315 protein-coding genes, 5 tRNA genes, 2 rRNA genes, 1 other RNA gene, 6 pseudogenes and 1 riboswitch (1 of these 330 cut by a window edge) are annotated in these 331,930 nt (G+C 56.9%); of the genes and pseudogenes, 164 read left to right on the top strand and 165 right to left on the bottom strand.

The features are described 5' to 3' along the window. The 3 genes from rrf (NWP14_RS19975) to rrf (NWP14_RS19965) all read left to right on the top strand — a co-directional run. Positions 1 to 112 (top strand): 5S ribosomal RNA (rrf, locus tag NWP14_RS19975); the annotation flags it as partial. A 132-nt stretch (positions 113 to 244) separates the two neighbouring features. Continuing rightward, positions 245 to 320: transfer RNA gene (locus NWP14_RS19970), tRNA-Thr, on the top strand. Between the two features lie 36 nt (positions 321 to 356). Continuing rightward, positions 357 to 472 (top strand): 5S ribosomal RNA (gene rrf, locus NWP14_RS19965). A 196-nt stretch (positions 473 to 668) separates the two neighbouring features. Here the strand turns inward: rrf (NWP14_RS19965) and NWP14_RS19960 are convergent. The 13 genes and pseudogenes from NWP14_RS19960 to NWP14_RS19900 all read right to left on the bottom strand — a co-directional run bounded on the left by NWP14_RS19960 (position 669) and on the right by NWP14_RS19900 (position 11,851). Continuing rightward, entirely contained in the window at positions 669 to 890 is a 222-nt protein-coding gene (locus tag NWP14_RS19960; RefSeq protein ID WP_041147475.1) for a lipoprotein, read from the bottom strand. 235 nt (positions 891 to 1,125) lie between these two features. Further along, positions 1,126 to 2,099 (bottom strand): annotated as a pseudogene (locus NWP14_RS19955) (efflux RND transporter permease subunit); the annotation flags it as partial. A 233-nt stretch (positions 2,100 to 2,332) separates the two neighbouring features. Then, positions 2,333 to 2,629 (bottom strand): DNA-binding transcriptional regulator Fis, encoded by a 297-nt coding sequence (gene fis, locus NWP14_RS19950; RefSeq protein WP_003855228.1) that lies wholly within the window; start codon positions 2,627 to 2,629, stop codon positions 2,333 to 2,335. Between the two features lie 25 nt (positions 2,630 to 2,654). Next, positions 2,655 to 3,620, bottom strand: coding sequence for a tRNA dihydrouridine synthase DusB (gene dusB / locus NWP14_RS19945; RefSeq protein ID WP_041147471.1), 966 nt, complete (start codon positions 3,618 to 3,620; stop codon positions 2,655 to 2,657). Between the two features lie 358 nt (positions 3,621 to 3,978). Next, complete coding sequence (gene prmA, locus NWP14_RS19940) at positions 3,979 to 4,860, bottom strand: 50S ribosomal protein L11 methyltransferase (RefSeq protein ID WP_095100050.1); 882 nt, start codon at positions 4,858 to 4,860, stop codon at positions 3,979 to 3,981. Between the two features lie 11 nt (positions 4,861 to 4,871). Then, entirely contained in the window at positions 4,872 to 6,323 is a 1,452-nt protein-coding gene (gene panF / locus NWP14_RS19935) for a sodium/pantothenate symporter (RefSeq protein WP_095100047.1), read from the bottom strand. Further along, positions 6,313 to 6,555: a YhdT family protein gene (locus NWP14_RS19930; protein ID WP_159237021.1), complete on the bottom strand. Its 243-nt coding sequence runs from the start codon at positions 6,553 to 6,555 to the stop codon at positions 6,313 to 6,315. Before NWP14_RS19930 ends, panF begins: the two co-directional genes overlap by 11 nt. Before the next feature lie 110 nt (positions 6,556 to 6,665). Beyond that, a complete protein-coding gene (gene accC, locus NWP14_RS19925) occupies positions 6,666 to 8,015 on the bottom strand; it encodes an acetyl-CoA carboxylase biotin carboxylase subunit (RefSeq protein WP_041147467.1) in 1,350 nt (449 codons plus the stop codon). Between the two features lie 10 nt (positions 8,016 to 8,025). Continuing rightward, positions 8,026 to 8,490, bottom strand: a complete 465-nt coding sequence (gene accB, locus NWP14_RS19920; RefSeq protein WP_041147466.1) for an acetyl-CoA carboxylase biotin carboxyl carrier protein — start codon at positions 8,488 to 8,490, stop codon at positions 8,026 to 8,028. 22 nt (positions 8,491 to 8,512) lie between these two features. Next, positions 8,513 to 8,965 (bottom strand): type II 3-dehydroquinate dehydratase, encoded by a 453-nt coding sequence (aroQ, locus tag NWP14_RS19915; protein ID WP_095100041.1) that lies wholly within the window; start codon positions 8,963 to 8,965, stop codon positions 8,513 to 8,515. Between the two features lie 233 nt (positions 8,966 to 9,198). After that, on the bottom strand, positions 9,199 to 9,798 hold the full coding sequence (gene msrQ / locus NWP14_RS19910) for a protein-methionine-sulfoxide reductase heme-binding subunit MsrQ (protein ID WP_095100034.1): 600 nt from the start codon (positions 9,796 to 9,798) through the stop codon (positions 9,199 to 9,201). Further along, entirely contained in the window at positions 9,798 to 10,799 is a 1,002-nt protein-coding gene (msrP, locus tag NWP14_RS19905; RefSeq protein ID WP_375215856.1) for a protein-methionine-sulfoxide reductase catalytic subunit MsrP, read from the bottom strand. Before msrP ends, msrQ begins: the two co-directional genes overlap by 1 nt. A gap of 77 nt (positions 10,800 to 10,876) precedes the next feature. Then, positions 10,877 to 11,851: an MDR family oxidoreductase gene (locus tag NWP14_RS19900; protein ID WP_095100026.1), complete on the bottom strand. Its 975-nt coding sequence runs from the start codon at positions 11,849 to 11,851 to the stop codon at positions 10,877 to 10,879. Between the two features lie 222 nt (positions 11,852 to 12,073). On the opposite strand from NWP14_RS19900, the gene csrD reads away from it, so the two are divergent. The 8 genes from csrD to tldD all read left to right on the top strand — a co-directional run bounded on the left by csrD (position 12,074) and on the right by tldD (position 24,555). After that, the gene (gene csrD, locus NWP14_RS19895; RefSeq protein ID WP_095100022.1) at positions 12,074 to 14,014 is read left to right on the top strand and encodes an RNase E specificity factor CsrD; all 1,941 of its coding nucleotides are present in this window, start codon (positions 12,074 to 12,076) and stop codon (positions 14,012 to 14,014) included. Positions 14,015 to 14,318: 304 nt separating this feature from the next. After that, positions 14,319 to 15,362 (top strand): rod shape-determining protein MreB, encoded by a 1,044-nt coding sequence (gene mreB / locus NWP14_RS19890; RefSeq protein WP_002918653.1) that lies wholly within the window; start codon positions 14,319 to 14,321, stop codon positions 15,360 to 15,362. 69 nt (positions 15,363 to 15,431) lie between these two features. Then, positions 15,432 to 16,424, top strand: coding sequence for a rod shape-determining protein MreC (gene mreC, locus NWP14_RS19885; RefSeq protein WP_095100019.1), 993 nt, complete (start codon positions 15,432 to 15,434; stop codon positions 16,422 to 16,424). Further along, positions 16,424 to 16,912, top strand: a complete 489-nt coding sequence (mreD, locus tag NWP14_RS19880; protein ID WP_095100016.1) for a rod shape-determining protein MreD — start codon at positions 16,424 to 16,426, stop codon at positions 16,910 to 16,912. The genes mreC and mreD overlap by 1 nt, the downstream gene beginning before the upstream one ends. Positions 16,913 to 16,919: 7 nt before the next feature. Next, entirely contained in the window at positions 16,920 to 17,501 is a 582-nt protein-coding gene (locus NWP14_RS19875) for a Maf family protein (protein ID WP_375215855.1), read from the top strand. 2 nt (positions 17,502 to 17,503) lie between these two features. Continuing rightward, positions 17,504 to 18,973, top strand: coding sequence for a ribonuclease G (gene rng, locus NWP14_RS19870; protein WP_041147457.1), 1,470 nt, complete (start codon positions 17,504 to 17,506; stop codon positions 18,971 to 18,973). A gap of 123 nt (positions 18,974 to 19,096) precedes the next feature. After that, positions 19,097 to 22,897, top strand: a complete 3,801-nt coding sequence (gene yhdP, locus NWP14_RS19865; protein WP_375215854.1) for an AsmA2 domain-containing protein YhdP — start codon at positions 19,097 to 19,099, stop codon at positions 22,895 to 22,897. Between the two features lie 212 nt (positions 22,898 to 23,109). Next, the gene (gene tldD, locus NWP14_RS19860) at positions 23,110 to 24,555 is read left to right on the top strand and encodes a metalloprotease TldD (protein ID WP_095100006.1); all 1,446 of its coding nucleotides are present in this window, start codon (positions 23,110 to 23,112) and stop codon (positions 24,553 to 24,555) included. An 85-nt stretch (positions 24,556 to 24,640) separates the two neighbouring features. On the opposite strand, the gene aaeR is transcribed toward tldD, so the two are convergent. Beyond that, on the bottom strand, positions 24,641 to 25,570 hold the full coding sequence (aaeR, locus tag NWP14_RS19855) for an HTH-type transcriptional activator AaeR (RefSeq protein ID WP_346430602.1): 930 nt from the start codon (positions 25,568 to 25,570) through the stop codon (positions 24,641 to 24,643). 131 nt (positions 25,571 to 25,701) lie between these two features. Here aaeR and aaeX point away from each other — a divergent pair, with 131 nt between their 5' ends. From aaeX to NWP14_RS19835, 4 genes are all read left to right on the top strand, one after another. After that, positions 25,702 to 25,905, top strand: coding sequence for a p-hydroxybenzoic acid efflux pump operon protein AaeX (gene aaeX / locus NWP14_RS19850; protein ID WP_004868260.1), 204 nt, complete (start codon positions 25,702 to 25,704; stop codon positions 25,903 to 25,905). 7 nt (positions 25,906 to 25,912) lie between these two features. Next, positions 25,913 to 26,845 carry a p-hydroxybenzoic acid efflux pump subunit AaeA gene (aaeA, locus tag NWP14_RS19845; protein WP_095100000.1) on the top strand — a complete coding sequence of 311 codons (933 nt, stop codon included), beginning with the start codon at positions 25,913 to 25,915 and terminating at the stop codon, positions 26,843 to 26,845. Between the two features lie 5 nt (positions 26,846 to 26,850). Continuing rightward, the gene (gene aaeB / locus NWP14_RS19840) at positions 26,851 to 28,818 is read left to right on the top strand and encodes a p-hydroxybenzoic acid efflux pump subunit AaeB (RefSeq protein ID WP_095099997.1); all 1,968 of its coding nucleotides are present in this window, start codon (positions 26,851 to 26,853) and stop codon (positions 28,816 to 28,818) included. A gap of 155 nt (positions 28,819 to 28,973) precedes the next feature. Then, complete coding sequence (locus NWP14_RS19835) at positions 28,974 to 29,249, top strand: barstar family protein (RefSeq protein ID WP_095099994.1); 276 nt, start codon at positions 28,974 to 28,976, stop codon at positions 29,247 to 29,249. A gap of 49 nt (positions 29,250 to 29,298) precedes the next feature. On the opposite strand, the gene yhcN-B is transcribed toward NWP14_RS19835, so the two are convergent. From yhcN-B to argR, 3 genes are all read right to left on the bottom strand, one after another. Next, a complete protein-coding gene (gene yhcN-B, locus NWP14_RS19830; protein WP_095100131.1) occupies positions 29,299 to 29,565 on the bottom strand; it encodes a DUF1471 family stress response protein YhcN-B in 267 nt (88 codons plus the stop codon). A gap of 104 nt (positions 29,566 to 29,669) precedes the next feature. Next, entirely contained in the window at positions 29,670 to 29,933 is a 264-nt protein-coding gene (gene yhcN / locus NWP14_RS19825; protein WP_095099991.1) for a peroxide/acid stress response protein YhcN, read from the bottom strand. A gap of 353 nt (positions 29,934 to 30,286) precedes the next feature. Beyond that, positions 30,287 to 30,757: a transcriptional regulator ArgR gene (gene argR, locus NWP14_RS19820; protein ID WP_041147448.1), complete on the bottom strand. Its 471-nt coding sequence runs from the start codon at positions 30,755 to 30,757 to the stop codon at positions 30,287 to 30,289. A gap of 415 nt (positions 30,758 to 31,172) precedes the next feature. On the opposite strand from argR, the gene mdh reads away from it, so the two are divergent. The 6 genes from mdh (at position 31,173) to NWP14_RS19790 (ending at position 38,758) form a co-directional block, all read left to right on the top strand. Continuing rightward, on the top strand, positions 31,173 to 32,111 hold the full coding sequence (gene mdh / locus NWP14_RS19815) for a malate dehydrogenase (protein WP_095099988.1): 939 nt from the start codon (positions 31,173 to 31,175) through the stop codon (positions 32,109 to 32,111). Between the two features lie 247 nt (positions 32,112 to 32,358). Beyond that, positions 32,359 to 33,258 (top strand): helix-turn-helix domain-containing protein, encoded by a 900-nt coding sequence (locus tag NWP14_RS19810; RefSeq protein WP_065907145.1) that lies wholly within the window; start codon positions 32,359 to 32,361, stop codon positions 33,256 to 33,258. Beyond that, entirely contained in the window at positions 33,255 to 34,688 is a 1,434-nt protein-coding gene (locus tag NWP14_RS19805; RefSeq protein ID WP_375215853.1) for an arabinose isomerase, read from the top strand. Before NWP14_RS19810 ends, NWP14_RS19805 begins: the two co-directional genes overlap by 4 nt. Positions 34,689 to 34,706: 18 nt before the next feature. Next, positions 34,707 to 36,107: a sugar isomerase gene (locus NWP14_RS19800; protein ID WP_095099981.1), complete on the top strand. Its 1,401-nt coding sequence runs from the start codon at positions 34,707 to 34,709 to the stop codon at positions 36,105 to 36,107. Between the two features lie 170 nt (positions 36,108 to 36,277). Then, entirely contained in the window at positions 36,278 to 37,726 is a 1,449-nt protein-coding gene (locus NWP14_RS19795; protein ID WP_095099978.1) for a sugar porter family MFS transporter, read from the top strand. A 9-nt stretch (positions 37,727 to 37,735) separates the two neighbouring features. Beyond that, positions 37,736 to 38,758 carry an alcohol dehydrogenase catalytic domain-containing protein gene (locus NWP14_RS19790; RefSeq protein ID WP_375215852.1) on the top strand — a complete coding sequence of 341 codons (1,023 nt, stop codon included), beginning with the start codon at positions 37,736 to 37,738 and terminating at the stop codon, positions 38,756 to 38,758. A 47-nt stretch (positions 38,759 to 38,805) separates the two neighbouring features. Here the strand turns inward: NWP14_RS19790 and degS are convergent, their stop codons facing one another. The 3 genes from degS to zapG form a co-directional block, all read right to left on the bottom strand. Continuing rightward, positions 38,806 to 39,864 (bottom strand): outer membrane-stress sensor serine endopeptidase DegS, encoded by a 1,059-nt coding sequence (degS, locus tag NWP14_RS19785; RefSeq protein WP_095099972.1) that lies wholly within the window; start codon positions 39,862 to 39,864, stop codon positions 38,806 to 38,808. Positions 39,865 to 40,005: 141 nt separating this feature from the next. After that, on the bottom strand, positions 40,006 to 41,373 hold the full coding sequence (degQ, locus tag NWP14_RS19780; RefSeq protein WP_095099969.1) for a serine endoprotease DegQ: 1,368 nt from the start codon (positions 41,371 to 41,373) through the stop codon (positions 40,006 to 40,008). Between the two features lie 175 nt (positions 41,374 to 41,548). Next, on the bottom strand, positions 41,549 to 41,947 hold the full coding sequence (gene zapG, locus NWP14_RS19775) for a Z-ring associated protein ZapG (protein ID WP_095099966.1): 399 nt from the start codon (positions 41,945 to 41,947) through the stop codon (positions 41,549 to 41,551). A 190-nt stretch (positions 41,948 to 42,137) separates the two neighbouring features. On the opposite strand from zapG, the gene zapE reads away from it, so the two are divergent. From zapE to sspB, 5 genes are all read left to right on the top strand, one after another. Beyond that, positions 42,138 to 43,265: a cell division protein ZapE gene (zapE, locus tag NWP14_RS19770; RefSeq protein ID WP_375215851.1), complete on the top strand. Its 1,128-nt coding sequence runs from the start codon at positions 42,138 to 42,140 to the stop codon at positions 43,263 to 43,265. A 288-nt stretch (positions 43,266 to 43,553) separates the two neighbouring features. Continuing rightward, on the top strand, positions 43,554 to 43,982 hold the full coding sequence (rplM, locus tag NWP14_RS19765; RefSeq protein WP_004868222.1) for a 50S ribosomal protein L13: 429 nt from the start codon (positions 43,554 to 43,556) through the stop codon (positions 43,980 to 43,982). Positions 43,983 to 43,997: 15 nt separating this feature from the next. Continuing rightward, positions 43,998 to 44,390: a 30S ribosomal protein S9 gene (gene rpsI / locus NWP14_RS19760; RefSeq protein WP_000829815.1), complete on the top strand. Its 393-nt coding sequence runs from the start codon at positions 43,998 to 44,000 to the stop codon at positions 44,388 to 44,390. A gap of 311 nt (positions 44,391 to 44,701) precedes the next feature. Continuing rightward, positions 44,702 to 45,340: a stringent starvation protein SspA gene (gene sspA / locus NWP14_RS19755; protein WP_041147437.1), complete on the top strand. Its 639-nt coding sequence runs from the start codon at positions 44,702 to 44,704 to the stop codon at positions 45,338 to 45,340. 3 nt (positions 45,341 to 45,343) lie between these two features. After that, complete coding sequence (gene sspB / locus NWP14_RS19750; RefSeq protein ID WP_095099960.1) at positions 45,344 to 45,838, top strand: ClpXP protease specificity-enhancing factor; 495 nt, start codon at positions 45,344 to 45,346, stop codon at positions 45,836 to 45,838. A gap of 164 nt (positions 45,839 to 46,002) precedes the next feature. Here sspB and NWP14_RS19745 read toward each other — a convergent pair whose 3' ends face one another. Continuing rightward, positions 46,003 to 47,421: a glutamate synthase small subunit gene (locus NWP14_RS19745; RefSeq protein WP_375215850.1), complete on the bottom strand. Its 1,419-nt coding sequence runs from the start codon at positions 47,419 to 47,421 to the stop codon at positions 46,003 to 46,005. A gap of 9 nt (positions 47,422 to 47,430) precedes the next feature. Next, a complete protein-coding gene (gene gltB / locus NWP14_RS19740; RefSeq protein WP_095099955.1) occupies positions 47,431 to 51,891 on the bottom strand; it encodes a glutamate synthase large subunit in 4,461 nt (1,486 codons plus the stop codon). Positions 51,892 to 52,563: 672 nt separating this feature from the next. On the opposite strand from gltB, the gene NWP14_RS19735 reads away from it, so the two are divergent. From NWP14_RS19735 to mtgA, 4 genes are all read left to right on the top strand, one after another. Beyond that, positions 52,564 to 53,493, top strand: coding sequence for a TIGR01212 family radical SAM protein (locus tag NWP14_RS19735; RefSeq protein ID WP_143350163.1), 930 nt, complete (start codon positions 52,564 to 52,566; stop codon positions 53,491 to 53,493). Positions 53,494 to 53,646: 153 nt separating this feature from the next. Further along, positions 53,647 to 55,986, top strand: coding sequence for an aerobic respiration two-component sensor histidine kinase ArcB (gene arcB, locus NWP14_RS19730; protein ID WP_095099946.1), 2,340 nt, complete (start codon positions 53,647 to 53,649; stop codon positions 55,984 to 55,986). Between the two features lie 234 nt (positions 55,987 to 56,220). After that, the gene (gene elbB / locus NWP14_RS19725; RefSeq protein WP_095099943.1) at positions 56,221 to 56,874 is read left to right on the top strand and encodes an isoprenoid biosynthesis glyoxalase ElbB; all 654 of its coding nucleotides are present in this window, start codon (positions 56,221 to 56,223) and stop codon (positions 56,872 to 56,874) included. After that, a complete protein-coding gene (gene mtgA, locus NWP14_RS19720; protein WP_095099940.1) occupies positions 56,871 to 57,596 on the top strand; it encodes a monofunctional biosynthetic peptidoglycan transglycosylase in 726 nt (241 codons plus the stop codon). The genes elbB and mtgA overlap by 4 nt, the downstream gene beginning before the upstream one ends. A 60-nt stretch (positions 57,597 to 57,656) precedes the next feature. Here the strand turns inward: mtgA and npr are convergent, their stop codons facing one another. The 11 genes from npr to NWP14_RS19665 form a co-directional block, all read right to left on the bottom strand. Beyond that, a complete protein-coding gene (gene npr / locus NWP14_RS19715) occupies positions 57,657 to 57,929 on the bottom strand; it encodes a PTS phosphocarrier protein NPr (protein WP_095099937.1) in 273 nt (90 codons plus the stop codon). Then, entirely contained in the window at positions 57,926 to 58,780 is an 855-nt protein-coding gene (gene rapZ, locus NWP14_RS19710; protein ID WP_004868172.1) for an RNase adapter RapZ, read from the bottom strand. Before rapZ ends, npr begins: the two co-directional genes overlap by 4 nt. A 45-nt stretch (positions 58,781 to 58,825) precedes the next feature. Then, positions 58,826 to 59,314 carry a PTS IIA-like nitrogen regulatory protein PtsN gene (gene ptsN / locus NWP14_RS19705; protein ID WP_041147421.1) on the bottom strand — a complete coding sequence of 163 codons (489 nt, stop codon included), beginning with the start codon at positions 59,312 to 59,314 and terminating at the stop codon, positions 58,826 to 58,828. Between the two features lie 73 nt (positions 59,315 to 59,387). Further along, positions 59,388 to 59,675, bottom strand: a complete 288-nt coding sequence (gene hpf, locus NWP14_RS19700; RefSeq protein ID WP_004868168.1) for a ribosome hibernation promoting factor — start codon at positions 59,673 to 59,675, stop codon at positions 59,388 to 59,390. A gap of 22 nt (positions 59,676 to 59,697) precedes the next feature. Beyond that, the gene (gene rpoN / locus NWP14_RS19695; protein WP_095099934.1) at positions 59,698 to 61,131 is read right to left on the bottom strand and encodes an RNA polymerase factor sigma-54; all 1,434 of its coding nucleotides are present in this window, start codon (positions 61,129 to 61,131) and stop codon (positions 59,698 to 59,700) included. Positions 61,132 to 61,178: 47 nt separating this feature from the next. After that, positions 61,179 to 61,904 carry an LPS export ABC transporter ATP-binding protein gene (lptB, locus tag NWP14_RS19690; RefSeq protein WP_045856575.1) on the bottom strand — a complete coding sequence of 242 codons (726 nt, stop codon included), beginning with the start codon at positions 61,902 to 61,904 and terminating at the stop codon, positions 61,179 to 61,181. Positions 61,905 to 61,910: 6 nt separating this feature from the next. Beyond that, positions 61,911 to 62,456: a lipopolysaccharide ABC transporter substrate-binding protein LptA gene (lptA, locus tag NWP14_RS19685; RefSeq protein WP_095099931.1), complete on the bottom strand. Its 546-nt coding sequence runs from the start codon at positions 62,454 to 62,456 to the stop codon at positions 61,911 to 61,913. Further along, positions 62,425 to 63,000: an LPS export ABC transporter periplasmic protein LptC gene (lptC, locus tag NWP14_RS19680; RefSeq protein WP_095099928.1), complete on the bottom strand. Its 576-nt coding sequence runs from the start codon at positions 62,998 to 63,000 to the stop codon at positions 62,425 to 62,427. The genes lptA and lptC overlap by 32 nt, the downstream gene beginning before the upstream one ends. Further along, a complete protein-coding gene (kdsC, locus tag NWP14_RS19675; RefSeq protein ID WP_095099925.1) occupies positions 62,997 to 63,563 on the bottom strand; it encodes a 3-deoxy-manno-octulosonate-8-phosphatase KdsC in 567 nt (188 codons plus the stop codon). Before kdsC ends, lptC begins: the two co-directional genes overlap by 4 nt. A 14-nt stretch (positions 63,564 to 63,577) precedes the next feature. Next, entirely contained in the window at positions 63,578 to 64,582 is a 1,005-nt protein-coding gene (gene kdsD, locus NWP14_RS19670; RefSeq protein WP_375215849.1) for an arabinose-5-phosphate isomerase KdsD, read from the bottom strand. Beyond that, positions 64,579 to 65,556 (bottom strand): calcium/sodium antiporter, encoded by a 978-nt coding sequence (locus NWP14_RS19665; RefSeq protein WP_346430609.1) that lies wholly within the window; start codon positions 65,554 to 65,556, stop codon positions 64,579 to 64,581. The genes kdsD and NWP14_RS19665 overlap by 4 nt, the downstream gene beginning before the upstream one ends. Before the next feature lie 209 nt (positions 65,557 to 65,765). Here NWP14_RS19665 and mlaF point away from each other — a divergent pair, with 209 nt between their 5' ends. From mlaF to murA, 7 genes are all read left to right on the top strand, one after another. Further along, positions 65,766 to 66,578, top strand: coding sequence for a phospholipid ABC transporter ATP-binding protein MlaF (gene mlaF, locus NWP14_RS19660; protein ID WP_095099923.1), 813 nt, complete (start codon positions 65,766 to 65,768; stop codon positions 66,576 to 66,578). Positions 66,579 to 66,585: 7 nt separating this feature from the next. Further along, entirely contained in the window at positions 66,586 to 67,368 is a 783-nt protein-coding gene (gene mlaE, locus NWP14_RS19655; protein WP_041147414.1) for a lipid asymmetry maintenance ABC transporter permease subunit MlaE, read from the top strand. A 4-nt stretch (positions 67,369 to 67,372) separates the two neighbouring features. After that, positions 67,373 to 67,924 carry an outer membrane lipid asymmetry maintenance protein MlaD gene (mlaD, locus tag NWP14_RS19650; protein WP_346430610.1) on the top strand — a complete coding sequence of 184 codons (552 nt, stop codon included), beginning with the start codon at positions 67,373 to 67,375 and terminating at the stop codon, positions 67,922 to 67,924. 18 nt (positions 67,925 to 67,942) lie between these two features. Next, on the top strand, positions 67,943 to 68,578 hold the full coding sequence (gene mlaC, locus NWP14_RS19645) for a phospholipid-binding protein MlaC (RefSeq protein ID WP_095099920.1): 636 nt from the start codon (positions 67,943 to 67,945) through the stop codon (positions 68,576 to 68,578). Beyond that, a complete protein-coding gene (mlaB, locus tag NWP14_RS19640) occupies positions 68,578 to 68,868 on the top strand; it encodes a lipid asymmetry maintenance protein MlaB (protein WP_095099918.1) in 291 nt (96 codons plus the stop codon). The genes mlaC and mlaB overlap by 1 nt, the downstream gene beginning before the upstream one ends. Before the next feature lie 136 nt (positions 68,869 to 69,004). After that, complete coding sequence (gene ibaG, locus NWP14_RS19635) at positions 69,005 to 69,259, top strand: BolA family iron metabolism protein IbaG (RefSeq protein ID WP_041147411.1); 255 nt, start codon at positions 69,005 to 69,007, stop codon at positions 69,257 to 69,259. A gap of 54 nt (positions 69,260 to 69,313) precedes the next feature. After that, the gene (murA, locus tag NWP14_RS19630; RefSeq protein ID WP_095099915.1) at positions 69,314 to 70,573 is read left to right on the top strand and encodes a UDP-N-acetylglucosamine 1-carboxyvinyltransferase; all 1,260 of its coding nucleotides are present in this window, start codon (positions 69,314 to 69,316) and stop codon (positions 70,571 to 70,573) included. A 61-nt stretch (positions 70,574 to 70,634) separates the two neighbouring features. Here the strand turns inward: murA and sfsB are convergent, their stop codons facing one another. Together sfsB and ispB are read right to left on the bottom strand one after the other, a co-directional pair. Then, the gene (sfsB, locus tag NWP14_RS19625; protein WP_095099912.1) at positions 70,635 to 70,907 is read right to left on the bottom strand and encodes a DNA-binding transcriptional regulator SfsB; all 273 of its coding nucleotides are present in this window, start codon (positions 70,905 to 70,907) and stop codon (positions 70,635 to 70,637) included. Positions 70,908 to 71,105: 198 nt separating this feature from the next. Further along, positions 71,106 to 72,077: an octaprenyl diphosphate synthase gene (gene ispB / locus NWP14_RS19620; RefSeq protein WP_041147408.1), complete on the bottom strand. Its 972-nt coding sequence runs from the start codon at positions 72,075 to 72,077 to the stop codon at positions 71,106 to 71,108. Positions 72,078 to 72,337: 260 nt separating this feature from the next. Here ispB and rplU point away from each other — a divergent pair, with 260 nt between their 5' ends. The 4 genes from rplU to cgtA all read left to right on the top strand — a co-directional run bounded on the left by rplU (position 72,338) and on the right by cgtA (position 75,304). After that, complete coding sequence (gene rplU, locus NWP14_RS19615; RefSeq protein ID WP_041147407.1) at positions 72,338 to 72,649, top strand: 50S ribosomal protein L21; 312 nt, start codon at positions 72,338 to 72,340, stop codon at positions 72,647 to 72,649. 19 nt (positions 72,650 to 72,668) lie between these two features. Beyond that, a complete protein-coding gene (rpmA, locus tag NWP14_RS19610) occupies positions 72,669 to 72,926 on the top strand; it encodes a 50S ribosomal protein L27 (protein ID WP_007673187.1) in 258 nt (85 codons plus the stop codon). Positions 72,927 to 73,021: 95 nt separating this feature from the next. Next, on the top strand, positions 73,022 to 73,975 hold the full coding sequence (locus tag NWP14_RS19605; protein WP_331834978.1) for a DMT family transporter: 954 nt from the start codon (positions 73,022 to 73,024) through the stop codon (positions 73,973 to 73,975). Between the two features lie 150 nt (positions 73,976 to 74,125). Further along, positions 74,126 to 75,304, top strand: coding sequence for an Obg family GTPase CgtA (gene cgtA, locus NWP14_RS19600; RefSeq protein ID WP_095099906.1), 1,179 nt, complete (start codon positions 74,126 to 74,128; stop codon positions 75,302 to 75,304). 94 nt (positions 75,305 to 75,398) lie between these two features. On the opposite strand, the gene dacB is transcribed toward cgtA, so the two are convergent. Then, the gene (gene dacB, locus NWP14_RS19595) at positions 75,399 to 76,832 is read right to left on the bottom strand and encodes a serine-type D-Ala-D-Ala carboxypeptidase (RefSeq protein ID WP_095099903.1); all 1,434 of its coding nucleotides are present in this window, start codon (positions 76,830 to 76,832) and stop codon (positions 75,399 to 75,401) included. Between the two features lie 235 nt (positions 76,833 to 77,067). Between dacB and greA the strand changes: the two genes are divergently transcribed. After that, entirely contained in the window at positions 77,068 to 77,544 is a 477-nt protein-coding gene (gene greA, locus NWP14_RS19590; protein WP_095099900.1) for a transcription elongation factor GreA, read from the top strand. 152 nt (positions 77,545 to 77,696) lie between these two features. Here the strand turns inward: greA and yhbY are convergent, their stop codons facing one another. Continuing rightward, positions 77,697 to 77,990 carry a ribosome assembly RNA-binding protein YhbY gene (gene yhbY, locus NWP14_RS19585; RefSeq protein WP_095099897.1) on the bottom strand — a complete coding sequence of 98 codons (294 nt, stop codon included), beginning with the start codon at positions 77,988 to 77,990 and terminating at the stop codon, positions 77,697 to 77,699. 124 nt (positions 77,991 to 78,114) lie between these two features. On the opposite strand from yhbY, the gene rlmE reads away from it, so the two are divergent. The 6 genes from rlmE (at position 78,115) to NWP14_RS19555 (ending at position 83,712) form a co-directional block, all read left to right on the top strand. Next, entirely contained in the window at positions 78,115 to 78,744 is a 630-nt protein-coding gene (rlmE, locus tag NWP14_RS19580) for a 23S rRNA (uridine(2552)-2'-O)-methyltransferase RlmE (RefSeq protein WP_095099894.1), read from the top strand. Positions 78,745 to 78,843: 99 nt separating this feature from the next. Next, positions 78,844 to 80,775 carry an ATP-dependent zinc metalloprotease FtsH gene (gene ftsH / locus NWP14_RS19575; RefSeq protein WP_041147400.1) on the top strand — a complete coding sequence of 644 codons (1,932 nt, stop codon included), beginning with the start codon at positions 78,844 to 78,846 and terminating at the stop codon, positions 80,773 to 80,775. A gap of 98 nt (positions 80,776 to 80,873) precedes the next feature. Beyond that, complete coding sequence (gene folP / locus NWP14_RS19570) at positions 80,874 to 81,722, top strand: dihydropteroate synthase (RefSeq protein ID WP_095099891.1); 849 nt, start codon at positions 80,874 to 80,876, stop codon at positions 81,720 to 81,722. Continuing rightward, the gene (gene glmM, locus NWP14_RS19565) at positions 81,715 to 83,052 is read left to right on the top strand and encodes a phosphoglucosamine mutase (RefSeq protein ID WP_095099889.1); all 1,338 of its coding nucleotides are present in this window, start codon (positions 81,715 to 81,717) and stop codon (positions 83,050 to 83,052) included. The genes folP and glmM overlap by 8 nt, the downstream gene beginning before the upstream one ends. A gap of 229 nt (positions 83,053 to 83,281) precedes the next feature. Continuing rightward, a complete protein-coding gene (secG, locus tag NWP14_RS19560; RefSeq protein WP_041147397.1) occupies positions 83,282 to 83,611 on the top strand; it encodes a preprotein translocase subunit SecG in 330 nt (109 codons plus the stop codon). Between the two features lie 14 nt (positions 83,612 to 83,625). Continuing rightward, positions 83,626 to 83,712 (top strand) — tRNA-Leu (locus tag NWP14_RS19555). A gap of 398 nt (positions 83,713 to 84,110) precedes the next feature. Here the strand turns inward: NWP14_RS19555 and argG are convergent. Continuing rightward, positions 84,111 to 85,454: an argininosuccinate synthase gene (gene argG, locus NWP14_RS19550; protein ID WP_095099886.1), complete on the bottom strand. Its 1,344-nt coding sequence runs from the start codon at positions 85,452 to 85,454 to the stop codon at positions 84,111 to 84,113. Positions 85,455 to 85,905: 451 nt separating this feature from the next. On the opposite strand from argG, the gene NWP14_RS19545 reads away from it, so the two are divergent. The 12 genes from NWP14_RS19545 (at position 85,906) to mtr (ending at position 99,727) form a co-directional block, all read left to right on the top strand. Then, positions 85,906 to 85,982 (top strand) — tRNA-Met (locus NWP14_RS19545). A gap of 205 nt (positions 85,983 to 86,187) precedes the next feature. Next, entirely contained in the window at positions 86,188 to 86,640 is a 453-nt protein-coding gene (rimP, locus tag NWP14_RS19540; protein ID WP_143350162.1) for a ribosome maturation factor RimP, read from the top strand. Positions 86,641 to 86,667: 27 nt separating this feature from the next. Continuing rightward, positions 86,668 to 88,155, top strand: a complete 1,488-nt coding sequence (gene nusA / locus NWP14_RS19535) for a transcription termination factor NusA (RefSeq protein ID WP_331834977.1) — start codon at positions 86,668 to 86,670, stop codon at positions 88,153 to 88,155. A gap of 24 nt (positions 88,156 to 88,179) precedes the next feature. Beyond that, complete coding sequence (gene infB / locus NWP14_RS19530) at positions 88,180 to 90,870, top strand: translation initiation factor IF-2 (protein ID WP_095099877.1); 2,691 nt, start codon at positions 88,180 to 88,182, stop codon at positions 90,868 to 90,870. Positions 90,871 to 91,024: 154 nt separating this feature from the next. Then, complete coding sequence (gene rbfA, locus NWP14_RS19525) at positions 91,025 to 91,426, top strand: 30S ribosome-binding factor RbfA (protein ID WP_041147389.1); 402 nt, start codon at positions 91,025 to 91,027, stop codon at positions 91,424 to 91,426. Next, complete coding sequence (gene truB, locus NWP14_RS19520; RefSeq protein WP_346430612.1) at positions 91,426 to 92,370, top strand: tRNA pseudouridine(55) synthase TruB; 945 nt, start codon at positions 91,426 to 91,428, stop codon at positions 92,368 to 92,370. The genes rbfA and truB overlap by 1 nt, the downstream gene beginning before the upstream one ends. Before the next feature lie 148 nt (positions 92,371 to 92,518). Continuing rightward, positions 92,519 to 92,788, top strand: coding sequence for a 30S ribosomal protein S15 (rpsO, locus tag NWP14_RS19515; RefSeq protein ID WP_004868066.1), 270 nt, complete (start codon positions 92,519 to 92,521; stop codon positions 92,786 to 92,788). 241 nt (positions 92,789 to 93,029) lie between these two features. Beyond that, a complete protein-coding gene (pnp, locus tag NWP14_RS19510) occupies positions 93,030 to 95,165 on the top strand; it encodes a polyribonucleotide nucleotidyltransferase (RefSeq protein WP_331834975.1) in 2,136 nt (711 codons plus the stop codon). Between the two features lie 108 nt (positions 95,166 to 95,273). Further along, complete coding sequence (nlpI, locus tag NWP14_RS19505; RefSeq protein WP_095099867.1) at positions 95,274 to 96,158, top strand: lipoprotein NlpI; 885 nt, start codon at positions 95,274 to 95,276, stop codon at positions 96,156 to 96,158. Between the two features lie 103 nt (positions 96,159 to 96,261). Beyond that, on the top strand, positions 96,262 to 96,342 hold the full coding sequence (gene yrbN, locus NWP14_RS19500; RefSeq protein ID WP_115191791.1) for a protein YrbN: 81 nt from the start codon (positions 96,262 to 96,264) through the stop codon (positions 96,340 to 96,342). Further along, on the top strand, positions 96,335 to 98,341 hold the full coding sequence (locus tag NWP14_RS19495; protein ID WP_095099864.1) for a DEAD/DEAH family ATP-dependent RNA helicase: 2,007 nt from the start codon (positions 96,335 to 96,337) through the stop codon (positions 98,339 to 98,341). Before yrbN ends, NWP14_RS19495 begins: the two co-directional genes overlap by 8 nt. A gap of 141 nt (positions 98,342 to 98,482) precedes the next feature. Beyond that, positions 98,483 to 99,727: a tryptophan permease gene (gene mtr / locus NWP14_RS19490; protein WP_331834974.1), complete on the top strand. Its 1,245-nt coding sequence runs from the start codon at positions 98,483 to 98,485 to the stop codon at positions 99,725 to 99,727. A gap of 53 nt (positions 99,728 to 99,780) precedes the next feature. On the opposite strand, the gene NWP14_RS19485 is transcribed toward mtr, so the two are convergent. The 3 genes from NWP14_RS19485 to NWP14_RS19475 form a co-directional block, all read right to left on the bottom strand. Next, positions 99,781 to 100,788, bottom strand: a complete 1,008-nt coding sequence (locus NWP14_RS19485) for a luciferase-like monooxygenase (protein ID WP_331834973.1) — start codon at positions 100,786 to 100,788, stop codon at positions 99,781 to 99,783. A gap of 143 nt (positions 100,789 to 100,931) precedes the next feature. Next, entirely contained in the window at positions 100,932 to 101,810 is an 879-nt protein-coding gene (locus tag NWP14_RS19480) for a U32 family peptidase (RefSeq protein ID WP_331834972.1), read from the bottom strand. 8 nt (positions 101,811 to 101,818) lie between these two features. Next, positions 101,819 to 102,814 (bottom strand): peptidase U32 family protein, encoded by a 996-nt coding sequence (locus tag NWP14_RS19475; protein WP_375215848.1) that lies wholly within the window; start codon positions 102,812 to 102,814, stop codon positions 101,819 to 101,821. Positions 102,815 to 103,035: 221 nt separating this feature from the next. Between NWP14_RS19475 and NWP14_RS19470 the strand changes: the two genes are divergently transcribed. Together NWP14_RS19470 and NWP14_RS19465 are read left to right on the top strand one after the other, a co-directional pair. Continuing rightward, complete coding sequence (locus NWP14_RS19470) at positions 103,036 to 103,560, top strand: SCP2 domain-containing protein (protein WP_095099851.1); 525 nt, start codon at positions 103,036 to 103,038, stop codon at positions 103,558 to 103,560. Further along, positions 103,554 to 104,057, top strand: coding sequence for a GNAT family N-acetyltransferase (locus NWP14_RS19465; RefSeq protein WP_095099848.1), 504 nt, complete (start codon positions 103,554 to 103,556; stop codon positions 104,055 to 104,057). Before NWP14_RS19470 ends, NWP14_RS19465 begins: the two co-directional genes overlap by 7 nt. On the opposite strand, the gene NWP14_RS19460 is transcribed toward NWP14_RS19465, so the two are convergent. Then, positions 104,044 to 104,328 (bottom strand): GIY-YIG nuclease family protein, encoded by a 285-nt coding sequence (locus NWP14_RS19460; protein WP_095099845.1) that lies wholly within the window; start codon positions 104,326 to 104,328, stop codon positions 104,044 to 104,046. The two genes, NWP14_RS19465 and NWP14_RS19460, sit on opposite strands and share 14 nt — an antisense overlap. A gap of 55 nt (positions 104,329 to 104,383) precedes the next feature. On the opposite strand from NWP14_RS19460, the gene NWP14_RS19455 reads away from it, so the two are divergent. The 3 genes from NWP14_RS19455 (at position 104,384) to NWP14_RS19445 (ending at position 106,644) form a co-directional block, all read left to right on the top strand. Continuing rightward, entirely contained in the window at positions 104,384 to 104,821 is a 438-nt protein-coding gene (locus NWP14_RS19455; RefSeq protein ID WP_375215847.1) for a YhbP family protein, read from the top strand. Between the two features lie 91 nt (positions 104,822 to 104,912). Beyond that, positions 104,913 to 105,557 carry an NAD(P)H-binding protein gene (locus NWP14_RS19450; protein ID WP_331834970.1) on the top strand — a complete coding sequence of 215 codons (645 nt, stop codon included), beginning with the start codon at positions 104,913 to 104,915 and terminating at the stop codon, positions 105,555 to 105,557. A gap of 46 nt (positions 105,558 to 105,603) precedes the next feature. Then, a complete protein-coding gene (locus NWP14_RS19445) occupies positions 105,604 to 106,644 on the top strand; it encodes a permease (protein WP_095099836.1) in 1,041 nt (346 codons plus the stop codon). Between the two features lie 50 nt (positions 106,645 to 106,694). Here the strand turns inward: NWP14_RS19445 and dolP are convergent, their stop codons facing one another. From dolP to NWP14_RS19425, 4 genes are read right to left on the bottom strand one after another with little or no spacing between them, the layout of a single operon-like run. Next, on the bottom strand, positions 106,695 to 107,270 hold the full coding sequence (dolP, locus tag NWP14_RS19440) for a division/outer membrane stress-associated lipid-binding lipoprotein (RefSeq protein ID WP_045856646.1): 576 nt from the start codon (positions 107,268 to 107,270) through the stop codon (positions 106,695 to 106,697). Positions 107,271 to 107,279: 9 nt separating this feature from the next. Next, positions 107,280 to 107,870 (bottom strand): DnaA initiator-associating protein DiaA, encoded by a 591-nt coding sequence (gene diaA / locus NWP14_RS19435; RefSeq protein WP_041147373.1) that lies wholly within the window; start codon positions 107,868 to 107,870, stop codon positions 107,280 to 107,282. 23 nt (positions 107,871 to 107,893) lie between these two features. Continuing rightward, positions 107,894 to 108,280, bottom strand: coding sequence for a YraN family protein (locus NWP14_RS19430; protein ID WP_095099833.1), 387 nt, complete (start codon positions 108,278 to 108,280; stop codon positions 107,894 to 107,896). Beyond that, positions 108,238 to 110,361, bottom strand: coding sequence for a penicillin-binding protein activator (locus tag NWP14_RS19425; protein ID WP_375215846.1), 2,124 nt, complete (start codon positions 110,359 to 110,361; stop codon positions 108,238 to 108,240). Before NWP14_RS19425 ends, NWP14_RS19430 begins: the two co-directional genes overlap by 43 nt. Positions 110,362 to 110,424: 63 nt before the next feature. Between NWP14_RS19425 and rsmI the strand changes: the two genes are divergently transcribed. Continuing rightward, entirely contained in the window at positions 110,425 to 111,288 is an 864-nt protein-coding gene (gene rsmI / locus NWP14_RS19420; RefSeq protein ID WP_095099828.1) for a 16S rRNA (cytidine(1402)-2'-O)-methyltransferase, read from the top strand. A gap of 50 nt (positions 111,289 to 111,338) precedes the next feature. Here rsmI and NWP14_RS19415 read toward each other — a convergent pair whose 3' ends face one another. The 12 genes from NWP14_RS19415 to kbaZ form a co-directional block, all read right to left on the bottom strand. Further along, positions 111,339 to 112,049, bottom strand: coding sequence for a galactosamine-6-phosphate isomerase (locus tag NWP14_RS19415; RefSeq protein ID WP_346430615.1), 711 nt, complete (start codon positions 112,047 to 112,049; stop codon positions 111,339 to 111,341). Next, positions 112,050 to 112,841, bottom strand: coding sequence for a PTS galactosamine transporter subunit IID (gene agaD, locus NWP14_RS19410; protein WP_095099821.1), 792 nt, complete (start codon positions 112,839 to 112,841; stop codon positions 112,050 to 112,052). It abuts the gene before it with no gap. Continuing rightward, positions 112,831 to 113,634 carry a PTS galactosamine transporter subunit IIC gene (agaC, locus tag NWP14_RS19405; protein ID WP_375215845.1) on the bottom strand — a complete coding sequence of 268 codons (804 nt, stop codon included), beginning with the start codon at positions 113,632 to 113,634 and terminating at the stop codon, positions 112,831 to 112,833. Before agaC ends, agaD begins: the two co-directional genes overlap by 11 nt. A 52-nt stretch (positions 113,635 to 113,686) precedes the next feature. After that, positions 113,687 to 114,163, bottom strand: coding sequence for a PTS galactosamine transporter subunit IIB (gene agaB, locus NWP14_RS19400; RefSeq protein WP_095099814.1), 477 nt, complete (start codon positions 114,161 to 114,163; stop codon positions 113,687 to 113,689). 66 nt (positions 114,164 to 114,229) lie between these two features. Continuing rightward, a complete protein-coding gene (kbaY, locus tag NWP14_RS19395; protein WP_095099812.1) occupies positions 114,230 to 115,108 on the bottom strand; it encodes a tagatose-bisphosphate aldolase subunit KbaY in 879 nt (292 codons plus the stop codon). Between the two features lie 12 nt (positions 115,109 to 115,120). Continuing rightward, positions 115,121 to 116,275 (bottom strand): SIS domain-containing protein, encoded by a 1,155-nt coding sequence (locus tag NWP14_RS19390; RefSeq protein ID WP_095099809.1) that lies wholly within the window; start codon positions 116,273 to 116,275, stop codon positions 115,121 to 115,123. A gap of 301 nt (positions 116,276 to 116,576) precedes the next feature. Next, entirely contained in the window at positions 116,577 to 117,710 is a 1,134-nt protein-coding gene (gene nagA, locus NWP14_RS19385; protein ID WP_375215844.1) for an N-acetylglucosamine-6-phosphate deacetylase, read from the bottom strand. Then, entirely contained in the window at positions 117,707 to 118,141 is a 435-nt protein-coding gene (gene agaF, locus NWP14_RS19380) for a PTS galactosamine/N-acetylgalactosamine transporter subunit IIA (protein WP_375215843.1), read from the bottom strand. The genes nagA and agaF overlap by 4 nt, the downstream gene beginning before the upstream one ends. 17 nt (positions 118,142 to 118,158) lie before the next feature. After that, positions 118,159 to 119,037 carry a PTS N-acetylgalactosamine transporter subunit IID gene (agaE, locus tag NWP14_RS19375; RefSeq protein WP_375215842.1) on the bottom strand — a complete coding sequence of 293 codons (879 nt, stop codon included), beginning with the start codon at positions 119,035 to 119,037 and terminating at the stop codon, positions 118,159 to 118,161. Beyond that, the gene (agaW, locus tag NWP14_RS19370) at positions 119,027 to 119,806 is read right to left on the bottom strand and encodes a PTS N-acetylgalactosamine transporter subunit IIC (protein WP_095099797.1); all 780 of its coding nucleotides are present in this window, start codon (positions 119,804 to 119,806) and stop codon (positions 119,027 to 119,029) included. Before agaW ends, agaE begins: the two co-directional genes overlap by 11 nt. Positions 119,807 to 119,816: 10 nt before the next feature. After that, on the bottom strand, positions 119,817 to 120,290 hold the full coding sequence (agaV, locus tag NWP14_RS19365; RefSeq protein WP_095099794.1) for a PTS N-acetylgalactosamine transporter subunit IIB: 474 nt from the start codon (positions 120,288 to 120,290) through the stop codon (positions 119,817 to 119,819). Between the two features lie 19 nt (positions 120,291 to 120,309). Then, positions 120,310 to 121,617 carry a tagatose-bisphosphate aldolase subunit KbaZ gene (gene kbaZ / locus NWP14_RS19360; RefSeq protein WP_095099791.1) on the bottom strand — a complete coding sequence of 436 codons (1,308 nt, stop codon included), beginning with the start codon at positions 121,615 to 121,617 and terminating at the stop codon, positions 120,310 to 120,312. A 238-nt stretch (positions 121,618 to 121,855) separates the two neighbouring features. Here kbaZ and NWP14_RS19355 point away from each other — a divergent pair, with 238 nt between their 5' ends. Beyond that, the gene (locus NWP14_RS19355; RefSeq protein ID WP_095099788.1) at positions 121,856 to 122,665 is read left to right on the top strand and encodes a DeoR family transcriptional regulator; all 810 of its coding nucleotides are present in this window, start codon (positions 121,856 to 121,858) and stop codon (positions 122,663 to 122,665) included. Between the two features lie 56 nt (positions 122,666 to 122,721). On the opposite strand, the gene garD is transcribed toward NWP14_RS19355, so the two are convergent. After that, positions 122,722 to 124,293: a galactarate dehydratase gene (garD, locus tag NWP14_RS19350; RefSeq protein ID WP_331834954.1), complete on the bottom strand. Its 1,572-nt coding sequence runs from the start codon at positions 124,291 to 124,293 to the stop codon at positions 122,722 to 122,724. Positions 124,294 to 124,699: 406 nt separating this feature from the next. On the opposite strand from garD, the gene garP reads away from it, so the two are divergent. The 5 genes from garP to rnpB all read left to right on the top strand — a co-directional run bounded on the left by garP (position 124,700) and on the right by rnpB (position 129,372). Further along, complete coding sequence (garP, locus tag NWP14_RS19345; protein ID WP_095099783.1) at positions 124,700 to 126,034, top strand: galactarate/glucarate/glycerate transporter GarP; 1,335 nt, start codon at positions 124,700 to 124,702, stop codon at positions 126,032 to 126,034. Between the two features lie 28 nt (positions 126,035 to 126,062). Next, positions 126,063 to 126,833, top strand: coding sequence for a 2-dehydro-3-deoxyglucarate aldolase (gene garL / locus NWP14_RS19340; RefSeq protein WP_095099781.1), 771 nt, complete (start codon positions 126,063 to 126,065; stop codon positions 126,831 to 126,833). Positions 126,834 to 126,861: 28 nt separating this feature from the next. Next, positions 126,862 to 127,752, top strand: a complete 891-nt coding sequence (gene garR, locus NWP14_RS19335) for a 2-hydroxy-3-oxopropionate reductase (protein ID WP_095099778.1) — start codon at positions 126,862 to 126,864, stop codon at positions 127,750 to 127,752. A gap of 64 nt (positions 127,753 to 127,816) precedes the next feature. Beyond that, entirely contained in the window at positions 127,817 to 128,962 is a 1,146-nt protein-coding gene (gene garK / locus NWP14_RS19330) for a glycerate 2-kinase (RefSeq protein WP_375215841.1), read from the top strand. Between the two features lie 32 nt (positions 128,963 to 128,994). Next, positions 128,995 to 129,372: RNase P RNA component class A (gene rnpB, locus NWP14_RS19325), an RNA gene on the top strand. Positions 129,373 to 129,856: 484 nt separating this feature from the next. Here rnpB and NWP14_RS19320 read toward each other — a convergent pair. Together NWP14_RS19320 and NWP14_RS19315 are read right to left on the bottom strand one after the other, a co-directional pair. After that, positions 129,857 to 130,018, bottom strand: coding sequence for a hypothetical protein (locus NWP14_RS19320; RefSeq protein WP_375215840.1), 162 nt, complete (start codon positions 130,016 to 130,018; stop codon positions 129,857 to 129,859). 24 nt (positions 130,019 to 130,042) lie between these two features. After that, positions 130,043 to 130,744 carry a pirin family protein gene (locus NWP14_RS19315; protein WP_095099770.1) on the bottom strand — a complete coding sequence of 234 codons (702 nt, stop codon included), beginning with the start codon at positions 130,742 to 130,744 and terminating at the stop codon, positions 130,043 to 130,045. A gap of 104 nt (positions 130,745 to 130,848) precedes the next feature. Here NWP14_RS19315 and NWP14_RS19310 point away from each other — a divergent pair, with 104 nt between their 5' ends. Next, entirely contained in the window at positions 130,849 to 131,745 is an 897-nt protein-coding gene (locus NWP14_RS19310; protein WP_095099767.1) for a LysR family transcriptional regulator, read from the top strand. 38 nt (positions 131,746 to 131,783) lie between these two features. Here NWP14_RS19310 and NWP14_RS19305 read toward each other — a convergent pair whose 3' ends face one another. From NWP14_RS19305 to NWP14_RS19255, 11 genes are all read right to left on the bottom strand, one after another. Beyond that, positions 131,784 to 132,152 carry a DUF805 domain-containing protein gene (locus tag NWP14_RS19305; protein ID WP_095099764.1) on the bottom strand — a complete coding sequence of 123 codons (369 nt, stop codon included), beginning with the start codon at positions 132,150 to 132,152 and terminating at the stop codon, positions 131,784 to 131,786. Between the two features lie 126 nt (positions 132,153 to 132,278). After that, complete coding sequence (locus NWP14_RS19300) at positions 132,279 to 133,265, bottom strand: glutathione S-transferase family protein (protein ID WP_095099760.1); 987 nt, start codon at positions 133,263 to 133,265, stop codon at positions 132,279 to 132,281. A 73-nt stretch (positions 133,266 to 133,338) separates the two neighbouring features. After that, complete coding sequence (locus NWP14_RS19295) at positions 133,339 to 133,731, bottom strand: DoxX family protein (protein WP_095099755.1); 393 nt, start codon at positions 133,729 to 133,731, stop codon at positions 133,339 to 133,341. Positions 133,732 to 133,951: 220 nt separating this feature from the next. Beyond that, positions 133,952 to 134,248 carry a YqjK-like family protein gene (locus NWP14_RS19290; RefSeq protein ID WP_331834944.1) on the bottom strand — a complete coding sequence of 99 codons (297 nt, stop codon included), beginning with the start codon at positions 134,246 to 134,248 and terminating at the stop codon, positions 133,952 to 133,954. Beyond that, a complete protein-coding gene (locus NWP14_RS19285) occupies positions 134,245 to 134,643 on the bottom strand; it encodes a phage holin family protein (protein ID WP_095099749.1) in 399 nt (132 codons plus the stop codon). The genes NWP14_RS19290 and NWP14_RS19285 overlap by 4 nt, the downstream gene beginning before the upstream one ends. 2 nt (positions 134,644 to 134,645) lie before the next feature. Continuing rightward, positions 134,646 to 134,951 carry a YqjD family protein gene (locus NWP14_RS19280; RefSeq protein WP_041147347.1) on the bottom strand — a complete coding sequence of 102 codons (306 nt, stop codon included), beginning with the start codon at positions 134,949 to 134,951 and terminating at the stop codon, positions 134,646 to 134,648. 32 nt (positions 134,952 to 134,983) lie between these two features. After that, positions 134,984 to 135,352, bottom strand: a complete 369-nt coding sequence (locus tag NWP14_RS19275; protein ID WP_095099746.1) for a DUF1090 domain-containing protein — start codon at positions 135,350 to 135,352, stop codon at positions 134,984 to 134,986. 149 nt (positions 135,353 to 135,501) lie between these two features. Continuing rightward, entirely contained in the window at positions 135,502 to 135,888 is a 387-nt protein-coding gene (gene mzrA / locus NWP14_RS19270; RefSeq protein ID WP_189339851.1) for an EnvZ/OmpR regulon moderator MzrA, read from the bottom strand. Continuing rightward, complete coding sequence (yqjA, locus tag NWP14_RS19265) at positions 135,888 to 136,550, bottom strand: DedA family general envelope maintenance protein YqjA (RefSeq protein ID WP_045856710.1); 663 nt, start codon at positions 136,548 to 136,550, stop codon at positions 135,888 to 135,890. Before yqjA ends, mzrA begins: the two co-directional genes overlap by 1 nt. A gap of 451 nt (positions 136,551 to 137,001) precedes the next feature. Beyond that, on the bottom strand, positions 137,002 to 137,778 hold the full coding sequence (gene exuR / locus NWP14_RS19260; protein ID WP_095099744.1) for a transcriptional regulator ExuR: 777 nt from the start codon (positions 137,776 to 137,778) through the stop codon (positions 137,002 to 137,004). A 130-nt stretch (positions 137,779 to 137,908) separates the two neighbouring features. Next, a complete protein-coding gene (locus tag NWP14_RS19255) occupies positions 137,909 to 139,213 on the bottom strand; it encodes an MFS transporter (protein WP_375215839.1) in 1,305 nt (434 codons plus the stop codon). A gap of 480 nt (positions 139,214 to 139,693) precedes the next feature. Here NWP14_RS19255 and uxaC point away from each other — a divergent pair, with 480 nt between their 5' ends. The 3 genes from uxaC (at position 139,694) to NWP14_RS19240 (ending at position 143,352) form a co-directional block, all read left to right on the top strand. Then, positions 139,694 to 141,106: a glucuronate isomerase gene (uxaC, locus tag NWP14_RS19250; protein WP_095099738.1), complete on the top strand. Its 1,413-nt coding sequence runs from the start codon at positions 139,694 to 139,696 to the stop codon at positions 141,104 to 141,106. 18 nt (positions 141,107 to 141,124) lie between these two features. Beyond that, entirely contained in the window at positions 141,125 to 142,612 is a 1,488-nt protein-coding gene (locus NWP14_RS19245; RefSeq protein ID WP_375215838.1) for a UxaA family hydrolase, read from the top strand. Positions 142,613 to 142,797: 185 nt separating this feature from the next. Then, entirely contained in the window at positions 142,798 to 143,352 is a 555-nt protein-coding gene (locus tag NWP14_RS19240) for a YgjV family protein (RefSeq protein ID WP_095099733.1), read from the top strand. Positions 143,353 to 143,366: 14 nt separating this feature from the next. Here NWP14_RS19240 and sstT read toward each other — a convergent pair whose 3' ends face one another. The 4 genes from sstT to NWP14_RS19220 form a co-directional block, all read right to left on the bottom strand. Continuing rightward, on the bottom strand, positions 143,367 to 144,614 hold the full coding sequence (gene sstT, locus NWP14_RS19235; protein WP_095099730.1) for a serine/threonine transporter SstT: 1,248 nt from the start codon (positions 144,612 to 144,614) through the stop codon (positions 143,367 to 143,369). Positions 144,615 to 144,867: 253 nt separating this feature from the next. Further along, positions 144,868 to 145,836 (bottom strand): TerC family protein, encoded by a 969-nt coding sequence (locus NWP14_RS19230; RefSeq protein ID WP_095099727.1) that lies wholly within the window; start codon positions 145,834 to 145,836, stop codon positions 144,868 to 144,870. A 280-nt stretch (positions 145,837 to 146,116) separates the two neighbouring features. Then, a complete protein-coding gene (locus NWP14_RS19225; RefSeq protein ID WP_331834942.1) occupies positions 146,117 to 147,106 on the bottom strand; it encodes a Gfo/Idh/MocA family oxidoreductase in 990 nt (329 codons plus the stop codon). A 70-nt stretch (positions 147,107 to 147,176) separates the two neighbouring features. Beyond that, positions 147,177 to 147,680, bottom strand: coding sequence for a M48 family metallopeptidase (locus NWP14_RS19220; RefSeq protein WP_041147337.1), 504 nt, complete (start codon positions 147,678 to 147,680; stop codon positions 147,177 to 147,179). A gap of 85 nt (positions 147,681 to 147,765) precedes the next feature. Between NWP14_RS19220 and rlmG the strand changes: the two genes are divergently transcribed. Continuing rightward, positions 147,766 to 148,902, top strand: coding sequence for a 23S rRNA (guanine(1835)-N(2))-methyltransferase RlmG (gene rlmG / locus NWP14_RS19215; protein ID WP_375215837.1), 1,137 nt, complete (start codon positions 147,766 to 147,768; stop codon positions 148,900 to 148,902). Positions 148,903 to 148,961: 59 nt separating this feature from the next. On the opposite strand, the gene NWP14_RS19210 is transcribed toward rlmG, so the two are convergent. From NWP14_RS19210 to lsrR, 3 genes are all read right to left on the bottom strand, one after another. Further along, positions 148,962 to 150,983: an FAD-dependent oxidoreductase gene (locus tag NWP14_RS19210; RefSeq protein ID WP_375215836.1), complete on the bottom strand. Its 2,022-nt coding sequence runs from the start codon at positions 150,981 to 150,983 to the stop codon at positions 148,962 to 148,964. Positions 150,984 to 151,156: 173 nt separating this feature from the next. After that, complete coding sequence (gene lsrK, locus NWP14_RS19205; RefSeq protein WP_375215835.1) at positions 151,157 to 152,746, bottom strand: autoinducer-2 kinase; 1,590 nt, start codon at positions 152,744 to 152,746, stop codon at positions 151,157 to 151,159. Positions 152,747 to 152,783: 37 nt separating this feature from the next. Then, positions 152,784 to 153,755, bottom strand: a complete 972-nt coding sequence (gene lsrR, locus NWP14_RS19200; protein ID WP_375215834.1) for a transcriptional regulator LsrR — start codon at positions 153,753 to 153,755, stop codon at positions 152,784 to 152,786. A 219-nt stretch (positions 153,756 to 153,974) separates the two neighbouring features. Here lsrR and lsrA point away from each other — a divergent pair, with 219 nt between their 5' ends. From lsrA to NWP14_RS19160, 8 genes and pseudogenes are all read left to right on the top strand, one after another. Then, positions 153,975 to 155,462 carry an autoinducer 2 ABC transporter ATP-binding protein LsrA gene (gene lsrA, locus NWP14_RS19195; protein ID WP_375215833.1) on the top strand — a complete coding sequence of 496 codons (1,488 nt, stop codon included), beginning with the start codon at positions 153,975 to 153,977 and terminating at the stop codon, positions 155,460 to 155,462. Beyond that, complete coding sequence (lsrC, locus tag NWP14_RS19190; protein ID WP_375215832.1) at positions 155,459 to 156,493, top strand: autoinducer 2 ABC transporter permease LsrC; 1,035 nt, start codon at positions 155,459 to 155,461, stop codon at positions 156,491 to 156,493. The genes lsrA and lsrC overlap by 4 nt, the downstream gene beginning before the upstream one ends. Then, positions 156,493 to 157,495: pseudogene (gene lsrD / locus NWP14_RS19185) on the top strand (autoinducer 2 ABC transporter permease LsrD). Before lsrC ends, lsrD begins: the two are co-directional and overlap by 1 nt. After that, the gene (gene lsrB, locus NWP14_RS19180) at positions 157,492 to 158,505 is read left to right on the top strand and encodes an autoinducer 2 ABC transporter substrate-binding protein LsrB (protein WP_095099703.1); all 1,014 of its coding nucleotides are present in this window, start codon (positions 157,492 to 157,494) and stop codon (positions 158,503 to 158,505) included. The pseudogene lsrD and the gene lsrB overlap by 4 nt, the downstream one beginning before the upstream one ends. An 11-nt stretch (positions 158,506 to 158,516) precedes the next feature. Continuing rightward, positions 158,517 to 159,404 (top strand): 3-hydroxy-5-phosphonooxypentane-2,4-dione thiolase, encoded by an 888-nt coding sequence (lsrF, locus tag NWP14_RS19175; protein WP_331834937.1) that lies wholly within the window; start codon positions 158,517 to 158,519, stop codon positions 159,402 to 159,404. Beyond that, positions 159,401 to 159,694: a (4S)-4-hydroxy-5-phosphonooxypentane-2,3-dione isomerase gene (lsrG, locus tag NWP14_RS19170; protein WP_331834936.1), complete on the top strand. Its 294-nt coding sequence runs from the start codon at positions 159,401 to 159,403 to the stop codon at positions 159,692 to 159,694. Before lsrF ends, lsrG begins: the two co-directional genes overlap by 4 nt. A gap of 622 nt (positions 159,695 to 160,316) precedes the next feature. Beyond that, positions 160,317 to 161,030 carry a hypothetical protein gene (locus NWP14_RS19165; RefSeq protein WP_375215831.1) on the top strand — a complete coding sequence of 238 codons (714 nt, stop codon included), beginning with the start codon at positions 160,317 to 160,319 and terminating at the stop codon, positions 161,028 to 161,030. Positions 161,031 to 161,229: 199 nt separating this feature from the next. Next, positions 161,230 to 161,709: an Hcp family type VI secretion system effector gene (locus NWP14_RS19160; RefSeq protein WP_375215830.1), complete on the top strand. Its 480-nt coding sequence runs from the start codon at positions 161,230 to 161,232 to the stop codon at positions 161,707 to 161,709. 134 nt (positions 161,710 to 161,843) lie between these two features. On the opposite strand, the gene ygjG is transcribed toward NWP14_RS19160, so the two are convergent. Next, positions 161,844 to 163,223 carry a putrescine aminotransferase gene (ygjG, locus tag NWP14_RS19155; protein ID WP_045856750.1) on the bottom strand — a complete coding sequence of 460 codons (1,380 nt, stop codon included), beginning with the start codon at positions 163,221 to 163,223 and terminating at the stop codon, positions 161,844 to 161,846. A 273-nt stretch (positions 163,224 to 163,496) separates the two neighbouring features. Continuing rightward, the gene (locus NWP14_RS19150; RefSeq protein ID WP_095099681.1) at positions 163,497 to 164,042 is read right to left on the bottom strand and encodes a PadR family transcriptional regulator; all 546 of its coding nucleotides are present in this window, start codon (positions 164,040 to 164,042) and stop codon (positions 163,497 to 163,499) included. Between the two features lie 236 nt (positions 164,043 to 164,278). On the opposite strand from NWP14_RS19150, the gene NWP14_RS19145 reads away from it, so the two are divergent. Continuing rightward, entirely contained in the window at positions 164,279 to 165,055 is a 777-nt protein-coding gene (locus NWP14_RS19145; RefSeq protein WP_189339850.1) for a siderophore-interacting protein, read from the top strand. A 104-nt stretch (positions 165,056 to 165,159) separates the two neighbouring features. Here NWP14_RS19145 and NWP14_RS19140 read toward each other — a convergent pair whose 3' ends face one another. The 4 genes from NWP14_RS19140 to dhaK all read right to left on the bottom strand — a co-directional run bounded on the left by NWP14_RS19140 (position 165,160) and on the right by dhaK (position 170,041). Beyond that, positions 165,160 to 166,815 carry a glycerone kinase gene (locus NWP14_RS19140; RefSeq protein WP_346430626.1) on the bottom strand — a complete coding sequence of 552 codons (1,656 nt, stop codon included), beginning with the start codon at positions 166,813 to 166,815 and terminating at the stop codon, positions 165,160 to 165,162. A gap of 80 nt (positions 166,816 to 166,895) precedes the next feature. Beyond that, positions 166,896 to 168,317 (bottom strand): dihydroxyacetone kinase phosphoryl donor subunit DhaM, encoded by a 1,422-nt coding sequence (gene dhaM / locus NWP14_RS19135; RefSeq protein ID WP_375215829.1) that lies wholly within the window; start codon positions 168,315 to 168,317, stop codon positions 166,896 to 166,898. A gap of 10 nt (positions 168,318 to 168,327) precedes the next feature. Next, entirely contained in the window at positions 168,328 to 168,960 is a 633-nt protein-coding gene (gene dhaL, locus NWP14_RS19130; protein WP_095099674.1) for a dihydroxyacetone kinase subunit DhaL, read from the bottom strand. Between the two features lie 10 nt (positions 168,961 to 168,970). Further along, the gene (gene dhaK, locus NWP14_RS19125; RefSeq protein WP_375215828.1) at positions 168,971 to 170,041 is read right to left on the bottom strand and encodes a dihydroxyacetone kinase subunit DhaK; all 1,071 of its coding nucleotides are present in this window, start codon (positions 170,039 to 170,041) and stop codon (positions 168,971 to 168,973) included. Between the two features lie 743 nt (positions 170,042 to 170,784). Between dhaK and NWP14_RS19120 the strand changes: the two genes are divergently transcribed. Further along, positions 170,785 to 171,882, top strand: coding sequence for a glycerol dehydrogenase (locus NWP14_RS19120; protein WP_095099669.1), 1,098 nt, complete (start codon positions 170,785 to 170,787; stop codon positions 171,880 to 171,882). Positions 171,883 to 171,985: 103 nt separating this feature from the next. Then, positions 171,986 to 173,899: a dihydroxyacetone kinase operon transcriptional regulator DhaR gene (gene dhaR, locus NWP14_RS19115; protein WP_375215827.1), complete on the top strand. Its 1,914-nt coding sequence runs from the start codon at positions 171,986 to 171,988 to the stop codon at positions 173,897 to 173,899. A 4-nt stretch (positions 173,900 to 173,903) separates the two neighbouring features. On the opposite strand, the gene NWP14_RS19110 is transcribed toward dhaR, so the two are convergent. Beyond that, complete coding sequence (locus NWP14_RS19110; protein WP_375215826.1) at positions 173,904 to 174,692, bottom strand: DeoR/GlpR family DNA-binding transcription regulator; 789 nt, start codon at positions 174,690 to 174,692, stop codon at positions 173,904 to 173,906. A 130-nt stretch (positions 174,693 to 174,822) separates the two neighbouring features. On the opposite strand from NWP14_RS19110, the gene NWP14_RS19105 reads away from it, so the two are divergent. The 11 genes from NWP14_RS19105 to NWP14_RS19055 all read left to right on the top strand — a co-directional run bounded on the left by NWP14_RS19105 (position 174,823) and on the right by NWP14_RS19055 (position 188,601). Next, on the top strand, positions 174,823 to 175,803 hold the full coding sequence (locus NWP14_RS19105) for an ABC transporter substrate-binding protein (protein ID WP_375215825.1): 981 nt from the start codon (positions 174,823 to 174,825) through the stop codon (positions 175,801 to 175,803). 3 nt (positions 175,804 to 175,806) lie between these two features. After that, positions 175,807 to 177,519 carry an ABC transporter permease gene (locus tag NWP14_RS19100; RefSeq protein WP_375215824.1) on the top strand — a complete coding sequence of 571 codons (1,713 nt, stop codon included), beginning with the start codon at positions 175,807 to 175,809 and terminating at the stop codon, positions 177,517 to 177,519. Further along, complete coding sequence (locus NWP14_RS19095) at positions 177,507 to 178,535, top strand: ABC transporter ATP-binding protein (protein WP_095099663.1); 1,029 nt, start codon at positions 177,507 to 177,509, stop codon at positions 178,533 to 178,535. Before NWP14_RS19100 ends, NWP14_RS19095 begins: the two co-directional genes overlap by 13 nt. Next, positions 178,532 to 179,599: an MBL fold metallo-hydrolase gene (locus NWP14_RS19090; protein WP_375215823.1), complete on the top strand. Its 1,068-nt coding sequence runs from the start codon at positions 178,532 to 178,534 to the stop codon at positions 179,597 to 179,599. Before NWP14_RS19095 ends, NWP14_RS19090 begins: the two co-directional genes overlap by 4 nt. After that, positions 179,590 to 180,147, top strand: a complete 558-nt coding sequence (locus NWP14_RS19085; RefSeq protein WP_095099658.1) for a histidine phosphatase family protein — start codon at positions 179,590 to 179,592, stop codon at positions 180,145 to 180,147. The genes NWP14_RS19090 and NWP14_RS19085 overlap by 10 nt, the downstream gene beginning before the upstream one ends. Before the next feature lie 277 nt (positions 180,148 to 180,424). Continuing rightward, positions 180,425 to 180,922 carry an RNA polymerase sigma factor gene (locus tag NWP14_RS19080; protein WP_331834923.1) on the top strand — a complete coding sequence of 166 codons (498 nt, stop codon included), beginning with the start codon at positions 180,425 to 180,427 and terminating at the stop codon, positions 180,920 to 180,922. Positions 180,923 to 180,995: 73 nt separating this feature from the next. Continuing rightward, positions 180,996 to 181,976, top strand: a complete 981-nt coding sequence (locus tag NWP14_RS19075; RefSeq protein ID WP_331834922.1) for a FecR domain-containing protein — start codon at positions 180,996 to 180,998, stop codon at positions 181,974 to 181,976. A gap of 135 nt (positions 181,977 to 182,111) precedes the next feature. After that, positions 182,112 to 184,781: a TonB-dependent receptor gene (locus NWP14_RS19070; RefSeq protein WP_241782845.1), complete on the top strand. Its 2,670-nt coding sequence runs from the start codon at positions 182,112 to 182,114 to the stop codon at positions 184,779 to 184,781. A gap of 78 nt (positions 184,782 to 184,859) precedes the next feature. After that, a complete protein-coding gene (locus NWP14_RS19065) occupies positions 184,860 to 185,423 on the top strand; it encodes a heme acquisition protein HasA (protein WP_159237080.1) in 564 nt (187 codons plus the stop codon). Positions 185,424 to 185,473: 50 nt separating this feature from the next. Further along, the gene (locus NWP14_RS19060; protein WP_095099648.1) at positions 185,474 to 187,276 is read left to right on the top strand and encodes a type I secretion system permease/ATPase; all 1,803 of its coding nucleotides are present in this window, start codon (positions 185,474 to 185,476) and stop codon (positions 187,274 to 187,276) included. Continuing rightward, positions 187,273 to 188,601: an HlyD family type I secretion periplasmic adaptor subunit gene (locus NWP14_RS19055; protein ID WP_375215822.1), complete on the top strand. Its 1,329-nt coding sequence runs from the start codon at positions 187,273 to 187,275 to the stop codon at positions 188,599 to 188,601. The genes NWP14_RS19060 and NWP14_RS19055 overlap by 4 nt, the downstream gene beginning before the upstream one ends. Before the next feature lie 139 nt (positions 188,602 to 188,740). On the opposite strand, the gene NWP14_RS19050 is transcribed toward NWP14_RS19055, so the two are convergent. From NWP14_RS19050 to NWP14_RS19005, 10 genes are all read right to left on the bottom strand, one after another. Continuing rightward, complete coding sequence (locus NWP14_RS19050; RefSeq protein ID WP_375215821.1) at positions 188,741 to 189,379, bottom strand: cysteine hydrolase family protein; 639 nt, start codon at positions 189,377 to 189,379, stop codon at positions 188,741 to 188,743. Further along, positions 189,379 to 190,719: a solute carrier family 23 protein gene (locus NWP14_RS19045; RefSeq protein ID WP_346430634.1), complete on the bottom strand. Its 1,341-nt coding sequence runs from the start codon at positions 190,717 to 190,719 to the stop codon at positions 189,379 to 189,381. Before NWP14_RS19045 ends, NWP14_RS19050 begins: the two co-directional genes overlap by 1 nt. 214 nt (positions 190,720 to 190,933) lie before the next feature. After that, positions 190,934 to 192,100 carry an FAD-dependent oxidoreductase gene (locus tag NWP14_RS19040; RefSeq protein WP_375215820.1) on the bottom strand — a complete coding sequence of 389 codons (1,167 nt, stop codon included), beginning with the start codon at positions 192,098 to 192,100 and terminating at the stop codon, positions 190,934 to 190,936. An 11-nt stretch (positions 192,101 to 192,111) separates the two neighbouring features. After that, positions 192,112 to 193,110: an extradiol dioxygenase gene (locus tag NWP14_RS19035; RefSeq protein ID WP_346430635.1), complete on the bottom strand. Its 999-nt coding sequence runs from the start codon at positions 193,108 to 193,110 to the stop codon at positions 192,112 to 192,114. A 19-nt stretch (positions 193,111 to 193,129) separates the two neighbouring features. Next, a complete protein-coding gene (locus NWP14_RS19030; protein WP_331834914.1) occupies positions 193,130 to 194,014 on the bottom strand; it encodes a fumarylacetoacetate hydrolase family protein in 885 nt (294 codons plus the stop codon). Between the two features lie 26 nt (positions 194,015 to 194,040). Further along, positions 194,041 to 194,457: a RidA family protein gene (locus NWP14_RS19025; RefSeq protein WP_375215819.1), complete on the bottom strand. Its 417-nt coding sequence runs from the start codon at positions 194,455 to 194,457 to the stop codon at positions 194,041 to 194,043. 75 nt (positions 194,458 to 194,532) lie between these two features. Continuing rightward, positions 194,533 to 195,516 (bottom strand): ABC transporter permease, encoded by a 984-nt coding sequence (locus tag NWP14_RS19020; protein WP_331834912.1) that lies wholly within the window; start codon positions 195,514 to 195,516, stop codon positions 194,533 to 194,535. After that, on the bottom strand, positions 195,516 to 197,108 hold the full coding sequence (locus NWP14_RS19015) for a sugar ABC transporter ATP-binding protein (RefSeq protein ID WP_331834911.1): 1,593 nt from the start codon (positions 197,106 to 197,108) through the stop codon (positions 195,516 to 195,518). Before NWP14_RS19015 ends, NWP14_RS19020 begins: the two co-directional genes overlap by 1 nt. Before the next feature lie 21 nt (positions 197,109 to 197,129). After that, positions 197,130 to 198,134, bottom strand: coding sequence for a substrate-binding domain-containing protein (locus tag NWP14_RS19010; RefSeq protein WP_223261776.1), 1,005 nt, complete (start codon positions 198,132 to 198,134; stop codon positions 197,130 to 197,132). Positions 198,135 to 198,368: 234 nt separating this feature from the next. Then, the gene (locus tag NWP14_RS19005; RefSeq protein ID WP_375215818.1) at positions 198,369 to 199,184 is read right to left on the bottom strand and encodes an alpha/beta fold hydrolase; all 816 of its coding nucleotides are present in this window, start codon (positions 199,182 to 199,184) and stop codon (positions 198,369 to 198,371) included. A 189-nt stretch (positions 199,185 to 199,373) separates the two neighbouring features. Here NWP14_RS19005 and NWP14_RS19000 point away from each other — a divergent pair, with 189 nt between their 5' ends. Together NWP14_RS19000 and NWP14_RS18995 are read left to right on the top strand one after the other, a co-directional pair. Continuing rightward, positions 199,374 to 200,078 carry a GntR family transcriptional regulator gene (locus tag NWP14_RS19000; RefSeq protein WP_375215817.1) on the top strand — a complete coding sequence of 235 codons (705 nt, stop codon included), beginning with the start codon at positions 199,374 to 199,376 and terminating at the stop codon, positions 200,076 to 200,078. A gap of 18 nt (positions 200,079 to 200,096) precedes the next feature. Next, the gene (locus NWP14_RS18995; RefSeq protein WP_375215816.1) at positions 200,097 to 200,798 is read left to right on the top strand and encodes a siderophore-interacting protein; all 702 of its coding nucleotides are present in this window, start codon (positions 200,097 to 200,099) and stop codon (positions 200,796 to 200,798) included. Between the two features lie 257 nt (positions 200,799 to 201,055). Here NWP14_RS18995 and NWP14_RS18990 read toward each other — a convergent pair. After that, a tRNA-Ile gene (locus NWP14_RS18990) sits at positions 201,056 to 201,131 on the bottom strand. A 124-nt stretch (positions 201,132 to 201,255) separates the two neighbouring features. Between NWP14_RS18990 and mug the strand changes: the two genes are divergently transcribed. Continuing rightward, positions 201,256 to 201,762, top strand: a complete 507-nt coding sequence (gene mug, locus NWP14_RS18985; protein WP_095099618.1) for a G/U mismatch-specific DNA glycosylase — start codon at positions 201,256 to 201,258, stop codon at positions 201,760 to 201,762. A 74-nt stretch (positions 201,763 to 201,836) separates the two neighbouring features. On the opposite strand, the gene rpoD is transcribed toward mug, so the two are convergent. From rpoD to rpsU, 3 genes are all read right to left on the bottom strand, one after another. Then, positions 201,837 to 203,681: an RNA polymerase sigma factor RpoD gene (rpoD, locus tag NWP14_RS18980; protein ID WP_041147303.1), complete on the bottom strand. Its 1,845-nt coding sequence runs from the start codon at positions 203,679 to 203,681 to the stop codon at positions 201,837 to 201,839. 150 nt (positions 203,682 to 203,831) lie between these two features. Continuing rightward, positions 203,832 to 205,577, bottom strand: a complete 1,746-nt coding sequence (gene dnaG / locus NWP14_RS18975) for a DNA primase (RefSeq protein ID WP_095099616.1) — start codon at positions 205,575 to 205,577, stop codon at positions 203,832 to 203,834. A gap of 229 nt (positions 205,578 to 205,806) precedes the next feature. Then, positions 205,807 to 206,022 carry a 30S ribosomal protein S21 gene (rpsU, locus tag NWP14_RS18970; protein WP_001144069.1) on the bottom strand — a complete coding sequence of 72 codons (216 nt, stop codon included), beginning with the start codon at positions 206,020 to 206,022 and terminating at the stop codon, positions 205,807 to 205,809. Positions 206,023 to 206,371: 349 nt separating this feature from the next. On the opposite strand from rpsU, the gene tsaD reads away from it, so the two are divergent. Next, positions 206,372 to 207,385, top strand: a complete 1,014-nt coding sequence (gene tsaD / locus NWP14_RS18965; RefSeq protein WP_095099614.1) for a tRNA (adenosine(37)-N6)-threonylcarbamoyltransferase complex transferase subunit TsaD — start codon at positions 206,372 to 206,374, stop codon at positions 207,383 to 207,385. Positions 207,386 to 207,427: 42 nt separating this feature from the next. On the opposite strand, the gene NWP14_RS18960 is transcribed toward tsaD, so the two are convergent. The 8 genes from NWP14_RS18960 to NWP14_RS18925 all read right to left on the bottom strand — a co-directional run bounded on the left by NWP14_RS18960 (position 207,428) and on the right by NWP14_RS18925 (position 214,156). Further along, a complete protein-coding gene (locus NWP14_RS18960) occupies positions 207,428 to 209,035 on the bottom strand; it encodes a cytosine permease (protein ID WP_095099609.1) in 1,608 nt (535 codons plus the stop codon). 153 nt (positions 209,036 to 209,188) lie between these two features. Next, a complete protein-coding gene (gene ureG, locus NWP14_RS18955) occupies positions 209,189 to 209,806 on the bottom strand; it encodes an urease accessory protein UreG (RefSeq protein WP_375215815.1) in 618 nt (205 codons plus the stop codon). Between the two features lie 8 nt (positions 209,807 to 209,814). Then, on the bottom strand, positions 209,815 to 210,489 hold the full coding sequence (locus tag NWP14_RS18950) for an urease accessory protein UreF (protein ID WP_095099603.1): 675 nt from the start codon (positions 210,487 to 210,489) through the stop codon (positions 209,815 to 209,817). Next, positions 210,490 to 210,984 (bottom strand): urease accessory protein UreE, encoded by a 495-nt coding sequence (gene ureE / locus NWP14_RS18945; protein ID WP_095099600.1) that lies wholly within the window; start codon positions 210,982 to 210,984, stop codon positions 210,490 to 210,492. Between the two features lie 9 nt (positions 210,985 to 210,993). Continuing rightward, positions 210,994 to 212,697 carry an urease subunit alpha gene (gene ureC, locus NWP14_RS18940; protein WP_346430641.1) on the bottom strand — a complete coding sequence of 568 codons (1,704 nt, stop codon included), beginning with the start codon at positions 212,695 to 212,697 and terminating at the stop codon, positions 210,994 to 210,996. Next, entirely contained in the window at positions 212,690 to 213,010 is a 321-nt protein-coding gene (locus NWP14_RS18935; protein WP_375215814.1) for an urease subunit beta, read from the bottom strand. The genes ureC and NWP14_RS18935 overlap by 8 nt, the downstream gene beginning before the upstream one ends. Positions 213,011 to 213,019: 9 nt before the next feature. Further along, positions 213,020 to 213,322, bottom strand: coding sequence for an urease subunit gamma (locus NWP14_RS18930; protein ID WP_375215813.1), 303 nt, complete (start codon positions 213,320 to 213,322; stop codon positions 213,020 to 213,022). Positions 213,323 to 213,331: 9 nt separating this feature from the next. Next, the gene (locus tag NWP14_RS18925; RefSeq protein ID WP_375215812.1) at positions 213,332 to 214,156 is read right to left on the bottom strand and encodes an urease accessory protein UreD; all 825 of its coding nucleotides are present in this window, start codon (positions 214,154 to 214,156) and stop codon (positions 213,332 to 213,334) included. Between NWP14_RS18925 and NWP14_RS18920 the strand changes: the two are divergent. After that, a pseudogene (locus NWP14_RS18920) lies at positions 214,146 to 214,229 on the top strand (short-chain dehydrogenase); the annotation flags it as partial. The gene NWP14_RS18925 and the pseudogene NWP14_RS18920 sit on opposite strands and share 11 nt — an antisense overlap. Positions 214,230 to 214,377: 148 nt before the next feature. Here NWP14_RS18920 and NWP14_RS18915 read toward each other — a convergent pair. Both NWP14_RS18915 and plsY read right to left on the bottom strand, forming a co-directional pair. Continuing rightward, positions 214,378 to 215,847, bottom strand: coding sequence for an MFS transporter (locus NWP14_RS18915; protein WP_095099588.1), 1,470 nt, complete (start codon positions 215,845 to 215,847; stop codon positions 214,378 to 214,380). Positions 215,848 to 216,057: 210 nt separating this feature from the next. Beyond that, positions 216,058 to 216,678, bottom strand: coding sequence for a glycerol-3-phosphate 1-O-acyltransferase PlsY (plsY, locus tag NWP14_RS18910; RefSeq protein ID WP_095100107.1), 621 nt, complete (start codon positions 216,676 to 216,678; stop codon positions 216,058 to 216,060). Between the two features lie 230 nt (positions 216,679 to 216,908). Between plsY and folB the strand changes: the two genes are divergently transcribed. Together folB and bacA are read left to right on the top strand one after the other, a co-directional pair. After that, positions 216,909 to 217,277, top strand: coding sequence for a bifunctional dihydroneopterin aldolase/7,8-dihydroneopterin epimerase (gene folB, locus NWP14_RS18905; RefSeq protein ID WP_095099587.1), 369 nt, complete (start codon positions 216,909 to 216,911; stop codon positions 217,275 to 217,277). A 224-nt stretch (positions 217,278 to 217,501) separates the two neighbouring features. After that, positions 217,502 to 218,323: an undecaprenyl-diphosphate phosphatase gene (gene bacA / locus NWP14_RS18900; RefSeq protein WP_095099585.1), complete on the top strand. Its 822-nt coding sequence runs from the start codon at positions 217,502 to 217,504 to the stop codon at positions 218,321 to 218,323. Positions 218,324 to 218,334: 11 nt separating this feature from the next. On the opposite strand, the gene NWP14_RS18895 is transcribed toward bacA, so the two are convergent. Then, positions 218,335 to 219,576, bottom strand: a complete 1,242-nt coding sequence (locus NWP14_RS18895) for a multifunctional CCA addition/repair protein (protein ID WP_095099583.1) — start codon at positions 219,574 to 219,576, stop codon at positions 218,335 to 218,337. Positions 219,577 to 219,637: 61 nt separating this feature from the next. Then, the gene (locus NWP14_RS18890; protein ID WP_041147288.1) at positions 219,638 to 220,258 is read right to left on the bottom strand and encodes a TIGR04211 family SH3 domain-containing protein; all 621 of its coding nucleotides are present in this window, start codon (positions 220,256 to 220,258) and stop codon (positions 219,638 to 219,640) included. Positions 220,259 to 220,472: 214 nt separating this feature from the next. Between NWP14_RS18890 and NWP14_RS18885 the strand changes: the two genes are divergently transcribed. From NWP14_RS18885 to glgS, 4 genes are all read left to right on the top strand, one after another. Continuing rightward, positions 220,473 to 221,771, top strand: a complete 1,299-nt coding sequence (locus tag NWP14_RS18885; protein WP_375215811.1) for an inorganic triphosphatase — start codon at positions 220,473 to 220,475, stop codon at positions 221,769 to 221,771. A 21-nt stretch (positions 221,772 to 221,792) separates the two neighbouring features. Beyond that, positions 221,793 to 224,630 carry a bifunctional [glutamate--ammonia ligase]-adenylyl-L-tyrosine phosphorylase/[glutamate--ammonia-ligase] adenylyltransferase gene (glnE, locus tag NWP14_RS18880; protein ID WP_375215858.1) on the top strand — a complete coding sequence of 946 codons (2,838 nt, stop codon included), beginning with the start codon at positions 221,793 to 221,795 and terminating at the stop codon, positions 224,628 to 224,630. A 58-nt stretch (positions 224,631 to 224,688) separates the two neighbouring features. Beyond that, positions 224,689 to 226,122, top strand: a complete 1,434-nt coding sequence (hldE, locus tag NWP14_RS18875) for a bifunctional D-glycero-beta-D-manno-heptose-7-phosphate kinase/D-glycero-beta-D-manno-heptose 1-phosphate adenylyltransferase HldE (protein ID WP_095099576.1) — start codon at positions 224,689 to 224,691, stop codon at positions 226,120 to 226,122. 262 nt (positions 226,123 to 226,384) lie between these two features. Then, a complete protein-coding gene (gene glgS, locus NWP14_RS18870; protein WP_375215810.1) occupies positions 226,385 to 226,594 on the top strand; it encodes a cell surface composition regulator GlgS in 210 nt (69 codons plus the stop codon). 31 nt (positions 226,595 to 226,625) lie between these two features. Here glgS and NWP14_RS18865 read toward each other — a convergent pair whose 3' ends face one another. Further along, complete coding sequence (locus tag NWP14_RS18865) at positions 226,626 to 226,895, bottom strand: accessory factor UbiK family protein (protein ID WP_331834900.1); 270 nt, start codon at positions 226,893 to 226,895, stop codon at positions 226,626 to 226,628. A gap of 120 nt (positions 226,896 to 227,015) precedes the next feature. Beyond that, positions 227,016 to 227,167, top strand: a riboswitch (FMN riboswitch). Positions 227,168 to 227,271: 104 nt separating this feature from the next. Between NWP14_RS18865 and ribB the strand changes: the two genes are divergently transcribed. Next, positions 227,272 to 227,925, top strand: coding sequence for a 3,4-dihydroxy-2-butanone-4-phosphate synthase (gene ribB, locus NWP14_RS18860; protein ID WP_375215809.1), 654 nt, complete (start codon positions 227,272 to 227,274; stop codon positions 227,923 to 227,925). Between the two features lie 56 nt (positions 227,926 to 227,981). Here ribB and zupT read toward each other — a convergent pair whose 3' ends face one another. Further along, on the bottom strand, positions 227,982 to 228,752 hold the full coding sequence (zupT, locus tag NWP14_RS18855) for a zinc transporter ZupT (protein ID WP_095099566.1): 771 nt from the start codon (positions 228,750 to 228,752) through the stop codon (positions 227,982 to 227,984). A 193-nt stretch (positions 228,753 to 228,945) separates the two neighbouring features. Between zupT and ygiD the strand changes: the two genes are divergently transcribed. Further along, the gene (ygiD, locus tag NWP14_RS18850; protein WP_095099564.1) at positions 228,946 to 229,737 is read left to right on the top strand and encodes a 4,5-DOPA dioxygenase extradiol; all 792 of its coding nucleotides are present in this window, start codon (positions 228,946 to 228,948) and stop codon (positions 229,735 to 229,737) included. A gap of 49 nt (positions 229,738 to 229,786) precedes the next feature. Here the strand turns inward: ygiD and NWP14_RS18845 are convergent, their stop codons facing one another. The 3 genes from NWP14_RS18845 to tolC all read right to left on the bottom strand — a co-directional run bounded on the left by NWP14_RS18845 (position 229,787) and on the right by tolC (position 233,262). Beyond that, the gene (locus NWP14_RS18845) at positions 229,787 to 230,947 is read right to left on the bottom strand and encodes a glutathionylspermidine synthase family protein (RefSeq protein WP_095099561.1); all 1,161 of its coding nucleotides are present in this window, start codon (positions 230,945 to 230,947) and stop codon (positions 229,787 to 229,789) included. A 5-nt stretch (positions 230,948 to 230,952) separates the two neighbouring features. Next, entirely contained in the window at positions 230,953 to 231,624 is a 672-nt protein-coding gene (locus tag NWP14_RS18840) for a DUF1190 family protein (protein WP_095099559.1), read from the bottom strand. 171 nt (positions 231,625 to 231,795) lie between these two features. Further along, on the bottom strand, positions 231,796 to 233,262 hold the full coding sequence (gene tolC, locus NWP14_RS18835; RefSeq protein WP_331834897.1) for an outer membrane channel protein TolC: 1,467 nt from the start codon (positions 233,260 to 233,262) through the stop codon (positions 231,796 to 231,798). 195 nt (positions 233,263 to 233,457) lie between these two features. Here tolC and nudF point away from each other — a divergent pair, with 195 nt between their 5' ends. From nudF to parE, 5 genes are read left to right on the top strand one after another with little or no spacing between them, the layout of a single operon-like run. Further along, positions 233,458 to 234,090 (top strand): ADP-ribose diphosphatase, encoded by a 633-nt coding sequence (gene nudF / locus NWP14_RS18830; RefSeq protein WP_095099554.1) that lies wholly within the window; start codon positions 233,458 to 233,460, stop codon positions 234,088 to 234,090. Then, complete coding sequence (locus NWP14_RS18825) at positions 234,087 to 234,509, top strand: DUF1249 family protein (protein WP_041147275.1); 423 nt, start codon at positions 234,087 to 234,089, stop codon at positions 234,507 to 234,509. Before nudF ends, NWP14_RS18825 begins: the two co-directional genes overlap by 4 nt. Before the next feature lie 24 nt (positions 234,510 to 234,533). Beyond that, positions 234,534 to 235,361: a 3',5'-cyclic-AMP phosphodiesterase gene (gene cpdA, locus NWP14_RS18820; protein WP_095099552.1), complete on the top strand. Its 828-nt coding sequence runs from the start codon at positions 234,534 to 234,536 to the stop codon at positions 235,359 to 235,361. Beyond that, positions 235,361 to 235,936, top strand: a complete 576-nt coding sequence (gene yqiA / locus NWP14_RS18815; protein WP_045856855.1) for an esterase YqiA — start codon at positions 235,361 to 235,363, stop codon at positions 235,934 to 235,936. Before cpdA ends, yqiA begins: the two co-directional genes overlap by 1 nt. A 30-nt stretch (positions 235,937 to 235,966) precedes the next feature. Then, positions 235,967 to 237,862 (top strand): DNA topoisomerase IV subunit B, encoded by a 1,896-nt coding sequence (parE, locus tag NWP14_RS18810; protein WP_315299590.1) that lies wholly within the window; start codon positions 235,967 to 235,969, stop codon positions 237,860 to 237,862. 84 nt (positions 237,863 to 237,946) lie between these two features. Here parE and NWP14_RS18805 read toward each other — a convergent pair whose 3' ends face one another. From NWP14_RS18805 to qseB, 4 genes are all read right to left on the bottom strand, one after another. Next, on the bottom strand, positions 237,947 to 238,261 hold the full coding sequence (locus tag NWP14_RS18805) for a putative quinol monooxygenase (RefSeq protein WP_331834895.1): 315 nt from the start codon (positions 238,259 to 238,261) through the stop codon (positions 237,947 to 237,949). A gap of 35 nt (positions 238,262 to 238,296) precedes the next feature. Further along, on the bottom strand, positions 238,297 to 238,878 hold the full coding sequence (locus NWP14_RS18800) for an NAD(P)H-dependent oxidoreductase (protein WP_041147270.1): 582 nt from the start codon (positions 238,876 to 238,878) through the stop codon (positions 238,297 to 238,299). A 106-nt stretch (positions 238,879 to 238,984) separates the two neighbouring features. Then, positions 238,985 to 240,334 (bottom strand): quorum sensing histidine kinase QseC, encoded by a 1,350-nt coding sequence (gene qseC / locus NWP14_RS18795; protein WP_375215808.1) that lies wholly within the window; start codon positions 240,332 to 240,334, stop codon positions 238,985 to 238,987. Beyond that, complete coding sequence (gene qseB / locus NWP14_RS18790; protein ID WP_346430649.1) at positions 240,331 to 240,990, bottom strand: quorum sensing response regulator transcription factor QseB; 660 nt, start codon at positions 240,988 to 240,990, stop codon at positions 240,331 to 240,333. Before qseB ends, qseC begins: the two co-directional genes overlap by 4 nt. 151 nt (positions 240,991 to 241,141) lie before the next feature. Between qseB and NWP14_RS18785 the strand changes: the two genes are divergently transcribed. From NWP14_RS18785 to NWP14_RS18765, 5 genes and pseudogenes are all read left to right on the top strand, one after another. Beyond that, positions 241,142 to 241,549 (top strand): YgiW/YdeI family stress tolerance OB fold protein, encoded by a 408-nt coding sequence (locus NWP14_RS18785; protein ID WP_375215807.1) that lies wholly within the window; start codon positions 241,142 to 241,144, stop codon positions 241,547 to 241,549. Between the two features lie 147 nt (positions 241,550 to 241,696). After that, complete coding sequence (gene parC / locus NWP14_RS18780) at positions 241,697 to 243,955, top strand: DNA topoisomerase IV subunit A (RefSeq protein ID WP_331834891.1); 2,259 nt, start codon at positions 241,697 to 241,699, stop codon at positions 243,953 to 243,955. Positions 243,956 to 244,225: 270 nt separating this feature from the next. Beyond that, the gene (plsC, locus tag NWP14_RS18775; RefSeq protein WP_095099532.1) at positions 244,226 to 244,963 is read left to right on the top strand and encodes a 1-acylglycerol-3-phosphate O-acyltransferase; all 738 of its coding nucleotides are present in this window, start codon (positions 244,226 to 244,228) and stop codon (positions 244,961 to 244,963) included. Positions 244,964 to 245,047: 84 nt separating this feature from the next. Next, entirely contained in the window at positions 245,048 to 246,460 is a 1,413-nt protein-coding gene (ftsP, locus tag NWP14_RS18770; RefSeq protein WP_095099529.1) for a cell division protein FtsP, read from the top strand. Positions 246,461 to 246,511: 51 nt separating this feature from the next. Continuing rightward, a pseudogene (locus NWP14_RS18765) lies at positions 246,512 to 248,806 on the top strand (YgiQ family radical SAM protein). Between the two features lie 83 nt (positions 248,807 to 248,889). Here NWP14_RS18765 and dkgA read toward each other — a convergent pair. Further along, positions 248,890 to 249,717: a 2,5-didehydrogluconate reductase DkgA gene (gene dkgA / locus NWP14_RS18760; RefSeq protein ID WP_095099523.1), complete on the bottom strand. Its 828-nt coding sequence runs from the start codon at positions 249,715 to 249,717 to the stop codon at positions 248,890 to 248,892. A gap of 145 nt (positions 249,718 to 249,862) precedes the next feature. After that, the gene (gene yqhD / locus NWP14_RS18755) at positions 249,863 to 251,026 is read right to left on the bottom strand and encodes an alcohol dehydrogenase (RefSeq protein WP_095099521.1); all 1,164 of its coding nucleotides are present in this window, start codon (positions 251,024 to 251,026) and stop codon (positions 249,863 to 249,865) included. Positions 251,027 to 251,222: 196 nt separating this feature from the next. Here yqhD and NWP14_RS18750 point away from each other — a divergent pair, with 196 nt between their 5' ends. Further along, a complete protein-coding gene (locus tag NWP14_RS18750) occupies positions 251,223 to 252,122 on the top strand; it encodes an AraC family transcriptional regulator (protein WP_095099515.1) in 900 nt (299 codons plus the stop codon). 53 nt (positions 252,123 to 252,175) lie between these two features. Here the strand turns inward: NWP14_RS18750 and yghB are convergent, their stop codons facing one another. Together yghB and metC are read right to left on the bottom strand one after the other, a co-directional pair. Then, complete coding sequence (gene yghB, locus NWP14_RS18745) at positions 252,176 to 252,835, bottom strand: DedA family general envelope maintenance protein YghB (RefSeq protein ID WP_095099512.1); 660 nt, start codon at positions 252,833 to 252,835, stop codon at positions 252,176 to 252,178. A 130-nt stretch (positions 252,836 to 252,965) separates the two neighbouring features. After that, a complete protein-coding gene (metC, locus tag NWP14_RS18740) occupies positions 252,966 to 254,153 on the bottom strand; it encodes a cystathionine beta-lyase (RefSeq protein WP_095099509.1) in 1,188 nt (395 codons plus the stop codon). A 247-nt stretch (positions 254,154 to 254,400) separates the two neighbouring features. Here metC and exbB point away from each other — a divergent pair, with 247 nt between their 5' ends. The 3 genes from exbB (at position 254,401) to NWP14_RS18725 (ending at position 256,198) form a co-directional block, all read left to right on the top strand. After that, complete coding sequence (gene exbB, locus NWP14_RS18735; RefSeq protein ID WP_095099506.1) at positions 254,401 to 255,132, top strand: tol-pal system-associated acyl-CoA thioesterase; 732 nt, start codon at positions 254,401 to 254,403, stop codon at positions 255,130 to 255,132. Positions 255,133 to 255,138: 6 nt separating this feature from the next. After that, a complete protein-coding gene (gene exbD / locus NWP14_RS18730; protein ID WP_045856883.1) occupies positions 255,139 to 255,564 on the top strand; it encodes a TonB system transport protein ExbD in 426 nt (141 codons plus the stop codon). Between the two features lie 139 nt (positions 255,565 to 255,703). Next, a complete protein-coding gene (locus NWP14_RS18725) occupies positions 255,704 to 256,198 on the top strand; it encodes a TIGR00645 family protein (RefSeq protein WP_041147753.1) in 495 nt (164 codons plus the stop codon). A 41-nt stretch (positions 256,199 to 256,239) separates the two neighbouring features. Here the strand turns inward: NWP14_RS18725 and mgrA are convergent, their stop codons facing one another. Further along, positions 256,240 to 257,280: an L-glyceraldehyde 3-phosphate reductase gene (gene mgrA / locus NWP14_RS18720; RefSeq protein WP_095099502.1), complete on the bottom strand. Its 1,041-nt coding sequence runs from the start codon at positions 257,278 to 257,280 to the stop codon at positions 256,240 to 256,242. Between the two features lie 147 nt (positions 257,281 to 257,427). Here mgrA and yghX point away from each other — a divergent pair, with 147 nt between their 5' ends. Further along, on the top strand, positions 257,428 to 258,315 hold the full coding sequence (gene yghX, locus NWP14_RS18715) for a YghX family hydrolase (RefSeq protein WP_375215806.1): 888 nt from the start codon (positions 257,428 to 257,430) through the stop codon (positions 258,313 to 258,315). A 79-nt stretch (positions 258,316 to 258,394) separates the two neighbouring features. Next, a complete protein-coding gene (locus tag NWP14_RS18710; protein ID WP_095099496.1) occupies positions 258,395 to 258,682 on the top strand; it encodes a DUF2623 family protein in 288 nt (95 codons plus the stop codon). A 34-nt stretch (positions 258,683 to 258,716) separates the two neighbouring features. On the opposite strand, the gene yghU is transcribed toward NWP14_RS18710, so the two are convergent. After that, entirely contained in the window at positions 258,717 to 259,583 is an 867-nt protein-coding gene (gene yghU / locus NWP14_RS18705; RefSeq protein WP_095099493.1) for a glutathione-dependent disulfide-bond oxidoreductase, read from the bottom strand. 145 nt (positions 259,584 to 259,728) lie between these two features. Further along, the gene (locus NWP14_RS18700; RefSeq protein WP_095099490.1) at positions 259,729 to 260,289 is read right to left on the bottom strand and encodes a thioredoxin domain-containing protein; all 561 of its coding nucleotides are present in this window, start codon (positions 260,287 to 260,289) and stop codon (positions 259,729 to 259,731) included. 221 nt (positions 260,290 to 260,510) lie between these two features. Here NWP14_RS18700 and gss point away from each other — a divergent pair, with 221 nt between their 5' ends. After that, positions 260,511 to 262,382: a bifunctional glutathionylspermidine amidase/synthase gene (gss, locus tag NWP14_RS18695; protein WP_095099487.1), complete on the top strand. Its 1,872-nt coding sequence runs from the start codon at positions 260,511 to 260,513 to the stop codon at positions 262,380 to 262,382. A 132-nt stretch (positions 262,383 to 262,514) separates the two neighbouring features. Beyond that, entirely contained in the window at positions 262,515 to 263,696 is a 1,182-nt protein-coding gene (locus NWP14_RS18690) for a PLP-dependent aminotransferase family protein (protein WP_095099481.1), read from the top strand. A 271-nt stretch (positions 263,697 to 263,967) separates the two neighbouring features. On the opposite strand, the gene NWP14_RS18685 is transcribed toward NWP14_RS18690, so the two are convergent. The 3 genes from NWP14_RS18685 to NWP14_RS18675 all read right to left on the bottom strand — a co-directional run bounded on the left by NWP14_RS18685 (position 263,968) and on the right by NWP14_RS18675 (position 267,410). Beyond that, positions 263,968 to 264,156, bottom strand: a complete 189-nt coding sequence (locus tag NWP14_RS18685; protein ID WP_095099478.1) for a hypothetical protein — start codon at positions 264,154 to 264,156, stop codon at positions 263,968 to 263,970. 331 nt (positions 264,157 to 264,487) lie between these two features. Then, positions 264,488 to 265,870: an aspartate aminotransferase family protein gene (locus NWP14_RS18680; RefSeq protein WP_375215805.1), complete on the bottom strand. Its 1,383-nt coding sequence runs from the start codon at positions 265,868 to 265,870 to the stop codon at positions 264,488 to 264,490. A 49-nt stretch (positions 265,871 to 265,919) separates the two neighbouring features. Continuing rightward, a complete protein-coding gene (locus NWP14_RS18675) occupies positions 265,920 to 267,410 on the bottom strand; it encodes an aldehyde dehydrogenase (RefSeq protein ID WP_375215804.1) in 1,491 nt (496 codons plus the stop codon). A gap of 529 nt (positions 267,411 to 267,939) precedes the next feature. Between NWP14_RS18675 and NWP14_RS18670 the strand changes: the two genes are divergently transcribed. The 5 genes from NWP14_RS18670 (at position 267,940) to argE (ending at position 272,761) form a co-directional block, all read left to right on the top strand. Then, positions 267,940 to 268,869: a LysR family transcriptional regulator gene (locus NWP14_RS18670; RefSeq protein WP_375215803.1), complete on the top strand. Its 930-nt coding sequence runs from the start codon at positions 267,940 to 267,942 to the stop codon at positions 268,867 to 268,869. A gap of 347 nt (positions 268,870 to 269,216) precedes the next feature. Beyond that, complete coding sequence (locus NWP14_RS18665; RefSeq protein ID WP_375215802.1) at positions 269,217 to 270,482, top strand: flavin-containing monooxygenase; 1,266 nt, start codon at positions 269,217 to 269,219, stop codon at positions 270,480 to 270,482. A gap of 28 nt (positions 270,483 to 270,510) precedes the next feature. Further along, a complete protein-coding gene (locus NWP14_RS18660; RefSeq protein WP_095099463.1) occupies positions 270,511 to 270,933 on the top strand; it encodes a RidA family protein in 423 nt (140 codons plus the stop codon). 9 nt (positions 270,934 to 270,942) lie between these two features. Beyond that, complete coding sequence (locus NWP14_RS18655) at positions 270,943 to 271,617, top strand: DUF1028 domain-containing protein (protein ID WP_095099459.1); 675 nt, start codon at positions 270,943 to 270,945, stop codon at positions 271,615 to 271,617. Next, complete coding sequence (gene argE / locus NWP14_RS18650; protein ID WP_375215857.1) at positions 271,610 to 272,761, top strand: acetylornithine deacetylase; 1,152 nt, start codon at positions 271,610 to 271,612, stop codon at positions 272,759 to 272,761. Before NWP14_RS18655 ends, argE begins: the two co-directional genes overlap by 8 nt. A 215-nt stretch (positions 272,762 to 272,976) precedes the next feature. On the opposite strand, the gene NWP14_RS18645 is transcribed toward argE, so the two are convergent. Continuing rightward, positions 272,977 to 274,380, bottom strand: coding sequence for a purine-cytosine permease family protein (locus tag NWP14_RS18645; protein ID WP_375215801.1), 1,404 nt, complete (start codon positions 274,378 to 274,380; stop codon positions 272,977 to 272,979). Positions 274,381 to 275,117: 737 nt separating this feature from the next. Beyond that, a complete protein-coding gene (locus NWP14_RS18640) occupies positions 275,118 to 275,720 on the bottom strand; it encodes a short chain dehydrogenase (protein WP_331834880.1) in 603 nt (200 codons plus the stop codon). A gap of 99 nt (positions 275,721 to 275,819) precedes the next feature. On the opposite strand from NWP14_RS18640, the gene NWP14_RS18635 reads away from it, so the two are divergent. The 3 genes from NWP14_RS18635 (at position 275,820) to NWP14_RS18625 (ending at position 277,671) form a co-directional block, all read left to right on the top strand. Continuing rightward, positions 275,820 to 276,710, top strand: coding sequence for a LysR family transcriptional regulator (locus tag NWP14_RS18635; RefSeq protein WP_331834879.1), 891 nt, complete (start codon positions 275,820 to 275,822; stop codon positions 276,708 to 276,710). Positions 276,711 to 276,777: 67 nt separating this feature from the next. Further along, entirely contained in the window at positions 276,778 to 277,227 is a 450-nt protein-coding gene (gene lysM, locus NWP14_RS18630) for a peptidoglycan-binding protein LysM (protein WP_095099443.1), read from the top strand. A gap of 48 nt (positions 277,228 to 277,275) precedes the next feature. Next, entirely contained in the window at positions 277,276 to 277,671 is a 396-nt protein-coding gene (locus tag NWP14_RS18625; protein ID WP_375215800.1) for a YidB family protein, read from the top strand. A 60-nt stretch (positions 277,672 to 277,731) separates the two neighbouring features. On the opposite strand, the gene NWP14_RS18620 is transcribed toward NWP14_RS18625, so the two are convergent. Then, complete coding sequence (locus NWP14_RS18620; protein ID WP_346430656.1) at positions 277,732 to 278,877, bottom strand: PLP-dependent aspartate aminotransferase family protein; 1,146 nt, start codon at positions 278,875 to 278,877, stop codon at positions 277,732 to 277,734. 9 nt (positions 278,878 to 278,886) lie between these two features. Beyond that, positions 278,887 to 280,263: a cystathionine beta-synthase gene (locus tag NWP14_RS18615; RefSeq protein WP_331834997.1), complete on the bottom strand. Its 1,377-nt coding sequence runs from the start codon at positions 280,261 to 280,263 to the stop codon at positions 278,887 to 278,889. A gap of 489 nt (positions 280,264 to 280,752) precedes the next feature. Between NWP14_RS18615 and NWP14_RS18610 the strand changes: the two genes are divergently transcribed. Genes NWP14_RS18610 through NWP14_RS18600 form a run of 3 tightly spaced genes read left to right on the top strand, consistent with a single transcriptional unit; the run spans position 280,753 to position 282,964 of the window. Further along, positions 280,753 to 281,409: an amino acid ABC transporter permease gene (locus NWP14_RS18610; RefSeq protein WP_157349188.1), complete on the top strand. Its 657-nt coding sequence runs from the start codon at positions 280,753 to 280,755 to the stop codon at positions 281,407 to 281,409. Beyond that, entirely contained in the window at positions 281,387 to 282,154 is a 768-nt protein-coding gene (locus NWP14_RS18605; RefSeq protein ID WP_095099428.1) for an amino acid ABC transporter ATP-binding protein, read from the top strand. The genes NWP14_RS18610 and NWP14_RS18605 overlap by 23 nt, the downstream gene beginning before the upstream one ends. A 36-nt stretch (positions 282,155 to 282,190) precedes the next feature. Continuing rightward, positions 282,191 to 282,964: an amino acid ABC transporter substrate-binding protein gene (locus tag NWP14_RS18600; RefSeq protein WP_331834996.1), complete on the top strand. Its 774-nt coding sequence runs from the start codon at positions 282,191 to 282,193 to the stop codon at positions 282,962 to 282,964. A gap of 20 nt (positions 282,965 to 282,984) precedes the next feature. Here NWP14_RS18600 and NWP14_RS18595 read toward each other — a convergent pair whose 3' ends face one another. Genes NWP14_RS18595 through NWP14_RS18570 form a run of 6 tightly spaced genes read right to left on the bottom strand, consistent with a single transcriptional unit; the run spans position 282,985 to position 289,027 of the window. Beyond that, entirely contained in the window at positions 282,985 to 283,995 is a 1,011-nt protein-coding gene (locus NWP14_RS18595) for a fimbrial protein (RefSeq protein ID WP_346430657.1), read from the bottom strand. Beyond that, positions 283,995 to 284,513: a fimbrial protein gene (locus NWP14_RS18590; protein WP_331834876.1), complete on the bottom strand. Its 519-nt coding sequence runs from the start codon at positions 284,511 to 284,513 to the stop codon at positions 283,995 to 283,997. Before NWP14_RS18590 ends, NWP14_RS18595 begins: the two co-directional genes overlap by 1 nt. After that, positions 284,504 to 287,032 (bottom strand): fimbria/pilus outer membrane usher protein, encoded by a 2,529-nt coding sequence (locus NWP14_RS18585; protein WP_375215799.1) that lies wholly within the window; start codon positions 287,030 to 287,032, stop codon positions 284,504 to 284,506. Before NWP14_RS18585 ends, NWP14_RS18590 begins: the two co-directional genes overlap by 10 nt. A gap of 20 nt (positions 287,033 to 287,052) precedes the next feature. Continuing rightward, the gene (locus NWP14_RS18580; protein WP_346430659.1) at positions 287,053 to 287,733 is read right to left on the bottom strand and encodes a molecular chaperone; all 681 of its coding nucleotides are present in this window, start codon (positions 287,731 to 287,733) and stop codon (positions 287,053 to 287,055) included. Between the two features lie 53 nt (positions 287,734 to 287,786). After that, positions 287,787 to 288,371 carry a fimbrial protein gene (locus tag NWP14_RS18575; protein WP_095099410.1) on the bottom strand — a complete coding sequence of 195 codons (585 nt, stop codon included), beginning with the start codon at positions 288,369 to 288,371 and terminating at the stop codon, positions 287,787 to 287,789. Between the two features lie 53 nt (positions 288,372 to 288,424). Continuing rightward, positions 288,425 to 289,027 (bottom strand): LuxR C-terminal-related transcriptional regulator, encoded by a 603-nt coding sequence (locus NWP14_RS18570; protein ID WP_095100104.1) that lies wholly within the window; start codon positions 289,025 to 289,027, stop codon positions 288,425 to 288,427. Positions 289,028 to 289,752: 725 nt separating this feature from the next. Between NWP14_RS18570 and NWP14_RS18565 the strand changes: the two genes are divergently transcribed. The 6 genes from NWP14_RS18565 (at position 289,753) to msrA (ending at position 295,039) form a co-directional block, all read left to right on the top strand. Beyond that, a complete protein-coding gene (locus NWP14_RS18565; RefSeq protein WP_095099408.1) occupies positions 289,753 to 290,550 on the top strand; it encodes a winged helix-turn-helix domain-containing protein in 798 nt (265 codons plus the stop codon). A 1-nt stretch (position 290,551) separates the two neighbouring features. Continuing rightward, positions 290,552 to 291,043 (top strand): hypothetical protein, encoded by a 492-nt coding sequence (locus NWP14_RS18560; RefSeq protein ID WP_095099407.1) that lies wholly within the window; start codon positions 290,552 to 290,554, stop codon positions 291,041 to 291,043. Between the two features lie 383 nt (positions 291,044 to 291,426). After that, complete coding sequence (locus NWP14_RS18555; protein ID WP_095099406.1) at positions 291,427 to 291,726, top strand: hypothetical protein; 300 nt, start codon at positions 291,427 to 291,429, stop codon at positions 291,724 to 291,726. A 275-nt stretch (positions 291,727 to 292,001) separates the two neighbouring features. Further along, positions 292,002 to 292,520, top strand: a complete 519-nt coding sequence (gene msrB, locus NWP14_RS18550) for a peptide-methionine (R)-S-oxide reductase MsrB (RefSeq protein ID WP_375215798.1) — start codon at positions 292,002 to 292,004, stop codon at positions 292,518 to 292,520. Between the two features lie 30 nt (positions 292,521 to 292,550). Then, positions 292,551 to 294,317: a cytochrome c biogenesis protein DipZ gene (locus NWP14_RS18545; RefSeq protein WP_375215797.1), complete on the top strand. Its 1,767-nt coding sequence runs from the start codon at positions 292,551 to 292,553 to the stop codon at positions 294,315 to 294,317. Between the two features lie 17 nt (positions 294,318 to 294,334). Then, entirely contained in the window at positions 294,335 to 295,039 is a 705-nt protein-coding gene (msrA, locus tag NWP14_RS18540) for a peptide-methionine (S)-S-oxide reductase MsrA (RefSeq protein WP_375215796.1), read from the top strand. A gap of 111 nt (positions 295,040 to 295,150) precedes the next feature. Here msrA and NWP14_RS18535 read toward each other — a convergent pair whose 3' ends face one another. Further along, entirely contained in the window at positions 295,151 to 295,876 is a 726-nt protein-coding gene (locus tag NWP14_RS18535) for a response regulator transcription factor (RefSeq protein WP_375215795.1), read from the bottom strand. 166 nt (positions 295,877 to 296,042) lie between these two features. Here NWP14_RS18535 and NWP14_RS18530 point away from each other — a divergent pair, with 166 nt between their 5' ends. From NWP14_RS18530 to NWP14_RS18515, 4 genes and pseudogenes are all read left to right on the top strand, one after another. Continuing rightward, positions 296,043 to 296,312, top strand: coding sequence for a hypothetical protein (locus tag NWP14_RS18530; protein WP_331834867.1), 270 nt, complete (start codon positions 296,043 to 296,045; stop codon positions 296,310 to 296,312). Positions 296,313 to 296,466: 154 nt separating this feature from the next. After that, positions 296,467 to 297,240: a DUF3750 domain-containing protein gene (locus NWP14_RS18525; protein WP_375215794.1), complete on the top strand. Its 774-nt coding sequence runs from the start codon at positions 296,467 to 296,469 to the stop codon at positions 297,238 to 297,240. A 304-nt stretch (positions 297,241 to 297,544) separates the two neighbouring features. Further along, positions 297,545 to 298,250: pseudogene (locus NWP14_RS18520) on the top strand (ATP-binding cassette domain-containing protein); the annotation flags it as partial. Between the two features lie 196 nt (positions 298,251 to 298,446). Then, entirely contained in the window at positions 298,447 to 299,142 is a 696-nt protein-coding gene (locus tag NWP14_RS18515; protein ID WP_375215793.1) for a lysostaphin resistance A-like protein, read from the top strand. A gap of 589 nt (positions 299,143 to 299,731) precedes the next feature. Here NWP14_RS18515 and NWP14_RS18510 read toward each other — a convergent pair. Together NWP14_RS18510 and NWP14_RS18505 are read right to left on the bottom strand one after the other, a co-directional pair. Then, positions 299,732 to 299,807 (bottom strand) — tRNA-Phe (locus tag NWP14_RS18510). A 105-nt stretch (positions 299,808 to 299,912) separates the two neighbouring features. Next, the gene (locus NWP14_RS18505) at positions 299,913 to 300,626 is read right to left on the bottom strand and encodes a DUF554 domain-containing protein (protein WP_095099387.1); all 714 of its coding nucleotides are present in this window, start codon (positions 300,624 to 300,626) and stop codon (positions 299,913 to 299,915) included. Between the two features lie 431 nt (positions 300,627 to 301,057). Between NWP14_RS18505 and NWP14_RS18500 the strand changes: the two genes are divergently transcribed. Then, positions 301,058 to 303,196, top strand: coding sequence for an ornithine decarboxylase (locus tag NWP14_RS18500; protein WP_375215792.1), 2,139 nt, complete (start codon positions 301,058 to 301,060; stop codon positions 303,194 to 303,196). A gap of 66 nt (positions 303,197 to 303,262) precedes the next feature. On the opposite strand, the gene NWP14_RS18495 is transcribed toward NWP14_RS18500, so the two are convergent. The 4 genes from NWP14_RS18495 to mutY form a co-directional block, all read right to left on the bottom strand. Next, positions 303,263 to 304,516, bottom strand: coding sequence for a nucleoside permease (locus NWP14_RS18495; protein WP_095099383.1), 1,254 nt, complete (start codon positions 304,514 to 304,516; stop codon positions 303,263 to 303,265). A gap of 243 nt (positions 304,517 to 304,759) precedes the next feature. After that, positions 304,760 to 305,842, bottom strand: coding sequence for a membrane-bound lytic murein transglycosylase MltC (gene mltC, locus NWP14_RS18490; protein ID WP_095099379.1), 1,083 nt, complete (start codon positions 305,840 to 305,842; stop codon positions 304,760 to 304,762). Between the two features lie 48 nt (positions 305,843 to 305,890). Beyond that, positions 305,891 to 306,166, bottom strand: coding sequence for an oxidative damage protection protein (locus NWP14_RS18485; protein WP_095099376.1), 276 nt, complete (start codon positions 306,164 to 306,166; stop codon positions 305,891 to 305,893). Positions 306,167 to 306,194: 28 nt separating this feature from the next. Further along, positions 306,195 to 307,253: an A/G-specific adenine glycosylase gene (gene mutY / locus NWP14_RS18480; protein WP_331834863.1), complete on the bottom strand. Its 1,059-nt coding sequence runs from the start codon at positions 307,251 to 307,253 to the stop codon at positions 306,195 to 306,197. 136 nt (positions 307,254 to 307,389) lie between these two features. On the opposite strand from mutY, the gene trmB reads away from it, so the two are divergent. Genes trmB through NWP14_RS18465 form a run of 3 tightly spaced genes read left to right on the top strand, consistent with a single transcriptional unit; the run spans position 307,390 to position 309,205 of the window. Beyond that, the gene (gene trmB, locus NWP14_RS18475) at positions 307,390 to 308,109 is read left to right on the top strand and encodes a tRNA (guanosine(46)-N7)-methyltransferase TrmB (protein WP_095099370.1); all 720 of its coding nucleotides are present in this window, start codon (positions 307,390 to 307,392) and stop codon (positions 308,107 to 308,109) included. Continuing rightward, positions 308,109 to 308,435 carry a YggL family protein gene (locus tag NWP14_RS18470; protein WP_095099367.1) on the top strand — a complete coding sequence of 109 codons (327 nt, stop codon included), beginning with the start codon at positions 308,109 to 308,111 and terminating at the stop codon, positions 308,433 to 308,435. Before trmB ends, NWP14_RS18470 begins: the two co-directional genes overlap by 1 nt. A 50-nt stretch (positions 308,436 to 308,485) precedes the next feature. Continuing rightward, positions 308,486 to 309,205, top strand: coding sequence for a DUF2884 domain-containing protein (locus NWP14_RS18465; RefSeq protein ID WP_095099364.1), 720 nt, complete (start codon positions 308,486 to 308,488; stop codon positions 309,203 to 309,205). Between the two features lie 61 nt (positions 309,206 to 309,266). Here the strand turns inward: NWP14_RS18465 and NWP14_RS18460 are convergent, their stop codons facing one another. The 8 genes from NWP14_RS18460 to NWP14_RS18425 form a co-directional block, all read right to left on the bottom strand. Then, positions 309,267 to 310,514, bottom strand: a complete 1,248-nt coding sequence (locus tag NWP14_RS18460) for a sugar ABC transporter permease (protein WP_095099361.1) — start codon at positions 310,512 to 310,514, stop codon at positions 309,267 to 309,269. Positions 310,515 to 310,518: 4 nt separating this feature from the next. After that, positions 310,519 to 311,331: an ATP-binding cassette domain-containing protein gene (locus tag NWP14_RS18455; RefSeq protein WP_375215791.1), complete on the bottom strand. Its 813-nt coding sequence runs from the start codon at positions 311,329 to 311,331 to the stop codon at positions 310,519 to 310,521. Positions 311,332 to 311,393: 62 nt separating this feature from the next. Continuing rightward, entirely contained in the window at positions 311,394 to 312,440 is a 1,047-nt protein-coding gene (locus NWP14_RS18450; protein WP_095099355.1) for a substrate-binding domain-containing protein, read from the bottom strand. 313 nt (positions 312,441 to 312,753) lie between these two features. Then, entirely contained in the window at positions 312,754 to 313,893 is a 1,140-nt protein-coding gene (gene hemW, locus NWP14_RS18445; RefSeq protein WP_095099352.1) for a radical SAM family heme chaperone HemW, read from the bottom strand. Continuing rightward, positions 313,886 to 314,479: an XTP/dITP diphosphatase gene (locus NWP14_RS18440; RefSeq protein ID WP_095099349.1), complete on the bottom strand. Its 594-nt coding sequence runs from the start codon at positions 314,477 to 314,479 to the stop codon at positions 313,886 to 313,888. Before NWP14_RS18440 ends, hemW begins: the two co-directional genes overlap by 8 nt. Before the next feature lie 26 nt (positions 314,480 to 314,505). After that, on the bottom strand, positions 314,506 to 314,796 hold the full coding sequence (gene yggU, locus NWP14_RS18435) for a DUF167 family protein YggU (RefSeq protein WP_041147205.1): 291 nt from the start codon (positions 314,794 to 314,796) through the stop codon (positions 314,506 to 314,508). After that, positions 314,793 to 315,359 (bottom strand): YggT family protein, encoded by a 567-nt coding sequence (locus tag NWP14_RS18430; protein WP_041147204.1) that lies wholly within the window; start codon positions 315,357 to 315,359, stop codon positions 314,793 to 314,795. Before NWP14_RS18430 ends, yggU begins: the two co-directional genes overlap by 4 nt. Positions 315,360 to 315,376: 17 nt before the next feature. Continuing rightward, the gene (locus NWP14_RS18425; RefSeq protein WP_095099346.1) at positions 315,377 to 316,081 is read right to left on the bottom strand and encodes a YggS family pyridoxal phosphate-dependent enzyme; all 705 of its coding nucleotides are present in this window, start codon (positions 316,079 to 316,081) and stop codon (positions 315,377 to 315,379) included. A 16-nt stretch (positions 316,082 to 316,097) separates the two neighbouring features. On the opposite strand from NWP14_RS18425, the gene NWP14_RS18420 reads away from it, so the two are divergent. Beyond that, positions 316,098 to 317,078 (top strand): type IV pilus twitching motility protein PilT, encoded by a 981-nt coding sequence (locus tag NWP14_RS18420; protein ID WP_331834860.1) that lies wholly within the window; start codon positions 316,098 to 316,100, stop codon positions 317,076 to 317,078. Positions 317,079 to 317,424: 346 nt separating this feature from the next. Beyond that, positions 317,425 to 318,078, top strand: a complete 654-nt coding sequence (locus NWP14_RS18415) for a LuxR C-terminal-related transcriptional regulator (RefSeq protein WP_375215790.1) — start codon at positions 317,425 to 317,427, stop codon at positions 318,076 to 318,078. 47 nt (positions 318,079 to 318,125) lie between these two features. Here the strand turns inward: NWP14_RS18415 and ruvX are convergent, their stop codons facing one another. The 8 genes from ruvX to metK form a co-directional block, all read right to left on the bottom strand. Next, positions 318,126 to 318,542, bottom strand: coding sequence for a Holliday junction resolvase RuvX (ruvX, locus tag NWP14_RS18410; protein ID WP_095099338.1), 417 nt, complete (start codon positions 318,540 to 318,542; stop codon positions 318,126 to 318,128). Then, positions 318,542 to 319,105 (bottom strand): YqgE/AlgH family protein, encoded by a 564-nt coding sequence (locus NWP14_RS18405; protein WP_041147199.1) that lies wholly within the window; start codon positions 319,103 to 319,105, stop codon positions 318,542 to 318,544. The genes ruvX and NWP14_RS18405 overlap by 1 nt, the downstream gene beginning before the upstream one ends. Positions 319,106 to 319,515: 410 nt before the next feature. Further along, positions 319,516 to 320,463, bottom strand: coding sequence for a glutathione synthase (gene gshB / locus NWP14_RS18400; protein WP_076946673.1), 948 nt, complete (start codon positions 320,461 to 320,463; stop codon positions 319,516 to 319,518). A gap of 20 nt (positions 320,464 to 320,483) precedes the next feature. Further along, a complete protein-coding gene (gene rsmE / locus NWP14_RS18395) occupies positions 320,484 to 321,215 on the bottom strand; it encodes a 16S rRNA (uracil(1498)-N(3))-methyltransferase (protein ID WP_095099332.1) in 732 nt (243 codons plus the stop codon). A gap of 93 nt (positions 321,216 to 321,308) precedes the next feature. Continuing rightward, complete coding sequence (gene endA, locus NWP14_RS18390) at positions 321,309 to 322,016, bottom strand: deoxyribonuclease I (protein WP_375215789.1); 708 nt, start codon at positions 322,014 to 322,016, stop codon at positions 321,309 to 321,311. A gap of 94 nt (positions 322,017 to 322,110) precedes the next feature. Further along, on the bottom strand, positions 322,111 to 322,611 hold the full coding sequence (locus tag NWP14_RS18385) for a SprT family zinc-dependent metalloprotease (protein ID WP_095099327.1): 501 nt from the start codon (positions 322,609 to 322,611) through the stop codon (positions 322,111 to 322,113). Positions 322,612 to 322,689: 78 nt separating this feature from the next. Then, positions 322,690 to 324,084, bottom strand: coding sequence for a sugar porter family MFS transporter (locus NWP14_RS18380; RefSeq protein ID WP_095099325.1), 1,395 nt, complete (start codon positions 324,082 to 324,084; stop codon positions 322,690 to 322,692). 403 nt (positions 324,085 to 324,487) lie between these two features. Continuing rightward, the gene (metK, locus tag NWP14_RS18375; RefSeq protein ID WP_095099323.1) at positions 324,488 to 325,642 is read right to left on the bottom strand and encodes a methionine adenosyltransferase; all 1,155 of its coding nucleotides are present in this window, start codon (positions 325,640 to 325,642) and stop codon (positions 324,488 to 324,490) included. 517 nt (positions 325,643 to 326,159) lie between these two features. Between metK and NWP14_RS18370 the strand changes: the two are divergent. From NWP14_RS18370 to speB, 4 genes and pseudogenes are all read left to right on the top strand, one after another. Next, positions 326,160 to 326,255: pseudogene (locus NWP14_RS18370) on the top strand (hypothetical protein); the annotation flags it as partial. A gap of 89 nt (positions 326,256 to 326,344) precedes the next feature. Beyond that, entirely contained in the window at positions 326,345 to 326,476 is a 132-nt protein-coding gene (gene yqgB, locus NWP14_RS18365) for an acid stress response protein YqgB (RefSeq protein ID WP_115191897.1), read from the top strand. Positions 326,477 to 326,484: 8 nt separating this feature from the next. Further along, the gene (gene speA, locus NWP14_RS18360) at positions 326,485 to 328,461 is read left to right on the top strand and encodes a biosynthetic arginine decarboxylase (RefSeq protein ID WP_331834856.1); all 1,977 of its coding nucleotides are present in this window, start codon (positions 326,485 to 326,487) and stop codon (positions 328,459 to 328,461) included. 203 nt (positions 328,462 to 328,664) lie between these two features. Further along, complete coding sequence (speB, locus tag NWP14_RS18355) at positions 328,665 to 329,585, top strand: agmatinase (RefSeq protein ID WP_095099316.1); 921 nt, start codon at positions 328,665 to 328,667, stop codon at positions 329,583 to 329,585. Positions 329,586 to 329,588: 3 nt separating this feature from the next. Here speB and NWP14_RS18350 read toward each other — a convergent pair whose 3' ends face one another. Further along, on the bottom strand, positions 329,589 to 330,800 hold the full coding sequence (locus tag NWP14_RS18350) for an MFS transporter (RefSeq protein ID WP_331834855.1): 1,212 nt from the start codon (positions 330,798 to 330,800) through the stop codon (positions 329,589 to 329,591). A 428-nt stretch (positions 330,801 to 331,228) separates the two neighbouring features. Between NWP14_RS18350 and NWP14_RS18345 the strand changes: the two genes are divergently transcribed. The 3 genes in view from NWP14_RS18345 to NWP14_RS18335 are tightly spaced (at most 10 nt apart) and all read left to right on the top strand, a layout consistent with a single transcriptional unit that may run on beyond the window. Further along, positions 331,229 to 331,552, top strand: a complete 324-nt coding sequence (locus NWP14_RS18345) for a non-heme iron oxygenase ferredoxin subunit (RefSeq protein WP_095099312.1) — start codon at positions 331,229 to 331,231, stop codon at positions 331,550 to 331,552. After that, positions 331,549 to 331,857 carry a recombinase-like helix-turn-helix domain-containing protein gene (locus NWP14_RS18340; RefSeq protein ID WP_095099310.1) on the top strand — a complete coding sequence of 103 codons (309 nt, stop codon included), beginning with the start codon at positions 331,549 to 331,551 and terminating at the stop codon, positions 331,855 to 331,857. Before NWP14_RS18345 ends, NWP14_RS18340 begins: the two co-directional genes overlap by 4 nt. 10 nt (positions 331,858 to 331,867) lie before the next feature. Next, a protein-coding gene (locus NWP14_RS18335) for an aromatic ring-hydroxylating dioxygenase subunit alpha (protein WP_331834854.1) crosses the window boundary here: on the top strand, positions 331,868 to 331,930 show its 5' portion. The gene runs 960 nt beyond the window's last position; the window shows 63 of its 1,023 coding nt (coding positions 1–63); its start codon is at positions 331,868 to 331,870; its stop codon lies beyond the right edge, outside the window.

The following is a 331,930-nucleotide window of genomic DNA, read 5'->3' as shown; positions in this document are numbered from 1 at the left end:
GCGGCAACAGCGCGGTGGTCCCACCTGACCCCATGCCGAACTCAGAAGTGAAACGCCGTAGCGCCGATGGTAGTGTGGGGTCTCCCCATGTGAGAGTAGGGAACTGCCAGGCATCAAATTAGCAGTATGGCACTGACTTTCGAGGTAGTTTGCTATTCGAAAGAGTAGCAGAACAAAAGAAAATGCTTTTGAACGTTGCGAAGCAACGGCCCGAAAAGTTATTGCCCGGTACCAAATTAAGTGTGCTGATATGGCTCAGTTGGTAGAGCGCACCCTTGGTAAGGGTGAGGTCCCCAGTTCGACTCTGGGTATCAGCACCAGTTTTTAAGTTAGAACACAGTATTTTAAAGAATTTGCCTGGCGACGATAGCGCGGTGGTCCCACCTGACCCCATGCCGAACTCAGAAGTGAAACGCCGTAGCGCCGATGGTAGTGTGGGGTCTCCCCATGTGAGAGTAGGGAATTGCCAGGCATCAAATAAAGCAGAAGGCCCAGTCGAAAGACTGGGCCTTTTTGCTTGCCTGCTATAAACGGCTGCATCTCTGTGCTCGTAGAGCGGCCTTTATAACCTGCAGTCTACTAAAAAAGGCCCGGTCTCTCGACCAGGCCCTTTCTTTATATCCGTTCTCTCATTGGGGAATGAACCCTGTCCACCGGGAAGGCAAGGGTTAACGGGTCAGCGCTACAATCCCCAGAGTTAATCCCGCTACCGCCGCCGCGCCGCCGGCAATTGCTCCAGCCGTTTCCCAGTTATCCTGAGTCGTGCCTTTCATGCAGGTATTGGTATGAACTAACCTGCCTTCAGAATCGTATACCGGCACGCAGGGAGAGTCATGTGCGCAGCCGGCGAGTAAAGTCGCCAGCAGCGTCACTAAAATAAATTTCTTCATAATATTACCTCTGAATAGTCCGTTTTTCTGCATCGGATGAGATACACGACGGAATAGCTTATTTTAGCATCGCGAATACAGAGGCCGGATAGAGGAAATCATCTCAATTTATGAGCTACGTAAATATCATGGAGATAAGCGAAGGATTGCGTAGAAAATATGCAGAATAAAATGATGAAATAAAGCCAGGGACTGCTGATTTTATAATTATTGAATATAACGGATGGCATCCAACTCATTGATTCGCAGAGCACAGGATAAAAAAAGCGCCGGGGTGGCGCCTTTGATGGGATAAGCACTCCTCGCGCCGGGTAAAGCGGCCCCTTACAGCCACGAAGAACACCTCTACGAAGAGGATTGCCGGCAGCGTAGCGGTTAACATTCCGTCCATTAGGCCGGTGTCCACCGCATTTTTCGCCCCTGGTCCTGGCCTGTGGCTAATAATTAAAAGCAGCACCCCGAGAATAAAAGCCAATGATGTCATGAGGATCGGAGGCAGGCGCATACGCGATATCTCGAGCGTCGGCTCGATAATTCTTTTACCTTCTTTACCCATAAGTTCTTTAGCAGACCCGTCGATCGGAATGGTATTTTTTGCCGATAAGCTAATCGCGGTTAATAAGCCGACCTGGAAATCAACATCATTATTTAGCCCGAGAAACGATGCTGCCGGCAACGCTCCAGGAATCCCTAAGAATGACCAAGGTTACAGAGAGCGGGAGATACCCTCTTTCATAGCGCGCAGGCGCCTGGCTTCCGGAGAGCCGTTCCTGAGACGACATTCCAGTCCAGTCATAGCCAGTTCCGTTCGGCAGCCTGCCTCCATCAGGAGCATTGTATCCCCGGAACTTTTTACCCGGCGCGATGTGACGAACGAAGAGAGTGGCGCCATTTCACCGCTGGCGCTGCGCGCATACATATTGTTGATATTATCCGGCAGCGTACGGAAATACGCGCCAGCTGCTCCGGATGCAGCCGGGCAGTTGATTACGCGCCTGGGTTAGCGCGCTGTGGCCGAGGTTGCCCTGATCGATAAGGTCAAAGTCAAAACCCGCTGCGCTACCGAGTTCGACAATGGCCGGCAGATTGCACGGTAAGACCATAGCGTCCTTCTTGCTGAAGGCGCCGGTAGCCACGTTGTATAATCGCCTTAACGCCGTTCTCTGCGTCGCTGCGTTCCTGCCACGGCATGAGGCTGCGTAAGGCCATGAGCACCATCGCAGTGCCAACGAGGGCTGTCGTGGAAGGCTCTCTTCAACCATCACGCGCACGACGTTTTCCACCGCTACTGTCGATGCTCTGCGTACAGAATCGTCGGACGGCGAGTTAACTCAGATGAGAAGTCAGCTGTCTGCTGCAGGGAGGGAGTAAACGCGAGGCAGTAAAAAGGCGCTTCCCCATGCCGAAGAGCGCCTTTTATTCAAGCAATTAACTGACTAGTATCAGTTCATGCCGTATTTTTTCAATTTTTTACGCAGTGTACCGCGGTTGATGCCCATCATCAGGGCAGCACGGGTCTGGTTACCGCGGGTGTATTGCATCACCATGTCCAACAGGGGCTGTTCTACTTCAGCCAGTACCAGCTCATACAGGTCACTAACGTCTTGACCGTTCAGTTGAGCAAAATAGTTCTTCAGTGCCTGTTTAACCGAGTCACGCAGGGGTTTTTGAGTTACCTGATCCTGAGAGTTAACGGTAGAAACGGTCAGTACGTCAGAATTTACGCGTTGTTCGAACATAGTTCTGTCAGCTCTTTATTTCTGTTTACGCAAAATTTTCGAAGTATGCCTCCAACGCCTCCAGCTGATCGCTGGCATCCTCTATGGCGTTGAATGTGCGCCGAAACTGGTCATTTGGAGCGTGCTCCTGGAGATACCAGGAAACGTGTTTACGCGCAATTCGGTACCCTTTTGCCTGACCGTAAAAGTCATGCAATTCCCGAACGTGAGCGCAAAGCAAGCGCTTAACCTCTGCCAACGGCAGGGGGGGCAGCAGCTCTCCAGTGTCCAGATAATGCTGGATTTCCCGAAAGATCCAGGGTCTTCCCTGAGCTGCGCGGCCTATCATAAGGGCATCAGCCCCCGTATAGTCGAGCACAGCTCTGGCTTTAAGCGGGTCAGTAATGTCACCATTCGCGATAATCGGAATGGAAACTTTCTGCTTAACTGCCCGAATACTGTCGTATTCAGCGTCTCCGTTAAACAAACAGGCGCGCGTGCGTCCGTGAATAGTCAGAGCCTGAATGCCACACTCTTCAGCCAGTTGGGCAATTTCTACACAGTTACGGTGTTCCGGCTCCCAACCGGTGCGAATCTTGAGCGTCACGGGAACGTCCACTGCCTTGACGACCGCCGTCAGGATTAACTTCACCTGCTCGGGATGCTGCAAGAGGGCTGAACCTGCGAGCTTGCGATTCACCTTTTTCGCCGGGCACCCCATATTAATATCAATAATTTGGGCGCCGCTTTCCACGTTAATACGGGCGGCTGCGGCCATCTCTTCCGGTACGCTACCGGCGATTTGCACGGTACGAATACCGGGCTCATCAACGTGCACCATCCGTAAACGGGACTTGTCGCTCTCCCAAACCTGCGGGTTGGAGGACATCATCTCGGAAACGGTTAAACCTGCTCCCATCTCATAGCACAGCGTCCTGAATGGTCTGTCAGTAATGCCAGCCATAGGTGCTGCGATCAGGCGATTTCTAAGCTGGTAGTGTCCGATGCGCATGAGTTAAGAAATGACCATACTGTGACTGCAAGGCGGCGTATATTACGCATTTTTTGCACGAGATGAAAGGCCAAACTTTGAGCAATCCCCTGTCACAGATCAATGAATCCAGGGGTAACGAAAATGACATGAATAAATTACTATATTAATCATTGTGTTAATGATGAGTGGGTAATTTGTGTCCATTTATAAAATCGTAAAACTTCTCTATTTTTCTTAGAAAAAGGGGGGCATTAACGGCATAAAACGCTGTTTTTGTAGCCAAAAAAGCGCTTCGTAGTGCGATCTGGCTCTCATTTCTTGACGTCATTTGGCGGTTACTGGAAACAAAAATGCGGCCCGCAGGCCGCATTGGCGCTTACTTCCGCTGGCCGGTAATGCGGCACCACTCTTCTTTTTCTACCACCGGGTCGAGATTAAAACGATCGGCGTAGGCTTCGCAGACGCCGTCAGCCTGGCTGGCAAGGATGCCGGAGAGGCCCAGCAGGCCGCCTGCAACGGGCAGCACGCTGATTAACGGAGCCAGCTCGCGTAACGGGCCGGCCAGAATGTTGGCGACCACGACGTCGGCGCTGAGAGCTTCTGGCTGATCCTGGGGTAAATAGAGTTCCAGACGCTCTGAGACGCCATTGCGTTCGGCGTTATCGCGGCTGGCCTGAATCGCCTGCGGGTCGATATCGATACCGATAGCCTTCGCCGCACCGAGCTTCAGGGCGGCAATCGCCAGGATCCCGGAACCACAGCCGAAATCAATAATCGTTTTACCCGCCAGATCCAGCCCATCCAGCCACTGCAGGCACAGGGAGGTCGTCGGGTGCGTACCGGTACCGAAGGCGAGGCCCGGATCGAGCATCACGTTAACCGCGTTGGCATCCGGTACTTCACGCCAGCTTGGGCAAATCCACAGCCGCTCGCCGAAGCGCATCGGGTGGAAGTTATCCATCCATTCGCGCTCCCAGTCTTTGTCTTCCAGCTGCTCGATTTTATGCGCGAAGCCGACGCCCAGAAGAGGATGCTGCTCAAGGATGGCAACGACTTCGTCCATATCGCTCTCTGCGTCGAACAGGCCGATAACGTCGGTGTCTCCCCACAGGCGGGTTTCCCCCGGCAGCGGTTCGAATACCGGCGTATCGTGGGTATCCTGGAAGGTGATAGAGACGGCACCGGCCTCCATCAGCGCATCGCTTAAATCTTCAGCGTGTGCGCCGGTCGTGTTCAGTTTCAGTTGGATCCATGGCATGGCAAAACTCTTTATTTATCAGTAGTCATAATAGGGGCTGGAGGGACGGGCTGACCGAAACGGTTGCCAATCACAAAAGCCAGCAAGCTTAACAGCAGCGAGGGCACAATCGGATGAAAGCCCAGGTACTGGATATTGAATGTCGCCAGCACGGCGTAGAGCACGCCGCCAACGATCATCGCGCTCAGGGCACCGGTCGCGTTAGCGCGCTCCCAGTACAGGCCCATAACCAGCGGCCATAAGAACACCGCTTCCAGGCCGCCGAAGGCCAGCAGGTTGAGCCAGATGATCATTTCAGGCGGCCGCCAGGCTGCCAGCATCATCAGGATCCCGATAACCAGGGTGGTGGCGGTGGAGATCCTTTTCAGCTTTTGCTCATTATGCCTTTTGGCAGGGCGAGCGCTGAGCCAAAGATCTTTAACGATCGTAGCCGATGCCTGTAATAAATGGGCGTTAACGTTCGACATGATCGCCGCCATTGGCGCCGCTAAAAACAGGCCTGCGGCCCACGGCGGCAGCACCTGGACCATCAGGGTTGGGATCACCCGATCGGGAACGGTGAGATGCGGCAGCACCGCGCGGCCCAGAGCGCCCGCGAGGTGCATGCCAAACATCAGCAGAGCGATGACCACGGTACCGATGATGATCCCGCGGTGAACGGCTTTGCTGTCTTTATAGGAAATGCAGCGTACGGCGGTATGCGGCAGGCCGATCACGCCGAAGCAGACCAGCACCCAAAATGAGGTCATAAAGGTCGGGGTAAGGATGCCGTCGACGCCGTGCGGCGATACCAGCTGCGGATCGATCTTTTGTAAGGTATCAACGGCGTGATGCAGACCGCCCGCAGCGTGAACAACCCCAACCAGCAGCACGATAGTGCCAATCAGCATCACCAGGCCCTGCATGGTGTCATTGAGCACGCTGGCGCGAAAGCCGCCGAACGCGGTGTACAGGGCGATAGTGATGCCGAAGATCAGCAGGCCGTGTTCATATTTAATCCCAGCCGCGGTCTCCAGCAGGCGCGCGCCGCCGATAAACTGCACGGCGATCGCTCCGACGAAGGCAACCAGCAGGCTTATGCTGGCGATCCAGACGACGGCGCGGCTTTGGTAGCGAGCCTGCAGCATGTCGTTGAGGGTGATGGCGTTGTAGCGTCGCGCCAGAATGGCGAACTTCTTGCCGAGGATCCCCAGCGAAAGCCAGATCGTCGGCACCTGGATCATCGCCAGCAGCACCCAGCCGAGCCCGTACTTATAGGCGGCCCCAGGCCCGCCGATAAATGAACTGGCGCTGATATAGGTTGCGGTGAGGGTCATGGCCAGCACGAAGCCGCCCATAGAACGGCTGCCGAGGAAATATTCGCTGAGAAAACTGCCGCTGCTGCGTTTGCGCATGGCGTAAAGCGACAGGCCGAAGACCACGAACAGATAGGCAATCAGGATAACGATGATTTCAAGCTGCATCGCTATCCTCCAGCGGAATGTCGCGGAATACAAAACGCACCATCGCCCAGCACAGCAGGATAAATACCAGCGGCACCAGCAGGCAGGCCATTTCGAACCAGTGCGGCAGCCCGGTGATGCCGATTGCGCTGTCCGGGAGATAGGCCGCAGCCAGCCAGGCGGCAAGATAGAGAAGGGTCAGCCACAGCGCCCAGCGCGCTTCTTTGTGGGCCTGAACAAAACGATTGTCCATTTTTTAGTCCCAGGAGGATGAAGAAAGCGGGGATTGTACCGCATGGCAAAGATGAGGGGAGAGAAAAAGAAAAAAGGCCGGATTATCCGGCCTTTTGCAGCGATACAGGATTATTTTTCCTGCATACCGAGCTTTTTCTCCAGATAGTGGATATTGGTACCACCATGCTGGAAGTGCTCGTCGTTCATGATGCGAATCTGCAGATCGACGTTAGTTTTGATGCCGTCGATGATCAGCTCCTGCAGCGCATTTTTCATGCGTGAAATCGCCACATCACGGTTTTCGCCGTAGCAGATAAGCTTGCCGATCATTGAGTCATAGTACGGCGGCACGGTATAGCCGGCGTAGATATGAGACTCCCAGCGAACGCCGAAACCGCCCGGCGCGTGGAAGCGGGTAATTTTACCCGGGCTCGGCAGGAAGGTATTCGGGTCTTCGGCGTTAATACGGCATTCAACCGCATGGCCACGGACCTGAACTTCTTCCTGCTTGATAGACAGCGGTTGGCCTGCGGCAATGCGCAGCTGCTCTTTAATCAGATCCACGCCGGTGATCATTTCTGTTACCGGGTGTTCAACCTGAATACGGGTGTTCATTTCGATGAAGTAGAACTCGCCGTTTTCGAACAGGAACTCGAAGGTACCCGCCCCGCGATAGCCGATATCAACGCAGGCCTTGGAGCAGCGCTCGCCGATGTAGCGACGCAGTTCCGGAGTAATGCCCGGCGCCGGCGCTTCTTCGACAACTTTCTGGTGACGGCGCTGCATGGAGCAGTCGCGCTCGGCCAGATAGATAGCGTTACCCTGGCCGTCAGCCAGTACCTGGATCTCGATATGACGAGGATTTTCCAGGTATTTTTCCATATACACCATGTCGTTGCTGAAAGCGGCTTTTGCTTCAGCTTTGGTCATGGAGATGGACTGCGCCAGCTCGGCGTCGCTGCGCACAACGCGCATGCCGCGGCCGCCGCCGCCGCCGGAGGCTTTGATGATAACCGGGTAGCCGATGCGTTTCGCATGGGCGCGGTTAGCGTCCATGTCGTCGCCCAGCGGGCCATCGGAGCCAGGAACGGTCGGCACGCCGGCTTTCTTCATGGCGGTAATCGCCGACACTTTGTCGCCCATCAGACGAATAGTGTCGGCCTTCGGGCCGATAAAGATAAAGCCGGAACGTTCAACCTGCTCAGCAAAGTTGGCGTTTTCGGAGAGGAAGCCGTAGCCTGGGTGAATCGCTACCGCGCCGGTGATTTCAGCCGCGCTGATGATCGCCGGAATATTCAGGTAGCTTTTAATGGACGGAGCCGGGCCGATACAGACCGTCTCATCCGCTAACAATACGTGCTTTAAATCGCGATCCGCAGTGGAGTGCACAGCAACGGTCTTGATGCCCAGTTCTTTACAGGCACGCAGGATACGCAGTGCAATCTCGCCACGGTTGGCGATAACAATTTTATCCAGCATGTTCGCCTCGTTACTCGATGACTACCAGCGGCTCGTCAAATTCTACCGGTTGGCCGCTTTCGATCAGAATGGCTTTCACCACGCCAGCTTTGTCGGCTTCGATCTGGTTCATCATTTTCATTGCTTCGACGATGCACAGAGTGTCGCCCACGTTGACTTTCTGGCCGATTTCCACAAACGCTTTAGCGTCCGGGCTCGGGGTGCGGTAGAAAGTACCGACCATCGGGGAACGTACGATGTGACCACTGATTTCCGCTTTCGCCGGAGCTTCTGCCTGCGCGGCTGCCGGTGCTGCGGCAACAGGTGCCTGTGCCTGCATCATCGGAGCGGCATAAGCCTGCTGCATCACTGGATAGCCGGTGTTCGGAGCTGAGCGGCTGATGCGCACAGACTCTTCACCTTCAGAAATTTCCAGTTCGTTGATGCCAGACTCTTCGACCAGCTCGATCAGTTTTTTAATCTTACGAATATCCATGAGTGGGTTCCGTACTCTTTGTTTAGTGTGATTGTGACAGGCGTTTTACCGCCGTCTGTAAAGCGTATGAATAACCGTCCGCCCCGAATCCACAGATAACGCCTGCGGCGATATCCGACAGATAAGAGTGATGACGGAATGGTTCGCGGGCATGTACGTTGCTCAGGTGGATCTCGATAAACGGGATGCTCACCGCAAGTAGCGCGTCGCGGATTGCCACGCTGGTGTGCGTAAACGCGGCCGGATTAATCAGGATATAGTCTACAGCGTCTTTAGCCTGATGAATTCGGTCGATTAACGCGTACTCCGCGTTTGATTGCAGGTGATCCAGCGCCACGTTCAGAGCCGCAGCTTCTGATTCCAGACGGTTAACAATCTCAGAAAGCTTAAGGGTGCCATACTTCTCAGGCTCGCGTGTACCAAGCATGTTAAGGTTGGGTCCGTTCAAAAGCAAAATGCGAAACTTGTCAGCCATTGTGCGGCTATCTCCTGCCATTCTCGGGTAAAAAACAAAATATACCTTCGAAACGCGCTTGTCACCTTTTCAGGGTGTTAAAACCCCTCCAGGAAAACCAAAGTCGCACATTATAACGATTTCGTAGCATTTGGCAGCTAAATACTGGTCTTATCAGGGAAGATTATCAACCGCTATCGTTAAAAGAGTCGCGGCTGATAAAAGATCTGCGGGAAACTGCACATATCCGGGGCTTAGCGCCACCACTGGCGGAACTTCTTGTAACGCCATGCCAAAAGCACAACCGCCAGTCCGGCATATATCAACGGCTGTGGGGATAATATCTTCACGGACCATAGATAGTGGATGGGCGCAAGGATCGCCACCAGATAGACGAAGTTATGCAACGTTTGCCAGCGTCGGCCTAATTTTCGCTGCAGCGCCTGAGTTGACGTTACCGCCAGCGCCAGCAGGGTAAGCCAGCTGATAAACCCCAGCGTCAGATATGGCCGGCTAACCAGCTCAGAACCCAGCAGCGCCAGATTGTTAATCCCTAGCTCCAGCAGCGTGTAGCTGGTCAGGTGCAGCGTCGCCCAGGCAAAACACCATAATCCCAACAGGCGACGGGTACGAATCAGCAGCGGCTGTTTAGCGTAGCGCGCCAGCGGTGAGACAAGCAAGGTTGCCAGCAGAAATTTAAGAGCCATCCTACCGGTAAAGTGTTGGATATCCTTTGCCGGATCGGCGCTGAAATACCCCTGCTGTGCAGCCCAGAATAGCCAGATAAAGGGGAGAAGCCCGGCCAGATGAAGGATGACCTTCAGCCAGGTAATCTGTTTTATGCTCAGACGCACTAGTAGTTCTCCCGCAAATTCAGGCCCCGGTAGAGCGATGCCACCTCATCAGCATAGCCGTTGAACAGCAGCGTCGGCTGGCGCTTAACGTCCAGCACGCCTCCTGAACCGATAAAACGTTCCGTTGCCTGCGACCAGCGCGGATGATCGACGTGCGGATTGACGTTGGCGTAAAAGCCATACTCATTCGGCCCCGCCAGATTCCAGGTGGTCGGCGGCCGCTCGCGGGTGAGTTCGATACTGACAATCGACTTAATCCCTTTGAAGCCATACTTCCACGGGACCGTCAGCCGCACCGGCGCGCCGTTCTGCGGCGGCAGCGCCTTACCGTAGACGCCCACGCTCAGCAGGGTGAGGGGATGCATCGCCTCATCCAGACGCAGGCCTTCGACATAAGGATAGGCCAGGCCGCCGCCGATAAAGCGATCCTTCTGCCCCGGCATCTGGTCAGGAGCATAGATGGTTTTAAACGCCACGTAGCGGGCGCTGCTGGTGGGCTCAACCAGTGCCAGCAGCTTATGCAGCGGGAAGCCCACCCACGGCACCACCATCGACCAGGCTTCGACGCAGCGCATCCGGTAAATGCGCTCTTCGAGCGGAAAACGGGTGGTCAGATCGTGATGATCGAGCGTCAGCGGTTTGGCAACTTCTCCGCCGATGGTCAGCGTCCACGGATCGGTTCGCAGGCTGCCCGCGTTGGCCGCCGGATCGGCTTTATCCAGACCAAATTCATAGAAGTTGTTGTAGCCGGATACCTTATCCTCCGGCGTGAGCGTCAGCGCGTTTTGCCATTCGGCGGGTTTGTTGAACGTCAGCGCTTTGCCCGCCGGCGCGGGAGAGCGGTCGTGACCTTTGAACCAATCGAGAAGATCGGCTTTTGCCGTGGGGGAAAGAGAAAGGGCCGTAGCGGTAATCCCCAGGGTTTTCAGAACCTGACGACGCTGCAGCATAAACACGGATTCTGCCGTGACGTCGGCTTCCGTTAGCTTTTTGTGTTTCATGACATCCTCCGGCATGCTTTTTCCTAAGCATGACGGAGGCGGAGAGTTATCGCGAATATGTCACGAAAAATTGCATATTAGGCGATTTTCACCAGCGTCCGGCCCTGGATTTGGTTAGCCATAATCTTATCGGCAAAGGCCGGCGCTTCGGCGAGCGTAATTTCCGTGGCGCTTTGCGTGTAGAAGGATTCAGGCAGATCGCGAACCAGCCGCTGCCAGGCTTCAGCCCGCCGAGCGGGTGGGGTCATTACCGAATCAACGCCCTGCAGACGGACGTTACGTAGAATAAACGGCATCACCGTCGTCGGCAGAGCAAAGCCGCCGGCCAGGCCGCAGGCGGCCACGCAGCCGCCGTAGTTCATCTGCGCCAGCACTTTCGCCAGCACCTTATCGCCGACGGTATCGACCGCGCCGGCCCACAGCTGTTTCTCCAGCGGACGGGTTTCGGCAAACTCCTCGCGCCCAACGATACGCTGCGCCCCCAAAGCTTTCAGGTAGTCATGGGTGCTTTCGCGACCAGAAACGGCGACAACCTGGTAACCCAGGTGATGCAGCAGGGCGACCGCGGTGCTGCCGACGCCGCCGCTGGCGCCGGTGACGACAACCTCGCCGTCCTGTGGACGAATGCCGGCATCTTCCAGCGCCATGACGCACAGCATGGCGGTGAAACCGGCGGTGCCGATAGCCATCGCTTTTCGGCTGTCCAGCCCTTCAGGCATCGCAACCAGCCAGTCGCCTTTCACGCGCGCCTGCTCGGCCAGGCCGCCCCAATGATTTTCGCCAACGCCCCAGCCGGTGAGAAGCACCTGCTGGCCTGCGTGGAAACGCGGATCTTCGCTGGTATGGACGATACCGGCAAAATCGATGCCAGGAATCATCGGAAAGTTGCGGATGATTTTTCCGCTGCCGGTGATAGCCAGCGCATCTTTATAGTTGAGGCTGGACCACTGGATATCGACGGTGACATCGCCCTGCGGTAGCCGGCTGGCGTCGATGGTTTGCACCGAAGAGATTGTTTTGCCATCCTGCTGTTCTAATATTAAAGCCTGCATATGCGGGTCCTTCTTATTGGTACAAAGATTGGAAAAATTTTTCTGCAGACTATACTCGCTATCGGCATTATTACGCCGATACAGCGCAATAAATTGCCAGATACGTCAGCTTTGATAGTATGCCTCGCACTTTAGAAAGTTAGTGCTTACTTTGGGAAAAGCGCCAGTACCGGAGCCCGAATATCTATCGGGCAGTCATTCACACGCGGAGTTAACACAGGGATGCGATTAACGACGAAATTCTCAGCATTTTTCACGCTGCTAACCAGCCTGACTATCTTTGTCACGCTTATCGGCGCGTCGCTGAGTTTTTATAACGGTATTCAGCAAAAAATGGAGAACCGCGTCCAGGCCGTGGCGACCGTGCTGGATAACCGCCTGATCTCTTCATCCTTTGCCCGGCTCGAACCGCAGATGGATGAGCTGATGACGCCGGTAGATGTTGTGCAGGTTGATTTTCTGCTTAACGGCAAATCGGTGTACAGCCACTCGCGTAGCGACAGCTACCGTCCGCTGGGCAGCAATAACCAGTTTCGGGAAATCACGGTCCCGTCGCTAAAACACCCCGGCATGACGCTTCATCTGGTCTATCTGGACCCAATGGTCAACTACTTCCGCTCGCTGCACATAACCGCACCGCTTTCCGTTGCCATTGGCTTTATGGTGCTGATGATCTTTTTTTCCGTTCGCTGGATCCGCCGTCAGCTGTCAGGGCAGGAGCTGCTGGAGCTGCGGGCGACAAGGATCCTTAACGGCGAGCGCGGGCCTCAGGTGCGGGGATCGGTGCACGAGTGGCCGGTGAGCACCAGCAGCGCGCTGGATATGCTGCTATCAGAACTGCAGTTTGCCAGCGATCAGCGAAGCCGTATGGATACGCTTATTCGCTCCTATGCCGCTCAGGACACCAAAACCGGGCTCAATAACCGTCTGTTTTTCGATAACCAGCTCGCCACGCTGCTGGAAGATCAGGAAAAAGTCGGCTCATACGGCATTGTGATGATGATCCGCCTGCCGGAGTTCGATTTGCTGCGCGATAACTGGGGCCGCGCCGCAGCGGAGGAACATTACTTCACGCTTATCAACCTGCTTTCTACTTTTATTATGCGTTATCCCGGGGCGCTGCTGGCGCGCTATCACCGCAGCGATTTTGCCGTCCTGCTGCCGCACCGCACCCTGAAGGAGGCGGACAGCATCGCCGGGCTGCTGCTGAAGGCTATGGACGCGCTGCCGCCCACGCGCATCCTTGACCGCGATGACATGATGCATATCGGTATTTGCGCCTTCCGCAGCGGGCAGACGACGGCTCAGGTGATGGAGCGCGCGGAAGCCGCAACGCGCAACGCGGTCCTGCAGGGGAGCAATAGCTGGGCGGTTTATGACGATTCGCTGCCGGAGAAAGGGCGCGGCAACGTGCGCTGGCGTACCCTGATTGAACAGATGCTAAGCCGCGGCGGGCCGCGGTTATATCAGAAACCGGCGGTGAATCGCGACGGTCGCGTCCATCACCGTGAGCTGATGTCCCGCCTGTACGACGGCACGGAAGAGGTGATTGCGGCGGAATATATGCCGATGGTGCAGCAGTTTGGCCTGGCGGAAGAGTATGACCGCCTGCAGATCACGCGGCTGCTGCCGTTTTTAGGCTTCTGGCCGGACGAAAACCTCGCTTTACAGGTGACGGTGGAATCGCTGATCCGTCCTCGATTCCAGCGCTGGCTGCGCGATACTTTGATGCAATGTGAAAAATCGCAACGTCAGCGCATTATTTTTGAACTTGCAGAGGCAGATGTTTGTCAATATATCGGCCGCCTGCAGCCGGTTATGCGGCTGGTTAACGCTTTAGGTATACGAGTCGCCGTTGTTCAGGCCGGATTGACGCTGGTTGGAACCAGCTGGATCAAGCAGTTGGACGTCGAAGTTATCAAGCTACACCCGGGACTGTCGCGTAATATTGAAAAACGCAGTGAGAACCAGCTGCTGGTTCAGAGTCTGGTAGAGGCCTGCAAGGGTATGCCGGTCCAGGTTTTTGCAACCGGAGTACGCAGTCGTAGCGAGTGGCAGGTCCTGTCTCAATGCGGTGTTACCGGTGGCCAGGGGGAATTTTTTGCCGCCTCACAGCCACTTGACACAAATGTGAAAAAATATTCGCAAAGATACTCGGTTTGATCTGCCGTTTGGCGTTATTTCACGTAGAATAACGCGCGCCATAGTGAAGGGGGTGTGCTTGTCTACCTGCCGGATTATCGCAATGTAAATGCCAGTAAATGACCTTTGACAGGTTGCAAATTGAAGCGTGGAGCGCTGCTGAAGATTTCAGCACCGAACGGAGGCGGAAAATTTGTAACGAAGGAAATGAACTGCACTAATTTTCACCGTAGCAGATGATTCTTGCGCCTTGTCGCTGCTGCGTGTGGTTGGTAAAGTAAGCGGATTTTGTTTTCCGCCCCAGCTTTCAGGATTATCCCTTAGTATGTTAAAAAAATTTCGTGGCATGTTTTCCAATGACCTGTCCATTGACCTGGGTACCGCGAATACCCTTATCTATGTAAAAGGACAAGGCATCGTATTGAATGAGCCTTCCGTTGTGGCCATTCGTCAGGATCGTGCTGGATCGCCGAAAAGCGTCGCCGCTGTCGGTCATGAAGCGAAGCAGATGCTCGGGCGTACACCGGGCAACATCGCGGCGATTCGCCCGATGAAAGACGGCGTTATCGCCGACTTCTTTGTTACCGAAAAAATGCTGCAACACTTCATCAAACAGGTGCATAGCAACAGCTTCATGCGTCCGAGCCCGCGCGTTCTGGTATGTGTGCCGGTCGGGGCGACCCAGGTTGAACGCCGTGCAATCCGCGAATCCGCTCAGGGCGCTGGCGCCCGTGAAGTCTTCCTGATCGAAGAGCCGATGGCGGCTGCGATCGGCGCAGGCCTGCCGGTTTCTGAAGCAACCGGGTCGATGGTTGTGGATATTGGTGGCGGTACCACGGAAGTGGCGGTTATCTCCCTGAACGGCGTGGTTTACTCCTCTTCCGTACGTATCGGCGGTGACCGTTTCGATGAAGCCGTGATTAATTATGTGCGTCGTAACTACGGCTCCCTGATCGGTGAAGCGACCGCAGAACGTATCAAGCATGAAATCGGCTCCGCTTATCCGGGCGATGAAGTGCGTGAAATCGAAGTGCGCGGTCGTAACCTGGCTGAAGGCGTTCCACGCGGCTTCACCCTGAACTCGAATGAAATTCTCGAAGCGCTGCAGGAACCGCTGACCGGCATCGTTAGCGCGGTGATGGTGGCTCTTGAGCAGTGCCCGCCAGAGCTGGCTTCTGATATCTCCGAGCGCGGTATGGTCCTGACCGGCGGCGGCGCGCTGCTGCGTAACCTCGACCGCCTGCTGATGGAAGAGACAGGGATCCCTGTCGTAGTTGCAGAAGATCCACTGACTTGCGTCGCGCGTGGCGGCGGTAAAGCGCTGGAAATGATCGATATGCACGGCGGCGACTTGTTTAGCGAAGAGTAGTCAGCCGAAGGTCTGGGGCGGCTCAAGGGCTGCCCCCGGTCTTAACTGACACGAGAATACGCATAGCCTATGAAGCCAATTTTTAGCCGTGGCCCGTCGCTACAGATTCGCCTTATTCTGGCGGTTTTGGTGGCGCTTGGCGTGATTATCGCCGACAGCCGCCTGGGTACGTTCAGCCAAATTCGAACGTACATGGATACAGCCGTCAGTCCTTTCTACTTTATTTCTAATGGTCCTCGGGAATTGCTGGATAGCGTATCGCAAACGCTGGCCACCCGCGATCAGCTCGAACTGGAAAACCGCGCGCTGCGTCAGGAACTGTTGCTGAAGAACAGCGACCTGCTGATGCTGGGCCAGTACAAGCAGGAGAACGCGCGTCTGCGTGAACTGCTGGGCTCCCCGCTGCGCCAGGATGAGCAAAAGATGGTGACCCAGGTCATCTCAACGGTTAACGATCCTTACAGCGATCAGGTGGTTATCGATAAAGGCAGCATCAGCGGCGTTTATGAAGGCCAGCCGGTTATCAGCGATAAGGGCGTTGTCGGCCAGGTTGTTGCCGTCGCGAAAATGACCAGCCGCGTGCTGCTTATCTGTGACGCCACCCATGCGCTGCCGATTCAGGTGCTGCGCAACGATATCCGCGTGATTGCCGCCGGTAATGGCTGTACGGACGATCTGCAGCTGGAGCATCTGCCGGCGAATACCGATATTCGCGTCGGCGACGTGCTGGTGACTTCAGGTCTTGGCGGCCGTTTCCCGGAAGGGTATCCGGTGGGCGTAGTCTCTTCCGTCAAGCTGGATACGCAGCGGGCGTATACCGTTATTCAGGCTCGCCCGACCGCAGGCCTGCAGCGTTTGCGCTATCTGCTGCTGCTGTGGGGGGCCGATCGTAACGGCTCCAACCCGATGACCCCGGAAGAGGTTCATCGGGTAGCGAATGAACGTCTGATGCAGATGATGCCGCAGGTTCTGCCTGCGCCGGATTCCGTCGGGCCACAAATGCCGGCTCCAGCTACCGGCCTGACGCCACCCGCGAAACCTCTGCCTGCAGGGGGGCAATAGTGGCAAGCTACCGTAGCCAGGGACGCTGGGTTATCTGGCTCTCGTTTCTTATTGCACTATTGCTACAGATCATGCCCTGGCCGGCGGACATCAGCGTCTTCCGGCCAAACTGGGTATTACTTATCCTGCTGTACTGGATCCTCGCGTTACCGCATCGGGTGAACGTCGGCACGGGCTTCGTGATGGGCGCTATCCTCGATCTCATCAGCGGCTCGACGCTGGGCGTTCGCGCGCTATCGTTAAGTATCATCGCTTATCTGGTCGCTCTGAAATATCAGCTGTTCCGTAATCTGGCGCTCTGGCAGCAGGCGCTGGTGGTGATGATGCTCTCCCTCGCGGTGGACATCGTTGTTTTCTGGGCAGAGTTTTTAGTGATCAACGTCTCTTTCCGTCCGGAAGTGTTCTGGAGTAGTGTAGTAAACGGTGTGCTCTGGCCATGGCTATTCCTGCTGATGCGTAAAGTTCGTCAGCAATTTGCGGTGCAATAAGGTTGATATGACAACTCTGTATCTTGCTTCAGGTTCTCCACGTCGACAGGAGCTGTTGACTCAGATGGGGCTCTCTTTTGAGCGCGTGGTTCCTGGTATTGAGGAGCGACGCCAGCCGCAGGAGAGCGCTCAGCATTACGTGACTCGCCTGGCGCGGGAAAAAGCGCAGGCAGGCGTTGCGCTGGCATCACGCGATCTGCCGGTGCTGGGGGCGGACACCATTGTCATCCTTAACGGCGAAGTGCTGGAAAAACCGCGCGATTCCGGGCACGCCGCGGAGATGCTGCGGATGCTTTCCGGAAAAACGCATCAGGTTATGACGGCGGTTGCCCTGGCGGATAAGCAGCAGGCGCTGGACTGTCTGGTGATAACGGAGGTGACCTTCCGCCTGCTGAGCGAGCAGGATATCGCCGGCTACGTCGCCAGCGGCGAACCTTTAGATAAAGCAGGTGCATACGGTATTCAAGGGCTGGGTGGCTGTTTTGTCAGGAAGATTAATGGCAGCTATCACGCCGTAGTCGGCTTACCGCTGGTAGAAACGTATGAGTTGCTGAGTAACTTTAACTCACTGCGTGAAGAAAAGGGATAAAGATGACGGCTGAATTATTAGTTAACGTAACGCCATCGGAAACGCGCGTCGCGTACATTGATGGCGGTATTCTGCAGGAAATTCATATTGAGCGCGAAGCGCGGCGTGGGATCGTAGGCAATATCTACAAAGGTCGTGTCAGTCGGGTGCTGCCGGGGATGCAGGCGGCTTTTGTAGATATTGGTCTGGACAAGGCCGCATTTCTGCACGCTTCGGACATTATGCCGCATACCGAGTGCGTCGCCGGGGAAGAGCAAAAGCAGTTCACCGTGCGCGATATTTCCGAGCTGGTGCGTCAGGGCCAGGACCTGATGGTACAGGTGGTGAAAGATCCCCTTGGCACGAAGGGCGCCCGTCTGACGACCGATATCACCATCCCTTCCCGCTATCTGGTGTTTATGCCAGGGGCCTCGCACGTTGGGGTTTCCCAGCGTATAGAGAGCGAAGCGGAGCGCGAGCGGCTGAAGAAAGTTGTCGCCGACTACTGCGATGAGCAGGGCGGATTTATCATCCGTACGGCGGCTGAAGGCGTACACGAGCAGGAAATGGCCGCCGATGCCGCCTACCTCAAGCGCGTCTGGACGAAGGTGATGGAGCGTAAGAAACGCCAGCAGACCCGCTATCAGATGTACGGCGAACTGGCGCTGGCTCAGCGCGTGCTGCGTGATTTTGCCGATGCCCATCTTGACCGCATTCGCGTCGACTCTCGCCTGACCTACGAATCGCTGCTGGAGTTCACCGCCGAATATATGCCGGAGATGACCAGCAAGCTCGAGCATTACAGCGGCCGCCAGCCGATCTTCGATCTCTTTGACGTGGAGAACGAAATTCAGCGCGCGCTGGAGCGTAAAGTGGAGCTGAAGTCCGGCGGCTACCTGGTTATCGATCAGACCGAAGCGATGACCACCGTCGATATCAACACCGGGGCCTTCGTCGGCCACCGCAACCTTGACGATACTATCTTCAATACCAACATTGAGGCGACCCAGGCGATTGCCCGCCAGCTGCGGCTGCGTAACCTCGGCGGGATTATTATCATTGATTTCATTGATATGAATAATGAAGATCACCGCCGCCGGGTGCTGCATTCGCTGGAGCAGGCGCTGAATAAGGATCGGGTGAAAACCAGCATCAACGGCTTCTCCCAGCTTGGGCTGGTGGAGATGACCCGTAAGCGCACCCGCGAAAGCGTGGAGCACGTGCTGTGTAAAGACTGCCCGACCTGCCACGGTCGCGGCACGGTAAAATCGGTTGAAACGGTATGTTATGAAATCATGCGCGAGATCGTGCGCGTACATCATGCCTACGACTCGGATCGTTTCCTGGTCTATGCTTCTCCTGCCGTCGCGGAAACCCTGAAAGGGGAAGAGTCGCACGCGCTGGCGGAAGTCGAAATCTTTGTCGGTAAACAGGTCAAAGTGCAAATTGAACCGCTCTATAATCAAGAGCAGTTTGATGTGGTGATGATGTAATCATCTGGGTTGCCCTCGTTCAGCCTTTCGGGCGCGGTGATGCATTGGCCGGCCGGCACGAATGAACCCAGCGCTGAGGGGCAGCTGAAGGATGAGGTGTAATAGTTTGACAAGGAGAGATGCGTGAGGCGACTGCCCGGGATATTACTGCTCACCGTGGCAACATTGATTGTTGTCATCGCACTGCTGGTGAGCGGTCTGCGTCTCGTGTTGCCGCAGCTTGACGCATGGCGTCCCCAGCTGCTGGAGAAAATCTCCGCGATCTCCGGCTCTCCGGTCGATGCTTCACGGCTGAGCGCCAGCTGGCAGAATTTTGGCCCCACGCTGGACGTCCGCGATGTCAAAGCCGGCCTCAAAGATGGCGGCGAGCTGTCGGTTAAACGCGTCACCCTCGCGCTGGACGTATGGCAAAGCCTGCTTCACATGCGCTGGCAGTTTCGCGATCTCACCTTCTGGCAGTTAAAAATTCACACCAACACGCCGATCCAGACCAACGATGGCGGCGAGAGCCTGAAAACCGACCATATCGGCGATCTGTTCCTGCGCCAGTTCGATCACTTCATTCTCCGCGACAGCCACCTGAGCTTCGTGACCCTCTCCGGCCAGCGCGCCGAGCTGGCCATTCCGCAGCTTACCTGGCTGAACGGTAAAAATCGCCATCGCGCGGAAGGCGAGCTGAGCCTTTCCAGCCTGAACGGCCAGCACGGGGTGATGAAGGTGCGGATGGATCTGCGTGATGAAAACGGCCTGTTGAACCAGGGGCGCGTATGGCTGCAGGCGGATGATATTGACGTGAAGCCGTGGCTGGGCCGCTGGATGCAGGACAATATTGCCCTGCAAAGCGCGCGTTTTAGCCTTGAAGGCTGGATGAGTATCGACAAAGGCGATATCGCCGGCGGCGACGTGTGGCTGAAAAAAGGCGGCGCCAGCTGGCAGGGGGATACGCAGCCCCATCGGCTGGCGGTGGATAACCTGACGGCGCACATCTTCCGCGATAAGCAGAGCTGGGGCTTCCACATCCCCGATACGCGAATCTCTATTGATGGCAAGTCCTGGCCTCGCGGGGCGCTGGCGATGGCGTGGATCCCGGCGCAGGACGTTGGCGGGGACGGCCATTCCCGGAGCGACGAGCTGCGTATCCGCGCGAGCAACTTTGAGCTGAACGGTCTGACCGGGCTGCAGCCTTTTGCCGATAAGCTGGCGCCTGCGCTCGGCGAAATCTGGCGTACCACCCAGCCAAACGGCAAAATTAATCTTCTGGCGCTGGATATCCCGCTGCAGGCGGCGGAAGAATCCCGCTTCCAGGCCAGCTGGAGCGATTTCTCGTGGAAGCAGTGGAAGCTGCTGCCCGGCGTGGAGCATTTCTCCGGCAGCGTCGCCGGGAGCGTAGAGAACGGCTCCCTGCATGCCAGCATGACGCAGGCGAAAATGCCCTATGAAACGGTATTTCGCGCGCCGCTGGAAATCGCTCAGGGCGACGCGACCCTTAGCTGGGTGAAAAATGAAAAGGGCTTTATGCTCGACGGGCGCAATATTGACGTCCAGGCAACCGGCGTGCGTGCCCGGGGCGGTTTCCGCTATTTACAGCCGCAGGGTGATGAACCGTGGCTGGGCATTCTGGCAGGGATCAGCACCAATGACGGCGGTCAGGCGTGGCGCTATTTCCCGGAAAACCTGATGGGCAAAGAGCTGGTGGACTACCTCAGCGGCGCGATTCAAGGCGGCCAGTCCACCGATGCCACGCTGGTTTACGGCGGCAACCCGCACCTGTTCCCCTATCTGCACAACGAAGGCCAGTTCCAGGTTTCCGTACCGCTGACCAATGCCACCTTCGCTTTCCAGCCGGACTGGCCGGCGCTGACCGGTCTGGACATCAACCTCGACTTTATCAACAACGGGCTGTGGATGAAGGCCGATAAGGTCATGCTCGGCAAGGTGGCCGCCAGCAACCTTGATGCGGCGATCCCTGACTATTCGCGGGAAAAGCTGCTGATCGACGCGGATATCAACGGTGCGGGCAAAGAGGTTGGCCCTTATTTCAAAGAGACGCCGCTCAAGGAGACGCTGGGCGCCGCGCTGGATGAGCTGCAGCTGGATGGTGGTGTGAGTGCTCGCTTACATCTCGACATTCCGCTGGACGGTGAGCTGACGACCGCCAAAGGCGACGTGAATCTCAAGAATAACAGCCTGTTTATCAAGCCCATCGATGCGACGCTAAACAACCTGAGCGGTAAGTTCAGCTTTGTGAACGGCGATCTGAAAAGCGAGGAGATGAGCGCCAGCTGGTTTAATCAGCCGCTGAATCTTAATTTTTCCACCACCGAGGGGCCGAAAGCCTTCCTGGTTGATGTGGGAATGAACGCCAGCTGGCAGCCGTCGCGAACCGGCCTGCTGCCGAAAGCTATCGATGGAGCGCTGAGCGGCAGCTTGCCGTGGGACGGCAAGGTGGCGATTGAGCTGCCGTATCGCGGCAGCGCAAGCTATAAGGTCGATATCAACGGCGATCTGAAAAATGTGAGCAGTCACTTACCTACACCCGTAGACAAGCCGGCAGGCGAAGCGTTGCCGGTGAAAATCAACGTCGCGGGCGGGCTAAACAGCTTTGATTTGACCGGCTCCATCGGCGCCAAAAACCATATCAACAGCCGCTGGCTGCTGAACCGCAAGCTGACGCTGGATCGGGCGATTTTAACCTCCGACAGCAAGGCCGTTTCTCCGCTCCCCGAGCAGGCTGGCGTAGAGCTCAATATGCCGCCGATGGATGGGGCGCAGTGGCTGGCTCTGTTCCAGGGCGGTGCGGCCAATGAGGTCAGCAGCAATATCATCTTCCCCGAGCGAATTACCCTGCGAACGCCGTCGCTGACCTTTGCCGGGCAGAGCTGGAATAACGTTAGCCTGGTCTCGCGTCCGGAGGCCGGTGGTTCGAAGGTTGAAGCACAGGGGCGGGAAATTAACGCTTCCCTGACGATGCGTCAAAACGCCCCGTGGCTGGCGGCCATTCGCTACCTCTACTACAACCCGGCCGCCGCTCAGAAGAGCGATGCGGCGCCGGGCGGCAGCAATCCTTTAGCCGATAGCCGCATCGATTTTCGCGGCTGGCCGGATCTTCAGCTCCGCTGCGCGGAGTGCTGGCTGTGGGGGCAAAAATACGGGCGTATCGACGGCGACTTCGCGATTAGCGGCGATAAGCTAACCCTTGCAAACGGGCTGGTGGATACCGGCTTCGGCCGTCTGACCGCCGATGGCGTGTGGGTCAATGCGGCAAACGGCGTACGCACGTCGTTGAAAGGTAAGCTCCACGGCAATAAAACGGACTCTTTCGTCGGCTTCTTTGGCGTATCAACGCCGGTGAAAGGCTCGTCGTTTGATGTCGACTACGATCTGCACTGGCGCGCGCCGCCGTGGCAGCCGGATGTGGCCTCGCTTAACGGGGTTCTGAAAAGCCATCTTGGAAAAGGCGAGTTTACCGACATTAGCACCGGTCACGCCGGGCAGCTGCTGCGCCTGCTAAGCGTGGACGCGCTGCTGCGTAAACTGCGTTTCGACTTCAGCGATACCTTCAGCGAAGGGTTCTATTTCGATTCGATCCGCAGCACGGCATGGATTAAAGATGGCGTAATGAATACCGATGATACGCTGGTGGATGGCCTGGAGGCGGATATCGCGATGAAAGGCTCGGTGGACCTCGTGCGCCGCCAGCTGGATCTGCAGGCCGTTGTCGCGCCGGAAATCTCGGCGACCGTCGGCGTGGCGACGGCCTTTGTGATTAACCCGATCGTCGGCGCCGCCGTTTTTGCGGCCAGTAAGGTGCTGGGGCCGCTGTGGAACAAAGTGTCTATCCTGCGCTATCGCATCACTGGTCCTATCGATCAGCCGCAAATCAATGAAGTGCTGCGTCAGGCGCGTAGCGACAAAAAGCAATGATTTGACGATTGCGGGGAATTATCGCACTCTCAATATATAGCGTTCTATACCCGTTATATTTCAAGCTACAGATGCGTTGGCTACGCTTGTTCGCCCCGGTCGCATGGTTATTCTGTGCTGCCGGCGGACTCTCAGCTGGCGCCTTTCTGCAACCTGAACTATTTAGGGTACCTATTTCCGCCAGACAGGCGGCAACAAATGAGTAGCAAACGATGAGTCTGAACCTGGTAAGTGAACAATTACTGTCGGCAAACGGCCTGAACCATCAGGACCTTTTTGCCATTCTTGGCCAGCTGGCCGAGCGCCGTCTTGATTACGGCGATCTCTATTTTCAGTCGAGCTATCACGAATCCTGGGTTCTGGAAGACAGCATCATCAAAGATGGTTCGTATAATATCGATCAGGGCGTCGGCGTTCGCGCGGTAAGCGGCGAAAAGACCGGCTTCGCCTATGCTGACCAAATCAGCCTGCTGGCGCTGGAACAAAGCGCGCAGGCGGCGCGTACCATCGTACGCGACAGAGGCGACGGTAAGGTTCGCACTCTTGGGGCGGTGGAGTATAGCCCGCTGTATGCCAGCATCGATCCGCTGCAAAGCATGAGCCGTGAAGAGAAGCTGGACATTCTGCGTCGCGTAGACAAAGCGGCGCGGGCCGCCGATAAGCGCGTGCAGGAAGTTTCTGCCAGCCTCAGCGGCGTGTATGAACTGATCCTGGTTGCGGCGACCGACGGTACGCTGGCGGCGGACGTTCGACCGCTGGTACGCCTTTCCGTCAGCGTGCTGGTGGAAGATGATGGCAAACGCGAGCGCGGCTCCAGCGGCGGCGGCGGACGTTTTGGCTACGACTATTTTCTCGGCAGCGAAGAAGGCGAGGTTCGTGCCGACGCCTGGGCAAGAGAAGCCGTGCGCATGGCGCTGGTTAATCTGTCCGCCGTTGCGGCCCCGGCCGGCATGCTGCCGGTGGTATTAGGCGCGGGCTGGCCCGGGGTATTGCTGCATGAAGCGGTAGGCCACGGCCTGGAAGGCGACTTTAACCGTCGCGGGACCTCGGTATTCAGCGGCCATATGGGCGAACTGGTGGCATCAGAGCTCTGTACCGTGGTAGATGACGGCACCATTGCCGATCGCCGCGGTTCGCTGGCGGTTGACGATGAGGGAACGCCGGGTCAATACAACGTATTGATTGAGAACGGTATCCTCAAAGGCTATATGCAGGACAAGCTCAACGCCCGCCTGATGGGCGTTGCGCCTACCGGTAACGGCCGTCGCGAGTCCTACGCGCATCTGCCGATGCCGCGTATGACCAACACCTACATGCTGGCGGGTAAATCGACGCCGCAGGAGATTATCGAATCGGTTGATTACGGTATCTTTGCGCCAAACTTCGGCGGTGGTCAGGTTGATATCACCTCCGGTAAGTTTGTTTTCTCCACCTCTGAAGCCTATCTGATTGAAAAAGGTAAGGTGACCAGGGCGGTGAAAGGCGCGACGCTTATCGGCTCCGGGATTGAAGCCATGCAGCAGATTTCAATGGTGGGGAACGATCTGAAGCTGGATAGCGGCGTTGGCGTTTGCGGTAAAGAGGGCCAGAGCGTGCCGGTTGGCGTCGGCCAGCCGACGCTGAAGGTCGATAAGCTCACCGTCGGCGGCACTGCCTGAGTCTCTTCAATACGCCTTCGCATTCGTCGAAGGCGTAACCTTTCCTGTACTTACCCCGCAGCGCGTTATCTCCAGCGGCCACCGGCTAATGGTCGAGCCCGCGGCCGTGCATTCCCTGATAAATTTTCGCCACCTCGACAAAATATTCGGTCAGGTAGTTAATGCACACTTGTACCTTCAGCGGCAGCTTGTCCTTTTCGGTGTACAGCGCGTACACCGGGCGGGGATCCGACTGGTAGCTTGGCAGCAGGATCTCCAGCTCCCCGCGGTTGATCTCTTCGATCGCCCACATTAGCGGAACGTAAGCGACGCCGACGCCGGCGGTCAGCCAGCGCACCAGGGTCATCGGATCGTTAGTGACGAAGCGCCCCTGGGGGATCAGCTTCGTCGAGATCCCTTCCGGGGCGATGATTTCGAATTCGTTATCCGGACGCACGCTGTATTCAAGCCAGGAGTGGCTGGCGAGATCCGCCGGCTTTTCCGGGATCCCCGCCTGCTGAAGGTAGCTCTTTGCCGCACAGAGCAGCATCGGCATCGACCCCAGACGACGTGAGAAGAGGCTGGAATCCTGCAGCGCGCCGACGCGAATAACCACGTCCAGACCGTCGGCAATCAGGTCCGGCGCCGGGATCCCGGTGACCAGATTGACCGACAGTCCGGGGTACTCTTTGAGCATGCCTGCGGTAATATGGGCCAGGACATTCTGTGCCATAGTTGAAGAGCAGCCGACGCGCAGCGTGCCGATGGGCGTGTTGTTAAACGCGTAAAGCTGCTCATGCACGTCCTGGGCTTCAAGCAGCATTCGGCGGCAGCCCTGGTAATAAATTTTCCCGGCTTCCGTTAAGGCAAGGCTACGGGTGCTGCGGTTGAGCAGCTTTACCTGCAGCTCATCTTCCAGCCTGGATACGATCTGGCTGATTGAAGAAACGCTCATCTGGAGCTGGCGGGCCGCGGCGGTAAATGAACCCAGTTCTACCACTTTGGCAAAAACGGACATGCGTTTTAGTCGTTCCATTGTTCACTCTGACTTAAAAGTGATTTAGATCACATAATATAGATCATGCTGCAATTGTTACGTTACTATATTGTTAGCTACATAATAAATGCTTCACGCTTACCACCTGCACGCTTCTTATCAAGGTCATCATGAGTCTGTTTCCTGTCATCGTGATTTTCGGCTTGTCGTTTCCGCCGATCTTCTTTGAGCTGTTAATATCGCTGGCCATTTTCTGGCTGGTGCACCGATTGCTGGTTCCTACCGGTATCTATGACTTCGTCTGGCACCCTGCACTGTTTAATACCGCGTTATATTGCTGCCTTTTTTATCTGATATCGCGTTTGTTCGTTTGAGGTTGATGTGAAAACACTAACAAGAAATATCTTCCGTACCGCAATCACTGTGATACTGGTTATCCTGGCATTTGTCGCAATTTTTCGCGCGTGGGTATACTACACCGCATCGCCGTGGACGCGCGACGCGCGCTTTAGCGCCGACATCGTGGCCATCGCTCCCGACGTCTCGGGGCTGATTTCGCAGGTTAATATCAAGGATAACCAGCTGGTTAAGCAAGGTCAGGTTTTATTCGTGATTGACCAACCGCGTTACCAGAAGGCGCTTGAAGAGGCCGAGGCCGACGTCTCCTATTATCAAACTTTGGCCCAGGAAAAACGCGTTGAAGCCGGGCGTCGTAATCGGCTCGGCGTTCAGGCAATGTCCCGGGAAGAGATAGATCAGGCCAATAACGTCCTGCAAACGGTGGAACACCAGCTGGCGAAATCGGTAGCCAGTCGCGATCTGGCGAAGCTCGATCTTCAGCGGACGGTTATCCGCGCGCCGGCCGACGGCTGGGTGACCAACCTCAACGTCTACGGCGGTGAATTTATTACCCGCGGCTCTACGGCGGTGGCGCTGGTGAAACAGGATACCTTCTACGTGATGGCCTATCTCGAAGAGACCAAGCTGGAAGGCGTGCGTCCGGGCTTCCGGGCGGAGATTACCCCGCTGGGCAGCAGCCGCACGATCAAGGGAACGGTTGACAGTATTGCCGCCGGGGTGACCAACGCCAGCAGCAGCAGCGATGCAAAAGGCATGGCCTCCGTGGACTCGAACCTTGAGTGGGTGCGCCTGGCGCAGCGCGTACCGGTGCGAATTCGCCTCGATCGGCAGCAGGGGAATATCTGGCCGGCGGGGACCACCGCAACGGTGGTGATCACCGGCAAAGAGGACCGCGACGCCCGGCAGGCGAATTTCTTCCAGAAACTGGCCATGCGCCTGCGTGAGTTTGGTTAATCGTCATGGGGATCTTCACTATTGCCCCCCGGCATCTCCGCTTCGCCGTTAAGCTCGCCTGCGCGGTGGTGCTGGCGCTCTTTGTTGGCTTCCACTTTCAGCTGGAAACCCCGCGCTGGGCGGTGCTGACGGCGGCGATCGTTGCCGCGGGTCCGGCATTCGCGGCCGGGGGTGAGCCCTATTCGGGCGCCATCCGCTATCGTGGGATGCTGCGTATTGTCGGTACCTTTATCGGCTGTATTGCGGCGCTGGCCATTATCATCCTGATGATTCGCGCCCCGCTGCTGATGATGCTGGTGTGCTGCCTGTGGGCCGGATTCTGCACCTGGATCTCTTCTCTGGTGCGGGTTGAAAACTCCTACGCCTGGGGGCTGGCGGGCTATACCGCGCTGATCATTGTTATCACCATTCATACCGATCCGATGCTGGCGCCGCAGTTTGCCGTCGAGCGCTGCAGCGAGATTGTGGTCGGTATTGTCAGCGCCATTGTGGCGGACCTGCTGTTTTCGCCGCGGTCGATCAAAAAAGAGATCGACCTGGAGCTGGATAACCTGCTGGTTGAACACTATCGCCTGATGCAGCTCTGCGTGGCGCATGGCGACAGCGAAATCGTGGATAAAGCCTGGGGAGCATTGGTACGCCGGACCAGCGCGCTGGAAGGTATGCGCGGAAACCTGATTATGGAATCCTCGCGCTGGGCGAAGGTCAACCAGCGCCTGAAGGCGATTAATACCCTCTCCCTGACGCTGATTACCCAAGCCTGCGAGACCTACTTAATCCAGAATTCACGCCCGGAAATGGTGACGGATGATTACCGCGAGCTGTTCGCCGAGCCGGTTGAGAACGTGCAGGATGTACATCGACAGCTGAAGAGAATGCGCCGTTTTCTGACCTGGAAAGGGGAGCATAATACGCCGGTAACGATCTATAGCTGGGTCGGGGCCGCGACGCGCTATCTGTTGTTAAAAAGGGGCGTTGTCGGCAATACCAAAATTAGCCGTATTGAAGATGAAGTGCTGCAGGGCGAAGTGGTGATGAAAGCCGAGTCGGCCGAGCGCCATCATGCGATGGTGAACTTCTGGCGCACCTCCATTTCGTGCATTCTCGGCACGCTGTTCTGGCTCTGGACCGGCTGGACCTCCGGCAGCGGGGCAATGGTGATGATCGCGGTGGTCACGGCGCTGGCGATGCGTCTGCCGAACCCGCGCATGGTGGCACTGGATTTCCTCTACGGGATGCTGGCGGCTCTACCGCTGGGGGCGTTTTTCTTCCTCGTGATTATGCCCGCGACCCAGCAAAGCATGCTGCTGCTGTGTATTAGCCTGGCGGTGATGGCATTCTTCATTGGGATTGAAGTACAGAAGCGGCGGCTGGGATCGATGGGGGCGCTGGCCGGCACCATCAATATCCTGGTGCTGGATAACCCGATGCAGTTCCAGTTCAGCCAGTTCCTTGACAGCGCGTTAGGCCAGATAGTTGGCTGTTTCCTCGCGCTGATGGTTATCCTGCTGGTGCGAGATAATTCGCGGGCGCGCACCGGGCGCGTGCTGCTCAATCAGTTTGTCTCGGCAGCGGTCTCATCGCTGACCACCAATACCGCCAGGCGCAAAGAGAACCATCTGCCGGCCCTCTATCAACAGCTCTTCTTATTGTTGAACAAGTTCCCGGACGATATTGCCCGTTTCCGCTTAGCGCTGACGCTGATTATTGCCCATCAGCGCCTGCGGGATGCGCCGGTGCCGGTTAATGACGATCTGTCGGCATACCATCGCCAGCTGCGTCGTACTGCGGATCACGTAATCTCCGCAGGCAATGATGACAAGCGTCGGCGCTATTTCTCCCGCCTGCTCGATGAGCTGGATATTTATCAGGAGAAGCTGCGGCTCTGGGAAGCGTCGCCGCAGGTGACGGAGCCGGTCCGACGGCTGGTGGAGATGCTGCGCAAGTATCAGCATGTGCTGACGAATAGCTAAAGACCAAAACCGACGCCTGAAGCGTCGGTTTTTTTATCGCTATACTTACTCATCAACGGGACCCCTTCGATTCAGAAATATAAGGATGGCAAAGCGACCGTCCGGCGGTATGGTATTTAGCGGGGAATGGCGGCGGGTTTAAGCGGGGGCGGGCGATGACGGTCTACACGTTTGATTTCGATGATATAGCGGAACAGCAGGATTTCTATCGTGAGTTTTCCCGCGTCTTTGAGCTGAGCCGGGAGAGGGTAAACAACCTGGACTCGCTCTGGGAAGTGACCACCGGCGGCCTGCTGCCGCTGCCGTTGGAGATTGAGTTTATTCATTTGAGCGATAAGCAGCGTCGGCGCTTTGGCGCTTTGATTTTGCTGTTTGATGAAGCGGAAGAAGAGCTGGAAGGGGAATTACGTTTTAATGCCAGACAGGCATAAAAAAGCCCCCGACGGGCGGGGGCAAGTCGTCGGATAAGACGACGAGGGTTTATTTGTACAACTCAGCCGTAGCGTGCCAGGTATCGCCGGTACGGGCTTCAATAATACGGTAGCTGCTGGCGCCTTCTTTAGCAGCCTTAGCCGCCAGTTCCTGGCGCATATCCATCGGCGCGCTGCCTACCTGCGAGACAGAAACGGTGCCCATAGACTGTAGGTTTTGAGCCTGTTCGGCGTTGACCTGCTGTACGGCGGCGCTTGCGCCGAAAGAGAGTACGGAGGCCAGGCCCAGGGATGCGATGATCATTGCAGTTTTCATAATTTTTACTCCAACCATGTTGATTGCAGCGGCGGGAGGTTTGTTATGTACCTGGGCCGCTGGAGATATTCTGTATTCAGTGAATAACCGATAAGCGTTAAAACTTATTTATAAAGTTCTGCCGTCGCGTGCCAGTGGTCGCCGGTGCGCGCTTCGATGATGCGATAGGAAGAAGCCCCTTCCTCCTGCGCTTTTTTGTTCAGCATTTCATGCATATCCATCGGGGAAGCACTTACCGCGCCGACGGAAACGGTGCCGATTGGCTGACGGCTTTGAGCCTGATCGCTGTTGATTGAATCAGCGGCGAAAGCGCCAAAAGAGAGTACGGACAGGATACTGAGTGCAGCTACGGTTGTTTTGATTTTCATGATGTTCACCTCGTCGAATCTTATTACTGAGAGCTCTTTGTTTCGTGACCCTCATCACAAAATCAAGTATACACTAATCACCAAAAATATTAATACCGTGCTAATTGTTTTGTGTGTAAATAATTACATAGAAATGTCTTTTTTATAACGTATAAGAATTAGAAATGTCATTTATTAGCCACGGGTTCCCGCTATTTCTAATAAAATCATAAGGATGGATGTATTTGATATTTTGTGCGTTTTCGGCCCTTTCATTCAGTAAAGGAATGTATAGGAGTGAAAAACCACACTAAATGTTAAAGAAATGCTGCATTTTTTGAAGGGCCCTCCGGCGTCAGCCAGAGGGAGAGGGCTTAGAGTTCTTGTTCAAACAGGACCAGAATCGCGTCGTGCAGATCTTTGACGGTAAATCCTCTGGCCGGGGTGGTAAAGATGGTGTCATCACCCGCGATACTGCCAAGGATGCCTTCCGCTTTACCCAGGGAGTCGAGAAGACGCGCGATGAGCTGCGCTGCGCCTGGGCTGGTATGGATAACCACGACGGCATCGTTATAGTCGATGTCCAGGACCAGGTTTTTCAGCGGGCTGGAGGTTGTCGGAACGCCAAGCTCGGCAGGCAGACAGTAGACCATTTCCATTTTGGCATTACGGGTTCGTACCGCGCCAAATTTTGTGAGCATGCGAGAAACTTTCGATTGGTTGATATTATCGAAACCTTCTTCCTGCAGCGCCTGGACGATTTCACCTTGAGAGCTGAATTTTTCTTCTTTAAGCAGCAGTTTAAATGCTTTAACCAGTTCTTCTTGTTTTGCCGAACTTCGCATAAGTCACCCAGATTATGGTGGTAAAAACAACATCATTATGCATAATCATGAATTTTTATGCAAACAATCCGCAAGGGGATAAAGTAAATAATGTTATGAAGGGGGCATATTTTAGCAAATAACCCTGATAAGGAACATGCCTTCATCACAGCGCGTAAATAGCTGTAAAAGTAAATTAAATGTTATGAGATTGGTGTTGTTTTGCCGAACAGGCTGGGTGTATTGTAACCACTAGTCGGTCCGGTACTACGTTTTGCTGGATGGCCAGTCTCAGGGATGAAAATGCGAAGCGGATGCATCGCTGCGCACCAGAACGCATTCTTCAACCATACTTATTGTAATTGTTCATCTTGTGAATTAAGGTCCAGGCGACGGAGTAACGAAAGACGATATTAACCATAATAAGGAGTTTAGGATGAAAGTTGCAGTCCTCGGCGCCGCTGGTGGAATAGGCCAGGCGCTTGCCCTACTACTTAAGACCCAACTGCCTTCAGGTTCAGAACTCTCGTTGTACGACATCGCTCCGGTAACTCCGGGCGTGGCGGTTGATCTTAGCCATATCCCTACCGATGTAAAAATCAAAGGTTTCTCCGGTGAAGACGCGACCCCGGCGCTCGAGGGCGCTGATGTGGTGCTGATTTCCGCTGGCGTTGCGCGTAAGCCAGGCATGGATCGCTCCGATTTATTTAACGTTAACGCCGGTATCGTGAAAAATCTGGTTCAGCAGATTGCCAAAACCAGCCCGCAGGCCTGCATCGGTATTATTACCAACCCGGTGAACACAACGGTGGCTATTGCGGCGGAAGTGCTGAAAAAAGCCGGCGTTTACGATAAGAACAAGCTGTTTGGCGTGACCACGCTGGACATTATCCGCTCTAATACCTTTGTCGCTGAGCTGAAAGGTAAATCCTCATCCGATGTCGAAGTGCCGGTTATTGGCGGCCACTCGGGCGTCACTATCCTGCCATTACTGTCACAGATTGCTGGCGTAAGCTTCAGCGAACAAGAGGTGGCAGACCTCACTAAACGCATTCAAAACGCCGGCACTGAAGTCGTTGAAGCTAAAGCCGGTGGCGGATCGGCAACGCTCTCTATGGGTCAGGCGGCAGCCCGTTTTGGCCTCTCCCTGGTCCGCGCGATGCAGGGTGAGAAGGGCGTGGTGGAATGCGCCTATGTTGAAGGCGATGGTCAGTACGCTCGCTTCTTCTCACAGCCGCTGCTGTTAGGCAAAAATGGTGTGGAAGAGCGCCATTCGATAGGCACGCTCAGCGCCTTTGAACAGCAGGCGCTGGAAGGCATGCTTGATACGCTGAAGAAAGATATCGCCCTGGGCGAAGATTTCGTTAATAAGTGATCGTTCTGATTTGCGAATGATGTAAACGAGCGGGCAGCCTTGCCCGCTCGCTGTTTTTAAAGCCTCCGCCGTTTCGCCCCGCTGTTGATTGTTATCAAAATGTGATCGCCTCTGCAACTTCGGCAATCCCTTCCTGATTCTTGATTTTTTGGTCACGCCCCGCCCGAATTTCCACCCGGCTCTTAAGGCGGCCCGGCTTTTGGCTGGCTTATATTGATTCCATCTTGCCGCCATCACCGGGAAAAACATGACCTCCTTAATGCTCAAGCGCAGTGATTACTTCACTAGTGCCGCCCATCCGGTGGCGGTGGAGCACCGCTGCCCGCAGGATATCTTTCCTCTGCATCGCCATGATTTTGACGAAATCGTTATTGTCTGGCGCGGGAACGGATTACACATCTGGAACGGACTGCCGTACCGCATTACCTACGGTGATGTGCTGTATGTGACCCAGCAGGATAGCCATTACTATCAGTCGGTCGATAACCTCGAGCTGGGCAATATTCTGTTTTGCCGCGACCGCCTGCGCCTGGGCACCGACTGGCACAATCTGCTGCCCGGCACGGAAACCCACCAGCAAAGCCGTAGCTGGCGATTAACCCGGGAGTCGCTGGCGTTGATCCGCCAGCACGTCGAGCGTCTGGCCGGCGAGTGCGGCAGGCGGGACCCCGTTTCTTTACGCCTGAGCGAGTCGATATTTCTCGAACTGGTGCTTCTGCTGATGCGCCACCGCTACGCGCCGGACAAGCTGGCCTCTCACGCCCGCCAGGATATCGATCTGGTCATCGCCAGCCTCGGCTCGCGGCTGAATGAGAAATTTGAGCTGGAATCCCTCTGCGCGCAGCATCAGCTCTCTCCGCGTTCGGTGCGCGACGCCTTCAAACAGATAACCGGTATGACCATCAGCCGCTACCAGATGCAGCGCCGCCTGTGCCGCGCCATAACGCTGCTCGGCACCAGCGAACTCTCCATTGCAGAAGTGGCGGCGGTGAGCGGCTTTAGCGACAGCAACTACTTCTCGGTCATCTTTCAGAAAAGCTTTAACCAGTCCCCCAGCCACTGTCGACGAGCGCTTCAGGCGCGGGGGCTGGGACGCGGACATTTTCCTTTCTCAGACGATTTATCCTCATCAGGAGACAACCTATGAACGCACCCGCCACGCTTAATACCGCGCTGTTTGGTATCGGGCTCAACACCTACTGGCCGCAGTTCAGCGGCCTCGAACAGCGCCTGCTGGGCTATCTGCAGGAGATTGAAGAGCAGCTCTCTGCGCCGTCGCTGACTGTGCTGAACGGCGGGCTGGTGGATTCGCTGGAGAAAAGCGATGCGTTGGCCCTGCGCCTCAGGCAGTTTTCGCCGGACGTCATCGTGATCGCCATCAGCACCTATGCCCTGAGCTCCACGGTGCTGCCGCTGGTGCAGCAGTTCAGCGTGCCGGTGCTGATCCTTGCCCTCCAGCCGGAGTGCACGTTGCCGTACAGCGTGATTCGCGATCTGCCCGATCGCGGGGCGCGCACCGGCGAGTGGCTGGCGCATTGCCAGGCGTGCAGCGCGCCGGAGCTGGCGAACGTCTTTAATCGCGCCGGGATCCACTGGGAAATGATCGTCGGAGCATTGCACAACGATCCCCACGTCTGGCGGGAAACCCGCGCCTGGCTGACGGCGCTGACGCTGAAAAAGCAGCTGGCGCAGACGCAGATTGGCGTGCTCGGCCATTACTACAACGGCATGTACGACGTCTATTCCAACATGACGAACCTCTCGGCGAAGCTGGGCGTTCGCTTCCAGCCGCTGGAGATGTGCGAGCTGCTGAGCTGGCGCGAGCAGGTTTCCGACAGGCAAATAGAAGAGAAGCGGCGGGAAATAAGGGAAAAGCTGGTCATCGATGACGGCTGTGATGAGCAGGAACTGCTGCGGGCAACGCACACCGCCGTCGCCCTCGACGACCTGGTCCGGGAAAACAAACTGCACGCGCTGGCGTACTACTACGAAGGCTCGCCGGGCAGCGCCCATGAAAATATCGTCACCTCGCTGATTCTGGGCAATACGCTGCTTACCGGGCGGGATATTCCGGTCGCCGGAGAGTACGAAGTTAAAAACGTTATCGCGATGAAAATTCTCTCTTTACTCGGTGCCGGAGGCTCGTTTGCCGAGCCTTACGGCATTGATTTCGATGATGATGTCGTGCTGTGGGGGCATGACGGCCCGGCTCATCCGGCGATGGCCGAGGGTGAAGTGCGCCTGGTGCCTTTGCCGGTTTATCACGGTAAGCCCGGCAAAGGGATCTCGATCCAGATGAGCGTACGCAACGGGCCGGTCACCTTCCTGTCGGTGGTGGAGGACGTTAACAACCGGGTGATTTTGCAGTACGCCGAAGGAGAATCGCTGGCGGGAGAAGTGCTGGATATCGGCAATACCAACAGCCGCTACCGCTTTGCCTGCGGCGCCCGGGCCTTCACCGAAAGCTGGTCGCGCGGCGGGGCGGCTCATCACTGCGCCATCGGTATCGGGCACCACGGTGCGACGTTTGAAAAGCTCGCCAGCCTGCTCGGCGTGACGGCTACCCGGATTGTATAACCGCAAAGGAGAACCTTTATGAGTGCAAAAATTGGTATTTTCGCCATCGGCCTTGAAGCGTACTGGCCGCAGTTTTCGGGCATGAAAGAGCGGCTGATGGAGCATCATCAGCGGCTGCTGGAGAAATTCTCGCCGCGCGACGTCGTTGCCGCAGGCATGGTGGACAATCCGGCAAGGGCGCGGGAGGCGGGGCTGCGCTTTCAGGCGGAAGACGTGGATATTATTTTCTGCCACCTGACAACCTACGCCTCGTCCGAGTCCCTGCTGCCGGTAGTGCGCGCGCTGGGCAACGTGACGCTGGTGCTGCTGAACGTGCAGTCGGTTCCCGCGCTGGATCTGGACCAAACGCAGACGATAGACGACTGGCTGGGCAAAGGCTGTACCTGCGCCGGGCTGCCCGAAATGACCGCCGTGCTGCGCCGTTTCGAGCATCCTTTTGCGGTGGTTTCCGGCTACCTTGAAGGAGATACCATCCTTGATGAGAAGATTAGCCAGTGGTGCGACGCGGCCAACGCCTGCCGTCGCCTGAAGTCGGGGAACATCGGCATTCTTGGCCGTCCGTATCCGGGGATGATGGATCTCAACGTCGATGAGACGCAGATTTTCCGCACCTTCGGCAGCTACGTGAAGCATCTGAACTGGGAAGATATCGCAGCCAATATCGCCCACGGCTTTAACCAGGACGACATCGAGCGGGCGGGCCGGGAAGTGAAAGAGGTTTTCCGTCTGCCGGAGGATCTGGATGAGCAGCATCTGACCTCAATGATTGAGGTCTATCTGGCCACCCGCAGGCTGGTTGATGAGCACCGGCTGATTGCGCTGTCGAACCACTTCGAGGTGCAGCCCAGCGGCTATATGCACCAGATTATCTCCGCGTCGAATCCGGTCTTCTCCATGCTGACCCGGCAAGGGATCGCCTGCCCGGTTGAGGCCGACGTCAAAACGGCGATCGCGCTGACGCTGATGAAATCCCTGGCCGGCAGCGCAACGCTGACCGAGCTGTATTCGATGGATTTTAATCAGGATCTTTGCATCGTCGGGCACAGCGGGGCGGGCGATCCGGACATCGCCGATGAAAAATCCCTGCTCAAAATGAGCTCCGTCTTCCACGGCAAGCCGGGCAGCGGTTTTCTGACCCAGTTTACCCCGGCCACCGGGCCGGTAACCCTGGCTTCCGTTACTCAGGGGGCCGACGGTCAGTACATGCTGGTGCTGGCCGAGGGCGAGCTTGTGGAAGGCAAAACGCTGCAGCTTGGGGATACGAACGCCCTGTTCCGCTTCCGCAAAGGGCTGCGCGCTTTTGTGGATGACTGGTCCGCCTGCGGCCCGACCCATCACTGCGCGATGGGACGGGGATACCACGCCCAGGCGTTTCATAAACTTGGGCAACTGTTGAAGATCCCTGTCCACGAGGTGTGATCTTCAGGCGCACGATCGTCCTGATCCAATTGCTGTCGCGCGCCGTACGACCTGTGGGAAGCCCGCTTTCTCCCATTTAATCCTTACTTTTTTGTGATACCCGCTATCGCCTGGCCTCCCTTTGCCGAAATTTGGCCCGGGGAGCCTGACTATTCTCTTGTGAGGTTAATATGAACACGTTATCGACCCCTCCCACGGCCGTCGCCCACGGCAGACGCTACAGCTTTCTGGTCGCCATCGGGGCAAGCATCGGCGGCCTGCTGTACGGCTACGACACGGGCATTATTGCCAGCGCCTTGCTCTTTCTGCGCGAGGATTTCGCCATCGCGGACAACGCCTTTATGCAGTCGGTGGTCACCTCCGCCACGCTTCTCGGCGCGATATTTGGCGCGCTGCTGACCGGCCCGCTCTCGGATCGTCTGGGGCGGCGCAGAACCGTCATCGTCATCTCAATACTGTTTGCTTTATTCGCTCTGGGCTGCGCTTTAGCGACCTCCCTCAATATGCTGATTGTCATGCGTTTTTTGCTTGGTCTGGGCGTCGGAGGCTCCTCGCAAATTGTTCCGATGTATATCGCCGAGCTGGCGCCTGCCCATCGGCGGGGCGCTCAGGGCGTGCTGTTCCAGATGATGATCTGCGTCGGCACGCTGCTGGCCTACGCCGTGGGCTATCTGCTTGGTCCATCCGGGGCCTGGGAGTGGATGCTCGGGCTGGCGGTTATCCCGGCGGTGATTTTTATCGTGATGATGCTGTATCTGCCGGAAAGCCCGCGCTGGCTGGTGGGCAAGCAGCAGGCTAAACGGGCGGAGGAAATCCTCGTCCGCGTAGGGCGCACCGGGCACGAAGCCGCTCAGGAAGTAAAGGAGATAGAGCGGCTGCATCAGGACCAGCAGTCGAGCTGGAGAGAGCTGTTCCAGCCCTGGGTGCGGCCCGCGCTGGTCGCCGGTCTGGGCATCGCTATTTTCTCTCAGGCTACCGGCATCAGCGCCATCATCTATTACGCCCCTTCCTTGCTGGTGATGGCGCAGTTTGGCAAGTCGGTGGCGATCCTCGGCTCCGTCGGGATCGGCGTGGTGCTCACGGTATTCACCCTGTTAGGGATTTGGCTGCTGGACGTGCTCGGGCGGCGGCGCCTGATGCTGATTGGCCTGCCCGGCGCGGTGGTGGTGCTGGCGGTGATGTCGATGCTGCTGCCCTGGTCCGCCCACGCGCAGGAGCTGCTGAGCGACGGCCATAAAATTATCGTGCTGGCCTGCCTGCTGGGATATTTCGCCTTCAACGGCGGCAGCCTGTCGGTTGTGACCTGGCTGTACTGCGCCGAAATATTCCCCCTTGGCGTGCGGGGAAAAGGCACGGCTTTGTGCTCGTTTGCGCTGTGGGTCGTCAATTTCCTCGTCACCCTGCTGCTCTATTTCACGGCGGATGCGCTTGGCATCGGCCTGGTGTTCGGCGCGCTGGCGGTGGTCAATGCGCTCGCCTGGGTCTTCGTGTGGCGCTACGCCCCGGAGACGCGGGGGAGAACGCTGGAGGATATCGAACAGAGCCTGCTTAACGGGCAGTTCAATTCGCGCAATGCCGCTTCTTCGGGCGTTTTGCTCAATAAAATCAACTCAGACTGAGAGGTCGTTATGGAATTAAAAACGGATATTCCGGACAGCCAGCGCGCGCTGTTCCTGATGGCGAAAGAAACCCTTGAGCTACAGACTACCGCCGTGCCGCAGCCGCAGGCCGGGGAAGTGCTGCTGAAAATCGGCTCGGTCGGCGTGTGCGGTTCAGATAAGCATTTTTACTTCGACGGGCGCTGCGGCAGCGAAATGATTACCGCGCCGATGATTATGGGACACGAGTTTGGCGGTGCGATTGTGGCGGTGGGGCAGGGAATTTCGCCGCACCGCGTCGGGCAGCGCGTATCGGTGGATCCGCTGGTACCCTGCGGCCGCTGCCGGCACTGTGTGCAGGGCAATTATAATATCTGTCCGACGCAGAAGTTTTTCGGCGTGCCGGGCACCTACGGCGCCATGCAGCAGTATTTGTGCGTCCCTTCAGGCAACGCGCACGCTATCAGCGACGCCATTAGCGACGGCGCGGCGGCGATGGTCGAAACGATTTCAGTCGCTCTGGCAGGGGCGCAAAAAGGACGGATTGGCCTGGGTTCCCGGGTGTTAGTTACCGGCGGCGGCCCGGTGGGGTTATTCGCCGTTCAGGTCGCTAAAACGCTGGGCGCCACGGAAGTGGTGCTGGTTGAGCCTCAGGAGGGGCGGCGCAAAATTGCCCATGAGCTGGGGGCTGAAACGCTGAGCACTCTGGCCGATAACGACAGGCAGTACGACGTGCTGCTGGAATGCACGGGCGTACAGTCCGTGCGCCACGACGCCTGTCTGAGCGTACTTTCCGGCGGGCGGGCAATCATAATCGGCGTGGGTGAACAGGTGGGCGGCTTTCCCATGTCGGCAGTGATAGAACGTGAAGTCACCATTCATGGGGTTATGCGCTATAAATTCACCTGGCCTGCGGTTATCGCGGCGCTGGAGGAGCAGAGGCTGAACGCCGATATTTTGATAAGCAGACGTTTGCCGCTGGCGCGCGCCCAGGAAGCATGGACGCTCCCGATGACGAATGAAATTAAGACGATGATCGACGTTAACGCCTGATTGACGTTAACGTCAGTATCAAAAACTAAAGCCCGGCCTGTCGGGCTTTAGTTGGTTGCCGGGTATTCCTGCACGGCGATATGCAGCGTGATTTTCTTATCTTCGCGCATGATCACCACCGGAATTTCTGAACCCGGACGGATCTCAGCAACCTGATCCATAGTTTCGAGGGCGGAAACCGCGGGCTTGTCATTTACCGAGATGATCACGTCGTTGGCGCGGATCCCGGCCTGAGCCGCAGGACCGTCCGGCGCAACGTCGTTAACCACGATCCCCTGCAGCTGATCGATCCCGCCGCCCTGCGCGTGTAACGGCGCGATCTCACGGCCGCTAATGCCGATGTAGCCGCGGATCACGCGGCCATCGCGGATCAGCTTATCCATGATCTTCGTTGCCAGCTGGAAGGGGATCGCAAAACCGATCCCTTCCGGCGTTTCGCCATCGTTGCTTTTATCAAATGACAGCGTGTTAATGCCCATCAGTTCGCCCAGCGAATTGACCAGCGCGCCGCCGGAGTTACCGTGGTTGATAGAGGCATCGGTTTGCAGGAAGTTTTGTCGACCCGTCGGGTTAAGGCCGATACGACCGGTGGCGCTGATAATCCCCTGGGTAATGGTTTGCCCGAGGTTATAAGGGTTACCAATCGCCAGAACCACATCGCCAATATGCGGCACGCGTTTCGGATTAATCGGGATAACCGGCAGACCGCCGTTGGCGTTGATTTTTAATACCGCCAGATCGGTGAGGGTATCCGAACCGACCAGCAGGGCTTCAAAGACGCGGCCGTCCTGCAGCGCGATGATGATCTGGTCAGCGTCGTTAATGACGTGCTTATTGGTCAGAATATACCCGCGCTGGTCCATGATGACGCCGGAACCAAGAGTCAGCTGATTGTGGCTGGTGCCGTTGAGGGCGCGGTTATAGACGTTGACCACCGCAGGCGCAGCCCGGCGGACGGCAGGATTATAGCTGACGGGCGATTCATCCGCGCTATCGTACTGGGTCGTCGTCGTCAGATGCCATTGACGCAGCGAGGGCATCGCGGCCAGCAGCAGACCCCCGACGATCAAACCAATGAGTACTGAACGTAAAAGCTTTCCAGGCATGATGCAGGTATCGTTGATTAATGGACAGGCGCAGCATAGCACGACTTACAGGCGTCGTCTTTCACGTTACCGGTGCGCAGGCTGCGTCCCGTCGCCCGATATTCCGGACATCGCGGCGATCGCGATGTCCGGATCTGAGCATTAGCGCAGCAGAAGATAAATGCTTTCGTTACCGCGCATCACGTTAAGTGCGATGACCGCCGGTTTACTCTCCAGCACCTTGCGCAGCTCGGCGATAGAGCTAATGCGCTCGCGGTTAAGGCCGATGATAATATCGTCTTTATGCAGGCCGACCTGTGCCGCCGGGCTGGCTTTATCGACGTTATCAACAACCACGCCTTTGGTGCCGTCCTTCATCTGGCCATCGCTCAGCGATGCGCCCTGCAGGGCGGGGATGATCAGCTCGGCGCTGGCGCTGGAAGAGGTACTCTTATCCAGCGTGACGTCAACATTCAATGGCTTACCGTCGCGCAGAAGCCCCAGCTTCACTTTCGTTCCCGGCTCGGTGGTGGCGATACGCGACCGCAGTTCGGCAAAGCTGTTGAGCGGCTTGTCGTTCATGCTGACAATCACGTCCCCGGATTTAATCCCCGCTTTAGCTGAACCGGAGTTCGGCAACACCTCGCTGACGAAAGCGCCGCGCTGAACGTCGATATTCATCGCCTTGGCGATATCGGCGCTCATTTCAGTACCTTTAATCCCCAGCAGGCCGCGTTTGATTTCGCCAAACTGAATCAGCTGCTGAGCGAGTGTTTTCGCCATGTTGCTGGGAATGGCGAAGCCGATGCCGACGCTGCCGCCGCCCGGCGCCAGAATCGCCGTATTGATACCAATAAGTTCGCCATTCAGGTTCAGCAGCGCGCCGCCGGAGTTACCGCGGTTAATAGAGGCATCTGTCTGGATGAAGTTCTCCAGCCCTTCCAGGTTCAGGCCGCTGCGGCCGAGGGCGGAGATAATGCCTGAGGTGGCGGTCTGCCCGAGACCGAAGGGGTTGCCGACGGCGACGGCAAAATCACCCACGCGCAGCTTATCGGAATCGGCGATAGCGATTTGCGTCAGATGGGTCGGTTTTAGCAGCTGCAGCAGGGCGATATCGCTTTGATCGTCGCTGCCGACCAGCTTCGCATCAAACTCGCGGCCATCGTTTAGCTGAACGCTTATCTTTTGTGCCTGGCTGATGACGTGATTATTCGTCAGCACATAGCCTTTTTCCGCGTCGATGATAACGCCAGAGCCAAGACCCTCAAAAGGCTGAGCCTGCTCCTGCGGCGCATTGTCGCCAAAGTATTTTTTCAGCTCTTCCGGCATGTTTTGCGCAGGGGAGGCGGTGCCTTCAACCTGGACGCTTACCACCGCAGGCAGCACTTTTTCCAGCATCGGCGCAAGGCTCGGTAGCGCCCCCTGGCCCGGTACCTGCGTGGGGATCGACGCCGTAGCCGTAGGTAAAACGGACAACGATAACCCTATGCTTAACGCTAACGCACTCAACAGCAAAGTCTGTTTCTTCATTAGATGCTGGCTCTCGTAACCTGAGGTGTGTGGAAAATCGTCCCGAATGGCCTGATGTTATTGAATTTTCGACCAGGTAACAACGTGGTCAATGTTTTAAATTGTAGCTGGGATGTAGGGGGGAAGACGGGCGCAAAGAGTGCGCCCGGAAAATATTTTTACGCTAACCTTAGGATTAGTCGCGTTTTGCACCGCCGCGCAGCAGGCCGGATGCGCCTTCAGAATAGTCGCGCGGCATCTGGACCGGCGCCTGATCGTTACCGGCTTCTGATTCCGCCAGGCGGTTGCGGAATGGATTGGCCTCCGCCATGGTATCCGGCAGCAGGTTGCTGGAGCTTTTTGCCATATGCTGGTACAGCTGGCGATAGTCATCGGCCATGTTATCCAGCAGTTCAGCGCTGCGAGCAAAATGGCTGACCAGCTCTTCACGATACTCTTCAAGCTCTGTTTTATTCTTTTCGAGTTCGAACTGCAGCGCCTGTTGTTGACGTAATTTGCGGTTGCCAAAACGCATGGCGACGGCACCGATGATGATACCGACAACTAGCCCAATTAGCGCATATTCCCAGGTCATGTACATCTCCCGTTGTTTTGTGGTTCCGTAGGGTGGCTATGAGGCTCTCCGCCTGCGCCCGATAGTGCCACTATAACCGCTAATTCCACAGAAGTGGAATCCTGGCGTATCATCGCGTAGTGTAGAACGGCCTTTTTTTCGACAATCGTGAGCTTTGACGTTACGATTTTCAAGGAATAACAATTAGATCATGCAAAGCCTGTCCCCAACATCGCGTTACCTTTTAGCTCTTAAAGAGGGCTCTCATCAGCCCGACGACGTCCAGCAAGAAGCGGTAAGCCGCCTTGATACTATCTATCATGAACTGCAGGCAAAACCCGCGCCGACGCCGCAAAGCGGCGGCCTGCGGGCGAAATTCGGCAAACTGCTTGGCAAGCGTGAGCCTGCGCCTGAAACGGGCTCCGCCCGCGGCCTGTACATGTGGGGTGGCGTGGGGCGCGGTAAAACCTGGCTGATGGACCTCTTTTATCAGAGCCTGCCCGGCGAGCGTAAGCAGCGCCTGCACTTTCACCGCTTTATGCTGCGCGTTCATGAAGAGCTGATTGCGCTGCAGGGGCACAGCGACCCGCTGGAGATCCTTGCCGACCGCTTTAAGGCGGAAACCGATGTGCTGTGCTTTGATGAGTTTTTTGTTTCAGACATTACCGATGCCATGCTGTTGGGCGGGTTAATGAAGGCGCTGTTTGCGCGCGGCATCACGCTGGTGGCGACCTCGAATATTCCTCCGGACGATCTGTACCGTAACGGCCTGCAGCGCGCCCGTTTCCTGCCGGCTATCGAGGCGATCAAGCAGCATTGCGATATCATGAACGTCGATGCGGGCATTGATTACCGTTTACGTACGCTCACTCAGGCCCACCTCTGGCTATCGCCGCTCAACGCGCAGACCCAGCAACAGATGGATAAGCTGTGGCTGGCGCTGGCCGGCGCTAAGCGCGAGCAGATGCCTACGCTGGAGATTAACCACCGCTCCCTGCCCACGCTCGGCGTGGAGAACCAGACCCTGGCGGCGTCGTTCACTACGCTATGCGTAGATGCGAGGAGCCAGCATGACTACATTGCGCTGTCTCGCCTGTTTCATACCGTTATGCTCTTTGATGTTCCGGTTATGACGACGCAGCTGGAGAGCGAGGCGCGGCGTTTCATTGCGCTGGTTGATGAATTCTACGAGCGCCACGTTAAGCTGGCGGTCAGCGCGGCGGTGCCGCTGCACGAAATCTACCAGGGAGAACGCCTGAAATTTGAGTTCCAGCGCTGCCTGTCACGCCTGCAGGAAATGCAGAGCGAGGAGTATTTAAAGCGCCCTCATATGCCGTAACGCGCCTTTCTCCCTCTCCCGGCGGGAGAGGGTTGACGTGGATGCGCCAGGGCGCGCTCCGGTCGCGAAAAAACCAGGCCAAATCACATAAAGGGGTCGATCTTTACTCGTGACTTCTCTATAATCTTGCGACCCCACGTTACGAGAAGGTTTTTTTCCCAAAACTTTCTATGTGCCGGCATAGGCTATTCGAAGGGGTAGGTTTGCTGGACAATGTCGTGTGAACCTCAACTGACTAAACGTTTGGGTGTTCACCAACGTGTAACTTATTATTTGGGTAAGCTTTTAATGAAAACTTTTACAGCTAAACCAGAAACCGTAAAACGCGACTGGTATGTTGTTGACGCGACCGGTAAAACTCTGGGCCGTCTGGCTTCTGAACTGGCTCGTCGCCTGCGCGGTAAGCATAAAGCGGAATACACTCCGCACGTAGATACTGGTGATTACATCATCGTTCTGAACGCAGAAAAAGTTGCTGTAACCGGCAACAAGCGCGAAGACAAAATGTATTACCACCACACCGGCCACATCGGTGGTATCAAAGAAGCGACCTTTGAAGAGATGATTGCCCGCCGTCCTGAGCGTGTGATTGAAATCGCGGTTAAAGGCATGCTGCCAAAAGGCCCGCTGGGTCGTGCTATGTACCGTAAACTGAAAGTTTACGCGGGTAACGAGCACAACCACGCGGCACAGCAACCGCAAGTTCTTGACATCTAATCGGGATTATAGGCAATGGCTGAAAATCAATACTACGGCACTGGTCGCCGCAAAAGTTCCGCAGCTCGCGTTTTCATCAAACCGGGCAACGGCAAAATCGTTATCAACCAACGTTCTCTGGAACAGTACTTCGGTCGTGAAACTGCCCGCATGGTAGTTCGTCAGCCGCTGGAACTGGTCGACATGGTTGAGAAACTGGATCTGTACATCACCGTTAAAGGTGGTGGTATCTCTGGTCAGGCTGGTGCGATCCGTCACGGTATCACCCGCGCTCTGATGGAGTATGATGAGTCCCTGCGTGGCGAACTGCGTAAAGCTGGTTTCGTTACTCGTGATGCTCGTCAGGTTGAACGTAAGAAAGTCGGTCTGCGTAAAGCACGTCGTCGTCCTCAGTTCTCCAAACGTTAATTGTTTTCTGCTCACGCAGAACAATTTGCGAAAAAACCCGCTTCGGCGGGTTTTTTTATGGATAAAACGGTCGCTTTCCATGCCGAAGTCACCCATTCTTACCACTTTTTCAGCATTTCCAGAATCCCCTCACCACAACGTCGTCAAGATCTGGTAAACTATCATCCAATTTTCTGCCCAAATGCTGGTGATTGTTCGTTTTTTGTTTCTTTCATAAACGAGAATGTCTTCCCGCGAATGGGGTTTTTACATCTGGCTAGCCATGCGTGGCTGGTAGCAGTACAAAATTCTGAATATACCTGGAGGTTTTCATGGCTGTCGCTGCCAACAAACGTTCGGTAATGACGCTGTTTTCTGGTCCTACTGACATCTATAGCCACCAAGTCCGCATCGTGCTGGCAGAAAAAGGTGTTAGTTTTGAGATAGAACACGTGGAGAAGGATAACCCACCTCAGGATCTGATTGACCTCAACCCAAATCAAAGCGTACCGACGCTGGTGGATCGTGAGCTCACTCTGTGGGAATCCCGCATCATTATGGAATATCTGGATGAGCGTTTCCCACATCCGCCGTTAATGCCGGTTTATCCGGTGGCGCGTGGTGAAAGCCGTCTGTACATGCAACGTATCGAAAAAGACTGGTATTCGCTGATGAATACCATTCAGACCGGCACCGCCGCACAGGCTGATAACGCGCGTAAGCAGCTGCGTGAAGAGCTGCAGGCGATTGCGCCAGTCTTCACCCAGAAGCCATATTTCCTGAGCGACGAGTTCAGCCTGGTCGATTGCTACCTTGCACCGCTGCTGTGGCGTTTACCGGTACTCGGCGTAGAAGTGATTGGTGCCGGTGCGAAGGAGCTCAAGGGCTATATGACCCGCGTATTTGAACGTGACTCCTTCCTGGCTTCCTTAACTGAACCCGAGCGTGAAATGCGACTCGGTCGAGGCTAACCGATGGATGTATCGCAGCTAACGCCGCGTCGCCCGTACCTGCTACGGGCGTTCTATGAGTGGCTGCTGGATAACCAGCTGACTCCGCATCTGGTCGTCGATGTAACTCTGCCGAACGTTATGGTTCCGATGGAGTATGCACGCGACGGACAAATTGTTCTCAACATTGCTCCGCGCGCCGTCGGTAATCTGGAGCTGGCTAACGATGAAGTGCGCTTCAACGCCCGCTTTGGCGGCGTACCGCGCAATGTCTCCGTTCCGCTGGCTGCCGTACTGGCTATCTACGCGCGTGAAAACGGCGCGGGAACCATGTTCGAGCCGGAAGCGGCTTATGATGGGGACGCCATCAGCCTGAATGATGACGAAGCATCGTTAAGCAACGAGAACGAAACGGTAATGTCGGTGATTGACGGCGATAAGCCGGATAATCATGAGGACGACCCTGATGATACGCCGCCGCCTCGCGGTGGGCGACCGGCGCTACGCGTCGTGAAGTAATCCCATCTCGTCGATCGCAGATGACAGACCCTTCGGGGTCTGTTCTGTTTTTGACGCCGCTGCGGCGGTCATTGACTGCTCACGTAATAAAAAGCCCGCAGGCGAGAGCCAGCGGGCTTTGTCGTTTACTGAGCCCGGATGGATTGTTCATCCGGGCCCTGGCGTTACACTTCCAGGTAGTTCAGGATCCCGTCAGCCGCTTTGCGGCCTTCGGCAATCGCCGTAACCACCAGGTCAGAACCGCGCACGATATCGCCGCCGGCGAAGATCTTCGGGTTGCTGGTCTGGAACGCGTTTTCGTTACCTTCAGGGGCAATAATACGGCCCTGTGAGTCGAGCTCAACGCTGTGTTTCGCCAGCCATTCCATGCTGTGCGGACGGAAGCCAAACGCCATAACCACCGCATCTACCGGGATGACGTGCTCGGAACCGGCAATGATTTCGGCCCGACGGCGGCCCTTCGCATCCGGCTGGCCCATCTCGGTGCGCGCCATCTTCACGCCGCACACTTTACCGTTGGCATTCACTTCAACACCCAGCGGCTGAACGTTGAACTGGAACTCAACGCCCTCTTCACGCGCGTTTTTCACTTCGCGTTTGGAGCCCGGCATGTTCTCTTCGTCACGACGGTAGGCGCAGATAACGTGAGTTGCCCCCTGACGTATGGAGGTACGCACGCAGTCCATTGCGGTGTCGCCGCCGCCGAGAACCACGACGCGTTTGCCTTCCATGCTGACGTACGGCTCCTCCGGCGTTTCGCCAAAGCCCATCGTCTGCTTGGTGTTGGCAATCAGGAACGGCAGGGCATCATATACGCCGTTTGCATCTTCGTTTTCCAGTCCGCCGCGCATCGACTGGTAGGTACCTACGCCGAGGAACACGGCATCGTACTCTTTCAGCAGATCGTCGAGCTGTACGTCACGGCCCACTTCAACGTTGAGTTTGAATTCAATCCCCATGCCGGTGAAAATTTCCCGGCGACGGGTCATGACCTCTTTTTCCAGCTTAAATGCCGGAATGCCGAAGGTCAGCAGGCCGCCGATTTCCGGATGGCGGTCGAATACCACGGCCTTCACGCCGTTGCGGGTCAGGACGTCAGCACAGGCGAGGCCCGCCGGGCCCGCACCAATGATGGCGACCGTTTTGCCGACCGGCTTGACGCCGGAAAGGTCGGGACGCCAGCCCATCTCGAACGCTTTATCGTTGATATAGCGCTCGATGTTGCCGATGGTCACTGCGCCAAACTCATCGTTCAGCGTACAGGAACCTTCACACAGGCGATCCTGTGGGCACACGCGGCCGCACACTTCCGGAAGGGTGTTGGTCTGATGCGACAGCTCTGCCGCTTCAAAAATACGACCCTCATTGGCAAGCTTCAGCCAGTTAGGGATGTAGTTGTGAACCGGGCATTTCCATTCACAGTACGGGTTGCCGCAGGACAGGCAGCGGTCTGCCTGCGCCTTAGCCTGGCCCTCTGAAAACGGCTCGTAAATCTCGACAAATTCAATTTTACGGATCTTCAGCGGCTTTTTTGGCGGATCAACGCGCTGTAAGTCGATAAACTGGTATACGTTCTGGCTCATCTGAATTCCTTACTGCGCCTGCACACGCAGCTCTGCTGCGCTACGACTACGGTGACCCAACAGTGCTTTAACATCGCTGGACTTTGGTTTAACCAGCGCGAACTTCGCCGAGAAGGCCGGCCAGTTAGCCAGAATCTCTTCCCCGCGCGACGAGCCGGTCAGATGCACGTGTTCGGTAATCAAACCACGCAGATGCTCTTCGTGGATAGCAAGAGAGTCAACGTCCAGTACTTCCACCAGCTCCTGATTCACGCGTTTGCGGAAGTCGCCGGCTTCATCCAGCACGTAGGCGAAGCCGCCGGTCATCCCTGCGCCAAAGTTGACGCCGGTTTTACCGATCACGCAGACGATGCCGCCGGTCATGTATTCACAGCCGTTATCGCCGATGCCTTCAACGACGGTGATTGCGCCGGAGTTACGTACCGCAAAACGTTCACCTGCGCGCCCTGCTGCGTACAGGCGACCGCCGGTCGCGCCGTACAGGCAGGTATTGCCAATGATGCTCGCTTCATGGCTGCGGAAGGCTGAGCCTACCGGAGGACGAATGGCGAGCAGGCCGCCGGCCATACCTTTACCCACGTAGTCGTTCGCATCGCCGGTCAGGTGCAGCTCCACGCCGCCGGCGTTCCACACGCCGAAGCTCTGGCCCGCGGTACCGCTGAAGTGGGCGGTGATCGGGTCGGCAGCCAGCCCCTGGTCGCCGTGAGTCTGGGCAATGTAGCCAGACAGCGAAGCGCCAACGGAGCGGTCGGTATTGCGGATATCAAACCAGAACGTTTTGCTCTGCTTGCCGTCAACAAACGGTTTTGCCTGCTGCAGCAGCTGCGCGTTCAGCACGCCGTTATCAAACGGCGGGTTGTTCTCGGTGCAGTACAGCGCTTTGCCCGCATGCGGCTCGGCGGTCTCCAGCAGTTTTGACAGATCCAGCTTCTGCTGCTTCGCGGTAAAGCCGTCCAGCACCTTCAGCAGATCGGTACGACCGATCAGATCCACCAGACGCTTCACGCCCAGCTGTGCCATCAGCTCGCGGGTTTCGCGGGCGATGAATTCAAAGTAGTTGGTCACTTTGAACGGCAGGCCGTGGTAGTGGTTCTTACGCAGTTTGTCATCCTGGGTCGCTACGCCGGTTGCGCAGTTGTTCAGATGGCAAATACGCAGATATTTGCAGCCCAACGCCACCATCGGCCCGGTACCGAAGCCGAAGCTTTCCGCACCGAGAATCGCCGCTTTGATGATGTCGAGGCCGGTTTTCAGGCCGCCGTCCACCTGCAGGCGAATCTTATGCCGCAGGCCGTTGGCAACCAGCGCCTGCTGGGTTTCCACCAGGCCCAGCTCCCACGGACATCCCGCATACTTCACTGAAGAGAGCGGGCTGGCGCCGGTACCGCCGTCATAGCCGGCGATGGTGATAAGGTCGGCATAGGCTTTCGCCACGCCGGTCGCGATGGTGCCAACGCCCGGCTCGGAGACCAGCTTCACTGAAATCATCGCTTTCGGATTGACCTGTTTCAGGTCAAAAATCAGCTGCGCCAGATCTTCGATCGAGTAGATATCGTGATGCGGCGGCGGAGAAATCAGCGTGACGCCCGGTACCGAGTAGCGCAGTTTGGCAATGTACGGAGTGACTTTATCACCCGGCAACTGGCCACCTTCGCCCGGTTTTGCGCCCTGAGCGACTTTAATCTGAATAACGTCGGCGTTAACCAGGTAAGCCGGCGTGACGCCGAAGCGGCCGGAAGCAACCTGCTTGATGCGCGACACTTTGTTGGTGCCGTAGCGCGCCGGATCTTCACCGCCTTCGCCGGAGTTGGAGAAGCCGCCGATGCTGTTCATCGCTTCCGCCAGCGATTCATGCGCTTCCGGGCTTAATGCGCCGATAGACATGGCTGCGGTATCGAAGCGTTTGTACAGCTCTTTTGCCGACTCAACGTGCGCGATATCGATCGCTTCATCGCCAGGATTCAGCGCCAGCAGATCGCGCAGGGTTGCGGCCGGGCGCTCGTTGACCAGCTGCGAATACTGCAGGTAATCGTGGTATTCACCGCTCTGGACCGCCTGCTGCAGCGTGCGTACGACGTCCGGGTTATAGGCGTGGTATTCGCCGCCGTGAACGTATTTCAGCAGACCGCCCTGGCCCAGCGGTTTGCGTACCAGCCAGGCGCGTTTCGACAGATTCAGCAGGTCCTGCTGGAAGTCGTCGAAGCCTGCGCCGCCGATACGGCTGACTACGCCGAGGAAGCAGAGATCGGAAACTTCGCGATGCAGGCCAACGGCTTCAAACAGCTTCGAGCAGCGATAGGACGCGATGGTCGAAATACCCATCTTCGACATGATCTTGTACAGACCTTTGTTGATGCCGTTACGGTAGTTCAGCATCACCGTGCGGTAATCTTTATCGATGGCTTTGCTATCGACCAGTCTTGCCAGCGTTTCATAGGCCAGATACGGATAGATAGCCGTTGCGCCGAAGCCCAACAGTACCGCGAAGTGGTGCGGGTCGCGGGCGCTGGCGGTTTCAACAATGATGTTGGCATCGCAGCGCAGGCTCTTATCGACCAGACGAGTCTGGATGGCGCCGACCGCCATTGGCGCCGGTACCGGCAGGCGATCTTTGGCAATGTTACGATCCGAAAGCACCAGCAGTACGGTACCGTTGCGTACCATCTGTTCCGCTTTGTCGCACAGCGCCTTCACCGTCTCGGCCAGGGTGGTTTCCGCGGCGTTAAAGGTGATATCCAGGGTATCGGCGCGATAGTGCTCCTCTTTCATGGTCGTGAGCTGTTTGAAATCAGAGTACAGCAGGATTGGCGATTTGAAGCTCAGGCGGTGCGCCTGGCCTTCCGCTTCGCAGAAGACGTTCATTTCGCGGCCAATGCTGGTGGCCAGAGACATCACGTGCGCTTCACGCAGCGGGTCGATCGGCGGGTTAGTCACCTGCGCGAACTGCTGGCGGAAGTAGTCGTAAATAATACGCGGCTGGCTTGAGAGCACGGCGAACGGCGTGTCGTCGCCCATGGAGCCGACGGCTTCCTGGCCGTTCTCGCCCAGCACGCGCAGCACGGAATCCAGCTCTTCAGCGCTGTAGTTAAACTGTTTCTGATAGCTGGCGAGCGTATCGTCATCCAGCTGGCGGCTGCCAACGTCTTCGTCAGGCAGGTCTTCGAACGGCACGAGGCGACGAACGTTTTTCTCCATCCACTCTTTGTAAGGGTGGCGGCTTTTCAGGTCGTCGTCGGTTTCCGCCGAGTGCAGAATACGGCCACCGCGGGTATCGATAACCATCAGTTCGCCAGGGCCAACGCGGCCTTTCTCAACCACTTCGTCAGGCTGATAATCCCAGATGCCCACTTCGGAAGCGCAGGTGATCAGCTTATCTTTGGTGATGACGTAGCGCGCCGGGCGCAGACCGTTACGGTCGAGGTTACAGGCAGCGTAGCGCCCATCGGACATGACGATGCCCGCCGGGCCGTCCCACGGCTCCATATGCATGGAGTTAAAGTCGAAGAACGCGCGCAGTTCCGGATCCATATCCGGGTTGTTCTGCCAGGCCGGCGGAACGAGCAGGCGCATCGCGCGAACGATATCCATCCCGCCTGCCAGCAGCAGTTCCAGCATGTTATCCATCGAGCTGGAGTCCGAGCCCGTTTCGTTGACGAACGGTGCGGCATCGTGCAAATCGGGGATCAGCGGGGTCTGGAACTTATAGGTACGCGCGCGTGCCCACTGGCGGTTGCCGGTGATGGTGTTGATTTCGCCGTTGTGCGCCAGGTAGCGGAACGGCTGCGCCAGCGGCCAGCGCGGCACGGTGTTGGTGGAAAAGCGCTGGTGGAACAGGCAGATTGCCGATTCCAGACGCAGGTCCGCAAGGTCCAGATAGAAGCGCGGCAAATCCGCCGGCATACACAGACCTTTATAGATATTCACCAGGTTCGACAGGCTGCAAACGTAAAAATCTTTATCATCCTGCAGGCGTTTTTCAAGGCGACGACGCGCGATGAACAGGCGACGTTCCATATCACGCGGGCGCCAGCCTGCCGGTGCGTTAACAAAAATTTGTTCGATACGGGGCAGCGAGGAGAGGGCGATTTCACCGAGAACCCCTTCGTTGGTTGGCACTTCGCGCCAGCCGACGATAGACAGGGTTTCACGTTGCAGTTCTTCTTCTACGATGCGGCGCGAGGCAGCAGCCAGTTCAGGATCTTTATTAAGGAACAGCATCCCAACGGCGTAATTTTTGGCTAAACGCCAGCCGCGTTCTTCCGCAACGATACGGAAGAAACGATCGGGTTTTTGCAGCAGCAAGCCACAACCGTCGCCGGTTTTACCATCGGCAAGAATCGCGCCGCGGTGCTGCATTCGGGCCAGTGCGTGTATAGCGGTACGCACTACCTTGTGGCTAGGTTCGCCTTCTATGTGGGCGATCAGGCCGAAACCACAGTTATCCCTCTCAAGGGATTTATCGTACAACATATCAGTGAACCTCCCCAGGCTCTACGGGACACCCTCCGATACCGATTGCGCACGGGCACAGAAAGAGCATGGCGACGGGGTTTGCACCTCGCATTCGCCCTCTTTAAATCCTTTTCGCATCGGTACGCAAGTTTGAGGACTTGCTGTAAGAGGGAATCTCAATTACTGCATAAATATGATGAGCAGAGAGCTCATCCAGAAAGCTTCCAGCGGATTCCCAACTTATCGGGAATCCACACTTACGTCAAATGGCAATCTTATTTATACAAAAATGTGCTATGAGGTGTTTAATGATATGATTATTAAAGATATTAACGGGTTTTTAACGCTATTGAAACGTACCGGGAAGCGTAATCTAGTGTGATCTGTCTCACTATATCGATAGCGGAACATTGTCGATCTGTGCTGAAGTGTCTTTTTATTGCAGAATATTTATCTGCTTATTATCTCTGGAGCCAGAAATAACACTGTTTTTAACCCCGGCGAAGATAATGGCAAACCAGAGGTTAAGTATAAGCAAAAGTCATCATAGAAATCGTGAATGAAATTGCAGTTATATTGAGTGTTTATGCAATGAGGTGAGCGGCCACTCTGACGATTGATCCAGGTCATCGCCGTAGGTGACTAAAAATGGCAGGCTTGGCCCCTTTCTTCAGGCCGGTCTATCAGATTATGCAGTTACAAAAATTAGTCAATATGTTTGGTGGGGATCTTATGCGCCGCTATGGCGAAAAGGTTCATAAACTGACGCTGCATGGTGGATTTAGCTGCCCAAATCGCGATGGCACCATCGGCAGAGGGGGCTGTACGTTCTGCAATGTCGCCTCTTTTGCCGACGAAGAGCAGCAGCACCGCTCGATTGCCGAGCAGCTGGCGCTTCAGGCGCAGCGGGTTAACCGCGCGAAGCGCTATCTGGCTTATTTTCAGGCCTACACCAGCACCTTTGCTGAAGTGCAGGTGCTGCGCGGGATGTATCAGCAGGCGGTGAGCCAGGCCAATATTGTCGGGCTCTGCGTTGGCACCCGTCCGGATTGTGTCCCCGCAGCGGTGCTGGACCTGCTGACGGAGTACCGGGAGCAGGGCTACGAGGTATGGCTGGAGCTGGGCCTGCAAACGGCGCACGACAAAACGCTGCGGCGGATTAACCGCGGCCATGATTTTGCCTGCTATCAGCGCACGACCCGACTGGCGAGAGCGCGCGGGCTAAAGGTGTGTTCACATTTGATTGTCGGGCTTCCGGGCGAAGGGCAGAGCCACTGCCTGCAAACGCTGGAGCAGGTTGTCGGAACCGGCGTGGATGGCATCAAGCTGCATCCTCTGCATATTGTCACCGGCAGCATTATGGCGAAAGCCTGGCAAGCCGGGCGTCTTAACGGCATTGCGCTGGATGACTATACCGTGACCGCCGGAGAGATGATTCGCCATACGCCGCCGGAGGTGATTTATCACCGAATCTCCGCCAGCGCCCGCCGTCCAACCCTGCTGGCGCCGCTGTGGTGCGAAAACCGCTGGACCGGGATGGTCGAACTGGATCGCTATCTGAACCAACACGGCGTGCAGGGTTCGGCGCTGGGACGCGCGTGGAACCCGCCCGCGGTGTAAGCCAGAACATGGCGCGGCGCCGGGGATAATTCAGCCGGCAGCCCGCGCCGCTGCGGCCTGAAGTATGAAGAGGATCGGCATTTTTCGCACAACTTACGGCGCCTCGCTTAGAATTGGGTATTATTGTGCACAGTTGTGGCGAAGGAATCCCTTATGAAGCAAATCCGTATGCTGGCGCAGTACTATGTTGACCTGATGATGAAGCTAGGTCTGGTGCGTTTTTCCATGCTGTTAGCCCTGGCCCTGGTGGTGCTGGCGATTGTGGTACAGATGGCCGTTACGATGGTGCTGCACGGTCAGGTTGAAAGTATCGATGTGATCCGCTCTATCTTCTTTGGCCTGCTGATTACCCCGTGGGCGGTCTACTTTCTGTCGGTGGTGGTTGAGCAGCTGGAGGAGTCGCGACAGCGCCTCTCGAGGCTGGTGGAGAAGCTGGAGGAGATGCGCGAGCGGGATCTGAAGCTCACCGTGCAGCTCAAAGACAACATCGCGCAGCTCAATCAGGAGATTGGCGAGCGCGAGAAGGCGGAAGCGGAACGCGAAACGACGCTGGAACAGCTGAAGATCGAAATGAAAGAGCGTGAAGAGACGCAAATTCAGCTCGAACAGCAGTCCTCCTTCCTGCGCTCATTCCTCGACGCCTCGCCGGACCTTGTTTTCTATCGCAATGAAGATAAAGAATTTTCCGGATGTAACCGGGCGATGGAGCTGCTGACAGGTAAAAGCGAGAAGCAGCTTATTCACCTCAAGCCGCAGGATGTCTATAACGAGGAAGCGGCGGAGAAAGTGCTGGAAACGGATGAAAAGGTATTCCGACATAACGTCTCTCTGACCTATGAACAGTGGCTGGATTACCCGGACGGGCGCAAGGCCTGCTTCGAAATCCGCAAGGTTCCTTACTACGATCGCGTCGGCAAACGCCGTGGCCTGATGGGCTTCGGTCGCGATATTACCGAACGTAAGCGCTACCAGGACGCTCTGGAGCGCGCCAGCCGCGACAAGACGACCTTTATCTCAACCATCAGCCACGAGCTGCGTACGCCGCTTAACGGCATCGTGGGGCTCAGCCGCATCCTGCTGGATACCGAACTTACCGGCGAGCAGGAAAAATATCTGAAAACGATCCATGTATCGGCGGTGACGCTGGGCAATATCTTCAACGATATTATCGATATGGATAAGATGGAGCGGCGTAAGGTCCAGCTCGATAATCAGCCGGTCGACTTCACCAGCTTCCTCGCCGACCTCGAAAATCTCTCCGGCCTGCAGGCGCAGCAGAAAGGCCTGCGCTTTGTGATGGACCCGACGCTTCCGCTGCCGCATAAGGTGGTAACCGACGGTACCCGCCTGCGGCAGATCCTGTGGAACCTCATCAGTAACGCGGTCAAATTTACCCCTCAGGGCGGCAACGTGACCGTACGTATTCGCTACGATGAGGGCGATATTCTGCACTTTGAGGTTGAGGATTCCGGTATCGGCATCCCGCAAGCGGAGCAGGATAAAATCTTCGCGATGTACTACCAGGTTAAGGATAGCCACGGCGGGAAACCTGCCACCGGCACCGGGATTGGCCTGGCGGTGTCGCGCCGGCTGGCGCGCAATATGGGCGGCGACATCAACGTCACCAGCCAGCCGGGGCAGGGCGCAACCTTTACCTTAACCGTGCATGCGCCTGCGGTAGCGGAGGAAGTTGAAGACACGCTGGCGGACGATGAAATGCCGCTCCCGGCGCTGAACGTGCTGCTGGTTGAGGATATTGAGCTTAACGTGATTGTCGCCCGCTCGGTGCTGGAAAAGCTGGGCAACAGCGTCGATGTGGCGATGACCGGCAAAGCCGCGCTGGAGATGTTCGAACCCGGTGAATATGACCTGGTGCTGCTGGATATTCAGCTACCGGACATGACCGGCCTCGATATTTCGCGCCACCTGAAGCAGCGCTTTGCCGCCGACGAGCTGCCGCCGCTGGTGGCGCTCACGGCCAACGTCCTGAAGGACAAGAAAGAGTACCTGGATGCCGGCATGGATGATGTGCTGAGTAAACCGCTGTCGGTCCCGGCGCTAACCGCAATTATCAAAAAGTTCTGGGATTCGCCGGACGATGACCAGGATGAGGCGCCGGCCGCTGATATCGCGAAATCGGCGTCGGTGCTGGATATTCCGATGCTGGAGCAGTATATCGAGCTGGTGGGGCCGAAGCTTATCAACGACGGTCTGGCGGTTTTCGAGAAGATGATGCCGGGCTATCTGGCGGTGCTGGAGTCCAACCTCACCGCCCGCGACCAGAAAGGGATTGTCGATGAAGGCCATAAGATTAAGGGCGCCGCGGGCTCTATCGGCCTGCGCCACATTCAGCAGCTTGGACAGCAGATTCAGACGCCGGATCTGCCCGCGTGGTCAGATAACGTTGGTGAATGGGTTGAAGAGATGAAATCGGAGTGGCAGAACGATGTGGCCGTGCTGAAGGCGTGGGTTGCGGCGGCAGATAAAAAATGACCCCGGATAAACCGGGGTGCGCGAACACTGCGCCAACACCAGGGAACTGGTCGTTGCGCCACAATTTTTAGAGATATTTTTTACAGGGCGCAACCCGAGGATTTGGTTTGCTCGCTGATTAAGATAGCAAACCTTAAATTATTTGTTACATGAATCAGTCAAATATGTGAAGCAATGCGGGTAAATCAAAATTTTTGACTGGTTTCAGCAAGTTTGCACTAAGGAGCTGGGGTGATGAAAAAGATTGGTGTCGTATTAAGCGGCTGCGGTGTCTATGACGGCACGGAAATTCATGAGGCGGTTATTACCCTGCTGGCGATTGCTCGCGGCGGCGCCCAGGCGGTGTGCTTTGCTCCTGATAAAGCGCAAACGGATGTTATCAACCATCTGACCGGCGAGCTCCAGTCCGAAAGCCGCAACGTGCTGGTTGAAGCGGCGCGTATCGCCCGCGGTGAGATCCAGCCGCTGTCCGACGCCCGGGCCGATGATCTCGATGCGCTGATTGTTCCCGGCGGATTTGGCGCCGCGAAAAACCTCAGCAGCTTCGCCTCGCAGGGCGGTGAATGTACCGTGGACGACGAGCTGAAGGCGCTGACGCAGGCTATGCATCGGGCCGGTAAACCGCTGGGCTTTATCTGCATCGCGCCGGCGCTGCTGCCAAAAATCCTGCCCGCTCCGCTGCGGGTAACCATTGGCACCGATCTGGATACCGCCGAAGCGCTGGAAGATATGGGGGCCGAGCATGTGCCCTGTCCGGTAGATGACATTGTGGTTGATGAAGAGAATAAAGTCGTGACCACGCCGGCCTATATGCTGGCGCAGAATATAGCCGAAGCGGCGAGCGGGATTGAGAAACTGGTGGCGCGCGTGCTGGTTCTTACGGCATGAAGACCCGCTTTTCACCGCTGCGGATGGTAAAGCGTGGGCTGCTGCGCGTGCTGCTGGTTGCCGCCGCCTTTTGGGGCGGCGGTATAGCGCTGTTTAGCGTGCTGCCGGTGCCTTTCTCGGCGGTAATGCTGGAGCGGCAGGTCGGCGCCTGGCTGAGCGGTAATTTTCATTATGTCGCCCACTCCGATTGGGTGGGGATGGATGAGATATCGCCGTGGATGGGGCTGGCGGTGATGGCGGCTGAGGACCAAAAGTTCCCCGATCATTGGGGCTTTGATGTGCCGGCGATAGAAAAAGCGCTGGCGCATAATGAACGTAATGAAAACCGCGTTCGCGGCGCGTCGACCCTGTCGCAGCAGACGGCCAAAAACTTGTTTTTATGGGATGGTCGCAGCTGGCTGCGTAAGGGGCTGGAGGCCGGTCTGACGGTAGGGATAGAAACGGTATGGAGTAAAAAACGCATCCTCACCGTTTATCTGAATATCGCGGAGTTTGGCGAGGGGACGTTTGGCGTTGAAGCTGCGTCACAGCGCTACTTCCATAAGCCGGCAAGCAGGTTGACGCCTGCGGAAGCGGCGCTGCTGGCTGCCGTATTGCCTAATCCGATCCGCTTTCGCGCGGATGCGCCGTCGGGCTATGTTCGCAGTCGACAGGCGTGGATCTTACGTCAGATGCGTCAGCTCGGCGGAGAAGGGTTTATGCGGGAGAACAGGCTGTACTGATGCTGTCGGCAGTTGTTTTTCCCCGGTAAGCATCGCGCGACCGGGGGAATAACGCCAGCGTTAGTCTTCGTCAAAACCGGCGTTAAACAGCGCAATAACCGCGGCCAGCGCTTCGACTTCCTGCGGACCGTTGGCCTCAATCTCAATTTGCCGACCCTTCGCAGAGTCGAGCATCAGCAGAGCAATCACGCTATTGGCTTCCGCCTCCGTGCCCTCATCGTTGCGCAGCAGCACTTCAGCATCGAAATTTTGCATCAGCTCGAACAGCTTCATCGCCGGGCGAGCGTGCATGCCCAGCTTATTGGTGATCTCAACGCTCTGCTTTACGGTCATGATTTGCGTTTTTCCAGAGTCCGGTGACGCGACTGCACGTTTTTACCGCGCGAGCGGAAGTAGTCGGCCAGTTGTTCGGCGATATAGACCGAACGATGTTTACCGCCGGTACAACCGATAGCGACCGTCAGATAGCTGCGGTTATTGGTCTCCAGCATGGGTAACCATAGCTCAAGATAGCTGCGGGTCTGATAAATAAAGTTGTGAACTTCCGTGTGCCGGTCGAGGAAGGCGGCAACGGGCTTATCGAGGCCGGTCATCGGACGCAGCTTGGGGTCCCAGTGCGGGTTAGGCAGGAAGCGCACGTCGAAGACGTAATCGGCATCGATCGGAATACCGTGCTTAAAGCCAAAGGATTCAAAGACCATGGTGAGCTCGCGCTCGCGTTTGCCCAACAGGCGCGTGCGCAGCATTTCTGCCAGCTCATGTACCGACATTTCTGAGGTGTCGACGATCAGGTCGGCGCGGGAGCGCAGCGGCTCCAGCAGCGCGCTCTCTTCATCGATGGCGCTCTCAAGCGACAGGTTTTTACTCGAAAGCGGATGCAGGCGACGCGTGTCGCTGTAGCGACGAATCAGCGTGTTGCGATCGGCATCAAGGAACAGTAGCTGAGGAGAAAACGCCTCAGGCAGGTTTTTCATCGCCTGCTCAAAGATTTCTGGCGACTCCGGCATGTTGCGCACGTCAATGCTGACGGCGGCGGAAATGTTTCTGTCGGCCAGCGATCTCGCCAGTTCGGGCAGCAGCACTACCGGCAGGTTATCTACGCAGTAGAAGCCCATATCTTCCAGCGCCCGCAGGGCGACGGATTTCCCCGATCCTGAGCGGCCGCTGACGATCATCAGTACCATGTACCGTTTCTCCTCAGTACGATAAAGGGGAGGCTATGGCTCCCGTTATGCGTCATCGCTGCTTCCTGCTTCGGTGATAATCTCATACAGCTCTTCGTCGCTTTGCGCGGCGCGCAGGCGGCGGCAAATCGTTTTGTCCGCCAGCCGTTTTGCTACCAGCGACAGCGTATGCAAATGGGTTTTTGTCTGATCGGCCGGCACCAGAAGCGCAAACAGCAGATCGACGGGCTGATTGTCGATCGCATCAAAGGCGATCGGCGTTTCCAGCTGCACAAAAACGCCAACGGCGCGCAGCGTATCCTCTTCAAGCTTACCGTGCGGAATGGCGATGCCGTTGCCAATTCCGGTACTGCCCATTTTCTCGCGGGTGAGGATCGCTTCGAATACCACCTGGGACGGCAGACCTAGCTGCTTTGCCGCCAGCTCGCTGATGATCTCCAGCGCGCGTTTCTTGCTCTGGCAGTGCACCTGGCTACGGGTACATTCTTGGTTAAGGACATTGCTCAGTTGTAGAGCTGAATCGTTGTTCATCATAATTTCACCTGAGCTCGCTCCCTGCCAGCTGCCGACAATAGACGACGGCCGGCAGGGAGGATCGCCCGGACAATTAGTGTTGTTTTAGTTTATCTTTATGTTTTGTTAGCTGTCGTGCCAGCTTATCGATGAGACCATCGATAGCGGCATACATATCCTGCCCTTCCGCACTGGCATGGATTTCGCCACCGTTGACATGCAGATTGGCGTCCGCAATTTGCGTCACCTTCTCTACTTTTAACACAATATAGACCTGATTGATCCTGTCGAAAAACTGCTCCAGTTTGCTGAACTTCGCGTTGACGAACTCGCGCAGTGCCGGGGTTATTTCGACGTTGTGTCCTGTAATGTTGAGCTGCATAGTGTCTTCCTTATCGGTTGGGTCACACCAGCTGTTTACGCTGGTTAGACGGCGGAATGGATAAAGACTCTCGGTACTTAGCGACGGTGCGGCGCGCCACCATGATACCCTGTTCAGACAGAATGGTGGTGAGCTTACTGTCACTCAACGGCTTCGCGGGGTTCTCCGCGGCGATTAACTTCTTCACCAATGCGCGAATTGCGGTCGACGATGCCTCGCCTCCGCCTTCGGTGTTCACGTGGCTGGAGAAGAAATACTTCAGTTCAAAAATACCGCGCGGACTGTGCAGGTACTTTTGCGTGGTAACGCGTGAAATCGTCGATTCATGCATCTCGACGGCCTGAGCGATGTCCGCCAGCACCATCGGTTTCATAAACTCTTCGCCCTGTTCAAAGAAGGCCTGCTGCTGTTCGACGATGCAGCGGCTGACGCGCAGCAGCGTATCGTTGCGGCTTTCCAGGCTTTTTATCAGCCAGCGGGCTTCCTGCAGGTTGCTGCGGATAAACTGGCTATCGGCATCGTTGCGCGTGCTGTTACCCATTGCGGCGTAGTGCTGGTTGATTTTCAGGCGCGGGATGCTATCGGAATTCAGCTCTACCACCCAGCGATCGCTGACCTTGCGCACCAGCACATCGGGAATCACGTATTCCGGTTCGCTGGTTTGGATCGACTGACCCGGACGCGGATCTAACGACTGGATCAGATTAACCGCTTCTTTCAGAACGTCCTCTTTCAGCCGCGTGACGCGCATCAGGGAACGGAAGTCGTGGTTGGCGAGCAGATCGAGATGATCGCTGATGATGAGCCGGGCTTCTTCCAGCCACGGCGTCTCTTTGGCGTATTGTGATAGCTGAACCAGCAGGCAGTCGCGCAGATCTTTTGCCGCCACGCCAACCGGGTCGAAACGCTGGATGCGCTTGAGTACCGCTTCCACTTCTTCGAGGCCGATTTCGTCATCGTCGATGCTCTCGACAATATCTTCCAGGCGAATAGTGAGGTAACCGGTGTCATCAACGGCATCGACGATCGAGGTGGCGATCGCGCGGTCGGTATCGGTGAACGGCGTCAGCTCCACCTGCCACATCAGGTAATCCTGCAGGCTTTGGGTCGTTTCGCCTTGATAAATTGGCAGCTCGTCGTCCTGATAATCGACGCCGTTGCCCGACGGCGTGCCGGCGGTGTAGATTTCATCCCAGCTGGCGTCGAGCGGCAGCTCCTCCGGCATATCTTTTTGTTCAAGAGCGTCTACGCTATCCAGCGATTCGCGGTCCTCGACCTCTTTGGTTTCTACCTCATCGTGAAGATCGGTTTGCTCAAGCAACGGATTACTCTCCAGCGCCTGCTGGAGTTCCTGCTGGAGTTCTAACGTGGACAGCTGCAGCAAACGTATGGCCTGCTGCAGTTGTGGCGTCATGGCAAGCTGTTGGCTTAGCCTTAATTGCAAACCTTGCTTCATATTCAGGGCTAATATCTCCGGCTAAAACGTCTGTAACCTCTACCCTATCAGAGTCTGAAGTCTTCCCCAAGATACACGCGCTTAACCTGCTCGTCTTCAAGGATTTGCTGCGGTGTACCGTGGGCGATCAGGTGGCCCTGGCTGACGATATACGCGCGTTCGCAGACGGCCAGCGTTTCCCTGACGTTATGGTCGGTGATCAGCACGCCAAGACCGCTGTCGCGCAGGTGCTCGATGATGCGTTTGATATCGATAACCGAAATGGGGTCAACGCCGGCAAACGGTTCATCCAGAAGGATAAATTTAGGGTTCGCGGCCAGCGCGCGGGCAATTTCAACGCGGCGACGTTCGCCGCCGGAAAGCGCCTGACCGAGGCTATCGCGCAGATGCTCGATATGGAACTCTTCCATCAGTTCTTTCGCGCGATCGTCACGCTGTTCGCTGCTCAGATCGTCACGGATCTGCAGCACCGCCATCAGGTTGTCGTAGACGCTCAGGCGACGGAAAATCGAGGCTTCCTGCGGCAGGTAGCCAATGCCCCGGCGCGCGCGGGCGTGAAGCGGCAGCAGGCTGATATCTTCATCATCGATGATAATATTACCGGCGTCGCGCGGCACGATCCCGACGACCATGTAGAAGGTGGTGGTTTTGCCGGCGCCGTTCGGGCCGAGCAGGCCGACAATCTCACCGGAGTTGACGGTCAGACTGACGTCTTCCACCACGCGGCGGCCTTTATAAGCTTTGGCGAGATTCTTTGCAGTTAATGTTGCCATAACGAATTACTTACCTTTCTTTGGCTGATCGGTGCCTTTGTCCTGCAGCTGCGAAGGAACCAGAACCGTAGTCACGCGCCCGCCTTTGTTGCTGAACGCCTGCATTTTCTGCTCTTTCACCAGATAGGTGATTTTGTCGCCCTGGATATTGCTATCGATCTGTTCCAGATGCGCATTGCCGGTCAGGACGACGAAATCATTTTGCAGTTCATAATGCATTTTTGACGCGCGGCCTTTAACCGGCTTGCCGTTATCCTGCATCTGGAAGAAGGTTGCCGGATTACCGTATCCGTCGATCACCTCTTTACCCCTCTCGCCGCCGGGACGAGTGACCACGACCTTATCGGCATTGATCTTGATGGTGCCCTGGGTCACGACGACATTACCGGTAAAGGTGACAACATTGCCCTGCATATCCAGCGACTGCTGATCAGATTCGATATGAATCGGCTGATCGGTGTCGCCAGTCTTTGCCAGTGCCGGCAGGCTGACGGCCAGTATGGCGCTGGCGAGCGCAATCTTAAGGCTGAGTTTGTTTGTTCTGAATTTCATAAGAGGTTCTAACCTTTTCAATCAGCTCGGCATTTTTGCTGCGCAGGTTCCCGCGCATTTTTAGGCCACTGGAATTAAATGTTGTCCCGTACAACGTCACCATGTCATCGGAGGTAACATCCTGCGTCACCAGGTTTATCTGGGCGTTATCCGTCGTAATTTTGCGCAGTTGAGAGTCTGGGCTTAGCGCATTTACCTCAACGTGCCCATAAAGATACAGCATACGATCGTTGGTCAGCTTGGCTTTATCCGCTTTGATTGACCAGCTCGGGGCTTTGTTGGTATCAAAGGTGGTCATCACCGGCTGAGTGAACCACGACAGCTCCTGCGCAGAAAAATACGCGACATGCTCGGCGATAAGGCGATAGTTAAGCGCCCCTTCCGGACTGTAAACGACGGTATCGGTATGCTCGCTGGTATAGGTTGGGTCATCAGGATTGACCTCCGGCTGAGCGGTATCGTCGGTACCCGCCAGGTTAAGGCCGATCAGGATCAGCGCGACCAGCGACAGTAAAATGATAACCCAACGTCTGGTTTTACTCATATTGATTGCCCTTTGGCCTCATCCAGCTTGCCCTGCGCCAATAGTAACAAATCGCAGACTTCGCGTACCGCTCCGCGCCCGCCGTTGATGCGGGTAACATAGTCTGCGCGTGGAAGCAGCAGCGGGTGCGCATCCGCCACTGCAACGCTTAAGCCTGTTTCTGCCATTACCGGCCAGTCGATCAGGTCGTCGCCAATATAGGCCACCTCGTCCGGACGGACGGCCAGCTTGCTTAATAAGTCACGGAAGGCCAGCAGCTTATCGGACTGCCCTTGATACAGATGCGTAATGCCTAACGTCTTACAGCGATCTTCTACCAGTTTAGCGTTTCGCCCGGTAATAATCGCCACTTCAATGCCTGAAGTCAGCGCGCAGCGGATCCCGTAGCCATCGCGTACGTTGAACGCTTTCAGCTCTTCGCCGTTGTTGCCCATATAGATAAGACCGTCGGAAAGCACGCCGTCAACGTCGAGGATCAGTAAACGGATCTTCGCCGCGCGTTCGAGAAATTCGGGGCTTACCGGTCCGTAGCAGGTCGCTAGCGGAGCATCAGCATTATTCATTATTTTATCCTTACTTACACTACGCCTGCGCGCAGGAGATCGTGCATATGTACCACACCCAACAGACGGTCGCCATCGGCAACTAATACGCAGGTGATATGACGGGCTTGCATCAGGTTCAGCGCATCGACCGCCAGAATGCCGGGACGGATGCGAATTCCACCCGGCGTCATGACCTCGGCGATGCCGGCATTACGCATATCGACCCCGGAATCGAACACCCGACGCAGGTCGCCGTCGGTGAAAATACCGATGATGTTCATGTCATCATCGCAGATAGCGGTCATGCCTAAATTTTTACGCGTGATTTCCAGCAGCGCGTCGCGCAGCGTGGCCTGCAGAGTAACGTGCGGGATTTCATCTCCGGTGTGCATGATATCATTGACCCGCAGCAGCAGCTTACGGCCCAGCGCGCCGCCGGGGTGGGAGAGCGCGAAATCTTCGGCGGTAAAGCCGCGGGCTTCCAGCAGCGCGACCGCCAGAGCGTCGCCCATCACCAGCGCCGCGGTAGTGCTTGACGTCGGGGCCAGGCCTAGCGGACAGGCTTCTTTTAGCACCTTCACGCACAGGTGGATATCCGCCGCGCGCGCCATGCTGCTTTCCGCACGGCTGGTCATGCAGATAAGCGGCACCCGCTGTCGCTTAAGTACGGGGATCAGCGCTAAAATTTCGTTCGACTCGCCGGAGTTCGACAGGGCGATAACAACGTCCTGCGGCGTGACCATGCCTAAATCGCCGTGGGCCGCTTCGCCGGGATGTACGAAGAACGACGGCGTACCGGTGCTGGCGAAGGTGGCTGCCATTTTACGCGCGATGTGGCCGGACTTGCCCATCCCCATGACCACCACTTTGCCGGCGCAGCGGAAAATCGTTTCGCAGGCGCGCGTAAAATCTTCATTAATGTATTGATCGAGCTGAGCCAGACCTTCACGTTCAATTTCCAGGACCTTGCGGCCTGCCTGTTGAAAGTCAAAATCCGTTGGCAAATCTATTTGCGACATAATGGTATCCCGATTCATTCACCAAAGAGCGGTGCTGCCCAGTACAGCATCGCCAACCAAACCACAAAACCGCCGACCAGCAGCGCCCCGGCGAGCCGGCTGGGCTGCCGTTTTCGGCGCCAGCACAGCAGGGCGAAAATTACGCTGACCAGCATCATGACGGCATAGTCGCGCGTAAACGCTTCGGGGGCGAAGGAGCCCGGCGCGATCAGCGCCGGCAGCCCGAGAACCAGGACGATATTAAGGATATTGGCGCCAATGATATTCCCGATGGCAATATCATCTTCCCCTTTACGTGCGCCAGCAATCGCGGTCGCCAGTTCCGGCAGGCTGGTGCCGATGGCGACCACCGTGAGGCCGACGGTCAGTTCGCTGATGGCGAAGTAGTTCGCCAGCACGGTGGCATTATCCACCACCATGCGGGTCGCCATCGGCATGACAATCATCGCCACCCCCAGCCACAGCAGGGCTACGGGAAGCGAACCTTCTCGCGGCAGCTCCGCTATCTGTTCCCGGGTCAGGCTATCGTTACCCTGACGTTCGGCGATGCGCGCTATTTTTACCGTGAACAGCAGCCATAGTATGGCTAACGCCAGTAAAAAAAGACCGTCCATGCGGGAGAGCTGACCGTCATACAGGACAAAGCTCGCGAGCACGCTGACCAGCAACATTAGCGGCAGTTCGCGGCGCAGGATATCAGAATGTACGGTAAATGGATGAAGTAAGGCGGCGAGGCCAAGAATTAATAAGATATTGGTGATGTTCGATCCGATCGCCGTGCCGATGGCCAGATCGGTCTGTCCGTGCAGGGAGGCGGCCGCGGAGACGATGATCTCGGGCAGGCTGGTACCGATGCTCACCACCGTCATACCAATGATAAGCGGCGGGATCCCTATCATGCGGCACAATATTGAAGCGGCGTAGACCAGACGATCGGCGCTGTAGACCACCAGCAGTAAACCAATTATTAACAGAGCCGTCGCTAAGAGCATCTAAAGTCCTTTCTTCAGGTATAATCGTCGCCTCGCTGACCGTCCGTACGCAGCGTAACGAATTCTTAATTTTGACTTTATGTTTGTCAAAAGTAAAACAAATGCCAGCTTTCGCTAACCCGGGCAGGTAAGATTCTGTAAAAATGTTGGGTTTATGGTGGAAGAAAGCACCATGCTTAGCCTGAGGGATGTTTTGTAAGGATGATTTTATGAGCCAAACTCTGGCGAATTTAGTCGAAGTACGCGGTATCAGCTTCTCCCGAGGCGATCGCGCGATCTTTGATGATATCTCGCTGTCAGTGCCGCGCGGTAAGATCACGGCGATCATGGGGCCATCGGGAATCGGTAAAACGACCCTGCTGCGCCTGATCGGCGGTCAAATCCCGCCGGATAGCGGCGAGATCCTGTTTGATGGCGAAAACGTGCCGCAGATGTCGCGTTCGCGCCTGTATACCGTGCGTAAGCGCATGAGCATGCTGTTTCAGTCAGGCGCGCTGTTCACCGATATGAACGTCTTTAATAACGTGGCCTATCCGCTGCGTGAGCACACTCATCTGCCCGAAGCGCTGCTGCATACTACCGTGATGATGAAGCTTGAGGCCGTTGGCCTGCGCGGAGCGGCAATGCTGATGCCTTCTGAGCTATCCGGTGGCATGGCGCGCCGCGCGGCGCTGGCAAGAGCTATTGCGCTGGAGCCGGATCTCATCATGTTCGACGAACCGTTTGTCGGGCAGGACCCCATCACTATGGGCGTGCTGGTTAAGCTGATTTCCGAACTCAATAGCACCCTGGGCGTTACGTGTATCGTGGTATCGCACGACGTACCGGAAGTGCTCAGTATTGCGGATTACGCCTATATCGTGGCCGACAAGAAAATTGTCGCCCACGGCAGCGCCCGCTCGCTGCGGGAAAATGCCGACCCTCGGGTTCGCCAGTTTATTGATGGTATCGCCGACGGCCCGGTGCCGTTCCGCTATCCGGCAGGCGACTATCAGCATGATTTATTAGGCATAGGGAGTTAAACGACTGATGCTGCTAAATATGCTGGCATCGCTCGGGCATCGGGGGATTAAAACCACCGCGGCTTTTGGGCGTGCCGGATTAATGCTTTTCAACGCCGTAGTGGGCAAGCCGGAGTTTCGTAAGCACGCGCCGCTGCTGGTGCGCCAGTTGTACAACGTTGGCGTGCTGTCGATGCTGATCATCATCGTGTCGGGGCTGTTCATCGGCATGGTGCTGGGCCTGCAGGGCTATCTGGTGTTGACCACCTACAGCGCGGAAACCAGTCTTGGTATGCTGGTGGCGCTCTCTCTGCTGCGCGAGCTGGGGCCGGTGGTTGCCGCGCTGCTGTTCGCCGGGCGTGCCGGCTCGGCGCTGACCGCCGAAATAGGGCTGATGCGCGCGACCGAACAGCTCTCAAGCATGGAGATGATGGCCGTCGATCCGCTGCGTCGCGTAATATCGCCGCGCTTCTGGGCCGGGGTGATCTCACTGCCGCTGCTGACGGTTATTTTTGTCGCGGTGGGGATCTGGGGCGGTTCGCTGGTTGGCGTTAACTGGAAAGGTATCGACAGCGGGTTCTTCTGGACCGCGATGCAAAATGCCGTCGACTGGCGAATGGATCTGGTTAACTGCCTGATTAAGAGTCTGGTTTTCGCCATTACGGTGACATGGGTAGCGTTATTTAACGGTTATGATGCTATCCCCACTTCCGCAGGGATTAGCCGGGCAACGACGCGCACCGTGGTGCATTCGTCGCTGGCGGTTCTGGGGCTGGATTTTGTGCTGACTGCGCTGATGTTTGGGAATTGAGTTCATGCAAACGAAAAAAAGTGAAATCTGGGTAGGCGTATTTTTACTGGTGGCGCTGCTGGCGGCTCTGTTTGTATGCCTGAAAGCAGCGAACGTGACCTCTCTGCGGACCGAGCCGACGTATCGTCTTTACGCGACGTTCGACAATATCGGTGGCCTGAAGGCGCGGTCGCCGGTACGCATTGGCGGCGTGGTCGTGGGCCGGGTGGCGGATATCACGCTCGATACAAAAACCTATCTGCCGCGGGTGGCCATCGATATCGATGAGAGCTACAACCATATTCCTGACTCCAGTTCGCTGGCCATTCGTACTTCGGGCCTGCTGGGCGAGCAGTACCTGGCTCTGAACATGGGTTTTGAAGACCCGGAGCTGGGGACATCTATCCTTAAAGACGGCGGGACGATTCAGGACACGAAATCGGCCATGGTTCTGGAAGATCTGATTGGCCAGTTCCTTTACAACAGTAAAGGCAGCGACAATAAGAATTCTGGCGATGATCCGACGGCCCAGGAAAGTCATACTGACGCAGCGCAGCCTGCCGCCACGACGCACTAATTTCAGGAGAGACCCGATATGTTTAAACGCTTACTGATGATCGCCATGCTGGCGATTGCGCCATTGACTGCTGCGACCGCAGCGGATCAGTCCAATCCGTACAAGCTGATGGATGAAGCCGCGCAGAAAACCTTCGACCGCCTGAAAAACGAGCAGCCGAAGATTCAGGCTAACCCGAACTATCTGCGCGAGATCGTCGACCAGGAGCTGATGCCGTATGTGCAGGTGAAGTACGCTGGCGCGCTGGTGCTGGGCCGTTATTACAAAGATGCGACCCCGGCGCAGCGTGAGGCCTACTTTACCGCCTTCCGCGAATATCTGAAGCAGGCATACGGTCAGGCGCTGGCGATGTATCACGGTCAGACCTATCAAATCGCGCCGGAACAGGCGCTGGGCGATGCGACTATCGTCCCTATCCGCGTGACGATCCTCGATCCTAACGGCCGTCCGCCGGTGCGCCTGGACTTCCAGTGGCGTAAAAACACCCAGACCGGCAACTGGCAGGCTTACGACATGATTGCTGAAGGGGTGAGCATGATCACCACCAAGCAGAACGAGTGGAGCGATCTGCTGCGTACTAAAGGCGTTGACGGCCTGACCGCGCAGCTGAAATCGATCTCCGCGCAGCCGATTACGCTGGAACAGAAAAAATAATGACCGGGCAGCTGAGCTGGACTCGCCGCGGCGACTGCCTGGCGCTGCAGGGGGAGCTGGACCAGGATCTGCTGGTCCCGCTCTGGGACGACCGTGCGCAGGCGACTGAAGGCGTATCGGCTATCGACCTGAGCGCGGTAACCCGGGTCGATACCGCCGGCCTTGCGCTGCTGGTGCATTTCGTGGCGCTGATTCGTCGTCAGGGCAGGGAGGCGCGGCTGATCGGCAAGAGCGATAATTTGCAAACGCTGGTCGGTCTTTACAACCTTCCTGCCGATATGATCCCATAGTTTTTCAGAGTGTTACTGCTGACGCTATCCGCAAAGCCTCATCAATATTTTCGATGGGGCTTTTTGCTTGTTTAAGACCGCGTCACTTTCCTCTAAGATGTTGGGCTATTTTCACTACCAGATAAAATTTGAACCCATGGAAAATCATGAAATTCAGACCGTGCTGATGAACGCACTCTCCCTCCAGGAAGTCCACGTCTCTGGCGATGGCAGTCACTTTCAGGTTATTGCTGTGGGCGAGCTGTTCGACGGCATGAGCCGGGTGAAGAAGCAGCAGACTATCTACGCCCCGCTGATGGAATATATTGCCGACAACCGCATCCATGCTCTGTCGATCAAGGCGTATACCCCGCAGGAATGGGCCCGCGATCGCAAACTAAATGGCTTTTAAGCTGTAGGGATGCTCCCTGCAGCGTATATGAATTCTTAACAGAGAACAGAATCAATGGATAAATTCCGTGTTCAGGGTCCGACTCGTCTCCAGGGCGAAGTCACCATCTCCGGTGCGAAAAACGCAGCTCTGCCGATCCTCTTTGCCGCACTGCTGGCAGACGAGCCGATTGAAATCCAGAATGTACCGAAGCTGAAAGACATCGATACCACGATGAAACTGCTGAGCCAGCTAGGTGCCAAAGTTGAGCGTAACGGTTCCGTATGGATTGATGCGGGCCCGGTTGACGTCTTCTGTGCTCCGTACGATTTAGTCAAAACCATGCGTGCCTCTATCTGGGCGCTGGGGCCGCTGGTGGCGCGTTTTGGCCAAGGCCAGGTTTCGCTGCCGGGCGGCTGTGCGATCGGCGCCCGTCCGGTTGACCTGCATATTACCGGCCTGGAGCAGCTGGGTGCCGAGATCAAGCTGGAAGAGGGCTACGTCAAGGCATCGGTCAATGGACGTCTCAAGGGCGCGCATATCGTTATGGATAAGGTCAGCGTTGGCGCGACCGTCACCATTATGAGCGCCGCGACGCTGGCTGAAGGCACAACCATCATCGAAAACGCCGCGCGTGAGCCGGAAATCGTCGATACGGCCAACTTCCTCGTTGCGCTGGGTGCGAAAATTAAGGGCCAGGGTTCTGACCGTATTACCATTGAAGGCGTAGAGCGTCTGGGCGGCGGCGTATATCGCGTGCTGCCGGACCGTATCGAAACCGGGACCTTCCTGGTCGCTGCGGCAATCTCCGGCGGTAAAATCGTCTGCCGCAATGCGCAGCCTGATACCCTCGACGTCGTACTGGCCAAGCTGCGCGATGCGGGTGCCGATATTGAGACCGGCGAAGACTGGATTAGCCTTGATATGCACGGTAATCGTCCTAAAGCCGTCAACGTACGCACCGCGCCGCACCCGGGATTCCCGACCGACATGCAGGCGCAGTTTACGCTGCTAAACCTGGTGGCGGAAGGCACCGGCGTGATTACCGAAACCATTTTCGAAAACCGCTTTATGCACATTCCGGAGCTGATCCGTATGGGCGCGCACGCGGAAATCGAAAGCAATACGGCGATCTGCCACGGCGTGGCCCAGCTCTCCGGCGCTCAGGTCATGGCAACCGACCTGCGTGCATCGGCAAGCCTGGTGCTGGCGGGTTGTATTGCAGAAGGCACCACGATTGTCGATCGTATTTATCACATCGATCGTGGATACGAGCGTATTGAAGATAAGCTGCAGGCGCTGGGCGCGAATATCGAACGCGTAAAAGGCGAGTAAACCTGTTGTAGCAGCCCTCTGACGTCTGTCCGGGGGCTGTAGTACCCTCTATTACCTCGACTCACTTCTCACTTTTCTTTTGGCGTATCATCTGCGTTCTGTCGATAAACTGATGGGTAATCGGGTCGTGGTAGCGTGACGGCCAAATAGCCCAGGGTGTGGTTTCCAGCGCATTAGCAATAATCAGTTCGCCTTTGGGCCACGGCCGGGTTAGTGCATTGGCCAGGGTAGAGGAGCTCAATCCGTTGCGTCGTGATTCCGCCGCCAGCGACGTTCCTTTTTTGCGTAATCCGGCGATAATATCGGCCGGGTGCCAATCGATGAACTTATCCATAAATTCTCCTGCTGATAAGGTTCCAGATCGCCCCAAGCGGACGACTGAACAACTATACCCCTGGTTTATTAAAGTTCTAACAAGTTCCAGTAAATGGATCGAATATTCAGAATTCATCAAGGTTAAAGGCGGGGGTTTAGCGGGGAAGGTTTTTTTTGGAACTTTCCCGCGCCGGGCGCGGGAAGGGCGAAAGGGTCGTTAGCGATCGCGCTGCACGGCGATGTGCGCAAGGCCGATGAGCGCTTCGCGCCACGGCGAGTCGGGTAAAACCTGAAGCGCGACAATCGCCTTATCGGCTTCTTCCTCCGCGCGTTTTTGCGTCCATTCCAGCGAACCGCAGGCTGCCATTGCCTCGAGGACTGCCGCCAGCAGGTGACGTCCGTTACCCTGTTCGATTGCGCCTCGAATCATTGCGGACTGCTCTGGGGTGCCATGACGCATCGCATGCAGCAGCGGTAGCGTAGGTTTACCTTCGTTCAGGTCATCGCCCACGTTTTTACCAAGACGTTCGCCGTCGGAGCTATAGTCCAGCAAATCATCGATCAGCTGGAAAGCGGTGCCCAAATAGCGGCCGTAATCCTGTAATGCCCGCTCCTGTTCCTCGGTACAGCCGGCGAGAATCCCGGAACATTGTGCGGCCGCTTCGAACAGTCGGGCTGTTTTGCTGTAAATCACCCGCATGTAGTTTTCTTCCGTGATGTCCGGGTCGTTAACGTTCATCAGCTGCAGGACTTCACCTTCGGCAATCACGTTAACGGCTTTCGACATAACTTCCAGCACCTTCAGCGAACCGAGGCTGGTCATCATCTGGAAAGAGCGGGTATAGATAAAATCACCAACCAGCACGCTGGCTGCATTGCCAAAAGCCGCATTGGCCGTGGCTTTGCCACGACGCATATCCGACTCATCAACAACATCATCATGAAGCAGGGTCGCGGTATGGATAAATTCGATCAGCGCGGCAATGGTGACGTGCGCATTCCCCTGGTAACCGACGGCGCGCGCCGCGAGGACCGCAATCATCGGACGAATACGTTTACCGCCTCCGCTGACGATGTAATAGCCTAACTGATTGATAAGCTGAACATCTGAGTCGAGTTGCTCAAGGATTGTCGCATTGACACCCGCCATATCTTGCGCGGTTAACTCATTGATTTTTTCTAAATTCATCGCAAAAGCCGGGCCACATGTCCTGTAACCGCGAATCCAGGTGGGTTCACAGCAGGATTAAGATAGAATTAAAAGAAGATACGATTGTACTGAAAAAATGGCATAGATAAACGTTAGCGTGAAAGTTGTGTTTTTTTTCTGCGTTGAGCGACGATCGCTCTTGTCAAAGGCTCGCCTTTTGCGTAATATTCGCGCCCTATTGTGAATATTTATAGCGCACTCTAAATCACATTAAGAGGTGCGCGGAAGCGGAGTTTTATATGTACGCGGTTTTCCAAAGTGGTGGTAAACAACACCGAGTAAGCGAAGGTCAGACCATTCGCCTGGAAAAGCTGGACATCGCAACTGGCGAAGCTGTTGAGTTCGCTGAAGTGCTGATGGTCGCAAACGGTGAAGAAATCAAGATCGGCGTTCCTTTCGTTGAGGGCGGCGTAATCAAAGCTGAAGTTGTTGCTCACGGTCGTGGCGAGAAAGTTAAAATCGTTAAGTTTCGTCGTCGTAAACACTACCGTAAGCAGCAGGGCCATCGTCAGTGGTTCACTGATGTGAAAATTACTGGCATCAGCGCCTAAGACCTGAGGAGAGATTTAAATGGCACATAAAAAGGCTGGCGGCTCAACTCGTAACGGTCGCGACTCAGAAGCTAAACGCCTGGGCGTTAAGCGTTTCGGTGGCGAAACCGTTCTGGCGGGTAGCATCATCGTTCGTCAACGTGGCACTAAATTCCACGCTGGTAACAACGTAGGTTGCGGTCGTGACCACACTCTGTTTGCTAAAGCAGACGGTAAAGTGAAATTTGAAGTTAAAGGCCCGAACAACCGTAAATATATCAGCATCGTTGCTGAGTAAGGTTTTCGAGGTCCGGTAACGGATTAAAGCCCCGCAACGTGTTGCGGGGCTTTTTACATTAGAAGTCCGGAAAATTTTCCGCAGGTAAAACGGGCATGAAGCAGCAGGCCGGCATAGGTATTGTTTTGGCGCTCACCACCGCAATGTGCTGGGGTGCGCTGCCCATCGCAATGAAGCAGGTTCTGGAAGTGATGGAACCGCCAACGGTGGTGTTCTATCGCTTTTTAATGGCGAGTATTGGCCTCGGGTTGATCCTGGCGATTAAAGGTAAGCTGCCGCCGCTGCGTATTTTCCGTAAACCTCGCTGGCTAATTTTACTGGCTATCGCGACGGGCGGCCTGTTCGGTAACTTCATTCTGTTCAGCTCGTCCTTGCAATATTTAAGCCCGACGGCCTCGCAGGTGATTGGTCAGCTGTCCCCGGTTGGCATGATGGTCGCCAGCGTCTTTATCCTCAAGGAGAAGATGCGCGGGACGCAGGTTATCGGCGCGATAATGCTGCTCTGCGGGCTGGTGATGTTCTTCAACACCAGCCTGATCGAGATTTTTACCCGCCTGACGGATTACACCTGGGGTGTGATTTTTGGCGTGGCTGCAGCGACGGTGTGGGTGAGCTACGGCGTCGCGCAAAAGGTATTATTGCGTCGTCTGGCATCACAGCAAATCCTGTTTTTGCTGTACACTTTATGTACTATCGCATTATTGCCGCTGGCAAAGCCGGGCGTGATATCCCAGCTAAGCGACTGGCAGCTGGCGTGCCTGATCTTTTGTGGTTTGAACACGCTGGTAGGTTATGGCGCACTCGCGGAAGCGATGGCGCGTTGGCAGGCAGCGCAGGTGAGCGCATTAATTACGCTAACTCCGCTGTTTACGCTGTTATTTTCAGATTTATTATCAATGGCCTGGCCCGATTTCTTCGTCAAACCGATGTTAAACCTGTTGGGTTATCTCGGTGCGTTTGTCGTGGTTGCGGGCGCGATGTTTTCCGCCATTGGTCATCGTCTTTGGGGACGCTGGCGTAAAAATGAAGCGGTAGTATATCCAAAATAATTCGGGTTGCAGGAAGGCGGCAAGAGAGCGAATTCCCGGGAACATAGATAGCTATGTCTCTGGAGTGAGCGAGCTCCGCCAACGCGCGTGCAGCTTGAAGTATGAAGGATATTTGTCCCCCGCTCAGGCGAATGATTTACGGAGAGTAAAATGAAGTTTGTTGATGAAGCAACGATCCTGGTCGTAGCAGGTGATGGCGGCAATGGTTGCGTGAGCTTCCGCCGTGAAAAATATATCCCGAGAGGCGGCCCGGACGGCGGCGACGGCGGTGATGGCGGCGACGTTTGGCTGGAAGCGGACGAGAACCTCAACACCCTGATCGACTACCGTTTTGAGAAAGCTTTCCGCGCTGAACGTGGGCAGAACGGGCAAAGCCGTGACTGTACCGGTAAGCGTGGTAAAGACGTATCGGTTAAGGTGCCCGTAGGGACCCGTGTTATCGATCAGGGGACCGGCGAGACCATGGGCGATATGACCAAACACGGTCAGCGTCTGATGGTCGCTAAAGGCGGCTGGCACGGCCTGGGTAACACCCGCTTTAAATCGTCCGTCAACCGTACCCCGCGTCAGAAGACGATGGGTACGCCGGGCGATAAGCGCGACCTACAGCTTGAGCTGATGCTGCTGGCAGACGTTGGGATGCTGGGGATGCCGAATGCCGGTAAATCCACCTTCATTCGCGCCGTTTCTGCTGCGAAGCCGAAAGTCGCGGATTATCCGTTTACCACGCTGGTACCTAGTCTCGGCGTTGTGCGTATGGATAACGAGAAGAGCTTCGTCGTGGCGGATATCCCTGGGCTGATTGAGGGCGCTGCTGAAGGCGCAGGCCTTGGTATTCGCTTCCTCAAGCACCTTGAGCGCTGCCGCGTGCTGCTGCATCTCATCGATATTGAGCCGATCGACGGTTCCGATCCGGTAGAGAATGCGCGCATTATCATCGGTGAGCTGGAAAAATACAGCGAAGATCTGGCGTCAAAACCACGCTGGCTGGTCTTCAACAAGATCGACCTGATGGATAAAGCGGAAGCCGAAGCGAAGGCGAAAGCGATTGCCGAGGCGCTGGGTTGGGAAGAGAAGTTCTACCTGATTTCTGCGGCGAGCCAGCAGGGCGTGAAAGACCTGTGCTGGGATGTGATGACCTTTATCATCGAAAACCCAATCGTGCATGCGCAGGAAGATAAGCCGGCTGAAAAAGTCGAGTTTATGTGGGATGACTACCATCGCGAGCAGCTCGAAAGCGCTGAGATCGAAGTGGAAGATGACGAAGACTGGGATGACGACTGGGACGAAGACGACGAAGAAGGCGTTGAGTTCATCTACAAGCGTTAATTCTGGTTTGCATCCGTTCCCCGCGACGTAATGCTAAGCGGGAAACATCGCCGGATAGAACGAAAAGGGCCGCATCTGATGCGGCCCTTTTGTATTAGTTGTTTTGGTACAAATCCTTATACAGCCGGCTCTCGAAGCGCACCAGCGGAATTCGACGATTGCGCTGATCGGCTGGCGGTACCGCATAGCCTGACAGGTACTGCACGAAGGCGATTTTCTGCCCGCTGGCGCCGGTGATGAAGCCCGCCAGATTATAGACCCCCTGCAGGGAACCGGTCTTCGCGGAAACTTTACCATCAACGCCCGCCTGATGCAGGCCGGCACGGTACTGCAGCGACCCGTCATGACCGGCGAGCGGAAGCATCGAGATGAAGTTGAGTTCATTATCGTGCTGGGCAATATATTGCAGCACCTGCATCATCGTGGCGGGGGCAATCAGGTTATGGCGCGACAGGCCGGAACCGTCGGCAATAATCGTATTGCCCAAATCGACGCCGGCCTGCTGGCGCAGGATTTGGCGTACCGCATCGGAACCCGCGCGCCAGGTGCCCGGCACGCCGAGACGCGCGTGACCAATGGTGCGGAATACGGTATCGGCAATCATGTTGTCTGATTTTTTCAGCATGATGCGCAGGAGATCGTGCAGCGGAGCCGACTGGGTGGTCGCCAGCACGGTACCGGGATCGTTGGCCAGGGTTTGGCGTAGCAGGGTGCCGCTGTAGGTGATGCCGGCCTGGGTCAGTTCAGACTTAAGAATTACGCCGGCATAGCTGGCGCCGTCCTGAATGGCGAAGGCCAGCGGCAGCGGCTCGCTACGCTGCGGCAGACAGCCGGTCAGGGTGTAGCGGTTAAGATCGCCGGGAACCACGTCGAGCTCGCAGTACTGGGCTTCCGCAGAGCCGCGGGCCAGCGTGCGGACCTGGCTGAACATGGTGACCGGGTAATACGAGGCGACGCGAATAAATGCCAGGTCGCCGGGTTTCTGCGCGCTGTACAGCGAGATCGAGAAACAGTTGCGATCGACGATCGCGGCCGCCGGCGGGGCGCTAAAGCACTGCGTCATATCGTTCCACGGCCAGCCCGGCGCTTTGTCATGGCTGGCGAAGACCGAGGTATCGATCAGGACGTTCCCTTCGATCCGCTGGACGCCGGCCTTTTTGAGCGTGGCCACCATATTGCGAATATCCTGACGCCTGAGCGTAGGATCGCCGCCAAACCGGGCAATCAGGTCACCTTTCAGCACGCCGCCGTCGAGACTGCCTTTGGTTTCCAGGGTGGTGGTGAAACGGAAGTCTGGACCCAGCTGGAGAAGGGCAGCCAGGGCGGTGATCACCTTCTGAGTACTAGCCGGTAGCGCCATTTGCTGGCTGTGAAAGTCTATCTCCGGCGTCGGGGAGCCAACCTTTTGCGCCATAAAGGCGAGGTTAGCACCCGCAGGAAGCTGGTTGATGTACTCGTCAATGTTCGCCGCCTGAGCGCTAAACGCAATGCCGGCAGTCAATCCGATGATAAATCTGGAAAATCGCATAATCTCGCGCTAACAACCTGAAACCGAGCCGTCATACTACGGTGCAACACCCTGTAAAGTAAACGATGACCCATAGTGAACTTCAGGGTAAAATACGTATCAAATTGAAAATTGCTGCTGACCTGGGGAATGTTTCCCGGGTTGGTTTTCTTTTTGCTCCTGTCCTGCTTTTTGCCTGGCAGGTTGCGGAACGGGGATATCCGTTCCATGAAGGAATGATAAAGAGGTATAACAAATGCAAGCTATTCCGATGACCTTACGTGGCGCTGAAAAACTGCGCGAAGAGCTGGATTTTCTGAAATCCGTTCGTCGCCCTGAAATCATTGCAGCCATCGCCGATGCCCGCGAACATGGCGATCTCAAAGAGAACGCTGAGTACCATGCGGCCCGCGAACAGCAGGGTTTCTGTGAAGGACGTATCAAAGATATTGAGGCCAAGCTGTCCAATGCGCAGGTTATCGATATCACCAAAATGCCGAATAACGGCCGCGTGATTTTTGGTTCGACGGTGAACGTTCTGAACCTTGATACCGACGAAGAACAGATTTATCGCATCGTGGGCGACGACGAAGCTGATTTTAAGCAGAATCTTATCTCCGTGAACTCCCCGATCGCTCGCGGGCTGATCGGTAAAGAGCAGGATGATGTTGTGACAATCCGCACGCCAGGTGGCGAGGTCGAATACGAAATTATCAAGGTTGAGTACCTTTAATTCGCATTTCCCGCTACGCTGTTGATGGATTGTAAAGAAAGGAAAAAGGCCGCATAGCGGCCTTTTATCAACGTCCAGAGCATGGCATTTTGCTCGTCTACCTGCAGAAATCCCTCGTTTTACACAATGTTGTGTCGAGATTCAGGATATTCTTAGCGTGGCAGCGAGATTTTACGCTCTTTAGATGGGCGGTACAGGACCAGCGTTTTACCGATGACCTGTACGTTACAGGCGCCGGTTTCGCGTACGATAGCTTCCACGATCAGGGTTTTAGTCTCGCGGTCTTCCGAGGCAATTTTCACCTTGATGAGCTCATGGTGCTCTAACGCTTGTTCGATCTCGGCCAGTACCCCTTCGGTCAAACCATTATTGCCAAGCATAACTACCGGCTTGAGCGGATGTGCCAGACCTTTCAGGTGCTGTTTTTGTTTAGTACTCAGATTCATCGTATTTTTTTGCTTACGTTGGGATTGAAAACGGTTCATTCTACCGCCATCTCCCATATATCGCCAAACTACAGTGTCGATTTTTACGTCGCAAAGTATGATGAACCCGAAATGGGAATGTTAAATGACAGGTAAAAAGCGTTCTGCCAGTTCCAGCCGCTGGCTTCAGGAACACTTTAGCGATAAATATGTTCTCCAGGCACAGAAAAAGGGGTTACGTTCCCGAGCCTGGTTTAAACTTGATGAAATACAGCAGAGTGACAAGATTTTTAAGCCGGGGATGACGATTGTTGACCTCGGTGCTGCACCCGGAGGCTGGTCGCAATATGCGGTCACGCAGATCGGAAACAGCGGCCGCATCATCGCTTGCGATCTTTTACCGATGGATCCAATCGTTGGTGTGGACTTCCTTCAGGGCGACTTTCGTGATGAATTAGTCCTGAAAGCGTTACTTGAGCGCGTAGGTGACAGTAAAGTACAAGTTGTCATGTCCGATATGGCGCCAAACATGTGCGGAACACCGGCGGTGGATATCCCCCGGGCCATGTATTTGGTGGAACTGGCGCTTGGAATGGCTCGTGATGTATTAGCGCCAGGTGGTAGTTTTGTAGTTAAGGTGTTCCAGGGCGAAGGCTTCGATGAGTATCTAAGAGAAATTCGCTCCCTGTTTACGAAGGTCAAAGTTCGTAAGCCGGACTCTTCCCGTGCTCGTTCGCGTGAAGTGTACATTGTAGCGACCGGGCGAAAACCATAACCGGTAGATTTCAAACGAAAGTTTGAAAGAAACTGGATATAGAGTATCCTGACGCTGTTTTTAACACAGTTGTAATAAGAGGTTAATCCCTTGAGTGACATGGCGAAAAACCTAATACTCTGGCTGGTCATTGCCGTCGTGCTGATGTCAGTATTCCAGAGCTTTGGGCCCAGCGAGTCTAATGGCCGTAAGGTGGATTATTCAACCTTCCTGCAAGAGGTCAATCAGGACCAGGTTCGCGAAGCGCGTATCAACGGACGTGAGATCAACGTTACCAAGAAAGATAGTAACCGTTACACGACTTACATTCCGGTTAACGATCCGAAGCTGCTCGATAACCTGTTGACGAAAAACGTCAAAGTGGTTGGCGAACCGCCGGAAGAGCCGAGCCTGCTGGCTTCCATCTTTATTTCCTGGTTCCCGATGCTGTTGCTGATCGGCGTCTGGATCTTCTTTATGCGGCAAATGCAGGGCGGCGGCGGAAAGGGCGCGATGTCCTTCGGCAAAAGCAAAGCCCGTATGCTGACGGAAGACCAGATCAAAACCACTTTTGCTGATGTCGCGGGCTGCGATGAAGCGAAAGATGAAGTGGCCGAACTGGTGGAGTATCTGCGTGAGCCGAGCCGTTTCCAGAAGCTGGGCGGTAAAATCCCGAAAGGCGTCCTGATGGTCGGCCCTCCGGGTACGGGTAAAACGCTGCTGGCGAAAGCGATCGCCGGTGAAGCGAAAGTGCCGTTCTTTACAATTTCCGGTTCTGACTTCGTAGAAATGTTCGTCGGTGTTGGTGCATCTCGCGTGCGCGACATGTTTGAACAGGCTAAGAAAGCGGCTCCGTGCATTATCTTCATCGATGAAATCGACGCCGTCGGTCGCCAGCGTGGCGCTGGTCTGGGCGGTGGTCACGATGAGCGTGAGCAGACGCTGAACCAGATGCTGGTTGAGATGGATGGTTTCGAAGGTAACGAAGGTATTATCGTTATCGCCGCAACAAACCGTCCGGACGTTCTGGACCCTGCGCTGCTGCGTCCGGGCCGCTTCGACCGTCAGGTCGTCGTTGGTCTGCCGGATGTCCGCGGCCGTGAGCAGATCCTGAAAGTTCATATGCGTCGCGTTCCGCTGTCGCCTGATATCGATGCGGCAATCATCGCGCGTGGTACCCCGGGCTTCTCTGGTGCTGACCTGGCGAACCTGGTGAACGAAGCCGCTCTGTTTGCTGCCCGTGGCAACAAGCGTGTGGTATCGATGGTTGAGTTCGAAAAGGCAAAAGACAAAATCATGATGGGTGCGGAACGTCGCTCCATGGTGATGACGGAAGCACAGAAAGAGTCGACCGCTTACCACGAAGCAGGCCATGCGATTATCGGTCGCCTGGTGCCGGAACACGATCCGGTGCATAAGGTCACTATTATTCCGCGCGGCCGCGCGCTAGGCGTCACGTTCTTCCTGCCGGAAGGCGATGCAATCAGCGCCAGCCGTCAGAAGCTGGAAAGCCAGATTTCGACCCTGTACGGCGGCCGTCTGGCAGAAGAGATTATCTACGGCGTAGAGCATGTTTCTACCGGCGCGTCGAACGACATCAAAGTCGCGACCAACCTGGCACGTAACATGGTGACTCAGTGGGGCTTCTCCGACAAACTCGGTCCGCTGCTGTATGCGGAAGAAGAGGGTGAAGTATTCCTGGGACGTAGCGTAGCGAAAGCGAAGCATATGTCCGATGAGACAGCGCGTATCATCGACCAGGAAGTGAAATCACTGGTTGAGCGTAACTACAACCGTGCCCGTCAGATCCTCAATGACAATCTGGATATTCTGCATTCGATGAAAGATGCGCTCATGAAATATGAGACCATCGATGCACCGCAGATTGATGACCTGATGGCACGTCGTGACGTTCGTCCGCCGGCTGGTTGGGAAGATCCTGGCACCAACAATTCTGGCAATAACGGCACCCCGAGTGCGCCGCGTCCGGTCGACGAACCGCGTACGCCAAACCCGGGTAACACGATGTCAGAGCAGTTAGGCGACAAATAAGTTAGCCGCTGTTGATGTGGTTGTGCATATCTAAACCCTGGGGCGTCCGCTCTGGGGTTTTTCTTTTTATTAATCTCTCCTGATTCAGGGATCTCGTGATGAAACTTGTAGCCCAGGGCTCAACCCTCGATCTCACCCACCCGCACGTGATGGGTATCCTTAACGTTACGCCAGACTCCTTCTCCGACGGCGGGACGCACAATTCGCTGGTAGACGCGGTGAAGCACGCCAATCTGATGATTAATGCCGGCGCGACTATCATTGATATCGGCGGCGAATCGACGCGTCCGGGAGCTCTGGATGTCAGCGTTGAGGAAGAGCTGGCGCGAGTGATCCCGGTTGTGGAAGCCATTGCTCAGCGTTTTGAGGTGTGGATTTCGGTCGATACGTCGAAGCCTGAAGTGATCCGTGAGGCCGCACGGGTAGGGGCGCATATCATCAACGATATCCGTTCGTTAACGGAGCCAGGCGCGCTGGAGGCGGCGGCAGAGACCGGGCTACCGGTGTGTCTGATGCATATGCAGGGGCAGCCGAAAACCATGCAGGCTGCGCCGAAGTACGAAGACGTCTTCGCCGATGTGACGCGTTTTTTCACGGAGCATATCGTGCGCTGCGAGCGGGCTGGGATCGCAAAAGATAAATTGTTGCTCGACCCAGGATTCGGTTTCGGTAAAAATCTTTCCCATAATTATGAGCTGCTTGCTCGACTCGGTGAGTTCCATCATTTTGGTCTCCCGCTGTTGGTAGGCATGTCGCGTAAGTCGATGGTCGGCCAGTTACTGAACGTTGGGCCGACGGAGCGCCTCAGCGGTAGCCTGGCTTGCGCAGTAATTGCGGCGATGCAGGGCGCGCAGATAGTTCGCGTCCATGACGTCAAAGAAACGGTAGAAGCGCTGCGCGTGGTGGAAGCCACACTGGCCACAAAGGAAAATAAACGTTATGAGTAACCGTAAGTATTTTGGCACCGATGGTATCCGTGGCCGCGTTGGCGATGCGCCAATTACGCCGGAATTTGTGCTTAAACTGGGCTGGGCTGCAGGAAAAGTTCTCGCGCGTCACGGTTCGCGTAAAATCATTATCGGTAAAGATACCCGCATCTCTGGCTATATGCTGGAGTCGGCCCTCGAAGCAGGCCTGGCCGCTGCCGGTCTCTCCGCCTCATTTACTGGCCCAATGCCAACGCCGGCGGTGGCTTATCTGACCCGTGCTTTCCGCGCGGAGGCCGGGATCGTCATTTCAGCGTCGCATAACCCTTTCTACGATAACGGTATCAAGTTCTTTTCTATTGAAGGCACTAAGCTGCCGGATAACGTCGAAGAAGCGATTGAAGCCGAGATGGAGAAAGAGCTGACCTGCGTCGATTCCGCTGAACTAGGCAAAGCCAGCCGGATTGTCGATGCGGCCGGCCGCTACATCGAGTTCTGCAAAGGCACTTTCCCGAATGAGCTGAGCCTGAACGAGCTGAAGGTGGTTGTCGACTGCGCCCACGGCGCGACCTACCACATTGCGCCTAACGTCTTCCGTGAGCTCGGGGCACAGGTTATTGCCATGGGCTGTGAGCCCAACGGCCTTAATATCAACGAAGAGGTCGGAGCCACCGATGTTCGGGCCCTACAGGCTCGGGTGCTGGCGGAAAAGGCCGATTTGGGCATTGCCTACGACGGCGATGGCGACCGCGTCATTATGGTCGACCATGAAGGCAATAAGGTCGATGGCGACCAGATTCTCTACATCATTGCCCGCGAAGGCCTGCGTCAGGGCCAGCTGCGCGGCGGCGCCGTGGGCACGCTAATGAGTAATATGGGACTGGAGCTGGCGCTCAAACAGCTGGGCATCCCGTTTGCTCGCGCAAAAGTGGGCGACCGCTATGTGCTGGAGAAAATGCAGGAGAAAGGCTGGCGTATTGGCGCCGAAAACTCCGGCCACGTTATCCTGCTGGATAAGACGACGACCGGCGACGGCATTGTTGCAAGCCTGCAGGTCGTTGCCGCGATGGTACGTAACCATATGAGCCTGCACGATCTGTGTAGCGGCGTGAAGATGTTCCCGCAGATTCTGGTCAACGTGCGCTTTACCGATAGCAGCAGCAATCCGCTTGAGCATGAGAACGTAAAAGCGGTCACCGCAGAGGTTGAGGCGGCGTTGGGTAAACGCGGCCGGGTGCTGCTACGTAAATCCGGCACCGAGCCGTTGATTCGCGTGATGGTTGAAGGCGAGCACGAAGAGCAGGTGCACGAATTCGCTCACCGCATCGCTGATGCGGTTAAAAACGCATAGCTTGTGGCGCTAAGTGATTAAAAAGGCGGCGCTTGCCGCTTTTTTAATTGCCAATAAACGGTTTTTTGCTGTTTTTTTCTGCAGTTGATACAATGCGTCGAAATTGCCCTTGCGAAGGTCATTCGCTTTGGTTAGTATTCACACCCGCTTCAGTGGGAAACGTTAATGCGTCCCGCTTTATTGGTCGAAGCAATTGGTATGCGGCGAATCCGCAAGGAACAGGTTGATTATGCAAGAAGCTCTTTTAGTTGTTTTCCTTATTGTGGCGATTGGCCTTGTTGGTCTGATCATGCTGCAGCAAGGTAAAGGCGCTGATATGGGAGCCTCGTTCGGAGCAGGCGCTTCCGGCACGTTGTTCGGTTCCAGCGGTTCTGGTAACTTCATGACCCGCATGACCGGTATTCTGGCAGCGTTGTTCTTCATCATTAGTTTGGTGCTGGGCAATATCAACAGCAACAAGACCAGTAAAGGAAGTGAGTGGGATAATCTGAGCGCGCCGAAATCCGAGCAGACTCAGCCAGCAGCGCCGGCGCAGCCGAGCAGCGATATCCCGCACTGATAAGTAGTATCTGTACCGAGGTGGTGGAATTGGTAGACACGCTACCTTGAGGTGGTAGTGCCCTAACGGGCTTGTGGGTTCGAGTCCCATCCTCGGTACCAATATTCCAAAAAAAAGACGCTGAAAAGCGTCTTTTTTTTTGCCTTAAATCGACGGCTGTTTATTTATAAATAACTCTCCGCTGGCCTTGATCCCATCCAGGTCGCTAAAGTCGCGCTCATCTATTTATAAGAGGTGGGTAACGCCATGCAGCATTGCAGGCTGTTAACCGTTGCCGGGTTAATGAAGAGATCGATAAGGTACTGAAGGCCGTCCGTTTGGTAGCGTAAGGTTCAAGCGTCGCCAGCAGGCGATCAATCTCCCGCGGTGGTCTGACATAGGCAATGATTATTAGATACTGCGGCCGGTAAAATTATGGGCCCCAGGTTTTATGGCGCAATTCTGGGGAAAGAAAAAAGCCGACGGATTAGCGTCGGCTGAAAGAGGAGATGAAGATAGATTATTTGTCTCTATTTTCCAGATTCTCAACCTGCGGAAGACCGGTAGTTGAAGAGGCGCTGAGCAGGCCGGATTGCGCGTAACCGAACAGCTTATCGCGGGTATCGGTAATATCCAGATTGCGCATGGTCAGCTGGCCTATACGGTCCTCTGCGGAGAACATGGAGTCGCCTTTTTCCATCGTCAGACGTTCTGCTTTATAGGTCAGGTTGTCGGAGACGGTGTTCAGAATGGAGTAATCATTACCGCGACGCAGCTCCAGCGTGACCTCACCGGTAATCGCGCTCGCCACCCAACGTTGCAGCGCGTCACGCAGCATCAGCGCCTGAGAATCAAACCAGCGTCCCTGGTACAGCAGACGACCCAGCTGACGACCGTGGGCATGGTACTGCTCAATGGTATCTTCGTTATGGATACCGGTCAGCAGACGCTCATAGGCAATATGCAGCAGCGCCATCCCCGGTGCTTCATAGATGCCGCGGCTTTTTGCTTCGATAATGCGGTTTTCAATCTGGTCACTCATGCCCAGCCCGTGACGACCGCCGATGCGGTTTGCTTCCAGCATCAGTTCCACATCATCGCTGAAGGTTTGGCCGTTGAGCGCGACCGGATGCCCCTGCTCAAAGCGAATGGTCACTTCTTCCGCCGGGATCTTAACGCTCTCATCCCAGAACTTAACCCCCATGATCGGGTTGACGATTTTGACGCTGGAGTTAAGGAATTCCAGGTCCTTCGCTTCGTGGGTTGCGCCCAGCATGTTGGAGTCAGTAGAGTAGGCTTTCTCGACGGACATTTTGTAGTCAAAGCCGCAGGCAATCATAAACTCGGACATTTCCTGACGTCCGCCGAGCTCATCGATAAAGTCACTATCCAGCCACGGTTTGTAAATTTTCAGCTCAGCGTTGGTCAGCAGGCCGTAACGATAGAAGCGCTCGATATCGTTGCCTTTATAAGTGCTGCCGTCACCCCAGATGTTAACGCCATCTTCTTTCATCGCGGCAACCAGCATGGTGCCGGTAACGGCACGACCGAGCGGGGTGGTGTTAAAATAGGTCAGACCGCCGGTGGTGTTATGGAATGCGCCGCACTGGATCGCGGCAATGCCTTCAGCAACCAGCTGTTTGCGGCAGTCGATCAGACGAGCGCCCTCGGCACCGTACTCTTTGGCGCGGCGAGGAATAGCATCGTAATCCTCTTCGTCCGGCTGGCCCAGGTTAGCGGTATAGGCGTACGGCACCGCGCCTTTTTTACGCATCCACAGCAGGGCGGCGCTGGTATCCAGTCCACCAGAGAAAGCGATACCAATACGTTGACCAATCGGGAGATGCTTAAGAATCGTCGTCATAAAATAAAACCCTGCTAGATAGACTGTTGTGAGTTCGGTTTACCAGGTCCAGAACCTGTCCCATTTGACTATTCCGTTTGCCATTGAGGTTCAGGGTCATGCTTAAAAACCTTTATGTATAACCATACACGCCGGTCTTCTCGCGCTCTCCATGCCAAGGTGGCGTAAAAATTACGTCAAATGGGATATGTCCCTATTGCATGTTTATGCATTAATTATGAGTTTTCATTTAATCATCTTTTATGGATGACAGGAAGTGATTCATTACTTTTTTGCTAAAAAAGGGCGAAATGCCAGCACAAACGGGAAGCGGGCAATGTGAAATACATGTTGACAAAATATAGGGTTTATCAATACACTTTACCACGATTTTATGTCCCGTCCTCGGTACCAAATCCCAGCAGTATTTGCGTCTTTTGCTCAATAAGAGTAAAATATGCCACGTTTCAGGCGCGGGGTGGAGCAGCCTGGTAGCTCGTCGGGCTCATAACCCGAAGGTCGTCGGTTCAAATCCGGCCCCCGCAACCACTTTCCCTTTGAGTACTTTTTCAAATATACTGTGAGGACCTGGTCCTTCGTAGCCGAATTTGAAAGAATTCTCCTGGAAGTGTTCCAGATCGCAGTTGCGATCGCAGGGTTCAGTTATCTAAAACCCCGATTTATCGGGGTTTTTTGTTATCTGACTTCAGAATAACTGGGCTATACGCCCTTTTTTTATGTCTTGGGGGTGGGTTTGTCCACATTAGAGCAAAAATTAACAGAGATGCTCACTGCGCCGGTTGAAGCGCTTGGCTTTGAGCTGGTCGGCATCGAATTCGTTCGTGGTCGCACTTCCACACTGCGCATCTATATTGATAGTGATAATGGCATCAATGTTGATGATTGTGCTGATGTTAGCCACCAGGTCAGTGCTGTCATGGACGTCGAAGATCCGATCACCGTTGCTTATAACCTGGAAGTGTCTTCACCTGGTCTCGATCGCCCGATGTTTACCGCCGAACACTATGCGCGTTTTTCCGGTGAGGAAGTTTCGCTGGTACTGCGTATGGCGGTTCAAAATCGCCGCAAATGGCAGGGCATTATCAAAGCGGTAGATGGTGAAATGATCACGGTAACCGTCGAAGGCAAAGATGAAGTGTTCGCGCTGAGTAACATCCAGAAGGCGAACCTGGTTCCCCACTTTTAACAGTCTGGATTGAGGTGAAAGGCCCCGATGAACAAAGAAATTTTGGCTGTTGTTGAAGCCGTTTCCAACGAAAAGGCGCTGCCGCGCGAGAAGATTTTCGAAGCGCTGGAAAGCGCTCTGGCAACGGCTACAAAGAAAAAATACGAACAAGAGATCGACGTGCGTGTGAGCATCGATCGTCGTAGCGGTGATTTTGATACCTTCCGTCGCTGGTTGGTCGTTGAAGAAGTTACCCAGCCGACTCGCGAAATTACGCTTGAAGCGGCGCGTTACGAAGACGAAAGCATGAATCCTGGTGACTTTGTCGAAGACCAGATTGAATCCGTCACCTTCGACCGCATCACCACGCAAACGGCAAAACAGGTTATCGTACAGAAAGTACGTGAAGCCGAACGTGCAATGGTTGTCGATCAGTTCCGCGAGCACGAAGGTGAAATCATCACCGGCGTGGTGAAAAAAGTGAACCGCGATAACATCACTCTGGATCTGGGCAGCAATGCTGAAGCCGTGATCCTGCGTGAAGATATGCTGCCGCGTGAAAACTTCCGTCCAGGCGACCGTATTCGCGGCGTTCTGTACGCGGTACGTCCGGAAGCGCGCGGCGCTCAGCTGTTCGTTACCCGTTCTAAGCCGGAAATGCTGATCGAACTGTTCCGCATTGAGGTGCCGGAAATCGGTGAAGAAGTCCTCGAGATTAAAGCCGCCGCTCGCGATCCGGGTTCCCGTGCGAAAATCGCGGTGAAAACCAACGATAAGCGTATCGATCCGGTTGGCGCCTGCGTCGGCATGCGCGGTGCGCGCGTTCAGGCGGTTTCTACCGAACTGGGCGGCGAGCGTATCGATATCGTCCTGTGGGATGATAACCCGGCGCAGTTCGTGATTAACGCGATGGCTCCGGCTGACGTGGCGTCTATCGTGGTGGATGAAGACAAACACACCATGGATATCGCCGTTGAAGCGGGCAATCTGGCGCAGGCGATCGGCCGTAACGGTCAGAACGTGCGTCTGGCATCGCAGCTGAGCGGCTGGGAACTCAACGTGATGACCGTTGATGACCTGCAGGCTAAGCATCAGGCTGAAGCCCATGCGGCGATTGATACTTTCACCAAGTATCTCGATATTGATGAAGATTTCGCTACGATGTTGGTTGAAGAAGGTTTCGCCACTCTGGAAGAACTGGCCTATGTGCCGGTGAAAGAACTGCTGGAAATCGACGGTCTGGATGAAGCCACCGTTGAAGCACTTCGTGAGCGTGCGAAAAATGCGCTGACCACGTTGGCGCTGGCTCAGGAAGAAAGCCTGGGAGACACTAAACCTGCCGATGATTTACTGAATCTGGAAGGTCTGGAACGTCTGATGGCTTTCAAACTGGCTGCCCGTGGCGTTTGTACGCTGGAAGATCTCGCCGAGCAGGGCATTGATGATCTGGCTGATATCGAAGGGTTGACCGACGAAAAAGCCGGAGAGCTCATCATGGCCGCCCGTAATATTTGTTGGTTCGGCGACGAAGCGTAATAAACTGTAGCAGGAAGGAACAGCATGACAGATGTGACCATTAAAGCGCTGGCCTCAGAGATTCAGACCTCTGTGGATCGCCTGATACAGCAATTTGCTGATGCAGGGATCCGCAAATCGGTCGATGACTCTGTGACCGCGCAAGAGAAGCAAACCTTGTTGACGCACCTGAACCGTGAACACGGCTCGGCGCCCGACAAGCTGACGCTGCAGCGCAAAACGCGCAGCACGTTAAATATTCCAGGTACCGGTGGAAAGAGCAAATCGGTACAAATCGAAGTCCGCAAGAAACGCACCTTTGTGAAACGCGATCCGCAAGAGGCAGAACGCCTTGCCGCGGAAGAGCAGGCGCAGCGTGAAGCGGAAGAGCAGGCCCATCGTGAAGCTGAAGAAACGGCTAAGCGAGAGGCGCAATTAAAAGCTGAACGTGAGGCCGCAGAACAAGCTAAACGTGAAGTCGCTGATAAAGCGAAACGTGAAGCTGCGGAAAAAGACAAAGTGAGCAATCAACAAACCGACGACATGACTAAAACCGCCCAGGCTGAAAAGAGCCGCCGTGAAAACGAAGCTGCAGAGCTGAAGCGTAAATCGGAAGAAGAAGCACGTCGCAAGCTTGAAGAAGAAGCGCGCCGCGTGGCGGACGATGCACGCCGTATGGCTGCCGAAAATGAAAAGAACTGGACCGAAACGCCAGAAACGCCTCCTGAAGAAACCTCTGACTATCACGTGACCACGTCTCAGCATGCCCGTCAGGCAGAAGACGACAACGACCGTGAAGTTGAAGGCGGTCGCGGCCGTGGCCGTAACGCCAAAGCAGCACGCCCTCAGAAGAAAGGCAACAAGCACGCTGAATCCAAAGCCGATCGCGAAGAAGCCCGTGCGGCCGTACGCGGTGGTAAAGGCGGCAAGCGTAAAGGTTCTTCCCTGCAGCAGGGCTTCCAGAAGCCGGCTCAGGCCGTGAACCGTGACGTCATCATTGGCGAAACCATCACCGTTGGCGATCTGGCTAACAAGATGGCGGTCAAAGGCTCTCAGGTCATCAAAGCGATGATGAAGCTGGGCGCAATGGCGACCATCAACCAGGTCATCGACCAGGAAACCGCACAGCTGGTTGCCGAAGAGATGGGCCACAAGGTTATCCTGCGTCGTGAGAACGAGCTGGAAGAAGCGGTAATGAGCGACCGTGATACCGGCGCCGCGGCAGAAGCCCGTGCACCGGTTGTGACCATCATGGGTCACGTTGACCACGGTAAAACCTCTCTGCTCGACTATATCCGTTCAACGAAAGTTGCCTCCGGCGAAGCGGGTGGTATTACCCAGCACATCGGTGCGTACCACGTTGAAACTGAAAACGGCATGATCACCTTCCTGGATACCCCGGGCCACGCCGCGTTTACCTCGATGCGTGCTCGTGGTGCTCAGGCAACGGATATCGTTGTTCTGGTTGTTGCCGCGGACGATGGTGTGATGCCGCAGACTATCGAAGCTATCCAGCATGCGAAAGCAGCGCAGGTGCCGGTCGTCGTTGCGGTCAACAAAATCGATAAGCCAGAAGCTGATATGGACCGTGTTAAAACCGAACTGTCTCAGTACGGCGTTATGCCGGAAGAGTGGGGCGGCGAGTCTCAGTTCATCCCTGTTTCTGCGAAAGCCGGTACCGGTATTGACGATCTGCTGAACGCCATCCTGCTGCAGGCTGAAGTTCTGGAGCTGAAAGCCGTTCGCAACGGTATGGCAAGCGGCGCGGTCATCGAATCCTTCCTGGATAAAGGTCGTGGTCCGGTAGCTACCGTTCTGGTACGTGAAGGTACTCTGAACAAGGGCGATATCGTTCTGTGTGGCTTCGAATACGGCCGCGTTCGTGCAATGCGTAACGAACTGGGTCAGGAAGTGCTGGAAGCGGGTCCGTCCATTCCGGTTGAAATCCTCGGCCTGTCCGGCGTTCCGGCTGCGGGCGACGAAGTGACCGTTGTTCGTGACGAGAAAAAAGCGCGTGAAGTTGCGCTGTATCGTCAGGGCAAATTCCGCGAAGTCAAACTGGCGCGTCAGCAGAAGTCTAAGCTTGAGAACATGTTCGCTAACATGACCGAAGGCGAAGTTCACGAAGTGAACGTGGTACTGAAAGCGGACGTTCAGGGCTCTGTAGAAGCTATCTCTGACTCTTTACTGAAACTGTCCACCGACGAAGTTAAAGTGAAGATCATTGGTTCTGGCGTAGGTGGTATCACCGAAACCGACGCGACCCTGGCTGCGGCATCCAACGCTATCCTGGTTGGCTTCAACGTGCGTGCTGATGCATCTGCTCGCAAAGTGATTGAATCTGAAAGCCTGGATCTGCGCTACTACTCCGTCATCTATAACCTGATCGACGAAGTTAAAGCAGCAATGAGCGGCATGCTGTCTCCGGAACTGAAACAGCAGATCATTGGTCTGGCTGAAGTGCGTGATGTGTTCAAATCGCCGAAATTTGGCGCCATCGCGGGCTGTATGGTTACCGAAGGCACGATTAAGCGTCACAACCCAATCCGCGTACTGCGTGACAACGTGGTTATCTATGAAGGCGAGCTGGAATCCCTGCGCCGCTTCAAAGATGACGTTAACGAAGTCCGTAACGGTATGGAATGTGGTATCGGCGTTAAGAACTACAACGACGTTCGCGTTGGCGATATGATCGAAGTGTTCGAAATCATCGAAATCCAACGTACCATCGCGTAATCTTGGTCGACTATTGGGCCGCAGCGCCTTGTGCTGCAGCTCAAAATTGACGGAAGATCGCCGAGGGTAAGCCGGGTCAGCGAAGCGCCACCCGGCAATCATTTTAAAAAGGGGCTTATAGCCCCTTTTTTGTCTTTATTCTGGAGAATTTATTATGGCGAAAGAATTTGGTCGCCCGCAGCGCGTAGCTCAGGAGATGCAAAAAGAGATTGCTATCATCCTGCAGCGCGAAATTAAAGATCCGCGCCTGGGTATGATGACTACCGTCTCTGGTGTAGAAATGTCCCGCGATCTGGCCTATGCCAAAGTGTTTGTGACGTTCCTGAACGACAAAGATGAAGCCGCTGTTAAAGCGGGCATTAAAGCGCTGCAGGAAGCATCCGGATTTATCCGCTCGCTGCTGGGTAAAGCGATGCGTCTGCGTATCGTGCCGGAACTGACCTTCTTCTACGACAACTCGCTGGTCGAAGGGATGCGCATGTCTAACCTGGTGACCAGCGTGGTGAAGCATGACGATGAGCGTCGTGTGAATCCGGACGACGTCAAGGAGGACTAATGAGTCGTCCTCGTCGTCGCGGCCGCGATGTGCACGGCGTACTTTTGCTGGATAAACCCCAGGGGGCTTCCAGCAATGACGTACTGCAAAAAGTAAAACGTATTTATAACGCTAACCGGGCAGGACATACCGGTGCGCTGGATCCGCTGGCAACCGGCATGCTGCCGATTTGCCTCGGAGAAGCGACCAAGTTTTCCCAGTACCTGCTCGATTCTGACAAGCGTTACCGCGTAATTGCCAAACTGGGTCAACGCACCGATACCTCTGATGCCGATGGTCAGGTGGTGGAAGAGCGTCCGCTGGCCTTCAGCGACGCTCAGCTGGCCTCCGCGCTGGAAGGCTTTCGCGGCGAGACTCAGCAGGTGCCGTCAATGTATTCGGCGCTGAAGTACCAGGGTAAAAAGCTGTACGAATATGCCCGCCAGGGGATTGACGTCCCGCGCGAAGCCCGGCCGATTACCGTCTACGAGCTGCTGTTTATTCGCCACGAAGGCGATGAGCTCGAGCTGGAAATCCACTGTTCAAAAGGCACCTATATTCGGACGATTATCGACGATTTAGGCGAAAAACTGGGCTGCGGCGCCCACGTGATTTTCCTGCGCCGCCTGGCGGTCAGCAAATACCCCGTTGAACGTATGGTGACGCTCGAACAGCTGCAGGCGCTGGTTGAACAGGCGCAAGAGCAGGATATTCCTGCCGCGCAGCTGCTCGACCCACTGCTGATGCCGATGGACAGCCCGGCGTCGGATTATCCGCTGGTTAATATTCCAGAAACGTCGGCGGTATACTTTAAAAACGGTAATCCGGTCCGCACTTCGGGAGCGCCGAAGCAGGGGCTGGTACGCGTAACGGAAGGCGAAGACGAGAAGTTTCTCGGGATGGGTGAAATTGATGACGAGGGCCGCGTGGCGCCGCGTCGTCTGGTCGTTGAATACCCTGCCTGAGGGCTGTTCTTGCGATAAAAGCTGGCTGCGAGTAGAATATCGCCGCCTGACGTCCGCAAAAGTGTTTTAACATTTTCGGGCGTCGCATCAGGGGTCGCTGAATTAGAGATCGGCACCCTTTCTTTCTTTTAATTTTTGGAGTTTTAAAATGTCTCTAAGCGTTGAAGCTAAAGCAAAAATCGTTTCTGAGTTTGGTCGTGGCGAAAACGACAGCGGTTCTACCGAAGTTCAGGTTGCACTGCTGACTGCCCAGATTAACCATCTGCAGGGTCACTTCTCCGAGCATAAAAAAGATCACCACAGCCGTCGTGGTCTGCTGCGCATGGTTTCCCAGCGTCGTAAACTGCTCGACTACCTGAAACGTAAAGATGTTGCACGTTACTCTTCGCTGATCGAGCGTCTGGGTCTGCGTCGCTAATTCTGCGAGTTTCAGAAAAAGGGGCCTCAGGGCCCCTTTTTTCGACCAGGCGGCAGCAATTAGCTAAAAACTCATGTATTGTTGCTATTAATGATCTTCGTGCAGAGGTTCGCGCGGCTAATGAGAGGCTTCATCCGCAGGGGCGGGTAAAGGTTGTCATTAGTCGCGAGGATGCAGAAGATCGGGTCATCTGACGCTATATCCTCGATATAGCGTCACTTTTTGATAAAAGGATAGAATTTTGCTAAATCCGATCGTTCGTAAATTCCAGTACGGCCAACACACCGTCACTCTGGAAACCGGCATGATGGCACGTCAGGCCACTGCCGCCGTCATGGTAAGCATGGATGACACTGCGGTATTCGTTACCGTTGTCGGCCAGAAGAAAGCGAAGCCAGGCCAGGACTTCTTCCCGCTGACCGTAAACTATCAAGAACGTACCTACGCAGCAGGTAAAATCCCGGGTGGTTTCTTCCGTCGCGAAGGCCGTCCAAGCGAAGGCGAAACCCTGATTGCGCGTCTGATTGACCGCCCGGTTCGTCCGCTGTTCCCGGAAGGTTTCGTTAACGAAGTTCAGGTTATTGCCACCGTTGTTTCCGTTAACCCGCAGGTTAACCCGGACATCGTTGCGATGATCGGTGCTTCCGCTGCGCTGTCTCTGTCCGGTATTCCGTTTAACGGTCCTATCGGCTCCGCGCGCGTGGGCTACATTAACGACCAGTACGTACTGAACCCGACTCAGGATGAGCTGAAAGAAAGTAAGCTGGACCTGGTTGTTGCCGGTACCGAAGCTGCGGTCCTGATGGTTGAATCCGAAGCAGAACTGCTGAGCGAAGACCAGATGCTGGGCGCGGTGGTATTCGGCCACGAGCAGCAGCAGATTGTTATTCAGACCATCAATGACCTGGTGAAAGAAGCGGGTAAACCGCGCTGGGAATGGCAGCCGGAAGTCGTAGACGCCGCGCTGAATGCCCGCGTTGCAGCCCTGGCTGAAGCTCGCCTGAGCGATGCTTACCGCATCACTGACAAACAAGAGCGCTATGCTCAGATTGGTGTGATCAAAGCTGAAACAATCGCCACGCTGACTGCTGAAGATGAAGCCCTGGACGCTAACGAGCTGGGTGAAATTCTGCACGCTATCGAGAAAAATGCCGTTCGTAGCCGTGTACTGGCAGGCGAGCCGCGCATCGATGGTCGTGAAAAAGATATGATTCGTGGTCTGGACGTTCGTACCGGCGTACTGCCGCGTACCCACGGTTCCGCACTGTTCACCCGTGGTGAAACTCAGGCGCTGGTTACCGCGACCCTGGGCACCGCGCGTGACGCGCAGAACATCGATGAGCTGATGGGCGATCGTACCGACTCCTTCCTGTTCCACTACAACTTCCCTCCGTACTCCGTAGGCGAGACCGGAATGGTAGGTTCACCGAAGCGTCGTGAAATTGGTCACGGTCGTCTGGCTAAGCGCGGCGTACTGGCCGTAATGCCGACCACCGAAGAATTCCCGTACACCGTCCGCGTGGTTTCTGAAATCACCGAATCTAACGGTTCTTCTTCCATGGCTTCCGTTTGCGGTGCCTCTCTGGCGCTGATGGACGCTGGCGTGCCGATTAAAGCCTCCGTTGCGGGTATCGCAATGGGTCTGGTGAAAGAAGGCGACAACTATGTCGTTCTCTCCGATATTCTCGGCGACGAAGATCACCTGGGCGATATGGACTTCAAAGTTGCGGGTTCCCGCGACGGTATCTCTGCGCTGCAGATGGATATCAAAATTGAAGGTATCACCAAAGAGATCATGCAGGTTGCGCTGAACCAGGCTAAAGGTGCGCGTCTGCACATCCTGGGCGTAATGGAGCAGGCGATTAACGCGCCGCGCGGCGACATCTCCGAATTCGCACCGCGTATCCACACCATCAAGATCAGCCCGGACAAGATCAAAGACGTGATCGGTAAGGGTGGTTCCGTCATCCGTGCGCTGACTGAAGAAACCGGCACCACCATCGAAATCGAAGATGACGGTACCGTGAAAATCGCAGCGACCGACGGCGACAAAGCGTTGCACGCTATTCGTCGTATCGAAGAGATTACCGCTGAGATCGAAGTTGGTCGTATCTACAATGGTAAAGTGACCCGTATCGTTGACTTTGGCGCATTCGTTGCCATCGGCGGCGGTAAAGAAGGTCTGGTGCATATTTCTCAGATCGCCGACAAGCGCGTTGAGAAAGTGACCGATTACCTGCAGATGGGTCAGGAAGTGCCGGTTAAGGTTCTGGAAGTTGACCGTCAGGGCCGCGTCCGTCTGAGCATCAAAGAAGCAACTGAGCAGACTCAGCCTGTAAGCGCACCGGAAGCTCCGGTCGCTGAGCAGGGCGAGTAAGGTTGCCGTTTGCCCTCCGCGTTTGCGGAGGGTGTATTACGGGCAGGACGCCTTGTTTGCAGCCGGGGAACTGGACGTTCATCCAATCGTTGTCTTCGGGAGTGGGAAATGAAGCCTTTTTTGCGCTGGTGTTTCGTGGCGACAGCTCTCACGCTGGCAGGATGCAGCAACTCTGCCTGGCGTAAGGACGCAGTCCTCGCGGTGCCATTGCAACCGACTTTGCAGCAAGAAGTGATTCTGGCGCGCATGGAACAAATTCTTGCCAGTCGGGCTTTAACCGATGATGAACGCGCACAGCTTTTATATGAGCGCGGAGTGTTGTATGATAGTCTCGGTCTGAGGGCATTAGCGCGAAACGATTTTTCACAAGCGCTGGCAATCCGACCTGATATGCCCGAAGTATTCAACTACTTAGGCATATATTTAACGCAGGCAGGTAATTTTGATGCTGCCTATGAAGCGTTTGATTCTGTACTTGAGCTTGATCCAACTTATAACTACGCGCACTTAAATCGCGGCATCGCCCTGTATTACGGGGGTCGTGCTAAGTTAGCGCAAGATGATCTGCTGGCGTTTTATCAAGACGATCCCAATGATCCTTTCCGTAGCCTGTGGCTTTACCTCGCTGAGCGCAAACTCGACGAGAAGCAGGCGCTTGAAGCACTGAAACAGCGCTTCGAGAAATCGGACAAAGAGCAATGGGGATGGAACATTGTCGAGTTCTACCTTAACGATATTAGCGAAAAAACGCTGATGGATCGTTTGAAGGCAGACGCAACGGATAACACCTCGCTCGCTGAGCATCTCAGTGAAACCAACTTCTATTTAGGTAAGTACTACCTAAGTCTGGGGGACAAGGACAGCGCTACGGCACTGTTCAAACTGGCGGTCGCAAACAACGTTCACAACTACGTTGAGCACCGATACGCATTGTTGGAATTATCGCTCTTGGGCCAGGAGCAAGATGACCTGGCAGAATCGGACCAGCAATAGCTGACGAACAAACATCAGCCCATTTTTTTATTGCCATCACCTTCGCGGGTGAGGGCGTTGTTGTTCGTTAATACACCTACTTTGAGCCGGTTCACACTTTTCAATGAAAATTACTGTAAATTTTCACGTTGAGTTATGTAGACTGGCCGCCATTAATTTTGAGGCACACGTACTACATGGCTGAATTCGAAACCACTTTTGCAGATCTGGGCCTGAAGGCTCCTATCCTTGAAGCCCTTAACGATCTGGGTTACGAAAAACCATCTCCGATCCAGGCTGAGTGCATTCCGCACCTGCTGGGCGGCCGCGACGTTCTGGGTATGGCCCAGACGGGTAGCGGTAAAACCGCAGCGTTCTCTTTACCGCTGTTGAACAATCTTGATCCTGAGCTCAAAGCACCGCAAATTCTGGTGCTGGCGCCGACCCGCGAACTGGCGGTACAGGTTGCTGAAGCGATGACGGACTTCTCTAAACATATGCGCGGCGTAAACGTGGTAGCCCTTTACGGCGGCCAGCGTTATGACGTGCAGCTGCGTGCTCTGCGCCAGGGACCACAAATTGTTGTGGGTACCCCGGGTCGTCTGCTTGACCACCTGAAGCGCGGTACTCTGGATCTCTCTAAGCTGAGCGGTCTGGTGCTGGATGAAGCTGATGAAATGCTACGCATGGGCTTTATCGAAGACGTAGAAACGATTATGGCTCAGATCCCGGAAGGTCATCAGACCGCTCTGTTCTCTGCCACTATGCCGGAAGCGATCCGTCGTATTACCCGCCGCTTTATGAAAGAGCCGCAGGAAGTGCGCATCCAGTCCAGCGTAACCACTCGCCCGGACATCAGCCAGAGCTACTGGACTGCTTACGGTATGCGTAAAAACGAAGCGCTGGTGCGTTTCCTGGAAGCGGAAGATTTTGATGCGGCGATTATCTTCGTGCGTACCAAAAACGCGACCCTGGAAGTGGCCGAAGCGCTGGAGCGTAGCGGCTATAACAGTGCCGCGCTGAACGGTGATATGAACCAGTCCCTGCGTGAGCAGACTCTGGAACGTCTGAAAGACGGTCGTCTGGACATCCTGATTGCTACCGACGTTGCGGCCCGCGGCCTTGACGTAGAGCGTATCAGCCTGGTTGTTAACTACGACATCCCAATGGACTCCGAATCTTACGTTCACCGTATCGGCCGTACCGGTCGTGCAGGTCGTGCAGGTCGTGCGCTGCTGTTCGTTGAGAACCGCGAACGCCGTCTGCTGCGTAACATCGAACGCACCATGAAGCTGACCATTCCGGAAGTCGAGCTGCCGAACGCAGAGCTGCTGGGCAAACGCCGTCTGGAAAAATTCGCCGCTAAGGTTCAGCAGCAGCTGGAAAGCAGCGATCTGGATCAGTACCGTGCGCTGCTGGCGAACATCAAACCGTCCGCTGAAGGTGAAGAGCTGGATATCGAAACTCTGGCCGCAGCTCTGCTGAAAATGGCTCAGGGCGAACGTCCTCTGATCCTGCCGCCGGATGCGCCGATGCGTCCTAAACGCGAATTCCGCGATCGCGACGATCGTTTTGAACGTCGTAATGACCGTAACGATCGCAATGACCGTGGCCCGCGCGGCGACCGTCCTGAGCGTAGCGGTGAAGATCGTCCTAAACGCGAGCGTCGCGATGTTGGCGATATGGAACTGTATCGTATTGAAGTGGGCCGCGACGATGGTGTTGAAGTTCGTCACATTGTTGGCGCTATCGCTAACGAAGGCGACATCAGCAGCCGTTACATCGGTAACATCAAGCTGTTTGGCACCCACTCCACGATCGAGCTGCCGAAAGGCATGCCGGGCGAAGTGCTGCAGCACTTTACTCGTACCCGTATCCTGAACAAACCGATGAACATGCAGCTGATGGGCGATGCCCAGCCGCGCCCTGAGCGTAGCGGTGAACGTCGTGGCGGCGGTGAGCGTCGTGAAGGCGGCCGTGCCTTCGGTGGCGAACGTCGTGAAGGCGGTCGTGCTTTCGGCGGTGAACGTCGCGAAGGCGGTCGTGGTGATGGTCGTCGTTTCAGCGGCGAACGTCGTGAAGGCCATGCTCCTCGTCGTGAAGGTCATGCTCCGCGCCGTGATGATTCAGCGCCGCGTCGCGAAGATTCCGCCCCGCGTCGTGATGACTCATCAAGCCGTCGTCGTTTCGGTGGCGATGCGTAATTAGCGCTCGCTAGCGTAAAGTAAATGATACAGCCCCGATCTTAACGATTGGGGCTTTTTTTATTTCAATCGTACTCGTGTACTGGTACAGTGCTGCACGCTAACGATGAGCAAAGTATTATTGACTGGAGATTACGCTAAATGGCGACACTAACCACTACGGCATCGCGCCCGTCCTTATTCGGCGGCGTGGTGATTATCGGCGGAACCATTATTGGCGCGGGCATGTTCTCGCTGCCGGTAGTTATGTCCGGCGCGTGGTTCTTCTGGTCGCTGGCGGCTCTGGTTTTCACCTGGTTCTGCATGCTGCATTCCGGGCTGATGATTCTGGAAGCAAACCTGAATTACCGCATTGGGTCCAGCTTCGATACCATCACCAAAGATCTGCTCGGCAAGGGCTGGAACCTGATTAACGGCGTGTCGATTGCCTTTGTGCTCTATATTCTGACCTACGCCTACATCTCGGCCAGCGGCTCAATTCTGCATCATACCTTTTCCGAGATGTCGCTCAACGTTCCGGCGCGAGCGGCAGGATTTGGCTTTGCCCTGCTGGTGGCGTTTGTCGTGTGGCTGAGTACCAAAGCGGTAAGCCGAATGACGGCGATTGTTCTGGGGGCGAAGGTCATTACGTTCTTTCTGACCTTCGGGAGCCTGCTGGGGCACGTACAGCCGACGACGTTGTTCAACGTTGCCGAACAAAACGCATCCTATATGCCGTACCTGCTGATGACCCTGCCGTTCTGCCTGGCATCCTTCGGCTATCACGGCAACGTCCCAAGCCTGATGAAGTACTACGGCAAAGATCCCCGCACCATTACCCGCTGTCTGGTCTACGGCACGCTGCTGGCGCTGGGGCTGTACGTAATCTGGCTGCTGGTGACCATGGGCAATATCCCGCGCGCGGAGTTTATCGGCATCGCGCAGAAGGGCGGTAACATTGATGTGCTGGTACAGGCGCTGAGTGGCGTGCTGAACAGCCGCAGCCTGGATCTGCTGCTGGTGGTGTTCTCAAACTTTGCGGTGGCCAGCTCGTTCCTCGGAGTTACGCTGGGACTGTTTGACTATCTGGCTGACCTGTTCGGTTTTGATGACTCTGCGCTGGGGCGCTTTAAGACCGCGATCCTGACCTTCGTACCGCCGGTTATCGGCGGCCTGCTGTGGCCGAACGGCTTCCTGTATGCCATCGGCTATGCGGGACTGGCGGCAACGATCTGGGCGGCAATCGTCCCGGCTCTGCTGGCCCGCGCATCGCGTAACCGCTTCGGTAGCCCACAATTCCGCGTTTGGGGTGGAAAGCCGATGATTGCGCTGATCCTGTTATTCGGCGTCGGCAACGTTATCGTGCACTTCTTATCGAGCTTTAACCTACTGCCGGTTTATCAATAAATTCGTCAGCTTCCCGGCTGGGGCTACGCTCAGCCGGGAAGCTGCGACAGATGTTAACCCAATAATTCCTCTTTCACCTGCATCGCCAGCTCAAACGAGTGCAGGCGCGCCTGATGATCGAAAATCTGGCCGTTAACCATCAGCTCGTCGGCCTGCGTTTCGCGCAATATCGACTCCAGACCGTGACGTACCTTCGCTTTATCCCCAACCAGAGACATGCTCAGCGCCTGCTGTACGCCGTATTGCTCGGAGGCGGACCACAGCTGGTGCATATTCTCCACCGGCGGCGGCAGCTGGCCGGTTTCACCGCGGCGTAGCTTAGCGAAAGCCTGCTGCATTGAGGTGAACAGGAACTCCGCATCGCGGTTGCTGTCGGCGGCAATAATATTGATGCAGACCATCGCGTACGGTTTTTCCAGCCGCGCGGAGGGCTTGAAATGAGTACGGTAGAGGTGCAGGGCCTGGAACAGCATCTCCGGCGCAAAGTGCGAAGCGAAGGCAAACGGCAGGCCGAGCTGCGCTGCCAGCTGGGCGCCGTAGAGGCTGGAGCCAAGCAGCCACACCGGGATCTGCTCGCCATAGCCGGGCACCGGGCGCACGTGCGGATTCGGATCGCGGGCATCGAACCAGTCAACCAGCTCCGCAACATCGCGCGGGAAGTTATCGACGTCACCGCTCATATGGCGGCGCAGCGCGCGCATGGTGGGCTGATCGCTACCCGGGGCGCGCCCGAGACCGAGGTCGATACGGCCGGGGTAGAGGGTATTCAGCGTGCCAAACTGTTCGGCAATCACCAGCGGCGAGTGGTTGGGCAGCATCACGCCGCCGGAACCGAGGCGCAGGGTGCGGGTGTTGGCCGCCAGATAGCCGATAAGCACCGAGGTCGCGGCGCTGGCAATACCGACCATATTATGGTGCTCTGCCAGCCAGTAGCGGTGATAGCCGCGTTTTTCAGCCAGCTGCGCCAGGTCTAACGAGTGGGAGAAGGCTTCTTTTGCCGAAGAACCCTGCGGGATCGGCGCCAGATCGAGCACCGAGAACGGAACAGATTTGTCAGTCATAAAGGCTCACTTTGCTACAGCATAGTCATCAGATTGAAGGTCTTCTTCCAGCCTGGCGCATCCGGGACGCGCTGGCCAGAAAAGCTGCGACTTCAATAGTGCATTAAAAAGTGATGATAGCTATTAACAAAGTGAGCGGTTTATCAGCTCTGTAATTCCAGTCCTGCCAGCCGCTTCCAGTAACCATTGCACTCGCTGTTGGCGGTGAGCGGCAGCGGCGAGGCGCCGTTTTCGTTTGCCCGGAAGGCGTCAAGCATGGCAAAGACGTTGTTATCCAGCGCCGACAGGCGAACCATATCGACCAGGCCGCGCATCGACGCCAGCTCGTTACCAAGGTTATAGACGTATCCGCTCATGGTCTGAATGCCGTTGAGCACGAACACCTGCTGGTTTTCCTGCGAAAGCACGTCGCGGCCGTTGGGGTATTTGATGCAGCAGGTTTCACACTCATCCTTCGGTTTGTCTTCAGAGCGGGCGGTAAAGCAACGCGCAGAGTAGGCCAGCGGCAGGTGGCCATAGCTCAGCACTTCAACCTCGAACTGCTTGCGGATCCCCAGCTCTTCACACTGCGTCAGCAGGTTCATCAGCCAGTCGCGGGAAAGCTCGACCGGCATGCACCAGCGCACCATTCCCTGCCTGAGCAGCAGGCGCAGGGTCACGGCGTTATAGCAGTTGAGCGCATGGCCGGCGACAAACGGCAGCTTACGCTCGGCACACATATTGACGACGCCCAGATCGCTGGCCTCAATCAAAAACTCGCCGTTCTCGACGTAGCGTTTTAGCTCCCCCAGCTCAGAGGAGGCCTGAACCAGGGCGAGGGTCGAGAGGACCACCTGCTTCCCGCTGGCCGCCAGCATTTTCGCCATATCGATCCAGTCGCCGACCTTGGTCGCGCGGCGCTTGCTGCACACCGCTTCGCCGAGATAAATCGTGTCGGCGTTACAGCCTGCCGCCTGCTGATAAAAATCTTCCAGCGTCTCTTTCGGCCAGTAGTACAACACCGGCCCTAACGAATATTTCATCACGTTTCTCACTGCCATTTACGGTGATATGCGCCAAGGGTGGTTTGCGTCCCCTCGGACATTGAGCCGAGAGTCTCCATCCATGCGGATTGTGGGACAAAATCTTGTGGGGAGGCCTTGCAGCGATCGATTGCCTGACGCCAGACTTTCGCCACCTGGGTGACATAGGCCGGGCTGCGCTGTCGGCCCTCAATTTTCACCGAGGCAATATTCGCCGCCATCAGCTCCGGCAGCAGCTCAAGGGTATTCAGGCTGGTTGGCTCTTCCAGCGCGTGATAGCGCTCGCCGTCCACCAGATAGCGGCCTTTACACAGGGTGGGGTAGCCGGCATTTTCGCCGTCCTGATAACGGTCAATCAGGACTTCGTTAAGGCGTGACTCCAGGCCCTGCGGAGTCTGCTGCCAGCGAACGAAGCGCGCGGGCGAACAGGCGCCGACGGTATTCGGCGACTCGCCGGTCAGATACGAGGAGAGATAGCAGCGGCCTTCCGCCATAATGCACAGGCTGCCGAAGGCGAAGACCTCCAGCGGAACCGGGGTGACGCGCGCCAGCTGCTTGACCTGGTGGATGGAGAGCACGCGCGGCAGCACCACGCGGGCGACGTCGAAATTGCAGTGATAGAAGCGCACCGCCTCTTCGTTGGTCGCAGACGCCTGAACCGAAACGTGACGCTCAATATGCGGATAGCGCTCGGCGGCATATTCCAGCATGGCGATATCGGCGAGGATCAGGGCATCGGCTCCCAGCTGGGCGGCCATATCCACCGCGCGCTGCCAGCGGGCGTAGCCGTCCGGGTGGGCGAAGGTGTTGATCGCAATATGCAGCTTGCGGCGATGCTGATGGACGAAGCTGACGGCTTCCTGCAGCTTCTTTTCGGTGAAATTAAGACCGGCAAAGTGGCGGGCGTTGGTGTCATCTTTCAGCCCGATATACACGGCATCGGCACCGTTTTCGATGGCCGCCTTAAGCGCCGGGAGGTTACCGGCTGGGCAGAGCAGCTCCATAATTTTTCCTGAAAAACGCGGCCTGTCGGCGACGCTGAATGGTTAATGAGCAGGGATTTTAGTTAACCTTCTGGTGACAATTTTTGATTTGAGGCAGTTAAAAGCGTATTGGCGGCGCCAATAATAGGTACCCGTCATGGTGATTTTGTTGATTTACGCCGCTATGTTGTTTATTTGATATGGCACAATAGCGGAACTGTCGCTTTCATGGAGTAAAGCTTGTGTTGGATAAATTGCGTTCCCGGCTGGTCCACTTTGGCCCGTCTTTGATGAGCGTGCCGGTTAAGCTGGCGCCTTTTGCCCTCAAGCGTCAGGTGCTGGAACAGGTGCTCAGCTGGCAGTTTCGTCAGGCGCTGGCGGATGGAGAGCTGGATTTTCTCGAGGGTCGCTGGTTAAGTATAAATGTGCGCGATATTGGCCTGCTGTGGTATACCTCAGTAAACGAGGGTCGGCTGGTGGTTAGCCCAACGGCAGAGGCGGACGTCAGCTTTAGCGCTGATGCCAGCGATCTGCTGATGATTGCGGCGCGTAAGCAGGACCCGGATACGCTATTCTTCCAGCGTCGGCTGGTTATCGAAGGCGATACCGAGCTGGGGCTGTATGTAAAAAACCTGATGGATGCCATTGAGCTGGAGCAGATGCCGAAAGCGCTGCGCATAATGCTGCTGCAACTGGCGGATTTTGTTGAAGCAGGCTTAAACAGCCCGCGGAAACCTGAACAGACATCGGTAGGTGAGGCATGCTGATTCGAGTTGAAATTGGAATTGATGCACCGGGAATCGACGCTCTGCTGCGCCGAACCTTCGGCGGCGATGCCGAAGCGCAGCTGGTGCACGATTTACGGGAAGACGGCCTGATCACGCTAGGCGTGGTGGCAACGGACGATGAAGGTCAGGTTATTGGCTACGTGGCCTTCAGCCCGGTCTCCGTAGAAGGCGAAGAGCTGCAGTGGGTTGGCATGGCGCCGCTGGCGGTAGAAGAGAGCTACCGTGGTCAGGGGATCGGTCGCCAGCTGGTCTATGAAGGGCTGGATTCGCTGAATGAATTTAGCTACGCCGCGGTCGTTACGCTCGGCGAACCGGCGCTGTATGGCCGCCTGGGCTTTGAACCGGCCGCGCGTTTTGATCTGCGCTGCCGCTGGCCGGACACCGCTGAGGCGTTTCAGGTACATCCTCTAGCCGATGACGCGCTGGAAGGGGTACACGGACTGGTTGAGTACAGCGACCACTTCAATCGCTTCTAAGGCTCTCCAGCAGGGTTTCAAACGAACCATCTCCGGCAACGAGGCGCTCTTTCTGGCGCTTCGTTAGCTGCTTGATGCGATACTCCAGCCGTAGTGCTAGTGAGTGTTCACCAACCTCCTGGCTAAAGGCCAGCTGCAGCACGCCTTTCCCACGTAAAGCTTTCGCTCCTTTGCCATCCTGATGCTGGCAAAAGCGACGAGAGACGTCGGTGGTAATCCCGGTATAGAGGCGATTATCGGCGGTACGAATCAGATAGAGAAACCAGCGCACGGTCCAAAGGTCGGTATGTTAAGGTATGTGCACCATAGCATACTGGAGAAAAAAGATGGATACGCTTGCCGCGATCGGCCGCTGGCTGAGCAAACAGCACGTCATCACCTGGTGCGTCGCCAGCGAGGGCGATCTCTGGTGTGCCAATGCTTTCTATATTTATGATCCTGAAAACGTAGCATTTTATCTCCTTAGCGATGAAAAAACTCGCCACGGGCAAATGACCGGCGAGCGCGCTAAGGTTGCCGGGACGGTGAATGGTCAGCCGAAAACCGTGGCGCTGATCCGCGGAGTTCAGTTTAAAGGTGAAATCCGCCGGCTTCACGGAGAAGAGGAGGCAGAGATGCGTCAGCGCTACGTGAGGCGCTTTCCGGTTGCCCGCGCGCTACCGGCAGCGGTGTGGGAAATCCGCCCCGACGAGCTCAAGTTTACCGACAATACCCTCGGCTTCGGCAAGAAGCTGCACTGGCAGCGCGAGGCTGCGATAGAGTAATTCCCCCTGCAAACGTGCAAATCCTTCCTTTTCTTGCATACTTTTTCTCAGGCTATCCGCCGCCTGTCGCGGCGGGACTTCAGGAGACATCATGAGCCAGGTGCTGATAACAGGCGCGACCGGTTTGGTTGGTGGGCACTTACTTCGAATGCTGGTGAGCGAACCGACTATTTCGGCGATAACCGCGCCCACTCGCCGCCCGCTGGCGGATACGCAAGGCGTATTTAATCCCCATGACCCTCAGCTGAGCGACGCGCTGGCCCAGGTCGTTGACCCGATAGACACCGTCTTTTGCTGCCTGGGCACGACCCTGCGCGATGCGGGGAGCAAAGCGGCCTTTATCCATGCTGACTATACGCTGGTGGTGGATACGGCGCTGACCGGGCTACGGCTGGGGGCAAAGCATATGCTGGTCGTCAGCGCCATGGGCGCCGACCCGCATTCGCTGTTTTTCTACAACCGCGTCAAAGGGGAAATGGAGCAGGCGCTGCGCGCCCAGGCGTGGCGGAATCTGACGATCCTTCGCCCCTCTATGCTGCTGGGCGAGCGTGATAAAAAACGCGCGAATGAAGTGCTGATGGCGCCGCTGTTTCGCCTGCTGCCGGGGAACTGGAAGTCTATCGACGCCCGCGACGTCGCGCGGGGGATGCTCAGTGAAGCGCTCGCGCCCTCCCAGGAAGGCGTCACCGTTCTGCCATCGGCAAAATTGCGTGAAATCGCCGCCGGCGAGGCGTAGTATTCAGCGCTTCGCTTTATAACCATATTTCTTGCTGGGGAATGCTATGGCCGATCGGTCTTCATCTCAGGCGGCATCATCTTTTCAATGGTGGAAGCCCGCGCTCTTTTTCCTCGTTGTCATCGTCGGCCTGTGGTTTGTCAAATGGCAGCCATATTACGGTAAGGCCTTCACTGCCGCAGAAACGCACAGCATTGGAAAATCTATTCTGGCCCAGGCCGATAGCAATCCGCTAAAAGCCGCGTGGGATTACGCGCTGGTCTACTTCCTGGCGGTCTGGAAAGCGGCGGTGCTGGGCGTGCTGCTGGGCTCGCTGATTCAGGTGCTGATCCCGCGTAACTGGCTGCTGCGCACCCTCGGGCAATCGCGTTTTCGCGGTACGTTGCTGGGGGCGATTTTCTCTCTGCCCGGCATGATGTGCACCTGCTGCGCCGCGCCGGTGGCGGCAGGCATGCGTAAACAGCAGGTGTCGATGGGCGGCGCGCTGGCGTTCTGGATGGGTAATCCGCTGCTGAACCCGGCGACGCTGGTGTTTATGGGATTTGTGCTCGGCTGGCAGTTTGCCTTGATTCGCCTAGTGGCTGGCCTCGCGACCGTGCTGGTGGTGGCGACGCTGGTACAAAAATGGGTTCAGGAAGCCGCTACTCAGCCGGCAGTCGTGCCCGACCTTTCCCCACAAATTGCTGAGGGCGGTTTTTTCAGCCGCTGGCTGCGGGCGCTGTGGACGCTGTTCTGGAACACGATCCCGGTCTATATTCTGGCGGTGCTGGCGCTGGGGGCCGCGCGCGTCTGGCTGTTCCCGCACGCCGACGGCGTGGTCGGTAACACGCTGTTCTGGGTCATTGCGATGGCGATAGCCGGCTGCCTGTTCGTTATCCCGACGGCGGCGGAGATCCCTATCGTACAGACCATGATGCTGGCGGGAATGGGGTTTGCGCCAGCGCTGGCTCTGCTGATCACGCTGCCTGCGGTCAGCGTACCGTCGCTGATTATGCTGCATAAGGCGTTTCCGGCGAAGGCCCTTTGGCTGACCGGCGGGCTGGTGGCGCTGTGCGGCGCGGTTGTTGGCGGGCTGGCGTTAATCTGATGATTTTACCGGGCTACAAAGCACAAGGTTTGTAGCCCGGTAAGCGGTGCTTATTTGATATAGGTAAACGCGGTTGTTACGCGAGAAACGCCGCTTACCCGGCTGGCGATATCCGCCGCCGCGCGACCTTCGCGGTCGGTAACCAGCCCCATCAGGAACACTTCTCCGTTCTCGGTTGTCACCTTCACGTTTGATGATTTAACCTGGTCAGTGCCCAGCAGCTGAGAGCGCACCTTGGTGGTAATCCAGGTATCCGAAGAGGCGGTCCCTAAGCCTATCGGCTGACCCTGACGCACTTCATTAAAGACTTCCGTGGTTCCTTCGACGCCCATCGCAATTTGCTTCGCGCGCGCGGAGAGATCGGCCACCGGAGATTGACCGGTCAGCAGCACTTTGCCCTGGTAGGCGGTGACGTTAATGCGGGCCTGCTTCTTAATTTGTTCATCTTTCGACAACGCGCTGTTGACGCGTAGCTCAAGCGTACTGTCATCGACCTGTGTGCCGACCGTCCGCGGGTCCGTTGCGGCTTTGGTGCCGACTGCTGCCGTTCCGACTACTGCTGCGGCAACGCATCCCTGAAGCAGTAGCGCAGAAAGAAGGATGGCGAGGGGCGAGAGAGCCTTCATGTGTTCTCCTTATTCGTCCTGGTGTGGAAAAAGCGTGTTATCAATCAAATCACACAGACAGTTGACGGTAAGCATATGCATTTCCTGAATACGCGCGCTGCGATGTGAGGGAATGCGAATTTCGACGTCCTGCTGACCCAGCAGGCCAGCCAGCTCACCGCCGTCATAGCCGGTTAACGCAACGATGGTCATATCGCGAGTGACGGCCGCTTCAACGGCTTTCACGATATCCCGACTATTGCCGCGGGTGGAGATCGCCAGCAGTACGTCGCCGGCGTGCCCAAGCGCGCGCACCTGCTTGGCGTAAACCTCGTCATGCAGGCGATCGTTGGCTATTGCCGTTAAGACCACATTATCGGTATTTAGTGCAATGGCAGGTAAACCAGGGCGCTCCGTTTCGAAACGATTGATCATGCTGGCAGCAAAATGCTGTGCGTTGGCGGCAGAGGTGCCATTGCCACAACAGAGGATTTTGTTGCCGTTGAGAAGTGACTGCACGAGGGTCATCGCCGCGCGGGAGATGGCGTCCGGGAGTGCTTCCGCTGCTGCAATTTGGGTTTGAATGCTTTCAGTGAAGCAGGCTTTAATTCTATCGAGCACGGGATCCCTTAAATTCGTTTACGCTATTCGCCAAAGGCGTTTTTCAGCCATTGGATGTCGTTTCCGGTGAAGGCTACCACATCGAAACGGCAATCCACAGTATCAAAGCTCCCATTATGTCGGGAGAGCCACAGACGCGCGGCATGGAGGAGTCGTTGTTGCTTTTTCAGCGTGACGCTGGAGGCGGCATCACCGTAGCTTGCGCTACGACGATAGCGCACTTCAACAAATACGGTAACCGCGCCGTCGCGCATAATAAGGTCAATCTCGCCGCCCCGTTCGCGAACGTTGGCGGCGATAAAACGCAGTCCCTGACTTTCCAGCCAGCGGCGGGCCTGGGCTTCCCAGGCGTCGCCGGTTTGTTTGGTTAGTTGGCTGCGACGATCTGTCCGCGCTGGTACTTGAGCCATGACAGTTTCCTGTTGATCACGCAGTCCTGCGTGGCCGTCAGATCGCCGGTGTTACCGTTCAGCTCAAAGCCCGGTACCTGACGTATTTGCGAGAAATGGTTGGCCAGCGACCAGGCATCGGCGCCCATCGCATACAGGCGAGCCAGCGAGTAGTCGTTACGCACGGCGGACAGCGCCTGCTGCATCAGCGCCGGGTTGCTGCCTGCCAGCATTGGGATTTCGCTGTACTGCAAGCCGTCCATTTCCAGACGGAAATCCGGGCCTGCTGTGCCCTGAGCGCTGCGGGAGCTGGCGTACAGCGTCACGTTGCTTTGGCTACCGTTGCGCAGGGCGATCATCGGTTTGATGTAGCCAATTTGTTCCGGCGTCGCCAGGATCCATGCGGCATCGACGCTGCCGCCGCTGCTGACCGGCACGTCGCTCGGGCTACCTAGCGCGCTGTCCTGGGCGGAAGGCAGGGTCGACACCGGGCTACCGGTCAACGAGATGCCGCTGTTGACGCTGGACTTCAGCTCAGAGGTTGAGCCAAAACGCTGCTCTAAAACCGTGCCGCCGCCGATCTTAAGCCACTCGTTGGCAAAGGCGCTGACCACGCGATCGCCCAGCGATCCGCGTGGAACCAGCAGCAGCGGAGTCTGTTTGCCCTGATCGTGAATATGGTGTGCCGCATCGCGCGCTTCGTCCTCCGGAGAGAGGGCGAAATAGCAGATATTGGCGCGGTTCTCGACTTTTTCCGGCTGGTTCAGCGCAAGGACGTTCAGCGAGGTGTTGCTTTTAATGACCTCTTCCACGTTGTTTTTGAGCAACGGCCCAACGACGATGGTAGCGCCGTCCTGCTGCACCTGGGCCAGCAGCTGGCTCATCGGCTGGCTGGTTGTGTCATAGATTTTCAGTTCGGCAGCAGGGTTGGCCGGGGTTGAGGCAACCGTCTGGGCCTGCGGCGCCGTCACCGGCGGCTGAGCGGCGTCGGCAGGCGCATCGCTGGTGGCGGCTGGCGTTACCGCTGGCGTAGAGCCCTGTGCGGCCGCCGGAGCGGTGGCTGGCGCAGTCACCGGCGTTGTGACCCGATCCGCTGCCGGAGTCTGTACCGGCGCCTGAGCGGCGTTTGCGGATGTGAGATCGCTGATTTCCGCCTGCGACGGGCTGACTACTTCGCTACCGGCGGCGTTTGCCGCCTGTGCGACCTGCGCAGGCACCGCGCTTCCGGCAACCGCCGGGGCGCCGTTTTTCGCCGCTTCAAATCCCTGCTGGATCGTGCGGCCAAATACCGCGGCCTGGCCGTTTAGCGGCAGCAGCAGGGCGATTTTATTGGTTGATGCCGGCTTATAATTTTGCATATTCACCAGCGCCGTCGGCAGCATTTTAGCGCCCGGGTTCTGCGGGTAGCGGGTCTGCCAGTCTTTCACCCCGGCTTTGAGCAGGGTCGGATCGTTACGATTATCAAACCACATGCGCTGCAGATCCAGCCAGCCCTGCAGGACGTTCTCGTCGGCATTGATAACCAGCGCGTTGGCCTGATCCTGGGTCATCGAAGTCAGCGCTTTCCAGGTCTCGTCGATATTCTTCTGCTGCTGTTTCGGCTGGCTTAGCAGCGGGTGCTGGGCGATAAGTGCGCGCAGCAGGGTAATCGACGGGCGTCCCTGGCTGGCATCGATTTGCGCCTGCCAGTAGCGGGGCTGCTGATTCGTCTCGAAGCTTGCCGGATCGAGCTTGCTCAGCAGCGCCTGAGCGCCCGGGAAATCGTTCTGAGCCAGCTTAACTTCGACCGCCAGAAGCGACTGCTCGCGGGCCTGAGTTTTATCGAGGTTAGCCGGCAGCTGGTTGAACAGATCGATGGCCTGCTGCTTTTTGCCCTCCTGCAGCAGTGCACGAATGGCGAGTAATTGCCAGTTGGTCTTGCTATCATTCGAGCTTTGCTGCATTTGCTGCAGGTAGTAACTGGAGTTTGCCTGTGCCGTACCCTGTAAAAACGCCGTGCTTTGATCCGGGGTATGGGTGCCGCAGCCAGCGAAGATCAGAGCAGCCAGCAGTACGGGCAGACAACGCGCGGGTTTAGAACGAAGAAATGTTGACGGTACCATATGTATCCAGTGATATTTTTTTGGCTCAATGCTCAATATTAATTCGGCAATACGGACGAGACAATGAAACAACACGAATCAGCAGATAATTCTCAGGGGCAGCTCTATATTGTGCCCACGCCGATAGGTAATCTGTCTGATATCACGCAGCGTGCGCTGGAGGTGTTGCAAGCCGTTGATTTAATTGCTGCAGAAGATACCCGCCATACCGGTTTACTGCTCCAGCATTTTGGAATTAACGCCCGATTATTTGCCCTGCACGACCATAATGAACAGCAAAAAGCTGAAACACTTCTGGCAAAATTGCAGGACGGGCAAAACATCGCGCTGGTATCTGATGCCGGTACCCCGCTGATCAACGATCCCGGCTATCATCTGGTGCGCACCTGCCGCGAAGCCAATATCCGCGTGGTGCCGCTGCCGGGGCCGTGCGCAGCGATTGCCGCTCTGAGCGCGGCGGGCCTGCCGTCCGACCGCTTCTGCTATGAAGGCTTTCTGCCGGCAAAGTCGAAGGGGCGTCGCGATACGCTGAAGGCGCTGGAAGAAGAGCCGCGGACGATTATTTTCTATGAATCCACCCACCGCCTGCTGGAGAGCCTGGAAGATATCTGCACGGTGCTGGGAGAGTCCCGCTACGTGGTGCTGGCGCGCGAACTGACTAAAACCTGGGAATCTATCCACGGCGCGCCAATCGGCGAGCTGCTGGCGTGGGTGAAGGAAGATGAGAACCGTCGTAAAGGCGAAATGGTGCTGATCGTCGAAGGATTCAAAGCCCAGGAAGAGGCCCTGCCAGCGGACGCGCTGCGTACGCTGGCCCTGCTGCAGGCGGAGCTGCCGCTGAAAAAAGCCGCCGCGCTGGCCGCTGAAATTCACGGCGTGAAGAAAAACGCGCTGTACAAGCACGCGCTGGAGCAGCAGGGCGAGTAGATTACCCTGTATTCAATAAGCCGGGCGGGAGCAGCTCCGCCCGGCTGCTCCTACATTGCGTAGTACAAACAGGTTGCCTGCGAGTGTAGCCACAGGAACGATGCCGGAACGCGAGTTGATACTTTTCCTTCTCTGAACGCGGCGAACGCCTGCTGTTTTCCCTCACCTGCAACCAGCAATAACACCTCTTTTGCCGCCAGAATATCCCTAAGACCGAGGGTGATCCCCTGCTCGACGGGCGCTGACGCCTGTTTCAGCATATCGTGCAGGCGGGTACGCTCATCGAGATAGGTAATATGGCAGGCGGGTTCCAGGACGTCGTCCGGTTCGTTAAGCCCTAAATGGCCGTTCTTACCTATCCCCAACAGGCAAAGGTCTAAACCGCCACACCGTGCAATCTGTTCAACAACCCGTTGGCATTCCTGTTCGTCAGCCTTATCGGAAGCAAACGCAATATAGCGATCGGGCGTGACGGCGAGCGGCAGGATAATCTGCTGCTGCAAAAACGCTTCGCAGGTCGCCGGGTTATCGGCTGACAGGCCAACCCATTCGTCGAGCTTCACGAAGATGACCCGACTGGTATCCGCTTTTTGTGCCAGCGCCTTTTCAACAAACATTTGATAGGCCAGCAGCGGCGTCGCGCCCGTCGCCAGACAAATCACCGCGTCGGGCTTACGCTTAATGAGCGCCAGCAATCGCTCGCTGACCTCCTCGCTCAGCGCACGGTAATCGCTCAGTTCCTGAAACGTCATCCTGCTCATTTACAAAATCCCCAGCGCGGAACCCAGAATCGCCAGCACGAAGGTGACGGCAATCAGCAATACAGGGTGTGCTTTTTTCACCCGCAGCAGGTAATACATCAGCAGGGTATAGCCCATTGGTAAGATGTTTGGGAACACCTTGTCGAAAAAGTCCTGCTGCAGCGCAACGTTATGCGTGGCGTCGATGGCAAAGGTGGTGACGACGTTAATATGCACGTAGGACGCAATCAGGCCGCCAATTACCGTGATCCCAAGTATCGTCGCCGAACGGGCGATCATCTGCGAGTTTTCCCGTACCTTATCGATCGCTTTTATCCCCACCGAATAGCCGACATGCGTCCAGCCCACGCGCAGGAAGAAGATGGCAAGATAGACCGCGAAGAACAAAATAGGCCCCAGCAGGTTGCCCTGGCTGGCGAAGGAGGAGCAGATCCCGGCCATAATCGGCAACAGGGTGAACCAGAATATTGCGTCGCCGATGCCGGCGATAGGTCCGAAAAGCGCGACTTTCAGCCCTTTTATCGTGCTGCGGTCTTCGCCTTTTTCTTCCATTGAAATCAGCAGACCCATCAGGAAGCCTACCAGGTTCGGGTGCGTGTTAATGAATTCCAGATGATCCTTCATGGCGGCGCTGAGGCCCTCTTTGTCGCCTTTGTAGATCTTCTTCAGGATCGGCAGCATTGCCCACGTAAACCCACCGGCCTGCATACGCTCATAGTTAAAGCTGGCCTGAAGCAGAGAGGAGCGAAACCCCAGGCGAGTAATGTCTTTTTTACTAATTTCAGATCCCATTGCTGTAATCCTCTGCATCGTTTTTCTGGGTTGTCGCCTGCGCCTGGGCGGCATTTTTAGCTTTGGCATTAAAGAATTCATAGACCGCAAACCCGGCGCCTAATACCGCAACCGGCAGCAGGTTACTGACCTGGATATAGCATACGAACAGGAAGCCGGCGATGAGGTAAGGGATGTATTGGGCTTTGAACATGACGCGCAGCAGCAGGCCAAAACCTACCGCGGGCAGTATGCCGCCAGCGACTTCAAAACCATGCGTCAGCCAGGCCGGCATGGCTTTTACCAGCGCCTGCATCGCGCCCTGCGCAAGATAGGTACAGAGAAAGGCGATAACCGCATAGGAGCAGGCGACAATGAGCGTTGTGGTCCAGTTAAGACGGGAGAATGCCGCCGTATTAGCTTCTTTCGCGCACTTATCGGCTTTTGACATAAAGAGTGAAAATGCCGAGTAGAAAAACAGAATGACATACTGCATCAGCAGGCTAAACGGCAGACCTAAACCAATTGCGGTTTTCGCGTCCACCCCGGTTGTCCAGGCGATGACGGTCGTCATTACGCCTGCCATAATAGGGTTCGGCGGCTGCACGCCTCCGGCAGGCGTCAGGCCTGCAAAAGCCAGCTCGGTGAGGCCGCCGGTGATCAAACCAATATGGATATCGCCAAGAATCGCTCCGGTAAGGGTACAGACAATAATCGGACGAAAAAGGAACAGTGCTTCCAGCCAAAAATCTATCCCAAGAACAAAAACTAACGCGGCCAGGGATATTCCCTGAAGGAGTGTAATTTCGTGCATTTTGTTGCCTCGTAATGGTGACTTTAGCTATTAGAATACCGAGACTCTGCAATTAATCAGGAATGCCCTCTTTCGCATCACCAGGAACGTCCTGAATAAATAGATTAACGCCGCTGCGCTTGATAAATCGTAGATCGTCTAAATCACGATCATCGACATATACCTTGCTGCTGATCTGTTTTTTCCCCTCAGAGAAATGCATATTTCCTACGTTGACATCTTTTAACGACAGGCCGCCTTCGATCAGCTTTCTGACAATGGCCGGAGTGCGGCAGATTAGAAAAATCTTTTGATGAGGGGCTGCCTTTGAAATGATCGCGACTGTTTTCTCGATAGAGAAAAAACGAATGCCGAAGCCATAGGTATCAGCGGTAATGCCCATCAGCTTTTGCTGTATATCGTCATTTGCGACTTCATCATCCACGACAATCAGTAAGTTAGCGCCAATGGTTGATGTCCATGTGACGCCAACCTGTCCATGTACCAGGCGGTTATCAATACGGGTTAATAAAATATTTGGAGTACTCATATTAGTAATTCCTGCCGATATAGGCTGCGAGTTACGCGTTGTTGAAATAATATAATTATGTTTAATTTACGAAAGGGATGGCGAACAGGTCACTAATTTATTCGCTGAGCCGCAGACGTTGATTTTGCTTTTTACCACTTCTTTCATGGCGTCCATCCCGACACGCATGTAATAGCGCGGGTCATTGCCATCAGGATGTTCGCCAAACCATTGTTTTACGGCACCGGAAAACGCGATTTTCAGCTCGGTTGCCACATTGACTTTGCAGACCCCGAGTTCGATGGCGCGACGCACATACTCATCAGGCACATCGCTGGCACCGTGGAGTACCAGAGGAACGTCGACCACCTGACGAATTTCGCCTAAGCGCTGGAAGTCGATTTTTGGCCGTTTGGTATAGAGCCCATGTGCGGTACCGATAGCTACGGCGAGACTATCAACACCCGTCAGCTCAACAAAGCGTTTTGCCTCCTGCGGATCGGTCAAAAACGCGCTTTCAGCATCAACGCTCATATCATCTTCCACCCCGCCCAGGCGACCGAGTTCAGCCTCTACGCTGCAATCGCGCGCGTGGCAAAAATCCACGACCGATTTCACCAGCTTCACGTTCTCATCGAAAGGGAAGTGGCTACCGTCGATCATCGCGCTACGCACGCCGGCGTTAACCTTGCGGCGGATATCGTCCAGCGTTTCATGGTGATCGAGATGCAGCGCCAGAGGCATCTCATAGCTGGTGGAGTAAGCGCTGCACAGCGCGTAGATCTCCTCCAGCGCGATATGTTTGAAGGTACCCGGCGTACCGGCGAGGATCACCGGCGATCGCATCTCGCTGCAGACTTCGAGGATCGCCTGGATCGTCTCGGCGTTATGAATGTTAAATGCAGGTATCGCATAGCCTTTTGCCTGGGCATCCAGCAGAAGATATTTCGTAGAAATAATGCTCATGATGCGCTCCTCTCAAGCATTCCAGGGGTGAATGACGACGCCTTGCACCACGCGGTTAACCGTACCGCTGGCGGAAGGGGTATCCGGGGTATTGCCAACGCTGATGGACTGCGCGAGCGCGAACGCCTGGGCATACATCAGGAAGCAGAAAGCCTGCTCGACATCGATAAAAGCGCGGGAAGGCGGCAGCAGGATGTGCGGACCCGCAGTGACAGGGGCTGCGGCTTCGGCGGCAATCGCCACCACGCGCATTGCCTGTTTGTCGCGACGCAGTTCAGCCAGCAGGTCGAGGTCGTACTGGCGCGTGTACGGGTGGCTGGAGACAAACACCACCACCAGCGTTTCGTTATCCACCAGTGATTTCGGCCCGTGACGAAAGCCGGTTGGGGAGTCATAAAACGCCGCCAGTTTACCGGCGGTCAGCTCGAGGACCTTGAGGGCCGATTCGCGCGCCGCGCCCTGTAATCCGCCGCTGCCGAGATAGACGATCCGTCGCCACGGCTCATTGCCAAATACGCTGCCGCTAAATTCGCCGAGCGAGGTGAGGATCGTCTGACAACGATCCGCCACGTCGCGGAAGGTCCTGCTGTTGATCGCTTCGGGCGCGAACACCGCAAGGCAGCTCGCCATCATGGTGGTAATACTGCTGGTCATCGCGAAGCCGCGGTCGTGCGTTTCTGTCGGCATCAGTAGCGCAAAGGCGTTGTCGCTGTTTACCGCGTTTTGATACAGGCTGCCGGCTTCATTACAGGTAATCGACAGGTGGTAACAGTTCGGGACGAACTGATTGGCCAGCTCTACGGCGGCGACGCTCTCCGGGCTATTGCCGGAGCGGGCGAAGGAGACCAGCAGCAGAGGGTGCGCGGCGTTCAGGTAGTCCATAGGATTGGTTACCAGATCGGTCGTTGGCACCGCGCTGATGTTTTTTCCGGTGTGACGCGATAGCCAGGGCGAAACGATCTCACCGATAAAGGCGGAGGTTCCTGCCCCCGTCAGAACAATTCGCAAATCGTCTTTACGCAGCAATGGCGCGAGGAAGTCGTCGATCGCCGAACGGAGATTGTCGATGTTGGTCAGCGAGCGGAGCCAGCTGGCGGGCTGTTGACGGATTTCGGCTTCTGTCCAGGTGCCGGTCGCGGCGGAGGTTGCGGTATAGGTTTCAGGCATAACTCAGTCCTTAGTCGTGTGAATTCCACATCAGACGCTGGCAAAATTGTCGCTATCTTTCGTTTCGTTTCACTTATTCATGTAATCAGTTAAATAAAATTTATAGCAAAGAAATCGAAAGTTCAATCAAAGAAACAAGAAATAAAACGAAAACTGTGATCAAAAAGCAATGAATTTATATATCTATATGATAAATATATTTTTTTAATTAAATAATCGCGAGGATTGACGCTATTTTCGCAAGAAAAAGAAAGGCCTTGCGCGCAGAGGGCGAAGGCCAACATGACACATAATGAAAGGGCTAAAGGGGGAGAGCCTGGCCCTGAATCCAGATTTGCTGAAGGTGTAGCCTGTCGTTTAGCGCAATAACATTCGCGCATTTCCCCGTGCGTAACGATCCCAATCGGTCGTCGATACCCAGCAGGCGGGCGGGGTGCAGCGAAGCCATATGGATGGCATCTTCCGGCGCAGCACCCGCCAGCTCGACCATGTTGCGAACGGCCGCATCAAGCGAGAGCGTACTGCCTGCGAGGCTACCGGAGGCCGTTCGTACGATACCGCCGCGCATCTCCACCGCTTCGCCGCAGAGCGAATAGCGGCCATCGGGCATACCGGCTGCCTGCATCGCATCGGTGATCAGGACAATGCGTTGCCCGGCGCAGCAGCAACACAGACGCATGGCGGCGGGATGGACATGATGCCCGTCGGCAATAAGCTCCAGCCACGCCTGCGGCGTGGTGAACCCGGCGCCGACCATGCCCGGTTCCCGGTGATGTAATCCGCTCATCCCGTTGTAGCAGTGCACCAGCCCGTCGACGCCGGCAGCGAAGGCGGCACGGGTCTGGTCATAGGTGGCGGCGCTATGGCCCAGCATCACCCGCACGCCCTGCCGTTTAAGATGATGAATCGCCGCTATTGCCCCCGGCTTTTCCGGCGCCAGCGCCACCACCCGCAGGGTTCGTCGCGAGCAGGTAATCAAGGAGTCCAGCTCGGCGACGTCCAGCTCGCGGAACAGCTCAGGCGGATGGGCGCCTTTATTCTGCGGAGTGAAGTAGGGCCCTTCCAGATAGCTGCCCAGCACCTGCGCGCCGGGGCCACCGGAAAGCACTCGCCGGGCGATGCGTTCCAGCGCGCCGTGGATGGCCGGCAGCGGTGCGGTGACGGTGGTCGGCAGCCAGGCGCCGACCCCCTCGCGCGCTTTATATATTGCCAGCCTGTCGAGCGCGTCCGGCGTTTCGTCCATCACATCAATACCCGCGCCGCCGTGGACGTGAATATCGATGTAAGCCGGGCAAAGCAGATCGGCGTCGCGAGCGGTCACGCCGGCGGGAACCGGCTCGACTGCGGTGATGACGCCAGCTTCTATACGCAGCTGATGATCGGCAAGCCAGCCCTGCTCGGTCAGCAGGCGTCTGGCGCGCAGAATCTGCGTCATATCCCTTCCTCTACCGGTTTCTCTTCGCGACAGCGCGCGAGCTCGTCGACCAGGCTGGTTAACCCGCGGTGCCCGCACTCCAGCGCCTGCAGACGAAACGCCTCGCCGTTCAGGCCCTCACGTTCCAGCACCATTTCCAGCAGCAGCTGCAGATTGGTGCCGGTGATCACTTCCCTCCCTGGTTTTTGCATCGCCAGCGTTGAGGCCACGCGAAACGGCGTCCCGCCCAGCAGGTCCGTCAGAAAAACGATATCGTCTTCAGCGTCCAGCTGGCTCACCGCCTGCTCAAGCTGTGAGGTGAGCAGTGTGGTCGTTGAGGTTTCCGGAAAATCGATAGCGATAAACTGCGACTGCTCGCCCAGTATCTGTTTCATCGCCATTGCCATACCGCTGGCAAAGCCGCCATGACCCGTCAAAATAATACCTAACATCGCATACCTCTTTGTATTTACAGAAAGTGGCAGAATTTACCCACGACACCCAGTACGACGGTGAGCGCGATGAGTCGCAGCGGGCTCCAGCCGCGGCGCACCAGCCAGAACATGGTCAGGGTATAAACCAGCGGTAGAAACGCCGGCATCAGCTTATCGATAACATCCGTTTGCAGTTTCACCACCGCATCACCTGCGGTGATCTCCAGCGTGGTGCTGAGGCGAACATAGGTTGCCACCAGCGCGCCAATCACCGTCATCCCGACGATTGACGCCGCGTGCCCGACCTTTTTGGTATTGGCTTTAATTAACGGTATCGCCGCCACGCCCATACGATAAGCATAGTGCGCAAGGCCAAAGCGCAACCCGAGATGCACCACGTTAAACAGCACAATAAACACCACCGCGCCGAGGATAGAACCTTGCAGCGCGAGGCTGGCGCCAATGCCGCCGCAAATCGGCAGCAGCGTCAGCCAGAACATCGCATCGCCAATCCCGCCCAGCGGGGCGCCGACGGCGATTTTAGTGCTCTGGATGCTGTTGACGTCCTGCTTGGAGCGCTCCATCGCGAGGATGATGCCGATGACAAAGGTCACCAGGAACGGGTGGGTGTTGAAGAACCCCATATGACCTTTCATGGCGCGTGCCAGGTCGCGTTTGTTGGTGTGGATCTTTTTCAGCGCCGGCAGCAGGCCGTACAGCCAGCCGGACGCCTGCATACGTTCGTAGTTGAACGAGGCCTGCAGAAGCATAGAGCGCCAGGCGACGCGGTTAATATCTTTTTTCGTCAGCTCCGCACCGAGGGTCTGGTCTTCGTAGACGTTTTCATTCACGCCGGAAAGCAGCGTCTCTTCGGAGGTGGAGGCGCCTGGCAGAGTGGTTTGATTAGATGCCATCTTCGAATTCCTCTTTCTGTGCCGCCGGCGCAGCCGGTTCCGGAGATTTGCGCAGCAGGTCAATGAGCGCCATCGCCAGCGCCGCGGCGGCAATCGCCAGCACCGGTAGCTTCAGCCATGCTGCGGCGACAAAGCCGATGATAAAGTAGGGGATATAGACGTTTTTCATCATGATTTTCAGCAGCACGGCGAAGCCGATAGCCGGCATGATGCCGCCCGCCACGCCGAGGCCGTCAATCAGGCGCTCCGGTAGCACATCGATGGCGGTTTTCGCATGTTCCGCCCCGAAAAAGATAGGCAGGAAGGCGCAGAGAAAATAGAAGATCCCTAACGCCAGCAGGGCCAGATAGTTCACTCGCTCAATACCCCTGGTATCGGCGTTTGCCGCCATGCGGTCGCAGCGGGACATCACGCCGGACATCACCGAGAACAGGAAGGTGATCCCCATCTGTACCGCGACGGCGAAGGGGACGGCGACGCCGACGGCGACATCAGGCTTCACGCCTGTGGTAATGGCAAAGGTGGTACCGACGATAGTGCCGATAATCACGTTTGGCGGCTGGGCGCCCGCCAGCGGGGCCAGCCCCATCCAGACCAGCTCCAGCGTGCCGCCGGTTAAAATACCGGTATGCAGATCGCCCAGAATCAGGCCCACCAGCGGGCCGAGGACCACCGGACGGTGCATATGGGTTAACCCGTTGAACATATCCAGGCCGGCAATAAAGGCAAGAATACCTAATGCAAAAGCCTGCAACAGACTGATTTCCATTATGAATCCCTCAGAGTAGTTTAAAGAGATCCAAAGCGGGTTCTGTTGGAACGCCCTGAACGAAGCATTCCACCCCGGCGGCCTTGAGGCCGTTAAATGCGGCAATATCGTTCGCGTCTACAGAAACCGTTTTGGCAATATGCTGTTTGCCATTGGCGTAGTGCATATTTCCTACGTTGATACGCGTGACGGGAACTCCGCCCTCCACCAGCCTGAGGAAGTCAGCCGGTGTTTTACAGACCAGCAGAATTTTTTGCCTGTCGGCGGCGCGGTGGATATTTTCAATCACTTTTTGCAGCGACCAGAAGCGCACGGCGATCCCCTCCGCCAGCACCATCTCCATCAGATTTTGCTGTACCGAATCTTCAGCAACCTCATCGTTGGCCACCAGCACCAGGTTCGCTCCCGCAAACCCGACCCACTGGACGCCCACCTGACCGTGGATCAAACGTTCATCGATACGACTTAAGACAATGTTTGGCATCGCGTTTTCCTCTTCGTTGTTATGCGTTATGGGACGTAACGCCCTTACAGGCAGCGTGGTACTGCTGCAGTATGTCCTGAATGTGGTCGATGATGAGCTCCCGCGGTGCCGCCTTGAGATCGCCCTCGCGAACTTTGGTGTACTGCAACGGCATATACTGGCTGATGAGCGGCAGCGGAATCGTCCAGTCGGCAAGATTGCGCACCAGGCGTGCAAACGCCTCATCGATCTGGCTGTCCGGCCAGTAGTAGCGGACGCGGTCGGAGTAGCTGTATCCGCGCGCCAGGCGCCGCGCGTTGCCGTCGCCGTGATAGTGGTTTTGCCAATATTCCGGGCGATCGAGCATCACGTTTTCCAGCACCTGACGCAGGCCGGAGCACGCTTTCGCGGGCAGGAGTTCTTCCTCTATTGCCGCCAGCGAGAACAGCGCTTCACGCAGGGCGAAGGTGAGCGCCGGGCCGACCTTCAGAATGGCAAAATGATCTTTCACCAGCTGACGAAGCGCCTGCGGCGTCTGATAGTCCGTGGAGTGGGCTTCAAATATCAGCGTGTCATAAGCTTCCACCATTGCGCTCAGCGCTACGGCTTTCTGCGGCTGATAGTCGATAACGTTGATATGATCGAATTCGACGCCGGGCTGGACCACCAGCCCGATAATGCGCGGCCAGATATTGGTCAACCCGCGCTGCGCAAAGGCATGGCGATGCGCTTCCAGCGTCGCGCGCGCCGCGTCAGGAGTGGTGACCTGCAGTTCGGTAAGCGTTTCATGGGCGCCGCCTGGGACGGGCACTTCGGTGCCTATCACGTAGACCAGGTCGGATTCGCCAAAGTGCTTACGGCAGGTCTCTTCGGCTATCTTTGCCAGTCGGGCGGCGCGATCTGCAACGATCTCATCGGTTAACGGCAGCGGATCGCCCTCGCAGGACATGCTGCAATCGAGATGGATTTTCTTAAAGCCTGCTGCGACGTAGCTTTTAATGAGATCGTCGGCATTGGCCATCGCCTGGGCTGCGGGCAGATTTTGCCAGCGGTTAGGGCCGAGATGATCGCCGCCGAGGATCAGCTGCGACTGGGGAAAATCGAGCGAGCTGGCGAGCTGGCAGACAAAGCCGCGGAAATCAGTGGGCGTCATGCCGGTATAGCCACCGAACTGATCCACCTGATTGGAGGTGGCTTCGATCAGCAGCGGAGCCTGCTGGGCCCGGGCGTAACGAATGGCCGCTTCAAGTACCAGCGGATGCGCGGAACAGACGGCATAAATTCCGCTTGTACTCCCTCGTTTATGCTGTGCCACCATTTCTGTAAGATGTTTCACTTTCCTCTCCATTTCGGATGGTAATGACATTAATCTTTCGTTTTGTTTCATTTAATACTGCGTCATGGTGCTGTAAAAATAAAACGAAAGATAATAGTTTTCCGATCTATTTCACAAAAGAAACATAATGAAAGGTTTCAGCGTCAGGATGTGGACCGCCGTAGCGCGTTGCGGGGCTTGCATTCCGCTAAAAGAAAGGTGTTAATAGGCAAAACGAAATGAAACGAAAGATTTAGCTAAAGGAATACTTATGAGCAGTACCGACTCTTCTGCAGATAAGCGCATCAGCGGCACCAGTGAGAGGCGCGAGCAAATTATCCAGCGGCTGCGGCAGCAGGGAAGCGTGCAGGTGAACGACCTTGCTCTGCTATATGGCGTCTCGACGGTGACGATTCGCAACGATCTGGCCTTTCTTGAAAAGCAGGGCATCGCCGTTCGCGCCTATGGCGGGGCGCTGATCTGTGACGGTACAACGCCCGCTGCGGAGCCGTCAGTGGAAGATAAAAGCGCGCTCAATACCGCGGTGAAGCGCAGCATCGCGCAGGCGGCGGTAGAACTGATTCAACCGGGGCACCGGATTATTCTCGACTCCGGCACCACAACGTATGAAATTGCCCGTATGCTGCGTCAGCATACCGATCTGATAGTCATGACTAACGGGATGAACGTGGCGAATGCGCTGCTGGATGCCGAAGGGGTGGAGCTGCTGATGACCGGGGGACACCTGCGCCGCCAGTCGCAGTCGTTCTATGGCGACCAGGCGGAGCAGTCTCTACAGAATTACCACTTTGACATGCTTTTTCTTGGCGTCGATGCCATCGATCTCGATCGCGGCGTGAGTACCCATAATGAAGATGAAGCGCGTCTGAATCGCCGGATGTGCGAAGTGGCGGAGCGGATCGTTGTCGTGACCGATTCAACGAAATTTAATCGTTCGAGCCTGCATAAGATTATCGACACTCAGCGGATTGATATGATTATCGTTGATGAAGGCATCCCGACCGAAAGCCTTGAAGGGCTGCGCAAGAGCGGCATTGATGTGCGACTGGTGAAGGGCTAAACGTGGCCCCTCTCCTCGCAGGAGAGAGGCTCAACGCTGCGCCGTCCGGCGGTAAATCAGGTTACCGGCGCCGGGTTAAACACCGCCAGCTGGTTATGCAGCCCCCACTGATCTGAGAAGGTTTTCTTCCGGCCGCTGGCGACGTCAAGAATAAACTCAAACAGCTTCAGGCCAACCTCTTCGATACTCTCTTCGCCGGTGGCGATTGTGCCAGCGTTAATATCCATCAGGTCATACCAGCGGTTCGCAAGCTCGGTGCGGGTTGCCATTTTTATGACCGGCACCGCGACGAGGCCGTATGGCGTACCGCGGCCGGTGGTGAATACCTGAACCGTAATGCCTGACGCGACCTGCTGGGTTCCGCAAACAAAATCGCTGGCGGGCGTGGCGGCAAATATCAGCCCGCGTTTCGTCGGGCGCTGGCCCGGCGACAGCACCTCGACAATCGCACTTTTCCCCGATTTGGCGATAGAGCCCAGCGCCTTTTCCACCACGTTGGCGAGGCCGCCCTTTTTATTCCCCGGAGAGGGGTTAGCGCTGCGATCGGTTTGACCGAGGTCGAGATAGTTATCGTACCAGGCCATCTCTTCGAGCAGGCGTTTACCGACCTCCTCGTTCACCGCGCGTGGCGTTAGCAGATGAATGGCGTCACGGACTTCGGTGACCTCTGAGAACATCACCGTCGCGCCGCAGCGTACCAGCAGGTCGGAGGCATAGCCGACCGCCGGGTTGGCGGTGACGCCGGAAAACGCGTCGCTGCCGCCGCACTGCATACCGACCACCAGCTCGGAAGCCGGACAGGTTTCGCGCTGGCGCTGGTTGAGCTTCGCCAGGTGACGCTCCGCAACCTGCAGAATATCGTCGACCATTGATTTAAAGCCAACGTGATGTTCATCCTGCAGCCGCACGATGCTGGCGCTGTCCACGGCGACAGGCTGGACATCTTCTGTCCCCTGCAGCAGGCGCTCCGGCTGCAGCTTTTCGCAGCCCAGGCCAACAACCATCACCTCGCCGCCAAAATTCGGGTTCAACGAGATATTGTGGATGGTGCGGATAGGCACGACGGCCGCCGGCGCGTTGATGGCTACGCCGCAGCCGTAGAGGTGATTCAGGCCCACGACGCCATCGACGTTCGGATACTTCGGCAGCAGATCGCGTTCGATGATTTTGACCACGTAATCGACAACCCCAGCCACGCAGTGCACGCTGGTGGTGATGCCGAGCAGATTCTTGCTCCCGACGCTGCCGTCGGCATTGCGATAGCCTTCAAAGGTATACCCTTCCAGTGCGGGCAGCGCCTGCGGGACTTTGGTGGCCAGCGGCAGGGTATTCAGCGGCGGCGCGCTGGGCAGTTCTACCGTGGATTCGTCAATCCAGCTGCCGCGCGCGATATCGCGAACGGCGTAGCCGATGACTTCGCCATAGCGGATGATTTCGCCGTGAACGGGAATATCCACCAGCGCCACCTTATGGCCCTGAGGAATATGTTCAATCAGCTCCAGTCCGTCCGGGAAACGACTCCCGGCTTTCAGACCATTATCATTAACAATAATTGCCACATTATCGGTGTCATGTACTTTTATATAAAACGCGCTGGGCGATTCTTGTCTAATTTCGATGTCGGCCATTGTCCAGTATTCTCCAGCCAGGTGGGGATAATAAAATAATAAAATCTATATATTTTGAATCTAATTGAGGATGTTCTCAGTATTGTGGAATTAGAATGTCAGGAGTTCGCCATCAAGAATGTGACCGCGATCACTCATTATCGTGATAGCCGCGCCAGCAGCGGCATCAAAGCGTAAATATGTGCATCAGCGCCCATTATTATATGCATATGTTTAAAGTAATATTTATATTAACCTAATTAATTGTGCGTTTGCACAATGCGCGGTGGATGCCTGCTGTTTATACTGAATGACGATTTCATTACGCCAGATTTGCTATTTGATGTTTGTTTTTATTTGAAGGGCATCTTTAGTGTAACGCTCAAGTAATAATAAAATAACTTCTCGAGTACCTGAGGTAAATAAAATGATGCTTGATACGGTTGAAGCAACAAAAAAGGGATTCCCCACCCGATATTTAATTTTACTGATAATATTTATCGTCACCGCCGTTAACTATGCCGACCGCGCAACGCTCTCCATTGCCGGAACCGAAGTAGCAAAAGAGCTTCAGCTCAGCGCCGTGTCGATGGGATACATTTTCTCCGCCTTTGGCTGGGCCTATTTGCTGATGCAAATCCCCGGCGGCTGGCTGCTTGATAAGTTTGGCTCGAAGAAAGTCTACACCTACAGTCTGTTCTTCTGGTCGCTGTTTACCTTTCTGCAGGGCTTTGTTGACGTCTTTCCGCTTGCCTGGGCCGGGATCTCGATGTTCATTATGCGGTTTATGCTGGGCTTTTCGGAAGCGCCATCATTTCCGGCTAACGCCCGTATCGTCGCGGCCTGGTTCCCGACGAAAGAGCGCGGTACCGCCTCCGCTATCTTTAACTCTGCACAATATTTTTCACTGGCGCTGTTCTCGCCTCTGCTCGGCTGGTTAACCTTCGCCTGGGGCTGGGAGCACGTGTTTACCGTCATGGGGGTCATTGGTTTTATCCTCACCGGCCTGTGGGCAAAGCTGATTCATAACCCGACCGACCATCCGCGGATGTCAAAAGAAGAGCTGAAGTTTATCTCTGACAACGGCGCGGTAGTGGATATGGACCATAAAAAGCCCGGCGGCAATGCGGCCAGCGGGCCTAAACTCCACTATATCAAGCAGCTGTTAACCAACCGCATGATGCTGGGCGTATTCTTTGGCCAATATTTTATCAACACCATCACCTGGTTCTTCCTCACCTGGTTCCCGATTTACCTGGTGCAGGAAAAGGGGATGTCGATTCTGAAAGTGGGGCTGGTGGCATCCATCCCGGCGCTGTGCGGTTTCGCCGGCGGCGTACTGGGCGGCGTGTTCTCCGACTATCTGATTAAGCGCGGTTTTTCTATCACTCTGGCTCGTAAGCTGCCCATCGTTCTCGGCATGCTGCTGGCCTCAACCATTATTCTGTGTAACTACACCGATAACACCGCGCTGGTGGTGACCCTGATGGCGCTGGCGTTCTTCGGTAAAGGCTTTGGTGCCCTCGGTTGGCCGGTGATTTCCGATACCGCTCCGAAAGAGATTGTTGGTCTGTGCGGCGGGGTCTTCAACGTATTCGGTAACGTGGCGTCCATTGTTACTCCGCTGGTCATCGGCTATCTGGTCAGCGAACTGCATTCATTTAACGCAGCGCTGGTGTTTGTCGGTTGTTCAGCTCTGATGGCGATGGTTTGCTACCTCTTCATTGTTGGCGACATCAAACGTATGGAATTGCAAAAATAATTCACGGTTAAGTGACAAGGTATAAGCGATGAATAACGATATCTTCCCGAACAAATTCAAGGCGGCGCTGGCTGCTCATCAGGTTCAGATTGGCTGCTGGTCCGCGCTGGCCAGCCCCGTTAGCACCGAAGTATTAGGCCTGGCGGGCTTTGACTGGCTGGTGCTGGATGGCGAGCATGCGCCAAACGATATTACGACCTTTATTCCACAGCTGATGGCCCTGAAGGGCAGCTCCAGCGCTGCGGTTGTCCGGGTACCGACCAACGAGCCGGTTATCATTAAGCGCCTGCTGGATATCGGTTTTTATAACTTCCTGATCCCTTTTGTTGAAAGTAAAGAAGAGGCGGTTAACGCCGTGGCCTCCACCCGCTATCCGCCGGAAGGCATCCGCGGGGTGTCCGTTTCTCACCGCGCCAACATGTTTGGCACCGTGCCGGATTACTTCGCGCAATCAAACAAAAACATCACCATTCTTGTACAGATTGAAAGCCAGCAGGGCGTAGATAACGTCGATGCCATCGCGGCAACCGAAGGCGTTGACGGCATTTTTGTCGGCCCAAGCGACCTCGCCGCGGCGTTAGGCCATCTGGGCAATGCCTCGCACCCTGAGGTTCAGCGCGCTATTCAGCAAATTTTTGCGAGTGCGAAAAAGCACGGCAAGCCGAGCGGAATTCTGGCGCCGGTAGAGGCCGATGCACGTCGCTATCTGGAATGGGGCGCAACCTTTGTTGCCGTCGGCAGCGATTTGGGCGCATTCCGCTCCGCCACGCAGAAGCTTGCGGATTCTTTTAAAAAATAACCCTCGGGATCAAAAGAGAGAGAACGTTATGACGATGAAAGTTGGTTTTATTGGCCTGGGCATCATGGGCAAGCCTATGAGCAAAAACTTGCTGAAAGCCGGTTACTCGCTGGTGGTCTCCGACCGTAATCCTGAAGCGGTTGCCGAAGCGATTGCTGCCGGGGCAGAAACAGCGGCAACGGCGAAGGCTATTGCCGAACAGTGCGATGTGATTATCACGATGCTGCCGAACTCCCCGCATGTGAAAGAAGTGGCGCTGGGTGAAAACGGCATTATTGACGGCGCGAAGCCGGGTACCGTACTGATTGATATGAGCTCCATCGCGCCGCTGGCCAGCCGCGAAATCAGCGAAGCGCTGAAAGCGAAGGGCGTGGATATGCTCGACGCGCCGGTAAGCGGCGGCGAGCCGAAGGCGATCGACGGCACGCTGTCGGTGATGGTTGGCGGTGATAAGGCTATCTTCGATAAATACTACGACCTGATGAAGACGATGGCCGGTTCGGTCGTGCACACCGGAGAAGTAGGGGCAGGCAACGTGACGAAGCTGGCCAACCAGGTGATCGTCGCGCTGAATATTGCCGCGATGTCTGAAGCCCTGACCCTGGCCACCAAAGCGGGCGTCAATCCGGATCTGGTGTATCAGGCTATCCGCGGCGGCCTGGCGGGGAGCACCGTGCTGGATGCGAAAGCGCCGATGGTCATGGATCGTAACTTCAAGCCGGGTTTCCGCATCGACCTGCATATTAAGGATCTGGCCAATGCGCTGGATACGTCCCACGGCGTGGGCGCTCAGCTGCCGCTGACGGCGGCGGTGATGGAAATGATGCAGGCGCTGCGTGCCGACGGTCTGGGTACCGCCGACCACAGCGCGCTGGCATGCTATTACGAAAAACTGGCGAAAGTGGAAGTCACTCGCTAACAAGAAGGGCGCGAAACGCGCCCTGTAATTCTTGCCTTGCGCGGCACTGTCAGGCTACATAACTATGAAAATCGTAATCGCCCCAGACTCTTATAAAGAAAGCCTTTCTGCCATTGAGGTAGCTCAGGCGATAGAAAAAGGATTTCGGGAAATTTTCCCCGATGCAGAGTATGTTTCCGTTCCGGTTGCAGACGGTGGTGAAGGCACCGTTGAGGCCATGATTGCCGCCACGCAGGGTTCTGAATATACCGCTCTGGTTACGGGGCCGTTAGGTGAAAAGGTGAATGCCAGCTGGGGAATGTCCGGCGACGGTAAAACGGCGTTTATCGAGATGGCGGCCGCCAGCGGACTGGGTCTGGTTCCGCCGGCGCTGCGCAACCCGCTGCTGACGACATCGCGCGGGACCGGCGAGCTGATTCTCCAGGCGCTGGATCATGGGGCGAAAAATATCATTATCGGCATCGGCGGCAGCGCCACTAACGATGGCGGCGCTGGCATGGTGCAGGCGCTAGGAGCCAGCCTCCGCGATGCTAATGGCAGCGAGATTGGCAACGGCGGCGGGAGCCTCGCCAGCCTGAATGCTATCGATCTCCGCGGTCTGGACACCCGGCTTCAGGAGTGTGCGATCCGCGTAGCCTGCGACGTGACCAATCCGCTGACTGGTGATGTGGGCGCCTCGCGTATTTTTGGCCCGCAGAAGGGAGCGACCGAAGCGATGATCCTTGAGCTGGATCGCAATCTTGAACACTATGCCGATGTGATAAAAACGGATTTGCGCGTGGACGTGAAACAGGTGGCGGGAGCCGGCGCCGCCGGAGGTATGGGGGCCGCGCTGATGGCGTTCCTGAATGCCGAACTGCGCAGCGGAGTCGAGATTGTCACCCAGGCGCTGAATCTGGAAGAGCATATTCTCGACTGCTCGCTGGTGGTGACCGGCGAAGGGCGGCTTGATAGCCAAAGTATTCATGGCAAGGTGCCGGTCGGCGTGGCGAGCGTGGCGAAAAAATACCATAAGCCGGTGATTGGTATTGCCGGTAGCCTGACCCGCGACGTTGGCGTGGTGCATCAGTTTGGCATCGATGCGGTATTCAGCGTGCTGACCAACATTACAACGCTGGAAGAGGCGTTTCGCGGGGCATCGGACAATATTTATCGCGCGTCGCGCAATATCGCCGCGACATTGCGGGCCGGGATGGCGATGGAGGGATGACAACCGGCGGCAAACCCTCTATACTTCGCGCCGAAGCTGACCAGACAGTCGCCGCTTCGTCGTCGTCCTCCTTCGGGGGAGACGGGCGGAGGGGAGGAAAGTCCGGGCTCCATAGGGCAGGGTGCCAGGTAACGCCTGGGGGGGAAACCCACGACCAGTGCAACAGAGAGCAAACCGCCGATGGCCCGCGCAAGCGGGATCAGGTAAGGGTGAAAGGGTGCGGTAAGAGCGCACCGCGCGGCTGGTAACAGTTCGCGGCACGGTAAACTCCACCCGGAGCAAGGCCAAATAGGGGTTCATAAGGTACGGCCCGTACTGAACCCGGGTAGGCTGCTTGAGCCAGTGAGCGATTGCTGGCCTAGATGAATGACTGTCCACGACAGAACCCGGCTTATCGGTCAGCTTCAACTCATTCGACACCAAACCCGCTCCGGCGGGTTTTGTGCTTTCTGCGCGGATGAATGACTGTCCACGACGCTTTCCATGAAAAGAACGCGGCTTATCGGTCAGCTTCAACTTAATTCAGGAACCCCGCTTCGGCGGGGTTTTGTGCTTTCTGCACGGATGAATGACTGTCCACGACGCTTTCCATGAAAAGAACGCGGCTTATCGGTCAGCTTCAACTTTATTCAGGAACCCCGCTTCGGCGGGGTTTTGTGCTTTCTGCACGGATGAATGACTGTCCACGACGCTTTCCATGAAAAGAACGCGGCTTATCGGTCAGCTTCAACTCATTCGACACCAAACCCGCTCCGGCGGGTTTTGTGCTTTCCGCACGGATGAATGACTGTCCACGACGCTCTTTATGAAAACAAAGCCGCACGGCGGAGGTCAAAATGGCCTGGTCAGGCGGGATGAAGCAGCATCGGCCCCGGCAGGAGCCGATTTTGGGTATCAGGCGACTTTTTCTTCATCCTGAAGCCGTATCTCCGCATCGGCGACGATAGCCTCCAGCTCGCTTAGCATCTCTTCGTAGCCAAAGCTGACGACGTTTGTTGTTTCCGGCAAGGTCTGCTGAATCGGCGATGCGCTCTTCTTCGATTTCTTCTTACTCACTGATAAGCTCCATGACTCCCGTTTTTACACCGGTAAATCTATCAGTAAAGCGCGCAAAGGCGTATCGGCAACGAGGGTAATGTTAGCTTCATCACGAATAAATGCGCCGTCGCCGCAGGTCAGCGCCTGCTTTTCCTCTTCATGCGCCACGGCGTGCACGGTCCCGTGAATCGACTGCAGATAGGCGCGCGGTCCGTGAAGCTGCACGTTAATCCGATCGCCTTTAGCGAGATCGAGATGATGGATCCAGACCTGCTGGCGTAGCTGCAAACTATTCTGCGCGCCGTCGGGTGAAGCCAGCAGCTGCCGGGGACCTTCGGTGATACTCATCTTCTGTACCAGCGGATTTTCACGCTCCGGGCAGGCGTCCAGCCACAGCTGCATCCGCGTTAGCGAACGATCTTTACTCAGATTATGCTCGCTGTAGCTGACGCCCGGCTGGGTCGAAATCAGCAGCGCTTCGCCGGCTTTGGCGTGCATGTGGTTGCCGTCGCTATCGCGGTACTCCGCTTCACCTTCCAGGATCAGATTCAGGATATCGACTTTCGGATAGGTACGCGGCTGGAACGATGCGCCCGGTGCCAGAACTTCCTGGTTGAGCACGCGCAGGGAGGCGTAGCCTAACAGTTTAGGGTCGAAGTAGTGTCCAAAGGAAAAGGTGTAGCGGGCCTGCAGCCAGCCGAAATCTGCTTGTCCGCATTGTTTGGCTGTTCGGGTAGTAATCATTGTCTTGACCTCTCTTTACACTAAATCAATGGTAAAGGTATGGACGCTGTATTGTTAGCCAGATATTCTGCCCGGTATATTCAAATTTCCTGAATGAGAGCGCTATGGCTAAAGAGAGAGCATTAACGCTGGAGGCGTTGCGCGTAATGGATGCGATCGACAGGCGTGGGAGCTTTGCCGCCGCGGCTGACGAGCTCGGACGCGTCCCTTCGGCGCTTAGCTACACGATGCAAAAACTGGAAGAGGAGCTGGACGTGGTGCTGTTTGACCGCTCCGGTCATCGAACAAAATTCACCAACGTTGGCCGCATGCTGCTGGAGCGCGGACGCGTCCTGCTGGAGGCGGCGGATAAGCTCACTACCGATGCTGAAGCGCTGTCCCGCGGTTGGGAAACGCACCTGACTATCGTCACCGAAGCGCTGGTACCGACCACCGACTTTTTCCCGCTGATTGAAAAGCTGGCGACCAAATCGAACACGCAGCTCTCCGTCATTACGGAAGTGCTTGCCGGCGCATGGGAGCGCCTTGAGCAGGGCCGGGCGGATATCGTCGTCGCGCCGGATATGCATTTTCGCTCTTCGTCGGAAATTAACTCGCGTAAGCTCTACTCGGTGTTGAACGTCTATGTTGCGGCGCCGAATCACCCTATTCATCAGGAGCCGGAGCCGCTTTCCGAAGTCACGCGGGTGAAATATCGCGGCGTGGCGGTGGCGGATACCGCGCGTGAACGTCCGGTACTGACGGTGCAGCTGCTCGACAAGCAGCCGCGTTTAACGGTCAGTACGATTGAAGATAAGCGCCAGGCGCTGCTGGCAGGGCTGGGGGTGGCGACAATGCCTTACCCGCTGGTTGAGCAGGATATTGCCGAAGGGCGCTTACGGGTTGTCAGCCCGGAATATACCAATGAGATTGACATTATTATGGCCTGGCGCCGCGATAGCATGGGCGAGGCTAAATCCTGGTGCCTGCGGGAAATTCCGCGACTGTTTACCGGGAAGTAAATCAGCGCCGCGTGCCGCCCGAAGGCGGCGCGCGTTGTTCACGATGAAAGGGGTTTTGGATCGGGCCCGAAGCGGTTATTTCCGGGCGTTCCGCTTTGGCAATTGAACACCAGAATCACCAGCCAGCCAATCACCGGGATCAGCAGCAGCAGTAGCCACCACGCCGAGCGGTCCGTGTCATGCAAACGCCGAAACTGTACCGCCCACCACGGCAAAAAGATCAGCACGCCGTAAATCGTCGTCAGGATGCCTTCACCTCCCGCCCGCTGCCAGCCCAGCATTTTATCGATAATGCTGAGTACGCCGGTCAGGATGATATTGACCAGAATAAACATCCAGTACTCTTTACGGCGGGCGCGGCCGCCAAAGCCAATATAGTTTCTTATTACCCGTAGATACCAGTCCATTCTCATGCCTCGATTAGCCGTCAATCACTTGTTTTTAAAGAGATCGTAATAAGAATAGACGTGAATGAAAGGCGGGTAAATATCGCGGCTCTGAAATTTCAGGCGCCGCAAAGGGCGCCCGATACATCAGCGAAAAAGAAGATCGCGGCCGTGCGGCTCGTTGAGATCCTGCTGCGGACCGACGGAGATAATTCCGGTCGGGTTGATGGTTTTATGGCTGCGGTAGTAGTGGTTGCGAATATGGCCAAAATCAACGGTCTCCGCAATGCCCGGCATCTGGTAGATGTCGCGCAGGAAGCCGTACAAATTAGGATAATCGCTGATGCGCCGCTGGTCGCATTTAAAGTGGGTCACATACACCGGGTCGAAGCGCACGAGGGTCGTCCACAGACGAATGTCGGCTTCGGTCAGCTGGTCGCCCGTCAGGTAACGGTGCCGGGCAAGGATCTGTTCCAGGCGTTCCAGCGAAGCAAATACGCCATCAACGGCTTCATCATAAGCCTGCTGGCTGGTGGCGAACCCGGCTTTATAAACGCCGTTGTTCACGCTGTCGTAAATCCAGCCGTTCAGCTCATCGATGTTCTCGCGTAGCGCAGGCGGATAGTAATCTCCGGCCGTCGCCCCAAGCCCGTCGAAGGCGGTATTGAACATACGAATAATTTCAGCTGATTCGTTGCTGACGATAGTTTGCTGCTTTTTATCCCACAGTACCGGCACCGTCACTCTCCCGGTATATTGCGGGTCGGCATGCAGATAGAGCTGATAAAGGAACTGGTGCTGATACAGCGTATCGCCGGTAGCGTCAGGGAAGCTGCTATCGAACGTCCAGCCGTTCTCGAACATCAAGGGATTCACCACCGAGACGGAGATAAACGGCTCCAGGCCTTTTAGCTTGCGCAGAATAAGGGTGCGATGCGCCCAAGGGCAGGCGAGAGAAACGTACAGGTGATAGCGATCTTTTTCGGCAGCGAAGCCGCCATCGCCGCTCGGCCCCGGAGCGCCATCGGCGGTCAGCCAGTTACGGAAGGCCGAAACGGAACGCTTGAATCGTCCTCCGGTGGATTTGGTGTCATACCAGGTATCGTGCCAGACGCCGTCGACTAATTGGCCCATTTTTTCCTCCTTCAGACTGTAGATAGCAAAAGCGAGGAGATATCTCCTCGCTTTTCGATTCAGTATAGTGCGCTTACCACTTTTTATTCAGCACGCGGTCGATGCTGAATGCGCCCGGACCGGTGATAGCCAGCAGCAGGAAGCCGCCTGCGATGGTCAGGTTTTTCATGAACATCAGGGAGTTCATGCCTTCAGCAAAGTTGCTGTGGAACAGGAACGCGGTCAGCAGGGTAAAGCCGGCGGTGAACAGCGCGGTAGTACGGGTCAGGAAACCGAACAGGATTGCCAGGCCGCCGCCGAACTCAAGCAGAATGGTTAACGGCAGTAATGCACCCGGTACGCCCATGGCTTCCATGTATTGTTGAGTGCCGGCATATCCGGTGATTTTTCCCCAGCCTGCGGTGATAAACAGGATTGGCATCAGGATACGTGCTACCAGTACACCAACATCTTCTAATTTTTTCATTTCTTACTCCAGAAAACCCAAAGGGCGGCGATTTTGTTTTTTGGCGCAAACCTGCGTAATTACGCGGGGTTGCTGTCGATGGAGAGAATATTAGCGAGAGGTTGAAGTAATTGTTAGCAAGGAAAACTGTAGATCTTCTTCAAGAATTCTGAGTAATTGCTTATGCGACAGACAAATAAAAGGACCGGTTAAGGTCCTGAGAGCAGAGCGGGGGAAAAACTCAGCGCGATGATTGCTGGCGCAGCAGGCCTCTGACCATGCGCCAGGTACTCCAGGCGCCGACGCCGCGCCGGGTCCAGCGCAGAAGAAAGCGAGGATGGCGAACTGACCAGATTGCCATGATGCCGCTGCCGACCATCGCCCACGAGCGAAGGTTTTGCAGCGTCAGCCAGCCTCGGTCGAGCGGCGCGGTGGCCGCCAGCCAGTCGCGGCGGCCGGCGGTTAAATCCAGCCGCTGCTGCTGGATCTGCCGCAGCAGAAGGGCCTTACGCCGCTCACGTTCCTGTTGACTGCTCACGGTTGATCATCCTCCAGCAGCGCTCTGTCGTTAGCCAGCTCTGTGCGGGTGTGACGCAGGAATGTGGAACGCCGGGCCTTACGTAGCGTCCAGATACCGCCGATCAGCGAAGCGAGCAGCAGCACGACGGTGGTCGCTATCATGACGTTCAGGCGGTACTGCGGATCGACGGCCCAGATAATGAGCACCAGCAGGCTCATCAACCCGAACGCGGCGAACAGCAGGGTCAGCCCCAGCATCAGAAACAGCTGGAAGAGGTTAGACTTCTCTTCTTCCAGCTCCACGACCACCAGACGCAGACGCGTTTCCACCATTTCAACCAGCAGCGAGACGATGCGCTGGCCAATGCCGAAAACGCTCTGACCTGGTCCTTGCGTGCGTTGAGAGTCCGCCATAATTAGCGACGCGTCAGCAGGACACCCAGCACCAGCCCAACGGCTGCGCCAATACCTACGCCGGTCCACGGATTTTCGCGAACGTATTCGTCGGCGCGAGCGGCGCTTTCACGGGTCTGCCTGACGATGGCATCGCCGGTTTCACCCAGGCGCACGCGGCTTTCTTTCAGCGCGCTTTCCGCTTTGCTGCGCAGCTTGCCTATCTCTTCCTTCGATTTATCCGTGGAGGAGTTCAGTACTTCTTCCAGGGTATCAGCCAGAGTCTTCAGTTCTGCACGCAGGTCGTCTGCAACGTTATCTTTAGGCATCTTTCTCTCCTGTAAAGTGATCCATATACATACTAGTACTCACGTGACTCAAGCGCTTTCAGCTCTTGCTGCGCTTCATCAAGTTTACGCTGACGCTTGCTGATTTTCTCAGCATCGCCTTTCTGTTTGGCTTCGCGCAGATCGCGCTGACGTTCGCTAATTTCTTCCCGCTGTTTAGCGATTTTTTGCTGGTGATCGGCTTTAAGCTTGCTGTCGCTACAGTGGGCCTTAACTTCACTCAGCGCCTTGTTGAGGCCATCAATACGGTTCTGATTGTGATGTTTCTCGGCATAGCTAATCTCCCGCTGGATATCCTGCTCTTTTTCCTGACAGGGGGAGAGGGCAAAAGCGCTGGTGCTAAGCGAAGTTAAAACCAGGAGCAAAGCGATGCGGTGTTTCATGGATGCTACCTTCCATTGTGTGAGGGCATATTCATAAGATATACCCGATCCAGTTGATTAACGTCAGCCCGGTGGCTCCCGCAGTCTTAAGCATAGTAAGGAAAACAGGAAACCACCAAACTGCGTGAAAATATTCAGAATTTTGGCAATTATCCAAACCTGTGTGGCGTATCGCGCAGGCGGGAGAGCCATGCTGTCGGCGTGTTATCTTCCTCCAGCAAAGCAATAATATAGCCGTGCGGCAGGGCGCGTCCCAGCACTTCTTTCGCCGCTATTCCCTGGGCGCTGGAATCGAATTTGATCAGCAGGCCATCTTTTTGCGGCGTGATGCTTTTAAAACGAATGCCGTTGGCATCAAGATGGTGCCAGACGGAAAAGCCGTCCGGCATGCCAACATCCTGACTTACAGGGTGGATAGCGAGAGTGGCTTCGTGGTGTTGCGCCGCCAGCCAAAGCCAGAACAGGGCGCACAGCAAAAGAGAACCGCCCAGCATCCAGCCTGTCTGACGCAGAGAAGGGCGTTTTTTAACCATCATCAGCCCCGACTTCTGTGTTTTTTCTTCCACATCACAATGAGCGAGCCGATTAAGCCAAACACCAGCAGTACCACCGGCAGCAGCATCAGGCAGGACATGAGCTGATCTTCATATTTCAGGAATACTGGCGTTTTGCCCAGCAGGTAGCCCAGTGAAGTCAGAATCAGTACCCACAGCAGGCCGCTCATCCAGTTAAAGAACTGGAAGCGCGCATTATTCAGCCCCGAGATGCCGGCAATCGTCGGCAGCAGGGTGCGAACGAAAGCGATAAAGCGGCCAATCAGCAGCGCGGAAAGCCCGTGCTTATGGAAAAGATGGTGCGCGCGCTGGTGGTAGTGGGACGGCAGATGCGAAAGCCAGTTTTGCACAATTCGCGTATTGCCCAGCCAGCGGCCCTGAATATAGCTCAGCCAGCAGCCGAGGCTGGCGGCGGCGGTGAGCAGCAGCAGCGTTTCGGGAAAGCCCATTGCGCCCTTAGCAATCAGGACGCCAACCAGAACTAACAGGCTATCGCCCGGTAAAAAAGCGGCCGGAAGCAGGCCGTTTTCGAGAAATAAGATCATAAATAAGACGAAATAGAGCATGCCAATCATGGAGGGATTGGCGAGAGTTTCGTAATCCTGGCTCCACAGAGCATTTAACAATTGGGTTAATAGTTCCATTCACGATTCCTGGTACATCGGTTAACGGTACGTCTGAACGCAGTGTAAATATAGCGACATAGGTTGTTATAGGATTATGGTCGCTGCTGATGCGATCTGAACGGATCCCTGTCTGACATCATCTTCTTCAGGTCGTTCCAGGCTACTTTGCGCGGAAAAACCAGCCCCACGTTGCCGGGTTTTTCTTTCTTTGCCCTCTGAACGCACCCTGAACTGTTTTGTGCATCAGATAAACATAAGCAAATGCGGGCTACAGAACGACGAAATGCATCTAATTGTAACAAAACCGCTGACTTTACGGCAGATAAATTGCAGTTTGTTGCATGTTGATTTTGCTGATTGCGGCGGCGGGTGGCGAGTGTCTTTACACAGGCTGACACTATAGATGTTTGCTTACCTGGTCAGGACTGCGGGCAGACGCTGGGCGCCGGCCCGGAATGAGGATAATCGCTTATTTTACGCCGTTGGCGGCGGTATCAAGGTGAACAACCGGATTTTCCGCAAACAGGTAGCGATCGGCGTTGAATTCAAAATCATCGCTGGTTTCGTTGAACAGCATCAGCTTGGTATTTTCCAGATGCTGCCACATCGCCAGCTTCGCGGCGTGCGGATCTTTACGAATCAGCGCTTTAAGGATCTGGTCGTGATCGTCGCACCAGCTATCGACGGTGCGCATGTCGATATGGTCGTGCAGTTTTTTCCAGTAGGGGTTGTGTACGCGCTGGGTCCACATTTTTTCGACAATAGCCGCGAGCGCGGTGTTCTGGGTCGCCAGCGCAACCTGAACGTGAAACTGGAGGTCCCACTCGGAATCGCGGAAGCACTTCTCTTTCCGCGCCTTCTCCTGGATCTCCATAAGCTTCATGATGTCCTGCTTGGTCACCTGGGTGGCGGCAAACTCGGCGATATTGCTCTCAATCAGCTGGCGGGCCTGCAGCAGCTCAAACGGACCGTAGTTCGCGAACTCCAGGCTTTCGTCGATCGGCTGCTGGTGCTTTGGATGATTGGAGATAACGTGAATGCCTGAGCCTTTGCGCACTTCAACATAGCCTTCGACTTCCAGCATGATAATGGCTTCGCGAACCACGGTACGGCTAACGCTTTTCTCGTCGGCAATGAACCGCTCTGCGGGCAGCTTATCGCCCACCAGGTAGACACCTTGTTCAATACGTGCCTTCAACTCTGCGGCAAGCTGTTGATACAAACGACGTGGTTCTGTGATTTCCATATTCGCTCCCGGAAGATGGCGACAATATTGGATTTGTTATACCACTTTTACGCGCATCCCACCACTGCCAGGCATGAAAAAGCCGCCTTTATAGAGGCGGCTTTAGCGGGTCAATCGAGCGGGGCAGGCGCTAGCTTTGCGTCACCGGTTTACTCGCGCTGAGCGGAGTGGGGTCATCATCGTTCGCCGATTTGTTCTTCAGTACGGTCCAGATGACGACGGCGCCCAGCAGGTCGAAGACTGCCAGCACGGCGAACAGCGGGCTAAAGCCGATGGTATCCGCCAGCGCGCCGACCACCAGAGCAAACATGGTGCTCGCCATCCACGCCGCCATCCCGGTCAGGCCGTTGGCGGTCGCTACCTCATTACGGCCAAATACGTCGGAAGAGAGCGTAATCAGCGCACCGGACAGCGCCTGGTGAGCAAAGCCACCGATGCACAGCAGAGCGATAGCCACGAACGGGCTGGTGAACAGACCAATCATACCCGGGCCAATCATCAGTACGGCGCCCATGGTGACGACCATTTTACGCGAGACGATCAGGTTGACGCCAAACCAGCGCTGGAACAGCGGCGGCAGGTAGCCGCCAACGATACAGCCGAGGTCAGCGAACAGCATTGGCATCCATGCGAACATGGCGATCTCTTTCAGGTTAAAGCCATACACTTTAAACATGAACAGCGGGATCCACGCGTTGAAGGTCCCCCAGGCCGGCTCCGCAAGGAAGCGCGGCAGGGCGATACCCCAGAACTGACGGTTGCGCAGAATCTGCCATGGCGACATTTTCTTACCGTTGTTGGTCTGATGCTGAGACTCCTGGCCGCCGATGATGTAGTCGCGCTCTTCGGTGGTTAATTTTTTCTGGTCACGCGGATGTTTATAGAACACCAGCCACGCCATTGCCCATGCGAAGCTCAGAACGCCGGAAATAATGAACGCCATCTGCCAACTGTGCATCACAATCGCCCACACCACCAGCGGCGGCGCGATCATCGCCCCGATCGAGGAGCCAACGTTGAAGTAGCCAACGGCAATAGAGCGCTCCTTTGCCGGGAACCATTCAGAGCTGGCCTTCAGCCCTGCTGGGATCATGGCGGCCTCAGCGGCGCCGACGGCGCCACGAGCCAGCGCTAATCCGCCCCAGCTGCCTGCCAGCGCCGTTGAGCCACAAAAAATAGCCCAGGCGATAGCGAAGAAGGCGTAGCCGATTTTGGTACCCAGAATATCCAGCACGTAGCCTGCAACAGGCTGCATAACGGTATAAGCAGCCGAGTAGGCCGCGATGATATAGGAATACTGTTGGGTGGAGATGTGTAACTCTTCCATCAGAGTTGGCGCAGCCGCAGCCACAGTGTTACGCGTCAGGTACCCCAGCACGGTGCCCAATGTCACCAGCGCGATCATATACCAACGTAACCCTTTAATTTTACGCATGTAAAACCTCATCGTTTATTTTATATCCGCAGCGTGTGCGGCCATCTTCAGTTCTGTAACAGAGATGAAGAGGGAGAACGGAGGGCTCAGGGTGGGAAACCCGTATGGCCCGAACCTTGCCATCAATCGTTATGTTTAAGCCGGCATCCATACCGTTCAATCCGATGCGTGTTGTCATCGGTAATGCATTCCGTCGGTTCATATGTTTCGACGAAAGCAAGATAACTTGTCATACAACTTCAAAGGTTGAGTGCCGTCACAAAAGTGGGAAAGTTTATGGGGGTATTATTCTCTGCGAGCAAAGCCAGTGCTGGCGCGGCCTGGCGAAGCTTTTACTCCTTTGGCGGTAATTTTTTTGTCAGCGTTTATTGATCTAACTCACGAAAAAGATTTCAGCCTCTGGAAATTGGTGTGATAACTTTGTCAGCATTATAGTCAATCATCTGAAGGGCTCCCCAAAGGGGCGAAGAGGAAAAGAAAATGACACCGTTTATGACTGAAGATTTTCTGCTTGATACCGAGTTTTCCCGCCGTCTGTACCATGACTATGCCAAAGACCAGCCGATTTTCGACTATCACTGCCACCTGCCTCCGCAGCAGATTGCCGAAAATTATCGTTTTAAAAATCTGTATGACATCTGGCTGAAAGGCGATCATTACAAATGGCGCGCGATGCGCACTAACGGCGTTGCTGAACGCCTGTGTACCGGCGATGCGTCGGATCGCGAGAAGTTTGCCGCCTGGGCCGCCACCGTACCGCATACTATCGGCAACCCGTTATACCACTGGACGCATCTTGAGCTGCGTCGTCCTTTTGGTATTACAGGTACGGTGCTATCTCCGGCTACCGCCGATGAAATCTGGGATCGATGTAACGAGCTGCTGGCTCAGGAGCGTTTTTCTGCCCGCGGCATCATGCAGCAGATGAACGTGAAAATGGTCGGTACGACCGACGATCCGGTTGATTCGCTGGAACACCACGCGGCGGTGGCAAAAGACGGTAGCTTCACCACCAAAGTTCTGCCGAGCTGGCGTCCGGATAAGGCGTTTAATATCGAACAGGCGACCTTTGGTGACTACATGGCGACGCTTGGCGAAGTATCCGATACCGATATTCGTCGCTTTGCCGACCTGCAGTCTGCGTTAACGAAGCGTCTCGATCACTTCGCGGCTCACGGCTGTAAAGTCTCTGACCACGCGCTGGATGTGGTGCTGTTTGCCGAAGCCAGCGAGGCCGAGCTGGATAGCATCCTCGCACGCCGCCTGACCGGCGCCGTCCTGAGCGAGCGCGAGGTCGCGCAGTTCAAAACCGCCGTGCTGGTCTTCCTCGGCGCAGAGTACGCCCGCCGCGGCTGGGTACAGCAGTACCACATCGGCGCGCTGCGTAACAATAACCAGCGTCAGTTCAAGCTGTTAGGGCCAGACGTTGGCTTCGACTCCATCAACGATCGGCCGATGGCGGAAGAGCTGTCGAAGCTGCTGAGCAAGCAGAATGAAGAGAATCTGCTGCCGAAAACCATCCTCTACTGCCTGAACCCGCGCGACAACGAAGTGCTGGGGACCATGATCGGTAACTTCCAGGGCGAGGGGATGCCGGGCAAGATGCAGTTCGGCTCCGGCTGGTGGTTCAATGATCAGAAAGATGGCATGGAGCGCCAGATGACCCAGCTGGCTCAGCTTGGCCTGCTGAGCCGCTTCGTCGGCATGTTGACCGATAGCCGCAGCTTCCTGTCCTACACGCGTCATGAATATTTCCGCCGCATCCTGTGCCAGATGATCGGTCGCTGGGTCGAAGCGGGCGAAGCGCCGGCGGATATTCAGCTGCTGGGCGAGATGGTGCAAAACATCTGCTTTAACAATGCGCGTGATTACTTCGCCATTGAACTGAACTAAGACCAGAGGTCGGTTGATATGCAATACATTAAAATCCATTCGCGGGATAACGTCGCGGTTGCGTTGGCTGATATGGCTGCAGGTACTACGGTCACTATCGACGATGCGGTGGTGACGCTAAGCCAGGATATCGTCCGCGGGCACAAGTTCGCGCTATGCGGCATTGCGAAGGGAAAAAACGTCATTAAGTATGGTTTGCCTATTGGTCATGCGCTGGCGGATATCGCGCCAGGGGAGCATATTCACGCCCATAATACGCGGACCAACCTGAGCGACCTTGACGAGTATAGCTATCAACCGGATCTCGCCGAGCCGTCGGCGCAGCCCGCCGATCGCGAGGTACAGATTTATCGTCGGGCTAACGGCGACGTCGGGGTGCGCAACGAGCTGTGGATCCTGCCGACCGTTGGCTGCGTCAACGGCATCGCGCGTCAGATCCAGAATCGCTTCCTGAAAGAGACCCAGGACGCGGAAGGCACCGACGGCGTTTTTCTATTCAGCCATACCTACGGCTGTTCGCAGCTGGGGGATGACCATATCAACACCCGCACCATGCTGCAAAACATGGTGCGTCATCCAAACGCCGGCGCGGTGCTGGTGATTGGCCTCGGCTGTGAAAATAATCAGGTCGACGCCTTCCGGGAGACGCTGGGCGATTTCGATCCGCAACGCGTGCATTTTATGGTCTGCCAGTCTCAGGAAGATGAAGTGGAAGCGGGGATCGAACATCTCCACCAGCTTTATCACGTGATGCGCCAGGACAAGCGCGAGCCGGGTAAGCTCAGCGAGCTGAAGTTTGGCCTCGAATGCGGCGGCTCGGACGGGCTGTCAGGGATCACCGCCAACCCGATGCTGGGGCGTTTTTCTGACTACCTGATTGCTAACGGCGGCACAACCGTACTCACGGAGGTGCCGGAAATGTTCGGCGCCGAGCAGCTGCTGATGAGCCACTGCCGCGATGAAGCGACCTTCGACAAGCTGGTCACCATGGTGAATGACTTCAAACAGTATTTTATTGCGCACAACCAGCCGATTTACGAGAACCCGTCGCCGGGCAACAAAGCGGGCGGGATCACCACGTTGGAAGATAAGTCGCTGGGCTGCACGCAGAAAGCGGGCTCCAGCCAGGTGGTGGACGTCCTGCGCTACGGCGAGCGCCTGAAGGTGCACGGCCTGAACCTGCTGAGCGCGCCGGGCAATGATGCGGTCGCGACCAGCGCGCTGGCCGGCGCCGGTTGCCACATGGTGTTATTCAGCACCGGTCGCGGCACGCCTTACGGCGGCTTTGTGCCGACGGTAAAAATCTCCACCAACAGCGAGCTGGCGGCGAAAAAGAAACACTGGATTGATTTTGATGCCGGCCAGCTGATTCACGGTAAAGCCATGCCGCAGCTGCTGGAAGAGTTTGTGGATACTATCGCCGAGATTGCCAGCGGCAGGCAGACCTGTAACGAACGTAATGACTTCCGCGAGCTGGCGATCTTCAAAAGCGGCGTCACCCTCTGATTACCCGTTATCTTTCACGTCCCTGCCGCGTTTATTCGCCCCGGTCGCTGACTTCAGTAAGCTCCCGGGGATGTCTGAACTTGCCGCCTTGCCGTGGCGTGAAATCTTTTGAGTAATAAAGGGGAGGCGGTTCAAAATCGGCGTTGCAGATAATGCCGTGCCGTTTTGTTTTATAAGGATTTTTCATGACTGCGTATTGGCTGGCCCAGGGCGTAGGTGTCATTGCCTTTCTGATCGGTATTACCACTTTTTTCAACCGCGATGAGCGCCGGTTCAAGCTGCAGCTTGCCGTCTATAGCGCAACCATTGGCGTACATTTCTTTTTGATGGGGGCATACCCGGCGGGAATGAGCGCCGAGCTTAATACCGTTCGAACTCTTATCTCAATGCGCACCCGCAGGCTGTGGGTGATGGCCGTTTTCATTGTGCTTACGCTGGTGCTGGGATTGGCAAAACTTCAGCATGCGATGGAGCTATTGCCGATTATCGGCACGCTCGCCAGCACCTGGGCGCTGTTTCGCTGTACGGGGCTGACCGTTCGCGGCGTGATGTGGTGCGCGACCGCCTGCTGGGTGGTACATAATTTCTGGCTGGGGTCGATCGGTGGCACGTTGATTGAAGGCAGTTTTCTGGTGATGAATGGGCTGAATATCGTTCGTTTCCGACGGATGCAAAAGCGGGGTATCGATCCGTTCAAGGTGGCGACAGCGCAGGTGAAAGAGAGCCCCTCCGCGCGCTAGCGGAGGGGGGCGGATTAGCCACGCAGGGCGTTTTTCGCTAAACGCGCATCTTCCGCCTGGCATACCGCAGCGGTAAACATCACGTCGGTGGAGGAGTTAACGGCGGTTTCGCAGGAATCCTGCAGGACGCCGATGATAAAGCCGACGGCCACGACCTGCATGGCGATCTCGTTGGGAATACCGAACATGTTGCAGGCCAGAGGGATCAGCAGCAGCGAACCGCCCGCGACGCCGGACGCGCCGCAGGCGCACAGCGAGGCGACGACGCTCAGCAGCAGCGCCGTGGGCAGATCAACCGGAATGCCCAGCGTATGTACCGCCGCCAGCGTCAGCACGGTAATGGTGATGGCCGCCCCGGCCATGTTCACCGTTGCGCCCAGCGGAATAGAGACGGAGTAGGTGTCGCGGTCGAGATTCAGCTTTTCGCACAGCGACATATTCACCGGGATGTTGGCCGCCGAGCTGCGGGTGAAGAATGCCGTCACGCCGCTTTCGCGCAGGCACATCAGGACCAGCGGATAGGGATTCCTGCGGGTCTGCGCGAAAACCAGCAGCGGGTTAACCACCAGCGCGACGACCGCCATGCAGCCAATCAGCACCAGCAGCAGCTGGGCGTAACCCCACAGCGCGGAAAAACCGGTGGTCGCCAGCGTCGATGACACGAGCCCAAAAATGCCGATCGGCGCAAAGCGGATCACCAGCCTGACGATAAAGGTCACCGCATCGGAGACGTCATTGACAAGGTTTTTGGTGCTCTGGTTGCCGTGACGCAGGGCAAAGCCGAGGCCAACCGCCCAGACCAGAATCCCGATATAGTTGGCGTTGATAAGAGCATGAACCGGGTTCGCCACAATGCTCATCAGCAGGCCGTGGATAACCTCGACGATACCCGACGGCGGGGTAATATCCGTGGCCCCTGTCGTCAGCTGTAGCGTTGAAGGGAAGATAAAGCTGAACAGCACCGCGATCAGCGCGGCGCTGAAGGTGCCCAGCAGATAAAGGAATAAAATGGGGCGAATATTGGTCTTTTGTCCCTGCTGGTGGTTGGCGATAGAAGCCATAACCAGCATCAGAACCAGCACCGGAGCGACGGCTTTCAGCGCGCCGACAAACAGCGTGCCCAGCAGGCCAACGGCGATGGCGGCAGGTTTTGACACCAGCGCCAGCAGCACGCCGAGAACCAGACCCAGTAAAATTTGTTTGACCAGGCTACCCTGGGACAGGCGCTTTAGCAGGCCCGATGGGGGAGTATGAGTCGTCATTATTCATTCCTTCCTGTGATGTTGCGTCCGTTCCGGGGCGTATTCTTTGCTACGTTTATGTCCGGATGTAAGTAAATGTTTGCCCGGTTGAGTATACGGAAACAGCGGCGAGGAGAAAGCGTAAAATGCTGCTTATTGCGTCAGGATGTGATTTTTTAACTGTATTTTAACGGTTTTGTGACATTGGTAGGGATAACGCGCGGTAAACGCGAAGGACCGGGGGAAATGGCGCTCCACCCGGTCCGCAAAGGGCCTACTGCAGCCGTTTTTTCTTATCGTGCTGCTGATTGACCCAGGCGTTAATCAGCAGCGTCAGCGTCAGAATACCGCCTACCGCCCCGAGCGAAACGCCGATCGGGATATGATAGAAATCGACGATCAGCATCTTGATACCGATAAAGACCAGGATGACCGACAGGCCGTATTTCAGCATCGAGAAACGCTCCGCAACGCCCGCCAGCAGGAAGTACATGGCGCGCAGACCGAGGATCGCGAACAGGTTTGAGGTCAGGACGATAAACGGGTCGGTGGTGACGGCGAAAATAGCCGGAATGCTATCGACGGCGAAAATGACGTCGCTTATCTCCACGAGGATCAGCACCAGCAGCAGCGGCGTGGCGAACAGGACGCCGTTTTGCCGGGTAAAGAAGTGCTCACCCTCAATTTTGTCGGTCATCCGCAGGTGGCTGCGGATCCAGCGCACCAGCGGCTTATCGCCGATGCCGGAATCATCCTCTTTCGCCAGCGCCATCTTCACCCCGGTAAACAGCAGGAACGCGCCGAAGATGTAGAGCAGCCACTCAAACTGGGAGATAAGCCAGCTGCCGGCGAAAATCATCACCGTACGCAGCACGATCGCCCCAAGAACGCCGTATACCAGCACCCGACGCTGTAGCGCAGGCGGTACCGCGAAGTAGCTGAACAGCATCAGCCAGACAAAGACGTTATCGACGGCCAGCGCTTTCTCGATCAGGTAGCCGGTGAGGAAGGCCAGCGCCTGCGGATCGGCGACCGCGCGCCCTTCGGTTTGCACCAGATACCACCAGAAAGCGGCGTTAAAGAGAAGGGAGAGAGTGACCCACAGAATTGACCAGCCCGCGGCCTGCTTCATGGTCATGCTATGCGCACCGCGACGTCCCTGAAGCAGCAGGTCGATAGCCAGCATGATCGCTACGACCACAGCGAATCCGCCCCATAACAACGGTGTGCCGACACTATTCATTACGATATTCCTTACATAAAAACAAAACGGCTGACGTCGGAAGACGGCAGCCGCTGCGTGTTTATGCATAGACCTCGCCTTCCGGCAAGGTCTCACTTACAACGCTAAAAGTACCCGCCCACAGAACGCGGCCTTTTATCGTTGCCCGGCGACCGGATGCGCGTTTGACGCACATCGTAATGACGATCCACCGGCAAGGAAGTTACTCCCCTTTGCACGTAACAAAGTATTACAACTCATAAATGGCGTCAATGGTCGCTGACGGCCCCTTTACACTCTTTTACGCCGCCGGCAGGCTATCCGCCGGGAAAACGACTCCGGTCTGACGGCGGATCTCGCTCAGCAGCTGCGCCGTAATGCGGCTAACCTCCAGCCCCGGGTGAGTCACCTGATTGGCTTCAACCAGCCGGGCAAACTCTTCCGCTTCATACAGCATCGTATTGATATGCTGCGGCTGCGTCAGGTCCTGGGCTTTCCCGCCGCGCGGAATAAAGCACACCTTCTGGCATTCGGAGATTTTCTCGATCACCAGCGAGCCGGCTTCCCCCTGGATTTCACTCGGCAGCGTAGAGTCGCTCACTTTTGAATGGTGCAGGGTGACGTCGAAATCAGGATAGCTCAACACCACCGTGCCCTGGGCATCGACGCCGCTCTCCAGCAGGCTGGCGCTGGCGTGGACGGCTCGCGGCTCGCCCCACAGCGCGACCGCCGAGGCCAGGCAGTAAAAGCCGATATCCATGATCGAGCCGTTAGAGAAGGCCGGATTGAAGGTGTTCGGGTTCTCGCCGTCGAGATAGCGCTGATAGCGCGAAGAGTACTGGCAGTAGTTGATAAAGGCTTTGTGGAGGCGGCCAATTTTGCTAAGCGACTGCTGCAGCAGCTGGAAGTTTGGCAGGCTGGCGGTTTTAAAGGCTTCGAACAGCACCACCTGGTTTTCCCTGGCGGCGGCGATCGCGGCCTCGGCTTCGCGGATATTGGAGGCCAGCGGCTTTTCGCAAATTACGTGCTTTTTATGCGTCAAAAACAGATGCGTTTGCGGGAAGTGCAGGGAGTTCGGGCTGGCGATATACACCGCGTCAACGGCATCGCTCTGCGCCAGATCGTCCAGCGAGGTGAACAGGTGTTCCACCGGATAATCGTTAGCGAAAGCCTGCGCTTGTTCAAGGCTGCGGGAGTAGATGGCGGTGAGCTTATACTTGCCGGTTTCATGGGCGGCATCGACAAACTGGCGGGTTATCCAGTTTGTGCCAACAACTGCGAAACGTATCATAAACGTTGACGAACTCCGTGAAAGGGAACCTTTCGTCACTCTAGCATGCCATCATGACAAAACCAGTGCGCTACTGCGCAGAACGATTTAGCGAAAGGTGCGTTAGCCACAGGCGGGTATCGAACTCCAGCTGGTGATACTGCGGCTCCATATAGCAGCAGAGCTGATAGAACGCTTTGTTGTGGTCCTTTTCTTTCAGATGCGCCAGCTCGTGAACCACAATCATCCGCAGAAAGGCTTCCGGCGCGTCGCGGAACACCGTCGCGACGCGAATTTCAGCCTTCGCCTTCAGCTTGCCGCCCTGCACGCGTGAAATGGCGGTATGCAGGCCGAGCGCGTTGTTCAGCACGTGGATCTTGCTGTCATACATCACTTTATTCACCGGAGCCGCGCCGCGCAAAAAGCGGGTTTTCAGATCCTGGGTATATTGATACAACGCCTTATCGCTGTTGACGTCGTGGCTCTGTGGATAGCGTTTTTCCAGCACCGCGCCAAGGCGCTGCTCGGCAATTAATGTGCGCACCTGAGAGAGTAAACTCTCCGGATAGCCCTGCAGGTAAGTTAGTTGACTCATCAAAGCCCCAAATAAAAAATAAAAAGGGTATACTCACGCACCCTTTTCAGGGATAACGCCAAAATTTTACCACTCAGGAGGGCCGATGAGCCACTTAGACAACGGTTTCCGTTCACTGACACTGAAACGTTTCCCGGAAACGGACGACGTTAACCCGCTGCTGGCGTGGGAAGCGGCGGATGAATACCTGCTGCAGCAGTTGGACGATACGGAGATTAACGGCCCGGTCCTGATTCTGAACGACACCTTCGGCGCATTGAGCTGCGCGCTGGCCGCACATACGCCTTACAGCATCGGCGACTCTTACCTCACCGAGCTCGCCACCCGCGAGAACCTGCGCCATAACGATATTGCGGAATCCAGCGTCAAGTTTCTCGACAGCACCGCCGAATATCCGCAGGCGCCGGGCGTGGTGCTGATAAAAGTGCCGAAAACGATGGCGCTGCTGGAGCAGCAGCTGCGCGCGCTGCGCCTGGTGGTGACGCCGCAAACCCGCATTATTGCGGGGGCTAAGGCGCGGGATATCCATACCTCGACGCTGGAGCTGTTTGAAAAGGTGCTGGGCCCGACCACCACCACTCTGGCCTGGAAGAAAGCGCGCCTGATCAACTGCACCTTCAGCGCGCCCGCGCTGGCCGATGCGCCGGAGACCCTGAGCTGGAAGCTGGAAGGAACGGAGTGGACGATCCACAACCACGCGAACGTCTTCTCCCGTACCGGGCTGGATATTGGCGCGCGCTTCTTTATTGAACATCTTCCTGCAAACCTCGAAGGCGAGATTGTCGATCTCGGCTGCGGCAACGGCGTGATTGGCCTGACGCTGCTGGAGAAAAACCCGCAGGCCAGCGTGGTGTTTGTGGATGAATCACCGATGGCCGTTGCCTCCAGCCGCCTGAACGTTGAAACCAACATGCCCGAAGCGCTGGACCGCTGCGAATTTATGATTAACAACGCGCTGTCGGGCGTGGAGCCTTTCCGCTTCAACGCCGTGCTGTGCAACCCGCCGTTCCACCAGAAGCATGCGCTGACGGATAATATCGCCTGGGAGATGTTCCACCACGCGCGCCGCTGCCTGAAGATCAACGGCGAGCTGTATATTGTGGCAAACCGTCACCTGGACTATTTCCATAAGCTGAAGAAAATTTTCGGCAACTGCACCACCATCGCCACTAACAATAAGTTCGTGGTATTGAAAGCGGTGAAGGCGCGTAAGCTGCGCTGATTGACGAACTTGCCAGCGGCGGTTGCCCGGACGGACGCAGCGCCGCCGGGCAGGCGCGGCTAAATCTCCAGCGCCAGCCGGGTTCCCTGGGCAATTGCGCGGCGGGCGTCGAGCTCCGTCGCCACGTCGCAACCGCCTATCAGATGCACCGTTTTCCCCGCCGCCCGCAGCGGGTCCGCCAGCTCGCGCTTCGGCTCCTGGCCGGCGCAGATAATCACCCGATCGACGCTGAACAGCTGCGCTTCGCCGCCGATGGTTACGTGTAGCCCCTCATCGTCGATCTTCTGATAGCTCACCGCCGGGATCATTTTCACGCCGCGAGCCAGCAGGGTGGCGCGGTGGATCCAGCCGGTGGTTTTGCCTAAGCCGTCGCCGGGTTTACCGGCTTTACGCTGGAGCATGACGATCCTGCGCGGGCTTTTCGGCTGCCGGGCGCCTTCTGCCCGCAGTCCGCCCGCGGTCTGCAGGCTGGTATCAATTCCCCACTCCTCGCAGAACCCGGCAATATCCTGGCTGGTGGCGGGCCCCGGCTGGCTGAGGTACATCGCGGTATCAAAGCCGATGCCGCCGCAGCCGATAATCGCCACGCTATCGCCCACCGGCACTTTATCGCGCAGCACGTCGAGATAGCTCAGCACCTTCGGATGAGTAATGCCGTCGATATCCGGCATCCGCGGGGCGATACCGGTGGCGAGGATCGTTTCATCAAACTCCATCAGCCGATCGGCGTCGATCGGCGTATTCAGCCGCAGATCGACGCCGGTCAGATCCAGCATCCGCCGGTAGTAGCGTAGGGTTTCATAGAACTCCTCTTTGCCGGGGATCTGCTTCGCGATATTAAACTGGCCGCCGCTCTCTTTTTGCGCGTCGAACAGCGTCACGTGGTGCCCGCGCGAGGCGGCGTTGACGGCAAAGGCCAGCCCGGCGGGGCCTGCGCCAACCACCGCCAGCCGTTTCGGCGCGGCGGCGGGGGTGACCGGCATCAGGGTTTCGTGGCAGGCGCGGGGGTTAACCAGGCAGGAGGTCACTTTACCGACGAAGATCCGATCGAGGCAGGCCTGGTTGCAGCCGATACAGGTATTGATCTCATCCGCACGGCCGCTTTGCGCTTTCGCCAGGAATTCACCGTCGGCGAGGAAGGGGCGGGCCATCGACACCATATCAGCGTCGCCGCGGGCGAGGATCTCCTCCGCCACCTGCGGATCGTTAATTCGGTTGGTGGTGATGAGCGGAATCGACACCGCGCCTTTCAGCTTGCGGGTCACCCAGCTGAAGGCGCCGCGCGGCACAGGGGTGGCGATGGTCGGAATGCGCGCCTCGTGCCAGCCGATGCCGGTATTGATAATCGTCGCTCCCGCCGCCTCAACGGCTTTTGCCAGCGTAATCACTTCCGGAAGGGTGCTGCCGTCGTGCACCAGATCGAGCATCGACAGGCGATAAATAATAATAAAGTCGTCCCCCGCGCGCTGGCGCACGGCCCGCACGACCTCGACGGCAAAGCGCATGCGCTGGTTGTAGTCGCCGCCCCACCGATCGTCGCGCTGGTTGGTGCGCGCGGCGAGGAATTCGTTGATCAGGTAGCCTTCCGAACCCATCACTTCGACGCCGTCGTAGCCCGCTTCCCGCGCCAGCTGGGCGCAGAGGGCAAAATCGTCGATCAGCCGCAGAATCTCATCGTGGCTCAGGGCGTGCGGGGTAAAGCGGTTAATAGGGGCCTGCAGCGCCGAAGGAGCCACCAGCTGCGGCTGGTAGCTGTAGCGGCCGGTATGCAGGATCTGCAGGGCGATTTTGCCGCCTTCCCGATGCACTGCGTCGGTAATGTGCCGGTGATGCGCGAGGTGGCTGGCGTCGTTGAGCACCGCGCCGCCCGCCATCGTAACGCCGGAGGCGGCAGGCGCCACGCCGCCGGTCACAATCAGCGCGACCCCGTGGCGAGCGCGCTCGGCGTAAAAGGCCGCCAGCCGCTCCGCGCCGTCGGCGTGTTCCTCCAGCCCGGTATGCATCGACCCCATCAGCACGCGGTTTTTAAGCTGGGTAAAGCCCAGATCGAGCGGAGCGAATAACGACGGATAGTGGCTCATAATGGCTTCCAGTAGCTAATATGTAACATTATTGTTATGTGGTCGGATGAGTTACTAATTTAGCCGTCGCGGGAGAAAAGGGAAAAGGGGAGTGCGGCGATTGTGATGGGATTCAAAGAATGATGCGCGGCGCCGCGCCATCGGCTCTCTGCGATGGCGCGGTAGCCGGTGGTCTACGTCCGATGGCGAGGCGCTGTCGGAGAGAGTCCCGGCGCCTGCCACATGGAGGTGGTCAGCCCGCTGTCCACCAGCCCGAGCTGGTCGGCGTAGACCGACTGCCATTTGCTCATCATCTCCTGATAGAGCTCGCGATGCGCCGGATCAGGGGTAAACACCCGATGCCAGCCCACCAGCTTTTCACCCGTCGCCGCCATATCGTCGTACAGCCCGGCGCCGGTCCCGGCGGCGATGGCGCAGCCGAGCGCGGTGGCCTCACGCACCACCGGTACGCGCACCGGCAGGCCGGTGACGTCGCTGAGGATCTGGCTCCACAGCGCGCCTTTCGAACCGCCGCCGGCGAAGACCAGGCTATCGAACGTGACCCCCGAGAAGCGGGAGATTTGCGCGAGATTGCAGGCGGAGACAATCGCCGCATTCTCTTCCAGCGCGCGGAACAGGGTCGCCTTATTGCACTTTTCCGGGTCGATGGAGAGGTTAATAAACGACGGCGCGGCGTGGTACCACTGCTTAAAATGCATCGTATCGGAGAAGATCGGCATCACCCCGTGAGAGCCGGCGGGCACCCGGCTGGCCATCTCCTCCAGCAGGGAGTAAGCGTCAACACCGAGGCGCTCAGCCACCAGCTTCTCTTCGGCGCAGAAGGCGTCGCGGAACCAGCGCATGGTGAGGCCGGTAAAGAAGCTAATCGACTCCGCCTGGGCCATGCCGGGAATGACGTGGGGATTGACGCGAATATTCATCTCCGGGTCGGTGCGCGGCTGCGGCAGGTTGACCACCTGCTGCCAGAAGGTGCCCCCCAGCACGGCGGTCTGCCCCGCGCGCACCACCCCGAGGCCGAGGCAGCCCAGCTGCACGTCACCGCCGCCCATCACCACCGGCGTGCCAGCCCGCAGCCCGCACTGCTGCGCCGCGGCGTCGGTGACCGCTCCCAGCAGCGTGCCGGTCTCTTTCACCGGCGAGAGCATATCGGCGCGCAGCCCGGCCATATCCAGCAGCGCCGGACGCCAGTCGCGGCTGAACAGATCGAGCATCCCGGTGGTGCCGGCGTTTGACGGGTCGACGGCCAGCTCGCCGGAGAGTTTTGCCGCCAGCCAGTCGCTAATCATGGTGATGGTTGCCGCCTGGCGGTAGATATCCGGGCGATGGTGGGCCAGCCACAGCAGGCGCGGCATGGCGCTGAGCGCCAGGGTTTGGCCGGAGACCTCATACACTTCGGACTCAAAGCGGAAATCGTGGATCTCTTTGAGCTCCGCCACCTCGCGGCTGGCGCGCGCGTCGACGTTGGCGCAGGCCCAGATGGCCTCGCCGCTGCGGTCGTACAGGACGATGCCTTCGCGCATCGAGCAGCAGGCGACGGACTGAATATCCGCCGCGCCGAGGTGAGCGGCGGCCAGCGCCTGGCGGATGCACTGGCAGGCCAGCTGCCAGTTGGTGATAAGGTCGAACTCCATCGAGCCGGGAACATTTTCCACGCTCAGGTGTTTCCATTCGGCCTGGCCGACCGCCACCTGGCGCCCCGCAAGATCGAAAACCACCGCCCGAATGCTGCCGGTCCCGGCATCTAACGCTAACAGGTAACTCATGACATGCGCCTCGCTGGTATTGCGCGGCGCATGGCCATCAGGAGGCCAGCGTAAGCACCGCGCGTGCTGTTGTCTCTTCCGTTACCAGGCCATTAATCCGCTTGCCGATCAGAGCCGCGTAAATCGCCTGCGCTTTTTCCGTTCCTCCGGCAACGCCGACAATGGTCGGCAGCTGCGCCAGCTCGTCAAGGGTAACGCCGAGCAGTTCCCGGTGAATTTCCAGCCCCTCAACCCGCCTGCCGTCGGCCTGCAGGAAATAACCCAAAATGTCGCCTATCGCTCCTTTGCGGGCGTACATCAGCTGTTCGCCTTCGCTGATATAGCCGGAGCGCAGGATGGTGGCGTCGCGGCGCTGGTCGATAGCCCCGATGCCCACCACCGCCGCATCCGCCGCGGTGGCGGCGAGGATCACGTCGCGCACGCTCGACTCCCGACGCAGGATCTCGGCGACGTCGGCGGAAGAGACCCGCAGCGGCGCCGGAATAATGCTGACGCTACAGGCGGCGTCCAGCTGGCCGATGCCGGTCATGTAAGGACCCACGCCGCCGGAAAGGGTCACCAGCCGCACCTGCTGAGAGCTGATAAAGCCGCTCAGATGCTGCAGGCAGCTCATGGTGGCCTCGCCAAAACCGACCGCCAGCAGCTGCCCCGGCGCCAGCACGCCCATCAGCGACTGCGCCGCGCCGATCCCCAGGCGGGTGTTCATCGGCGGGGTATTCAGCGCCGGAAGAACGCGCGCAATCTTCAGATCGAAACGCCGCTGCAGCTCGGTCTCCAGCGCCAGGCAGCCTTCGTAGCGGGAGTTGATCTGCACACGGATCACGCCGGACTGACGGCCTTTCTCCAGCAGCCGGGAGATCTTCAGCCGCGGCAGCCCCAGGCGTTCGCCAATTTCGTTCTGCGTCAGGCCATCGTGGTAGTAGCACCAGGCAACCCGCGCCACCAGCTCTTCCTCGGCTAACGCCAGCCCGGCGTAGCGGCTCTCTTCCGTAATGCGTTTTTCGCTCATAAATTGAACTCTTATAAAAATTTAGATCATATGTTCGCTATTGCATGGTCGGAAAATGTGAGCCGGCCGGCAAAACCGATCTTTGGCTGTTCGCTGGTTTTATTCAAACGATCTAAAGCATAAAACTGTGATCATCGCACGGTTGTAAATATAGTTCAGGGTCTACGCTTTTGAACATTATTAAATTAAAAAATCATTTGTTCAAACCGAGGCGTGATAATGAAGCCACTGCTTGAAGCCCGCCAAATCTACAAACAGTTCTCCGGCATTAGCGTGCTGAAGGCGATTGATTTCACGCTATTTTCCGGCCAGGTACACGCCCTGATGGGCGGCAACGGCGCCGGGAAATCGACGCTGATGAAGATTGTCGCCGGAGTGGAAACTCCCGACGGCGGCGAGCTCACCCTCGGCGGCAGCACCTTTGCGCGCCTGACTCCCGCGCTGGCTCATCAGCAGGGCGTTTATCTGGTGCCGCAGGAGCCGATGCTGTTTCCCAACCTGACGGTGCGTGAAAACATCATGTTCCGTCTGCCGAAGCGCGCCGATAGCGCCGCGCAGCTGCAGGAAAAGCTGCGGCAGCTCAGCTGCCAGCTGAATCTCGACGCGGCGGCCAGCACCCTGGAGGTGGCGGATCAGCAAATGGTCGAGATCCTGCGCGGCCTGATGCGTAAAGCGCAGATCCTGATCCTCGATGAACCCACCGCCTCCTTAACGCCGGGCGAAACGGCGCGTCTGTTTTGCCAGATCCGCGCGCTGCAGGATCTCGGCGTCGGCATCGTCTTTATCTCGCACAAGCTGCCGGAGATCCGCCAGATCGCCAGCCACGTCTCGGTCATGCGCGACGGCGCGGTGGTGCTGAGCGGGCATACCGCCGACTACAGCGACAATCAGCTGGTGAGCGCCATGACGCCCGTCGACCGGGAGCACGCCCTCAGCGATACGCAGAAGCTGTGGCTGGCGCTGCCGGGCAACCGACGCACCCAGCCGCAGGACTTCCCGGTGCTGCGGGTGGAAGATCTCACCGGCGAGGGGTTTATCGATCTTAGCCTCGAGATCTACGCCGGGGAGATCGTCGGCCTCGCCGGGCTGGTGGGGTCCGGGCGCACCGAATTTGCCGAAACCCTTTACGGCCTGCGGCCGCTGCGCGCGGGGCGGGTCTGGCTGGAGAACCGCGATATCAGCGGTGCCAGCACCCGGGCGCGGCTTGCCAGCGGGCTGGTCTATCTGCCGGAAGATCGTCAGGTTTCCGGACTGTTTCTCGATGCGCCGGTGCGCTGGAACACGGTGATGTTTAACCAGCCGTCGCTATGGCAGCAGGATAAACGCGAGGCGGCGGTGGTGGAGCGCTATCACCGGGCGCTGGGGATCAAATTTGCCGATAGCGACCAGCCGGTGCGCACGCTCTCCGGCGGTAACCAGCAGAAGGTGCTGCTGGCGCGCTGCCTCGAGGCCAACCCGCTGCTGCTGATCGTCGACGAGCCGACGCGCGGCGTGGACGTCTCCGCCCGCGCCGATATCTACCAGCTGCTGAAAAGCGTCGCCGCGCAGAACGTCGCGGTGCTGATGATTTCCAGCGATCTGGATGAATTTGTTGGCCTGGCCGACCGGGTGCTGGTGATGCATCAGGGCAGACACAGCGGCGAGCTGGCGCAGCAGGCGGTGACCGTCGAACGCATGATGGCGCTGGCATTTGGAGGAGCGGCATGAAAACGTTATTGAAAAATCGCGAACTGAGCGCCTTTCTCGCCATCGTGGTGCTGTTCGCCGGGCTGGTGGCGCTCAATCCGGCCTACTTCAGCCTGCAGACCCTGGGCATGATCTTCGCCAGCTCGCAAATCCTCTGCCTGCTGGCGCTCGGGGCAACCCTGGTGATGCTGACCCGCAATATCGATGTTTCCGTCGGTTCCACCGTCGGCCTGTGCGCCATTGCGGTGGGCGTGGCGCTCAACGGCGGCTATGGCCTGACGGCAGCTATTGCTTTTGCGCTGGCGATTGGCGCCCTGGCGGGGGCCTTTAACGGCCTGCTGGTGGTGTGTCTGCGCATTCCGGCGATTGTCGCCACTCTTGGCACCCTCGGGCTGTATCGCGGGGTGATGCTGCTGTGGACCGGCGGTAAATGGATTGAAGGCCTGCCGGATAGCCTCAAGTCGCTCTCGGAACCGGCGTTTATCGGCGTCTCGCCGCTGGGCTGGCTGGTGCTGGTTCTGCTGCTGGCCGGGGCCTGGATGCTGTCGCGGACCGCCGCCGGCCGCGATTTCTACGCCGTCGGCGATAATCTGACCGCCGCGCGCCAGCTGGGAGTGGCGGTAAACCGCACGCGGATGCTCGCCTTCACCCTTAACGGCATGCTGGCAGCCTGTGCGGGCGTTGTTTTTGCCGCCCAGATTGGCTTCGTGCCCAACCAGACCGGCAGCGGACTGGAGATGAAGGCCATTGCCGCCTGCGTGCTCGGCGGTATTTCCCTGCTTGGCGGCACCGGGACGCTAATCGGCGCGTTTCTCGGCGCCTTCTTCCTCACTCAGATTGATACCGTGCTGGTGCTGCTCAGGCTCCCGGCGTGGTGGAACGACTTTATCGCCGGGCTGGTTCTGCTCGGCGTGCTGGTGCTCGACGGGCGGCTGCGCCAGGCGCTGAGCCGCCACCAGCGAGCGCTGAAATATGCCCGCTTTCAGCCCGGTAATAAGGGGGGAAAGCGCGTAGCCCCGTTTACAAAGCGTAAAAACAAAGAGGTGGCGTGATGAAGCTCAGCTGGGAAAGCGCGCTGCTGGCGCTGCTGGTGGTGGAAATTCTGCTGTTCGGGGCCATTAACCCGCGGATGCTGGATATCAATATGCTGCTGTTCAGCACCAGCGATTTTATCTGTATCGGCATCGTGGCCCTGCCGCTCACTCTGGTGATCATTAGCGGCGGGATCGATATTTCGCTCGGCTCGACCATTGGCCTGTGCGCCATCGCGCTGGGAGTGATGATGCAGGCGGGCTGGCCGATGGGGCTGGCAATCCCGCTAACGCTGCTGCTTGGCCTGCTGTGCGGGCTGATTAACGCGGCGCTGATCCACTACACCGGTATCAGCCCGCTGGTGATTACCCTCGGCACCCTGTACCTCTACGGCGGCGGAGCGCTGCTGCTCTCCGGCATGGCGGGCGCGACCGGCTATGAAGGGATAGGCGGCTTCCCCGACGCCTTCACCGCCTTCGCCAACCTGACGCTGTTCGGCCTGCCGCTGCCGCTGGTGCTGTTTATCGTCATCACCTTTTTCTTCTGGCTGCTGGCCCACCGCGGGCGATTTGGCCGCCACCTCTTTCTGCTCGGGCAGAACCCGCGCGCCGCGCGCTATGCCGCGCTATCGGTTAACGGCATACCGTACGTGCTGTATGGCCTGGTGGGCGTGGCGTCGGCGGTAGCCGCGCTGGTGATGGTCTCCTATTTCGGCTCGGCGCGTTCGGATTTAGGCCGCGACCTGCTGATGCCGGCGCTGACCGCCGCGGTGCTTGGCGGGGCGAACATCTACGGCGGGTCAGGTTCGGTTATCGGTACGGCGCTGGCGGCGCTGCTGGTGGGATATTTACAACAAGGTTTACAGATGGTCGGCATCCCCAACCAGGTGTCGAGCGCGCTGTCAGGGGCGCTGTTGGTTGTGGTGGTGATGGGGCGCTCGCTGAGCCTGCACCGTGAATGGGTGCGTATGACCTGGCGACGCCTTTCTCGCGCATAAAACAATCGGAGCACACATACGATGAAAACCAAACGAATCCTGCAAATGAGCGCCCTGGCGCTGGCAATGAGCGTGGTGACCGCTCAGGCCGCAGACCGCATTGCCTTTATTCCTAAACTCGTTGGCGTTGGCTTCTTTACCAGCGGCGGCAACGGCGCCAAAGAGGCGGGCAAGGCGCTGGGCGTCGACGTCACCTACGACGGTCCGACCGAACCGAGCGTCTCCGGCCAGGTGCAGCTGATCAACAACTTCGTCAACCAGGGCTACAACGCGATTATCGTCTCCGCCGTGTCGCCGGACGGCCTGTGTCCGGCGCTCAAGCGCGCGATGCAGCGCGGCGTGAAGGTGCTGACCTGGGACTCCGATACCAAACCCGAATGCCGCAGCATCTATATCAACCAGGGCACCCCGCAGCAGCTCGGCGGACTGCTGGTGGATATGACCTCGCAGCAGGTGAGCAAACCGGCCGCTAAGGTGGCGTTCTTCTACTCCAGCCCGACGGTGACCGACCAGAACCAGTGGGTCAAAGAGGCCAAAGCGAAGATTGCCAAAGAGCATCCGCAGTGGCAGGTGGTGACCACCCAGTTCGGCTATAACGACGCCACCAAATCGCTGCAAACCGCCGAGGGAATATTAAAAGCCTATCCGGATCTCGACGCCATTATCGCCCCGGACGCCAACGCGCTTCCGGCGGCGGCGCAGGCGGCGGAGAACCTCAAGCGTCAGGGGGTGGCGATTGTCGGCTTTAGCACCCCGAACGTTATGCGCCCGTACGTCGAGCGCGGGACGGTGAAGGCTTTCGGCCTGTGGGATGTGGTCCAGCAGGGCAAAATTGCGGTTAACGTCGCCGATCGTCTGCTGAAAAAAGGCGATCTTAACGTTGGCGACAGCGTGGAGGTAAAAGATATCGGGACGCTGAAGGTCGAGCCGAACAGCGTTCAGGGCTATCAGTATGAGGCGAAAGGCAACGGCATCGTGCTGCTGCCGGAGCGCGTGGTGTTCACCAAAGAGAACATCAACAACTACGACTTCTGACGGGGGATGAAATGGCAGATTTAGACGATATCAAAGAGGGGAAAAACTTTGGCCTGGACCGACCGCAGCAGAACGCGCTCTACGGGCTGAAGGGTTGCGGATCGCTGGAGTGGGGGATGCAGTCCCGGCTGGCGCGCATCTTTAACCCACACAGCAACCGCACGGTGATGCTGGCCTTCGATCACGGCTATTTTCAGGGGCCGACCACCGGGCTGGAGCGGATCGATCTCTCCATCGCCCCGCTGTTTGCTGAGACCGACGTGCTGATGTGTACTCGCGGGATCTTAAGAAGCACGGTACCGGCGGCCACCAATAAGCCGGTGGTTTTGCGCGCCTCCGGCGGTAACTCAATCCTCAGCGAGCTTTCCAACGAATGCGTGGCGGTAACGATGGAGGACGCGCTGCGCCTTAACGTCTGCGCGGTCGCGGCGCAGGTCTATATCGGCAGCGAATATGAGCATCAGTCGATCGGCAACATTATTAAACTGGTGGATGCCGGGAACCGCTACGGCATGCCGGTGCTGGCGGTCACCGGGGTTGGTAAAGAGATGGCCCGCGACGCGCGCTATTTCTCGCTGGCCAGCCGGATCGCCGCCGAGATGGGGGCGCAGTTCGTAAAAACCTATTTTGTTGAAGAAGGCTTTGAAAAAGTGACCGCCAGCTGCCCGGTACCGATCGTGATTGCCGGCGGCAAAAAGCTGCCGGAGCAGGAGGCGCTGGAGATGTGCTGGCGGGCGATTGACCAGGGCGCGTCCGGCGTCGATATGGGACGCAATATTTTCCAGTCCAGCGCGCCGCGCGCGATGCTGAAGGCGGTGAAGAAAGTGGTGCACGAGAATATGAGCGCCCGCGAGGCGTATCAGTTCTGGCAGGAGGAAAAGCAGGGGGAGCTGAAATGAACGTGACGCTGGTCGAAATCAATATCAAGCCGGAGCGGGTGCACGAGTTTCTCGACGTCTTTCGCGCGAACCATGAAGGGGCGCTGCAGGAGCCGGGCAACCTGCGCTTCGACGTTCTGCAGGACCCGGAGGTGAAGACGCGGTTTTTTATCTACGAGGCCTATAGGGATGACGAAGCCGTGCTGGCGCACAAAAAAACGCCGCACTATCTGGCCTGCGTCGAGAAGCTGGATGAGATGATGTCGCAGCCGCGGCAGAAGCGCAGCTTTATAGGCCTGCTGCCGGAATAGCATTGGAAACTGGCCTGCGGGATCGTCCGGAGAACGGATTACCGCAGGCTAAGTCCCGGCTGGAGGGGGGCAAGGGACTTTTCCGTGGATACGGGGATGTACCACTTTAGGGGCCAGGTCATTGGTGGCGATTTTAACGCCGTGGTGAAGATAGATTTTATTGCTCAGTAAACCAAAGGGTGGTTCACAGTATGGGCCTTATCCATTAATTGATCTGGAAAATATAACTTTCTTCGGGAATTTAAATTTTCAATTGAGAGCCTCCTTCCATAAATAACCCTTCCGTACAACAGAATGAATTTATTCTCACGTCGCTTCTGCAATATTAGGTTTTACATGTATCATCCTTCACTATTCTTACCGCAGCGCACGGCGAGCTTTTTGTATTGTTGATATCGCGTGTATGGTTATGTCTCAATACCTATAGCAGCCTCAATGAATCCCACTCTTGATATATTTAGCATGTTTATATATACAGAAATGAACTGCTAACTAAATTATTAATTAACACTCTACGAATGAACAGTTCGAGAGTTTAAGGTGTTTTTTGTGATTTTCATTTGAGTTGTTTGTTTTTTCGGCATATATTTCCATTTAACAATATTAAAAGTAAGGACACTTTATGAAGGCCTCCAGCTATTTAAAGATGAAGTTACAAAGTGACAGGCAGTTAGCTGTTTATGGACAACAGGGCGTGACCTCCACATGGAGAGCAATGAAGGGTATTGGTTCTGATATTTACTCTGGAGTTGAGCGGGTAAGCTGGTATTCCTCATGTCTTATCCCCCGCTATCATGATGTTTGTAATAAATTAGTTTCTGAAGAACAGCGCATGTATAAGTCGATTCTTTCTGTTTTTCGTTATCACGACGTAATTGGTCATATGTTCTACCTCTATTTTGAAATGATCATTAACGATAGCAAAAATGACAATCAGCAAGGCAGTGTACGATATGTTGACTCCAAAATTACACAAATGGCTACGAAAGTACCCGTTGGTAGAGCAACTCGCTTTGCATTGGCTCTGACTCTTTCGAAAGCTCTTTCTGCATCCGATTTAGTATCTGACGCCGTAATTAAGCGCCTGTCAAAGCGCACACCGGCAATCGTCATGGCTCTTCAGCTTTTTGGTTCTGAGCAAAAATGCGCTATTGCCGCACGACAACTTAAAACACTCGATCCATCGTATTACGCAATCCTTTATAATGCAGAAGTTGAAATGTTGTATTATTTTATTGATCCCATTCTTTCAGATGTTATCAAGCAATATCAAATGCGATTCTATAATAACTACGATGAATTTTATGCTTATCTAAAGAGCCACTACCATGTTTAAAAGCTTGCTATCAATACTCTTTACGGAAATACTTTTCCTCGTTTGGATATTTGCAAGTGGATTAATTTTTATGTATTTAGTCCCTGAACACTGGTTTGTATTGACTGTGGTTTCAGTCATATTGTTAATTATTGTCCATCCTGTTTTATTCGGGCGATTTGATAAGTACGATAAATAATTACTACGAAAGGGATCTTTTATGTCAAACCCAGCTTATTTATGGTTGACGGATGAAAATGGTTCACCAATGGTTGGCCCATCGCTTGTATTGGGTCGTGAAGGTGCTATCGAGTTGAAATCATTCACCCATAACGTCAATATTCCAGTTGACGGCAATACCGGAAAACTGACAGGTACGCGTATTCATATGCCGATTATGTTCCAAAAAGAATTTGATCGTGTAACCCCCATGCTCTATCGCGCGCTGAGTACCGGGAAAACCCTGCAATCGGCGACGTTCAAAATGTACCAGATTATTGAGGCTGGATTAGAGCAGGAGTACTTCAATATTATTCTTGAAAACGTAAAGCTGACATCAATTACACCGGATTTATACCCAGGAGCAAATACAGGAACGCATCTTGAAACGATTCTTATGCGCTATGAAAAAATTACCTGGAAGCATTGCGATGGCAATATTATCTATACTGACTCATGGAATGAGTGGGCGACATATTAACTTTATGGGCAAACGGCGCATTGAATAAGGATGAAAGCCGGGCGATAACCCGTCTCCCGGGTCAGTATGGCGGAACGGCAGGCGTAAAAAAGCCCGGTGAATATCGCTTCCACCGGGCTTTTTGTTGGCTATCGTCAGGCTTCTTCCACTGAAACCCGCAGCTCGGCCAGCGCGTTCCGCGCCGCCTTCAGCACCAGCTCGCACTGCTCAAGGGTCAGGGTCAGCGGTGGTTCGATGCGGATCGTCCTCGCGTTGTTCAGGGTGCCGGCCACCAGCACCCGCTGGCGGAACATCAGGCTGGCAAAGTCATAGCCGATTTCGTTATCCACGAACTCAATGGCCATCAGCATCCCTTTACCGCGGACTTCGTTCACCAGCTCCGGATACTCGCGAGCCAGCAGGCGGAAGCCGTCCAGCAGCAGATCGCCTTTCTGCTCGGCCTGCGCCGGCAGATTCTCCGTCAGCAGAACGTTGATCGTCGCCAGCGCCGCGGCGCAGGCCAGCGGGTTACCGCCGAAGGTAGTGGTGTGCAGGAACGGATTGTCGAACAGCACCGAGAAGACCTCTTCGGTGGCAACCGTCGCGCCAATCGGCATCACGCCGCCGCCGAGCGCCTTGGCAAGGCACAGAATATCCGGATGAACGTTTTCATGCTCGCAGGCAAACATTTTGCCGGTGCGGCCCATGCCGGTCTGCACTTCGTCGAAGATCAGCAGCGCGCCAAACTCGTCGCACAGCTTACGCACCGCGGGAAGATAGCCCGGCGGCGGCAGGATCACCCCGCCTTCGCCCTGGATCGGCTCAAGGATCACCGCCGCGACGTCATCGCCGGTTTTTTTACACTCGCTGAGCAGCGTGCGCATGGCGTTGATGTCGCCAAACGGCACGTGACGGAATCCCGGCAGCAGCGGCATAAACGGCTTACGGAACGTCGATTTGGCGGTCGCGGACAGCGCGCCCAGCGATTTGCCGTGGAAAGCGCCGCTGGTGGCCACAAAGGTAAATTTGCCGCGCGGGGACTGGTAGGCTTTAGCGAGCTTCAGCGCCGCTTCGACCGACTCGGTGCCGCTATTGGAAAAGAAGCTGTATTTCAGCTTGCCCGGCGTCAGGGCCGCCAGCGTTTTGGCCAGCATGGCCCGCAGCGGATCGAGCAGTTCCTGACTATGAAGAGGTTGCTTAGCGAGCTGGTGCTCTACGGCGGAAACAACGACTGGATTACGGTGCCCTACATTAAAAATTCCAAAGCCACCCAGGCAATCAATAAACTCTTGTCCCTGAGTGTCGACAAGCGTATTTAAACTTCCCGCCTGCCACTCTACGGCTCCGTAATCCCCGCCAGCGGTAACAGATTTTCGATACGCTAAAAACCCCGGATTCACGTGCTCTTTAAAGTACTCTCTGACCTCCTGGTTAAGTGCTTTCATCTCCTCATGATCGAGCGTTTGCTTTTCAATGAGATTCAGTGCGTGTGCGCTGCAGGCCAGAGCCGATGCGCTGGAAGGTAACCTGTTCAAAGTGGGCTCCTGGGATGGGCGTATCACATGATACTGAATTAAGTATTGCAGGGATTACGCCACTTCGGTGCAGGAGCTGAAAATCGGGATAAACGCAGCGTGAAAGCGCAATTGCGCAATATTTAATCTTCCGGCGATATTTTTGGCATGCCTTACTCCTGAGCGGGCGCGGCATGCGCTCTGCGGGCTCTATGCCGCGTGCTTCGCCGCGGTGCGCTTTGCCCAACGCTGGGGCAGAAGAGGGCCGGCTGGCGGGCGGCACGCGGCGATAGCTTAATCGAGCTGGGAGATTTCCATCGCCGCGCGGTCGATGACGGCAATAATCTGCTTTAGCTGCGCTTCGCTGATGGCCTGCTGATTAACTTTTAAATCCAGCACGGCTTTAAAATTTTCCAGCGCCCGCTTCATCTGCGGATTTTTGCGAAGTTCGCAGCCGACCATCCGCGCCTGAAGACGCTCCTGAATGTCGGCCAGGGACTGCAGATTCTCCGCGTGCAGGCGGCGACCGTCTTCGCTAATCGAGATTTTTTTACGCCCGTTTTCCTCCTCAACGCCGATCAGCCCCTGATCCTGCAGCAGGTCGAGGGTGGGGTAGATAACGCCGGGGCTCGGGCTGTAGTTGCCCTGAGTCAGGCTCTCGATCTCTTTAATCAGCTCGTAACCGTGGCTGGCGCTGCGGGTGAGGATATCGAGGATAACCAGCCGCAGCTCGCCGTGGCCGAAGAAACGCTGGCGCCGCCCGCCGCCTCTCCGCCCGCGATCGCCACGTTCACCGTGATGCTCGCGCGAGTCGTGCTCTTCTTCATGATGGTTGCGCATCGTTTTCTCCTGTCTGTTTTGATATATCTAATTTATATCTAAATGTAATATCATGGCAAGTTTGATTGCTTTGTTTTTATTAAGTAATTGATAGTTATTATCTTTATTTTGTTTTTTGGATTTTCATGTCTTTTGGTTTGACTATATCAAAAAAGAGCTTGCATTCTTTTTTAATGGCAATCATTATCATTTGCAAAGTATTTAGATATATCTGTTTAATTTCACGAAGGCCGCTGATGATGACAACAATGAAAAAAACGCAGTATCCGCAACGCGTACAAAACGAACTCCGTTTCCGCGAGCTCACCGTGCTGCGCGTTGAGCGCGTGGGCGCTGGCTTCCAGCGTATCGTGCTGGGCGGCGAAGCGCTGGATGGTTTCGTTTCGCAGGGTTTTGATGACCATACCAAGCTCTTTTTCCCGCAGGAGGGCGCGACCTTTACGCCGCCGCAGGTGACGGATGAAGGCATTAACTGGGGCGAGGGCGTGCGCCCGGCGAGCCGCGACTACACGCCGCTGTACGATGCCGAACGCCACGAGCTGGCCTATGATTTCTTTATTCATGACGGCGGTATCGCCAGCCGCTGGGCGCTGGCGGCGAGCGTCGGCGATAAGCTGGTGATTGGCGGGCCGCGCGGTTCGCTGGTGGTGCCGGAAGACTACGCCTGGCAGCTGTATGTCGGCGATGAGTCCGGGATGCCCGCGCTGCTTCGTCGCCTGCAGGCATTAAGCCAGCTGCCGGTTCAACCGCAGGTTACGGCGATCGTCACCATTGGCGATGAGTCTTATAAAGACTATCTGGCGGATTTTGATGGCTTCAATATCGAGTGGGTGGTGGGCCATAACCCCGCCGCGGTGGCCGAACGTCTGGCGCAGGTGAGCGTCCCGGCTGAGGATTACTTTATCTGGGTGACCGGCGAAGGCGCGGTGGTGAAATCGCTGCTTGAGCGCTTTAAAGGGGAAGAGATCGACCCGCAGCTGGTGCGCTCGCAGGCCTACTGGCACAGTAAATAAGCGGATGCCATGAAGTCCCGGGCCGCGGCTAACGTCCTGTCCGGGCCGCATTGCCAAAATGCCCTGTATTCCCGCAGGCGCCGTGCGCCTGCGGGAATGTTTGACTAATCCTGTCTCTCTGCCAGCGCCTTAAACACCATCGCCACCGCGTGAGCGCCCGGGTCCATATTGCCCAGCAGGCTGTCGCTGTTCAGATACGATGCGCGCCCGGCGTTGGCTTTGCTGGCGTGAAGGGTGCTTTCCGCGCCGGCCTGAGCCGCAGCGAACGCCGCCTGCAGATTTTCAGGCGCGGCCAGCAGCGACGCCAGCGCCGGCTGCAGCGCGTCAATCATGGTGCGATCGCCTTCGTCCGCCCCGCCGTAAAACTTCATCTGCGCCAGGCCGGCGTTCAGCGCTTCGGCGACGCCTGCGCCCTGTTCCAGCTTCTGCCCGGCGGCGGTAAAGAAAATAGACATCAGCACGCCGCTGGAACCCCCCATCACCACGGTCAGGCGTTCGCCGATCAGCGCAAACAGGGTGGCGAGGTCGGCGAGCGGCAGCTGCTGGCGATGCAGCAGGTCAGCAACGTCGCGCGCGCCCGCGGCGAAGGTCGAGCCGGTGTCGCCGTCGCCGACTTTGGCATCCAGCGCGTTCAGGTGGGCCTCAAGGTCGGACAGCGTTGCGGTCACCTTCCCGACATAGCCCGCAACGAGGCTATTGTCTGAAGGCTGGAACTCCACGCGGCTACTGCGCAGCGAGCAGGGCATGACGCCGACGGCGCGCGGCTGAACCGGCTTCTGCCAGCTGGCGGTTTCCACCTCGGACAGCAGCGCTTTCTCAATGCTCTCTTCCAGCACGATCGCGGTAATCGAGAAGCCTTTCATATCCAGGGCGGTGACCAGCGAAGCCGGGCCAATCAGCCAGTCAATGCGCTGATGGAGCGGGGTATTGGCCAGCTCGCGGGTGAGGATCGCCATCTCCGCGACCGACACGCCGCCGAGATTATTGAGCATTACCGCCAGGCGGCCGGTTGCCGGCAGGGCCGCGGTCAGCTTCTCCGCCATCAGCTGCATAATCTGCCCGCTGTTCTGGGTAGCGATAACCGAAGCGCCGGGCTCGCCGTGAATGCCCATCCCCAGCTCGGCCCGATCCGGATGATGGCGCGGGGCCGTTTCGGCCTCCTGCGGCAGGTGGCAGCTGGAGAGCGCGAGGCCGAGGCTGCAGGTGTTGTTCGCCGCGTACTGCGCCTCGCGCAGCACGGTCGCCAGGTTATAGCCGCGTTCGGCGAAGTAGCCCGCCACTTTGTGTACCAGGATGGTCCCGGCAATGCCGCGCGGATGCTTGTTATCCGGCAGCGAAATATCGTCGCCGACAATCAGCATCTCGACGCTATAGCCCAGACGACGCGCTTTCTCCGCCGCGAGGCCAAAGTTAAGGCGATCGCCGGTGTAGTTCTTGACGATCAGCAGGCAGCCCGCTTCGCCGGTGACGGCCTGGATGGCCGTCAGCACCGCATCGACGCTCGGTGAAGCAAAAATATCGCCGCAGACGGCGGCGGTGAGCATGCCTTTACCAATAAAGCCCACGTGGGCCGGTTCGTGACCTGAGCCGCCGCCGGAGATCACCGCGACGTTGCTCTTATTCAGATCGCTGCGCACGACTACGCGGATCGCCGGATCGCTCTCCAGCCGCGCCAGGTTATTCCACGGGCTGGCGATAATCGCCCCTTCAATAACGTCGCTGACGAGGCTGGTGCGCTGATTAAAAAAGAATTGAGACATAACGGTTCCTGGAGGTTGAGCGAAAACAGAGTCCCCGGAGGCAGGGCCTCCGGCGTAAGGTCAGTGGGGCAGGCAACGGCTTACCCGCGGATAATGCGCTTTTCGGCGATATCAAGGGTGATGGCATCGCCGCCGTGCAGCGTTTTCAACGCGTCGCCCTGCTGGCACAGGCAGGCGATCCCGGCCTGGCGCGCGATAATCGCGCCGTGGGAGACGTCGCTTCCGCCCTGCAGGCAGATCCCTTTGACCTGCCGGGCGTCGAGCTGCAGTACGGTAGAGGGGAAGATATCATCGGCGATGATAATCACCGGTTCATTCACCGCCAGCGGCACCTCGCTGCGGCCCTGAAGATGGCGCAGCGTACGGTGAAGAAGATCTTCGATATCAATATAGCGCGCCTGCAGATAGGCATCGCTCAGCTGGCGATACTGCTGGCTGAGATCGACCAGCACCTGATACCACGCCCACTCGGCGCAGCACTGCTCCTTGCTCAGGATGGCGCAGGCGGCGTCATAGAGGTCCGGGTCGTCGAGCAGGGTATGGTGGCCGGAAAAAATGGCCGCGATATCGGCGGAATAGCGCTCCTCCGCCAGGCGGGTCAGCGCGTTGAGATCCGCCAGCGTCTGGTCAATGGCCTGCTTCAGGCGCCGCTGCTCTTTGGCGCTATTGGCGCTGTTTCGCCGTCTCGGCTCGGCATGCGGCAGGGGATAAAACAGCGCCTTCCCCTGGACACGGGCGGCGGAGGGGACGGCCGCCGCCGGGGCGGCGTCCGGCTGCTCGCCAAAGTTCTCCGCCGCCAGCGCCTGGAATGCGGCCAGCGCCGCCTCGGCATCCGGCCCGCGGGCCAGCAGCCTTAGCCGGTCGTCGCGGCGCACCTGCAGCAGCGCGATTTTGTTGATGCTGTCCGGCGCCACGCACTTCCCGCCTTTCTCCAGCAGCAGATCGGCGTTGAAACCGGCCAGCGCCGCCACCAGGCGCGAGGCCGGACGAACGTGCAGGCCGTTGTGGTTGCTAATCACCACCGAAACCGACCGCGCACCGTCATCCTCGGCAAAGGGGGTCGCCTCAGGGGCGGCATGAGCGGGCGACGGTAACCCCAGCTGAACGCGCTTAGCCTCCAGCGCATTCATGGCGTCCTCAATAACCTTGTCGATCGTTGACCCGGTCGCCGCGCTGACCGTGGCCGCCAGCGTACCTTCGACCAGCGGGGCCGCGCAGAGGCGAACCTTAGCGGCGATAGCGGGATCGAGAAGATCCAGCGCCGTCTCGGCGCTCAGCAGGGCGCTGCCGATATCCATCATCACCAGCACGTGATCGGCGTCGGCAACGGATTCAATCGCCTCCATCACCTTTATGGGATCGGTGCCGATCGGGTTCTCGGGATCGTCAATCCCGGCGGCGATCGCCAGACGGCAGCCGTCGCCGATTAACATCTGCCGGGCCAGTTCTCCGACACCTTCGCCCAGCCGGGCGCTATGAGAAACAATCACCAGGTTTACCATCGCTTTTTCCTTACTCTTTGGCTGCCGCAGCCAGCTCCTGAATCATAAACATCACCGAGGTCGCGCCCGGATCCTGATGCCCGATGCTGCGCTCGCCGAGATAGCTGGCGCGGCCTTTGCGCGCCTGCATGGTGATGGTGGAGCGGGTGGCGATTTCCGCCTGCTTGCAGGCGGCATCCAGCGCGGCGTGCATCGACAGATGCTGTTCGCTGGAGTGGCGCAGCGATTCAACGACCGGTAGCCAGACGTCGCACATCGTTTTATCCCCCGGCTCCGCCTTGCCGCGGTTGACCACGCCGTCCGCGCCTTCGCGCATCATCTGATACAGCTCGTCGAGGCTGAGGCTCTGGTGCGCCTGGGTTACCTGGGCCGCGCGGATAAAGAAGGTGCCGAACAGCGGGCCGCTGGCGCCGCCAACGTTGGAAAGCAGCGTCATCCCGGTATTTTTAAGGATAAAACCGATGTCCTTATCGGCAATAGAAGGCAGCTTTTCCACCACCTTGCTGAAGCCGCGATGCATGTTCAGGCCGTGGTCAGCATCGCCAATCTCTTTATCCAGCCCGGTAAGAAAATCCCGCTCTTTGGTAAAGATCTCGCCGCAGCGATAGAGCCAGTTAACGATCTGCGTTCTGTTTAGTGACATGTTGTGCTCCTTAATGGCCCCAGTTCAGCGCCGGGCTATGGACGGGGGCATCCCACAGGGCCAGCGTATCGTCGTCGGCTTTCAGCAGGGTGATGGAAAAGCCCACCATATCCAGAGATGTGCAGTAGCTACCGATAAGGCTGCGGGCGATAGCGATCCCGCTCTCCTCGCAGCGTTCGGCGAGGCGGTTGTAGACGCCGTACAGTTCCGATAGCGGCGTGGCGCCGAGGTTATTGACCAGCGCGATAACGCGGTCGCCGCTCTGTAGCGCCTGTTTACTCTGCGGGACGTCCTGCCAGCTGCCTTTGGCCGGGTCCCACTGGCGCAGGGTGCGGCTGTAGGTACCGTTTTCCAGCAGGGTGGCGAACATTTCGTCCACGGTCTGGTCGAGGGAGCTGAAGGCGCGGCGGTCAATCCCCGGCTCGCCGTGGATGCCGACGCCGAACTCCATTTCATTATCCTGCAGCTCAAAAGAGGGCTGCCCGGCGGCCGGAACGGTGCAGGCCGCGAGGGCGACACCGATGGAGTGGCCGAGGTTGTTGAGCCTGCGGCCCAGCTCGGCGCAGGCTTCCAGCGAGTCGCCGCGCTCGGCGGCGGCGCCCACCAGCTTTTCAACCAGCACGGTGTTGGCTACGCCCCGGCGACCGGCGGTATAGAGGCTGTCCTTCACCGCCACGTCATCATCGATAACCACGGTGGTGACCTTGACGCCGCTCTCATGCAGCAGCTCGGCGGCGGTTTCGAAATTCAAAATATCGCCGGTGTAGTTTTTGATAATCAGCAGCACGCCTTCGCCGCCGTCGATATTCATCGCGCACTCAAACATTTTATCCGGCGTCGGCGAGGTGAAGATCTCCCCGGGACAGGCGCCAGAGAGCATGCCCTGGCCGATGTAGCCGCAGTGCATTGGCTCATGTCCGCTGCCGCCGCCGGAGAGCAGCGCCACTTTTCCGGCAACCGGCGCATCGGCGCGGGTGACGTACACCGGGTCCTGATGCAGCGTTAATTCGGGATGGGCCTTCGCCAGGCCCGCCAGCTGTTCGCTCAGGACATCTTCGACACGGTTAATCAGTTTTTTCATCTTTATGCTCCGTCGCAGTGGTTCGATGCAGCCTCTCTGCTGGCGGAGGCGGTCATCGTGTAGGGGTTCGCCAGCCGATAAGCGCTGTCCGGCGATGTAGTGATTCTGGCTGAGTTAGCGAAAAAAAAAATCTGCCCGAAGAGGGTTTCATTCCGGAACGTGATTGCTGATAAATGTTCCGTAATGAAACGTTTATTGCGAAGAAAAAAGCAAAATGCGACCCAGAGCGGTTTTTTTCATACCGCCGCGAGGCGGATAAGCGGCGATGGCGAAGCGGGTTTTTAGTTTTTTTTCGCGGCCAGGGGCCGATTTCCCGGTGAGCTATGCTGTTTGCCGGGCAAATTTACGCCGCACGGGCGGATCGGGATCGCAATCCCGGCGTTTCATGGTGATTAATGTTTCAATATGAAACGCAAAAAAATTTTCTCTGTTCCATATCAGAACAAAATTACGAAAGATTTTTTTGTTCTCCGCTCGCCCTACAGTGGTTGCATCGCTCCGGTAGCGCTCCCGTTCCCCTCATTAGCAGAAGGCGGAGCGGAGTGGCGCCAGGGCTCATTATGTAAAAACATGCACTTAGAGCCTATCCCATTAGGGCTATTTTACTTGCCATTTGGAACCTGGGCAGTGCTCGAAATCCTCACGTACTACGTGTACGCTCCGGTTTCTCCGCGCTGTCCGTGTTCAAACTGGCTACGCCAATTACGCCTGGTGGGATAGGCTCTTATTTGAGGATGAAAGGAATGCTAAAAGTTATTCAATCTCCAGCCAAATATCTCCAGGGACCTGATGCATCCACTCTGTTTGGCGAGTACGCCAAAAACCTGGCGGACAGCTTTTTCGTGATTGCCGATGACTTCGTCATGAAGCTGGCGGGAGACAAGGTGCTTAACGGCCTGCATAGCCACAATATTAGCTGCCATGCCGAGCGCTTTAACGGTGAATGCAGCCATGCGGAAATCAACCGCCTGATCGCGATTCTGCAGCAGCACGGCTGCCGCGGCGTGGTGGGGATTGGCGGCGGCAAGACCCTCGATACGGCGAAAGCCATCGGCTTTTACCAGAAGCTGCCGGTGGTGGTTATCCCCACCATCGCCTCGACCGATGCGCCAACCAGCGCGCTGTCGGTTATCTACAGCGAAGCGGGCGAGTTTGAAGAGTATCTGATCTATCCGAAAAACCCGGATATGGTGGTGATGGATACGGCGATTATCGCCAAAGCGCCGGTGCGCCTGCTGGTGGCCGGGATGGGCGATGCGCTCTCCACCTGGTTTGAAGCGAAGGCCTGTTTTGATGCCAGGGCAACCAGCATGGCGGGCGGGCAGTCCACAGCGGCGGCCTTGAGCCTGGCGCGCCTGTGCTATGATACGCTGCTGGCCGAGGGCGAAAAGGCGCGTCTTGCCGCCCAGGCGGGGGTGGTGACCGATGCCCTGGAACGCATCGTGGAAGCCAATACCTACCTCAGCGGTATCGGCTTTGAAAGCAGCGGCCTCGCCGGCGCGCATGCGATCCATAACGGCTTTACCATTCTGGAAGAGTGTCACCATCTGTACCACGGCGAAAAAGTGGCGTTTGGTACCCTGACCCAGCTGGTGCTACAAAACAGCCCGCTGGAAGAGATTGAAACGGTGCTGAACTTCTGCCAGAAAGTGGGCCTGCCGGTGACCCTTGCGCAAATGGGCGTGAAGGAGGGCATTGAAGGGAAAATTGCGGCCGTGGCGCAGGCGACCTGCGCGCCGGGCGAAACCATCCACAATATGCCGTTCCCGGTTACCGCCAGCAGCGTCTACGCCGCGATTCTGACCGCCGACCTGCTGGGGCAGCAGTGGCTGGCGCGGTGATAGCGTGCCGGTAAGTCTCTTCTCTGGAGAGTAAAGAGACCTCTTCTCCCCTTCGGCAGCTTCTGCCGGAGGGGTTGTCGTTTTTAACACAGCGGAAATGGATATGACTGCGCAGACTCAGAGCTTTTCTTCGGTGATAACCCAGTCATGGCATCGTTGCAGCAAGTTTATGCAGCGGGAAACCTGGCAGGCGCCGCACCAGGCGCAGGGGCTGACGTTTGAATCCATCTGTCGGCGCAAGACCGCGCTGCTGACGATTGGCCAGGCCGCGCTGGAGGATGCCTGGGAGTTTATGGATAACCGCCCCTGCGGGCTGTTTATCCTCGATGAGTCCTCCTGTATTCTCAGCCGCTGCGGCGATCCGCAAACCCTTGACCAGCTTGCTGAGCTGGGCTTTCGTGACGGCAGCTACTGCGCGGAAAGCATTATCGGCAGCTGCGCGCTCTCTTTGGCCTCGATGCTCGGACAGCCGGTGAAAACCGCCGGCGACAGCCACTTTAAGCAGGCGCTGCGGCCGTGGTCGTTCAGCTCGACGCCGGTGTTTGATAACCACGGCCGGCTGTTTGGATCGATCTCGCTGTGCTGCCTGACGGAACAGCAGGCGACGTCGGATTTATCGCTGACCCTCGCGATTGCCCGCGAGGTGGGGAACTCTCTGCTGACCGACAGCCTGCTGGCCGAGTCCAATCGGCACCTTAATCAGATGTACGGCCTGCTGGAAAGCATGGATGACGGGGTGATGGCGTGGAACGAGCAGGGGATTCTGCAGTTTCTCAACGCGCGGGCCGCGACGCTGCTGCATCTCGATGTGCAGGCCAGCCAGGGACGCAATATTAACGAGCTGGTGACGCTGCCGGCGCTGCTGCGCAGGGCGATTAAGCACGCGCGCGGGCTGAATCATGTGGAAGTCACCTTCGAAAGCCAGCACCAGTTTGTCGATGCCGTGATTACGCTGAAGCCGATTGTCGAAGAGCAGGGCAACAGCTTTATTCTGCTGCTGCACCCGGTGGAACAGATGCGCCAGCTGATGACCAGCCAGCTGGGCAAGGTGAGCCACACCTTTGAGCAGATGTCGGCGGACGATCCGGAAACCCGGCGCCTGATTCATTTTGGTCGCCAGGCGGCGAGAGGCGCTTTTCCTGTGCTGCTGTGCGGGGAAGAGGGCGTCGGCAAAGAGCTGCTCAGCCAGGCCATCCATAATGAAAGCGAGCGGGCGGGCGGCCCCTATATTGCGGTAAACTGCCAGCTGTACGCCGACGGCGCGCTCGGGCAGGATTTTATGGGCAGCGCGCCGACCGACGACGAAAACGGCCGCCTGAGCCGGCTGGAGCTGGCCAACGGCGGCACCCTGTTTCTGGAAAAAATCGAGTACCTGGCGCCGGAGCTGCAGTCGGCGCTGCTGCAGGTCATTAAGCAGGGCGTATTAACCCGCCTCGACGCCCGGCGCCTGATCCCGGTGGACGTGAAGGTGATCGCGACGACCACCGTCGACCTCGCCAACCTGGTGGAGCAGAACCGCTTTAGCCGCCAGCTGTACTACGCGCTGCACTCGTTTGAGATCGTGATTCCCCCGCTGCGGGCGCGGCGCAACAGCATCACCTCGCTGGTGCATAACCGTCTGCGGAGCCTGGAAAAGCGCTTCTCGTCGCGCCTGAAGGTGGACGATGACGCCCTGGCGCAGCTGGTGAACTACTCCTGGCCGGGAAATGATTTTGAACTGAACAGCATTATTGAAAACGTCGCGATCAGCAGCGACAACGGGCACGTTCGCCTGAGCAACCTGCCGGAGTACCTGTTTACCGAACGTACCGGCACCGACACCTCCTCTTCGCTGCTCCCTGCCAGCCTGACGTTTAGCGCCATTGAAAAAGAGGCGATTATCCACGCCGCCCGCGTGACCAGCGGCCGGGTCCAGGAGATGTCGCAGCTGCTGAATATCGGGCGTACCACGCTGTGGCGCAAGATGAAGCAGTATGACATCGACGCCGGCCAGTTTAAGCGTAAACATCTGGAGTAGACGCCTACTCGCCGTACGGCGTCAGGGCAGCGGCGGCGTCGCGGCACAGCCACTGCGTCCGGCGCTGGGCCAGCCCCGTACGCTGCTGCGCCGTCGGGGGACGCTCGCTGACGACATAGTCAAAATCGCCGACGTGGCCGTTGCGGCACAGCGCCGTGCGGCCAAACTTGGTGCTGTCGATCGCCAGCACCGTGACGTCCGCGCCGGCGGTTAACGCCCGCCGCGCCACCACTTCATCATCGTTAAAATCGTACAGCTCGCCGGCTTCGTCGATGCCGCCGACGGACACCACGCCAATATCAACCCGGTAGCGGCTAAAGAACGCCAGGGCGTCGCCGCCGATAATATCCAGATCGCGCTTGCGGATACGTCCTCCGGCTATCGTCAGCGCGCAGTCGGGAAGCTGGCTGAGCGGCTGTGCCGCGTGCAGGTTATTGGTGAAGACGGCGAGAGAAACGCTCTTCGGCAGGGCGTGCGCCACCATCTCCACCGTGGTGCCGGTGCCGAGGAAGCAGCTTTGCGCCCCGCAGAGCAGCCGCGCAACCTGCTCGCCAATCCAGCGTTTGCCGTTGATATTGACGATCTCCCGCTGCTGATAAGCGATGTTTTCGCGCGCGAAAGGCGCGACCAGGCCGTGGCGGCGCAGCAGCAGCCCCTGCGCCGTTAAGTCACGCAGATCGCTGCGTATGGTCTGCAGCGATACGCCAAAGTGTCTGGAGAGCGCTTCAATGCTGATTTCGCCGCGTTCTGTCGCCAGGGCGACAATGGCGCTGCGACGGGTTTCCGGTGTCATATTCCCTTCCTGCCACGCTATTTTCGGCCATGCTAGCGCGGCAATATGAAACTATGACTACGAAAGAAAGTGGTCATATTTTTGTCAGATTCCCTTGTTTTAATCGTCGCAACGAAAACACGGGGACGGAATGATGAATAACAAAAACGCGCTGGCGGCGATACTGCTGACCATCATGAGCGCATCGGCTTTTGCCAAATCGACGCTGACGCTCTACACCAGCCAGCCCAACGAAGATGCGCAGACCACCGTCAGCGCCTTTGAAAAAGCGCATCCTGACATTGAGGTGAAATGGATCCGTGACGGAACCACCAAGCTGACCGCTCGCCTGCAGGCCGAGCTCGCCGCCGGCGCCGCCGCGCCGGACGTGCTGCTGATCGCCGATAGCGTCACTATGGAAGCCCTGAAGCAGCAGAATTTACTGGCCGGCTATCGCTCGCCGCAGGCTGGCCGCTTTGACGCGCAGCTGTATGATAAAGACGGCTACTACTACGGCACCAAGCTGATCACCACCGGCATCGCCTGGAATACTAAAGCGCCGGTTAAACCGACCTCCTGGCTGGATCTCCTGAAGCCGGAGCTGAAGAACATGACCACGCTGCCCAGCCCGCTTTACTCCGGCGCGGCGCAAATCCATCAGGCCACGCTGATGAACGCTCCCGATCTCGGCTGGCAATACTACGAGAAGCTAAAAGCGAACGGCGCGATGCCGCAAAGCGGCAACGGCGCGGTGATGAACGCCATCGCTTCCGGCAGCAAGGCTTACGGCGTGCTGGTGGATTACATGGCCATTCGCGAAAAGGCCAAGGGCGCGCCCATCGGGTTTACCTTCCCGAAAGAGGGCGTCAGCATCGTGACCGAGCCGGTAGCGATGCTGAAGAGTGCGAAAAACCCGCAGGGCGCAAAGGCGTTTATCGATTTCTTACTCTCGACCGAGGGGCAGAAGCTGGTGCTGCAGCAGGGCTACCTGCCGGCCGATGCTTCGCTGCCGGTACCTGAGGGCTTCCCGCCGCGCGACAGCATTAAGCTGATGCCGTTCGACGCCGCCAAAGCGCTGGCCGATACCGAGGCTAACAAAAAGCGCTTTGCCGACCTGTTCGGCAGCCGTTAATTGATGAGCGATATGACTCTGCGGCAAAACGCCGGCGGCAGCTCGCTGAAGGGGCTGCTGTGGCTATTATTAAGCCTCGTGGCGCTGGTCAGCCTGCTGCCCAGCCTGCGCCTGCTTATCGCGGCGCTGATCGACTGGCGGCAGGGCAGCGACAGCAGCCTGTGGCGCGTGCTGAGCAATCCCGCCACCTGGACCGCGCTGTATAACAGCCTGTATACCAGCGGGCTGGGAACGCTGATCTCGCTGCTGCTTGGCAGCCTGTTCGCCTTTTGCCTGGCGTTGACCAATATCCGCTTTAAGCCGGTGTGGGTGTTCCTGTTTATGCTGCCGATGATGATCCCGCCGCAGGTCACCGCCCTGAGCTGGCTGCAGCTCTTCGGGCCGAGCAGCATTCTGCTCAACAGCATCGGCCTGGCGCCGGGATTTGGCAGCGCTAATCCGCTCTACTCCGCCGAGGGCATCGCCCTGCTGCTCGGCATTCAGCATGCGCCGCTGGTGTTTCTGGCCCTGCGCACGCAGCTGCAGTGCCTGCCGAAGGAGCATATCGAAGCGGCCAGGCTCAACGGCGCCTCGCTGTGGCGGGTCTTTTTCGATATCATGCTGCCGCTGTGCCGCACGGCGTTATGGGGCGGGGCGGCGATTGCTTTTGTTTCCGCGCTCGGCAACTTCGGTATTCCGGCGATGCTGGGGATCCCGATCTCTTTGTTTGTGCTGCCGGTCTATATCTACCAGACGCTCTCCAGCTTCGGCCCGTCGATGCTTAATGAGGTGGCGGCGCTGTCGGTGCTGATGGGCGTGCTGGCGATCGGGATTGTTATCGTCCAGGGCCATATGCAGCGCCGCTACGCGCTGCCGCTGATTGGGATGGCGGGGCGCGCGCTGGGGTTCTCGCTGGGTAAGTGGCGGCTGGCGACGGAGGCGCTGCTGGGCGTCGTGCTGTTCGCTATTCTGGTCGCGCCGCTGCTGGCGCTGATCGCCACCTCGCTGGTGCCGACGCTCGGCGTGCCGCTCAACGGCGAGACGCTGACCTTTGCCGCCTGGCGCGGAGTCGTTGATGCGCAGAGCGCCACCTGGCGGGCGCTGAGCAATAGCATGCTGCTCTCGATTAGCGCCGCGGCGGTGCTGATGCTGCTCAGCCTGCCGCTGGCGTGGCTGCTGGTGCGCCATCCTTCCCGGCCGCTGCGCTGGCTGCACAACCTTATCGATATTCCCTACACCCTGCCCGGCGTGGTGCTGGCGATTGCCTGCATTCTGCTGTTTGCCCGCCCGCTGCCGCTGCTGAATATCAGCCTCATCGGGACGCTGACGATTATCTTTTTCGCCTATCTTGCCCGTTTTCTCACCGTCTGCCTGAAGCCGGTACACAACAGCATGCTGCAGCTGGACCCGGCGATGGAGGAGGCCGCCAGCCTCGCCGGAGCGAACGTTTCGCAGCGCCTGCGCCACATCGTACTGCCGCTGATGGCGCCGGCGGCGTTTGCCGGCGCGCTGCTGGTGTTCCTCTCCGCCGTCAACGAGCTGACGGTATCGGCGCTGCTGTGGAGCGCCGGGAAAGAGACGCTGGGGGTGATGATTTTCAATCTTGATGAGAGCGGAGATAAGGTGCTGGCGTCGGCGGTTTCGGTACTGGTGGTGGCGCTGGTGGCGGTGGTGATGCTGCTGCTCAGCGCGCTCGGCAGATATTTACCCAAAGGAGTGATTCCATGGCAGAACTGAGGCTGGAGCGGCTCAGTAAAGTATTTGGCAACCAGACCGTGGTACGGGATCTCAATCTGACCATCCCGCAGGGCGCCTTCACCGCGCTGCTGGGGCCGAGCGGCTGCGGTAAAACCACCACGCTGCGCATTCTTGCCGGCCTTGAGCAGCTTAGCGATGGACGCCTGCTGCTGGGCGATCGCCTGCTGGCGGATACTGCCGTCCATTTGCCGCCGGAACAGCGCGATATGGGGATGGTGTTTCAGTCCTACGCCCTGTGGCCGCACATGACCGTGGCGGAGAACGTCGGCTATCCGCTCAGGCTGCGTAAAGTTAACGGCGCCGCCCGGCAGAAGCGGGTGATGGAGGCGCTGGAGGTGGTCGAGCTCGGGGCCTATGCCGGGCGTTCGCCGCAGGAGCTGAGCGGCGGCCAGCGTCAGCGGGTGGCGCTGGCGCGCTGTCTGGTCTCCGAACCGCAGGTGGTGCTGCTGGATGAACCGCTGGCGAACCTCGATCGGCACCTGCGCGCGACGATGGAGCAGACGTTCCGGGAATTTCACCGCCGTACCGGCGCCACCTTTGTCTACGTGACGCACGATCAGGCGGAAGCGATGGCGCTGGCCAGCCACATCGCGGTGATGCATCAGGGCGCGTTAATGCAGTGGGGCGCGCCGCAGGAGCTCTATCAGCAGCCGCAAAACGCCTGGGTGGCGCGCTTTATCGGTAAGGGGCAGGTGCTGTCGCTGGCGATACCCGGCCAGCAGCGCCAGCTGGACTGCGCCCTGCTGCATGAGGGATTTTCCGCGGGCCAGCATGCGGCAGCGCAGCCGGTGCTGGTGCGCCCGGAACACGTGCAGCTCGCGGAGAGCGGGCTGAGCGCGGAGGTGGAAAACTGTATCTATCAGGGAGAGCGTTATCTGGTGGATTTGCGCCTCGCTGACGGGCAGTCGCTGAGCGCCTTCCACCACTCGCCGCTGCAGGCGCAGCAGAGCGTCCGCGTACGGCTGACCCAGGGCTGGCGTCTGGAGGCGGCGTGAAGGGCGTGAAGATCGAAATCATTAGCGGCTTAAACCGCAAGGCTCCGGCGGCTATTTTGCTGAGCACGCCGCGCCAGCGCATCCTGCTGGATGCCGGCGGCGCGCTGGAGCCGGATGAGGCGCCGTGGCCGGTCCCGGCGGATATCGACGCGATTCTGCTAAGCCACGATCATGTGGATCATATTGCCGGGCTGAGCCGTCTGCCGGCGGAAATTCCCATCTACTGCAGCGCCGTCACCGCCCAGGCGCTGCCTGCGGGGCGCAACGTCCACCCGGTAGCGGTGCGCGGTCAGTTTTCCCTCGGCGAGATAACCGTGACCACCGGCAGCTGCGGCCACGCCTGGGGCGGGATGTGGTTCCATCTGAACGTGGCGGGCGGCCTGTTTTACAGCGGTGATATCAGTATGGAATCCCTGCTGTTCCGCTTTGATGTTCCGCCTCCCGCGCGCCTGGCGCTGGTGGATGCCTCCTACGGTTTATACGATGTGCCGCAAAGCCGGCAGCGGGAAAAACTGCGCGCGCATCTGCTGCAGCCGACCCTATGCCCGGTGCCGCCTTCCGGACGCGCCGCCGAGCTGGCGCTGTTTATGGCCCGCGAGCGGCGGCCGGACGTCGCCATGGACGCCGCCTGCCTGAGCATGCTGGCGCAGATGGCGGAGCATGACGATGGCAGCCTGCAGCATGGCGTCGCCGCAGAGCTGCGGGCGCTGGCCGCGGCGCTTCCGGTCTTTTCGCCCCACGCGCCGCTGGTATTGGCCGCCGACCCCGACGGCATGAGCGGCATGGCGGGCGCGCTGCGGGCACGGGAGGATTTTCAGCATCGAACCCTGTTTACCGGCCACCTGAATCAGCTCGCTCACCAGCAGTGGCTGGCAGGCGACGTCGATTTTTGCCGCTGGAATGTGCACCCCACCGTCAGCTGTCTGCAAACGCTGATCTCTCAGCTCTCCTGCCGCTATTTCGCGCCGCTGTTTACCGCCATTGACAACCCGCTTCTGTGGCAGCAGGCGCTGGGCTGCCAAATCATGACTCATCCGACGATCGAGATGGAACTATGCCAATAATCTGTAAGCCTTTTGTCTTCGTTCGCCACGGCGAAACGGCCCTTAACCGGGATAAATTAATCGGCGGAAGCACGGACGTACCGCTCACCGAAGAGGGCGAGCTGCAGGCGCAGGAGGTTCGTCCGCTGCTGGGGCGCTATCGCTGGAACGGCATCGCCGTCAGCCCGCTGCTGCGCGCGCGACAAACGGCCGAGCTGGCGCTCCCCGACGTGCCCTATACGGTGTTCGACGATCTGCGCGAGCGGGACTGGGGGGAGTTAGAACGGCGTCCGTGGAGCGAACAGCCGCCGTATGAAGAGACGCCGCCGGGCGGGGAAAGCTGGGAAGCGTTTTGCCACCGGGTGACCGGCGCGCTAAATACGATCCTGACGCAGTACGAGCGCCCGTTGATTATCGCCCATTCCGGCGTGTTTCGGGTGCTGCGCCGCCATGCGCTCGGTACGCCCTACGGCATCCGGCTTGGTAACGTGGTGCCGATGTGGATTTCACCCGGACAGCAGCCGAATGAGTGGCGCATCGTTCCGCTGGAGGAAGCCGACGAGCGCTAAGCTCGCGAGAGCGGGGATGATGCTGGCGGGATCGCCAATAAACTCGGTCCGGAACCGCCGCTCCCGTTAACGCCGCGCGCAGCCTCGATTCACCGCTTTACCCGCCCGCCTGACCTCGAAAATAGGCCATGATTGATAAAGCTGGCGCCGGCCGGTTGCCGGCGCCAGCTTCCCTCCGAACTCTTCCGACGCAGATGCGGCTAAAAAGCTTATTGAAAATGAGAATCATTTATGTGATTTATAGTGGCTTTGATGCAGGCTCTTCAGGGAAAAGTTAATGTCCAATATTGAGCTGCAGGTGCTGTTTGAGCGTCATGCCCAGCCGCTGTTGGCGTATCTGAAAAGCCAACTGCACGATGCGCAGCTGGCTGACGATTTGATGCAGGAGAGTTTTGCCCGCCTCTCCGAACATTATCCACAGGGAAAAATTCAGGACAGTGAATCCTATCTGTTCCGTACGGCGAGGAATCTGCTGTTCGATCATTACCGTCAGCAGCAGCGGCGGCAAACCATGGCGTTCAGCGATGATGAGATGGCCCACTTTCCCAGCGACGATCCGGGCGCTGAACAGCGCGCGATTGACCAGCAGCAGGTTGAGAGGATTATCGGCCAGCTGCTGAATCTGCCGGAACGGACGCAGGCTATTTTTCGTCTTAGCCGGCTTGAGGGGCTGCCGCAGGCGGAAATTGCGACGCGGCTGGGCGTATCGCTCAGCACCGTAGAAAAACATCTGGCGCAGGCGCTGGCAACCCTGATGTGCGGAATACAGAAATAATGGCATTTTTTTTACGGGTTTTACCTGGTTCAAACGTCTTAATGATTAACCCGGATAGTCAGGAAGCAGTGAAATGAGTCAGTTGAGTGAGGCAATACGTCAGCAGGCCGCGCTATGGGCTGTGAAAATGGCCGAGCGGTCGCTGACGGATGATGAGGAGCGGGCGATGGTCGCGTGGCGGGATGCAGATCCGCAGCATGCCGACGCGCTGATTCAGGCGCAGCAGCTGTGGCTTATGCTCGGAACATTGCCGCGATCGGCCCCGGCCGCCTGCGGAGCGGATACGCTATCTCCCACGGTGGTTCCTTTGCCTTTGCCCGTTCCGCCGGCGGCGATCGCTCGTCCCCGCTGGCGCCACTGGGCGACGGCCGCCGTCGTCGTGCTGGCGTCCCTGCCGGTACTGTTGATGCTTCCCGACGCCTGGCTGCGCTGGCAGGCCGATTATTACACCGCCGCCGGCGAAATTCGCCAGGTGACGCTGCCGGACGGCAGCCGGGTCGATCTCGATAGCCGCAGCGCCATCGAGCTGCATTTCAATGCAAAGGAGCGGCGCGTTACGCTCCTCTCCGGACACGCCTGGTTTACCGTGGCCCCGGTCGGCGCCAGCGAGATGCGCCCCTTTCGCGTAGAGGCGAACGGCGGCATTACGCAGGCATTAGGGACGCAGTTCAGCGTCGATATTGACGGCAGCGGAGCGGACGTGGCGGTGCATGAGCACAGCGTGCGGGTCAGCTATAAAGGGCAATCGCTGGTGCTGGCTGAACGGCAGGGCGCGCGCTATGCCGATAATAGCCTGACGCGGCGGCCGGTTTCGCCGGCGCAGTTCGCCTGGCGGCGCGGCTGGCTGATTATCGACAAGCAGCCGGTAAGCGAGGCGGTGGCGCAGATAAATCGCTACCAGAACCAAACGGTTATCGTCGTCAACCCGACGTTGAGAAAGCGGACCGTCAGCGGCGCTTTCGCGCTCAAGCAGCCTGAACGCGCCGTTGAAACCCTGCGCCAGACGCTGGGGGCGAAGCAGGTGACGCTGCCGGGAATGACGCTCCTGTACTAGGTCCTGCGGGGGTTTTTGTGGCCCCATTTTTATATTTTTACTTTTTCTAAAAAATTTTTACGGGTTTGTGTACGTCGTTCGTCTTTATTGTTGAATGAGATTGATTACCATTATCAACGATAATCGAGTACACACATGCACCCATTACAGCCCCAATTTTGCAAAAGCCGTCGTCGCCTTGCTTTTGCCATATCGCTGACGTTAGCGCTGACCGCGCCTGCGCTAAGCCAGGCCGCGTCGGCGGCAACGGAAGCGGTAAAACAGAGCAAAACTTTCGCTATTCCCCCGCAATCCCTGCAAAGCGCGCTGCTACGATTTGGCGAGCAGTCCGGCGTGCAGATCTTTTTTGAAGACCGCACGGTGCAGGGGATGAAGTCGCAGTCGCTGAACGGCACGATGCCGATCGCCGCCGCGCTACGTCAGCTGATTGGCAACAACGCCGTGGCGCCGGAATTTACCGCCGACGGGCAGATTATTCTCCGCACGAAGCGCGCCGATGAAACCCGCATCGGCGGGCCGGTGAATGACGATACCTTGACCGTTACCGCCACCTTAAATTATTCCGCGGATGACTGGGTCTACGAACAGCCTCGCTCCGTCAGCGTGATCGACCGCAAGAAGATGGACGACCGGCCGGCTCGGCACGCGGCGGATATCCTCGAACAGACCGCCGGCGTTTACTCCAGCGTGAGCCAGCAGGATCCGGCCCTGTCGGTGAATATTCGCGGGATGCAGGACTATGGCCGGGTCAACATGAACATCGACGGGATGCGGCAGAATTTCCAGAAAAGCGGCCACGGTCAGCGTAATGGCACCATGTATATCGATCCGGAGCTGCTGAGCGGGGTCACCGTCGAAAAAGGCACCACCGGCGGCATGGGCAGCGCCGGCACGCTGGGCGGCATCGCCACCTTTAACACCCTGAATGCCAGCGATTTTATCTATGACGGCAAAGAGCTGGGCGGCAAGCTGCACGCCAGCACCGGCGATAACGGCACCCGCTTTATCGGCAGCGGCGCGCTGGCGTGGGGCAATGAGACGGGGGATATTCTGCTGGCCGCCAGCGAGCGCCACCTGAGCGATTACTGGCCGGGTAATAAAGGCGATATCGGCGACATTCGCGTCAACAACGACACCGGCAACTACGATCGCTATGCCAGCGCCTTAAAAAACAATCAGATTACCGATAGCCGCTACAAGATGCTGTCGCGTATGGCGAAGGTGGGCTGGAATCTGCCCGCTAACCAGCGTCTGCAGCTGAGCTATCTGCAAACCCAGGTGAGCTCGCCGACGGCCAGCACCCTGACCGCCGTCGGTGAAGGCGATGACCGGACGCTGGGCTGGAAGCAGAGCGGCTACGACGTGGTGATGGCGCGCAACGTCGCCCTCGACTACAGCCTCGCGCCCTACGATCGCGACTGGCTCGATCTGCACGCCAAGCTCTACTACGTCGATACCGACTCGAACAGCGATACTTACGGCAGCGGGACGACGGACGATTACTGGACGCAAACCCGCCTGCGCACCTACGGCGCCCAGCTGCAAAACACCTCGCACTTCTCGCTGGCCGCGGAGCATACGCTGAAGGCGAACTACGGCGCCGAGTTTTACTATGACAAAGCCACCAGCCGCTCAACGTCTGAGGATATGGAGGGCGTGACGCCCGGCGGAAATCGGTCGATATTCAGCCTGTTCTCCACGCTGACCTACGAGTACGACGACTGGCTCACCGTCGAAGGCGGGCTGCGCTATGACCGCTATCGTCTGCGCGGCACCACCGGCATGAACTACCCCGAAGCGACCTACACCATTGATAATCCCTGCACCTCGCGTCGTCTGAGCGGCTGCCTCATTTCCAGCTCTTACCATGAATGGCTGGTGGATCGCGAAGAGTCGCGCGTCTCGCCGACGCTGGCGCTGGCGGTGAAGCCGGGCGTCGACTGGCTGGAGCTGTATACCACCTACGGCCGCTCCTGGCGTCCGCCGGCCATCACTGAAACCCTGACCAGCGGCAGCGCCCACGGCGACTCCACGCAGTACCCCAACCCGTTCCTGCAGGCGGAACGCTCCCGCGCCTGGGAAGTGGGGGTGAACCTGCTGAAAGGCGGTCTGCTGCAGGAGGAGGATCGCCTGGCGGTCAAAGTGGCCTACTTCGATACCAAGGTGTCGAACTATATCAGCATGGCGATTAACCGCGAAAAGCCGGGCATCACGCAGCCGGGGCTGGGCAACACCGCGTACGTCAATAACCTCAACAGCACCCGTTTCCGCGGGATCGAGTATCAGCTGAATTACGATGCGGGCTTTGTTTATACCGATTTCACCTACACGCACATGATCGGTAAAAACGAGTTTTGCTCGCGGAAAGCGTGGCTGGGCGGGAAGCAGCAGGGCGCCGGCAGCGCCAATAACTGGTACTGGGAAGATAATGATGAGGCGAACAACTTCGTGACCTGCGACGGCGGCAGCCAGTTCAGCTCCGCCGCGTTCCTCCCCGGCGATCGCGGCTCGTTTACCCTCGGCGGACGCGCCTTTGACCGCAAGCTCGACGCCGGCGTCACGGTGCGTTTTGCGCCGGGCTATCAGGATCACAGCGTGCCGACCAACTATCCCTATCTGGCCGACTGGCCGCGCTACACCCTGTTTGACCTTTACGCCAGCTACCGCGTGACTGACAACCTGACGCTGCGCGGCTCCGTGGAGAACGTCTCCAACCGCGCCTACGTGGTCAGCTACGGCGAAACCCTGGGCAATACCTTAGGCCGCGGCCGCACCGTGCAGGGTGGCATCGAATACCGCTTTTAACCCCCGTATGACGCGGCGCAGTTCGGGCGTGCTCTGCACGTAAAAAGGCCGCGATATCTGTAATATCAGGAGACCAATATGGCATTTTCAGTGGATTACGACAGCTCTGTAGGCAGCTATAGCATTCATGATTATCTGGCTGAATGGTCAGCCACGTTTGGTGACGTTAACCATACCAACGGTAACGTGGACGATAGCAACTCCGGCGGCTTCTACGGCGGTGCGCTGTCAGGAAGCCAGTACGCTATCACCAGTACCGCGAATAACATCACCTCATTCGTGGCGGAAGGAAACTTAACCTATACCCTGTTTGCCGACCCGGCGCACACGCTGTACGGCTCCCTTGACGGCCTGTCGTTCGGCGACGGCCTGCAGGGCGGCAGCTCTTCGCCGTACAACATCCAGGCGCTGGACGTTAGCTTCAGCGGACTGGGCCTGAGCAGCGCGCAGTCCGAAGGTCATGACGGCATCGTGCATGAGGTGGTTTATGGCCTGATGTCCGGCGATACCAGCGCGCTGGAAACCGCGCTGAACGGCATCCTCGACCAGTACAACCTGAGCATCGATTCGACCTTCGATCAGATCGCGGCGGTCGTGGGCTCATCGGCAACCGCAGACCATACGGACCTGCTGGCGGCATAACCCTACCGTTTCCCCGCTGCGGCGGGGAAACGGTTCAGGCAGGAGAAAGAATGAGCGAAACTCAGGTGCCTCAGGCGGGACGGCAGGAGATCCTGGCGGCGTTAGCGACCTGCCGGCGTGGCTTCTGGTGCGTGGCGCTGTTCACCGCCGCGATCAATATTCTGATGCTTTCCCCGGCGCTGTATATGCTGCAGGTCTACGATCGCGTTCTGCCGTCCGGCAACCTTATGACGCTGACGATGCTGACCTTGATGATCGTCGGGCTGCTGCTGTTTCTTGGCCTGATGGAATGGGTGCGCAGCGGGCTGGTCATCCGCCTCGGCGCGCAGCTGGATATGCGTCTCAACGCGCGGGTTTTTGACGCCGCGTTTGGCACCAACCTGAAAACGGGTAATGTTCTGGCAGGCCAGGCGTTAAACGATCTCACCAGTTTACGGCAGTTCGCGACCGGCAGCGCGCTGTTCGCCTTTTTTGACGCCCCCTGGTTTCCCCTCTATCTGCTGGTGGTTTATCTGCTGCATCCGTGGCTTGGCGTTCTGGCGACCCTCGGCGCGGCGCTGCTGTTGGCGCTGGCCTGGCTCAATCTGCGCTTAAGCCAGCCGCTGCTGGAGCGGGCGGGAAAGGTAGCGCTCCACGCCAGCCAGCGGGCCAACGGCCAGCTGCGGCAGGCCGAAGCGATAGAAGCGATGGGGATGCTGCAAACCCTGCGTCAGCGCTGGCGCTGCCAGCACGCAGAGTTTTTACATTTGCAAAGCCGCGGTAGCGAGAGAATGGCGCTGATCACCTCCCTGACGCGTACGCTGCGGCTGGCTCTGCAGTCGCTGATGCTCGGCTGCGGCGCGCTGCTGGCGGTCAACGGCGATATCACCTCCGGCATGATGATCGCCGGCTCGATCCTGATTGGCCGCGTGCTGGGGCCTATCGATCAGCTGATCGGCAGCTGGAAGCAGTGGCTGGCGGCCCGCGAAGCCTGGCAGCGGCTGCAGGTGCTGCTGGCCGCGAATCCGCCGCAGCCCGAGCGTTTACCGCTGCCCGCGCCGCAGGGACATTTACGCGTTGAGCAGCTGACGATTACGGCGCCGGGAGGCCGTCAGCCGATATTGATGCAGCTGCAGTTTTCGCTGGCTGCCGGCACCGTTCTGGGGGTGATTGGCGCATCCGGTTCGGGTAAAACGCAGCTGATGAAGCAGCTGGTCGGCGTGCAGAAACCGCTATCCGGCAGCGTGCGGCTGGACGATGCTGAAATCCATCAGTGGGATAAAACGGCGCTGGGTCCGCATATCGGCTATCTGCCGCAGGATATCCAGCTGTTTGCCGGAACGCTGGCGGAAAACATCGCCCGTTTTGGCGAGGTGGATGCCGATAGCGTGGTGCTGGCCGCGCAGATGGCCGGTATCCACGCGCTGATTTTACGCCTGCCGCAGGGCTATGACACGGTGCTGGGCGAAGGCGGCAGCGGTCTGTCGGGCGGTCAGCGTCAGCGGGTGGCGCTCGCCCGCGCGCTCTATGGTTTACCGGCCCTGGTGGTGCTGGACGAGCCGAACGCCAACCTTGATAAAGAGGGCGAAGCGGCGCTGCAGCAGGCGATTCTGACCCTGAAAGAGAAAGGGAAAAGCGTGGTTCTGGTGACGCACAAACCGGCTATTCTGGCGATTACCGATCGTCTGCTGGTGCTGGCCGCCGGCAGAATGCAGCACGAAGGCCCGAGCGCCGAGGTGTTGAAAAAGCTGCCGGGCATGGCCGGCGCGCCGACCTCCGGCGCGGTGACGCCGATCGGCGCGGGCCGGCACGGCGGTTTTAACGTGGGCTATACCGCGGTGCAGCCGCGGGTACGCGCTGAGGGTAAATTATGAGAGCGCTGACGCAGCCCGAACAGCTGGCCTGGTATGAAGGGTCGTTCAGCGAACGCGCCTATTTACGCTGGGGATTGTGGCTGGTGATCGTCGGATTCGGCGGGTTTCTCTGCTGGGCCAGCTTCGCGCCGCTCGACCGCGGCGTGCCGGTTTCCGGCAGCGTGGTGGTGACGGGAAACCGTAAAGCGGTACAGCATCCCGGCGGCGGGGTGATTGCGCAGCTGCGCGTCCACGATGGCGAGAAGGTGCAGGCAGGCCAGGTGCTGGTGGTGATGAATACCGTGACTACGCAAACCCGACGCGACGCGCTGCAAAGCCAGCTGCGCAGCCTGCAGCTGCAAATGGCGCGCTGGGCGGCGGAACGAACGGGTGAGAGCGAAATCGTGCTGCTGCCCGAGCTGGCGGCGGTCAGGGATGAACCGGAGGTGGTGGAGCAGCTGGCGCTGCAGCGTCAGCTGTTAATCAACCGTCGCGCCGCCCTGCGCAGCGAGCTGGCGGCCATTGATGAAGGCGTGGCCGGTACCCAGGCGCTGCTCAGCGGCATGCAGTCTCTACTGAGCAGCAAGCAGCAGCAAAAGCGTCTGCTCAACGAGCAGCTATCCGGCATCCGGGGGCTGGCCGCGAAGGGCTACGTGGCGCGTAATCAGCTGCTGTCGATGGAGGGGGAGCTTGCCAGCGTGGAGGGGGAGATTTCACAAACCCACGGCAGCATCGGGCGGCTGCAGCGGCAGGCGATCGAGCTGCGGCTGCAGGCGCAGCAGCGTCGGGATGAGTACAGTAAAGAGGTGAATACCCAGCTGGCGGACGGCCAGGTGCAGATCGCCGCGCTGAAAAACCAGCTGGAGAAAGCGCAGGCCGATCTGCAGGATACGCAGATTAAGGCACCGGTGGCGGGAACGGTGGTCGGCATGGCGGTATTTACCGAGGGCGGCGTTATTCAGGCCGGGCAGCAGCTGATGGAGATCGTGCCGGAGGATTCGCCGATGGAGGTCGAAGCCCGCGTGCCGGTCGAGCTGATCGATAAGGTGCATCAGGCCCTGCCGGTGGAGCTGCTATTTTCAGCCTTCGATCAAAGCACCACGCCGCGCGTGGCGGGGGAGGTCACGATGGTCGGCGCGGACCGCCTGGTCGATGAACAAACCGGGAAGCCCTATTACGCGCTCCGCGTTAAGGTCACGCAGGAGGGGATGGACAAGCTGCAGGGATTAACGATTCGACCCGGCATGCCGGTTGAAGGGTTTATCCGCACCGGCGAGCGTTCGCTGATGAACTATCTGCTGAAGCCGCTGACCGACCGCCTGCATCTGGCGCTGACCGAATCCTGACGGGCGCCCGTCGGCGTAAACGGCCCGACGTTGGGAAAGCGGAAGAGGGGACTTGCGATACACAAGTGGACTGCATCGTCGGCTCTAGCTGAAGCTTTACGCAACCCCCTGCCCGGCAGGGGGCTACAGGCTAAAGGGCTTAGCCAACTAGTTGAATACGCGCCATGATATCGGGAGTGTCGGTAACCTCGGCAAATTCATAGGCCATAGCGCTCAGGGAGATACGCTGAACCTCTGCTGCGCTCACTTCACCAAACCCCATATCAGGATAGGGCATTGCAGCATTTGCATCGCTCAGGGCTATCATTTTGTATTCCCGATGCACGCCATCGCGAATGGTGGTTTCACAGCAGACGTTGGTCACCGTGCCGCAGACAATCAGGGTGTCGATATCCTTCATTCGTAAAATCGCATCCAGGTCAGTGTTGTGAAAACCGCTGTAAAAAAGCTTATCAACCACAATGTCGCCTGGCCTGGGGGCGAGCGCATCAATGATTTCAACCGCCGGATTACCGCGTCCCAATAGTTGATTAACGTTAGGGTAGAAATCAAGCATCCGCCCGGTGTCTTCGCCGTCTCCCCGTACCACATGGCGCAGATAGATCACCGGCATTTTGCGCTGCCGCATCAGGCTGCTGAGGGCCTGAATGTTTTCGATAATATTCGCGGTCTCAGGAACATATAGCCCTTCGCCTTCGACGCAAAACACCTTTTGCATATCCACCACAATCAGCGCGGTACGAGCAGGATTAATAGCCCACGTCACTTTTCCCATCATTAAAGCGTCTCCTCTTCAAGCGCGGGCTTGCGTAAGCCGCGCACAAATACATTGATAATGAGGTTGAGGAAAATCAGCAGGATGATGCCAACAATCATCGGCTGCGCCACAATGCCCTTCAGGGCGTCGGGAAGCAGATTCAGCACCTCTGGCGGTAGATACATACTCCCCATGGAGAGAATGAAGGCTGGTGCTGCCACTGCGAGGTTCAGTTCATCCCAGTGAATTCGCGCCATTATCTGGATCCCGCTCAGGGTTATGATGCCAAACAGAATGGAGGAGGCGGCAGAAAGTACGGGTTGAGGAAGCGACGCCAGCAATAAGCCAACCGGCGGCAGTAACCCGATAAGCAGCGAGAGAACCCCGGCAGCCAATGTGACAAAACGGCTGGCAACGCCCGAGACGCGGATAATGCCAACATTTTCCGGGTACGACGTCGTACCCAAACCGCCTGCCGCCGCGCCAATGGCGCAGCCGATAAACTCGGTAAACAGCCCGCGATTAATTCGCTGGGTCGTCAGCGTTTGACCGCCCCAGTCGGCCAGCAGTGAATACATGCCCATCGCTTCCGCTGAGGCCTGCAGAAAAGCCAGCATCATTAGCAAAACCACCGGCAGCGACACGCCGAATCCGAAAGCGAAGAAGTGCGGTAACGCGACAAGCGGCGCGTTGGCGAGATCGGGTAGATGCCACGTCGTCAGCAGCTTAAACACCACCACGCCAACGACGATCCCCCACAGCAGCGCACCGCGTTTTATCAGATCATGGCGGCCAAACACCATGCAGCCAATAATCGCGAGAACCGTCGCCAGAGCGGCGATAAAGCTGGTGCCCAGAGTTCCGCCGCTGGCGGTGCTGAACCAGCCAGCAGGACCGATGCTGGCGAGCTGCGCGCCAATAATCACCAGAAGGGAGCCAAAAACGATAGGAGGAGATATATAGCGAATCAGCAGGCCGGTGATCCCTAGCCGCTTCAGCGGCATGGAGAGTACTGCGAAGATTAAAGCCGCCACAAACATCGATCCAAAAGCGGTGCCCAGCCCAACGCTATGCGCCGATCCCAACACGGCGACCATAAAGGCGGCCGTCGGGCCCTGCACGACCGGAAGGCGCAGAAAACGGCCCGATTGCAAAATGGTGACGATACCGGTCGTAAAAAAGCAGGCCTGTACGATGGTGCCGGTCTGCTGGTTGCTGAGATTCAGCGAGGCGCCAATGATGACCGGGAAGACCCATATCCCGGTCAACGCCAGCAGGTGCTGTAGAGCAAACATCAACGTGCGGGTGGGCGACACCTTGTCTTCGATTCCTACCGACAGTACTACCGATGTGTTGAGCATGCTGATACCTGTAAAAGAATGCGATGTTTATTGGCCCATGGCTTAATCAGGCAATAACCGTGCCTCTTGCGAATAAGCTTCCGTCAAGATAATGATATGCAATGGATTATTTTAAAGTCAGCCTGCCAGGACGCTCGGGAATGGCGTCGCTTCGCACCGCCATCGTGCCAAAAAAGGCGATTCTGAGCAGGCCGATGCCTGCCCAGCTCAGCGGTTAAACGCCAATTTTATAGCTGTGCAGCCAGGAGAAATGCTGTTCCAGGCTATTGAGTACCGCATTACGCCTGGTGCGATCCTGTCCGGCCGGAAGGTGAAGGCAATCATTAAGCCGCCTGGAGGATTGCTGAATTTTCTCGCCACGCCCTTTGCGCTCTTGCTCATAGCGTTCAAGCCCGCCAGCAATCGATGTCGTGGCGCTATCATTGAGGATATGCGCCAGGGCTACCGCATCCTCAAAAGAGGAGATCGCGCCCTGTCCGTGGTGGGGCATCATTCCGTGAGCCGCATCGCCAATCAGCACCGCCCGCCCGCGATACCAGGAGGACATCTGGCTAACCTGAAACATGCCCCAGCGCTCTGCCAGATTAACGTGTTCCAGCAGCTGGCCGACGGCAGGGTGCCAGCCGATAAAATGGCTGCGAACACTCTTCGCATCTGCCGGGACACGCCACGATTCGTCCTGCCATTTTTCCGGCCCATCCATAAACACCACAATGGTCTGGTATTCGAAATTTTTGCCAACAGGAAAATTCAGCACGTGCATGCCGTTACCCATCCAGTCGGTAAAGGAGCGCGGCTCCGGCAGCAGATCGAGATCGGCTGTTTTCGCCAGCCCGCGAAACGCGCTGTTGCCGGTAAACACCGGTGACGCGTCGGGGCTGACATACTGCCGTACGACCGACTTAATGCCGTCTGCGCCCACCACTAAATCGGCGCTGTCCCTTGAGCCATCCGCCCAATGTAATATGATTTCATCGTCTGCCTCTTCCAGCCGTACCAGCTGTTTGTTCAGCCGAATGGTCTGTTTGCCAATCACATCGAGCAACGCCGACTGAAGATGGGTGCGGAATGCCCCGTAATAGGGATAGCCATACTCATTCCGATACCAGTTCTCCCGCGCCAACGGTTGAGAGCCGGCCACGCTGCCGTCCTCATTTCTGAAGAACGCCATCTCCGTTTCACAGGATCGTGCCGCCATCTGCGCGGCGATGCCCATCTCTTCAAACAAGCGCGTGCCGTTAGCCCATAAGGAGATACCCGCACCCAACTCGGCCAGTTCACTGGCCTGTTCATATATAGTCACCTGGTGCTGACTGTTTCTCATGACCGAAGCAAAGGCCAGACCACCCATGCCGGCGCCTACTATTGCGATTCTTGCCATCACGCTTCCTCTTATTTCTGGCCTGGATAGGTCAGATAGCTCATGCCGGTGATCCACTCCGGTACCGATTCATAGGCAACATAGTCCGGACGGGCCCCTTTCATTGCTCCCATTAGCGCCACCCAGTTCAGGGCCTCATGGCCACCGTGGCCGCCGCGATCTTCCACTTCGTCGTAGGTCAGCGCGCGCATGTAGCTGACGTCACCGGCTTCGAAATGTTCCAGCATTTCGCGGTCCCACTCTTCGTTGACCAACGGGTGGCTGTTACCCAGCGGCCATTCCATTTTGCTCATCATTTCAATTTCATACTGAGCGAAATCGGTATAGAGCGTCGGGTCGTTTATCAGGGCCTCTTTGCCGATGGTCTGGTAGACCTTCATACGCTGCAGCAGCTCATCGCCTTCCGGCGCGCCTTCCGTCCAGACCGGAGGCCAGTGCGACAGTCCCCCGGTGGCGAGAAAGTGCACGCGGAACTCATCCGGCAGAGCGTCGATGATTTCACGCACTTTCAGACCGAGATCGTAGGCGCGTGAATAGGGCATTAGCGGTGGAGAGAAGACGTTGATATATACCGGAACGACCGGGATATTGAATTCCGGATTAATAAATACCAGCGGCATCATCAGGTTATTACCGTATTCAATCGGCCCCATCCGGGTGGCTTCAAATCCGCCGTGGATCAGCTTTTCCAGGAGCAGTTGTGCAATTTCAGCGTTGCTGGCAATACTGTGCTGTTTATCAAATTTCAGCGCTTCCATCATATATTCGGCTGGGCCGATATTCGCATCACTGACGGGTACGCCTAATGTCGGCATTAAATTACGAAAATTGTTCTCAAAGTGATCGTCTAAAAAGGCAATGATCAGATTGGGCTTAGTTTCATCGATACACTGTTTTAATCTGGCATGAATTTCCGCCAGCCGCTGGCGTTGTTCAGGGGAAGGCGCATCGGCCCAGCCTAATGCACCGGGAACGTGGGACATGCTGATTGCACTGACAATCTTAGCCATAAGGACTTCCTTCTTTTTATCAGATAATGGTATTGGTTAACTGCCCAATTTCATTCATGGAAACCGTCACGCTATCGCCGCGGACAAGATAACGGGGCGGCGTAAATCCTAGACCCACGCCTGCGGGAGTCCCGGTGGCGATGACGTCCCCGGGCAGCAGGGTAATATTCTGACCGATGGTTTTAATTAATCGCGGGATATCAAAAATCAGATCGGAAACGGACGCTTGCTGGCGCAGTTCACCATTCACATGGCAGGAGATCGTCTGGCTACCGGGGAGGCCAAACTCATCGGCGGTGACCAGAACCGGCCCCATCGGGCAAAACCCATCAATTCCTTTTCCCAGCAGCCACTGGCTGTGCAGTTTCTGCAAGTGGCGAGAAGTGACGTCATTCACCAGGGTATAGCCGAAGACGAAGGACATGGGGTCCTCGTCCTGTGCAATCCGTCCCTTTTTACCCAGCACCACCGCCAGCTCTGCTTCATAATCGATGGTGTTGTACGGATCCAGCGTGCTGTCGATGGCGTCATCAGGGCCACAGATGGAAGTGGTAGGTTTGCTGAAGATGATAGGATTCGCCGGTACGTTGCCCGCCGCCGCGCTGGAGTCATAGCCGCTGTTACCGAACTCCTCAGCGTGCGCATAGTAGTTTTTGCCCACACAGAAAATATTGCGCCGCGTGGCCGGGATTGGCGCCAGCAGACGCACGGCGTCAATGGGCACCGCGTTTTTGCCTGCACCTTCACAGCATAATTTTAAGCTGTTCTCTATTTCCGAAAAATGCTCGATAAGCACATTCATATCATTGGAGTTTACAATGTCGCTGACGTCGATAATATTTCCAGCGTGATTAATAACGCCAATTCTCTTACTGTCTGAATAGACATAAGTTACTAGCTTCATAATTAACCTTTCCTGCAGTCCTGTAATTAATCGCGTGCGCGGGCGACGGCTTCCACTTCAATCAGAAACTCTTCTTTCACCAGACGGTCGACCACCAGCAGGGTATTGGGCGCATAGTCGGAGGTTGCGAACAGGCTGGGAAAAAGCGCTTCACGATTTTTCATGAAGTTTTCGATGTGCTGCGACGCCACCAGATAGGTATTGAACTTTACCACATCATTAAAATCGCAATTGACGGCGCTGAGCACATCTCCGAGATTTTTAAATACCTGTGAAAACTGCGCATCGAAATCGCCTTTCCCGACCACGTTGCCGTCATAACCGACCGCAAGCTGTCCTGAGATATAATAGAGATCGCCTGCGCGGACTTTGGTCAGGTTAGAGTAGAGCCCCTGCGCCGGGCTGGCATTTTCAGGATTGATATACATAACGTTTTTAGACATAGCAACACTCCTTATAGCAGGATAAATAACGGTAAGAATGCTCAACCTATTTCTAATAAATACTGGCGATGAATATCAGTACGATTCGCGACGGCGAAATCGGTCAAGGACTACCGCCAGAATAATGACCACGCCGACAGCAAGCGTCTGGTAATATGCCGATACGCCGACCATGTTCATGACGTTGGAAAGCAGCGTCAGGACCACCACGCCGGTAATCACCTGGCGCAAATTTCCGGCTCCGCCGGTGAGCGCTACGCCGCCAAGTACCACGGCTGCCAGCGATTGCAGCGTCAGATTCGCTGCCGCAATCGGCTGGGCGGAACTGGTCCAGGCGGTGAGGATAATGGCGCCGATACCGGCGCAGAAGCCGCTGACCATATAAACCAGCACCGTATTAAGGCGGACATTAATGCCGGATTTGGACGCGGCGGAGACGTTAGAACCCATGGCGTAAACGTAGCGGCCAAACAGGGTGTATTTCAGGAGTACGCCAATAGCTGCTGTCAGCGCAACGGCAATCCATACCATCACCGGTATCCCCAGCAGCGTGCCGTAACCTACCGCGTCAATATAAGCGGCGGGAACGTCATATATTGGCACCCCGCCGGAAAGGATCAGCGCAAACGCCTGAGCGACTGAGAGCATACCCAGCGTGATCACCAGAGGCGAAGTATTAAAAAAGGAGATCAGCACGCCTGACGCCGCGCCGGTTAGGGAACCCACCAGCACCATCACCAGCAGCCCGGCGGGAATGCCGGCGTGATTCATCACCATGACCCCGGCCACTCCTGCCAGCGACATGGCGGAAGAGAGCGAAAGATCGAGTCCTCCTCGTATCACCGCCACAGCCTGTCCCAGAGAGAGTATTAACAACGGCGCGAGCTGGCAGGCCAGGTTAATGCCGTTACTCACCGATAAAAACCGCGGTTGAATAATCCCCGTAACAATCGCAACAACGACCACCAGCAGCGGCAGCATCCAGTCGGACATCGAGAATTTACGTTTTATCGCCGGTTTCTGTGGGCCTGTCAGGCTGACATCTCTGCTTGTATTCATCACATCCACTCCTGCTTCAGGCTAACGCTTGATTCATTGGGGCCATCATCGGATGCTTCTTGCCCCACCACATCGGCAATAATTGATGCCTTGTCGTGCTCATCCGGCGTGCGATAAGTGTTCACCACGCAGCCGTGAAACAGAGTCCAGACCGTATCGCACAGGGACATTGTTTCGGCTAAATCACTGGAAAGCAGGATCACCGAGACACCGCTGTTCGCCAGCGCCCGAATGCGTTGATGGATTTCGTATTTGGCATCGATATCCACCCCAGCAGTGGGTTCCTCCAGCACCAGCACTTTCTTTGCGCTTGCCATCGCCCTCGCCAGCAATACCTTCTGCTGGTTGCCGCCGCTCAGGCTGGTCAGTAAATCGTGCTTGTCGGCGAACTTAACCCCGCAGGCTTTGAGAATCTTATCGGCGCTGGCATCAGCCTGACGGGAGCGGATGAATCCCGCTATGCTGAAGGCCTTCAACTGCGTCATCATCAGATTTTCAGCAATCGACAGCGTGGGATAAACGCCATTACTGGCCCGACCCGCAGGTAGCCACGCCACGCCGTTTTTCAGCGCATCCACCACGTTTTTGGGACGCCATTCATAGCCATCCAGCCGGAAACGAGACGAGGCGTCATGCGGTGTGGGGATAAAGCCCACCAGGTTTTGCACCAGCACGTCGCCACCGCAACCGACGACGCCGTAGATCCCCAGTATTTCGCCTTTCCCTAAGCTGAAGACCCTGTTACCGCCGCCGCTGACCGGCAGATTTTCAAAGTCGAGCAGGGGAGGGAAATTCTGCTCCCTCTTGTTCTCCACGCGGTGGCTACCCGGCGCTTTGCCCGTCAGCCGCGAGACGATGAAATCTGCCGTTACCTCCGGGCTTACCTGAAAGGCATCCACCACCTGGCCGTTGCGCATAATGGTGACGCGGTCGCTGACGGCGAGTACATCATCGATATGATGCGTGACCAGTATCGACGCGATGCCGGTTTCACGCAGTCGTCGCAGGACGCTGAAGAACATCTCTTTTTCAACGGCGCCGAGCATGGCGGTCGGCTCATCAAAAATAATGACCCGAGGTTGCGACATCAGCGATTTGCCGATTTCAATCAGTTGCTGAATCGCGACCGGAAAATGGCCAACCGCGCTTTCCATATCGATGTCGTCCAGACCAAGCTGGGTCAGGACTTCCATTACCCTGGTCTTCTCCTGAGCGCGACGAGTGAGCGAGAGGAGCGTTTTTCCTTGCTCCGCTCCCAGCCACAGGTTGGCGCGTACGGATAGACTCGGTGCCAGAGACAGCTCCTGATAAACCATGACAATACCTGCGTGCCGTGCTTCCCGGGAGCTGTTGAAGGCTACCCGCTGTTCGTCATACCAGATACTTCCCTCATCAGCGGGATAGAGCCCGCTGATGATTTTTCCGATGGTTGATTTTCCGGCGCCGTTTTCACCCAATAAGCAGTGGATTTCTCCGGCGGCAAACTGAACCGAGACATTGTTCAGCGCCTGGGTTGCGCCAAATCGCCTGGACAATCCGCTGATACGCAACAGGGGATAATTCGGACTCGTGGTGGTCTCTACATTGTGCATCCGTACTTCCCTCTGGTCGCGTTACTGCATCGCCGGGACTTTCCAGTCCGCCGGTGCAATTTCATAGGTTTCAAAGGGATGTGTCGCTACGTTGCTCTTGTCCAACACTTTATTCGGCACGTTATAGTGGGCGTAGCTCAGACCGTCGGCGCCAGCTGGGGCCAGATTTGGCAGGGGTTTATTTTCCATTTCGCGAATGGCGTACTGCACGATCAGGCGACCCATAATGATTCCCGGTTCGGAAACCACCGCCAGCATTTTGCCATCCTCAATCATTGGCACCGCCCGTTTCACCATTGCGGAGCTGACCACGGCAGCATCGCGATGCTGCTGGCGTATCGCCTGAACGGCCCCCATGCCAAGGGTAATCTGCGGGGTATAAATGAAGTTAATATCCGGGTTACGCAGCATCAGGTCGGACGCTTTGGCCAGCCCTTCCTGCAAATCAATGCCACCGCCGAATGCCGAATCAATCACTGAAACCGGGCTGGTGCATTTCTGCGCTTCAGCTTTAAAGCCCTCGTAGCGTAGACGCACCCACTCGGCACCGGCCGGGCCCGGGATCATCGCCACTTTTTTCGGTTTTGCAGCGGCTTTACACACCGCATCGGCCATCAGCTTTCCAATATAGGTGTCATCCTGAAGCACACCAAAATCGATGTTCTTGCTGTCAACCGGGATACCGACCGAAGCGACCTTAATGCCCGCGTCTTTAAGGGATTTGATTATGGGATCGAAACCGTTATAGGCGGCTGGGGCCAATACGGCGACGTCGGCGCCAATGCTTTTAAAGGCTTCAAGCTGAGCAAACTGTTCACGGACGTTGCCGTAAGCACCGGCTACGGAAACCTGCACGACATTCACCCCAGTCCGTTTGGCTTCATCGGTAATGCCGTAAATGATACCTTTATAAAAGTCATCATTAAGGTGTACTACCGTCACCGCCAGTTTAAATGGCTTTGCTGCTGTTATTGCGGGGATAAGCCCCACCAGGCGATCCTCTTCCGCTCTGGCTGGCGAGGTCATTAATACTGAAAATATTATCGATGTAATAAAACAGGTTAAACGTAAAGATGCAGGTGTGTTTTTATATTGAGACAGCCAGTTCATTATTGTTTCCTCGTTTCACAAAACACAGGGACAGATGTATCCCCCCAGATTTAATGGCGTTTTCGAAATAAAAGGCGGCATGTTTCCAGATGTAGTATTAACCCGTAATAATATAATCCGTGATAGCGACCTTGGGTAAAAGAAAAAGGATTAACTAAAAAGCTGATTTACCGCTGACAAAAAGGAGCGGCTTCGTTCAAACGCTACCGAATGCGAGCATCCATGAAGAATATAAAGATCGGCCTGTTTTATCTTTTTTGCCAGCACTTCAGAAGTTTCCGGCGGGAATGGAACATCTTCGCGGCCATGCAGCATGATTACCGGACAATTAATTGCCGACAATGTTTGTTCACTCAGCGTCGTTTGTTCTACATATTGCCGTGGGTCGCCGGAAAACATGCTGTTAAAGTAATCGGCATAGCCTTGGGCAAAAACAACCGGCTCACGTGCAGCAATATAGTCATCGTCAATAATGGATGTATCATGAATTAATGTGCTAAGTGCCGCCACTAATTCGACTCGATTTTCCGGGCAGCGCCATATACGTCTGGTTGCGTCGGATACGGAAAAAGGGGCACCAATGGCGCCGGTGGTTAACACTGCGGAAATTCGCCGATCGGCTGATGCCAGCTGCAGGGCGATTGCCGCCGACAGAGAATGACCAATAACGCCGATTTGCGGTGCGTCGATCAAATCGAGCATCGCTTTAGCCTGGCGAACCCACATTCCGAAATCGAAATAGGGCGGCGCAGTTTTGCGGCTGCTGATGCCAAAGCCAATCAGATCCATCGCATAGATGCGGTAACGCTGGCTCAGGTCATCCAGTACCCGGCTCCAGTTTCCCAGACTGGATGCGCCCGGGCCGGAGCCGTGAATCATCATGAGCGGTTCTCCCTCTCCGCCGCTGTAATAACCTACCTCCATACCTTCAAACTCAAAAAATGACCTCTTCAGTGTATGAGACATATCAACTCCTGCGTCGGATGGGGTGTAAGGCTGATAATACCCGGCGAAAAACTTTTTTAAAGTAAAAAATGGATTTTTTTGTTAATTATAAGTTTTTGGTATTAATATCTTCTTAACATCTTTTGTGCTACTATTAACACAATGATGGACTTTTAAAATTAACTTATTGAAAATTAAACAGAGGTTGCAATGAAAACGCTCAAGGAAGGAAGGTCGCTGAATCAGACGATCTATGCTCGTATCAGGGAACTGATTCTGACCGGACAACTGATACCGGGGAACAAGCTGAAGATTTCTGAGCTGGCCCATCGCTTTGATGTCAGCCTCAACGTTATCAGGGAAGCACTGAATCGTCTGGCGGGTGAATTGCTTGTAGAAGTGGCCCCTCAGCAGGGTTTTAGCGTTCGTGGGCTGGATGCTGATGACCTTCGGGACCTCACCGAGCAGCGAATTCTTTTTGAAAGTATCGCCCTGCGTAAATCAATTGCAACGCGAGATGTGGAGTGGCAGGCACGGCTGGTGGCAGCGAACCATCGGCTGGTGCATACGCCGCAAACGCTGACAGAAGAGCCAGGAAAGCTCAATCCAGGATGGCACTCTCGCCATGAGGATTTCAACTTTATCATGATGGAAAATTGTGGGAGTGACTGGCTGTTTCTGATGATAAAACAGCTGGCTGAGGCTTTTTCTATCTATCAGCGCGTTTTATTACCCGTCACAGCCGAAGAAGGGGAGCGCAACGCCGACCACAATGAGCTTTTGGAGGCGATCCTTGCCAATGATGCCGATCGGGCGACTGCCATACTGACGGAACATCTTAATCAAACCCGGGACGTCATGCTGAGTGCGCTCAATGCGGTTTCTCCCGGGAAGAAGGCATCTTTTATCCCTTGAGTCAGAGGAGCGGTACGTGTGGATAAGCATGAAAGTCGCCTGTTACGCCCGGCCTGCATTCGCCAGATCGCCGACATCAACCCACGAATGACGCGTGTGGTGCTGTCTGGTGAGGTGGTGGCCCATTTTGCTGATGCTCTGCCCGGCGCCTGGGTGAAGCTATTTTTTACCCCGCCCGGCGAGGCTGAGGGCCCTGGCCGGGCCTACACGATCAGCAGCCTGAATCAGGAGGCGCAGACGCTTAGCCTTGATATTGTTCGGCATGGCAGCGGCCCCGCCATGAGCTGGATAAAAAGCGCACGCCCCGGAGAGATTGTTCGCCTTGCCGGCCCCAGAGAAGGGCTGGCCGTCGAGGGGGTCGGCTCCCTGCTGCTGTTCGGCGACGAAACGGCTATTCCTGCCATATTTGCTATTATTCCGACGCTGGCAGCGCATGTCACCGCGCACGTTATTTTGGCTCTTGATGACAAACAAGATTATCCGCCGCCGCCGGTCTGCTGCACGCTTAGCGTAACCCGATTGTCTCCCCGGTCTGATGATTTTTGCACGCACGTGATTAATACAATCCAGCGCCTTGCCCCTGAAAAGGTATGGGGGGCCGGAGAGCATGGCGATGTCATTCAAATTCGTCAGGCGCTATTCAAATCAGGACGTAGCCGGAAAAACGCGGATATCATCGCCTACTGGAAGCTGGGGGAAGCCGATCACCGGGATTGCTGATCTCCTCCCCGTTGATGCGGTTCTTCGTCGGAGAGCTTGTTTCACATTGATGCATCAGCGCGATTTCGTACCGGGCGCTGGCCCTGCAACTGTCTTGATTGCCACACCAGGGACGATAGTCGCCCCTCGGTAAGCGGCCCGCTGTCCCTATGATAAACGCCCACCAGATATGGTCTTTTTTACGCCAGCAATAACATCGCGTAACAAAAAAGCCACTCTTTCGAGTGGCTTAATTATATGATTTTAAATCTAAAATTTGGTGGCCCCTGCTGGACTTGAACCAGCGACCAAGCGATTATGAGTCGCCTGCTCTAACCACTGAGCTAAGGGGCCGTGGCGAGGGATTATAAAGTAACTGGCAGACGCAATCCAGCCTAAAACGCGCGGCTGCTGTTTTTATAAACAACGCATTTTCAATCCTTTATAATCAGCTTTTAGCTATTGAGCAGGGGGCACGATGATTAACGATATTCTGGCACCGAACCTGCGGGTGGTCTTCTGCGGGATCAATCCGGGAAAATCCTCCGCCCATACCGGCTTTCATTTCGCGCATGCGGGGAATCGCTTCTGGAAGGTGATTCATCAGGCGGGCTTCACCGACCGGCAGCTGAAGCCGGAAGAGGAGCTGCAGCTGCTCGACACCCGCTGCGGGATCACCATGCTGGTGGAGCGTCCGACGGTGCAGGCCAGCGAAGTGGCGCTGCAGGAGCTGCGTAACGGGGGGCGAGAGCTGGTGCAGAAAATAGAGCAGTATCAGCCGCGGGCGCTGGCGGTTCTTGGCAAGCAGGCCTTTGAGAAGGCGTTTCAGGCCCGCAGCGTGCAGTGGGGCAGGCAGCAGGAGACTATCGGGGCGACCGAGCTATGGGTGCTGCCGAATCCCAGCGGACTGAACCGGGCGACGCTGGATAAGCTGGTGGAAGCCTATCGCGAGCTTGACGACGCGCTGGCGTCGCGCGGTCTATAGCTTCCGTTCCGGAGGCAAACGCCGGGCAAAAAAAAGCTCCCCGTAGGGAGCTTTTTGCATTTACTGCCTGACGATTAATCGTCCAGGAAGCTACGCAGAACCTCAGAGCGGCTCGGATGGCGCAGCTTGCGCAGCGCTTTCGCTTCGATCTGACGAATACGTTCGCGGGTAACGTCGAACTGTTTACCCACTTCTTCCAGCGTGTGGTCGGTATTCATGTCGATACCGAAACGCATACGCAGGACCTTCGCTTCACGAGCGGTCAGGCCAGCCAGAACGTCGTGGGTGGCAGCGCGCAGGCTTTCCGTGGTAGCGGAGTCCAGCGGCAGCTCGAGGGTGGTATCCTCGATGAAATCACCCAGATGCGAATCTTCATCGTCGCCGATCGGCGTTTCCATGGAGATAGGCTCTTTGGCGATTTTCAGCACCTTACGAATTTTATCTTCCGGCATCAGCATGCGCTCGGCCAGCTCTTCCGGCGTCGGCTCGCGGCCCATTTCCTGCAGCATCTGGCGGGAGATACGGTTGAGCTTGTTGATGGTCTCAATCATATGCACCGGAATACGGATGGTGCGCGCCTGATCCGCGATGGAGCGGGTGATCGCCTGACGGATCCACCAGGTTGCGTAGGTGGAGAACTTGTAGCCGCGACGGTATTCGAACTTATCTACCGCCTTCATCAGACCGATGTTACCTTCCTGAATCAGATCGAGGAACTGCAGGCCGCGGTTGGTGTATTTCTTGGCGATAGAAATAACCAGACGCAAGTTTGCTTCAACCATCTCTTTCTTCGCACGGCGGGCTTTCGCTTCACCGATGGACATACGACGGTTGATATCCTTAACCTGCTCGATGGTCAGGCCGGTTTCTTCTTCAATCTGCTGCAGCTTCATCAGGCCGCGCTGAACGTCTTCTTTGACGTCGTGCAGCTTTTCAGACCACGGTTTGTTCATGGCGACAGCCGCGTTGAACCAGGTTTCGCTGGTTTCATTGCCGGTGAACAGCGTAATGAAGTTTTTCTTCGGCATTTTGCACTGTTCGACGCACAGTTTCATGATGATGCGTTCCTGAGTACGCACTCTGTCCATCATGCTACGCATGCTGCCGACCAGGTAATCGAACTGTTTCGGTACCAGGCGGAACTGTTTAAAGACTTCAGACAGCTTGAGAATTTCTTCCTGTGCTGCGGCGTGGCTACGGCCTTTTGCTTTGATGGTATCGCGGGTCAGTTCGTATTGCGTACGCAGCTCACCGAATTTCTCGCGCGCCAGCTCAGGGTCGATGCTGTTGTCGTCATCGCTGCTGTCGTCGTCTTCTTCTTCTTCATCTTCTTCGTCGTCATCCATCTCTTCCTGAGACAGTTCGGAGCCGACGTGCGTGGCGGTTGGCGCCATGTCTTCTTCGGCGTTCGGATCGACGAATCCGGTGATCAGGTCTGACAGACGCGCTTCTTCAGCTTCAACGCGATCGTACTGTTCCAGCAGGTAGGTAATGGCTTCCGGATATTCGGCAACGGAGCACTGGACCTGATTGATCCCGTCCTCGATGCGCTTAGCGATGTCAATTTCGCCTTCGCGGGTCAGCAGTTCCACGGTACCCATTTCGCGCATATACATGCGCACCGGGTCGGTCGTGCGTCCGATCTCTGATTCAACACTGGACAGAACCTGTGCAGCAGCTTCTTCTGCATCTTCGTCGGTGTTGTTGCTGTTTTCAGCCAGCAGCAGATCGTCGGCATCCGGTGCTTCTTCCATCACCTGAATGCCCATATCATTGATCATTTGGATGATGTCTTCGATCTGATCGGAGTCGACGATATCTTCCGGCAGATGGTCATTGACCTCGGCATAGGTCAGATAGCCTTGCTCTTTACCTCGTTGGACAAGAAGCTTAAGCTGTGACTGCGGGTTTTGCTCCATAAGACGGTATCCACACTTAATTCGTTTGATTGGTGTTGACAGACAAACTGCCAGCATTTAAAGCGAGGGCGTACTTATATTATTGCCGCTGCGCCTCAGCGCGGCTGTCGGGGGCTTCCCGAACGATATTCGGCACTTAAGCCGTGCAATTCATTTTTTCGCCAGCTCCTGGCTGATAGTCCAGAGCTCCCGGCGTTCCTCACTGCTTAAGCCGTGCGTGCGATCGCGAGCTATCAACTCTTCCTGTCGCAGTTCAAGCAGTGAATCAAACATATGGTTGAGCGAGTCGGTGAAGGTTTTTTCTGCGATATCTTTATCTGCTATATCGTCCCACATCGACAGTTTTTCAAGGGTCGTGGCCTCATTTGTGCCGCGATACTGCTCTAAAAGTTGCCCGGTGGTCAGACCCGGCTGAGACAGACAGGTGTTAACCAGTTCGCTGAACAAGCCCAGTCCCGGCATTTTGCGCTGATCCAGGCCTGCCAGAGGCGGTACCAGCGGCGCCAGATCCGGATTTTGCACCAGCAGTCCTATCAGTATACGCATGGTCGTGCGTTTTAGCTGCGGCGCAGGGCGCGGTGCGCCACTTTCTGTCAGTTTCGGCATTAAACGTTCAAGCTGGGCGTCATCTAAAATCCCCAGCTTATTGCCCAGCTCCTGGCGCAAATAAATGCGCAGCGTCTCGCCCGGAACCTGAGTGATCAGCGGCAGCGCCAGCGTGCTTAGCTGCGCGCGCCCGTCCGGGGTGCTCAAATCAACCTGCGGCAGCAGGCTGTTAAACAAAAACGTGGAGAGCGGCTGAGCCTGCTCCATCCGCGCTTCAAACGCGGCCTTACCCTCTTTACGCACCAGCGTATCCGGGTCTTCGCCGTCGGGCAGAAACATAAAGCGTAGCTGACGGCCGTCGGACATATACGGTAGCGCCGTCTCCAGCGCTCGCCATGCGGCCTCGCGGCCCGCCCGGTCGCCGTCGTAACAGCAGATGACCTGATTGGTCGCCCGGAACAGCAGCTGAATATGGTCGGCGGTGGTCGACGTGCCAAGCGACGCGACGGCATAGTTAATGTCGTACTGCGCCAGTGCGACGACGTCCATATAGCCTTCGACAACTAACAAACGCGGCGGTTCGGCGTTGTTCTGCTGCGCTTCATACAGGCCGTACAGCTGACGACCTTTATGGAAAATATCGGTTTCCGGGGAGTTAAGGTACTTCGGCAGGGCATCACCCAGCACGCGACCACCAAAACCAATTACCCGGCCTCGCTTATCGCGGATCGGGAACATCACCCGTTCGCGGAAGCGGTCGTAACTGCGTCCCTTATCGTTAGTCACCAGCATGCCGGCATCGATAAGCGACTGGCGGTTTTCCTGATTGCCGCCAAAACGTTTTAAAACGTTGTCCCAACCGGGGGGCGCGTAGCCAATCGCAAAGCGCGCAATGACCTCGCTGCTTAAACCACGCTTCTCCAGATACTGGCGCGCGGGGTCGGCGGCGGGCTGCTTCAAAGACTGCTGATAAAACGCATTCAGACCATCCATCAGCTGATAGAGACTTTGCCGTTGATGGCGTTCTATCTGACTGGGTCCGTTGCCCGCTTCGTACGGCACTTCAAGGTTGTGCATGGCGGCCAGCTCTTCGACCGTCTCCACGAACTCGAGCTTGTCGTAGTTCATCAGGAAGTCGACGGCGTTGCCGTGCGCACCGCAGCCAAAGCAGTGGTAAAACTGTTTTTCACCGTTGACGGTAAAAGAGGGGGTTTTTTCGTTATGAAATGGACAGCACGCGTGGTAGTTCTTGCCCTGCTTTTTGAGCTTTACCCGCGCGTCGATAAGATCGACGATGTCGGTTCGCGCCAGCAGGTCATTGATAAATACGCGTGGGATTCGTCCAGCCATAGGCCCCGTAAATTATACACCTTATCCATCAAGCTGCTTCAGCGCCGATGCGCCCCTGCCACTGACGTCAGCCAGCTCCTGGGATTCGCTCTTTTGCTGCTTTGGTGCATCCTGAAGGGTGGGGCGTATATGCTAATGCATAAACGAAAATAAGCCGCGCATTCCTTCCGGAAGCACGGCCTTACAACTTACAACTCAGCCTGAATTGAGGGCTTTAGCCCTCAACAGATTAGTACAGACGAGTGCGGCGTGCGTTTTCGCGAGCCAGTTTCTTCGCGTGACGTTTCACTGCAGAAGCTTTAGCGCGCTTACGTTCGGTAGTCGGTTTTTCATAGAACTCACGACGACGAACTTCCGCCAGAACACCTGCTTTTTCACAGGAACGCTTGAAGCGACGCAGAGCTACGTCGAACGGCTCGTTTTCACGTACTTTAATTACCGGCATGTGCCTCTCACCTTTGATTAATTCGGTTTGCTGCTGGCATCAGCGCCAGCTTATTTCAAAATGGTGCGGAATTTTACTGCAACTACTGCTGCTTTGTAAAGCACCTGCGCCCTTTTTGAAAGGACTTTTATAAGGGTGAGGAGTATACACGAGGGTTCTTCCTGGGGCGAACAAAGTTTTATGTCCGCTGCCCCGGAGTCCGTCCCGGGGCCGGCTTTTCTCGCTCGCCCCGCCCGCGTACCCCTTGTGGGCTCCGGGCCGTGTCGCGCTGCTGCCTGGAATTCTTAGGGTATACATCAACCCGCATTGGTCCTAAACTGCGCGGTATTAGAGCGAGGTAAAACAAGACATGCGTGTACTGGGTATTGAAACATCCTGCGATGAAACCGGCATCGCCATTTACGACGATAAGCAAGGCCTGCTGGCCAACCAATTGTATAGTCAGGTGAAACTACACGCTGACTACGGCGGCGTGGTTCCTGAGCTGGCTTCGCGCGATCACGTGCGTAAAACGGTGCCGCTGATCCAGGCGGCGCTGAAAGAGGCCGGGCTGACGGCAAAAGATATTGATGCGGTTGCCTACACCGCCGGGCCGGGGCTGGTCGGCGCGCTGCTGGTTGGCGCAACGGTAGGCCGTTCGCTGGCGTTCGCCTGGAACGTACCGGCGATCCCGGTACACCATATGGAAGGGCATCTGCTGGCGCCGATGCTGGAAGATAATCCGCCGGACTATCCTTTTGTGGCGCTGCTGGTTTCCGGCGGCCATACCCAGCTGATTAGCGTGACCGGTATTGGTCAGTATGAACTGCTGGGTGAATCGATAGATGATGCGGCAGGGGAAGCGTTCGATAAGACCGCGAAGCTGCTGGGCCTCGATTATCCCGGCGGCCCGATGCTCTCTAAAATGGCCTCCCAGGGGAGCGAAGGCCGTTTCGTCTTCCCGCGCCCGATGACCGATCGTCCGGGGCTGGATTTTAGCTTCTCTGGCCTGAAGACGTTTGCCGCCAACACCATCCGCAATAATGAAAATGACGAGCAGACCCGGGCGGATATTGCGCGGGCGTTTGAAGATGCGGTGGTGGATACGCTGATGATTAAGTGCCGTCGGGCGCTGGAGCAGACCGGCTTTAAGCGCCTGGTGATGGCGGGCGGCGTGAGCGCCAACCGCACGCTGCGCGCGAAGCTGGCCGAGATGATGAAAAAGCGCGGCGGCGAAGTGTTCTACGCTCGCCCCGAGTTCTGTACCGATAACGGCGCGATGATCGCCTATGCCGGAATGGTGCGCCTGCGGAGCGGAGCGAAGCCCGACCTCGGCGTCACCGTGCGCCCGCGCTGGCCGCTCGCCGAGCTGCCGGCGGCCTGATCCTGCTAACAGGCCGACCTCGCGTCGGCCTGTCTTTCTGAGCTATTCCATACTCTTACACAGCGAGCAAATCGCCCCCTGATGTTTTGCCGAGTGCATCACGTCCGGACGTTCATACTCTTCCCGGCAGGTAATGCAGCGATACACGGTGGTGGAGGCGTTCCCCTGAGCGTCGTAGCGCGGTTCGGCAATGCCGTCATCGTGCTGTTTGATGTAGTAGCGGCCGCGGGTCAGAATGCCCATCAGCGGCGTCATCACCAGGGCGACAGCCAGCGCAATCAGCGGTGAGAACGGGGCCAGGGTGGTGCCGAGCAGGCCGAAGAATGCGCAGATAGAGAGCCCGGCGGCGAGAGCAAAGGAAACCACGCCCACCGGGTTAACGTTATGGATCATCCCCCGGCGATATTCCGGCTGGGCCGGCGCCAGCTTCAGCAGGCCTTTATTGACGGTAATATCGGTGGCGACCACCACAACCCAGGCAATGGCGAAGTTGGAGTAAAAGCCGAGGATCCACGACAGGGCGCTGAACATATCGCCTTCCATCAGCGCCAGCGCAATGGCGAGGTTGACGACAACAAAGACGATCCGCCCCGGATAGCTGCGGGTGGTGCGCGTCCAGGCGCTGGTCCAGGCCAGCGAGCCGGAGTAGGCGTTGGTGACGTTAATTTTAATCTGCGAGATAACCACCAGCACTACGGCCAGGGTCAGCGCCAGCCAGCCGGGCACCAGATTGTCAAAGACGCTGACGAACTGCTGAACCGGCTCGGTGTTATGTACCGCCGGGAAGCGGGTCAGCAGGTAGAAGCCGAGGAAGGCGCCAATAATCTGTTTAATCGCGCCCAGCACCACCCAACCCGGGCCGGCAGAAAAGACCGCCAGCCACCAGCTTTTGCTGTTCTCCGCCGTTTTCGGCGGCATAAAGCGCAGATAGTCAATCTGCTCGCCGATCTGCATGATCAGCGACAGGCATACCCCGGCGCCCAGCATAATGGCGGTTAAATCCACGCGCGAGGCGTCGTTCTTACCGGCGAAGTTCATAAAGCCATCCACCAGCTGAGGATCTTTAGCGATAAGCCAGGCCACCGGCACGACCATCAGCACCAGCCACAGCGGCGTGGTCCAGACCTGCAGACGGGTCAGGGCCTTCATGCCGTAAACGACCAGCGGCAGTACCATCAGGGTCGCGATGAGGTAGCCCATCCACAGCGGGATCCCGAGACCGACCAGCAGCCCCTGCGCCATAATCGAGCCTTCAAGGGCGAAGAAGATAAAGGTAAATCCGGCAAAAATGATGCTGGTAATGACCGAACCAAAATAGCCGAACCCGGCGCTGCGGGTGATTAAATCGAGGTCGATGTTATAGCGGGCGGCGGTGATCGCCAGCGGAATGCCGGTCAGGAAAATCACCAGCGCGGCCAGCAGAATCGAGTAAATGGCGTTGGTGGTGCCCCACGCCATGCCAATGCTGGCGCCGATAGAAAAGTCGGCCAGATAGGCAATGCCGCCCAGCGCGGTGACGGCGACGACGCCTGGCCCCCAGCGGCGAAAGCTCAGCGGAGCGTAGCGCAGGGTGTAATCTTCCAATGTTTCACGGGAGCCGGATGTGCCGGTTTGTGCAGGTAGCTCAGTTTTAATATCCAGTGATGACATAGTCATTCCTTAATGGTCAGGTATGACTGTAATTAGCAAACCTTATGCCACTTCGTGGAGCAGGCGCCGCAGGGGGCTGTGGGGGAGGGGAGGATAAAAAGAGGGCGTCGAATGCACCATCCGGGCGCGGGCGCGTTCGGATGGTGCACGGGCCTAGCGGCGCAGCATGCCTTTGTCTTCGAGGAAGGCAATGATGCTCTGCAGGCCGTCGCCGCTCTTGAGGTTAGTAAAGGCCCACGGACGCTCGCCGCGCATCCGCATGGTGTCGCGCTCCATCACTTCCAGCGAGGCGCCCACATACGGTGCAAGGTCGGTTTTGTTGATCACCAGGAAGTCCGATTTGGTGATCCCCGGGCCGCCTTTGCGCGGGATTTTCTCCCCTTCCGCCACGTCGATGACGTAGATGGTCAGATCGGCCAGCTCTGGGCTAAAGGTCGCGCTGAGGTTATCGCCGCCGCTTTCGACGAAGATAAGTTCGAGGTTACCGAATTTTTCGCTCAGCGATTCCACCGCCGCCAGGTTCATCGACGCGTCTTCGCGGATGGCGGTATGCGGGCAGCCGCCGGTTTCGACGCCGACGATACGTTCCGGCTCAAGCGCGCCGGCTTCGGTGAGGATGCGCTGATCTTCTTTGGTGTAGATATCGTTGGTGACGACGGCCAGCTGATACGTGTTGCGCATGGCTTTACACAGCGCTTCCAGCAGCGCGGTTTTCCCGGAACCGACCGGGCCGCCGACGCCCACGCGCAGCGGATGTTTGTAGTTGTTCATGCTTTCTCCTAAGAACGGAATAATCGGGAATACTGCGTTTCATGCCGGGCGGAGGCGATGGCGGCCAGCGGCGTGGAGGAGCCGATCGCGCCGTCCGGGGCGGCAAGCGCGCTGGCCATATCCGCCGCATAGCGATCGCACAGGCGGATGATCAGCTGCTGTGCGGCCTGTTGCCCAAAAGGCACCAGCTTAACGCCGGCCATCACCGCGCCCTCAATCCAGCTGTAGCCGAGGCTCAGCGCCAGATCGGCAAGGGGGATTTGCCAGCGCACGCCAAGCCAGGCCATCCCGGCAAGCTGGCTTTGCTGGCACAGCGTCCGCCACTCTTTGGGGCACTCCGGCTGCCAGTCGGCAAGCAGTCGGGTGAATGCCGCCCCGCGATTACGCTCCTCTTCGCGCAGCTCGCGGGTTTCTCTGCAGGCGAGCAGATACGCCGCCCAGCGCTGCGCCTCGGGCAGGTTGTTATCTTCGCAGGCGCGATAGAGGCGGGCGAACAGCGGCAGATCGACGGTAAAAAAGCTCTGCTCCATCTGCTGCAGCTGCCAGCGTTCGAAGGCCTGAGTATCGGCCACCCAGCCCGCTTCCACCGCCCACTCCAGCCCCTGCGACCAGCTATAGCCGCCGACCGGCAGATTGCTGCTGGCCAGCTGCATCAGCCGCAGGCGTTTTTCCAGCGACGACATTCAGTGGCTGTGCTCATGGTGGTCATCGTGGCTATGGCCATGATGATGCCCGTGTCCATGCCCGTGGCTCTCGCTGGCGTAGGCGCCGGCTTCCGGTTCGAACGGCAGCCGGGCGAAGCTCACCTGCAGGCCGAACTGGCGCAGCATATCGTCCAGCACGTGGTCGTGGTGATAGCGCAGCTCGCCGGGCATAATCTGCAGCGGAACGTGGCGGTTGCCGAGGTGATAGCAGGCTTTCGCCAGCGTAAACGGGTCCTCGCAGCGCACGACGGAGACGCCCTCATCGGCGGCAATGACTGCGACAAACTCGCTGCCCTCTTCATTACTCAGAACGTCACCGCCCCGCAGCAGCAGGCCGCGCGGCAGCAGCAGGCCCGCTTCGCGCCCATCGTTAAGGGTGACTTTGATTCGGCTTTTTACCCGCACATCAATCGGCAGCGTGACGCTGGCCGTTGCCTGCGCCGGCGTCTCCACGCGTTGGGTCAGATACAGCATCCGGACTCCTTAAAACAGAAAGTAACGTTGCGCCATCGGCAGCACTTCTGCCGGTTCGCTGGTTATTAGCTCCCCGTCAATGCGCACCTCGTAGGTTTGCGCATCAACGGTAATATTGGGCTGCAGGCCGTTATGGATCATGTCGGCCTTCTGCAGCGTTCGGCAGCCCTTCGCCGTGGCCGTGGCGCTGTGCAGATTGAGGCGCTGCGCCACGCCGCTGTCTATCGCCGCCTGCGGCAGGAAGGTCAGCCGACAGCGATGGCGGGCGCTGCCCAGCGCCCCGAACATCGGCCGATAGTGCACCGGCTGCGGGGTAGGAATAGAGGCGTTAATATCGCCCATCGGCGCGATGGCAATCATCCCGCCCTTCACCACGCACGCCGGCTTCACGCCGAAGAACGCCGGGGACCACAGCACCAGATCGGCCAGCTTGCCGGCCTCAATCGAGCCGACCTCATGGGCGATACCGTGGGTCAGAGCCGGGTTAATGGTGTATTTAGCGATATAGCGCTTAACGCGAAAATTGTCGTTGTCGCCGCGCTCTTCCGCCAGCGGGCCGCGCTGGACCTTCATGCGGTGGGCGACCTGCCAGGTGCGCAGCACCACCTCGCCGACGCGGCCCATGGCCTGCGAATCGGAAGAGGTCAGCGAGAAAGCGCCTATATCGTGCAGGACGTCCTCCGCGGCGATGGTTTCCCGCCGAATGCGCGATTCGGCGAACGCCACGTCCTCCGCGATGTCCGGGTCGAGGTGATGGCAAACCATCAGCATATCGAGGTGTTCATCGATGGTATTGACGGTGTAGGGCAGCGTCGGGTTGGTGGAGGAGGGCAGAATGTTGGGGTGCGCGCAGGCGGTAATAATATCCGGCGCGTGGCCGCCGCCGGCGCCTTCGGTATGGAAGGTGTGGATGGTACGCCCGCCAATCGCCGCCAGGGTATCTTCGACAAACCCGGACTCGTTGAGGGTATCGCTGTGCAGCGCCACCTGAACGTCCATCTCATCGGCGACGGTCAGGGCGCAGTTGATGGCCGCGGGCGTCGCGCCCCAGTCTTCATGGATTTTCAGGCCAATCACCCCTGCCGCCACCTGCTCGCGCAGCGCGTCCGGATTGGAGCCGTTGCCTTTACCCAGCAGGCCGATGTTGACCGGCAGGCTATCCGCCGCCTGCAGCATCCGCGAGATATACCACGGACCGGGGGTGCAGGTGGTGGCGTGGGTGCCCGCCGCCGGTCCGGTGCCGCCGCCGACCATCGTGGTGACGCCGGAGACCAGCGCTTCTTCCGCCTGCTGCGGGCAGATCCAGTGGATGTGCGTATCGACGCCGCCGGCGGTGACTATCTTACCTTCGGCGGCAATGATTTCCGTCGCCGCGCCGATAGGGATGGTGACGTCAGGCTGGATATCCGGGTTGCCCGCTTTGCCGATGGCGAAGATGCGCCCCTCTTTGACGCCGATATCCGCCTTCACGATCCCCCAGTGATCGACGATCAGCGCATTGGTCAGCACCAGATCGACGCACTCCGCTGAGAGCATTTGGCCCTGGCCCATGCCGTCGCGAATCACCTTTCCGCCGCCGAACTTCACCTCTTCGCCGTAGGTGGTGAGATCGTCTTCGACCTCTATCCACAGCTCGGTGTCCGCAAGGCGGACCTTATCGCCGGTGGTGGGGCCAAACATATCGGCATAGGCCTGGCGTGAAATTTCACTCATCGTTTGCCTCCAGTTTTCCCATCACCGCGCTGCGAAAGCCGTACACCGCGCGGGAGCCGGCAAGAGCAACCAGCTCCACTTCTCGCTTTTGCCCGGGTTCAAAACGGACCGCGGTACCGGCGGCGATATTCAGGCGATAGCCCATCGCCTGCTCGCGGTCGAACTTCAGCGCCGGATTCACTTCGGCGAAGTGATAGTGCGATCCCACCTGGATCGGCCGGTCACCGTGATTTTCAACGATTATGCTGCGGGTCATGCGGCCAACGTTAAGGGCTATCTGGCCGGGTTTCACTTGGTACTCACCTGGGATCATCGCGGAACCTCAGATTATTGGATTGTGGACGGTAACCAGCTTCGAGCCGTCCGGAAAGGTGGCTTCGACCTGGATGTCGGGGATCATTTCGGGCACGCCCTCCATGACCTGACTGCGGGTCAGGACGTGGCGGCCCTCTTCCATCAGCGCCGCCACGCTATTGCCGTCGCGGGCGCCCTCCATAATAAAGGCGCTAATTAACGCCACCGATTCCGGGTAGTTCAGCTTCAGCCCACGGGCCAGGCGGCGCTCAGCCACCAGCGCGGCGGTAAACAGCAGCAGCTTATCTTTCTCTCTGGGTGTCAGTTCCATAGCGCTCTCTCAGGTCAGCCAGATTCGGGGAGGAACCGGGGGTTTCCCGGTCAGATGCGGGCGCATAAACTGCCATATATCGCGCATCGCCCGCTGGCACAGCAAATTATCATCACTTAAAAATCGGACCGTCAGCAGGCCGTCGGTCAGGCTGGCGCCGGCGTAGCTGGCGAGCCCGGCGAGCCGTTCGCGCACGCCGTCGAGCAGGGTCTCATTAGCCGGATAGAACAGCAGCGTCCCCACCCACGGCCGCTGGGCGATGCAGGCCAGCTGGCCATCGGCGAGGCACAGCCGTTCCACCAGCAGCGGCGTCTCATCAACCCACACTTCCAGGCGGTTCGCGAGAGTGCCGTGGCTAAACGTTTCGCCAATCACCGGGCGGCCGAGGCACAGCAGATCCCAGGCTAAAAGGGTGCTGGTGGCGCAAAGATGGAAGGCGGTATGCAGATTAGCCCGCGCGCCGGGGAAAAAAATGGCGTCCTGCGGCAGCCATTCAAGAATAGCGTGCGCCGCGACGGTGAAGCGCTGGTGCAGATGCGCCTGCGCGCCGCTGCTGCGGTAAAACTTGCTGGCGCCGGGCATGGTCATCAGCGCGTGGCTGCCGCCGTCGAGGGCGGCCGTAATCGTCAGCTCATCGCCGCCAACGATGCCGCCCGGCGGATGTAATAAATAGAGGTGGCAGGTTTCTTCTTCGGGATAAAAAGGGCGCTGGACGGTTAACGGGCCAACGTGACGGGAAGAGGTCAGGACCGTTTTATTGCCGGTAGATTGAAAGCGGAGATCCAGCGTAGCCTGCCAGCCTTTTTTAGTCTGTGGTAACACGGTGCTGTGCAATGTTGCGCCCCTGCAAACTCAAGATAAAACAGCAGCGATGAGTATTGATCGGCCGCAAAGCATCCCGGTCATATGAAAAGCTTATGGTTGTTGCCCCGTAAACCGCCCGGCGGCTGCGGATAGAGTCCGTCCCTGGACCTTCCCCCCGCAAGCGGGATAGCTACATGTTGAAAGGTGAAGGGGCGGTAAAGGGCGCTCAGCGCGAGCGCCCGGTGGTAACGCTATTTATCCTGATAATCCTCGGCGTCGATATCGTAGCCCGAAGGTTCCCAGCGGATGGCAAGCAGCGACAGCAGGCCGATAAGCGGCGCCGCGGCGATAACCCAAAAGACGCGCGTATCCAGCGCCGCGACCAGCAGCGGGAAGAGGAACAGCGATAGCGTTGAGCTGCTGCGCATCAGGGTTTGGTTCAGGCCGACGCCGACGCCGCGCAGCGAAGTCGGGTAGCTCAGCGAGGCAAAGGTCATGGTGTGCGCGCCGGGGCCAAAGCCCTGGCCGAAGAGGAACAGCGCCAGCATGGCGACCGCGGCGATCCCTTCGGCGGCGCCTTCCGGGCGGCCAATCAGCGCCAGCCCCAGCAGCGCCGCCAGCTGGCAGGCGTATCCCGCCAGCGACATTTTCCATGCCCCAAGGCGCGGCACCAGCCGTACGGCCAGCAGCCCGCCGACGAAGGCGAAGAGCAGGTTCAGCGCCAGCGAGATCAGAATCGTGGTCAGCATCGACTGGACGAAGAAGCTGGAGATAATCACCGGCAGGCCGAAGGCGACGGCGTTATAGGCAAATGATGAGACTACGGAGAGCAGCGTTGCCAGGGTCGTACGCCGCAGGTAAACCCCCTGGAACAGGCGTAAGTAGTTGCTCCATTGCGCTTTTTTCACCACCGGCGCCGGTTTATCCAGCGCATCCTGCGCCACGTGGGCGTTGATGTTGTAGGCCTGGCGCAGAATGGAGGCCGCTTCACGCAGGTTGCCCTGATTGGCGGCCCAAACCGGCGACTCGCTCATATAGCGGCTGCGAATGGCGATAATTACCAGCGCGGGGATCGCGCCGAAGCCGAGAATCAGCCGCCACAGCCAGTCGCTGTGGCTTTCCGGCAGCGCGGCGTAGAAAAATAGCACCAGCAGATATGAGACGCTGATGGCGGCGTACCAGGTCGGGCACCACATGGCGACGCTGGCGGCTTTGTTGCCCGGTCCTTTGAGTTTAGAAAATTCGCTCAGGAAGGCCATCGCCACCGGCAGGTCGATACCCACGCCGAGCCCCATGACGAACCGGGCGCCGGTGAGGACGTATTCGTTGGGAGCCAGCGCGCAGGCGATAGCGGCAACCACGAAGAACAGCATATCCGCCATAAAGACGCGGTAGCGGCCGATTTTATCCGTCAGATAGCCGCCCAGCAGCGCGCCGACGATGGCGCCGAAGGTGATGGCTGAGGCCACCATGCCGGTGCCGGCGGGCGTCAGGTTGAATTCACGGGTAATGTCTTTCAGGCCAAAGGCCAGGGAGCCAAGATCGTAGGCATCGAGAAAAATCCCGCCTAGCGCGATGCCCATGACGATGCGCGCGTTGCTGCGCCCGCTGCTGCCCTCGTTAATCAGGCGCGAAACGTCCGCCGCGCCGCGTATCCATCGAACTTCCCCGTCAGGCGACCCTGCCGCTGCAATCGGCGCCGCATTGATTACGTCTGTCATATTATTGTTCTGTTGTGTCTTATCAGGAGATTCAGAGTAAACATCGCGGGGCGGGCGAATAAATCATTTTTGGTTATAAGACATAACTAAGTGATTGTAGCGAAAGGATTATCTTTTAAACGGCGGCGCGGTGGAATGATTGGCTGTAAGGCCGGGGGATCAAAAGATATTGTCGGGGAAAATCGTGCCCGGCAGCGCCGGGCGCGGAGATTATTTCTGTTCCGGCTTTTTCTTGTTCTTCTTCAGCCGGGCCCAGATTTTGGTTTCCTGACGACGCCACAGGCGCTGGATATTGTCATGATGGCGCAGGAGGATCAGGCAGGAGAGCATCGATACCGGAAAGGTGTACTGCGGTTTGAACCACCAGACGTAGAACGGCGCAATAAGCGCGCTGACGATGGCGCCGAGCGAAGAGTAGCCGCTGAGCAGGATGGTCAGTAGCCAGGTCCCGGCCATGACGCCGGTGAGATCCCAGCCGATGGGCGCGATGGCGCCGAAAGCGGTCGCAACGCCCTTGCCGCCGCGAAAATTGAAGAACACCGGCCAGATATGACCAATGCAGGCGGCAATCGCCACCAGGCCCAGCCAGAAAGGGGTCAGACCGAGTGCCCATGCGCCCCAGACCGGCAGCATGCCTTTGAGCACATCGAAAATAAGCACCGTTACGGCCGCTCCCTTGCCGCCAATTCGTAGGACGTTGGTCGCCCCAGGGTTGCCTGAGCCGCTATCGCGAGGGTCGGGCAGGCCAGCGAGGCGGCAAACCAGAATGGCGCTGGAAATTGAGCCGCAGAGGTAGGCAAGGATAACGAGTCCAGGCGCGATTGCACTCATCAGCTGTTCCATTTTGAAAGTGTCGTTTTATCCCCGTCATCCTTGGCGCAGCCGGTGCGTGGGCTCTCCTCGCGCGCCCGGATACATAGTGACGCTATGCTCCCGGAAGCTCGCTGCGCCGCCGCCTTCCTGCAACGCAAATTATTTAGGGGATGTCTTTGCATCTGTGGATAATACGCATAATTCGCCGGAAGTGGTATCCGGTTTAGCCAAAAAGCAGGCAGGTCGTGATGGATATTGTATTTATAGAGCAACTTTCGGTAATCACCACTATTGGTGTTTATGACTGGGAACAAACCATTGAGCAGAAGCTGGTGTTCGATATCGAAATGGCGTGGGATAACCGTAAAGCGGCGTCCAGCGATGATGTGAGCGATTGCCTTAGCTATGCCGATATTAGCGAGCTGGTTATCAACCACGTTGAAGGGGGGCGTTTTGCGCTGGTCGAGCGCGTGGCCGAAGAAATTGCCGATCTGCTGCTGGCAAAATTCTCCTCACCGTGGGTGCGAATTAAAGTCAGTAAACCGGGCGCGGTTGCCCGCGCGGCCAACGTCGGCGTCATCATTGAGCGTGGCCTTAATCTGAAACAAAACTTTTAAGGTCATATTGATTAAACAATTTGGGCTTATACAGGTCTTAGTGCCGGCCGTCAGGTTATTTTATTTGCCATATTCTCCTCGAACGGGGCTCGAAATCCTCACGTACTCCGTGTACGCTCCGGAATTGACGCGCCGTCCGAGGCCAAACTGGCTGCACCAATGACGCCTGATGGCATGGCTCGTAGTGCCTGGTTTTTTCATTTTACTTTTAAAGGGTTTATTGGATGAGCGATATACACTCGCTGCTGGTGGCGGCAATATTGGGTGTGGTTGAGGGTTTGACAGAGTTTTTACCTGTTTCCAGTACTGGTCATATGATTATTGTTGGTCATCTGCTGGGATTTGAAGGTGATACTGCAAATACATTTGAGGTGGTCATTCAGTTAGGTTCTATTCTTGCCGTTGTCGTTATGTTCTGGCGTCGTTTGTTTGGCCTGATCGGTATCCATTTCGGTAAACCACCTGCGCATGAAGGGCAGGGCAGCGGTCGCTTATCGCTTATCCATATTCTGTTAGGGATGATTCCGGCGGTGGTGCTGGGCCTGATATTCCACGACACCATTAAGTCGCTATTTAACCCGGTCAACGTGATGTATGCGCTGGTGGTCGGCGGCGTGCTGCTGATTGCCGCTGAGGTGCTGAAGCCGAAGGAGCCGCGCGCGGTAGGCGTTGACGATATGACCTATCGTCAGGCGTTCGTGATTGGCTGCTTCCAGTGCCTGGCGCTGTGGCCGGGCTTTTCTCGCTCCGGCGCGACGATTTCCGGCGGCATGCTCATGGGCGTCAGCCGCTATGCGGCCTCGGAGTTCTCGTTCCTGCTGGCAGTACCGATGATGATGGGCGCCACCGTGCTGGACGTTTATAAAAGCATCGGCTTCCTGAACGCCAGCGATATTCCGATGTTTGCCGTCGGCTTTATTATGGCGTTTATCGTGGCGCTGATTGCGATTAAGACCTTCCTGCAGCTGATTAAACGTATTTCGTTTATTCCGTTCGCTATCTACCGCTTTATCGTGGCGGCGGTCGTTTACGTAGTCTTCTTCTAAGACCCTGGCCCTCAGTCTTGCGGCTGAGGGCAGCGTTCTTCCTTCCACTGCGCGAGCGCCAGAATACGCCGCCGCGTTAACTCCTCGCGAATCTCCGGTCCTTTAAAACCTTCCGCCACCACCTCTTTCGTCGAGACCGACCGGGCGATATGCCACGCTTCCAGCAGCAGGCGCCCCTGCGGATAGTCGCAGGCTTCGAAGCCGGTGCGGCCGCGAACGTCGGCCTCGCTGGTGAGGGCAATTTTTTCCACCCGCTGCGGCTTGCGCCAGGCGTCGATGCTGTCGAACAGCTTGACCAGGGTTTTGGGCTGCAGTATCGGCAGGGTATGAATCAGATCGTGGAATTCGGCGACCAGCTTCGCCAGGTCGCGGATCTCATTCGGGACGCGCAGGCGAGCGCAAAGCTGCTCGACCAGCTTGACGCCGGCCGGCCCGTGGCCGTGATGACGAGGCCAGAGCGCTTTCGGCGTCAGCCCTTTGCCCAAATCGTGGCACAGGGTTGCGAAACGCACGTCGATTTCCGGCGACAGCATTGCCGCCATGGTCAGGGTCATCAGGGTATGCAGGCCGGTGTCGATTTCCGGATGCCATTTGGCCGGTGCGGGTACGCCGTATAGCGCCTCGATTTCCGGGAACAGCACGCCGAGCGCGCGGCAGTCGCGCAGGGTCTGGAAAAAGACCTGCGGGTTGCGGGTGCCCAGCGCGCTCTCGGTCTCTTTCCACACCCGCTCCGGCGTCAGATGCGCCAGCTCGCCGGCATCGGCCATCGCGCGCATCAGCGTCATGGTGTCATCCGCAATGCGGAACCCGAGATGGGCGTAGCGGGCGGCAAAGCGCGCTACGCGCAGAACGCGCAGCGGATCTTCGCTAAAAGCTGGTGAAACGTGGCGCAGCAGGCGCTGGCGCAGATCGGACTGGCCGCCGTAGGGGTCGATAATCTGGCCGTCTGAATCCTGGGCGAGGGCGTTAACCGTCAGGTCGCGGCGGAGTAAATCCTGTTCGAGGGTGACGTCGGGCGCGGCGTAGCAGGTGAAGCCGGTATAGCCGGCACCGGATTTACGCTCGGTTCGCGCCAGGGCGTACTCCTCCCGGCTTTGCGGGTGCAGGAACACGGGAAAATCGCGGCCTACCTGCTGGTAGCCCGCGTCAAGCAGCTCTGAGGGCGCGGCGCCCACCACCACCCAGTCTCTGTCTTTGACCGGTAGTCCGAGTAATGCATCCCGGACGGCACCGCCGACCAAATAAATCTTCACGCCTGATTCTCCCGTATCTACTTTGCGCTGGATGATACGTAAGTCTGGCAGAGAAGACGAATTAGTTCATCCACCGGTCTTTACGCTTGCGGCTCGGGATCAGATGCGGCAGCACCAGCCCAAGCAGCAGGCCAACGCCCAGCACGCCGCCGCCGTACATAAACCACTGCATAATGATGGTGCGCTGCTTATCATCAAGCTGCAGATTCGCGGCATTGACCTTTTTCTGCGCGACAACCAGCTCATTTTTCAGCTTCTGGTTCTCATCTTTCAGGGCGTTAATAGCGTTATCGCTCCCGGCGACCTTCTTCTGCATGTCCGCCGTGCGCTGGTTCCAGGTGGTGTCGATGTTGTTAAGCTTGTCGGTCAGGGTCTTAACCTGATTCTCGAGATCCGGTACGCGGGTGCGCAGGCTGGGCTCATTGCTCAGCTCTTTCAGCGGGATCCAGGCGGTGCGGCCGTTGCCGTCGCGGATCTGGGCGTAATTCGTGCTGTCGTTGGTCTGCAGCAGAGAGACCTGCTCCCCGGCATTAATGGTTCCCTGGAGACGATAATTATCGCCAGGACCGGTGCGAACCCAGGTGTTCAGCTCATCAGAAACATAGCGTTTTTCTTCTGCATGAACCGCCGTAGCGGCGCTAAGCGCCAGCAAAGTTATCGTAATCAGGCGTAATTTTGGCATCAGGTCATCGTTTGGTCATAAAAAGTTGAACGATAGTAGTGGCATCACCATAGCGACGCAAAGTTTTCCGCCACAATCGGAAACATCCAGGAGGTGGCCCGGCAAAATGCGCATTGCATGGCGATTCGCCGCAAAATATTATCTACTGACAAGAAATATCGGCGTTAGTTCGCCGTATTTTCCCTGCAGAGCACAGAAGCGGAAAAATTCAGTCATGGCGCAAGAAATCGAATTAAAATTTATCGTCTCCGATAGCGGTGTGGAAACACTGCGTCAGCATCTTAATACGCTCAATGCGCAGCACACGCCCGCAGGACAGCTGCTCAATATTTACTATGAAACGGCGGATAACTGGCTGCGCCGTCATGATATGGGGCTGCGTATTCGCGGCGATCGCGGTCGTTACGAAATGACCCTGAAAATTGCCGGCCGGGTGGTGGGCGGGCTGCATCAGCGCCCGGAATACAACATCCCGCTGGAAAAACCGGAGCTGGCGCTGGGCCTGCTGCCGGCGGAAGTGTGGCCGCAGGGTGAACTGCCGGCCGAGCTGGCGCAAAGCGTACAGCCGCTCTTCAGCACTGATTTTGAACGTGAAAAATGGGTGGTGAGCGAAGGAGATAGCCAGATTGAAATCGCCCTCGATCGCGGTGAGGTTAAGGCCGGTGAGCATCAGGAAGCCATTTGTGAACTGGAGCTGGAGCTTTTATCCGGCAATACCGCAGATGTCCTGATCCTCGCCCGTCGTCTGCTGGATACCGGCGCGCTGCGTCAGGGTAGTCTGAGCAAGGCGGCGCGAGGCTACCATCTGGCTCAGGGCGACGGCGAACGTCCGCTGACCGCGCTGGATATTCTGCCGGCTGTAGCGAAGGCCAGCGTTGAGCAGGGAATGGAGGCGGCGCTGGAGAGTGCCCTGGCCCACTGGCTTTATCATGATGAAGTCTGGAGCCGCGGCAACCCGGCGGCAAAAGGCGAAATTCTGCGAGCGATTGCCCGCCTGCGTCATACGCTGGCGCTGTTCGGCGGCATCGTGCCGCGTAAAGCCACCGCGGCGCTGCGCGAGCAGCTAAGCGAAGCGGAGGCGGCGCTGTCAGCGGCTGAAAATGCGCAGGCGGCGCTGTTCAGCATCGCCACCGTCAGCGCGAAGCTGATGCTGACGGAATGGCTGGTAAGCCGCGGCTGGCGCGAGTTTCTCAACGAGAACGCGCAGAAGAAAATTGCCGGGTCTTTTAAACGCTTTGCCGATATTCAGCTTTCGCGGGCGGCGGCTGAATTGAAAAACGCGTTCCTGCAGTCGCTGGGCGATGAGTATGAGGGCCAGCTGCCGCGCCTGGCGCGCGAAATCGACACTATTCAGCTGTTAGCCGGCGCTTACGCCGACGCCGCATCGTCATGGCTGGAAAACTGGAAAGAGCTTCGTCGGGCCGTTGAGCACCGGGATAGCAGCGTCATTGAATATTTCCGTCGTCAGGCGCTGGCCGCGGAACCGTTCTGGCTGCATAGTGGAAAACGATAATTTCAGGCCAGGGAGACCCCTATAATGCCGCTTTCTTCGCAGTTACAGCAGCACTGGCAGACGGTTGTAGACCGGCTACCAGCGGATTTTCCATTACAAACGTTAAGTCCGCAGGCGCAGTCGGTTATGGCGTTCAGCGATTTTGTCGAGCAGAGCCTGGTTGCCCAGCCGCAGTGGCTGGTAGAGCTGGAGAGTTCGGTGCCGGAAGCGGATGAGTGGCGCCACTATGCCGACTGGCTACGGACGGCGCTGGCGGAGGTCAATGACGAAGCGGCGCTGATGCGCGAGCTGCGCCTCTTTCGCCGCCGGATTATGGTGCGCATCGCCTGGGCCCAGGCGCTGTCGCTGGTCAGCGAAGAGAGTAGTTTGCAGCAGCTCAGCGTGCTGGCGGAGACGCTGATTGTCGCCGCCCGGGACTGGCTATATGCCGCCTGCTGCCAGGAGTGGGGCACGCCCTGCAGCGCCGAAGGCAAGCCGCAGCCGCTGCTGATCCTCGGGATGGGTAAACTTGGCGGAGGAGAGCTTAACTTCTCCTCCGATATCGACCTGATTTTTGCCTGGCCGGAGCACGGCGCAACCCGCGGTGGCCGCCGAGAGCTGGATAACGCCCAGTTCTTTACCCGCCTCGGCCAGCGTTTAATTAAGGCCCTCGATCAGGCCACCCAGGACGGTTTTGTCTACCGCGTGGATATGCGTCTGCGCCCGTTTGGCGACAGCGGCCCGCTGGTGCTGAGCTTCGCCGCGCTGGAAGATTACTACCAGGAGCAGGGGCGAGACTGGGAGCGCTATGCGATGGTTAAGGCGCGGATCATGGGCGATAACGAAGGCATCTATGCCAGCGAGCTGCGCGCCATGCTGCGGCCGTTCGTCTTCCGTCGCTACATTGACTTCAGCGTGATCCAGTCGCTGCGTAATATGAAAGGGATGATTGCCCGCGAGGTTCGCCGCCGCGGGCTGAAGGACAATATCAAGCTCGGCGCCGGCGGGATCCGCGAAATTGAATTTATCGTTCAGGTATTTCAGCTGATCCGCGGCGGCCGCGAGCCCGCGCTGCAGCTGCGGGCGCTACTCCCAACCCTGGCGGCTATCGACGAACTGCATCTGCTGCCGGAAGGCGATGCTTCCCGGCTGCGCGAGTCCTACCTGTTTTTACGTCGCCTCGAAAACCTGCTGCAAAGCATCAACGATGAGCAGACGCAAACCCTGCCGCAGGATGAGCTCAACCGCGCTCGCCTGGCATGGGGGATGCAGGTTGCCGATTGGGAGACGCTGAGCGCGCAGCTGGAAGAGAAAATGGCCAGCGTACGGCGGGTGTTCAACGAGCTGATTGGCGATGATGAAGCGCAGTCGCCGGATGAACAGCTCGCCGAGTACTGGCGCGAGCTGTGGCAGGACGCGCTGGAGGAGGATGATACCAGCCCGGCGCTGACGCATCTCGATGATGCCGATCGGCGCAGCGTGCTGGCACTGATCGCTGATTTCCGTAAAGAGCTGGACAGGCGCACCATTGGCCCGCGCGGGCGGCAGGTGCTGGATCAGCTTATGCCGCACCTGCTCAGCGAAGTCTGCTCGCGTGCCGATGCGCTGCTGCCGCTGGCGCGCATTACGCCGCTGCTGACCGGCATCGTGACCCGAACAACCTATCTGGAGCTGCTCAGCGAGTACCCCGGCGCGCTGAAACACCTGATCTCCCTGTGCGCCGCCTCGCCGATGGTCGCCAGCCAGCTGGCGCGCCACCCGCTGCTGCTGGACGAGCTGCTGGACCCGAATACGCTCTATCAGCCGACGGCGACCGACGCCTATCGCGATGAGCTGCGCCAGTATTTACTGCGCGTACCGGAAGAGGATGAAGAGCAGCAGCTGGAGGCGCTGCGTCAGTTCAAGCAGGCGCAGCTGCTGCATATTGCCGCTGCGGATATCGCCGGTACGCTGCCGGTGATGAGAGTGAGCGATCACTTAACCTGGCTGGCCGAGGCGATGATCGATGCGGTAGTTCAGCAGGCGTGGATGCAGATGGTGGCGCGCTATGGCCAGCCGACGCATCTGCGCGACCGTCAGGGGCGCGGCTTTGCCGTCGTGGGCTACGGCAAGCTGGGCGGCTGGGAGCTGGGCTACAGCTCCGATTTGGATCTGGTGTTCCTCCATGATTGCCCGCAGGAGGCCATGACCGACGGCGAACGCGAGATTGACGGCCGCCAGTTCTATCTGCGTCTGGCGCAACGCATTATGCATCTCTTCAGTACCCGTACCTCTTCCGGGATCCTGTATGAAGTGGATGCGCGCTTACGTCCGTCAGGCGCCGCGGGCATGCTGGTCACCACCGCCGATTCATTCGCCGACTATCAGCAAAATGAAGCCTGGACCTGGGAACATCAGGCGCTGGTCCGCGCGCGCGTGGTCTACGGCGATCCTGAGCTGCAGATCCGCTTTGATGAGATTCGTCGCGCTATCCTCACCCGCCAGCGCGAGGGGGCGACGCTGCAGACGGAGGTGCGGGAAATGCGTGAGAAAATGCGCGCCCATCTTGGCAATAAGCAGCGCGATCGCTTTGATATTAAAGCCGATGCCGGCGGGATCACCGATATTGAATTTATCACCCAGTACCTGGTCTTACGCTATGCCCACGACAAGCCGAAGCTGACGCGCTGGTCTGATAATGTGCGCATTCTGGAGCTGCTGGCGCAGAACGACATTATGGATGAAGAAGAGGCCCGGGCGTTGACCCATGCCTACACCACGCTGCGCGATGCGCTGCACCATCTGGCGCTGCAGGAGCAGCCGGGAAACGTCGCACCGGAGGCCTTTGCTCAGGAGCGTGAGCAGGTTAGCGCCAGCTGGCAGAAGTGGTTGATGGCTTAACTAAAAAACCGGGTGTGCTATTATCGCGCGCAAAGTTTGCATCTCGCAGGAGAGAGTAATGAAAGTAACGCTGCCGGAGTTTGAACGAGCAGGAGTGTTGGTGGTTGGCGATGTGATGCTGGACCGCTACTGGTATGGTCCCACCAGCCGTATTTCCCCTGAAGCCCCGGTGCCGGTGGTGAAAGTGGAAAATATCGAAGAACGTCCCGGCGGTGCGGCAAACGTTGCGATGAATATCGCGTCGCTCGGTGCGACCTCGCGGCTGGTTGGCCTGACCGGGATTGACGATGCCGCCCGCGCGCTGAGTAAAGCGCTGGCCGACGTCAACGTGAAGTGCGACTTCGTTTCGGTGCCGACGCACCCGACCATCACCAAGCTGCGCGTGCTGTCACGCAACCAGCAGCTGATCCGTCTTGATTTTGAAGAGGGCTTTTCCGGCGTCGATCCGCAGCCCATGCACGAACGTATTCAGCAGGCGCTGGGTTCTATCGGGGCGCTGGTCCTGTCTGACTATGCGAAAGGCGCTCTGGCCAGCGTGCAGACGATGATTAAGCTGGCGCGGGATGCGGGCGTCCCGGTGCTGATCGACCCGAAAGGCACCGATTTCGAGCGCTATCGCGGCGCCACGCTGCTGACCCCGAACCTCTCTGAGTTTGAAGCGGTGGCGGGGAAATGTAAGGACGAAGCGGAAATCGTTGAGCGCGGCCTGAAGATTATTGCTGATTTTGAACTCTCCGCGCTGCTGGTGACCCGCTCCGAGCAGGGCATGACGCTGCTGCAGCCGGGCAGACCGCCGCTGCATATGCCAACCCAGGCGCAGGAAGTGTATGACGTCACCGGCGCCGGTGATACGGTTATTGGCGTACTGGCGGCGACGCTTGCCTCAGGCAATACGCTGGAAGAGGCGTGCTATTTCGCCAACGCGGCGGCCGGCGTGGTCGTCGGCAAGCTGGGCACCTCAACCGTTTCACCGATCGAGCTGGAAAACGCGGTACGCGGGCGCGCAGAGACCGGTTTTGGCGTGATGAATGAAGAAGAGCTCAAGCAGGCGGTTGCCGCGGCGCGTAAGCGCGGTGAGAAAGTGGTGATGACCAACGGCGTGTTTGACATTTTGCACGCGGGCCACGTTTCGTATCTGGCAAACGCGCGCAAGCTGGGCGATCGCCTGATTGTTGCGGTTAACAGCGATGCGTCGACAAAACGTCTGAAAGGAGAGTCCCGTCCGGTGAACCCGCTTGAGCAGCGGATGATCGTCCTGGGCGCGCTGGAGGCCGTTGACTGGGTGGTCTCTTTCGAGGAGGACACGCCGCAGCGCCTGATCGCCGGGATCCTGCCGGATCTGCTGGTGAAAGGCGGTGACTATAAGCCAGAACAGATTGCCGGAAGCGAAGAGGTCTGGGCAAACGGCGGTGAGGTACTGGTGCTGAATTTTGAAGATGGCTGTTCGACCACTAACATCATCAAAAAGATCCAGAAAGATAGCGGGAAGTAATGTTTTCCTGCTAAGCGGCGGCTCGATCATCGTCCCGGTAAGCACGACGCGGTCGGGAAGGTAGCGAGAAAGTCATGCTGGAGAGGCCTGCGATCGTCCGATCGCGGGCTTTTTTTATTTAATTGATGACGGAAATGATTCAGCGCAATAATTGTTCTTATTTTGCGCATTTTTCGCGCAAAAAAAGTTAACGTAAGGATAAATACTGAAGTCAGTAAAGCATATGACCAATCAGAACACCAACGGCTGAAGGAGTATGCGGATGAACCATAACGACCTGTATTCAATGAATAATTTCGATTTTCTGGCACTGAGCTTTGCCAGAATGCGCGCGCAAGGCCACGTCGTTGATCTTGAGGCAATTGTCGGCAATATGGATGAGGATCATCGTGAATGGTTTTGCCAGCGGTATGCGCTCTACTGTCGTCAGGTCAGCCAGGCAGAGGCGCCGGCGCGAGAGCTGGAGCACTGATACAACAACGGGCCTGATGGCCCGTTATTTTTTACTGCTTCTCTTCGACGCTCGGCGCGGCCGAACGGCTTTCCAGATCGCTAATGCGCTGTTCGAGTAAAGCCAGCTTTTCGCGGGTGCGCAGCAGCACCTGAGTCTGCACGTCAAACTCTTCACGGCCTACCAGATCCAGGCGGGTCAGCTGCGACTGGAGCACCTGACGGATCTTTTTCTCCACGTCTTCCCCAAGATCACGAAGGCCTTTCGGCATCGATTCATGGACCTGGCGGGCGATCTGTTCAATTTTTTTCGGGTCAATCATGGTGGTTTCCTGCTCTGGTCGATTTACCGTCCATTGTAGTGCGATCGGCGCCGCCTATAAACCAGAAATGTTTGAAGCTTATGCATTGCCGAGGATAATCAATAGCGTTATAGTTATCTCGCTTATTCTCAGGGCGGGGCGAAATTCCCCACCGGCGGTAAATCAACCATAGCGTTGAAAGCCCGCGAGCGCTTTTTGCGAAAGCAGAAAGGTCAGCAGATCCGGTGTAATTCCGGGGCCGACGGTTAGAGTCCGGATGGGAGAGAGTAACGGCTCAGTCGGATTGCATCCGCTTGCGTTGACTTTTGCCGCTTAACCGGCACTCCTAAGACTGCCCTGATTCTGGTAACCATAATTTTAATGAGGTTTTTTTACCATGAATCAGACGCTCCTTTCCTCTTTTGGTACCGCTTTTGAACGTGTGGAACACGCTTTAAATGCACTGCGCGAAGGCCGCGGTGTGATGGTGCTGGATGATGAAGACCGTGAAAATGAAGGCGATATGATTTTCGCCGCCGAAACCATGACCGTTGAGCAGATGGCGCTGACCATTCGCCACGGCAGCGGTATTGTTTGCCTGTGCCTGACCGATGAACGCCGCAAGCAGCTTGACCTGCCGATGATGGTGGAAAATAACACCAGCGCCTACGGCACCGGCTTCACCGTGACCATCGAAGCCGCCGCTGGCGTCACTACCGGCGTCTCTGCGGCCGACCGCGTCACCACCGTACGTGCTGCGATTGCCGATGGCGCAAAACCATCCGACCTGAATCGTCCTGGCCACGTATTCCCGCTGCGCGCTCAGGCGGGCGGCGTGTTGACCCGCGGCGGCCACACCGAAGCCACTATCGATCTGGTGACGCTCGCAGGCTTCAAGCCGGCTGGGGTTCTGTGTGAGCTGACTAACGACGATGGCTCTATGGCCCGCGCGCCGCAGTGCATCGAATTTGCTCAGCAGCACAATATGGCCGTGGTCACCATTGAAGATCTGGTGGCCTATCGCCGCGATCACGAGCGTAAAGCCAGCTGATCCGGCTTCGCTGCATCCCAAAGCCCACGTAATCGTGGGCTTTGTTGTTTTTGGCGTTAGCCAATCCCCATCGCCTGCAAAGCCACGAGGCTAAATCCCATCACCGACATACCGCACAGCACGCCATAGCTTGGGTTGCTTTGCGGATCGATCTCTTTTGCCAGCGGCATGAGCTCATCAACCGACAGCGCCACCATAATCCCGGCGACGGCCGCCATAATGGCGCCCATCACCACCGGCGATACCAGACTGCCGAGGATCAGCCAGGCCAGCAGGCCGCCGAGGATCTCGGCCATTCCGGATAGCCCGGCCCAGAATACCGCCTTGCGGCGTGAGCCCGTCGCGGCATACACCGGGCCCGCCACCGCCAGCCCTTCGGGAATGTTATGCAGCGCGACGGCCAGCGCGACGCCTATGCCCAGCTCCAGGTTGTTGCTGGCCGTCACGAAGGTGGCGATGCCTTCCGGGAAGTTGTGCAGGCTGATACCGAGCGTCAGCAGAATTGCGGCGCGGCGCAGATTGCGCGGGCGGGGGACGCCGGGTGACATCAGATCCTGCGGATGGGCGTGCGGCAGCATATGGTCCAGCGCAAAGTAGCCCAGCAGGCCGATAACAAACATGCCGTAACCGAGCAGCGCCGACATTCCCTCGGCGTTCAGCGCGGCGGGCAGCATCTCCATCAGCGAGATAAGCAGCATGATCCCGGCGGCGAAACCCAGAGAAAAACCCAGCAGGCGGTTGGAAGGTTTCTGGCCCAATACGCCGAAAATCGCGCCGATAAAGGTCGCGCTGCCGGCCAGCAGCGTCAATATTAGGGGGGATGACATCACTCAGCTCCTTTGATAATGATTATCATTCATAATATCCATATTGTCTGACGGCAGCGAGAGGGAAATGAGTCCTTTACCGCGACTTACATTCAAATTTTCTGATGATGATCATCACGCTTATCTGAGTTTATCCTGATGCAAAAACGCGTAATGTGAAGGCATCAAATCTCCTCTACTCAAGGATATCATCATGTCCCTTACCCGAATGCCAGCGTTGTTTTTAGGCCACGGCAGCCCGATGAACGTGCTGGAAGATAACATCTATACTCGCGCCTGGCGGCATCTGGGCGAAACGCTGCCGCGTCCGCGGGCGATTGTGGTGGTCTCCGCACACTGGTTTACGCGCGGTACCGGCGTCACGGCGATGGAAGCTCCGAAAACGATCCATGATTTTGGCGGCTTCCCGCAGGCGCTGTACGATACGCACTATCCGGCCCCCGGTTCCCCTGAGCTGGCGCAGCGCCTGGTTGAGCTGCTGGCGCCCGTACCGGTGACGCTGGATAAAGAAGCCTGGGGCTTCGACCACGGTTCGTGGGGTGTGCTAATCAAAATGTACCCTGATGCCGATATTCCGATGGTGCAGCTGAGCATCGACAGCAGCAAGCCGGCGGTCTGGCATCTGGAGATGGGACGCAGGCTGGCGGCGCTTCGCGATGAAGGCATTATGCTGATAGCGAGCGGTAACGTGGTGCATAACCTGCGCACGGCGCGCTGGCATGGCGAAAGCACGCCGTATCCCTGGGCGGAGTCGTTTAATGAGTATGTGAAAACGAATCTGACCTGGAAAGGGCCGGCTGAGGAACATCCGCTGGTGAACTATCTGGCGCATGAGGGCGGGTCGCTCTCAAACCCGACGGCGGAACACTTCCTGCCGCTGCTGTACGTGCTGGGCGCCTGGGACGGCGAAGAGCCGATTTCCGTGCCGGTAGAAGGAATGGAAATGGGGTCGTTAAGCATGCTGTCAGTGCTTGTCGGCGCGTAGCGGGGAAATGGAGATGCCCCGGCAGGCGCAGTGCTGCCGGGGCGGGATACTACTCGACGAAAATGTGCGGATAGAAACGTGAAAGATCCTGGGTGATCAGCGCCCGATCTTCACGAACGCCGATCCCGGCTGGCTTATCGTTGATCAGCCAGCTGCCGATCAGCGTATAGCTATCGCCAAACTTCGGCAGCGGATAGAACTCCTGCACGATGGTACCTTCTTCGCCGTACGGGCCTTCTACCGCTTCCACCACCTTGCCGTTTTCAACAATCGACACGTTTGCGCCTTCGCGGGAGAAAATCGGCTTGATGACGTACTTCTCCATTTCGGGATGCGCGTCTTCGCTGAACCAGGATGCCAGCAGGTTAGGGTGGTTCGGGAACATCTTCCACAGCAGCGGCAGCAGCGCCTTGTTGGAGATAATGCTCTTCCATGCCGGTTCAAGCCAGCGTACGCCGGCGTCTTCCAGCTTGGTGGAGAACACCTCGCGCAGCATATACTCCCACGGATAAAGCTTGAACAGATTGCCGATAACCTGATCCTGAACATCGGTAAACTGGCCTTTTTCGCCCAGACCGATATCTTCGATATAGAGGAATTCGGTAGCGACACCGGCTTCGGCAGCGCAGTCCTGCAGATACTGTACGGTACCGCGATCCTCTTCGGTATCGCGGCAGCACGCCATGTGCAGCAGCTGGAAGCCAAACTGTTCCCGGAGCTCGGTAAAGCGCTCAATCAGCTTTTCCTGCAGGCTGTTGAACTGGTCGCTGCCTGCCGGCAGCTGGCCGGCGTTGAGCTGATCTTCCAGCCAAATCCACTGAAAGAAGGCCGCCTCATACAGCGAGGTTGGCGTATCGGCGTTGTTCTCCAGCAGCTTTGGTTCCCCAACGCCGTCCCACGCCAGGTCGAGGCGCGAATAGAGCGACGGCTGGTTGGTTTTCCACGACTGGCGCACGAAGCCCCAGGTGTGTTTGGGGATACGGAATTTGGCCATCAGCTCATCGCTGCCGATCACGGTTTCTACCGCCTGCAGGCACATCTGATGCAGCTCGGCGGTAACGTCCTCCAGCTTCTCAACCTGCGCCAGGGTCAGCTTGTAATAGGCCTCTTCGCTCCAGTACGGCTCGCCGTACATGGTATGAAAGCTAAAGCCATATTCATTCGCCTTTTCGCGCCAGTCCGGGCGCTCCGTGATGCTGATTCTTTCCATGAGTGTTAGCCGCCCATTGAGCGTTTGGATGAGGTGGTACCAGCGGCGCTACGCTGCATGGCGGACTGTTTCGCCACCGACTCGCCGAAGCCGCCGCGGGTCACGGTGCTGGTGGTCGCTGGTTTTGGCGCCATCGCCGTCTTCGGTACGTTCATCGTACGGCCAGGCTGCGCGGCGCCGTAGCTCTTGCCGCCGGCATCGGTGTACTGACCATAGGCCGGGCTGGCCGGGTTTTTCGAGCTGAACAGCGGCTGCTGTGCGCCCATGCCGCCGCCCATCATGCGGCCCATCATGTAGCCAGCCATCAGCGGCATCCAGAAGCTGCCGCTACTTTGCGCCTGAGCCTGATTTTCCGGCGCTACGCCTGCCTGAGCCGGCGTTTGCTGGCACTGGCCTTCACCGAACTCCGCCACGCAATCTTCACGCGTGGCGTATTTTGGCGCGGTACGTTCGGCTTCTTTGGTCGCGTTATTAAAGGCGGTTGTGCACTCTGCGCCTTTGCCAGGGTTGGCTGCAGAGCAGTCATCGGCATTTTGATACAGAGAAACCGTCTCGTCGGTTTTTTCGCAGCCGGCGAGCATAAAGACGGCCGTCACGGCAAGAGCGACCGGCGTCAGATGGCGTGCGCTCCAGCTTTTGCGGAACGAGGCATGATTAATATTTTTTGTCCGTTTCATTTTTGTCTTCCTGGACCCAGTGGTATGGCGGTTTGTTAACGCTCAGGATAGAGGATGAGTGGTGGAAAATGAAGCGAATAGGGGCTGAAAGGAGGGGATCTTTACGTTGCCTTACGTTTAGCGCTCCGCTTAACGCAATCCGTTAAGCGAAGCGCTATGACGCAACGAAGATTATTGGCGGAAAGGATTCGCGCCGCTGGTTTTCGTGGTGTGAGCTGCCGCCGGTTTTGGCGCTGCGCTGTTGCCGTAGCCGTCGGCGCTGGCGTCCTGCTGCGGTGTTTCCGGCGCAACGCTATCCGGTGAGGTCGCGACAGGTTTGCCCAGCGTATTGTTCAACGCAACCAGATCCTGCTCATTCAGGGTACCGAGCGCGGACTTGATGTTCAGCTGGTTAATCAGGTAGTTATAACGCGCGCTGGAGAGCTGCTGCTTGGCGTTATACAGCGTAGTTGTCGCATCCAGCACATCAACGATGGTACGCGTACCAACGGAATAGCCGGCTTCCATCGCATCAAGGGAGCTCTGGGCAGAGACCACGGCCTGTTTGTAGGCATTGATGCTGCTGATTGAGGCGTTGATGTTATTAAAGGAAGAACGAACGGTCTGCACCACGGTGCGGTGCGAGCTTTCCAGCTGCTCGCTGGCGCCGACGAAGTTGTACTGCGCCTGTTTCACCTGCGAGTTAACCATCCCGCCCTGATACAGCGGCAGCGAGAAGCTCAGGCCGATTTTGTTCTGGCCCGCGTCGTTGTCGTTATACTGGTTGCTGTTATGGGTTTTTGAACCGCTATAAGAGGTGTTGGAGACACCTGTGGAGGCGGTTAAATCCAGAGTCGGCATGTGGCCGTCCTGCGCCTGGCGAATTTGCTCACGCGCCAGATCCTGGTTCAGACGAGCCTGCAGCAGCGACAGGTTGCGGTTTTCCGCTTCCTTCAGCAGCGCGTTAACCGTTTCCGGCTTGTTGGTTTTGAAGCCGTCAACGTTCAGCGACGACAGCTGCGGATAGTAGTTGCCGGTCACCTGACGCAGCGCTTCAACCGCATTATCGAGGTTGTTACGTGCGGTGACTTCGTTCGCCAGCACGGAGTCGTACTGGGAACGGGCGTTCTGCACGTCGGTAATGGCAACCAGGCCCACGTTAAAACGCTGAGTGGTCTGATCCAACTGACGATAGATCGCCTGTTTCTGCGCTTCGGTATAGGAGAGCGTATCGATGGCGCTCAGCACGTTAAAGTAGGCCGTAGCGGTGTTCAGGATCAGCGTCTGCTGGTCAGTCTGATAGGTGACGTCCTGAATACCGGCCGTTTTTTCCTGCAGCGTCAGGGCGCGCCATTTCGACATATCGAACAGCGTTTGCGTTAACTGCAGCGACCCGCTGGTGACGTTAGAGTTAATGCCGTTGCTGTCGCGATAGCCGTTGGTATAAGTATAATCTGCACCCAGACCGAGCTGAGGCAGTAACGGGCTACGTGCTTCGTTGATCTTTTCGAATGCAGCATCACGATCGGCTGCTGATTTACGCAGGTCAGGGTTGCTGATGCGCGCCTGCTGATAAACCTGCATCAGGTTTTCTGCCTGGCTTATGGCGCTGAAGCCAGTCAGGCCCAGGCCGATAAGGATGGGGAAAAATTTCTTCATTTGCATTCCTTGTTGTGAAGCATAAAGCGCTGCCCAAAATCTAAATATATCTGCTGATTGTATAGAGTCTGTCGCCGTAAAAAGTTGGCGTTACGTGCCATCCGGCGGTAATTTGCACCAATCTAACATACGGACTGTAAAACGGTAGCCAAACGGCTTATAAATCCCTACTTTCGAATTCGCAGGACACCGACAATGAGCAAGCCCAACAAGCAGGGAATTACCTTCGCTAAAAACGATGTAGAAATTATTGCACGCGAAACGCTTTATCGTGGTTTTTTTTCGCTGGATTTATACCGCTTTCGCCACCGTCTGTTTAACGGCGGGATGAGCGGCGAAGTGACGCGCGAAATTTTTGAGCGCGGGCATGCCGCCGTCTTGCTACCCTTTGACCCGATACGTGATGAAGTTGTGCTGATCGAGCAGATTCGCATTGCCGCCTATGATACCAGCGAGAGCCCGTGGCTGCTCGAAATGGTTGCCGGCATGATTGAAGAAGGCGAAACGCCTGAGGACGTCGCCCGGCGTGAAGCGGTAGAAGAGGCGGGCCTTGAAGTCGGACGAACAAAGCCGGTGCTGAGCTATCTGGCGAGCCCCGGCGGCACCAGCGAGAGGCTGTCGATTCTGGTGGGGGAGGTCGATGCGACGACGGCAAAAGGCATCCACGGCCTGGCGGATGAAAATGAGGATATTCGGGTTCATGTGGTAAGCAGGGAGCAGGCTTATCAGTGGGTAGAAGAAGGGAAGATCGACAACGCAGCTTCTGTCATCGCGCTGCAATGGCTGCAGCTGCACTATCAAAATTTACGTAATGAGTGGCTAAAATGAAGCGTTATACACCTGACTTCCCGGAAATGATGCGCCTGTGTGAAACCAATTTTGCCCAGTTGCGCCGCCTGCTGCCTCGAACCGATGCAGTGGGCGATATGGCGGGCTACCAGGTGGGCAGTGCGCAATACCGGCTAACTATCGTTGAATCGACCCGCTACACTACACTGGTGTCGATTGAGCAAACGGCTCCGGCGGTAAGCTACTGGAGTTTACCGTCCATGACGGTACGCCTGTATCATGACGCGATGGTGGCCGAAGTGTGTTCGAGTCAGCAGATTTTTCGCTTCAAAGCGCGGTATGATTATCCTAATAAAAAGTTGCATCAACGCGACGAAAAGCATCAAATTAACCAGTTCTTAGCCGACTGGCTGAGATACTGTTTAGCACATGGAGCGATGGCGATTCCGGTTTGTTAGCGTCGTGAAACCTAAGGACACCATTTGGAAAGCCTGTTAAACCTTCCTTTGGCTGGTGAGGCCAGAGTCAGGATATTACAAATTACTGATACTCACCTGTTTGCTGAAAAACATGAAACGCTGTTAGGCATCAATACCTGGGAAAGCTATCAGGCTGTGCTGGATGCCATCCACGCCTCACAGCGCCAGTGCGATCTGATTGTCGCGACAGGCGATCTGGCACAGGACCACTCGGCCGCGGCCTATCAGCACTTCGCTGAGGGTATCGCGAGTTTTTCTGCGCCCTGCGTCTGGCTGCCGGGGAATCATGATTTTCAGCCGGCAATGTACAGCACGCTGCAGGAATCAGGCATTTCCCCCGCTAAACGCGTTCTGCTCGGCGACCACTGGCAAGTACTGCTGCTGGACAGCCAGGTATTCGGCGTTCCCCACGGTGAGTTGAGCGATTTTCAGCTGGAGTGGCTTGAGCAGAAGCTCGCGGCAGAACCTGAACGCTATACGCTGCTGCTGTTACACCATCATCCTCTCGCCTCGGGCTGTAGCTGGCTGGATCAGCATAGCCTGCGCAATGCCGGGGCGCTCGATCGCGCGTTAGCCGCTTTTCCTCGGGTCAGGCATCTGCTGTGCGGTCATATTCACCAGGAGCTGGATCTCAACTGGAGCGGGCGACGCATGATGGCCACGCCATCGACCTGCGTGCAGTTTAAGCCGCACTGCGACAACTTTACGCTGGATACCGTTTCTCCTGGCTGGCGCTGGCTGGATCTGTATCCCGACGGCACCCTGACGACCGAGGTCTGCCGCCTTAGCGGCGTGAAATTTCACCCGGATATCGCTTCTGAAGGATACTGATGGCTACGCTCCTCTATCTGCACGGATTTAACAGCTCTCCGCGATCGGCTAAAGCGACGGCGCTGAAGGCGTGGCTGGCGCAAAATTATCCTGAAATTAACATGGTGGTGCCGGAGCTGCCGGTTTACCCTGCTGAAGCGGCGGAGCTGCTGGAAGCGATTGTTCTCGAACATGGCGGAGAACCGCTGGGCGTCGTGGGCTCCTCGCTGGGAGGCTACTACGCAACCTGGCTATCGCAGTGTTTTATGCTGCCGACGGTGGTTGTAAACCCGGCTGTGCGCCCGTTTGAGCTGCTGAACAATTTCCTCGGCCTCAATGAGAATCCGTACACGGGGCAGCAATATGTGCTAGAGTCTCGCCATATTTACGATCTCAAAGTCATGCAAATCGACCCGCTGGAATCGCCTGATTTACTCTGGCTGTTACAGCAAACGGGCGATGAAGTGCTGGATTATCGCCAGGCCGTTGGCTACTACGCCTCATGTCGGCAGACGGTAGAGGAGGGCGGCAATCATGCATTTGTCGGCTTTGAAGATCATTTCACTCAGATTATCGATTTTCTGGGCCTGCGCTAAGCATTCCTGGACTACCTACGAATACACACCATGACGCAATCTTCATACAACGCTGATGCCATTGAGGTACTCACCGGGCTAGAGCCGGTTCGCCGCCGCCCGGGGATGTACACCGACACGACACGTCCTAACCATCTTGGTCAGGAAGTTATTGATAACAGTGTGGATGAAGCACTGGGCGGCCACGCTAAACGCGTGGAAGTCATTCTTCATGCCGATCAATCGCTGGAAGTTATCGACGACGGGCGAGGAATGCCGGTCGATATCCATCCTGAAGAAGGGGTTCCGGCGGTTGAGCTGATCATGTGTCGGCTGCACGCGGGCGGCAAATTTTCAGGCAAGAACTACCAGTTCTCCGGTGGCCTGCATGGGGTGGGGATTTCGGTGGTTAACGCCCTGTCGAAGCGCGTTGAGGTTAACGTACGTCGCGACGGCCAGGTCTACAGCATTGCGTTTGAGAATGGCGATAAGGTTGAAGAGCTGCACGTCACCGGCACCTGCGGTAAGCGTAACACCGGTACCAGTGTGCATTTCTGGCCGGATGAAAGCTTCTTCGATAGCCCGCGCTTCTCCGTATCGCGCCTGACCCATTTGCTCAAGGCCAAAGCCGTACTGTGCCCCGGCGTGGAGATCGTCTTCCGTGACCTGGTGAACAACAGCGAGCAGCGCTGGTGCTATGAAGATGGCCTGACGGACTATCTGCGCGAAGCGGTGAACGGCCTGCCGCTGCTGCCGGAACAGCCGTTTGTCGGCAACTTCTCCGGTGAAACCGAAGCGGTCGACTGGGCGCTGCTGTGGCTGCCGGAAGGCGGCGAGCTGTTAACCGAAAGCTACGTTAACCTGATCCCGACCATGCAGGGCGGGACGCACGTTAACGGCCTGCGCCAGGGTCTGCTGGAGGCCATGCGCGAGTTCTGCGAATATCGCAATATTCTGCCGCGCGGCGTCAAGCTCTCGGCGGAGGATATCTGGGATCGCTGCGCCTACGTGCTGTCGGTAAAAATGCAGGATCCGCAGTTCGCCGGCCAGACCAAAGAGCGCCTCTCCTCGCGCCAGTGCGCGGCCTTCGTTTCCGGCGTGGTAAAAGACGCCTTCAGCCTGTGGCTGAACCAGAACGTCCAGGCCGCAGAGCTGCTGGCCGAAATGGCGATTTCCAGCGCCCAGCGCCGGATGCGCGCCGCCAAGAAGGTGGTGCGTAAGAAGCTGACCAGCGGCCCTGCGCTGCCGGGTAAGCTGGCGGACTGTACCGCTCAGGACCTCAACCGTACCGAGCTGTTCCTCGTGGAAGGGGACTCGGCGGGCGGTTCTGCCAAGCAGGCGCGCGACCGTGAGTATCAGGCGATCATGCCGCTGAAGGGCAAGATCCTCAATACCTGGGAGGTCTCTTCGGATGAAGTGCTGGCCTCGCAGGAGGTGCACGATATTTCGGTGGCGATCGGTATCGATCCGGATAGCGATGATTTGAGCCAGCTGCGCTATGGCAAGATCTGTATCCTCGCGGATGCGGACTCCGATGGCCTGCACATCGCCACGCTGCTCTGCGCGCTGTTCGTTAAGCACTTCCGCGCGCTGGTTAAACATGGGCACGTCCACGTGGCGTTGCCGCCTCTGTACCGTATTGACCTCGGCAAAGAGGTTTACTACGCGCTGACTGAAGAAGAGAAAGCCGGAGTGCTTGAGCAGCTCAAGCGCAAGAAGGGTAAGCCGAACGTTCAGCGCTTTAAAGGGCTGGGTGAAATGAACCCGATGCAGCTGCGTGAAACCACGCTTGACCCCAATACCCGCCGTCTGGTTCAGCTGATTATCAGCGATGAGGACGAGCAGCAGACCAACGCGATGATGGATATGCTGTTAGCCAAGAAGCGCTCGGAAGATCGCCGCAACTGGCTGCAGGAAAAAGGCGACATGGCGGATATTGAAGCCTGAGCCGACCGACCGGGACAAAAAAGGGAGCCATTGGCTCCCTTTTTGCTGGCCTGATACCGCAGGCCCGCTCGTTTACGTATTTGCTTAAACGCCCGGCTGCAGGATGCGAATGCTGGTTTCCAGCACGTCGCCCTTCACCGCTTCGCCATACGCTTTCATATGCGGGGTTTGCAGGTGCGCTTCGAGATGCGCCACGCTTTCCCACTGCTCAACCATGACGATAGAGTCAGGCGAGGTAGTCTGAAAACTTACGCCAGCGGCGTGGTCGACCAGCGGGGCATAGCCGTGGCAGCCCTCTTCTTGTAAAACCGTCGGAATAATTTTCGCGAACTGATCGAGCACGGCCTGGCGATGGCGCTGGCCAGGGCGGGTGCGAATTTCGGCAATCACTGTCAACATGATGTACTCAACTCCTTCTGTATGTAGACCTTTAGTTAACCAAAAATCTGCGCCAGATGCTTGCGATATTCTGCGATGTAATGCGGAACATCAGGCATTTTAATCACGTCGTTAGCGATAAACGTCGGCAGGGCGGTCATGCCGAGGAACTGATTGGCCTTGTGGAACGGCAGGTAAACGCCGTCAACGCCGACGCCGTGGAAGAACTGTTCCTCATCGGTAAAGGCGTCCATCGGGGCGTTCCAGGTCAGGGAGAGCATGTAGCGCTTGCCCTGAATTAAACCGCCTGAGCCATATTTTTTGCTGGCATCGGAGCGGGTGCGGCCGTCGCTGGCGTACAGCGAGCCGTGGCCTTCGGTGAAAACATCATCGATATACTTTTTCACGGTCCAGGGCGCGCCCATCCACCAGCCCGGCATTTGCCAGATAATAACGTCGGCCCAGAGGAAATTTTGTACTTCTGCTTTAACGTCGTATTCGCTTTCGGCGCGGACGATTTTAACATCATGCCCGGCGTCGCGCAGATAACCATCCGCGACCTCGGTCAGGGTGTCGTTCAGCTGGCCGTTAGAGTGAGCGAATTTTTTCGCCCCGTTGATAATCAGAATATTGCTCATTTTTTATCCCTGGCGTTTCAATTTTGTCGACTATTTTACCCCGCATGGCGGGGCGGTAAAATGAGCAAAATGTGCAAAGTCTTTTGCTTTTTTCGCAATAATCCCGCTACCAGCCGACCTGTGCGGCAAAGCCGCCGTCGGGGGCGTTATGGAAGGTGACGGTCATGCCGTGCAGGGCGGCAATGCGCCGGACGATAGACAGCCCCAGCCCGCTGCCCGGCTCATCCTGGCCGGGAGGGCGATAAAAGCGCTCGCCGATACGCGCCAGCGCTTCGGGGCTGATACCCGGACCATTATCGCAAACGCGAAACCCGCGGGCGTCGAGGATGATATCCACCCGGCTTCCGCGCGGGCTGTAGCGTACGGCGTTATCCAGCAGATTGCGTACCAGCAGGCCAAGCAGCAGCGGCTGACCAACGCGCGTCACCTTAGCGACATGCGGATGCAGACGGAGCTCGATGCCCGCCTGCTGCGCCGCATGGTACATCTCCATCACCGCTGACTGCAGCAGCTCGTCGATGGCGACGCTATCCACGTCTTCGAGCGCGGCCAGGGAGTCGAGGCGCGACAGCGTCAGCAGCTGATCGACCAGCCGGGTTGCGCGATCGATCCCGACGTGCAGCTGCGCCAGCGCCTTTTCACGTCCCTGCGGGTCGTCCATCGACAGCTGGGCCACCTCGGTTTGCACCTTCAGCGCCGCCAGCGGGCTACGCAGCTCGTGGGCGGCGTCGGAGGTAAAGCGGCGCTCGCGGATCATGGCGTCGTGGGTACGGGCAAACAGCTGATTCAGCGCATCGACCAGCGGACGGACTTCGCTGGGGATGCTATCGACGTTAAGTGATTCCGCTGAATCCGGCGCGCGCAGGCGCAGGGTGCGGGCGAGCCGTTTGAGCGGCGCCAGCTCCCGGCTGAGCAGGACAATCAGCAGCAGAAACATCAGCGGCAGCGCAACCAGCCAGGGGGTGAGCTGCGAGGTGACGATATCCAGCGCCATCTCCCGGCGATAGTCCCACTCCTGGCCGACGACAATGCGGTAGCGGCCGTCGGCGGTGGTGAGCTGAAGAAAGCGCCACTCATCATCATCGTTATGCAGGTAGCCGTCGCTGAAGCCTTCTCGTCGGTTATCCCACGGAATATCCTGCCCGTTTTCGCTATCGTGCAGCACCATGTTGCCGTCGGTGGTGAAAATGGCGAATGCCAGCGCGTCGTCGTCAAGGTGGCCATGCCTGACCTTCTTTTTCGCCCGCACCTGCGGGGGAGAGGTATGCAGCTCGTCGAAATTCATCGCGCTCAGACGGCGGGCAAACAGCAGCTGCTGAGTATCAAACAGCTTATCCAGCTTGTGGGTGGTCTGCTGCCAGGCAATAAACGAGGCGCTTCCCCAGGCCAGGCTGGTGAGCAGGAAAAAAAGCAGCGTCAGGCGAACGCGCAGGCTTAGCCGACCCAGCCGCTTCATGCGTCCCCCAGGGTGTAGCCAATGCCGTGGACGGTGCGGATAAACTCGCTCCCGAGCTTGCGGCGCAGATGGTGTACGTGGACCTCCACGGCGTTGCTGGAGACATCGTCGTCCCAGCTATAGAGCTTTTCTTCAATGAGCTTGCGCGGCAGCACGCGTCCGGCGTTACGCATCAGCAGTTCGAGCAGGGCGAACTCTTTGGGCTTCAGCGCCAGAGGCTCCCCAGCCAGAGTGACCGTCAGGCGGCCGGGGTCGAGGGTGACGTTTCCGTGGCGCAGCTCGCTGCTGCTCTGGCCGTGGGCGCGACGCATCAGCGCCTCCAGGCGGGCGGCAACCTCAATAAGCGCGAAAGGCTTACACAGATAGTCATCGGCGCCGAGCCGAAGCCCCTCAACCCGCTGGCTGAGCGCATCGCGCGCGGTGAGGATCAGCACCGGCTCGTGGCGACCTTTATCGCGCCATTCGCGCAGGATATCGAGACCGTCGATGCCGGGCAGCGTCAGATCGAGGATGACCGCGTCATAGGGGGCGGCGTAGAGCGCGGCTTTTCCCTCTTCGCCGCGCGTGAACCAGTCGATGCTGAAGCCCATTTTACTCAGCCCGGCCTTGATGCCGTCGCCGATGAGTTTGTCGTCTTCCACCAGTAAAATACGCATTGGCCTGCTCCTGTGGCTCGCGGATATACGCGCAGTAAAACGCGTTGCTGCGCCCTCTGTACAGCAATAAAATTTCTTTTTTCCGCTTAAGAAGTTGTTAAGTTTTGCCAGCTTTAATGGTGGCGATATCAACATAAAGGGAGAACACATCATGAAGAAAATCGCCGCAATTACCGCAATCGTTGCTTTAGTTTCTATGCCGGTGCTGGCCGCCGAGCAGGGTGGTTTTTCCGGCCCTGGCGCCGCGCAAACCAGCCAGACAACCGCGCAAAAAGGCGGCTTTATTGGCCCGAACGGCAGCGTGACGACGGTAGAGAATGCGAAATCCCTGCGTGACGACACCTGGGTGACCCTGCGCGGTAAAATTGTTGAGCGCATCTCCGACGATCTTTATAAATTCCAGGATGCCTCCGGGACGGTGAATGTCGATATTGACCACAAGCGCTGGAATGGCGTCACCGTGACCCCGAAGGATACGGTGGAAATTCAGGGTGAGGTCGATAAGGACTGGAACTCGGTGGAAATCGACGTGAAGCAGATAAGCAAAGTCGGCCCGTAAAGCCTCTGAGCGGGCCGCCGCCGTCGCTCTCCATTGCAGAATCCTCAACCGGTCTAACGCCCTGTGACTCAGGGCGTTAGATAGGGTATTATCGCGGGTAGTTTTGCCGTCCGAACGGTCGGTACGCAGATTGAGGATTCACGATTAATGAGCGATATGGCAGAGCGCCTTGCGCTGCATGAATTTACGGAAAACGCCTACCTGAATTATTCCATGTACGTCATCATGGACAGGGCGTTGCCGTTCATTGGCGATGGCCTGAAACCGGTCCAGCGGCGCATCGTTTATGCGATGTCCGAGCTGGGTCTGAACGCCACCGCTAAATTCAAAAAATCCGCCCGCACCGTCGGTGACGTGCTGGGTAAATATCACCCGCACGGCGACAGCGCCTGCTATGAGGCGATGGTGCTGATGGCGCAGCCGTTCTCTTACCGCTACCCGCTGGTGGACGGTCAGGGCAACTGGGGCGCCCCGGACGATCCCAAATCCTTCGCCGCGATGCGTTATACCGAATCCCGCCTGTCAAAGTATGCGGAGCTGCTGCTGGGCGAGCTGGGCCAGGGAACCGTTGACTGGGTGCCTAACTTTGACGGTACGATGCAGGAGCCGAAAATGCTGCCTGCGCGTTTACCGAATATTCTGCTCAACGGCACCACCGGCATCGCCGTGGGGATGGCAACCGATATTCCGCCGCACAACCTGCGCGAAGTTGCCAAAGCGGCCATCACCCTGATTGAAAAGCCGCAGACTTCGCTCGACGAGCTGCTGGATATCGTTCACGGACCGGATTACCCCACCGAAGCTGAAATCATTACCCCGCGCGCCGAGATCCGCAAAATCTATCAGAACGGCCGCGGCTCGGTACGCATGCGCGCGGTCTGGAAAAAAGAGGACGGCGCGGTGGTGATTAGCGCGCTGCCGCACCAGGTTTCCGGCGCCCGCGTGCTGGAGCAAATCGCCGCGCAGATGCGCAATAAAAAGCTGCCGATGGTTGACGATCTGCGCGACGAGTCGGATCACGAAAACCCGACCCGGCTGGTGATCGTTCCGCGCTCCAATCGCGTGGATATGGATCAGGTCATGAACCATCTGTTCGCGACCACCGATCTTGAAAAAAGCTACCGCATCAACCTGAATATGATTGGCCTGGACAATCGTCCGGCGGTCAAAAACCTGCTGGAGATCCTGACGGAGTGGCTCACCTTCCGTCGCGATACCGTCCGTCGCCGCCTGAACTATCGTCTGGAGAAGGTGCTCAAGCGCCTGCATATCCTTGAGGGTTTGCTGGTTGCGTTCCTGAACATCGATGAAGTGATCGAAATCATCCGCCACGAAGATGAGCCCAAGCCGGCCCTGATGTCGCGCTTTGGCATCAGCGAAACGCAGGCGGAAGCCATCCTCGAACTGAAGCTGCGTCATCTCGCCAAGCTGGAAGAGATGAAAATCCGCGGCGAGCAGGGCGAGCTGGAAAAAGAGCGCGATAGTCTGCAGGCTATTCTGGCGTCCGAGCGCAAGATGAATAACCTGCTGAAGAAAGAGCTGCAGACCGATGCCGACACGTTTGGCGATGACCGCCGTTCGCCGCTGCGCGAGCGTGAAGAAGCGAAGGCGATGAGCGAACACGATATGCTGCCGTCTGAACCGGTGACGATTGTGCTGTCGCAAATGGGCTGGGTACGCAGCGCCAAAGGTCATGACATTGACGCTCAGGGGCTAAGCTATAAAGCTGGCGACAGCTGGAAAGCCTCGTCGAAGGGCAAGAGCAACCAGCCGGTGGTGTTTATCGATACTACCGGGCGCAGCTACGCCATCGATCCGATTACCCTGCCGTCGGCCCGCGGCCAGGGCGAGCCGATTACCGGCAAGCTCACGCTGCCGCCGGGCGCCAGCGTCGAACATATGCTGATGGAAGGCGACGACCAGAAGCTGCTGATGGCCTCCGACGCCGGCTACGGCTTTGTCTGCACCTTCAACGACCTCGTCGCGCGCAACCGTGCCGGTAAGGCGCTAATCTCGCTGCCGGAAAATGCGCGGGTGATGCCGCCGCTGGTGATTGAAGACGAGTCCGACATGCTGCTGGCTATCACCTCTGCCGGACGCATGCTGATGTTCCCGGTCAGCGATCTGCCGCAGCTGTCGAAAGGCAAAGGCAATAAAATTATCAATATTCCGTCTGCGGATGCCGCTTCCGGGCAGGATGGCCTGGCGCATCTGTTTGTGCTGCCGCCGCAGAGTACGCTGACGATCCACGTCGGCAAACGGAAGATCAAGCTGCGTCCGGAAGAGCTGCAAAAAGTCACCGGCGAGCGCGGTCGCCGCGGTTCGCTGATGCGTGGACTGCAGAAAATCGATCGTGTGGACATTGATTCGCCTCATCGCGCCTCGGCGGGCGATAGCGAAGAGTAATATGGGCATCCTCCTCCGCAGGGAAGAGGATGTTAACATTTGCCGCCAAACCGTTGTTTATTCGGCCGTTGCGATTAACAATAGACGCAAAATCATTCAAGATAGCCCGGGGGCGTCAGTCGCTCCCGGCGTCTTCAACGGGCGAACAGCGAATCTGTATCCTGATTAATACCAGCGGCGGCCCGTAAGGGTCGGACAGTGCAGCCTGCGCGCGAGCAGCCTGCGGTATAACGGGTATTATTCTCAGCGGTTTGGGTTTTAGAGGTAGCTATGCTATTTATTTTTCGACTAATTATCGTTGTTATTTACTGTATTTTTGTCTGCATATTTGGCTGTATTTACTGCTTATTCAGCCCGCGTAACCCGAAACACGTGGCGACCTTTGGCCATCTTTTTGGTCGGCTCTCTCCGGTATTCGGTCTGAAGGTGGAAACGCGCAAGCCCGCCGATGCGGAAAGCTATGGCAACGCGATATACATCGCTAATCACCAGAACAACTATGATATGGTGACGGCAGCAAACATCGTGCAGCCGCCAACCGTCACCGTGGGTAAAAAGAGCCTGATGTGGGTTCCATTTTTTGGCCTGCTGTACTGGCTGACGGGGAACCTGCTGATCGATCGTAATAACCGGGCGAAGGCGCACGGGACGATCGCTCAGGTGGTGAATACGTTTAAAAAACGCAAAATATCTTTTTGGATGTTCCCGGAAGGAACGCGTAGCCGTGGCCGTGGCCTGCTGCCTTTTAAAACCGGTGCTTTTCACGCGGCTATCGCCGCTGGTGTGCCGATTATTCCGGTATGCGTTTCCAATACATCGAATAAAATTAATCTCAATCGCCTTAAAAACGGTCTGGTGATTGTTGAAATGCTGCCGCCGGTTGATACCAGCGAGTTTGGTAAAGACGGCGTTCGCGCGCTGGCGAAACACTGCCGCGAGCTGATGGCTGCGAAGATTGAAGAGCTGGATCGCGAAGTAGCGGAACGTGAAGCCGCGGGTATGAAATAAACAGGAAACGCCGGGCTAACGCGAGCCTGGTGCTAGCGGGAAACGAATTCCCTTTTTGATTTATCAGTATTTCATGGAGTTAATATGTCACTCAGTCGGCGTCAGTTTATTAAGGCTTCAGGCGTAGCGCTGTGCGCGGGAGCCGCGCCGCTGAACGCACATGCCGCCGGCCAACAGCCAGCACTGCCCGTTCCTCCGCTGCTCGAATCCCGCCGCGGCCAGCCGCTGTTTTTGACCCTGCAGCGCGCGCACTGGTCATTTACGCCGGGCACCCGCGCGTCGGTGTGGGGCGTAAACGGTCGCTATCTTGGGCCGACTATTCGCGTGTGGAACGGCGATGACGTTAAGCTGATTTACAGCAACCGCCTGGCTGAAAACGTCGCCATGACCATTCGCGGCCTGCAGGTTCCCGGCCCGCTGATTGGCGGCGCGGCGCGGATGATGTCGCCGAACGCCGACTGGGCGCCGGTGCTGCCCATCCGCCAGAGCGCCTCCACCCTGTGGTATCAGGCGAATACGCCAAACCATATGGCCAAACAGGTCTACAACGGCCTGGCGGGGATGTGGCTGGTGGAAGACGAGGTCAGCAAAAATCTGCCCATTCCTAACCACTACGGCGTGGATGATTTTCCGGTCATTATTCAGGACAAGCGGCTGGATAATTTCGGCACGCCGGAATACAGCGAGCCCGGCAGCGGCGGCTTCGTCGGCGATACGCTGCTGGTTAATGGCGTACAGGGCCCGTACGTAGAGGTCTCGCGCGGCTGGGTGCGTCTGCGCCTGCTGAACGCCTCTAACTCCCGCCGCTATCAGCTGCAGATGAGCGATGGCCGACTGCTGCACGTTATTTCCGGCGATCAGGGGTTTCTGCCGGCGCCGGTTTCGCTGAAACAGCTCTCTCTGGCTCCTGGCGAGCGGCGTGAGATCCTGGTGGACATGACCAACGGCGATGAGGTGTCGATTACCTGCGGCGAAGCGGCGAGCATCGTCGATCGCATTCGCGGTTTCTTCGAGCCCTCGAGCATTCTGATTTCGACGCTGCTGTTAACCCTGCGCCCAACGGGCCTGCTGCCGCTGGTCACCGACAGCCTGCCGGTACGCCTGCTGCCGACGGATATTTTGACCGGGACGCCGACCCGCAGCCGCGATATCTCGCTCGGCGACGATCCGGGGATTAACGGTCAGCTCTGGGATCCGCAGCGCATCGATATTACCGCCCAGCAGGGAACCTGGGAGCGCTGGACGGTACGCGCCGACAGACCGCAGTCGTTCCATATCGAAGGGGTGATGTTCCAGGTGCGCAACGTCAACGGTTCCACGCCGTTCCCGGAAGACCGCGGCTGGAAAGATACCGTCTGGATCGACGGGCAGGTGGAGCTGCTGGTGTACTACGCCCAGCCCTCCTGGTCACACTTCCCGTTCCAGTTCCTTAGCCAGACGCTGGAGCTCGCCGACCGCGGCTCGATTGGCCAGATCCTGGTTAACCCGGCGCCGTAATACCCGCTACCCTAACCGGCCAACGGTTAGGGTAAGAGAAAAACTCCCTTCATTTCCTGTGGCAATCCGGCTTATAATCGCCGCCCTTTGGTTATTTTTTTATCATTTTTTCCCCCGGAAGCAATATGAGCGCAATATCCCTGATCCAACCGGATCGTGACCTTTTTTCCTGGCCGCAATACTGGGCCGCCTGTTTTGGCCCCGCGCCGTTTTTACCCATGTCACGCGAAGAGATGGATCAACTTGGCTGGGATAGCTGCGACATCATTCTGGTAACCGGCGATGCGTATGTCGATCACCCAAGCTTCGGCATGGCTATCTGCGGCCGCATGCTGGAGGCGCAGGGGTTCCGCGTCGGGATTATTTCCCAACCGGACTGGAATAATAAAGATGACTTTATGCGCCTGGGTAAACCGAACCTGTTCTTCGGCGTAACCGCCGGCAACATGGACTCGATGATCAACCGCTACACCGCCGACCGCAAGCTGCGCCATGACGACGCCTATACCGCGGGCAACGTCGCCGGCAAGCGCCCGGATCGCGCGACTCTGGTCTATACCCAGCGCTGTAAAGAGGCGTGGAAAGACGTCCCGGTTATTCTCGGCGGCATTGAGGCCAGCCTGCGTCGCACCGCGCACTATGACTACTGGTCCGATACCGTGCGCCGCTCGGTGCTGGTTGATTCGAAGGCCGATATGCTGATGTTCGGCAACGGTGAACGCCCGCTGGTAGAAGTGGCGCACCGCCTGGCCGCGGGCGAGCCGATTACGCAGATTCGCGACGTGCGCAATACCGCAATCATGGTGAAAGAAGCGCTGCCGGGCTGGAGCGGCGTCGATTCCACCCGTCTCGACACTCCGGGCAAAATTGATCCGATCCCGCATCCGTACGGCGAAGATCTGCCGTGTGCGGACAACAAAACCGTTCAGCCGGCAAAACAAGAGGTTAAACCGGTCACCGTTCAGCCGCCGCGCCCGAAACCGTGGGAAAAAACCTACGTCCTGCTGCCGTCCTTTGAGAAGGTCAAAGGGGATAAGGTCCTGTACGCCCACGCGTCGCGTATTCTCCATCATGAAACCAACCCGGGCTGCGCGCGCGCGCTGATGCAAAAGCACGGCGAGCGCTATATCTGGGTTAACCCGCCGGCCATTCCGCTGTCGACGGAAGAGATGGATAGCGTGTTTGCGCTGCCGTATCAGCGCATTCCGCACCCGGCGTACGGCGATAGCCGCATCCCGGCATATGAGATGATCCGCTTCTCTATCAATATTATGCGCGGCTGCTTTGGCGGCTGTTCCTTCTGTTCGATAACCGAGCATGAAGGGCGCATTATTCAGAGCCGTTCCGAAGATTCGATCATTAACGAAATCGAGGCGATTCGTGACACGGTTCCCGGCTTCACCGGGGTGATTTCCGACCTCGGCGGCCCAACGGCCAATATGTATATGCTGCGCTGCAAGTCGCCGCGTGCGGAGCAGACCTGCCGTCGCCTGTCGTGCGTATATCCGGACATCTGCCCGCATATGGATACCAACCACGAGCCGACGATTAATCTTTATCGCCGCGCCCGCGATCTGAAGGGGATCAAGAAAATCCTCATTGCTTCCGGGGTGCGCTATGACATTGCCGTGGAGGATCCGCGCTATATCAAAGAGCTGGCGACCCACCACGTCGGCGGCTATCTGAAGATCGCCCCTGAGCATACCGAAGAAGGGCCGCTGTCGAAGATGATGAAGCCGGGGATGGGCAGCTACGATCGCTTCAAAGAGCTGTTCGATAGCTACTCAAAACAGGCGGGGAAAGAGCAGTATCTGATCCCGTACTTTATCTCCGCGCACCCGGGCACCCGCGATGAAGATATGGTGAACCTGGCGCTGTGGCTGAAGAAAAATCGTTTCCGTCTGGATCAGGTGCAGAACTTCTATCCGTCGCCGCTGGCGAACTCAACCACCATGTATTACACCGGCAAAAACCCGCTGAGCAAAATTGGTTATAAAAGCGAAGACGTGGTGGTGCCGAAAGGGGATAAGCAGCGCCGTCTGCATAAAGCGCTGCTGCGCTACCACGATCCGGCAAACTGGGTCCTGATCCGCCAGGCGCTGGAGGCGATGGGTAAAAAGCACCTGATCGGCTCACGCCGCGACTGCCTGGTGCCTGCGCCGACGCTGGACGAGATGCGTGAAGCGCGTCGCCAGAATCGCCATACTCGCCCGGCCTTGACAAAGCATACGCCGGTTGAGCATCAGCGGCAGACGCCTGCCGGCGGAGCGAAAAAACGCGTTCGCTCAGCGTCCCGCTAAGGCGAAGTGCCCCGGCAGCACAGGGCTTGCCGGGGTGATGGAGTAAAGGGATGAGGTTGCCCGGAGAGGGCGGCCGCTGCGCCACCGTCCGGGATAACCGAAAAACCGCCCTGCGGTCAGGAAGGAAGGTTAACCGCCAAACTGGTCAGGGTCTGGCCCGAGGCGCTTGTTAATATCCAGCTTCGCCATTGCTCCCAGTTCGTCTTTATCGAGACGGAAGTCCCAGACGTTAAAGTTCTCCACGATACGCGAAGGGGTCACCGATTTAGGGATCACCACCAGGCCGTTATCGAGATGCCAACGGATCACAATCTGCGCCGGCGTCTTGCCGTACTTATCGGCCAGCTCGCGGACGATTTTCTGATCGAATACGCCTTCGCCCCCCTGAGCCAGCGGGCTCCAGGATTCGGTCTGGATTTTGTGCGTCGCGTTCCAGGCGTGCAGCTGGCGCTGTTGCAGCAGGGGATGGAGTTCGACCTGATTAATCACCGGTACCACGCCGGTTTCATCGAGCAGCCGCTGCAGATGGTGGACCTGGAAATTACAGACGCCAATGCTTTTTGCCAGCCCCTGTTTTTGTAGCTCAATCATGCCCTTCCAGGCTTCAACAAAATGGTCGATCGCCGGAACCGGCCAGTGCATTAAATACAAATCGACGTAGTCGAGCTGCAGCTTGTTCAGGCTCTCCTGCAGCGCTTCGTGCGGGCGTTTTTGATCGTCGTTCCATAGCTTGGTGGTGATAAACAGCTCATCGCGAGGGACGTCAGCCTGGCTCAGCGCGCTGCCGACGCCGGCTTCGTTTTGGTACGCGGCGGCGGTGTCAAAAGAGCGATAACCGACTTCCAGCGCCTTGTGAATGGCGGAGACGACCTCCTCGTTGCCTGCTTTCCACACGCCGAGGCCCAGCTGTGGCATCAGGTTGCCGTCGTGCAGTTTTATCACGGTTGGATGTGTCATGCCTTCCTCCTGTTAATGAAACTTAGCGGGGTACATTTCGCTAAGGGGTAGCATTAAGTCTGGACGAAATAGCTAAAAACGGTAGTTAAACTCCTCTCCTTCGCGTCCGATGACCCGAAGGAGAGGGCGTATCCGCAGGGGAGAATTAGCGTGCAGCCTCGTAAATACGGCGGCTGACGTCGAGAGTGATATCCTGGTTTTCACCGAGCTGAGTCATCCCGTGCTCTTCCAGTTTAGCCAACAGCGCCGGGATGGAGCTACCGTCAAGACCGTAGCCGCTCAGGCGAGTCGGTACGCCGAGCTGCTCGAAGAAATTGCGCGTTGCGGCGATAGCCGCGTCGATACGCTCATCTTCAGAACCTTCGGTGATATTCCACACGCGGGCGGCGTATTGCAGCAGCTTAGCGCGTTTGGTATCGCGTTTTTCATTCCACAGCACCGGCAGAACAATGGCCAGAGTCTGGGCATGGTCAAGGCCGTGCATGGCGGTGAGCTCATGTCCCAGCATATGCGTTGCCCAGTCCTGCGGAACGCCGGCGCCGATCAGGCCGTTTAACGCCTGGGTCGCGGCCCACATAATGTTGGCGCGCACGTCGTAGTTTTCCGGCTCTTTCAGCGCTTTCGGGCCATCTTCGATCAGGGTCAGCAGGATGCCTTCGGCAAAACGGTCCTGGATTTTGCCATCAACCGGATAGGTTACGTACTGCTCAACGGTATGGACAAATGCGTCAACCACGCCGTTGGCAACCTGACGCGGAGGCAGGGTGTAGGTGTAGACAGGATCGAGAATCGCAAACACCGGCTGCACGTGGGAAGACATAAAGGCGCGCTTGTCCCCGGTGGTTTTACGTGAAACTACGGCACCTTTATTGGACTCGGAGCCGGTCGCCGGCAGCGTCAGCACGGAACCCATCGGGATGGCGCTTTTGACATTTTTACCGTAGGTTTCGAGGATTTCCCACGGATCGACGCTTTCATCATAATGCGCGGCGGCCGCGATAAATTTCGTCCCGTCGAGCACGGAACCGCCGCCAACCGCCAGCAGGAAGGTGATCTGCTGTTCACGGGCAATTTTGACCGCGTTCATCAGCGTTTCGTAGGATGGGTTCGGTTCAATACCGCCGAATTCCAGCACCTCAAAATCGCTGAGCGCGCTCAGGGCCTGATCCAGCACGCCGGTTTTTTTCACGCTGCCGCCGCCGTAGGTGACCAGAATACGGGCTCCCGCCGGGATTTGATCGCGCAGGTTTTCGATGGCACCTTTACCAAAGAGGATACGGGTTGGGGTATACAGATCGAAATTGTTCATTGCTCATCACCTCAATAAGAGAAAACTGCCGGCAGAGAAGATATCCCGGCCAGATGACGGACATTGTGGTCCCCTCATCCGTTCCCCTCAATGCACATTCCTGCCGATGTCTTGCCCATTTCTCCGTGGGGCTGGAGAAAAAGCTGCGGAATGCGCACAATGAAGTCGTGAAAAAACGACTGGAGAGTCACCGTAAATGAAGCGTTCCCAGATATGTCAGCTGCTAACTGAAAAGGTTAACAATCTGAAAAATAACGAAGAAAAACTCAGCGAACTCCTGCCTGATATTCGGTTATTGTACGGCACGCAGCCGGGAACGCGCACGCCGGTGATGTATCAGCCAGGCATCGTTTTTCTCTTTTCGGGTCATAAAATTGGTTACATAAATGAGCGGACTTTTCGTTACGACACCAATGAATATCTGCTGCTGACGGTACCGCTGCCGTTTGAGTGCGAGACCTTCGCGACGCCGGAGGTTCCGCTGGCGGGGCTACGGCTGAACGTTGATATTCTGCAACTGCAGGAGCTGCTGATGGATATTGGCGAGGATGAGCGCTTCCAGCCGGCGGTGGCATCGAGCGGAATCAACTCGGCGGCGCTCTCTGAGGAGATTTTGTGCGCCGCTGAACGGCTGCTGGACGTGATGGAGCGGCCGCTGGATGCGCGCATTCTGGGCAAACAGATTATTCGCGAGATGCTTTACTACGTGCTGACCGGGCCGTGCGGCGGGGCGCTGCTGGCGCTGGTGAGCCGGCAAACCCACTTCAGCCTGATCAGCCGCGTCCTCAAGCGCATTGAAAGCCAGTACACCGAGAACCTGAGCGTCGATCAGCTGGCGGCAGAGGCCAACATGAGCGTCTCGGCGTTTCATCACAATTTTAAATCGGTCACCAGCACATCACCGCTGCAGTATCTGAAAAGCTATCGCCTGCATAAAGCGCGGATGCTGATGATCCACGACGGGATGAAGGCCAGCGCGGCGGCGATGCGCGTAGGCTACGAAAGCGCGTCGCAGTTCAGCCGGGAGTTTAAGCGCTATTTTGGCATGACGCCGGGCGAAGATGCGGCGCGGATCAGAACGATTCAGGGGATGTGACAGGAAGCGTACGCTCCGGGGAAGGCGCGCCGGCGCCCTCCCGGGAAGGTCAATCAGGCGCTGCAGAACTTTTTCTTAATGACCACCACCAGCGTACCCAGCAGGCCGGCAACCAGCAGAGCGATAGGCAGGATCATCAGGCAGGTCATCACCTGATCTTCGTGGCGCTTGACGAAAGGGATCATGCTCAGCGCATATCCGAGTCCGGTAACCACGCCGACCCACAGCAGCGCGCTGAGCCAGTTGAAGAACTGGAAGCGGCGGTTGGAGAGCCCGGAAATACCGGCCATTGTTGGCAGCAGGGTGCGCACAAAGGCCAGGAAACGCCCGGCCAGCAGGGCCAGCAGCCCATGCTTATCAAACATGCAGGTCGCACGCTGATGATATTTTTGCGGTAGATGGGAAAGCCAGCCCTTAACGGTCTCGGTATTGCCGAGCCAGCGCCCCTGGACATAGCTCAGCCAGCAGCCGAGGCTGGCCGCCGTCGTCAGAATGGCGAGGGTGGGCACAAAGTCCATGACGCCTTTAGCAATCAGCGCGCCGGCGAGCAGCAGCAGGCTGTCACCGGGTAAAAATGAGGCCGGCAGCAGACCGTTCTCGAGAAACAGGGTCGCGAACATGACCAGATATACAACGCCCACAACGTGAGGGTTCGCCAATGCGGCAAAATCATGTTGCCAGAGCGCGGCGACAATCTCTTGAATAACAACCATGGACTTTCCTAAGTGGTACCGTATTTTTGACTAGTGTACTCCTGAAGAGGCCCGAACACCTTGATCCCGGGCGCAACAAAAGCGGCCGCCTCTAACAGAACGTCCGCAATTATTGCCACTGGCTGTCACTTTACACGATACGCGCGAAGCCCGCCGCTAAATCCGCCAACAGATCGTCAACATTTTCTAAACCGATATGGACGCGGATCAGCGTACCGCTGAAATCGACTTCAGCCTCAGGACGGATGGCGGCGATGTGCTCCGGCTGGTTAGCCAGGATCAGCGATTCAAACCCGCCCCAGGAGTAGGCCATGCTGAACAGGCTGAAGTTGTCCAGATAAGCGGACAGCTCGGCATCGTTCAGCCGCTTATTGAGAATAAACGAGAACAGACCGCTGCTGCCGGTAAAGTCGCGCTTCCAGAACTCATGCCCTTTGCTGCCCGGCAGCGCTGGATGGTTGACCCGCGCCACCTGCGGGTGCTGCGCCAGCCATTCGGCGATGCGCAGGCTGCTCTCGTGGTGCTGACGCAGGCGCACGCCGAGGGTGCGCAGGCCGCGGCTGGTCATATAGGCGGTATCCGCGTCGAGCATCTGCCCCATCAGATAGGCGTTCTCACGCAGCTGGTCCCAGCAGCGCGCGTTGGCGACCGCGGTGCCGACCATCGCATCGGAGTGGCCAATCAGGTATTTGGTGCCGGCCTGAATAGAGATATCGACGCCGAAATCCAGCGCCCTGAACAGCACGCCTGCAGCCCAGGTGTTGTCGATCATGATGATCGCTTCCGGGGCAACGCTGCGCACGGCCGCGACGATCGCCGGAACATCGTGGACCTCCATAGTTATCGACCCCGGAGATTCGAGAAATACCACGCGGGTATTCGGCTGGACCAGACGGGCGATATCGGCGCCAATCAGCGGATCGAACCAGCCGGTGCTCACGCCGAGTCTGGCAAGCACTTTGGTACTAAAATCCTGGCTCGGCTCATAGGCGGTATTGGTCATCAGAACGTGGTCGCCCTGCTCAACAAACGCCAGAATCGTATTGGCCACCGCCGCCGCGCCGCAGGGGAACAGGGCGCAGCCGGCGCCGCCTTCCAGCTCGCACATGGCTTCCTGCAGCGAGAAGTGGGTCAGCGTGCCGCGGCGGCCGTAAAACAGCTCGCCTTTCGCCCGGTTGCGAGTGGCATGTTTCTTATCTTCGACGGTATCGAATACCAGCGATGAAGCGCGCTGAATCACGCTGTTTACCGATCCTAAGGTATATTTTTTACTGCGCCCGGCGTGGACCAGAGCGGTATCAAGATGTTTGTCAGCCATGTTTTTGCCTGTTTTTATACGTCTGGACGTCTAAACTAGCATGAATACCCGGATGTGTACCGGCTAACGGCGGATACAGGCAAAAATTTTACCAAATCCCCGGCGGCCACTTTTTTACTGCGTAAGCGCAAGGAAAATAAACGTGATTTGCTGCACAGTGTAAATACTAATGAGAACCACTATCAATTCGATGCCGTTTTGATATTATTATGCTCAGATTTTGTGATTTACGTCCTGGAGACTCAGAGTGGGTAATAATTTGATGCAGGCGGATCTTTCCGTTTGGGGTATGTATCATCATGCCGATATTGTCGTTAAGGTCGTGATGATCGGCCTGATTCTGGCGTCGATAGTCACATGGGCTATCTTCTTCGGCAAGGGTGCGGAAATCCTCTCCAGCAAGCGCCGCCTCAAGCGCGAACAGCAGTTACTTGGCGAAGCGCGCTCCCTCGATCAGGCCAGTGATATCGCCAACGCTTTCCATCCTAAAAGCCTGAGCACGCAGCTTATCAATGAAGCGCAAAACGAGCTGGAGCTTTCGGCCGGCGTCGAAGATAACGAAGGCATTAAAGAACGTACCGGTTTCCGCCTTGAGCGCCGCGTGGCGTTTGTGGGTCGTTATATGGGCCGCGGTAACGGCTATCTGGCGACCATTGGCGCCATCTCCCCGTTCGTCGGCCTGTTTGGTACCGTCTGGGGCATCATGAACAGCTTCATCGGCATTGCCCAGACTCAGACCACCAACCTCGCGGTTGTCGCGCCTGGCATCGCGGAAGCGCTGCTGGCAACGGCAATTGGCTTGTTCGCCGCTATCCCGGCGGTGGTTATCTATAACATCTTCGCCCGTATGATCGGCAGCTACAAAGCCACCCTCGGTGACGTTGCCGCCCAGGTATTGCTGCTGCAAAGCCGCGATCTGGACCTTAGCGCCAGCGGCACTTCCCCGGTACGTACCGCGCAGAAATTACGAGTAGGTTGATGCTTTATGGCAATGCATTTTAACGAAAACCTCGATGATAACGGCGAAATGCACGATATTAACGTGACGCCGTTTATCGACGTCATGCTCGTGCTGCTGATTATCTTTATGGTGGCGGCTCCGCTGGCGACGGTTGATGTGAAGGTGAACCTGCCCGCGTCCTCCAGCCAGCCGCAGCCGCGTCCGGAAAAGCCGATCTATCTGTCGGTGAAAGCGGATAAAGCCATGTTCCTCGGCAACGATCCGGTCACCGAAGAGAACATGATCGGCGCGCTGGATACGCTGACTGAAGGTAAGAAAGACACCACCGTCTTCTTCCGCGCGGATAAAACCGTGGACTATGAGACGATGATGAAGGTCATGGATACCCTGCATCAGGCGGGTTATCTGAAGATTGGTCTGGTGGGCGAAGAGACCGTTAAAGCGCAGTAGCCCTCACCGACATCTCTCCCCAGGCTGGCCTTGTGCCAGCCTTTTTTATGTCTGCCGATCCGCGCGCTGACGGGATGTTGCATTCACGCTGGCAGGTTGCGATATAATGCCGGTCGTTTTTTTTAACTTACAGGGTCTTATGGAACGTTTTCTGGAAAATGCCATGTACGCCTCACGCTGGCTGCTGGCACCGGTTTATTTTGGCCTCTCTCTGGGGCTGGTGGCGCTATCGATCAAATTTTTTCAGGAGATTCTCCACATCCTGCCGCATATCTTCAGCGTGGGGGAGTCGGACCTGATTCTTACCCTGCTGTCGCTGGTGGATATGACGCTGGTCGGCGGTCTGCTGGTGATGGTGATGTTCTCGGGTTATGAAAACTTTGTCTCGCAGCTGGATATCAACGAGGGTAAAGAGAAGCTCAGCTGGCTGGGGAAAATGGACGCCACCTCGCTGAAAAATAAGGTGGCGGCCTCCATCGTCGCTATCTCCTCGATCCACCTGCTGCGGGTGTTTATGGATGCGAAGAACGTGCCGGACAACAAGCTGATGTGGTACGTCATTATCCACCTGACATTCGTGCTGTCGGCGTTTGTGATGGGCTATCTCGATCGCCTGACCAAAGTTAAGCACTGATCCCTGCTTGCCCGGCAGCGTTTGGCTACCGGGCCAGCGATTTACTTATCCGACGAAGCCTGCCACAAATTCAGCTCACCATCCGCCACGTGCTGGTCGATCTGCGTCAGCTCTTCGGCGCTGAAAGTCAGGTTTTCCAGCGCCTTTACGTTCTCTTCTAGCTGCTGCGGACGGCTGGCGCCAATCAGTACCGACGTCACCCGGCTGTCTTTCAGCAGCCAGCTCAGCGCCATTTGCGCCATGCTCTGACCGCGGCCGTGCGCCATCTCCTGCAGCAGGCGCAGGCTCCGGACGTTTGGCTCGCTGAGCATATTTTCCGTCAGGCCACGATCTCTCTTCCCTTCATAAAACATTCGCGAACCTTCCGGGATCTGCTGGAGATACTTGCCGGTCAGCAGGCCCTGTGCCAGCGGCGTAAAGGCGATGCAGCCTACGCCGTGCTCCTCCAGCGTATCCAACAATCCGCTACTGTCGACCCAGCGGTTAAGCAGGTTATAGGAGGGTTGATGGATCAGCAGCGGAATTTTCCACTCGCGCAGGAGCGCGGCCATCTGCTGCGTGCGTTCCGGCGAATAGGAGGAGATGCCGACGTACAGGGCCTTACCGCTCTGCACCGCCTGCGCCAGCGCTGCGGCGGTCTCCTCCATCGGCGTGTTCTCATCAACGCGATGAGAATAGAAAATATCGACGTAATCCAGCCCCATGCGCTGCAGGCTCTGGTCGAGGCTGGCCAGCAGATATTTTCGTGAACTGCCGGAACCATAGGGCCCCGGCCACATGGAATAGCCGGCTTTGGTCGAGATAATGAGTTCGTCACGGTGGGCGGCAAACTCTTCCCGCAGCAGGCGGCCAAAGTTTTCCTCGGCGCTGCCGGGCGGCGGCCCGTAGTTATTGGCCAGGTCAAAATGGGTAATGCCCAGATCGAAGGCCTTGCGAAGCAGGGCTCGCTGGTCATCCAGCGCGTTACCGTGGCTAAAGTTATGCCACAGGCCCAGCGACAGCGCGGGCAGCTGTAGGCCGCTTTTGCCGCAGTAGCGATACTGCATCCGATCGTAGCGGCCAGGGTTAGCGAACCAGGACATGATCTCTCCTTTTTAATTTAAAACGACGTTCTACTTTAGACGCTAAGTCGCCGATGAGGCGTTTGCTGGATCACACTGCGCGAGATTTCTGGCATCCCGGCGAGCTTATGCTTTGCTTAAAGGGCCTTCACTTACGGAGAACATGCGATGACGCGACTGACGGCCAAAGATTTTCCACAACAGCTGCTCGAGTACTATGACTACTATGCCCACGGTAAAATCAGCAAACGCGAGTTTCTCCAGCTGGCGGGGAAATATGCCGTGGGCGGAATGACCGCGCTGGCGCTGTTTAACCTGCTGAAACCGAACTATGCCCTGGCGGAACAGGTGGCGTTTACCGACCCGGATATCCGCGCGGAATATATTCACTATCCCTCTCCGGACGGTCATGGCGAAGTGCGCGCTTACCTGGTGACGCCGACGAAGATGGCCGGCAAAGCCGCGGCGGTGGTGGTGGTGCATGAGAACCGCGGCCTCAATCCCTATATTGAAGACGTTGCCCGGCGGGTAGCGAAGGCGGGCTATATCGCCCTGGCGCCGGATGGCCTGAGCTCCGTCGGCGGCTATCCCGGCAAGGATGATGAGGGGCGAGAGCTGCAGCAGAAAGTCGATCCCGTGAAGCTGATGAACGACTTTTTTGCCGCGGTGGCGTTTATGGCGAAGCATCCGCAGGCGACGGGAAAAGTCGGCATCACCGGTTTTTGCTACGGCGGGGGCGTTTGCAACGCCGCCGCGGTGGCGATCCCTGAACTGGCCTGCGCGGTGCCGTTCTACGGCCGACAGCCGCCGCTCAATGAAGTCGACAAGATTCAGGCGCCGCTGCTGCTGCACTACGCCGGCCTCGATAGCGGAATCAATCAGGGCTGGCCGTCCTATGAAGAGGCGCTCAAAGCGCAGCATAAGGTCTATGAGGCTTATATTTACCAGGGGGTTAATCACGGATTTCATAATGACTCCACGCCGCGCTATGACCGGGCCGCTGCGGAGCTGGCGTGGCAGAGAACCCTGGACTGGTTCGGGAAGTATTTACGCTAGCGCGATCGGCTGAAATAGCGCTACCCATTGCTTAAAAAATCGCTATATAATTTTGTATATAACGATTGAGGGGAAAGCGATGGATAACCATTTTGGTAAAGGTTTAATGGCCGGGCTGCAGGCGGCTCAGGCTGACAGCGCCAGCAGCGCCGCGAATTTCTGTGCCGACTATAAGCGCGGGTTTGTACTCGGCTATTCTCAGCGGATGTTTGAAAAAACCGGCGATCGCCAGCTTAGCGCGTGGGAGGCCGGGATTCTCACCCGTCGCTATGGCCTGGACCGGAACATGATTATGGATTTCTTTAAGGAGGGGAGTTCCTGCACTGCGATGCGCTACTTTATGGCGGGATATCGCCTGGAGCGCTAATAGCCGAAGGCCGAAGCCTTCGGCTGGCGTGGCCTTATGCCTGGCGCTTGTCTTCCGTTTGGCTGTCGAAGTCGCTGGCGCTATGGCGCTCGTGAAGCTGTTCGTCGAGCGGGCCGTTGGTGCGGTTAACGATCCGCCCGCGCTGAACCGCCGGACGGCTGCCTACGTCCTGCGCCCAGCGCAGGACGTTTTTATAGCTCCCGGCGTCGAGGAATTCAGCGGCGTTATAGACGCCACCGAGTACCACGTTGCCGTACCACGGCCAGATAGCCATATCGGCGATGGTGTACTCTTCTCCGGCAACGTAGCGGTTATCGGCGAGCCGTTTATCCAGCACGTCGAGCTGGCGCTTGGCTTCCATCGTGAAGCGGTCGATTGCGTACTCGATTTTCACCGGCGCGTAGTTGAAGAAGTGGCCAAAACCGCCGCCGAGGAACGGCGCCGCGCCCTGTAGCCAGAACAGCCAGTTCAGCGTTTCGGTGCGCCCGGCCGGATCTTTGGGCAGGAAGAAACCGAACTTCTCCGCGAGATAAAGCAGAATGCTGCCGGATTCAAACACGCGCGTTGGCGGCGTGGTTGAGCGATCGCTCAGCGCAGGGATTTTTGAGTTCGGGTTCACCGCAACAAAGCCGCTTGAGAACTGATCGCCTTCGCCGATCCGGATCAGCCAGGCGTCATATTCCGCATCGCTTACTCCCAGCGCCAGCAGCTCTTCCAGCAGGATCGTCACCTTCTGGCCGTTAGGCGTTCCCAGGGAGTAGAGCTGAAGCGGATGTGAGCCGACCGGCAGCTCTTGTTCATGAGTTGCGCCGGAGACAGGACGGTTGATGTTGGCGAACGCGCCGCCGTTGTTCTGCTTCCATTCCCACACTTTCGGGGGTTGGTAGTTATTCTCTGACATGCTGGTCTGCCTTTGTAGTGAGGTGTTCAGGGAGTGTAGCAGGTGGAATATTAAGGATTTAACAGTGTGAGGCTTATTCACCCGCTGCCGATATTCCCGGACGGCTTCCCCGGCCGCGTTACGCTCGCCGGGGCAGCGCCCTAAATCAGGCCATTATCCGCGCGGCCCAGACGCTGATATCGTCGCCGCTGCCGAGATCCGCCTGCACCAGCCCGTTGACCATAAAGGTCGGCGACACGTGGATACCGTTCTGGCGCGCATATTTGCTATGCCATTTGATCTCCGTCTGCAGCTCCGGGCGGGCGAACGCGGCGGAAAGCAGAACGTGGCTGTAGCGCTCGATACGCTCAACAATTTGCTGCGGGGTGGCGTTCATATTCGGCCCGCTGCAGTGGTCGGTAAATTCGAATTCTTCGCGATGGTCGGCAACCGCTTTCAGCACCTTATGCGCCTGCTCTCTGCCGTGCGGCAGGGTGGAGGCCGCCAGAATACAGCGCACGATGACCCCCGAGAACATATGCCAGGGCTGGGACTGCAGGCGAACTTTGATGGTCACGTTATCCGCGCCGACCTCGTCGAGCAGGTCGTCGAGCTTGTTGAATGCGCGTACCGAATACGGGCAGGTTGGCTCCAGGAAAACCTCAAAAGTACGCGGACCATGTCCCCAGACCAGCGGTTGTGCTTGCAGATGTGGTTGTGTGCTCATAATCAACTCCTGACGTTAATTCGCGATTTGTTGTTATATCTCAGATAAACGATATCACTTTTGCCCTGCGGCGCAGGGTTATTTTCCGTAAGGGCACAATTAGCGAATCGAATGAGTGGTATCATTATTCCACCTCTGTCTGGTAAGTGCCTGCGGCAGGATAAGAAGAGGGAGTTTTGTTCCGCCAACTGCCCGGGCTGCATTAATTTGAGGTCAGGCTAATGAGTAAAGGATCGACAAGCAGTGATGCCCCTTTTGGTACATTGTTAGGCTACGCGCCGGGCGGCGTGGCAATCTATTCATCGAACTACAGCAGCTTAAATCCGCAAGACTATCCGGATGACGCCACGTTCCGCAGCTATATCAATAATGAGTATATGGGGCACAAATGGCAGTGCGTTGAGTTCGCGCGCCGCTTCCTGTTTCTCACCTACGGTTTTGTCTTCACCGACGTCGGCATGGCGTATGAAATCTTCTCCCTGCGCTTTCTGCGCGAGGTGGTTAACGACAACATTCTGCCGCTGCAGGCCTTTGCTAACGGCTCGCGTCGTCCGCCGATGGTGGGTTCCCTGCTGATCTGGCAGAAGGGCGGCGAGTTTAAGCATACGGGCCACGTGGCGGTGATTACGCAGCTGGTGGGTAATAAGGTCAGGATCGCCGAGCAAAACGTTATCCACACGCCGCTGCCGCAGGGCCAGCAGTGGACGCGTGAATTAACCCTCGACGTGAAGGACGGCATCTACACCCTCAAAGATACCTTTACGGACACTCAGATCCTCGGCTGGATGATCCAGACCGCCGATACCGAGCACAGCCTGCCGCAGCCGGTGCTGCCGGGCGAGGCGATGGCCATTCGGGGCGCCCGGCTGCCGAATAACGGGCAGTTTCGCGGTAAGTGGCTGAATGAGAAAGATACGCTGCAGAAAGCCTACGTTGACGCCAACGGCCACTTTATTAATGCCGATCCCTACCAGTATTTCACCATTACCGAAAGCGCCGAGCAGGAGCTGATCAAAGCGACCAACGAGCTGCATTTGATGTACCTGCACGCCACCGATAAGGTGATGAAAGACGACAGCCTGCTGGCGCTGTTCGATATCCCCAAAATTCTCTGGCCGCGTCTGCGCCTCTCATGGCAGCGACGTCGCCACCATATGATTACCGGCCGCATGGATTTCTGTATGGATGAGCGCGGGCTGAAGGTCTATGAATACAATGCCGACTCCGCCTCCTGCCATACCGAAGGCGGGCTGATCCTCGAACAGTGGCTGAAACAGGGCTACTACGGCAGCGGGCATAACCCGGCGGAAGATCTGCTGGATGAGCTGGCGGGCGCGTGGAAGCACAGCCGGGCGCGGCCTTTTGTGCACATCATGCAGGATAAGGATCTGGAGGAGAACTACCACGCGCTGTTTATCCAGCGTTCGCTCACCCAGGCCGGATTCGACAGCAAAATCCTCTTTGGTCTTGATGAGCTGCGCTGGGATGCCGCCGGGCAGCTGATTGACGGCGACGGGCGCCTGGTTAACTGCGTCTGGAAAACCTGGGCATGGGAAACCGCCATCGAGCAGGTGCGTGAGGTCAGCGCTGACGAGTACGCCGCCGTGCCGATCCGCACCGGACATCCGCAAAATGAGGTGCGGCTGATTGACGTCCTGCTGCGCCCCGAGGTACTGGTATTCGAACCGCTGTGGACGGTGATCCCCGGCAACAAGGCGATTCTGCCGGTGCTGTGGTCGCTGTTCCCGAATCATCGCTATCTGCTGGATACCGATTTCGTCGTCAACGACGATCTGGCGAAAACCGGCTATGCGGTTAAGCCTATCTCCGGGCGCTGCGGGAACAATATCGATCTGATAAGTCCTGACGACGAGGTGCTGGATAAGACCAGCGGGAAGTTTGTCGATCGCAAAAATATTTACCAGCAACTGTGGTGCCTGCCGAAAGTGGATGGTAAATACATCCAGGTATGCACCTTTACCGTTGGCGGTAACTATGGCGGCACCTGTCTGCGCGGCGATGATTCGCTGGTCGTCAAAAAAGAGAGCGATATTGAACCGTTAATTGTGCTGAAAGACAGCGATAGACGATAATTCTGGCGGCGCCGAATCGCACGGGCCGCAAAAGCCCCGGTAAGCGTAGCGCTGCCGGGGCTTTTGCGGTAAAAATTGGTACCAAATAGTTAACAAACCACAACAACAAGACAGACAAAAAAGGAACATAATATGCACGATCGGCGACTCGCCGCCCGCGCGGGTGAACTCAAACCCTCCGCCGTCCGCGAACTTCTCAAGCACAGCAAACTGCCCGGCGTTATCTCTCTGGGTGGTGGGATCCCGGCTCCGGAGCTGTTTGATACCGAAGGTCTGAATCTGGCGGTGCAGCAGGTGATGAGCGGGCGTTTCAACGATGCGTTCCAGTACGGTTTGACCGAAGGCTATCCGCCGCTGCGTCAGGCCGTTAGCGAACTGTGTCAGGCGCGCGGCGTTGCCTGCCCGGCAAGCCATGTCTATATCACCTCAGGTTCGCAGCAGTCTTTGGATATTGTCGCGCGTACGCTGCTCGATCCGGGCGATGCGATCGTTGTCGAGCGCCCGACCTACCTGGCCGCGCTGCAGGTGTTCCAGCTGGCTCAGGCTAATATCCTCAGCGTCGATACCGACGACGACGGCATGCTGGTGGAGCAGCTGGCGGATCTGCTGGAGACCACCAGGGTGAAGGCCGTGTATCTGGTGCCAACCTTCGGCAACCCGGGCGGCAAAACCCTGAGCGCCGATCGCCGCCGTCGGGTGGTTGAGCTGGCGAAGCAGCATGATTTCGTGATTATCGAAGACGATCCCTACGGTGAAATCAGCTTTACCGACGAAGTCCGCCGCCCGCTGTATCAGTATGCGCAGGAGCTCGGCTGCGAGGAGCAGGTGGTGTACACCTCGACGTTCTCCAAGATCCTCGCCCCAGGCATGCGTATTGGCTGGATTGTGATGCCGGACTGGCTGGCGCAGCAAACGGTGATCGTTAAGCAGGCGGCGGATCTCCACACCAACATGCTGTCGCAGGTGATTACCGCGGAATATCTGGCGATGAATCGTCTGGAGAACCAGATAGCCCTGATCCGCGAAGACTATCGCAGGAAGTGCGTCGCGCTGGCCGATGCCCTTGAGAGCCAGCTTGGCGAGCATCTGGAGTTCAGCCGGCCAAAAGGCGGCATGTTCCTGTGGGCCCGTTTCCGCTATCCGTTCGATACTATGGAATGGATGAAAAAGACTCTCGAAAACGGCGTGGTCTACGTGCCGGGTGAAGCGTTCTATAACGACAATCCGGACACCCGCACGCTGCGCCTCTCCTACTCAACGGTGTCGGAAGCGGGTCTGCTGACCGCCGTCGAGCGCCTGGCGAAATCGCTGTAACGACCGCGCTTTCACTCCGCGTCGCGAAACGGCGCGGAGCCTTCACGCTTTCCCGCAGAACGGTGAGTTTATCGGGTGCAGCTGGAACAGCCCGTAGCGCTGCACGACGAGCGCATACGGGCATGTAAAATAAGAGAAGGGAACTGCGCGCCGGGGTTTAGTCCTGCTCGCTGATGCGATCGTCGAGCCAGATCAGCATTAATGAAGAGAGAAAAGCAACTGCCGCTGTGCCAATAAATAGCAACATAAGAAATACCTCAGAGGTTTTTAATTATTTTTCTAATTTTACCGGTGAGTGGGTGTTTTTGTCGGAGATGGTGATTTTGGTTGCGTGTTGGGATGTCGCGAGGGTGAAGAAATCATCGGCATCAATATCAAAATTAAGAACTATTTCCTTATATTTCCCGCAGTTAACTAACTCTTTAGCTTCTTTCATACTACCAGCTGTAATAGTAGGCATCGTTTTATCTCGTTTGAAAAACTGATAAGCAAAATAAGAGCTTGTGCGTATCAGATCAACTACTTTTTATGGTAACAGCAGCCATTGCCAACGGTGATGATGGCGAACTATCTGATTTTTTGAAACATAATTTTTGTTTTGCCTTTACGCATGGCGTAACGTTTTGCCGATCCGCCTGCATTCTGCGCAAATAATCGGCGGCGACGAAATTAATGACGAAATAGTTACAGCGTCGGCATCCGGCGAACGCCCGCAGGGTCGCGGGCGTTCGGGTCATCAGGTTGGCGGGCCTTCGGCAAGGGTAATCATCGCTTCGCCAACGGGCAGGGTGTTACAGCAGGCCGGCTTCCTTCGCCGTACGGTCGATAGCGCGTTTGGTCTTTTCGACCAGCTCATCCAGTTCGCTACGTCCGGCGATCAGCGCCGGCGCCATAATCATGCGCCCCAGCGTCGAGCGAATAATCACCCCCTCCTCAAAACCGATTGTCCGGCAGCGCCAGGCCAGCTCGTTCTCATTGGCGAAGCGGCGACGGGTGCTTTTATCTTCCGCGAACTGCAGGGCCGCGACGAGGCCTGCGCCCTGAACTTCGCCGATCAGCGGATGATTGTCGAACACCTCCCGCAGGGTTTTTTGCAGATACGGGCCGGTGTTATCGCGTACGTTGGTGACGTGATTTTCATCACGCAGCGCCTTCAGGTTGGCAATCGCCACGGCGGCGGCAACGGGGTGGCCGGAGTAGGTCAGACCGTGGGCGAAGACGCCGCCTTTTTCAACCAGCACTTCCGCCATGCGCTTGCTCAGCACCAGGCCGCCCATCGGCACGTACCCGGAGGTCAGCCCTTTGGCGATGGACAGCGTATCCGGCTCGAAGCCGAAGTACTGATGCGCGAACCACTCGCCGGTTCTGCCAAAGCCGCCAATGACCTCATCGGCGCACAGCAGGACATCGTACTTCCGGCAAATACGCTGGATCTCAGGCCAGTAGCTTTCCGGCGGGAAAATCATCCCGCCCGCGCCCTGGAACGGCTCGGCGATAAAACCGGCCACGTTTTCCGCGCCCAGCTTGAGGATTTTCTCCTCAAGCTGACCGGCGCAGCGCAGGCCAAACTCATGCGGCGTCAGGCTGCCGCCGTGCATGTACCAGTAGGGCTCGTCGATATGGGCCACGTCGGGGATCATGCCGCCCATGGCGTGCATCGCCTTCATCCCGCCGAGCGCGGTGGCGGCCAGAGTTGAGCCGTGATAGCCGTTCCAGCGGCCAATCATCACCTTCTTCTGCGGCTTGTCGAGGATCTGCCAGTAGCGGCGAACGGTGCGGATCAGCACTTCGTTCGATTCAGAGCCTGAGTTGGTGTAAATCGCATGGCTGTAGTGCGGCGGCAGCAGGCTGAACAGCAGCTCGGAGAGCTCGATCACCGTCGGGTGGGTGGTATGGAAGAACATATTGTAATACGGCAGCTTTGCGAACTGCGCCGCTGCCGCATCCGCCAGATCCTGGCGGCTGTAGCCGAGCTGGGTGCACCACAGGCCGGACATCCCGTCGAGATACTTGTTGCCGTCGTTATCCCAAAGGTACAGACCCTCCCCACGTACCATCACGCGAGGCCCTTCGGCATTCAGCGCCTTTTGGTCGAGAAAGGCGTGGATATGGTGTGCTGCATCCGCGCTTTGATAATCCGGGGTGCTGCGCTGCGGGTTATTCGGGGTAGTCATCTTCTTCTCTCCTGTAAGCGGAATCTAAAAATGCGAAAGCTGCCGGGTGCTAGCGAAACTGGAACCAGGTCGTTTTGAGGCTGGTGAACTTGTCGAAGGCGTGCAGCGACAAGTCGCGACCAAAACCAGACTGTTTATTGCCGCCAAACGGCACGGTGACGTCCAGCGCGTCGACGGTATTCACCGATACGGTCCCGGCGTTGAGCATTCCGGCAACGCGATGGGCGCGGTGGAGATCGTCGGTCCAGAGCGAAGCGGCGAGGGCGTAAATGTGCTGATTGGCCAGGGTGACGGCCTGCTGTTCGTCGTCAAAAGGCATCACGGCAAGCACCGGGCCGAAAATCTCCTCCTGCCACAGCGAGGTATCGGTATTTGCGACTTCGATCAGCGTCGGTTCAACGTAGTTAGCGATGCCGTCGATCTCAATCTCGCGACCGCCGATAAGGACGCGGGCGCCGGCGCGCTCGGCTGCGCGGATGGCGCTCATAACCTTTTGCGTATGCGCCGCGCTGACCATCGCGCCCATTTTGGCTTCAGGATCGAAGGGATGAGACGGCGCCCACGCCTGCATTTTTTCCCGCAGCTTAGGGATAAATTCGGCGTAAATTGTCCGCTCGACCAGCAGGCGAGAGTTAGCCGAGCAGACCTCGCCCTGGTTGAAGCAGATGCCGAAAGCCGCTTTTTCGGCGGCCAGATCGAGATCCCGGCAGTCGGCGAAGATGATATTGGCGCTTTTGCCGCCGCACTCCAGCCAGACCTGCTTCAGGTTGGACTGCGCGGAGTAGGCCATAAAGGCTTTACCGACGGCGGTAGAGCCGGTGAAGGTGATGGTATCGACGTCGTTATGCAGGCCTAAGGCGCTGCCGGCTTCAGTACCCAGCCCGGTGACGACGTTCAGCACGCCCGCCGGGAGACCCGCTTCCAGCGCCAGCTCCGCCAGGCGCAGCGCCGAAAACGGCGAGTTCTCGGAAGGCTTGAGGATCACGCTATTGCCGGCCGCCAGCGCCGGGCCGAGCTTCCATGAGGCGAGGTCGAGCGGGAAGTTCCACGGCACGATGGCCGCCACGACGCCAATGGCTTCGCGGGTGATGGTCGCCAGAGAGTCCTTCCTGGCGGGCGCTACCTCGTCGTAAATCTTATCCACGCTTTCAGCGTACCACCTGAAAACGTGCGCCGCGCCGGGAACGTCAACGTTCAGCGCATCGTTGACCGGTTTACCCATGCTCGCGCTCTCCAGCAGCGCCAGCTCTTCGCGATGTTCGAGGATCAGCCCCGATAGCCGCAGCAGAACGGCTTTGCGCTCCTGCGCGGATAGCCCTGACCAGATGCCTGAGTTAAAGGCCCTACGGGAAGATTGTACTGCGATATCAATATCTTCTGCCTGAAGCGCCGTGACCTCGGCGAGCACCGCATTGGACGCGGGGTTGATGACCGGGAAAACGCGGCGGCTTTTGGCGATGTAGGGTTGGCCATCGACGATGGCATGGCCGATCAAGCGCTGCTCCTGCAGCCTGCTCTGCCAAAAGTTTCTGTCAGTCATAAGCCTCTCCGTTATCGTGTTGCGTAATTGTTATTTATTTGTTGCCGTTAATTCATGATGCCGGAGGGGGGAGAAGTGAGAAAGGACTAAAAATCTAGGTAACCTCCATAAAAAACTTTGTTAGCCCGGCAAAGCGCTGCGGGCCCGATGTTTTTGCCGAGGAAAATTTGTGTGACGCCGCTCAAAGGAGTTCGTCAGCCTTGATTTTAATATTATGTAATTAAATAGTTTTTATTTTATCTGCGGATTTTTAATACCGGCTCGCTATGCTGTCTCTGACAATGTTTAATATTCTCAGATGCCTACTTAAGGAATTAAAAAAATATAGGCGGATTTTTTATCTTCAGCCGTCACGCCGCCGTCCCGTGACGGGGCCGCCGTTTTTTCAGCGCCTGCATGTTAATTTTCTGTAAAAACCTGACCGATGTCGGATTGTTGATCTTTATTTGCTGGCGGGGTTGCGCATGAGGGGGAGCATAGTTTAATCCTGTTTAATCCGTCTCTTTGCCAACAAAAAATAAGGTATCGTATGCCCCATTTCACCCTGAAACAGCTCAAATACTTTGTTGCCGTTGTCGAAGCGGAGAGCATTGCCGAAGCCTCCCGGCAGCTCCATATCGCGCAGCCCTCCATCTCCATTGCGGTTAAAACCCTGGAAGATATGTTTGAGCAGCAGTTTTTTATTCGCCACCATGCGCAGGGGGTTTCCATGACCTCCAGCGGGCAGCGCTTTTATGAAAAAGCGAAGGAGCTGCTCCGGCTCTCATACCAGTTCGAGCAAAACTCCAGGGCGGATAATGAGCTGGTGTCAGGGGTGGTTTCTGTCGGCTGCTTCGAGACCGCGGCGCCGCTCTATTTACCCTCGCTCATCGCCGGGTTTAAGACCATTTATCCGGATATCACCATTAAAATTTACGATGGCGAGCAGCATGAAATTGCCCACGGCCTGCACCGCGGCCGCTTCGACCTGGCGTTTATGTACGATCTCGAGCTGGATGTCTCGATTCACACCGAGAGCCTGAACGCCCCGCAAAAGCCCTACGCGCTGCTGCCGGCGAATCACCCGCTGGCGCAGCGGGCGTCGGTCAAACTATCGGAGCTGAGCCACCTGCCGATGGTGCTGCTGGACGTCGTCCCCAGCCGTAACTATTTTATCAGTATTTTCAAAGACAAAGGCTACAACCCGCAGGTTGCCTATAGTTCGCCGTCGATTGAGATGGTGCGCTGTATGGTCGGCCAGGGGCTGGGCTTTTCGGTTCTGGTGACCCGCCCGGTTTCTGATATCACCTACGACGGGCAGCAGGTACGCTGCGTCGATATTCAGGATGAGATGGCCAACTCGACGCTGGTAATGGCCCATCTGCGCAGCAGCGAGCCCACTAATCCCGCCAAACTGTTTATGGAATATTGCCGCAACGCGGTACTCAGCCCGCCGCAGCAGGAGGTGCGGGTGGCCTGACCCTGGTTTTATTCATCACAGCGGCTCGCGTTAGCGGCGGGTCGTTTTTATATTTAGCGGATCATTTACTGAATATAAAAAAACGATCCTCTGAATATATTTTTTATATCCCCTCGGGAACGCTTCCGCGCCGTCGCTAAATAATCGCTAAGCGCAAAATTATCTGGCGAGTTATTTTGCGATAAATCTATTTTTATCTTTTAGATTCAATATGCTGCGTTCTGCATCACTATTTTATTCTCAGGATCTAAATTTATAATAATTTACCTGTTTGTTACTGTTTATTAACCTCAGTCCTGCGCAGTGGTTTATTCCTGGCGATTGAACTCCATTCGAAGGACACATTTATGACCGTAGAAAAAACACAAATTGATACGCTGATTGTTGGCGGTGGTCAGGCCGGTATTGCCATGAGTGAGCATCTGACTCAGCAGGGGATCTCGCATCTGGTTATCGAGAAAAACCGTATCGCGGAGGCCTGGCGTACCGGGCGCTGGGATTCGCTGGTGGCGAACGGCCCGGCGTGGCACGACCGTTTCCCGGGAATGGAGTTTAAAGGCGCCCAGCCGGATAGCTTTATTCCCAAGGACGACGTTGCGCAATACTTTGAAGATTACGTCAGGAAATTCTCCCTGCCGGTGCGTACCGGCGTGGAGGTAAAAAGCGCGGTTCGCAACAGCGGGCGCCCAGGATTTACCGTTGAAACCACGGATGGGGTGATCGAAGCGCAGCGTATCGTTGCCGCGACCGGGCCGTTCCAGCAGCCGGTTATTCCGCCGATTGCGCCGAAAGAGGGCAACATTCATCAGATCCATTCCGCCAAATACTACAACCCGGAGCAGCTGCCTGCCGGCGCGGTGCTGGTGGTTGGCGCGGGTTCTTCCGGCGTGCAGATCGCCGATGAGCTCCAGCGCGCGGGCCGCCAGGTCTATCTCTCCGTCGGCGCCCACGATCGGCCGCCGCGCGCCTACCGCAACCGCGATTTCTGCTGGTGGCTGGGGGTGCTGGGCCTGTGGGATGCCCCCGCCAGCGAGCCGGGGAAAGAGCACGTCACCATCGCGGTGAGCGGCGCCCACGGCGGGCGGACGGTGGATTTTCGCGAGCTGGCGCAGCGCGGCATCACCCTGGTCGGGCTGACGAAGGCGTTTGCATCCGGCGTCGCGACCTTCCAGCCGGACCTGTGCGACAACATCCGCCGCGGCGATGAAAACTACCTCTCGCTGCTGGACGCCGCTGACGCCTACGTTGCGGCCAACGGCCTCGATTTGCCGCCGGAGCCCGCGGCGCGCGAATTCTTAGCCGACCCGGCGTGCATGACGTCGCCGATCCTCTCTCTGGACCTGGCGCAGGCCGGGGTGACGAGCATCATCTGGGCGACCGGCTACGCCGTGGACTACGGCTGGCTCAACGTTAACGCCTTCAACGCGCAGAATCGCCCTCAGCATCAGCGCGGCGTCTCCAGCGAACCGGGGGTCTATTTCCTCGGCCTGCCGTGGCTGTCGCGCCGGGGTTCGACCTTTATCTGGGGCGTTTGGCATGATGCGAAGCACATTGCCGACCATATCGCCACCCAGCGGAAATACAGCCAGTACCGGGATGCCGGTCAGCGCTGAACTGTAGCTATTAATCAGGATAAAAATGATGCCGACACATACGCGTATTCGCATGTTTAACACCAAAGAGACCTATCCTAATCAGACCCTGGACAACGATTTGTGCCAGGCCGTGCGCGCCGGTAACACCGTCTACGTGCGTGGCCAGGTGGGCACGGACTTTGAAGGCAATCTGGTGGGGCTGGGCGACCCGCAGGCGCAGGCCGAACAGGCGATGAAGAACGTCAAGCAGCTGCTGGAAGAGGCCGGAAGCGACCTGTCGCATATTGTGAAAACCACCACCTATATTATCGACCCGCGCTACCGTGAACCGGTCTATCAGGAAGTCGGCAGGTGGCTGAAGGGCGTATTTCCTATCTCCACCGGGCTGGTTATTTCCGCCCTGGCGCAGCCGCAGTGGCTGATGGAAATTGACGTGATCGCCGTGATCCCCGATGACTTTGTGAAATAAGGAGCAGCCATGACGTTTTCTATCGCGGCATTCTGCCCGGAAACCGGGCAGTTTGGCATTGCAATAAGCTCCTCCAGCATTGCCGTCGGCGCCCGCTGTCCGTGGCTGCAGGCGGGAGTCGGCGCGGTATCCAGCCAAAATATCACCCTGCCTGCCCTCGGCCAGCTGACGCTCGCGCAGCTGGAGCAGGGGCTGGCGCCGGAAAAGGCGCTACGCAAGGCGCTGGCGGAGGATGATTTTAGCCGCTATCGTCAAATTATCGCCATCAACGCCAGCGGGGAAACGGCTTCGTTTAGCGGCGATAAAACCCTCGGCATCTATCACGTCGCCGAAGGGGTGAACTGTATCGCCGGCGGCAATATGCTGGCCAGCCCCGCGGTGGTTGAGGCGATGGTTGCCGAATTCCAGCAGGCCGAAGGGGAGATGGCGACGCGCCTGCTGGCCGCCCTTCAGGCAGGGCTGGGCTGCGGCGGCGAGGCCGGGCCGGTGCACTCTGCGGCGGTGAAAGTGGTGGATGATTACTCCTGGCCGCTGGTCGACCTGCGCGTTGACTGGCATGAGCAGGATCCGATTGGCGAACTTAGCGCATTGTGGCTGGCGTACGAGCCGCAGATGCAGGCCTATATTACGCGCGCGCTCGACCCGCGGGAGGCCCCCAGTTACGGAGTACCCGGTGATGAATAGCGACCTGAAACGGATCCTGGCAACGCTGCTGGCATTCGACACCACCAGCCGCGAATCGAATCTGCAGCTGATTAACTATATCGATGAGTATCTCCGCGGTTATGGCATAGCCACGCGGCTTTTCTTTGATGAGGAAGGCAAGAAAGCCAACCTCTACGCCCGCTTTGGCCCCGAGGGGCCTGGGGGCGTGATGCTGTCGGGGCACACCGACGTGGTCCCGGTTGACGGGCAGCGCTGGACGGTGCCCCCGTTTGAACTCACTCTGCGCAACGACCGGTGCTACGGCCGCGGCAGCACCGATATGAAAGGCTTTATCGCCTGCGTGCTGGCCGCCGTTCCCGACTTTCTCTCCCAACCTTTACGCATGCCGCTGCATCTGGCTTTTTCCTACGATGAGGAGGTCGGATGCCTTGGCGTACGTAGCCTGGTGGACCACCTTAAAGCCTCAAAGGACAAGCCGGCGCTATGCATCATCGGCGAGCCCACCGAGATGCGTCCGGTCTACGGCCATAAAGGCAAGCTGGCCATGCGCTGTACGGTGCAGGGCAAGGCCTGCCATTCGGCCTACGCCCCCCACGGCGTAAACGCCATCGAGTATGCGGCAAAGCTGATCACCCGTTTAGGTTCGCTCGGCGAAAAGCTGGCGCAAAGCCAGGATACCCGCTTTGATCCGCCTTACAGCACGCTGCAGGTTGGGGTGATTAACGGCGGGGCGGCGCTCAATATTGTGCCGGAAAGCTGCCAGTTTGATTTTGAAATTCGCCATCTGCCGGACGTTTCGCTTGAGCCGACGCTCGCCGAGCTGCGCGGCTATGCCGCCGGCGAACTGCTGACCTCTATGCGGGCGGTTGCGGCGCAGGCGGATATTACCTTTCGCCCGCTCAGCCGCTATCCGGGCCTGCTAAGCGACCCGCAGTCGGAATTTGCCGGCTGGCTGGCGCAGTGGGCGCAAAGCGAGGCGTTTTCCACCGTGGCCTTCGGTACCGAGGGCGGTCTGTTTGATGAAGCGGGCGTAGCCACGCTTATCTGCGGGCCTGGAAGTATGGAGCAAGGACATAAAGCGGATGAGTTTATCGCCCTGGATCAGCTGGAGAAGTGCCTGACGATGCTGGGTAATTTGCGCCGCTGGATGGCTCTGTCTTAACGTTTACGCGCCTGAATTAAGGCGCGTTTTTTACCCCCCGACCTGTGCCTGTCCCTCCTTCCTTCTGTGTTTCAGCCTTGCTCTGTAGCCGTATATGGATAAAAAAACTCCGGATGGTTTATCCGGAGTCAGTAAAACGTACTGAATATACCCGCTATACCTCAAGCTGCCGCCTTCCTGATGTTCGGGTTATTTCGGGTATAGAAAGCGAAGCGCTAAACTTTCTCTTTCACCAGGGCGATATTCTTCACCGCCTTCGCTTTAGAGAGGGTGTAATAGACCGGTGAAACCACCAGCAGGCCAATAATCCATGATAAATCAGCCCCGCCAAATGCGGTTGCAACAGGGCCGGTATAGATCGCCGTCGATATAAACGGCACCTCAACTAATATCCCCAACAGGTAGCAGAAGATGGCGGTAGCATTAAAGTAGCCATATATTCCGCCGTCACGCTTAAAGAAGGACTCAACATCATATTCACCGTGCGCGACCAGGTAATAATCCACCAGGTTAATTGCCGTCCACGGCACCAGAACATATAGCAGGATGGTAATAAAGTTGGTATAGATTAATAAGAAGTTTTCCTGTCCATAGATCGCCAGCGCTATTTCGAGGAGCATCGTGAGGATGGCGGTGATTATCCTGGCGCGAGCCATCGGCGACCAGCCGTCAATAAAGGTCTGACCCAGAGTCAGCGTACAGAGCACGCCGCAGTACAGCATCATGGAGTTAGTGGCGGCAATCCCCAACGCCAGCACCACGATGACCACCGCGCCGAAGCCGCCGGTGAGGTCAATAATGCCTTGAATAATATCATCGCTACCAATACTGGTCGCCACCAGCACCCCGAGAACCATCGGCAGATAAGAGCCTAAGATGCAGCCAAAGTAGCTGGCGTAAAAGACGCTTTTATCGTTGGTGCTGTAAGGCATATAGCGCGAGTAGTCAGAGACATAGGGGGCATAGGCCAGTTGCCACAGTGCGGCAATAGAGACCGCGCCGAGGAACCCGACTTTGTTGAAGCCGCCGCGATCGAGAAAATCGACCGGCAGCCCGTGGATAAAGACGATCCACAGAAAGGTTGCGGCCAGCACAATACCGGATATCCACGACATAATTCTGGCGTAGGAGTGAATGATCTTATAGCCGAAAATTGTGGCAAACAGGCTCAGGGCGCCGACGATAATAATCCCCACATCGGAGTTCATCGGCTTATAGATGGCGTGCATGGACTGCCCGCCTAATACCAGACTGGAGGCAGTAAATCCGATATACATTAATACGACGATGGACACCACCAGCACCGAACCATAGGAACCAAACTGGCCCTTGGTTTGCACCATTTGCGGCACCCCCAGCCTGGGACCCTGTGCGGAATGCAGGGCCATAAACAGCCCGCCGACCAGGCTGCCGATAAACAGCGCAACGACTGACCAGAAAAAAGAAAGATGGAAAATGGTTACCGACATCGCCCCGGTGATAACGGTTAACAGCATGATGTTAGAGCCAAACCAGATGGTAAACAGATCGCCCGGTTTGCCGTGTCGCATATTCAGAGGGATAGGTCTGATGGTATTGCTTTCGAGATTTTCAACGTTGACAGGTTGATGTTTAGTCATGGTGCTCTCTCATCACTGCGGGTCTATACCGTGAATGATTCGGGCAACAGCAGGCCGCTAGCTGAGCGAACGCAGCCAACAACGATGGCGCCTGAAGCATCATGGGTATAAATCAGCGTTAGATTGATATTCCAATGAGGAGTACAGCTAATCTACTCATCATAACATTTCGTTTACTATTCTCACAATCTCGTATCATTTTGGAAATTATTAAAAATGTCGAACGTCGATATAAAAAAAGTGCTTTACCCGGGACCCGTGGCCTGATTGTCGTTTCCGGACGGCCATCTTCCGCTGTTTTTTAGAAGTTTATGCTGCGGCCTTGCTTGTTTTATATTTAACAATCTGGGCGGATATTTTAAGCGAGATAATTATTCGAGCAGGAAGATGCGGCGTGGAATGATTGATTGTCTGAAATAAAACCAAAGGCCTGTTTATTGTAGGGAATATAAAAGGCGCTTTAATTCGGCAACCCATGACCATAAATCAGAGAAATGGTAAATATAATCTGAGGTAAATCATCGCGTTGCTGAGCGGAATCGGTGGAGATCAGCTGCTGCGCATAAATAAAATATGCGAGGTTCTTCACAATAAAATTGATTTATTCATAGTGTGCGATGGATCAATATTTAAAACACGTCGCGTCGGCTTTTATCTGATTCACGGGGAAGAGATGGCCTCTGCATATATAAATAATAACCCGCCAGCATCACGGGTTATTATCATCGGACGGAGTATCAGTAGCCGACGGTGTATATCCGACCGCTCTGGATCCCCTCCACGCTGCGGCGATACGCCTGGGCCACCGCAGCGGCCGGGACGCTGGCAAAGCCCGGGAAGAACCCGTCATAGGCGGCGGCTGATTCGGTCAGCACCGTAGGGCTGATCAGATTGATGCGGATCCCGCGCGGCAGTTCGCAGGCGGCGGCGCGGACGAAGCCCTCCAGTCCGGCGTTAACCGTTGTGGCGTTGACGCCCTGGGCAATCGGCTCATGCGCGACAATTCCGCTAATCAGGGTAATGGAGCCGCCGTCGTTCAAATAGCGCTGGCCGGTTAGCGCCAGGCGAATTTGCCCCAGCAGCTTGTCCTGCAGACCCTGGTTGAAATCCTCGTCGGTCATGGTGGCCAGCGGGCCAAAGAACAGGTTTCCGCTCGCCGAGACAATCGCATCAACCTGACCAGTTTTCTCAAACAGCGCCTGCACGCTGTGCTGGGAGGTGATATCAACCTGATGGTCGCCCTGAGTACGACCGACGCGAATGACTTCATGCTGACGACTAAGTTCTGCGGTGACCGCACGGCCCACGGTACCGCTGGCGCCGATAACGACGATTTTCATGGCTGACTCCTGATAAGTTGTGAGCCTCTATTCTTTAATGAAATGGATATCGGATAAACTGGCAAAAAGTTAGATGATTACTAACCAGAGGTTTGGAATATGGATAAGCTGCGCGGAATGGAAACGTTTATCGCCGTGGTGGAGTACGGCAGTTTTACCGAAGCGGCATCGCACCTGGAGATGTCGGCGGTGATGGTGGGCAAATATATCGCCCTCATCGAACGTCAGCTGGCGACCCGCCTGCTTGAGCGTAATACCCGTCGTCAGAGCCTGACCGACGCCGGGCGGGTCTACTATGAAGAGGCGAAACGCGTTCTGGAGCAGGTCTCGATCGCCGAAAGTTCGGTTGAACGACTGCGGCTGGCGCCCGCGGGGACGCTGCGCATCAGCGCGCCGACCTCATTTGGCGCCTGCGTCATGGCGCCGCTGACCGCCACTTTCCTCCAGCAGTGGCCGGACGTGCGCGTGGAGCTCGATCTGACCAACCGGCTGGTCGATCTGGTGGATGAAGGGTTCGATCTGGCGGTCCGCATTGGCGATATTCACCAAACAGACCTGGTGGCGAAATATCTCTGCGCCTACCGGATGGTGATCTGTGCCGCTCCCGCCTATCTCAACCGGCACGGCACGCCGCTCACGCCTGCCGATCTTGCCGGCCATCTCTGCCTCTCCCATACGGTGTGGACCGCGCGCAACGAGTGGAAGCTGCCGGGAATAACGGAAGAGGTGCGCTGGAGGCGCGATGCGATCCTCCGCTGCAACGACGGCTACGGCCTGAGGATGGCGGCCATCGCCGGAGCCGGCCTGCTGCTGCAGCCGGAAGTGCTGCTGGCGGAGGATCTTGCCAGCGGAAAACTCGTCCGCATACTTGAGGCCTATACCCCCGAACCGCGCCCGGTACATCTGCTCTGGCGTCAGGATCTTCGTCCGTTGCCGAAGCTGACCCGGTTTGTCGAGCACGCGCTGAACGAGGGCGGGCGCTATTTATGAACTATTATTATCTGGTCTGGTCTGATGAACGTTCTTCATAGATCACTTCTGCTAAAAGGAGATTGGTATGAGTTTATTGAGTTTTGTGAAAGAAGCGGGCGAGAAAATCTGGGATGCCGTTTCGGGCGGGGACAAAGAGAGCCAGGCCGATAAGCTGAAAAAGCATATCGATGCGCTTAATCTTCCCGGCGCGGATAAGGTCAGCATCACCGTGGCCGAAGACGGCACCGCGACGGTCAGCGGCGACGTCGGCTCGCAGGAGGATAAAGAAAAAATTATGGTGGCGGTGGGTAACGTCACCGGCATTGCCCAGGTCAGCGACAACGTTAGCGTGACGCAGAGCGGCGCCGAGAGTCGCTACTACACCGTGAAATCCGGCGATACGCTGAGCGCTATTTCTAAAACCGTGTATGGCTCGGCGAACGACTATCAGCGGATCTTTGAAGCCAACAAGCCGATGTTGAAGCATCCCGACAAGATTTATCCGGGACAGGTGCTGATTATCCCGAATAAGTAAGGCGGGAAAAGCGGCGTTTATGCACGATCTATTGTTACGGAGTCGGTAATGGGACTACTTGATCAAATTGGCGGCATGCTCGGCGGCCAGGCCGGTAAAGCGGAGCAGCTGCAGGCAATCATGGCCTGGGTCCAGCAGCAGGGGGGCGTTCAAGGGATCCTTGAAAAATTCCGCAGCGGCGGCCTGGGCGAGATAGTTGAATCCTGGATCGGCCAGCAGGGCAATATCCCGGTCTCCAGCGACCAGGTCACCTCGGTTTTCGGATCGCCAGCGCTGCAGGATCTTGCGGCAAGGCTCGGGATCGACCCGCAGACCGCCTCGTCGCTCATCTCCGAGTATCTGCCGAAAATTGTCGACGGTTTATCCCCTGAAGGCGAGGCTCCTGCGCAGCAGGATCTGCTGTCTGAAGGCGTGAACCTGCTTAAAGGCAAGCTGTTTGGCTGAGCGCGGTTACGCGCAGCCGATACGCCAAAAGTAAAACCCGCCGGCCGGCGGGTTTGTTGTTTAGTCCCGCAGCGCCTGCTGCCAGTCGGCAATCAGATCCTGCGCGTCCTCAATGCCGACGGAGAGGCGAATGAGCTGGGGCGTAATGCCGTTTGCCAGCCTCTGCTCCAGAGGAATGGAAGCGTGGGTCATGCTAAACGGCTGGCTGACCAGGCTTTCCACGCCGCCGAGACTCTCCGCCAGCGTAAACAGGCGCAGCCTGCCGATAACCTGCTCCGCATAGCGATCGTCGCCTTTCACCACCAGCGAAATCATACCGCCAGGCAGCGCCATCTGCTTATGCGCCAGCTGATGATGCGGGTGCGACGCCAGCCACGGGAACCACACCTTTTCCACCTGCGGCTGCTGTTCCAGCCATTCGGCGAGCGCAAGCGCGTTGCTGCTGTGGCGCTCCATACGCAGAGCGAGGGTGCGAATACCGCGCAGTGTCAAAAAGCTGCTGAAGGGGTCGAGCACGCCGCCCACCGCATTTTGCAGATACCCGAGCCGGTCCGCCAGCTCGGGGTTGTCGCCGACCACCGCGAGGCCCGCCACCACGTCGGAATGGCCATTCAGATATTTTGTCGCCGAGTGCACGACGATATCAAACCCCAGTTCGAGGGGACGATGAATGACCGGTGAGGCGAAAGTGTTATCGGTGACGCTGATGAGATTGTGCCGCCGGGCAATCGCCGCGATGGCGCCGAGGTCCGCCAGCTTGAGCAGCGGGTTGGTCGGCGTTTCAACCCAAATCATTCGCGTGTCCGGCCTGATGGCCGCCTCAATCGCCGCCAGGTCGTCGGGTTTGACCCAGCTTACCCGCAGGCCGGCGCTGCGGCGACGGACGTTTTCGATCAGCCGCCAGGTTCCGCCGTACACGTCGTCGACGGCGACCAGATGGCTGTCTTTATCCAGCAGCTCAAGCACCGTGGAAATCGCCGCCAGCCCGGAAGCAAAGGCGTAGCCGCGGGAGCCGCTCTCCAGTTCGGCAATGGCCGTTTCCAGCGCATGGCGGGTAGGGTTGCCGCTGCGCGAGTACTCATAGCCCGTATGCTGCCCGGGTGCCGGTTGTGCGAAGGTGGAGGTGGCATAAATGGGCGGCATGACGGCGCCGTGCGCATCATTAAAGGTGCCGCCGTGGACGCTCAATGTATTTAAGTTTTTCATGGACGATCCTTAGTGTTCAAGTCGGTTACGCCAGGTGGTCAGCACGTCGCTGCGGGTGATCAGGCCGAGAAAACGATCGTTATCGGCGATGACGGCCACCAGGCCGCGATCGAAAATGGCTTTCAGCGCGCTTTCCGGCGCGCGTTTATCGAGGGTTTCGACGTTGCGGGTCATAGCCTCTCTGACCGGCAGCGCAAAGCGCTGGCTGTCGCCCTCGACGTGGCTAATCAAATCCCACTCATCGACGATCCCAACGACGCGGCCATTTTCCAGTACCGGCAGCTGGGAGATGTCGTATAGGCGCATGCGCGCAAGAATGGTGGCCAACGTGTCGTCCGGCGCGGCGGTGACGGTGGCGTCTTCGTCATGGCGCAGGGCGATAAAATCGGTTAAATCGCCGCGCGAGGGGCGGGTCAGCAGCCCCTGCTGGCGCATCCAGTCATCGTTGAACATTTTCGACAGATACTTGTTGCCGCTGTCGCAGGCAAAGGTCACCACGCGCCTGGCGCTTGTCTGCGCCTGACAGTAGCGCAGGGCGGCGTGCAGCAGCGTTCCTGTTGAAGAGCCGGCAAGAATGCCTTCGGTCTGCAGCAGCTCACGCGCGGTAGCAAACGCCTCCCTGTCGGTGACGCGATAGGCGGTATGCACGCCGTCGAGATGGGCCAGCGGCGGAACAAAGTCTTCGCCAATCCCCTCGACCAGCCACGATCCCGCCTCGCCGGAGCGGCCGGTTTCTACCCGATCGGCGAGGATCGATCCCGCTGGATCGGCAAGAATAAATTCCGTTTTCGGCGAGTGTTCGGCAAACCACGCCTGCAGCCCGCCGAGGGTACCGCCGGAGCCGACGCCAACGACAATGGCGTCGATATCGCCGTCCAGCTGGGCGAAGATTTCTGGCGCGGTGGTGCTGATATGCGCCAGCGGGTTGGCCTCGTTATTAAACTGATCGATATAAAATGCCCCCGGCGTCTCCTCCGCCAGGCGACGGGCGTAATCCTGATAGTAGGCCGGGTGGCCTTTATTAACATCGGAGCGGGTGAGCAGCACCGTTGCCCCCAGCGCCCGCAGATGGAATATCTTCTCGCGGCTCATTTTGTCGGGGACGACGAGGATCAGGCGGTAGTTCTTTTGCGCCGCAATGAGCGCCAGGCCGAGCCCGGTATTGCCCGCGGTGGCTTCAATAATCGTGCCGCCTGGCTTTAGCTTACCGAGGCGTTCAGCCTCGTTAATCATCGACAGCGCGACGCGATCCTTAATAGAACCGCCGGGATTTTGGTTTTCCAGCTTCAGGAACAGGCTACAGGGGCCGGTCTCCAGCTTGTGCAGCTGAAGCAGGGGCGTGTGGCCGATAAGTTCGCTAACAGAATGAAAGAGTGACATGACTATTTACCCATTCGTATCGAGATGACGAATGGTAGGTCTGTGAATTTGGCAAATTAAAGAATATTTAACCGCTCATAAGAGCAAAATGGAATATAAGATTCTATTTAGCCATCCGGAGGGAAAGGTTGTTAGCCGCCTGGGTGTATTGATATCTGAAAATTACTATTTTTGGCGTAATTTTCAGCGATTAATGCATTTTTGCGGCGACGCAAATGCGTTTTTCAGAAAAGGATGGCTAAAAAAATCATAGCGACAAATATCCAGGGGGAGGTGCCTGAATCAGGCTGCTGGAGCATAGCTTTTTATCGAAAACAAATAACAAAGCCAGATATTCAATACCGTTTTTGATAGATACGTGAGAGCCCGGGCGCATGATAACCTTTATTAAATTAGAACGATTTGCTATTGCGTCCGGGCTTATTCAGCAAGCGCCGGAAGAAAAGGTGAGATGTGCCTGAATTTATATCATTAGCGATAAGTTCATTCTGGCCGATGCTTTATGCCGGGCTGGTTTTTACTATCCCTATTACGTTAATTTCGTTTGCTCTCGGCCTCGGGCTGGGGTTTGTCGCGGCGCTTATCAGGCTGTACGGGCCGCGGCCGCTACGGCTGCTGGTGCGTTTTTATGTCTGGGTTATTCGCGGCACTCCGCTGCTGGTGCAGCTGTTTCTGATTTTTTACGCACTGCCGGGTATCGGAATTACTCTCGACGCTTTTCCTGCCGCGGTTATTGGCTTTACGCTGAACGTCGGGGCCTTCACTTCTGAGGTTATCCGGGCGACGCTGCTTTCCGTCGCCAGGGGACAGTGGGAGGCCGCGCACTCGATCGGCATGAACTGGTGGCAGTCGCTGCGCCATATTATTTTGCCGCAGGCCGCGCGGGTGGCCGTACCGCCGTTATCGAATACCTTTATTTCGTTAGTGAAAGATACTTCACTGGCGTCAGTGATTACCGTGCCGGAGCTTTTTTTAGCTGCTCAGAGAATTGCCGCCGTGACCTATCAGCCATTAATACTGTATACCGAAGCCGCTATTATCTATTTATTAATCAGCTCGGTGCTGTCGTACCTGCAATCCAGGCTAGAGGCCCGGTTAGAAAAAAATACCTCAGGCAAGGAACATAATAATGATAACCCTGTCCGGGCTTGAGAAAAGTTTCGCTGGGCAAAAGGTCCTGCACGATATTTCGTTAAATATTGCCGAGGGGAGCGTTACCGCGCTTATTGGGCCATCGGGAAGCGGCAAAAGTACGCTATTACGCTGCATTAACCTACTTGAGCTGCCGCAGGCCGGGAAATTAACTATTGGCCAGGAAAATATTGTGTTCTCCGCCGATGCGGCGCCGAAGAGAAAGGATATCAGGCGTATTTGCCAGCAAACCGGGATGGTTTTCCAGAATTTTCAGCTGTTCCCTCATTTGTCGGTACTTGAAAACATTATGACGGGGCTGATTGTGGTGCAGAAATGGCCTGTCGAACGCGCGAGGGCCCGCGCCGAGGAACTGCTGGCGAAGGTGGGTCTGCTGCATAAGCGTCATGCCTGGCCGGCGATGCTGTCCGGTGGCCAGCAGCAGCGCGTGGCTATTGCCCGCGCGCTGGCGCCTTCACCTAAGGTGCTGCTCTGCGATGAGCCAACTTCGGCGCTCGATCCTGAGCTGTCGCTGGAGGTGATTTCTGTTTTGCGTCAGCTGGCGCAGGAGGGGACAACCATGCTGATGGCCACTCACGATCTGCGGCTGGCTGCCAGTATAGCCAGTCAGGTCGTGTTTCTTGAGTCCGGACAGATTATCGAGAGCGGTAGCTCGCGGGATATTTTTACCCATGCGAGGAAAACGCGGACGCAAATTTTTATTTCCACATTGACCGAAACGTTTCCTGATTCCTGGGAAATTTAAAACAACAACACGGCATAGCAGACTAAGGAGTTAATGATGAAAGTACTGATGACGGCATTACTGGCTACCGCGATCCAACTGGGCGTGGCGCATGCGGCGGCTGCGCAGGACGACCTGGCAAAGATAAAAACAGCGGGCGTGTTTAAAGTCGGCACCGAAGGGACCTTCCCGCCGTTTACCTACCACAATACGGCGGGAAAGCTGGTGGGTTTTGATGTTGATATCGCGCGTGAAATTGCCAAACGGATTGGCGTAAAGGCCGAGTTCGTTGAAGGTAAGTGGGATGGCCTGGTGGCCGGTCTGGATGCTAATCGCTACGATGCGGTGATAAACCAGGTATCCATTACGCCCGAGAGGGAGGCGAAGTATGACTTCTCCGATCCCTACATTTCCCCTAAAGCCGTACTGATCGTGAATGAGAAAAACACCGACATTCATACCTTTGCTGATTTAAAAGGCAAGAAATCGGCGCATACCTTGACCAGTAACTATGCGCAAATTGCCCGCGAAAATGGCGCTGAAGTGGTGGGAACCGATGGCTTCGATCAGTCTATCGCGCTGGTGTCGCAGGGACGCGCGGATGCGACTATTAACAGCAACCTCTCGTTCCTCGATTTCAAAAAGCATAAGCCCGACGCCCCGGTAAAAATTGTGGCGGAAAGGGCCGATGCCGAGCGGGAGGCGGTATTAATCCGCAAGGGGAATCCGGATCTGCGTCAGGCTATCAATACGGCGCTGGCGGGAATCAAATCCGATGGCACCTACCAGCGGATCTCCAACGAGTATTTCGCCGCAGACGTATCAAAATAAGACGCCGGCGGCGGCGCTCGTTACTGGTAGGAAAACGTAATGCTCGCGAGGGCGTTTGCGCTGCCCGGCACCAGCTCCCCGGTGCGGACGTACTGCGCCTGGAACGGTAGCGACACTATTTGGGTCGTCGCCGTGGTCTGGATAAAGAACTGGTTTACGGTACCCGCTGCGGAGCTGTCCGGCCCCATCATCAGCGGGCCGCTGCCGTTATAGAAGAACTGTACGCCGATGCCGGAGGCGGTAGAATCGTTGGTCAGCGTAACGACAGAGGAAGTGTTGTCTGGCGTGGTCTGGTCCGTCATTACCGCATAGAGCGCCACCTGTTCGTCGCAGGTCAGGCTGACGTTAAATGAGCCCGATAGCGAGGTGCTGCCCACGTTGGGCAACGTATGAATATCCGGAGCGCCGAGATCGATGCTGGCGCTTTTGGTGCTCACCGTACAGCCGCTGGCCGTCACCGTAATGGTCGTCGGGTTGATGATCACCTGTGCCGTTTTGGTTTCGTTATTATAAGCCGTCAGGATCGCGGCGTTGATGGCTGGGATCTGGTATACGCCTGACTTCAGCGCGCTGTCCGTTTTAATGTACGTTAATTTTGCCGACCAACCTAAATCGAAAGCCATGCCGTTGGTGCCATCGGCGGGGTAGCTTTGGGTCACGCCGGTTTGTAGCGGCACGTAGGTTGTGCCGTTAAAATCCTTCAGGCCGATGATATAGCCGATGCCGGGGATGCCGGTTTCAAAAACGCTATAGCTTACGCCATCGACGTTGACGGCGATCCCCGCAGACACGGCGCTGCTGCCGGGTTCGAGAGTTCCTTTGGTACAGACGAACAGGTATCCGCACCAGAACACCCGCTGCACGCTGGCCGTGGCGCTCCACGCTGAGCCGATAATATTTCCCGGCATAACGGAGTCCGCGGGGCCGGTGTAGGTCATCGGCTGGGGCGAGAGCGTAATGTCGGATACCCAATCCAATGCCAAAACCCTGGCGCTGACGCACAGCCAGCAGACAAGCAGTAAGAAACGCATTATTGATACTCCGTAGTCCAGGTCGCGATGGCCGAAACGTCACCGGCGCTGACGGCGGCGCCGTTGGCCGCCAGCCGGGCATAAAATGTCATCTGCACGCGTTCGTCTCCCGACGCCCCGTAGGCCGCCGTTTGGGCTTCCAGCGGGATCGGTACCCCGGCTTTATCGAGGATTTGTACCGCCACGCCGCTCGCTCCGCCGTCGTCTACCTTAATCAGCTGTGGGTTGAGGTCATCCGGCGTGCCGCTAAAGCGGATCTTCACTCCGATAAAGGTTGGGCCGCACTCTTCCAGCGTGAGCGTGAAGGCCCGTTTGATATTGCTTACCGCTCCCGGCGAGTGAAACTGCTTCATGCCGATGGTGCCCAGCGGGACGGTTTGTTCTGCTGAATCGGCGGAAACCACGCAGGTATTGCCGATCAGGTTTCCGGTTACGGAGACCAGCACGTCGTAGCCGCAAGCCGGGGCGGCGAGGGCAATAAGCAGCGCTATGCCTGATATCCGGGCTGCTACTGACATACCGCCTCCTGCGTGTAAAGGCCCGTGCGGGCGCTGTAATCCTCCGGGTTCAGACGATATTTAACGACGCACCTTTTGTCGCTGCCCTGTCCCCAAACGGCGCTGAGCGTGCCTTCAGCCGGCAGGCCGGCGAGATAAAGGCTGCCGCCATCCCCCACGATGCCGCTGGTCTGCTCATCGGCGAGCGATACGATGGCGCCAAACGGCAGCGCCTCGTTGCGGTAGCCGATCGTGAACAGGGCCTTCGCGCCCCGGCGGGTGACGATGGTTGCGCGCACCAGCGCGCCATCGGTCGGCGTTTTGCTCACGATGGCGTTCTCCAGCTCAACGTTGTTTCCGGCGGTAGTGACATCCAGCGCGACCTGGTTGATGCGATACGGCGTGGCGTAAGGAATGACGGCATAGCCGCGGCTATCGGTTTTGACTCCTTTATGATTAAGCACCGCCACGCTACCGGCCCCCGGTGCTTTGATCAGGATGTTAGTATTCCCCAGCGGCTGGCTGAGCGTCAGGCCATCTTCATGCAGCACCGCGCCGCCGCTCATGCCGTAGCTGAGGCTGCGGGAATCGCTGGAGTAGCTGTAGCCCAGGCTGTAATCGCCGCGCTGGCCTTCGTACTGCAACGCGGCATCGCCGCCGTACCGCAGCTGCGCTCCGTAGCGCTGATTAACGTTATAGAACAGGCTCTCCTGCCCGGGAACGTAGCCGCTTACGCCGGCGCTGCTGGTGGCTCCCGTTGAGTCCGCACGGGTGGTGGTAAAACGCGCCCTGGTGGCCAGCTGCGGGTTGCCGAACGGCACGGAAAGCGACATCGCCACAACGTTATCTTTATGGTTATCGAACAGGCTGGTGCTGCGCTGAAAGCTCACGCCAACCGAGACGTTGCGAACCATAGCGTTCCACGCAAACTGCATGCTTTGCGTTTTGCTGGCGGTGCGCCAGTAGGTTTGCCGATCCCATGACAGAGAAAGCGAGCCAAACCTACCCATTGGCTGCGACAGCAGCAGCTGATTTTTCGCTTTGCGCGACATATGCAGGTTATACACGTTCTCATAGCTGGTGGTGACGGTGCCGTCTGCCTCCGTGACCTGCTTCGTCATACCGCCCGTCATCCCCTTATAGGCGGTATCGCTGAGGGTGTAGAACCCCTGCGTTGAGTAGCGCAGCGAGTAGAAGTTAAAGCGCGTGCCGATATTGTTCAGCAGCTTGCTGTAGCGCAGGCGCACGGAATCCCCGGTGTAGGGCCGATCGTCGGCCAGTATGCTGCGCGCGTGGGTCACATCGACGGAATACGCGCCAAAGCGCCCGAGATTTTGTCCAATGCCCAGCGCGAGCCCGCTGTAGCGCTCTGCAAGCTGAGTGCCGCCGTAAAAGGTGAGGCCGTATTCCCAGCCGAAAAACAGCTCTCCCTGGGCAAACGTCGGGGTGTTCTGATTGCCGACGGCGCGAAGTTTCCCGGCGCCGAAGGCATATTTTATCTGCCCGCTGCGCACGAGGTTCGGCACGCTGGCAAACGGAACGGTATATTGCGTTTTGCTGCCGTCGCTCTCCTGAATCGTCACCAGCAAATCTCCGCCGGACGACGTGGGGTAGAGATCTTTCAGCATAAACTCCCCGGAGGGGACGCTGGTCTGATAAATGGTGTTGCCGTTCTGCTGGACGGTAACGGTCGCGCTGCTGCGGGCGATGCCGCGAACCTCCGGCGCATAGCCGTTCAGGCTGGCCGGCAGCATGTTATCGTCGGTTTTCAAGGCGATACCGCGTAGGCCTACGGAGTCAAAGACCTGAGCGGAAGTGTAGGTTTCCCCAGCGTACGCCTGCGCTCGTAGGGCGGGTATATCCCGCTGCAGCCAGGTTTGTACGTGGGTAAGCGTATTCGCATCTTTGGTCCACGTCGTGTAGTCGCGCAGCCGCCACGCGCCCAGGTTCACACCGCTGTTCAGGCTAACGAACAGCTGCCGGGTGCGGGTGTGCTTATCGCCCCGGTACTCATTGTTGGCGCCGTTAACGACATAGTTCAGCCACGCAGCAGGGATCCCGGACTCCCAGCTCTCAGGGCTGACGTATCCACGCGGAAGATTACGCATATAGCTCTGCGGCAGGCTGAGATTGAGCGTCAGCGTCTTCTGGTCGAAGTCAAAGCTGGCGCCGGGGAACGCGTGATTTAAAAAATAGCATTGCCGGGTCAGCGGCAGCCGCTCTTCTGCGGCCTGGCGGCTATCAATGCCCAGGGCGGCAATCTGCTGCGCCGTGACGCAGGGCTGGGCGTCGTCCTGCGCTGTATTTTTATCAACGCTGAATGCCACGTTTCCGGTGAAGGCGTAATTTTTATTGATATATACGTTAATGTTGTATTCGCCCGGCGGTAAGGCGCTCCCCGCATTGACCCATGAGAGGTCGACAATATTTCCACTTTCACCGTTGAGGAACGCAGGATTAAATTGCAAATCGTTCTCTGCGGCAGAGACATACCGAATGGCATGGCAGATCATCAGGGCACAGACGATTTTTGCTTTCACGCGATCGCACCTTTTTTATTTTATTTCCGGTTCAACGACAGGCTGACGGTGGGCGTCCATGCGCCGTAATCATTGATGGTCTGATAGCTAAAAGCGCTTGCCTGACTGAATGAGCCCGCCAGCGTGACGCTTGCTTTTGGTGGGACCATCGCCGGCTGCACCGGCTTACCATCGACTTTTAAATTGATGGTGGTGAGGTAATAAGGCGTTGGGTTATTGAGCGTAATTTTGCCCGCGCGGTAGTCGCCGGTTATTTTTTTCCACCCCTCGCTGGCGCCGCTTTGCAGCCCTTCCGGGCGGTAAAAAACTTTTATGCGGTTCGCTGAGGCAAACTGCAGCGAATTGCTGGAGGCGCTTTTGGATTGCTGCGGAATGGCTTTGACCGTAATCCAGTACAGCGTTTCCCGGTCCTGCGGCAGAGATTTACCGCTAAACATAATTTTCACCACGCTCTCGGTTGCCGGTTTTAAGACATACAGAGGCGGCGTAATGACGAAATCGTTGGAGCGCCGATCTTGCTCATTTTCAACCCATGACTGGATGAGGAATGAGGCGTCGGGATGCGTATTTCTGACCTGCAGCATCGACTGGTTCGCGCTGCCGAGGTAGACCATTCGCGTTGCGCCCAGGCCCACGCCGCCGGCACAGGCTGCGGATGAGCACAGCGAGCCGAGCAGACAAATCCATGTTAATGAGCGCATAGCGTCTCTCCTGAAAGTTGAGCCTGGCCCGGCGACCCGCCCGGGCCAGAGGATTACGAATAGGTTACGGTGTAGGTGGCTACAGCGCTGGCATCGCCAGCCGTGGCGTTGCCCTGCGGAGAGTAGTATTTGGCGCTGAAGTTCAGGGTGTTCGAGCCGCTACGCAGCTCGACGGGCGCGGCGGACTCGCCAAGCCTCACGACGTTGCCCTGTTCGTCATACAGGCGAATAGCGACGTTTTGCGCCGAGGAGCTGCTGCCGTTTGAGCCGACGGCCAGGCCGTCAGCATCGGTGCTATCCGGGATGCCGGTGAAGGTTACGGAAACCGTAGTCGCCGGGATTGGGTTTTCCTCGGTGCCGGCGGAGGTATCGGCGATTTCACAATCTTCAAGGGTGATGGCGAACGCTTTTGCCGTGTTGGCTTCACTGCCCGCCGCGGCCAGCGTGGCGGTACGAACTTCACCCAGATCGACGTCAATGTTGCCACTGTTGGCGCTGATGGCGCAGGCTGAGGTCACGACGCTGCCGCTGAAATTTACGGTGCCGCCGCTGGTGGTGGCAGCCAGCGAGGAGCCCGCAGGCAGCAGGGCCGCAATGCCCAGCGCCAGCAGAGTTTTGCTATTTAAGTAAGCTTTCATTTTTCTGATTCCATAGTTTTGTTATTACGAGACTGGCTCTGAAGGCTGCAGATTTAGCTGGTTAAAAACACCAGTAAATCTGTTTTATTCCTGAGTCCGAGTTTTCTTATTGCTGAGCTTTTTAACGCGCTGACACGGCGGTATGAAAGCTTCTCTATTTCTGCTATATAACGTATATCCAACCCATTTCTCAGTTTCTTCAATACCCTCCATTCCCCTGGCGTTAGCGAAAGCGCCATTGATTTCTTTTTCGGTTGATAGCGGCTTTCCGCCACTTTTAATAAACAGGTTCGCCAGCGATAAAGCGGATCCTGTAATGAAATATAGGCATCAATATCACCGTGTACCCACAACAATGAATTCACTGCTGCGGAATACATATATATAAGTACCTCTGGGTAACTGGCTTTAATCGTTTTGATGTATGCCAGGCAATCCATTCCGGTATGGTGTTTTTCTATACCTGAAATAAAAATAACGTCAATTTTGGTCATTGCTAAAAGATCGTCAAGGTGCTGGTAATCATTCGTCGATGTTGTGATTTGAATACCAGAATACATTCCTTGCAATAAGGCGGTAATGCCACAGCGTGCAAAGCGATCGCCACCGATTAACGCAATATTTAAATGATGCTGTAGTTCAAGCTTACTCGCCATGTTATTCCCTCGATTTATAATAATAATGAGGTCAGCCCGTATGCGTATGACAGGTATCAACCTGTATTCCTGTATTTTTAAAGCAATTAAGCCTTTCACTCTGTGGAACTACTATACCCCGGGAGATGACTACGTAATCTCAATTAATCTTAATTTATATTAATTGCAAAGCGTGAGGCCGTCCGATGAACCCGTTCGCCGAACTATATTGGCTTAATCGTGGACGAACGGGCCTCAGTTCCCCGCGCCGACAGGTTTTTCGTACTCCTTATTATCGTTTTTTCTCAATGCCTAAACCGCGCGTTAAGCGAAGTTCATATTTTTATTTTTCCTTTTGTATCAGCTGTTTGATGGAGGTTTTCTACGGGAGATATAGCGGCGAAGCGAATGGTCAGGGCACGGGAATAGGGTCGCAGGAAAGCGCTCTCCCGTCGGTTGAGTGAAGATAAGATCTACTTAAGAAAAGATAAGAGAAGGGCGTTGACGCCCGTCAGGCGGCGCTCGGGAACGGGGTGAGGAATGGGGTTAGCGTTTATTGTACTTCAGTTAACCTGCAGAGCAATGACAGGAAAATAAGATGTTTCGCCAGTTGCTGTGATATACAGCACCGAATTTATCGGCCATATTACCCCCAGAGAGGAGAAGGATTAATCTCTTCTCATCCATATGGTGATAAGACCTGGGTACTACCGACATGCTTTAACCGGAGATTTTTCACCGATTGTATGCACAAGCATTATATTATCAATGAAATAGTTGAGTTTCATCCTGTGGACGGCACGCTGCGCGATCTCAGCAACCCGGATCGCGTGGTGGTACTCAATTCGCCCGCAGGGCGCTGTTTATTATTATTAATAGAGCGAGCCGGCGCCATTGTCACGCAACAGGAGTGCATGGATATCGTCTGGCAAAGGCGAGGGATGCTGGTTTCACCCAATACCTATTACCAGAATATTTCTGTTCTACGCAAGGGATTGAAAAAAATTGGCTTCAATAGCGATCCGATCGTCACGATCCCGCGTATTGGATTAACATTATCCAGCGAAACTACGATAACGATTAAAGAGGTTCCGCGGCAAACGTCAGATGATGAAGTATATGATACTGCGCTTTCGGATGCGGAGAGCGTTCCGCAGGCTGAACCTACAGTGCAGCCTGTAATAGCGGCTTATTCACCTAAACGCCTGCGGTGGTGGACGAAAGCGTTATTTTTAGTTTTGTTATTCACAGGCGCAGGAATGATTAATCATAGTTTTTCCCGGGAAACTCTTTTTATCGATGGTTATTACTTTGCGGGTACGGTGGGAGAGTGCCGGGTTTATCTGACCAATAGCATCCAGACGCAGGATGAGCGGGCCAGGGCGCTGACCTACGCCGGGCAATTTAAAGATGGCTGCGTGAATTATCCATGGGTGTATATCGGCAGGTATGCTCTGCTGCCTCGAGCCTCCGTTATTCGGTGCGATCGGTCGATGAAGGAGCCAAACCGCTGCATTTCGGACTATTTTATTGAGGATCGTTAGCATGGCCCATCATCGTCAGGTGCTTTACCTGTCCTGCTTTTGCCTGCTGCTCGGCGCCGTGCTGGCGAGTTATTTTTTGTGGTGTCGCTATTATGTCGCGCCGTTCTCCTGTCGGGTGAGTTTTGTCCAGCATCATCCGGATACGACCCTCATTCTGTGGATGAATTACACCGTAGACGGGAAGAGCGGGACGCTCAGCATTAACGGTCACGTGCAGGGGGAGCCGAACAGAGTTATTAACCGTAAAATATCGTTTTTGGTGACGCGCAAAGGCCGTGTCTGGTACCTGGTATCAGAACACAATATTAAATTCCCGGACGATAACGTGCCGGATAGCTGGCTGGAAAAATATGAGCCGCTGTTTTTCGTCTACCCAGGAAAAAATATCTATATGCGTATTAATGAACAGAAAAATGGTAGCTATCTCTTTCTTTTGGGAACGCTGCCGACCTATATGTGCAGTAGCGCCACGCGTCCGGCTGCGAAAATGTAAAAGCCAACCACGGGCTGGGTTTTCTGTTTACCGCTCCTGCGCGCCTGTCCGCGCACTCATTGCGAGACGCTCTCTCTCATCACTCATCGCCAACTGTCGCCTGTAGCCGGGACAACGCGGAGCGGTCTGGTGAGACGCTGCGCCACGGCGCGGCCGTTCTCAATGAAACCACGGGGGGGCGTGACGGACGTCTGGCCGCGTGCCGGCAAGTCTGATGCAGATAGCGACGGCAGTCATTCAGCGCTCTGAGGTATTAAAGCGCCTGAAAACAGAACGCCGAAATAATCCGACCGCAGCGGCTGTTGAAAATAAAAGATGAGTTATATTGTTGGCACGTTCTTTACGCCACCGGTACTTACTCCCCTTATATTGGAGATATCTGTATGAAACTATTACAACTAATCGCACTGGTTCCTGTATTACTGCTGCCAGCTGGCGCATTTGCCTCCTCAGAGGCAGCGTGGAAAGAATTTGATAAAACTATCCAACGCTCATGCCTGGCAAAGAGCGACCTGCTGCATAAAAAGGTGACAGGACAGCGCATAGATTTTAGTGATGATGTCGGTTACTCGGCCCTCATTATTTCCGGTAAAAGAATGGATAATGGCAAATCGCAAACGATGAAATCTCTCTGTCTGTATAACCGGCAAAAACAAACTGCCAGTCTTGCTGATATGCCATGAGTCGACACCCTTCCCCCTGAAGGGCGACATTTCCTGCAGCATTCGGATCGAAGCTCCGCCGGTTTCGGCCTCTGCGGCCATCAGCCAAATTTACGCGGAAGTATCATTTTTAATATTCTCTAATATTCTGTTTTTAAAGAAATATAAATTGTAGCGCTCCCACCTCTCCCTGCCCGGCGAAAGTTATCACAAATTTGTGAACGTTTCGGGAGGATTTGATAAGAACTTCCTCTGTAAGTTGACATCATTCCTTTTCCACAGAACGCGGGGCGATGATGTTAAACCGACGAAATTTTCTGCTGGGAGGCAGCGCGATCGCGGCCGGCGTACTGGCGGTAGGGCGCTTCCCCTCTTTGTTTGCCGCTGATGGCAAAGCGACTGCTGCCCCGGCGGGGGCAAAGTTTGCCATAACCCATAGCCCGCAGGAGTGGCAGAATCTCCTGACGCCTCAGCAGTATTACATCCTGCGGAAGGCGGGGACCGAGAGACCTTATTCCAGCCCGCTGAACGATGAACACCGGCGCGGCACCTTCGTCTGCGCGGGCTGCCAGCTGCCGCTTTTCTCCTCCGCCGCTAAATTTGACAGCCGCACCGGCTGGCCCAGCTTCTGGCAACCGCTGGATGACGCGGTGGCAGAGAGCCGCGATAGCTCATTTGGCATGGTGCGCGACGAAATTCATTGCCGCCGCTGCGGGGGGCATCTGGGCCACCTGTTTAGCGACGGCCCGGCGCCGACCGGACTACGCTATTGCATGAATGGCTATGCGATGCTGTTTCGACCGGAAAAAATATAGCCCCCACAGTCCACAATAAGGACGCTGATTATGCTGGTTATTTTTCTTGCTTATCTTGGGGGCCTGTTGACCATCGCCAGCCCCTGTATTTTACCCGTGCTGCCGTTTGTTTTTGCCCGTTCGGATCGGTCGTTTATGCGCACCGGTCTGCCGCTGCTGGCGGGAATGGCGATAACCTTTACGCTGTTTGCCACGCTGGCTGCCGTGGGCGGAGGCTGGGTGGTGGTGGCCAACCAGTATGGTCGTGACGCCGCGCTGGTGTTGATGGCGCTATTTGGGATAACGCTGCTGTTCCCCCGCCTGGCGGATCGGATCATGCATCCGCTGGTCTCTGCCGGGAATTCCCTGTCAAACCGGATTACCGTCGGTAAATCCTCCGGCGCGGGCAGCTCGTTTTTGCTGGGTATTGCCACCGGTTTGCTATGGGCGCCGTGTGCCGGGCCGATCCTCGGGCTGGTACTGACCGGTGCGGCGCTGCAGGGCGCGAATATCAACTCCACCTTGCTGCTGCTGGCTTATGCCGCCGGCGCGGCGACCTCGCTGGCGCTGGCGCTGCTGATTGGCGGTAAAGTCTTCGCCACCATGAAGCGCTCGCTGGGGGTTGGGGAGTGGATCCGCCGCGCGCTCGGCGTCGGTATGCTGATGGGCGTGGCGGCAATTGGTTTCGGACTGGACACCGGCGTCCTGGCGCGGATTTCGACGGCATCAACCGGCGGTATTGAACAATCCTTGATACAAAAACTCTCTCCGGGCAGCGGAAAATATGCCTCGGCGCCTGCGGCAACCCCCGCCAGCGCCGTAGCCAGTACGGCTGATAACGGTATGGCATCTTTGCTGAGCGATGGAGGATTGGCGCCGCCACTGACCGGCGCCGTGCAGTGGCTGAACTCGCCGCCGCTGACCCCGGAAGCGCTGCGCGGCAAAGTCGTGCTGGTGGACTTCTGGACCTACTCTTGTATCAACTGCCTGCGTTCACTGCCTTACGTTAAAGCCTGGGCGGAGAAGTACCGCGATCGGGGGCTGGTAGTGATTGGCGTGCACGCGCCGGAATTCGCCTTTGAAAGAGATATTCGCAACGTTGCGAAAGAAGCGAAAAAGCTGGGGGTCACTTATCCGGTTGCGATCGATAACGACTACCGCATCTGGCGCGCCTTTCATAACCAGTACTGGCCAGCGCACTACTTTATCGATGCCAGCGGGCATATCCGTTACGAACATTTCGGCGAAGGCGATTATGACCGCTCCGAACATGTGATTCAGGAGCTGCTGCGTCAGGCGGGGGCGAAAAATGTCGATAACAGCGTCAGTACGGTTTCAGCTACGGGCGTTGAACAGGCTGCCAGCGGTCAAAGCAATATTTCACCGGAAACCTACCTCGGCTATTCGCGCGGAGCAAACTTTGCCTCCGATAAGGTCAGCGAAGACCAGCCCGCTGATTACCATATTGCGGCGCTGCCCCTCGATTCATGGGGGCTGGAAGGGCGCTGGACCATCGGCGACGAGCATATCACGCTGAACGGCGGCACCGGCAAGATTGCCTATCAGTTCCATGCTCGCGACCTGCATCTGGTTCTGGGGCCGGGTAGGGACGGGAAACCCGTTCGCTTTAAGGTGTTGGTCGATGGCCAGGCTCCGGGCAGGATGCACGGCGCCGACGTGGCCGCCGACGGTAGCGGCACGGTGACGGAACAGCGTTTGTATCAGTTAGTTCGCGGGTCTGATGGGGTGGGGGAACACACCTTCAGCATTGAGTTTAAAGATCCGGATGTAGACGCATACGCTTTCACATTTGGTTAATACAGGTGGCTACGAAGATGAAAAAAATGACCCGTTGTATCCGTGCCGTAGGCGCTTCGGCTCTGGTGGTTAGCGCGCTGGTATTCCAGAGCGTCGCCTGGTCTGAAGCTGAACCCGCGGTAATTATTCCCGCGCCGCTGCAGGATGAGGCTCCTGGTTCGACGCGTCTGGAAACCGCCGTCCTTGCCGGCGGCTGTTTCTGGGGCGTGCAGGGCGTTTTCCAGCACGTCAAAGGCGTCACTAATGTGACTTCCGGTTATGCCGGCGGCAAAGCCCGCACCGCCTATTACGATAGCGTGAGCACCGGTATGACCGGTCATGCCGAGTCGGTACAGATCACTTTTGATCCGCAGCAGGTAACCTACGGCCAGCTGTTACAGGTTTTCTTCTCGGTCGCGCATAACCCGACGGAGCTGAACCGGCAGGGGCCGGACTACGGTACGCAATATCGCTCAGCGATATTCCCGATGAATGATTCGCAGGAGAGCGTAGCGAAGGCCTATATTGCCCAGCTTAACGGCAGCCACCGTTTCAACGCGCCGCTGGTGACTACGGTTGAGGAGCGCGCCAGCTTCTATCCGGCGGAGAAATATCATCAGAACTTCCTCAACGACAACCCCGATTACCCGTACATTGTGATCAATGACAAACCCAAAGTTGAGCAGCTGAAAAAAAACTTCCCGGCGCTGTGGAATAGCGAACCGGTGCTGGTGAAAGGTTAATGATTCCCCACCTCGTCGCCGTCAGGGGGCGCGGTTTGCCCTACGGGGCGGCATTTTTTCCGGCTAGCAGCCGGCCGACATCGGGAGAAGAGATATTTTACGACCGGCTGCTTATGTTGCGCTTTCGATCGCGGGGGTAAATTTATATCCCATTCCCCAGACGGTTAGCAGGCGCTCCGGTTCCGCCGGGTTATGTTCAATCTTGATCCGCAGGCGGTTAATGTGCGTATTGACCGTATGCTCATAGCCTTCATGCTGATAGCCCCAGACCTGATTGAGCAGGCTCATGCGCGAGAACACTTTGCCGGGGTTTTTAGCGAAAAAATAGAGCAGATCGAATTCACGCGGCGTGAGTTCCACCGGTTTGCGATCCAGATGTACTTCACGCGCGATGGGATCTATCACCAGGCCGGCAAAACGCAACATTCCTGCATCCATTTTCATGGCGCTGATCATCGCTTCCTGACGGCGAAACAGGGCCTTGATGCGGGCGACCAGCTCCAGCATGGAAAACGGTTTTGCCAGATAGTCGTCAGCCCCCAGCTCCAGGCCAAGCACGCGGTGTATTTCGCTTGAGCGGGCGCTGATAATAATGATGGGCGTATAGCGGGCCATATTACGCGCGCGACGGCAGATCTCCAGCCCGTCGATACCGGGGAGCATTAAATCGAGGATCAGCGCATCCCAGCCGCCGCTTTCCAGCAGGGCGACGCCTTTATTACCGTCATTAGCATGGGTAACGTCATAGCCCTCATCATGCAGGTGAAGGGCGAGAAGGTCGGCAATGTCGGCGTCATCTTCGACGATCAGGATTTTTTTTGCGGTTACGCCTGTCATATTTAACCCCCCATTTTCCCGTCTACTCTTGCAGCTTACACAACTCCCTCTGCTGCCGTTGAAATATCACATTTAATTTAAATTTGCGTGAGGCTTTGGGGAACAGATGTGGCGGATAGTCGGTAATGGTATCGCGGGTGTATCGACAATAACTGAGGAAAATATTATGAAAAAATTAGCTATTTTCGCACTGTCAGCCGTCTGTGCTATGGGCTCCGTGACGGTGAGCTATGCGGCAGATACGACGAGCGAAACGTCATCGACCACCATGATGAAAGCAGACCATAACTCCGGCGCGATGATGAAGGCCGATGATCATTCCGCAACCATGATGATGAAAGCTGATAAACATCCTGGCACCATGATGAAGAAGGAGAAAAAGCCTGGCGCCGGGATGGCGATGAAAAAAAAGGACGAAGTTAAAAAATCCATGTAACGGGAGGCGCTGGCGCGGCGTTTCGGTGAAAGGCACGCCGCCAGCGTTTTTTGTGGAAACGTCGCAGTTCGGCGCTGCCGAACTGTCTTGATGCGCAGCGCAATCAGTACAATAATCGCGCATATGGATGTTTCCTCCCTGAATACAGGCTGCCATGATCATAAAAATCGTTTGTCTGAGTCTTCTTTGCATCATCCTGCTCTCTCTTGGCGCCAGCCTGGCCCAGGCGATGCATCAGCGTGAGCAGCGCTCGCAGGAGGGCTGGTGGTCCGCCCGCCGTGATTCAGCGGGGCTGGCGCCCGACCCTCAGCAAAACGCCAGGCTGGCCATTGTGCAGGTTTACGCTGCGCCGACCTGGGGATGGAGAGGGGTGGTGGCGGTACATCCATGGATCATCTATAAACGCGCCGGGGAGACGGAATATAGCCGTTACGAAGTGATTAGCTGGGGAGGCGGGGAAAAGGTGCGCCGCAATCGCAACCCTCCGGATGGCTACTGGTTCGGGGCGAAGCCCCGTTTGCTGGTGGAACACCGGGGGCAAGGGGCCGAAGCCATGATTCCGCAGATTGTCGCGGCCATTGCCACCTATCCCTGGCCGGATACCTACCACGCCTGGCCGGGGCCCAACAGTAACACCTTTATTGCCCATATTGGGCGCGAGGTGCCTGCACTCAAGCTGGATATGCCCGCCAACGCGGTGGGGAAAGATTTTCGCTCGCTGCTGGATCCCATCGGCCTCCCGCCATCCGGACGCGGGGTACAGGTGTCGGTACTGGGGATTGCCGGCGTTACGCTGGGGGCTGAAGAGGGATTTGAACTCAACCTGCTGGGGCTGAACGTGGGGCTGGATTTCACGCCGTTACGTATACGTCTGCCGTTTATTGGTGGCCTTGGCGATGACAATTTGCGAAATGACCCTGCTAAATAACGCTAATGTCCGCCGCGCTGGCATGGATTCGACGGCCGGATGAACCGGGACGACCCCACGGGGCCCGGGGACCTTCTTGAACGCTTGCGCTACGCGGTGATGTAAACAGATGAACGTCGCCTTGCGGGCTGCACCTGGAGTTAAACAAACATTGTTTATATCCCCTCTTGCCGGCAAGAAAGAGCGGTATTGGCATTTTTATTGTTATGTTATGACTTAAACTAGCGCCAATATATTACTCAGATTTATCGCTAGAATATTCAATTCGATAATATTTGCACTCTAAAGAGGCAAGTATTGAATTATCGCCCTGAACGCGCGGGAAGCCCGGAAACCTGATACGGCTATGCAAGCCGATATACATCCGGTAGCACTGGAGATCCGGAACCTGAGTTTTCGTTATGACGGTCAGTCTGCGCCCGTTTTCAGCAACCTGAACACCAGTATAAAACCAGGAGAAATTGTGGCGATTATCGGGCCTTCAGGTTCAGGGAAAATCACCCTGGTAAAGGTACTGTGCGGGCTGTTTGTACCCGAATCCGGCAGACGGTACGGATATCAGGTCGCTGGGTGTCAATAATTATCACAGAATGATTGCCTGTGTGATGCAGGATGACCGGCTGTTTTCAGACTCTGTTCGAGAAAATATCTGCGGTTTCGCTGAAAATATCGATGGGGCGTGGATGGTGGAGTGCACCGCCAGAACCAGCTTTATTCACGAAGTTATCATAAAAATGCCCGTGGGTTATGAGGCGCTGATTAGCGAACCGGTAGCAAGATTTTCTGGCGGGCAGAAACCGCGGGTTTTTATTGCACAAGCGCTTTACCGTTGTCCCGGTATTTTATGCATGGATGAGGCCATAAGTGCGCTGAATACTGAGAGTGAAAATTATGTTAATCAAGCGATAAAACATCTTAATATAACACGGATAATTATCGCTCACGGAGAAATAACAGTAAAATCGGCCGCGCGGGTAGTTTTATTGAATGCGTCTGCAGGACACGACTAAAGCAATGCTATTAATATTTCTTCGTCAAAGGCAGGTATCCAGCCTGTACTTACTTACCTGAATCATTCGATACTAAATAAATCTGGTCAAATGAAGAGGAAATGTAACACACTACTACCTGACGAGTCCGAGGCCTTACGCGATGGTAAATTTCGGGTAGAGACTTAAGCTATTGACTTATATCAGGAATGATGAAATGGAAGACAAAAAATACAGCTGTGAATATATTGAAAGAAACAAATCCGTATCCGGATGTTTTGCTATGTTCATACTGTTCTTCGGGATAACCTTTATCCCCTTATTTTTAAGAAACGGTGCAGAACTTATGGCGCGAGGGCTTCTGATTCCGTTACTCATTACTCTGGAATTTATGTTCATTATTCCTCTCTATTATATCTTTTTCCGTAAAAGAGAAGGCCTGGGGGTCGGTAGTTTTCGGCTTAAAACGTTTATGATACTGTTTCTTATTATTCTGCTTGTTCAGTATCTTTTCCCTTATCTTTTCGGGATAAATAAAGCTGAAAAGTGGTCCGAATCCCAGGCGACTCTCGGAGGATACATTTTTGGGATCAATGCCATTCTGCTAATTTTCATTGCGCCTGTCTATGAAGAAATCGTCTTCCGTGGATGCCTGTTTAACATACTTAAATTCTGGTTTCGGGGAAATATTTATGGTGCCGCTATCATCGTGTCCTTGATATTTTCGGCCGTCCACTTGCAGTATACGGAAATAAGGACCTTTATCATGTTGTTTTTGGTTTCTTTAACCCTCACGGCGGCGCGGGTGAAGAGCCGGGGGCTTTTGATGCCAGTGATTCTTCATATGCTGATGAATGCAGTAGTTACCGGTACACAGTATGCGGCTTACATACTTTTAGCCCCTCAAAGTTAATTATTTGGTGTAAGGGATTTTCGTTATGCCTGCGATATTAAATGCAACTCAGTTCCCGGTACTCGGACTACCGGCGGTGACACACTCAGCATTCCGCTGATGACGCTCGACAGCGGATGGCAGGCCGCTTACATTGAAGCAATCTTCAGTGACGGGTATGTAGCTATAACACAGGTGTATAGTACGCCTGACGAGAAATATCCGGAAGCAGCCCCGTCCGGCCGTAGAAATGCAAAAACCCAGCCATAGGCTGGGTTCTCTGAATAGTGGTGCCCGGCTCGGACTAACGCCGAAGGCGTTGAACGGCGCGCCTGCCGCGCCGGCCCCGAAGGGGTGAGCCGCTGGCGGCGAATAATCGAACGTAGTTCGATGGAGAGTCCGGCTGCAGAAATGCAAAAACCCAGCCATCGGCTGGGTTCTCTGAATAGTGGTGCCCGGCTCGGACTAACGCCGAAGGCGTTGAACGGCGCGCCTGTCGCGCCGGCCCCGAAGGGGTGAGCCGCTGGCGGCGAATAATCGAACGTAGTTCGATGGAGAGTCCGGCCGTAGAAATGCAAAAACCCAGCCATAGGCTGGGTTCTCTAAATAGTGGTGCCCGGACTCGGAATCGAACCAAGGACACGGGGATTTTCAATCCCCTGCTCTACCGACTGAGCTATCCGGGCAACGGGGCGCATTAAAACCGATTCGCCTCGCTGCGTCAACGAAATTTCATCAAATCAACGCAGGATGGACAATCTATCACCACATTGCATTAAAAGCACGCAGCTTCAGGCGAAAAAGAGGCTCCAGGCTGCCGATAGCGGCATTGCCAGCACCAGCGCCGGCAGCATATTAACCACCGCAAACATTTTGATACCGCAGATGCGCAGCCCGGTCGCCAGCAGCAGCATTCCGCCAACGGCGCTGAAATCGGCCATCATCATCGGGGTCGTCAAGGGCATAATTAACGCAGCGCAGGCCGCCAGCGTGAGCTGAATAACCAGCATCGGAACGCTTATCGCCGCGACGGCAATGCCAAGAGAACAGGCAAAAATGGTGGCGGTGAAAAAGTCGAGGAACGCTTTGGCAATAAGAATGCTGGCGTCGCCGGTCATGCCTTCGCGCATCGCGCCGAAGATCCCGGTGCCGCTGGCGCAGAACAGCACGATAATCGCGACGTAGCTCTGAACAAAAGAGTCATGGGCGGCAACCCGCCGCTTGCCCTTCGGCGAAAATATCTGCTGGAGCTTGCCGACCAGCGCGTTGGTCCCTTTCTCCATATTACACACTTCGCCAAGCAGGGCGCCCAACAGGGTGGCGAGCACCATCACCGGCAGGTTGGCGCATTTAACCACTAATAAAATACCAATGCCCAAAGAGGCGAGACCAAAAATAGAGGTCATCGATGTGCGGATGCGCTCCGGCAATCTCTGGCTTAACAGTGCGCCAATGATGCCGCCTGACAGCACCGCGCAGGCGTTAATAAAAGGTCCTGTAACCACAGCGTGCTCCCGTTAATTATCCCTAATAAGTGCATTATTATGAACCTGCCACGGCGTAAAGGCTCGTGGAACAGTGATGTGACTGCATATGTAATTCATCTTGCCTGGGTATGGCAAAGGTGACATTATTGCGCGAATTTTCTTCTCTTCAACTATGAGGCCGCCGGGATGACCACATCGCCAACGCATTGCCGCCGCGCGCAGATGCGTAAGCCGCCTCATCTTGCTACTCTTAGTCTCGATCCTCTTCCCCGCATGCGGTGAAGGCAGCGTATGCTCACTGCAGGACAACAGTAAAAGCGGACCCGGTCTGCTTTTACTGATGTCGGGCGGTCGGAGCTGGAATCCAGTCGGACCCTGACATTTCGTTGGACAAGGCGTGAACGCCCTGTCTGAGGCCTTTTACTCTCCGGAAACGGGTATTCGCGCTAATGAAATCAATGCACATTGCCGCCAGCTGCGAGCTGGTCCCCCATCTGTCCACCCACCGTCGCGTGGTCGCGCTGGACAATACTGATTTTACCGATGTGGCGGCAGTCGTCATTACCGCAGCGGACAGCCGCAGCGGCATCCTCTCTCTACTTAAGCGTAGCGGGTTTAACCTGCCGGTCTATCTGCTTAGCGAGACCGACATGGCAAAGCCGGACGGCGTCGCGGCGGTGATGACCGGCAAAGAGCAGGATTGGCTGGAGCTGGAGGCGGCGGCCTGCCGCTATGAAGACAACCTGCTGCCGCCGTTCTTTAATACTCTGACTCAATACGTCGAGATGGACAACAGCACCTTTGCCTGTCCGGGACATCAGCACGGGGCATTTTTTAAAAAACACCCCGCGGGCCGTCAGTTCTTTGACTTCTTTGGCGAGAACATCTTCCGGGCCGATATGTGCAATGCCGACGTCAAGCTGGGCGATCTGCTGATTCACGAAGGCTCCGCCAAACACGCGCAGAAGTTTGCGGCGAAGGTGTTCAACGCCGACAAGACCTATTTCGTCCTTAACGGCACTTCGGCGGCGAATAAGGTGGTCAGCAACGCGCTGCTCACCCGCGGCGACCTGGTGCTGTTTGACCGTAATAACCACAAATCCAACCACCACGGCGCGCTGATTCAGGCCGGGGCCACGCCGGTCTATCTGGAGGCCTCGCGCAACCCGTTTGGCTTTATCGGCGGCATCGATGATCGCTGCTTTGATGAAGGCTACCTGCGCAACCTTATTCGCGAAGTGGCGCCGGAAAAGGCCGATGCGCCGCGGCCGTTCCGTCTGGCGGTGATTCAGCTTGGCACCTACGATGGCACCGTCTACAACGCCCGTCAGGTGGTGGATAAAATTGGCAGCCTGTGCGACTACATCCTGTTTGATTCCGCGTGGGTCGGCTATGAGCAGTTTATTCCGATGATGGCCGACTGTTCGCCGCTGCTGCTCGATCTGACTCCTGAAGATCCGGGCATTTTCGTCACCCAGTCGGTGCATAAACAGCAGGCCGGTTTCTCGCAAACGTCGCAGATCCACAAGAAGGATAACCACCTGCGCGGCCAGGCGCGATTCTGCCCGCACAAGCGGTTGAATAACGCCTTTATGCTGCACGCGTCAACCAGCCCGTTTTACCCGCTGTTTGCGGCGCTGGATGTGAATGCCAAAATTCATGAAGGCGAAAGCGGCCGCCGGCTGTGGGCTGATTGCGTAGCGCTGGGTATTGAAGCGCGCAAGGCGATCCTCGCCCGCTGCAAAATGATTCAGCCGTTTGTGCCGCCGACGGTGGCCGGGCGCCCGTGGCAGGATCATCCGACCGAAGCCATCGCCCGCGAGCGGCGCTTCTTCAGCTTTGAGCCGGGTGCCAGCTGGCACGGTTTTGAGGGCTATGCGGGCGATCAGTACTTCGTTGATCCCTGCAAGCTGCTGCTGACCACGCCGGGCATCGACGCGCAAAGCGGCGAATATACCGATTTTGGTATCCCGGCGACGATTCTGGCGCACTACCTGCGTGAAAACGGCATTGTGCCTGAGAAGTGCGATCTGAACTCGATTCTGTTCCTGCTCACGCCGGCCGAGAGCGCTGAAAAAATGGCGCAGCTGGTGGCGATGCTGGCGCAGTTTGAACAGCATATCGAAGCCGATACCCCGCTGGCTGACGTGCTGCCGACCATCTATAACAAATATCCGGTGCGCTATCGTGATTACACTATCCGCGAGCTATGCCAGGAGATGCACAATCTGTACGTCAGTTTTGCGGTTAAGGATCTGCAAAAAGAGATGTTCCGCAAGCGGAGCTTCCCGCGCGTGGTGATGAATCCGCAGGATGCGAACCGCGAATTTATTCGCGGTAACGTCGACCTCGTGCGCCTGAGCGAGGCCGAAGGTCGCATTGCGGCGGAGGGGGCGCTGCCGTATCCGCCGGGCGTGCTGTGCGTGGTGCCGGGCGAGGTGTGGGGCGGGGCGGTGCTGCGCTACTTCCTCGCGCTGGAGGAGGGCGTCAATATGCTGCCCGGCTTCTCGCCGGAGCTGCAGGGCGTCTACAGCGAAACGGATCCTGACGGCATCAAGCGGCTGTACGGCAACGTGCTGAAGGCATAAAAAAACGCCCCGGCGCGAGCTCGGGGCGTGTTGTTGCCCGGCAGGCGTAGCGCCGCCGGGCTGTTATCAGGCGCTCTGCTGGACTGCGGCAGGCTGTCTGACGTGTTTGTACTTAAACAGCGCGACGAAGGCGAAGGCCAGAACCAGCGAGTATCCGGCGAAGATCAGCCACACCGGCTGCCAGTTGGTGATGCCGTCGGTGGTATACATCTCTACCACTTTCCCGCTCACCACGCCGCCGAGAATGCAGCCAAAGCCGTTGGTCATCATCAGGAACATCCCCTGGGCGCTGGCGCGAATTTCCGGTCTTACCTCTTTCTCGACAAACACCGAACCAGAGATGTTGAAGAAGTCGAAGGCGCAGCCGTAGACAATCATCGACAGAACCAGCAGCACGGTGCCGAACGGCGTTGGGTCGCCGTAGGCGAACAGGCCGAAGCGCAGCATCCACGCCACGATACTGATCAGCATGACGTTCTTAATGCCGTAGCGGCTCAGGAAGAACGGAATGGTCAGGATAAACAGGGTTTCGGAGATCTGGGAAATCGACATCATTACCGACGCATGCTCGACGATAAAGCTGCCCGAGAACAGCGGGTTATTGTCGAAGCTGTGCAGGAAGGTATTACCGAACATGTTGGTGATCTGCAGTTCAGCGCCTAACAGCATGGAGAAGATAAAGAAGATCGCCATCCGCTTGTTTTTGAACAGGGCAAATGCGTCCAGGCCCAGCATGGTGCTCCAGCTCTGGTTTTTCTGCTGGTTAGAGACCGGAATATGCGGCAGCGTCAGGGTGAACAGCGCCAGCACGACGGAGAGCGTTGCACCGATATAAAGCTGCATATGGCTCAGCTCGAAGCCGGCGAAGCTCACGGCCCACATCGCGATGATAAAACCGATGGTTCCCCAGATACGGATAGGCGGGAAATCGGCGACGATATCCATGCCGGCGGATTTCAGACGATAGTAGGAGATGGTGTTAATCAGCCCCAGCGTTGGCATATAGGCCAGCGAGTTGAGGAGAATAACCAGGAACATCTCACCCGGCGTGGTGACCTGGGCCGCCATAAACAGCGTTCCCGCCCCGACCAGATGGCATAGCGCATACACCCACTTCGCGCTGATCCACTTATCCGCCACGATCCCCAGCAGCGTAGGCATGAACACGGCGGCAATACCCAGCGAGCTGTATACGGCACCGATAGACGCTCCGTCAAACTTAAGCGTCACAAACATATAGGAGCCCAGCGTAGTCAGCCAACTACCCCAAAGGCAGAACTGCAGAAACGACAATATTTTAAGCTGCAGCTTAAGGTTCATGTTATTTTCCTCACGAGTAAGCGGGGGAGCTGTTGTTATGGTTACATTCAGGACTACGATTTGATGAAATTCTATCAGCAAGCGGCATCATGTTTTGTTACCTTCCGCAAATAAATGCAATCCATATTAATTTGCAGATTAGATTGTGATGCAAATAACGTTTTCGTATGGCGCGTAGCGAAAAGGGCGCCGAACGACCCGGCTCTCGTGCGCGTAACGAGAGCCGGGTAAAGGATAAAGACCCTATTTGCGGCGGTAGGATTTCTGCGCCGTGTTGACTTTATACAGGTAGCGGCGGGATTCCCCGGAGGGGTGGCGGGTGGTGAGCGTCGAGTAGACATCGCCCGGCGTCATGCTGTTAATGATGTTGGCAGCCTGAACCTTATCGCTGGAGAAGACCCGCAGTACGCTTCCCGCGCCGCCGTTATAGGCGGTGATGACGGCGTAGCGCCGCGAGGTGGGGTTGTCGATACCGGCAAGATAGACGTTGTTCAACATCGCCAGGTACGCGGTGCCGGTATCGATATTACTGGCCGGATCGAACAGGAAGCTGCGGCTCGGCAGGCCCGATTTTCCCTGGGAACGGAAAACGTCTTTCCCGGCGCTGTGCTGGACGACCTGCATCAGGCCCAGCGCGTCGGCATGGCTGACGGCGTAAGGGTTGAAAGAGGACTCGGTCTGCATTATCGCCAGGATCAGCGATTCATCAATGCCGTACTTCCGCGCCGACTGGCGCACCATGCCGATATATTTATGCGCACGCTTATCGAGGTGGTTCGGCACCAGGTTGATGGTGATGCTGTAAATGATTCGCAGGCCGTTGCTGCGGCTTTTCAGCCGCGTCTGCAGCAGATAGTCGGCGTAACGCGAGGCGCGCCACTCCCAGCGAATCGGATCGCCGTGATTGTCCACCACCTGGCCGTACAGGAACGGCTCTTTCGAAATCTGGATATCGTCGGTATCGGAATAGAGGTCAATGGAGCCCGGATCGTCCCCCATCAGCAGCGTTTTAATGATCGTCTGACGAAGACGCCCGGTGGGATCGGTTCCGGCGAGGGTCTCGACGGTGATGGTGCCCTCATCAAAGTTGATGTGGCTGCGGGTCTGGTACCCGTCGGTATATTTAACGTAGTCTTTCGGCCCGGCGAGCAGGACTTCGTTATACCCCCAAATATTTTCGACGTTATGGGCAAACTGTCCCATCAGGATATCGAAGCCGTTAGTGTCCTTTACCCACGCTTCGTCATACCCGGCGCCCTTTTTATTCGAGCTGGAACACGAAACGAGCAAAGGCGCAATGAGCGCTAGCGCTAAATATTTTTTCATCATTCCGGGAGCGTGCGTTGTGTTGGTGGGGGCAAGAGCCGTCGGCCCTTACCGTTTTTCCTGCGGCGTATAGCCTTCGATATGCACATCTTTCCCTTCAAACAGGAACTGGATCATCTCCTGCTCCAGCAGCTTGCGGTGCTCCACGTTCATCATGTTGAGCTTCTGCTCATTGATCAGCATGGTCTGCTTGTGCTGCCACTGGGCCCAGGCCTCTTTGGAGATCTCGTTATAGATGCGTTTGCCGAGATCGCCCGGGTACAGCTGGAAATCCTGGCCATCCGCTTCGCGCTGCAGGAAAGTACAAAAAATAGTTCTGCTCATGATTCATCCTCTTTAATTCGCCAGAACGCTATACCAGCGCCCCGGCCTTCAGCTGTTGCAACAGGCGTTCCACGGGAGCCGCCAGACCGACCGACGGCGGCTGCGCTAAGTTATACCAGAGTGCGCCGCCTTCATCCATGCATGCGCCGGATGAGTGCACTGTAAGCCACATAGGTACAATATCCAGGTGGAAATGGCTGAAAGTGTGGCGAAACGCGGTCAACTGCGTCAGATTATCGGCCTTAATCTGCCGCTGTACCAGCCACTCGCGCAGCGTCTCTTCATCTTCAAACTGCGGAAAACAGAATAATCCGCCCCATAATCCCACCGGCGGACGCTGGGCGAGAAACACCTCGTCGCCGTGCTGCATCAGCAGAAAATAGCCGGTGCGTTCCGGAATAGTCTGCTTCGGTTTCTTGCCTGGATATTGAGTCCATGAATTATTGGCGTACGCCTCGCAGCCGTTATTCAGCGGGCAAAGCGCGCATTTGGGCTTCGAACGGGTGCAGACGATCGCCCCGAGATCCATCATCGCCTGGTTAAAACGCTCGACCCCTTTGGCCGGCGTGACCTCTTCGCTAATCCCCCAAAGCCGCTTCTCGACCTCTTTTTTTCCCGGCCAGCCGCTTACCGCATAGCAGCGGGCCAGCACGCGCTTTACGTTGCCGTCGAGAATCGGATAATGCTTGCCCAGAGAGAGCGATAAAATGGCGCCCGCCGTCGAGCGCCCGACGCCGGGCAGCGCGGCCACTTCATCAAAGGTCTGCGGGAATTCGCCGCCGTGCTGGTTTGCCACCTGCTGCGCCGCCTTATGTAAATTGCGCGCCCGGGCGTAGTAGCCGAGGCCGGTCCACAGATGCAGGACTTCATCCAGCGGGGCATTCGCCAGATCGATAACCGTTGGGAAACGCGCCATAAAGCGTTCAAAATAAGGGATAACCGTTGCCACCTGCGTTTGTTGCAACATCACCTCGGAGAGCCATACTTTGTAGGGCGTTTTGCCGATTTGCCATGGCAGGGTTTTACGCCCGTATTTGTCGTACCACTCCAGCACCTGGGTTGAAAATTGCGCGGCGAGAAAAGTCAAAGCTGCAGCTCCGGAATTGCGATAACAGGGTGGCAGATTGCAGCACAAGGGCGAGAGGCTGTAAACCCTTGCATCCGTCGGGTAACTTTGGATAATGCCCGTTTTCCGCACACATTCACAAGCAGACCTAACCTTTATGAAAAACGACGTCATATCTCCGGAGTTCGATGAAAACGGCCGTCCTCTGCGCCGCATTCGTAGCTTCGTCCGCCGCCAGGGCCGCCTGACCAAAGGGCAACAGCACGCGTTGGATACTATCTGGCCGGTGATGGGCGTTGAGTTCACCGATGCGCCGCTTGATTTAGCTTCGCTGTTTGGCCGCGAGGCGCCGGTCACCTTAGAGATCGGTTTTGGCATGGGCGCCTCGCTGGTGGCGATGGCCAAGGCGAAACCGGAGCAGAATTTCCTCGGTATTGAAGTCCACTCTCCGGGCGTCGGGGCGTGCCTTGCTTCCGCTGAGGAAGAGGGTGTACAAAACCTGCGCGTGATGTGTCACGATGCGGTCGAAGTGCTGCACACCATGATTGCGGATAACTCCCTTAATATGGTGCAGCTGTTTTTCCCTGACCCGTGGCATAAAGCGCGGCATAATAAACGCCGCATCGTGCAGGCGCCGTTTGCTGAACTGGTGAAAAGCAAGCTCAAGCTTGGCGGCGTCTTCCATATGGCGACCGACTGGGAGCAGTATGCCGAGCATATGCTGGAAGTGATGTCTTCGCTCGACGGCTATCGTAACCTGTCTGAAAGCAACGACTATGTACCGCGCCCGGAATCGCGCCCGGTAACCAAATTTGAACAGCGTGGCCATCGTCTTGGCCACGGCGTATGGGACTTAATGTTCGAGAGGGTGAAATAATGGCAAAGAATCGTAGCCGTCGTCTGCGTAAGAAAATGCATATCGACGAGTTTCAGGAAATGGGCTTTTCTGTCGCCTGGCGTTTCCCGGAAGGGAGCAGCGAAGAGCATATCGACCAGACCGTAAATGACCTGATCAATGAAGTGATCGAGCCGAACAAACTGGCGTTTGACGGCAGCGGCTACCTCTCCTGGGAAGGTCTGATCTGCATGCAGGAAATCGGTAAATGCACCGAAGAGCATCAGGCCATTGTCCGCAAGTGGCTGGAAGAGCGCCAGCTTGCCGACGTGCGCACCAGCGAACTTTTTGACGTCTGGTGGGACTAAGTTTGACAAGGGTCGGCAATTGCCGACCCGCTTTGTCTGAAGGGAGCTTTATGATGCGCAAAACGCTGCTGGCGGTGGCGCTGTCCGTCACCGCTTTGACCGCGCATGCGGACTACCAGTGTAGCGTCACGCCGCGTGACGACGTGATCCTCAGCCCGCAGAAGGTGCAGGTGAAAGGGGAGAACGGCGATCTGGTGATTATGCCGGACGGCAGCCTTACCTGGAACGGAAAACAGTATTCCCTGAACGCGGCCCAGCGCGAGCAGGCTCAGGATTATCAGGCCAGCCTGCGCAGCAGCCTGCCGTGGATTGACGACGGCGCGCGCGCCCGGGTTGAAAAAGGCCGCACGGCGCTGGATAAAATCATCACCGAGCAAGTGGGAACCAGCAGCAGCATGCACGGTCGCCTGACCAAACTGGACGCGCAGCTAAAAACGCAGATGAACCGGATTATTGAACGCCGCAGCGATGGGCTGACCTTCCATTATAAAGCGATCGATCAGGTCCGCGCCGACGGCCAGCAGCTGGTCAATCAGGCGATGGGCGGCATCCTGCAGGACAGCATTAACGAGATGGGCGCGAAGGCGGTTCTCAAGGGCGGCGGCAATCCGCTGCAGGGGATCCTCGGTAGCCTGGGTGGCCTGCAAACGGCGATTCAGGAAGAGTGGAAGAATCAGGAAGCGGATTTCCAGCAGTTTGGCAAAGATGTCTGCAGCCGGGTGGTTTCCCTTGAAGATAGCCGCAAGACGCTGGTGAGTTCACTGAAATAACCTTTTCATTGCGCGGCTCGTAACGCCCGAGCCGCGCACTATTCTCTTTAATCCTCTCGATTCAGGCACGCCCGTGCGATACGCGGGAGCGGCGGGCCAGAGAGTCGATAATCACCGCAATCGCCAGCACGCAGCCGGTAATGATATAGCGCAGCGATGAGGGCAGATTCAGCAGCGTCAGACCGTTCGAAATCGACTGAATCACGATGATCCCCAGCAGCGCGGACCAGGCGCTGCCGCGCCCGCCAAACAGGCTGGTGCCGCCGATCACCGCCGCGGCGATGGCGTTGAGGTTAACGTCGCCGGTACCGGCCTGCTGGCTGGCTGAGGCCAGGCGCGAAGCCGCCAGAATCCCCCCGAATGTCGCCAGCGTCGCGCAGAGCACAAAGGCGCTGACGTAAATGGCCCTGACGTTAATCCCCGAGCGCCGCGCGGCTTCCCGGTTGCCGCCGACCGCAAACATCGAGCGGCCCCATTTTGTCCGCTTCAGCGCATAGTTGAGCACCATAGCCGCCGCGACAAACAGACCGAAAATCCACGGTACGCCGCGGCCCAGGTTGAGGTAGAAAACGGCAGCCTCAAAAATCACCGTCAGCAGCGCCGCGCGCAGCAGCAGCGAGCTGACGGACTCCGCGGAGAGGTTGGCCTGCAGGCGGCGTACGCGGGTTTTAAGGCCAAACGTCAGCAGCGCCAGACCGGGCAGCAGGGCCAGGGTATGGGAGAACCAGCCCGGCATGACCATCAGCTGGCCGAAGCGAACCAGCGGCGAAGCGTAGGGCAGGTTGATGCTGCCGCTGGGGCCAAGAATGTACAGCTGCATCCCGAGCAGCGCGAGCAGGCCGGCGAGCGTCGCCACGAAGCTCGGCATCCCGACGCGGTTATAGAGCAGAGCGTAAATCAGGCCGACGGCGATACCGCACAGCAGCGCCACGCCAATAGCCGCCGCCACCGGCCAGCCCGCGTTGACCCACAGGACGCCGACGATTGCCGAGGCAAGGCCGCTCATCGAACCTACCGAAAGGTCGATTTCCCCTAGCATCAGCACGCAGACGATCCCCAGAGAGATAAAGCCTACGGTGGCGCAGTCAAAAAGCAGGTTAACCAGGTTATTCGGCGCAATAAACACCGGGTTGAGCCAGGTAAACACCAGGGAGATAACAATCAGTCCGGCAATCACCGGGGCGGTGCCGAGATCGCCGGTCCTGATACGATTGATTTGCGCACGCACCACGCCGAACAGACCATCGTTGTGCTGGACGCGCTCGTCGCTGCGATCCAGGGCCGGGCGGGATTCTGTCTTGCTGTTCATAAAATTAAATCACTCCAGAAGAACTTAACTGTGATTTACGTTCAACGCGGCGCGAAACGGCGTTTTCCGTTGCGCCGGTAATGGCGGCGACCAGATCCTGGTTGGAGGCGTCGGGGGTGAAGACCCCTTTATTACGCCCGAGGCGCAGCACCACGATGCGATCGGCAACCGCCCGGACGTCTTCCATGTTATGGCTGATAATAATGACGCCGAGGCCGCGTTCGCGAACGCGCTCGATCAGGTTGAGCACTTCCGCCGTCTGGGCGACGCCGAGCGCGGCGGTCGGCTCATCCAGCATGATAATTTTGGGATTCATCAGCAGAGAGCGGGCAATGGCTACGGTTTGACGCTGGCCGCCGGAGAGCGAAGCGATGGGCTCTCGCACCGACGGAATACGGGCCGCCAGCTCCTGCAGCAGCGTCCACGCCCGTACCTCCATGGCAACCTCATCCAGCTGTAAAGGCGAGATCTCCTGGCCTAAAAACAGGTTGGCCACCACGTCCAGGTTTTCGCACAGCGCTAAATCCTGAAAAACCGTGGCGATACCGTATTCCAGCGCTTTCCCCGGACTATCAAGCGTGACGACCCTGCCGTCGAACTCAATGGTGCCGTCGGTAGGCTGATGCACGCCGGCGAGAATTTTAACCAGCGTAGATTTTCCCGCGCCGTTATCGCCAACCAGCGCCACCACTTCACCGGCGTGGACCTCCAGCTCGATATCCGCCAGGGCGCAGACGGCGCCAAAGTGTTTAGAGACGTTGCTTAGCTTCAGGATCGGTTGCCCGGCCGTCGATACTTTCTCTTGTTCTTGCGACATGGAAGAGACCTCAATTATTGCGAAACTACGCCTGCCGTTGGATGACGGGCGTATGGGCAAAATTACTTTTCGATGCCTAACTTCTGGCAGGCTGCAGCGTATTCGCCGGTACAAACCTGAGCGTAGGTCTGGATCTTTTTATCGAAGATTTCCGCTTTAATATTTTTCGCGGTGATCACCGCCGGGGTGAAGAGCTGCGACGGGGTGTTGTACAGGGTGGTGCTGGCCTGAGGCTTCTTACCCTCAATAAACTCAACGGCCACTTTCGCCGCCGCCGCCGCGACGATTTCAGAAGGTTTTGAGATGGTGTTGTACTGGTCGCCGGCAATGATGAGCTGCAGCGCGGCGATGGTGGCGTCATTGCCGGTGACCGGCGGTAACGGCTGGACGCCAGCGGCTTTGAAGGCGGCAATCGCCCCGCCGCCGGTGCCGTCGTTGGCGGCAACCACGCCTTTAATTTTGTCACCAAAGCGGGTTATCTGCCCTGCAGCCCACTCCTGCGCTTTTGGCGGCGCCCATTCCGGCGTATCAAATTCCGCCAGAGTTTTGTAGCCCGACTCTTTCAGGCCGCGGTGGATACCGTCGCGGATCAGTCCCGCCGCCGCGTCGGTAGGGGAGCCGTTGATTTGCAGCACGCCGGCATCCTGCGGTACGCCGCTCTCTTTCAGGTGGCTGGTCAAGGATTTAGAGATGGCATAGCCAATCCCTTCGTTATCAAACGAGACGTAGAAATCTGCCGGTTTCGCCGGGATAGGGCGGTCGTAGGCGATCACTTTGACATCCTGCGCCTGGGCGTTGGCAACCAGCGCGGCGGCGGCGGAAGAGTCCACCGGATCGAGAACGATGATTTTCGCTCCCTGGGCAATGACCGAGTTGAACTGCTGCTGCTGCAGGGTGGCGCTGGCGTTGGCGTTTTGATAAATGACCTTGCAGTCGGCGCACAGTTTGCTCATTTCCGCCTTGAAGCCGGGAAAATCATGCTGCTCGTAGCGCGTCGATGCCTGGTCGGGCATTAAAAAGGCGACCGTGGCGGATTCCGCTGCCTGTGCTGAAGCGGTAATGCCGGCGGATATTGTTGCAAGTGCGATAAAAACTTTACGGTAATTCATTGCTTTACCCTCTTTTTTATATGCTTGAGCCCGCCGGCCTCGGCCGACGTCATAAAGACTTTTTTAATAAGAGTTACCAATAATTCACATGTAGGATACTTCGGTTTTACATTTGCTCAACCGATGAAGCAGGATTACCACCGCGCAAAAAAGGAGTCAAGAAATGGAAAAATATCGATGTGTATTTGTGATTGGCTGCAAAGATCTGAATAAAAAAGGAGCAGGCGTTTTGACCGAAGCGCGGAGGAAAAAACGACCTTGAAAAGGGGGATCGTGCGGCAAAAAAACGGGCGGCGAAGGGCCGCCCGGATGCTTAATCTTCGCTCAGAAACAGCTCCAGCAGAGAGTTTAAAAACAGCTTACCGTGCTCGGTTATCTGCCAGCAGTGCGCGTCTTCAGCCAGGTAGCCCTGGGCGATGGCGGCGGCAATTTGCGGGCGAATCACGCTCTCATCAAGGCCGGTATAGCGGCTGAATTCGTCACGCGGCGCGGCTTCCAGCAGGCGGAAACGGTTCATAAAGAACTCGAACGGCTTATCCGCCGCCTCGACGTCGTGCTGGCGCTCAAGGTAGCGGCCTTCCATGTAGCCGCGCGGATGGCGCGTTTTTGCCGTTCGCAGAATGCGTCCGTCAGGGAACGTCACCTTACCGTGCGCCCCGCAGCCGATGCCGAGGTAGTCGCCAAAGCGCCAGTAGTTAAGATTGTGCTGACACTGGTAGCCGGGTTTGGCATAGGCGGAGGTTTCATACTGCTGATAGCCTGCCGCCGTCAGCAGCTGATGCCCCTGTTCAAAAATATCCCACAGCGCATCGTCATCCGGCAGCACCGGCGGACGGGAGCCGAAGAGGGTATTGGGCTCAATCGTCAGCTGATACCACGACAGGTGCGGCGGGTTGAGCTCGATGGCCTGGCGCAGATCGTCCAGCGCTTCATCCAGCGACTGGTCCGGCAGGCCGTGCATCAGGTCGAGGTTGAAGCTGCGCAGACCGAGGCCGGTGGCCAGATGCGCCGCGCGTTTCGCCTCGGCCGGGCCGTGAATACGTCCCAGACGCTGCAGCTTTGCCTCGCTAAAGCTTTGCACGCCGATGGATATCCGGTTGACCCCCGCGCGCTGATACTCGACAAAGCGATCGGCCTCCACGGTGCCGGGGTTGGCCTCCATGGTGATCTCGGCATCTGCTGCCAGCGGCAGGCAGGCGCGAACGCCGTCGAGCAGGGTCCGCATCGCCGGCCCGGAGAGCAGGCTAGGCGTACCGCCGCCGATAAAAATAGTCCTGACTTCACGGCCCTGGGCGTAGTGCGCGTCGGCCCGCAGATCGTTGAGCAGGTGCTGCACGTAGTCGTCGTGCGGTACCTCGCCCTTCAACGCGTGCGAGTTAAAATCGCAGTACGGGCACTTCTGCACGCACCACGGGATGTGAATATACAAGCTCAGAGGTGGCAAATTAGCCATTACGTAATGCTTCCAGTAACAGTTTCAGCGCGCGCCCGCGGTGGGATATCGCGCTTTTTTCTTCACGACTCAGCTCCGCCGCGGTTTTACCCTCAGACGGAACAAAGAAAATAGGATCGTAGCCAAAGCCGCCGCTGCCTGCCGCGCTGCGGGCAATCACGCCGGGCCAGCTGCCGTGACAAACAATCGGCGTTGGATCTGCGGCATGACGCAGGTAGACCAGCACGCAGTGGAACTGCGCCTGACGCTTATCGTCAGGGACGTCGCGCAGGGCGACGAGCAGCTTTTCCAGGTTCTGCTGGTCGCTGGCATCTTCGCCGGAGTAGCGCGCGGAGTAGATCCCCGGCGCGCCGCCTAGCGCATCTACCGCCAGGCCGGAGTCATCGGCAATCGCCGGCAGGCCGGTAATTTGTGCGGCATGGCGGGCTTTCAGAATGGCGTTTTCGATAAACGTCAGGCCGGTTTCTTCGGCGTTGTCTACTCCCAGCTCGGTTTGAGCAACGATATCCAGACCAAAATCTTCCAGCAGCGAGGCCAGCTCGCGGACCTTTCCGGCATTGCCGGTGGCGAGAACAACTTTTTGCATGATTAATCCTGTTTAGAGCCAGGCTCTTATTCTGTCAGCGCCGCGACCTGAGTCGGGATCTGTTGCGGGTTAATGATTTTTATCTGCTTATGACGGCCCAGTTCGCCTTTTTCAAGAAGCACCTGGCTTTTCGCGACGCGAAACTGTTTGGCGAGGAACTTAATCAGATGGGCATTTGCCTGACCATCAACGGGCGGGGCGGTAATGGCGACTTTGAGCTCGTCGCCATGTAAACCAACGATGCTATCACGGCTGGCCTTGGGCTGAATATACAGCCGCAAGACCAGCCCGTCGGCGCAGGCTTCGACGGCACTCATAGCGCCATCCACAGCCCCGGAAGCAGAACGTTACCGGTTGCCTGAAGCAGTTCGGAAATGCCCATGTTAATCACGTACAGCAGCAGAACCAGCACCATCGGCGAGAAGTCGATCCCGCCCATTGACGGCAGCAGCTTGCGAATAGGGCGCAGCAGCGGGTCGGCGAGCTGCATCAGCACGTATTCAACCGGGCTGCGGCCCTGGCTCACCCAGCTCATAATCGCCATCAGCAGCAGCACCCAGAAAATCAGCAGGCCGATAGTCTTAATCAGGATCAGCAGCGCGGAAATCCAGATGATCGGCTGGAAGGTGACCACCATAAACAGCACGATGGCTTTGATGACGCAGAGAATAAAGGCCAGCAGCATCGAGGCGCTGTCGAGCGGCCCCAGGGCCGGGATAATGCGGCGCAGCGGCCCAACGACAGGCTGGGTTGCCTTCACCACAAACTGCGAGAAGGGGTTGTAAAAGTCGCAGCGAGCCCACTGCATCCAGACGCGTAACAACATGATCATGGTGTAGAGTTCAATGACCGTTGAAAGCAGGAAAGTCAACGTCTTCATGGCGTTCCTCAGATTCCTTAATTTTTGCTGTAGTCGCGCGCACCGAAGATTGCGGTACCGATGCGCACCATAGTGCTTCCCGCCGCGATAGCGGCTTCCATATCATCCGACATTCCCAGAGACAGCGTATCGACCGCAGGGTAGTGCGCCTTAAGTCGCGCAAATGCTACCGCCATTTGTTGGGCGACGGCAAACTGCCTTACATACTCTGACTCTGGGGCCGGGATGGCCATTAATCCGCGCAGCTGCAGATTCGGCAGGGCGTCTATCTCTGCCGCCAATGCATCCAGCTCCTCAGGCGGGATCCCTGATTTGCTTTGCTCGTCGCTGATATTAATTTGAATCAACACGTTAAGCGGCGGCAAATGCGCCGGACGCTGCTCGCTAAGCCGGGCGGCGATCTTCAGCCGGTCGACGGTGTGGCACCAGTCGAAATGTTCCGCCACCAGACGACTTTTGTTGGACTGCAGCGGGCCAATAAAGTGCCACTGTAGATGGCGAACCCCGGCATCCTGAAAGTGGCGAATTTTTTCCACCCCTTCCTGCACGTAGTTTTCACCGAACGCCCTCTGACCGGCAGCCACCGCTTCTTCAACCGCGCTCGCAGGTTTGGTTTTACTGACTGCAAGCAGCGTAACTTCTTCTGGCGAGCGGCCGCAGCGAGCGGCAGCGCCTGAGATTTTGTCCCGGACCTGTGCCAGGTTATGCGCAATATCGTTCATATTCCGAGGATGAGTTATGGAGCTGGAAGAAATAGTGGCCCTTAGTGTAAAGCATAACGTCTCCGATCTACACCTGTGCAATGCCTCGGCGCCGCGCTGGCGTCGCCAGGGGAGGCTGGAGCCCGCGCCCTTTACGTCGCCGGAGATCGGCAAAATACTCGCGCAGTGGCTCAATGATGAACAGCAGGCCCAGTGGCAGGCCGGCGGACAGGTTGATTTTGCGCTGGCGCTACCCGGCGGGCCGCGCCTTCGCGCCAGCGCATTCGCCCACACGCGCGGGCTGTCGCTGGCGCTGCGCCTGCTGCCGGAAGCCTGCCCGCGGCTTGATGCGCTGTGCGTCCCCGCCGCGCTAACCGAGCTGCTCAATGAAGAGAGCGGGCTGATCCTCGTGACCGGCGCTACCGGCAGCGGTAAATCGACCACCCTCGCGGCGATGGTTGGCTATCTCAATCAGCGCCTCGATGGCCATATCCTGACCCTTGAGGACCCGGTGGAGTTTGTCCATAACAGCGAACGATGCCTGGTCCAGCAGCGCGAAATTGGCCGCCACGCCCCGTCGTTTGCTGCGGCGCTGCGGGTGGCGCTGCGCCAGGACCCGGACGTCATTTTGCTGGGCGAGCTGCGCGACAGCGAGACCATCCGCCTGGCGCTGACGGCGGCGGAGACCGGGCACCTGGTGATGGCCACGCTGCATACCCGCGGGGCCGCGCAGGCGGTTGAGCGCCTGGTTGACGTTTTTCCTGCTCAGGAAAAAGATCAGGTTCGCGGCCAGCTGGCGGGAAGTTTATGCGCCGTACTGGCACAAAAATTATTGCCGGATATATCTGGCGGGAGAGTTGCGCTATTCGAGCTTTTGGTAAATACACCGGCGGTGGCAAATTTGATCCGCGAAGGTAAAACCCATCAATTACCCGGAGTGATGCAGACCGGACAGCAGAGCGGGATGCAGACTTTTACGCAAAGTTTTCAACAGCGTGTGTCATCAGGCCGCCTGTAGCCGGAGGTTTAATATTCAGTCGTCATGCCAGTTTGTTGTTATCGTAATGTTTTATTAATGTTCTTTGATATTGATTATAAATATAGATGAACGTAAATGATTGCCGCAGAATAATGAGCGGCGGGAATTGATTTAGACATTATCCTCGCAGAAATGGGAAAAAATTTAGATTATCTTTTGACACTTTTAATGAATTCGACTTATGCTGTTTATGGGCATAGGATGATTCCCATAAAATATTTTTTTATTATGTAAGCTTATTTCAGTTTATTAATGGATATGTGATTTTTTGTTTTTAATTCATTTAACCACCATGATGGTGGATGCTTGCTAAGGAGAGTTTTAAGTGATTAATTTATCAGGTAATTCAAATCATTCTCGGCAGATTGTCTTTATTACTCATCCCTCGATTCAGAGTAAGTTTTTTGTCAACAGACTGGCGGAAAAGCTATCGATTGCGGTGACCCTGCATAATATCAATAAGCCTCTGATGCAGCGCTTAGCGAAAGGCTCCGTAATATTATTTGATATTGCCGTGTCGAATAAAAAGCTGAACGGAGTGTGGCGAGATATTATTCGATCGCAGGTAGAGAACCCGCGCCTGCTGATTATCAACAGCGCGCAAAAGTATGAACTCTATGAGATGGCGCAGTGGCCCGCGCTCTACGGAGTCTTCCGCCATGACGATGATGAATCGCGTTTAATTGAGGGCGTTAAGGCCGTGCTGAACGGCCAACAGACGGCTGAATTGAGCGTGATGCACCCGGCGATGTACGCTGCGAATCATACATCGGTACCGGCGGAAAGCTCTCCGCTGACGGAACGTGAATGTGAAATCTTAAACGAGCTGCGCTGCGGTGCGACGAATATGGATATTGCTCGTGCGCTGTTCATTAGTGAGAATACGGTGCGCACTCATCTGTATAACGTCTTTCGCAAGCTGAGCGTGAAGAATCGTACCCAGGCGGTGAGCTGGGCTAACGAGCATCTCCGTCACTAGGTCATAGCGATGATGGCGCCGGTTCGGCGGCGCCATCATCGACGGGCTTAAAAACCCTGCTCGAAGTAGCTTTCCAGAATAACGACCGCCGAGGCCGAGTCGATGCTGCCTTTATTCAGGGCGCGGAATCCGCCGTGCTCGAAAAGCCCGGCGCGGGCTTCCACCGTACTCAGACGCTCATCGTGCAGGGTAATCTGTACCCCAAAGCGGCCGTGAATTTTATTGGCGAAGTTGCGCGCGCGCGCGGTTAGCGGCTGCTCGGTGCCGTCCATATTCAGCGGCAGGCCGACGATAACGGCTTCCGGCTGCCACTCTTTCAGCAGCTTTTCGATAACGTTCCAGTCCGGTTTCCCATCCTGCGCTTTGAGCGCAGGAAGAGGGCGGGCGGTGCCGGTAATGCGTTGCCCTATCGCGACGCCGATGCTTTTGGTGCCAAAATCAAAGCCCAGTAAGGTTCCGCTCATTATGCGTGCCCCGCAACGCCGGGCATCGTCACAATATCGATCCCAATCAGCTTTGCCGCTTCGCGCCAGCGATCGGCTATCGGCGTTTTAAACAAAATATTCTGATCGGCCGGGGCGGTGAGCCAGGCGTTATCAAGCAGCTCCTGCTCCAGCTGTCCCTTCTCCCAGGAGGCGTAGCCCAGCGCGACCAGTACGTTGCTCGGCTGTTTATCGGTTCCGAGGGTTTCCAGCACGTCCCGCGACGTGGTGATCACGGTATTGTCGGAAATACGGATACTGGAAGAGAAATCAGAGGGCGGCGAGTGCAGAATAAAGCCGCGATCTTCCGCCAGCGGGCCGCCAAGCATGACCGGCTTATCGAGGCGAATATCGGGATTGCGCGGCTCAGCGACAATTTTCAGCTTCTCCAGAATCCCGTCAATCTGCAGATTTTCCAGCGGTTTGTTGACGATAATACCCATGGCACCATCATCGTTGTACTCGCAGATATAAACCACGGAGCGCCGGAATATGGGGTCCTGAAGAGCAGGCATGGCAATCAAAAAGTGATGCTGTAAATTCATTGTCAGAGGTTCTGTTCCTGGTTCAAAAAAGCAGCACCTAGTATGCGGGCAAAGTGCCGCTCTGTCGATTCAACTTTATCTTTCACGCTACAGGTGCGTTGGCTTCCTCACTCGCCCCGGTCACATAGTAAACTATGCTCCCGGGCGCTCGCTGCGTCGCCGCCTTCCTGTAACCTGAAATCTTTCGTTGAATCAGTTTGGCTGATTATCGGTTCGAAAAGGGCGAAGAGTAAAAAGCGAAAGATAAAGGGTAAAAAGCGAAGAACAAGGAGCAAGGAGCAAAGGGCAAGAGAACAAAAGAGTAAAGGGGCGTTGGCCCCTTTACTCTTACTCTTTCGTTGAAGCAAGCTGGCTGGTCTGGATGCAATCAGGACGCTGCGCGTCCAGCGGGCTCATCCATAAGCGGCGGATTACTTAGCGAGGCGCTTCTCAATGGCGTCCATCAGCATGCCGGTGATGGAGATCGGGAAGGCCGCCTCAATCTCGCGTACGCAGGTTGGGCTGGTGACGTTAATTTCCGTCAGGCGATCGCCGATGATATCCAGACCGACGAAAATCAGGCCCTTGGCCTTCAGCGTAGGGCCGACGCGGCGGGCAATCTCCCAATCGCTTTCGGTCAGCGGGCGGGCTTCGCCGCGACCGCCGGCGGCCAGGTTGCCGCGCGTCTCTCCGCCCTGCGGAATACGCGCCAGGCACCAGGGAACCGGCTCGCCGTCGACAACCAGCACGCGCTTATCGCCGTCCTTGATGGCCGGCAGATAGTTTTGCGCCATGCAGTAGCGGCTGCCGAGATCGGTCAGCGTTTCCGCAATCACCGGCAGGTTAGGATCGCCCTCTTTCACGCGGAAAATAGATGAACCGCCCATGCCGTCCAGCGGCTTGAGAATAATATCGCCATGCTTTTCCCAGAAGGCTTTCAGCTGCGCCTTGTTACGGGTGACCAGCGTTTCCGGCGTCAGGTCGGCAAACCAGGCGGTAAACAGCTTTTCGTTACAGTCGCGCAGGCTCTGCGGCTTGTTGACGATAAGCGTGCCCTTATCTTCCGCGCGTTCCAGAATATAGGTAGCGTAAATAAACTCGGTATCGAACGGCGGATCCTTACGCATCAGAATCACGTCGAGATCCGCCAGCGGCAGATCCTGCTCGCCGCTGAACTCGTACCACTTATCGTAATTCTGCTCTACGCTCAGCGTGCGCGTACGGGCGCGGGCCTCGCCGTTGATTAAGTACAGGTCGTTCATCTCCATATAATGGAGTTCGTAGCCGCGACGCTGGGCTTCCAGCAGCATGGCGAAGCTGGTGTCTTTCTTGATGTTGATGGTTGCGATGGGGTCCATCACGATGCCGAGCTTGATCATTATTATTCTCCGTTAACGCTTCAACCTAAGTCGCCAAAACGCACCTGTAGTGCGGTAATGGCAGTGAGCGCAGTTGTCTCTGTACGCAGAACGCGCGGTCCCAACAGAATATCAGTAAACCGGTAACGAGCGGTCATCGCGATCTCTTCCGCTGACAGCCCCCCTTCAGGGCCAATCAGCAGACGAATGCGCTCCACCGGCAGCGGCAGCGTGTTAATGCTGGCGCTGGCGCGAGGGTGCAGGTTCAGCTTCAGGCTATCATCCTGCTCCGCACACCAGGCCTCCAGCTGCATGGCCGGGCGAATCTCTGGCACCACGTTGCGGCCGCTCTGCTCGCAGGCGGCAATGGCGATTTTTTGCCACTGCTGGATCTTCTTCTGCAAGCGTTCGGCATCCAGTTTAACGCCGCAGCGCTCGGAAAACAGTGGCGTAATGAGGCTTACTCCAAGCTCGATCGATTTCTGGATGGTGAATTCCATCTTTTCGCCGCGCGACATCACCTGACCGAGGTGAATATGCAGCGGCGATTCGCGATCGTCCCTCTCGCCGCTGACGATCTCAACCGTCACGTTTTTCTTGCCCGCGTCGACGATAGTGGCTGCAAATACCTGATTACTACCGTCAAAAAGCTGAATGGCCTGGCCTTTACCCATTCGCAATACGCGGCCAACGTGGTTCGCCGCGTCGTCGGAAAGGGCTATCTGGCTACCGACGATAATCGGCTCAGGGTGGTGGATGCGGGGAGTGCGCATGCTTGATATTCCGTTCTTCGCGCAGGTCCTCTCTTTCCCGCGGTCGCGGGAGAATAGCGGGACCTGCAAATTAACAATTGCCGCTAGTGTAGGTTAGCTCTTTTGCGCCTGGCAAGCCTGCTGGACGTAAGGATTGTGGTTGCCCTGAACTTTAGCGATACGCTCATCGCGTTCGCACTCCCAGCGGGTTACCGGGTAGGTCTTATTCCAGGCGCTAAAAAGCTGGGTTTGCTGACGGGAAAGCGTGAGCTGATAGCTATCGCGCATATAGAAGTAGGTCCGCGCAATTGCGCCGCGAGCGCGCGCCGGCGGCTCGGCAACCTTCTCTTTAAAATCCACCTTCATCGCGCACTGACCGTACTGGCCTTCGCCGCCGTTCCACTGGCTGTACATATAGTTAGCGCGGTCGCCGTTGACCTCGCCGACCGCCGGCTGCAGGTTGTGCATATCGCTTTCCATCCTGCGGTAAACGGGATCTTTGGCGCAATTTTTACGCCCGCCGTCCTGCCAGCACTGGCGCTGGTGGCCAAACTGCCACGCCGGAACGACGTGCTCCCACTCGACGCGGCTGGCGCGGTTTTCGTTTTTACGCACTTTATAGCCGCAGGATTGCAGGTTGATAACGCCTTTTTTACCCTGCCAGTCGATTTTGCAGCCGCAGTAGAAGTCACCGGGGGCATCGGCGTTAACCTTCACTCCGGCGGCTTTTGCCTGGGAAAAACTATTGATTCCTTCGGCCATAGCCTGACCGCTACAGGCCGCAGTCAGCAACGCTGCGGCAAAAATATGAGTACGGGACATCGTGAACTCCGTGTCAAAACGAGCCCGCAACGTAGCGAATGAGATTGTCAGATGCAATCAGTCAGATCAGAAAATTTCCAGTTATACCCGATATTTACTCTTCAGCGACCAGCAGATCGCCGCAGCGAACGCAGCGGTAGGTTGCTTCCCCACGCATCACGCGATTATGACGGCGAACGGTCAGCTGGTGCTGCTGGCATTGGCAGCGGTAGGGGAAGGTATTTCTGCGCACGGAATCAAGTTCGAAGCGATGGGTGCGTCGGGCCGGCACTTCCAGCACGCTTTCCATCATCCATTTCCACTCTTTGCCGTGCGGCGCCACGCGGCCGAAGTGCTTCCACACCAGCAGGTGCGCGAGCTCGTGCGGCACCACCTCATCGATAAACGCCTGCTGATTTTCCAGCAGCAGTACCGGGTTGAGGCGAATTTCATTCTTTTCCAGCCAGGCGGTGCCGGCGGAGGTTCCCCGCTGCTGATAGACCAGCGCGGGTTCCGGATAGCGGCGCTCAAGCTTGAGGTTCGCCAGGGCGAGTTTTTCCCGCAGGCTGCGCATCACGGCCTGCTGCGTAGCGATGGGAATTCGGGGTGTCTTCATAGCGCCAGAGGATAGTGCGGCGAGGAGATGAGAGCAAGAAGAAGCTTCCTCCCGCGGGGGGAGGAAGCGCGGTGATGACTAGTCGCGAGCGCCGATTTCACGCAGCGGGCGGCCCTTCATCAGGTTACGTTCGATATGTTCCAGCGAAACGTTTTTGGTTTCCGGAATAAGCCACAGGGTCAGGAAGATGAACAGGATATTCAGACCGCCATAGACCCAGAAGGTGTTCGCGCTGCCCAGCGAGTTCAGCATGGTCAGGAAGGTCGCACCGACGATCATGTTGGCGATCCAGTTGGTGGCCGTGGAACAGGTGATGCCGAAATCGCGGCCCTTCAGCGGCTGAATTTCTGAACACAGCACCCAGATCAGCGGGCCTGCGCTCATGGCGAAGCCGACGATAAACATCAGCAGCATCAGCACGGAGAAGTACTGTGCGATCGTAGAGTGGATGCCGATATGCATCATGCTGCCCAGCACGCCCATGCCGACGGCCATGACGATAAAGCCGAGGATCAGCGTTGGCTTACGGCCCCAGCGGTCAACCAGGCCGATCGCGATAAAGGTCGCCAGCACGTTGGTCAGGCCGACGATAACCGTTCCCCACATCTGTTCGGTGGTGTTGGCGTAGCCCGCCAGTTCAAAAATCTTCGGCGCGTAGTACATGATGACGTTCATCCCGGTGAACTGCTGCATCACCTGCAGCAGAACGCCGAGGAACACCGCGCGGCGGAAGTTGCTGTTCTCTTTAAACAGCTCCCAGCCGGACTGTTTGACCTTCAGGCTTTCACGGATTTCATCGAGCTCACGTTTGGCTTCCGCGCTGGTATCGCGCAGGCGCAGCAGCACGCGTTCAGCGTCGACAAAGCGGCGTTTGGCGGCAAACCAGCGCGGGCTGTCCGGCAGGAAGAAAACGCCAATCAGCAGCAGAATGGCCGGGATGATTATGACCCCGAGCATCCAGCGCCATGCGCCGCTGTAGCTGAACGCGGTATCCGACAGATAGGCGCCGAGAATACCGATGGTGATCATCAGCTGATACATCGAGATCATGCTGCCGCGGATTTTCTCCGGCGCAATTTCGGACAGGTACAGCGGGGCGGTGTAGGAGGCGACGCCCACCGCGAGGCCGAGCAGTACGCGGGAAATCAGCAGCACTTCAACGTTCGGCGCGGCGGCAGAGCACAGGGAGCCGACAACGAACAGGATCGCGCCGATCATCAGGCTTTTCTTACGGCCCAGTTTGAAAGAGAGCCAGCCGCTGCCGACCGCGCCGACCGCGGCGCCGAACATCATCGAGCTCACCACCCATTCCTGAGTGTGAGCGGTAATTTGAAACTCGTTGGCAATAAAGGGCAGGGCACCCGCAATGACGCCGATATCAAGGCCAAAAAGCAGGCCGGCCAGTGCGGCGAGGAAACAGACAAAGAACGTCATCGTTTTGTTCGAGCGCCCTTGTTTTTTGTTGTCAGGCATAACGCCCTCCAGTTGAGTTATTGATTCTGTCGATGCTTAGAGTAGGGGAGTGCGTAGCAAAAAAATGTGATTGTAATCACGGCTGTGTAATCGCTTACACTAAGGTAAAGAAACGTAACCAATAAATAAACATATAAATCAGTATTATATGTAATTTTAGTCGACGAGATAAAAAACGGGAATCAGACTTTCCTGAAACAGTATGTAACATTGTGAAAGGTTGTTTCATTGACGCCGCATCGCAGCTAACTAATGGCTTTTAATCTGATGTAATCGCTTTCATTTTTTTGACATATAAGAGCGGAGAAGCGGAAAGACGCGGAGCGCAGGGGGGGAAGGTATGGAGAAGAGATAAAGAAAAAGGCCAGCGCGAGGCTGGCCTTCGAAACGGTAAAGCTTGCGCTTATTTCAGGCCGGCAGCTTCGCGCAGCAGGGCGGCTTTGTCGGTTTTTTCCCATGGGAAATGTTCGCGACCAAAGTGACCGTATGCCGCGGTTTCTTTGTAGATTGGGTGCAGCAGATCCAGCATCTGAATCAGGCCGTACGGACGCAGGTCGAAGAATTCGCGCACCAGCAGAGTCAGCTGCTCGGAAGCAATTTTTTCGGTGCCGAAGGTTTCAACCATGATAGAGGTCGGTTCAGCCACGCCGATAGCGTAGGAAACCTGAATCTCACAGCGATCGGCCAGGCCTGCGGCAACGATGTTTTTCGCTACATAGCGCGCTGCGTAAGCTGCGGAACGGTCAACTTTAGACGGGTCCTTACCGGAGAACGCGCCGCCGCCGTGACGAGCCATGCCGCCGTAGGTATCAACGATGATTTTACGTCCGGTCAGGCCGCAGTCGCCCATCGGGCCGCCGATAACGAAGCGACCGGTCGGGTTGATAAAGAATTTGGTGGCGCTGTTCAGCCATTCGGTCGGCAGAACCGGCTTAATGATCTCTTCCATCACCGCTTCCTGCAGCGATTTCTGATCGATATCTTCCGCGTGCTGAGTCGACAGCACCACCGCATCGATGCCGACGATTTTGCCGTCGTCATACTGGAAGGTCACCTGGCTCTTCGCATCCGGACGCAGCCACGGCAGAGTGCCGTTTTTACGCACTTCAGCCTGACGCTGCACCAGACGGTGAGCATAGGTGATCGGCGCCGGCATCAGCACGTCGGTCTCGTTCGTGGCATAGCCAAACATCAGGCCCTGGTCGCCCGCGCCCTGCTCCAGCGGATCTGCACGGTCAACGCCCTGGTTGATGTCCGGGGACTGCTTGCCGATTGCGCTCAGAACGGCGCAGGAGTTGGCGTCAAAGCCCATATCGGAATGCACGTAGCCAATTTCACGAACCGTATTACGGGTGATCTCTTCGATATCAACCCATGCGCTGGTGGTGATTTCACCGCCAACCAGAACCATGCCGGTTTTGACGTAGGTTTCACACGCGACGCGGGCCTTCGGATCCTGTTCAAGGATCGCGTCAAGCACGGCATCGGAGATTTGGTCAGCAATTTTGTCTGGATGCCCTTCTGATACGGACTCGGACGTAAAGAGGTGTTTTGCCATGTTTTATTTTACCTGTGGAGTATTCGTATAGCTCATACTGTTGTGTGGAGAGGCTTTGTTAGACGACTCTACCAAAGCTTGCAGGTAGTGACACGAGCAGTCTGAGTGTTAATCAGTATAGACGGATTAACTTCTGGACGGCTATTTTAGGTCAAATCTTAATCCCATTTCCAGACTTTTTTGATGCGCATCGCATTTATGCGCAATAGTCGGTGGAAATTTTTCCTGCCAGACGCGGCAACACGCATATTTTTATTTTGCATTTTAGCCTGCTTATCGGTATAAAACGCCGCGCGCGGCTCATTATGACAGCGCACGAAGAGTACCTCGTGACGCCACTTCCAGCCGGGTTAAGCACTCTGTATTGACAGAATCCCGCAGCGGCCTTTGCGCCTGCTGCCAGGTATATAGCTTTGGCTTGTCGCTGGCCCGTTTCGGGGCAGTGTGGAGGTGATACCAGATAATGAACCCACGTTTTTCACCTGATTCGTCGCGTCGTTCCGTCGCGCGTCAAGATCCCGCAATCTGCATCTCTTTCATGCATACCTGCCGATGTTCTACCCATCTCGGCGCTTCTCAGGATTCCAGGGCCGGAAGGTCGTCAGAAAACTGAACAAGGGCTCTCTTGCTCTCTATCGCAAGAGTTTTCTCGTGGTTTCTCCGGACTGTCACACTACGTTCGGGTACGTGTTTTATTATCATATGAAGAAGAAACCGGTCGCGCAGTCGCAGCGCCAGCACTATCTGCTGGGGTTTAGGACTGTTCATGGGTTGTTATCGCGTCTTTGGACTGCGATAGTAGTTAACTGTCTTACACTTATTATTAAAAATTGAGGTTCGCTATGTCTGACGACATGTCTATGGTTTCGCCTTCGTCAGCAGGCGAACACGGTGTACTACGTTCTATGCAGGAGGTGGCGATGAGCTCCCAGGAAGCTAGCAAAATGCTACGTACTTATAATATTGCCTGGTGGGGTAATAACTACTACGACGTCAACGAGCTGGGCCATATCAGCGTTTGCCCGGATCCTGACGTACCGGAAGCGCGCGTCGATCTTGCCGAATTAGTCAAAGCGCGCGAAGCGCAAGGGCAGCGCCTGCCTGCACTGTTTTGCTTCCCGCAGATTCTGCAGCATCGCCTGCGCTCGATTAATGCCGCCTTCAAGCGCGCGCGCGAATCCTACGGCTATAACGGTGACTACTTCCTGGTTTACCCGATCAAGGTTAACCAGCATCGTCGCGTGATTGAGTCGCTGATCCACTCCGGCGAGCCGCTGGGTCTGGAAGCCGGTTCAAAGGCCGAGCTGATGGCGGTGCTGGCGCATGCGGGCATGACCCGCAGCGTGATCGTGTGTAACGGCTATAAAGACCGTGAATATATCCGCCTGGCGCTGGTGGGCGAAAAGATGGGCCACAAGGTCTATCTGGTCATCGAAAAGATGTCGGAAATCGCCATCGTGCTGGAAGAAGCCGCGCGCCTGAACGTGGTGCCGCGTCTTGGCGTCCGCGCGCGTCTGGCCTCGCAGGGCTCCGGTAAATGGCAGTCCTCCGGCGGCGAGAAATCCAAATTCGGCCTCGCGGCAACGCAGGTTCTGCAGCTGGTTGAGATTCTGCGCGCGGCGGGGCATCTGGAAAGCCTGCAGCTGCTGCACTTCCACCTTGGCTCGCAGATGGCCAATATCCGCGATATCGCCACCGGCGTACGCGAATCCTCACGCTTTTACGTCGAGCTGCATAAGCTAGGCGTCAATATTCAATGCTTTGACGTCGGCGGCGGTCTGGGCGTGGACTATGAGGGCACCCGTTCGCAGTCCGACTGCTCGGTAAACTACGGCCTGAACGAGTACGCGAACAACATTATCTGGGCGATTGGCGACGCCTGCGAAGAGAACGGCCTGCCGCACCCGACGGTGATTACCGAGTCCGGCCGCGCGGTCACCGCGCACCACACCGTGCTGGTCTCCAACATCATCGGCGTTGAGCGTAACGAATACACCGAGGCGACCCCCCCTGCGGCAGATGCGGCGCGCCCGCTGCAGAGCATGTGGGAAACCTGGCTTGAGATGCACGAGACCGGCAACCGCCGCTCGCTGCGCGAATGGCTGCACGATAGCCAGATGGATCTGCACGATATTCATATCGGCTATTCTTCCGGCACCTTCAACCTGCAGGAGCGCGCCTGGGCGGAGCAGCTGTATCTGAACATGTGCCATGAAGTGCAGAAACAGCTCGATCCGAGCAACCGTGCGCACCGTCCAATCATTGACGAGCTGCAGGAGCGGATGGCGGATAAAATTTACGTCAACTTCTCCCTGTTCCAGTCGATGCCGGACGCGTGGGGTATCGATCAGCTGTTCCCGGTGATGCCGCTGGAAGGGCTGAACATGGTGCCTGAGCGCCGCGCGGTGCTGCTCGATATCACCTGCGACTCCGATGGCGCTATCGATCACTACGTCGACGGCGACGGGATCGCCACCACCATGCCGATGCCGGAATACGATCCTGAGAACCCGCCGATGCTGGGCTTCTTTATGGTCGGCGCCTATCAGGAGATCCTCGGCAACATGCACAACCTGTTCGGTGATACCGAAGCGGTGGACGTATTCGTCTTCCCTGACGGCAGCGTCGAAGTCGAGCTCTCCGACGAAGGGGATACCGTGGCGGATATGCTGCAGTACGTGCAGCTGGACCCGAACACGCTGCTGACCCAGTTCCGCGATCAGGTGAAAAACTCCGGTCTCGACGAGGCGCTGCAGCAGCAGTTCCTCGAAGAGTTCGAAGCGGGTCTGTACGGCTACACTTACCTGGAAGACGAGTAACATGCTGCGCGCCCTCTCTTGTGAAGGAGGGGGCGTCAGGTCGCACAAACGCGATACCGACTTGAACCCGCATGCATTAACGGCGATAATTCGCCCAACAAGCAGTCACCCTATTCAAACCCTTCCTCGTCGGGCCTAACGACGCGGAGGGGTTTTTTTATGTGCATTTTTAACTATATCGCCTGTAAAAAGAGGTCACACCCATGAGCACTTTAGGTCATCAATACGATAATTCCCTGGTCTCTAACGCGTTTGGTTTTTTGCGTCTGCCGCTGAACTTCCAGCCGTACGACAGCGACGCTGACTGGGTGATCACCGGCGTTCCTTTTGATGCGGCAACTTCCGGCCGCGCGGGCGGGCGTCACGGCCCGGCGGCGATTCGTCAGGTTTCCACCAACCTTGCCTGGGAAGGCAACCGCTTCCCGTGGAACTTCGACATGCGTGAACGTCTGAACGTTGTCGACTGCGGCGATCTGGTTTACGCCTTCGGCGATGCGCGCGACATGAGCGAACGTTTGCAGGCCCACGCTGAAAAACTGCTGGCGGCCGGGAAACGTATGCTCTCCTTCGGCGGCGACCACTTCGTCACTCTGCCGCTGCTGCGCGCGCACGCAAAACATTTCGGTAAAATGGCGCTGGTGCATTTCGACGCCCATACCGACACCTACGCCAACGGCTGCGAGTTTGACCACGGCACCATGTTCTACACCGCGCCGAACGAAGGCCTGATCGATCCGAACCATTCCGTACAGATCGGTATCCGCACCGAGTTCGACAAAGACAACGGCTTTACCGTGCTGGATGCGGGCCAGGTTAACGATCGTACCGCTGACGATGTTATCGCTCAGATCAAACAGATCGTCGGCGATATGCCGGTCTACCTGACCTTCGACATCGACTGCCTGGATCCGGCGTTTGCGCCGGGCACCGGTACGCCGGTGATCGGTGGGCTGACCTCGGACCGTGCGATCAAGCTGGTGCGCGGCCTGAAGGATCTGAACATCGTCGGCATGGACGTGGTGGAAGTGGCGCCGGCCTATGACCAGTCCGAGATCACCGCCCTGGCGGCGGCGACTCTGGCGCTGGAAATGCTCTATATCCAGGCGGCGAAAAAGGGCGAATAAGCCCTAAGCGCTCACGGCTGCTGCGCGACGCATGCGCAGCAGCAGTACCCCTCCGGCAAGCAGGGTGACCACCTGTGACGCCACCAGTACCGAAAATCCTGAACTGACTGACCCAACCGACTTCATCACCAGCCCCATCAGCAGCGGGATAAACGCCGCGCAGATATTGCCGATACCGTTAATGATGCCGTAGGCGCTGCCTACCGCCTCCTTCGCCGCGTGATGCTGCACCACCGCCGGTATCGCCGCCCCCTGAAGCCCCCAGAAGATATTGGCCGACAGCATAAACAGCGCCAGCCACGCCGACTGGTGGCTGAGCATCAGCGCCAGTATCGAGCAGGCCGTCAGAAAGCCGCCGCTGATAAACAGCAGCGGGGCCTGTTCAGGACGCATTTTATCGAGCAGCACGCCGCCAAGAAGTTTTGAGCCCAGGCTGAGCAGAAAGGGGATCGCCGCCAGAACGCCGGTGGCCTGTAGCGAGAAGTGATGCTCATCGCGCAGCCAGGCCGGCAGCCAGGCGCTGCTGCCCCACAGATAGCTGAGGGTGGCGATCTCGACCAGCAGGATCCAGCCGAGGAGCGGCGTACGCCAGGCTAGCTGAAACGTCTGCCTGAAGCCGGAACGGTACCTTTGCGCCGCCGCGGCCGGAGCCGGCAGAAAGCGCCAGATCAGCCCGCCGCCGAGCAGCAGATTAAGCGCGGCCAGGCTATAGAAAGAGCCTTGCCACCCCTGGTGCTCGATTAAAAAAGTGACCAGCGGGAACCCCACCGCCAGCCCCAGCGAGACCCCGAGCGCGGTGACCGCGTTCGGTTTGCCGATCTCGCCGGCGGAGAAGCTGTCGCTGATAAAGCGCGTTTTGAGTGAAAATAGCGGCCCTTCCGCAATGCCTAAGATAACGCGGGCGATCAGCATCCCGAACAGCGAGCCGAGCAGCGGAGAAACGGCGCATACCGCCGCCCAGATAGCGATGCTGATTAATAGTCCCTGCCGGTAGTGCAGCCGGTTTTCTATCACCGGCGTTAAGAGTAATGCCGAAATGCCATAGCCCACAAGAAAGCAGGTTATCAGCATTCCTTGTAACATTCTGTTTTCATTTAACTGAAAATGGGCAGCAAATTCAGGGTTCAGTATCATCACTGAAATATTTACCCGATCAATATAAGAGATGATAATTAACAACAGTAGCGCGATTGTTCCTTGCCATTTTGCGGTCATTTTTATTCTTTCCCCCCGGTCATTTATGAATCAACTTCATTATTTTTAAATAGTGGTGATAGTCACGGATGTAAAATGATTCACAGGTGAAACTCATTGTTTTATAAAAAATTAATTAAAATGTGTTTCACCAGTGAAACTTGATGTGAAGCCGGATTTATCATTTTTAATGATTATATGGAAAAGAAGTCAATAGTCGTTTTCGAAAAGTTAAGTTCCCGCTTAATTTATTTTCACGCCACGTTTTAAATATCACAATTTCATATTACCGCAATTTTTCGTGATCGATTGCACACTTAGCTAATTAAATCACGACTACTTAACAAATCCTTCACATTGCCGCTTGACGAAAGATTGAACGCTTTTATATTGACCGTATTAAATAAGAAACAGAGTTTCATATATGAAACAAAGCCTGGAGGATCGTGATGAGCTGGATAGGCGTATGTGACGCAGAGCAGGTACAGGAAGATTTCCCTTATAGCGGCAATATCGACGGTAAAGAAATCGGCATTTATCTGATTGATGGCGAGTATTACGCGCTGGAGGACGTATGTCCCCACGCCTACGCGCTGTTAAGCCAGGGCTTTGTGGAAGACGGCAAGGTCGAATGTCCGCTGCACGAAGCGGTATTCGATGTGAAAACCGGTCAATGTCTGCACGGTCCGGGTGGTCGTAACCTCAATCGTTACCCGGTGCGGGTATTCGACAATCAGATCCAGATTACTTTTATCGAGGAGAGCGTGGCATGAGCGAAACCCTGAACTTCAACCCGGCGCTGCCGGAAAGCCGCCAGTTTACGCCGCCCGCCGAAGGCGGAAACGGCAATATTCACAAGCCGGGCGACTACGAAAATCTTATCTGGCAGACCCGCAGCCGCGTCCCGGAAAGCTGGGAGCTGCAGCTTATCGCCACCCTTGAAGGGCTGTTTGAGCAGGGGGCGGAAAACCTGACGCAGCTGGTGGACGGGCTGAATGGCCTCAGGATGCACGACCAGCAGGGCGAACCGTGGAGTGAAGCCAGCTTTGAGGCTTTTTTGCAGGTAAACGGATACTGAGGACACAGCGATGACGACAACGGTACAGAACTATCTCGATAAAGGTTTACGCGGCCTGTGGTATCCGGTGCTG

The organism is Klebsiella sp. C349492 (genome assembly GCF_042055345.1).
Taxonomy (GTDB): Bacteria; Pseudomonadota; Gammaproteobacteria; order Enterobacterales; family Enterobacteriaceae; genus Klebsiella; species Klebsiella scottii.
Note: the sequence above shows the minus strand (reverse complement) of the source record. Positions and strands in the feature narration are given on the sequence as shown.

Coding starts and splice junctions, on each gene's coding strand:
- NWP14_RS19960 (WP_041147475.1), bottom strand. CDS start 890: ATGAAGAAATTTATTTTAGTGACGCTGCTGGCGACTTTACTCGCCGGC.
- fis (WP_003855228.1), bottom strand. CDS start 2,629: ATGTTCGAACAACGCGTAAATTCTGACGTACTGACCGTTTCTACCGTT.
- dusB (WP_041147471.1), bottom strand. CDS start 3,620: ATGCGCATCGGACACTACCAGCTTAGAAATCGCCTGATCGCAGCACCT.
- prmA (WP_095100050.1), bottom strand. CDS start 4,860: ATGCCATGGATCCAACTGAAACTGAACACGACCGGCGCACACGCTGAA.
- panF (WP_095100047.1), bottom strand. CDS start 6,323: ATGCAGCTTGAAATCATCGTTATCCTGATTGCCTATCTGTTCGTGGTC.
- NWP14_RS19930 (WP_159237021.1), bottom strand. CDS start 6,555: ATGGACAATCGTTTTGTTCAGGCCCACAAAGAAGCGCGCTGGGCGCTG.
- accC (WP_041147467.1), bottom strand. CDS start 8,015: ATGCTGGATAAAATTGTTATCGCCAACCGTGGCGAGATTGCACTGCGT.
- accB (WP_041147466.1), bottom strand. CDS start 8,490: ATGGATATTCGTAAGATTAAAAAACTGATCGAGCTGGTCGAAGAGTCT.
- aroQ (WP_095100041.1), bottom strand. CDS start 8,965: ATGGCTGACAAGTTTCGCATTTTGCTTTTGAACGGACCCAACCTTAAC.
- msrP (WP_375215856.1), bottom strand. CDS start 10,799: ATGAAACACAAAAAGCTAACGGAAGCCGACGTCACGGCAGAATCCGTG.
- NWP14_RS19900 (WP_095100026.1), bottom strand. CDS start 11,851: ATGCAGGCTTTAATATTAGAACAGCAGGATGGCAAAACAATCTCTTCG.
- csrD (WP_095100022.1), top strand. CDS start 12,074: ATGCGATTAACGACGAAATTCTCAGCATTTTTCACGCTGCTAACCAGC.
- mreB (WP_002918653.1), top strand. CDS start 14,319: ATGTTAAAAAAATTTCGTGGCATGTTTTCCAATGACCTGTCCATTGAC.
- mreC (WP_095100019.1), top strand. CDS start 15,432: ATGAAGCCAATTTTTAGCCGTGGCCCGTCGCTACAGATTCGCCTTATT.
- NWP14_RS19875 (WP_375215855.1), top strand. CDS start 16,920: ATGACAACTCTGTATCTTGCTTCAGGTTCTCCACGTCGACAGGAGCTG.
- rng (WP_041147457.1), top strand. CDS start 17,504: ATGACGGCTGAATTATTAGTTAACGTAACGCCATCGGAAACGCGCGTC.
- tldD (WP_095100006.1), top strand. CDS start 23,110: ATGAGTCTGAACCTGGTAAGTGAACAATTACTGTCGGCAAACGGCCTG.
- aaeR (WP_346430602.1), bottom strand. CDS start 25,570: ATGGAACGACTAAAACGCATGTCCGTTTTTGCCAAAGTGGTAGAACTG.
- aaeX (WP_004868260.1), top strand. CDS start 25,702: ATGAGTCTGTTTCCTGTCATCGTGATTTTCGGCTTGTCGTTTCCGCCG.
- aaeB (WP_095099997.1), top strand. CDS start 26,851: ATGGGGATCTTCACTATTGCCCCCCGGCATCTCCGCTTCGCCGTTAAG.
- NWP14_RS19835 (WP_095099994.1), top strand. CDS start 28,974: ATGACGGTCTACACGTTTGATTTCGATGATATAGCGGAACAGCAGGAT.
- yhcN-B (WP_095100131.1), bottom strand. CDS start 29,565: ATGAAAACTGCAATGATCATCGCATCCCTGGGCCTGGCCTCCGTACTC.
- yhcN (WP_095099991.1), bottom strand. CDS start 29,933: ATGAAAATCAAAACAACCGTAGCTGCACTCAGTATCCTGTCCGTACTC.
- argR (WP_041147448.1), bottom strand. CDS start 30,757: ATGCGAAGTTCGGCAAAACAAGAAGAACTGGTTAAAGCATTTAAACTG.
- mdh (WP_095099988.1), top strand. CDS start 31,173: ATGAAAGTTGCAGTCCTCGGCGCCGCTGGTGGAATAGGCCAGGCGCTT.
- NWP14_RS19810 (WP_065907145.1), top strand. CDS start 32,359: ATGACCTCCTTAATGCTCAAGCGCAGTGATTACTTCACTAGTGCCGCC.
- NWP14_RS19805 (WP_375215853.1), top strand. CDS start 33,255: ATGAACGCACCCGCCACGCTTAATACCGCGCTGTTTGGTATCGGGCTC.
- NWP14_RS19800 (WP_095099981.1), top strand. CDS start 34,707: ATGAGTGCAAAAATTGGTATTTTCGCCATCGGCCTTGAAGCGTACTGG.
- NWP14_RS19795 (WP_095099978.1), top strand. CDS start 36,278: ATGAACACGTTATCGACCCCTCCCACGGCCGTCGCCCACGGCAGACGC.
- NWP14_RS19790 (WP_375215852.1), top strand. CDS start 37,736: ATGGAATTAAAAACGGATATTCCGGACAGCCAGCGCGCGCTGTTCCTG.
- degS (WP_095099972.1), bottom strand. CDS start 39,864: ATGCCTGGAAAGCTTTTACGTTCAGTACTCATTGGTTTGATCGTCGGG.
- degQ (WP_095099969.1), bottom strand. CDS start 41,373: ATGAAGAAACAGACTTTGCTGTTGAGTGCGTTAGCGTTAAGCATAGGG.
- zapG (WP_095099966.1), bottom strand. CDS start 41,947: ATGACCTGGGAATATGCGCTAATTGGGCTAGTTGTCGGTATCATCATC.
- zapE (WP_375215851.1), top strand. CDS start 42,138: ATGCAAAGCCTGTCCCCAACATCGCGTTACCTTTTAGCTCTTAAAGAG.
- rplM (WP_004868222.1), top strand. CDS start 43,554: ATGAAAACTTTTACAGCTAAACCAGAAACCGTAAAACGCGACTGGTAT.
- rpsI (WP_000829815.1), top strand. CDS start 43,998: ATGGCTGAAAATCAATACTACGGCACTGGTCGCCGCAAAAGTTCCGCA.
- sspA (WP_041147437.1), top strand. CDS start 44,702: ATGGCTGTCGCTGCCAACAAACGTTCGGTAATGACGCTGTTTTCTGGT.
- sspB (WP_095099960.1), top strand. CDS start 45,344: ATGGATGTATCGCAGCTAACGCCGCGTCGCCCGTACCTGCTACGGGCG.
- NWP14_RS19745 (WP_375215850.1), bottom strand. CDS start 47,421: ATGAGCCAGAACGTATACCAGTTTATCGACTTACAGCGCGTTGATCCG.
- gltB (WP_095099955.1), bottom strand. CDS start 51,891: ATGTTGTACGATAAATCCCTTGAGAGGGATAACTGTGGTTTCGGCCTG.
- NWP14_RS19735 (WP_143350163.1), top strand. CDS start 52,564: ATGCAGTTACAAAAATTAGTCAATATGTTTGGTGGGGATCTTATGCGC.
- arcB (WP_095099946.1), top strand. CDS start 53,647: ATGAAGCAAATCCGTATGCTGGCGCAGTACTATGTTGACCTGATGATG.
- elbB (WP_095099943.1), top strand. CDS start 56,221: ATGAAAAAGATTGGTGTCGTATTAAGCGGCTGCGGTGTCTATGACGGC.
- mtgA (WP_095099940.1), top strand. CDS start 56,871: ATGAAGACCCGCTTTTCACCGCTGCGGATGGTAAAGCGTGGGCTGCTG.
- npr (WP_095099937.1), bottom strand. CDS start 57,929: ATGACCGTAAAGCAGAGCGTTGAGATCACCAATAAGCTGGGCATGCAC.
- rapZ (WP_004868172.1), bottom strand. CDS start 58,780: ATGGTACTGATGATCGTCAGCGGCCGCTCAGGATCGGGGAAATCCGTC.
- ptsN (WP_041147421.1), bottom strand. CDS start 59,314: ATGATGAACAACGATTCAGCTCTACAACTGAGCAATGTCCTTAACCAA.
- hpf (WP_004868168.1), bottom strand. CDS start 59,675: ATGCAGCTCAACATTACAGGACACAACGTCGAAATAACCCCGGCACTG.
- rpoN (WP_095099934.1), bottom strand. CDS start 61,131: ATGAAGCAAGGTTTGCAATTAAGGCTAAGCCAACAGCTTGCCATGACG.
- lptB (WP_045856575.1), bottom strand. CDS start 61,904: ATGGCAACATTAACTGCAAAGAATCTCGCCAAAGCTTATAAAGGCCGC.
- lptA (WP_095099931.1), bottom strand. CDS start 62,456: ATGAAATTCAGAACAAACAAACTCAGCCTTAAGATTGCGCTCGCCAGC.
- lptC (WP_095099928.1), bottom strand. CDS start 63,000: ATGAGTAAAACCAGACGTTGGGTTATCATTTTACTGTCGCTGGTCGCG.
- kdsC (WP_095099925.1), bottom strand. CDS start 63,563: ATGAATAATGCTGATGCTCCGCTAGCGACCTGCTACGGACCGGTAAGC.
- kdsD (WP_375215849.1), bottom strand. CDS start 64,582: ATGAATCGGGATACCATTATGTCGCAAATAGATTTGCCAACGGATTTT.
- NWP14_RS19665 (WP_346430609.1), bottom strand. CDS start 65,556: ATGCTCTTAGCGACGGCTCTGTTAATAATTGGTTTACTGCTGGTGGTC.
- mlaF (WP_095099923.1), top strand. CDS start 65,766: ATGAGCCAAACTCTGGCGAATTTAGTCGAAGTACGCGGTATCAGCTTC.
- mlaE (WP_041147414.1), top strand. CDS start 66,586: ATGCTGCTAAATATGCTGGCATCGCTCGGGCATCGGGGGATTAAAACC.
- mlaD (WP_346430610.1), top strand. CDS start 67,373: ATGCAAACGAAAAAAAGTGAAATCTGGGTAGGCGTATTTTTACTGGTG.
- mlaC (WP_095099920.1), top strand. CDS start 67,943: ATGTTTAAACGCTTACTGATGATCGCCATGCTGGCGATTGCGCCATTG.
- mlaB (WP_095099918.1), top strand. CDS start 68,578: ATGACCGGGCAGCTGAGCTGGACTCGCCGCGGCGACTGCCTGGCGCTG.
- ibaG (WP_041147411.1), top strand. CDS start 69,005: ATGGAAAATCATGAAATTCAGACCGTGCTGATGAACGCACTCTCCCTC.
- murA (WP_095099915.1), top strand. CDS start 69,314: ATGGATAAATTCCGTGTTCAGGGTCCGACTCGTCTCCAGGGCGAAGTC.
- sfsB (WP_095099912.1), bottom strand. CDS start 70,907: ATGGATAAGTTCATCGATTGGCACCCGGCCGATATTATCGCCGGATTA.
- ispB (WP_041147408.1), bottom strand. CDS start 72,077: ATGAATTTAGAAAAAATCAATGAGTTAACCGCGCAAGATATGGCGGGT.
- rplU (WP_041147407.1), top strand. CDS start 72,338: ATGTACGCGGTTTTCCAAAGTGGTGGTAAACAACACCGAGTAAGCGAA.
- rpmA (WP_007673187.1), top strand. CDS start 72,669: ATGGCACATAAAAAGGCTGGCGGCTCAACTCGTAACGGTCGCGACTCA.
- NWP14_RS19605 (WP_331834978.1), top strand. CDS start 73,022: ATGAAGCAGCAGGCCGGCATAGGTATTGTTTTGGCGCTCACCACCGCA.
- cgtA (WP_095099906.1), top strand. CDS start 74,126: ATGAAGTTTGTTGATGAAGCAACGATCCTGGTCGTAGCAGGTGATGGC.
- dacB (WP_095099903.1), bottom strand. CDS start 76,832: ATGCGATTTTCCAGATTTATCATCGGATTGACTGCCGGCATTGCGTTT.
- greA (WP_095099900.1), top strand. CDS start 77,068: ATGCAAGCTATTCCGATGACCTTACGTGGCGCTGAAAAACTGCGCGAA.
- yhbY (WP_095099897.1), bottom strand. CDS start 77,990: ATGAATCTGAGTACTAAACAAAAACAGCACCTGAAAGGTCTGGCACAT.
- rlmE (WP_095099894.1), top strand. CDS start 78,115: ATGACAGGTAAAAAGCGTTCTGCCAGTTCCAGCCGCTGGCTTCAGGAA.
- ftsH (WP_041147400.1), top strand. CDS start 78,844: ATGGCGAAAAACCTAATACTCTGGCTGGTCATTGCCGTCGTGCTGATG.
- folP (WP_095099891.1), top strand. CDS start 80,874: ATGAAACTTGTAGCCCAGGGCTCAACCCTCGATCTCACCCACCCGCAC.
- glmM (WP_095099889.1), top strand. CDS start 81,715: ATGAGTAACCGTAAGTATTTTGGCACCGATGGTATCCGTGGCCGCGTT.
- secG (WP_041147397.1), top strand. CDS start 83,282: ATGCAAGAAGCTCTTTTAGTTGTTTTCCTTATTGTGGCGATTGGCCTT.
- argG (WP_095099886.1), bottom strand. CDS start 85,454: ATGACGACGATTCTTAAGCATCTCCCGATTGGTCAACGTATTGGTATC.
- nusA (WP_331834977.1), top strand. CDS start 86,668: ATGAACAAAGAAATTTTGGCTGTTGTTGAAGCCGTTTCCAACGAAAAG.
- infB (WP_095099877.1), top strand. CDS start 88,180: ATGACAGATGTGACCATTAAAGCGCTGGCCTCAGAGATTCAGACCTCT.
- rbfA (WP_041147389.1), top strand. CDS start 91,025: ATGGCGAAAGAATTTGGTCGCCCGCAGCGCGTAGCTCAGGAGATGCAA.
- truB (WP_346430612.1), top strand. CDS start 91,426: ATGAGTCGTCCTCGTCGTCGCGGCCGCGATGTGCACGGCGTACTTTTG.
- rpsO (WP_004868066.1), top strand. CDS start 92,519: ATGTCTCTAAGCGTTGAAGCTAAAGCAAAAATCGTTTCTGAGTTTGGT.
- nlpI (WP_095099867.1), top strand. CDS start 95,274: ATGAAGCCTTTTTTGCGCTGGTGTTTCGTGGCGACAGCTCTCACGCTG.
- yrbN (WP_115191791.1), top strand. CDS start 96,262: ATGAAAATTACTGTAAATTTTCACGTTGAGTTATGTAGACTGGCCGCC.
- NWP14_RS19495 (WP_095099864.1), top strand. CDS start 96,335: ATGGCTGAATTCGAAACCACTTTTGCAGATCTGGGCCTGAAGGCTCCT.
- mtr (WP_331834974.1), top strand. CDS start 98,483: ATGGCGACACTAACCACTACGGCATCGCGCCCGTCCTTATTCGGCGGC.
- NWP14_RS19485 (WP_331834973.1), bottom strand. CDS start 100,788: ATGACTGACAAATCTGTTCCGTTCTCGGTGCTCGATCTGGCGCCGATC.
- NWP14_RS19480 (WP_331834972.1), bottom strand. CDS start 101,810: ATGAAATATTCGTTAGGGCCGGTGTTGTACTACTGGCCGAAAGAGACG.
- NWP14_RS19475 (WP_375215848.1), bottom strand. CDS start 102,814: ATGGAGCTGCTCTGCCCAGCCGGTAACCTCCCGGCGCTTAAGGCGGCC.
- NWP14_RS19465 (WP_095099848.1), top strand. CDS start 103,554: ATGCTGATTCGAGTTGAAATTGGAATTGATGCACCGGGAATCGACGCT.
- NWP14_RS19455 (WP_375215847.1), top strand. CDS start 104,384: ATGGATACGCTTGCCGCGATCGGCCGCTGGCTGAGCAAACAGCACGTC.
- NWP14_RS19450 (WP_331834970.1), top strand. CDS start 104,913: ATGAGCCAGGTGCTGATAACAGGCGCGACCGGTTTGGTTGGTGGGCAC.
- NWP14_RS19445 (WP_095099836.1), top strand. CDS start 105,604: ATGGCCGATCGGTCTTCATCTCAGGCGGCATCATCTTTTCAATGGTGG.
- dolP (WP_045856646.1), bottom strand. CDS start 107,270: ATGAAGGCTCTCTCGCCCCTCGCCATCCTTCTTTCTGCGCTACTGCTT.
- NWP14_RS19430 (WP_095099833.1), bottom strand. CDS start 108,280: ATGGCTCAAGTACCAGCGCGGACAGATCGTCGCAGCCAACTAACCAAA.
- NWP14_RS19425 (WP_375215846.1), bottom strand. CDS start 110,361: ATGGTACCGTCAACATTTCTTCGTTCTAAACCCGCGCGTTGTCTGCCC.
- rsmI (WP_095099828.1), top strand. CDS start 110,425: ATGAAACAACACGAATCAGCAGATAATTCTCAGGGGCAGCTCTATATT.
- NWP14_RS19415 (WP_346430615.1), bottom strand. CDS start 112,049: ATGAGCAGGATGACGTTTCAGGAACTGAGCGATTACCGTGCGCTGAGC.
- agaD (WP_095099821.1), bottom strand. CDS start 112,841: ATGGGATCTGAAATTAGTAAAAAAGACATTACTCGCCTGGGGTTTCGC.
- agaC (WP_375215845.1), bottom strand. CDS start 113,634: ATGCACGAAATTACACTCCTTCAGGGAATATCCCTGGCCGCGTTAGTT.
- agaB (WP_095099814.1), bottom strand. CDS start 114,163: ATGAGTACTCCAAATATTTTATTAACCCGTATTGATAACCGCCTGGTA.
- kbaY (WP_095099812.1), bottom strand. CDS start 115,108: ATGAGCATTATTTCTACGAAATATCTTCTGCTGGATGCCCAGGCAAAA.
- NWP14_RS19390 (WP_095099809.1), bottom strand. CDS start 116,275: ATGCCTGAAACCTATACCGCAACCTCCGCCGCGACCGGCACCTGGACA.
- nagA (WP_375215844.1), bottom strand. CDS start 117,710: ATGACGCAGATTCTGCGCGCCAGACGCCTGCTGACCGAGCAGGGCTGG.
- agaF (WP_375215843.1), bottom strand. CDS start 118,141: ATGTTAGGTATTATTTTGACGGGTCATGGCGGCTTTGCCAGCGGTATG.
- agaE (WP_375215842.1), bottom strand. CDS start 119,037: ATGGCATCTAATCAAACCACTCTGCCAGGCGCCTCCACCTCCGAAGAG.
- agaW (WP_095099797.1), bottom strand. CDS start 119,806: ATGGAAATCAGTCTGTTGCAGGCTTTTGCATTAGGTATTCTTGCCTTT.
- agaV (WP_095099794.1), bottom strand. CDS start 120,290: ATGCCAAACATTGTCTTAAGTCGTATCGATGAACGTTTGATCCACGGT.
- kbaZ (WP_095099791.1), bottom strand. CDS start 121,617: ATGGAGAGGAAAGTGAAACATCTTACAGAAATGGTGGCACAGCATAAA.
- NWP14_RS19355 (WP_095099788.1), top strand. CDS start 121,856: ATGAGCAGTACCGACTCTTCTGCAGATAAGCGCATCAGCGGCACCAGT.
- garD (WP_331834954.1), bottom strand. CDS start 124,293: ATGGCCGACATCGAAATTAGACAAGAATCGCCCAGCGCGTTTTATATA.
- garP (WP_095099783.1), top strand. CDS start 124,700: ATGATGCTTGATACGGTTGAAGCAACAAAAAAGGGATTCCCCACCCGA.
- garL (WP_095099781.1), top strand. CDS start 126,063: ATGAATAACGATATCTTCCCGAACAAATTCAAGGCGGCGCTGGCTGCT.
- garR (WP_095099778.1), top strand. CDS start 126,862: ATGACGATGAAAGTTGGTTTTATTGGCCTGGGCATCATGGGCAAGCCT.
- garK (WP_375215841.1), top strand. CDS start 127,817: ATGAAAATCGTAATCGCCCCAGACTCTTATAAAGAAAGCCTTTCTGCC.
- NWP14_RS19315 (WP_095099770.1), bottom strand. CDS start 130,744: ATGATTACTACCCGAACAGCCAAACAATGCGGACAAGCAGATTTCGGC.
- NWP14_RS19310 (WP_095099767.1), top strand. CDS start 130,849: ATGGCTAAAGAGAGAGCATTAACGCTGGAGGCGTTGCGCGTAATGGAT.
- NWP14_RS19305 (WP_095099764.1), bottom strand. CDS start 132,152: ATGGACTGGTATCTACGGGTAATAAGAAACTATATTGGCTTTGGCGGC.
- NWP14_RS19300 (WP_095099760.1), bottom strand. CDS start 133,265: ATGGGCCAATTAGTCGACGGCGTCTGGCACGATACCTGGTATGACACC.
- NWP14_RS19295 (WP_095099755.1), bottom strand. CDS start 133,731: ATGAAAAAATTAGAAGATGTTGGTGTACTGGTAGCACGTATCCTGATG.
- NWP14_RS19285 (WP_095099749.1), bottom strand. CDS start 134,643: ATGGCGGACTCTCAACGCACGCAAGGACCAGGTCAGAGCGTTTTCGGC.
- NWP14_RS19280 (WP_041147347.1), bottom strand. CDS start 134,951: ATGCCTAAAGATAACGTTGCAGACGACCTGCGTGCAGAACTGAAGACT.
- NWP14_RS19275 (WP_095099746.1), bottom strand. CDS start 135,352: ATGAAACACCGCATCGCTTTGCTCCTGGTTTTAACTTCGCTTAGCACC.
- mzrA (WP_189339851.1), bottom strand. CDS start 135,888: ATGATGGTTAAAAAACGCCCTTCTCTGCGTCAGACAGGCTGGATGCTG.
- yqjA (WP_045856710.1), bottom strand. CDS start 136,550: ATGGAACTATTAACCCAATTGTTAAATGCTCTGTGGAGCCAGGATTAC.
- exuR (WP_095099744.1), bottom strand. CDS start 137,778: ATGGAAATCACAGAACCACGTCGTTTGTATCAACAGCTTGCCGCAGAG.
- NWP14_RS19255 (WP_375215839.1), bottom strand. CDS start 139,213: ATGCGTAAAATTAAAGGGTTACGTTGGTATATGATCGCGCTGGTGACA.
- uxaC (WP_095099738.1), top strand. CDS start 139,694: ATGACACCGTTTATGACTGAAGATTTTCTGCTTGATACCGAGTTTTCC.
- NWP14_RS19245 (WP_375215838.1), top strand. CDS start 141,125: ATGCAATACATTAAAATCCATTCGCGGGATAACGTCGCGGTTGCGTTG.
- NWP14_RS19240 (WP_095099733.1), top strand. CDS start 142,798: ATGACTGCGTATTGGCTGGCCCAGGGCGTAGGTGTCATTGCCTTTCTG.
- sstT (WP_095099730.1), bottom strand. CDS start 144,614: ATGACGACTCATACTCCCCCATCGGGCCTGCTAAAGCGCCTGTCCCAG.
- NWP14_RS19230 (WP_095099727.1), bottom strand. CDS start 145,836: ATGAATAGTGTCGGCACACCGTTGTTATGGGGCGGATTCGCTGTGGTC.
- NWP14_RS19225 (WP_331834942.1), bottom strand. CDS start 147,106: ATGATACGTTTCGCAGTTGTTGGCACAAACTGGATAACCCGCCAGTTT.
- NWP14_RS19220 (WP_041147337.1), bottom strand. CDS start 147,680: ATGAGTCAACTAACTTACCTGCAGGGCTATCCGGAGAGTTTACTCTCT.
- rlmG (WP_375215837.1), top strand. CDS start 147,766: ATGAGCCACTTAGACAACGGTTTCCGTTCACTGACACTGAAACGTTTC.
- NWP14_RS19210 (WP_375215836.1), bottom strand. CDS start 150,983: ATGAGCCACTATCCGTCGTTATTCGCTCCGCTCGATCTGGGCTTTACC.
- lsrK (WP_375215835.1), bottom strand. CDS start 152,746: ATGAGTTACCTGTTAGCGTTAGATGCCGGGACCGGCAGCATTCGGGCG.
- lsrR (WP_375215834.1), bottom strand. CDS start 153,755: ATGAGCGAAAAACGCATTACGGAAGAGAGCCGCTACGCCGGGCTGGCG.
- lsrA (WP_375215833.1), top strand. CDS start 153,975: ATGAAGCCACTGCTTGAAGCCCGCCAAATCTACAAACAGTTCTCCGGC.
- lsrC (WP_375215832.1), top strand. CDS start 155,459: ATGAAAACGTTATTGAAAAATCGCGAACTGAGCGCCTTTCTCGCCATC.
- lsrB (WP_095099703.1), top strand. CDS start 157,492: ATGAAAACCAAACGAATCCTGCAAATGAGCGCCCTGGCGCTGGCAATG.
- lsrF (WP_331834937.1), top strand. CDS start 158,517: ATGGCAGATTTAGACGATATCAAAGAGGGGAAAAACTTTGGCCTGGAC.
- lsrG (WP_331834936.1), top strand. CDS start 159,401: ATGAACGTGACGCTGGTCGAAATCAATATCAAGCCGGAGCGGGTGCAC.
- NWP14_RS19165 (WP_375215831.1), top strand. CDS start 160,317: ATGAAGGCCTCCAGCTATTTAAAGATGAAGTTACAAAGTGACAGGCAG.
- NWP14_RS19160 (WP_375215830.1), top strand. CDS start 161,230: ATGTCAAACCCAGCTTATTTATGGTTGACGGATGAAAATGGTTCACCA.
- NWP14_RS19150 (WP_095099681.1), bottom strand. CDS start 164,042: ATGCGCAACCATCATGAAGAAGAGCACGACTCGCGCGAGCATCACGGT.
- NWP14_RS19145 (WP_189339850.1), top strand. CDS start 164,279: ATGATGACAACAATGAAAAAAACGCAGTATCCGCAACGCGTACAAAAC.
- NWP14_RS19140 (WP_346430626.1), bottom strand. CDS start 166,815: ATGTCTCAATTCTTTTTTAATCAGCGCACCAGCCTCGTCAGCGACGTT.
- dhaM (WP_375215829.1), bottom strand. CDS start 168,317: ATGGTAAACCTGGTGATTGTTTCTCATAGCGCCCGGCTGGGCGAAGGT.
- dhaL (WP_095099674.1), bottom strand. CDS start 168,960: ATGTCACTAAACAGAACGCAGATCGTTAACTGGCTCTATCGCTGCGGC.
- dhaK (WP_375215828.1), bottom strand. CDS start 170,041: ATGAAAAAACTGATTAACCGTGTCGAAGATGTCCTGAGCGAACAGCTG.
- NWP14_RS19120 (WP_095099669.1), top strand. CDS start 170,785: ATGCTAAAAGTTATTCAATCTCCAGCCAAATATCTCCAGGGACCTGAT.
- dhaR (WP_375215827.1), top strand. CDS start 171,986: ATGACTGCGCAGACTCAGAGCTTTTCTTCGGTGATAACCCAGTCATGG.
- NWP14_RS19110 (WP_375215826.1), bottom strand. CDS start 174,692: ATGACACCGGAAACCCGTCGCAGCGCCATTGTCGCCCTGGCGACAGAA.
- NWP14_RS19105 (WP_375215825.1), top strand. CDS start 174,823: ATGATGAATAACAAAAACGCGCTGGCGGCGATACTGCTGACCATCATG.
- NWP14_RS19100 (WP_375215824.1), top strand. CDS start 175,807: ATGAGCGATATGACTCTGCGGCAAAACGCCGGCGGCAGCTCGCTGAAG.
- NWP14_RS19095 (WP_095099663.1), top strand. CDS start 177,507: ATGGCAGAACTGAGGCTGGAGCGGCTCAGTAAAGTATTTGGCAACCAG.
- NWP14_RS19085 (WP_095099658.1), top strand. CDS start 179,590: ATGCCAATAATCTGTAAGCCTTTTGTCTTCGTTCGCCACGGCGAAACG.
- NWP14_RS19080 (WP_331834923.1), top strand. CDS start 180,425: ATGTCCAATATTGAGCTGCAGGTGCTGTTTGAGCGTCATGCCCAGCCG.
- NWP14_RS19075 (WP_331834922.1), top strand. CDS start 180,996: ATGAGTCAGTTGAGTGAGGCAATACGTCAGCAGGCCGCGCTATGGGCT.
- NWP14_RS19070 (WP_241782845.1), top strand. CDS start 182,112: ATGCACCCATTACAGCCCCAATTTTGCAAAAGCCGTCGTCGCCTTGCT.
- NWP14_RS19065 (WP_159237080.1), top strand. CDS start 184,860: ATGGCATTTTCAGTGGATTACGACAGCTCTGTAGGCAGCTATAGCATT.
- NWP14_RS19060 (WP_095099648.1), top strand. CDS start 185,474: ATGAGCGAAACTCAGGTGCCTCAGGCGGGACGGCAGGAGATCCTGGCG.
- NWP14_RS19055 (WP_375215822.1), top strand. CDS start 187,273: ATGAGAGCGCTGACGCAGCCCGAACAGCTGGCCTGGTATGAAGGGTCG.
- NWP14_RS19050 (WP_375215821.1), bottom strand. CDS start 189,379: ATGATGGGAAAAGTGACGTGGGCTATTAATCCTGCTCGTACCGCGCTG.
- NWP14_RS19045 (WP_346430634.1), bottom strand. CDS start 190,719: ATGCTCAACACATCGGTAGTACTGTCGGTAGGAATCGAAGACAAGGTG.
- NWP14_RS19040 (WP_375215820.1), bottom strand. CDS start 192,100: ATGGCAAGAATCGCAATAGTAGGCGCCGGCATGGGTGGTCTGGCCTTT.
- NWP14_RS19035 (WP_346430635.1), bottom strand. CDS start 193,110: ATGGCTAAGATTGTCAGTGCAATCAGCATGTCCCACGTTCCCGGTGCA.
- NWP14_RS19030 (WP_331834914.1), bottom strand. CDS start 194,014: ATGAAGCTAGTAACTTATGTCTATTCAGACAGTAAGAGAATTGGCGTT.
- NWP14_RS19025 (WP_375215819.1), bottom strand. CDS start 194,457: ATGTCTAAAAACGTTATGTATATCAATCCTGAAAATGCCAGCCCGGCG.
- NWP14_RS19020 (WP_331834912.1), bottom strand. CDS start 195,516: ATGAATACAAGCAGAGATGTCAGCCTGACAGGCCCACAGAAACCGGCG.
- NWP14_RS19015 (WP_331834911.1), bottom strand. CDS start 197,108: ATGCACAATGTAGAGACCACCACGAGTCCGAATTATCCCCTGTTGCGT.
- NWP14_RS19010 (WP_223261776.1), bottom strand. CDS start 198,134: ATGACCTCGCCAGCCAGAGCGGAAGAGGATCGCCTGGTGGGGCTTATC.
- NWP14_RS19005 (WP_375215818.1), bottom strand. CDS start 199,184: ATGTCTCATACACTGAAGAGGTCATTTTTTGAGTTTGAAGGTATGGAG.
- NWP14_RS19000 (WP_375215817.1), top strand. CDS start 199,374: ATGAAAACGCTCAAGGAAGGAAGGTCGCTGAATCAGACGATCTATGCT.
- mug (WP_095099618.1), top strand. CDS start 201,256: ATGATTAACGATATTCTGGCACCGAACCTGCGGGTGGTCTTCTGCGGG.
- rpoD (WP_041147303.1), bottom strand. CDS start 203,681: ATGGAGCAAAACCCGCAGTCACAGCTTAAGCTTCTTGTCCAACGAGGT.
- dnaG (WP_095099616.1), bottom strand. CDS start 205,577: ATGGCTGGACGAATCCCACGCGTATTTATCAATGACCTGCTGGCGCGA.
- rpsU (WP_001144069.1), bottom strand. CDS start 206,022: ATGCCGGTAATTAAAGTACGTGAAAACGAGCCGTTCGACGTAGCTCTG.
- tsaD (WP_095099614.1), top strand. CDS start 206,372: ATGCGTGTACTGGGTATTGAAACATCCTGCGATGAAACCGGCATCGCC.
- NWP14_RS18960 (WP_095099609.1), bottom strand. CDS start 209,035: ATGTCATCACTGGATATTAAAACTGAGCTACCTGCACAAACCGGCACA.
- ureG (WP_375215815.1), bottom strand. CDS start 209,806: ATGAACAACTACAAACATCCGCTGCGCGTGGGCGTCGGCGGCCCGGTC.
- NWP14_RS18950 (WP_095099603.1), bottom strand. CDS start 210,489: ATGTCGTCGCTGGAAAAACGCCTGCGGCTGATGCAGCTGGCCAGCAGC.
- ureE (WP_095099600.1), bottom strand. CDS start 210,984: ATGCTGTATCTGACCCAACGCGTGGAGACGCCGGCGCAGGCAACGGCC.
- ureC (WP_346430641.1), bottom strand. CDS start 212,697: ATGAGTGAAATTTCACGCCAGGCCTATGCCGATATGTTTGGCCCCACC.
- NWP14_RS18935 (WP_375215814.1), bottom strand. CDS start 213,010: ATGATCCCAGGTGAGTACCAAGTGAAACCCGGCCAGATAGCCCTTAAC.
- NWP14_RS18930 (WP_375215813.1), bottom strand. CDS start 213,322: ATGGAACTGACACCCAGAGAGAAAGATAAGCTGCTGCTGTTTACCGCC.
- NWP14_RS18915 (WP_095099588.1), bottom strand. CDS start 215,847: ATGACAGACGTAATCAATGCGGCGCCGATTGCAGCGGCAGGGTCGCCT.
- plsY (WP_095100107.1), bottom strand. CDS start 216,678: ATGAGTGCAATCGCGCCTGGACTCGTTATCCTTGCCTACCTCTGCGGC.
- folB (WP_095099587.1), top strand. CDS start 216,909: ATGGATATTGTATTTATAGAGCAACTTTCGGTAATCACCACTATTGGT.
- bacA (WP_095099585.1), top strand. CDS start 217,502: ATGAGCGATATACACTCGCTGCTGGTGGCGGCAATATTGGGTGTGGTT.
- NWP14_RS18890 (WP_041147288.1), bottom strand. CDS start 220,258: ATGCCAAAATTACGCCTGATTACGATAACTTTGCTGGCGCTTAGCGCC.
- NWP14_RS18885 (WP_375215811.1), top strand. CDS start 220,473: ATGGCGCAAGAAATCGAATTAAAATTTATCGTCTCCGATAGCGGTGTG.
- hldE (WP_095099576.1), top strand. CDS start 224,689: ATGAAAGTAACGCTGCCGGAGTTTGAACGAGCAGGAGTGTTGGTGGTT.
- glgS (WP_375215810.1), top strand. CDS start 226,385: ATGAACCATAACGACCTGTATTCAATGAATAATTTCGATTTTCTGGCA.
- NWP14_RS18865 (WP_331834900.1), bottom strand. CDS start 226,895: ATGATTGACCCGAAAAAAATTGAACAGATCGCCCGCCAGGTCCATGAA.
- ribB (WP_375215809.1), top strand. CDS start 227,272: ATGAATCAGACGCTCCTTTCCTCTTTTGGTACCGCTTTTGAACGTGTG.
- zupT (WP_095099566.1), bottom strand. CDS start 228,752: ATGTCATCCCCCCTAATATTGACGCTGCTGGCCGGCAGCGCGACCTTT.
- ygiD (WP_095099564.1), top strand. CDS start 228,946: ATGTCCCTTACCCGAATGCCAGCGTTGTTTTTAGGCCACGGCAGCCCG.
- NWP14_RS18845 (WP_095099561.1), bottom strand. CDS start 230,947: ATGGAAAGAATCAGCATCACGGAGCGCCCGGACTGGCGCGAAAAGGCG.
- NWP14_RS18840 (WP_095099559.1), bottom strand. CDS start 231,624: ATGAAACGGACAAAAAATATTAATCATGCCTCGTTCCGCAAAAGCTGG.
- tolC (WP_331834897.1), bottom strand. CDS start 233,262: ATGAAGAAATTTTTCCCCATCCTTATCGGCCTGGGCCTGACTGGCTTC.
- nudF (WP_095099554.1), top strand. CDS start 233,458: ATGAGCAAGCCCAACAAGCAGGGAATTACCTTCGCTAAAAACGATGTA.
- NWP14_RS18825 (WP_041147275.1), top strand. CDS start 234,087: ATGAAGCGTTATACACCTGACTTCCCGGAAATGATGCGCCTGTGTGAA.
- yqiA (WP_045856855.1), top strand. CDS start 235,361: ATGGCTACGCTCCTCTATCTGCACGGATTTAACAGCTCTCCGCGATCG.
- parE (WP_315299590.1), top strand. CDS start 235,967: ATGACGCAATCTTCATACAACGCTGATGCCATTGAGGTACTCACCGGG.
- NWP14_RS18805 (WP_331834895.1), bottom strand. CDS start 238,261: ATGTTGACAGTGATTGCCGAAATTCGCACCCGCCCTGGCCAGCGCCAT.
- NWP14_RS18800 (WP_041147270.1), bottom strand. CDS start 238,878: ATGAGCAATATTCTGATTATCAACGGGGCGAAAAAATTCGCTCACTCT.
- qseC (WP_375215808.1), bottom strand. CDS start 240,334: ATGAAGCGGCTGGGTCGGCTAAGCCTGCGCGTTCGCCTGACGCTGCTT.
- qseB (WP_346430649.1), bottom strand. CDS start 240,990: ATGCGTATTTTACTGGTGGAAGACGACAAACTCATCGGCGACGGCATC.
- NWP14_RS18785 (WP_375215807.1), top strand. CDS start 241,142: ATGAAGAAAATCGCCGCAATTACCGCAATCGTTGCTTTAGTTTCTATG.
- parC (WP_331834891.1), top strand. CDS start 241,697: ATGAGCGATATGGCAGAGCGCCTTGCGCTGCATGAATTTACGGAAAAC.
- plsC (WP_095099532.1), top strand. CDS start 244,226: ATGCTATTTATTTTTCGACTAATTATCGTTGTTATTTACTGTATTTTT.
- ftsP (WP_095099529.1), top strand. CDS start 245,048: ATGTCACTCAGTCGGCGTCAGTTTATTAAGGCTTCAGGCGTAGCGCTG.
- dkgA (WP_095099523.1), bottom strand. CDS start 249,717: ATGACACATCCAACCGTGATAAAACTGCACGACGGCAACCTGATGCCA.
- yqhD (WP_095099521.1), bottom strand. CDS start 251,026: ATGAACAATTTCGATCTGTATACCCCAACCCGTATCCTCTTTGGTAAA.
- NWP14_RS18750 (WP_095099515.1), top strand. CDS start 251,223: ATGAAGCGTTCCCAGATATGTCAGCTGCTAACTGAAAAGGTTAACAAT.
- yghB (WP_095099512.1), bottom strand. CDS start 252,835: ATGGTTGTTATTCAAGAGATTGTCGCCGCGCTCTGGCAACATGATTTT.
- metC (WP_095099509.1), bottom strand. CDS start 254,153: ATGGCTGACAAACATCTTGATACCGCTCTGGTCCACGCCGGGCGCAGT.
- exbD (WP_045856883.1), top strand. CDS start 255,139: ATGGCAATGCATTTTAACGAAAACCTCGATGATAACGGCGAAATGCAC.
- NWP14_RS18725 (WP_041147753.1), top strand. CDS start 255,704: ATGGAACGTTTTCTGGAAAATGCCATGTACGCCTCACGCTGGCTGCTG.
- mgrA (WP_095099502.1), bottom strand. CDS start 257,280: ATGTCCTGGTTCGCTAACCCTGGCCGCTACGATCGGATGCAGTATCGC.
- yghX (WP_375215806.1), top strand. CDS start 257,428: ATGACGCGACTGACGGCCAAAGATTTTCCACAACAGCTGCTCGAGTAC.
- NWP14_RS18710 (WP_095099496.1), top strand. CDS start 258,395: ATGGATAACCATTTTGGTAAAGGTTTAATGGCCGGGCTGCAGGCGGCT.
- yghU (WP_095099493.1), bottom strand. CDS start 259,583: ATGTCAGAGAATAACTACCAACCCCCGAAAGTGTGGGAATGGAAGCAG.
- NWP14_RS18700 (WP_095099490.1), bottom strand. CDS start 260,289: ATGAGCACACAACCACATCTGCAAGCACAACCGCTGGTCTGGGGACAT.
- gss (WP_095099487.1), top strand. CDS start 260,511: ATGAGTAAAGGATCGACAAGCAGTGATGCCCCTTTTGGTACATTGTTA.
- NWP14_RS18690 (WP_095099481.1), top strand. CDS start 262,515: ATGCACGATCGGCGACTCGCCGCCCGCGCGGGTGAACTCAAACCCTCC.
- NWP14_RS18685 (WP_095099478.1), bottom strand. CDS start 264,156: ATGCCTACTATTACAGCTGGTAGTATGAAAGAAGCTAAAGAGTTAGTT.
- NWP14_RS18680 (WP_375215805.1), bottom strand. CDS start 265,870: ATGACTACCCCGAATAACCCGCAGCGCAGCACCCCGGATTATCAAAGC.
- NWP14_RS18675 (WP_375215804.1), bottom strand. CDS start 267,410: ATGACTGACAGAAACTTTTGGCAGAGCAGGCTGCAGGAGCAGCGCTTG.
- NWP14_RS18670 (WP_375215803.1), top strand. CDS start 267,940: ATGCCCCATTTCACCCTGAAACAGCTCAAATACTTTGTTGCCGTTGTC.
- NWP14_RS18665 (WP_375215802.1), top strand. CDS start 269,217: ATGACCGTAGAAAAAACACAAATTGATACGCTGATTGTTGGCGGTGGT.
- NWP14_RS18660 (WP_095099463.1), top strand. CDS start 270,511: ATGCCGACACATACGCGTATTCGCATGTTTAACACCAAAGAGACCTAT.
- NWP14_RS18655 (WP_095099459.1), top strand. CDS start 270,943: ATGACGTTTTCTATCGCGGCATTCTGCCCGGAAACCGGGCAGTTTGGC.
- argE (WP_375215857.1), top strand. CDS start 271,610: ATGAATAGCGACCTGAAACGGATCCTGGCAACGCTGCTGGCATTCGAC.
- NWP14_RS18645 (WP_375215801.1), bottom strand. CDS start 274,380: ATGACTAAACATCAACCTGTCAACGTTGAAAATCTCGAAAGCAATACC.
- NWP14_RS18640 (WP_331834880.1), bottom strand. CDS start 275,720: ATGAAAATCGTCGTTATCGGCGCCAGCGGTACCGTGGGCCGTGCGGTC.
- NWP14_RS18635 (WP_331834879.1), top strand. CDS start 275,820: ATGGATAAGCTGCGCGGAATGGAAACGTTTATCGCCGTGGTGGAGTAC.
- lysM (WP_095099443.1), top strand. CDS start 276,778: ATGAGTTTATTGAGTTTTGTGAAAGAAGCGGGCGAGAAAATCTGGGAT.
- NWP14_RS18625 (WP_375215800.1), top strand. CDS start 277,276: ATGGGACTACTTGATCAAATTGGCGGCATGCTCGGCGGCCAGGCCGGT.
- NWP14_RS18620 (WP_346430656.1), bottom strand. CDS start 278,877: ATGAAAAACTTAAATACATTGAGCGTCCACGGCGGCACCTTTAATGAT.
- NWP14_RS18610 (WP_157349188.1), top strand. CDS start 280,753: ATGCTTTATGCCGGGCTGGTTTTTACTATCCCTATTACGTTAATTTCG.
- NWP14_RS18605 (WP_095099428.1), top strand. CDS start 281,387: ATGATAACCCTGTCCGGGCTTGAGAAAAGTTTCGCTGGGCAAAAGGTC.
- NWP14_RS18600 (WP_331834996.1), top strand. CDS start 282,191: ATGAAAGTACTGATGACGGCATTACTGGCTACCGCGATCCAACTGGGC.
- NWP14_RS18595 (WP_346430657.1), bottom strand. CDS start 283,995: ATGCGTTTCTTACTGCTTGTCTGCTGGCTGTGCGTCAGCGCCAGGGTT.
- NWP14_RS18590 (WP_331834876.1), bottom strand. CDS start 284,513: ATGTCAGTAGCAGCCCGGATATCAGGCATAGCGCTGCTTATTGCCCTC.
- NWP14_RS18580 (WP_346430659.1), bottom strand. CDS start 287,733: ATGCGCTCATTAACATGGATTTGTCTGCTCGGCTCGCTGTGCTCATCC.
- NWP14_RS18575 (WP_095099410.1), bottom strand. CDS start 288,371: ATGAAAGCTTACTTAAATAGCAAAACTCTGCTGGCGCTGGGCATTGCG.
- NWP14_RS18570 (WP_095100104.1), bottom strand. CDS start 289,027: ATGGCGAGTAAGCTTGAACTACAGCATCATTTAAATATTGCGTTAATC.
- NWP14_RS18565 (WP_095099408.1), top strand. CDS start 289,753: ATGCACAAGCATTATATTATCAATGAAATAGTTGAGTTTCATCCTGTG.
- NWP14_RS18560 (WP_095099407.1), top strand. CDS start 290,552: ATGGCCCATCATCGTCAGGTGCTTTACCTGTCCTGCTTTTGCCTGCTG.
- NWP14_RS18555 (WP_095099406.1), top strand. CDS start 291,427: ATGAAACTATTACAACTAATCGCACTGGTTCCTGTATTACTGCTGCCA.
- msrB (WP_375215798.1), top strand. CDS start 292,002: ATGTTAAACCGACGAAATTTTCTGCTGGGAGGCAGCGCGATCGCGGCC.
- NWP14_RS18545 (WP_375215797.1), top strand. CDS start 292,551: ATGCTGGTTATTTTTCTTGCTTATCTTGGGGGCCTGTTGACCATCGCC.
- msrA (WP_375215796.1), top strand. CDS start 294,335: ATGAAAAAAATGACCCGTTGTATCCGTGCCGTAGGCGCTTCGGCTCTG.
- NWP14_RS18535 (WP_375215795.1), bottom strand. CDS start 295,876: ATGACAGGCGTAACCGCAAAAAAAATCCTGATCGTCGAAGATGACGCC.
- NWP14_RS18530 (WP_331834867.1), top strand. CDS start 296,043: ATGAAAAAATTAGCTATTTTCGCACTGTCAGCCGTCTGTGCTATGGGC.
- NWP14_RS18525 (WP_375215794.1), top strand. CDS start 296,467: ATGATCATAAAAATCGTTTGTCTGAGTCTTCTTTGCATCATCCTGCTC.
- NWP14_RS18515 (WP_375215793.1), top strand. CDS start 298,447: ATGGAAGACAAAAAATACAGCTGTGAATATATTGAAAGAAACAAATCC.
- NWP14_RS18500 (WP_375215792.1), top strand. CDS start 301,058: ATGAAATCAATGCACATTGCCGCCAGCTGCGAGCTGGTCCCCCATCTG.
- NWP14_RS18495 (WP_095099383.1), bottom strand. CDS start 304,516: ATGAACCTTAAGCTGCAGCTTAAAATATTGTCGTTTCTGCAGTTCTGC.
- mltC (WP_095099379.1), bottom strand. CDS start 305,842: ATGAAAAAATATTTAGCGCTAGCGCTCATTGCGCCTTTGCTCGTTTCG.
- NWP14_RS18485 (WP_095099376.1), bottom strand. CDS start 306,166: ATGAGCAGAACTATTTTTTGTACTTTCCTGCAGCGCGAAGCGGATGGC.
- trmB (WP_095099370.1), top strand. CDS start 307,390: ATGAAAAACGACGTCATATCTCCGGAGTTCGATGAAAACGGCCGTCCT.
- NWP14_RS18470 (WP_095099367.1), top strand. CDS start 308,109: ATGGCAAAGAATCGTAGCCGTCGTCTGCGTAAGAAAATGCATATCGAC.
- NWP14_RS18465 (WP_095099364.1), top strand. CDS start 308,486: ATGATGCGCAAAACGCTGCTGGCGGTGGCGCTGTCCGTCACCGCTTTG.
- NWP14_RS18460 (WP_095099361.1), bottom strand. CDS start 310,514: ATGAACAGCAAGACAGAATCCCGCCCGGCCCTGGATCGCAGCGACGAG.
- NWP14_RS18455 (WP_375215791.1), bottom strand. CDS start 311,331: ATGTCGCAAGAACAAGAGAAAGTATCGACGGCCGGGCAACCGATCCTG.
- NWP14_RS18450 (WP_095099355.1), bottom strand. CDS start 312,440: ATGAATTACCGTAAAGTTTTTATCGCACTTGCAACAATATCCGCCGGC.
- hemW (WP_095099352.1), bottom strand. CDS start 313,893: ATGGCTAATTTGCCACCTCTGAGCTTGTATATTCACATCCCGTGGTGC.
- NWP14_RS18440 (WP_095099349.1), bottom strand. CDS start 314,479: ATGCAAAAAGTTGTTCTCGCCACCGGCAATGCCGGAAAGGTCCGCGAG.
- yggU (WP_041147205.1), bottom strand. CDS start 314,796: ATGAGTGCCGTCGAAGCCTGCGCCGACGGGCTGGTCTTGCGGCTGTAT.
- NWP14_RS18430 (WP_041147204.1), bottom strand. CDS start 315,359: ATGAAGACGTTGACTTTCCTGCTTTCAACGGTCATTGAACTCTACACC.
- NWP14_RS18425 (WP_095099346.1), bottom strand. CDS start 316,081: ATGAACGATATTGCGCATAACCTGGCACAGGTCCGGGACAAAATCTCA.
- NWP14_RS18420 (WP_331834860.1), top strand. CDS start 316,098: ATGGAGCTGGAAGAAATAGTGGCCCTTAGTGTAAAGCATAACGTCTCC.
- ruvX (WP_095099338.1), bottom strand. CDS start 318,542: ATGAGCGGAACCTTACTGGGCTTTGATTTTGGCACCAAAAGCATCGGC.
- NWP14_RS18405 (WP_041147199.1), bottom strand. CDS start 319,105: ATGAATTTACAGCATCACTTTTTGATTGCCATGCCTGCTCTTCAGGAC.
- gshB (WP_076946673.1), bottom strand. CDS start 320,463: ATGATCAAGCTCGGCATCGTGATGGACCCCATCGCAACCATCAACATC.
- rsmE (WP_095099332.1), bottom strand. CDS start 321,215: ATGCGCACTCCCCGCATCCACCACCCTGAGCCGATTATCGTCGGTAGC.
- endA (WP_375215789.1), bottom strand. CDS start 322,016: ATGTCCCGTACTCATATTTTTGCCGCAGCGTTGCTGACTGCGGCCTGT.
- NWP14_RS18385 (WP_095099327.1), bottom strand. CDS start 322,611: ATGAAGACACCCCGAATTCCCATCGCTACGCAGCAGGCCGTGATGCGC.
- NWP14_RS18380 (WP_095099325.1), bottom strand. CDS start 324,084: ATGCCTGACAACAAAAAACAAGGGCGCTCGAACAAAACGATGACGTTC.
- metK (WP_095099323.1), bottom strand. CDS start 325,642: ATGGCAAAACACCTCTTTACGTCCGAGTCCGTATCAGAAGGGCATCCA.
- yqgB (WP_115191897.1), top strand. CDS start 326,345: ATGAAGAAGAAACCGGTCGCGCAGTCGCAGCGCCAGCACTATCTGCTG.
- speA (WP_331834856.1), top strand. CDS start 326,485: ATGTCTGACGACATGTCTATGGTTTCGCCTTCGTCAGCAGGCGAACAC.
- speB (WP_095099316.1), top strand. CDS start 328,665: ATGAGCACTTTAGGTCATCAATACGATAATTCCCTGGTCTCTAACGCG.
- NWP14_RS18350 (WP_331834855.1), bottom strand. CDS start 330,800: ATGACCGCAAAATGGCAAGGAACAATCGCGCTACTGTTGTTAATTATC.
- NWP14_RS18345 (WP_095099312.1), top strand. CDS start 331,229: ATGAGCTGGATAGGCGTATGTGACGCAGAGCAGGTACAGGAAGATTTC.
- NWP14_RS18340 (WP_095099310.1), top strand. CDS start 331,549: ATGAGCGAAACCCTGAACTTCAACCCGGCGCTGCCGGAAAGCCGCCAG.